Source organism: Burkholderia vietnamiensis LMG 10929 (assembly GCF_000959445.1).
GTDB lineage: Bacteria > Pseudomonadota > Gammaproteobacteria > Burkholderiales > Burkholderiaceae > Burkholderia > Burkholderia vietnamiensis.
Map to the genome: position 1 here is coordinate 2043307 of NZ_CP009631.1, position 461373 is coordinate 2504679.

Genomic DNA, 461373 nt, shown 5'->3' on the forward strand with positions numbered 1-461373 from the left:
GTGCTGTCGGCCGGCGTGTCGCAGGACAACGTGTTCGGCTCGGGCACGAGCCTGTCGGTGAACGTCAACACCGCGAAGAGCTACCGCACGCTGACCGTCACGCAGGTCGACCCGTACTTCACGGTCGACGGCATCAAGCGCATCACCGACGTCTACTACCGCACGTACCAGCCGCTGTACTACTCGACGAGCTCGAGCTTCCGCATCATCAGCGCGGGCGGCAACCTGAAGTTCGGCATTCCGTTCTCGGAAGTCGACACCGTCTATTTCGGCGCGGGCTTCGAGCAGAACCGTCTCGACGTCGATTCGAACACGCCGCAGAGCTACCAGGATTACGTGAACGAGTTCGGCCGCGTGTCGAACACCGTGCCGCTGACGGTCGCGTGGTCGCGCGACGCGCGCGACAGCGCGCTGATCCCGAGCCGCGGCTACTTCACGCAGGCGAACGTCGAGTACGGCGTGCCGGTCGGCAAGATCCAGTACTACAAGGCCGACCTGCAGGCGCAGTATTACTACTCGTTCTCGCGCGGCTTCATCCTGGGCCTGAACCTGCAGGGCGGCTACGGCAACGGTATCGGCAACCCGTACCCGATCTTCAAGAACTACTACGCGGGCGGTATCGGCTCCGTGCGTGGCTACGAGCCGAGCTCGCTGGGCCCGCGCGACACCAAGACGAACGACCCGATCGGCGGCTCGAAGATGCTGGTCGGCAACATCGAACTGACGTTCCCGCTGCCGGGCACCGGCTACGATCGCACGCTGCGCGTGTTCACGTTCATCGACGGCGGCAACGTGTGGGGCAACGCGCCGGGCGGCACGAGTACCGGCGCGAACGGTCTGCGTTACGGCTATGGTGTGGGCCTCGCGTGGATCTCGCCGATCGGCCCGCTGAAGCTGAGCCTCGGTTTCCCGCTGCAGAAGCACGAGGGCGACCAGTACCAGAAATTCCAGTTCCAGATCGGGACGGCGTTCTGATCGAACGCATGACAACAGCAACGAGAGGGTAATTTTGCTAACCGGTAAGTTTTCGAAACGAGTGATCGGGGCGTTGACCATTGCGCTGGCCTTGGGCGCGGCGACGGCACACGCTCAGGACGTCGCCCGCATCGCGGCGGTCAATTCGGATCGGATCCTGCGCGAGTCGGCGCCCGCGAAGGCGGCGCAGACGAAGCTCGAAGCCGAGTTCGCGAAGCGCGACAAGGATCTGCAGGACCTGGCGGCGCGTCTGAAGTCGATGTCCGATTCGCTGGACAAGAACGGTGCGTCGTTGTCGGCGGCCGATCGCGCGCAGAAGCAGCGCGATCTCGCGCAGCTCGACACCGACTTCCAGCGCAAGCAGCGTGAGTTCCGCGAAGATCTGAACCAGCGCCGCAACGAGGAGCTCGCGGCGGTGCTCGAGCGCGCGAACAAGGTCATCAAGCAGATCGCGGAGCAGCAGAATTACGACCTGATCGTGCAGGAAGCCGTGTACGTCAGCCCGCGCATCGACATCACCGACAAGGTGCTCAAGGCGCTCGCGTCCGGCTCGACGAACTGAACGGAGCAGACGACGAATGGCATTGACGCTCGAGGCACTCGTAAAGCGGTTCGGCGGCGAGATCGTCGGCGACGCCCAGTGCAAGGTCAGCGGCCTCGCGCCGCTCGACCAGGCCGGCCCTCAGCAGCTCGCGTTTCTCGCGAATCCGAAGTACCTGTCGCAGGTCGAGACGAGCGGCGCCGGCGCGGTGCTGATCGCGCCCAAGGACCTCGAAAAGCTTGGCGCGGCCGAGGGATCTCCGACATCCGGCCCCCGGATGGCCGGCCCCCGGACGGCCGGCCCCAGCAACTTCATCGTGACGGCGAATCCGTACGCGTACTTCGCGCGCGTCGCGCAGATGTTCATCGATCTGGCCACGCCGCCGCGCGTGGCCGGCGTGCATCCGAGCGCGACGATCGACCCGTCCGCGCAGGTCGCCGCGAGCGCGGTGATCGGTCCGCACGTGACGATCGAGGCCGGTGCGGTGATCGCCGATGACGTGCAGCTCGACGCCGGCGTGTTCGTCGGCCGCGGCACGACGATCGGCGCGGGCTCGCACCTGTATCCGAACGCAGCGGTGTACCACGGCTGCAAGATCGGGCCGCGTGCGATCATTCATGCGGGCGCGGTGATCGGCTCGGACGGCTTCGGCTTCGCGCCGGATTTCGTCGGCGACGGCGACGCGCGCACCGGCAGCTGGGTCAAGATCCCGCAGGTCGGCGGCGTGTCGATCGGCCCGGACGTCGAGATCGGCGCGAACACGACGATCGATCGCGGCGCGATGGCCGATACCGTCATCGAAGCGTGCGTGAAGATCGACAACCAGGTGCAGATCGGCCACAACTGCCGGATCGGCGCATATACGGTCATCGCGGGCAGCGCCGGGATCGCCGGCAGCACGACGATCGGCCGCCATTGCATGATCGGCGGCGCGGCCGGGATCGCCGGCCACGTGACGCTCGGCGACTACGTGATCATCACCGCGAAGTCGGGCGTATCGAAATCGCTGCCGAAGGCCGGCATCTATACGAGTGCGTTCCCGGCCGTCGACCACGGCGAATGGAACCGCAGCGCCGCGCTCGTACGCAACCTCGACAAACTGCGCGACCGCATCAAGGCGCTCGAAACCGCGCTGGCCGCCCAGGGCGGCACGGACGCCTGACCACCATGCGAGACCACCAACCGGGCACGGCCAGCGCATCCGCCCGGTTAGCCGGACCGGGCCGCACGACGGCCCGCATCAGCCTTTGCATCACCACCGCGCAGCCTCTGCGTGAGACGAACCATCATGAGCACTGAAAAAATCAATCTCGACATCCACAAGATCCTCACGCTGCTGCCGCATCGCTACCCGATTCTGCTGGTCGACCGCGTGCTCGAACTCGAGCCGCACAAGGGGATCAAAGCGCTGAAGAACGTGTCGATCAACGAGCCGTTCTTTCAGGGACATTTCCCGAAGCGGCCGGTGATGCCGGGTGTGCTGATCCTCGAGGCGCTCGCGCAGGCGGCCGCGCTGCTGACCTTCGCGGAAGAGCAGCCGAAGGATCCGGAGAACACGCTGTACTACTTCGTCGGCATCGACGGCGCGCGCTTCAAGCGCGTGGTCGAGCCGGGCGACCAGCTGATCCTGAACGTGACGTTCGAACGATACATCCGCGGCATCTGGAAGTTCAAGGCGGTGGCCGAAGTGGACGGCAAGGTGGCGGCGGAAGCCGAACTGATGTGCACGGTCAAGACGGCCGACGCGGCGCCCTGAGCGACGCGGCACGCATGAGCAACATGACGCGGGCAACGCGACACATCATAACGAGAGGCAACGGCGCATGACCAGGATTCATCCTACCGCGATCGTCGAACCGGGCGCGCAGATCGACGAGTCGGTCGAGATCGGGCCGTACGCGATCGTCGGGCCGCATGTGACGATCGGCGCGCGCACCACGATCGGCTCGCACAGCGTGATCGAAGGTCACACGACGCTCGGCGAAGACAACCGCATCGGCCATTACGCGTCGGTCGGCGGCCGTCCGCAGGACATGAAGTACAAGAACGAGCCGACCAGGCTCGTGATCGGCAACCGCAACACGATCCGCGAATTCACGACGATCCACACCGGCACCGTGCAGGACGCCGGCGTGACGACGCTCGGCGACGACAACTGGATCATGGCGTACGTGCATATCGGCCACGACTGCCGGGTCGGCAACAACGTGATCCTGTCGAGCAACGCGCAGATGGCCGGTCACGTCGAGATCGGCGACTTCGCGATCATCGGCGGGATGTCGGGCGTGCATCAGTTCGTGCGCATCGGCGCGCACTCGATGCTCGGCGGCGCGTCGGCGCTCGTGCAGGACGTGCCGCCGTTCGTGATCGCTGCAGGCAACAAGGCCGAGCCGCACGGCATCAACGTCGAAGGCCTGCGCCGGCGCGGTTTCTCGCCGGACGCGATCTCGGCGCTGCGCAGCGCGTACCGCCTGCTGTACAAGAACGGCCTGTCGCTCGACGAGGCCAAGGTACAGCTGCGCGAGCTCGCGAGCGCCGGCGGCGACGGCGATGCGCCGGTGGCCGCGCTCGTCGCGTTCGTCGACGCGTCGCAACGCGGCATCATCCGCTAACCGATGCCGCTGCCGACCAATCAGCTGCGGCTCGCCATGGTGGCCGGCGAGCCGTCGGGCGACCTGCTCGCGGCGTCGCTGCTCGGCGGGCTGCAGGCGCGACTGCCGGCGTCGACCCACTATTACGGGATCGGCGGGCAGCGCATGCTCGCGCACGGCTTCGACTCGCACTGGCAGATGGACAAGCTGACGGTGCGCGGTTACGTCGAGGCGCTGGGCCAGATCCCCGAGATTCTGCGCATTCGCGGCGAACTGAAGCGCCAACTGCTCGCCGAGCGGCCCGACGCATTCATCGGCGTCGATGCACCCGACTTCAACTTCAACGTGGAACAGGCCGCGCGCGACGCGGGCATTCCGTCGATCCACTTCGTGTGCCCGTCGATCTGGGCGTGGCGCGGCGGGCGGATCAAGAAGATCGCGAAGTCGGTTGACCACATGCTGTGCCTGTTCCCGTTCGAACCGGCGATCCTCGACAAGGCGGGCGTCGCGTCGACGTACGTGGGCCATCCGCTCGCCGACGAGATCCCGCTCGAGCCCGACACGCACGGCGCGCGCATCGCGCTCGGCCTGCCGGCCGACGGCCCGGTGATCGCGGTGCTGCCGGGCAGTCGCCGCTCGGAGATCGCGCTGATCGGCCCGACGTTCTTCGCGGCGATGGCGCTGATGCAGGAGCGCGAGCCGGGCGTGCGCTTCGTGATGCCGGCGGCGACGCCCGCGCTGCGCGAGCTGCTGCAACCGCTCGTCGCCGCGCATCCGCAACTCGCGTTGACGATCACCGACGGCCGCTCGCAGGTCGCGATGACGGCCGCCGACGCGATCCTCGTGAAGAGCGGCACCGTCACGCTGGAAGCCGCGCTGCTGAAGAAGCCGATGGTGATCTCGTACAAGGTGCCCTGGCTGACCGGCCAGATCATGCGCCGCCAGGGCTACCTGCCGTACGTCGGCCTGCCGAACATCCTGGCCGGGCGCTTCGTCGTGCCGGAGCTGCTGCAGCACTTCGCGACGCCGGAGGCGCTCGCCGACGCGACGCTCACGCAGTTGCGCGACGACGCGAACCGCCGCACGCTGACCGAAGTGTTCACCGAAATGCACCTGTCGCTGCGGCAGAACACGGCCGCGAAGGCGGCCGAAGCGGTCGTGCGGGTGCTCGAGCAACGCAAGGGGCGCGCATGACCGCCACTCGCGCACCACGTGCAGCGCGCGGCCGCGTGCCGCTCGACCAGCGCGGCTTCGATTTCAGCCGGCCCGACGACATCGTCTGCGGCGTCGACGAAGCCGGGCGCGGCCCGCTCGCGGGCCCGGTGGTCGCCGCCGCGGTGATCCTCGATCCCGCGCAGCCGATCGAAGGCCTCGACGATTCGAAGGCGCTGTCCGCGAAAAAGCGCGACGCGCTGTACGACCTGATCGTCGCGCGTTCGCGTGCGTATTGCGTCGCGTCGGCCAGCGTCGACGAGATCGATACGCTGAACATCCTGCATGCGACGATGCTCGCGATGAAGCGCGCGGTCGAAGGCCTGTCGCTCATGCCGACGCTCGCGCAGATCGACGGCAACCGTTGCCCGACGCTGATGGTGCGCGCCGAGGCGATCGTCAGCGGCGACGCGCTCGTGCCGAGCATCTCGGCGGCGTCGATCCTCGCGAAAGTCACGCGCGACCGGATGCTCGTCGAGCTGCATGCCCGCCATCCGGTGTACGGCTTCGACGTGCACGCCGGCTACGGCACCGCGAAACATCTTGCCGCGCTGCGCGAGCATGGGCCGTGCGAAGCGCATCGGCGCTCGTTCGCACCCGTGCGCGCGGCGCTCGACCTGATTCGATGAAAAGCATCACCTCACGCGACAACCCGCTGTACAAGCGGCTGAAGGCGCTCGCGGGTTCGACGGCGCAGCAGCGCCGCGGCGGCCACGCGCTGCTCGAAGGTTTCCATCTGGCCGGCGCCTATCTCGACACGGGCGCGATCCCCGAGCTGTGTGTCGCGACCGAAGGCGCGCTCGCGCACGCCGAAGCGCAGGCGATCGTCGCGCGCATCGACGCGCCGCGGGTCGTCACGCTGCCCGACGCGCTGTTCGGTCAGCTGTCGAACGTCGTCAGCGGCGTCGGCCTGCTGCTGCTGGTCGAGCGGCCGGCGCAGCCGCTGCCGGCGCGCGTCACCGATACGTCGGTCGTGCTCGACGGCGTGCAGGACGCCGGCAACGTCGGCTCGATCCTGCGCAGCGCGGCGGCGGCCGGCGTGCGCCACGTGTTCTGTGCGCCGGGCACCGCGTATGCGTGGTCGTCGAAGGTGCTGCGCTCGGGCATGGGCGCCCACTTCCTGTTGTCGATTCACGAGGACGTCGAGCCGGACGCGCTCGCCGAGCGTCTCGACGTGCCGGTCGCGCTGACCGATTCGCACGGCGCGCAGGCCGTCTACGACTGCGATCTGTCCGGCCCCGTCGCATGGGTGTTCGGCAACGAGGGGGCGGGCGTGTCGGCGTTCTGGCGCGATGCGGCGACCCATCGCGTGACGATCCCGCAGCCGGGCGGGATGGAGTCGCTCAACGTCGCGGCGGCGGCGGCCGTGTGTCTGTTCGAGCAGGTGCGGCAGCAGCGGCGCAAATGAGACGCGCGCGCCGCGCGCCAGGTCGTCGGCGCGCAGCGCCCAGCAAAAAGCCGCGTTGAACGCGGCTTTTTGCTTTCTGGCGGCGGCGTGAGCGCCGCCGATGCAGCGCACGTCAGTACGACTGCCGCTCCAGGCGGATTTCCTGCAGGATCGTCGTCGCGATTTCCTCGATCGACTTGTGCGTCGACGACAGCCACTTGATCCCTTCGCGGCGCATCATCGCCTCCGATTCGTTGATCTCGTAACGGCAGTTCTCCGGCGCCGCGTACTTGCTGCCCGGGCGGCGCTCGTTGCGGATCTCCGACAGACGCTGCGGGTCGATCGACAGGCCGAACAGCTTTTCGCGATGCTGCGTCAGCGCCGACGGCAGCTTGCCGCGCTCGAAGTCTTCCGGAATCAGCGGATAGTTCGCCGCCTTCACGCCGTACTGCATCGCGAGATACAGGCTCGTCGGCGTCTTGCCGCTGCGCGACACGCCGACCAGGATCACGTCGGCTTCGGACAGGTTGCGGTTCGACTGGCCGTCGTCGTGCGCGAGCGAGAAGTTGATCGCCTCGATCCGCGTCTTGTATTCCTCGGTATCTGCGTTCTGGTGGCCGCGCCCCATCGCGTGGCTCGACTTCAGCTCGAGCTCCTGCTCGAGCGGCTCGACGAAGCGCTGGAACATGTCGAGCACGAGCGCGTTCGAGCGCTTGACGATGTCGTTCGACACGCTGTCGACGAGCGTGGTGAACACGATCGCGCGACGGCCGTCGTGCACGGCCGCTTCGTTGATTTTCTCGACGGTCGAATAGGCCTTTTCGAGCGAGTCGACGAACGGCACGCGCACGAGGCGGAATTTCTGGTCGAACTGGGACAGGATCGAATGCGCGAAGGTTTCGGCAGTGATCCCGGTGCCGTCGGAGACGATGAAAACGGTAGGCAGCATGAATCTGGGCGTCGAGCGTGAAGGGCGGTTGCGCGGGCGGCTGGAGGTTCGCCTCCACACGCGGTGACAAGGTCGCGCCACATCCGGCAGCCGGCACGGTAGAATAGCGGCAACCTGTTGGATAAGCAATTGCGGGGACGGTGCGCACAGGGCGCCCGGCGCTTGCCGCGAGCCATCCAAAATTCCCGGCAAGTTCGGCGATTCATCTGCATACGTCGCCTTTCTGCCGGGTTTTTGCACATCGAGGGTCGGAAGATTTCCACCGCTGCGATTGTTTCTCCAACAGGTTGCGCAAGACGCGCCGCGCCTTTTTGCAAGCGCCCGCGTTCGAGCCCACTTGCGCAATCGAGCATTTTTTTCACACTTAGGGGCTTGTATGACTAACGCAGCAAACGTCGCAAAGGACCAGGCGTATGTAATCCCGTTCGAGCAGTTGCGGATGACCGATGTGGAGATCGTGGGCGGCAAGAACGCGTCGCTCGGCGAGATGATCAGCCAGCTTTCCGAGGCAGGCGTTCGCGTCCCCACCGGCTTTGCCACGACCGCGCTCGCATTCCGCGATTTCCTCAAGCACAACGATCTGACCGATCGCATCGCCAAGCGTCTCGAGTCGCTCGACATCGACGACGTGAAGGCGCTCGCCGAAGCAGGCGCCGAAATCCGTAAATGGATCGTCGACGCACCGCTGCAGGCGCGTCTCGAGCAGGAAATCCGCGCGCAGTTCGAAATCCTGAAGAGCGGCTCGCCGACCGAACTGTCGTTCGCCGTGCGCTCGTCCGCGACCGCGGAAGACCTGCCCGACGCATCGTTCGCCGGCCAGCAGGAGTCGTATCTGAACGTCGTCGGCATCGACGACGTGCTCGATCGCATGAAGCACGTGTTCGCGTCGCTGTACAACGACCGCGCGATCTCGTATCGCGTGCACAAGGGCTTCACGCACGCCGAGGTCGCACTGTCGGCAGGCGTGCAGCGCATGGTGCGTTCGGACGTCGGCGCGGCCGGCGTGATGTTCACGATCGACACCGAATCGGGCTTCAAGGACGCCGTGTTCATCACGTCGAGCTACGGCCTCGGCGAAACCGTCGTGCAGGGCGCCGTGAACCCGGACGAGTTCTACGTATTCAAGACGACGCTCGCGCAGGACAAGTACCCGATCATCCGCCGCTCGATCGGCTCGAAGCTGATCAAGATGGAGTTCACGCAACCCGGCGAACCGGGCCGCGTGAAGACGGTCGACGTGTCGCACGAGCAGCGCAACCGTTATTCGATCACCGACGAAGACGTGATCGAGCTCGCGAAGTACGCGGTCATCATCGAGAAGCACTACCAGCGTCCGATGGACATCGAGTGGGGCAAGGACGGTCGCGACGGCAAGATCTTCATCCTGCAGGCACGTCCGGAAACGGTGAAGAGCCAGGCGAGCGGCAAGGCCGAGCAGCGCTTCAAGCTGAAGGGCCAGTCGCAGGTGCTGGCGACGGGCCGCGCGATCGGTCAGAAGATCGGCGCGGGCCCCGTGCGCGTGATTCAGGACCCGTCGGAAATGGAACGCGTGCAACCTGGCGACGTGCTGGTGGCCGACATGACCGACCCGAACTGGGAGCCGGTGATGAAGCGCGCATCGGCGATCGTCACGAACCGCGGCGGGCGCACCTGCCACGCGGCGATCATCGCGCGTGAGTTGGGCGTGCCTGCGGTCGTCGGCTGCGGCGACGCGACCGACGTGCTGAAGGACGGCGCGCTGGTGACGGTGTCGTGCGCGGAAGGCGACGAAGGCAAGATCTACGACGGGCTGCTCGAGACGGAAGTCACGGAAGTGCAGCGCGGCGAGCTGCCGGAGATTCCGGTCAAGATCATGATGAACGTCGGCAACCCGCAACTCGCGTTCGACTTCTCGCAGCTGCCGAACGCCGGCGTCGGTCTCGCGCGCCTCGAGTTCATCATCAACAACAACATCGGTGTGCACCCGAAGGCGATCCTCGAGTACCCGAACATCGATCAGGACCTGAAGAAGGCCGTCGAGAGCGTCGCGCGCGGTCATGCATCGCCGCGCCAGTTCTACGTCGACAAGCTGACCGAAGGCGTCGCGACGATCGCCGCGGCGTTCTATCCGAAGCCCGTGATCGTGCGTCTGTCCGACTTCAAGTCGAACGAGTACAAGAAGCTGATCGGCGGTTCGCGCTACGAGCCGGACGAGGAAAACCCGATGCTGGGCTTCCGCGGCGCATCGCGCTACATCGCCGAAGACTTCGCGCAGGCGTTCGAGATGGAATGCCGTGCACTGAAGCGTGTGCGCGACGAGATGGGCCTGACCAACGTCGAGATCATGGTGCCGTTCGTGCGTACCGTGAAGCAGGCGGAGCGCGTCGTCGGCCTGCTCGAGAAGTTCGGCCTGAAGCGCGGCGAGAACGGCCTGCGCCTCGTGATGATGTGTGAAGTCCCGACCAACGCGATCCTCGCCGAAGAGTTCCTGCAGCACTTCGACGGTTTCTCGATCGGCTCGAACGACCTCACGCAGCTCACGCTCGGCCTCGACCGCGACTCGGGCATGGAACTGCTGGCCGTCGACTTCGACGAACGCGACCCGGCCGTCAAGTTCCTGCTCAAGCGTGCGATCGACACCTGCCGCAAGATGGGCAAGTACGTCGGTATCTGCGGCCAGGGCCCGTCCGATCACCCGGATTTCGCGCAGTGGCTGGCCGACGAAGGCATCGTGTCGATTTCGCTGAACCCCGACACGATCATCGATACGTGGCAGGCGCTGGCCAAGCGGAAGTAACGGCAGCCCGCCGCTGCATCGAAAGGGCGGTCCGCCGCTCTTTCGATGAAGGCAAAATGCAAGCTTCGTGCTATAAACACCCCGGTATCTACCGGGGTGTTTTTTTATCTGCGCCCGCCGGATCGCTCGACGGTGCCGACCGCCACGCGCGGTCCGACAGCGAATATAGTGCGTAGTGGGGCGCAAGCGTTTTTCTGGAGACCACAATGATGTCGGGGCATCTGTTCTGGTGGATCGGGGTCGGCGTGCTGGTCGTGGCCGAACTGCTGACCGGCACCTTCTATCTGCTGATGATCGCGCTCGGCTTTCTCGCCGGCGGCCTGCTGCAGTTCGCCGGCTTCGCGCCGCACGTGCAGCTGGGCGCGGCCGCCGCGGTCGCGATCGTCGCGATGATCGCGCTGCGCCGCTCGGGGCTCGGGCGCAAGCAGAAGCGCGACACGTCGACCAATCCGGACGTCAATCTCGATATCGGCGCGACCCTTACGGTCGACGCGTGGCATGACGGCCGCGCGCGCGTGCAGTATCGCGGCGCCGACTGGGACGTCGAGCTGGCGAACGGCGAGCGCGACGATGCGCACGTGTACCGCGTCAGCGCCGTGCGCGGCAACTGTCTGGTCGTCGTCGCGAAAGCCGCGGGCTGATCGTCCACCGATAAAACAAGGAGGGAATATTTCATGGATTCGCTGATCGTCTGGGTCGTCCTGCTCGTCATCGCCATCGTGATCGTGTCGAAGACGGTGAAGATCGTGCCGCAGCAGCATGCGTGGGTGCTCGAGCGCTTCGGCCGGTATCACGCGACGCTGTCGCCCGGCCTGAACATCGTGCTGCCGTTCGTCGACCGGATCGCCTACCGCCACGTGCTGAAGGAAATTCCGCTCGACGTGCCGAGCCAGGTCTGCATCACGCGCGACAACACGCAGCTGCAGGTCGACGGCGTGCTGTACTTCCAGGTCACCGACCCGATGAAGGCGTCGTACGGATCGAGCAACTTCGTGCTCGCGATCACGCAGCTCGCGCAGACGACGCTGCGCTCGGTGGTCGGCAAGCTCGAACTCGACAAGACGTTCGAGGAACGCGACTTCATCAACCACAACATCGTGTCGGCGCTCGACCAGGCCGCGGCGAACTGGGGCGTGAAGGTGCTGCGCTACGAGATCAAGGACCTCACGCCGCCGAAGGAAATCCTGCACGCGATGCAGGCGCAGATCACCGCCGAGCGTGAGAAGCGCGCGCTGATCGCGGCATCCGAGGGCCGCAAGCAGGAGCAGATCAACCTCGCATCGGGTGCGCGCGAGGCAGCGATCCAGAAGTCAGAAGGCGAGCGGCAGGCGGCGATCAACCAGGCGCAGGGCGAGGCGGCCGCGATTCTCGCGGTGGCCGACGCGAACGCGCAGGCGATCCAGAAAATCGCGAACGCGATCCAGTCGCAGGGCGGCATGGATGCGGTCAATCTGAAGGTGGCCGAGCAGTATGTCGGCGCATTCTCGAATCTGGCGAAGCAGGGCAATACGCTGATCGTGCCGGCCAACCTGTCGGATCTCGGGACCGCGATCGCCTCGGCGCTGACGATCGTCAAGAACGCGACGCCGGCAGCGGGCGGTAGGGGCTGAGCGTCCGCGGGGCTTGCAGCGGCGTCGGCCGCTTCCGGCTTCCGGCTTCCGGCGTGCGGCGTATCGTCGCGCGGCTGCATTGCCGTGGCTGCGTCGGCGTTCAATTCCATCGGCAACGGCGTGGCAGCGCTGCACATGCGCCGGATCGCTACGCCGCCCACAGCAAAACGGCCCGCATCGAGCGGGCCGTTTCGTTGCTGCGGCAGCGCGTGCGTGTCACGTGCCGGCGCGCATGATGCGCGCCTTTTCGCGCTCCCAGTCGCGCTTCTTCTCGGTTTCGCGCTTGTCGTGCAGCTTCTTGCCCTTCGCGAGCGCGATGTCGCATTTCACGCGACCGCCCTTGTAGTGGAAGTTCAGCGGCACGAGCGTGTAGCCGCGCTGCTCGACCTTGCCGATCAGTTTCTTGATTTCCTCACGGTGCAGCAGCAGCTTGCGCGTGCGGACCGGATCGGGCTTGATGTGCGTCGAGGCTTCGGGCAGCGGGCTGATGTGGGTGCCGATCAGGAAGATCTCGGCGTTCTTCACCACCACGTAGCCCTCCTTGATCTGGCCGCGCCCGGCGCGCAGCGCCTTGACTTCCCAGCCCTCGAGCACGAGCCCGGCTTCATAGCGTTCCTCGATGTGATAATCGAAGTGCGCTTTCCTGTTGTCGATGATGCTCATGAAAGGATTGGGCCAACTCGTTTAAAATCACGATTTTAGCAAAGCGGGGCGTGAATCGCCCGGCTTGCGTTCCCACTTCAAGCGATGCCGCGCGATTTATGGCAGATGTCCAGAAAACCGTATTGATCCGTCACTCGGCGGAACAGATGTTCGACCTCGTCACCGACGTGGCCGATTACCCCAATTTCCTGCCCTGGTGCGGCGGCGTCGAAGTTCGCCGCCAGGACGACCGCGGGATGGAAGCGCGCATCGACATCAACTTCAAGGGCATCAAGCAGCATTTCGCGACGCGCAACACGCAGCAGCGTCCGAGCCGGATCGACATGGAGTTCGCCGACGGCCCGTTCAAGAAGTTCACGGGCTCGTGGCGGTTCATCCCGCTGCGCGCCGATGCGTGCAAGATCGAATTCGCGCTGCACTACGAGTTCTCGAGCATCCTGCTCGAGAAGATCATCGGCCCGGTGTTCAGCCACATCGCGAACACTTTCGTCGATTCGTTCGTCAAGCGCGCCGACCAGCGCTACGGCAAGGGGTGAGGCGATGCTGTCGATCGAAGTCTGCTACGCGCTGCCGGACCGCCAGACGCTGATTCCCGTTTCATTGCCCGAGGGCGCGACCGTGCGCGCCGCGATCGACGCGAGCGGCGTGCTCGCGCTGCATCCGGAGATCGATCTCGCGCAGGCGAAAACCGGCGTGTTCGGCAAGCTCGCACCGCTCGACGCACCGCTCGCCGACCACGACCGTGTCGAGATCTACCGGCCGCTGATCGTCGATCCGAAGCTCGCGCGCCAGCGGCGCGTCGACAAGACCCGCCGCGAAGGCTCGATCGAGGGCCGCAAGTGGATGCACAAGGACGCGCGCTGACGCGTCGCGTCGGCGTCGCGTCATCTCTTTTCTTTCCTGTTCATCGGCCGTACCGGCTCGATCGGCGGCCCGTTCAGTGACGTGTTCAGTGAGCCGTGGCGTTCGCGTTCGCCGCGGCGTGCTCGCGCGTGCCGTCGCCTGCATGCGGATCGCCGTGCCGACGCACCGACCCGTAGACGCCCGCGAGCAACAGCGCGAGCGCCGCGATCTCGAGCACGCGCGGCATCCGGTGGTCGTAGACGAACGCATAGAGCATCGCGAACACCGTTTCGAACACGATCAGCTGGCCCGATAGCGTGAGCGGCAGCCGCTTCGACGCCGCGTTCCACAGTCCGTTGCCGAGCCACGACGCGCCGATCGCCAGCGCGAGATTCAGCAGCCAGAACAGCTGCCAGCGCGATGCCGGCAGCGCGGCCTGTATCGTGCCGGCCGGCAGCGCCAGGATCGCGAGCCAGCACAGGCCGCCGATCAGCCCGGTCACGACGCCCCACAGCACCGACCACTCGTTGCCGCCGAAGCGATGGTGGCGCTGCAGGTAGCGCGCGTTCGCGACCGCGTACCAGGTCCAGCTCGCCAGCGCGCCGCTGGCGCAGGCGATGCCGAGGAGCTTCTCGTCGAGCGTGGTCGCATGCGCGGCGGCCGACGTGAACAGATCGACGTTGATGCAGACGATGCCCGCGATCACCAGCGCGAGCGGTGCCGCGAGGCGCCGCAGCGGCACCGCGCCGTGGTCGCTCAGGCCCGCGAGCGTGACGGTCACGGGCAGCACGCCGACGATCAGCGAGCTGGGGCCGATGCCGATCAGATGCACGGCGCCGGACAGCAGCATGTAGTACGCGACGTTGCCGATCAGCGCGAGCTTCGCGAGCGCCACGACGTCTTCGCGGGTCAGCCGCGCGAGCAGCGAGCGGGCGGCCGGCAGCGCGGCCGCCAACGACACGAGACCGTACATCGCGTAGCGGCCGGCGCTCAGCAGCAGCGGCGAGAAGTCGGTCAACAGCCGCGGCACCAGAAACACCATGCCCCACAACGCGCCCGCCAGGACGCCATACACTACACCGCGCTGCATCGACTGCTCCGAACAAAAGACTGACGAGCGCGCATCTTAGCGAGGGTCGAGCGAAGGCGTCTTGTTCATTCCTGCACCGGGGGGTGGACGTGGTGCGCGTGCGGCCGCGGTGCGATCGCAGGCGTATCAGCGTTCTGCTGCTGCGTCGGCGTCGCTGTCGTGCACGGCGTTCCCCGACGCGGGGCGGCGCACCGCGCGCAGCGTGCCGCTGTTGCCGCCGCCGCAGTAGAACGTGTCGCGGCCGTCGGATTCCAGTCCCGACACGCCGACGCCGGCCGGCATGTCGACCTGCTCGAGCACGTGTCCGGTGCCGGGGTCGACGCGTCGCAGCGCGCTTTCGTCCGCTTCCCACGTGCCGTGCCACAGTTCGCCGTCGACCCAGGTCACGCCGGTGACGAAGCGGTTCGATTCGATCGTGCGCAGCACGGCGCCCGACTGCGGATCGATCTGATGAATCTTGCGCTCGCGGTATTGCCCGACCCACAGCGTGCCTTCGGCCCAGGCGAGCCCGGAATCCGCGCCGCCGCCGGGCGCGGGGATCGTCGCGAGCACGCGGCCCGAGTCGGGGTCGATCGTTTCGATGCGGTCCTCGACGATCTGGAACAGGTGGCGGCCGTCGAACGCGGTGCCCGCATGCGCGGCGACGTCCAGCGTGCGCACCGTCGTGCCGGCACCGGGATCGAGCGCATTGAGCTTGTCGCCGGACGCGAACCACACGTGCTGCCCGTCGAACGTGACGCCGTGCACGCCGTCGACGCCGGCAAACGGGCCGTATTCGCGCAGGATGCTTGCGGTGGAACGTTTCATGTCTGTCTCCTCGTCGTGGGTTGGCCCATCCTAGTCGCCCGGCAGCGTCACGGGGAGTAACAATGCGGTCGCGAATCCGGGCGGCGCGGGCGTGAGCCAGCGGCGCGCACGGCCGCGACCGAGCGCCTGCGCCTTGCCGGCGGCCGCCAGCGCTTCGAGCGCACGCTGCACGGTGCGCTGGCTGGCGCCGAGCGCGAGCGCCAACGCGGAGCTCGACCATGCGTCGCCGTCGGCGAGCAGCGCGAGCACGGCAGCGTGGCGATCGTCGACGACGCGCGCGAGCACGACGATGTCAGCGGCGCCGAGCGGCTCGAGCGCGAAGCCGTCGGCGGTGGCGGTCAGCTTCGCGAGCGGCCGCAGCATCGCGCGCAGGCGGCCGATCTCGACGCGCAGGCGCGCGCGATGCGAATCGTCCGCGTGTCTCGCGCGAAACGCGGCGGCGACGAGCGCGTTCCTCGACACGTCGCGCGGCCACGCTTCGCCGAGCACGCGCGCGAGCGTGAACAGCACCGGGCGGCGCGCGAGCGACACGCTTGCGCGCGCATCGCGCACGGCATGCCGGCACGCGTCGACGACCAGCGCGTCCGACTCGAACAGCGCCTGTACTTCGTCGAGCCGCACGAGCCGCGATGCCCCGCGTGCGATGAGCCGCGCGGCCGGCGTATCGAGCGCGCGCGCGGCCGTCTCGACTTCGGCGCTCAGTGCGGCGATGCCGGCATGTTGCGCGGCCGCGCGCGCACGGGCCAGCGCGGCGCGCGCCGCGTGCGGGCGGATGCGGCGGATCGCGATGCCGGCCGCGATCAGTTCGTGTGCCGCGCGCGACGCCGGCGGCAGCGCGGCGGGCTCGAGCTGCGCGAGTTGCTGCTCGGCGTCGTCGACGCGTCCGATCAGCAGCAGCCGGCGCACGCCGAGATAACGCGCATGGGCCGCGTTCGCGCGATCGCCGTGCGCGTCGAGCGTCGCGCATGCGGCGTCGAGTGCGCGCGACGGCCAGCGCAGATCGCGCGACGCCAGCGCGATCTCGGCTTGCGCGACCACGCAGCGCGCGCGTGCGACGGCTTCGTGCGGGCCGAACGCGCGCGCCGCCGCGCGCATGAGCGCGCGGGCGCGCTCGAAGTCGCCGAGCTGAGCCAGCGCGATGCCGCGCAACGCGAGCGCGGGCGCGTCGCCGCGCAGTGCGACGCGGTTCAGCGCGCCGAGCGGGTCGCCGGCCGCGAGCGCGCGGGCGGCGGCGGTGATCAGCGAATCCATGCGAATCCCGACACAGTTGTCACTCCCTCGCGTCCGATCCCGGGCCCTAATCTAGCACCACGCACACGGCGAAGCCGCCGTGCCCGAATCCCGACGAAAGGAGAAACCCGCAATGACGACCCATCTGACCGGAACGCGCGACGAATGGCTGACGGCGCGACGCGCGCTGCTCGACGCGGAAAAGACGCTCACGCGCCATAGCGACGCGCTCGCACGGCGTCGCGAGGCGCTGCCGTGGGTGCGCGTGGACAAGACCTACCGGTTCGACACCGAGCACGGCGCGGCGACGCTCGACGATCTGTTCGACGGCCGTTCGCAACTGCTCGTCTATCACTTCATGTTCGGCCCCGACTACAAGGCCGGCTGCCCGTCGTGCTCGGCGCTCGCCGATGGCTTCGACGGTTTCGCCGTCCATCTCGCGAACCACGACGTGACGCTCGCGGCGGTGTCGCGCGCGCCGCTCGCGAAGCTGCTGGCGTACCGGCAGCGCATGGGCTGGCGGTTTCCGTGGGCGTCGTCGGAAGGCGGCGCGTTCAATTTCGACTTCAACGTGTCGTTCACCGAAGCGCAGCAGCGCACCGGCGACGTCGAATACAACTATGCGCGCGCCGCTCACGCGATGGACGTGGATCCGCCGCCGGCCGCGGTCGCGCAGTTCGCCGCGACCTGCGGCACCGATGCCGCGACGTATGCGCGCGACCGCCCGGGGATGAGCGCGTTCGTGCGCGAGGACGGCGTCGTCTATCACACGTATTCGACCTATGCGCGCGGGCTCGATGCGCTGTGGGGCATGTACGCGTGGCTCGACCGCGCGCCGCTCGGCCGCAACGAGACGGGCGTGTGGTGGCGCCGTCACGACGAATACGCGCGCGATTGAGCGCGGAGGCGGGCGATGCGTTGCGCGACTCGATCGGGCCGGCACTCCGTTGCCCCGCGCAGCGCGGACCGCGCGTTCTGCGCGGCGCTCGCGGCCGCATTCGCCGCGGCGCTGTGGGCGACGCTGGCGCTGCATGCGTCGATGGACGCGATGGGCGGCACGCCGATGGCCGGCGGCTGGACGCTGTCGGCCGCGTGGGGCGGATCGTGCGGATGGCGGCCGGGCAGGGCGTTCGGTGAGTTCGTCGGCATGTGGGCGGCGATGACGGCGACGATGATGCTGCCGGTGCTGGCGCCCGAGCTGTGGCGGTATCGCCGCCGGATGGGCGCGTCGGGCGATGCGCGCGCGGGATGGCGCGTCGTGGTGGCGGGTGCCGGGTATCTCGGCGTATGGCTCGTGCTTGGCGCGATGGTGTTTCCCGTGGGTGCCGGGCTGGCGGCCGCGGCCGCGCGGCCGCCCGCGCTCGCCGCCGCGATGCCGGTGGCGGCCGGTGCGGTCGTGTTCGCTGCCGGCGTGCTGCAGTTTTCCGGCTGGAAGCGGCGCCGGCTTGCCTGCTGCCGGCACATGGCCGCGGCGGACGACGACGGCCCGCGAGCCGGCGTGGGCGCCGCATGGCTGTATGGCCTGCGGGCCGGCGTGCGCTGTGCCGCGTGCTGCGGCAATCTGATGGGCGCGGCCGTCGCGGCCGGCATGATGGATCTGCGCGTGATGACGATCGTGACGGCCGCGATCGCCGCCGAACGGCTCGCGCCTGGCGGCGCGTGCGTGGCGCGCGTCGTCGGCGGCGTGGCGCTCGGCGCGGGTGCGGTGATGGTCGTGCGTGCGGTGGCTGCGCTGGCGTAGCCGCGCGTCGGGCGCTGGGTGCCGCCGCCGCACATCGAAGCCGACTGGCGGCCCGCTGCAAGCAGTGCGGCGCCGCCGCGCCACTTCGTCGCGCGCGGGCCGATTCCGGCCGCTTCGCCCTGCCTGCGCGAATGCTGCGAGCGCCGGGTGAAACGAAAGGCGATCGAAAACGAACCGAACGGCGATCCGAACGATTCGGCCCCCGAACGCTCCCGAACGGCTAACCCGTTGTTCGTGTTGTGAAAATCCGCGGCGCTTCGCGTATAATTCGCTTTTGCGCCCATAGGATTTGCCATGCGTCTGATCCAAAAAGCACTCACTTTCGATGACGTGCTCCTCGTTCCCGCCTTCTCCGACGTTCTCCCGCGCGACACCAGCCTGAAAACCAAGCTGACCCGCAACATCTCCCTGAACATGCCGCTCGTGTCCGCCGCGATGGACACGGTCACCGAAGGTCGCCTCGCGATCGCGATGGCGCAGCAGGGTGGCGTGGGGATCGTCCATAAGAACCTGACGCCGGCCGAGCAGGCCCGCGAGGTCGCGAAGGTCAAGCGTTTCGAATCGGGTGTCGTCCGCGACCCGATCACCGTTCCGCCGCAGATGAAGGTGCGCGACGTGATCGCGTTGTCGCGCCAGCATGGCATCTCGGGTTTCCCGGTCGTCGAAGGCCCGCAGCTCGTGGGCATCGTCACGAACCGTGACCTGCGTTTCGAATCGCGCCTGGACGAGCCGGTCAAGTCGATCATGACGCCGCGCGAGCGTCTCGTCACGGTCAAGGAAGGCACGCCGCTCGCCGAAGCGAAGGCGCTGATGCACAGCCACCGCCTCGAGCGCGTGCTGGTCGTCAACGACGCGTTCGAACTGCGCGGCCTGATGACCGTCAAGGACATCACGAAGCAGACCGAGCATCCGGACGCGTGCAAGGACGAGCACGGCAAGCTGCGCGCAGGCGCGGCGGTCGGCGTCGGCCCCGACAACGAAGAGCGCGTCGAGCTGCTGGTGCAGGCGGGCGTAGACGTGATCGTCGTCGATACCGCGCACGGTCACAGCAAGGGCGTGCTCGAGCGCGTGCGCTGGGTCAAGCAGAACTTCCCGCACGTCGAGGTGATCGGCGGCAACATCGCGACCGCGGCTGCCGCGAAGGCACTCGTCGAATACGGTGCGGACGCCGTCAAGGTCGGTATCGGCCCGGGCTCGATCTGCACGACGCGGATCGTCGCGGGTGTCGGCGTGCCGCAGATCAGCGCGATCGCGAACGTCGCCGAGGCGCTGAAGGGCACCGGCGTGCCGTGCATCGCCGACGGCGGCGTGCGGTTCTCGGGCGACGTGTCGAAGGCCCTCGCGGCCGGCGCGAATGCGGTGATGATGGGCAGCATGTTCGCCGGCACCGAAGAGTCGCCGGGCGACGTGTTCCTGTACCAGGGCCGCCAGTACAAGTCGTACCGCGGCATGGGTTCGGTCGGCGCGATGAAGGACGGCGCGGCGGACCGCTACTTCCAGGACAACTCGGCGAACATCGACAAGCTCGTGCCGGAAGGCATCGAAGGCCGCGTCGCGTACAAGGGCTCGGTCAACGCGATCCTGTTCCAGCTGGTCGGCGGCGTGCGCGCGAGCATGGGCTACTGCGGCTGCCGCACGATCGACGAGCTGCACGAGAAGGCGGAATTCGTCCAGATCACCGCGGCGGGCATGCGCGAGTCGCACGTGCACGACGTGCAGATCACGAAGGAAGCGCCGAACTATCACGTGGATTGAGCGCCGATGAAACCGCTGCTGCGAGCCGTGCTGATCGTCGACGCCGTGCTGCTGCTCGCGTTCGGCACGTTGTTCGTGCTGACGCCGTGGCAGGCGCTGTTCAATGCGCTGCAGCTCGCGAACGTCCAGCCGGCGATGCTCGGCCAGGCGTTCGGCATCGCGCTGCTCGGGCTCGCGTGGCTCGCGTTTCATGCGGCGGTCAACGGTGAACTCACGGCGCCCGTCGCGCGGGCGGTCGGCCATGTGAACTGGCTGATCGGCGTGCTTGCGGTCGTGTGGTCGCTCGGCACCGGCAACGGCCCGGCGATCGCGGCGGCCGGCCGCGTGCTGTCGGTCGCGGCCGGGGTCGCGCTGATCGTGCTCGGCCTCGGCGGCGTGCGGCTCGCCGCGGCCGTGCGGCGGCGCGACAAGGCGCTGGCGCTCGAGGCCCGCGGCGCGCAGCGTCCGGCCGAGCCGGCGCCGGTCGTCGTGCCGCAGCCGCGGGTCGAGCCGAGCGTCGCGCGTCCGGCAGCACCGGCAGCGCCTGTCGCACCGGCGGCAGCAGCCGATGCCGCGGCAGCGGCCCGTTCGTCCGGCAGCGTCGCGTTCGACGCCCGCCCGCCGGCCGAGGATTGACCGGCGATGCGTCGCGCGAGCCGCCGCCCGCCCGACGCCTCCGTCCATGCTATTGACGCAGCGCTTCGTGCGCTGCTTTTCTTATCATCTTCATCCCGTCCGCAGCCATGCACGACAAAATCCTGATTCTCGACTTCGGTTCGCAAGTCACCCAACTGATCGCGCGCCGCGTGCGCGAAGCGCACGTCTACTGCGAGATCCATCCGAACGACGTGTCCGACGCGTTCGTTCGCGAGTTCGCGCCGAAGGCGGTGATCCTGTCGGGCAGCCACGCCAGCACCTACGAAGACCACCAGCTGCGCGCGCCGCAGGCCGTGTGGGACCTCGGCGTGCCGGTGCTCGGCATCTGCTACGGCATGCAGACGATGGCCGTGCAGCTCGGCGGCAAGGTCGAGTGGAGCGACCATCGCGAATTCGGCTATGCGGAAATGCGCGCGCATGGTCATACGCGCCTGCTCGACGGCATCGACGATTTCAAGACGGCCGAAGGCCACGGGATGCTGAAGGTCTGGATGAGCCACGGCGACAAGGTGGCCGAGCTGCCGCCGGGCTTCACGCTGATGGCGTCGACGCCGAGCTGCCCGATCGCCGGCATGGCCGACGAGGCGCGCGGCTACTACGCGGTGCAGTTCCATCCGGAAGTCACGCACACGGTGAAGGGCCGCCAGATCATCGAGCGCTTCGTGCTGCAGATCGCCGGCGCGAAGCCCGACTGGATCATGAAGAACCACATCGAGGAAGCGGTCGCGAAGATCCGCGAGCAGGTCGGTGACGAGGAAGTGATTCTCGGCCTGTCGGGCGGCGTCGATTCGAGCGTCGCGGCGGCGCTGATCCATCGCGCGATCGGCGACCAGCTGACCTGCGTGTTCGTCGATCACGGCTTGCTGCGCCTGAACGAAGGCAAGATGGTGCTCGACATGTTCGAGGGCCGCCTGCACGCGAAGGTCGTGCACGTCGACGCATCGGAGCAGTTCCTCGGCCATCTGGCCGGTGTGACCGATCCGGAGCAGAAGCGCAAGATCATCGGTCGCGAGTTCGTCGAGGTGTTCCAGGCTGAGGCGCAGAAGCTGTCGAAGGCGAAGTGGCTCGCGCAGGGCACGATCTATCCGGACGTGGTCGAATCGGGCGGCACGAAGACGAAGAAGGCGACGACGATCAAGAGCCACCACAACGTCGGCGGCCTGCCGGAAACGCTCGGTCTGAAGCTGCTCGAACCGCTGCGCGATCTGTTCAAGGACGAAGTGCGCGAGCTGGGCGTCGCGCTCGGCCTGCCGCCGGAGATGGTGTACCGCCATCCGTTCCCGGGCCCGGGCCTCGGCGTGCGGATTCTCGGCGAAGTGAAGCGCGAATATGCGGAACTGCTGCGTCGCGCGGATGCGATCTTCATCGAGGAACTGCGCGGTACGACCGCCACCGCGCAGGACGCGGCAGCCGGCCTGTGCGGCGAAGGCGACGTCGGCAAGAGCTGGTACGACCTGACGAGCCAGGCGTTCGCGGTGTTCCTACCGGTGAAGTCGGTCGGCGTGATGGGCGACGGCCGCACGTACGACTACGTGACGTCGTTGCGCGCGGTGCAGACGACCGACTTCATGACCGCACACTGGGCGCATCTGCCGTACGCGCTGCTCGGCCGTGCGTCGAACCGGATCATCAACGAGGTGCGCGGGATCAACCGGGTGGTGTACGACATCTCGGGGAAGCCGCCGGCGACGATTGAGTGGGAGTGATGCGGCGCCGGGGTGCGCCCCGGTAGCGGATCGCGGCATCGGAGGATGCGAGCGCCCGGCAGGGAAGCCTGCCGGGCTTTTTTTCGTGCCGGGCGCCGCGTACCACGACATACCCACTCCGAACCAGCCAAACCCCCGCCCAGCCCGCCGCGGCGCAGCACAGCCCCAAGTCGCCCCGATCTTCACACATGCGCGCCGATTCGGCCCCTAAAAAGACAATATCGAGCAGGTCTTCGAAGAGCCTGTCATATGCACGTCACCCTGCTAGAATTCGGCTGCCGCATTTGTTCCGATTGACTAATGAGATTGCTTGACGCACTGGTCGAACAACGCATCGCCGCCGCCGCCGCGCGGGGCGAGTTTGACGATTTGCCCGGTACCGGCGCGCCGCAGGCGCTGGATGACGACCTCCTCGTCCCCGAGGAGGTCCGGGTGGCCAACCGTATCCTGAAGAACGCCGGCTTCGTGCCGCCGGCCGTCGAGCAATTGCGCGCGCTGCGCAACCTGCAGGACGAACTGCAGGCGGTCGGCGATCGTGCCGCACGTTGCCGGCTTCAGGCGAAGATCCTCGCGCTCGACATGGCGCTGGAATCGCTGCGCGGCGGTCCGATGGTGATGCCGCGCGACTATTGCCGCCGCATCGCCGAGCGTCTGTGCGAACGCGGGCTCGACGAAGCGCCCGCCGAAGCGGGGCCGATGTGAGCGCAGACGCGCTGCACGACGCGGCCCCCGAATCCGTCGGCGCTGCCGATTCCCCCGTATCCGAGCCCACGATCGAGCCCGCGCCCGCGTCTGCGCGCGACCTGCATTTCATGCGGCTCGCGCAGGCCGCGGCCGAAGAGGCGCGCGCCGCGGGCGAAGTGCCGGTCGGCGCGGTGCTCGTGCGCGGCGACGAAGTGATCGCACGCGGCTTCAACCATCCGATCGGCGGGCACGACCCGTCGGCCCACGCGGAAATGGCCGCGCTGCGGATGGCGGCCCAGCATCTGCAGAATTACCGGATGCCCGGCTGCGAGTTGTACGTGACGCTCGAGCCTTGTCTGATGTGCGCGGGCGCGATCATGCACGCGCGCATCGCACGCGTGGTCTACGGCGCGGCCGACCCCAAGACGGGCGCCTGCGGCAGCGTGATCGACGCATTCGCGAATCCCCAGCTGAACCACCACACCGAAGTGACCGGCGGCGTGCTCGCCGACGAATGCGGCGCCGCGCTGAAGTCGTTCTTCGCGGAGCGCCGCCGCGCGGTGCGCGAAGCGCGGCTCGCCCGCGACGCCGAATCGGGCGCGGCATGACCGCCGCGCGCCGCGCGCGCTGCGCCGGCCGCGGCCTCCGCGCGTGATCGCTGAACCGGCAACGATCCAGGCCCTCTAAGCAGTGTTTGACGACCCGACTCCTCCCGCCATGTCCTTCCAGCCCGCCGCGTCCTATACCATTCGCCTGCTTGCGCCGTCCGGTTATCCGCACGATCCCGACGCGATCAATCGCGCGCTCGAGCGTTTGAGCAGCGCCCAGCAGCGCATCGAAAACATCGAGGCGACGCAGCGCCGCTTTCAGCGCTTCGGCGGCACCGACGGCGAACGCGCCGGCGACCTGAACCGCCTCGCCGATCCGCAGCGGGCGCTGCCCGACATCGCGCTCGCGGTGCGCGGCGGCTACGGCGCCGCGCGCATCCTCCACGGGCTCGACTATCGCGGGCTCGAGCGCCGCCTGCGCGATCAGCCTATCGCGCTGGTCGGCCATAGCGACTTCACCGCGATCCAGCTCGCGCTGTACGCGAAGGCGCGCATCAAGACCTTCGGCGGCCCGATGCTGTCGGCGGATTTCGGCGCCGAAACGCCGAGCGACTTCACGATGCAGCACTTCTGGCAGACGCTGTCGCAGCCGAGCACGACGATCGTCGCCGACGTGCCGCAGGTGCAGGCCGTGACCGCGGCGGGCACGCTGTGGGGCGGCAATCTCGCGATCCTGTCGTCGCTGGTCGGCACGCCGTACATGCCGGACATCGAAGGCGGCATCCTATTCATCGAGGACGTCAACGAGCAGCCGTTCCGGATCGAACGGATGATCTATCAGCTGCATCTGTCCGGGCTGCTCGCGCGCCAGCAGGCGCTCGTGATCGGGCAGTTCACGGGCGCGCGGCCGTTCGAATACGACAACGGCTACGACATGGAGGCCATGATCGAGCAGGTGCGCTCGGTGATCGGCATCCCGGTCGTCACGGGCTTGCAGTTCGGCCACGTGCCCGATCTGTTGACGCTGCCGTTCGGCGCACACGCCGAACTCGTCGCGAACGCGCACGGCTTCCGGCTCACGCTGTCCGACTATCCGCATCTCGGCTGACGGCCGATCGCTAACCTCGAAAGGCGGGTCTCCCGCCTTTTTCTTTAAGTGGGCACGCAACTAACCGTCGCCAATTTTCGACGACACGAAGCGCGTCGGTGCTGTTGCATGCACCAGTTTTGTCGACAAAATCCCCGGCATGGTAAACGCCGTAAGCTGCCATGGATGGTGGTTGTAGCCTTGACATGCGCGGGTTTCGTGCGCCGCGCACTGCGCTGGCACACCGGGATGCACGCCGATTGTGCGAATTCCGGGAAAAGAATTGTTGACAATCTTTATGTCCGTCCTAGGATGAGGACCATCACACGATGCAGAACATGAACGAGCCCGATATCCCTGCGTCCGGTGCCGCCGGCCCTGAAGCGATCGCCGAGCGGATCCGCACCGCGATCCTCGAGCATCGGCTCGCGCCCGGCGCGAAGCTGACGGAGGCGCAGCTGTGCGACGTGTTCGGCGTGAAGCGCGGGACGATCCGCCAGGCGCTGTCGCAGCTCGCGGCCGACAAGCTCGTCGATCTCGAGCCGAACCGCGGCGCCTTCGTTGCGAGCCCGACGCTGCAGGACGTGCACGAGGTGTTCGAGATGCGCCGCATCATCGAGCTGGCCGTCGTCGAGCGGCTCGCGACGGGGCCGGGCGCGAAACGGTTGAAGGGCGTCGCCGCGCTGATCGACAAGGAGCGCCGCGCGTTCGAGCGTCACGACTTCGCCGCGTGGATCCGCCTGTCCGGCGAATTCCATACGGCGCTCGCCGCGCTCACGGGCAACGCGACGCTGTGCGAATGCCTCGACGGGCTCGTCGCGCGCTCGACGCTGATGTCGGCGCTGTACGAGTCGCACGGTCGCAGCCCGTGCTCGTGCGACGACCACGACGGGATCCTGGCCGCGCTGGAAGCGGGCGATTCGAAGCGGGCGGTGACGCTGATGGCGCACCACCTGCAGCATGTCGAACTGAAGATGCTGGACCGGCCCGCGCAAGGGCAGGTCGATTTGCGCGAAGTGTTCGGCGGCGCCTGAGCGGCGACGCGAACCGGCCCGCGCGCCACACGACGAGAGCAATGCAGGCCGGCGGTCAGCGCCGCCGGCCGCCAGTCCGACTCCGGGCGACGACCCGGAGCGATATCGATGACGGTGGAGCGGCCGCACGGCCGCGTCAAGGAGAAGTCATGGCTCAGTTCAGTGTGGCGCACGACAGCGCATATCCTGCGGAACAAGGCGGCGAGGGCGGCGATCCGGCCTTGCCGGACGGTTACAGCGAGCGTTTGTACAACGAAGATTTGGCACCACTGAAGAACCAGACGTGGGGCGCGTACAACATCTTCGCGTTCTGGATGTCCGACGTGCACAGCGTCGGCGGCTACGTGTTTGCCGGCAGCCTGTTCGCGCTCGGGCTGACGAGCTGGCAGGTGCTGATCGCGCTGATCGTCGGCATCACGATCGTGAACCGGCTGTGCAACCTGATCGCGCGACCGAGCCAGCAGATCGGCGTGCCGTATCCGGTCGCGTGCCGCGCGACGTTCGGCGTGCTGGGCGCCAACGTGCCGGCCGTGATCCGCGGGCTGATCGCGATCGCGTGGTACGGCATCCAGACCTATCTCGCGTCGAGCGCGCTGGTGATCGTCGTGCTGAAGTTCTTCCCGCAATGGATGCCGTACGCGGACGTCCATCGCTACGGCTTCCTCGGGCTGTCGGCCGTCGGCTGGGCCGGCTTCATGCTGCTGTGGGTGCTGCAGGCGTTCGTGTTCTGGAACGGGATGGAGACGATCAAGAAGTTCATCGACTTCGCGGGGCCGGCCGTCTACGTCGTGATGTTCATCCTCGCCGGCTACATGGTGTGGCGTGCGGGCTGGCGCAACATCGGCATCAATCTCGGCGGCGTCAAGTATCACGGCGCGCAGGTGATTCCGGTGATGATCACGGCCGTGTCGCTCGTCGTGTCGTATTTCTCCGGGCCGATGCTCAATTTCGGCGACTTCTCGCGTTACTGCCGCTCGTTCGGCGACGTCAAGCGCGGCAACTTCTGGGGGCTGCCGGTCAACTTCCTCGCGTTCTCGCTCGTCACGGTAGTCACCACGGCCGCGACGCTGCCGGTGTTCGGAGAGCTGATCACCGACCCGGTCGCGACGGTCGGCCGCATCGATCATCCGACCGCGGTGATCCTCGGCGCGCTGACGTTTACGATCGCGACGATCGGTATCAACATCGTCGCGAACTTCGTGTCGCCCGCGTTCGATTTCTCGAACGTCGCGCCGCGGCTGATCAGCTGGCGCGCAGGCGGGATGCTCGCGGCCGTCGCGTCGATCTTCATCACGCCGTGGAACCTGTTCAACAACCCGGCCGTGATCCATTACACGCTCGATGTGCTCGGCGCGTTCATCGGCCCGCTGTACGGCGTGCTGATCGCCGACTTCTACCTCGTCAAGCGCGGCCGGCTGGTGCGCGACGATCTGTACACGATGTCGGAGCGCGGCGCGTACTGGTACACCGGCGGCGTGAACCGTCGCGCGCTCGCCGCGCTGCTGCCGGCCGCGGTGATTGCGGTCGTGTGCGTGATGGTGCCGGGCTGGGAGGCCGCCGCGAATTTCTCGTGGTTCATCGGCGCGGGGCTCGGCTTCGCGTTCTACCGGTTGCTCGTGAGCACGAACGCGTGAGGAGCGCGAGATGAAGATCAAGCTGATCAACCCGAACACGACGCAGCGCATGACCGACGCGATGGGCCGTTGCGCGCGCGAGATCGCGGCCGCCGGTACGGAGATCGTCGCGGTGAGCCCGCCGATGGGGCCGCCGTCGATCGAAGGCTATTACGACGAGGCGCTGGCGACGCCGGGGCTGCTCGCCGAGATCGCGCAAGGCGAACGCGACGGCTGCGACGCGTACGTGATCGCGTGCTTCGGCGATCCGGGGCTGTACGCGGCGCGCGAATTGGCGCGCGGCCCGGTGATCGGAATCGCCGAGGCGGCGATGCATGCGGCGAGCGTGCTCGCGCCGGGCTTCTCGGTCGTCACGACGCTCGCGCGCACCTGCGGGATGGCCTGGCATCTCGCCGAGCGCTACGGGATGAAGCGCTTCTGCCGCAACGTGCGCGCGACCGACGTCGCGGTGCTCGAGCTCGACCGGCCCGGTTCGGCGGCGCGGCGCATCATCGTCGACGAATGCCGGCGGGCGCTCGACGAGGACGGCGCCGATGCGATCGTGCTCGGCTGCGCCGGGATGGCCGAGTTCGCGCACGAGATCGAGCAGCAGATCGGCGCGCCGGTGATCGAGGGTGTCACGGCGGCCGTGAAGTGGGCCGAGGCGCTGGTGTCGCTGCGCCTCGCGACCGCGAAGCGCGGCGATTATGCGCGGCCGCTGCCGAAGCGCTACGACGGCGAATTCGCGCGCTTCAGCCCGCCGGACGACGCGTCGGCGGCTGCGCCGGCAAGCGCGGGCGCGCGCAGCGGCAGCGTTGCGTCGGCGCCCGACGCCGGTTTGCCGCAACCGCACATACACGCGGTCTGACCTGCACTATCTGCGCCGCTGTATGGGCGCGTCCCGACCTTTTCGCTACACTGGGCCGTCGTCGTATCGGCCCGCGCGGCCGGCCTTCGGGCCCCGTGCGGGCCGATGCGAACCCACCATTTCAGCGAGCTTCAGCGGCACTCCGAACCCATGTCACTCGATCCCAACTATCCTCGCGACCTGATCGGCTACGGCCGCCATCCCGTGCAGGCGAACTGGCCCGGGCGCGCGCGCGTCGCGGTGCAATTCGTCCTCAATTACGAGGAGGGCGGCGAGAACTGCGTGCTGCACGGCGATCCGGGCTCCGAGCAGTTCTTGTCGGAAATCGTCGGCGCGGCCGCGTATCCCGACCGTCACATGAGCATGGAGTCGATCTACGAGTACGGGTCGCGTGCCGGCGTATGGCGCATCCTGCGCGAGTTCGAGAAGCGCGGGCTGCCGCTGACGGTGTTCGGCGTCGGCATGGCGATCGAGCGCCATCCGGAGCTCGCGCGCGCCTTCGTCGAGCTCGGCCACGAGATCGCATGCCACGGCTGGCGCTGGATTCACTACCAGAGCATGACGCCCGAGCTGGAGGCCGAGCACATGCGTCTCGGCATGGAGGCGATCGAGCGCGTGACCGGCGAGCGTCCGCTCGGCTGGTACACCGGCCGCGACAGCCCGAACACGCACCGCCTCGTCGCCGAATACGGCGGCTTCCTGTACGACTCCGACAACTACGGCGACGACCTGCCGTTCTGGATGGACGTCGCAGTGTCGGGCGGCCGCACGACGCCGCAATTGATCGTCCCGTACACGCTCGACACGAACGACATGCGCTTCGCGACGCCGCAGGGCTTCAACACCGGCGAGCACTTCTTCGACTACCTGCGCGACGCGTTCGACGTGCTGTACGCGGAAGGCGACGAAGCGCCGAAGATGCTGTCGATCGGCATGCACTGCCGCCTGCTCGGGCGGCCGGGGCGTTTTCGCGGGCTGCAGCGTTTCCTCGATCACATCGAGAAGCACGAGCGCGTATGGGTGACGCGGCGTGTCGATATCGCGCGCCATTGGCGTGAACATCATCCGTATCAGCCCAATCATCGAGACGAAGGGAAAGCATGAAGGCGATGCGTTACACGTTGGAGCAACTGAACACGATGGCGCCGAGCGCATTCGTCGCCGCGCTGTCGGGCATTTTCGAGCATTCGCCGTGGGTGGCCGAGCATGCGGCGGCGAAGCGGCCGTTCGCGAGCATCGACGCGCTGCACGAGACGATGTCGAACGCGGTGGAAACGGCCGGCGACGCACGCCAGCTCGCGCTGATCAACGCCCACCCGGAACTGGCCGGCAAGGCGGCCGTGCGCGGCGAGCTCACGGCCGAGTCGACGCGCGAGCAGAGCGGCGCGGGCCTCGATCAATGCACGCAGGAAGAGTTCGACAAGCTGCTGACGCTGAACCGCACCTATCGCGAGAAATTCGGCTTCCCGTTCATTCTGGCCGTGCGCGGCTATGACCGGCACGGCATCATCGCGAACTTCGAGTCGCGCGTGAATCATTCGCGCAGCGAGGAGCTGCGTGCGAGCCTCGACCAGATCTACCGGATCGCGCGCTTCCGGCTCGACGACCTGATCGACGCGTGACGTCGCACTGCAGCGGCCGCTTCGCATCACCGCTTCGCCTCACCGAACAAGGACACATCATGGCTGTTCCGCTTCTCGATCCCGCCGCGCCCGATTTCACGCGGCGCTACGTGAACCTCGCCGACCCGCGCCTGGGCGCGCAGGCGCTCGAAGCCAGCGACGACTTCTTCGCGCCGAAGGAGCGGATGCTGAACCCGGAGCCGGCGGTCTTCATTCCGGCCAAGTACGACGACCACGGCAAGTGGATGGACGGCTGGGAGACGCGCCGCAAGCGCACGACCGGTTATGACTGGTGCATCGTCAAGCTCGCGCGTCCCGGCGTGATCAAGGGCGTCGACATCGATACCAGCCATTTCACCGGCAACTTCCCGCCGGCCGCTTCGATCGACGCCGCGTACGTCGCCGACGGCGCGCCGACGCAGGCGACCGAGTGGATCGAGATCGTGCCGTCGACGACGCTGCAGGGCAACAGTCACCATTACGTCGAAGCGCGCGACGCGCGCGCGTTCACGCATCTGCGCGTGAACATCTATCCGGACGGCGGCGTGGCGCGGCTGCGCGTGTACGGCCAGCCGCAGCTCGACTGGGCCGGCGCGAGCGAGACCGAGCAGTTCGACCTCGCGGCGATGGAAAACGGCGGCTACGTCGTGGCCGCGAACAACCAGCACTTCGGGCTCGCGTCGAACCTGCTGCTGCCGGGCCGCGGCGTGAACATGGGCGACGGCTGGGAAACGCGTCGCCGTCGCGAACCGGGCAATGACTGGGCGATCGTCGCGCTCGCGCAGCCGGGCGTGATCCGCAGGATCGAGGTCGATACGGCGTTCTTCAAGGGCAACTACCCGGACCGCTGCTCGATCCAGGCCGCCTACATGTCGGGCGGCACCGACAGCTCGCTGATCACGCAGTCGATGTTCTGGCCGGTGCTGCTCGGCGAGCAGAAGCTGCAGATGGACAAGCAGCACTTCTTCGAACCGGAAATCGCCGCACTCGGGCCGGTCACGCACGTGCGCCTGAACATCATCCCGGACGGCGGCGTATCGCGTCTGCGCCTGTGGGGGACGCTCGACAAATGAAGACGCTTGCAATCGAACCGCTGACCAGGCAAGCGTTCGCCCCGTTCGGCGACGTGATCGAAACCGACGGCGCGAAGCAGATTCCGATCAATCTCGGCACGACGGTGCGCTTTCACGATCTCGCGAACGTCGACGTGACCGACGCGGGCGGCCGCACGCTGGTCAACCTGTTTCGCGGCCAGCCGCGTGAGCTGCCGTTCGAGGTCAGGATGCTCGAGCGGCATCCGCTCGGCAGCCAGGCGTTCGTGCCGCTGAACGAGCGGCCGTATCTGGTCGTCGTCGCGCCGGCGGGCGAGCTCGATCCGTCGAAGGTTCGTGCGTTCGTGACGAGCGGCTGGCAGGGCGTCAACTACGCGAAGGGCGTGTGGCATCACCCGCTGATCGCGCTGGGCGAGGTCAGCGACTTCATCGTCGTCGATCGCGGCGGCGACGGCCTGAACCTGAACGAGCAGGACCTGCCGGAATCGCTGTGGCTCACCGAAGATGCGCTCGAGGCGGTGATGGTCTGAGCGCCGTTGCCGTAGCAGCGATCGTCGAACCAGCCCGCGCGACATGCGCGGGTTTTTTTATGTCGGTGCGCTTGGGGATCGCGGTGTGGGTGGTGGTCGGCATTCGCGCGCAACACTGCGAGGCAGTGCGGCGCACGGCCACGAACCGACACGCAGGGCAGTACGTGTAGCTCGATCGCGCCGATGCGCATGCGATCGTCGCGACGCGTTGGCGCGTGAAGTACGGTTGCCGGCCCGGTGCCGATGCGTCGATCTGAAAGCGAACGTGCAGCCTTGCTGAGCATGAAGTGGACGGGGCGTCGTCGTTCGAAGCGATCGTCGCGTTTCGTCGAAGCCGACGCGATGACCGTCGCGGCTGGCTGGTGTTCGTGTCGCCGTCCGGCGATTCGCACAGCGCCGTTTCGCCGTCCCGTCGCAAATCTTCGGGCTGCAATCGTGATGGGCGTGCAGCTGGAACGAGCGTTCCGGGTCCATTCATGATGCCGAACAGGAAGCCCGCCGCGAGACGGCGGCCGTGCGACGCAACCGGCCCGTGTTTTTCCGCGCCGCATGAATCGCGCTGAGCGCGCATTCCGATCGCGCCGCGTCGCATTCTCTACGCATCGTTCACAGCAGGGCGCAGCTGTACCGTGACGACGGTCACGCATCACGATCACATCTTCCTGCCGTTCGACGACCTCCCATGAATCTACTGCTCGTGCTGCAGCGTGAAGCGATGCGCGGCTAGCGCGACGGCCGTACCTTCGCGCCTTCGCACGTGCCAAAAAAAACGGGCCCGTCTCCGGGCCCGCATCCACCAACGTATCCCACCGGCGATCACACGCCGGCTCACAGCGCCTCACTTCACCGCGCCGCCCTCGAACCAAGCAGCGAGCTTCACGCGCTCGTCGTCGGTCATGTGCGTGACGTTGCCGATCGGCATCGCCTTCAGGCGCACGGCCTGTTCGTAGATGCGCTGCGCGTTCTTCGACACTTCATCCGGCGTGTCGAACATCACCCCGGCCGGCGCGCTGCCCATCAGCGTCGGCTTGGCCGAGTGGCATTCGATGCAGCGCTGCTGCAGGATCGGCATGATGTCGTTGACGGCGAGCTTCGGCGCGTTCGCGGCCTCGGCCTGCGGCGCGACCGGCTTCGGCATCGTCCACACGAGCGCGCCCGACAGCAGCGCGACGCCGCCGATCGGCAGGTACCACAGCTGCTTGCCGCGGTGACGCATCACGAAGAACTGACGAATCAGCGCGCCGGCCAGCATGATCAGCACGAGCACGACCCAGTTGAAGCGGTTCGTGTACGTCATCGCATAGTGGTTCGACAGCATCGCGAACACGACCGGCAGCGTGAAGTAGGTGTTGTGCACCGAGCGCTGCTTGCCGCGCTTGCCGTAGATCGGGTTCGGCTCTTCGCCCTTGAGCATCTTGTCGACCATCTTGCGCTGGCCGGGGATGATCACGAAGAACACGTTCGCCGACATGATCGTCGCGAGCATCGCGCCGACGATCAGATACGCGGCGCGGCCCGCGAAGATGTGACACGCGAGGTACGCGGCGATCACGACGTAGATGCCGACGCAGATGCCGAGCACGCGATCGTTGGTGCCGAGGATGCGGCACAGCGAGTCGTAGACGATCCAGCCGGCAGCGAGAAAGCCGAGCGCGGATGCGACCGCGACCACCGGCCCCATGTCGAGCACGCTCTTGTCGATCAGGTAGGTGTTCGGCGCGAGCAGGTAGAGCACGAAGAACAGCGAGAAGCCCGACAGCCACGTCGTGTACGACGGCCACTTCGACCAGTGCAGGTCGTCGGGCATTTCCGGCGGCGCGACCGTGTACTTCTGCATGTTGTAGAAGCCGCCGCCGTGCACATGCCACAGCTCGCCGAACACGCCGCGCTTGCGCTGGTTCGCGTCGGTCGGCGGCTTGAGGCTGTTGTCGAGCGCGACGAAATAGAACGACTCGCCGATCCACGCGATCGCGACGATGACGTGCAGCCATCGCAGCGCGAGGTTCAGCCAGTCGGTGATGAAGCCTTCCATGAAACTCCTCCAGACTCAGATCGTTGTCTTCGATGCAGGCGCCGATGCGTATGTCAGCTGCCGCGATAGGTGCTGTACGACCACGGCGACACGAGCAGCGGCACGTGGTAGTGCGATGCGGCGTCGGCGATGCCGAAGCGCAGCACGACGCGGTCGACGAAGCGCGGTTCGGGCACCTTCACGCCGAGCGACGCGAAGTAGTCGCCGGCATGGAACACGAGCTCGTATTCGCCGGCGGCGAGCGCCGCGCCTTCGAGCAGTGGCTCGTCGCAGCGGCCGTCGCTATTGGTCAGCACGGTCTTGAGCGCGCGGCGCGTTTCGCCGTCGAGCGCGTAGAGGTCCACCTTGACGGCAGCGCCGGGGCGACCGTGTGCCGTATCGAGTACGTGGGTAGTGAGCTTTCCCATTCGTTGTGTCCTTATGTGAATGCGAGGTTCGGCGGCGACTCGATCCATTGACTGTGCGGCGGATCGAGGCTCCACGTCACGTGGCTACATACCCGTCGGCGAAATTGATGCGAGCGCCGTGCAGGCATTGTAAGAAGGTTCCCGCGCAAATACGGACGCGATATCAAAGATAATGCGCCGCGCATGAACGGCTGTCGACGGCCGTCCATGCGCGGCCGGGGCGCGTGTGCGCTGCGTCCGATCGCGCTGCGCCGCGTACCATATCGAAACCGTGAAGCGCAGTATTCGGTTTCGCGCATTGTGCGCGGCGCGCGCTTGCGCGATGCTGCCGCGCGTACCCCGAAGACGGCATGCATGCCGGGTAACCGGGCCAGCGCGTTCGAACGGACGCAGGCACCGGTGCGTGCCGCGCAGCAGCGTTCGAACGGCCTTCAGCGTCTGCGGGAGCGGCTCCCGCAGACGGAACGACGCGGAAAACGCATGAACCTCGAGCAGCACGCCGGCGCACGCGCGCCACAGCCATCCTCATCCCGCCCGACGACCCTGCTGGTCAAGCACGCCGACGTGCTCGTGACCATGGACGACACGCGCCGCGAGCTGCGTGACGCCGGGCTTTACATCGAGGGCAACCGGATCGTCGCCGTCGGGCCGAGCGCCGAGCTGCCCGACACCGCCGACGAAGTGCTCGACCTGCGCGGCCATCTGGTGATCCCGGGGCTCGTGAACACGCATCACCACATGTACCAGAGCCTCACGCGCGCGGTGCCGGCCGCGCAGAACGCCGAGCTGTTCGGCTGGCTCACGAGCCTGTACCGGATCTGGGCGCATCTGACGCCGGAGATGATCGAGGTGTCGACGCTCACCGCGATGGCCGAGCTGCTGCAGTCGGGCTGCACGACGTCGAGCGATCATCTGTACATCTATCCGAACGGCAGCCGGCTCGACGACAGCATCGGCGCCGCGCAACGCATCGGCATGCGCTTTCACGCGAGCCGCGGCGCGATGAGCGTCGGTCAGCGCGACGGCGGGCTGCCGCCCGATTCGGTCGTCGAGCGCGAGCCGGACATCCTGCGCGACACGCAGCGGCTGATCGACGCCTATCACGACGAAGGACGTTACGCGATGTTGCGCGTGGTCGTCGCGCCGTGCTCGCCGTTCTCGGTGAGCCGCGGCCTGATGCGCGACGCGGCGGTGCTCGCGCGCGAGCGCGGCGTGTCATTGCACACGCATCTGGCGGAGAACGTCAACGACATCGCGTACAGCCGCGAAAAATTCGGCATGACGCCCGCCGAATATGCGGAAGATCTCGGTTGGGTCGGTCACGACGTCTGGCATGCGCACTGCGTGCAGCTCGACGATGCGGGCATCGGCCTGTTCGCGCGCACCGGCACCGGCGTCGCGCACTGCCCGTGCTCGAACATGCGCCTCGCATCGGGCATCGCGCCGATCGGGAAGATGCGGGCCGCGGGCGTGCCGGTCGGGCTCGGCGTCGACGGGTCGGCGTCGAACGACGGCGCGCAGATGGTCGCGGAAGTGCGGCATGCGCTGCTGCTGCAGCGGGTCGGCTTCGGGCCCGACGCGATGACCGCGCGCGACGCGCTCGAGATCGCGACGCTCGGCGGCGCGAAGGTGCTCAATCGTGACGATATCGGCGCGTTGAAGCCCGGCATGGCCGCCGACTTCGCCGCGTTCGACCTGCGCCAGCCGCTCTTTGCCGGTGCGTTGCACGACCCGGTCGCGGCGCTCGTGTTCTGCGCGCCGTCGCAGGCGGCCTATACGGTGGTGAACGGCAAGGTGGTGGTGCGGGAAGGGCGGCTCGCGACGCTCGATCTGCCGCCGGTCATCGAGCGCCACAATGCGCTTGCGCAGGCGCTCGTGGAAGCGTCGCGCTGACGCGGCGCGCGCGAACATGCGCGGCCGGCGTTGCGTCTTCCGGCCGTGCCCCGCCCGCTACGCTTACGCCTCGATCAACGTGCGCGTCGCTTCGGCAACCAGGCTGCGCAGCCAGCGCACTTCGTCCGAGTAATGGCAGCGTTCGTGCCACAGCTGGTAGTACTGCATCGGCGGAAAGTCGAGCGGGGCCGGCACGACCGACAGCGGCAGGAACTTCGCGTAATGGTCGGCGAACAGGCGCGTCGTCGTGAAGATCAGGTCGGACTTCACGAGCACATACGGCGCGAGGTTGAAGTACGGCAGCGTGACGACCACGTGACGCTTGAGCCGTTCGCGCGCGAGATGCACGTCGATCGCGCCGCGCTGGCCGACCGAATACGGCGTCGGCGCGAGGTGCGGCGCGTTCAGGTACTGATCGAGCGTAAGCCCGCCGCGCTTCGCGAACGGATGCGTGTTGCTCATCAGGCAAACGATTTCGTCGACGAACAGGTTGGACAAATGCAGCTGCTCGGGCGGCTCGGGCCAGTTGCCGACGACGATGTCGAGCTTGCCGTCTTCGAGTGCCAGTTCGTAGTCGAACGCGGGGCCGAGCGAGTGGAATTCGAGTGTCGCATTCGGCGCGGCCTGTCGGAAGCGTTCGACCACCGTCGGCACGAACAGCACGTTCAGATAGTCGGGACAGCCGATCCGGTAGCAGCGGATCGACGTGGCCGGGTCGAAGCTGTGCTGCTGAAACTTGATGCGCTCGATCTCGCGCAGCGCGTTCTGTACCGGCTCGAGCAGGCGCAGCCCGTATTCGGTCGGCACCATGCCGGACTTGCCGCGCACGAGCAGCGGGTCGCCGGTGATGTCGCGCAGGCGGCGCAGCGCGGCGCTGATCGCCGGTTGCGACTGGTTCAGTTTGACGGCCGCGCGCGTGACGCTGCGCTCCATCAACAAGGTGTGCAAGACGCGCAAGAGGTACGTGTCGATCGCCTCGCGTTGCTGACTCATGGTATCTCCGTTTATATGTCCAGGCTGATCGAGGGGGAGGTGGGGTATATCGTTTTTAATATGGAAGAAAATCAGCGTCAAGCGATGGATACCCGCGGCCGCGAGCCGGACGGGCCTCGCGCGAAGGGCGGTACACGGGCGCGAAGACCAACGCGGACGCGCGTTGCACGCATCCGCGGGCTTCGCGCGCCGGGCTTCCGGGCGCGTTCGGCGCGTCAGTCGTCGATGCGCATGCCGACTTTCAGCGTGACCTGCCAGTGGATCACCTGATCGCCTTCGATGTGTCCGCGCGTTTCGGTGACCTGAAACCAGTGCAGGTTGTGCAGCGTCTTGCCGGCTTTCGAGATCGCGTTGCGGATCGCGTCGTCGCACGATTGCCGCGACGATCCGGTCAGTTCGATCAGCTTGTACACGTGGTCGCTCATGATGGGCTCCGTGAAATGTCGGTATGTGCGGGTGCAAGAGGCGGGCCCGACGCGCGGCCGCGCGCACCAGGCCTGTTTGAGTGATAGGTATGATGGGCGGCAACTGCAACCTTGATTGGAGGCGACGAATATCGTGGAAGTCGGATTTTGCGGACCGGGATTGATGGGCGCGCCGATGATTCGGCATTTGCTGGCGGCGGGGCACCGCGTCGGCGTATGGAATCGCACGCGCGCGAAGGCGGAGGCGCTCGAGCAGGATGGCGCGCGGGTGGTCGACACGCCGCGTGAACTGGCCGAGCAGGTCGATACGGTGTTCGTCTGCGTGCTCGACGGCCGCGCGGTCGGCGACGTCGTGTTCGGCGCGCACGGGCTGCTCGCCGGCGACGCGAACGCGCGCCGCGTGCAACGCATCGTCGATCACTCGAGTATCGCGCCTGCCGCGACGCGCGATTACGCGGCGCGTGCGGCGGCGCTCGGCGTCGGCTGGGTCGACGCGCCGGTATCGGGCGGCGTGCCGGGCGCCCAGGCCGGCACGCTCGCGGTGATGGCCGGCGGCAACGCGGCGGACCTCGACGCGGTGCGGCCGCTGATCGACCGCTACGCGTCGCGCATCACGCATATGGGCGACGCGGGCGCGGGACAGACGGCGAAGCTCTGCAACCAGGCGATCGTCACCGCGACGGTCACCGCGATTGCCGAAGCCGTGGGCCTCGCGCAGGCGAGCGGCATCGACGCCGCGCGTCTGGCCGACGCGCTGGCGGGCGGCTGGGCAGATTCGGTACTGCTGCAGACCTTCGTGCCGCGGATGACGTCAGGCGGTCATCCGTCGATCGGCGCGCTGAGCACGTTTCAGAAGGATGTCGATGCAATCGCGGACGCGGCCCGCGACACGGGCGCGGTGATGCCCGTAGCGGCGACGGTGCAGCAGGTGTTGCGGCTGGGCGCCGCGCAGGGCCTTGCCGGCGCGGATTTCGCCGCGTTCATCGACATCCTGCGGCCCGGCAACGGACGGGCCGCCGCGACATGAGCGCGGCGCGGCCGAAACGGTACGCGTGAATGGCAGATGGGCCGCCCTCGGGCGGCCCATCTTGCTGTGGCGGTTCAGCCGAGCGAGCGCGGCGTCGTGTCGCCGGCGTTCTGGCGTCCGAGCCCGCCGCGCAGGCTCGCCTTCGTGCCCGCACCAAACTCGGGCAGGATGCGCGTGCGGGCGCGGCTCGCGAACACGAGGAAGCCGAAGCCGTTTGCCTCGTACCAATAGCCGCCGTTCTCGAGACCGTCGAGCGGCTGTTCGAGTGCGTTGGCGATCGATTCGATGCAGCGCTTGCGGAGCTCGGCAATGGCCGGATAGGGCGGGTGTGCGCCGCGCACGCTGCACAGGAGCACGTCGAGGCCGGGCAGCACGTGGGCATAGAGGACGGGCTCGTCCTGCGCACGGGCGCGGGCAATCTTGGTGTCGAGTTGCGCGAACGGCTTCGAATGGCGCAATACCGCGAGGAACGACTCGTGGCCATCCTGTTGCGCGCGTCGACGTTTTTTCGGGAAGGACATAAACACTCGCCTCAAAAACAATTGCAAGAAATGCGGCACTTTCATGCGACCCACTCCCGGCTATGTACGCCGCATGTCGATCCTTTATAGCACACGAAAATGCTGCATTCGTGAGGTACGACGATCAATGTCTCCCGTCGACCCGCTTGCCACGATGATCGACACAGCCAGCGTCTTGGCGCCCGTACTGTCGTTTAGTCTCCATCATAGACCTGCTTTTCGCGCGCGTGCATTCGCGCGTCACAAAAAAGTGCGAGGCGTGCCGCGCCGATGAAAAAGGCCCGCACGTGGCGGGCCTGGCAGATACGGCATGACGCGGCGTGAGCCGGCGTGGTGCGGCGCTCAGCGCTGCTTCAGCGAATCGCGGATCTCGCGCAGCAGCAGCACGTCTTCGGGCGTCGCGGCCGGAGCGGCTTCGGCGGGCTTGCGCAGCTTGTTGATGAATTTCACCATCAGGAAAATGATGAACGCAAGGATCACGAAATTGATCGCCACGGTGATGAACGAGCCGTAGCCGAATGCGGCGACGCCCGCGGCCTGCAGGTCCTTGAACGAATCGGGATTACCCTTGAACGACGGCGGGATGGTGCCGAGCAGAATGAATTTGTTCGAGAAATCCAGACCGCCGGTCAGCACGCCGATCACCGGCATGATGAGGTCCTTCACGACCGAGTCGACGATCTTCGAGAACGCGCCGCCGATGATCACGCCGACGGCGAGATCCATCACGTTGCCTTTGACGGCGAACTCCTTGAATTCCTTGATTATGCTCATGAGCGGCTTTCTCCTGGTTGGGGCGGGGACAGGCGTGCCGCGACGCGCAGGGCTGCGAAGCGTCTGATCGGTGGGGTATCGGAGGCACGCCGATGGCCGCATGATAGCGAACGTGCCCCATTGTCGGTAGCCCATCTTGAGATGATTAACAAATCGATGGGCGCGCGCACTTCGATGCGGGAAGGCGCGCAGGCGGGCGTCGTGCGAGGTGTCGACGGGAACGCTCAACTGTTGTCGTCGGTCCAGCCGTCGTCGTTGCCGCCGAGATCGACACCGCCGCCGTTGCCGTCGCTCCAGTCGGTGTTGTCGCCGCGGCCGAGGTCGAAGCCCGCATCGTTGTTGTCGGGGCGGCGGCGCTGATCGTCGACGATCACGTCGCGCTCGACCACGCGCTCGCGTCCGCCGGACATCGCTTCGCCGAGCAGCACGCCGGTCAGCAGCCCGCCCATGCCGCCGCCGAAACCGCCGCCTTGCTGCACCACGACGGGCGGCTGCTGGGGCGGGTACGGTTGCTGCGGGTATGGTTGTTGCTGATACGGCTGGCCCTGCATGCCGGTCACGCGATCGGCTTCCTGCGCATACACGGAGCCGCTGCCGTTCGCGGGCGCGGCCGGCGGCGCGCTCGGATCGGGACGGCCTTCGACGCGAGCCTTCACGCTCGCATGCCGCTGTTCGAGTTCGTCGATCCGATAGGGCGGCACCGGGCTCTTGCCGCTCGACAGCGCTTCGACCAGTGCGCGCGCATCGGTTTCGATGCCTTCGAGCTCGCCGGTGAGCGCGGCGGCGCCGGGCGCCGTCGACAGCTTCGCGTCGAGTTTCAGCGGACGGATGTCGTTCAGCACGTCGGTGGCGCGCTTCAGCTGCGTGCGCCGTTCGTCGTCGGCGCGGCTGTCGCCCGCGGAGCGCGCGCGGCGCAGCGTCCAGCGCAGCACCAGCGCAATGATCGCGACGAGCAGGCCCAGCACGATCCACATGCCGGCGGACGGTCCGTGTTTCGCGGGCGGCGCCACCGGCGCGACTGGCGCGACCGAGGGCTGCAACGAGCCGGCTTGCGGCGCGGCAGGCGTGGTGGCGCGCGTACGTCCGGCATCGGCACGGATGCGCGCTTCGGTTTGCGCGAAGCGCGACGCGTCGGTGAAGCGCAGTTGCGGATCGAGCGTCCTGGCCTGCTGCAACTGGGCGAGCGCGTCGGACGCGCGGCCTTCGCGGTCGAGCACCTGCGCGTACAGATAGCGCGCGTGCGCGTTGTTCGGATGGGCGTCGATGACTTGCGACAACTGCGTGTCGGCGCGTTGCCAGTCGCGCTGGGCGATCGACTGCTCGACCTGTTGCAGCGACGGGACCGCAAACGCGGCGGACGACAGCAGCATCAGCGAGAGGCCGAGTGCGGCGAGGGATTTCTTCATGATCGAACCGGGCATTCTTGCCCGCCTCCTGGATCGGTGCGCGCCGCGGACGCTCGGCCCGCGGCGCGCGTGCCGTTACTGCGCGGGCGTGTCGAGCTGTTTCTTCAGCGCCGCGAGGCGGTCTTCGACCGACGGGCCCTTGTTCAATGCGGCGAGCTTGTCGTCGAGCGCCTTGCCGCTCGACGTGTCGGCCGAGTTCAGGCGTGCGTCCGAACGCGCATTCTGCAGCGCGACCTTGTCCTCGAGCTTCTGGAAGTCTTCCGACAGGTTCTTGCCGCCGATGCCGCCCAGGGCGCTCGCCGCGACATCCTTCGCCTGCGCGATTTCCTGCTTTGCCTGCAGGATGTTCGAGCGGGCGTTCAGATCGTTGCGGCGCGCCCGCATGTCGGCGATCTGCCCCTTCAGCTTGTCGACCGACGGTTCGAGCGTGGTCAGCTCGGCCGCGAGCGCGTCGCGCTCGGCTTCCGCGTTCGCCTGCGCGGCGAGCGCCTCGCGCGCGAGCGCTTCGTCGCCGGCCTGCAGCGCGCGCTTCGCGCCGTCCTCGTACTTCTTCACCTTGTCGTCGGCCGCATCGCGCTTGCTGCGCTGGGTCGCGACCTGTGCCTCGATTTCGATCAGCGAATTCTCGGCACGGCCGATGCTGTCGTCGAGCTCCCGCACGATCTGCCGTGCGTCGCGCGACGGATCCTGTACCGAATCGGCCGCGTCGTTCAGCAGGCCCTTGATCGTGCGCGAAACAGAGTCGAAAAGCGACATGAAATCCTCCGTGGTTTGAAAGGTGCCGCGTGAGCGGCAACGCCCGTCGCGAATCGGTTCCGACCCGCGTGAGCCGGCGGATATTACACCGCCGCCCGCTTAAATACGGCTTAATTGCGCGAGTTCAAGCGCTGCGGGTCGCGTCGATTCGATGCTTTCGCGATTGAAAGCAACGGCGCGGCGCGCAGCGCGCTGCGCGACCATGATAGGCGCAGCCTGCGGCGAATACGTTCCGCAATTCGCCGCAGTGCGGGAATTTTTACAAAAAATCGCGAAGTCAACCGGTCGATTTCATTAAAATGCGCTGTCACGTCGCGGGAACGGATCGCTGCGCCACGCGGTCTGTCGACGTGACAGTGCCACGATGCACCCACTCTGATTCATCCGCTTGCCTATCCGCATGCGTCCGAGGGCGCCACGTTCGCCCGCCATTCCGACATGCCAATCATCAAACGACCGTCTTCCTCCTCCGATCGGAAAGAACCTCACTACTCGCTGCGCCGTTCGCCGTCGGGAGCCTATTACCCCGATGACGACGAGCCCGACGACGCCCGTCGCGCATCGCGCCGCGGCGGCGGCCGCGACGGCGACGGGCGTCGCTCGTTCGGCTCGCGCGTCGCGCTGTGGTTCGTCGGCCTGTTCGCGACGCTCGCGATCGTCGGCGCGCTGATCGTCGGCTATGCGCTCGTCGTGATGGCGCCGCAGCTGCCGTCGCTCGACGCGCTGACCAACTACCAGCCGAAGGTGCCGCTGCGCGTGTATTCCGCCGATCACGTGCTGCTCGGCGAGTTCGGTGAGGAGCGCCGCAGTCTCGTGCGCTTCCAGGACATCCCCGACGTGATGAAGAAGGCGGTGCTCGCGATCGAGGACTACCGCTTCTACGAACACGGCGGCGTCGATTTCCTCGGCATCCTGCGCGCGGGCGTGGCCGACCTGCTGCACGGCGGCGCGCGCCAGGGCGCGAGCACGATCACGATGCAGGTCGCGCGCAACTTCTTCCTGTCGAGCGAGAAGACCTACACGCGCAAGATCTACGAGATGCTGCTCGCGTACAAGATCGAGCGCGCGCTGACGAAGGACCAGATCCTCGAGCTGTACATGAACCAGATCTATCTGGGCCAGCGCTCGTACGGTTTCGCGGCTGCCGCGCGCGTGTACTTCGGCAAGGACCTGAAGGACATCACGCTCGCCGAGGCGGCGATGCTCGCAGGGCTGCCGAAGGCGCCGTCCGCGTACAACCCGGTCGTCAATCCGAAGCGCGCGAAGGTGCGTCAGGAATACATCCTCAAGCGCATGCTCGAAATCGGCTACATCACGCAGCCGCAGTACGACCAGGCCGTGAAGGAGGAGATCCACGTGCGCACGCCGGGCAACCAGTACGCGGTGCACGGCGAATACGTCGCCGAGATGGTGCGGCAGATGATGTACGAGCAGTACAAGGATGAAACCTATACGCGCGGGCTGACCGTCACCACGACGATCAACGCGGCCGATCAGGAAGCGGCCTATCAGGCCGTGCGGCGCGGCATTCTCGACTACGAGCGCCGCCACGGCTATCGCGGGCCGGAAGGGTCGATCAATCTGCCGGCCGCCGGCGACGATCGCGACGAGGCGGTCGACGACGCGCTCGCCGATCACCCCGACAACGGCGATCTGCAATCGGCCGTGGTGCTGTCGGCGTCGCCGAATGCGGTCGAAGTGCAGTTCGTCGGCGGCGCGACCACGACGATCGGGCCGGCCGGCCTGCGCTTCGTGTCCGCCGCGCTGAGCCCGCGCGCCAACGCGACGCTGCGGATCAAGCCGGGCTCGATCGTGCGCGTGCTGAAGGACGGCAAGACGGGCTGGCAGGTCGTGCAGCTGCCGCAGGTCGAAGGCGCGCTCGTCGCGATCGCGCCGCAGGACGGTGCGATCCGTTCGCTGGTCGGCGGCTTCGACTTCAACAAGAGCAAGTTCAACCACGTGACGCAGGCGTGGCGCCAGCCGGGCTCGTCGTTCAAGCCGTTCATTTATTCGGCATCGCTCGACAAGGGCATGGGGCCGGCGACGATCATCAACGATGCGCCGCTGTACTTCCCGCCGAGCGTGCCGGGCGGCACCGCGTGGGAGCCGAAGGACGACGATCAGCCGGACGGCCCGATGTCGATGCGCACCGCGCTGCAGCGCTCGAAGAACCTCGTGTCGATCCGCATCCTCGCGTCGATCGGCACGCAGTACGCGCAGCAGTACGTGACGCAGCGCTTCGGCTTCGATCCGGCGAAGACGCCGCCGTACCTGCCGATGGCGCTCGGCGCCGGGCTCGTCACGCCGTTGCAGCTCGCGACCGGCTACGCCGTGTTCGCGAACGGCGGCTACAAGGTCGATCCGTATCTGATCGCCGAAGTCGACGACGCGCGCGGCCAGCCGCTGCAGAAGTCGCAGCCGGCGGTCGCGGGCAGCACGGCGCCGCGCACGATCGAAGGCCGCAACGCGTACGTGATGAACAGCCTGCTGCATTCGGTCGCGACGGCCGGCACCGGCGCGGGCACCAACGCGCTCGGCCGCAGCGACCTGCAGGGCAAGACGGGTACGACCAACGATGCGAAGGACGGCTGGTTCGCCGGCTATCAACAGTCGCTCGTCGCGGTCGCGTGGATGGGCTTCGATCAGCCGAAGAGCCTCGGCAGCCGCGAATTCGGCGCGCAGCTCGCGTTGCCGATCTGGGTGAACTACATGCGCACCGCGCTGAACGGCGTGCCCGAGCAGCAGATGCCGATGCCCGACGGGCTGACGACGATCGACGGCGAGCTGTATTACGCCGACCGCACGCCGGGCAACGGCTTCGTGGCGAGCGTCGACATCAACCCGGCCGAGAACGCGATCAGCGCGAACGACGCACTCGGCTCGGCCGGTGCGGCGGGGCTCGCGCCGCCGCCCGTCACGCAGCAGGAGAAGCAGCAGATCATGGACATGTTCGAAAGCAAGTAAGCGGAACACTGACGTGTCGACTGCAACGGGCGCCTTCGGGCGCCCGTTTCGTTTGCGTGCGGCCGCGCGTCGACGGCGATCGCGAACCCGAGCGCGACCGGATGCCGGATGCCGGATGCCGGCGCGACACGCACGCCGATGGTTCGATCGTTCGTGTGAGGAATCGCCCGCGCTACGCGTGGCGGATCGCCGCGATGCAGGGGACGGCGATGATCGGGATCACGAAGGGTGGGGTGCGGCGCGCAAAGCGCCGATGGATCGCGTTCGCCGGCCCCATCTGCCTATTTTGCGTCCGGCCCCGTGCGAGCACGTAAAACGCTGCGCGCTCAACCACTTGCGGAGAGGTGCGGCGGGTTATCAACAGGGCTGTCAACAAAAACTGGGGATAACCCTGAGCGTCGCGAGCGGGTTCAGCGCTGCAGCTGCGCGTGCGCGAGATGCATGCCGAGCGTGGCCGGATCGGTGTTCGTGCCCGGCAGCAGCACGCCGACCCGCTTGCCCTGCAGCGTTTCGCGCAGCGGGCCGAGCAGCCCCGCGAGCGCGGCCGCGCACGCGGGCTCGACCGCCAGCTTCAGATGCGAGAACAGGAACAGCATCGCCGCGCGCAGCGCGTCGTCCGACACGGTGACGATCCGGTCGACGTGACGCCGGCACAGCTGATAGCTGTATTCCTCGGTGTGCGGCGCCATCAGCGAATCGGCGATGCTCTGCATCGCGCCCATCTTGATCGTGTGGTTCGCCGCGAAGCTGCGGCACATCGCGTCGGCGCCTTCGGGCTCGACGCCGTACACGTGCACGCGCGGATTCGCGAGGCGCAATGCGGTGGCCATGCCGGCCGCGAGCCCGCCGCCGCCGATCGGCACGATCACCGCATCGAGGTCGGGCGTCTGCGTCGCCCATTCGTAGCCGAGCGTCGCCGTGCCGAGAATCGTGCGATAGCCGTTGAACGGATGGATGAAGAAGCGGCCTTCCTCGGCCTCGACGCGCCGCACGAGGTCGAATGCCTGCGACGCGCTGCCGGCCAGCACGACTTCCGCGCGATACGCGCGGCACTGCGCGATGCGCGCCGGGCTCGCGGAATGGGGCATCACGACCTTGGCGCTGCTGCCGAGCCGCATCGCCGCATATGCGACGGCCGCCGCATGATTGCCGGCCGACACGCAGGTGACGCCGGCGTTCTTGCGCGCTTCGTCGAGCGCGAGCACGTGCGTGAACGCGCCGCGCGCCTTGAAGCTGCCGCTCGCCTGCAGCAGCTCGAACTTGAAGTTGACGTGCGTACCTTCGAGCGTCGGCAGATCGGCGCGTTCGAATACCGGCGTGCGCGCGACCCAGGGCGACAACGCGAAATGCTGCGCGGCGATTTCGTCGAGCGTCGGAATCGGCTCGCCGTCGATCGTCGTATGGGCCGGGCCCGTTGATTCAGTCGACATGACGTGGCGGATGGGGAGAGTGGGGCCGGCCCGCATGCGCAGGCCGGCGCGGGCGGTCAGTGCGCGTCGACCGACATGCTGCGGATGAACTTGCGCAGGAACTGCTCGCACGCGGCGAGCTGCGCGAGCTCGACGTATTCGTTCGGCTTGTGCGCCTGCTCGATGTTGCCGGGCCCGCACACGATGCTCGGAATGCCCGCGCGTTCGAACAGGCCGGCCTCGGTGCCGTACGCGACCTTGCGCTTGTCCTGATCGGCCGTGAGCGCGCGCACGAGCTGCGTGATCGCGGCCTGCTCGGTCGCGTCGAGGCCCGGCGCGGCGGCGATCTTCGAGAACTCGATGGCGGCGTTCGGATGCTCGCGGCGCATCTGCGGCAGCAGCGTTTCCTGCGCATACGCTTCGATGCGCGCGAAGATCTGCTCGGGATCGAGCGTCGGCAGGTTGCGGAACTCGAAGTCGAACCGGCATTCGGCCGGCACCGTGTTGATCGCGTTGCCGCCCTGGATCGTGCTCGTCTGCGCGGTCGTGAACGGCACGTCGTACAGCGCGTCGAACGGCCCTTCGGCGCGGAAGCGCTCCGCGAGGTCGCGGATGTGGCAGATCAGGCGCGCCGCGTACTCGATCGCGTTCAGCCCCTTCGGCGTCAGCGACGAGTGCGCCGCATGGCCGCGCACGCAGCAACGGTATGCGTTGATGCCCTTGTGCGCGATGATCGGGCGCATGCTGGTCGGCTCGCCGACGATGCAGCCCGACGGCTTCACGCCGCGCTTGACCAGATCGGCGATCAACAGCGGCGCGCCGGCGCAGCCGATTTCCTCGTCGTAGGACAGCGCGAAGTGGATCGGCTTCGCGAGCCTGGCTGCCTGCATCTCGGGCAGCAGCGCGAGCGCCGCGCCGATGAAGCCCTTCATGTCGCAAGTGCCGCGGCCGTACAGGCGGCCGTCGCGCAGCTGCGGCGCGAACGGGTCGCTGTCCCACTGCTGGCCGTCGACCGGCACGACGTCGGTGTGACCCGACAGCACGATGCCGCCATCGGTCGAGCCGTCGTGCGCGGGCACCGTGGCGAACAGATTCGCCCAGCCGTCGCGCGCGTCGTGCGTGAGCGTCGACTCGATGCCGCTCGCGGCGAGCGCGTCGCGCACCGTTTCGATCAGGCCGAGGTTCGGCACGCGGCTCGTCGTGTCCATCGACACCAGCCGCTCGATCGACGGCAGGCTGACGAGCGACGCGTCGGGTTGATCGGCGGCGGAAGGTGCCGGCGCGTCGAGGATGGACATGGCAAAACTCCGTCTGAGGAATGGGAAAATCATACTCAAAAACGCGTCGCGCCGCCTTTGCCGCACGCGATGCGGCGCAGCATCGCGTGCGTGGTGCCTGGTGCGTGCGTGCCGCCGCTCAGCGTGCGGCGCTCGGCGCGAGCGCGCGCAGCGTCTCCTTGATCGTCGACACGCGGATCGCCAGATCCGGCGAGCGCGTCTCGATGCGCAGCTTGTCCTGCCCGGCGAGCTTGATGTGCCGATGCTTCTGCACCATCTCGATGATGCGCATCGGATCGATCGGCGGGTTCGGCTCGAACTGCAGCCCGATCGCGACCTCGCTCGCGTCGATCTTGACGATGCCGAGCGGCTTCGCGGCGAGCCGCAGCCGGTGCGTCTCGACGAGCGCCTGCGCCTGCGGCGGCAGCTTGCCGAAGCGGTCGATCAGCTCTTCCTGGATGCCGTCGATCGCATCGCCGTGCTCGCAGTTCGCCAGCCGCTTGTAGAGCGACAAGCGCTCCTGCACGTCCGCGCAGTAGTCGGCCGGCAGGATCGCGGGCGCATGCAGGTTGATCTCGGTCGTCGCGGCGAGCGGGGCGGTGAGGTCCGGCTCCTTGCCGTTCTTCAGCGCCTTCACCGCGTCGTTCAGCATGTCGGTGTACAGCTGAAAGCCGATCTCGTGGATCTCGCCCGACTGCTTGTCGCCGAGCACCTCGCCGGTGCCGCGGATCTCGAGGTCGTGCATCGCCAGATAGAAGCCCGAGCCGAGCTCCTCCATCTGCTGGATCGCCTCGAGCCGGCGCTGCGCCTGCTTGGTCAGCGACTGCGGATCGTGCACCAGCAGGTACGCATAAGCCTGGTGGTGCGAGCGGCCGACGCGGCCGCGCAGCTGGTGAAGCTGCGCGAGGCCGAACTTGTCGGCGCGGTGCATGATGATCGTGTTCGCGCTCGGCACGTCGATGCCGGTCTCGATGATCGTCGTGCAGAGCAGGACGTTCGCGCGCTGCGCGACGAAATCGCGCATCACGCGCTCGAGCTCGCGCTCGTGCATCTGGCCGTGCGCGATCACGATGCGCGCCTCGGGCACCAGTGCCTCGAGCATCGCCTTGCGGTTCTCGATCGTCTCGACCTCGTTGTGCAGGAAGTACACCTGGCCGCCGCGCTTCAGTTCGCGCAGCATCGCCTCGCGGATCACGCTTTCTTCCTCGCGCCGCACGAAGGTCTTGATCGCGAGCCGCTTCTGCGGCGCGGTCGCGATCACCGAGAAGTCGCGCAGCCCTTCGAGCGCCATGCCGAGCGTGCGCGGGATCGGCGTCGCGGTGAGCGTCAGCACGTCGACCTCCGCGCGCAGCGCCTTCAGCGCTTCCTTCTGACGTACGCCGAAGCGATGCTCCTCGTCGATGATCACGAGGCCCAGGCGCTTGAACTGCACGTCGGACGACAGCAGCTTGTGCGTGCCGATCACGATGTCGACGCTGCCTTCGTTGATCTGCGCGATCGCCGCATTGACTTCCTTCGCGGTCTTGAAGCGCGACAGCTCGACGATGCGCACCGGCCAGTCGGCGAAGCGGTCGGCGAAGGTCTGCGTGTGCTGCTCGGCGAGCAGCGTGGTCGGCGACAGCAGCGCGACCTGCTTGCCGCCCATCACCGCGATGAACGCCGCGCGCAGCGCGACCTCGGTCTTGCCGAAGCCGACGTCGCCGCACACGAGGCGGTCCATCGGCTTGCCGCTCGTCATGTCGCCGATCACGGCGGCGATCGCGGCCGCCTGGTCTGGCGTTTCCTCGAAACCGAAGCTCTCCGCGAACTTCACGTAGTCGCGCGGATCGAGCGCGAACGCGTGGCCTTCGCGCGCGGCGCGGCGCGCGTACAGGTTCAGCAGCTCGGCGGCCGTGTCGCGGATCTGCTGCGCCGCCTTGCGCTTCGCGCGTTCCCACTGGCCCGAACCGAGCGCGTGCAGCGGTGCGCTGTCGGGATCGGCGCCGCTGTAGCGCGAGATCACGTGCAGTTGCGCGACCGGCACGTAGAGCTTGCTGTCGCCCGCGTATTCGAGATGCAGGAATTCCGTCTCGCCTTCGCCGAGATCCATCGACACGAGGCCCATGTAGCGGCCGATCCCGTGTTGCGCATGGACGACCGGATCGCCGACCTTCAGCTCCGACAGGTCGCGCACCATCGCGTCGACGTTGCTCGCCTGTTCCTGGCGCCGGCGCCCCGCGCGGCGGCCGAGCGCGCCGTACAGCTCGGTTTCGGTGACGATCGCGTAGCCTTCGGCCGGCACCGCGAAGCCGCTGGCGAGCGGCGCGACGCCGAGCGCGAACGGCGCGTCGCTGTCGAGCCAGCCCGCGAAGTGGTCGTTCGACGTGGGGCGCAGCCGATGCTCGGCGAGCAGTTGCAGGATCGTTTCGCGGCGGCCGGCCGATTCGACCGTCAGCAGCACGCGCTTGCCCGACGACTCGACGAACGTGCGCAGCGCGGCGAGCGGATCGTCGGCATGGCGGTCGACCGTCAGCTCGGGCAGCGCCGTCGCCCAGCCGCCGGCCGGCTGCGCGGGCAGCACGACGCGCGCGAACGGTTTTGCGAACGCGAAGAAATCCTCGTCCGACAGGAACAGCCGCTGCGGCTCGAGGATCGGCCGTTCGCGATCGTGCGCGAGGAACGCGTGGCGTTGCTTCGTATCGGCGGTGAAGCGGCGGATCGACGCCTCGAGGTCGCCGGTGAACACCAGATGCGCGGCCTGCGGCAGGTAGTGAAACAGCGTGGCCGTCTCGTCGAAGAACAGCGGCAGGTAATACTCGATGCCGGCCGACGGGACGCCGTTGCCGATGTCCTTGTAGATCGGCGCGCGGCTCGGATCGCCTTCGAAGGTCTCGCGCCAGCGGCTGCGGAACGCCGTGCGTGCGGCCTCGTCGAACGGAAATTCGCGGCCGGGCAGCAGGCGCACGTCGCGCACCGGGTACAGGCTGCGCTGCGTATCGGGATCGAACGCGCGGATCGAGTCGACCTGATCGTCGAACAGGTCGATCCGGTACGGCAGCGGCGAGCCCATCGGATACAGGTCGATCAGCGAGCCGCGCACGCAGTATTCGCCGGGCCGCACGACCTGGCTCACGTGCTCGTAGCCGGCGAGCGTTAGCTGCGCTTTCAGCTTCGCCTCGTCGAGCCGCTCGCCCTGCGCGAACGCGAACGTGTAGGCGGCCATGAACGACGCGGGCGGCATCCGGTACAGCGCGGTGGTCGCGGGCACCAGCAGGATGTCGCAGCGGCCCTCGCCGAGGTCGTGCAGCGTCGCGAGCCGCTCGGAGACGAGATCCTGGTGCGGCGAGAACGTGTCGTACGGCAGCGTCTCCCAGTCCGGCAGCAGGCGTACGCGCGCATCCGGCGAGAAGTAGCGCAGCTCCTGCGACAGCCGCTGTGCGTCGACCGCATTCGCGCAGATCACCGCGAGGAGCGGGACCGCGTCGCGGTTCTCGGCAAGATAGCGGGCGATGGCGAGTGCGTCTGCGGAGCCGTGCGCGCCGTCGAAGATGAAGCGCTGGCCCGGTTTGACGCGGGCGACGGGCGAGGCGAACGGGTTGGTAGCGGTGTCTGGCATAGGGACGGCAGGGGTGGCGGGCACGGGCGCAGCGCGGTGCGCCGGTCGAGACGAAAGACCTATTATAAAATCCGCTTCTCGATTTCACCTTTCCGGCGTTCTCCGTTCGTGACACCCCGACTTTTTGCCCTGATTCCCTGCGCCGGCACGGGCAGCCGCTCCGGTTCGGCCGTGCCGAAGCAATACCGCACGCTGGCCGGTCGCGCGCTTCTCCATTACACGCTCGCCGCGTTCGACGCCTGCAGCGAGTTCGCCCAGACGCTCGTCGTGCTCGCGCCCGACGATACCCATTTCGACGCACGCCGCTTCGCGGGCCTGCGCTTCGCGGTGCGCCGCTGCGGCGGCGGCTCGCGTCAGGCGTCGGTACTCAACGGGCTGCTCGGGCTCGCCGAGTTCGGCGCGACCGACCAGGACTGGGTGCTCGTGCATGACGCCGCGCGCCCCGGCATCACGCCGACGCTGATCCGCACGCTGGTCGCGACGCTGAAGGACGATCCGGTGGGCGGCATCCTCGCGCTGCCGGTCGCCGATACGCTCAAGCGCGTGCCGACGGGCGGCGACGCGATCGCGCGCACCGAGTCGCGCGACGCGCTGTGGCAGGCGCAGACGCCACAGATGTTTCGCATCGGCATGCTGCGCGACGCCATCCTGCGCGCGCAGCGCGAAGGGCACGACCTGACCGACGAGGCGAGCGCGATCGAATGGGCGGGCCATACGCCGCGCGTCGTGCAGGGCAGCCTGCGCAACTTCAAGGTCACGTACCCGGAAGACTTCGCGCTCGCGGAAGCGATTCTCGCGGCTCCCGCGCACGCCTCCTGACTTTCACTTCATCTCAACCGGAACACGCATGGATTTCAGAATCGGACAAGGCTACGACGTGCATCAGCTCGTCCCGGGGCGCCCGCTCATCATCGGCGGCGTGACGATTCCGTACGAGCGCGGGCTGCTCGGCCACTCGGATGCGGACGTGCTGCTGCACGCGATCACCGACGCGCTGTTCGGCGCGGCGGCGCTCGGCGACATCGGCCGCCATTTCTCCGACACCGACGCCGCCTTCAAGGGCGCGGACAGCCGCGTGCTGCTGCGCGAATGCGCGGCGCGCGTGAAGGCGGCCGGCTTCACGATCCAGAACGTCGACAGCACCGTGATCGCGCAGGCGCCGAAGCTCGCGCCGCACATCGACGGCATGCGCGCGAACATCGCGGCCGACCTCGGCTTGCCGCTCGAACGCGTGAACGTGAAGGCGAAGACCAACGAGAAGCTCGGCTATCTCGGCCGCGGCGACGGCATCGAGGCGCAGGCGGCCGCGCTGCTGGTGAAGTAGCGGTTGCGCGTGCGCGTCGCAGGCCGGTTCGATCCGGCGTGCGGTGTGCCGCATGTGCCGCCCGAATGACAAATGCCACGCTGATGCGTGGCATTTGTCGTTTTGCGGGGCGGGCCGCTGCGGCCCGCGCGCTTATGCGCCTTCGGCGGCGATTACCTGCGCGGCGGCGTTGATCACCGACGCGATGCGGCCGACGTCGCGCAGCTGCGTCGTCGTCATGCCTTGCTCGTTCTTCAGCAGCGCATAGTGCGACTGCACGCAGAAGTGGCACTTGCCGACGATCGACGCGGCGAGCGCATACATCTCGAAGCGACGCTTGTCGACGCCGCCGTGCGACGCATACGCGCCCATCCGCAGCTCGGCGCGCTGCGTCTTCAGGTCGGCGTCGTCGGCCATCTCGACATACGGATACCAGGTGTTGTTCATCCCCATCAGCGCGGCCGCGGTCAGCGCCGCGTTCGTCTCTTCGGGCGACAGCACGCCGGCTTCGCGGATCGTCTTGACGAGCACCGTGCTCTTCGCCGCGAACGCCGCCGCCAGCGCGACGCCGACCGCATCGTTGCCCTCCAGCGACGAACGCGAGATCGTGCCATCGAGGTTCAGGCGAATGTCTTTCGCGTAGTCGGGGATGTGCGCCTTAATCGAGTCGATGAATTCCATTGATATCTCCTATGGGTTGGCCGTTAAAAAAGCCCGCAGGCAGCACGTGCGCCGCGGGCTTCGAGCATCGATGCGCTTACAGCGTTGCGCCGCCGACTGCGCGGTTGCACGGGCACAGTTCGTCCGTTTGCAGGCCGTCCAGAATGCGCAAGACTTCTTCCGGGTTGCGGCCGACGTTCAGGTTGTTCACCGACACGTGCTGGATCGTGTTGTCCGGATCGACGATGAACGTGGCGCGCAGTGCGACGCCAGCTTCCTTGTCGCGGACGCCGAGCTGGTCGATCAGTTCGCCCTTGACGTCGCCGAACGAGTAGTGGTTCAGCTTGTCGAGATCCTTGTGCTCACGGCGCCATGCGAGCTTGACGAATTCGTTGTCCGAGCTGCCGCCGAGCAGCACGGCGTCGCGTTCTTCGAACTGCTTCGCCAGCTTCGCGAATTCGACGATTTCCGTCGGGCACACGAACGTGAAGTCCTTCGGATAGAAGTAGATGATCTTCCACTTGCCCGGGAACGACGTTTCGGTGACGGTTTCGAACGCCGACTGGCCGTTTTCCTCATGATTGTTGAAGCCCGGCTTCGCGGCTACGACGGTGAAAGCTTCGAGTTTATCGCCCACGGTTTTCATGCGGATACTCCTGTATGTGTTGGGAAGAAGACTGAGTCAAGCTACCTCGGTGCTGCAACGTCGTTGTGACAGCATAGGGCAGACTATAGCACTATTAATAAAGCCATTCAATAGATTTTGACTAACAAACGCCATAGTTTTTTTCAACTGCGGCGATAGTGTGGCGCGCACGAAACGTGCGTACACGCGTCATGCGGTCGCGCGTGCCTTGCCGGCGGCGGGGAATTCGAGCGAGACCTCGAGGCCTGCCTCGGGGCTGCGGTTGCGCAGCCGCAGCGCGCCGCGATAGCGGCCGACCAGCCGCAGCACGATCGCCATCCCGAGCCCCGTGCCGTCCGCCTTGGTGCGCGCGGTGTCGACGCGGTAGAACGGGCGCATCACGAGCGGCAGCTGGTCTTCCGGGATGCCCGGGCCTTCGTCGCTCACCGACAGCTCGACGCGCGTATGCGTGACGCGCGTTTCGAGCGTGATGCGCGAGATGCCGTCGTCGCGGCTCTGGCCGTATTTGCGCGCGTTCTCGACGAGGTTGCCGATCACGCGGCGCATGTCGGTTTCGTCGGCTTCGATTACGGCGCTCGGCGCGAGCCGCGTGCGGATCTGGACGCCGTCCTCGTTGGACACGCGCGCGGCGACCTCGTGCGCGATCGACGACAGGTCCACCGGCTCCGGCTTGCGCTGGGCCGGGCGCGCATAGTCGATGAAGGCCGCGATGATGCGGTCCATCTGCTCGATGTCGTCGACCATCGCGTCCTTGGTCGCCTGATCGGACGGGCTCATCTCGGTTTCGAGCCGCAGCCGCGCGAGCGGCGTGCGCAGGTCGTGCGAGATGCCCGCGAGCATCAGCGCGCGGTCTGCCTCGAGCTGTTCGAGGTCGCGCACCATCTGGTTGAAGCTGCGGTTCGTGTCGGCCGCGACGCCCATCCCGCGCTCGGGCAGCGGCTCTGGCGCCTGGCCCGAGCCGACCTGACGCGCGGCGAGCGCGAGCCGCGAGAACGGCCGGTTCACGAGGCTCGTGATGAAGGCCGAGCCGAACAGCGACAGCGCCAGCGCGAACAGGCCCCAGCCGGCCCACTGCAGGCCGGTCACGTTGTCGAGCTGATCGCGATCGAGTGCGACCCAGTAGTCGTCGTCGTCGATCTTGAAGCTGATCCACACGCCGGGAATGTCGTTGACCGACTGCGCGATCACGGTGTCGTCGCCGAGGCGGCTACGGATGTCGTGTTCGATCAGCCGGTTCAGCGATTCGTCGGGCTGCAGCTTGAACTTGTCGGTCTTTTCCCGCGGATAGACGCGCACGCCCTCGTTGCTCTCGAGGTCCTGCAGCAGCGCACGCCGCAAGTCGGGATCGGAATAGAGCAGGGCGGTGCGCGTGAGCTTCACGACCGCGACGAGCTGGAGCGCGACGCGCTGCGCGCGCGGCTCCCGCTCGATCACGCGAAAGCTCTGGAACCACGCGGCGAGGCTGACCGAGATCAGCAGCGCGATCAGCAGGAAGGTGCGCCAGAACAGCCCGCCGAACGCGAGCTGCAGGAGGCGCCGGTCGATACGCATGGGACGGGCCGTAGGCGGGGCGAAACCGGAAGAAAGGCGATCAGGCCGCGCCGTCGGGGATGAACACGTAGCCGAGGCCCCAGACGGTCTGGATGAAACGCGGGCTGCCCGGGTCCGGCTCGATCAGCTTGCGCAGGCGCGAGATCTGCACGTCGAGGCTGCGATCGAAGACTTCGTATTCACGGCCGCGCGCGAGTTCCATCAGCTTCTCGCGCGACAGCGGCTGGCGCGGATGGCGCGCGAACACCTTCAGCACCGAGAACTCGCCGGTCGTGAGCGGGATCTCCTGGCCGGACTTCGTCAGCGTGCGCGTCGCGAGGTTCAGCGAGAACTCGCCGAACTCGAACACCTCGGTGGTTTCCGACGGCGCGCCCGGCAACTCGGCCGGCGCCTGACGGCGCAGCACCGCGTGAATGCGCGCGACGAGCTCGCGCGGGTTGAACGGCTTCGGCAGGTAATCGTCGGCGCCCATCTCGAGCCCGACGATGCGATCGACGTCTTCGCCCTTCGCGGTGAGCATGATGATCGGCGTGCGGTCGTTGCTGCCGCGCAGCCGGCGGCAGATCGACAGGCCGTCTTCGCCGGGCAGCATCAGGTCGAGCACGAGCAGATCGAAACGCTCGCGCACCCAGAGCTTGTTCATCGCCGTCGCGTTCTCAGCGACGTATACGTTGAAACCCTGCTCGCCGAGATAGCGGCGCAGCAGATCGCGCAGGCGCGGGTCGTCGTCGACGACGAGAATCTTGGAGGGGTTTTTCGTTTCCATGAGCGGCATCTTATCGCGAATGGGAAATGACGCACGCTTGCGTATTTTCGCGCGTTACAGTCGGTTACAAAATTTACCCGTAGTGTCGCACGGAGTAAAGGCAGGCTATAGAGATTCCTTTACTCGAAGCCGAAATTCGGTAGATACTCCCCTGCACTCCATCTTTCATCTTTGTACGCCCGAATTCGCAGGGTTTTTCAAGTACCAGAGGTAACCGGTTGCCGCGTGACGAAGCGAACAAATCGACCAAAGAAGCGAGGACGGTCATGCGATCTGCCCGGATTGCACTGATGCTGACGATCGCGCTCGCCGGTCCATATGCGTCGAACGTCGCGTATGCGCAGCGCCCCGAGCAGGGCGCATCGTCGCGCAAGCTGTCGCGGGGCAAAGCGCAGTCCGACCACGCGGCCGATTCCACCGGCCGTTCCGCCGTGCCTCCCGATCTCGAACAGCGCCGCCGCGACGGGCACATGACTCCCGAGGAGCGCCACCTGCTGCGCCAGCACATCGAGGACGCCGTCCGCGAGTTGTACAAGCGCTGATCCGCGCATGCGTTGCGCGGTCACGGAAAGATTCCGTAGCAATTTCCCCGTCAACGTGCGCGTCGGTGCTGCCGTTGTACCGGCATCCGCACCGCCGGTGCGCTCCGGGAGCCCCCGACGATGAAAGCGAACGCTGCCGCACCGACATCGCCTGCGATGCAGGCGCCGCTCGACGCCGACGATGCGCTGTTCTTCTTGAGCCGTACCGGCTTTTCCCCCGCACCCGCCGACGTCGCACGCCTCGTCGGCATCACGCGCGCGCAAGCCGTCGCCGACACGCTCGGCAACGTGCGCCGCGACCCCGTGACGACCTGGCCCGACTGGCTCGCCGAGCCGCCGCCGACCCGCGCGCAGCGTCAGGCGCTGACGCCCGAGCTGCGGCGCGACGAGCAGCGCGAACGCAACCGCCGCTACGATGCGCTGCGCGCGGCGTGGGTCAACGAGATGGTCGCGACGCCGTCGCCGCTCACCGAACGCATGACGCTGTTCTGGCACGGCCACTTCACGTCGGGGCAGGACAAGGTCCCGTATCCGCAGACGATGGCCGTGCAGAATGCGCTGTTTCGCCGCGAGGCGCTCGGCAATTTCGGCACGCTGCTGCATGCGGTCGCGAAGGACCCGGCGATGCTGCAGTATCTCGACGGCGTGAGCAACCGCAAGGGGCGCCCGAACGAGAATTTCGCGCGCGAGGTGATGGAGCTGTTCACGCTCGGCGAAGGCCGCTACACGCAGCACGACGTGACCGAAGCCGCGCGTGCGCTGACCGGCTGGAGCGTCGATCCCGATACGCTCGGCTTCGTGGTGCGGCCGGACTGGCACGATACGGGCGAGAAGACGATCCTCGGCGAGACCGGCGCGTTCGACGGCGACGCGTTTCTCGACATCCTGCTGGCGCGTCCTGGCACCGCGCGCTTCATCGCGGGCAAGCTGTGGCGCGAGTTCGTATCCGATACGCCCGATGCGGCCGCGCTCGACGGCGTGGCCGAACGGTTTCGCGCGAGCGGCTATGAGATCCGCGCGGCGCTCGCCGCGCTATGGTCGACCGATGCGTTCTGGGATCCGCGCAATCGTGGCGTGCTCGTGAAGTCGCCGGTCGAGTTCGTCGTCGGGACGGTGCGGCTGTTCGACGTCGCGTACGGCGACCCGCAGATGCTTGCCAACACCGTGCGCACGCTCGGTCAGAACCTATTCTATCCGCCCAACGTGAAGGGCTGGCCCGGTGGTGCGACGTGGATCAACAGCACCACGCTGCTCGCGCGCAAGCAGTTCGTCGAGCAACTGTTTCGCGCGACGGAGACGGCCGGCATGCGCGCGCCGGCGCACGCGATCGCGCAGGCATCGGCGGCGCGCGCCCATGCGCTGCAGCTGATCGATGCGGCGTCTGCCGCCGGCGGGATGCGTGCGGCGTCGGCGAAGCCCGCGCGCGGCGGCTTGCGGTTCGACCTCGAACGCTGGCTCGTGCAGTTTCGTGCGCGACCGCAGGCGATCGCCGGGCTGTCGACCGAACTGCAGTTGCAGCACGCGGTGCTGCAGCTTTCACCGGTCGCTGCGATCGACACGGACTCGACCGGTAGCGCGTATCTCGAGGCGCTGCTGATGGACCCGGCCTACCAACTGAAATGATTCAACCGACGATGAAGTGCAACGCCGGCGCGTCCAGAATGCGCGACGGCGAGCAAAAGGACGTGCGATGAACCGACGTGATTTTCTGACGCTGACCGGCGCCGCGGCTGCGGCCGGCGTGTCGCTGTGGCAAGTGCCTGCGCTGGCTGCGGCCGCGCCGGGGCGGCAGGGCGCGTATGCGAACGTGTTGATCCTCGTCGAGCTGAAGGGTGGCAACGACGGGCTGAACACGGTGGTGCCGTACGCGGACCCGCTCTACTACCAGTTTCGTCGCAGCATCGGCGTCAAGCGCGATCAGGCGCTGCAGCTCGATGCGCAGACGGGGCTGCATCCTGCGCTCGCGCCGCTGATGCCGCTGTGGCACGACGGGCAGCTCGCCATCGTGCAGGGCGTCGGTTATCCGCAGCCGAACCTGTCGCATTTCCGCTCGATCGAGATCTGGGATACCGCATCGCGCGCCGACCAGTATCTGCGCGAGGGCTGGCTCACCCGTACCTTCGCGCAGGCGCCGGTGCCGCCCGGGTTCGCAGCCGACGGCGTCGTGCTCGGCAGCGCGGAGATGGGGCCGCTCGCGAACGGCGCGCGTGCGATCGCGCTCGTCAATCCCGCGCAGTTCATCCGTGCGGCGCGGCTTGCCGAGCCGTCGTCGCTGCGCGAACAGAACCCGGCGCTCGCGCACATCATCGACGTCGAGAACGACATCGTGAAGGCCGCCGACCGGCTGCGTCCGCGCGGCGGGATGCGCGAGTTCCGGACCGCGTTTCCGGCCGGTGCGTTCGGCACGTCGGTGAAGACCGCGATGCAGGTGCTGGCCGCGTGCGAGGCATCGGGACCGGGCGCGCAGGATGGCGTCGCGGTGCTGCGCCTGACGCTGAACGGCTTCGATACGCATCAGAACCAGCCGGGCCAGCACGCTGCGCTGCTCAAGCAGTTCGCGCAAGGGATGAGCGCGATGCGCGGCGCGTTGCTCGAACTCGGACGCTGGAACCAGACGCTCGTGATGACGTATGCGGAATTCGGGCGGCGCGTGCGCGAGAACCAGAGCAACGGCACCGATCACGGCACGGCCGCGCCGCATTTCGTGATGGGCGGCCGCGTGGCGGGCGGGCTGTATGGGGCGCCGCCCGCGCTCGCGCGGCTCGATGGCAATGGCAATCTGCCGGTCGCGGTCGACTTCCGGCAGCTTTACGCGACCGTGCTCGGGCCGTGGTGGGGACTCGATGCGACGCGCGTGCTGCAGGCCCGCTTCGACACGCTGCCGCTGCTGAAGGTGTGAGGCCGGCGGCTCAGTGGCGGCGCGCCGCGCGCCACGCGATCCACAGCTTGCGGATCGGCGTCAGCGCGATGCGCTGATGCAGCACCTGGTAGCCGTCGCGTTCGATTTCGTCGAGCAGTGCGCCGGCCAGCGCGACCTGCGCGCGCAGCGTGCGCTGCGCGCGGCGTTCCGCTGCGGGGATCGCTGCGTCGGCGGCGGTGAGCGCTGCGCGTGCGCGGCTGGTCTGAAACTGCAGCAGCTCGGTGAAGGCGGGGCTGTAGCGACGATTGAGCAGATCGGCCGCGGTCACGTTGTAGCGTTGCAGCTCGTCGATCGGCAGATAAATGCGGCCATGGCGCGCATCGTTGCCGAGTTCCTGCACGAATTGCGCGAGCATCAGTGCGTGGCCGGCGTCCGCGGCCCACGATTGCGGGTCGGCCGGATTCGCGGCGCTCGCGCGTGCGACCAGCGACGCAAACGTGCCGCCGACCTGCGCGATGTAGCGCTGCAGATTGGCGAAGTCGAGATAGCGCGCCTGTTCGAGGTCCATTCCGAAACCGTTGACGAGCGTGCGCAGCGCATCGGTTTCGGCGGCGATCGTCGGATGATGCTGCGCGAGCGACTTCGTGACCGGATGGGTGGGCTCGCCGGCGGCGAGCGCTGCGAGTTCCTTGTGCCACCACGCGAGCTTCGTGTGCCCCACGGTCGGGTCGCTGATTTCCTTGACGGTTTCCTCGAGTTCGCGGCGCAGCGCGAACAGGGCGGTGAGGCGCGGCTCGGTGGCGCGCGGCGCCTGGCGCAGCGCGTAGTAGACGCTGGAGCCCGCGGGGGCGGCCTTGTGCTGGCAGTAGTCGTCGAAATTCACGGGTGGGATCGTGGCGGAGGCAGGTTCGGGGATGCGCGCGGCGGCGCTTGGACGACACGTCGAGCGCGGCATTCTAGCACCGCTGTCCGGCAGGCGCCGGCCGGGCAACACAACGCGGCGGAGATCGGGTAGAATCTCGCGCTCGCCTGATCGGGCGTGCCGGTTTCCGAGCCGGCGCGGGATCCGTGGCTGCGTGCGAGACGCATGTTTGCGTGCCGCGCGGTCAGGGCGACAGAAATGCGCGTGAGTGGCGAAATTGGTAGACGCACCAGGTTTAGGTCCTGACGCCCGCAAGGGTGTGCCGGTTCGAGTCCGGCCTCACGCACCACATATACTCCCAAGCAATCCCATGTTTGGCTAAAAGGCCCCGCCAGTCGAGTACTTGCGGGGCTTTTTGTTGCCAGCGCCGCCCAGCGTTTCTCGTTGACACCCACGAAACAGGGGCATCTTAGGGGGGCAGTTTTCTCTGATCAGGGGCATCGAAATGCCCCCGCGCTCAAATGCCCCTTACCGATGTCGCCGTTCGTGCGGCCAAGCCCCGCGAAAAGTCCTACAAGCTGGCCGACGGTCAGGGCATGTACCTCGAGATCATGCCCAACGGCTCCAAGTACTGGCGGTTGAAGTATCGCATCGACGGCAAGGAGAAACGGATGGCCCTCGGGGTCTATCCGGCGGTCACCTTGCTGGCTGCTCGGAAGGCTCGTGATGAGATCAAGGACCAATTGCGCGCCGGCCTCGATCCATCGCACGAAAAGAAGCGCGTGAAGGCTCAGCGCAGCCTGGACCGTGAGAACTCATTCGAGCCGATCGCGCGGGAGTGGCATCAGCAGAAGAAGGGTGCATGGAGCGAGCGACACGCGGACAGGATCATGAAGCTGCTCGAGCGCGAACTGTTTCCCGCGATCGGAGCGCGGCCGATCGCCGAGATTATGGCGCCCGAGCTGTTGGCGGTGATACGGAAGATCGAGGCGCGCGACGCGATCGAGCTCGCACACAAGACTATTCAGGCAACGAGCCAGATCTTCCGATACGCCATTGCCACCGGCCGGGCAGAGCGCGACTCCGCTCCCGATCTCCGCGGCGCGCTGAAGCCCCGTTCCGTCGTGCACATGAAGCGTGTGAGCGAGGCCGAACTGCCGGAGCTGATGCAGAAGATCAGCGCGTACGACGGCGACGTGCAGACGCGCCTGGCGCTGCAGTTCATGGCGCTCACGTTCGTTCGTACGAGCGAGCTGCGGTTCGCTGAGTGGATTGAGATCGACGAGAAGAAGAAGGAGTGGCGCATCCCGGGCGAGAAGATGAAGATGCGCACGCCGCATATCGTGCCGCTGTCGAAGCAGGCCCTCGAGGTGATCGCGAAACTCCGCGAACTGAACGGCCACAGCCAGTTCCTGTTCCCGAGTCGGTCGAGCTCCAAGAAACCGATGAGCGAGAACACGATCCTGTACGCCCTGTACCGGATGGGCTACCACTCACGGATGACGGGGCACGGCTTCCGGGGCCTCGCGTCGACTATCCTGAATGAGCACAATTTCAACCGAGACTGGATCGAGCGCCAGCTCGCACACAGCGAGCGCGACGGCGTCCGGGCGGCGTACAATCACGCCGAATACCTGCCCGAACGCCGGAAAATGATGCAGTGGTGGGGCGACTATCTGGCGGGCCGCAGTACGATTGTTGAGAGTGAACCGGTGCCGTCCGGCAGCGCTACGTCACAATGAGCCGAGATCGGGGATCTCGGGGTAACTCTGTCTGATGTCAAACAAGAATCCATACAGCGACCGACAATGGTTGACGACCTTCCGAGCGACGAGGCGCGGGCGATTATCGCGCTCATAAAATTCGGCGATCCCGGTGAGTGGGACTGGTCTCCTGAGCTTTGGGGAACCGCAAACTGTGCTTTCGGCGTGACGGACCATGACGGGAAGCGAATTCAGGGCGTTACGGCTGACCTGCTCGTGAAGTATGGGCAGCGACCGCCTTCCTCGCATTTCTTGTTCATCATCTACAAGCAGGAATTCAGGGCTAGGCGCCGCGTCTATCAGCTTGACCTTCTTCAGAATGGGCGGAAGAAGGTGGATCCACATCGAGTGTCCCACGAACACATCGGGCGGGATCGGGTTCCCGGTGACGCAGCTTGGCAGCAATACAGTTACGAGGACGCCTTGAAGTTGTTCTGCACAAGGACTAATCTGACTCTCTCCGGTGAGTTGCCGGACCCATATGTTCTTCAATTGCTATGACCACGAACCTTTGCCAAGACATCTGCGGGAAGCTCGGCTTCGGCTGCGAGACGCTGGCGGCCGAGGACGGCGGCATCATGGCGCTCGATACACCCTTCGGCTTCTCTGACGGGACACCCTTCACCATCTATGCCGAACACCTTAATGGCATGGTGAGATTCTTTGATTCGCAAGAAACCCTTTTTCATGCGATGGGAAGAGGCATCCGGTCGTTTCAATCGAGAAAGTACCAGTCTGTAAGATCTCTGGTTTCGAAGTACGATGTGCTCGTCAGCGAGTCAGGTGAGATTGAATCGTACGTGCAGGACTCGAAGATGCCGGCAGGCTTCGCTCGCTATGTGAGTGCGTTGTTGGACGTGTCAGATTGGGTCGACGAAAACGCTGGCACCGATTTAGCGGATAAGCAATCCAGGCTCGTGCAAGAGGCTCAGTTGTATTTGACGGCGATTCACCCGGACACACCAGCTGTGAAAAGTACTGTTCGAGCACGTGGGATGTCAGGGAAGGAGTACGGATTCGACTTGATGCAAGGTGAAACTCAGATCGATGCCATTTCAGCGCATCCGGCAGCCGCCGCATCAGAGCTCTACAAGTTGGTCGATCTTCGTGGCAAGACGCTAACGGCTGACATGTCGATCATTGTTGTGATCGACGACCGTGGATCGATCGATCAAGCTGACAAAGAGGCTTCGGTACTTGGTCAGTATGCCGAAACATGGCCAATGCGGCGCCTTATTCACGCGGCATCAACAGCGACACCAATTCGTCACTAACCGTGATTCCTGCCCCGCCCCCGAGCGGGGCTTTTCACATCTGACCGGCTGCGTGATGATGATGCCGTTACGCGACCCGGAGTGCTCCATGCCTGCGATCAAACTGCGCATCCCGCGCGAAGACGTCTTCGAATTCAACGGCGATCTGTCTGCTTGGTCGGCCACCAGCGGCGTCGATCCTAAACTGGCTGTCGGCACCCAGATGCAGACAACCAACCCTTCGTCGCCAACCCTGTACTTGGCGTTCGTCGACGAACGATTCTTCGAGCAGTATCCGCGGTGGCGCCAGTTCGTCGAGCATTGACCGCCGGTCCGGGCCACAGCCTCCTGGCACGTCTCATATCGATGCCGCCGCTATAGCTCGCTAGTATCGCCGCCCGTAGCCCTCGCGATACAGCGTTGCGCCGATCGATGTCAGCAACGCAATGTCTTCTTCCCCCAATGTATCCCAGGTGGCCGCCAGCCAACCAGCGAAACCGGCACAAGCGTGGTCCAGATCGACCGCTGCCCGTCCTTCGGCATTCAACCGCTCGAAGATCGTGATGACGTCGTGTGGGGTCATGGCTTCCTCCCGGTGATAATCAAAGCGTAGGTGTTCGATGGCCGTACGCTCGGAAAAGGTGAAGGAGCGCGCCCTACTTGCGGCAATGCGGATCCTGGATCAGTGCGAGGCGGCCTAAAAGCTCGTCCACTTGGATTTCGAAGACCCTGTTTCGCACGGGCTGCGTGCGGAGCTTGGTGAGCTTGTCTCTCCAGTACGCCGGGTCGTTCACCGACGACTTGTTGACGAAGGCATGGTGCGCTTGCTCAAGTAGTCCGATCGCTCGCCTTATATGTACCAATTCGCGTTCTGCTTCGCAGTACCAGCTCATATTTGCCGCCTTCTGATGATTTTTGTCGTGACTTGCTGTACCGCGAGAGCCTTGGGCTACTCAAAGACAACGCGCGAGCCGATCTCGAACTGTGCTGTCGTTGCACAGCGCGATGCGAGGTGAGGGGCAAACGTGGCGCGCAAGCAGCGCGCGACGCAGATTTGGGGAGGGGCGAGCGGTCAATCTACAATTGGGTGCTCGGTTCAACTCATCATACGCGCATCGCTCGTCAGGCAGCTGCTTTATTTCTCGGCGATGAGAGGCGGCCCGTCGTGATCCTGCGGCCGGATGACCGGGAGACTGACAGTGTCGAACGTCGAGGCGCCGCGCCGCTCACATGCAGTCCGCGAGCGCTAGACTTTGATGCGCTCAGAGACCTCCTCCTGATAACCTACAGGCACAAACAAGTCGCGATAGCGTCTGTAGATCGGGCGTTCAAAGTAGCGATATACAAGCGTCTACAAGGTCAACACGACCGCAGCAAAGGCTGCAAAGCGGATGTACGGATTGGCGATCTTCATCATCCCGAGGTAGACGCCCAGCGTGATCATCGGAAAATGAACGAGGTAGACCGAGTAACTGATCTCGCCCAGCTATTTCATGGGGCGGCATGAGAGGATGCGAGCAACCACGCTTCCAGACTGCGACACGCTAAAGATGAGGAAGGGCATAGCGGCAAGCGCTTCAAATTCGATGTTGCCGCGTGCGTCGCCGTAAATGACGTAGACGATCCCTGGAGTTGCCCCTGTAACTCAGGACACGCGGACACCGTTAGGTTGATGACACCGCATTACACCTGAACTCGCGAGGCGAGCGGTATTTCAGGGCTCTGTGCGGGTGGCGCTCATTGTAGTGTTCAACGCGATAGCCAGACGCGAGAGCGCTGTTGGTGCGTCAGACTTGTCCATATAGGCGACGTAATTGTGCTTCATGGTCTTCACGAACGATTCGGCCGTGCCATTGCTTGTGACCTTCTTCGCGTGCTTCCTTCTTCTGCTCCGTGCGCCCGGACCCGATCCAATCCCAAGCGGGTACCAATCCGGGCGCGCCAGGTGCCAACCGCGGGCGCAGTTCCCATTCTTCGACTGGCTTCAGACTCTTGCGCATGTATGTCACGCGCTGGCGAGGAATGCCGGTCTCGGACTCAAGTTGCTCGTCCGTCAATCGTCGTCCGCGGCATGCGCTCCGGATCGTGCGCAGATCTTCGACGCGCGGCGTGCGCAGGTCGATGCATTCCTCGTGTACGCGCCAGGTGTGCGGGACCGGGATCACGGTGTACTCGGCAGTATTGGCGTGCGAGCAGGTCAGCCGGTCCATCGTCATCGGGCATTCCACGAATACGAGTACGTCCGCCGGGCCGGCCCGGTCGGAATACGTGTAGCGATCCAGCAGCACGCCACCGCGGTCTCGCCACCTCGCCAACTGCCCATCGCTTGCTCGATCCCACCATGCCCACACGTAGACGGGCAGATCGGCGATCGACGCGCTCCTGAAGAACACGGGCTTGATCGTCGCGTATCCTCGATTCACGAGGATATGGGTGTAGCCGCCAAACGCTTTTCGGATCGATTGGCCGACGTCGGTGGTCGTGAAATAGCGCACGGGCGATCCTTAAATCGGCTCGCGCTGCAGGCTGCGGACAAGCATGGCGGCATCACGGCAGACCTCGATCGGGATTCGCGGATTTGCGACCACATCTCGCACGAACTTCCCGAGGAGAATGACGGCCGAGACGTCATTTCGAATCGGCTCGACGCTACATGTTGGTTCGCCGCCACATTGCTTCATGTTCTTCATATGCGGTCCCCGCCGGTTGTGCCGGATCACCGTCCCAAATTGCAGTCAAAGTGTCCGGGGGCACATGTGGGGGCATGCAGAAAATACGAACTCGCTGAATCCCAATAGCGTAAAGGAAAGGTGAACCGAATGCGGTTCCGGCCTCCTCTTGGGGTGCGCCGCAAAAAAGCGCTGCCGGTCTTCCGATCGCAGCGCTTTTTTCATTCCCACGCCGCATCCCCGCCCCGCGCCCGCCTAATCCCAGAAGCTGCGCACCGCGACCGCCACGATCACCGGCACCGAGAACACCAGCGGAATCGCGAAATACTGCGCTTCGCGATCGACGAACCAGCTGTAGATCAACCATCCTGCGCCGATCGCGAACGTGATCAGGCCGACCAGTACGGCGACGATATTCAAAACCAGCTTCGACGGCTGGCGGCGCGCTTTGTCGTTGCTGTCGGGGTCGCGCGGGGACGAGTTCATCTGAGGAGCGGCTGAGCCAGGCAGGGTTAAACGCACAGGAGACCGCATCCGCGCGGATCGCGCAAGGGCCGAGGCATCGCGGCGGTGTATCGTTGGTAAGCGCGCGTGACGAACCGAACGACGCGGCCCGCCCGTCCGGCAGGGCCGCTGCACGATCACAGGGCAGGGCGCCGCGTCTGCGACGTCGAAGCGCCCGCATGCCACCACGCCCCGACGGGAGACGAAGCAGCTTCCGGCAGCACGCCGCGTCGAACCGTTCCCGCCATTTCGCCGCAACCGCGCTTCGACAAATCGTTGTACCCACAACCACCGAGCGTTATGCTCGTCTTCTTCCAGCAGACGGATTCCCCTCATGAACGATACGAATTCAGGGATTGTGCGCGCAGCGGTGGTCGGTGTCGGCGCGATCGGCGGCTTGCTCGCGATGGCGTTGTCGAAAGCCGGCATGACCGTGAGCGCCTATGCGCGCGGCGCGACGCTCGATGCGTTGAACGCGCACGGCGTGCGCGTGATCGACGAAACCGGCGTCGTGTCGTCCGTCCCGGTGCGGGCGAGCGACGATGCGGCCGTGCTGGGCGTGCAGGACTACGTGGTGATCGCGCTGAAGGCGCAGGCGTTGCCGGCGTTGGCGGCGCGCATCGCGCCGCTGGTCGGGCCCGATACGGTGATCGTCGCGGCGATGAACGGGCTGCCGTGGTGGTTCACGCACGGTCTCGCCGGGCCGGTCGACGGCGTGCCGCTCGACGCGATCGACCCGGCCGGCGCTGTTTCGGCCGTGCTGCCGCCCGCGCAGGCGATCGGCTGCGTCGTGCACCTGTCGTCGAGCACCGACGCGCCCGGTGTCGTGCGTCGCGGCCGCGGTAACCGCCTGCTCGTCGGCGCGCCGGACCGGCGCCTCGACGCAGCGGCGGCGCGCTTGGCCACCGCGCTCGCCGCGGGCGGCTTCGACGTCGAGTCGACCCCGGCGATCCGTACCGAAATCTGGGCGAAGCTGTGGGGCAACATGAACATGAATCCGCTCAGCGCGCTGACGGGCTCGACGGCCGAGCAGTTGCTCGACGATCCATACACCCAGACGCTCGCGCTGCGGATGATGGAGGAGGCGGCCGCGATCGGCGCGACACTCGGCCTCGATACGGGGATGAGCGCGCCCGAGCGGATTGCCGTCACGCGCAAGCTCGGCGCCTTCAAGACGTCGATGCTGCAGGATTTCGAGGCCGGGCGATCGCTGGAGATCGGGCCGATCCTCGGTGTGTTCCCGGAGCTGGGGCGCAGGCTCGGCGTGCCGACGCCTTATTGCGACGCGGTACTCGGCTTGCTGCGCCAGCGTGCGGCGAACAGCGGGCTATAGCGGGCGAGGGCGCCGCGAACGAACGGGCGCCGAAGCGTGTCGATGCGGTTCGGGAAATCGATCAGTGCTTCGGGGTTTTCGAAGAGCCAAGCCGGCTATGCAACTCGGCGACAAGCGGATTCACTCGAACCGCCGGGAAGGCAGTTGATCGCAATCCGAAGTCAGCCCGCCGCAGGCCGACTACACGCGCGTGAAAATCGATCGCGTGAGTACCCGCCCGTTTCAGTCGTCGCGCTCGGCCGCATGCGTGGCGACCTTGTCGAGCAAGCGCTCGAACGTCTGGCGCTCGCTGTCCGACAGGCACACGAGCAAGCCTTCGTTCCACTTGCGCACGATCGGCATGATCTTCCGATACAGCGCGCGGCCGTCGACGGTCAGCGCGATCAGCACGATCCGCCCGTCTTCGTCGCTTGCGCTGCGTTCGAGCAGCCCCTTGCGCAGCAGCGCCTCCGCCGCGCGGCTCGCCTGACTCTTGTCGAGGTTGGTGTGCCGCGCGAGCTCCATGATCGAAAACGGCCCGAACGCGCCGACTGCGGCGATCACGCGCGCTTCGGGCAGCGAAATGTCGAGCTTGTGCCGATACACGTCGGCGATGCCGCGATCGGATCGCTTCGTGAGTGCATGGAGGCGATAGGTCAGAAACTGATCGAGCCCGGCTTGGCGGCGGCCTTTCATGTCGAATCCTGAAGAAAATGGGCGGGCCCGATTGTTCCTGTATCGCGCGCCCGGGTCAACGGTCAGTGTGCGCCGTACTTCAGCCGTGTCAACTGTTCGGCTTCGTTGGCGAGCAGATTCGCCGCGTCGCGGATCGCCACGTCGAGCGTGATCGGCCCCGGCGCCGGCGAAAAGCACCCGCTGAAATGCTCGGACAGCCGCGTCAGCGCGGCCGGATCGATCGCGCCCGACAGCAGCGACGCCGGCACGCCCGCGGCCCGCGCGTGGCGGCACGCGATGAACGGCGCCTTGCCGTGCAGCGTCTGCGCGTCGGAGCGGCCTTCGCCGGTGATCAGCCAGTCGGCGCCGGCGAGTGCCGCATCGAGGCCGATCTGGCGCGCGACGACTTCCGCGCCGGCTTCGAACCGCGCGCCGAGCATGTGCAGCGCGAAACCGAGGCCACCGGCCGCGCCGGCGCCGGCCGCGTCGCGGCAGCGTCGGTCGAGCGCGTGCTCGAGCAGGTCGGCAAAGTGGCCGAGCGCCGCGTCGAGCGTCGCGACCTGCGCGGGCGCCACACCCTTTTGCGGGCCGAACACGGCGGTCGCGCCGTGCGCGCCCGTCAGCGGATTGTCGACATCGGACATCCCGATGAATTCGGCTTCCTTCAACCGCGGATCGAGCGCCGACGCATCGATCCGCGCGATATCGGCGAGCCGCGCCGGCACCGGATCGACCGGCTGACCGCCCGCATCGAAGCATTGCAGGCCGAGCCCCGCGAGCAGGCCGGCGCCCGCGTCGTTGGTGCTGCTGCCGCCGAGCGCCACGAAGAACCGGCGCACGCCTTCATCGAGCAGCGTGCGGATCGCTTCGCCCATCCCGCGCGTGCTGCGCGCATCGACCGGCACGCTCATGCCGATCGCGTCCGTGATGCCGACGATCTCCGCCGTCTCGACGATCGCCGTGCGTTCGTCGATCACGCCGACCGACGCGTCGCGCGCCGCGAGCGATGCGCCGGCCACCCGCACCGTGCGCCGCGTGCCGCCGCCGGCCAGCATCGCGTCGAGCGTGCCTTCGCCGCCGTCGGCCATCGGGCAGCAGCGCACGACCGCATCGGGGCGGGCGCGGCGGATGCCGGTGGCGATCGCGTCCGCGACCTGCTCGGCAGAAAGCGAGCCTTTGAACGAATCGGGCGCGATGACGACGACAGGCGCGGACGGGTGTTGCGGCATGGTGTCTCCGGAAGGCGTGATTAGTATGAAGAATGGGGCCGCGAGCGCGGCGCACCTTCAATCGGAGATTACAGGATGGCGGGCCGGCGGTGGATACACGCGCCGGCATAGCGGCGATCCGCGCGCATTGCGCTGAAAGGGCGCGGGCACCACGGCGGGTATTCACGTACCTGGTGGGGTTCTGGCGGTATGAGGAAAATTGTTTGCTAGAATAGTCGATTCTTCCGGCCAAAGCCGTGCTCCGAGCCGCTTGCGCTAGCCATCCGGCGCGTGCAGGGATGGCGTGGCGCTCCGGCGCGGCGTGGGTTTGTGGCTCACGTATGGGTTCACATATGTGGCTCACTTCGCGTGACGCACCTCATGCTGCAGGCAGGCACGGCAAGGAAAACCCGATTCGCTCGAATAATTTTAGGACGATTGAAGCCATGGCTAACGTTGTTGAGAACCTCGGCAAGCTTGAACGCCGTGTGACGATTTCCCTGCCGAAGGACACCGTGCAGAAGGAAATCGACGCCCGTATCCAGAAACTCGCAAAGAACGTGCGCATGCCGGGTTTCCGCCCGGGCAAGGTGCCGCTGAAGATGGTTGCGCAGCAGTACGCGGGTCAGGTCGAGGCGGAAGTGCTGAGCGACAAGATCGGCCAGGAATTCTTCACGATCAGCCGCGCGGAAAACCTGCGCGTCGCAGGCCAGCCGAGCTTCGAGCCGAAGCAGGAGCAGGCTGAGGACGCATACGCGTTCGACGCGACGTTCGAGGTGTACCCGGAAGTGAAGATCGGCGATCTGGCGACGGCTGAAGTCGAGCGCTCGACGACGTCGATCGGCGACGCCGAGATCGACCGCACGCTGGACATCCTGCGCAAGCAGCGCGTGCACTACCACGCACGCGGCGAAGCCGGCGAGCACGGCGACGGCGGCGCGGACACCGCAGCGAAGAACGGCGACCGCGTGACGGTCGACTTCGTCGGCAAGATCGACGACGTCGCGTTCCAGGGCGGCACGGCCGAAGACTTCCTGTTCGTGCTCGGCGAAGGCCGCATGCTGCCGGAATTCGAAACCGCGGCGCTCGGCCTGAAGGTCGGCGAAGCGCGCACGTTCGATCTGAAGTTCCCGGACGACTACCACGGCAAGGACGTGGCGGGCAAGACGGCGCAATTCACGGTCACGATGAAGAAGATCGAATGGCCGCACATGCCGGAAATCGACGCCGAATTCGCGAAGTCGCTCGGCATCGAAGACGGCGACCTGACGAAGATGCGCGCCGAGATCAAGGAAAACCTCGAGCGCGAAGCCAAGCGTCGCACGCAGTCGATCGTCAAGAACCAGGTGATGGACGCGCTGCTGAAGATTTCCGAACTCGACGTGCCGAAGGCGCTGATCGAGCAGGATCAGCAACGCCTCGTCGAAATGGCGCGTCAGGATCTCGCCCAGCGCGGCGTGCCGAACGCGAAGGACGCACCGATCCCGGCCGAGATGTTCGCCGAGCAGGCCGAGCGTCGCGTCAAGCTGGGCCTCGTGCTGGCCGAGCTGGTGAAGGCCAACGGCCTCGAAGCGAAGCCGGAACAGATCCGCGCCGAAGTCGACGAGTTCGCGAAGAGCTACGAAGACCCGAAGGAAGTGGTCCGCTGGTATTATTCCAACCAGCAGCGCCTCGCCGAGATGGAAGCGTTCGTCGTTGAAAGCAACGTCGTCGAGTTCGTACTGGGCAAGGCAAAGGTGACGGACAAGGAAGTGAGCTTCGAGGCACTCGCGAGCGCATCGGCGCAAGCGTAAGTGTCGCTCTAGCGGCGTGCCGGCTGTCGGAGCGACGGCCCGCACGCCGTTTTTACGTCAAGCGCACGGTTGCCATTAATATGGCAATTGAGCGGGCGGCTTCCCTCCGTTCAATTTTCCAATCGAACAAGGTTCATTGAATGATCACTCGCGCTGAATTGCTGGACATGCTTGCTTCGAATGCGCCGCAGGGTTTCGAGGCGCAAGCGCTGGGGCTGGTGCCGATCGTCGTCGAAACGAGCGGCCGCGGCGAGCGTTCGTACGATATCTATTCGCGTCTCCTGAAGGAGCGCCTGGTGTTCATGGTCGGCGAAGTCAACGACCAGACGGCGAACCTCGTGGTCGCGCAACTGCTGTTCCTGGAGAGCGAGAATCCCGACAAGGACATCAGCCTCTACATCAACAGCCCGGGCGGCTCGGTGTCGGCCGGCATGGCGATCTACGACACGATGCAGTTCATCAAGCCAGACGTGTCGACGCTCTGCATGGGCCTCGCGGCCAGCATGGGCGCGTTCCTGCTCGCGTCGGGCGCGAAGGGCAAGCGCTTTGCGCTGCCGAACTCGCGCGTGATGATCCACCAGCCGCTCGGCGGCGCGCGCGGCCAGGCGTCGGATATCGAAATTCAGGCACGCGAAATCCTGTACCTGAAGGAACGGTTGAACAACCTGCTCGCGCAGCACACGGGCCAGGACGTCGAGCGCATCGCGCGCGACACCGACCGTGACAACTTCATGTCGAGCGACGACGCGAAGGCGTACGGGCTGATCGACCAGGTGCTGTTGAAGCGCCCGTGAGCTGAAGTGGGGTGCCGCCCCGATTCGCGGCGCCCCCGCACTGTCCGGCGCCCCTGAGCATCTGCGGCAAGCGCATCCGGCCGGCTCCGGTCGCGCCCTAGGCGCGGCGTTCGGAGCAATCGGCGTATCATGTCATTTACCTGTCCGGAGGCTCTACATTCATGGCGGACAAAAAAGGTTCGAACAGCGAGAAGCTGTTGTATTGCTCGTTTTGCGGCAAGAGCCAGCATGAGGTGAAGAAACTCATCGCGGGCCCGTCGGTGTTCATCTGCGATGAGTGCATCGACCTCTGCAACGAGATCATTCGCGACGAGGCCGCTGCGGCCGGCGTCGAGGCCAGCCTGTCCCGGTCGGATCTGCCGAGCCCGCAGGAAATTCGCGACATCCTCGATCAGTACGTGATCGGCCAGGAGCGCGCGAAGAAGATCCTCGCGGTGGCTGTCTACAACCACTACAAACGGCTGAAGCATCTCGACAAGAAGGACGACGTCGAGCTGTCGAAGAGCAACATCCTGCTGATCGGCCCGACGGGCTCCGGCAAGACGCTGCTCGCGCAGACGCTCGCGCGGTTGCTGAACGTGCCGTTCGTGATCGCCGACGCGACGACGCTGACCGAAGCCGGCTACGTCGGCGAGGACGTCGAGAACATCATCCAGAAGCTGTTGCAGAACTGCAACTACGAGGTCGACAAGGCCCAGCGCGGGATCGTCTACATCGACGAAATCGACAAGATCAGCCGCAAGTCGGACAACCCGTCGATCACGCGCGACGTGTCGGGCGAGGGCGTTCAGCAGGCGCTGCTGAAGCTGGTCGAAGGCACGATGGCGTCGGTACCGCCGCAGGGCGGCCGCAAGCATCCGAACCAGGATTTCATCCAGGTCGACACGACCAACATCCTGTTCATCTGCGGCGGCGCGTTCGACGGTCTCGAAAAGGTGATCACCGACCGTACCGAAAAGACGGGCATCGGCTTCGGCGCGTCGGTCAAGAGCAAGCAGGAACGCGACGCCGGCGAAGTGCTGCGCGAGACCGAACCGGAAGACCTGATCAAATTCGGTCTGATCCCCGAATTGATCGGCCGTCTGCCGGTGGTGGCGACGCTCGGCAAGCTCGACGAAGCCGCGCTGATGAAGATCCTCGTCGAGCCGAAGAACGCGCTCGTCAAGCAGTATCACAAGCTGTTCGCGATGGAGCGCGTCGAGCTGGAAATCCGGCCGGCCGCGTTGCAGGCAGTCGCCCGCAAGGCGATCCGCCGCAAGACCGGCGCGCGCGGTTTGCGTTCGATCATCGAACAGGCGTTGCTGGACGTGATGTACGAGCTGCCCACGATGAAAGGGGTCAGCAAGGTCATCATCGACGAGAACGTCATCGATGGCGACGGCAAGCCTTTGTTGATCTATGAGGACACGCCGAAGGTGGCGGGTTCGAACTGACCGGCTTGCCGACGATGTTCTGCGAAAAAGGCCGTTCATGAGACCGTGGGCGGCTTTTTTTCGTTTATCTTGTGGGTAACTCTGACTCGATACGCGGTGGTTACTTTCTTACCGAATATTTCCCGCACTTGAAGGCTTGCAATTCGTTGTGGCGGCCTCAATTACCGAACAATTGATTCCACTCATGGGGAAATGAAATGTCAGGCACCCAACTTCTTCCGCCGGAACGCATCACGCTCCCGCTGCTGCCGCTGCGGGATGTCGTCGTTTTCCCGCACATGGTGATTCCGCTCTTCGTGGGCCGGCCGAAATCGATCAAGGCCCTCGAAGCAGCGATGGAAGGCGGCAAGCACATCATGCTCGTCGCGCAGAAAACCGCGGCCAAGGACGAGCCGACCGAGAAGGACATGTATGAGGTCGGCTGTATCGCCAACATTCTGCAGATGCTGAAGCTGCCGGACGGCACCGTGAAGGTGCTCGTCGAGGGGCTGCAGCGCGCGAAGGCGTTGTCCATCGAAGAGCAGGAGACGCAGTTCTCCTGCGAAGTGATGCCGCTCGAGCCCGATCATGCCGACAGCGCGGAAACGGAAGCGTTGCGCCGCGCGATCGTGTCGCAGTTCGACCAGTACGTGAAGCTGAACAAGAAGATCCCGCCGGAGATCCTCACGTCGCTGTCGGGCATCGACGAAGCAGGCCGTCTCGCTGACATGATCGCCGAGCGTCTGCCGCTCAAGCTCGACCAGAAGCAGCACATCCTCGAGATGTTCCCGGTCATCGAGCGTCTCGAGCACCTGCTCGCGCAGCTCGAGGCGGAGATCGACATTCTCCAGGTCGAAAAGCGCATCCGTGGGCGCGTGAAGCGTCAGATGGAAAAGAGCCAGCGCGAGTACTACCTGAACGAGCAGGTCAAGGCGATCCAGAAGGAACTGGGCGAAGGCGAAGAGGGTGCGGATCTCGAGGAACTCGAGAAGCGCATCAACGCCGCGCGCATGCCGAAGGAAGCCAAGAAGAAGGCCGACGCCGAGCTCAAGAAGCTGAAGCTGATGTCGCCGATGTCCGCGGAAGCGACCGTCGTGCGCAACTACATCGACACGCTGATCGGCCTGCCGTGGCGCAAGAAGAGCAAGGTCAACAACGACCTGTCGAACGCCGAGCAGGTGCTCGACGAGGATCACTTCGGCCTCGAAAAGGTGAAGGAACGCATTCTCGAGTACCTCGCGGTGCAACAGCGCGTGGACAAGGTGAAGGCGCCGATCCTGTGCCTCGTCGGGCCTCCGGGCGTCGGCAAGACGTCGCTCGGCCAGTCGATCGCGCGTGCGACGAACCGCAAGTTCGTCCGGATGGCGCTCGGCGGCGTGCGTGACGAAGCCGAGATCCGCGGTCACCGCCGCACCTACATCGGGTCGATGCCGGGCAAGATCCTGCAGAGCCTGGCGAAGGTCGGCGTGCGCAATCCGCTCTTCCTGCTCGACGAAGTCGACAAGATGGGGATGGATTTCCGCGGCGATCCGTCGTCGGCGCTGCTCGAAGTGCTCGATCCGGAACAGAACCACACGTTCGCCGACCACTACATCGAAGTCGACTTCGATCTGTCGGACGTGATGTTCGTCGCGACGTCGAACTCGCTGAACATCCCGCCGCCGCTGCTCGACCGGATGGAAGTGATTCGTCTGTCGGGCTACACGGAAGACGAGAAGGTCAGCATCGCGCAGCGTTACCTGCTGCCGAAGCAGAAGAAGAACAACGGTCTGAAGGACGGCGAGATCGAGGTCACCGAGCAGGCGATCCGCGACATCATCCGTTACTACACGCGCGAAGCCGGTGTGCGTTCGCTCGAGCGGGAAGTGTCGAAGATCTGCCGCAAGGTCGTGAAGATGCTGCTGCTGAAGAAGGCGTCGGGCGCGATCAAGGTCGATGGCGAGAATCTCGATACGTTCCTCGGCGTGCGCAAGTACGACTTCGGCCTCGCGGCGAAGGAAAACCAGGTCGGTCAGGTGACGGGCCTCGCGTGGACGGAAGTCGGCGGCGATCTGCTGACGATCGAAGCCGCGGTGATGCCGGGCAAGGGCAACGTGATCCGCACCGGTTCGCTCGGCGACGTGATGAAGGAGTCGGTCGAGGCAGCGCGTTCGGTCGTGCGCTCGCGTTCGCGTCGTCTCGGCATCAAGGACGAAGCGTTCGAGAAGCAGGACATTCACATCCACGTGCCGGAAGGCGCGACGCCGAAGGACGGTCCGTCTGCCGGCGGTGCGATGACGACCGCGCTGGTGTCGGTGCTGACGGGTATTCCCGTGCGTGCCGACGTCGCGATGACGGGCGAGATCACGCTGCGTGGCGAGGTGCTGCCGATCGGCGGGCTGAAGGAGAAGCTGCTGGCTGCGCATCGCGGCGGCATCAAGCTCGTGCTGATTCCGGAAGAGAACGTGAAGGATCTCGCGGACATTCCGGACAACGTGAAGAACGCGATCGAAATCGTGCCGGTCCGCTGGATCGACAAGGTGCTCGAACTCGCGCTCGAACGTGCGCCGACTCCGCTGCCGCCGGAAGAAGAGGCGAAGGCTGCGGCACCGGTCGGCGAGGCGGCGAAGGATGCCGGCTCGACGGAAGTCGTCAAGCACTGAGAACCTGAACGCCGTCGCTGACGGCGATCGACGAAAACCCGCGGCGAGTCCGCGGGTTTTTTTATCTGCGTCGGTATCGCGCGTCGCGCGCCCCGTTGAAAAATTTCGCGCGCGGGCTTGGCAAAGTGATCTGGAATGAATTAAACTCGCAGGCTCGCTGGTTGTTGATGCCGAAACGCAGATCGCAACTAGAACGAATCGGAAACGGGTGCTTAGCTCAGCTGGTAGAGCGGCGCCCTTACAAGGCGTAGGTCGGGGGTTCGAACCCCTCAGCACCCACCAGTTTCACGATTCAGCCAGACCAAGGAGCGGTAGTTCAGTCGGTTAGAATACCGGCCTGTCACGCCGGGGGTCGCGGGTTCGAGTCCCGTCCGCTCCGCCAGAAAATGAAAAAGCCCGCCTCGTGCGGGCTTTTTCATTTGCAACGCCGTCCGCACGCCTGCGATTTTTCCCGTCCCACCCCGTATGTTGTAATATCGGTCGTTTTGTCCAATTTTCCCGTCACGCATGCTCGATTTCTTCCGTAATCACCAGCGCCTGATGATGGCGCTCCTGCTCCTCATCGTGTTGCCGGGGCTGGGTTTCGTCGGGATCCAAGGTTTCCGCGGCTTCTTCGACGACAGCGCGAACGTCGCAGCGGTCAACGGACACAAGATCACGCGGGTCGAATTCGACGGCGCGTTCCGCCAGCAGATCGACCAGGCGCGCCAGGCGCTCGGCGGGCAGTTCGACATCAAGATGTTCGATACGCCGGAGCATCGCAAGCAGGTGCTCGACGGCCTGATCCAGCAGCGCGTGCTCGCCGACGAAACGCAGCGCCTGCATCTGACCGCGTCCGACAACGCGGTGCGCGACGCACTGATGAGCGACCCGATGATCGCGTCGCTGAAGAAGCCCGACGGTACGATCGACGTCCAGCGCTACGCGCAGCTGCTGTCGTTCCAGGGCATGACGCCCGAGCAGTATCAGGAACGTGTGCGCTACAGCCTCGCGCTCCAACAGATTCCCGCGAGCATCGTGTCGAGCGCGTTCACGCCGAAGGGCCCGGCCCAACGCCTGTCGGAACTCGCCGCGCAGCAACGTGAAGTGCAGGCGCTCGTGCTGAAGTCGAGCGACTTCGCGGCGAAGGTGCAGCCGACCGACGCGCAGCTCACCGCCTACTACGACGCGCACAAGCAGAGCTTCGCGACGCCGGAAACCGCGACGATCCAGTATCTGGTCTATTCGCCGGCCGCGGCCGCCGCGAGCGCGCAGCCGACCGACGCCGACATCAAGAAGTTCTACGACGACAACCCGACGCACTTCCGCTCGGAAGCGCAGGTGCGCATCAGCCACATCTTCATCGCCGCGGCGAGCAACGCAAGCGCAGCCGACAAGGCTGCCGCGAAGGCGAAGGCCGAGCAGCTGCTGGCCGACGTGAAGGCGCATCCCGACCAGTTCGCGCAAATCGCGCAGAAGAGCTCGCAGGACGCGCCGTCGGCGGCGAAGGGCGGCGATCTCGGCTTCATCACGCGCGGCTCGACGGCGGGCGGCAAGGCGTTCGACGATGCCGCGTTCGCGCTGAAGCAGGGCGAGGTGAGCGGTGTCGTGGAGTCGGACCTCGGCTTCCACATCCTGAAGGCGACCGAAGTGAAGCCGTCGGTGGTCAAGCCGTTCGCGGACGTGAAGGATCAGATCGCAGTCGACCTGAAGCAGCAGTACGCAGCGAAGGCCTTCACGGACAACGCGGAAGGCTTCACGTCGACCGTCTACGAAAAGGCGAAGTCGCTGCAACCGGCCGCCGACAAGTACAAGCTGACGATCCAGACGGCCACCGTCACGCCGACGCCGAATCCGCAATTGCCGCCGACGAGCCCGCTGAACAATCCGAAGTTCCTCGCGGCCGTGTTCGCGAGCGATTCGGTGAAGAGCCGCAACAACACGCAGGCGGTCGACGTGGGCAACAACACGCTGATCTCGGCGCACGTGGTCGACTACAAGCCGGCCGCCGTGCCGGCGCTCGACGCGATCAAGGACGTGGTGCGTCAGAAGGTGGTCGCCGAGCAGGCGGCCGAGCTCGCGAGGAAGGACGGCGCGGCGAAGCTCGCCGAGCTGCAGAAGTCGAAGTCCACCGACGGCTTCACGCCCGCGCAGAAGGTGTCGCGCACGCAATCGCAGGGGCTGACGCCGGCCGCGCTGAGCGCCGTCTACAAGGTCGATTCGAAGACGCTGCCGGCGTACGTCGGCGTCGATCTCGGTGCCGAAGGCTACGCGATCTATCGCGTGAACGCGGTGATTCCGGGCACGGCCGTCGATCCGCAGCAGCTCGCGGCCGCGCAGCAGCAGATGGCGCAGGTCGAAGCGCAAAGCGAAGGCGAGGCGTATCTCGCCGCGCTGCGCGATCGCTCGAAGGTCAAGCTGTACGGCACCACGCAGAGCCCGTCGCAGGACAGCGGCAACTAACTGAGCCGACGGCGGCGGCGCGTCGAAGCGCCGCTCGGCCGCCGGCAAGCGAAACGCCTCGCTCGCCGGTCAGGCTCACAATGACAAGAAGCCCCGCATTGAACTGACCCCACGAAGTTGGACAGTTGAAGGCTAGGCGCCCGAGGACTGAGTTCTGTATTGCACGGGACTCAGTCCTTTCAGTTTGAGCTTGATGCGTTCGTGGTTGTAGTAATGGATGTAGCACTCCAGCGTCTGGCGTAGTTGCTCCACGCAAGTGAAGCGCTGCTTCTTGAAGCACTCGGACTTGAGCGTGCCGAAGAAGCTTTCCATCGCGGCGTTGTCCAGGCAATTGCCCTTGCGGGACATGCTCTGCGTCAACTCGCGCTGCGCGAGCTTCCGGCGGAACTCCGGCATCCGGTAGTGCCAGCCTTGATCCGAATGCAGCAACGGCTTGTCCTTGCGCGGGAGTTTAGCCAGCGCCTTCTTCAGCATGCTGTTGACCAACTCGAAGCTCGGCCGTCTGTCCATCTGGTAAGCAACGATCTCGCCGTTGTACAGGTCCATCACCGGCGACAGATACAGCTTCTGGCCGTTGACCTTGAACTCGGTCACATCCGTTACCCACTTCTGATTGGCGCCAGTGGCCTCGAACTGGCGTTGCAGCAGGTTCGGTGCGGCCTTGCCGATCTCGCCTTGCCACGCTCGGTATTTCTTCGGACGCACCCAGGACTTCAGTTGCAGTTGCTGCATGAGCCGTTGCACCGTCTTATGGTTGACGAGATGGCCAGCCTGCCGAATCGCAGCCGTGACGCGTCGATAACCATAGCGGCCCTTGTGGCGTTCAAACACCGTTCGGATCTGCGCTTTCAGATCGGCGTGACGATCGTCGGCATCCAGCGTCCTGAGTTGGTAATAGAACGTACTGCGTGCCAAGCCGGCCGCCTTCAGAAGTGCTGCCACCGGATGGTGCTGCCTGAGCTCACGCACTATTTGCGTTTTTTCTTTTGCGCTGCCTGCTTCTTCGCTTGCAGCAGCGCATCGAGCTTTTTTAGGTACGCCACCTCCGCGCGCAGATACTCGTTTTCCTTGAGCAATTCCTCGCGCGAGCGTTCGTCCGGCGAACCGGCTTCAGTGGGTTTGGGCGGAAGTGAAGTGGCCATCTTTCGGGGGCGCCCTCGTCGGCGAGGGGACAGTGCATCGAAACCGCCTTCATGATACAGGCGCTCCCAGGTTGACACGTGCCCGACGCTTCGAATGTCAAACACCGCTGCCGTTTGGCCATACGACAGCCCATCACGCTGCATGCGCTGTAGCACCGATAACTTGAACCGGGCGTCGTACTGACCGACTTTCCTTCTCAGTCCAGCTACGCCGTGCTCCCGGTAGCTCGCCACCCAGCGCCGGATGACCGTACGCCCAACCCCGTAACGGGCTGCGAGCGTGCGGGTGCTCGCCTCTCCTTCCAGATACTCCCGAACTACCTGCAGTCGAAACCGCTCGTCATACTTCGCCATGGAAAACACCCCAAAGGTTGGATCGGTGTCCGACTTTTGGGGTGCAGTTCACATCCGCGGGGCTTCTTGCATTTGGGCGATCGTGGTCGCGACCGCGCCAGCGACCGCGCCGCTCAACCGCGCGGCTTGCCGAGCAGCGGCTTCAGCGTCGGCCACACGTTGTCGAGCAGAACCCGCTGCGCCTGTTCGCCGGGATGCATCTGATCCGACTGGAACATCTCCGGCTTGTTCTCGATGCCGGCCAGCAGGAACGGCACGAGCGGCACGCCGAGTTGCTTCGACAGGCGCGTATAGACCGCGTGGAATTTCTGCGTGTAGTCGGGCCCGTAATTCGGCGGCACGTACATGCCGACCAGCACGACCTGCGCATGTGCGCGTCGCGCAGCGGCGATGATGTCGCGCAGATTCTGTTCGGTCGTCGCGACCGGCACGCCGCGCAGCGCATCGTTCGAACCGAGCTCGACGATGACGATCGACGGCTTGAGCCGTTGCAGCACGGCGGGCAATCGCGCGCGTCCGCCGCTCGTGGTGTCGCCGCTGACGCTTGCGTTCGCAACGCTATAATCGATTCGCTCGGTCGCGAGCCGTTGCCGCAGCAACGCCACCCAGCCGGTGTCGCGCGGCAGCCCGTACTCGGCCGACAGGCTGTCGCCGAGCACGACGAGCGTGGGCCGGCCCTCAGGTGCGGCCGGCGCGGCGCTCGCCGCGCGCGCGGGCACGGTCGCTGCGCATAATGTAGCCAGCAGCGCGGCGAGCGCCGCGCGCCTTTTCCAGCGGAATGTCGTGTCCATGTTCAAGATTACCGATCCGATCATCGAAGTCCGAGACGTGTGCAAGCGGGTCGCCGACGCAAGCGGCGAGCTGACGATACTCGATGGCATCACGCTGACCGTGCGGCCCGGCAGCAGTCTCGCGATCGTGGGTGCCTCGGGGTCGGGCAAGTCGACGCTGCTCGGCCTGCTCGCCGGGTTGGACAGCGCGACGAGCGGGACGGTTCGCCTGCTCGGCCGCGCGCTCGAGCAACTCGACGAGGACGAGCGCGCCGCGCTGCGCAGCGGCGCAGTCGGGTTCGTGTTCCAGTCGTTCCAGCTGATGCCGCATCTGACGGCGCTCGAAAACGTGATGTTGCCGCTCGAACTGCAGGGCGGCATCAGCGCGCGCGACGCAGCCGCTCGTGCGCGCGCGCTGCTCGTGCAGGTCGGCCTCGGCGAGCGCACCGCGCATTATCCGAAGCTGCTGTCCGGCGGCGAGCAGCAGCGCGTCGCGCTCGCGCGCGCGTTCGTCACGCAGCCGGCGATCCTGTTCGCCGACGAGCCGACCGGCAGCCTCGACGCGGCCACCGGCCACGCGGTCATCGACTTGATGTTCGAGCTGAACCGCACGCACGGCGCGACGCTCGTGCTCGTCACGCACGACGCCGAGCTCGCCCGGCGCTGTACCACGACGGTGACGATCGAAGCCGGACGCATCGTCGTGCCCCATACTGCCCAAAGCGGCGCCTGAACGCGCGCCGGCCGCACCGAGGCGCTGAGCCCCGGTGCGGCCGGTACGCGCGCAGGCGATGACGTCAGCGCTTGAGCGCGGCGCGTGCGCGTTCGATCAGCGCGGTCGTCGACGAGTCGTGCTTCGCGGGATCGACCGAGTCGGCCGACAAATCGGCTTCGACCACCTTGCCGAGGATCTTGCCGAGCTCGACGCCCCATTGATCGAACGGATTGATATCCCACACCGTCGCCTGTACGAGCACCTTGTGCTCGTACAGCGCGATCAGCGCGCCGAGCGTGCGCGGCGTCAGCGCGTCGACCAGCAGCGTCGTCGTCGGCCGGTTGCCGGGGAACGTCAGATGCGGCGCGAGCGCTTCCTCGCCGGGGCCGGCGATCTTGCGCGCTTCGTCGAGCGTGCGGCCGAGCATCAGCGCTTCGCTCTGCGCGAAGCAGTTCGCGAGCAGCTTCGGATGATGGCTCGCGAGCGGATGCTCGGGCGTCAGCACCGCGATGAAGTCGATCGGCACGATCGTCGGGCCCTGATGCAGCATCTGGAAGAACGCGTGCTGGCCGTTGGTGCCCGGCTCGCCCCACGTGACGGCCGACGTCGGGTAGTCGACGAAGGTGCCGTCCAGGCGCGCCGACTTGCCGTTGCTCTCCATCTCGAGCTGCTGCAGATACGACGGCAGGTAGTGCAGCGCTTCCGAATACGGCGCGACGAGATAGCTCTGCGAGCCGAAGAAATTGCGATACCAGATGCCGATCATGCCCAGCAGCACCGGCAGGTTGCGCTCGAGCGGCGCTTCGCGGAAATGGCGGTCCATGTCGTTCGCGCCGGCGAGCAGTTCGTCGAACTGCTCGGGCCCGACCGCGATCATGATCGACAGGCCGACCGCCGACCACAGCGAATAGCGGCCGCCGACCCAGTCCCACATTTCGAACACGTTGTCCGCCGCGATGCCGAACCTGACGACTTCGGACGGGTTCGCCGACACGCCGACGAAGTGCTTCGCGAGCGCATCCTCGGGGCAGCCGCGCGCGATGAACCAGTCGCGCAGCGAGCGTGCGTTCGTCATCGTCTCGAGCGTCGTGAAGGTTTTCGACACGATGATCGCGAGCGTTTCTTCCGGATCGACCTGCTCGAGCACGCGCGCGAGATCGGCGCCGTCGACGTTCGACACGAAGTGGGTCGAGATGTCCGGCGTCGCGACGTGATGCAGCGCGTGCGTGACCATCTTCGGCCCGAGATCCGAGCCGCCGATGCCGATATTGATCACGTGGCGGATGCGCTTGCCGGTATGGCCCGTCCACGCGCCGCTGCGCACGGCGCGCGCGAAGCTCGCCATCTTCGCGCGTTCGGCGCTGACCTGCGCGTGGAACGGGGCGTTCGGATCGGTCGCGCGCAGCGCCGTATGCAATGCGGCGCGGCCTTCCGTCGGGTTGACGACGTCGCCGGCGAACATCGCGTCGCGGCGCGCTTCGACGCGTGTGTCGCGCGCCAGTTGCACGAGCAGGCGCAGCGTGTCGTCGTTGATGCGGTTCTTCGAGAAATCGGCGGCGAGGCCGCCGCCGGCGATCGTGAAGCGTTCGGCGCGGGTCGGCGCGCGATCGTTTTCGGGTGCGAACCAGTCGCGCAGCCGCGCATGGCGGATCTCGGCGAAGTGGGATTGGAGGGCAGTCCAGGCGGGGAGCGAATTCAGCGTCATGGCGGTTCGAGTGAAGCGTGAATCGGGAGGAATGCCGCGCCGGCGCATCGCGATCGCGAGGCCGGCGGACGAGCGGGCCCGCCGTGCGGCGGGGCACCCAGTATAGCGGCGTTATATGTCCGCGCGCGGCGACGGGTAAAAAAGGCGATTGATCAGCGTGCGCACCATCGGCGCGAGCTCGCCGGCGGTGAGGCCGGCCGGGCCCGTGCCGCTCGCGGTCAGCGTGTCGGCCGCGAGACCGTGCAGGTAGACGCCGGCCAGCGCCGCTTCGTACGGCGCGACACGTTGCGCGAGCAGCGCGCCGATCAGGCCGCCGAGCACGTCGCCGGTGCCGCCCGTCGCGAGCGCCGCGTTGCCGGTGGGGTTGATCGTCAGGCGTCCGTCGGGTGCGGCGATCACCGTGCCCGAACCCTTCAGGACGACGATGCTTGCATAGCGGGCGGCGAGCGCCTGCGCCGCGGCCAGCCGGTCGTGCTGCACCGACGCGGTGTCGCTGCCGAGCAGCCGTGCGGCCTCGAGCGGATGCGGCGTCAGCACGCACGCGCCGTCGCGCGCGGCGACGGCGGCCGCGAGATCGGCGTGCGTCGCGACGAGGTTCAGCGCATCGGCGTCGAGCAGCGTCGCGGCGCCGTGCGCGAGCACGCGGCGCACGAGCGCGGCCGCCGCGTCGCGGGTGCCGAGACCGCATCCGGCGGCGATCGCGGACATCGCATCGAGATCGACGCCGTCCGCCGGATGCAGCATCAGCTCGGGAAACGGCGGGTCGTACGGCGGCGCGCCGGTGCCGAGAAAGCCCACGTGCACCTTGCCGGCGCCGGCGAACAGCGCCGCGCGCGCGGCGAGGATCGGCGCGCCGCACATGCCCGTGTCGCCGCCGATCACCGCGAGGCTGCCGAACGTGCCCTTGTGCGACGCGAACGCGCGCGCGGGCAGGGCGGCGGCGAAGCGCGCGGGCGCGTTCAGCACGACGGCCGGCGCAGCCGGCGGCGCGACGTCGAGCGACGCGATCTCGATGGCGCCGGCGAGGTCGCGGCCGTCGCCCGTGTAAAGGCCCGGCTTCGCGCCGATGAAGGTGAGCGTATGTGTGGCGACGACCGCGGCGCCGGCGCCGACGATGCGCCCGGTGTCGCTGTCGAGCCCGCTCGGCACGTCGAGCGCGAGCACCCGGCCGCCGCTGCGCGCGTGCGCGGCGATGCGCTCGGCCTGGGCGGCGAACGGGCCGTCGAGCGCGCGCGCCAGGCCGATCCCGAACAATCCGTCGACTACCCATGCGTAATCGTCGAGCGAAGCGGGCGGCTCGGTCGACAGCGGCACGCCGGCCGCGCGCGCCAGCCCGAGCGCCCATTGTGCGTCGTCCGGCTTCACGGTCACGGGCATCCAGGCGTGGGTCGCGACGCCGAGCTGCTGCAGCTGCGCGGCGGCCACCAGCGCGTCGCCGCCGTTGTTGCCGGGGCCGACCGCGAACCACACCGGGCGTTCATCGTCGGTCATTCGTTCGGACAGCCAGCGGGCGGCGGCCGCGCCGGCGCGCGCCATCAGCGTATGCGGCGGCAGCGCGGCCGTCGCGGCGGCTTCGGCGGCGCGCAGATCGGCGACGCGCAGCAGGGCGATCGGAGCGGCGGCGAGGGGCGGGTGGGCAGTGGTGGTCATCGCGGGGTCGTGGTGCGGAACAAGGAGCCGCCCCGGACGTCGGCCCGCGGCGGTCAGGTCGTGAAGCGTGCGGCGCCGAGCGCCGTGAGCGTGTCGGCGGGCCATTGCTGCGCGGCGCCGCCCAGATAGTCGGTCACCACTTTAGCAGAGCCGCACGCGAGCGCCCAACCGGCCGGGCCGTGCCCGAAGTTGACGAATACGCGCGGATGCGCGGTCGGACCGACGACCGGCAGGCCGTCCGGCGACAGCAGCTGGGTGCCTTGCCACGACAGCGCGGCCGAGATACGCGCGGCGCCCGGCACCCAGTCGTGAACGGCCTGGCCGAGCAGGGCGAGCGCGGCTTCCGACAGCGGCTCCGGCAGCGGTTTCGCGGTGTCGGCGCTGCTTTGCAGCACGGCGCCGCCGCCCACGCGCAGCCGCTGCTGCGTGCGCGTGATCGAGATCCGCTTGATCGCGTCGACGACGCACAGGTGCGGCGCATGTTCTTCGTATGCGACCGGCGCGGTCAGCGTATGGACGCGCACCGGATGCAGCGGCAGCCGCCAGCCGAGGCGCGCCAGCAACGGCAGGCTGCCGGCGCCGGCGGCGACCACGACTGCGTCGGCCGAAATCACGTCGACCTCGCGCGCGTTGGCCGCATGCCGGCCGTCGGCCGGCGCGAGCTCGACCGCGGCACGCCCGGCGTCGGCGCGGATCGCGGCAACTTCCGCGCCGAAGCGGAACTGCACGCCGTGCTCGTCGAGCGCCTGCTTGACCAGTTTCGCGAACAGCGGGCAATTCCCGGTGCGCTCGGTCTCGAACAGCACGCCGCCCGCGAAGCTCGGCTCGGCCGGCACCGACGGCTCGAGCGCCGCGCAGGCGTCGGCGTCGAGCACGCGGTATGGCTGGTCGAGCGTGCGCAGCAGGTCGAGCGCGGGCTGCAGCGCGTCCCAGTCGCGCGCGTCGCGCACGACGTGCAGCACGCCCGATTTCTGTTCGTATTCGAGCTGCAGGCGCGCCTCGATGTCGGCGACGGTGTCGCGCGCCGCGTCGATCAGCGGACGCAGCCGCCCGTACTGCGCGGCGAACGCGTCGGGCTCGCGCAGCGCCGCGAGCTGCTTGACGAAGCGGCGCACGCCGCCGTTGAAGCCGGGCTTGTACAGGATGCCGGTGTCGCGCGGCTGGCGCTGGCGCATGAAGGTCGGGCCGAACCAGACGTCGAGCGGGCTCGGCAGCAGCGTGCCGCCGTCGCCGTAGGTGGCGCCCTGCGCGACGGTCGCGTGACGTTCGACCACACACACGCGATGGCCGGCCGCACGCAGCTGGTAGGCGGTGGCGACGCCGCTGATTCCGCCGCCGATGACGATGACATCCATGGATTGCTTCGATGACGGCGGCACGCGCCGCCCGATGAGAATTCGCTGACGGGCCGCCGGCCCGGGGAACCGGGAATGATAGCGCCAAAATCGCGGCAACCGGCGCGTACGCGCCGTCCAGTTCCGCCAACCGGGCGCGGCCGCGCGTCCAGCGGGCCGGCCGGGCCCGCCCGGCGGCCCGGCAGGCCCGGCCGCGGCCGAAGCGCCGTCGCGGTGGGCTGCCCGTGCCGGTCGGCCGGTCCGGGGGCCGACTTCCGGGTATAATTACGGCCTTCCTTTCGCCACACGTCGCCACCTCGCGCGACTCATCGACGTCAGTCCAGCCCATGGCTCACTTCTCGTGTTTTCCCGGCGCTTCGGCCCTCTCCGATTTCCGTCAAACCCGTCTGCTCGACACGCTCAGGCAGATCGACGCCAACATCGTCGCCGTGCGCGGCCAGTTCCTGCACTTCGTCAATGCGTCCGAGCCGCTGTCGGCCGACGACAGCGCGCGCATCGACGCGCTGATGCACTACGGCGCGCCGTTCGAGCCGGCGGCCGAGAAGGGCACGACGGAGACCTTCGTCGTGCTGCCGCGCTTCGGCACGGTTTCGCCGTGGGCCAGCAAGGCGACCGACATCGCGCAGCACTGCGGCCTCGTGCAGGTGCGCCGCATCGAGCGCGGCGTCGAATTCACGGTGACGCTGAAGTCGGGCCTGCTCGGCGGCAAGAAGGCGCTGTCCGACGACGCGCGTGCGGCCGTCGCCGCGGCGCTGCATGACCGGATGACCGAGAGCGTGGTCGCCGCGCGCGACGACGCGCGGCATCTGTTCGACGAACTGCCGGCCAAGCCGCTCGCGACCGTCGACGTGCTGGGCGCCGGCCGCGCGGCGCTCGAGCGGGCGAACGCCGAGCTGGGCCTCGCGCTCGCCGACGACGAGATCGACTACCTGGTCGACGCGTTCCGCAAGCTCGAGCGCAACCCGACCGACGTCGAGCTGATGATGTTCGCGCAGGCGAACAGCGAGCACTGCCGTCACAAGATCTTCAACGCGCAGTGGACCATCGACGGCGAAGCGCAGGACATGTCGCTGTTCGCGATGATCCGCAACACCGAGAAGCTGAGCCCGCAGGGCACGATCGTCGCGTATTCGGACAACTCGTCGATCATGGTCGGCGCCGAAGCGGAGCGCTGGTTCCCGCGCGGCGCGGGCGCGGCCGGCGAGCCGGGCGAACGGTATGGCCGCCATACCGAGCTCACGCACACGCTGATGAAGGTCGAGACGCACAACCATCCGACGGCGATCTCGCCGTTCCCCGGCGCGGCGACCGGCGCGGGCGGCGAGATCCGCGACGAAGGCGCGACCGGCCGCGGCGCGCGGCCGAAGGCCGGGCTCACCGGCTTCACGGTGTCGAACCTCGATCTGCCCGACGCACGCCAGCCGTGGGAAAACGCCCGCGATGCGGCGCAGCCGGTCGGCGAGCGCAACCCGAACGAGCAGCACGGCCCGTACGGTCGTCCGGACCGGATCGCGTCGCCGCTGCAGATCATGATCGACGGCCCGCTCGGCGGCGCCGCGTTCAACAACGAGTTCGGCCGTCCGAACCTCGGCGGCTACTTCCGCGTGTACGAGCAGAACGTCGGCGGCACGGTGCGCGGCTATCACAAGCCGATCATGATCGCGGGCGGCCTCGGCAACATCGCCGATCAACACACGCACAAGCACGACGTGCCGGCGGGTTCGCTGCTGATCCAGATCGGCGGCCCCGGCATGCGCATCGGCATGGGCGGCGGCGCGGCGAGCTCGATGGCGACCGGCGCGAACACCGCCGAACTCGACTTCGACTCGGTGCAGCGCGGCAACCCGGAAATCGAGCGGCGCGCGCAGGAAGTCATCAACGGCTGCTGGCAGCTCGGCGCGGAAAACCCGATCCTGAGCATTCACGACGTCGGCGCGGGCGGCCTGTCGAACGCGTTCCCCGAGATCGTCGACGGCGCGGGCAAGGGCGCGCGCTTCGAGCTGCGCAAGGTCGCGCTCGAGGAGTCGGGCCTGTCGCCGCGCGAGATCTGGTCGAACGAAGCGCAGGAGCGCTACGTGCTGGCCATCGCGCCGGCCGACCTGCCGCGCTTCGAGGCGATCTGCGCGCGTGAGCGTTGCCCGTTCGCCGTGGTCGGCGTCGCGACCGACGAGCGCCAGCTGCAGCTGGTCGACGCCGAAGCGACGGGTGCCGACGAATATCCGGTCGACATGCCGATGGAAGTGCTGCTCGGCAAGCCGCCGCGCATGCATCGCGACGTCGCGCGCGTCGCGACCGAGCGTGCGCCGGTCGACGTGACGGGCATCTCGCTCGCGCAGGTCGCGCTCGACGTGCTCAAGCATCCGACGGTCGGCAGCAAGTCGTTCCTGATCACGATCGGCGACCGCTCGGTGGGCGGCACGTCGGTGCGCGACCAGATGGTCGGGCCGTGGCAGGTTCCGGTGGCCGACTGCGCGATCACCGCGCTCGACTACGCGGGCTTCAAGGGCGAGGCGATGACGATGGCCGAGCGCACGCCGCTCGCGGTGATCGACGCGCCGGCGTCGGGCCGCATGGCGGTCGGCGAGGCGATCACGAACATCGCGAGCGCGCCGATCGCGTCGCTCGACAAGCTGAAGCTGTCGGCGAACTGGATGGCCGCGTGCGGCACGGCCGGCGAGGATGCCGCGCTGTTCGACACGGTGAAGGCGATCGGCATGGAGCTGTGCCCGGCGCTCGGGATCGGCATCCCGGTCGGCAAGGACTCGCTGTCGATGAAGACGAAGTGGGACGAGCAGGGCGTCGCGAAGGAAGTGGTGTCGCCGGTGTCGCTGATCATCTCCGCGTTCGCGCCGGTCGAGGACGTGCGCCGCCACCTGACGCCGCAACTGCGCCGCGTCGCCGACGCGGGCGACAGCGTGCTGATCGCGATTGATCTGGGCCGCGGCAAGAACCGGATGGGCGCGAGCATCTTCGCGCAGGTCACGCAGCAGGTCGGCGACACGACGCCCGACGTCGACGATCCGGAAGACCTGAAGCGCTTCTTCAACGCGATCCAGTCGCTCAACGCGCAAGGCAAGCTGCTCGCCTACCACGACCGCTCGGACGGCGGCCTGTGGGCGACCGTCTGCGAAATGGCGTTCGCGGGTCACGCCGGCGTGTCGCTGAACGTCGACATGCTGACGCTCGATCCCGACCACGAATCCGACTATGGCGACGCGAAGGACTGGGCGAAGCAGACGAGCGGCCGCCGCGACGACCGCACGCTGCGCGCGCTGTTCTCCGAAGAGCTCGGCGCCGTCGTGCAGGTGCGTGCGAGCGAGCGCGACGCGGTGCTCGGCGCGCTGCGCGAATTCGGCCTGTCGGCATGCTCGCACGTGATCGGCACGGTCAACGATCGCGACGTGATCGAGGTGTACCGCGACGCGAAGAAGATCTTCGACGCACCGCGCGTGGAACTGCATCGCGCGTGGAGCGAAGTGAGCTGGCGCATCGCGCGCCTGCGCGACAACCCCGCGTGCGCCGATGCCGAACACGACGCGCTGCTCGATGCGGCCGACCCGGGCATCTCGCCGGTCCTCACGTTCGATCCGGCCGACGACATCGCCGCGCCGTTCATCGCGACGGGCGCGCGCCCGCGCGTGGCGATCCTGCGCGAGCAGGGCGTGAACTCGCACCTCGAAACCGCGTATGCGTTCGACCGCGCGGGCTTCGATGCGCACGACGTGCACATGAGCGACCTGCTCGCCGGCCGTGCGACGCTCGCCGATTTCGCGGGCGCGGTCGCGTGCGGCGGCTTCTCGTACGGCGACGTGCTGGGCGCCGGCGAAGGCTGGGCCAAGACGATCCGCTTCAACACGCAGCTCGCCGACATGTTCTCGGCGTTCTTCGCGCGCCCCGACACGTTCGCGCTGGGCATCTGCAACGGCTGCCAGATGCTGTCGAGCATCGCGTCGATGATCCCGGGCGCGCAAGCGTGGCCGAAGTTCACGCGCAACAAGTCCGAGAAGTTCGAGGCGCGTTTCTCGTTCGTCGAAGTCGAGAAGTCGCCGTCGATCTTCTTCGCGGGGATGGAAGGCTCGCGCATTCCGGTCGCGGTCGCGCACGGCGAAGGCTATGCCGACTTCTCGCAGCAGGGCGACATCGACCGCGTCGCGGTCGCGATGCGCTACGTCGACCATCGCGGCGAGGCGACCGAGCGCTATCCGTTCAACCCGAACGGGTCGCCGGCCGGCATCACGTCGGTCACGACGGCCGACGGCCGCTTCTCGGTGCTGATGCCGCACATGGAGCGCGTGCACCGCACGGTCACGATGAGCTGGCACCCGGAAGGCTGGGGCGAAGCGAGCCCGTGGCTGCGCGTGTTCCGTAACGCGCGCCGCTGGATCGGCTGATGTTCGATCCACACGCGCCGGTCGACATCGTCACGTTGCGCGACGAACGCGCGCGCGACGTCGATGCGATCGGTCGCGTGATCGCGGCCGCATTTGCCGGCGAGCCGCGGCAAGGCCAGCGCGAGCGGCAGATCGTCGACGCGCTGCGCGCGGCCGGCGCGCTCGGCGTGTCACTGGTCGCCGAGCATGACGACCGCGTGATCGGCCACATCGCGTTTTCGCCGGTTGCGATCGGCGGCGCGTCGCCGGACAGCCGTTGGTATGCGCTCGCGCCGCTCGCGGTGCGGCCCGATTGCAGGCGGCAGAGCGTCGGCGCGGGGCTCGTGCGCACCGGGCTCGATGCGCTGCGCCGGCTCGGGGCACATGGTTGCGTCGTGCTCGGCGATCCCGCGTACTACGCGCGGTTCGGCTTTGCGCCTTGCAGCGATCTGGCGTTGCACGGTGCGCCGGCCGGGCGTTTGCTTGCGCTGGCGCTCGATGCACACGCGCCGCGGCCGTCGGGCGACGTTCGCTATCACGACGCGTTCGACCTCGGCTAGCGCTGGCGCTTGGCTGTCCGCCGTCCCGTCGCACCGAAAGCCGCCTCGAAGCGGCTTTTTGTGCGCCCGCCGCGCGGCCGGCGCACAAAAGAAAAAGGCCGCTCGATCGAGCGGCCTCGTGCGTGGGCGCGGGGCGCCGACGTTACTGGATCTTCGCCTGCTGACGCAGACCTTCCTCGAACGCCTGCAGCTTCTGCTGCACGATCTGCTGTGCGATCTGCGCCTTCACCTGATCGAACGGCGGCGGCGCGACGTCGCGGACGTCGTCGACACGGATGATGTGCCAGCCGAACTGCGTCTTCACCGGCTGATCGGTCATCTGGCCTTTCTGCAGCTTCTGCGCGGCGGCCGCGAATTCCGGCACGTACGCCTTCGGATCGGACCAGTCGAGATCGCCGCCGTTCTTGCCCGAACCCGGATCCTTCGAATACTGCTTCGCCAGATCCTCGAACTTCGCGCCGGCCTTGATCTTCGCGATCAGGTCCTTCGCCTGCTGCTCGTTGTCGACGAGGATGTGGTGCAGGTGGTACTCGCGGTTGCCGCCCGCGCCCTTGACCAGATCGTCGTAGCGCGCCTTCACTTCGGCGTCGGTCGGCTGGTTCTTCTTCAGGAAGTTTTCGATCATCGAGCGCAGCACGACCGTCTGCTGCGCGACGGCGATTTGCGCCTTCACGTCGGGACGGTTCGGGATGCCTTCGCGAATCGCTTCCTGCATCAGGATTTCGCGGTTCACGAGTTCCTGGCGCACGGCTTGCTGAAGTTGCGGGCTATCGGCCTGGCCTTGCTGGACGAGCTGCGCGACCATCGCATCGACGCGCGACTTCGGAATCGGCGTGCCATTGACGACGGCGATGTTCTGGGCGAATGCCGGTGCCGCTGCAAAAGCAGCCGCCGCGACCCACAGGCGGGGGGATTTCAGGATCATCGGGAATTCCTGTTGAGACTAGATTGAAGATTCGTTGAATTCTTCGGGCGTGTAAGCCACGATTGCGAGCGCGTGAATGCCGCGCTGCATCGCATCAGCGAGCGCATCATACACCAGCCGGTGCCGCGCGACGCGCGACTTGCCGGCGAATGCGGCGGACACGATCGTGACCGTGTAATGGCCGCCGGCGGACGCGCCCGCGTGGCCCGCGTGCTGCGCGCTGTCGTCGCGCACCGCGAGCGACAGCGGCGCGAGCGAGGCGCTCAGGCGGGCTTCGATCAGCGCGATGCGTGCGTCGGGCGACGCGTTCAGAAAGGCGTCGGTCATCTCACTCGTCCTTCAGATATTTCGTGAGCCACAGGCTCTGCAGGATGATGAACACGACCATCGCGCCGGTCGTGCCGAACAGCTTGAAGTTCACCCATTGCGATTCGGTGAAGTTGTGCACCACGTACAGGTTCGCGAGGCCGAGCACCGCGAAGAACAGCGCCCATGCGACGTTCAGCTTGTCCCACACGGGGTGCGGCAGCGTGAGCTGCTTGCCCATCATTTTCTCGATCAGGTTGTTGCCGAACGCATAGCGCGCGGCGAGCAGCCCGATCGCAAACAGCCAGTACAGCACAGTCGGTTTCCATTGAATGAATTTCTCGTCATGCAGGACGAGGGTGGCGCCGCCGAACACGACGATCACACCGAGACTGACCCACAGCATCGTGTCGACTTTCCGGTGCCGGAACGCGACCCACGCGACCTGGGCCAGCGTTGCCGCGATCGCGACGGCGGTGGCGGTGAAGATGCCCCAGACCTTGAAGGCGGCGAAAAACAGGATGATCGGAAACAGATCGAACAGGAATTTCATGGCGCTCGCAGCTGCGTGAAAGGCCGCGTCGAGCGGCCTTTCACCGTGGTGGGGACCCGCGGGGCGCTACCGCCGGGAGCGGCGCAGCGGACGACGCTGTGCCGATCGATCCGCGCGGTGACGCTCATTCGTTTTCGGGTCGGGACTCGAAGTTTAACGCAGCCGAATTGATGCAGTAGCGCAAACCGGTCTGGTCGCGCGGGCCGTCCTCGAACACGTGACCGAGATGCGCGCCGCAATGGTTGCAGCGCACCTCGACGCGCACCATCCCGTGCGAGCGGTCGATCTTCTCGTCGATCACCTCGCCGTTCAGCGGCTTGAAGTAGCTCGGCCAGCCGCAGCCCGAATGGAACTTCGCGCCGGATTCGAACAGCGGCGTGCTGCAGACGACGCACTTGTAGATGCCGGCGTCCTCGGTGTCGGTGTATTCGCCGGTGAACGCGCGCTCGGTCGCCGCATGCTGCGTGACCTCGTACTGCATCGGCGTGAGGCGGCGACGCAGCTCGGCGTCGTCCTTCTGATACGGGTAGGTCTTGTCGTCGGAATCGTGTGACATGGGGGAGTTCTCCTGATCGGTCGGCCGGGTCGTGCGCATCACGACGAGCAGCTCACTTCGAGCGACCCGGCCCAGTCGGGCGGCAATGCCGCATACGGTTCATGTTCCGGTTGTTCGTCGAACGGGCGGCGCAGTATCTGCGCGAGCCGTTCGACTTCGGAAAAGTCCTTGTCCTTCGCGCGCCGGATCGCGACTTCGGCCAGATGGTTGCGCAACACGTATTTCGGGTTCACGCGATTCATCGCGGCCGCGCGGGCCGCGTCGTCGCGCGTTTCCTCCGACAGCCGCGCGCGGTAGAGGTTCGCCCACGCGTCGAACGCGGCGCGATCGATGAACAGGTCGCGCACCGGCGCGTCGCGGCTCGCGTCGTGCTTCGACAGCTGCGCGAGCCGGCGAAACGTCAGCGTGAAGTCTGCGTGGCTCGCGTGCATCGTTTCGAGCAACTGGTTCGCGAGTTCGGCGTCGTGCTCGCGCTCGAGCGCGAGGCCGAGCTTCGCGCGCATCGCGCGCTCCAGCGCCGGGCCGAAGCGCTCCGGGAACTTCGCGAGCACGGCCTGCGCGTCGTCGACCGCGCGTTCGGCGCGCGCATCGTCGTCGGCGATGCCGTGCTGCAGGCCGATCAGCGGCAGCAGCGCCTGCGCGAGGCAGTAGCAGTTCCAGTGCGCGATGCGCGGCTGCATCCGGTACGCGTAGCGTCCGCTCGTGTCCGAGTGGTTGCAGATGTGGTTCGCATCGAACGCGTCGACGAAGCCGAACGGGCCGTAGTCGATCGTGACGCCGAGGATCGACATGTTGTCCGTGTTCATCACGCCGTGGCAGAAACCGACCGCCTGCCACTGCGCGACCATGTCGGCCGTGCGCAGCATCGCGGCTTCGAGCAGCGCGAGGTAGGGATCGTCGGCTTCGCGGCAGGTGGGGTAGAAGCGCTCGATCACGTGGTCGGCGAGCCGGCGCAGCAGGTCGGGGCGATCGTTCGAGAAGAAGTGCTCGAAGTGGCCGAAGCGCACGAAGCTCTCGGACACGCGCGTGACGACGGCCGACGTCTCGATCTCCTCGCGCACGACCGGCTGGTCGGAGCCGATCACCGTGAGCGCGCGCGTGGTCGGAATGCCGAGGTGATGCATCGCCTCCGAACACAGGTATTCGCGGATCGACGAGCGCAGCACCGCGCGCCCGTCGCCCATGCGCGAATACGGCGTGCGGCCGCCGCCTTTGAGCTGCAGTTCGTAGCGCCGGCCGTCGCTGCCGGGCAGCTCGCCGATCGTCAGCGCGCGGCCGTCGCCGAGCTGGCCGGCCCAGACGCCGAACTGATGGCCCGAATACACCGATGCGTACGGCAGCGCGTGGGCCGGCCAGTCGCGCGTCGGATTGCCGGCGAACAGCTCGGCGAATTGCGCGTGCGCCGCGAGCGACGGCGGCAGGCCGAGCAGTTGCGCCACTTCGGCGGAGAAGCCGACGACGTACGGCGCGGGCAGCGGCGCGGCCGGCAGCCGCGTATGAAACGCGTCGCCGAGCGCAACGAACGCGTCGTCGCCGGGCGCCGCGAGCGTCGCGGCGAGGTCGGGAAGAGTGTCAGCCGGATCGGCTGCGCTTCGGGAAAACGACATGTTGAGCGCCTCTGGGTAAGCCGATATTGTAAGGCGGCGTCGCGCCGCCCGCATGGCGGCCCGCGCGCGCAGCGCTGCGGGGCCGGTCACCGATTCGCGTACTTCCGGAGAACAAGACGATGGGTAAGCCGTTGCTGGGCCAGATGATGGATATGCCGTTGCTGGTGTCGTCGCTGATCGCGCATGCCGCGCGTCATGCGGGTGACACCGAGATCGTGTCGCGCCGCGTGGAAGGCGACCTGCATCGCTACACGTACCACGACTGCGAGCAACGCGCGAAGCGCGTCGCGCAGGCCCTCGCGCGGCTCGGCGTCGAGGCGGGCGAGCGGGTCGGCACGCTGGCGTGGAACGGCTATCGGCATCTCGAGGCTTACTACGGAATCGGCGGGATGGGCGCCGTGTGCCATACGATCAACCCGCGTCTGTTTCCCGAGCAGATCGCCTATATCGTCAATCACGCGGAAGACCGCTACGTCCTGTTCGACCTCAATTTCGCGCCGCTGGTCGACGCCATCGCGCCGCAGTGCCCGCACGTGAAGGGCTGGATCGCGATGACCGATGCCGCACACCTGCCGGCCGGCAGCACGCCGTACCTGTGCTACGAGACGCTCGTCGAAGCCGAGGACGGCCGCTACGACTGGCCGCGCCTCGACGAGCAGCAGGCGTCGGGCCTTTGCTACACGTCGGGCACCACCGGCAATCCGAAGGGCGTGCTGTATTCGCATCGCTCGACGGTGCTGCACGCATACGGCGCCGCGCTGCCCGACGCGATGAACCTGTCGGCGCTCGACGCGGTGCTGCCGGTCGTGCCGATGTTCCACGTGAACGCATGGGGGCTGCCGTACGCGGTGCCGCTCACCGGCGGCAAGCTCGTGCTGCCCGGCAAGGATCTCGACGGCAAGTCGCTGTACGAACTGATGGAAGCCGAACGCGTGACCTTCTCCGCGGGCGTGCCGACCGTGTGGCTCGGGCTGCTCAACTACATGCGCGAGGCCGGCGTGCGCTTTTCGACGCTGAACCGCACGGTGATCGGCGGCTCGGCGTGTCCGCCGGCGATGCTGCGCACGTTCGAGGACGAATACGGCGTGCGCGTGATCCATGCGTGGGGGATGACCGAGCTGTCGCCGCTCGGCACGCTCGCGACGCTGAACTGGGCGCAGTCGCAGCGGCCGCGCGATGCGCAGCGCCGCTTGCTGGAGAAGCAGGGGCGCGTGATCTGCGGCGTCGACATGCGCATCGTCGGCGACGACGGCCGCGAACTCCCGTGGGACGGCGTCGCGTTCGGCGAATTGCAGGTGCGCGGCCCGTGGGTGATCGACCGCTACTTCAAGAGCGACGCGTCGCCGCTGTCGGACGGCTGGTTCCCGACCGGCGACGTCGCGACGATCGACCACGACGGCTTCCTGCAGATCACCGATCGCAGCAAGGACGTCATCAAGTCCGGCGGCGAGTGGATCAGCTCGATCGACATCGAGAACGTCGCGATCGCGCACCCGGGTGTCGCCGAAGCCGCGTGCATCGCGTGCGCGCACCCGAAATGGACCGAGCGGCCGCTGCTCGTCGTGGTGCCGCGCGACGGCGCGAACCTGACGCGCGACGCACTGCTCGCGTTCTTCGACGGCAAGGTCGCGAAGTGGTGGGTGCCCGATGACGTCGTGTTCGTCGACGCGCTGCCGCACACTGCGACCGGCAAGCTGCAGAAGCTGAAGCTGCGCGAAACGTTCCGCGATTACGTGCTGCCGACCGCGGTTGGCGCACAGTAAGCCGCAGCCGGCCACGGCCGGGAGTACGGCGGCGCGATCGCGCCCCGGATCGTCGCAAAATTCAAATTGAACGACCGTTCTTTTTCGTTGTATGCTGCCTCCGTTCTATCCGGACATGCGGCCGTTCGACCGCGCACAATCCAGCGCAGCCACCGTGGCGCGCGATGCATGGAGGCAGGCAGATGGCAGTGGATTACACGACTCGCGACGGCGTGGCCGTCATCACGCTCAACAATCCGCCCGTCAACGGGCTCGGCCTGTCGACGCGCCAGGGCGTCATGGCGGGCCTCGAACGCGCCGCGCAGGATCCGGCCGTCACCGCAATCGTGCTGACCGGCGCGGGGCGCGCGTTCTCGGGCGGCGCGGACATCACCGAATTCAACACGCCGAAGGCGCTGCAGGAGCCGACGCTGCACACCGTGATCCGCGCGGTGGAGGCGAGCGCGAAGCCGGTGGTCGCGGCGCTGCACAGCGTCGCGATGGGCGGCGGGCTCGAGCTTGCGCTCGGCGCGCACTACCGGATCGCCGCGCCCGGCGCCCAGATCGCGCTGCCCGAGGTGAAGCTCGGCCTGCTGCCCGGCGCGGGCGGCACGCAGCGGCTGCCGCGCGCGGTCGGCCTCGAAACCGCGCTGAACATGATCGTGTCGGGCGCGCCGGTGCCGTCGGAGCAACTCGCGACGAGCGGGCTGTTCGACGCGATGGCCGACGGCGACCTGCTCGATGCCGCCATCGCGTTCGCGCGCAAGGCCGGCGCGCAGAGCGGCCCGCATCCGCGGGTGCGCGATCGCAAGATCGTCCACGAGAACGCCGCCGGCTTCATCCAGTTCGCACGCAATTCCGCGCGGGCGGCCGCGCCGAATTTCCCCGCGCCGCACAAGTGCATCGACGCGATCGAGGCCGGCGTGCTGCACGGCTTCGACAAGGGCAGCGTTGCGGAGCGTGACGGCTTCGTCGCGCTGATGATGACGCCGGAGAGCCGCGCGCTGCGGCATGCGTTCTTCGGCGAGCGCGCGGCGAGCAAGATCCCCGACGTGCCGGCCGATACGCCGGTGCGCGAGATTCGCCGCGTCGGCGTGGTCGGCGCCGGCACGATGGGCGGCGGCATCGCGATGAACTTCGTCAACGCGGGCTTGCCGGTCACGCTGCTCGAAACGACGCAGGAGGCGCTCGACCGCGGGCTCGCGACGATCCGCAAAAACTACGACGCGCAGGTCAGGAAGGGCAAGCTCACGCAGCAGAAGCTCGATGCGCGCATGGCGCTGATCGCGTCGACGCTGTCCTACGACGATCTGCACGATGCCGACCTGATCGTCGAGGCCGTGTTCGAGGAACTCGGCGTGAAGGAGCAGGTGTTCGGCCGGCTCGACGCCGTCGCGAAGCCCGGCGCGATCCTCGCGTCGAATACGTCGACGCTCGATATCGACCGCATCGCCGCGTTCACGAAGCGTCCGCAGGACGTGGTCGGCATGCACTTCTTCAGCCCCGCGAACGTGATGAAGCTGCTCGAGGTCGTGCGCGGCGCGAACACCGCGAAGGACGTGCTCGCGACCGTGATGGCCGTCGCGAAGAATATCCGCAAGACGGCCGTCGTGTCCGGCGTGTGCGACGGCTTCATCGGCAACCGGATGATCGAGCAGTACATCCGCCAGGCGCTGTTCATGCTAGAGGAGGGCGCGCTGCCCGCGCAGGTCGATCGCGCGATCGAGAAGTTCGGCTTCGCGATGGGGCCGTTCCGGATGAGCGACCTGGCCGGCAACGACATCGGCTGGGCGATCCGAAAGCGCCGCTACGTCGAGCAGCCGGACCTGCATTACTCGAAGATCGCCGATCGCCTGTGCGAACTCGGCCGCTTCGGCCAGAAGACGGGCGGCGGCTGGTACGACTACGTGGCGGGCGAGCGCACCGCGAAGCCGTCGGCGCTCGTCGACGAGATGGTGGTCGCCTATTCGAACGAGCGCGGCGTCGAGCGACGCAAGATCGGCGACGACGAGATCGTCGAGCGCCTCGTGTTCGCGCTCGTCAACGAAGGCGCGAAGATCCTCGAGGAGAAGATCGCGTCGAAGGCATCCGACATCGACATGGTCTACCTGACCGGCTACGGCTTCCCGTTGTGGCGCGGCGGCCCGATGCTGTACGCGGACACCGTCGGCCTCTACAACGTCGAGCGCGCGATCCGCCGCTACGCGGCCGCGCCGAACGGCGACGCGTGGCGGCTCGCGCCGTCGATCGTCGAGCTGGCGAAGGCCGGGCGCGGCTTCAATGGCTGACGGCCGCACGCGACGGCGCGAGCGCCGCCTGCACGGAGGAACGCAATGAAATCAACCGAAGACGTGCTGCTCGTGATCGACGTGCAGAACGATTTCATGCCGGGCGGCGCGCTCGCGGTGCCGGACGGCGACGCGGTCGTGCCCGTCATCAACGCGCTCGCGCAGCGCTTCGAGCAGGTCGTGCTGACGCAGGACTGGCATCCGCGCGAGCACGTGTCGTTCGCCGCGAACCATCCCGGCCGCACGCCGTTCTCGACGCTCGCGCTGCCGTACGGCGAGCAGATGTTGTGGCCCGTGCACTGCGTGCAGGACACCGAAGGCGCGGCCCTGCATCGCGACCTCGACATACCGCATGCGCGGCTCGTGATCCGCAAGGGCGGGCATGCGAAGGTCGACAGCTATTCCGCGTTCGTCGAAGCCGATCGCACGACGCGCACGGGGCTCGCCGGCTATCTGCGCGAGCTCGGCGCGAAGCGCGTGTGGTGTTGCGGCCTCGCGACCGACTATTGCGTCGCGTGGTCGGCGCTCGATGCGCGCGCGGCCGGTTTCGACGCCGCGGTGATCGACGATGCGTGCCGCGCGATCGACCTGAACGGCTCGCTCGCGCACGCGTGGCAGCAGATGCAGGCGGCGGGCGTCGCACGTGCGGCGTCCGCGAGCGCGCGCCCGGCGGCGTAGCGCATTTCCATCAGTACATGAAGCAGGACCGAAGGAGACTCGCATGACCGAAGCCGTAATCGTATCGACCGCACGCACGCCGCTCGCGAAGTCGTGGCGCGGTGCATTCAACATGACGCACGGCGCGACGCTCGGCGGCCACGTGGTCGCGGCCGCGCTCGAACGCGCGAAGCTCGACCCGGCGCGCATCGAGGACGTGATCATGGGCTGCGCGAACCCCGAAGGCGCGACCGGCGCGAACATCGCGCGGCAGATCGCGCTGCGCGCCGGGCTGCCGGTCAGCGTGCCGGGGATGACGGTGAACCGTTTCTGTTCTTCAGGGTTGCAGACGATCGCGCTCGCCGCGCAGCGGATCATCGCGGGCGAGGGCGACGTGTACGTCGCGGGCGGCGTCGAGTCTATCTCGTGCGTGCAGAACGAAATGAACCGGCACATGATCCAGGAAGGCTGGCTCGTCGAGCACAAGCCCGAGATCTACTGGAACATGCTGCAGACCGCGGAGAACGTCGCGAAGCGCTACGGGATCGCGAAGGAGCGTCAGGACGAATACGGCGTGCGCTCGCAGCTGCGTGCGGCGGCCGCCCTGGAAGCCGGGCGCTTTCGCGACGAGATCGTGCCGATCACCGTGCGCGCGGGCATCGCCGACAAAGCGACCGGACGGCTCTACACGCAGGAAGTGACGGTGTCGGCCGACGAAGGCATCCGGCCCGACACGACGCTCGAAGGCGTGTCGAAGATTCGGTCGGCCGTGCCGGGCGGCGTGATCACCGCGGGCAATGCGAGCCAGTTCTCGGATGGCGCGGCGGCATGCGTGGTGATGAACGCCGATATCGCGCAGCGCGAAGGGCTGCAGCCGCTCGGCGTGTTCCGCGGGTTCGCGGTGGCCGGCTGCGAACCGGACGAGATGGGCATCGGTCCGGTGTTCGCGGTGCCGAAGCTGCTGAAGCAGACGGGCTTGAAGATCGACGACATCGGCCTGTGGGAACTGAACGAAGCGTTCGCCGTGCAGGTGCTGTACTGCCGCGATACGCTCGGCATCCCCGACGAGCGTCTCAACGTGAACGGCGGCGCGATCGCGGTCGGCCATCCGTACGGCGTGTCGGGTGCGCGCCTCACCGGCCATGCGTTGCTCGAAGGCAAGCGGCGCGGCGTCAAATACGCGGTCGTCACGATGTGCATCGGCGGCGGGCAGGGCGCGGCCGGCCTGTTCGAAATCGTCTGATTTTTTTCGGCGCGGCGGCTGCGGCGGCGCGTTTCAGCGGCCGCCGTAACCGCGTCGCGAATCGGCGAGATTCGTCCGTAATTCGTAAGGATGGGGAAGCAAACGGCGCGGCTGCGATGCTGCCGTTTCCCCTTACTTGTCAAACGAATTGCCGCACCTATACTTGCTCTGACATTTGCCTTTCGGCCGGATGGGCCGGCGCGCGTCGTCCCGATGCGCGCGATGCGTCGCCGGCTGCCGACGCGCACGATGCAGCGCGCGTGTCCGGCGCCGCGGACGTTCGCACCACGCAGCAGACCGAACGGGGATCGAATTGAGCACGACCTATGCAGCCGGGGAACCGCCGCGCGTCGTCAGTGCGGCCGCGAAGCTCTACGCGAAATGCCTGCTGGTCGCATTCGCATTGTTGCCGGCCTATCTGATCGGCTATCTGTGGTTCTTCAGCGACCCGCGCGTCGTATTCGAGAATCACGCCTTCCATGAGTTCGCGATCGCTGCGGCGACGCTCGAGGGCGCCTTCGTCACCTACGTCACGTGGGTCTGCTACCGCTCCTCCGGCGAGCCGTTGCTGCGCTGGCTCACGCTCGGCTTTCTCGGCTTCGCGATGATCTACGCGCTGCACGGCCTGTTCACCGGGATGGCGCATCACAATATCTGGCTGTTCCTGCTGTACGGTCCCGCGTCGCGGCTCGTGATGGCGATGCTGCTGCTGACGGGGCTGCTGTCGTATTTCCAGTCGCCCGATCGCGTCGAGAAGCGCACGCGCGCGCGTACCTGGCTGCCCTGGATCGTGGCGTTCCTGCTGATCGATGCGGCCGTTGCATACATCGCGTATTCACCGGTCGCCGGCGCGCTCGGCACGCGGCTGTCGATGGAAGGCGGCGCGCTCGTGTTCTCGTTGCTGAACGTCGGCGTGCTGCTCACGCGGCGCATCCGTTCGCCGCTGATGGTGATCTACGGCATGTCTATCATGGCGTTCGCGCTGTCGTCGCTCGCGTTCATTCTGGGCAAGCCGTGGAACCACATGTGGTGGCTCGCGCATGCGATCTTCGCGGGCGGTTTCTTTCTGCTCAGCTACGGCGTCGTGCAGGCGTTGCAGTCCACCCGCTCGTTCTCCGCGATCTACAGCCAGGAAGACCTGATGAGCCGGCTGTCCGAATCGATGGCGCGCACCGAGAGCGCGCTGCAGGAACTGCGCCGCACGAACCAGAAGCTCGAATACATGGCGGCCACCGATCCGATGACCGGCGCATCGAATCGCCGCCAGTTCATCGCGCAGGTCGAGCGCGAGATCCAGCGGGCCGAGCGCGACGGCACACCGTTTTGCCTGCTCGCGCTCGACCTCGACAACTTCAAGAACATCAACGGCGCGTACGGTCACCAGATCGGCGACGAAGTGCTGCGCGGCGTCGTGCGCCAGTGTCTCGAAGCGATCCGGCCGACCGGTGCGCTCGCGCGCGTGGGCGGCGAGGAGTTCATGGCGCTGTTGCCCGACATGCCGCTCGAAGGCGCACGCATGACGGCCGAGCGCGTGCGCTCGTCGATCGCCAGCTCGCCGTTCGGGCTCGACTTCAAGCGCGTGCAGGTGACGGTCAGCGTCGGCGTCGCGCAGTACGGCGTCGACGGCAGCACGGTCGACGCGTTGCTGCGCGTGGTCGACGAACGGCTGTATCAGGCGAAGCGCGACGGACGCAATCGCGTCGTCGCGCATTGATCGTCGCGCGCCGCGCGCTGAAAAGGCCACGGAGGTGGACGCGCGCCATGCGGCTCGTGCCGGTCGCGCGTCCTTGGCGGGTCAGCGCGCCGCGACCGCCGTCGCGGTTTCCATTTGCTGCGACGCCTGCCACCAGTACTTGCCCGCACGCAGTTGCGGATCGCGGATCGCCAGATACGTGGTGCTCCAAAGCTGCGCGGCGTTGGCCTCCGTCGCATCGGCGCTGCGCGTACCGAACGCATCGGCGTGGTATTGGCCGTTGGTATAGGACCACGTCCACATTTCCGACGTGCGCATGTCGCGTCCGTTCGAGATCACCTGCCAGATCGTCTGCCGGGCCTGCGTGAGCAGCGTGCGCGTCGCGGCCGACAGATCCTGGCGTGCGAGCTGACGGTCGAGCCCGGCCACCCACATCGCCTGTTGCCACGACCAGATCACCGTGCCGTGATACGCGGAACTCGTGAACTTCGGCCATAGCGCGGTGCTGGCATACGCGGGGTTCGCGATCAGCATGCCGACGTCGGTGACGAGGCCGGTCGGGAACGGCCGCGTGACGTCGGCGATGATGCGCTGCAGCTCGGCGTCGGGCGGCGTGCCGAACAGCAGCGCGAAGCCGCCGTCGGAATTCATCACCGGGATCGGCGTGCCTTGCTGATCGAGCGACAGCGCGTAGAAGGTCAGCGGCGCGCCGGGCGCGGCGCCGGCCGGCACGCCGGCGCTCGGCGCATAGGCGGACACGTCGGCCGCCGCCTGCGCGGCCGGCACGCTGACCTGGAACAGCGGCGGCGCCTGCTGCTCCCAGACGGCCGCCTCTGCCGCGGTGTTCGCGAGCGCGGCGCGTTGGCCGGCGTCCAGGTACGGATCGAGCAGGCCGCGCGCGAGGAACGCATTGGCCGCGCGCAGCGCGGCCGGCACGAGCACGGCGTTCACGTCGTAGGGATAGACGCCGCCGCCGAGCCCGTCGGTGCTGTCGCGCCAGTTGCCGACGATCTCGCCGTCACGCAGATGGATCAGGTTGGCGACCGACGGCTGCTGCGCGAACGGCTGCGCAGTGGCCGCGACGTGCAGCAGGTTCACGACGAGGCGGCTGCCGTTGGTGCGGCCGTCGCTGCCGCGTTGCGCGAGGTAGGCCGCTGCGCGCGCCTGGCCGCGCGCGTCGTCGACCAGCCACGCCGCGGCGATCGGCGCGAGCAGGTAGTCGCTGTCGATCATCTTGTAGTCGTAGGTCGGCGTCGCGTCGTTCGCGCGGCCGTGCTTCGCGTTGTCGATCAGCGCGAACTCGCCGATGCCTTCCTCGTGCGCGACCTTGCCGTCGTCCGACAGGCGGCTCAGCACCGACGTCAGCCCGGCCTCGATCGCGGCGGGTTCGAGCACCGGCATCAGCATGCGCACCGAGATCAGCGTGTCGCGTCCGAAGTAGGTGTCGTATTGCCACGAGCCGGCCAGCAGCTTGTCGTGGAAGCTGAGGAATTCGAGCACGTTCTGGCTCACCGGGTCGGGGTTCACGGACGGCGCGAACAGCTCGGCGCGTGCGATCGGCGACAGCGGCGACTCGCCCGACAACGCGTCGACGTGCAGTTTCAGCGTATGCGAGCCGGCTGCCGCGCGCAGCACCAGCTTGCCGCCGGCGGCCGTCGCGATGCTGCCGCCGTCGCGCAGCGTGATGCGCAGCGCATAGCCGGGCGCGCCGTCGATCCGGTCGCGCTGCCATTGCGCGGCGCTGCCCTGGACGGCGGGCGCGGTGACGATCTCCGCCGGGATCGTCGCGCCGCCATTGAAGTCGCGCAGGAAGCGCACGCTGCTGAGCAGCCCCTGGCGGATCGTCAGCGTGTCGGTGTCGACCGACACGTCCGCGCCGATGCCGTACAGCGGACGGCCGTGCGCGTCGGGCGCGGACAGCGCCGACGGCGGCGTGTCGAGGCTCCAGTTCACCGGCTGCGCGGTGTCGTCGAACCACAGCCCGGTGCCGCTGTTGCCGGCCGGAAACACCACCAGCAGACGCGGCTTCGTCGACGAGCGCACCAGCAGATGGGCGGCCACCTGGTCCTGCCGGTAGAACGCGTTGATCTGGCCGCCCGCATCCATCCGGAACGACAGCGCGGCGCTGGACGACGGCGGCGGGCCGCTCGACTGGACGTCGTCGTCGTTGCACGCGGCGAGCAGGGCGGCGCAGACGAAGCCGAGACACAGCGATTTCGTGAAGCGATGAATCTTCATGACGACCCTCCTGACGACTGCGATTGTTATCGACATGCTCGAATCGGCGGAATGCTCCGGCCGTTGTGCGTGGCATTGCGGGCATTCTTCAAATGCCCGTTTTAATCGTCGTGTGATACGCGGCGCGAATTGATTGGGAATTAGTCGGACGCGCGATAAATTTCGAAGCGGAAGCAAAAAGACGGCCTGCACCGGCGAAACGCGGTCGGATACGACGAGCGAGCTGAGTGAACGATGCGGTCCACGTGCAAACGCAAATTCGGTCGAAAGATGATGTAGGCGATTCTAGATATCGGCGGAAGTCGGAGTCAATATCGGTTTGTCGAGATTTGAGTGCGCTTATTTGTCGAAAATTGTAATTGTTACTCTGCGAATCGACTAAATGTGTAAATATGGATCGCTTGATAATGGAATGCTGATAAATAGCGAATGCGGCGAGTAAATATCGACGGCACCCCGTAATCGATACCGAACCGGAGCGGCTCATTTCGGGCTGCAATGCACAACGACTTTGCGATTGCGGCCATTGCATGCGATTGCCCGCATTCCATCGGGACGTCGCTTTCGCCAGCACGTGCGGGCTGCCGGAGTCGCCGAGCCTTCGCGCCGTTGCGGTCGTGGTACGCCGTTCACGGCTACGAGCGCGAGACGGCGACACCTGCGGCAATTGCCGCCTTAAAGCCCAGTCCCGCCGCGCCGCCCGGCTCCAGCGGGCAGCAGCGGCGCAGCCTGACCGGAAGCCCCGATGCGGATGTCAGCTTTTGGGCTGGTGGATCGAGCCGGACGGGTAGTGCGTGTCCACGACCGACAGCGTTCCGCCATCGAGGTCGTAGATGCTCGCGCCGGCCGCTGCGGTGTTGCCGCGCAACTCGCCGTTCGTGACGGTGACGTTGGTCGCGCCGACCTGCGACGCACGGCTGATCATGTAAATCGCGCCGCCGTTGCGGCGTGCGGCGTTCGCTTGAAACCGCGTGTCGCGAAACGTGACGAGCGAGCCGTAGTCTGCGTACGCGCCGCCGCCGTCGTGCGTGGCCGCGTTGCGCAGAAACGCGGAGCGCCGATGCGTCGCCGTCACGCCCTCGCGGTCGAGCACCGCACCGCCGTAGATCGCGCGGTTGCCGTCGAACGTGGTGTCGACGATCGTCAGTACGGCCTTGCCGAACGCATAGATCGCGCCGCCTTCGAGCGCCTCGTTGCGTTCGAACCGGCAGTTGCGCACGGTCATCGTGAAGCCGACCGGATCGCTGTACGACTCGAGCGCGCGTCCGGCCCGGTATGCCTTGAGTCCGTTGGGCAGATACGTCTTGCCTGCGTGATAAGCCAGCAGTCCGCCGCCCTTGCCGTTGTAGGTGAAGCCCACCGCGTTGCCGTCGCGGATCGTCAGCCCGTCGAGCACGGCCTGATTCGCGCCGTAGACGACGTGCTGATAGCGATCGTCGCCCGCGGCAAGTTTCGCGCTGAGCACCGTCGGCGCTGCGTCGCGGCGGCGCTGTGCGACGTCGGTTTCGGTGCCCGCGAAGCCGCCATACACCTCGACGCCGTCATACAGCGTGAACGCGGCAATCCGGCCCGCGTCGCGCCGCGCCGGATGATAGCGCCCGGCCTTCACCCAGACGGCGGCCTTCGAAACCGACGCCAGATCGATGGCGGCCTGCAGGTCGGTCAGCGCCGTCGCCCACGACAGGCCGTCCTGCGTTGCCGACGTCGATGCCGGCACGACGTGGATCACCTTGGCCGCGACCGCGTCACGCGTCACGACGGGCCGCGTGTACTCGCCGCGGTATTCGACCACACCCTCGTTGCGCGAATAGAACTGCACGAGCGTCGCGACCACGGGCGCCTTCAGCAGTTGCGCACCGTACGGACGCGGCTGATAACCGACGCCCGGCGGCAGCGGCGCGAGGTCGGCTACGCTGACCTGGCCGTCGAGATTGCTGATCGGCAGAAAGTCGGCGAGCGGCAGCGTCTGCCCGGCGGGCACGTGCGAGCCGAGCGCGGCCACGATGTCCTCGTGCCAGTTGTAGACGTCGTCGATGCTGCAGTTCACGACGATCGGATTGTTGTTCGCGCCGGTGCCCTGATAGAGGCCGGCGCCGAGCCCGCTGGTCGCCTTGTTGCCGACGATCGTCACGTTCGCGAGCAGCGGCGACGAGCCGCCGTCGTTGCCGATGCCGCCGGCCGTCGTCGCTTCGTTGCCGGTCACCAGCACGTTGAACAGCAGCGGCGTCGACGCGAAATCGTTGTAGATCGCGCCGCCCTTGTCCTGGCTGCGGTTGCCGACGAAACGACAGTCGATGAACACCGGCATCGCGCCGAGGTCGTTGCTGACCGCGCCGCCGCGCTGACTGGCCTCGTTGTCGACGAACTCGACGTTCGTGAACGTCGCCTGCTCGGCGCCGGGCTTGTGGACGTTGTAGACGGCGCCGCCTTTCGGCGAGAAGTTGTTCCGGAAGATGCAGTTGCGCACGACCGGGCTCGTCATGAAGTTGCGCATGCCGCCGCCGACCACCATGTCGCCCTTCAGGATGTCGTCCGGTGTCAGATGCAGGCGCGGCTTGTCGGCGCCGTACGCGTGCGCGATCGTGAAGCCGTCGAGCACGGCCCGATCCGCGCCCATCACGATCGTGTGCGTGTTGCGGGTGCGCTCGCCGTTGCCGATGTCGCCGCTGAGCGTCGTGACGTGCTGCGCGTAATCGCGCTGGTCGCGCGCGGTTTCGCCGCCGGCGAAGCCGCCGTACAGTGCGACGTCGGCCTTGAGCGTGAACGATTGCGTGGCGTCGTCCGGATGCGGATGGTAGGTGCCGTGCGCGACCCAGATTTCGTCGCCGGCCGACGCGGCCGCGAGCGCGTCGCGCGGCGACTGGAATGCGGTGCGCCAGGTCTTGCCGTCTCCGCCGGGTGCGGCGCGCTGGTCCACGTACCAGAGCTTGCCCGGCAAGGACGCAGCGTGCGCGCCCCAGCTGTGCGCGACGATACCGGCACACGCGGCCGAGATGGCCCGGATTGCTTGTCGGCGATGCATGTCCACTTCAGATCTCCTCGTCACGTCATGTCGTCCGGCGCTGCGCCTGCGCAGCACGGCTACCGGCAAATGTCGCAAGTCTGGAAGCGGGAAAGCGGTTTTGCTTTAACTCAGATCAATGGCGATGCAACCAACAGAGATCAAGATCGACCATCGCCATCGAGACGGCGCACGTCGCCGCGGGCCGAACCCGCGGCTTCTTCGAGGTATCAGGGAGTTTCCCCATGTCGTTGTTTGAAAAGGTCCTGACGGCGCTTTCGCCCGAACAGGAACACGCTGCATCGAATGGCGCGGTCAATCGTCCGCGGCGCAATTTGATGTTGGGCGCCGGCGCGGTCGCGATCGGATTGGCGAATGCGCGGGCGGCCGATGCGGCGGGCAACGAGGCGGGCCACGCCGGGATCGACCGTTCATGCCGGGTCAGTGCCGCACGGCTCGACAAGCTGGTCGCGGACGCGTATCCGCTGTTCAACAAGCCGGCGATACTCCCGGCGTTCGACGCGAAAACCCACGGCGCGCGTTTCGACGTCGACCTGCATCGTCTCGTCACGTACACCGTCAACCCGCAAAGCGGCGAGAAGATCAAGGTCAGCGGGCTGCTGGCATTGCCGGTCGGCGCAAGCGGCAAGCTGCCGCTCGTGTCGTGGCAGCACGGCACGATCCTGTCGTTCGATCAGGTGCCGTCCAATCTCGTTCTGCTCGCCGACCCCGACCGTCAACTGACGGACGCCGCCGACTCGCTCGAAACGCTCTTCAACGTGCATCGGTTCGCGGCGCAGGGCTATGCCGTGATCGCCGCCGATTACGTCGGCAAGGGGCCGTTCCGCGATGGCCGGGGCGAAGCGTATGCGGTCAAGGACGTGACGGTGCGCACCTGCGTCGACGTGTTGACGGCAGGCGAGGCCGCGATGCGCGCGCTGGGCGTCGTGCCGTCGAAACTGTTCCTGCACGGCTGGTCGCAAGGCGCGCTCAACACGCAATGGCTGCATCAGGCGTTGCGCAAGCAGTCGCGGCCGATCGCCGCAACGGCCGTCGCCAGCCCGTTCAACGACCTCAGCGAGGCATGGCGGTTCTGGGCCGGCGCGCAGACGTTTGCGCTTCCGCGCGGCGTACAGGCCTATCCGGCGCTTCCGGACTGGATCTCGCTCTGCATGATCGTCACGCTCGGCAGCTACGAGTTGCAGTACGGGCTGAAAGGCTTGATGAAAAGCGCGATCCGGCCGGAGTTTCAGCACCTCGCGGCGCAGTACTGGTCGGATTACACGCTCGACGCCGAGCGGGCAAAGTCGCTGCCGACCGGCGCCGGATTGTTGAATCCCGGCTTCTTCGAGCACTACACGGCGACGCAAAACAGCGCGTTTCTTCGGCAGCTCGCGGCCAATCGCGCGACTTACTGGAATTACGACAGTCCGATCCGCTTCGATTACGGGCTTGCCGATGAAGCGATTCATCCGGCGATGGTGTATCCGGTACTCGCGGCGGGCGGTTCCTACGTGAGCGGCGTGGCCGTCCCGGCGGCGAGCCATCGCGGGACGTTTCTCGCCGGGCTGTACGGCGATGCGTCGACGCTCGGCGGAGCCGAGAACATTCTCGCGTGGTTCGACGGGCTGCGATGAGCGCGTTTGGGCCGGCGGCCCGAGGCTGCGTGTTCGCCGGGTTCCATCTCGGCAACGTGCCGGTTCAATAGAACGGGCCACGGTGGAAAGGGCGGCGAGCGCGACGGGCTGATGGCCTTCAGTCGGGATGGCAGTGAAGAACGGATGTCGCGCCTGCGTTTCGGGAACTCACATGCGCGCTTCGTGGCGGCGATCTTTACGGCGTCGATTCGTCGGCCGGGTGGTGATGCATCGCGCCGTGATCGTGCCCGGCCTTCGCATCGTGCCCATGATCGGACAACTGCGCGTCGAACCAGTCGTGAAGCGCCGCGATCAGACGCGGCTGCTCGCTGCGGTAGACGATCTCGCCGCCGTCGCGCACGTCCCGATAGTCGATCTCGAGCTCGCCCGGCTGTGCCGTACGCAATGCGGCGAGCCCCGGCATGTCGGCGCCGTGGATCTGCTCCGGCGCGCCGAAATCGCCTGACGAGAAGCGACGCGCGATCGTGGCCAGATGCTCGCGGATCAGCGCGGTCTGCTTTGCGTCGCGACGCTTGGTGACGACCCGCTGGATGCCGCCGTCGGCGGTCTTCGTGAAGATATGGGTCGTAGCCGCGAGCGAGAACGGCATCACCTGCGCGCCGTGTCGGGCGACGTCCTGCTGGCGTGGCGTGACTTCGGCAAAGGCGGGCGGCGAGGCGACGACCATGCCGAACACGATGGACATCGACGCCGCGACGACTGCTGCTGAACGGTAGTTCATGGGGTGTTCCACGTGGTGTGAATCCATCGCTGCCGACAGCGGGGCGATGCGTTGCTCGATGGTGGCGCGCACGGGTCATGGTCCGCCGACCGGTCACCGGATTCTTGCCTGGTTCAGGTCGCTTCGGCAAGACTTCCGCGCTTTCGTTGAGCACGCTCTAGCGGTCCGCGAAAATTCGGCCATTCGATGCGTGATCATCGAATCTGCCCGGTGCCTCCATTGTGAGGTTGAAGGTCGGCGCGATTCCGAGCCGGCACGGATGGAACGACGAGCGCGCCGATCATGGCCGCCGCGGCCGTTGAAATCGCCGCCAACAAGACGAGCGGTTCCCAACCCGCGCTGGTGACGACGAGACCTGCGATGGCCGTACCGATCGCGCCCGCGACGTAGTAGAAGGTCAGGTACGCCGAGTTCAGTGCGCCGGCGCGCGCCGGCTCGATCGCAACGACGCTGGCCTGATTGGCGACCTGGGCGGCGAAACAACCGGCATCGAATACGGCCAGCGCGGCCGCCGTCGCGGCTGGGTGGCCGAGCGAGACGGTCAGCGCACATGCGGACGCCGCCGCAACCGCCAGGCCGCAGACGATCACGGCGCGGCTGCCGAACCGGTCCGCCAGGCGGCCCGCGACACGCGTGACGACGAGGCCGAGGAGTCCGGCCAGGCTGTACAGTCCGATGGCCGCCGCATCCAGGTTGTACGGCGGCGCGGCGAGCCGCACCGCAAGCCCGACCCAGATCAGGTTGAAAGCAAGGAACCACAGCATCCCGGCATAGATGCGCAACCGCAGCTGCCGGGAGGCCCGCAACAACGACGGCATCGAACGCAACGTCGAGAAGTAGCCCGTATGCCCGGGCGGCCGTTGCGCGGGTAGTAATGGCATGACGCAAAGGGCTGAAACGACCGCGAAGGCCGCGAACGTCAACAGCGCGCCTCGCCATCCATACCACTGCGCGAGAACGCCGCCCACGAATCGGCTCAGCAAGATCCCCGCCGATATGCCGGCGGAGATCGTCCCCATGAGCCGCGCGCGGCGGTGCGGATCGGCGCACTTGCCGACGACGGCGCTGCTTTGCGCCGCAACCGTCGTCGTCGCGCCGATGACAACGAAGCACGCAATCAGCGCGTCCGGGCCTGGCGAGTACGCGGCAAGCGCCAGCGCGCACGCGAGCGCCGCAAGCTGCCCCGGAATCAACGTGCGCGGACTGAGTTTGTCGACCAGCGGCACGAGCAGCACCAGGCCGAGCAGATAGCCGATCATCGCGCCGGACGCGACGGCGGTAATCGGTGCGACCGGCACCCCGAAATCGGCGGCGATGAAGGAAAGCGCCGGTTGCATCGCGTAGTCGTTCGCGATGGCGCCGCCCGCGGCGATCGAAAGCACCGCTACCGCGCGGCCCGACAGCCGCGCGTTCTGCTCGGCCCGGCCCGTCATTTGCCGGCCCTGACGGCAATGGCCTCGACTTCGGCGAGGATCGCGTCGTCGACGAACGGCAGCGCATGCACGAGCGAGAACGCCGGTCGAATCTCGCCATAGACCTCGCCGTGCGCGCGCGCAGCGTCTTCCCAGTGTTCGAAGTCCGCGACGACCAGCCGGCTTTGCACCACGTCATCCAACCGGAATCCGTTGTCGAGCAGCACCTTCTCGACAGTGGCGAGGGCATCCCGCGTTTGCGTGTAGACGTCCGGGCCTTTGCCGGCCGTCCCTGAAATGTAGATCGTGTCGTTCACGATCACGGCCCGCGAGTAACCGACCTTCGGTTCCCACGGGGAGCCGGTGCTGATGAGTTGACGCATATGGATCGTCCTTCGATGAGAGGGTTCGGGAATAACTACTTGGGTAGTAGTTGAATGGGATCGTATACTACTGCGGTAGTTAGTCAACTGCCTTTCCACAGAAAAGAGTCCCGAATGACGGTAGACGCAGAATTGATCGCTTCCATGACGCGACTGGGATTCACCCAGTACGAAGCGCAGGCATACGCGGCCCTGGTTGGTCAGGCCGCGCTGACGGGAGCGGAAGTCGGGCGCAGGGCATCGATGCCGGCCTCGAAGGTGTATGAGACGCTGGCTCGTTTGGAAGCGCGGGGAGCCGTGCTCGTCAACCGCTCGGAGCCGGTGCGGTACGCGGCCGTGCCGCACACGTCACTGTTGGCCGAGCTGCGCTCGCGCTTCAACGCCGACCTCGAGTCGGCAGCGTCCGCGCTGGATCGGCTGCCGGTTCAACAGGAACCGGGGCTGGTCTGGTCGCTCAGTGGCGCGGAGTCGATCGTGCAGGCCTTTGCGCGGGTGATCTCGAATGCGCAGACCAGCCTGTTCGCCGGTCTCTGGGACGAGGAGCTCGACGAACTGGGCCCGCTGCTCGAAGCGGCCAGCGGGCGGGGGATCGACACCCATGTCGCCATCTATGGCAAGCGGACGTTGAAAGGGCCGCACACGTACGACATGGCCGAATGTGGGGCCAGCGCGAGACTGCGCCTGTCCGGCCGTCGCCTTGCGGTGGTGGTCGCAGATGAAGACGATGCGGTGGTGGCCGAGTTCGGCGACCACACGCCCGATCAGGCCACGGTGACAACCAACCCGGTCATTGCGCTGCTGGCCGTCGAGTACATCAAGGCCGACGTCAGCGGCCGCCTGATGATCGATGCGATGCCTTCGGCGGCATACGAGAAGTTGCTGACGAGTCGCGCGATGCGGGCGATGCTTCGGCCGGTTTCGGGGAAGGGGGTGAAAGAGGGTGGTGGCGGTTAGGCGTGTGAGCCGGGCGAGGGTATGACGGACGCACGGCGCATCGACAGGGCGAAGGAGCAGGGGCGCAAGCCGCCCGTCATGCGCCGCACGGATTACAACCTGTGGACGTCGCCCGCTCGATGGGCCGATGTGGCGATCAGGTGGCCGCTGCTTGATTCCAGCCCGATACGTGATCGAGCCGTCAGACGTGAGCGTGGCAAGGCGGTCGTCTTGACGAGAGATCAGACGTCCGCTGGATTGATCAGTGACGTCAGGACATGATCCTCCCAGACGCCATTTATTTTTAAGTAGGCGCGCGCGATGCCTTCCTGCTCGAAGCCCAGCTTATTGAGCAACTGCGCGCTTCGCTTGTTCTCGGGTCGATAGTTCGCCATGACACGGTGTAACCCAAGCTCGGCGAACAGATACTGGATAGCGGTAGAGAGACATTCGCGCATCAACCCGCGTCCCTCATGATCATGCGCAATCGAGAAGCCAAGGTGACATGCCTGGAACGGCCCTCGTACGATGTTCGTAAAATTGCAGTCGCCGATCAGCCGGTCTTCCTCTTTGTCGAACAACAACAGATGTATGGCGAGCCCAGCCGCGATCTCCCTTTCCATGGATTCGAGCCGTGCCTCAATCGACGGCAACGTGTAGAACGATTCGGACCGGGACGGTTCCCATGGCGACAAATGTGCGCGATTGGCAATGCAATATCCCAGCAAAGCGGACGCATGTCGGCGGCTCGCTAGCCGTAGCGACAGACGCTCAGTGATCAGAATGTCGGACGGTTCGCTTAGAGCGGGTTTCATCGGTCGATTGACGAGGAGGAGAATCCGAGGACTCGAAGATAGCGCAGTCGAGCGGATTCGTTGCTCTTGTCTTGGACTAGTACGCTCGCGCGATGAATGACCAGATCGGATCCATCGCACGGAGAGTTGCGGCGTCCGATGGCTACTCCGCGTCGTGGTGGAGCCGGACGGCTTCACCAACAGATACAGTCCATTGCCGCCGGTAAGTTTGGTAGGCTTGTTGTCTGCCTCGCTCGTCGGATCCTGATGTCGATAAGTGGCCAGATGAAAAAGGCGTATCGTCTCTGGATGGTCGAAGTGATACGCCTTTTTTCTCGGATGGACGCGACTTCCGACGAACGATAGCGAACGATGAAAGGGCGTCCAACGCCCGACTGGCAAGGGTTCCAGGCAAATCGCCGAACCAACACGAACTGGAGCGAACGAAGTGATCAGACATATCGTCATGTGGAAGCTGAAGGAATCTGCCGAGGGCGGCACGCGCGCGCAGAACGCGCTGAAGCTGAAAGAAAAGCTCGAAGGCTGCCGCGACCTCGTACCGGGCATCCTGCAACTCGACGTCGGCGTCGCGACGCCGGGCCTCGAAGCGACGTCCGACATCGTGCTGGTGTCCGATTTCACGGACCAGGCGGCGCTCGATGCGTACCAGGTTCACCCGGTCCATCAGGAAGTGAAGAAATTCGTGATGGCGGTGGCCGAATCGCGCCAGTGCGTCGACTATCTGTGCGACAACGCAGCACGATGAGCGACGCGGCATCTCCGACGGACGGCCCGTCGATCGAAAGCCCGTTCGTCGATCTGCTCGGCGTGCGGCTCGTCAGCGCGAAGGACGGCGCGAGCGAGATCGTGCTGCCGCTCGACGAGCGGCACATGAACACGTGGAGCATCGCGCACGGCGGCGTGACGATGACGCTGTCCGACATCGCGCTCGCGATGGCCGCACGCAGCCTGACCGACGACGGCGTCGGCGTCGTGACGGTCGAGATGAAGGTGAACTTCATGCAGCCGGGTCGCGGCGAATTGCGCGCGTACGGCCGCGTGATGCATCGCTCGACGACGATGGCGTATTGCGAAGGCGAAGTGCGCGACAGCGACGGCAACTTCGTTGCGAAAGCGCTCGGCACGTTCAAGTACATGCGGCGGCTCGCGGTAGGCCGCGACATCAAGCGGCAACGCACGCGCACGGCGCCCGACGCCCATCCGGGCCCGAGCGACGCGTAAGCGTCCGCACGCACGGCCCTGCCGATCACGGCAGGGCCGTTTCATTTTGCGCGGCGCGTCCGGCGCGCCGCCGGCTCGGCAAGGCGCGGCAAACGAAGCCATCGTCGCCTCACGCACACCTCGGCCGCAGCCTTCGCCACACCCTCCGCAGTGCCGCCGCCGCCCAACGGCTCGGCGCATGGCATCATGTGACGCTTGTCCGTTCACGGCGCCGCGCGCGCCGTCCTCACCGATGCCGCTGAATCCGAAGATCGCGCAGGTGCTCGACATGATCGAGCGTGCCAAACGTCCGTCCTATCATCATCAGACGCCGCAGCAGGCGCGCGCCGCGTACGAGAAAAGCGCGCCGATCCTCGACGTCGCGCCGGCGCCGATGCATTCGGTCGACGCCTGCGTCGTGCCGACCCGCGACGGCCGCACGATCGGCGCACGGCTTTACCTGCCGGTCGCACCGAGCCTCGCCGAGCCGCTGCCGGCGCTCGTCTACTACCACGGCGGCGGCTTCACGGTCGGCAGCGTCGACACGCACGACGCGCTGTGCCGGATGTTCGCGCGCGACGCGCAGTGCGCGGTGCTGTCGGTCGACTACCGGCTCGCGCCGGAACACAAGTTCCCGACCGCCGTGCACGATGCCGAAGACGCGCTGCGCTGGCTGCATCGCGAGGCCGCCGCGTTCGGCATCGACGCCGCGCGGCTAGCGGTCGGCGGCGACAGCGCGGGCGGCACGCTGGCGACCGTGTGCGCGGTGCTGGCGCGCGACGCGGGCATCCATCTTGCGCTGCAACTGCTGATCTATCCGGGCGTGACCGGCCACCAGGCGACCGAATCGCACGCGCGGCTGGCGAACGGCTACCTGCTGACGCAGGACACGATCCAGTGGTTCTTCTCGCAATACGTGCGCGAGCCGGCCGACCGCGACGACTGGCGCTTCGCGCCGCTCGACGGCACGCGCGGCGCGCCGTCGTCGTTCGCCGGCGTCGCGCCGGCATGGATCGCGACCGCGGAATACGACCCGCTGAGCGACGAGGGCGCCGCGTATGCGCAGAAGCTGCGCGCGGCTGGCAATACGGTCGCGCTGGTGTGTTACCCGGGGATGATCCACGAGTTCTTCAAGATGGGCGGCTACATACCCGAGGTGCGCGCCGCGCATGCCGACGCGACGGCGGCGCTGCGGGCCGCCTTCGACGGCGTTTGACGGCGGCGGCGGGCGGCGTCGCGCGGAGGAAGCGATGACGGACGGCTGGGTCGAAACAGAAACGCAGACGGGCGACTGGGCGGTGCTCGGCGCGGATGCCGCGCGGATCCGCGATGCGGTGTTCGTGCGCGAGCATCGGATTCCGCCCGAGTGGGAGCTCGACGATGAAGATCCGCTGTCGCTGCACGCGGTGGCGTACCGCGTCGATCGGGCGAGCGGCGCACGGCGCGCGGTCGCGACCGGGCGGCTGCTGCGCACCGGCACGATCGGCCGCGTCGCGGTGCTGGCGGACGCGCGCCGGCAAGGCGCCGGTTCCGCCGTGCTGCACGCGCTGCTCGAGGCGGCGCGGCATCGCGGCGAGCCGCTCGTGCGGCTCTATGCGCAGGACGAAGCGGTGCCGTTCTACCTGCGCCACGGCTTCACGACGATCGGCGAACCGTTCGACGCGCTCGGCGTGCCGCACGTCGAGATGGTGCGCGCGCCATAGCGCCTAACGACCAGCGACGCGTGTCAGCGGACGGCGCGCGGCGGTGTCGCGTCGATGTCGAACGTGAACGCGCGCTCGAACGTGCCGGGGCGGACGGTGCGATGCGAGCCGTCGTCGTCGCAGCGCTCCTTGATGTCGACCGTGAGCCGCACGCCTTCCTTCATCGTCACGCGCAGCGCGGTCGTGCCGCGCGTGCCGTATTCGGGCGTCTCGATGAACGCGGCCGACAGCGCGCGCTCGCGCTCGAGCGGAATGCCGGTGTGCGGCAGCGCGTCGTCGTCCGCGACGCGCGGATCGCGCAACAGGTCGATCAGTTCGTCGAGCGACGGCGTCGCGTTGTCGGTCAGCAGCGTGCCGAGTTCCGCGCGCTTGCGCACGACCTTCGGCCACGGCGTGTCGAGCCGCGCGTTGGACAGCGCATGCACGCCGGCGCCGACCGCCATCGGCGCGGCGACACGGCTTTCGCCTTCGGCTGCGCGATTGCAGAACCACGCGAGCTCGCGCCGCTTCCAGTCGCCGACCAGCAGGTTGAAGCCGTTGTAGACGGCCGCGTGCTCGGCCAGTGCGCCGAGGTAATCGAGCGGCGCGACGCCCGGGCCGCCGAGGAAATCCGACACGAGCTTGCCGCGGGTCGGCGCGCCGGCGCGAATGTCGAACGGCGCACGGTAGTTCGTGAGCGCGGCGAAGCGGCCGTCGCGCGACACGCCGAGCCATGTGCCGCCGGCTTCGAGATCGCGGCCGGCCAGCACGCCCGGCACGTCTTCCCACCACGAAAGCGGCGCACTCGTCCGGCGAAAGAACTCGTCGCGGTTGGCGGCCAGCGTAAATACAGGACCGGCGGCGGCATCAGGCTGCCAGTCGAAGGCAATCAGACACATCGGGCGAATCTCTCGCAGGAAAGCTCGGGCGCCGGCCGCGAAGGGCGAACCGGCGTGCGAACGGGTTGGCGGTGCGCTACGCGTCGGTCGGCCACGCGTACGGCAGCGTGTCGAAGGCGAGCGCCGGGCCGTCGGCCGCGCCGACGTGCACGCTGCCGCTGTCGAGCGCGGCGAGCTTGATCTCGACCAGCGCATCGACGCCGCCCGCGGGCGCGGCCGCCGCGTTGACGATCATCCCGCACGGCTGGCCGGGGTCGTCGCTGTGGAACAGCTCGACGCCGGCATGCACGCTGTCGGTCTCGCCGGCGACGTGCGCGAGCGCGGTGCGGCGCTTGATCGTCCCGCGGTACTGGCTGCGCGCGACGACTTCCTGGCCCGGGTAGCACCCCTTCCTGAAGTTAACGGCACCGATCACGTCGAAGTTGACCATCTGCGGGACAAACTGTTCGACGACCGGCTGCGTGATGCGCGGCTCGCCCGCGCGAACGTCGAGCCAGTCCCACACGGCCGGCGACACGACCGGCAGCGTGCCGGCGAGCGCGGCGATGCGCGCGTCGACTTCGGCGCGCGGCCCGATCCACAGGTAGCGCTGGCGCCCGGCCGCGTCCGGCACGCGGATCAGCACGCCGGCCGGGCCGTCGACCTTCACGTGCACGCCGTCGGGCAGCGCGTCGAACACGCCCGACAGCGCGTCGCGCACGTCGCCGCTGAAGCCGACCACCGCGACGGCGTCGCTCGCGTCCGACAGCTTCGCCTTCGCGCGCAGCACGAACATCGACAGCCGTTTCTGGACGGCGGCCTGCACGTCCTTCGACACCAGCAGGCGCACGCCGTGGCCCTCGCGCCACGCGAGGAACGACGCGAGCAGCCGGCCCTTCGGCGAACAGTAGCCGGCCACGCGCGCACTGGCCGCATCGAGATGCTCGATGTCGTTGGTGAGCTGGCCGTGCAGGAACGTCGCGGCGTCGTCGCCGGCCACGTCGATCACGCCGAACTGCGCAAGCGGCATGCACGCGGCCGGCGCGTCGAAATCGGCGGCGGACGGGCGGGGGAAAACGGGGAGCGAGGCGGATGCGGGCTGGGCAGCCGGTGAAGCGAACGGTGTGCTCATGGAATGAGGGAACAGTCAACCCTGACTTTGACGAAGGCGAGCAAGTATTATATGGGTCTTACCCGAGTCTCGTTTCCATGTCCCTACTGAAGAAATGCGTCGCGACGGTCGCGGCGCTGGCCGTCGTTGTGGCCGCTGCCGGCGCGGGCGCCGGTTATTACTGGGCGACCCGGCCGCTGTTGTTGGGCGCGGCGTCGCTCGACGTGACGATCAAGCCGCGCAGCAGCGTGAAAAGCGTCGCGCTGCAGCTCAAGCGCGGCGGCGTGCCGGTCGAGCCGCTCGGCTTCGTCGCGATGACGCGCGTGCTCGGGCTGTCGAGCCGCCTCAAATCCGGCAACTACGAATTCAAGAGCGGCATCACGCCGTACGCCATCCTGCAGAAGATCGCGCGCGGCGACGTGAACGAGTACGTCGCCACGGTCATCGAAGGCTGGACCTTCAAGCGCATGCGCGCCGAACTCGACGGCAATCCCGACCTCGCGCACGCGAGCGCCGGCATGAGCGACGCGGAGCTGCTGCGCGCGATCGGCGCACCGGACACCGTGATCCGGCGCGGCAGCGGCGAAGGGCTGTTCTTCCCCGATACCTACCTGTTCGACAAGGGGACGAGCGACCTGAACATCTATCGCCGCGCGTATCGTCTGATGCAGACGCGCCTCGAAGAAGCCTGGGCGGCGCGCGCGCCGGGGCTGCCGTACAAGACGCCTTACGAAGCGCTGACGATCGCGTCGGTCATCGAAAAGGAAACCGGCCATGCGGCCGACCGCGCGTTCGTCGCGGCCGTGTTCGCGAACCGGCTGCGCATCGGGATGCCGCTGCAGACCGATCCGTCGGTGATCTACGGCCTCGGCGACGCGTACGACGGGCATCTGCGCAAGCGCGACCTGCAGGCCGACACTCCCTACAATACCTACACGCGGCGCGGGCTGCCGCCGACGCCGATCGCGCTGCCCGGCGTCGCGTCGCTGCAGGCGGCGATCAACCCGGCCCCGACGAGCGCGCTCTATTTCGTCGCGAAGGGCGACGGCACGAGCGTGTTCTCGGATACGCTCGGCGATCACAACAAGGCCGTGGACAAGTACATACGAGGTCAATGATGGCGCGCGGTAAATTCATCACGTTCGAAGGCATCGACGGGGCGGGCAAGACGACCCATCTGCAATGGTTCTGCGAGCGTCTGCAGGCGAAGCTCGCCGCGGGCGACCGGCAGGTCGTCGTCACCCGCGAACCGGGCGGCACGCCGCTCGGCGAGGCGCTGCGCGAGATGCTGCTGAACCAGCCGATGGATCTCGAGACTGAAGCGCTGCTGATGTTCGCCGCGCGCCGCGAGCATCTCGCGCGCGTGATCGAGCCGGCGCTTGCACGCGGCGACTGGGTCGTGTCCGACCGCTTCACCGACGCGACGTTCGCCTACCAGGGCGGCGGCCGCGGGTTGCCGCGCGACAAGCTCGAAGCGCTCGAGCGCTGGGTGCAGGGCGGTTTTCAGCCGGACCTGACGGTGCTGTTCGACGTCGCGCCGCAGGTGGCGAGCGAGCGGCGCGGCGCCGCGCGTGCGCCCGACAAGTTCGAGAGCGAGACGGACGCGTTTTTCACGCGCACCCGCGACGAATACCTGCGGCGCGCGCAAGAGGCGCCGCATCGCTTCACGATCGTCGACGCGACGCAGACGATTCCCGAGATTCGCGGACAGCTCGAGCGCGTGCTCGCCGCGCTGTAACCCGAAGGAACGCATCCGATGATCTATCCGTGGCAAACCGACGACTGGAACCGCCTGCAGCAGCTGCGCGCGCAATGGCCGCATGCGCTGCTGTTGCACGGTCAGGCCGGGATCGGCAAGCTGCAGTTCGCGCAGCATCTCGCCAAGGGCTTCCTGTGCGAGTCGCCGCGGCCGGACGGCCAGCCGTGCGGCGCCTGCGCGGCCTGCACGTGGTTCGCGCAGGGCAACCACCCCGACTACCGGATCGTGCTGCCCGAGGCGCTCGCCGGTGAGGCGCCTGGCGCGGCCGACGACGCGAAGCCGGCCGACGCCGACGAAGGCGGCAAGAAAACCCGTGCGCCCAGCAAGGAGATCAAGATCGAGCAGGTGCGCGCATTGCTCGATTTCTGCGGCGTCGGCTCGCACCGCGGCGGCGCGCGCGTCGTCGTGCTGTATCCGGCCGAGGCGCTGAACGTCGCCGCGTCGAACGCGCTGTTGAAGACGCTCGAGGAGCCGCCGGCGGGCGTCGTGTTCCTGCTGGTGTCCGCACGCATCGACCGGCTGTTGCCGACCATCATCAGCCGGTGCCGGCAGTGGCCGATGACCGTGCCGGCGCCGGATGCGGCCGCGGCGTGGCTCGCCGCGCAGGGCATCGACGATGCGCGCGCGCTGCTCGCCGAAGCGGGCGGGGCGCCGCTCGCGGCGCTCGCGCTCGCGAGCGACGAGAACCGTCCGCTGCGCGATTTCACGCTCGGCCAGCTCGCGGCGGGCGCCGCGTGCGATCCGTTCGCCTGCGGCGAGACGCTGCAGAAGCTGCCGGTGCCGCTGGTGCTCGGCTGGCTGCAGCGCTGGCTGTACGATCTGCTCGCGCAGCGGATGGCCGGCGCGCCGCGCTACTTCCCGCTGCAGTCGGCCGCGCTCGCGCGGTGCGCGCACGCGGTCGACGCCAATGCGTTCGCGCGCTTCATGAAGACCGTGACGCGCCAGCGGATGGTCGAGAACCATCCGCTCAACGCCCGGCTCGTATTCGAGGAACTGTTTCTCGGTTATCGGGAAATCTTCGTCTGAGTAACGATTGTTTCCGCGTTGTGCGGAAACGATTGCCGGCGAGCGCCTCGCGCCCGTCCCAAGAATTCAGGAAACACGATGTTCGTCGATTCTCACTGTCACATCAATTTCAAGGGTCTCGCCGACCGCCTGCCGGCCGTGCTCGAGAACATGCGCGAGCACGACGTCACCCATGCGCTGTGCGTCTCGGTCGATTTCGAGACGCTGCCCGAGGTGCTCGCGATCGCGCAGGCGCACGACAACGTGTACGCGTCGGTCGGCGTGCATCCCGATCACGAGGACGCGCATGATCCGACGCTCGCCGAGCTGATCGAGCTGGCCGCGCATCCGAAGGTCGTCGCGATCGGCGAGACGGGCCTCGACTACTACCGTCTCGAAGGCCGCTCGATCGCCGACATGGAATGGCAGCGCGAACGCTTTCGCACGCATATCCGCGCGGCGACCGCGACGATGAAGCCGCTGATCGTTCATACGCGCTCGTCGTCGGAAGACACGCTGCGGATCATGGCCGAGGAGCGTGCGCACGTGCCGGGCGGCGTGATGCACTGCTTCACCGAGCCGTGGCCGGTCGCCGAGCAGGCGCTCGCGCAGAACTTCCATATTTCGCTGTCGGGGATCGTCACGTTCAAGAACGCGACCGACGTGCAGGACGTCGCGCGGCGCGTGCCGCTCGAGCGGCTGCTGATCGAAACCGATTCGCCGTACCTTGCGCCGGTGCCGTATCGCGGCAAGCCGAATGAACCTGCGTACGTGAGCCATGTCGGACGCTTTATCGCCGCGCAACGCGGGATCGCCGTCGAGGCGCTCGCCGATGCGACGACGCAGAATTTTTTCCGGCTGTTCAGGATCGCCCGTTGAGCACGCGCGACCCGGCCGACAACCCAGGGAAGGAGCCCACAACAATGACGAAGTCGACCACATACCTGCCCAAACGCGCACTCGCCGCCGCCGTCCTCGCCGCGAGCGGCCTGATGGCCGCTGCCGGCGCGCATGCCGAGTCGCTCGATGCGATCGTCAAGGCCGTCAAGTTCGACGACATCGCCGACATCGGCAAGCAGCTGAAGGCCGGCAAGCTCGATCCGAACACGCTCGCGCCGAACGGCGACCCGCTGCTCGTGATCGCCGCGCGCGAAAAGTCCGACAAGGTCGCGGCCGCGCTCGCGGCTACGCCGAACGTCGATCTCGAGAAGGAGGACAAGGCCGGCGAGAACGCGCTGATGCTCGCCTCGCTGAACGGCGACGCCGGGCTCGTCAAGCTGCTGATCGACAAGGGCGCGGAAGTCAGCAAGAAGGGCTGGGCGCCGCTGCACTACGCGGCGACCAACGGCCACGACGACGTGGTGAAGATCCTGCTCGACCACGACGCGTACATCGACACCGCGTCGCCGAACGGCACCACGCCGCTGATGATGGCCGCGCGCGGCAACCACGCGTCGACGGTCAACCTGCTGCTCGACCAGGGCGCCGATCCGCAGGTGAAGAACCAGCTCGGCATCACCGCGCTCGAGTTCGCGAAGCACTACAACGCGCCGGATGCGATCGAGATCCTGAGCAAGCGGACGGTGCGCGTCGGCGCGTCTGCGCCGGCAGATGCCCAAAAGAGTGCAAAATGACGGTTTTCGGCGCGGCGGCCGGTTGCCGCCGCACCGATCGTCGCAGTAAGCGGCCTCGCGCCGCATTGACATAAGGAACACCATGTTGCGGGCTATGTTTTGTGCCGCGGCGTTCGCCGTGCCGTTGTCGGCGGCGGCTTTCACGGGCGCGGATCTCGACCGGCTGTGCGCGAAGACCGACGTCAAGTCGCGGGCGTCGTGCGCGGCCTATATCGAAGGCGCGGCCGATGGCGTCTACAACACGATCGACGCGATCGGCGGCACGACGGGGCCGCGCGTCGGCCAGTATTTCTGCCTGCCGCCCGACATCCGGGCGCAGCAAATGACCGACGCGGTGCGCAAGTACATCGCCGAGAACCCGAAGTTGGCCGACTACAACGCGAGCACCGCGGTGTCGCTCGGACTCGGCAAGGCGTTCCCGTGCAGGGGCGGCAACTGATTTGACGCCGCGTCCGGGCGCGCACGCCGCCCGGACCTCGCCGACGCATCCAGGACGACGCCAGTACGGGTCATAACCGAAGCATCCCGGACGCCGATGATTTCAATCGAGGAAGTGCAGCGCATCGCCGATGCGCCCTTGCATTCGTGGCTCGGCACATTCTGCGTGTCGGCGCTCGTCGTGCTCGTTTTCGTGATCGTGCATCGCATCGGCGCGCGCATCGTGCATCGCATCGCGCGGCCGTATCCGCTGCTGAGCGTGATCCTGCGCTACATCGACAAGCCGTCGCTCGTCACGCTCGTGCTGCTCGCGCTCGAGTTCGTATGGCTGCAGGCGAACGACGCGATGTCGTTCGTCGGCGGGATGCGCTCCGCGGCCGCGGTCGGCACCATCGTCTCGCTCACGTGGCTGCTGGTGCGACTCGCGGCCGGCGTCGGCGACGCGATCATCCAGGCCCATCCGATGGATACGGCCGACAATCTCCACGCGCGGCGCATCCATACGCAGGCCAAGGTGCTGGTTCGGACCGTCATGGTGCTGATCGTGATCATCGGCACGGGCGGTGCGTTGATGACGTTTCCGAACGTGCGTCAGGTGGGCGCGAGCCTGCTCGCGTCGGCCGGCGTGGCCGGCCTCGTCGCCGGTATCGCCGCGCGGCCGGTGCTCGGCAATCTGATCGCCGGGCTGCAGATCGCGCTGACCCAGCCGATCCGGCTCGACGACGTCGTCGTGATCCAGGGCGAATGGGGCCGTATCGAGGAAATCACCGGGTCGTTCGTGTCGGTGCGGCTGTGGGACCAGCGGCGGCTCGTCGTGCCGCTACAGTGGATCATCGAAAATCCGTTCACGAACTGGACCCGCAGCAGCTCCGAGATCATCGGCACGGTGTACCTGTCGGTCGACTACCGCACGCCGCTCGCGCCGCTGCGCGAGGAGCTCGCGCGGCTCGTCCATGCCGCGCCCGAATGGGACGGCCGCGTGCAGGTGCTGCAGGTGACCGACGCGAGCGAGCGCACGATGCAGTTGCGTGCGCTGGTGAGCGCGGCCGATTCGTCCACGTGCTGGGACTTGCGGTGCCGCGTGCGCGAGGGCCTGATCGCGTATTTGCAGGCGAACTATCCGCAGTGCCTGCCGCGCGACCGGATGGAGCTGTATCCGCATGAGGCGGCGCCGGAGGGCCCGCGTCCCGAACGGCCGCACACGCGGTCTGCCGCCGCCAGCACCGCGGCCAACACGGCGGCCGACCCGCAGGTCGCCGAAGGCCGCTGATCGCGTGCCGCGATTGGTGGCCGCTTCCTATCCATGACCGCGCTCAAGACACTCGCCATCGCCAACTACCGCTCGCTGCGCGAGCTGATCGTGCCGCTCGCGGCGCTCACCGTCGTCACCGGGCCGAACGGCAGCGGCAAGTCGAGCGTCTATCGCGCGCTGCGGCTGCTGGCGGACACCGCACAGGGGCGCGTGATCCCGTCGCTCGCGCGCGAAGGCGGGCTGCCGTCGACGCTCTGGGCCGGCCCCGAGCGCTTCTCGCGCGCGATGCTCGCCGGCGACACGCCGGTGACCGGCACGGTGCGCAACCGGCCCGTGAGTCTGAAGCTCGGCTTTGCGTGCGCCGACTTCGGCTATGCGATCGATCTGGGCCTGCCGGTGCCGAGCAGCTCGCAATTCACGCTCGATCCCGTCGTGAAGCGCGAATGTATCTGGGGCGGCGCGCTGCTGCGGCCGTCGACGCTGCTGGTCGAACGGCAGGGCGCACAGATCCGCACGCGCACCGCGTCGGGCGACTGGCGCACGGTGCCGCAGCCGGTGGCGAGCTTCGACAGCATGATGACCGAGTTCGCGGATCCGGTCGGCGCGCCGGAGATGATCGCGGTGCGCGAGCGCATCCGCTCGTGGCGTTTCTACGACCATTTCCGGACCGATGCCCGGGCGCCGGCGCGGCAGTCGCACATCGGCACGCACACGCCGGTGCTCGCGGACGACGGTGCCGATCTCGCGGCGGCGCTGCAGACGATCCGCGAGATCGGCGATGCCGCCGCGCTCGATGCGACGATCGACGACGCGTTTCCGGGCGCGTCGATCGACATCGACAATCCGGGCGGGCGCGGCCGCTTCGACGTGCTGATGCGCCAGCCGGGGCTGCTGCGACCGCTGGCGGCGGCCGAACTGTCGGATGGCACGCTGCGTTATCTGCTACTCGCGGCCGCGCTGCTGACGCCGCGCCCGCCCGCGCTGATGGTACTGAACGAGCCGGAGACGAGCCTGCATCCCGATCTGCTGCCGGCGCTGGGCCGCCTGATCGCGCAGGCCGCGCGGCGTTCGCAGGTGCTGGTCGTGTCGCACGCGGCGCGGCTGATCGCGACGCTCGAGCGCGAGGCCGGTTGCGAGTCGCTGGTGCTCGACAAGCAGCTCGGCGCGACGGTGCTCGTCGATGCGGACGCGCGCGATCTGCCGCCGTGGAAGTGGCCGGCGCGCTGACGGGCACGCGCGGCGGCGCGCGGTCGAAGCGGTGCGGCGAATGTATCCGCGCTGTAACAAGCCCCATAAAGTGAAAGACGCGGCACCGCGGTGCGGCGCGATCGCGAATAATGACGGGATATCGGTGTCGACGGCCATGCTGGCCCGCTTCGCGTCGGACGATCGGTCGGCACCGCGTTCGCCGGCCCGCCGAGCACAGGAGACGTGGACTATGAGAATTGCGCAGATCGCCCCGCTGACCGAATCCGTGCCGCCGAAGCTCTACGGCGGCACGGAGCGCGTCGTGTCCTACATTACGGAAGCGCTCGTCGACCTCGGCCATGACGTGACGCTGTTCGCCAGCGGCGATTCGACGACCCAGGCCAAGCTGGAGCCGGTGTGGCCGCGCGCGCTGCGGCTCGATTCGTCGATCCGCGACCGCGTCGCGCCGCACATGCTGCTGATGGAGACGGTCGCGCGGCGCGCGAAGGATTTCGACGTGCTCCATTTCCACATGGACTACTACTCGTTTTCGGTGTTCAACCGGCAGGACACGCCGTTCGTCACGACGCTGCACGGCCGGCTCGACTTACCCGAGCAGCAGCCGGTGTTCGACACTTTCGACACCGCGCCGGTGATCTCGATCTCGAATTCGCAGCGTCAGCCGCTGCCGCAGGCGAAGTGGCTGACGACCGTCTACCACGGGCTGCCCGACACGCTGTATCTGCCGCAGCCGGTCGAGCCGCGTTACCTCGCGTTCCTCGGCCGCATTTCGCCCGAGAAGCGCGTCGATACGGCGATCCGCATCGCCCAGCAGTGCGGGCTGCCGATCCGCATCGCCGCGAAGATCGACGCGGCCGACCAGGAATACTTCGAGCGCGAGATCGAGCCGCTGTTTGCGCTGCCGCACGTCGAGTACATCGGCGAGATCGCCGATCATCAAAAGGCCGAGTTCCTGTCGGGCGCGCATGCGCTGCTGTTTCCGATCGACTGGCCGGAGCCGTTCGGGCTGGTGATGATCGAGGCGATGTCGTGCGGCACGCCGGTGATCGCGTTCAATCGCGGCGCCGTGCCGGAAGTGGTGGACGAGGGCGTGTCCGGCTTCATCGTCGAGGACGAGATCAGCGCGGTGGCCGCCGTCAATCGGCTGCACCTGCTGCCGCGCACCCGCGTGCGCCAGCGCTTCGAGGAGCGCTTCACGTCGCGCCGGATGGCGCAGCAGTACGTCGACGTCTACCAGTCGCTGATACGCGCGCAGAAGCGCTCGCGCTTCAAGGTCATCGACTCGACGACCTGACCGACCCGACGCGCCCATGAAAAAACGGCGATGTCCGCACTGGACATCGCCGTTTGCACATCGCCCGCGCGCGGGCGGGGACGCCGCAGCGTCAGATCTTCAGCTTCGTGACCTTCGTGCCGTTGATCGACACGTCGCCCATCAGGCCGGCGTTGGTCAGCACGACGACCTGCACTGGTGCGGTGGCCGTCGTCGTGTCGATCGCGCCGTTCGCGCCCATCTTCACGAGCGCGACCGATGCGCCGGCGCCGGCGGCCCAGCCGTCCGAGCCGCGGAATTCGTCGAGCGCCTGTTGCGTCATGAACAGGAACACGACGGACTTCGATTGCGCGCCGGCCTGCAGGCCGACCGACAGCGACGACGTGTTGTAGTAGCCGACCGTCGCGCCGCCGACGCGCAGCGCGCCGTTGCCGGTCTGGCCGCCGACGATGAAGCCGGCCTGGATCACGTCGGGGAACACCAGCACGCCGCGCGACTTCGCGACGAGTTCACGCGAGCCCTTGACCGTGGAATACAGGCGCGACAGCGTTGCGTCGACGCTCGCGTCGATCGCCTGACGCTTCGACGCGTTGGTCGCGGCGTTGTCCGGCTTGTCGGGCGTGGTGGTGCAACCGGTCAGCGCGAGGCTGCCGACGATGAGCGCAGCGGCGGCTTTCGCCACGAGATTCCGTTTTTGCATCGTTCTTCTCCATCAGATGATGTTCGGAGTGAGTCTCGCTCACGGAGCGGATCACGTCGGAAGTTATATCACAGGGGATTACAACCCCTTTTCATCGTGGAGAGAAAAAGCGTCAAATCGTGTCGGTTTGTCGCGGTGCGCCAACGGGGGGGCGATGCGCCCGCGTGGGCGTCGGCGGCCTCAATGCGTGACGGGCGGTGCAGGCGGGGCGGGCGGTTTGATCGGCGGGCGTCGCAACGCGCGGCGCAGCAGCGCGATCACGACGCCGCACGCGAACAGGAACGCCGCCGGCACGACCCAGTAGCCGACGAACGCGTGCCACAGATACGCGGCGAGCGTGTTGCGGCGCAGCACATATTCGTCGCGGGCCGCCTGCTGGCGTGGCGCGTTGGCGGCCAGCACGTCGGCGGGGCAGCCGGCCGCGCGCGCCGCGTCAGCGTCGCCGCGGCACTTGGCGGCGGCCCCGGCTGCCTGCTGCGCGTCGGTGAGCTGCCAGGTAGTCAGCGCGAGCTGCAGATCGGCGTTGTTGTACGCCATTTCCTCGCGGATCTCGCGCACCGCGACGATCGCCACGGGCACGGCCCAGAATACGATCACGATCAGCCAGCGGCGGAACCAGCGGTGTTGTCTCCATGCCATCCATGCCTCCGTTTGACGCGGCTTATGCGTCCGTGTCGAGGGCGGCCCGATGGCGCTTCTTGTACTTGGATGGGCCGCGTTGCAGCCATCATAGAAGAAATCGCGGCGAATTGCCGCACCATGTGGCGGCGTTCGAACGGCGCGATGCGGCCCAGGCGACGCGGTAGCGCAGGGTGGCGCACCGGACACAACGGGGCCGGTGTGCGGGCCGGCGCGTCGAGGCAGGCTGCGCGATCGCGCCGGTCGATGCACGCGCAACGAAACGCACCGGAAATGAAAAATGCCGCGCCCGCCGAAGCGGTGCGCGGCATTCGCGCGGGAGCGCCGGGACTCAGTTGGCCGGCTGATTGCTCAGGCAGCTCTTCATGAACGTCTTGCGGTCGTCGCCCTTCTTGTCGGCGGCCTGGGTGTTGCAGGCCTTCATCTTTTCCTGCTGCGACATCTTCTTCGCGGGCTTGGCCGACAGGCAGTCCTTCATGAACGCCTTGCGTTCGTCGCCCGTCTTGCCGGCGGCCTGCGTGTTACAGGCCTTCATCTTGTCCTGCTGGCTGTTCGCCGCGAAAGCGGGGGAAGCCAGCATGCCGCCGAGAAGGACTGCGGCTACGAGCGATTGGATTTTCATTTCGACACTCCCATGGGGTGAATTGCGTTCTATATCGACGCCGTCACGAAGCGCGCCGCAGCGGCAACAGGGCCGCATCGCGCCGCGCGCTCCGATTATGGCAAATCAATGTGAAAACACCAAAACGGCCTTCCTATAACGCGGCGGCCGACTCGATCGTTGACGGCACGCGTGCGCCGATCATCGGGACAAACCATGACGCGCGGCGGCCGCGTCGAGGGTGCGCGCGCCGAACTTGGCGGCGGGCCGGCCGCAAGCCATTACAATCGCGGCCATGAACACTTCGAACATTGCATCTCCTTCGTCCGCGCCGGCGTTGCCGCGCATCGCCGTACTCGCGACCGGCGGCACGATCGCCGGCGCCGCGCCGGACGCCGCCAGCACGGCCGGCTATCAGGCCGGCGCGCTCGGCGTCAACTTCCTGCTCGACGCGGTGCCGGCGCTGGCATCGGTCGCGCGCGTCGACGCCGAGCAGGTCGCGAGCATCGACAGCAAGGACCTCGCCCTGCCGCTGTGGAATACGCTCGCGGCGCGCATCGACGCGCTGATGGCCGACCCGTCGATCGACGGCATCGTGATCACGCACGGCACCGACACGCTCGAGGAAACCGCGTACGCGCTCCATCTCGTCGTGACCGGCGACAAACCGGTCGTGCTGACCGCCGCGATGCGGCCGGCTACCGCGCTGTCGTCCGACGGCCCGCTGAACCTGCTGAACGCGGTGACGGTCGCCGCGCATCCGGCCGCGCGCGGGCAGGGCGTGCTGCTCGCCTTCAACAATCGCATCCATGCCGCGCGCGACGTCGTGAAGACGAGCACCTACGCGGTCGACGCATTCCATTCGCCGGAGCTCGGTGCGCTCGGCTGGGTGCAGGACGGTCGCGTCGAGTTCGCGCGCCGCGCGACGCGCAGCCGCGACGCGCAACTGATGATCGCGGCCGCGTGGCCGGCGGTCGAAGTCGTCGCGAGCTATGCGGGCGCGACGCGCACGGCGGTCGACGCGCTGGTCGCGGCCGGCGTGCGCGGCCTGGTCGTCGCGGGCACCGGCAACGGCTCGATCCATGCGACGCTGCAGGCGGCGCTCGCCGATGCGGCGAACGCGGGCGTTGCCGTGGTGCGTGCGTCGCGCGTCGGCTCGGGCCACGTGATGCGCAACGGCGCCGCTAACGACGATGCGCTCGGCTTCGTGAGCGCCGGGTCGCTGAATCCGTTCAAGGCGCGCGTGCTGCTGATGCTCGCGCTCGCGAACGGCATCGACGGGCGCGACGCATTGCAGCGCGTGTTCGATACGCTGTGACGGCCGGCCGCCGATAGGGCGGCGCGTGTCGCGTGCAATGAAAAACGCAGGCCGACGGCCTGCGTTTTTCATGTCGGTGTCGCGCCGGACGCTCAGGACTGCGGCGGGATCACCAGCTTCTGGCCCGGATAGATCCGATCCGGACTCGACAGCATCGGCTTGTTCGCCTCGAAGATCACAGGGTACTTGTTCGCGTCGCCGTACACTTCCTTCGCGATCGCGGACAGCGTATCGCCCGGCTTCACGTCGTGGTACTGAACTTCCGGATCGTCCGGCTGGAGATCGTCGTCGTTGACGCCGGCGACGCCCTGCACGTTGCCGGCCGCGACCTTGACCTTCGCCTTCGTGTCGAGGTCGGGCACGCTGCCCGACAGCGTGACGGTGCGCGATGCGCCGTCGAACGCGACCGTCAGGTTCGACGTGTCGAGACCTTGCGTGTTGATGTAGTGCTTGATCGCATCGGCCGCGGTCTGGTTCGCGGCATTCGGATTTTCCGCCGCTTGCGCGTCGGCATGACCCAGCAGTTTTTCACCCGCCTCTTTGATAAACGAAAGAAGACCCATCGCTGCACTCCCTAGGTGTTGAAACGAAATGCGCCGTGAAGTGGCGAAAAAAACACCGCGCTGCACGCGCTCACCGGAGTGGCGCGCGGCGCGGCGGATTTCTCGAAAGGCGTGGCGAAAGTGTAGGCGTTCATCGCGGCGATTGCATGAAAAATCGCACGCCCGAACGTAAAGAAATGTAATACGCGAAATCCGACAGGCGGACACCCGACGACGACGTCTGACCGACCAAGGCTTCCCCGGCGTCGCCGGGTGCCGCTGCGGACCCCACCACGTCGCTCTCAGCCCAGAGCGGCGTTTTTCGCCCCGTCGCGCACGCATATCGCCATGCGCGGCAGGGCGCCCCAACGTGATGCGCGTGCAGTCGCGCATCGATGCGACCGGCCGTGGCCGGGCCGCGTGTATGTCGCACGCGTTCGCTGTGTGATTCGCGTTATGCGATGCGCGATCAGCAATCAGCATTACGCACGCCGCATTACGCGTCCGGCTGTTGCCCAATCTCGAAGTTCGACATGAACTCGAGGGCGCGCACGAGCGCCGAGTGATCCCATGCGCGCCCGCCGTGCGACGCGCACACGCTGAACAGCTGCTGCGCGCTGGCCGTGTGCGGCAACGCGAGGCCGAGCTTGCGGGCGCCGTCGAGCGCGAGGTTGAGATCCTTCTGGTGCAGCTCGATGCGAAAGCCCGGCTCGAACGTGCGCTTCGTCATCCGCGCGCCGTGCACTTCGAGGATGCGCGACGCGGCGAAGCCGCCCATCAGCGCCTGGCGCACGCGTTCCGGATCGGCGCCCGAGCGCGCGGCGAACAGCAGCGCCTCGCCGATCGCTTCGATGTTCAGCGCGACGATGATCTGGTTCGCGACCTTGCAGGTCTGCCCCGCGCCGTTGTCGCCGACGAGCGTGATGTTCCTGCCCATCTTCTCGAACAGCGGTTTCGCGCGCTCGAACGCCTGCTCGGGGCCGCCGACCATGATCGTCAGCGTCGCTTCGCGCGCGCCGACTTCGCCGCCGGACACCGGCGCGTCGAGGTAGTCGCAACCGAGCGCGTTGATCTGCTTCGCGAAGGCCTGCGTGTCGAGCGGCGAGATCGAGCTCATGTCGATCACCAGCTTGCCGGCCGAGAGGCCGTTCGCGACGCCGTCGTCGGCGAACAGCACGTTGCGCACGTCGGGCGTGTCGGGGACCATCGAGATGATGACGTCCGCGTGGCGCGCGACTTCGGTCGAATTCGCGACGACCTTTGCGCGCGCGCGCAGATCGTCGGGAATCGGGAACGCGCCGTTGACGACGAGCTGATGATCGCCGTCGAGCAGGTTGCGCGCCATGTGCGCGCCCATGATGCCGAGGCCGATGAAACCGATGTGTGCCATATGAATGTCTCCTTGCTGGGGCGGAACGGAACGGCGGGCGTCAGGCTGCGCGGCGCGCCGCGCCCGGTGCGCGGCCGGCGACGTGTTGCAGCCAGCCGAGCCCTTCCGTCGTGGTGGTGCGGGGTTTGTATTCGCAGCCGACGTAGCCGTCGTAACCGAGCCGGTCGAGCAGCGCGAACAGGAACGCGTAGTTGATCTCGCCCGTGCTCGGTTCGTTGCGGCCCGGGTTGTCGGCGAGCTGGACGTGGCCGATCGACGCGAGGTTGCGTTCGATCGTCGCGGCCAGTTCGCCTTCCATGCGCTGCATGTGATAGATGTCGTACTGCAGGAACAGGTTGTCCGAGCCGACCGCGCGGATCACGTCGAGCCCTTCCGACGAGCGGTTCAGCGCGAAGCCCGGGATGTCGAAGCGGTTGCAAGGCTCGACGAGCAGGCGGATGCCTTCGCGCCGGAGCGCATCGGCCGCGAAGCGCAGGTTGTCGACCATCGTGACGAACGTCTGGTCGCGTGCCGTGCTGGCCGACGGAATGCCGACCAGGCAGTTCAGCTGCGGCACCTTCAGCGCCTTCGCATATTCGATCGCGCGGCCGACGCCGTCCTGGAATTCGCCGACGCGATCGGGCAGGCACGCGATCCCGCGCTCGCCCTGATCCCAGTTGCCAGCGGGCAGGTTGTGCAGCACGACGCGCAGCCCGTGCGCGTCGAGCCGCTCGGCCAGTTCCTCCTTCGCATACGGGTACGGGAACAGGAATTCGACGGCATCGAACCCGGCATCCGCGGCGGCGGCGAAGCGATCGAGGAACGGCACTTCGTTGAACAGCATGGTCAGGTTTGCAGCGAACTTCGGCATGAGCTAAGCCTCTTTGGTCGGTCGGTGAGCGGATTGCCTGCGGGTCAGTCGAGCATCGAGATCGCGGTCGGCGCGTGCTCGGCCTTCTCGGCGAGGTCCTCGAACTCGTTGATCGCATCGATTTCGGCGCCCATCGAGATGTTGGTCACGCGCTCGAGGATCACCTCGACGATCACCGGCACGCTGAACTCGTTCGCGAGCGCTTGCGCCTGCTTCAGCGCCGGCGCGATCTCTTCCGGCTTGAACACGCGCAGCGCCTTGCAGCCGAGCCCTTCGGCCACCGCGACGTGATCGACGCCATAGCCGTTCAGCTCCGGCGCATTCACGTTGTCGAACGCGAGCTGCACGCAGTAGTCCATATCGAATGCGCGCTGCGCCTGACGGATCAGCCCGAGATACGAGTTGTTCACGACGACGTGCACGTACGGCAGCTTGAACTGCGCGCCGGCGGCGAGCTCTTCGATCATGAACTGGAAGTCGTAGTCGCCGGACAGCGCGACGATCGGACGGCTCGGGTCGGCCGCGCGCACGCCGAGCGCGGCCGGAATCGTCCAGCCGAGCGGCCCGGCCTGGCCGCAGTTGATCCAGTTGCGCGCCTTGAACACGTGCAGGAACTGCGCGGCGGCGATCTGCGACAGGCCGATCGTGCTCACGTAGCAGGTATCGCGGCCGAACACCTTGTTCATCTCCTCGTACACGCGCTGCGGCTTGACCGGCACGTCGTCGAAGTGCGTCTTGCGCTGCAGCGAGCGCTTGCGCGCCTGGCAGTCCGACACCCACGCGCTGCGGTCCTTCAGCTTGCCGGCCGCCTTCCATTCCTGCGCGACGGCGACGAACAGCTCGAGCGCGGCCTTCGCATCGGACACGATGCCGAGATCGGGGCCGAACACGCGGCCGATCTGCGTCGGCTCGATGTCGACGTGCACGAACGTGCGGCCCTTCGTGTAGACCTCGACGCTGCCCGTGTGGCGATTCGCCCAGCGGTTGCCGATGCCGAGCACGAAGTCCGCCGCGAGCATCGTCGCGTTGCCGTAGCGGTGCGACGTCTGCAGGCCGACCATGCCGGCCATCAGCGGGTGGTCGTCGGCAATCGCGCCCCACGACATCAGCGTCGGGATCACCGGCACGCCGAGCGTTTCGGCGAAGCGGACCAGCAGGTCTTCCGCGGCCGCGTTGATCACGCCGCCGCCCGACACGATCAGCGGCCGGTCGGCGTCGTTGAGCATCGCGAGCGCGCGCTCGATCTGCGCCCGGGTCGCCGCGGGCTTGTACACCGGCAGCGGCTCGTAGGTGTCGATGTCGAACTCGATCTCGGCGAGCTGGACGTCGATCGGCAGGTCGACCAGCACCGGGCCCGGACGCCCCGAGCGCATCAGGTGGAAGGCCTGCTGGAACACGCGCGGCACCAGCGCCGGCTCGCGCACGGTGACGGCCCATTTGGTGACGGGCTTGGCGATCGATTCGATGTCGACGGCCTGGAAGTCTTCCTTGTACAGCCGCGCGCGCGGCGCCTGGCCGGTGATCGCGAGGATCGGAATCGAATCGGCCGACGCGGAGTACAGGCCGGTGATCATGTCGGTGCCGGCCGGGCCCGACGTGCCGATGCACACGCCGATATTGCCGGCTGCGGCGCGCGTATAGCCTTCGGCCATGTGCGACGCGCCCTCGACGTGGCGCGCCAGCACGTGGCTGATGCCGCCCGACTTGCGCAGCGCCGAGTAGAACGGGTTGATCGCGGCGCCCGGCACGCCGAACGCGGTCTGGATGCCTTCTTTCTCGAGCACCAGTACGGCGGCGTCGACGGCTCTCATCTTGGCCATGCATGTCTCCTTGAATGTACGGATCTGGCGAATCGGTCTGTTGGAGGCACTTTAGGGATGCAGGAAAGGTTTGATAAGATCAGCCGGAGTCGCTTATTTCGAAACTAAAAGTATGGAATCGCGGCCGGACGGGGCTTCCCGGCGGCTTCTCGGCCGCTTCCGGCCGTGTCGCAGCCGCGATGGAGACGAAAAATGGATCGTTTCAAGCAGATCGAGACGTTCGTGCGCGTGGCCGACGCCGGCAGCCTGGCCGCGGCCGCGCTGGAGGAAGGCGTGTCGCCGGTGGTGCTCGGGCGGCGCATCGACGCGCTCGAACGGCGCCTCGGCGTGAAGCTGATGTACCGCTCGACGCGGCGGCTGGTGGTCAGCGAGGAGGGCGCCGCGTTTCTCGAGCGCTGCCGCGGGCTGCTGTCCGAATGGGACCAGGCGGAGAACGAGCTGGCGGCGGGGCGGCGCGCGGTCAGCGGGCACCTGATCGTGTCGGCGCCGGCCGCGTTCGGCCGCAAGCACGTGGCGCCGCACGCGCCCGGCTTCCTCGCCGACAAGCCCGACATGCAGCTGTCGTTCAACCTGACCGATCGCGTGGTCGATCTCGTGCGCGAAGGCTACGACCTGTCGATCCGGATCGGCGGCTCGGTGGATCCGAACTTCGTCGCGGTGAAGCTCGCGTCGAACCGGCGTGTGGTGTGCGGCACGCCCGCGTATTTCCGCAAGCACGGCCGGCCGAAGTCGCTCGACGATCTGCTGCGGCACAACTGCCTCGCGTTCAACCTGCAGGGCGGCCAGAACCGCGGCTGGTACTTCCAGCGCCACGGCAAGATCGTGACGATGCGCGTGACCGGCAATCTCGACTGCAACGACGGCGAGCTGCTGCATCGCTGGGTCGCGGAGAGTCTCGGGCTCGGCTGGCGCTCGACCTGGGAAATCGCCGCGCAGCTCGAAACGGGCGAACTGGAAACGGTGCTCGACGAATACGCGCTGCCCGACTACGACATCCTCGCCGTCTATCCGCAGCAACGCTACGTGCCGGCGCGCGTGCGCTACTTCATCGACTACCTGCGCGACGCCTACGCGCGCCCCGGCTACTGGAGCAGCCCGCCGTGAGTGCCGCCGCGCCGTCGTCTCCGGAGCGAGCGAAGGCCCGCGCCGACGGTCCGGACGATTCAAGTCGTTGAAAACACGGCCGAATCTGCCGGGAAAAGCTGGGTCGGTGTTGCATGCGGCCCGTATCCGGGTTAGAATCTTCGGCTTCTCACTTGCCACACCGGTTCAGACGCCCGGGTGGCTTCAATCCACAAGGAGTGTGTAATGCGTCATTACGAAATCGTATTCATCGTGCACCCGGATCAGAGCGAGCAAGTGCCCGCGATGATCGAGCGTTACAAGACCACGATCACGACGCACGGCGGCCAGATCCACCGTGTCGAAGACTGGGGCCGTCGCCAGCTGGCCTACATGATCGAGAAACTCGCGAAGGCTCACTACGTCTGCATGAACATCGAGTGCGACCAGACGACGCTCGACGAACTCGAACACGCGTTCAAGTTCAACGACGCCGTGCTGCGCCACCTCATCGTCAAGATGAAGAAGGCCGAAACCGGCCCGTCGCCGATGATGAAGGAAGTTCAGCGCGAAGAAGCCAAGAAGGCGGCTGCAGCTCAGCCGACCGAAGCGCAGGCTTAAGTTCGTCACTCATTAAGCCATCAAGGAGCGCGCCCCTCACGTGAACAGGTTGCAATTGACGGCGAGCGTCGTCGAACGCGCACCGGTGCGATATACGCCGGCAGGTGTTCCGATCGCAAGCGCCACGTTGCATCACCGCACGGAGGTCGTCGAAGCAGGCATTCCCCGTCAGGTCGACATGACGATCGAAGCGGTGGCGGCCGGTGAGGCGAGCGGCAAGCTGGAAAGTCGTGAAATGGGCGTCGAGACGCTGTTCACGGGCTTCCTGGCAAAAAAGAGCCGCAACGCGAGAACCTTGGTGTTTCACATCACTGCATTGCAGGACATAGGAAAGGACTGAAATCATGGCCCGCCCGACTGGTAAGAAATTCGACAAGCGTCGTCAGCAACAAAACCCGCTCTTCAAGCGCAAGAAGTTCTGCCGCTTCACGGCTGCAGGCGTCGATCAGATCGACTACAAGGACACGGAAACGCTGAAGGACTTCATCGGCGAAAACGGCAAGATCACGCCGGCTCGCCTGACGGGTACGAAGGCGCACTATCAGCGTCAGCTGGATACGGCAATCAAGCGTGCGCGTTTCCTCGCGCTGCTGCCGTACACCGATCAGCACAAGGCGTAATCAGGCGACGCAATAAGGAGAATTCGAATGCAAATCATTCTGTTGGAAAAAGTCGCCAATCTGGGCAACCTCGGCGATATCGTCAAGGTCAAGGACGGTTACGCTCGCAACTTCCTGATCCCGAACCGCAAGGCTCGCCGTGCAACGAAGGAAGCGATCGCCGAATTCGAAGTTCGCCGCGCCGAACTCGAAAAGATCGCCGCTGAAAAGCTGGCGGCATCGCAGGCAGTCGGCGAGAAGCTGAACGGCCAAGCGTTCGAAGTCACGCAGAAGTCGGGCGTCGACGGCCGTCTGTTCGGCTCGGTCACGAACGGCGACGTCGCGGAACTGCTGAAGAAGGCAGGTTTCGAAGTCGAGAAGCTGCAAGTTCGCATGCCGGAAGGCCCGCTGAAGATGATCGGCGAGCACGTCGTTCAAGTCGCGCTGCATACGGACGTCGTCGTCGACGTCACGATCAACGTGATCGGCGACCACGCATAAGCGTACGCAAGCTTGCCGGGCGGCTTCCGCCGTCCGGACAAGGGCAGGCGCCCGGGCAACCGGGGCCTGCCTTTTTTTTGCCGATTGCCGGCAACCCGTAGCGCCGCTGCGATCTATTCGCGATAATCCCAACCCATGAACGCGCCGCAAGATCCCCAAATCGAATCGCTGAAAGTCCCGCCGCATTCGGTGGAAGCCGAGCAATCGGTGCTCGGCGGCCTGTTGCTCGACAACGCGGCATGGGATCGGATCGCCGACTTCCTGTCGCAGGGCGACTTCTATCGCTACGACCACCGGATCATCTACGAGCACATCGGCCGGCTGATCGCGGCCACGCGCCCGGCCGACGTCGTGACCGTATACGAAGCGCTGACCACGTCGGGCAAGGCCGAAGACGTCGGCGGGCTCGCCTACCTGAACGCACTCGCGCAGAACACGCCTAGCGCCGCGAACATCCGGCGCTACGCGGAAATCGTGCGCGACCGCGCGGTGCTGCGCCGGCTCGTGTCGGTCGCCGACGAAATCTCGGCCGACGCATTCAATCCGCAGGGCAAGGAAGTCCGCCAGCTGCTCGACGAGGCCGAGTCGAAGGTGTTCTCGATCGCCGAAGAGGGCGCGCGCGGCAATCAGGGCTTTCTCGAGATCGGCCCGCTGCTCACGCAGGTCGTCGAGCGGATCGACACGCTGTATCACACCGCGAACCCGAGCGACGTCACCGGCACGCCGACGGGCTTCGTCGACCTCGACCGGATGACGTCCGGGATGCACGGCGGCGAGCTGATCATCGTCGCGGGGCGCCCGTCGATGGGCAAGACCGCGTTCTCGATGAACATCGGCGAATACGTCGCGGTCGAATACGGCTTGCCGGTCGCGGTGTTCTCGATGGAAATGCCGGGCACCCAGCTCGTGATGCGGATGCTCGGCTCGATCGGCCGGCTCGACCAGCACCGGATGCGTACCGGCCGGCTGACCGACGAGGACTGGCCGAAGCTCACCCACGCGGTGCAGAAGATGAGTGAGGCGCAGCTTTTCATCGACGAGACGGGCGGCCTGAACCCGATGGAATTGCGCTCGCGCGCGCGGCGTCTCGCGCGCCAGTGCGGCAAGCTCGGGCTGATCATCGTCGACTACCTGCAGCTGATGTCGGGTTCGTCGCAGGGCGAAAACCGCGCGACCGAAATCTCGGAAATCTCGCGGTCGCTGAAGAGCCTCGCCAAGGAACTCGACGTGCCGGTGATCGCGCTGTCGCAGCTGAACCGCGGTCTCGAACAGCGGCCGAACAAGCGCCCGGTGATGTCGGATTTGCGCGAATCGGGTGCAATCGAACAGGATGCGGACGTGATCCTGTTCATTTACCGCGACGAGGTCTACAATCCGGACAGCCCGGACAAAGGCACGGCCGAGATCATCATCGGCAAGCAGCGTAACGGTCCGATCGGCCCTGTTCGGCTCACGTTCCTGGGCCAATACACGAAGTTCGACAACTTTGCGGGAGCGCAGAACTTCTACGGCGAGTGACGCCGCTTGTAAAGTCCTAAATCGCCAAACGTTGTATCCAATCCCGGCGCGTGCATGTGCACGCGTCGCGTCGCAACCGAAAACGGTACAATGTCGCCCGTTTTCGTGACAGTAGTTTGACAATCTCTCAGGAATCCCATGTTCGGTCGATTCATGCCCACCGAGGGCAACAAAAAGCGTAGTCAGCGAAAGTTGACTACGCTTTTTTATCGTCTAGACCATTGTTTTCATGGGGAAAATGGCTTATTTCCGCCCCCGACAAGGGTTCCGTGGCTTGTCGTCTGAAAATTCAAACTTCCGCGAAACTTACGCGACGCGGGTAAACTATGGGCCTGACTACGGGGGTCCACGTGACTAAGCAAGCAAACATTCGAAGCAAGACGGCACGCGCCAAGTTGAAGCATCAGAACGAACCGTATTGGGAAAGCATCAGGCGCGGTCTGAACCTTGGATACCGCACCTCACTGACAGGCGTAGGGACGTGGGTAGGACGGCTGTACCGGGACAAGAAATACCATTTCCATACGATAGAGAACCGGAGCCTAGACTTTGAAGCCGCGCGCAAGCTCGTAGAGCAATGGGCCGATGCCTACGTGTTGACGGGAGGGGACGCGGCCGAAATGTCGATGCTAGTAACACCGGGGGGCAGTCTGGTAACACCAGCTAGGCAGACCGGGGCCAAGGCCACCGATATGACGGTCACTCAGGTATGCGAGTCCTATCTTTGCTGGCTTGAATCCAAGGGCAAGGAAAAGGCTGCATCCGATGCTGAGGGGCGGTTTAAACGGCTGGTCTACAACCTGCCTATTGGTAACACCATCTATCGCGAGTTGACGACCCATGATGTTCAACGCTGGCTGAACGCTCAACGGCTTAAAGGACCGAAGTATCGGCAGAAGGGCAGGACGAAGGACGAAGAGGAACGGACAGCCAAGGACAGCGCTAACCGAAATTTGAAGAGTCTTAAAGCCGCGCTCAACTACGGGAAGAAAGAAATTGCGGAATTTAGTGAAATTATCCCGGTTTGGAGCAAAGTAAAAATGTTCGAAGACGTTGAGGCGCGCCGGGATGGTTACTTGACGATGGAACAGCGGATAGCCTTTCTTAACTCGTTGCCCGAGGATTTGTACACGTTCGCTAAGATGCTGTTTATGATCGGGGCACGTCCCGGGGAATTGGCGAGCGCGAACGTATCGAACTACAACCGGAGTGCGGGTACGCTTCTGTTGCCAAAAGGCAAAACTGGCCCCCGTACTCTGCTACTCAAAAAAGATGCTATCAAGCTGTTGGAGGAACAAGTAAAGGACAAGCGACAAGACGATCCGCTATTTTCGACGGACGAGGGTAATAGATGGACCGCTCCCGAGTGGGGTAGGAAAGTGAGAGAGTCCCGGGACGCTATGGATATGGATGAGGCTGTGCTGTACTACGCGCGCCATACCTTTATCACCGAATCTCTGAAACAGGGTATTGGAATCCACGATGTTGCAAAGTACACGGGAACGTCAGTGGAAATAATCGAAAAGAACTATGGCCACTTGACACAAGAAACACAGCATCGCATTAATCGGGTTAACATGATTGATGAAAGTAACAGCCTGATTTGAGCGAAAATCCACCGTCAATGGTTCGGTGTTATAGTGGGGGGGAATTCATCCGGGGCCACTCTTATGACCGTAATCATTGAGCTAGGTTTAGGCAAGCGCGCTACGCTCTCCACAAGTTCAGATTCATCCCGATCTGCGGAACGGCGGGCGAACGTATCAGAATTGATGCTCCATTGGCCTAAGTATCCGGGGCTAACTACGGGTGCAGTTGGATATCTTCGTGAATTGGGGCTCGCCGGGTCTTTGTCGGGTGACCCCGTAGCCGCGCTTCGATCTGCTATCGAGTCGGGACGTGTTGCCTTATCAATAGATCGTCTGACTCAGTTCGGCCAGAAGCGAACGCTTGCCGGACGTCGTTAGATTGACGGCAATCTCCGCTCGACTACGTTTTCAAGGCAGTCTTTGTCGTCAAGAATCTTGGGCCGCAATTTTGAAGGCAACGATCTCGATTGCGGTTTCACATTTTATTTTGTTTAACAAATAAAAGGTAAGCGATGCTAATTGGAGATGTTCTCTTAGTGACGGGCACTAGCAAGATTTCATCCGGCCTTGTCATTGCACAGAAGGCGCTATATCCCAAGGCTGTTTCAAGCCACGTGGAATTGAGTTTGGGAGACGGTGTCTTTATTCATTCCACTGGCGATAAGGGTGTCCACCTTTCGTTGATTACCGATGAGCTAAATAATTGCAATGCAGGTTGGAGAGTGATCCGCCTTAAAGGTCTGGATGAGTGCGGGAGAGAGGAGGTGGCGAAAGCGGCCCTTTACTTCATCCGCCAGGACTACAACAAAGGTTTCATGGGTTCCGGAACGGACTATAGCTCATTTTGCTCGGAGCTTGTCGCCAATAGTTTCGCGAGAGCAGGGATCGTCCTGTTCGACGGACGGATGCCGAGTAAAGTCGCGCCTGCCCACTTTGACGAGCAAGCAGACGCCGGCGAGTTATGGGAAGACGTTACAGCTGAATACGAGACGCTGTGCGCTAACATCATAAATGAGCCACTCCCTTATAAGTTTGCACTTGGAACGTTGCAAGGGGCTCTTTCGAAAAGATCGGCCACGAGCCGAATGCGAGAAGGAATGTTCGCGGCAATCGAGATATTGGCTGAGAAGGAAGGCAATGAACGGCTCAAGGAGATAGTTGAGCAAGCAAAGCGCGAATTGAAGGAAGGCAGAACATTAGATTTTTGGGATGAGAAGGATACGGAGTAGTCAAGACTGCTTCGGCCGCTTCGAAGCAAGGTGACCGACCGGAAGCGGTCGGTCACACCCCGTGATTCAGTGAGGACAGCAGCAATTTCAGACCTGATCGGACGTTGACTGAGAGATTGGGTCTTGACTTACGCGAATAAAAAAGGGCGGTCTACCCGAAAGTAGCCGCCCATGAGTTAGTACGCTAGTAGACCGCTCAACACGCCCTGATTCTGCTGTTGGGGAGGTTGCTGAGCCGATAGACCGCCAAGCATACCCGGCAGAGCTTGACGCACGACCGGAGCCAGATTCCGCACAGCTTGCGGACGGCTAGCAACAAGCGCCGGGACCGCGTTGCGCACGCCCGGGAGATAGGGCAGTGATAGCGCTGCACCCTTTGCCGCAAGCATCGGGTTATGCAACGCCCCCGCGCCAGTTATCAAATCCATCAATCCGAGCCGCCCCGCCGTGCCGGAATCAGGAACGGTGTTGCCGAGCACGGATTGCGCATTGTTAGCCAACTGCGAGTTGGAAAACCCCTGATTAGCTGACGACGTTGCGCGTTGCTGTGCACTCTGACCCGAACGAATCGCGCTTTGAAGTTGTGACGGAGTAAACACGTTACCCGCCTTCTGTGCTGCTGGTCCGCCCGCTGCTTTCTCCAATGCCTTGTAACGAGCATATGCTGCGTTAGCTTGCCCAAGTTGCTGACGCACAGGCTGATTGCTGTAATGCTCGGCGTTGGACGTAATCGAGTCTTGAAGCTGTTGGAGATAGTCCGCCATCACACGATCATCAGAACTAGCGTTAAATCCGCTGTGATTGCGAATCTGCGCATTGATTGCCGAGCGTGTGTTAGCCCATGCGTCGCCGCTCAGATTGCCGCCGTTCTTATTCAGCAACTGGTTATTGACTATACTTTGAAAGCGTCCAGCAAGTGCAGGCGCGTCTTGTCCAATGCCCTGAGTGAGGGACGCAATATCGTTTTGCAGTGGTGCATCCATCACAACACGACCATTTCGCGCGATGGTTTGATATTCCTGTCCGATACGGTCCCCAACGTGTTGAACCATATCCGCACCAGTTTGCACGTTACGCGGGAGAGTAGCGCCAATGGGCGCGAGCGCATCGTTCCCAACCGCAAGATTAAACTGAGAAACTGCATTCTGACGAGTGGAGTTAATCATGTTTCCAACAAGCGGGAGACTTGTTGCTTTCTGTTCGAGGTTGGACGCAACCGGCCCGAGCATCTGACCTAGTGACGGAGTAATCCCGGCCTGCCGCAGCGCGTTTATAGAGGCCGAACCAACGGGAGCCAATACCCGGCCCGCAGCCGATGCAACCGGCGCACCAATAGCACCACCAATTGCGCCGCTCTTGATTTGGTCAACCTTCTGTTGCGCAAAGTTTTGGTCCGGATTTTGCACTCCCTGAACGGCACCCATTGCAGCACCTTGGCCTGCACCAATTGCGGTACGAGCTGCAAGCCGTCCACCACTTGAACCAATACGACCTACAACGCCAGCACCGCCCGGCAATGCTAGAGCCGGTACTATCTCGCCCGCGATGTTGCCAACAGCGGCAGTAATCGGATTCGCAGCCTTTGCCGGTGCATATTCCGAATCGAGGTTTTTCATCCCCTGAGTTGCATCGTTGACGAGCCAGTTACCGGCCTTACCGATTAGCCCCGGAGCCTGTGCAAGTCCCTTACCCAAAAGTTGTTGAGCCCCGAGCATCGTTGAGCCGAAACCGTGTCCCAAGCCAGCGCCGAGCGACGTAAGCATACCCGGTTGATTTGCCTGAGCCTGCGGTTGCGGTTGCGGTGCCGGTGCGCCGGGTTGCGGTGCTGGTGCTGCATCTGCGAACGGGTCGATTAGCCCTTGATCGGCTTGCGTCGTTACTTGCGGTTGTGATTGGTTAGTGCCCGTGCGTTGCGGACTCGCTTTAGCCTGTGGTGACGGCGTAGCATCCGCAAACGGATCAATCAGCCCGCTGTCCAGTGTGTTCAGTGCCATAGGTTGAGGCCCTTGTATTGATTGCGGTTGACTGCCGAACTTGGCGCTAACCTTTTGGTAATAGTTGTTGGTGCGCGGCCCCCAATTATCGGTATTCGTGCCACCATGATAGGCGCGCACAGCATCGTCCCAATTGCCGAATTTTTGATACAGTTGTTTGAGGTTCCGAGCCGCCCAATCAACTGCCTGTGCAGGAACGTTAGGGTTAATGCCTGCGGCCTTAGCATTCGCACCCATGATTTGCATAATTCCGTGCGCGCGATCATCACCACCAATAGCAGGGGCAGGGCCAACTACGGCGGGATTTGTACCCGCCCCTGATTCAACGTTTTGGATAGCGCCAAGTAGTTGAGGCGGAACCCCGTACTTAGCGCCGGATGCTGCGAATAATCCAGAGTAATCCGCCATCTGAGGCATAACCCCTCCTTACTGACTTCGTTTGTATGTTGTGTAGTCGCGCATGAATTTCTGCAATTGTTGGGGTTTCATGTTTGCCCGGAATTGCGATTTCTGCTCCGGGGTCATGTAGTCAATTGCAAAAACGGCGGGGTCCATTTGCTTTTGCGCTTGTGCTTTATACGCGGGCCATTTCTCAGCAGGGAGTCCCGAATTCTGGAATTGCCCTTGAATGTATTGGTTCATATCCGTTACTGCGGCCATTTTTTGCAGCACTTGATAGTTAGCACCCTTGTTAAGAGCGAGGTTGGGCGAACCTGCGACCGCTTGGTTAAGCCGCGCATCCGATGGACTACCGGCCGCACTCATTGAGCCCATACCAAGCTGAGCCGTGTATTTCTTGTACAGGTCCGTATCCTGAACTTTCTTCGGATCGATTCCAATTGATGACGCAAGACCCGGTGCAATCTGAGTAACCGACGATTGGAAGTTCTGAATACGACTAGCAAGCGGACCGGTGTTAATGTCCTGCAACGAGTGCAGGGCACCAACGATAGGTTGGATAGTTTGCTGATAGCTACCGGCCGCAGCCGTATCCGCTGCGTATTGCTTACCCGCCGCTGAACCTGCTGCCGATGCAGCCGCGGCCGCGCCCGGGGTTTGCGTACCCATTGGAACCGCGAGCTTGGGCGGTTCCTTGTACGTGATAAGGCTTTGCGTCGGTGCTTGTTGTGGAGGTGCCGATTGTGGGGCCTGTTGTCCACCACCTAGAGAGTTGTCGATTGACCTGCCCCCTGCAAACAGGGCCAGCCGGAGTCTAGTAAAGTTCGTTTTCGGAGAAGAAGACGAACATGAAGAAGCGCTTTACGGAACAGCAAATCATCGGGTTTCTGAAGGAAGCCGAGGCCGGTATGCCGGTCAAGGAACTGTGCAGGAAGCACGGGTTCAGTGATGCGTCGTTCTACACTTGGCGTGCGAAGTTCGGCGGCATGGAGGTCTCGGAAGCGCGCCGGCTCAAGGACCTCGAGGTGGAGAATGCCCGGCTGAAGAAGCTGCTGGCCGAAGCAATGCTCGATATGGAAGCGTTGAAGGTCGTCGTCAAGGGAAAGCCCTGAGCCCGCAAGCCAAACGCGAAGCAGTATCGGCGATTCGGGGGAAGGTCAACATCTCCGAGCGCCGCGCCTGCCGGCTTGTCGGGCTTTCTCGCAGCGTGCTGCATTACGACGCGAAGCCAGACCACGAGAATGAGGTGCTAGCGGCGCGTCTGGTGGAGTTGGCACACGAACGTCGTCGATTCGGCTACCGCCGATTGCACGCCCTAGTAGAACGCGAAGGCACGCACGCCAATCACAAGCGCATCTATCGCCTGTACCGTGAGGCAGGGCTGGCTGTGCGGCGCCGTCGCAAGCGCCACGGCGTAATGATTGAGCGCGAGCAACTGGCATTGCCGGGCGCCCCCAACGAGGTGTGGTCAATCGATTTCGTGATGGATGCGCTTTCCAACGGCCGGCGCGTGAAGTGCCTGACCGTCGTCGACGACTTCACGAAAGAGGCTGTCGACATCGTTGTCGACCATGGCATCTCAGGTTTGTATGTCGCTCGGGCATTGGACCGCGCAGCTCGCTTCCGTGGCTATCCCAAGGCGGTGCGAACAGACCAGGGCCCCGAATTTACGAGCCGCGCGCTTGACCAGTGGGCGTATGCGAACGGCGTCGCTCTGAAGTTGATTCAGGCGGGCAAGCCAACGCAGAATGCGTACATCGAATCGTTCAACGGCAAGTTCCGCGACGAATGCCTTAACGAGCACTGGTTCACGACGCTCGCGCATGCTCGGGCAGTCATCGCGGCATGGCGTCAGGACTACAACGAGCAAAGGCCGCACAGCGCACTGAACTACCTTGCGCCGTCAGAGTTTGCGGCGAAACATCGGGCAACCGCGGATACTCCTGCCGCTTTCCAGGAGTTGGTTTAAAGGGACTTTGCTAGAAGCCCATTGGCCCTATTGATGGGGGCAGGTCATAATGTCGGTAAAGATTGATCCGCCGGTGTAGAGCAGCTTGTTAGCAGATCCAATTGCGCAACGTGGAGTACCTTTGTTATCTCGCCACGTGAGTAGGGCGCGTGCAGGCTCTGGTAATGGTTGAGAGGTAAACCGTTGCCAGCCTCCAATAGGACGGAGGCAACCGTTATACCAACGCAACATTTCAGCCCGTCGCCAACGCCCCTTAGATTCGTACTCACTGCCGTTTGCATATACGCCCGGAGGGAGTGCGACGGGGAATAGAGCCATAAAACGTTACCTCATTCTTTCTTCTCTGTTAGTGCTTTGCCTGCAATGCCAAGTGATGCGCACGCTAAGAATTCACACCATGCGCGAACGTCGGCCCCAAAATCAAAAGGCTGGCCTTTGATTAGTGCGAATCCTGTTAGGGCGAGCAAATGAACAAAAACGACAACCCACATAAAGCGAACTATGCAAGGGCTTTTATTGTCGCGTTCCGTAAGTAGGATGCGAATAAAGTGCACACCAATCCCTCAACCGTGACCGGCCAGAAAACCAGCGAGCCCAACCAGCAGAGAGATAACGGCACATAACGCGGCTACCTTTCCCGGAATCGAGTTTCTGGCTTCGGTAAGTTGCTTAAAGAATTGGGTTTGTACAGTGTCGCGTAGATTCGCAACGTCGTCGCGCGTTGCTACTTGTGACATTAGCTCCCGGAGCTTAATAACCGCTTCCTCGTTTCTATCCAGACGACGACCCATTGTCGTGATGGCATCGTCGTGTCCGTCAACGCGAGTTTTTAGCGCGGCTATATCAATTGCAGGTTGTAATGACATGCTGCTATCTCGTTTGTTACTGGTTGTCAGGTCTCTGTGGAACCGTGATATTCATGGGGAAGCCCGGTTGAGTCGTTATATCGCGTAGCGCTTGGCGGTATGCCTTCCATGCATCGGCGCGGGCTTGTACATCCGGAGGTGCATCGGACGGCGCGTTAGCCAGCCCATCAGTTGCCGCAAGTTCCATGTCCCGAAACTGTCGAATGTAGTCGGCGCGGATCAGCGATTCATTAGCAATAAAGAATTGCTTAACTGAATTATTGAATGCCTTAGCTGATTCACTCGGCGGTTGTTCAACGGGAACAGAATTCCATATTCCTATTTCGGGATCGCCAGTGCGGTTGCCTTTACTATCTGTACGTGAAAAACAACGATAGTCGACACCGGGAATGAGTGTAGGGAACATGCGCTGTAAGCACAGCATCATGTGATCCTGAGTAAACAGGGTTGAATATTCCATTGCCATGATTGCTTAATCCTTACTGGTTGCGTAGCCAGATTGAGCGCTGCCAAATAGCGGTAATCGAGCTGGTGGAGGCATTGACGCGCAGACCGTTGGAAACCCACGGGCTACCCATGTCAATCTGGCCGTGAATGTTGGAGTTGACACTCCCAACGTAGTCCCATTCAATTTGACCGCTCGCATACACACATTGAGCACCCGCGCTTGCCTTGTTATTCAGTGCCGTGAACAGGTCGCCGTATGGCATGCCCGGCCCTACAACGTTACCGTTTGTTTGCAGTTGCGCTGATCCGGCATTTACGTTGTTATATTGATACGTTTGACCGTCGTCAGTGACTTGCCACGGGACCGCGTTATATGCGCTATTGATAACTTCAAGACCCCCGTTGTCACGGGCGCGAAGATAGACGCTCGATGCACCGACGCCTGCACGTTGGTTCTGTAGTCCAAAATCGGCTTGCCAACCAGCTTTACTAAGAGTCAGGCGGCCTGACATGATATCGCCCGTTTTCTGCACCTTATTAGCAGAGAGCCAGTTGTTTAGTGCGCCGCCCCAAAGAGGGCCGCTAAGGTTTCCATCGTTTTGGAAAACGGCAGAACCGATGTTTAGCGGACCCGTCGGAATAGTCACTACGCCAGTATCAGAAATTCGCATGGTATACGCTGTATTAGCACCATTGACGAATCCAATGTCTTTTACATTTGGGTCTGCGTTTGTTTGAATGCGCGGGTTGTAGGCCGTGCCGTTTCCCGTGCCCCCAATCACAATACCGGAGTATTGAGTGGTTGAAGTGACGGCAAGCGGTTGTGCGGTAGTTTGCGCAATGGTAACGGGACCGGTAAAAGTGCCGCCGGATTTCGGCATGTTCAACGCTGCATTAGCGTCGATCTTATCCAAGTCGGAGTTAAGCAGTGTGCCCCATGTATCGGGATCTCCGCCCACTTCGGGTTTGGTAAGGTTTAGGAATGGGGTAAAAGTATCTGCCACCGTATCACCTCTTATTTATGTACAGGGGTCCAAATGTCAGGACCAATCGTTTGAGTGATCCAATCGGGATCTAGTGGGGGAGGCGTGTTTTCCCAAAGCAGACGACCGCTCGATTCGGAATCAGAATTCCAGTCCGCGTGTTCTTTGCCGAAAACGCGAATGCTTGGAATGCGGATACTGGCCACTATCCAATCGGAATATTCAACGGCGTTAGCTGTGATCTTTCCTCTACTTGTGCTGTAGTTGAATAGAAACTCATACATGACTCCCGCTGCCGTCCGCATACCCGATGCTTGACTAGTTGAGGACCAAGCTGAGGTAGTGTCCCCGTCGAGGACGAGCGCACCGCCAAGATGGGAGACCCATGTTCCAGAGTCGCGGACAACACCCGACGGGCGTAGAGAACCAATTGCCGTGTCTGCTGAACTCCACGCGCTAACAGTGGTTCCGGCCTTTGCCGTTTGACCGTCTATGATCGAAGCCCACGCGCCGTTGCTAGCCGTGAGCGCTACAACGATCGCATGCCCGGAGATAACGTCCGTGCTTGTCCAGTTGCTAGAGAGGTCGCCCGATTGCATGGCGCTATCCGCCGACGTGGAGGACCAACGCCACGTTTCTACTGGCATCTGCACGGTTGGCCTGCGCGAGGCCGTTAGAGAGCTTGTAGAGCCCCACGCAGACCCTAGTGTCCCTGCCTGCACCGTGTTTACACCGTATGGCCCCCGGCTGTAGAGAAAGCCCCCGTAACCAAAGTTAGCCATACGTCACCCCTTACGACTGGTTAATCGTATAGTTAGCGGCCGGGAATGCGAACACGTCGCCAGTGCCGATAATCTTCGATACTTGGAGCGGGCCCGCATCAATCAGCGTTCCCCCGGTGAGGGAGTCGTAAATTCCGGCCCCCATAATCGTCCCCCAGTTCGCCGTCGCGGTCGGGAACGTAACCAGAGCGCTATTATTCGCAGTTGCCGGGCCAGAACCCGTAACAGTCCACGTGATCGGCTGTCGCGCATAGGCACCGCCCGAAACCTCAACGCCACCAGCGCCAGCGGGCATAGTCGGAGTCGTCGTAAACAGAGCAACGTATACCGTCGTCGGCATCGTATAAGCCTGAACACCCAAAAAGTGTTTCAGAATGGCTTGCTCAATAGTTGCTGAAAGAGCCATGATTAGATTCCTTTATTAGCGGTAGCGTTGACGCGTCCGCATCTTCATTGTTGAACCACTGAATTGCGCGCGGCCATCAGCAGCATTGAGATTTTCTGCCAGTTGCTCATACTGAGATTTCCAAACCATAATGCGCTCGTCGTCTTTCAGATACGGAGCGCTATGAATAAGAGCCCCGTATAGGTAGACATTTGGATTAAGGCGCAGCAACCAGTTAGATTGATTGTCCACGCTGAGCGCTGGAACTTTCGAGTAGTAGACCATCTGAACCGTGTAATCTCTGCCCGTAGGCGGGGCCGGTAGCAGCTCCATTGTTTCCCCGGCCAACGCGTAATAGCGCGGCGGTCCAACTCGCTGAGTCGTTCGCAAGTCATCCATCTGCGTTTGTGTAACGAGTTCGATACGAGCCGGGGGAGGGAGGTCTAATACCCGGAAGTTCTGCATCGACAGGTAATCGCGCGGGACCGGTAGAAAGTATTGCCCCCATTGGTCCGCTTGCGATCCGTCGATTAGGGCTTGACTGCGTGTAATGGCGGGAAGGATTCGAAAACGGTCGTCTGCATCTACTGCTGCCTCAGCGAGCCGGATAAAGTCAGGGATTTGTGCGGTTAGATCGCGACGATTCAGAAAGTCAGCAATAGACGCACATAGTCCATCGTATGTATCTATCGCCATGATTAGACCTTGCCGGGACGCGTGCGAAAGTAGACGTTTTCCGGATCGTTAAGCCACTTCTTTAGCGCGCTTGGGTCGTCGGCAATGCCTTTCGCTTTCAGGTCTTGATAGATGACAAGCGGAATGGATGCTACCTTTGTAAAATCGCCCCAACGCGTGCGTTCGTCTATCGAGTTGAAGCGCTGTTTATTACGCTCTAGAACCGGGTCATGATTCTGGCGATTTTCAATCGTCGCCGTATCCGTGTGTTCGTCGTAATGCCAATACCGCTCAATACCGAATTCCGGCACTGACTCAAAATGCTTTACAATCATGATTGATTTGCCTCAGATACGACAAAGGGGGCCGAAGCCCCCTTTGTGTTAGATGCCACTACCGGGAGAGTTACGAGGTAGCGAGGTCAGCAATAGCGCCGTGTGCCATCGGGTTTTGAACCTTGAGGCCGTATTCCACGACGAGTTGACGCTTTTCACTGTCGCCCGTCTTTGCCAGTTGATTCATTTGAAAGTTACGCAGGTACGCAACTGCCGCGTATTCCACGTCAACACCAAGTGCGACGCCCTGACGCTGGAAGCGGTTCGGGACGACTGCAACCCTGCCGAAGTCCGACACGTACACGTCAGCAGCACCGATGATTTCGGCTTGTGCGCCAGCTTCAACGTCGAGGAAGCGCGTAGCGATACCCGAGAAGCCGGAGATAGCCTGCTTGTTATGTGCGCCAACCATCACCATATCGGCCTTACCACCGTTCAGCCACATCTTTTGGAGCATGTCCTTAAGCATGGATTCGTCAATGGGGCGTGCCGTGCCATCGGTCGGAGCGCCATTCACGTACCCGGTTGGAAGTCCGCTGTCTGCCGAAATACCACCCGAATACGTGCCAGCCGTACCGCCCGTGCCACGGTTCGAGTTAGCGTCGAGAATGAACGATTCGAAACCTGCGGTCTTGCGCGCCGTAGTATCCGAACCCGGAGTAGCTGCATGGTTACCCGTCAGGATGCTTTCCATATCGCGTTTCAGTTCCGAGCCGCGCTTAGCCAGTTGGTAAGCGAGTTCCGACTTACGGCCAGCCTTATCAACGCTTTCCAGAGAGCCCGACACCTGCACAACCTTCGTGCTGATTTGCGTGTAGTTGCCGATACGGCTCGTCGGAGTACTCGTATCCGCGCCAGCATCAGCACCCTCAAGCGCTGCGTTATTCGGGTTGGGCGCAGTGAGGGCGTCTGCTTGCCATTCGAAATACGTATTGGTTGCTGTCGTCTTGCCGATGTTCGATTGGAACGGCGTATCCACCGGGCTAATGTTTACGATAACGTCGGCGAGGTTTTCACGAATGCCGCGAGCGTCGTAAGTGTTAAAAGATTGAGCCATGATATTACCTAATGATCTTTAGAGAAGTTTTTCAAACAAGCGCGCGGCGTCGTCCACCTTGCCGGTCTTGCGTAACTGTTTGCGCGCGTCCGTCACTTCCGAACGTTTCGAGTTAGGAGCGGTGGCGGCGGTACCCGGGCGGACAACTTTTGTAGACGCTGGTTTATTCGGAACAGGCTTACCCTTTCCGGCTAGTCGGTCGTACATCATTGCCTTATGGGCTAATACAAAGATGCGATGGTCGGTAGTCGAGTTAATCTCGTCGTCCGAATAACCAAGCGTGTTCGCGTATTCGCGGATAGCTTGCTTACCGGCCTGTGCTTTACCCTTATCTTTCCATTCGGGGAAAGCTGCACTGAGCCTTTCGGATTCTTCGGCCATACGCGCAGCCAGCCTGCGTTGCATATCGGCTTGTTGACGTTGTGTCAGTGCCTGATATTCATTTGCGATTTGAAACATGCGATCTTTGTGGTCTTGCCACTGCGCGCGCTGAACCAACCACGTTTGCGGGTCCGTAGCCTGTAGCTCGTCCCACTGCGCTTGTGTAGGTTCCTGCGGCGTCATCTGCTGATATAGCTCCGCAATCTGCGCGAGCCCTTGCCGGTACTGTTCGCGTTCAGATTGCGCCGCTTGTGCTTCATTGCCTAACGTCTTTCGATCTTCGGCAAGTGCTTGGAGCTTTCGCGTGTAATCACTTTGGCGCGTATAGCCTTTCTTTAGCTCAGCGAGCGTTACCGGAACTTCCTTATCGCCGTCGCGGATTGAGAAAGTGGTATCGTCGCTAACCAAATCATGGTTATCGCTTTCCTCAGTGTTCGACTCGTCGCCACCTTCCGATTCATCCGGCTGACCGTCGTCAGTATCGGAGTCTTCGTCGTGTTCAGATTCGTCTAGATGCTCAGTTTCTTCCCCACTTTCATTAGGGTCCGTTTCCGGGTGTCCTTCGCGGGATTCAACATTGCTTTTTTCTTCTTTGTGAGGCGTGTTGGTATTGCCGATCTGTAGATCGTCAGTCAACAGCGCTTCAATTGCGTTTTTGGCTGAATCAACACCAGTTCCGGAGCCCGGAGTATTGGCTTGCGTTGTCATTTGCCTTTTCCTTAATAAAATTGGAGCGATAGGGGGGGCGGCGGATGTGTTACCGTCGTAGTTACAGAGTTGGCCGAATTAACGGGTGTTGCCGCGTGCAGCAGCCATAGCCTGCGCCGACACTTGGCCGTCACCCAAAATGGAATTCAGGCAATTAAACCAAGTGCGTTGAACTGAAATATGGAGATACAGACGTTCGCGTTGCTCTGCGGTCGTAGCCTTTCGCCATTCTTCATAAAACTGCTTTTCCATTCGCCGGATAGCTTCCTGAAAAGCAGGATTTTCGATAAGTTGCTTTGCGCTCTGACCCAGCGCGATTTGCTGTTCTTTAGTTTGCTGACTCATGGTAACCACCGATTAAAATCCGGCTTGCTCCGGGTTTGGCTGCTGTTGAAACTGTGATGTTGCGTTGTAGACGTTTGCATGCGCATCAGCTACGTGTTGCATAGCGTCACGCATTAATGCCGTGTCTTGCGCACGTTGGTTATGTGTGTCTTCACGCATCTGATTGATTGCTGAATCCTGCAACTTGGCTTGATACTTCAGTTGAAGTTCGTATTGCTGCAATGCAATCTGTGCTGCATCTTTCTCGCGTAGGCGTTGATCCTCCTGAGCCGCTTTCAGTTGGTCCAGTTGTAGGCGTTGCGCTTCTAATTGGAGTTTCTGAGTCGCCGTCTGCTGTTCCGTTTGAGCCCGAATCATGTCCGGGTCAGGCTGGGGGGCTGGCTGTTGCGGGGGCGGGGGAGGCGGTTGGTTACCCGGAATCTGATTAAAGAACATGCCAGCGTTCTTAAACCCGGATAGTTCAACGATCTTTGCCAGAGTTGTAGAATACTGGCTGAGATTAACGAGTGGGTTTTGCGGTCCAAGCGTTTGCAGTAGCATTTCCTGCTTTGCTGCGATCTGTACCAGTGCCTGAATCTTTTGCTGAGCCGTACCGGTGCCAAGTGCGACATTGATATTTACAGACATATCCGCATTCCAGTAACGCGGATCAACGTCTACCCATTCTCCCCGCAGTTGGATCGTGCGCGGTTTATCCTGATACTTGCAACTCAGGTTCAGAATGAGTTTGAACACTTGTCGGAGTCCGTCTGTCAGAATCCGTCCAATGAGTTCGATACGGCCTTGGCTCGCGCTAACTTGCTGTTGAACAGCTAAAGCAGTAGTCGATTGCAACGTGTCAGCGGACAACCCCATAGACTGCATTGAGACGCCTGTACGCTTATCAAGCACCGTGTCCGTGTACTCGATCATTCCAAACGCGTCTTGACCCACAAACGGGGTGATAAGCGGCTGAGCCATCCCCGGCGCGCGCATGCGAATCACGGCCCCGGTTTCGTTGTTTAGAATGTCGTCGTAATTCACTTGCCCTTCAACGACCGCCATACGCGGGCGGATCGACTGAGCGAGCGAATCGAGGCTATCGCGCCAAACCTGCGTTTTGATCCGTTGCAGGTCGGCCGTGACGTCGGTAATCGACTGTCCAAAGAACGTGTGCGGCTCCGGATCGCAATGGAATACAGCGAACGGGATAAAGTCCACGGGCTCGCGTGCCACGATCTTGAAAGACGGGCCCAGCGTGCAAACCTTGTGTAGCTCTGCAATGCCGTCACCATCGGAGTCAACCCATGCGTAGGCTTCGCAGTAAAGAACACGTTGCAGGCTTGGATTAGCGCCTTCAAAGCCGCCTACGGTTCGTGCCCATGGCTGGCGCGCGATCCGTTCCACGTTCATATCGAGTTCGTTACTCGTTACGTGTTCGCGTACCACGTCCTCATCGTAGCCAAGGGCTACTAGTTCAGAGGTCGTCATCACCTGACGATGCGCCACAACGTTAAAGCCACGTGCACTAGGCGTATCGCATTCGAGACTACGGGCGCGCCGGTCGATCAAGAATTCTTCGGGCGGCACGCACTCAATTCGAATCTTCCCTTTCTTTGTCCGCCGCTTAACTTTGGCGTCAATGATCGGAATAGGAAGCGCCGACATGTCAGGGGTAATGTCGTATTCCTTGATTACCGAGATTTCCTCAACATCATCGTCTTTTTCAAGTAGGTCGAGGGCAACCGGATCAAGACCGGAATAGTTTTCAGTGCGGACGACTTCGGAATCGTCGTACCAAACTTTAACTATGCCGGTTTTGTATGCGAGTGCGTCTTTGATTGCCGCGTACAGTGTTCCGAATCCATCGTTATCACGCGTGAACACGTAATTAGCGAAGTCCGTAGCCTGTTCAGCAAAAGGAACGTCTTTCGGGCCCTGCGGTTCAAACTCCACGATATCGTTCGAGGACGTGAACATACGCATTAGGTCGGGCATCATTCCAAGGATCGTGTCCCGAACGTCGCGGCTGCTGATTTGCGAGCGTCCTGCCGGGTCTAATGCTGCATCCTCGTAGCCGGAGTCACCTTGTCCCGGTTCCACAACTTCTACGTGCCCTCTATAGGCTTCCGTAGCGTGCGCACGAAGTGGCCCGACTTCGTAATCAATGAATGTTCGGGCGTCCGTTAGCTGTTGCTGGATGATGGAGCCCAATTCCTCATCCGTTAGCGGTTCAGCTCGAAAGTTTCCACTGTTGACCGCACCTTGCTGTGCGCGATCTGCGCCAGCCGGGTAATCGTCAATTTTTTCTAGTCGGTCAAAGTAGTTGTTTCCTTGGTGAAGCGTTGAACCGTCGTATTCTCCACCTTGTTTTTGTATTCCACGCTGAGTCCAAGGTTGCGACCCGTTTTGCATCGCCTTACTTGGCGTATTGAACAAGTCTTTTCCGCCTTGTACTGGCGCTTTCATGCGTCGGCGTCGTGCCATGTTTCCCTCAGTGGATGAGGGGTAGTCGTGACCCTGCGTTATTGCTTAATACGAACCGCGCTTCTGATTTGCTTTCGGGGCGGTGCGGGGGTTGCCATTGCCTTTTTCCGGATTCATGAGACCCATAGCGGTCTTATTTCGCGCAGCCTTCGAATCGACCGGCGTATTCTTCGAAATAGTCGAGCGTCCGCCACCTGAGCTATCGCCTTGGCGAGTGATTTTGGAACCTTCCTTGTTTGCCACTGCCTTAAGTGGCTTTTCGTCGCGGTCCCAACTCGTCCCCGACTTCGGGATTGATTTCGACGTTGAATTGCCATGAGTTGCATAGCTGTCAGCCAGCCAGTTTTTAATTGCCATGATGCTTACCTTAATGAACGAAGAGGTGCGAATGCACTGGTGTTGTTACTTCTTTGTGGCTTTGCCTTGCTTGCCGTGAAAATTCGGCTGACTGGGAGTCGCGCCCTTATAGCGTGCGATTTCGCCAATCACGCCGTCCGGCATATTCTTTTTCGCACGTTGGGTAGCGCGCCCGCCGTGACCAAGTTTGTTTGATTTATCGGCGAACGTGCCCATTTTCTTGGTCGCGGATTTTGATTCTTTTGTGTCTTGATGGCGGGTCGTCCCCGCGTCTTTAGGCTTAAACATAGGGCAACCCTTGAATATCGAAAAAGGACGGGGGTAAGCCATTTACCCCCGCCGAAGCACAACTACGGAGTATGTATCATGGTAGATACTGTATTAAATTGGACCCTGCCTAGGCGACGCGCGGAACATTACGGCGAAGCGGCTTTTTAGAATTCCACATATACGACGCTGGATTGCCCGCGGTTGCCGCATCCGAAGCAAATGTAAGAATCAGCGAATCCGCAATGTCGGGGGAGCGGACGCCACGCTTCCTAATATCGGCCTTGGATTCAATTTTGATTTTGCCGCTCGATTGAAAATCGTAACGGACGGTCGCTAATTCTGCTTTTAGCTGGTTGTCGTTCGGTAGCTTAACTGCCCATGTTTCCAACCACTCGCGACACTTGTACCAAAGTTCCGCCCGCAGATTGATGTACTTGTCGCCTAGCGCTGGTGCTTCGCTAACGTTGACCCCGCGCACCGGGAGGCCCATTTCGCGGCCCCGGTCTACAACACCGGCACCGAGCCCGATAACGTCCACCAGTATCTCTAGCGGCCGCTCCTGATACGTGCAGTTGTCGTATAGGTGCTTGATCTTTCCTACGGTCTGCATCGTATCAAGGCCCGACCACCATTCGATATTGTCCCGGACAACGTTTCCGTGCCGGATACATAGGGCTGTTCGGTCAGTACCGAATCGCGCAACGTCTAGCCCCCATACGGGTCTAGTGTCTGGTGTTTCTCTAACGTCGCGATCAATTGCCGACTCGATAAGGTGCATCGGAATAACCGTATCGTCGTCAGAGAGCGGGAATTCCCCAAGTACACGAATACGGAAAGCGTTGCTATCTTCGCCAAATAGTAGTGCCTGTTCCTGAATGTACTCCTTGGAGACGCGCACGCTTTGGTGACAGTCAACCTTGAGCGTAAACCACTCGCCCGAGATAACACCGCAGTGGGTCTTATAGAAGAAGCCGGAGCTACGCGTAGGGTTGCCGAGTAGGATCGTGCAGGCGTTATGTCCCGACATAGAGCCGGATGCAGCTTCGAAAACTGCCTCTGGAATACCTGACGCCTCGTCACCAATCAGCAGCACGTTTTCCGAGTGCACACCTTGCAACGCTTCCGGCTGTTCCTGCCGTGATGTACGGAGCGAGATAAACGATTCTTCGGGGGCCGGTCCAAACTCGATACGGTCGGTCTTGATGTCGGCCATGGCGAGTAGCACGTCCGGCATTTTCTTCATCCAAGCCTTTAGCTCAGAATAGAGGGCGTCGTATAGCTGCGCAGAAGTAGGGGCGGTGATAACCGTTTTCTGCGGGAACCTAGTATAAAAATGCCAGATAGCGGCCCAACTTGTTGTCGTTGATTTGCCAACGCCGTGACCACTGCGGACAGAGATTTTCCGTTTACCCTCACCAATAGCGTTCAGAAACCGTCGTTGCCAGTCGTCGGCTTCGGCTCCTAATACCTCTTGAACGAATAGACAAGGATCGTGATAGTAGCGGGATCTGAACTCTACAAACGGATTGTTATCACTTGGTAGGCTGTTCGTGTGCGTGTTCGCCATCTAATTGACTCCGCGATGCTTCGTTATCGCGTAGTCGGGCGCGCCAGTGTTTTACATACCATTCGGCCGGAGCCTGCGGTAATTCTTTGTATGATTCAGATGAGAATGCGGGAATTACAGTCGGATGAAGTTGGCTGAGTTTGTGTTTAACAAACCGGAATAGGTCGCGGCCGAACAAAAATGAGCCGCCGCCTACAATGAAACCGAAGACTGTATAACCGATGACATGTAAGAATTCCATGATTACAACCTTTTGAGTTCGGATGGTTTGCGCAACAGAGAATCAATAACTACTCCCCTGTCTTCTGCATTAGAAAGAATATCGGTCAAGGTTGAAAAATGATATTCAATTAGATCCCTGTCGGTATATCGCATTTTCACCTTCTTGCCATCTGGCTTTGTGTGCTCTTTGCGGTCATCAAGTAGCATGACTGCCTCTGTTATTGTGGGTTGAGAGTAAGGGTGGCTTTCACGCCGTGTAGTGCCACTTGTTGCCCCATCCATTCGACCGCCGTTTCAACCTCGTCCATTGAGAAGTAAGCGTGATACGGCTTAGGCGTATGCACTTTTACGTGGATTGGGTTTGGAACGTATTCGCTGGGTTCTGTTTGCCCTACAGGTAGATAGCATTCGTGGACTTCCGAATAGCAGAGGTTCGGTTTATCTGAATGGGATTTATTTTGTTGTGATTTGCGAGTGCGGGCCATAGGAATATTTTCTCAATTAATAAAATTTTTTGTGCGCGGGGTGTAGGGAGTGGACAAAGACCGGGTTTTTTGCTAAGTTGATACGGAATTTTTTGGGGGATACTGCACATAGATATGGGAGTGTTCCCAAACTCGCCCCGGCCCTCCGATTAAGGGGAGGGGGTGCCGCACTGCATCGCGATAGATGCGCATGAGAATCGAGAAACGAATGAGAATGTTAATCGTTCGTAGTATCGGCGCTGGACTAGGCAATCATCCCGCATCGCGAATTAATAACCGCGACCGATAGTTGGCTTCGTTCTTTATTCCGATATCACGCAGATAGCAGCCGCAGAGTGGCCCAAAATTCGTTAGACGCTATTATGTAAAGCGTGTAAGCGATGTAATGTTAGCTCAAAGCATTGATTAATAAAGAAAAAGCAGTATCACTCAAAAAGTGCTGTAAGGTTGACTGGCATTATGTGCGGATCGCGCTGTAAGGTTGGAGCATTGGCCGATGATGACGGGACGACGAGCAGGATCGGGAGTAGTGGACCAGTCAACTGCCTATATCGCGCATTACGACGACAGATCGCGTAACGTGGAATAAATGGCGCACGGGTAAATCGTGTCCCGTCAAAGCCAAATACGTGCGCATCCGCTACCAGTGCGTGAGAATGCGTGTTTCCCTACCCAAATCAGGTTTCCGCTGTCTAAATCCGTTGCAGCAGGGTGAATCCGTTGCAGGCAGGTGCGAGCAGGGTCCGTTGAGCGTATTTCGACGCCATCTCAGCCTGTTTGAGCCCGTGAAGCGTCCGCTGCTGCCTTATTTCCCGTCGTCGCGTAATCGTGCATCGGTAGCGAAACCGGCCGTAGGCCGTATCTGCTGAGCGTGCACACGATCGACAGTGTTCTACTTCCCGATCCGCGTAGCTACTCGAGACACCGGAGCATTAAGCACACGTCTAACAGGCTGTTGCACTGTGCGCGATTGCTGAGGAACGGGCTTCTCTATATGCTGCGTCTGCACCGGATTAATTGTTGGCTCAGCGGGCTTTGCAGGTGTTCCAAATAGCTCAGCATCGTTGATCTTCAAGCTATCCGCTATATCGGTCGCCTGAGCGTTGGCAATCAGTTCGTCTAGTGTCACTTTGTCACCTTTCGTCGGTGTAGGCGCAGACGCCACGTGTTGCGAATGTACTGTTTCATTTTCAATCACCTTGAATTCCATATCCCTAAGCTGTTTCTCAGTTGTGGGAAGTTGGGGCGCGCGGTCATGCGTTTTTTGATGTTCTAGAGCGTCTACAGTAGGCGTTATTTGCGTCCACTGGGAGCCCGCTTCTAGCTCGTGTTTAACCTCGTGCGCCAGCATTACAGGGTTGCGCATCGCGGTCAGGAATAACGAGCCCAAATCGACGTTGACCGTTGTTTGCGCCCCATCCTTGTACTTCGCGTTCCAGACACCGGCAAGCCACTTTTTATTCTGGCCCACAAGCTGCTGTGCTGAAACTTCGATCTTTGTAGCCTTACCCTGCATCGCACGTTCAAGCGTCATTTCGGCACCGGCAACAATGTCATCGGCTAGCATGTGTGCCGCATCCTCTCTAACCGATTCGTAACGCTTGTACCGCTCCGACGTGTAGCGCAACCATTTCATCAAAAACTGTCGGCTACACTTGACGGCCTCCGCTATTTTCTGCAGCGACTGACCATCGGCCAAAAGTGTAAATATCCGTTCCTCTTTGTCGTCTAGGTCGTCAAGCGTTTTTCTCTGTAGTGGTTTCGCGCACATGATTGCAACCCCCGCTTATTTCCACAGGTTGTTCGTATTTTCGAAACCATCGAAGTTGCAGCGGATCTTAAAGTCAGTTGTCTTCACCGCGTAGATCGAATCAAACAGCGAGCGACGGTATCCAAGCGAGTTGTCGTATAGCTCATTAATAATACCGATTACCCGCGCGATTCGTTTTTGAAACGCCGTGATCGACTCGCCGTCATGTTGTTCAACATTTAGGGTAGCGTGGTCGCCGTCCGAAAGGTCCGATGCGAAAAGATGGATGCTGTACGTTGGCGTTTGTTCGCGCTCGCGCTTAGTCTCGTTTTCGATAAGGTCTTTGAAGTTCGTCGCGTTTTGGATGATAGTCATTTTGGTGTTCCTCTGTGATTGTGATTTGGGTGGAAGGTTTTTTATCAATGCAATGTAAATTGACGCTATGTCCAGTTGGCTGCGAGCCCCGTTTTTCGCTCAGTCTGGTATGCTGTACATGCGCTACAATTCATTATTTGAGCGCTTGTTAAATCAGACTAAAACTCACGGTCTCAGCGTTTGCAGCGGTATTTCGACGGCGTATGTGAGATAGCTTAATATTCGAAACCTCTGCTTTCGATACAAGAATGCCGCGCTTTATCTTTTCCTGCTTTTCGGCCGCCGCTTTTCGTTCTGCATCGCGACGGGCTTTCCGTTCGGCGTTCGTTGTTTCTCTGTGTTGACGCCAATATCGCTTTTCGATCATCACCTCGTCCGCAGCCCGCTGATACCATTCCTCCTCATCGCGGACGGCGAGCGGTCCCCATATCTCTAGTTCTTTTGCACGTCGCCACGCCTTAGCTTTTTCCATTTCATCAGGTTCGAAGTTGTGCCACTCGCACATAATTTTCTTGTCTGGGCCGGTCCAACGAATCTCAGCCCGAATGTAATTGGTGAACACACGTATGCCGCGCTCGCCCGACTTAGACTTGCGTGCGATACGGGTAGATGCGTGCTGTGCAGGGGTTGCTAATCTGAGGTTGCAAATGCGCTCATCGTCCGGGTTGCGGTTAGCGTGTGTCACCATGTAACCGGGCGGAACGTCGCAACCGCTGTTCATCACCCAAATGATGTTGGAGGTTAGGGGGTCCATGCGTATCCCGTTGCACATGAAATGGACCTGTCGTCGGCCTTCGCGCCCCTGTGGTGTTCCAGCACGCTTACCTGCAAATCGGGTGTTGAATTTTCGTTGAATACTCTCAGACACAAAATGATGGACCGGTCGCTTACGCCATATCAAGTAGCCGGTCTTTTTGTCGTGCCGGAAGCATTCGTGAAAGAACGTATAGTACTGAGTTAGGTTTGGCGGAGTTCGCGCTACCTTATCTAACTCGGATCGGCGAATAACTTTTAGGTTGCTCCACTTGCGATTTGTTGAATCGCTGTCCCGGTAGACGATGACATGGTATTGCGGAAGGTCTTCGCCTTTATGCAGTGCATAGATTGCGCGGCCGATCTGCACGCTACGCACATGGCCCCCGGTACGGAGCAAAACCTTCGCCCCAGATAGAACGCGGTTGGTCTCGCGGTTGCGGATCAAGCCTGTTCGCGGGTTGTACTGTATTTGTGCCCGTAGCTGCTCGATAACGTCGGCACTGAATTCGACTGGGTGCATGATATTTGTAACTTGGTAGAGGGGAATTTCCTAATCTCTATCAAATTACGGGTAGAGGGCTGGCAAAGCTCAGGGTCCGGAACCCCCTGTTTTTTGTCAGAAAACTAAACTTATTCGGAGTGGGGCACCCTTGGCCAATTTGATGTAACTCAACCAAATCGGAGTTACATCATGGCTACTATTTCTCGCCCACTTCCCGAAACATCGTATCTGCGCCAGTGTTTCCGCACTACCAAAGGCAGCGGAAGACTAATCTGGCTGGAACGACCGCTTTGTCATTTCGATACGAAAATTGAACAATTGCGGTGGAACCAGCGGTATGCAGGTAAGCGAGCATGCAAAGAACACGGGACGCGCGTCTATCGCTACGTGCTGCTAGACGGTGTGCAGTATCGAGCTAACCGTATTTGCTATGCCCTGTATCATGGGAAATGTCCGGTCGATATGGAGATCGACCATCGGAACCGGAAGCGCGATGACAATAGCGAACGGAACCTGTTCGCAGTGTCGCATGAGACTAACGGCCGCAATAGAGGGCTGTACGCGAGCAACACAACCGGGGTTACCGGTGTCTCATGGCGTGAGGATCGGAAGCGCTGGCGTGCGCTCGCTATGGGAGAGAACAGCAAGCAAGTGCACCTTGGCTACTTTATTGAGTTTGCCGATGCGGTACAGGCCCGAAAGCAGTGGATGCGCACGGTAGGGGTACGGATCGGGTACGCAAGGAATCACGGCGTCTAAGGCCATCGTTTCGTTAGGTCCGTCCGGCCTCATCCTGCAGAAGCCGCCGCAGCTTGTACAGCGCGACGAGGTGTGACCCTCCCGTGTCCTCTTTCCAGACCTGCTCAACGATCTCGCGGTAGTGCTCCGCCTCGTCCAACACCTGCCGCATGCGCACGATTTCGATGATGAGTGTGCGTACCTCGTGCCCTTCGGGATACCGGCGCCAGATTTCTCGCAGCTGGCGCGCGGTCGGAGACTGGATCGAGGGGAGGGGCGGCTTGGGCATGGCGTTACGAGTACTGTATGGGCATACAGTACTATGCCTGCGGAACTCCGTCAATTCGATGGGAACGAGGCCGAAAAGATCCCCTAAAATCAGGGGGCATTGTTTATCAGAGGCCCCCGGATCATGACTGCAACTGGGGGCGTGAATCATGCCGGGCCTGGCTGGCCAAAACCCCGATTATCGGGGCGTGAAGATAGTAATGGGGGTGCGATGCAAGCAGAAGTCAAACGTCTGGAGCTGTCTGAGACCGCCCTTCAGGCGCTGAGTCCGCTTCAGCGGTACGTCTTCGCTCTGGTCGGGCATGTCTTCAACGAGCTGATTCTCTTGCAGAAATGGGCACATTCAAGCCGCAGGTCCCCGGGCAACCCCGGGCCGCAAGAAGATGCAGGGGTGGCCATCACGATGTTCCTGATACGACTGCTGTCTGCAAAGGTGTATGAGGCCCTCCACGATGACGCTTTGGGGAAGAAGTGTGTTGCTGAGGTGCTTCGCGCCGACTACTTCGGAAAGGTCGATGGCTTGAATGACAAATGGGATGCCGTTCTGAAGCAGTATGAGGCGTTAGAGTGGCTCGGCTGGATACGCAACAAGGGTGGATTCCACTACATGAAGGCAAATCAGTGGGCACCGTACTTGGATGACACGATTTGCAGCGGTGCCTACGTCTATGTGGGCAATCGTTATGGCGACACCTATTACCACTGGGCAGACATGGCAGCCGCGCTACCAGCGATGAGCCATGTGAACCCTGAGGTTCCCATGAAAGGGCTCGAACAAATGCTGGGCGACCTAGGGCAGCTCCTCGGTGACGTTACCGAATGCCTTGCGCGCGGCTTGCAGGCGTTCTTGAACGAGAGTGGCATCGGAGATTCGCTGTCTGATCCCATCCGGTTCGATGCACCGCCAATCGACGCCTCCTCACTGCACTACTTCTTCGCAGACGAGCACATAGGCGGGGGCGGCTGAGCTAGCGATTTGCAAACAGACGTATTTTATTTGGTGGACGTTGAGAACGTGGAATGCATCATGGTCCCTTTTAATTAACAAGTCTCCAATCTATTCAGTACGAAGAATCGTAGCCAGTTAATTACGGCTTTGCAGGCGATGCAGAATCGAGCATTCGCCTTTGGACTCGCTAAGGGAATGCAGTTTCAGAAATGAAAAAGCCCCGACAACTTGACCGGTTGTCGGGGTTTTTTGTTTTGGTGCTGTCACTTCATTAGCAGCACAAGAATTGGATTCAGGTTGTTCCATGCGGCACGCAAGCACGCTTTAACCTCTTTTTCGGTTGTCGTAGCCATCGCCTCGTTTATCAGTGCGAGCGCAGCACGCACACGTTCGTCTGTTCGTGCGATATCCGATTCGCACAGACTCTTTTTCAACTCTTGCATTGGATCACCGTCGTCTTGGTGTTAATTGTCGGATGCTGGTGTTACTCCGGTTTAGCGGCTCCGCCGACAGGCGGATGGGGCGGGGTGCTCGTGCTGTCTTTCCTGCCTGTGCGAGGCCCGGAATCTAGCTTTGGCGCTCGTCCACGCGGTTAATCAGGAAGTTGGATTTGTCACCGACGATCCAAGCCGGGGAGCGACCCTTACCACTCCACGTTGCGCCGGTCTCCGGATTGCGATATTTCGCGGCCAGCGTCGGAACCGTCTTGCTCCGTTGCGTGCGGTCCTGTCTGACTTTCCTCTGGAGGCCGTATTTCTGACCCAGCTGCGCCACGATCTTTTCGGCCAGCGGCTGCCCGTGCATGTCAATCATCGCGAGGATTTGGGCTATGGTGTTGGCTTCTTCCTCAGCCTTGAGCGCTTCGATTTGCTCGCTCAACGCCTTTTGCTGTGCCAGAAGGTCGGCAAGATTCGGAGTGGGTTTAGTTGTCATTTTCGGATTTTCCTTTTCGTTTCGGTATGGATTAGGTGCTGATCGTTGCACCATAAACCAGATAGTGCCCGGGGAGTATCGGATTAGTCAACAGTCTTTTTAAGCCTGCGTACTCGTCAGCTTCTTAGCTGCTTTAACACCGGCAGGGGTGCGCTTCCATTCTGCATACGTCGGAATGGTGGAGCGCTCGTTAAATTCCTTCCAAAACTTTGAACCCGCTTTCTTGAGGCGCGAGATTTGGACGGTCAGTGCATTGTGGCGCTTGCCGCCCGGAGTCTGGAGCCATACTTTTTTCAACGCGGCTTCGAGCTTCCCTTTCGGGCTCTTGGCACGGGCCGCGTTATGCTTCCGTTCTTCTTCAGCAGTGCGGCGATACTCGTATTGCAAGACCACAGCCTTATCGCATTTCGAGTTCAAAATCAGCGGTTCATAGATACCGAGCACACGTCCCGGGAGCTTGACTCCCAAACTCTTGGCGATTGCCTGAAAGCGTGCGCTCAGTTCCTCAGCAATCCGCCTATCTGTGACGATGAACAGGCAGGGTTCTTTCGAGTCAGCATCACGTGCTGCGATACGAAACAGAACTTGGAGCGCGTAATCAAGTGTGCGGTCCACATCAGAGCTATAGCCGGGGGCCACGCGTTTAAGGAATTCTTTGTCTTCCGGGCCGTACTGCATCGTGGCCAGAAAAGCGGCCCCGTTGTAGTGCTTCCACTTGTTCAGACCGTGCGCCACCATCGGCAGTTTGCGAAGCTTGCCCGGAAAGTGTGTAGCCAGTTCTTCAGCTTCCCAAACCTTGGACGCCTCACTTTGGTTGTCCAACTTGTACTTAGCGTTCACGCCCACACACAGGCGCTTAACCTTCACGCGTCCCGGCCGACCAAAGTTTTCTTGTCGGGCCCATTCGGTATACAGTTTCAGACTCTCGCTGACCATGTACCGGATAACCGACGTTTCCAGCACATTAGGCTTGATACCGGTCAGCAGCTTTTCCACTTCTTCACTACCCTTACGCTTGATGCTGTTTCGTCCAGACATGGCGGTTTCAAACGCAGACCGATAGGTAGGGGCCCGTCCGCTATGCAGCCGGGACCATTCAGCGTTCGTAGCCTGTAACTGGCGCTTGCTGGCCTTACGATCATGCTTGACCACGATTCCCGAAGTCATAGCCGTTTTGGTCAGGGAGGACCCGTTAAGATCGAAAACGTAGGTAACCTTCACGTGCTGCAAACGCTCCATCAGTTTCTTGAAACGCGCGGCATCCACGTACTTAGACGTAATATCCTTCAACGGTCGGAATTCGTCCCGTCCCTCATCGTTCAGGAAATGGAACATCTGCGACGACTCAAAGAATGCAGACAGAATTAGAACTTGCGTGTATCCGGCGAACATGCGGATAGGGTTGAACACCTTGGCAATCTGGTAGTTTTCACCTGTCTTGTCGGTCTTGACCGAAACGTACACGTCCACCGACGACGAGCGCACGTATTCCAGAAATTCAACGATATCTGTAGCTCGCTTGTGTCGGGTCGTGGACTCAGGAATCAGTGCCTCAATCTCTGCGACAGTGGGAACAGGCAGACCGCCAATCGTGTTCCAAGTCATGATGGAGGTGTAATCTTGGTCGCTGACGCTGTATGTCTTCGTCATTTCCATCAGCGTGGTTTTCACCTTGCGGCCGGTACTCGTCAGCATCCACCGTTCAGCCAGTAGGTGCGCGTACACCTCACGCGGTAGAACCATCTTATAGTTTCGTTCAAGGCAGGCGCGGGCCTCGTCGTACACCAGCGATACGCGATCCTTAGCGCGGCCAAGATCGGACGAGGCGCGGGCGATACATTCGTGCGTGCACAACAGCACGGTACCGTTGGCCACGGCTTCAATGCCAAGCTTCTTAGATCCCATCAGCGCGGCTTGGAATACTTGGCTGATCGGCACGCCCTTAATCGGGTCGATGTTCATGATCTTGGTTTCGTCCACGCCACGGGCCAACAAATCGGCCTGCACTTGGTCCAACAGTTTCCGGCTAGGTGCGGCATACACCAGCACACAGGGATGCGCGTTGTCTACGTGCTCTTGCGCGATATCGAGGAAACGGAACGTCTTGCCTACACCGCAAATCCCGTTCACGAAGTACAGGGGTTCGCGTTCGCCCATCAGGCTACGGGCATCAATTCGGTTCAGGACTTCGGGCTTGGTTGAGAACATGATTAATTCCTAGGCTGGCTACTGATTATTTACGATCTGCTGTAATCTACAGCGCTCGTTCTAAATTAAATTAGGGGCCAGTCGAGGGCACGGGAAGGGGCAATAAATGGCCTCAAAACGAGGTTTTCGTGCCGCTGGCCAAAAGTTGCAATTTTCGCTTCAAAATCGCGGTACTCTATTGGGGCTTTCGCCCCGGGGGATGGTTGTAATCCACCCAATATGGGAGATATACCGTCGTAGATTACAATTGGTGCAGCTTTGGTTTTCCAGCATCCACCGCGCGCCAGCGCAAATAGAGTACCGTTTTCTACAGGGAGACGGGTTTTCGAGTGACTGGCTGCGGGCGTTCAAATAATCGATTCTCACGCGGCTACAGCTATCCAGATTGAGCCGTTTCGGCCCCGGACTAGGAAAGGGTAGTCGAGACCCTATCAGGCTGTTTAAGCCGCTTTCCGGCTGTCCCGGTTGCGGATCGTGTCGAGCAATGCGGCGAGTTCCGGATTGTCTTGGACCAGCAGCTTTTTGATGTAGGCGCAGAAATTCGGGTGCTTCGCCTTGATATGGTCCAGTGCTGCGGAATCCACGGCGATACTCTGCGTCGCCTTTTTGCCGCTCAGGGGCACGTGCTTAATCCCGCGTACCGCGTCCCACTCGTCATCTGACACGGTGCCCGCACAGAACGCGGGCACCCGGGGTACAGTGGTCATGTGGCTAGGCCCGGATTCAGCAGCCATGGTCTGAGACAGCAGCGCAGTAGCGATCATCGCATCAGGAATGCCGTGCTCTGACAAGTTTTGAACGAGTGAGGCCATGCCCTCAAGGGTCGCGTCTTTCAGCAGGTCAGCGGCCTTGAGCCGTTCAACGTCGTCCTTCGTCGTCATCCACATACGGGTACTGTTGTCTTGGCGTCCGCTAAGTTCTGCATACTCTGCGCGTATCTCTGCGAGTGCGGCGCGCAGTTTCGCATTCTCAGCCTCTGCAACTTCCAAGCGGGCTGCTTTGTCTTCGAGTGCGGTCACCTTGTCTACAAGTGCATTCCACTTGTATGCCGGAATTTGTGCGGGTTCAGTCGTGGAACCGGCCGTGAGAGCGGTAGTGGTGTACATGGCCGGTCTCCGCTTAAACGTGCAGGGGGTGAGCACGGGTCATGATCGGGGCCGGGACGTCAAGCGGCTCAGTATCCGGCTGAGTCGTGACCGTATCCTCTGCGAGAAAGGAAAGCGCGTCCCCTTGGTGCGCTTCTGCTGCTGCGCTTGCCATGGTTGCAATCTGCGATTCGGTTACTTCGATGAGAGTGGCCAGCGATTCAGCAGCGGCAGTCTGATAGCGTTCTACGGCTTGTTGACGGGCTTGGCGTGCTGCTTGGATGCGCGCTTGGACTGCGGCGAACTTGGTGGAAATTTGCGACGAGGACATGGTACGACTCCGGTATGTGCTGATAAAAAGCCGGGAGTCGTTGCCGGGAGGATACTGCGGGGACTGTGCTGCATCCAAGCCACATAGATAAGGGTCGGACACATCACAAGACAGAGTATGAAGAATTCCGGTATAGCTAGCAAATAATTTTTGGGTATTTGCGAGTCGCGTATCATGGCGCGTAGTTATAAATGGTAACACCAGACCGCCCGGTGTTACCTCGTTGGTGTTACTCAGCTTTGCGTGTCGGATACAAGATGGAACTTATGCGGCTACCGGTACTTCGGAGGGAGCCGCGACGGGTCGTCAATCTCTACGCGAGTCGATCTCACAATCGCTTCAAAGATGGATTTCATCAGCGTATGTGTGGGCGAGCCTTCCGGCTCAGAATATTGGCGCTCGCGTGCCTGTTCTCGCGTCCACTGCGCGAGCGCCATACGTTTTTCTTCCGAGTCTTCGATATCTTCAGGCAAGTCTGTAACATATGCCGATACGACAGGATCGTCGTAATCACGATGGTACGAAACGAGCACGAGGGGTTTTCCTCTGTATTTCTCGATATCAAAAATTGGAATGTACCTACGGTTGAATTGCCAAAGCACTACGGTAATTTCTGACATTAATACTCCCTTGGCTTTTTGAGGGGGCAGAAGTGCAGTCTACAATCTGTTGTTGTGATGGATCGTTGCTTACCAGCAATCGCAATCTTGACCGCAACCCGGTGGCATACTGCACTCAGACGAGACGGGAGGATTGCTTAAGTCTAGTGGTTGATATGCAACATTTTTACGCCCGTTGAGCACGTAATCGCTTTCCCAAGAATAAATAACCCCAATATCACGCTCTGGGCAGTGATAGCAGTACATGCGAAAACTATGGTTTTCATAAAGGAAGTCGTGCACTAATTCTCTTGCGCGGTGCGGATTAACCCCAAACCATTCTGATTTTCGACCTGATACGGGAAATTTGAATCGCTCATATTTCTCCTCTAGCATGCGGTGAGTTGAACGTTCTATTTCGCCAATGGTTTCCGAACTGACGCCTTCCCGAATTTTGAAGGCGCAAAGTAGGGTGTAATGCCGGTTGCCCGTGCTGCTTGATCTTGTTGTAAGTTGGCCCTTGGTTTTCCCAACCTTGGCCTCGTTAAGATTCTGTGTATTTACCCCAATGTAAATCCATCCATCATCGGAGTTCTCCTGCCGCTGTCTCTCCCGTTCAACTTCAGACGATTTGAAGTCGTCGTAATCGTGCTCATTGAATTCGTCTCGCCAGTTTTTGTTTATCGCCATTTTCAACCCTCCCAATCAAGGAATGGCAGCCCCCGCGACTATCGGGAAACACACACGCAGCGTTGCGCAGCCGCCTTTGCTGTTTGTGTTGCCGAACACTCGGTACCGAAAGAGAGTCTAACGCGAAGTGGGGAACGAGCGCGTCGACGGGCAGATTCGGGATCACAGGGAACCGCGTAGCATCTCCACGGTAAACTACTGGATCTATGAATACCGACCACCTGAGTCCCGCCGCGCTCGAACCTATCGCGCTACGCGCAATCCCGGTTGAACAAATCAAGCGTTCCACACGCGAGCGCCCGGAACTGGTTGCACATGTCTTGCGCATCCTGCAACGGGATCTTGCCATCGTGACGGAGCTTGCACGGCGGGCACCCTACATGTTGGGTGGACCAGTACACGCGTCCGTCCGGCAGTCCCTAATAGAGTTGTCGGCGTCAGTCGTGAGGCAGGGGGCGCGGACTCGCTGGAGCCCATACCACGCAAGCCCGCTTGAAGTCAGGGAGGTTGCTAGGGGTATCCTGAGAGCGTCAGGGAAATGAAACGGTAAGTTCGGATCGGAGCGGCGGTAGGTTACAATCCGGCCGGTCACACGGATGTCACTTTGGTCTGTCTTGTCGTACTTACGCGACAACTTACGCGACGGACCACCGTAACCCTAACTAAGTCATTGATTTAACTACAGAATATGTTCGGACGCTGGATGCCCACCGAGGGCAAGTTCTTTGAACTCTTCAACGCGCACGCGAAGCACATCGTTTCCGGTGGCCGCGAACTCGAACTGCTGATCGACAATCTCGCCGACGCCGAGATTCACAAGCAAAACGTGCAGACCGCCGAGAAGGCCGCTGACAAGCTCACGCACGAAGCGATCGATCTGCTGCACAAGACCTTCATCACGCCGCTCGATCGCGACGAGATCCACAAGCTGATCACGACGATGGACGACATCCTCGACCTGATGGAAGACGTCGCGACGGCCGTGTCGCTGTACGACGTGCAGTCCGTCACCTCCGAGGCGAGCCAGCTCGCGCACATCGTCACGCAATCGGCGCAACACGTGCAACAGGCCGTCGGGCTGCTGTCCGACATGAAGCAGTCGGCGCAGATCCTCAAGCAGTGCGAGGAAATCGACCGCTGGGAGTCGGAGGCCGATCGCGTGCTGCGCTCGGCGATGTCGAAGCTGTTCCGCGAGGAAGACGACGTGAAGACGCTCATCAAGCTGAAGGCGATCTACGAGCTGCTCGAAGAGATCACCGACAAGTGCGAGGACGTCGCGAACATCATCGAAGGCATCGTGCTGGAAAACGCCTGAGCGGATCACGATGCATTCGATACAACTCGCCCTATGGATGGTCGCGACGCTGGTGCTCGTCGCGCTCGTATTCGACTTCATGAACGGCTTCCACGACGCGGCGAACTCGATCGCCACCGTCGTGTCCACCGGGGTGCTGAAGCCCCAACAGGCCGTGGTGTTCGCGGCCGCGTTCAACGTCATCGCCTATTTCATCTTCCACCTGAAGGTCGCGCAGACGGTCGGCAAAGGCACGATCGACCCGGAAATCGTCGACCACTACGTCGTGTTCGGTGCGCTGGTCGGCGCGATCGGCTGGAACGTGATCACCTGGTACTACGGGATTCCGTCGAGCTCGTCGCACGCGCTGATCGGCGGCCTCGTCGGCTCGGCGCTCGCGAAGTCCGGCTGGAGCGCGCTGAACATCGACGGCCTGATGAAGACCGTCGCGTTCATCTTCATCTCGCCGCTGCTCGGCTTCATCCTCGGCTCGCTGTTCATGCTCGGCGTGTCGTGGCTGTACTTCCGTACCGCGCCAAGCAAGGTCGACCGCCGCTTCCGGCGGCTCCAGTTGCTGTCGGCCGGCCTCTACAGCCTCGGCCACGGCGGTAACGACGCCCAGAAGACGATCGGCATCATCTGGATGCTGCTGATCGCGACCGGCTATGCGTCGGCGACGTCGGATGCGCCGCCCGTGTGGGTGATCGGCGCATGCTATCTGTCGATGGGTCTCGGCACGCTGTTCGGCGGCTGGCGCATCGTGCGCACGATGGGCCAGAAGATCACGAAGCTCAAGCCGGTCGGCGGCTTCTGCGCGGAGAGCGGCGGGGCGATCACGCTGTTCATCGCGTCGTTCCTCGGCATTCCGGTATCGACCACGCACACGATCACCGGCGCGATCGTCGGTGTCGGCGCGACGCAGAAGCTGTCGGCCGTGCGCTGGGGTGTGGCCGGCAACATCGTATGGGCCTGGGTGCTGACGATCCCGGCGTCCGCGCTGATCGCGGCCGGCGGATGGTGGGTCGGGCACCAGATCTTCTGATCGCGACGCCGCCCGGGTCGCATCAGAACCATGCGCCGCTAACCGTAAGGTTGCGGCGCATTTTCTTTTGCGGTGTACGGAATGCGGCGCTGCGCCGCAATGACTCAGTAGCTGCCGTTCGCGAAGCGGGCGATCGGATCGTCGGCGGTGCTGGTGCGCGGGCTGACCGGCGCCGATTGCGTCGATGCGCGCAGCACCTGCACCGGCTCGGCGCTGCCCGGCGAGCTCGGGGCAGGCATCGCGGACGGCGGTTCCGCATCGAACGCGGCCGCCTGCGCGGCCGTCAGCGCCGTCGTCGGGATCTGCGTGCCGACTTCTTCGGATGGGCCGGCCGGCGGCAAAACCGGCGTCATGGCCATCGTGTCGCCGCCCGCGGAGGAGACCGGCGCCGACATGCGCGGCGCCGGTTCGTACGGAGCGGCTGCGGCGGCCGTCGTCGTCGATACGGCCGGCACAGCAGCCTGCGCCGTCGCACGGGCCGGCGACGAAGCATAGGCAGGCCGCCGCACTGCCGCGGCCGCGACGACCGGCGCGGTGGCCGCAGCCGGCGCATCGCGCCGTGCATCGTAGATCGGGGCATCGAACGGCGTCGGCGTGCCGCGCGGCGGGGCGACGCGGCGAATGCCGTCGAAGCGCTTCGCCCAGTACGGGTTGGTCAGGTAGTCGAGCCGCACGGTGCCGCCCGTCGACGGCGCATTGACGAAGCGCAGCTTGCCGACGTAGATGCCGACGTGCGAGTGCGGCCGGCCGGTGGTGTTGAAGAAGATCAGGTCGCCCGGCGCGATCTGGTCGGGGTCGATGGACGCGCCGCGGCTGCTCATGTCGGCGGTCGTGCGCGGCAGGTTCACGTCGGCCGCGCGGCCCAGCACGTAGCGCACGAGGCCGCTGCAGTCGAAGCCGCTGGTCGGCGTGTTGCCGCCCCAGCGGTACGGAACGCCGACGAGGCTCATCGCCTGGATCGAGATTTCTTCCTGGCCGACGCTGTGATCGACGAAGTTCGGGAAATTGGCCGGAGCGGGGAACGCGCGCGGTGTCGTGATCTTCATGCCCGCGCTGCGCGATGCGGACTGCGGCGGCACGCTGGAGCAGGCCGCGAGCAGTGAGACGACGGCGACGGGAACCCAGATTCGAAGCATGACAAGGTGACGAGCGCGCTGCGCGCGAATCGTATGACGACAGACACACCCGATGGTAGACGGTCCCACGGGCCTCACGCAACCATTCGTGAGAATTTACTTGAAGTTTCGCGCGTAAGTCACGCGTTTCGCGACGCAGGCGCGCGAATGCTTTCGACCCTGAAATAAAAACGGCGCTCCGAACCGGAGCGCCGCAGCAGGTCGAGCCCGGCAGAACGCCGGGCGTATCGCGTTACAGGATGTCCGACGCGTAGTCGGCGAGCCGCGAGCGTTCGCCGCGCGCGAGCGTCACGTGGCCGCTGTGGCCCCAGCCCTTGAAGCGGTCGACGACGTAGGTCAGGCCCGAGCTGCCTTCGGTGAGGTAGGGCGTGTCGATCTGCGCGATGTTGCCGAGGCACACGATCTTCGTGCCGGGGCCCGCGCGCGTCACGAGCGTCTTCATCTGCTTCGGCGTCAGGTTCTGCGCTTCGTCGATGATCAGGTACTTGTCGACGAAGGTGCGCCCGCGCATGAAGTTCATGCTCTTCACCTTCAAGCGCGAACGGATCAGCTCCTGCGTGGCCGCACGGCCCCATTCGCCGGCCGCGTCGTCGGTCTTCTGCAGCACTTCGAGGTTGTCGTCGAATGCGCCCATCCACGGCTGCATCTTCTCTTCCTCGGTACCGGGCAGGAAACCGATGTCCTCGCCGACGGGCACCGTCGCGCGCGTGACGATGATCTCGTTGTAGCGCTTGTCGTCGAGCACCTGCGCGAGGCCGGCCGCGAGCGCGACGAGCGTCTTGCCGGTGCCGGCCTGGCCGAGCAGCGTGACGAAGTCGATCTCGGGATTCATCAACAGGTTCAGCGCAAAGTTCTGCTCGCGGTTGCGCGCGGTGATGCCCCACACGTTGTTCTTGTGATGGCTGTAGTCGCGCAGCGTCTGCAATAGCGCCGTCTTGCCGTTCAGCTCGCGCACGATCGCGTGGAACGTCGGCTCGCCGTTCTGCGGCTCGAGATAGACGAACTCGTTGACGAGCATCGACGCGACGAGCGGGCCCGTCACGCGGTAGTAGGTGGTGCCCGTCTTCGTGTCCTGCCAGCTCTCCATCCCCTTCGCGTGCTTGGTCCAGAAGTCCTGCGGCAACTCGCGCACGCCGTTATAGAGGAGATCCTTGTCCTCGAGTACCTGGTCGTTGAAGTAGTCTTCCGCGGGCAGGCCGAGCGCATGCGCCTTGATCCGCATGTTGATGTCTTTCGACACCAGCACGACCTGACGGTCCGGCCGGTCGCGCTGCAGCGCGCGCACGACGCCGAGGATCTGGTTGTCCGCCTTGCCCGCCGGCAGCCCTTCGACCGGAGCGATGTCGGCCAGCCTGGTCTGGAAGTACAGGCGGCCGAGCGCCTCGCGGCTGCCGAGTCGCGACAACGGAATGCCAGCCGAGATCGGGCCGCCGTCGGCGACGAGCGCGTCGAGCGTGCGGCTGACCTGGCGCGCGTTGCGCGCGACTTCGGACATCCCCTTCTTGTGGTTGTCGAGTTCCTCGAGCGTCATCATCGGCAGATAGACGTCGTGTTCCTCGAAACGGAACAGGCTGCTCGGGTCGTGCATCAGCACGTTGGTGTCGAGCACGAACAGCTTCTGCTGTTCGACCTCGGCCGGCTTGCGGCTGCGGGACTTCGGCGCCGCGCCGGCATCGCGCGCGGGCGCGGAGGCCGGTTTGCCGGCGGCCGGCTTGTCGTCGCGTGCGACGACCGGAGCGGGGGAGGCCGGTGCGGCGGGTTCGGCGGGCGGCTGGAGCGGCTGCAACAGCGCCGCGGTCTGTTTGGTCCTGCGACCGCGTGCGGGCGCGCTCGCGGTTTCCTGCGCCGGCGCCGCGACGGCGCGCAGCGGCGCGGCCGTATTCGCGGCTTCGGTCATCGGTTGGGCCACGCTGGCCGGGCCGTAGTCACCGGCTGTGGATGCGTCCCCTTCGGCGGATTTCTTCGCGGCTTTCGCGGGCCGCGCTTTCGCCTTGTATTCGTCGGGCGGCAGCAGGCTGCCGAGCTTGCTGGGGGGGGTAGGCAAAGGCATGGTGTCCCTCGGGAGGAATCGTGTCGCATGAAGTGCGCCGCTGATCGCATCCTGCGTGACGTAGACGCATGCAGTTTGCGCGCGGTGGCGCACAGGAATTTCGTCTAGCCGGTTCGCCTAAGTGTCGATCAACTCCTTCACGGGGTGCCGGCCGGACCGAGGCCCGGCGCGCAATCCATAAAAAAAGCCGCTGCCCCGTCGACAGGGACATGCGGCTCGGCTGATACCGTCGTGATGCGCGTCAGATGCCGGAAAGCGTCGCAACGGACACCGGCGCAGCTACGAGAAATATGGGGCGAACTGGCATTCATTGCGGCCCAATATAACGCGCCTCAAAGCGCTTGTACAGCACTTAGCACGTCGTCCACGTGACCGGGTACCTTGATGCCGCGCCATGCCTGGCGAAGCACGCCGTCGGCGTCGATCAGGAACGTCGAGCGCTCGATGCCGCGTACTTCCTTGCCATACATTTTTTTCATCTTGATGACATCGAACAGCGTGCACAGCGCTTCGTCGGCATCCGAAATCAGCGGGAACGGCAGCTCGAGTTTCGCCTTGAAGTTGTCATGCGAGCGCAGGCTGTCGCGCGACACGCCGATCACTTCCGCGCCGGCCTTCGTGAACTTCGGATAGAGATCGCGGAACTGCAGGCCTTCGGTCGTGCAGCCCGGCGTGTTGTCTTTCGGATAGAAATACAGGACGAGCTTGCGGCCCTTGAGGCCGGACAGCGAAATGTCGCCGCCCGTCGCGGGTGCGGTGAAATCGGGAACTTGACGGTCAACTTCGACGGACACGTGTTTCTCCTGTTGTTATGGAAAGGCGCCGCTCGGGCGGCGCGTTCGGCGGGGTGTCGCGGCGGCACGCCGAAGCGGCGAGCCGAAACGACAGCGCCGGCTGGGCCGGCGCGCGCGAACTCAGTCGGGCTGGACGATCAGTTCGCCGGAGCGGCCGGGGATCTCACCCCACGCGACAGGGTACGATGGCAGCGAGTCGCGGTCCAGCGTTGCGTGGTAATCGCCCATCGTCGCAAACGTGTGGCCCTGCGCACGCCAGCCGGCGAGCAGTTGCTCGAACACCGGCGCGAGTTTCTGGCCTTCGAGTTCCGCATGCAGCGTGAACACCTGATCGTGCGGATTGGTCTCGGTGAACTTCAGCAGATGCGCGGCGACGTTGTGCGTGTCGATGCCGTCGATGCCGAGCACCTCGTCGAGCGTCGGCAGCGTGGTGGGCATCTGCACGTGCGACAGCGTGCGGCCGCCCACTACCGGCAGATACGGCGAATGGCCGCGACCATCGGACGCATAGTGCATCCCCCATGCGTCGATCTGCTCGAATGCCGCGTCGTTCATCTGCCAGCCGGCCGCGCCGTGCGTGACGGGCGGCGCACCGAAGACGTCGACGAAGCGCGCGTGGCTCTTCTGCATTTCACGCGCGGTCCAGTGGCGATCGCGCACGCGCACGTTGTCCTGCCAATACACGTGATCCCACGTATGGATCCCGCACTCGAAGCCGGCCTCGTGGATCGCGCGCATGTCGGCGATCGCACGGCGGCCGATGTCGGGGCCCGGCAGCAGCACGCCGTACATCAGCTGCTTCACGCCGTAGTGCTCGACCACCGACGTACGCGACACCTTCTGCAGGAAGCCCGGCCGGAACACGCGCCGCAGCGCCCAGCCCGTATGATCGGGGCCGAGGCTGAACAGGAAGGTTGCGCGCGCACTGAAGCGGTCGAAGATGCGCGCGAGATTCGGCACGCCTTCGCGCGTGCCGCGCAGCGTGTCGACGTCGATCTTGAGGACGATGCGAGCCAAGCGTGCGTCCCGTCAGTGCTGCTGCTCGACCAGCGCGCGCGCGTCGGCGACATGGCCGCGATACGCTTCGAAGATCTTGCGCAGCGCGTCGTCGAACGTCGATTGCGGCGCCCAAGCGAGCTCCTGCATCGTGTTGTCGATCTTCGGCACGCGGTTCTGCACGTCCTGGTAGCCGTTGCCGTAGTACGCGCCCGAGGTCGTCTCGACGAGCTTCACCTGCTTGGCCGAATCGGCGTACTCGGGGAATTCCGCCGCCAGTTCGAGCATCTTGTGCGCGAGCTCGCGAACCGAGAAGTTGTTGTGCGGATTGCCGATGTTGTAGATCTTGCCCGACGCGACGCCGCCCTTGTTCTCGATGATCTTCATCAGCGCGCTGATGCCGTCGTCGATGTCGGTGAACGCGCGCTTTTGCGAGCCGCCGTCGACGAGGCTGATGTTCTCGCCGCGCACGATGTGGCCGAGGAACTGCGTGACCACGCGCGAGCTGCCTTCCTTCGGCGTGTAGATCGAGTCGAGGCCCGGGCCGATCCAGTTGAACGGACGGAACAGCGTGAAGTTCAGGCCTTCCATCCCGTAGCCCCAGATCACGCGGTCCATCAGTTGCTTCGAGCACGCGTAGATCCAGCGCGGCTTGTTGATCGGGCCGTAGGTGAGCGCCGATGCGTCCGGATCGAACTGCTCGTCCGAGCACATGCCGTAGACCTCGGAGGTCGACGGAAACACGAGGTGCTTGCCGTACTTGACGGCCGAACGCACGATCGGCAGGTTCGCCTCGAAGTCGAGCTCGAACACGCGCAGCGGCTGCTTCACGTAGGTGGCGGGCGTCGCGATCGCGACCAGCGGCAGGATCACGTCGCACTTCTTCACGTGATACTCGACCCACTCCTTGTTGATCGTGATGTCGCCTTCGAAGAAATGCATCCGTTCGTGGTTGACGAGGTCGCCCAGCCGGTCGGTCTGCATGTCCATGCCGAACACTTCCCAATCGGTGGTTTCAAGAATGCGCTTCGACAGGTGATGGCCGATGAAGCCGTTCACACCCAGGATCAGGACTTTTTTTGCTTTCATGAATGACGGGAAGAATGAATGAACTGCGCGAATTCGGCCGGCGTCACGACGGTTTCGCTGCCGTCGCGCTGCTGCCACAGCTCGAGAATGGATAGGGCGCGGCTGTCGCCGCAGACGCCGAATAGCGCATTATCGCTTACGTGCAGGCCGGCGGGCAAATTCGCCGCGGCCGTCGCGGCGGCGCTGCCGGGCGCCGCGAGGCGCGCGCGCGCGATCACGAAGCGCATGCCGCCGACGTCGGTGAACGCGCCCGGATAAGGCGGCGCGACGGCGCGCACGAGGTTGTAGACCTGCGCGGCCGGCTTCGACCAGTCGATGCGGCCGTCCTCCGGCTTGCGTCCGCCGTAGTAGCTGCCGCTCGCGAGATCGTTCGGCAGGTGCGGCGCGTCGCCGGCCAGCAGCGCGGGCAGCACGCGCCAGAGCGTCTGCTCGGCGGCGACCGTGACCTTGTCGAACACCTGCGCGGCCGTGTCGTCGGGCAGGATCGGCACGGCCGTCTGGCCGAGGATCGCGCCGGCGTCGGGCTTCGCGGCCATCTCGTGCAGCGTCGCGCCGGTTTCCGTTTCGCCGTTCAGCACGGCCCAGTTGGTCGGCACGCGGCCGCGGTATTTCGGCAGCAGCGAACCGTGCATGTTGTACGCGCCGCGCGGCGCGATCGCGAGCAGGTCCACCGGCAGCATGTGGCGGTAGTAGAACGAGAAGATGAAATCGGGGCGCGCATCCGACACCGCGCGACGCAGCGCGGGGTCGGATGGATCGGCCGGCGTGATGACCGGGATGCCGTGTTCGGCGGCGACGGACGCGACGCTGCCGAACCAGATGTTCTCGCTCGGGTTGTCTTCGTGCGTGACGACGAGCGCGACGTCGACGCCGCGCGCCAGCAGCACCTGCAGGCAGCGCACGCCGACGTTGTGATACGCGAACACGACGGCGCGCGGCTTCATCGTGCGGCTCCCATACGGTCGGCGGCGGCCGGCACCGCGGGCACGCCGTCGTGCTGTTCGAGCACGGCCTGGACCAGATAGCGCGGCCGCGCGCGCACCTGCTGGTAGATGCGGCCGATGTATTCGCCGAGCAGGCCGAGCGCGAACAGGATCACGCCGAGCAGGAAGAACGTGATCGCGAACAGCGTGAACACGCCTTGCACTTCCGCGCCGACGATGAAGCGGCGCACCAGCAGCAGCACGAACAGCGCCGCGGAGCCGAGCGACAGGATCACGCCGATGAACGACAGCCACTGCAGCGGCACGACCGAGAAGCCGGTGACGAGATCGAAGTTCAGCCGGATCAGGCTGTACAGCGAGTATTTCGACTGGCCCGCGAAGCGCTCCTCGTGCGCGACCTCGATTTCGGTCGGGTTCTGCGCGAACGTATAGGCGAGCGCCGGGATGAACGTGTTGACTTCGCCGCACACGTTGATGGTGTCGATGATGCGGCGGCTATACGCGCGCAGCATGCAGCCCTGGTCGGTCATCTTGATCCGCGTGATGCGCTCGCGCAGCCGGTTCATCACCCGCGACGCCTTGCGCCGCCACAGGCTGTCCTGGCGCTGCTTGCGGATCGAGCCGACGTAGTCGTAGCCTTCGCGCATCTTCGTGATCAGCTTGCCGATCTCCTCGGGCGGATTCTGCAGGTCGGCGTCGAGCGTGATCACGATGTCGCCGCGCGACTGCGCGAAGCCCGCGAGGATCGCCATGTGCTGGCCGTAGTTGCCGTTGAGCAGCACGACGCGCGTCGTGTCGGGACGCACGTGGAACTGGTCGGCCAGCATCGCGGCCGAGCGGTCGCGGCTGCCGTCGTTGATCAGGATCACTTCGTACGACGTGCCGAGTGCGTCGAGTGCCGGGTAGAGCCGCGCGAACAGCGCGTCCAGGCCGTCTTCCTCGTTGTACACGGGGATGATGACCGATACCTCCGGGGTCGCGGCGCCCGGATGCCCGGCGCGTGCTTCAAGGTGATTCATGTACGCTTACTTTCCGTATTGTTCGCAAATCTGATTGATGGCGTCGGCCACGCGACGCACGTCGTCTTCCGTCATCTGCGTGAACAGCGGCAGCGTGACGGTCGAGGCGCCGTACCGTTCGGCGTGGGGGAACATGCCCTCCTTGAAGCCGCGCGCACGATACAGCGTGAAAAGATGGATTGCCGGATAGTGGACGCCGGTGCCGATGCCGCGCTCCTTCATCTGCGCCATGAAATCGGCGCGCGAGAGCGACAGCCGCTCGAGCGGCAGCGTGACCTGGAACATGTGCCAGTTGCTGTTCTCGAAGTCGGCGACCGGCAGGCCGAGCCCGAGCTTCACGGCCGCACCGCCGTCGAGCGCGGCGAAATACGCGCGCGCGAGCGCCCGGCGCTGCGCGGTGAAGCGTTCGAGGTGCGGCAGCTGACCGAGGCCGACGCGCGCGGCGACGTCGGTCAGGTTGTACTTGCCGCCGAGCACGTCGCAGTCCATGCCGTCGAAGCCGGTGCGCGTGATGCCCTGCAGCCGGTACTTCTGCGCGAGCGCCGCCTCGTCCTCATCGTTCAGCACGAGTGCGCCGCCTTCGATCGTCGTCAGGTTCTTGTTCGCGTGGAAGCTGAACGACACGATGTCGCCGATCGCGCCGATGCGCTGGCCTTTCCACGTCGAGCCGAGCGCCTGCGCGGCGTCTTCGATCACGCGCAGGTTGTGCGCGCGGGCGATCGCGTACAGGCGGTCCATGTCGACCGGCAGGCCGGACAGGTAGACCGGGATGATCGCCTTCGTGCGCGGCGTGATCGCCTGTTCGAGCTTGTCGAGGTCGATGTTGCGCGTGACCGGATCGATGTCGGCGAACACGGGCGTCGCGCCGGTTTCGATAATCACGTTGCTGGTCGACACCCACGTGGCGGGCGTGGTGATCACCTCGTCGCCAGGGCCGACGCCCGCGATGCGCAGGCCGATCTCGAGCGTGCAGGTGCCGGAGTTGAACGCGCGCACCGGACGGCCGCCGCAGTACTCGGACAGCGCGGCCTCGAACTTCTGGTTCTGCGGGCCGGTGGTGATCCAGCCCGAGCGCAGCACTTCGACGACGCCCTGAATGGTTTCCTCGTCGATTTCGGGGCGGGTGAACGGCAGGAACGGAGCGGTAGTCTGGCTCATGAACGCGTTGGCCTGTAATGGCGTGTAATAAAGGGGTCGGGCGATCCGGTCCGAAACCGGCATTAAACACCGGTTGTCGGATTCGTACCGTGATTTTTTGTAGGCGGGCGCTTAATGCACATCTGGCACACAGGACACGCAACGCCCGCCGCGCACGGTCAGCTGCGCGCGAGCACGAGCACGCCGATCAGGATGATGCCGATGCCGACGAGCCGCTGGACCGACAGCACTTCGCCGAACAGATACCACGCGGCGAACGCGTTGACGACGTAGCCGAGCGACAGCATCGGGTACGCGATCGACACGTCGACCCGCGACAGCCCGACGATCCATACGACCACGCTGAGCACATAGCAGCCGAGGCCGCCGATGATCGGCAACTGGGTCGCGATCTTCAGCCCGACGGGGATGATGTTCGCACGGCTGAATTCGAAGTGTCCAACGGCGTTGACGCCGGCTTTCAGCAACAGCTGGGCGCAGGCATTGAGCATCACGCCGGTGATGATGCAGACGAACGAAACGGGATTCATGCGACGGACGTCCTTAGGATTGCGGTTTCTCGACGATCACGCGGCGGTTGTCGCGCGCGATCACGCGCATCGGCACGCCTTGCCGGGCGAGCGCGTCGTACTGGTCGGGCGGCATGATCGCGAGCGCGTGGGTTTCCTGTTTCCAGCGTTCGATCCACTGGCCGACGGTCGGGATCCATTTGTCCGGTTCGACCGAAATGCCGAAGCCGAGCTCGTCCTTGCGCTGGACCATGATCGTCGTGTGGCCGACGTAGAACGGGAACGTGTGATCGAGCATCTCGATCGAGTAGAACGGCGTGTCCGGCGGCAGCTTCGCGAGTTCGGCGCGCACGGCCGGCGCGAGCAGCGCACCCGAGCTGTAGCGGCCGAATTCGTCGTGACCGGTGCCGCCGATCGTGCCGAACGCGAGCCACGCGGCGCCGAACGCGGTGATCGCGGCGGCCACGCCGGCGCGCCGGTTCAGCCACGCGGCGGCGAGCGTCAGCGCGGCGGCCACCGCGAGGCCCGCGTACAGCCACATCTGGAAGGCGCGGTACAGTGCGTTCGGCGTGCGTGCGTCGCCCTGGTACGCGAGCGCGATGATCCCGAACGCCGCGGCGACCAGGAACACGAGGTAGCCGAGCAGGTGCCGGCGGAACCGCTCGGCGCTCATCAGCGGCAGGTAGGCGCCGATGATCAGCGCGAGCGACGGTGCGATCGGCAGCACGTACGAGATCAGCTTCGAATGCGAGGCGCTGAAGAACAGGAAGATGAACGCGCTCCAGACCAGCAGCACGAGCATCGGCGAGAAGCCGTTCGGCTGGCGCGGCATGCGCAGCGCGTGGCGGATGCTCTGCCAGGCGACCGACAGCCACGGCAGGAACCCGACGAGCAGCACCGGCACGAAGTAGTAGAACGGCCCCGGGCGGTTCTGCTCGGGCGTCAGGTAGCGGCGGAACTGCTGGACGACGAAGAAGAAGTTGAAGAACTCGGGGTTGCGCTGCTGGACCAGCACGAACCACGGCGTGACGATCGCGAAGAAGATCACGAGGCCGCTCACCAGGTACAGCCGCTTCCACAGCGCCCAGTCGCGGGCGATCAGCGTATACAGCACCAGCACCGCGCCGGGCAGGATCAGGCCGACGAGCCCCTTGGACAGCACCGCGAACGCCATCGCGGCCCAGCAGACCCACATCCAGCCGCGCACCGAGCCGGCGCGCAGGCCCGGCCGCTGCGCGAGCAGCAGCGCGCACAGCGACAGCGCCATCCAGAACGCGAGCCCCATGTCGAGCGCGTTGAAGTGGCCCATAAGGTTCCAGTACGGCGAGCAGGCGAGCACGACGGCCGCGAGCAGGCCCGACAGCGGATTGAACAGGCGCGCGCCGGTGTAGCCGACCAGCAGCACGCCCGCGAAGCTGGCGAGGCCGGTGTAGAGGCGCGCCTGCCATTCGCCGATGCCGAACCACGCGAACGTCAGCGCGTTCAGCCAGGTCTGCAGCGGCGGCTTCTCGAAATATTTGTAGCCGTTGTAGCGCGGCGTGATCCAGTCGCCGGTGACGAACATTTCGCGCGCCATCTCCGCGTAGCGGCCCTCGTCGCTCGGGATCAGGTGGCGCAGCCCGAGCGGCGCGAACCAGACGATCGCGAGCGCGACGAGCAGGAGGACGAGCGTGATGCGATTGAGCGGTAGCCTTGCGGGCGTATCGTTCATGGGTTTTCAGCCTGTTGGTTGTTGTAGGGACCGCCGGACGGGTGGCGCCGGCGGCGGGCCGCCCGCCGGTCGGTCGGCCCGGCGGGCGAGCGGGGATCGACCCGACGCGCCGGCCCGTGTTTTACCGCATTGACGATTAACGTTCAATTAAGAGCGCGGCGGCGACTTTACGGCCCTCGGCCATCAGGATGTTGTAGGTGCGGCAGGCGGCCTGGAAATCCATCGTCTCCACGCCGATCCGCTCGGCCGTGAGCGCGGCCACCAGGCGCGGGTGCGGAAAGCGCAGCCGGGCGCCGCTGCCGAAGATCACCAGCTCGGGCGCGGGCTCGAGCAGCATCGCGAAATGCTCGGGCGCGAGTGCGTCGAACGACGCCACGGGCCAGTCGCGCACCGGCGCGCCGGGCAATACGATGACGCTGCCCTCGTGGCGTTGGAGGTTGACGTCGACATAATCGGGGCCGTAGCCGGTGACGGTGTTGAGCGCGCCGCTCGTGTCCTGGTGCAGTTTCAAATCGGTGTTCCGCAATTCCGTGGAGGGAAGGTCTGGCGCGGGCCGCACGGGCCCGCGCGGCCGATTTCGCGCGGCGCGCATGCGGGACGCCCGACGGCGCGGGCCCGCAGCGGCCATGGTGCATTGCGAAAGTCGGCCAAAATCCGCTAAATTATAACTTTTTGGTCGCCCCCGGGCGCCACTTGCGTCGAGCGTCGCCACAAGCTGCGTCCAGCCGCCCGCTTTTTCCCAGTCTAGACAGCGCGCACAGACCGGCCGCTTTCCAGTTTTGATCCCGTCCCCTCGGCCGCAAGGCCAACCCAGGAACCGTGTCGTCGTGAAACCGATTCAGAAGTCGAACAAGCTGCTCAACGTCTGCTACGACATCCGTGGCCCGGTGCTCGAGCACGCGAAGCGCCTCGAGGAAGAAGGCCACCGTATCATCAAGCTGAACATCGGCAACCTCGCGCCGTTCGGTTTCGACGCACCGGACGAGATCATCCAGGACATGATCCGCAACCTTCCCGCGTCGTCGGGCTATTCGGATTCGAAGGGCGTGTTCTCGGCGCGCAAGGCCGTGATGCACTACACGCAGCAAAAGGGCGTGGTCGGCGTGGGCCTCGACGACATCTACATCGGCAACGGCGCATCCGAGCTGATCGTGATGGCAACCCAGGCATTGCTGAACGACGGCGACGAGGTGCTGCTGCCGGCGCCCGACTACCCGCTGTGGACGGCCGCCGTGAGCCTGTCGGGCGGCACGCCCGTGCACTACGTGTGCGACGAGCAGAACGCGTGGATGCCCGACCCCGACGACATCCGTCGCAAGATCACGCCGAACACCAAGGCGCTCGTCGTCATCAACCCGAACAACCCGACCGGCACGCTGTATTCCGACGAATTGCTGCTCGAGCTGCTCGAGATCGCGCGTCAGCACGGGCTGATCGTGTTCGCCGACGAGGTCTACGACAAGATCGTCTACGACGGCCTCGAACACACGGCGCTCGGTTCGCTGTCGGAGGACGTGATCACCGTCACGTTCAACAGCCTGTCGAAAAGCTATCGCTCGTGCGGCTACCGCGCGGGCTGGATGTCCGTGTCGGGCCTCGGCGGCGACAACCGCCGGCGCGCGAACGACTATCTGGAGGGGCTCGGCATCCTGTCGTCGATGCGGCTGTGCGCGAACGTGCCGGGGCAGTTCGCGATCCAGACCGCGCTCGGCGGCTACCAGAGCATCAACGAGCTGATCGTGCCGAGCGGGCGCCTGTACAAGCAGCGCGAACTCGCGTACGACATGCTCACGTCGATTCCGGGCGTGACCTGCGTGAAGCCGCAGGCCGCGCTGTACATGTTCCCGCGGCTCGATCCGAAGCTGTATCCGATCCAGAACGATCAGCAGTTCATCCTCGACCTGTTGCTCGAGGAGCGCGTGCTGCTCGTGCAGGGCACAGGCTTCAACTGGGCGCAGCCGGATCACTTCCGCGTGGTTTTCCTGCCGAACCTCGACGATCTGGCCGATTCGATCAGCCGGATCGCGCGCTTTCTCGACGGCTACCGCAAGCGCCATTCGGTCTGAGCGGGCCGGGTTTTCGCGCATTCATTCATTCTTACTAGCGAATCACAAGCAGCATGGAACCGATCAAAGTTGGCCTGTTGGGCTTCGGCACCGTCGGCAGCGGCACCTTCACGGTGCTGCACCGCAATCAGGAAGAAATCAAACGGCGCGCGGGGCGCGGCATCGAGATCGCGCGCATTGCGGTGCGCAACCCCGCCAAGGCGCAGGCCGCGCTCGGCGCTGACGCCGGCGTCGTCGAGGTCACCGACGACTTCAACGCGGTCGTCGACGATCCGTCGATCTCGATCATCGCCGAGATGATCGGCGGCACCGGCATCGCGCGCGAGCTCGTGCTGCGCGCGATCGCCAACGGCAAGCATGTCGTGACCGCCAACAAGGCGCTGCTCGCGGTGCACGGCACCGAGATCTTCGAGGCCGCGCGCGAACAGGGCGTGATGGTCGCGTTCGAGGCGGCCGTCGCGGGCGGCATCCCGATCATCAAGGCGCTGCGCGAAGGCCTGACCGCCAACCGCATCCAGTACATCGCCGGCATCATCAACGGCACGACCAACTACATCCTGTCGGAGATGCGCGACCGCGGCCTCGATTTCGCGACCGCGCTGAAGGCCGCGCAGGCGCTCGGCTACGCGGAAGCCGATCCGACCTTCGACATCGAAGGCGTCGACGCCGCGCACAAGGCGACCATCATGAGCGCAATCGCGTTCGGCGTGCCGGTCCAGTTCGACCGCGCTTACGTCGAAGGCATCAGCAAGCTCGACGCGACCGACATCCGCTATGCGGAAGAGCTCGGCTACCGGATCAAGCTGCTCGGCATCGCGCGCCGCGCCGAAGACGGCATCGAGCTGCGCGTGCATCCGACGCTGATTCCCGAGAAGCGCCTGCTCGCCAACGTCGAAGGCGCGATGAACGCGGTCGTCGTGCACGGCGACGCGGTCGGCACGACGCTCTACTACGGCAAGGGCGCCGGCGCGGAGCCGACCGCCTCGGCCGTCGTCGCGGATCTCGTCGACGTCACGCGCCTGCATACGGCCGACCCGGAACACCGCGTGCCGCATCTCGCATTCCAGCCGGACAGCCTGTCGAACACGCCGATCCTGCCGATCGACGAAGTGACGAGCGGCTACTACCTGCGCCTGCGCGTGGCCGACGAGACGGGCGTGCTCGCCGACATCACGCGCATCCTGGCCGACGCCGGCATTTCGATCGACGCGCTGCTGCAAAAGGAATCGGAGCAGGTCGACGACGCGAACGGCGAAACCGACATCATCCTGATCACGCACGAAACGCGCGAAAAGCACGTGAACGCGGCGATCGCGCGAATCGAAAGCCTCTCGACGGTGGTGTCGAAGGTGACGAAGCTGCGCATGGAAGCGCTGAACTGAGGACGCGGAACGACATGAACTACATCTCCACGCGCGGCGCCGGCATCGGCGAGCGCCACACGTTTTCCGACATCCTGCTCGGCGGCCTCGCGAAGGACGGCGGGCTGTACCTGCCGAGCGAGTATCCGCAGGTGTCGGCAGACGAGCTCGCGCGCTGGCGCACGCTGCCGTATGCGGATCTCGCGTTCGAGATCCTCACGAAATTCTGCGACGACGTGCCCGCCGACGACCTGCGTGCGATCACGCGCCGCACCTACACGGCCACCGTCTACAGCAACACGCGCCACGGCGAGAACGCGTCCGACATCACGCCGCTGAAGCCGCTCGGCACCGAGCAGGGCACGGCGCTGTCGCTGCTCGAGCTGTCGAACGGCCCGACGCTCGCGTTCAAGGACATGGCGATGCAGCTGCTCGGCAACCTGTTCGAGTACACGCTCGCGAAGCACGGCGAAGCGCTGAACATTCTCGGCGCGACGTCGGGCGATACGGGCAGCGCGGCCGAATACGCGATGCGCGGCAAGGCCGGCGTGCGCGTGTTCATGCTGTCGCCGCACCGCAAGATGAGCGCGTTCCAGACCGCGCAGATGTTCAGCCTGCAGGATCCGAACATCTTCAACCTCGCGGTCGAGGGCGTGTTCGACGACTGCCAGGACATCGTGAAGGCCGTGTCGAACGATCACGCGTTCAAGGCCCGGCACAAGATCGGCACGGTCAACTCGATCAACTGGGCGCGCGTCGTCGCGCAGGTCGTCTATTACTTCAAGGGCTATTTTGCGGCCACCCGGTCCAACGACGAGCGCGTATCGTTCACGGTGCCGTCGGGCAACTTCGGCAACGTCTGCGCCGGCCACATCGCGCGCATGATGGGTCTGCCGATCGCGAAGCTGGTCGTCGCGACCAACGAGAACGACGTGCTCGACGAGTTCTTCCGCACCGGCGTCTACCGCGTGCGCAGCGCGCAGAACACCTATCACACGAGCAGCCCGAGCATGGACATCTCGAAGGCGTCGAACTTCGAGCGCTTCGTGTTCGACCTGCTCGGTCGCGATCCGGCGCGCGTGATGCAGCTGTTCCGCGACGTCGATGAGAAGGGCGGCTTCGATCTCGCGGCGAGCGGCGATTTCGCGCGCGTCGCGCAGTTCGGCTTCGTGTCCGGCCGCAGCAGCCATGCGGACCGCATCGCGACGATCCGCGACGTGTTCGCCCGTTACGACACGATGATCGACACCCATACGGCCGACGGCGTGAAGGTCGCGCGCGAGCACCTCGACGCCGGCGTGCCGATGGTCGTGCTCGAGACGGCGCAGCCGATCAAGTTCGGCGAGACGATCCGCGAAGCGCTCGAGCGCGAGGCCGAACGGCCGGCCGCGTTCGACGGGCTCGAAGCGCTGCCGCAACGCTTCGACGTCGTGAAGGCCGACGCGCAGCAGGTGAAGGACTTCATCGCCGCGCATACGGGCGCGTAACGCGGCGCCGGGCCGCCCGCGCGGGCGGCCGGCGGCGCACTACGGCCGGAATGTCGATTCGTCGCACGGATCGGGATTCCGGCCGTTTTACTTGGCTGCGGCATTCGCGCGATGGGCGCGGGCGGCGTCAGCCGTTTGCCGTCGTCAGCCGGCGCGAAGCCGTGCGTGCGCGCGCCTGCCGGTCGCGGCAATCGCCGTGTGCGCATGTCGGCCATACCGCGCGCGGCTGCAGCAGCGTCGCTACAATGGCGTATTGAATTCCAACGATCTCCGCTTCCATCGATGTCGAACCCGAATCCCGCGGCGCCGCGCGCGCCGATGCTGTCGACCGCCGAGGCGCTCGCCGCGCTGCTCGATGCCGCGAAGCCGCTGCCCGGCGTCGAAACCGTCGCGACGCTCGACGCGCTCGGCCGCGTGCTGGCGGCCGACGTGATCTCGCCGCTCGACGTGCCGCCGATGCATACGAGCGCGATGGACGGCTATGCGGTGCGCGTCGCCGATCTGCTGCATGGCGAGCGCCGCTTGCCGGTGTCGCAGCGGATCCCGGCCGGCCATCCGGCCGCGCCGCTCGTGGCCGGCACGGCCGCGCGCATCTTCACCGGCGCGACGGTGCCGGCCGGCGCCGATGCCGTCGTGATGCAGGAGCAGACGTCGGCCGACGGCGACGCGGTCGAGATCCTGCACACGCCGAAGGCCGGCGAATGGATCACCGCGCAGGGCGCGGACATCCGCCAGGGCTCGGTGATCCTGCCGGCCGGCACGCGGCTCACGCCGCAGGCGCTCGGGCTCGCCGCATCGGTCGGCTGCGCGCAGTTGCCGGTGGTTCGCCGGATTCGCGTCGCGGTGTTCTTCACCGGCGACGAACTGACGATACCCGGCGAGCCGCTGAAGCCCGGCGCGATCTACAACTCCAACCGCTTCACGCTGCGCGGTCTGCTGGAGCGGCTCGGCTGCCACGTGACGGACTACGGGATCGTGCCCGACTCGCTGGCCGCAACCCGCGACACGCTGCGCGAGGCCGCGCGCGATCACGACGTGATCCTGACGAGCGGCGGCGTATCGGTCGGCGACGAGGATCACGTGAAGCCCGCCGTCGAAGCGGAGGGGCGGCTCGCGCTGTGGCAGATCGCGATGAAGCCCGGCAAGCCGCTCGCGTTCGGCGCGGTGCGCCGCGGCGACGCATGCGCGGACGCGCATTTCATCGGGCTGCCGGGCAACCCCGTGTCGAGCTTCGTCACGTTCCTGCTGTTCGTCCGGCCGTTCCTGCTGCGCCTGTCGGGCGTACGTGACGTCGCGCCGCGCGCGCTGTCGTTGCGCGCCGACTTCTCGCAGCACAAGGGCGACCGGCGCAACGAGTTCCTGCGTGCGCGCGTGAACGCGGCCGGCGGCCTCGATCTGTTCCCGAACCAGAGCTCGGCGGTGCTGACCTCGACGGTCTGGGGCGACGGCCTGATCGACAATCCGCCGCAGCACGCCATCAGCGCGGGCGAGACCGTGCGTTTCATTCCGTTTTCCGAACTGCTGTCGTAAGCGACGGTTTTCCGACCTATGAAGATTCAGCTGAAATTCTTTGCAAGCGTGCGCGAGGCACTGGGCGTGTCCGACGAGCAGGCCGACGTGCCCGACGGCGTGACGACCGTCGGCGACGTGCGCGCGTGGCTGCGCCTGCGCGGCGGCGCGTGGGCCGAGACGCTCGCCGAAGGGCGTGCGTTGCGGATGGCCTGCAATCACGAGATGACCGACCCGGAAACGCGGCTCACCGACGGGTGTGAAGTCGCGTTTTTTCCGCCGGTGACCGGCGGTTGACCGAGCACATGGCCGGCGTCGGCGCTGCCGTGCACGCGCCGGCCGACAGGAACAGACGATGCCGACAGTACGAATCCAGACCGCCGATTTCGACCTGAATGCCGAGGTCGCGGCATTGCGCGCGCGCAATCCGCGGATCGGCGCCGTCGCGTGCTTCGTCGGCACGGTGCGCGACCTGAACGAAGGCGATGCGGTCGCCGCGCTGGAGCTCGAGCACTATCCGGGCATGACCGAGAAGGCGCTCGAGAAGATCGCCGCCGAAGCCGGCCGGCGCTGGCCGGGAATCGACGTCGCGATCGTGCATCGGGTCGGCCGGCTGCTGCCGCTCGACCAGATCGTGATGGTCGCGACCGTCGCGGCGCACCGCGGCGATGCGTTCGCGTCGTGCGAATTCGTGATGGATTACCTGAAGACCGAGGCGCCGTTCTGGAAGAAGGAAACGACGCCGGACGGCGAGCGCTGGGTCGATGCGCGCAGCACCGACGACGCGGCGCTCGCGCGCTGGGGAATCGAGTCGGGCAACCGGCCGCGCTGAGCGGCGCGTACGAGCCCCGCGGCGATTCGCCGCAGCCGCGCGCGCGGCGCGCGCATCGGCATGGCGGGCATCAGGCGTCGGGGCCGGCCTCGGGCTCGACGCCGCGCCCGATGATCTTCGCCGGGAACGGCTCGCCGCGCGCGCGCGACGGCAGCGCGTGCCCATCGTCGTCCGCGTCGCGGCGGCGCGGCGCGATCGCATCGAGCAGCGCCTGCTGCTCGGCCGGAATCCGATAATCCCACCCGAAGCGGCTCAGCTGCAGGCTCTGCGCGATTCTGAGCGCCGGCTCCATGAAGCGCACGGCCGCCGCCGGCGTGTAGCGCGCTTCGACCGTCTTCAGGAACAGCGACAGCCAGCGGCTGAAGTGCGCGGGCTCGATCCCGTCGAGCGGCTGATGCGCCTGCTGCACGTTGCCGCGATAGCCCCTGGTGCCGAGCACGAGGCTCGACCAGAAGCTGACCATTTTGGGCAGATGCGCGTCCCAGCGCCCGTCCAGCTTGGCATCGAACACCGGCCCGAGCAGCGGATCGGCGCGCACGCGATCGTAGAACGCGTACACGAGGTCGCGGATGTTGGCTTCGGTCGGTTCGGCGTCGCGGATGCGGGCCGGCGCGGTGTCGGACGAGGCGGGCAGGGAGGTCATGACGAAAAAGGGCCGGGAAAGTCGGGGCGTTGGCGGTGCGGCTGCGCGCTTCAGGCGCAGGACGCGCGCACGATTTTGACGCAAAATAGCGTCGACCAAGGCCGTAAAAATGCGCAGATGTAATGCATCTTATTGCGCGCCGGCCATTCCGGCAACCGTATCGCGTCGCGCGATCGCGCCCGCCGCCCGGCGAGCGTTCCGATTGATGCAGCGTGCATAATCGGGCCCGATCGACATTTTTGCGTACCGCTCATGAGACTCACCGACTACACCGACTACGCGCTGCGCGTGATGCTGTACCTTGCCGTGCGCGGCGACGGGCTCGCGACGATCCAGGAGATTTCGGATGCCTACGGCGTCTCGAAGAATCATTTGATGAAGGTCGTCCAGCAGCTCGGCGAGCTCGGCTGGGTCGATACCGTGCGCGGGCGCAACGGCGGCTTGCGGCTGTTTCCCGCGTCGCTGAAGCTGACGATCGGCCAGGTCGTGCGCGCCACCGAGAACGATTTCGCGCTGGTCGGCTGCTTTTCGCCGGACGGCGGCGAGTCGCGCGGCTGCGTGATTCAGCCGCAGTGTCAGCTCAAGGGCGTGCTGGCGGCGGCGCGCGACGCGTTCTTCGCCGAGCTCGACCGCCATACGATCGGCGAACTGTCCGTGCCCGCGTCGCCGCTCGTCGCACTGCTCGGGATTCGCCCGGCCGCGCCCGCGCGTGGCGATGCAGCGCCGGACGACGCACCGGCCGCCGCTTTGCCGACCAAGGCCGATTGAGGTCTGCCGCGCCTGCCGCCAGGCGCCCGCGGTGCCCGTGCGGGCCGCCTCCCGCCGCCCGGCAACTGTTGAGTTGAATCAACCGGATTTTCGCTTGAAACCCGTATAACGATCCTCATCTTGGTGTTAATCGAAAATTGGAGGCTTCACCCAAATGAGAATCGACAAGCTAACCACCAAGTTCCAGGAAGCGCTCGCGGACGCCCAGAGCCTCGCCGCCGGCCGCGACAATCAATACATCGAACCCGTGCACGTGCTGGCGGCGCTGGTCGCGCAGCAGGACGGCTCGGCGCGTTCGCTGATGTCGCGGGCGGGCGTACACGTGCAGGCGCTGCAAGGCGCGCTCAATGAAGCGATCGCGCGCCTGCCGCAGGTGACGGGCACCGGCGGCGACATCCAGATCGGCCGTGAACTGGCCGGGCTGCTGAACCAGGCCGACAAGGAAGCGCAGAAGCTGAACGACACGTTCATCGCGAGCGAGATGTTCCTGCTCGCCGTCTCCGACGACAAGGGCGAAGCCGGCAAGCTCGCGCGCCAGCACGGCCTCACGCGCAAGGCGCTCGAAGCCGCGATCGCCGCGGTGCGCGGCGGCTCGCAGGTGCACAGCCAGGACGCGGAAAGCCAGCGCGAGGCGCTGAAGAAATACACGGTCGACCTGACCGAGCGCGCGCGTGCCGGCAAGCTCGATCCGGTGATCGGCCGCGACGACGAAATCCGCCGCTCGATCCAGATCCTGCAGCGCCGCACCAAGAACAACCCGGTGCTGATCGGCGAGCCGGGCGTCGGCAAGACCGCGATCGTCGAAGGGCTCGCGCAACGGATCGTCAACGGCGAAGTGCCGGAGACGCTGAAGGGCAAGCGCGTGCTGTCGCTCGACATGGCCGCGCTGCTCGCCGGCGCGAAGTATCGCGGCGAGTTCGAGGAGCGCCTGAAGTCCGTGCTCAACGACATCGCGAAGGACGAAGGCCAGACGATCGTGTTCATCGACGAGATCCACACGATGGTCGGCGCGGGCAAGGCCGAAGGCGCGATGGATGCGGGCAACATGCTGAAGCCGGCGCTGTCGCGCGGCGAGCTGCACTGCATCGGCGCGACCACGCTCGACGAATACCGCAAGTACATCGAGAAGGACGCCGCGCTCGAACGCCGCTTCCAGAAGGTGCTGGTCGACGAGCCGAGCGTCGAGGCGACCATCGCGATCCTGCGCGGGCTGCAGGAAAAGTACGAGCTGCACCACGGCGTCGACATCACCGACCCGGCGATCGTCGCGGCGGCCGAGCTGTCGCATCGGTACATCACCGACCGGTTCCTGCCGGACAAGGCGATCGACCTGATCGACGAGGCCGCGTCGAAGATCAAGATGGAAATCGATTCGAAGCCCGAAGAGATGGACAAGCTCGATCGCCGGCTGATCCAGCTGAAGATCGAACGCGAGGCCGTGAAGAAGGAGCAGGACGAGGCGTCGCAAAAGCGCCTGCAGCTGATCGAGGAAGAGATCGAGCGGCTCGGTCGCGAATACGCGGACCTCGAGGAAATCTGGACTGCCGAGAAGGCAGCGGTGCAGGGCAGCGCGCAGCTCAAGGAAGAGATCGAGAAGGTGCGTGCCGACATCGTGCGTCTGCAGCGTGAAGGCAAGCTGGAGAAGGTCGCCGAACTGCAGTACGGCAAGCTGCCGCAGCTCGAGTCGCAACTGAAGCAGGTCACGCAGGCCGAAGCGCAGGAGCAGCACGCGCCGACGCGTCCGCGTCTGCTGCGCACGCAGGTCGGCGCGGAAGAAATCGCGGAGGTCGTGTCGCGTGCCACCGGGATTCCGGTGTCGCGGATGATGCAGGGCGAACGCGAGAAGCTGCTGCACATCGAGGAAAAGCTGCACGAGCGCGTGGTCGGCCAGGACGAGGCGATCAGCGCGGTGGCCGATGCGATCCGCCGCTCGCGCGCGGGGCTCGCCGATCCGAACCGTCCGTACGGCTCGTTCCTGTTCCTCGGGCCGACCGGCGTGGGCAAGACCGAGCTGTGCAAGGCGCTGGCGTCGTTCCTGTTCGACTCGGAAGAGCATCTGATCCGGATCGACATGAGCGAGTTCATGGAGAAGCACAGCGTCGCCCGCCTGATCGGCGCGCCGCCGGGCTATGTCGGCTACGAGGAAGGCGGCTACCTGACGGAAGCCGTGCGCCGCAAGCCGTACAGCGTGATCCTGCTCGACGAGATCGAGAAGGCGCATCCGGACGTGTTCAACGTGCTGCTGCAGGTGCTCGACGACGGTCGCATGACCGACGGGCAGGGCCGCACGGTCGACTTCAAGAACACGGTGATCGTGATGACGTCGAACCTCGGCTCGCAGGTGATCCAGTCGCTGACCGGCTCGCCGCAGGAAGAGATCAAGGACGCGGTGTGGATCGAGGTGAAGCAGCACTTCCGCCCCGAGTTCCTGAACCGGATCGACGACGTCGTCGTGTTCCACGCGCTCGATCGCAGCAACATCGAATCGATCGCGAAGATCCAGCTCGCCCGCCTGCACGACCGGCTCGCGAAGCTCGACATGGCGCTCGACGTGTCGCCGGCGGCGCTCGAGCAGATCGGCAAGGTCGGCTACGACCCGCTGTTCGGCGCGCGGCCGCTGAAGCGCGCGATCCAGCAGGAGATCGAGAACCCGGTCGCGAAGCTGATCCTCGCGGGCCGCTTCGGTCCGAAGGACGTGATCCCGGTCGACGTCAGCGACGGCCAGTTCGTGTTCGATCGCGTCGTGCACTGAGCGGCATCGGCCGCCCGCACGCCCGGCTCGCGCCGGGCGCGCAAAAACGAACGCCCCGCTTCGTGCGGGGCGTTTGCATATGGGTCGGCGCAACCGCCGCCGGACCGTCGGGCCGTGCGCTGCGCGCTCAGCCTTGCTTGTTGCCGCCGAACATGCCGGCGAGCTGCGTGAGCGTGCCCAGCACGTTCGACGTGTCGATCTGGCCGCCGGCCGGCACTTCGCCGTTCGGCGTCGCGCCGTTGACCACGTGCGGCAGCACCTGCGCGAGAATCGACGAGGCCTGCGACGGGTCGATGCCGACCTTGCTCGCGAGCGAGCCGACGACGTCGGAGCCGAGCACGTTCTGCAGCGTGTCGGCCGAGATCGGCTGGTTTTCGCCGGTGCCGACCCACGAGCCGATCACTTCGCCCGCGCCGCCGGCCTTGAACTTCTCGATCAGCCCGTTCAGGCCGCCCGGCTGGTTGTTGATGAATTCGAGCGCGGTCGCGATGAGCGCGCTTTGCGAGTTGCCGCCGGCCTGGCCGCCGATCAGACCGCCGACGATGTCGAGGAGACCCATGATTCTTCACCTTCACTGAAAAGGGCGCCGTACGACGGCGCCCGTTGAACGAATGCCGCGCGCACGCGGCGTATGTCAGGCGCCCGACGCCGCGGCGGCGGAGGCGGCCTTGTCCTTCTTGCTCTTCTTCTTCGAACCCTTGGTCGCTTTCGCGGACGACGCTGCGGCCGGGGCGCTCGCGCCTGCATCGGCCGACGCCGCGGCTGCTGCTGCCGCCTTGTCCTTCTTCGACGCACGCTTGCTCTTCGCCGGCTTGGCCGCCGCGTCGGACGCGCTGGCGGCAGGCGCGGTTGCGGTCGCCGGCGTGCCGGTGGTCGCGCTCGGCGACGTCGTGGCCGACGGGGCCGGAGCCGGAGCCGCCGACGGCGTCGCGGCCGGCTTCGACAGCTTCACGCCCTTCGGCGGCGTCGACGAGCCGCCGATCGTCAGACCGTTCTCCTCGAGATGGCCGACCGATTTCGTGCCGAGCCCCTTCACTCGGTTCGCGAGATCGTCCGCATCCTTGAACGGGCCGTTCTTCGTGCGTTCGTCGATGATCGCCTTCGACTTCACGGGCCCGAGGCCCTTCACCGCTTCGAGCGCCGCCTGGTCGGCGGTGTTGACCTCGACGGCAGCGGCCAGACCGGCGGCAAGCGACAACGACAGCGCGACGAACAGCATCAGCAGCTTCTTCAGCATGGCAGGCTCCCTGATTCGGACGGACGGATGGATGGCGGTACCAATCGACGGCGACGCGACACCCGCCGCGTGCCGCCGTTAAGCATAGGTCAAATGCGTGCCCTTTTTGAGACAGGCTTCCCGCATCTTGCTGAAGGCTTGCGCCGGTGTAAAGACGCAAAGCCGCGCGGCACGGCGCTTTTGACCATTCTTGACGGTGTGCGCGGGTGTGGGCGGGTGTGTGAGGCAGCGCGTGACGACGATCGGGCCTGGCCGTTCGATCGTGCTTGACTTAGAGTGAACTCTAACTCCTAACCTTGTTCCTGCCATGTCGAAAACCGTTTCCAGATCCACCGCCGCCGGCCCGCTGACGATCGGGCAAGTCGCCGAACTGACCGGCGTGTCGACGCACACGCTGCGCTATTACGAGCAGGCCGGGCTGCTGCGCGCGATTTCGCGCACGGCCGCCGGGCACCGGCTCTATGCGCCGGCCGACCTGGACTGGCTCGCGTTCGTGATGCGCCTGAAGGCGACCGGCATGCCGATCGCGCAGATGCAGCAGTTCGCGGCGCTGCGTGCCGAAGGCGAGTCGACCTTCGGCGCGCGGCGGCGCCTGCTCAGTGCGCATCGCGATGCAGTGCGCGCGCACATCGCCGAGTTGCAGGCGAGCCTCGACGCGATCGGCGACAAGATCGCGTACTACGAGCAGCAGGAGCGCGAGACGGAACGACGGGCAAATCCTACTCACTTACCCTCGGAACAGGACGGACACCATGGAACGACTCGTTGACGATCGCTTTGCGCGCGGCTGGAACAAGCTGAAGGAAATCGACGGCGAAGTGGGCGAGCGCGTCATCGCGGCGCTCGCGCCGATCGCACCGGACTTCGGACGGCTGTTGGTCGAATTCGGCTTCGGCGACATCTACAGCCGGCCGCAACTCGACCTGAAGGCGCGCGAGATCGCGACGATCGCCGCGCTGGCCGCGCTCGGCAATGCGCAGCCGCAATTGAAGGTACACATCGAGGCCGCGCTGAACGTCGGCTGCACGCGCGACGAGATCGTCGAGGTGTTCATGCAGATGGCCGTCTATGCGGGCTTTCCGGCAGCATTGAACGCACTGTTCGCCGCGCACGAGGTGTTCACGCGGCGCGTCGACGCGGCCGGCGCCGACGCCCGCACGGAAGCGGCCGTGGCGCACTGCGGGTGAAGCGAAGCGCGCGTCGGCGGGCGGACGCGCCGACGGATCAGATCCGGTGCGGCGCGACGATCCGGTGCTTGGCGATGCGCCGGTACAGCGTCGCGCGCGAGATGCCGAGCGCGCGCGCGGCGGCGTCGGGCCGCCAGCGATGGGCGGTGAGCGCCGCGACGATGCGGCCGCGCTCGTCGTCCGGCGGCACGCCCGCGCCGTGCGCGCCGAGCCGGGCACCGAGCTGCGCGGCGAGGTCGGCCGGCAAGTCGCGCCGCGTCACGCGCGCGCCGTCGCATACCGCGCACGCGTAGCGCAGCACGTTGCGCAGCTGGCGCACGTTGCCGGGCCACGGGTAGGCGGCGAGCTCTTCGGCGAGCGTCGCGTCGAGCGTCAGCACGTGGCCGGTGGCCTGCGCCTCCTCGGCGAACACCGCGGCGATCACGTCGCGCACGTCCGCGCGCTCGCGCAGCGGCGGCAGCGCGAACGTCGCGCCGCTCAGCCGGTAGTACAGATCCTCGCGGAACGTGCCGTCGGCGACCATGCGGGCGAGATCGCGGTGCGTCGCGCAGATCACGTCGAGATCGACGCGCACCGGCGTGTCGCTGCCGAGCGGCACGACCTCGCCGTCCGCGAGCACGCGCAGCAGGCGCGTCTGCAACGCGAGCGGCATGTCGCCGATTTCGTCGAGGAACAGCGTGCCGCCGTCGGCGAGCGCGATCTTGCCGCGCGCGCCGTGCTTGCGCGCGCCGGTGAACGCGCCGGCTGCATAGCCGAACAGTTCGCTCTCGATCAGCGCCTCCGGCAGCGCGCCGCAGTTGACCGCCACGAACGGCCGCGCGCGCCGCGCGCCGGCGTCATGCACTGCGCGCGCAAACACTTCCTTGCCCGCGCCCGTCTCGCCGAGCACGAGGATCGGCAGCCGCTTGCTCGCCACGCGCAGCGCGAGTTCGGCCTGCTGCGCGACGCGCGCGTCGCTGCTGTTCAGGAACGGCGTGAGCGCGCCGACGTGACGCTGCTCGGCGCCCGGGCGGCGCGCCGTCTTGTCGGTCTCGCGGCTCGCGCGCCGCAGCGGCGCCCGCAGCCGTGCATAGAGCGGCGCGCCGGTGGCGCGCAGCCGCAGCGCGACGATCGCATCGAGGCGCGCGGCGTCGCGCAGCGGCATCTCGGTCGCATCGAAGATCTCGTCGATATGGCGCGGCTCGTTCAGCGCCGGCAGCGCGTCGCGCGCGTGCCGGTTCGCGGCGACGATGTTGCCGCATTCGTCGAACGCGATCAGCCATTCGGGTTGCGCCTCGACGTAATGACGGTTCGGATGACCGAACAGAATCCAGTGCTGCGCGGTGCTGTGCACGAAGTAGCCGTCCTCGATCAGCGCCGCGCTCTGCCGCACGAGCTGGTACACGAGGCGCTGGCTGTCGCGGCTGTCCGGCGACTGCACGGCCGATGCGTCGAGCACGCCGATCAGCTCGCCGCCCGGCGAGAAGATCGGCGCGGCGCTGCAGGTCAGCGTGGTGAACGCGGCGCGGAAGTGGTCGGTCTTGTGCACGGTGATCGGCGCGAGATCGGTCAGCACGCTCGCGACGCCGCAGGTGCCTTCCTCGCTTTCCGACCAGCAGGTGCCGATGTGCAGCCCCGCATGACGAAAATCGTTGCGGCGGTCGCGCTCGATCCGGTAGTCGATCGTCACGCCGTGCGCGTCCGTCAGCATCACGCAATAGTCTGCAACGCGAATCATGTCGTGCAGGCGCGTGAGGCACTGGCCCGACGCGCGCAGGAACGCCTCTTCCTTGTCGCGCACCTCGCGCAGCTCGGCCGCGGTGAGCACGCGCGGGCCGATCGACGACGCGGGATCGAGCGCGTAGCGCTCGAGCGAGCGCTGCCACGACGACACCAGACGCGCGGATTCGGCCGGCGCGGGCAGGCGTCCGGCGAGCGCGCCAAGGACGCGATCGGCGTGCTGGGCCTGGGGGACGGCATAGGGCATGGTCGGCTCCGGTTCCATACGGCAGGGAATTCGACCTTCTTGTAGCACATCCGCTTGCGCGGATCACATTGCATCGCAGCACGCGGCACGCGTGAGACGTTCGTCTCAGCGCGATCTCGGCCGTCTCGCGCCGTTGAGACGCGCGGGCGGGCCGGCCGCGACGTTCGGCCGGCGCGCGCCGTGCCGCGACACGCATGGCTCGGCGGCCGAACCGCGCGATGGGCGACGTCGCCGCGGCAGCCACCCGTGCGACTCGGCCGCGTGAGACGCACGGGGCGTTTCGTGCGGCGGCGAGCCGTCGCGCCGGCCTGCGTCACCGCCCGGCAGCGGTGCCGAGCCTGTATCCGCGCGGATTTCGCGGTCGTGGTGCGCACGATGGCACGCCGCTTGCAGATGTGATCGGCAAGCCCGGCGCGTTGGCGTCGGCGACGACGATCCGCTGCCCTCGATGACGGCGGACGAGACATGCAGGGCCGCTGCGCGAGCGCCGGCCCAATGGATGGAGACAAGCCCGTGACGACGCCCGTGACTGTCGGCGTGATCGCGAACCCCGCATCGGGGCGCGACATTCGCCGTCTGACGACGCATGCATCCGTGTTCCCGACCGCGGAGAAGGCCAACATGGTCGTGCGCCTGCTCGCCGGCCTCGGCGCGATGGGCGTCGAGCGCGTGCTGACCTTGCGCGACAAGACGGGCATCGCGACGCTGCTGATGCGTGCGCTCGATACGCACCGCGCGGTCGCGCCGCACGAGCGCTGGCCCGAGGTCGAAGTCGTCGATCTGCCGATCACCGACAGCGTCGCCGACACGCAGGCGGGCGCCGCCTACATGCACCGGATGGAAGTGTCGCTGATCGTCGTGCTCGGCGGCGACGGCACCCATCGCGCGGTCGCCGCCCACTGCGGCGCGACGCCGCTCGTCGCGCTGTCCACCGGCACCAACAACGCCTTTCCCGAACATCGCGAGGCAACCGTCGCGGGCGTCGCGGCCGGGCTCGCCGCGACCGGCGCGGTGCCGGCCGAGATCGCGTTCGTGCGCAACAAGCGGCTCGTCGTGCGCTGCATCGCCGGGGCGAACGCGGGGCGCGAGGAGATCGCGCTGGTCGACGTGTGCGCGGCGCGACAGCGCTTCATCGGCGCGCGTGCGGTCACCGGGCCGGCCGACATCGAGACGCTCTACCTGACCTTCGCGGAGCCGGACGGCATCGGCCTGTCCGCGCTCGGCGGCGCATGGGCGCCGCTCGAGCGCAGCGCGCCGCACGGGCTCGCGATGCGCTTTGCCGTAGACGGGCGGACGGACGGCACGCCGCTCGTCGCGCCGATCGCACCGGGGCGCGTCGATCGCGTCGTGATGCGCAGCTGCGAGCGGCTGGAGCCCGGTGCATGGCAGACCATCCCGTTCGAGCGCGGCACGCTCGCATTCGACGGCGAGCGCGAGATCGAGGTCGCGCGCGGCGAGCGCTACGAGATCGCGCTCGACTGGCACGGGCCGCTGACCGTCGACGTCGGCCGCACGCTGCGCTACGCGTCGTCACGACAGGTGCTGCGCGAAGCCGGCGCGTGGCGCGATTGAAGGTGCGTGTACCGGCAAGCCATTTCGATATCCATAACGACGAACACGGAGACATCGCCATGACAACCCCTCTGGAAGGCCAGGTCGCGATCGTGACCGGCGGTGCGCGCGGCATCGGCCGCGGCATCGCGCTGACGCTCGCGGCGGCGGGCGCCGACATCCTGCTGGCCGATCTGCTCGACGACGCGCTCGACTCGACCGCGCGCGAAGTGCGCGCGCTCGGCCGCCGGGCGGTGCTCGCGAAGGTCGACGTCACGCAGGCCGCGCAGGTCGACGCGATGGTCGCGCAGGCGCTCGCCGAGCTGGGCGGGCTCGACATCATGGTGAATTGCGCGGGCGTGATCAGCATTCATCCGGTCGAGGCGCTGAGCGAGCGCGACCGGGATTTCGTGATGGACGTGAACGCGAAGGGCACGTTCCTCGGCTGCCGCGCGGCGCTTGCGCATCTGAAGGCGCAGGGGCATGGGCGGATCATCAACGTCGCATCGATCGCCGGCAAGGAGGGCTTCCCGAATCTCGCCCACTACAGCGCATCGAAGTTCGCGGTGGTCGGTTTCACCAACGCACTGGCGAAGGAACTCGCGCGCGACGGCGTGACCGTCAACGCGATCTGTCCGGGCATCGTGCGCACCTACATGTGGGACCGGCTGTCCGACGAATGGAAGACCGATGGCGAATCGGTCGAGCAATCGTGGCAGCGGCATCAGCTCACGCTGATCCCGCAGGGCCGCGCGCAGACGCCCGAAGACATGGGCCGCCTCGCGCTGTTCTTCGCGACGATGGACAACGTGACCGGCCAGGCCGTGAACGTCGACGGCGGCTTCACGTTCCATTGACCACGCACGCCGAGCAATCCGTCGCCGCGGCGCGGCCGCGGCGGCATTCGCAGTCAGACCTACTCAGGAGACACACATGACCGTTTCGACCCAGCTCAGCAGGGACACGCTGCTGGACGCCTACCGGCTGATGCGCACCATCCGCGAATTCGAGGAGCGCCTGCACGTCGAGTTCGCGACCGGCGAAATCCCCGGCTTCGTTCACCTGTATGCGGGCGAGGAGGCGTCCGCGGTCGGCACGATGCTGCACCTCGGCCTCGAGGATTACGTCGCCACCACGCACCGCGGCCACGGCCACTGCATCGCCAAAGGCGTCGACGTGCACGGGATGATGGCCGAGATCTACGGCAAGAAGACGGGCGTCTGCCACGGCAAGGGCGGCTCGATGCACATCGCCGACCTCGCGATGGGGATGCTCGGCGCCAACGGGATCGTCGGCGCGGGCGGCCCGCTCGTCTGCGGCGCGGCGCTCGCGGCGAAGCACAAGAAGACCGGCGGCGTCGGCGTGTGCTTCTTCGGCGACGGCGCATCGAACCAGGGCGTGATCTTCGAATCGATGAACCTCGCGTCGGTGTGGCGGCTGCCGGCGATCTTCGTCGCCGAGAACAACGGCTATGCGGAAGCGACGTCGGCGAGCTGGTCGGTCGCGACCGACAACATCGCCGACCGCGCGAACGGCTTCGGGATGCCGGGTGTGATCGTCGACGGCTTCGACTTCTTCGCGGTGCACGAGGCGCTCGGCGAAGCGGTCGCACGCGCGCGCAACGGCGGCGGCCCGACGCTCGTCGAGGTGAAGTTCACGCGCTACTTCGGCCACTTCGAGGGCGACGCGCAGACTTACCGCGCGCCGGGAGAAGTGCAGAAGCTGCGCGACGAGAAGGACTGCCTGAAGCACTTCGAAACGCGCGTGGTGCGCGCCGAAGTGCTGACCACCGACGAACTGCGCGCGGTCGATGCGCAGGTGAAGGCGCTGATCGACGACGCGGTCGCGCAGGCGAAGGCCGCGCCGCTGCCCGATGCGGCGGACCTGCTCGCCGACGTGTACGTGTCGTATCCGTGAGCGCGGCCTGACCGAGCAACTGCCGGCCGACACGGCGAACCGAATATTCCAGGAGACAGACATGGCAAGGAAGATCACTTATTCGCAGGCGATCAACGAGGCGCTCGCGCAGGAAATGGCGCGCGACGACAGCGTGATCGTGATGGGCGAGGACAATGCAGGCGGCGCGGGCGCGCCCGGCGAGGACGACGCGTGGGGCGGCGTGCTCGGCGTGACGAAGGGGCTGTTCCACAAGTTTCCGGGCCGCGTGCTCGATACGCCGCTGTCGGAAGGTGGCTACATCGGCGCGGCCGTCGGCGCGGCCGCGTGCGGGATGCGGCCCGTCGCGGAGCTGATGTTCATCGACTTCATGGGCGTGTGCTTCGACCAGATCTTCAATCAGGCCGCCAAATTCCGCTACATGTTCGGCGGCAAGGCCGTCACGCCGGTGGTGATCCGCGCGATGTACGGCGCCGGCCTGCGGGCGGCGGCGCAGCATTCGCAGATGCTCACGTCGCTGTTCACGCATATCCCGGGGCTGAAGGTGGTGTGCCCGTCGACGCCGTACGACGCGAAGGGCCTGCTGATCCAGTCGATCCGCGACAACGACCCGGTGATCTTCCTCGAGCACAAGCTGCTCTACACGCGTGAAGGCGAGGTGCCCGAGGAATCGTATGCGATCCCGTTCGGCGAGGCCAACGTCGTGCGCGAAGGCGACGACGCGACGATCGTCACCTACGGCCGCATGGTCCATCTCGCCACCGACGCGGCCGCGAAGCTCGCGAAGGACGGCATTCACGTCGACGTGATCGACCTGCGCACGACGTCGCCGCTCGACGAGGAAACGATCCTCGAGAGCGCGGAGCGCACCGGGCGCGTGGTGGTCGTCGACGAGGCGAACCCGCGCTGCTCGATCGCCACCGACATCGCGGCGCTCGTCGCGCAGCGCGCGTTCCGCTCGCTGCAGGCGCCGATCGAGCTGGTGACCGCGCCGCACACGCCCACGCCGTTCGCCGGCGTGCTGGAAGACTTGTACATCCCGTCCGCCGATGCGATCGCGCAGGCGGTACTGAAGACGAGGAGCTGACACGATGTCGATTCACATGATCACGATGCCCAAGTGGGGGCTGTCGATGGAGCAGGGGCAGGTCAATGGCTGGCTGAAGTCGATCGGCGAGCGCGTGACGAAGGGCGACGAAGTGCTCGACGTGGAGACCGACAAGATTTCGTCGGGCGTCGAGTGCGCCTTCGACGGCACGCTGCGCCGGCAAGTCGCGCAGGAAGGCGAGACGCTGCCGGTCGGCGCGCTGCTCGGCGTGGTCGCCGCAGCTGATGCGAGCGACGCCGACATCGACGCGGCGATCGCCGAATTCCAGCGCGATTTCGTGCCGAGCGCGGCCGCCGACGACGCGGCCGGCCCGCAGCCCGAGAAGGCGCAGATCGGCGGGCGCACGCTGCGGTTCCTGAAGCTCGGCGACGGCTCGGGCACGCCGGCCGTGCTGATTCACGGCTTCGGCGGCGATCTGAACAACTGGCTGTTCAATCACGCGGAACTCGCCGCGCATCGGCCGGTGTGGGCGCTCGACCTGCCGGGGCACGGCGAGTCCGGCAAGGCGGTCGAGACCGGCAGCCTCGACGAACTCGCCGACGCGGTGCTCGCGCTGCTCGATGCGCAGCAGATCGAGCGCGCGCACCTGATCGGCCATTCGATGGGCGGCGCGGTGGCGATGGCGGCGGCCGAGCGCGCGCCGCAACGCGTGGCGTCGCTGACGCTGATCGCGAGCGCCGGGCTCGGCGCCGACATCAACCGCGATTACATCGACGGCTTCGTCGCGGGCAACAGCCGCAACACGCTGAAGCCGCATCTCGGCGCGCTGTTCGCGGATCACGCGCTGGTGACGCGGCAACTGGTCGAGGATCTCGTCAAGTACAAGCGGCTCGAAGGCGTGCAGGCGGCGCTCGAGAAGATCGCGAACGCGGCGTTCGACGGCGCGGCCCAGCGGCGCGTGTTCCGCGATCGCGTCGCGTCGCTCGCGCCGCGCACGCTGGTGATCTGGGGCGAGCACGACCAGGTGATTCCCGCGCAGCACGTGCAGGGCTTGCCGGACGGCGTGCGCGCCGAGGTGATCGCCGGCAGCGGCCACATGGTGCAGATGGAGGCGGCTGCCGACGTGAACCGCCTGATCGTCGCGTTTCTCGGAGACTGACGATGGCCGCCGCGCTCGAACGACCCAGCCTCACCGCGCTCGGCCAGCCGGGCGCGCGCAGCCGCGACAAGCTCGCGCGCATTCCGGTGCGCGTCGAGCCCGCGGCGGGCGCGGCGCTGCCGAAGCCGTCGTGGCTGCGGGCGCGGCCGATGTCGAGCGGGGCGGTCGCCGACATGGCGGCCGTGCTGCGCGATCATCGGCTGCATTCCGTCTGCGAGGAGGCGATGTGTCCGAACATCGGCGAATGCTTCGCGCAGCGCACCGCGACCTTCATGATCATGGGCGGGCTGTGCACGCGGCGCTGCCCGTTCTGCGACGTCGCGCACGGCCGTCCCGAGCCGCTCGATCCCGACGAGCCCGCGCGGCTCGCCGCGGCGGCGGCCGCGCTCGGGCTGCGCTACGTCGTGATCACGTCGGTCGATCGGGACGACCTGCGCGACGGCGGCGCCGCGCATTTCGCCGCCTGCATCGCGGCGGTGCGCGCACGCGTGCCGGGCATCGGCGTCGAGGTGCTGACGCCCGATTTTCGCGGCCGCGTCGCGCGTGCGCTCGACGCGTTGTCGTCGGCATGGCCGGACGTGTTCAATCACAACATCGAGACGGTGCCGTCGCTGTATCGGGCCGCGCGGCCCGGCGCCGATTATCGCGGCTCGCTCGAACTGCTCGCGCAGGCGAAGGCCGCGCGGCCGGCGCTCGTGACGAAATCGGGCTTGATGCTCGGGCTCGGCGAGCGCGACGACGAGGTGCGCGCCACGCTGCACGACCTGCGCGCGCACGAGGTCGACGTGCTGACGCTCGGCCAGTATCTGGCGCCGTCCGTGCATCATCTGCCGGTGCGGCGCTACGTGAGCCCCGACGCGTTCGACGCGTGGCGCGACGAGGCGCTGGCGCTGGGGTTTCGCGAAGTCGTCGCAGGCCCGCTCGTGCGCTCGTCGTATCACGCGGCCGACGTGCTGAAGCCCGCGTGAGCCGCCAGCCGCGCGTCAGGCGCCAGCCTGCGCGCGGCTCACGCGGCGCAGATAGACCGCGAGGCCGGCGCCCGCGAGCATCAGGCTGAGCGTGTTCGCGAACCAGAAGCCGCGCGCACCGGTCAGCCAGGCCGGCGTGATGCCGCCCACGTTGAAGCCGAGCAGATAGCCGCCGCCGAGCCCGACGCCCCACAGCGCGATCGCGTAGATCACGGTCGGCACGACCGCGACCTTGTACGCGCGCAGCACGAACGCAGAGGTGACCTGCAGCGCGTCGAAGAAGTGGTAGCAGGTGACGATCGCGACGAGCGGCAGCGCCGCGGCGGCGACGGCCGGATCGGGCGTGTACGCGCCGACGATCAGCGGACGCAGCACGAACACCAGCACGCCGTAGGTGGCCGCGACCGCGCACGCGAGCATCACGCTGTGGCGGCCGAGCAGGCGCGCCTCGTCGTGGCGGCCGGCGCCGAGCGCACGCGCGACCAGCGTCGACGCGGCGACGCCGATCGACAGCGGCGTCATGTACAGCACGCCGCCGATATTGCCGGCGATCTGGTGGCCGGCGAGGGAGGTCGTGCCGAACTGCGCGATGAAGAGCGCCATGCAGGTGTACGACGTGACCTCGATCAGGTACGACAGCCCCATCGGCACGCCGAGCTGCAGGATCGCCTTCTGGCGTGCCCACACGGGCCAGCAAAAGCGCGAGAAGATCGCGAGCGGCGCGAACACGTCGAGCTTCGCGAGCAGCGTGAAGCCGATCGCCGCGAGCGCCCAGTTGATCAGCGTGCTCGCGAGCCCGCAGCCGGGGCCGCCGAGCGCCGGCACGCCGAAGCCGCCGAACACGAACCACACGTTGAGCGGAAACTTCAGCAGCAGCGCGCCGATCTGCAGGATCATCGCGAGGCGCGGCTTGCCGGCCGCGTTGGTGAGCGCGTTGTAGATGCGGAACACGAGGCTCGCCGGCAGGCCGTACGACAGGATGCGCAGGTATTCGACCGTGCGGTCGTGCAGCGTGGGCGGCGCGTGCGCCGCTTGCAGCAGCGCGTCGGGAAAGTGCAGCAGCAGGAAGCCGGGCACCGCGAGCAGCAGCGCGAGCCACAGCGCCTGCCGGACTTCCTCGCCGATCTCGGCATAGCGCCGTGCGCCGTACAGCTGCCCGGTGATCGGCTGCAGCGCCGACAGGATCCCGGTGAGCCCGATGTAGACCGACACGTAGATCGACGAGCCGAGTCCGAGCGCGGCGAGATCGGTGGCCGAATAGCGGCCGACCATCGCGGTGTCGATCACGCTGAACGCGATGATCGCGAGCTGGCCGACCAACACCGGCCATGCGAGGCCGACGATCCGGCGGATGTCGGCGAGCATCGTCACTCGACCGCGCGATGGCGCGGGCCACGGCGCTTGACGGGCGTCTTCGGCCGCTCGATGCGCTCGTAGAGCCGGAAGCGCTCGTCGCGGTCGGCGACGCGGCGGCCTTCCCACACGAGACGCCAGACGTATTGCGACATCGCGCTCGGCTCGCCGAAGTCCGCGCGGTCCTGGCGCAGGATCACGTCGCATTCGCCGGAGAATTCGAAGTGCATGTCGCCGAAATAGGCGAACGTCGCGAGCTGCGCGTCGCCGAGCCGCACGGGCGAGATGCATTCATAGTCTTTCGGCAGGTGCGACGCGATCTGTCGCGCGACATCGCTGTAGGTGCGGCCATAGTTGACGATCGGCAGCCACAGCGTCATCAGCAGCACCCACATCAGCGTGGTGCCGGCGCCCGACAGCACGACGCTGCGCCACAGCACCTTCGGCTGACGCGACACGCGCCAGCGCGCGAGCACGAACCAGCACACGGTGACCACCACCGCGCAGATGAACGACAGGATCTTGAAATGCGGCTCGTAGCCCGGCACGAGGCGCGCGAGGTTGCGCGCGAGCGGGTGCGGGAAGCCGGTCAGCGACGCCAGCCACACGAGCCAGACGAACGTGCCGAGGATGGTGAAGCTCAATACCGCGAACCAGTCGAACGCGTTGATCGCGCCGCGTTTGAGCGTCGGCAGCGCGAAGGTCGCGAGCACCGCGAGCGGCGGCAGCAGCAGCATGTACATCCGGTTCGACTGCTGGCTCTGCAGGATCACGAGCGCGACCAGCGGCACCACCACCGACAGCGGAACCGCGATATGCGCGCGGCGGCGCATGCCGGCCCAGCTCCACCACGCCCAGATCGCGAGCGGCCACGCCGGCCACGTGAACAGCGGCAGGTTCTTCGCCGCGTAGCCGAGCACCGCGGTCGGCGGGCCCGAAAAGCGCATCAGGCTGCCATGGATCCACTGGTTGAAGAACCACGCGGCGTCGTCGGGCGTCGCGTTGAAGGCGGCGAGCGGCCACAGCGCGAAGATCGCGGCCGCGAGCGGGACGCCGACCAGCGGCAGGCGCAGGTTGCGCATCTCCGGCGTGACGAGCCACAGCACGGCCGTGCCGGCCAGCAACGCGGCCACCAGCACCGGATTGCCCGACAGGGCGACCAGCCCGACCGCGGCGCCCCACCACAGCGCGCCTTGCATCGGCTTGTCGATGCCGCGCACGATGCCGTACACGAACATCGCGATCCACGCGAACTGCGCGAGCTGCGGCGTGGTTTCATGGCCGCGCTCGGCGAGGCCGAAGCAGGCGACGAGAATCAGCAGCGCGCCGTCGGCGAGCGTGCGGCCGTAGTCGCGCGGCTCCGGCTCGCCGCCGAATGCGTACTTGAACGGTTGCACCTCGGCGCGTCGGCCGAGCAGGTAGGCGGCGTACCAGACGAACGCGCAGGCGATGCAGAACAGCACGCCCGTATCGACGCGCGACGCGTTGCTCGCGTCGACCCACGGCGCGAGCGCGCGGATCGACAGCGCGCCGAGCCAGTAGCCGAGCGGCCCGTCGGTCGTGATGAACTTGCCGACCAGATTGGGTAGCAGCCAGTCGTGCCAGCCGCCGGTCGCCATCGTCCACATCACGCCGAAGCCCGCGGCGTCCTCGTTCTTCCACGGGTCGCGGCCGAACAGGCCAAACGCCGCATAGACGAGGCACAGCGTGAGCAGCAGCCAGCGCGGCAGCGCGCGCGTGGCGGAGGCGGTGAGACGAACGACAGGCTTCATGCAGATCAGCGATTTGATTTGTTATGGGCAGGCGGCCGGCACGATCGTGCGCGGGCGGGCCGGATTCGAGCATCCGGCATTGTAGACGCGACGGCCGGTGCGCGTCAGACGATTGCCGCGCTGGGTGCCGGCGCGTGTGCTGTCCCGGCGAGCGGCGACAAAAAAGGGCAGCCTGGGCTGCCCTTTTGTGCGGTACCGGTGCGTTGCAACCACCGGATCGGTGCGAAGCTTACTTCGCGACCTTGCCGCTGGCGCGTGCGCCGAACTTGTTCTTGAACTTCTCGACACGGCCTGCCGTGTCCATGATCTTCTGCTGGCCGGTGTAGAACGAGTGCGATTCCGACGACACTTCGATCTTGGCGAGCGGGTAGGTCTTGCCTTCGTGGTCGATGGTTTCACGCGTCTGGATCGTCGAGCGCGTGATGAACTTGAAGCCGTTCGACATGTCTTGGAAGACGACTTCGCGGTAGTCCGGGTGAATGCCAGGTTTCATGATGTTCCTTGGTGAGAGCGGTAGCCAACCCGCCGCTTGCCGTACCGGACCGCACGCATTCGTGCGATTCGGCCGCCGTCAAGCCCGGCGCGAGCCACTTGCCTAAGGTCGAAAAACGGCGATTATGCCAGAAAATCAGACGGTTGACGATTAATTTTCATCATGCGTCGAGCGCGCCCGTGCCGGCCGGATCCTGCCGATAGTAGCGGGCGAGCAGCCGGTACAGCTCCGGAAATTCGGACTCGAACGCCTGCGGCCGCACGAACAGCGCCTCGCTGCACACCGCGAAAAATTCCGACGGGTGATCGGCCGCATACGGATCGATCAGCGAGTCGCGCTCGAAGCGCGCCCACGCGCGCTCCGGCACCGCATCGACGCGCGCGCAGAACTGGTCGTAGGCGTGCTCGAACACGTCGGCCCACGCCTGCGCATCGAGGTGCGGCGCGTGCCAGCGGCGAAACAGCGGCGGGTAGCCATCGGCCGCGCCCGTCAGCATGTCGATCTTGTGCGCGAATTCGTGGATCACCACGTTGTACGCGTCGCGGCCGTCGGTCATCTGCGCATCTTCCCACGACAGGATCACCGGGCCGCCTTCCCAGGCCTCGCCGCTCGCGTCCTGCTCGACCTCGTGCACCACGCCGTTCTCGTCCTCCACCGTCTTGCGGATCACGAATTCGCCCGGATACACGACGATGCCGACCCAGCCGTCGTACAGCGACAAGTCGAGATTCAGCACCGGCAGGCAGGCCTGCGCCGCGATCGCGACGATCATCCGGTCGGTCAGCTCGAGCCCGTGCGCGGTCGAAAACGACTTGCGCGCGATGAACAGGCTCGTCAACTCGCGCAGCCGGCGCTGGTCGTCCGGCGCAAGCGCGCCGAGGAAGGGCAGGCGCGCGACCGTGTCGTCCCACAGCGCATCGGGGATCGGGTGGCTGCGCAGCGCGCGATCGCGGCGGCGGTCGTCGAACCAGCGGGTCAGTTTCGAGAGCATGGAGGCGGCGCGGGAAAATCCAAAGCCTGTCTTTTAACTCAATCGATCTCTTTTTGCCATGCCGCGAACAGGCCGCCGACGAGCGCGACGCCCGCGAGGTAATAGAAACCGTCGAGCGACGCGAGGAACGACGCCTGTTGCGCGACCATCCGCGCGATCGATGCGATCGCGAGCGCGTGCGCGTCGCTGAGCGCGTGGCCGGCGGCCGCGTAGCCGCGCGTGAGCGTGTCGACGCTCTGCTGGAACAGCGGGTCGAACACGTTCGCGCGCTCGACGAGCCGCGTCTGGTGCACGGCCAGCCGGTGCTGCTCGACGATGATCACCGACGACGTCGCGAACGAGATCGTCAACTGGCGCACGATGTTCTTCAGCCGGTAGCCGTGCGTGTACTCGTCGATCGCGAAGATCCGGAACGTCAGGTTCGCGACCGGCAGCACGATGAACAGCAGCAGCAATCCGCGCAGCAGCAGCGGGACGACCAGCGCGGCGTCGCCGACCTGCGGCGTCATCCGGGTCATCCACAGCGCGGCGACGATCGCGATCGCGAACCCCGGCACCACGAACCATTTCTTGTGCGTGACGCGCTTCGCATGCCGCAGGTACGCGAACAGCGCGGTGGCCGAGATCAGCGACATCGTGCCGACCAGCCGTCCGGCATTCTCGACCGGATAGCCGAGCCCGCGTTCGAGCAGCCGGGAGGTCAGGTAGCTGAAGCCGGTCGACTCGTAGTAATAGAACATGTACAGCAGCAGCCCGACCTGGAAAGTGCGCTCGCGCAGCGCATGCAGCCGCACGAGCGGCGCCGGATGGTGCCACTGGTGATACGCGAACCATGCGAGCGCGCCGATGCCCGCGAACGTCAGCAGCATCAGCGTCGGCGAGCCGCTGTAGAGCTGGTAGTGCACCTGCTGCAACACGATCTGCAATGCGCCTTGCGCCAGCGCAAACACGACGTAGGGCCAGAAATGCCCGGGGCCGCGCTCGTCGTCGAGCGTCCTGCCCGAGTCGGGCAGCGTGACGAACGCGAGCGCCGCGAACGCGATGCCGAACGGCGCCGTGCAGGCGAACAGCGCGCGCCACGTCGAATGCGCGACGAGCAGCCCGCCGACGATCGGCGCAAGCGCGCTGCCCAGCAGGATCATGATCAGGAGCGCGCGCGTGGCGGGCGCGCGCTCCTGCGGCTTGAAGCTGCTCTGGATAAGGATCCGGCACGCGCCCATCATCGGGCCGATGAAATAGCCCTGGAAGCCGCGCGCGAACGCGAGCTCGAGCGACGTGTCGGCGAGCGCGGCGGCGATGGCACCCAGCGAGAACATCAGCATGCTGCCCGCCACGTAGCGGCGATGCCCGAGCCGGTCGACCCACCATTGCTGCTGGAGAATGCCGAGCACGGCCGTCACCGCATACGCGCTCGACGACCACACGAGTTCGTCCGGCGACGCATTGATGCCGCCGGCGATGTAGCTCGCGAAGAACGAGAACGCCGCGTTGTCGAAGTAGTCGATGCCGGTGACGAGCGCGAGCGCCCACGGGAGCAGGTCCGCGCGCAGGTTCGCGCGGCTCCACAGCGGCGAGCGACCGGGCGCGACGTTCATTCGCGGTCCTTGCGCGCGCGTCGCGCGCCGGCTTCGGTGCGCCGCTGCGCCATCAGCGCATCGGGGTTTTCGCCGGCCAGGCGTCGTTCGATGTAGTCGAGGTCGTGCTGCAACTCCTTGCGCAGCGCGACGGCTTCCTTCAGCTCGCGCTGCACGGCCGCGATCCGCTGGTCGAGCGTGCCGATCTGCGCGGCGAGCCCGGTGCGAATGTCGCGCAACGAGGCGTCCGAATAGCGGCGCCGGCCATCGTCCGTCTGCTCCAGCGGGCGCTTCAACATCTCGGTGATGCCGTGCAGCGAGAAGCCGAGCGCGCGCAGCCGCAGGATGCGCGCGAAGCGTTCGAGCGCGGCTTCGTCGTACAGCCGGTAGCGGCCGCCGCTGCGCGACGGCGTGACGAGCCCGCGTTCCTCGTAGTACTTCAGCGTGCGCGGCGTGACGCCGAGGCGCGCTGCGGCGTCGCTGACGGTCAGCAGTGGCGTGGGGGCTTCGTTCGACATCGGATGTTCGGGCTTGAGTGGAGACGATGGTTCGTATTATAGATAAACCTGTACGTTCACGTATAGGTTGGCGCGAAAAAACGGCCGCCGTGCGAGATGCAGGGCGGCCGTTCGGCGTGGAGGCGGGCGGTCAGCCGCCGCGGCGCATCAGATCGAAGAACTCGGAATTGCTCTTCGTCTGGCGGATCTTGTCGAGCAGGAATTCCATTGCCTCGACTTCGTCCATGTCGTGGATGAACTTGCGCAGCACCCAGATCTTTTGCAGGATTTCCGGCTTGATCAGCATTTCTTCGCGGCGCGTACCCGACTTGTTCAGGTTGATCGACGGATAGACGCGCTTTTCGGCGAGACGGCGCTCGAGGTGCACTTCCATGTTGCCGGTGCCCTTGAATTCTTCGTAGATCACGTCGTCCATGCGGCTGCCGGTTTCGATCAGCGCGGTGCCGATGATGGTCAGCGAGCCGCCTTCCTCGATGTTGCGCGCCGCGCCGAAGAAGCGCTTCGGACGCTGCAGCGCGTTCGCGTCGACACCGCCGGTGAGCACCTTGCCCGATGCCGGGATCACGGTGTTGTATGCGCGCGCGAGACGCGTGATCGAGTCGAGCAGAATCACGACGTCGTGCTTCATTTCGACGAGGCGCTTGGCCTTCTCGATCACCATTTCGGCAACCTGAACGTGACGCGTGGCCGGTTCGTCGAACGTCGATGCGATCACTTCGCCGGCGACCGAGCGCTGCATTTCGGTCACTTCTTCCGGGCGTTCGTCGATCAGCAGCACGAACAGGATGACGTCGGGGTGGTTCTGCTTGATCGCGTGTGCGATGTGCTGGAGCATCACGGTCTTGCCCGACTTCGGCGATGCGACCAGCAGGCCGCGCTGGCCCTTGCCGATCGGCGCGATCATGTCGATGATGCGGCCCGTGACGTTCTCTTCGCCGCGCATTTCACGCTCGAGCGACAGCGGCTTGTTCGGGTGCAGCGGCGTGAGGTTCTCGAACATGATCTTGTGTTTCGAGGCCTCGGGCGGCTGCCCGTTGACTTTGTCGACCTTCACCAGCGCGAAGTAGCGCTCGCCGTCCTTCGGCGTGCGGACTTCACCTTCGATGGTGTCGCCGGTATGCAGGTTGAAGCGGCGGATCTGCGACGGGCTGATATAGATGTCGTCGGTGCTCGCGAGGTACGACATTTCCGGCGAACGCAGGAAGCCGAAGCCGTCGGGCAGCACTTCGAGCGTACCGTCGCCGAAGATCGTCTCTCCCGTCTTGGCGCGCTTTTTGAGAATGGCGAACATCAACTCCTGCTTGCGCAGGCGGTTCGCGTTTTCGATCTCCAGGCCATTGGCCATTTCGATCAGTTCGGACACGTGCAGAGACTTGAGCTCGGATAAATGCATACGGAGAACCCGCCAGGGAGGAGATGCGACGAAAAGAAATAAGGGAGGAGGGCGAGCGGAGGCGCTCTGAGACTTAATGCGTCTTGTAGACGTTTTTTGATTCTAGCATATGCCGATTCGCGCTTGAGCGGCCGATCGGCGGTGTGACGGCGGGCGTGTTGTCGGTTGACAACACGCCCGCGGACTTGCCGGTATTACAGGTGGCTGTCCAGGAATGCGGTGAGCTGCGACTTCGACAGCGCGCCGACCTTCTGCGCGGCGGCCGCGCCGTTCTTGAACAGGATCAGCGTCGGGATGCCGCGCACGCCGAACTTCGCGGGCGTTGCCTGGTTGTCGTCGACGTTGATCTTCGCGATCTGCAGCTTGTCGCCGTAATCCTTCGCGACTTCGTCGAGGATCGGGGCGATCATCTTGCACGGGCCGCACCATTCGGCCCAGAAGTCGACCAGCACGGGCTTGTCGGATTTGACGACGTCCTGTTCGAACGATGCGTCGCTGATGTGTTTGATCTGTTCGCTCATTGGGTCAATACCTCTTTCGGTTCGGGGACTGCCTGCTCGGCGCGTTGGGCGCTCCGGCCGCCTCGCGGCTGCCGGCCGCTGCGGCAGGTCACTCGGCTCTCCCGAAGGAAGGGCTTAAGCGCTGCATGGCGCGGCTCGCGGGTCGTTCGGGCGTCATATTAGCCTAAATTGCTATCTGCTGCGGGCAGCGATAGTAGCCGCTACGCGAGTAGGGGTACGACGCGCCGTTCGACCGTTGCTCAGCCAACGTGGAGGCCGGTTGGCGAATTGCAAGAGCAGTGCGGAGGCGGCCGCAATTCACGCCGTTCGCATGTGTGCCATTGCGCGCCCGAATGCATTGTCGCGAACAAACGGTCGCATTCGGCCGGAAGCGGTGATAGAATATGCCGTGACGGGCCTCCTCGCATGGTGGGGCGGTGAACCTGGTCAGGTCGGGAACGAAGCAGCCACAATCGTTTTCCGCCAGTGCCGAGGGTCGGGCTCGTCACCTTTCCTCTCGCCCCGTTCGTCGGGCGTTTTTGTTTCTGCGGCAATCTCCGTTTTTCTCCACGTGTTTCCCGTCGTCGGTACCGTTTGGCGTGTCGGCGCGACGCGGCGTTACTGATACAATTTCCCGATGACCTATCAAGTTCTCGCACGCAAGTGGCGTCCGAAGGATTTCGCTTCGCTCGTCGGCCAGGAGCACGTCGTCAGGGCGCTCACGCACGCGCTCGACGGCGGGCGTCTCCATCACGCCTATCTGTTTACCGGGACCCGCGGCGTCGGCAAGACCACGCTGTCGCGGATCTTCGCGAAGGCGCTCAACTGTGAAACCGGCGTCACGTCGCAGCCGTGCGGCGTGTGCCGCGCGTGCCGCGAGATCGACGAAGGCCGCTTCGTCGACTACGTCGAGATGGACGCCGCGAGCAACCGCGGCGTCGACGAAATGGCCGCGCTGCTCGAGCGCGCGGTGTACGCGCCGGTCGATGCGCGCTTCAAGGTCTACATGATCGACGAAGTGCACATGCTGACGAATCACGCGTTCAACGCGATGCTCAAGACGCTCGAGGAGCCGCCGCCGCACGTCAAGTTCATTCTCGCGACGACCGATCCGCAGAAGATTCCCGTCACCGTGCTGTCGCGCTGCCTGCAGTTCAATCTGAAGCAGATGCCGGCCGGCCACATCGTGTCGCACCTCGAGCGGATTCTCGGCGAAGAGCAGATTTCGTTCGAGCAACAGGCGCTACGCCTGCTTGCGCGCGCGGCGCAGGGCAGCATGCGCGATGCGCTGTCGCTGACCGACCAGGCGATCGCGTATTCGGCGAACGAAGTGACCGAATCGGCGGTGTCGGGCATGCTCGGCGCGCTCGATCAGACCTACATGGTGCGTCTGCTCGACGCGCTCGCGGCCGGTGACGGCCCCGAAATCCTCGCGATCGCCGACGAGATGTCGCTGCGCAGCCTGTCCTTTTCGACGGCGCTGCAGGATCTCGCGAGCCTGCTGCATCGGATTGCATGGGCGCAGTTCGCGCCGGGCTCGGTGCTCGACGAATGGCCGGAGGCGGCCGACCTGCGCCGGTTCGCGCAGACGCTGAGCCCCGAGAAGGTTCAGCTGTTCTATCAGATCGCAACGGTCGGGCGCGCGGAGCTCGGCTTGGCGCCCGACGAATATGCGGGCTTCACGATGACGCTGCTGCGGATGCTCGCGTTCGAGCCGGCTGTCGGCTCGGGCAGCGCGCCCGGTGGTGAGCCCGCCGTGCCGCGTGGGGTGCCGGCGGCTGCGCCGCGCGCGGCTGCTGCTGCTGCTGCCGCTGCTGCCGCTGCGACGCCGCGTGCTGCGGTATCGGGCGGGGCAGGCGAAGCGGCGCGTCCGCAGGCCGCCGCGCCGGTTGTGCCTGCGGCGCGTTCGGCGTCGGCTCAATCCACCGCGCCGGCCAAATCTTCGGCACCGAATCAATCTTCGGCGCCGAGCCAATCTTCGGGATCGAGCCAATCCACGGCATCGGACCAATCCACGGCATCGGACCAATCCACGGCATCGAACCGATCCGCGGCATCGGCACAGTCCGCGACACCGGCACAATCCCCGGTGCCGACCCAGTCACAGGCGCCGGCCGAAACCCCGGCACCGGCCCAATCCGCCGACGCAGCCCCTACGCCCGCCGCGAACCCTGCTGCTGCGCAAGCACCGGTAGTGGCGACGCCTGAAGCACCGGTCGCTGCTTCCGCTCAAGCCGCGTCGGCAGCGTGCACCGCACCGGCAAACGATGCACGTCCGTCGGCGCCGTCAGAGCCTGACGCGCCCGCTGTCGCATCGCGCAGCGCCGCCCCCGCACCGTCCACCGCGCCGGCACCGTCCACCGCGCCGGCCGAGCCTGCGCCGGCCGAGTCGGCGCCGCGTGCCTCCGCCCGCGGCGGCGCGGCCGCCGCGCTCGACGTGTTGCGCAACGCGGGCATGCGCGTGTCGTCCGAACGCTCGCGGCCCGGCGCCGCGCCGAAGGCAGCCGCCGCACAACCGGCGGCCGAAAAGCCCGCGCCGTCGCGTCCGGCCGTCGTGGTGCCCAGTCCACGTGCCGCCGCCCGCGCGCCGCAGCCTGCCGATGCGCGCCAGGCGCCGCCGCCGTGGGAAGACATTCCGCCCGACGAATACGTGCCGCTGAGCGCCGACGAGATGTTCGGCGCCGCGGCCGATGACGGCTTCGTGCCGGTATTCGACAGCGGCCCGGACGACCTGCGCATCGCGCCGAAGCCGGCGGAAGCGCGGCCGTCGGCGCCGCTCGACACGCGTCCGCTGCCGCCCGCGATCGCGCTCGATGCGATCGGCTTCGACGGCGAATGGCCGGCGCTTGCCGCACGGCTGCCGCTGAAGGGCGTCGCGTATCAGCTCGCGTTCAACAGCGAGCTGACGGCCGTCGATGCGACTACGTTGAAGTTGTCGGTGCCGGTGCCGCAGTATGCGGACGCTGCCCAGGTCACGAAGCTGAAGGCCGCGCTCGCCGATGCGCTCGGCAAGCCCGTGGAGGTTCTGGTCGAGGTGGGGCCGGCGCGGCGCACGGCGGCGGCGCTCGACGCGGCCGCGCGCGCGGCGCGCCAGCGCGAGGCTGAGCAGGAGATCCACGGCGATCCGTTCGTCCAGCAGCTGATGCGCGAGTTCGGCGCGCGTATCGTCGACGGCTCGGTGCGCCCGCTCGCGGATGCCGCGCCGGACGGCGCGTCGCCGACCTTGCATTGAACTGCATCGAACCGCATTGAACGATAAGCACCGCGACAGGCACAATCACGCCCGCACACATTGACCGGCACGCGCCGCGTGCCGGTTTTCACACGATCAAGAAGGAGTATTCCCATGTTGAAAGGCAACCTCGCCGGACTGATGAAGCAAGCGCAGCAAATGCAGGAAAACATGAAGAAGATGCAGGAGCAGCTTGCGCAGATCGAAGTCGAAGGGCAGTCGGGCGCCGGCCTCGTCAAGGTGACGATGACCTGCCGCAACGAAGTGCGTCGCGTCGCGATCGATCCGAGCCTGCTCGCGGACGACAAGGACATGCTCGAGGATCTGGTCGCCGCCGCGTTCAACGATGCGGTGCGCAAGGCCGAAGCGACGTCGCAGGAAAAGATGAGCGGCATGACGTCGGGCCTGCCGCTGCCCCCGGGCTTCAAGCTGCCGTTCTGAGCGCAGCGTCCATTCAGCCCGCTCAGCTCTCTGCCGCCGCATGAAACAGCCGTCCGCCCTGTCCTCGCTCGTCGAAGCGCTGCGCGCGCTGCCCGGCGTCGGGCCGAAGTCCGCGCAGCGCATCGCGTATCACCTGATGCAGCACGATCGGGAGGGCGCCGAGCGGCTCGGCCGGTCGCTGCTGTTCGCGACCGAGCACCTGCAGCACTGCGAGAAGTGCAACACGTTCACCGAGGCGCAGATCTGCGAGGTGTGCAGCGACGACGAGCGTGATCCGACGCTGCTGTGCGTCGTCGAGACGCCCGCCGACCAGATCATGCTCGAGCAGACGATGACGTACCGCGGGCTGTACTTCGTACTGATGGGGCGACTGAGCCCGCTCGACGGGATCGGCCCGAAAGAAATCCACTTCGACCGCCTCGTGCGGCGCGCGTCCGACGGCGTCGTAAAGGAGGTCGTGCTCGCGACCAACTTCACGAACGAAGGCGAAGCGACCGCCCATTACCTCGGCCAGACGCTGAAGGCGCGCGGGCTCGCGGTCACGCGCCTCGCACGCGGCGTGCCGGTGGGCGGCGAGCTCGAATACGTCGACGCGGGCACCATCGCCCGCGCGATGCTCGACCGCCGCACGATGTAGGCCGGACGCCGCCGCCCCGCGGCGTCGTTCCTCATGCCAGGGAGACACATGAGCACCACCCAGGGCCCGCTCGCGGGCGTCAAAGTGCTCGAATTCGGGACGCTGATCGCGGGGCCGTTCGCGTCGCGCCTCTTTGCCGAATTCGGCGCTGAAGTCATCAAGATCGAGGATCCGAACGGCGGCGATCCGCTGCGCAAGTGGCGCAAGCTGTACCCGGAACAGGGCGGCACGTCGCTGTGGTGGTCGGTCCAGGCGCGCAACAAGAAATCGGTCACGCTGAACCTGAAATCCGAGGCCGGCAACGCGATCGCGCGGCAGCTCGCGCGCGAGGCCGACATCGTGATCGAGAACTTCCGCCCCGGCCTGCTCGAGAAGCTGGGCCTCGGCTACGACGTGCTGTCGGCCGAGAACCGCGGCCTCGTGATGGTGCGCCTGTCCGGCTACGGGCAGACCGGCCCGTACCGCGACCGGCCCGGCTTCGGCGCGATCGCCGAGTCGATGGGCGGCTTGCGCCACATCACCGGCTATCCGGACATGCCGCCGCCGCGCATCGGTATCTCGATCGGCGACTCGATCGCGGCGCTGCACGGCGTGATCGGCGCAATGATGGCGCTTCACCATCGCAACGTGAACGGCGGCGCGGGGCAGGTCGTCGACGTCGCGCTGTACGAAGCGGTGTTCAACATGATGGAAAGCGTGGTGCCCGAGTACGGCGTATACGGCATGGTGCGCGAGCGCACCGGCGCGTCGCTGCCCGGCATCGTGCCGTCGAACACCTATGCGTGCCGCGACGGCAGCATCGTGATCGGCGGCAACAGCGATCCGATCTTCAAGCGGCTGATGAAGGCGATCGGGCGCGACGACCTCGCCGACGATCCCTCGCTCGCCAGCAACGACGGGCGCGTGCCGCGCACGCAGGAAATCGACGATGCGATCGCCGCGTGGCTCGCGCCGCGCACGATCGACGACGCGCTCGCCGTGCTCAATGCGGCGGACGTGCCGGCCGGGCGCATCTACAGCGCGGCCGACATGTTCACCGATCCGCAGTTCATCGCGCGGCAGATGATCCAGCGCTTCAAGCTGCCCGACGGCACCGAGATTCCGCTGCCGAACGTCACGCCGAAGCTGTCGGACACGCCGGGCGAGACGCGCTGGCTCGGTCCCGAACTGGGCGAGCATACGGACGAGGTGCTGCGCGGTCTCGGCTACGACGCGCAGGCGATCGCCGCGCTGCGCGAGGCGGGCGCGATCTGAGCGGCGCGTGAGCGTGGTTCGGGCCTCGGCCGCGCCGCTTGCGGACCGCGCGCGTTCGCAGCGCGCGGCCCGACCGGGAACGGTGACGGGAGTCCGCCGAGCGATGCACGAAACGTCCGGCGGATCGGCATTTTCCCGAGTGCGGCGAACGCCGCCGCGCGATGCGGCGGCGCACCGTAACGGCGCTGCCCGCGCCGGGCCGGTCGGCGCCGGACTGTCGCTCTCGCGCCATCTTTCCTCGGTTACAATCGCCGGATGCGAATCCTACTCAGCAACGACGACGGCTATCTCGCCCCCGGTCTCGCCGCGCTCAGCGACGCGCTGCAGCCGCTGGCCGACGTCACGGTCATCGCGCCCGAGCAGAATTGCAGCGGCGCATCGAATTCCCTGACGCTGTCGCGGCCGCTGTCGGTGCAGCGCGCAGCCAATACGGGTTTCTTCTACGTGAACGGCACGCCGACCGACTCGGTGCACGTCGCGTTGACCGGGATGGCCGACGCGCGGCCCGACCTCGTCGTCTCGGGGATCAACAACGGCCAGAACATGGGCGAAGACACGCTCTACTCGGGGACGGTCGCGGCCGCGACCGAAGGCATCATGTTCGGCGTGCCGGCCATCGCGTTCTCGCTGGCCGACAAGGGCTGGGCGCATCTGGCGGACGCGGCGCGCGTCGCCGCCGAAATCGTCGCGCACTATCTCGCGCACCCGCTGCCCGGGCAGCCGCTGCTGAACGTCAATATTCCGAACCTGCCGTACGACGCGCTGAAAGGCTGGCAGGTCACGCGCCTCGGCAAGCGCCACCCGTCGCAGCCTGTTATTCGCCAGACCGATCCGCGCGGCGAACCGGTCTACTGGATCGGCGCGGCCGGTGCGGCGCTCGACGCCAGCGAGGGCACCGATTTCCACGCGATTGCAAACGGTTTCGTATCGATCACGCCGCTGCAACTCGACCTCACGCACACCCAAATGCTGCCCGCGACGCGCGACTGGGCGCGCGCGGCAGGGCGGGCTTCATGAGCGGCGAGCGCGCGAAGCGGTTTCCGCTCGCGCTCGAAGATCTCAAGCGAGCGCCACGCAAATCCGACGGTCGGGCCGGCGAACGCCATGCGGCAATCGCGGCGCCGAAGGCCGCCGACAAGCCGGCCGCCGTGCCGAAGCCGGTCGCGCTGAAGCCCGGCGTCGCGCGCATGCCGCCCGGCACGGCCGCCGCGAAGCCGGCCACCGCGCTGAAGCCGACCGTGCCGAAGCCCGCGATGCCCAAGCCGATCGCCGCGAACGCCGCACCGGCCGGCGCGTTCGCGCTCACGTCGGAACGCGTGCGCGAGCGCATGGTCGAACGCCTGCGCGCGAACGGCGTGACCGATCCGCGCGTGCTGGACGCGATGGCGGCGGTGCCGCGCCATCTGTTCGTGGACGCGGGCCTCGCGACGCAGGCCTACGAAGATTCCGCGTTGCCGATCGGCCATCAGCAAACCATTTCAAAGCCGTCGGTGGTCGCGCGCATGATCGAGCTCGCGATGGCCGGCCGCACGCTCGAGCGCGTCCTCGAGATCGGCACCGGTTGCGGCTATCAGGCCGCCGTGCTGAGCCACGTGGCGCGCGACGTGTATTCGATTGAACGCATCAAGCCGCTCTACGAGCGCGCCAAGCTGAACCTGCGGCCGCTGCGCGTGCCGAACATCCGTCTGCACTACGGCGACGGGCGGGTCGGGCTGCCGTCCGCGGCGCCGTTCGACGCGATCGTGATCGCGGCGGCCGGGCTCGACGTGCCGCAGGCGCTGCTCGAGCAGCTCGCGATCGGCGGGCGACTCGTCGCGCCGGTCGGCGCGCAGAGCGGGCAGCCCCAGGTGCTCACGCTGATCGAGCGCGTCGCGCACGCGCAGTGGCGGGAGTCGCGGCTTGATCGCGTTTTCTTTGTCCCTTTAAAATCCGGAGTGATTTGAAACCGATGAGTATGTTGCGCGTGATGCAAAACAACCGAACCAGGGAACCGCTCACGTTCGCGCAGCGCGCGATCTGTGTGGCCGCGTTCTCCACGCTGCTGGCCGCCTGTGCGACGCGGCTCGACAACGCGCCCGTCGTCGACCGCTCCGGTTCGCTCGGCACGACCGCCGCCACGCAGCCGGCGGTGCCGCTCGGTCCGCCGCCGCCCGGCTTCTATCGCGTGAAACCCGGCGACACGCTGTACCGGATCGCGCTCGAGAACGGGCAGAACTATCGCGACATCGCCGCGTGGAACAACCTCGCGAACCCGAACCAGATCGAAGTCGACCAGTTGCTGCGCGTCGCCCCGCCGGGCGGCTCAGCGACGGCCGGCGCGCCGGTCGCCGCACCGATCGGCGGCGCGGCCGTGACGACCGCGCCGCTGAGCAGCGGCCCGGCGACGCCGGCAGCCGGTTCGTCGTCGGCGAGCACGCCGCCGTCGGCCCCGGCAGCCAGCGATGGCGCGGCAGCGCCGAGCGGTCCCGTCACGTTTGCGTGGCCGGTGCGCGGCCCGGTGCTGAACGGTTTCGACGACGCGAAGAACAAGGGCGTCAATATCGGCGGCACCGCGGGCGAGGCGGTGAAGGCGGCGGCCGACGGCCGCGTCGTCTACTCGGGCAACGGCCTGCGCGGCTACGGCAACCTCATTATCATCAAGCACGACGCGACTTACCTCACGGCGTATGCACACAATCGCGCTTTGATGGTAAAAGAGGGGGACGCGGTGACGAAGGGGCAGAAGATCGCCGAGATGGGTAACAGCGATGCCGACCGCGTGATGCTGCATTTCGAGGTTCGCCGGCAGGGCAAGCCTGTCGATCCGCTGAAGTATTTGCCGCCTCAATAACCGAGACGACCATGCCGAAATCGAAGCGCCACGAGCCGCAAGCCGAGTCTGAGAAGATCAGTCGTGCCACGCAAGCATCGGTGAAGCGAGCTGGCGCTTCGACGGACGACGAAGAAGACGTCGCGGAAACCGAAACCGGTCTCGACACGCGCGAGGCCGAAGCCGACGGCGACGACGAACGCGAAGGCCGCGCGGAAGCCGCCCCCGACGTCGACGATTTCCGCGCATTGCTGCAGGCCGAGCTCACGGCCGACACGATCCAGCACTACCTGAACCGTATCAGCGTCAAGCCGCTGCTGACCGTCGAGGAGGAGCAGCGCTATTCGCGTCTCGCGAAAGCGGGCGAATTCGACGCGCGGCAGGTGATGATCGAGCGCAACCTGCGTCTCGTCGTCAGCATCGCAAAGGGCTATCTGAACCGCGGCGTGCCGCTGCTCGACCTGATCGAGGAGGGCAATCTCGGTCTGATGCACGCGATCGAGAAATTCGACCCGACGCGCGGCTTTCGCTTCTCGACCTACGCGACATGGTGGATTCGCCAGAGCATCGAGCGAGCGATCATGAATCAGGCGCGTACCGTGCGCCTGCCTGTGCACGTGATCCGCGAGCTGAACCAGGTGCTGCGCGCGAAGCGCCACCTCGAAAAGAACTCGATGTCGACGGGCGACGCGGCCGAACGCCGCGAAGCCAGCATCGACGACATCGCCTACCTCACCGGCAAGACCGCCGAGGAAGTCACCGACATTCTCGCGCTGAACGAGCACACCGCGTCGCTCGACGCGCCGCTCGATCTCGATCCCGCGAGCAGCCTGCTCGATCTGCTGCCGGACGACCAGAGCCAGTCGCCCGACGCCGAAGTGCAGCACCGCGAGCTCGAGACGCTCACGCGCGCGTGGCTGTCGCGGCTGTCCGACAAGCACCGGCACGTGATCGAACGCCGCTTCGGGCTGAATCACATCGAACCGGCCACGCTCGAGGAGCTGGCCGACGAGATGGGGCTCACGCGCGAGCGCGTGCGGCAGATCCAGCAGGAAGCGCTGGTGCGCCTGAAGCGGTTCTTTGCCTCCAACGGCGTGCGCAAGGACGCCGTTCTGTAATCGATGACTCCGATTCTCGTTTTTGACATCGAGACCATTCCCGATGTCGACGGCATTCGCCGTCTGGAAGACCTGCCCGCGACGCTCGACGATGCGGCGGTGGCCGAGCATGCGTTCGCCGCCCGCCGTGAGAAGACCGGCAGCGATTTCTTGCCGCATCACTTGCAGCGCATCGCGGCGATCTCCTGCGTGTTCCGCGACAACAACGGCTTTCGCGTGCGCTCGCTCGGCACGCCGCAGGACAACGAAGCCGCGCTGGTCCAGTCGTTCTACCGCGTGATCGAGAAATACACGCCGCAACTCGTGTCGTGGAACGGCGGCGGCTTCGATCTGCCGGTGTTGCACTACCGTGCGCTCGTGCACGGCATCCCGGCGACCCGCTATTGGGATCTCGGCGAGGACGACCGAGAGTTCAAGTGGAACAACTACATCTCGCGCTATCACTCGCGGCACACCGATCTGATGGATGTGCTCGCGATGTACCAGGCGCGCGCCAATGCGCCGCTCGACGCGCTGGCGAAGCTGTGCGGCTTTCCGGGCAAACTCGGAATGGACGGCAGCCAGGTGTGGCCGGCATTTCGGGATGGCCGGATCGACGAGATCCGCAACTACTGCGAAACCGACGTCGTCAACACGTATCTGCTGTACTGCCGCTTCCAGCTGATGCGCGGCGGGCTCACGCCGAACGAATACGCGGATGAAATCCTGCTCGTGAAGAACGCGCTCGCACAGGAACCCGCGGCGCACTGGGCCGAATACCTGGCCGGCTTCGACGCCTGAGCACGGGCCGCCGACCGCGCGGCCGCACCGCGTTTGCCCTCAATCGAGTTCGAGCACGACCGGCTGATGATCCGACGCGCGCACGTCGCCGTCGATCTCGCAGCGCGTGATGCGCGGCAGCAGCGTCTCGGTCACGAACACGAAATCGCACGCGAGCGGCCCGTCCGACCATTGCACCGTGTCGTAGACGCCGGCCGTCGGCGGCGGCGTGCGGCCGGGATGGCGCGCGACCCACGCGTCGACGAACGACGGCGCATCGGCGATTGGCTCCAGCATGCGCCGGTACGCGTCGCTGTCGAACGCGCTGTTGAAGTCGCCGCAGACGATCGCGTCGCGCGGCTGCGCCGTCGCGCTGAACGGTCCCGTCGCGTTTTCGGCCGGCGCCGGGTGGTCGGCGTGCGCGCAGGCCTCGCGGTGGCGGGCGCGTAACGCATCGACCTGCGCGAGCCGCTGGCGCGCCGAATAGAACTCGAGGTGCGTCGTCACCACGCGCACGGGGGCCGACGGCGTCAGCAATTCGACCTCGAGCGCGACGCGCGGCATCGACGGCGCACCGGCGTCTGCCGGCCACGGCAGCAATTGCCGCAACACGCGCCCGACCGGCAGGCGCGTCGCGATTGCGTTGCCGAATTGCCGGCGCGGCGCGCCGGGCTCGAGCGCGGGCAGGTCGGCGCCGATCGCATCGACGATCGTATAGCCGGGCAGCAGCGCGGCGAGCTCCGCGAACTGGTCCGGTCCGGGCCCGCCGGGCAGTGCGCCGAAGCCACGCGTGACCTCCTGCAGACACAGCACGTCAAAGTCGCCGAGCCGGCGAGCGGCCGCGACGATGCGCGGCAGATCGACGACGCCGTCGGCATCGCGTCCCCATTGAATGTTCCAGTCGATCAATCGCATGGTCGAGCTCCGAGTTCGATGGCGGCCGGCAGCGCCCGCGCCGCCCGCGGGCCGGGTCGTGTCCGTTGCGCCGGCGCCCGCGCCCGCGCCCGCGCGACGAAAGCGGGCGACGCGGGCTTTCGTCGTCTACAATCTCGCCTTCTTCAACGTTTTGTCAGGAAAAGCTGGTGTCCGAAGCCGTCCCCACTTCTACGCGCAAATCGAAAAATGCGCCCGTCCCGCCCGGGCCTGCCCCGGTGCTCGAGATCGAATCGCTCGACATGGAAGCGCGCGGTGTCGGCCGCACGGCGACCGAGGATGGCACGCCCGGCAAGGTGATCTTCGTCGAAGGCGCGCTGCCCGGCGAGCGCGTGACCTATTCGAGCTATCGCCGCAAGCCGAGCTACGAGCAGGCGACCGTCGTCGACATTCTGCGCCCGAGCGTGATGCGCACGAAGCCGAAATGCGAATTTTTCGGCACCTGCGGCGGCTGTTCGATGCAGCACCTCGACATGCGCGCGCAGGTGGCGATCAAGCAGCGCGTGCTCGAGGACAACCTGTGGCATCTGTCGAAGCTGCGCGCCGAGGCGATGTACGCGCCGATCCACGGCCCGTCGTGGGGCTATCGCTACCGCGCGCGCCTGACCGTGCGCAACGTCGCGAAGAAGGGCGGCGTCCTGGTGGGCTTCCACGAAAAGAAGAGCAGCTACGTTGCCGACATGACGAGCTGCGAAGTGCTGCCGCCGCACGTGTCGGCGATGCTGGTGCCGCTGCGCCGGCTGGTCGAGGGCCTGTCGATCCGCGATCGGATGCCGCAGATCGAGCTGGCGGTCGGCTCGCAGGTGACCGCGCTGGTGTTGCGCGTCCTGGAGCCGATCAATGCCGACGACGAAGCGCTGCTGCGCGCGTTCGCGGACGAGCACAACGTGCAGTTCTGGCTGCAGCCGAAGGGCCCCGACACGGTCGCGCCGTTCTATCCGCTCGACGTGGCGCTCGACTACACGCTGCCGGAGTTCGGCATCCGCATGCCGTTCAAGCCGACCGACTTCACGCAGGTCAACCATCAGATCAATCGCGTGCTGGTCGGGCGTGCGCTGCGTCTGCTCGCGCCGTCGCGCGACGATCGCGTGCTCGACCTGTTCTGCGGGATCGGCAACTTCACGCTGCCGCTGGCGCGCCTGGCGCGCGAGGTGATGGGCATCGAGGGCAGCGAAACGCTGACGACGCGCGCGCTCGCGAATGCGCGCGAGAACGGCGTCGACGGCCATACGACGTTCGCGTGCCGGAACCTGTTCGAAGTGACGGGCGACGATCTGCGCGCGCTCGGCGCGTTCGACAAGTTCCTGATCGACCCGCCGCGCGAAGGCGCGCTCGCGGTGTCCAAGGCGCTCGCCGAGATCGCGCAGAGCGGTGAAGGCCCGCTGCCGAAGCGGATCGTCTACGTGTCGTGCAATCCGTCGACGCTTGCGCGCGACGCCGGGCTGCTCGTCCACGAGGCCGGTTATCGGCTCAAGGGCGCCGGCGTGGTCAACATGTTCCCGAATACGTCGCACGTTGAATCGATCGCGCTGTTCGAGCGCGCTTGAGCCGCGGTCGCGGACGAAAAAAAACCGGCCCGCGGGCCGGTTTTTTCATGGGTGAAGCGAACGTCAGTTGCGGTTGCCGCCGAAGATGCCGAGCAGCGCGAGCAGGTTCGTGAACACGTTGTACAGGTCGAGGTAGATCGCGAGCGTGGCCGAGATGTAGTTCGTCTCGCCGCCGTTGACGACGCGCTGGACGTCGAACAGCATGTACGCGGAGAAGATCGCGATCGCGAGGACCGACACGGTCAGCATCAGCGCCGGCAATTGCAGGAAGATGTTCGCGACCGACGCCAGCAGGATCACGATGACGCCCATGAACAGCCATTTGCCGAGCCCGGAGAAGTCGCGTTTGCTGACCGTTGCGACCGTCGCCATCGCGGCGAAGATGATGCCGGTGCCGCCGAACGCCAGCATGATCAGCGACGGGCCGTTCGAAAAGCCGAGGATGAAGCTGAGCAGGCGCGACAGCATCAGCCCCATGAAGAACGTGAAGCCGAGCAGCACGAATACGCCGGCGGCGCTGTTCTTGGTGCGCTCGATCGCGAACATGAAGCCGAACGCGATCGCGAAGAACGCGAGCAGGCTCATCATCGGGCTGGTGGCGGCGAACAGCGAGAAGCCCGTCGCGACGCCGACCCACGCGCCGAGGACGGTCGGGATCATCGACAGCGCGAGCAGCCAGTACGTGTTCCGCAGCACGCGGTTGCGAACCTCCGCGGTGCTGACGGTGCCGCCGCGGCCGAAATTGTACGGATAGTCGTTCATGGTTTCTCCTAACATTGAACGCACGGGCGTTCGGGGCCGGTTCGGCGCGCGCGGTGTGCGGCGCAGCAAACCGGAGCAGCTATGGCTAAGATACGTTCCGCGCCGCTTGGTTTCAATGGCCGGGCAGCGCAAAAACACAGGGATTCCGAACCTTTCGCCGGTGTAAGGGTTCAATCGCAATGATACACGGGATCGTGCTACAATAGCGGATTCATTTGAACCTGTAACTTCTTAATTTTTTGGAGTTTTTATGGCAATCGAGCGCACCCTGTCGATCATCAAGCCGGATGCGGTGGCAAAGAACGTGATCGGCCAGATCTACAGCCGTTTCGAAGGCGCCGGCCTGAAGATCGTCGCATCGCGCATGGCGCACCTGTCGCGTGCCGACGCAGAGAAGTTCTACGCAGTTCACGCAGCACGTCCGTTCTTCAAGGACCTCGTCGACTTCATGATCTCGGGTCCGGTGATGATCCAGGTTCTGGAAGGCGAAGGCGCGATCCTGAAGAACCGCGACCTGATGGGCGCGACGGATCCGAAGAAGGCGGAAAAGGGCACGATCCGCGCCGACTTCGCCGACAGCATCGACGCGAACGCCGTGCACGGCTCGGACGCTGCTGAAACGGCAGCGGTCGAAATCGCGTTCTTCTTCCCGGAAATGAACGTCTACTCGCGTTAAGCGCTGGCTGGCAACGGTCAGGCAGGATTCGGCGCACGCGGCAAGGCAGCACATCATGACGAGCGAAACTTCCGTCAATCTTCTCGACTTCGATGCCGAGGGTCTTGTCGCGTACTGCGGCAGCCTCGGCGAGAAGCCGTTCCGCGCCAAGCAGTTGCAGCGCTGGATCCATCAGTACAACGCCGGCGATTTCGACGGCATGACCGACCTCGCGAAGTCCCTGAGAGAAAAGCTCAAGGGCCGCGCGACGATCGGCATGCCCGAGATCGCCAGCGATCACGTTTCCGCCGACGGCACGCGCAAGTGGCTGATCGACGTCGGGAACGGCAACGCGGTCGAAACCGTGTTCATCCCGGAAGAGACGCGCGGCACGCTGTGCGTGTCGTCGCAGGCCGGGTGTGCGGTCAATTGCCGCTTCTGCTCGACGGGCAAGCAGGGCTTCTCGCGCAACCTGTCGACGGCCGAAATCATCGGCCAGCTGCGGATGGCCGAATTTGCGCTGCGTGCGTCGCTGGGCCGCGCGCCCGGACCGAACGGCAAGGCGGAACGGGTCGTCACGAACGTCGTGATGATGGGCATGGGCGAACCGCTGTTGAACTACAACGCGGTCGTGCCCGCGATGCGGCTGATGCTCGACGACAACGCCTATGGGCTGTCGCGCCGCCGCGTCACGCTGTCGACGTCCGGCGTGGTGCCGATGATGGACCGCCTCGGCGCCGAATTGCCGGTCGCGCTCGCCGTGTCGCTGCACGCGCCGAACGATGCGCTGCGCGACGAGCTGGTGCCGCTCAACAAGAAGCATCCGCTGCGCGAACTGATGGCGGCGTGCCAGCGCTATCTGAAAGTCGCGCCGCGCGATTTCATCACTTTCGAATACTGCATGCTCGACGGCGTCAACGACACCGAAGCGCATGCGCGCGAATTGCTGGCCGTCACGCGTGACGTGCCGTGCAAATTCAATCTGATCCCGTTCAATCCGTTCCCGGAATCGGGCCTCATCCGCTCGAAGCCGGAGCAGATCAAGCGTTTTGCGCAGGTTCTGATCGACGCGGGTGTCGTCACGACCGTGCGCAAGACGCGCGGCGACGACATCGACGCCGCGTGCGGGCAGCTGGCCGGCGCCGTGAAGGATCGCACGCGCCTCGCCGAACGGACGGGCACAGCAGCAAAGATCATCGAAGTTCGGGCGGTTTGACGGGGCCGCGCAAATGCGGATGCCCGAACTTTTTGGCGGTACAACACGCGAATAGCGATCGGTCGCGGCGCCTTGGCGCCGCGCATGGTATGGACGGTAGCGGGTGCCGGCCGGCAGGGGCCGGCGGCGCCCCAGTGAAGAAGAATCGACGCGAGGACAAGGATGAGTGAGCCGCAGCCGACAAACGGCGCAGAGACGAATGCCGCGAAGCCGGCACCGGCGGGGCTGGAAACGCTGGCGGCCGTGGGCAGCCGGCTGGCGCAGCTACGGGAGGCGAAGGGCTGGACGGTCGACGACGTGTCGGCGCGGCTCAAGGTCGCTCCGCAGAAGCTGCGCGCGCTCGAGGCGGGCGACATCAGTCATCTGCCCGGCGTGACGTTCGCGCTCGGGGTCGTGCGCAGCTACGCGAAGATGCTCGGCGTCGATCCAGAGCCGTTCGCGCAGGCGCTGCGCCGCGAGCGCGGCGTGCCGGAAGTCGACCTGTCGATGCCCGCGTCGAGCGGCACGGATCTGCCGCGTGGCCGCGTGTCGATCCCGCTCGGCAGCTCGTCCGGTCATCATCCGTGGCTGTGGGGCACCGCGATCGTCGTCGTGGCGGTGATCGCCGTGCTCATGTGGCACACTGGCGGCGATTCGGCGAGTTGGCTCGCCCGCTTCAAGGGCGCCGCCGCCGAGCATGCGCCGGCGGCGAGTGCAGTGGCGGCATCGGCCGCATCGGCCGCGGAAGAGCCCGCGGCGGGCAGTGCGTCGACGGCAGCAGGCAACGAGGTTGTGGCTGCTTCGGCCGTAGTCGCGCAGGCGTCGGCGTCGGCGCCGGTCGCGGCGTCCGTGGCTGCCCCGGCGGCTGCGGCCCCAGCATCGCCCGCATCGCAGCCGGCCGCCGCGAGCGCGGCAAGCACGGCAAATGCGGCCGAGCCAGCGAGCGTCGCGGTTGCCGCGGGCCAGTCGGTGGTCGAGCTGAAGGTCAAGCAGGACTGCTGGTTCAGCGTGCGCGACAAGAACGGCAAGGAGCTGTTCTCGGCGCTGGTGCGGGCCGGCGAGACGAAGCAGGTCGCAGGCGACGGCCCGTTCAAGGTCACGATCGGCAACAAGGCCGGTCTCGATGCGGTCGCGTTCGACGGAAAACCCGTCGATCCGGCAAAATATTCGGCAGCGCGGGGTAACGTGGCGCGGTTCACGTTGCCCTGACGCCAAGCGCCGTGACGAAGGCCCGTGCTGCACGGGCCGCGAGGGCACGGCGCTTTTTCAATTCATGCGCCGTCGCGGCGCATTCCGCGTAAATGGATCTATCGATGCAATCCGAAGCTCAATCCCCACGCAGCAGTCAGATTTGTTCAACCGAGCCGGTGTTCGGCGGCCACCAGCCGCGTCGCGTGTCGCATGCGGTGGATGTTCGTTGGGGCGGGCAGCTCGTGACGATCGGCGGCAATGCGCCGGTGCGCGTGCAGTCGATGACGAATACCGACACGGCCGATGCGATCGGCACCGCCATCCAGATCAAGGATCTCGCGAACGCCGGTTCCGAACTGGTGCGCATCACGGTGAACACGCCTGAGGCGGCCGCCGCGGTGCCGGCCATCCGCGAGCAGCTCGACCGCATGGGCGTGACGGTGCCGCTCGTCGGCGACTTCCACTACAACGGCCATCTGCTGCTGCGCGACTATCCGGGCTGCGCGGAGGCGCTGTCGAAGTACCGGATCAACCCGGGCAACGTCGGCCAGGGCGCGAAGCGCGACACGCAGTTCGCGCAGATGATCGAAGCCGCGGCGAAGTACGACAAGCCGGTGCGGATCGGCGTGAACTGGGGCAGCCTCGATCAGGACCTGCTCGCGCGGATGATGGACGAGAACGCCGCGCGTTCGCAGCCGTGGGACGCGCAGAGCGTGATGTACGAGGCGCTGATCCAGTCGGCGATCGGCTCGGCCGAGCGCGCCGTCGAGCTGGGCCTCGGCCGCGACCGCATCGTGCTGTCGTGCAAGGTCAGCGGCGTGCAGGACCTGATCGCCGTGTACCGCGAACTCGGCCGCCGTTGCGGCTTCGCGCTGCACCTGGGCCTGACCGAGGCCGGCATGGGCTCGAAGGGCATCGTCGCGTCGACTGCGGCGCTGGGCGTACTGCTGCAGGAAGGCATCGGCGACACGATCCGCATCTCGCTGACGCCGGAGCCGGGCGCACCGCGCACGGGCGAGGTGATCGTCGGCCAGGAAATCCTGCAGACGATGGGCCTGCGCTCGTTCGCGCCGATGGTGATCGCCTGCCCGGGTTGCGGCCGCACGACGAGCACGCTGTTCCAGGAGCTCGCGATGCAGATCCAGACCTACCTGCGCGAGCAGATGCCGGTGTGGCGCAAGGAGTATCCGGGGGTCGAGAAGATGAACGTCGCGGTGATGGGCTGCATCGTCAACGGCCCGGGCGAGTCGAAGCACGCGAACATCGGCATCAGCCTGCCGGGCTCGGGCGAGAACCCGGCCGCACCCGTCTTCATCGACGGCGAGAAGGTCAAGACGCTGCGCGGCGAGCGGATCGCCGAGGAATTCCAGCAGATCGTCAGCGACTACGTCGCACGCAATTACGGCCGCAGCGCGGCCTGAACCATTCGTCCATACACACGAACGATGACTGAACAGAAACGCAAGATCGAGAAGCTCGCGGGCGTCAAGGGCATGAACGACATCCTTCCGCAGGATGCCGGCCTGTGGGAGTTCTTCGAAGCTACCGTGAAATCGCTGCTGCGCGCGTACGGCTATCAGAACATCCGCACGCCGATCGTCGAACACACGCAGCTGTTCACGCGCGGCATCGGCGAAGTCACGGACATCGTCGAGAAGGAGATGTACAGCTTCACCGACGCGCTCAACGGCGAAAACCTGACGATGCGCCCGGAGAACACTGCGGCCGTCGTGCGCGCGGCGATCGAGCACAACATGCTGTACGACGGCCCGAAGCGCCTGTGGTACATCGGCCCGATGTTCCGTCACGAGCGTCCGCAGCGCGGCCGCTATCGCCAGTTCCACCAGGTCGGCGTCGAGGCGCTCGGCTTCGCGGGCCCGGACGCGGACGCCGAGATCATCATGATGTGCCAGCGCCTGTGGGACGACCTCGGGTTGACGGGCATCAAACTCGAGATCAATTCGCTCGGCCTGGCCGAAGAGCGCGCCGCGCACCGCGTCGAGCTGATCAAGTACCTCGAGCAGCACGTCGACGTGCTGGACGAGGATGCGAAGCGCCGTCTGTACACGAACCCGCTGCGCGTGCTCGACACGAAGAATCCGGCGCTGCAGGAAATCGCCCAGAACGCGCCGAAGCTGATCGACTTCCTCGGCGACGAATCGCGCGCGCATTTCGAGGGGCTGCAGCGCCTGCTGCTCGCGAACAACATTCCGTTCAAGATCAATCCGCGGCTGGTGCGCGGCCTCGACTACTACAATCTGACCGTGTTCGAATGGGTGACCGACAAGCTCGGCGCGCAGGGCACGGTCGCGGCCGGCGGCCGCTACGATCCGCTGATCGAGCAGCTGGGCGGCAAGCCGACCGCCGCATGCGGCTGGGCGATGGGCATCGAGCGCATTCTGGAGCTGCTGAAGGAAGAAGACCTCGCGCCCGAGCAGGAAGGCGTCGACGTCTACGTCGTGCACCAGGGCGAGGCGGCGCGCGAACAGGCGTTCATCGCGGCCGAGCGTCTGCGCGACACGGGCCTCGACGTGATCTTCCACTGCAGCGCCGACGGCGCGCCGGCGAGCTTCAAGTCGCAGATGAAGCGGGCCGACGCGAGCGGCGCCGCGTTCGCGGTGATCTTCGGCGAAGAAGAGGTGGCGAACGGCACGGCGGGCGTGAAAGCGCTGCGCGGCGCCGGCCAGGAAGGGGAAAAGAACGTTCAGCAGACCGTACCGGTCGAAGGCTTGACCGAATTCCTAATCAATGCGATGGTTGCATCCGCCGAAGACGGCGACGACTGATCGCGCTGGCATTCGCTCGACAAGAAAAGCCCGAAAAGGAAGGAATCGCTCGCCGATGAGTTATCACGACGAACAAGAATCGATTGAAAGTCTGAAAGCGTGGTGGGCCCGCTGGGGCAATCTCACGACGTGGATCGTGCTCGCGGCGCTGGTCGTCGCGGCCGGTTTCAACGGCTGGAATTACTGGCAGCGCCGCCAGGCCGCCGAAGCGTCCGGCCTGTACGAGCAGGTGCAGAAGGCCGCCGCGGCGAACGACAAGGCCACGATGGCCCGCGCGGCCGCCGACATGGAAGACAAGTTCGGCAGCACGGCCTATGCACAAATGACCGCGCTCGCGGCTGCGAAGACGCTGTACGCGAGCGGCGATGCGGCCGGCGCGAAGGCGCAGCTGCAATGGGCCGCTGATCACGCCAAGGACGACGAGTACAAGCAGATCGCGAAGCTGCGGCTTGCGTCGCTGCTGCTCGACGAGAAGGCGTACGACGCGGGTCTCGTGCTGCTGTCGGGCACGCCGGTCGACGCATTCAAGGGCCTCGTGGCCGATCGCCGCGGCGATCTGCTGGCCGCGCAAGGCAAGACCGATGATGCGCGCGCCGCGTACAAGCTCGCGCTCGACGGCCTGTCGAAGGACGACCAGTCGGCGCGCCAGCTCGTGCAGTTCAAGCTGGACGCGCTCGGCGGCTGATGTCGGCCCCCTCAACCTCTTAACTCTGCTTCGCTAACCGATGAATTTGCTGAAACGTTACGCTGTGCCCGTAGCCTGCGCGGCGGCTGTCCTGGCATTGGCGGCCTGCTCGTCGTCGAAGGACGCGCGCCGCGTGCCGACGCCCCTCACCGAGTTCAAGCCCGTCCTCGACGTGCAACAGGTCTGGAAGGCGAGCGTCGGCAAGGGCGGACGCTACCTGTTCTCGCCGGTGGCCGTGGGCGACGCCGTCTACGCGGCGGGCGAGAACGGTTCGGTCGAGAAGATCGACGCGAAGACGGGCCAGACGGTGTGGCGCGGGAAGGTCGGTTCGGACCTGTCGGCCGGTGTCGGCAGCGACGGCAACCTGACCGCGGTCGGCGCGCTGAAGGGCGGCGTGTTCGTGCTCGGCCCCGACGGCAAGCTGCTGTGGAAGACCACCGTGCAGGGCGAGGTCTTCTCGCCGCCGCTGGTCGGCAACGGCCTCGTGATCGTGCGCACGATCGACGGCCAGGTGATCGCGTTCAACGCGCAGACCGGCGAGCAGAAGTGGAATTACCGCAACCGCGCGGTGCCGCTGAACCTGCGCGTGTCGGCCGGCATGACGTTCGCCGGCGATGCGGCCGTGCTGGCCGGCTTCCCCGGCGGCGGCCTGGTGGCGCTGAACCTGCAGACGGGCGAGCCGTTCTGGCAGACGCCCGTGTCGTTCCCGAAGGGCGTGACCGAGGTCGAGCGCATCAACGACGTCAGCGGTCCGCCGACGCTCGTGGGCGCGCAGGCATGCGCGGTCACGTTCCAGGGGCAGATCGGCTGCTTCGACGCGAACTCGGGCCGTCCGGTGTGGGAAAAGCCGTTCTCGAGCCGCAGCGGTCTCGCGCAGGACGATTCGGTCGTGGCCGCCGGCGACGACTGGTCGGTCGTGACCGCGTACGACGCGGCGAGCGGCAACCCGCTCTGGCGTAACGACAAGCTGAAGAGCCGCGACGTCGGCGTACCTTACCTGCTCGGCCATGCGGTCGTGATGGGCGACTACAAGGGCTTCGTGCACTTCCTGTCGCGCGAGGACGGCAGCTTCATCGCGCGGATGAAGACCGACGGCAGCGCGATCACTGCGGCGCCGGTGCTTGCCGGCAACACGCTGGTCGTGCAGACCCAGGACGGCGGCCTGTACGGGTTCCGCCCGCGCTGATACGCACGCAGCAAGCGCGAAGCGCGGCGTGGCGGAACGAGTTCCGCATGCCGCGAACGCGCGACATGAACGCGGCCGGTGTCCCCGGCCGCGCAGTATTTGAAAGGCAGTTCGTAGCGAAAGACGACGGCGCGCACCGCGCGCCCGGCGCGCGCATCCGGCGCGGCGCGAATTCGTGATATTTTCATTCAGCGCAGCCGCCCGCAGCAGCGGGCCTCCCGCTGCTGCGCACCACCGTAGAAAACACAGATGAAACCGGTCATTGCCCTCGTTGGGCGCCCCAATGTGGGGAAATCCACGCTGTTCAACCGGCTCACGCGCTCGCGCGATGCGCTCGTCGCCGACTTGCCGGGCCTCACGCGCGATCGCCATTACGGCGAAGGGCGAGTCGGTGAGCGGCCGTACCTGGTCGTCGACACCGGCGGCTTCGAACCCGTCGCGAAGGACGGCATCCTGCACGAGATGGCGCGCCAGACGCGTCAGGCGGTCGAGGAAGCCGACGTCGTCGTGTTCATCGTGGACGGGCGCAACGGCCTCGCGCCGCAGGACAAGTCGATCGCCGACTATCTGCGCAAGACCGGGCGGCCGATCTTCCTGGTCGTCAACAAGGCCGAAGGGATGAAGTACACGGCGGTCGCGACGGACTTCTACGAGCTCGGGCTCGGCGATCCGCGCGCGATCTCGGCCGCACACGGCGACGGCGTGACCGACATGATCAACGAGGCGCTGGAAGTCGCGTATGCGGGCCAGCCGGAGGAAGCGGACGACAATGATCCGTCGCGCGGCATCAAGATCGCGATCGTCGGCCGGCCGAACGTCGGCAAGTCGACGCTCGTGAACGCGCTGATCGGCGAGGATCGCGTGATCGCGTTCGACATGCCGGGCACGACGCGCGATTCGATCTACGTCGACTTCGAGCGCAACGGCAAGAAGTACACGCTGATCGATACCGCCGGGCTACGGCGTCGCGGCAAGGTGTTCGAGGCGATCGAGAAGTTCTCGGTCGTGAAGACGCTGCAGTCGATCTCCGACGCGAACGTCGTCATTCTGTTGCTCGACGCGCAGCAGGACATTTCCGACCAGGACGCGCACATCGCGGGCTTCGTGGTCGAGCAGGGCCGCGCGCTCGTGATCGGCGTCAACAAGTGGGACGGCCTCGACGATCACGCGCGCGATCGCGCCAAAGCGGATTTGACCCGCAAGCTGAAATTCCTCGATTTCGCGAAATCGCACTACATTTCGGCCGCGAAGAAGACCGGCATCGGCGCGCTGATGCGCTCGGTCGACGACGCCTATGCCGCGGCGATGGCGAAGCTGCCGACGCCGAAGCTCACGCGCGCGCTGATCGAGGCCGTCGAGTTCCAGCAGCCGCGCCGTCGCGGCCCGGTGCGCCCGAAGCTGCGCTACGCGCACCAGGGCGGCCAGAATCCGCCGCTGATCGTGATCCACGGCAACGCGCTCGATGCGGTGACCGAGACATACAAGCGATATCTGGAAAACAGATTCCGCGAAACTTTCTCCCTGACCGGGACTCCATTGCGCATAGAGTTCCGCTCGTCGAACAATCCGTACGCGGACAAGGGCTGAACGAGCCTGCCGGGTACGCCCGGCAACGACCTGGCCGCATGGCCAGTGGCCGGGCGGGGCAGGCAAAATCAGCTATAGTGTAGCGATTGGCGCCGGATCTCTTTTTCTTCGTCGCCAATCCAGATCAACCTGCAAAAAAAGATGGAGTACGCCATGAGCAACAAAGGGCAATTGTTACAAGACCCGTTTTTGAACGCACTGCGTAAAGAGCACGTTCCTGTTTCGATCTATCTCGTCAACGGGATCAAGCTCCAAGGGAACATCGAATCCTTCGACCAGTACGTCGTGTTGCTCCGTAACACCGTGACCCAGATGGTCTACAAGCACGCCATTTCGACGGTCGTGCCGGCGCGCCCGGTGAATTTCCACCCGGACGCGGAAGCTTCGTCCTAACCTATCGCAGCGGCCGGCATCCGGTCGCCGCGAGCGACCGATGCCAGCCGCCTTATCTTGACACCCGACAATTTGATCAACGCAGCGCTCGTCGGCATCGACTTCGGCAAGACCGATTTCGAAGCCAGTCTCGAAGAACTCAGTCTTCTTGCCTCCAGCGCGGGAGCCCGTCCCGCCGTCACCCTCACCGGTCGTCGTGCCAGCCCTGATGCCAAGATGTTCATCGGCAGCGGCAAAGCCGAAGAATTGCGGCTCGCGTGCGACGCGCACAACGTCGAAATCGTCATCTTCAACCACGCACTCGCGCCCGCCCAGCAACGCAATCTGGAGCAGGCGCTGAACCGGCGCGTGGTCGATCGCACGAGCCTGATCCTCGATATCTTCGCGCAGCGCGCCCGCAGCCACGAAGGCAAGCTGCAGGTCGAGCTCGCGCAGCTGCAATATCTGTCGACCCGGCTGATTCGCGCGTGGACTCACCTGGAGCGGCAAAAAGGCGGTATCGGCCTGCGCGGCCCCGGCGAAACGCAGCTCGAAACCGACCGCCGGCTGATCGGCGAGCGGATCAAAATGCTGAAGGCGCGTCTCGACCGGCTGCGCCGGCAGCACAGCACGCAGCGTCGTCAGCGCGCGCGCAGCGGCACCATGTCGGTGTCGCTGGTCGGCTATACGAACGCGGGCAAGTCGACGCTGTTCAATGCGCTGACGAAGGCGCAGGCCTATGCGGCCGACCAGTTGTTTGCGACGCTCGATACGACGTCGCGACGCGTGTATCTGGGCGACGAGGTCGGCCAGATCGTCGTGTCCGATACGGTCGGCTTCATCCGCGAGCTGCCTCACCAGCTGGTTGCCGCGTTTCGCGCGACCCTCGAGGAAACGATTCATGCGGATCTGCTGCTGCACGTGGTGGACGCGTCGAGCGCCGTGCGGCTCGAACAGATCGAGCAGGTCAACGACGTGCTGCACGAGATCGGCGCGGACACCGTGCGGCAGGTGCTGGTGTTCAACAAGATCGACGCCGTGCCCGAACTGGCCGCCCGCGGCGACGCGGTCGAGCGGGACGAGTATGGTAATATTTCGCGCGTCTTTTTGAGCGCGCGCACCGGTCAGGGTCTCGACGCGTTGCGTGCCGCCATCGCCGAGATCGCCTCCGCGGAACACCTCTCCGGCGCGACGTCAGCCGACGGCGCGCTCGACGGCGCGCCCGCTGAACCACACGAAGGCCACACGATTTCCGAACACGGGCGCTAACCGGTCCCGGCCGGTTCGCCGGCGTCTAATCTGGTGAACAAACTCTGGTGAACGAATACAACGAGCGGAGTACCTGGCGGCGGATGCGCGCCTTGCTGTCGATCAACGATCCCCGCTGGGGGCGCGGCGACGGCAAAGGCAACGACGGATCCCGTCCGCGTGCCAACGAATCGAAACGTCCGCCCGGCGGCGACGGTGACGGTCCGCCCGATCTCGACGAGATGTGGCGCAACTTCAACCGGCGTCTGAGCGGCCTGTTCGGCGGCAAGGGCGGCAACGGCTTCCGGCCCGACAACGGCCGGGCTGCGCGCGTCGGCGTCGGCATCGTGATCGGCGTGCTGATCGCGGTCTATGCGGGTAGCGGGCTGTTCGTCGTGCAGGACGGCCAGACCGGCGTCGTGCTCCAGCTCGGCAAGCTGGCCGGCACGGTCGGCGAGGGCGTCCACTGGCGTGCGCCGTATCCGTTCTCGTCGCACGAAATCGTCGATACGACGCAAGTGCGCTCGATCGAGATCGGCCGCAACAACGTCGTGCGTCTCGCGAACGTCAAGGAAGCCGCGATGCTGACGCGCGATGCGGATATCGTCGACGTGCGTTTCGTCGTCCAGTACCGCGTGCGTTCGGCTACCGATTACCTGTTCCGTAGCGTCGATCCCGAGCGCAGCGTGTCGCAGGCCGCCCAGGCCGCAGTGCGCGCGATCGTCGGCACGCGCAGCGCGGCAGACATCCTGAACCAGGACCGCGATGCGCTGCGTAGCCAGCTGTCCGCCGCGATCCAGCGCGATCTCGACCGCTACCAGTCCGGGCTCGAGGTCACGGCCGTCACGATGCAAAGCGTCGCGGCGCCGGAACAGACGCAGGCCGCGTATGCCGAGGTCGCGAAGGCGCGCGACGAGCGCGAGGCCGCCAAGCGCGCCGCGCAAGCGTATACGAACGACCTGTTGCCGAAGGCGCAGGGCGACGCCGCGAAACTCGTCGACGATGCGAAGGCCTATGCCGACCGTGTCGTGACGCAGGCCGAAGGCGACGCCGACCGGTTCAAGCAGGTTTATGCGCAGTATTCGAAGGCGCCGGCCGTGATCCGCGAGCGGATGTACCTCGAAACGATGCAGGAAATCTACTCGAAGGCGACCAAGGTATTCGTCGGCAACAAGGCGGGCAGCAGCGTCGTGTACCTTCCGCTCGACAAGCTCGTCGAGCAGGGCCGGCAAAATGCCGCGAACGCCGCAGGTGCATCGAACGCGGCAGCCGGCGCAGCCGCGCCGGACACGGCGTCGGCTCCGGCCGCCGTCGCGTCGGGCGCACCGGCGAGCGGCGCTTCGGCCGCTGCCGCGCCCGCCGCGGGCAGCGACGTGCTGCGCTCGCGAGAGGCGTTCCGCAGCCGCGCGCGCGAAGACGATCTGAAGTAACGGGAGCGCAGAACATGAATCGAATCATTGCGCTCGTCGTCGCAATCGTGATCGCCGCGTTCGCGGCTTCGTCGACGGTGCTGAGCGTGGACCCGCGCCATGCGGCCGTGCTGTCCGGCCGCGACGGCGGGCAGCCGCAGCTCGCCGGCCCCGGCATCCACTTCAAGCTGCCGCCGCCGCTGCAGACGGCGACGCTGATCGACACGCGCCTGCAATCGCTCGAGTCGACGGACCCGCTGCAACTGGCCACCGAAGACAAGCACGATCTGCTCGTCGCGTATGCGCTCAAGTATCGGATCGACGATCCGATGAAGTATTTCACGGCCACCGGCGGCGACCCGACGGCCGCCACCGAACGCCTCGCCGATGCGCTGAAGGGCGCGCTCGGCGACGCCTTCGCGAAGCGCGCGCTCGACGACGCGCTCGGCGACCAGCGCGACATCGCGAACGCGGCGCGCGACGCGGTGCGGGCAAAGGCGGCGGGCTTCGGCGTGGACGTGGTCGACGTCCAGCTGACGCGCGTCGACTTGCCGGCCGCGCAGACGGACGCCGTCTATCAGCGGATGATCGCGGCGTTGCGGGACCAGGCCGCGCGCGTGCGCGCCGAAGGCGCGGCGGATGTCGAGCAGATCAAGGCCGACGCCGAGCGCGATCAGCAGGCGGTGCTCGCGAACGCATACAAGTCGGCGCAGACGATCAAGGGCGAGGGCGATGCGAAGGCCGCGTCGATCGCCGCGGACGCGTTCGGCCGCGATCCGCAGTTCTATCAGTTTTACGCGAGCCTGCAGGCTTACCGGAACACGTTCAAGCGCAACGACGTCATCGTCGTCGATCCCGACAGCGAGTTCTTCCGCTTCATGCGCAGCCCGACGGGCGGTGCCGCCGCGCCGGCGCCCGCTCCCCGCAAACACTGACTTTTTGGGGTGCCGCGACGAGCGGCGCCGTCGCTCGCATGGATCTGGCTGGCTCGTTGTTGCTCGCGGTAGCACTGATGCTGATTATCGAGGGAGCGTTCCCTTTCGTGTTTCCCGTCGCATGGCGCGACACGTTTCGTAGAATAGCGGAGCGGCCGCCGCATCATATCCGGATCGGCGGGCTCATCGTGATGGCGCTCGGGCTCGTCCTGCTGCTGTTCGCCACCTGAACCGGACGGCGCACCGGCCGTTCGTTCCGCCCGATTTCGATTTCCCATTTCCGATTCATCTCGCGGCGCGCAAAGTCGCGCTGTTTCCCGTCGTAGGACCGTACCGATGTCGACCTGGTTACTTCCCGAGAATATCGCCGACGTACTGCCGTCGGAAGCGCGCAAGATCGAGGAGCTGCGCCGCAGGCTGCTCGACCGCTTCCGTTCTTACGGCTACGAAATGGTGATGCCGCCGCTGCTCGAGTACCTCGAGTCGCTGCTGACGAGCGGCGGCGCCGACCTGCGGCTGCGCACCTTCAAGCTGGTCGATCAGCTGTCGGGCCGCACGCTCGGTCTGCGCGCCGACATCACGCCGCAGGTCGCGCGGATCGACGCGCACCTGCTGAACCGCCAGGGCGTCACGCGCCTTTGCTACGCCGGCCACGTGATGCACACGCGCCCGCGCGGTCTGCACGCGACGCGCGAGCAGATCCAGATCGGCGCCGAAATCTACGGGCATGCGGGGCTGGAAGCCGACCTGGAGATCCAGCAGCTGATGCTCGACGCGCTGCATCTCGCGGGGCTGTCGCGGATTCGTCTGGACCTTTGCCATGCGGGCGTGCTCGCGGCGCTGCTCGCGCGCGATGCGCAGGCCACCGCGCGCGGCGAAGCGCTGTACGACGCACTGTCGGGCAAGGATGTGCCGCTGCTGCACGAGCTGACCGACGATCTCGGCGCCGACACGCGCGCGGCGCTGCGCGCGCTGCCGCACCTGTACGGCGACGCCAGCGTGCTCGACGAAGCGCGGGCGCGGCTGCCCGTGCTGCCGGAAATCACGCGCGCGCTGGACGATCTCGCGCAGCTCGCGGCGAGCGCGAAGGGCGTCGAAGTCGCCGTTGATCTCGCCGATCTGCGCGGCTATGCGTACCACAGCGGCGCAATGTTTACCGCTTACATCGACGGCGTGCCCAACGCGATCGCGCGCGGCGGCCGCTACGACCACGTGGGTCAGGCATACGGCCGGGCGCGCCCGGCGACGGGTTTCTCGCTCGACCTGCGCGAGCTCGCGCGGATTTCCCCGGTCGAGGCGCGCGGCACCGCGATTCTTGCGCCGTGGGCGCAGGACGATGCACTCAGCGCGGCCGTCGCCGCGCTGCGCGATGCGGGCGAGGTCGTGATCCAGGCGCTGCCCGGTCACGACCACGTGCTCGACGAGTTCGCATGCGACCGTTCGCTCGTCGAACGCGCGGGCGCATGGGTGGTCGAGCCCCGTTAAACAGGCGTTCGCGGGCCGTCGTTCGGCGTGCATATCGTTGAAGCGAAACGGAAAAATTCGGAATCGCCCGCGAACATAGGTAGAATACGTTTTTAACCAGCTAACGAATCAACATGTCTGCCAGCGCAGTGAACGTGACTCCCGGGCGCAACGTCGTCGTCGTGGGAACGCAATGGGGTGATGAAGGCAAGGGCAAGATCGTCGACTGGCTGACGGACCACGCTCAGGGCGTCGTGCGTTTCCAGGGCGGTCACAACGCCGGCCACACCCTCATCATCGGCGGCAAGAAGACCATCTTGCGCCTCATTCCGTCGGGCATCATGCGTGAAGGCGTTGCCTGCTTCATCGGCAACGGCGTCGTGCTGTCCCCCGAGGCACTGTTCAAGGAAATCGGCGAGCTGGAAGAGGCCGGCGTCAACGTGCGCGACCGCCTGTTCATCTCCGAAGCGACCACGCTGATTCTGCCGTACCACATCGCGATCGACCAGGCGCGCGAAGCGCGCAAGGGCGCGGGCAAGATCGGCACGACCGGCCGCGGTATCGGCCCGGCGTACGAAGACAAGGTCGGCCGCCGCGCGCTGCGCGTGCAGGATCTGTTCGATCCGAAGACCTTCGCCGACCGTCTGCGCGAAAACCTCGATTTCCACAACTTCGTGCTGACCCAGTACCTGGGCGGCGCAGCAGTCGATTTCCAGGCCACGCTCGACACGATGCTTGGCTACGCCGATCGTCTGAAGCCGATGGTGGCCGACGTGTCGCGCCGTCTGTACGACGCGAACAACGCCGGTCAGAACCTGCTGTTCGAAGGCGCGCAGGGCACGCTGCTCGACATCGACCACGGCACCTATCCGTTCGTCACGTCGAGCAACTGCGTCGCGGGCGCGGCATCGGCCGGCGCCGGTGTCGGTCCGCAAAAGCTGAACTACATCCTCGGCATCACGAAGGCGTACTGCACGCGCGTCGGCTCGGGCCCGTTCCCGAGCGAGCTGTACGACGCCGACAACCCGCAGCGCCAGGATCAGGTCGGCATCACGCTCGCTAACGTCGGCAAGGAATTTGGTTCGGTCACCGGCCGTCCCCGCCGCACCGGCTGGCTCGACGCGGCGGCGCTGCGCCGCTCGATCCAGATCAACGGCGTGTCGGGCCTGTGCATGACGAAGCTCGACGTGCTCGACGGTCTCGACGAAGTGAAGCTGTGCGTCGGCTACAAGATCGACGGCAAGGACGCGGACATCCTGCCGCGCGGCGCAGCCGACGTCGCACGCTGCGAGCCGGTGTACGAAACGTTCGCCGGCTGGAAGGAAAGCACCGTCGGCATCAAGACGTGGGATGCGCTGCCGGCCAACGCGCGCGCCTACTTGAGCCGCGTGCAGGAAGTGGCCGGCGTGCCGGTCGACATGATTTCGACGGGGCCGGACCGCGACGAAACGATCCTGCTCCGTCATCCGTTCAAGGTGTAATTCGCAGATGACGCAGCAAATGACGATGACGGCGGCAGACTTGATGACCGATCCGCGCAACGACGACAAGAACCTCTGGGTAGGCTGGGACGAGTACCACCGCCTGATCGAGCTGCTGGCGCTCAAGGTTCACGAATCGGGCTGGAAGTTCGACCAGATCCTGTGCCTCGCGCGCGGCGGTCTGCGCGTGGGCGACCAGCTGTCGCGCATCTATGACGTGCCGCTCGCGATCCTCGCGACGAGTTCGTATCGGGAAGCTGCCGGCACCGAGCAGGGCGAGCTCGACATCGCGCAGTACATCACGATGACACGCGGCCATCTCGCGGGCAACGTGCTGCTGGTCGACGATCTCGTCGATTCCGGCGTGACGCTCGCGCGTGTGCAGGAGCATCTGAAGGAGCGCTATCCGGCCGTGACGGCCGTGCGCTCGGCCGTGCTCTGGTACAAGGGTTGCTCGAAGGTCAAGCCCGACTATCACACGCAGTACCTGCCGACGAATCCGTGGATTCATCAGCCGTTCGAGGAGTGGGACACCGTTCGTCCGCACAACCTCGAGGCATGGATCAAACGCGGTCGCGCGCAGCGCGACGGTTCGGGCGCGTAAGCGTCCGGTCGTCCGACCGACAGCCTTGCACGGCGCCGCTTGCGGCGCCGTTTTTTTGTTCGCGATTCGCCCCGCACGATCGGCACGATCGGCACCGCGGCCACGGCAGCCGGACGCCGCCGGTAGGCAGATGGCGCGGCCGCGGCTATGATGGCAGCCCTGCCACAGCTTGCGCAGGAATGCATGCGCGGCGTGACTCACGTGGTTTCAGGGCAACAAGGCAGGACGGTGTTTCAGAGGGGCGCGAGTAGAATAGCGCTCGTTTCGTCCGACCCGGACCGATTATCAAGCTTCATATGAACGACACGACCCAGGCGACCGACGCAGCCCACGCGCATTCGACGCACCAACACTCGATGCAGGCGCTCGCGATAGCGGCTATCGGCGTCGTGTTCGGCGACATCGGCACGAGCCCGCTGTATTCGCTGAAGGAGGCGTTCAGCCCCGCCCACGGCATTCCGCTGACCGAGAGCTCGATCCTCGGCGTGATCTCATTGTTGTTCTGGGCGATCGTGCTCGTGGTCGGCATCAAGTACCTGCTGTTCGTGATGCGCGCCGACAACAACGGGGAAGGCGGCGTGCTCGCGCTGATGGCGCTGTCGCTGCGGCCGCTCGACTCGAAGACGCGAGTGGCCGGCGCGCTGATGGCGCTCGGGATCTTCGGCGCATGCATGTTCTACGGCGATGCCGTGATCACACCGGCGATCTCGGTGATGTCGGCGGTCGAAGGGCTCGAGATCGCGACGCCGCATCTGTCCCACCTCGTGTTGCCGATCACGATCGTGATCCTGATCGCGCTGTTCTGGATCCAGCGCCACGGCACCGCGATGGTCGGCAAGCTGTTCGGGCCGATCATGGTGCTGTGGTTCGTCGCGATCGCGGCGCTGGGCGTCTATCACATCTCGCGCGTGCCGGGCATCGTCGCGGCGATCAACCCGTATTACGCGGCGTCGTTCATGGCCGACCATCTGCTCCAGGCATACGTGGTGCTGGGTTCGGTCGTGCTGGTGCTGACCGGCGCCGAAGCGCTGTACGCCGACATGGGCCACTTCGGTGCAAAACCGATTCGCCTGGCCGCGTACGGGCTCGTGATGCCTTCGCTGGTGCTCAACTACTTCGGCCAGGGCGCGCTGCTGATGCAGAACCCGAAGGCCATCGAGAATCCGTTCTTCCTGATGGCGCCGGAGTGGGCGCTGCTGCCGCTCGTCGTGCTGTCGACGGTCGCGACCGTGATCGCATCGCAGGCCGTGATCTCGGGTGCGTATTCGCTGACGTCGCAGGCGATCCAGCTCGGCTACGTGCCGCGCATGAAGGTGCTGCATACGTCCGAGCTGGCGATCGGCCAGATCTACGTGCCGGTCGTCAACTGGCTGCTGCTGGCGGTGATCCTCTGCATCGTGATCGGCTTCAAGAGCTCAGACAATCTCGCGGCCGCGTACGGGATCGCGGTGACGGCGACGATGGTGATCACCACCGTGCTCGCGGCCGTCGTGATGGTACGGGTGTGGAACTGGAACCGGCTGCTGGTCGGCGCGATCATCGCCGTGTTCCTCGCGGTTGACCTCGGCTTTTTCGGCGCGAACCTGCTGAAGGTCGCGCAGGGCGGCTGGCTGCCGCTCGGCATCGGCGCGCTGCTGTTCTTCCTGCTGATGACCTGGTACAAGGGCCGCCACATCGTCAAGGAGCGCACGGCCGCCGACGGCATTCCGCTCGAGCCGTTCCTGCAGGGGCTGCTCGCGCACCCGCCGCACCGCGTGTCGGGCACGGCCATCTACCTGACGGGCAACGACAAGCTCGTGCCGGTCAGCCTGCTGCACAACCTGAAGCACAACAAGGTGCTGCACGAGCGGACCATTTTCCTCACGTTCGTCACGCGCGACATTCCGTACGTGCGCGACGACAAGCGCCTCAGCTCGCGCGATGCGGGCGGCGGCCTCTATATCGTCAAGGCCGAGTACGGCTTCAACGAGACGCCGGACGTGAAGGCCGTGCTCGAGGAATTCGGCCGCACGCACGACATGACGTTCGAGCTGATGGACACGTCGTTCTTCCTCGCGCGCGAGACGGTCGTGCCGACGCATCTGCCGGGCATGTCGATCTGGCGCGAACGCGTGTTCGCGTGGATGCACCAGAACGCGGCGAAGCCGACCGACTTCTTCTCGATTCCGGCGAACCGCGTCGTCGAGCTCGGCACCAAGATCGAGATCTGACCAGCGGCGCGTGCTGCGCTTTCGGCAATCGTGCCGTTCAGTTGAAAAACTGAACGGCATTTTTGTTTTGGCGAAGGCGCGGGGCGGCGCGTTGCGTTTTGAGCCGATGATGGCTGGGCCGCGTGGTCGTCAGGCTCGACGCCGAGCGCATCCAATCGACGACATCCGCTTCCTCTCGTTCGGCGCGAGCTGACCTGTTCCACGCTGCGCGGCGTCCCGCAGCGGCTTCGCCGACATCTCGAATCGCTCATCAATGTAAAACGGCCCGATCGCAGATGCGATCGGGCCGTCGAGTATGCGGCCGGTAGGGCGGAAGGCGTCGTGATCGAGCCGAGCGGCACGACGCCGCAACGGCGGTCGTTGCGCTCGCCCGCGGGCGAGCGCGCGCTCAGCGCTTCAGCTTCGCGAACGCCGCAGCCATCGCGCCGGCCGGCTCCGGCTCGCGCGAGCGTTGCGGGCGGGCCGCGCCGCGGCCGGCGCTGCCGCGGTCCTGGCCGCCGCGCGGCGCGGCGCCGCCGGGGGCGGCAGCTTCGTCGTCCAGGCGCATCGTCAGTGCGATGCGCTGGCGCTTCACGTCGACGTCGAGCACCTTGACCTTGACGACCTGACCGGCCTTCACGACTTCGTGCGGGTCCTTGATGAATTTCGTCGACATCGCGGACACGTGGACGAGGCCGTCCTGATGCACGCCGATGTCCACGAACGCACCGAACGCGGCGACGTTGGTCACGACACCTTCGAGCAGCATGCCGGGCATCAGGTCGGACACCTTCTCGACGCCGTCGCGGAACGTGGCGGTCTTGAATTCGGGCCGCGGATCGCGCCCCGGCTTTTCCAGCTCGGACAGAATGTCGCGCACGGTCGGCAGGCCGAAGCGCTCGTCGACGAATTCAGCCGGCGACAGGCCCGACAGCGCGTCGCGGCTGCCCAGCACGTCGTCGATGCGCTTGTTGATCTTCGCGAGAATCCGCTCGACGACCGGGTAGGCCTCCGGGTGCACCGACGAGCGATCGAGCGGATTCTCGCCGCCGTTGATGCGCAGGAAGCCGGCTGCCTGTTCGAAGGTCTTGTCGCCGAGACGCGGCACCTTGCGCAGGTGGTCGCGCGACGGGAACGGGCCGTTCGCGTCGCGGAAGTCGACGATGTTGCGGGCGAGCGTCGCATTCAGGCCCGACACGCGCGCGAGCAGCGCGACCGACGCGGTATTCGCGTCGACGCCGACCGCGTTCACGCAGTCCTCGACCACCGCGTCGAGCGAGCGGGCCAGTTCGCGCTGGTTCACGTCGTGCTGGTACTGGCCGACGCCGATCGCCTTCGGCTCGATCTTCACGAGTTCGGCGAGCGGATCCTGCAGGCGCCGCGCGATCGACACGGCGCCGCGCAGCGACACGTCGAGGTCAGGGAATTCCTTTGCGGCCAGCTCGGACGCCGAGTACACCGACGCACCGGCCTCCGATACGACGATCTTCTGCAAGCGCAATTCCGGATGCTTGGCGATCAGTTCGCTCGCGAGCTTGTCGGTTTCGCGCGAAGCGGTGCCGTTGCCGATGCTGATCAGCTCCGCTTGCGTCTGCGCGGCGATGCGCGCGAGCTTCGCGAGCGAGCCGTCCCAGTCGCGGCGCGGCTCGTGCGGGTAGATCGTGTCGGTTGCGAGCAGCTTGCCGGTGCGATCGACGACGGCGACCTTCACGCCCGTGCGCAGACCGGGGTCGAGGCCGATCACGGCCTTCGGGCCGGCCGGCGCCGCGAGCAGCAGATCCTTCAGGTTGCGCGCGAACACGCGGATCGCCTCGGCTTCGGCCGTCTCGCGCAGTTGCGTGAGCAGCTCGTTCTCGATATGCGGCTGCACCTTGACGCGCCAGCACCAGCGGCACACGTCGGACAGCCATTTGTCGGCCGGCCGGTTCTGGTTCGCGATGCCGAAATGGCGCGCGATCATCGCTTCGCCCGGGTGCGGAACCTGTGCGTCGAGTTCGTCGCCGAGGCCGAGCTTGACGGTCAGCACGCCGGCGTTGCGGCCGCGGAACAGTGCGAGCGCGCGGTGCGACGGCACGGTGCGGAGCGTTTCCGAGTAGTCGTAGTAGTCGCGGAACTTCTCGCCTTCCTCGTTTTCCTTGCCCTCGACGACGGCCGACGACACGACGCCCTGGCTATGCAGGTAATCGCGCAGCTTGCCGAGCAGCTCGGCCGTTTCGCCGAATTGCTCGGACAGGATGTCGCGTGCGCCGTCGAGCGCCGCCTTGACGTCGGCGACGCCCTTGTCGGCGTCGACGTATGCGGCGGCTTCCGTCTGCGGATCGAGCAGCGGGTTCGCGAGCAGTGCGTGCGCGAGCGGCTCGAGGCCGGCTTCGCGGGCGATCTGCGCGCGCGTGCGGCGCTTCGGCTTGTACGGCAGATAGAGATCTTCGAGCACCTGCTTGCTGTCGGCCGCGTCGATCGCGGCGCGCAGCTCGTCGGTCAGCTTGCCCTGTTCGTCGATGCTCGCCAGGATCGTCGCGCGGCGATCCTCGAGCTCGCGCAGATACAGCAGGCGTTCCTCGAGCTGGCGCAGTTGCGTGTCGTCCAGATTGCCCGTCACTTCCTTGCGGTACCGGGCAATGAACGGAACGGTCGAGCCTTCGTCGAGGAGTTGCACCGCCGCCGCGACCTGGCGCGGCTGGACGGACAGTTCGGTGGCGATGCGCTGTACGATCTTGAGTGCTACGGTTTCCGTCATGTCGTGGATGATCTGCCTGGCTGAAATCGCGGCGCGGGCCGGCAGGCCGTGCTGGCGGCCTGCAACACGGGCCCGCCGGACCGATGCCGCGGGTGAGTGAAGCGGGGCATTTTGCCATAAATGGCGGAGCGTCCAGCCGGGCGGTGATAGAATTTGACCCATGTCCCGCAGCTTTCCTACGACGTTGCCAACTTCCCGCATTTCTCTCGTCGCGCTCGGCGCAGCGCTGGCCGCCGCTTTGTCCGGCGGGTCTGCCGCCGTGTATGCGCAGGCATCGGGCGCAGCCGCGCCGGATGTCGCAGCCGCCGCGCCCGTCGCCGCTTCCGCCACGCAGGATTTCGACGCCCGTCAAAAAGTGCTCAATCAGCGCTCCGCAGAAAACGATTATCGTTATGCGGTGGCGGAGCACGATTGCTACAGCAAGTTCTTCGTCAATCACTGTCTCGGCAATGCGCGCGACCGGATGCGCGAGGAGCGGGCGAGCATCCGCCAGGAGCAGCTCGCGCTCGACGACGAGCAGCGCGCGGTACGGGCGCGGCAGCGCGACCAGCAGCAGGCGCTGAAGCAGGCGCAGAACGCGGCTGAGGCGCCGCAGCGCGCGGCGACCGACGCGGCGAACGCGGCCGCGTTCCGCGACAAGCAGGAGCAAAATGCACTGAAGCAGGCGCAGCGCGGTGCGGAGGCGCCGCAGCATGCGGCGAGCAAGCAGGCATACGACCAGAAGCAGGCGGATTTCCAGCGCAAGCTCGACCAGGCGCATCAGCAGGCCGCGCAGAAGGCGCAGGAGCGCGCGGACAACGCGACGCGCTATGAGCAGAAGCAGCGCGAAGCCGCCGAGCACAAGGCCGATGTCGCGCGGCGTCAGCAGGAAGCGGCCGAGAAGGCCAAGCAGAAGCAACAGCTGGGGCAGTAACGTGTTGGATTGAACCGGAGTCAGTCTCGTGCGTGCCGGCACGCCAGCCGGCGCGCTGCTTCGATGAGGAGGCGCATATGCAAAACCGTCCCACGGAACAGCAGCAGGAATTGCACAACCGTTTGGCTGCACTGCAGGAGCAGCATCGGCAGCTCGCTCGGGAGATCGAGCTGAAGGAAGGACACTCCGACATCGACGACGTCACGTTGCACCGCCTGAAGAAGGAAAAGCTGGCGGCCAAGGACAAAATCATTTTGCTGCAATCGCAGCTGGAACCGGATAAGCGCGCCTGAGCGCGGCCTGGCAAGCGCCGGCGCCGCCCGGGCGCTGGACACAGGAACGCTTGCCTTGAACTCACCGCTTGAAGCCAATCCCGATGCCCGGCGTGACACGTCGTCCGCCGGGCGCGCCCGCGCGCCCGCAGGCACGTTCGAGCTGAGCCGCAAGCGCGTCGACGAGCTCGATACGATCTTCGGCGCCGACGGGCTGCTCGCGCGCGCGCTCGACGGCTATCATCCGCGCCAGTCCCAGATCGAGATGGCGCGCGCGGTCGCGTCGGCGATGGAGGCGTCCGCGCGTCGGATGCCCGATCCGGAAATCTTCGAAACCCGCAAGCGGCCGGCGCGCCGCCTCGGCGAAGGCGCCGCCGACAAGGCAGCGCAAGCCGGCGCGGACGACGCCGCGGCCGAGGCCGACAGCGACGCCGCGGACAACACGCTGATCGTCGAGGCCGGCACCGGCACCGGCAAGACCTACGCCTACCTGGTGCCCGCGATGCTGTGGGGCGGCAAGGTGATCGTGTCGACCGGCACGAAGCACTTGCAGGACCAGCTGTTCCAGCGCGACATCCCGACCGTGCGCAACGCGCTGGCGGTGCCCGTGACGGTCGCGATGCTCAAGGGCCGCGCCAACTACCTGTGCCATTACTACCTGCAGCGCACCGCCGACAACGGCCGCCTGCCGTCGCGGCAGGACACCGCGTATCTGCAGGAGATCGTCCGTTTCGCGAAGGTGACGAAGAGCGGCGACAAGGCCGAGCTCGCGAGCGTGCCGGAGACGGCGCCCGTGTGGTCGATGGTCACGTCGACGCGCGACAACTGCCTCGGCCAGGAGTGCCCGTATTACAAGGAGTGCTTCGTGATGCAGGCGCGTCGCGAAGCGCAGCAGGCCGACATCGTCGTGGTCAACCATCACCTGTTCTTCGCGGACATCATGCTGCGCGACACCGGGATGGCCGAACTGCTGCCGAACGCGAACACGGTGATCTTCGACGAAGCGCACCAGTTGCCGGAGACGGCCACGCTGTTTTTCGGCGAGACGCTGTCGACCACGCAGATCCTCGAACTGGCGCGCGATACCGTCGCCGAGGGCTTGAGCCATGCGCGCGATGCGGTCGAGTGGGTGAAGCTCGGCGGCGATCTGGAGCGTGCCGCGCGCGATCTGCGGCTCGCGTTCGCGAACGATCAGATCGTGCGCATGTCGCTCGCGCAGCTCGGTGACGATCACCCGATGTTCGCCGCGCTCGACGCGCTCGAGGTCGCACTCGATGCGCTCGCCTCGGCGCTCGCGGGGCAGGCCGAGCGTGCAGAATCGCTCGGCGCATGCCTGCGGCGCGCGCGCGAACTGCAGGCGCTGCTGGCGGGCTGGGTCGCGCCCGGCGCCGCGCAGGCGGCAGCGGATGCCGACGCGCGAGCGGCCGGCAACGACGGGGCTGCCGACGACCCGAACGAGAAGGTGCGCTGGGTCGAAGTGTTCGCGCATACGGTCCAGTTGCACGAGACGCCGCTGTCGGTCGCGCCGATTTTCGCGAAGCAGCGCGCCGGCGTGCCGCGTGCATGGGTATTCACGTCGGCGACGCTGTCCGTGCGCGGCGACTTCACGCACTACGCGGCGCAGATGGGGCTCAGCTCACGCCGCTCGATGACGCTCGCGAGCCCGTTCGACTATCAGACGCAGGGGCTGCTGTACGTGCCGCGCAACCTGCCGCAACCGTCGTCGCCCGGATTCACCGACGCGGTGTTCGACGCGGCGCTGCCGGCGATCGAGGCGTCGGGCGGCGGCGTGTTCATGCTGTGCACGACGCTGCGCGCGGTCGACCGGATCGCATCGAAGCTGCGCGACGTGATCGAGTCGCGCGGCTGGAAGACGCCGCTGCTGGTGCAGGGCGACGCGAGCCGGACCGAGCTGCTCGATCGCTTCCGTGCATACGGCAATGCGATCCTGGTCGGCAGCCAGAGTTTCTGGGAAGGCGTGGACGTGCGCGGCGATGCGCTGTCGCTCGTCGTGATCGACAAGCTGCCGTTCGCGCCGCCCGACGATCCGGTGCTGGCTGCGCGGCTCGACGCGCTGACCAAGAAGGGCCTCAGCCCGTTCGCCGTGCATCAGCTGCCGCAGGCGGTGATCACGCTGAAGCAGGGCGCCGGCCGCCTGATCCGTGCCGAAACCGACCGCGGCGTGCTGATGATCTGCGACACGCGGCTCGTGGACAAGCCTTACGGTCGCCGGATCTGGCAAAGCCTGCCGCCGTTCAAGCGCACGCGCGAGATCGCGGTCGTGCAGGACTTCTTCGACGATCATCGCGCCGGAAAGAGCGCGTGATCGAGGCGCCCGCTGCACGGGCGTCGGCAACAAAAAACCCGGCTCGATGGCCGGGTTTTTTGTTGCTGCGGCGAGCGACGCTCAGAACTGCCACCACGACCGCTTCGCGCCGGGGCGTGAATGGCCGGTGATGTACGGGCTGTCCGGGAACGTTCCTGCGAGCACGCGCTTCGTGTCTTCCGCGAGCTGCGGCTGGTTCAGCTTGCCGTACGACAGGACCATGATGTGCAGCGCGTCCTCGATCGCCGGCGCGCCCTTGTAGTCCTTGATCGCGAGCTGCGCGCGGTTGATCGCCGCGACGTACGCGCCGCGCCGATAGTAGTAATCGGCCGCATGCACTTCGTGCGACGCCAGCGCGTTGACGATGTAGCGCATCCGCGCGGCGGCGTCGGGTGCGTACTTGCTCTTCGGATAGCGGTCGACGACGACCTTGAACGCATCGTACGACTCGCGCAGCGCCTGCGGGTCGCGCTCGCTCATGTCCTGGCCGGAGAAGCGGCCGAACAGCCCGAGATCGTCGTTGAAGTGGATCATCCCCTTCAGGTAGTACGCGTACGGGATGTCCGGGTGATCGGGGTGAAGCTGGATGAAGCGGTCGACGGCCTGATCGGCGGCGGCCGCTTCGTTGTCCTTCCAGTTGCAGTACGCGACGTTGATCTGCGCCTGTTGCGCGAAATGGCCGAACGGATCGCGGCCTTGCAGCGATTCGAAATATTTCGCGCATTTGCCCCAGTCGCCGCCGGACAGTGCGTCCTGGGCCTCTGAGTATAATTTGTTGTTCGACCAGGTAGCCGTCTCGTCCTGCTTCTGCGGCAAGCCGTGGCAGCCGGCGATGAGGGCCGCGGCCGCTACCGCCGCAGCTCGGGCGGCGACGGTTTTGGCCGTACGTTTGGTCGAATTCATCATGCTCGCATGTCCTAGCTTCAAGTCTCGGTGACCCAGTCTAAATGACCCGTTCAAGTTCGCAGAATGCCCCGCGGGGCAAGTCAGATCGCGAAGATTATAGCCCAAGCGCCCGGCCCGCCGACGCTGCATCGGGGGATTCCGTCGATGACGATCTGCCCGCCGCTGCGTTGCAGCCGGCTGCCGGCCCGTCGGCGGCGGCCGACGCTGCGCCGCGCGTCGTCGAAGTGCCGCTGTCGCTCGCCGGCGAGCGCCTCGACAAGGCGCTCGCCCAGTTGTTTCCCGAATTCTCGCGCAGCCGTCTGCAGAGCTGGATCGAGGCTCAGCGCGTGCTGATCGACGGCGCGCCGGCGAAGATCCGCCAGCCCGTGCCGCTCGGCGCGAAGATCGAGCTCGTGCCCGATCTGCTTCCGGAACAGCTCGCGTTCGCCGCTGAGCCGGTGCCGCTCGACGTGATCTACGAGGACGACGCGCTCGTCGTCATCAACAAGCCGGCCGGCCTCGTCGTCCATCCGGCCGCCGGCAACTGGAGCGGCACGCTGCTGAACGGCTTGCTGCACCGCTACGGCGACGCGGCCGCCGGCCTGCCGCGGGCGGGCATCGTCCACCGGCTCGACAAGGAAACGTCGGGGCTGATGGTGGTCGCCCGCACGCTCGCCGCGCAGACGGACCTCGTGCGCCAGCTGCAGGCGCGCACCGTGAAGCGCCGCTACTTCGCGCTCGTGTGGGGCACCATGCCCGAGGAGGGCACGATCGACGCGCCGATCGGGCGCGATCCGCGCGAGCGCACGCGCATGGCGGTGGTCACCGGCGCATCGGGCAAGCCCGCACGCACCCATTTCCGCACGGTTGACACATGCGTGTGGCAACGTCAGCCGGTGTCGGCGATCCAGTGCGATCTCGAAACTGGCCGCACGCACCAGATCCGCGTGCACTGCTCGCATGCGGGCCATCCGTTGCTCGGCGATCCGGTCTACGGGCGCGCACGCGGCAAGCGCTCGGTCACGCCGCTGCCGAACGGCTTCGCCCGTCAGGCGCTGCACGCATGGCGACTCGGTCTCGTGCATCCGGTCACGGGCAAGACGATGCAGTGGCGCTGCCCGTTGCCGGACGACATGAACGAGCTGGTCGCCGCACTCGGCTTCGGGCAGGGCGACGACGAGTTCGACGACGACGGCATCTACGACGATGACGACTTCGCCGGCGAATATCACGACGATGAGCCGTATCAGGACGACGAGGAGGAGTGAGTGCCGATGACGAATCTGGCGCCGTTGACATGGCACGACTGCGTGCGGCCCGACTGGCAGGTAGCGCCGCGCGTGCGCGCGCTGATCACCACGCGCGACGGCGGCGTGAGCGAAGGTCCGTACGGGCGCTGGCAGGCCGGCGCCGCGTTGCCGGGCGGGATGAATCTCGGCCTGCACACGGGTGACGAGCCGGCGCACGTCGCCGAGAACCGCGCGCGTCTGCTCGCGCTCGCGGGGCAGTCGCAGGCGGCGTGGCTCGAGCAGGTCCACGGCGCGCGGATCGTGCGCGCGGACGAGGTGATCGACGCCGCGCCGCATGCGAGCGCGCCCGTGCAGGCCGACGCGAGCGTGACGGATCGCGCGGGCGTGATGTGTGTCGTGATGGTCGCCGACTGCATGCCGGTGCTGCTGTGCGACGCGCGGGGCCGCGCGGTGGGCGTGGCCCATGCCGGCTGGCGCGGGCTGGCCGCGGGCATCGTCGAGCAGACGGCGGCCCGCGTCGCGGCGCTCGCGGGCGGCGCGGCCGGTGAACTCCACGCCTACCTCGGCCCGTCGATCGGTCCGCATGCGTTCGAAGTGGGCGCCGAGGTGCGCGACGCGTTTCTCGACACGGCTGCGCAGTCGGAGCATGATGACACGCGGCAAGCGTTCGTCGCGATCGACGGCGCGCCCGGCAAGTACCTCGCCGATCTGCCGGCGCTGGCGCGCGTGCGGCTCGCGCGCGCAGGCGTCGTGCGCGTCAGCGGCGGGACCGCCTGCACGGTCGCCGAACGCACGCGCTTCTATTCCTACCGGCGCGATCGTGTGACCGGGCGGATGGCCGCGGCGATCTGGCTGTCCGATTGACACCGGGTCGCGCACTTGCGCGTGCCGCGTGTTGCGCCGCAAAATCGGTTTGTCTCGATATTACCGACGCAATGCGGCGCGGCATGTACACCGGAATGAATAATCGCAAACGCCCGTCACCGAAAATGTTTTATGTTTCCGCGCGAGCCTTGTCCCGCCTGTCGCGCGACGATTATCTCCGGGCAGAAATGTTCGGTCCTTTGATGTGGCGCTTCACATGGGGAAAACGATAATGATAAAAATACCGCACTGCGGCAGAATCTGGAGATGCCTCTCCAGAGCATGACGGCCCGGCTCGCAGCCGGCATGCCGCGCGCGAGCAGGATTTCACGGTTGACGCTCACGAATCACCGGTAAGGCAGGTAATGACAGCATCGAAAAATTCGTCGACGTCCGCTCAGGCGGGCACTTCCGCGGGCAGTACGGGCTTCGATCAGGCTGCCCAGCCGATGCAGCAGATGTTCGAGTCGTGGTTGAACGCATGGCGCGGTTTTGCCGATCCGGCGCGCGTGGCCACCGCGGCGAGCGCCGCGAATCCGTTCGCCGCATTCCAGTTCCCCGCAGCGCTTCCGTTCCAGATGCCGGCGATGCCCGACCTCGCGGGCCTCGGCAATTTCGCTTCGCCGTTCGCGGGGCTGAAGCTGCCGGTCGCCGCGATCCCTCCCGAGCGGCTCCAGAAACTGCAGGCCGACTACGCGCGCGACTGCATCACGCTGATGCAGCAGGCGAGCGCCGCGAAGCTCGAATCTCCCGAGTTGAAAGACCGCCGCTTCAGCGGCGACGCATGGAAGGCGTCGCCCGCGCACGCGTTCGCGGCGGCGTGGTATCTGCTCAATGCGCGCTATCTGCAGGAGCTGGCCGACGCGCTCGAGACCGATCCGAAAACGCGCGAGCGCATCCGTTTCGCGGTCCAGCAATGGACGGCCGCCGCCGCGCCGAGCAACTTCCTCGCGCTCAATCCCGATGCGCAGAAATCGATCCTCGACACGCAGGGCGAAAGTCTGCGTCAGGGGATGATGAACCTGCTCGGCGACATGCAGCGCGGCAAGATCTCCCAGACCGACGAATCGCAGTTCGTGGTCGGCAAGAATCTCGGCTGTACCGAAGGCGCGGTGGTCTACGAGAACGACCTGATCCAGCTGATCCAGTACAACGCGAAGGCGGACAAGGTATTCGAGCGGCCGTTGCTGATCGTGCCGCCGTGCATCAACAAGTTCTACATCCTCGACCTGCAGCCCGAGAACTCGCTCGTCGCGCATGCGCTGTCGAGCGGCCACCAGGTGTTCCTCGTGTCGTGGCGCAACGCCGATGCGTCGGTTGCGCACAAGACCTGGGACGACTACATGAACGAAGGGCTGCTCGCGGCGATCGACGCCGTGCAGCAGGTGAGCGGCCGCGAGCAGATCAACACGCTCGGCTTCTGCGTCGGCGGCACGATGCTCGCGACGGCGCTGGCGGTGCTCGCGGCGCGCGGCGAACATCCGGCCGCGTCGATGACGCTGCTGACTGCGATGCTCGACTTCACCGACACCGGCATCCTCGACGTGTTCGTCGACGAGGCGCACGTGCAGATGCGCGAGCAGACCATCGGCGGCAAGAACGGCACGGCGCCGGGGCTGATGCGCGGCGTCGAGTTCGCCAACACGTTCTCGTTCCTGCGGCCGAACGATCTGGTGTGGAACTACGTCGTCGACAACTACCTGAAGGGCCGCACGCCGGCCGCGTTCGACCTGCTGTACTGGAACAGCGACTCGACGAGCCTGCCCGGGCCGATGTACGCGTGGTATCTGCGCAATACCTACCTCGAGAACAAGCTCCGCGAGCCGAACGCACTGACGGTTTGCGGCGAGCCCGTCGACCTGTCGCGCATCGACGTGCCGACCTTCATCTACGGCTCGCGCGAGGACCACATCGTGCCGTGGCAGACGGCCTACGCATCGACGTCGATCCTGACGGGCCCGCTGAAGTTCGTGCTCGGCGCATCGGGCCACATTGCCGGCGTGATCAATCCGCCGGCGAAGAAGAAGCGCAGCTACTGGGTCAACGACGGCGATCTGCCCGAAGCCGCGGACGACTGGTTCGCGGGCGCGACCGAGCAGCCGGGCAGCTGGTGGACCACCTGGGTGGAATGGCTCGACCAGTACGGCGGCCGCAAGGTGGCGCCGCCGGCGCAGCCGGGCTCCGCGCAGTTTCCGGTGATCGAGCCGGCGCCGGGCCGCTACGTGTTGCAGCGCGATTGACGAAAGCCGGGCAGCGGCGCACGCTGTTCGGCGCATAACAGTTTTTTTAACAGGGTCGGTGGCGACGCGCCGTGTCGTGCGGGCCCGGAGGAAACGGAAATGACGGACGTAGTGATCGTATCGGCCGCGCGGACCGCGGTCGGCAAATTCGGTGGTTCGCTCGCGAAGGTTGCGGCACCGGAGTTGGGCGCGACGGTGATTCGCGCGGTGCTGGAGCGCGCAGGCGTGCAGCCCGATCAAGTGAGCGAAGTGATCATGGGCCAGGTGCTGGCGGCGGGCTCGGGGCAGAACCCGGCGCGTCAGTCGCTGATCAAGGCCGGGCTGCCGACGGCGGTGCCGGGCATGACGATCAACAAGGTGTGCGGCTCGGGCCTGAAGGCGGTGATGCTGGCGGCGAACGCGATCGCGGCGGGCGACGCGGAGATCGTGATCGCGGGCGGCCAGGAGAACATGAGCGCGGCGCCGCACGTGCTGCCGGGCTCGCGCGACGGGTTCCGGATGGGCGATGCGAAGCTGGTCGACACGATGATCGTCGACGGGCTGTGGGACGTGTACAACCAGTACCACATGGGCATCACGGCGGAGAACGTCGCGAAGGAATACGGGATCACGCGCGAAGAGCAGGACGCGTTCGCGGCGCTGTCGCAGAACAAGGCGGAAGCCGCGCAGAAGGCCGGCCGCTTCGCCGACGAAATCGTGCCGGTGTCGATTCCGCAGCGCAAGGGCGAGCCGCTGCAGTTCGCGACCGACGAGTTCGTGCGTCACGGCGTGACGGCGGAATCGTTGGCGGGGCTGAAGCCGGCGTTCGCGAAGGACGGCTCGGTGACGGCGGCGAACGCGTCGGGGCTGAACGACGGCGCGGCGGCGGTGCTGGTGATGTCGGCGCGGAAGGCGCAGTCGCTGGGCCTCACGCCGCTGGCGCGCATCAAGGCGTACGCGAACGCGGGCGTGGATCCGAGCGTGATGGGCATGGGGCCGGTGCCGGCGTCGCGGCGCTGCCTGGAGCGCGCGGGCTGGACGCCGGGCGATCTGGACCTGATGGAAATCAACGAGGCGTTCGCGGCGCAGGCGCTGGCGGTGCACAAGCAGATGGGCTGGGACACGTCGAAGGTGAACGTGAACGGCGGCGCGATCGCGATCGGTCACCCGATCGGCGCCTCGGGCTGCCGGATTCTGGTGACGCTGCTGCACGAGATGGTCAAGCGCGATGCGAAGCGCGGGCTGGCGTCGCTGTGCATCGGCGGCGGGATGGGCGTGGCGCTCGCGGTGGAGCGCGCGTAAGCGGTCGTCCGTAATCGGCCGAACCGATCCGGGCGCCGGCCGAAGCCGCAATCGGCCGGCGTCACGTGAAAGTCAGAGGGGCCTTCTGCAGCTCTCGAATCTAAAAATGGAGAGAGATTTATGTCTCAGCGAATTGCGTACGTAACAGGCGGCATGGGCGGCATCGGCACCAGTATTTGCCAGCGTCTGTCGAAAGACGGCTTCAAGGTGGTGGCGGGTTGCGGCCCGAACTCGCCGCGCCGGGTGAAATGGCTCGAGGAACAGAAGGCACTCGGCTACGATTTCATCGCGTCTGAAGGTAACGTCGGCGACTGGGACTCGACCAAGGCAGCGTTCGACAAGGTCAAGGCCGAAGTCGGCGAGGTCGACGTGCTGGTCAACAACGCGGGCATCACGCGCGACGTCGTGTTCCGCAAGATGACGCACGAAGACTGGACGGCCGTGATCGACACCAATCTGACGAGCCTGTTCAACGTGACGAAACAGGTGATCGACGGGATGGTCGAGCGCGGCTGGGGCCGCATCGTCAACATTTCGTCGGTGAACGGCCAGAAGGGGCAATTCGGCCAGACCAACTATTCGACCGCGAAGGCCGGCATTCACGGCTTCACGATGGCGCTCGCACAGGAAGTTGCAACGAAGGGCGTGACGGTCAACACCGTGTCGCCCGGCTACATCGGCACCGACATGGTCAAGGCGATCCGTCCGGACGTACTGGAGAAGATCGTCGCGACGATTCCGGTGCGCCGTCTCGGCGCGCCGGAGGAAATCGGCTCGATCGTCGCGTGGCTCGCGTCGAACGACTCCGGTTTCGCGACCGGCGCCGACTTCTCGCTGAACGGCGGCCTGCACATGGGCTGAACGGGCCGGCTGCGTGGGCCGGATGGCCGCGCAGCCGGGCCCTTCCGAAGGCCCCCGCCACCCGGCTTCGGGCGGCGGGGATTCGTCACTTGCGCTACGCTGGACTCAAAGGCGTTACATGACTACTACAAAGAAGACGGCCGAGCGGCTCATCAAGAAGTACCCGAACCGCCGGCTCTACGATACCGAGACGAGCACGTACATCACGCTGACCGACGTCAAGCAGCTCGTGCTGGAACAGGAGGACTTCAAGGTCGTCGATGCGAAATCCAACGAAGACCTGACGCGCAGCATCCTGCTGCAGATCATCCTCGAAGAGGAGAGCGGCGGCGTGCCGATGTTCTCGTCGTCGATGCTGTCGCAGATCATCCGTTTCTACGGTCACGCGATGCAGGGGATGATGGGCACCTACCTGGAAAAGAACATCCAGGCCTTCATCGACATCCAGCACAAGCTCGCGGATCAATCGAAGAACCTCTACGAAGGCAACGCGATGAATCCGGAGGTCTGGTCGCAGTTCATGAACATGCAGGCGCCGATGATGCAGGGGATGATGACGAGCTACATCGAGCAGTCGAAGAACATGTTCGTGCAGATGCAGGAGCAGATGCAGAACCAGGCAAAGTCGATGTTCAGCACGTTCCCGTTCAAGCAGCCGGGCGCGCCGGAGCCGGAAAAGAAGTAAGGCCGTCGCCTGCGCGGCGGCGTGCAACGTTCAGCGGCGGGTCGGCGCAAGGCCGGCACGCCGTGCCGGTTTTGCTCACAGGGCGATATCGAGGTCCTGATCGTCGTCCGACGGCGGCAGATCGAGCACGAGTTTCACCGCGCTGTAGTTCGCCTTCAGCGAAAACACGCGGCCGATCACGAGAAACGTCTGCCGCGAATTCTCCAGCTCGACGAAGTCGCCGGGTTGCGGCACCTGTGCGCCCTGATCGTACGAAAAGCTCGTGCTGGTCTGTTCACCGATGGTTTCGGCGGCGTGCTCGGTGAATTCGATCGTGATGTGCGTGGTCATGCGGATTCCGTTGGGAAAGTAAAAAAGCGGACGCTGCGATTTTCGCATGAGGGCGGGGCGGCGGAGCGCTTCGGTGTGGGCGGGAACGCGAGCCTCGGCGGCGTGTCGCATTTGCGGGGCACGCATTTTGGGGCCACTGCGGGCGGTGCGCTGCCGCCGGTTTTGTCTCGCTCACCCCTAAATCGCTGTAAACTCTCGCTTTTGCCGCCACGCCCCCACATTCCAGATGTCCCAGTCCCCCAAAGTAGGCTTCGTGTCGCTCGGTTGTCCGAAAGCCCTCGTCGACTCCGAGCAAATCATCACGCAGCTGCGCGCCGAAGGTTATGAAATCTCCGGCACCTACGACGGCGCCGATCTCGTCGTCGTCAACACCTGCGGTTTCATCGACGAAGCCGTGCAGGAAAGCCTCGACGCGATCGGCGAGGCGCTGACCGAGAACGGCAAGGTGATCGTCACCGGCTGCCTCGGCGCGAAGTCGAGCGCGAGCGGCTCCAACCTGATCGAGGAAGTCCATCCGAAGGTGCTCGCCGTCACCGGCCCGCACGCGGTCGGCGAAGTGATGCAGGCCGTGCATTCGCATCTGCCGAAGCCGCACGACCCGTTCGTCGATCTCGTGCCGGCCGCCGGCATCAAGCTCACGCCGCGCCACTACGCGTATCTGAAGATCTCGGAAGGCTGCAACCACCGCTGCACGTTCTGCATCATCCCGTCGATGCGCGGCGATCTCGTGTCGCGTCCGGTCGCCGAAGTGATGCTCGAAGCCGAGAACCTGTTCAAGTCCGGCGTGAAGGAGCTGCTCGTGATCTCGCAGGACACGAGCGCATACGGCGTCGACGTGAAGTACCGCACGGGCTTCTGGAACGGCAAGCCGATCAAGACCCGCATGACCGACCTCGTCGCCGCGCTCGGCGAACTCGCCGCCCAGTACGGCGCGTGGGTGCGCCTGCACTACGTGTATCCGTATCCGAGCGTCGACGAAGTGATTCCGCTGATGGCCGAAGGCCCGTTCAAGGGCCACGTGCTGCCGTATCTCGACGTGCCGTTCCAGCATGCGCATCCGGACGTGCTCAAGCGCATGAAGCGCCCGGCCAACGCCGAGAAGGTGCTCGAGCGCGTGCAGAAGTGGCGCGAGATCTGTCCGGACCTGACGATCCGCAGCACGTTCATCGCCGGCTTCCCCGGCGAGACGGAAGCGCAGTTCGAAACGCTGCTCGACTTCATCCGTGAAGCGGAGCTTGACCGCGTCGGCTGCTTCGCGTATTCGCCGGTCGAAGGCGCGACCGCCAACGAACTCGACGGCGCGCTGCCGGACGACGTGCGCGAGGAGCGCCGCGCGCGCTTCATGGAAGTGGCCGAGGAAGTGTCGGCGCGGCGCATGCAGCGCAAGGTCGGCAAGACGCTGAAGGTGCTGATCGACGAAGTCGGCAACGAGGGCGGCATCGGCCGCACGGCGGCGGATGCGCCGGAGATCGACGGCGTCGTCTACGTCGAGCCGGCGGCGAAGGCATCGAAGCGCTACAAGGTCGGCGATTTCGTGTCGGTGAAGATCACCGGCGCGGACGGCCACGACCTGTGGGGCGAGGTCTAGGCGATGAGCGCCGCGGTTCCGGAGATACTCGCGTTCGGCGAAGCGATGATCGAATTCAATCAGTCGCAGCCGGGCCGTCCGGAATTCCTGCAGGGTTTCGGCGGCGACACGTCGAACTTCTGCATCGCCGCGGCGCGCCAGGGCGCGTCGACCGGCTTCGTGTCGGCGATCGGCGACGATCCGTTCGGCCGCCTGCTGGCCGGGATGTGGGCAGACGAGCACGTCGACACGCGCTACGTGCGCGTCGACCGCAGCGCGCCCACCGGCGTCTACTTCGTCACGCATGGGCCTGACGGCCATCAGTTCGATTACCTGCGCGCGGGCTCCGCGGCGAGCCGCTATACGGCGGCCGACCTGCCGCTCGATGCGCTGGCCGCCGCGAAGGCCGTGCACCTGTCGGGCATCAGCGTGGCGATCAGCACGGCCGCATGCGATGCGGCGTTCGCGGCGATCGTCCACGCGCGCAGCAACGGCGCGCTGGTCAGCTTCGACACGAACCTGCGCCTGAAGCTGTGGCCGCTGGCGCGCGCCCGCGCGGTGATCCGCGAAGCGCTGTGCCACACCGACATCTGCCTGCCGAGCTGGGACGACGTCGCCGCGCTCACCGGCGCGAACGATCGCGACGCGATCGTCGACGCGATGCTCGAACTCGGGCCGCAGATCGTCGCGCTGAAGCTCGGCCGCGAAGGCGCGTATGTGGCGACGCCGGGCGAACGGCGCGTGGTGCCGGGCTTCGCGGTCGAGGCCGTCGATGCGACGGGCGCCGGCGATTGCTTCGGCGGTGCGTTCGTCGCGCGGATCGTCGCGGGCGACGATCCGTTCGCCGCCGCGCGTTATGCGAACGCAGCGGCGGCGCTGTCGACCACCGGCTACGGCGCGGTCGCGCCGATTCCGCATCGCGACGCGGTCGAACGCTTGCTGCGGGGCTGACGTCGATGGCCGGGATACGGCCGCGATTTTCGAGCGAATCTGAAGGAAGGGAGCAACACAACGTGCGGCAATACAAGCAATGGCAACGGACGCTGGCGCTGGCCGGCGTGCTTGCGGCGAGCCTCGCGCTGCCGCGCGCGGTCGTCGCGCAGGCGGTCGCGCCGGGCATGCAGACGGACGAAGCGGCGCCCGCCCGGCCGCTGCGGCCCAATCCCGAATTCGCGCGCCTGCCGCGCTACGAAGGCATGCTCGGCGACCGCCCGATCGTCGCGCATCTCGGCCCGAAGACGGACGAGGAGGGCGTGCACGGCGAATACCAGTTCGTCGATACGGGTGAGGTGATCCTGCTCGCCGGCGATCGCGACGGCGACACGCTCGAAGTCGAGGAATCGAACGACGGCACCAACATCACCGGAGTATGGGTCGGCCGCTTCGATGCGACCGGCGACCTGAAGGCCGACCGGATGAACGCCGACGAATCGGACCCGCAACCGGTCGTGCTGCGCGCCGCGCCCGGCGCGCGTGCGGCGCTGCAGGTGCGCGACGGCCGCGTGCAGGAAATCGAGACCGTCGGCGGCGTCGTCAACCTGCGTACCGACGACTGAGCACCCGCTGGCTCGGCGCGCGCGGCGCGCATTGTATCGGGCCAAGCGCGGCGAATTTGACTACCCTAGCGACATCTTTCGCAACCGAGCCTCTTACCGGCCTGCCGACATGACTGCATCCAATCCGAAGCGCGCCCTCCAGACCCGTATCGTTCAACCCGACGATGTCATTCCGGACGGCTTCCGTTCGTTCGTGCCGCCGGTCGCGCGCGCGTCGACGGTCGTGTTCCCCGATCTCGCGACGATGCGCGCGCTCGTCTGGCACAACGACAACCAGTGGCGCTACGGGCTGCACGCGACGCCGACCTCGCTCGCGCTCGCGCAGCGGCTCGCCGAGATCGAGGGCGGCACGCACGCGTTGCTGCAGCCGTCGGGCCTCGCGTCGATCACCAACGTCTATTTCGGCGTCGTCAAGGCGGGCGACGACGTGCTGATCCCGCACAACGTCTACGGCCCGAACGCCGATCTGGGCAACTGGCTCGCGAAGGACTTCGGCATCAGCGTGCGCTTCTACGATCCGCTCGTCGGCGCGGGGATTGCCGATCTGATCCAGCCGAACACGCGGCTGATCTGGATCGAGGCGCCGGGCTCGGTGACGATGGAAGTGCCCGACGTGAGCGCGATCACGTCGGTGGCGCGCGCGCGCGGCATCGTCACCGCGATCGACAACACCTATTCGGCCGGGCTCGCGTTCAAGCCGTTCGAGCATGGCGTCGACATTTCCGTGCAGGCGCTGACCAAGTATCAATCGGGCGGCAGCGACGTGCTGATGGGCGCGACGATCACCGCGAACGCCGAGCTGCACGCGCAGCTGAAGCTCGCGCGGATGCGCTGCGGGATCGGCGTGTCGGTCGACGATTGTTCGCTCGTGCTGCGCAGCCTGCCGAGCCTGCAGGTGCGCTTCGACGCACACGGCAAGAGCGCGCTCGCGCTCGCGCAATGGCTGAAGACGCGCCCGGAGATCGCGACCGTCCTGCATCCGCAATTGCCCGATTGCCCGGGGCACGCGTCGTTCATGCGCGACTTCACCGGCGCCGGCGGGTTGTTCTCGGTGGTGTTCGACGAACGCTACGACAGCGCGCAGATCGATCGTTTCGTCGAAGCGCTCGAGCTGTTCGCGATCGGCTGGAGCTGGGGCGGCGCGTGCAGTCTTGCGATGCCTTACGACGTCGCGTCGATGCGCACGAACTGGCCGCATCGCGGCACGCTCGTGCGGTTCTACGTCGGCCTGGAGGATGAAGGCGATCTGCGCGCGGACATCGAGCGCGCGATGCAGACAACGCTCGGCAGCTGACGCAGCCGCAGCACCCGACGCACCCGACGCACCCGACGCGGAAAACGAAACGCCGACGCGATCGAGTATCGCGCCGGCGTTTTCGTTTCTGCCGCGTGCCGCTCAGAACAGCCGCAGCAGCCCGTCCAGCCCGACGTGATCGAACGCGACGGTTGCCGCCTCGCGCACCACGGGCTTCGCATGGAACGCAACCGACAGCCCGGCCTCGGACATCATCTTGAGGTCGTTCGACCCGTCGCCCATCGCGATCGCGCGACCGGGCTCGAGGCCGAGCGACGCGCAGGTCTCGCGCAGCAAGCGCGCCTTCACGTCGGCGTTGACGATCTCGCCGAGCACCTTGCCGGTCAGCTTGCCGTCGACGATCTCGAGCGTGTTCGCATGCGCGTAGTCGAGGCCGAGGCGCGCCTTCAGGCGTTCGGTGAAGAACGTGAAGCCGCCCGACACGAGCAACGTTTTCAGGCCCGCGGCCTTCACGCCGGCGAGCATCGTCTCGGCGCCCGGCGACAGTTGCAGCCGTTCTTCGTACACGCGCTCGAGCGCATGCGCGTCGAGCCCGGCGAGCAGCGCGACGCGGCGCGTCAGGCTCTCGTTGAAGTCGCGGATCTCGCCGCGCATCGACGCTTCGGTGATCTCCGCGACCTGCGTTTTCAGCCCGCAGAAGTCGGCGATCTCGTCGATGCATTCGATCGTGATCAGCGTCGAATCCATGTCCATCACGACGAGCCCGAAATCGCCGAGCGTGCGCCCGGCATCGACGAAGCCGAAGTCGAGCGCGTGCGTGCCGCAGTACGCGTCGATATCGAGCCGCTGCGCGGGATTCGCGTTTTCGATGCGCAGCGCGTGATCGTCGGTCTGCACGATGCGGGTGCCGCGCGACAGCGCGAGCAGCGGTTTGTGATGGGCGTCCGACAGCGGCGCGAGACTCTGGATGACGAGGTTGTGGGTCATGACGGAATGATTGAAAGCGAATGAAACGCGTGTGCGGCCGCGGCGCCGCCGGCGTGCGGCGCTGCTGCGTCGAGAACGCGCCATTGTATCCGGTTGGTATCCGGCCGGGCCGCGATCGGCTTGGGGCGCTATTCCACTATCTCCGTTCCGAGCGGTCCCAGTACGGCGGGTCGCCAAAGTGTTCGGCCAGGAACCCGATGAACGCGAGCGTCTTCAGCGGCACGTGCGCGCGGCTCGGATAGACGGCCCAGACGGCGACGTCGTCCGCGAACGGGTAGTCGTCCAGCACGGTGACGAGCGCGCCGCTCGCGAGCAGCGGGCCGACGTCCCAGGTCGACTTGATCGCGATGCCGAAGCCGTCGACGAGCGCTTCGCGGATCGCCTCGCCGTTGCTCGCGACCAGCCGCCCGCCGACGCGCACGGTCAGCGGCCCTTGCGGCGTGACGAACGACCAGTCGCGCTGATCGCCGAGGATCACGCATTCGTGCTGCGCGAGCTCGGCCGGATGGCGCGGCGTGCCGCGCTCGGCCAGATACGCGGGCGAGCAGCACAGCACGCGCCGGTTCGCTGCGAGCCGGCGCGCGACCAGCGTCGAATCCTTCAGCGCGCCGAGCCGGATGGCGACGTCGTAGCCGTCGTCGACGAGGTCGACGATCTCGTCGGACAGCCGCAGGTCGAGCGACACGGATGGATAGCGGCGCAGGAACGCCGGAATCACCGGCGCCACGTGCTGACGGCCGAACGACGACGACATCGACACCTTCAGCCGCCCATACGGCTCGCTGCGCCCGTGGCCGACGCAGGCGCGCGCGGCGTCGGCGGCCGACAGCAGCGCGTCGGCGCGGGCCATGAACACCTCGCCGTCCTGCGTGAGGCTGATGCGGCGGGTCGTGCGGTGCAGCAGCCGTGCGCCGAGCTGGCGCTCCAGCTGCGCGATGCGCGCGCTCGCCACTGCCGCCGACACGCCGAATTCGCGCCCGGCGGCGCTCACGTTCGCGAGCAGCGCGGCACGCACGAACAGGCCGACGTCGAGCAGATCGAGCGGCTTGTCGGGCGCCGGGACCGGATCGGATGACATTGTTCGGATATTCCTGAAAATGTTTAAGGAAATATAGCGGTTTTCTCGAAGGATAGCGGGGTCTACGATCGTGGTCATGGGGCTGCGCCGTGGCCCGCCTGATTTCCGTGGAGGATGTTCGAGATGAAAGCCGTTGGACTGACCCGTTACCTGCCGATCGACGATCCGCAGGCCCTCGTCGACGTCGAATTGCCGCAACCGGTGCCCGGTCCGCGCGACCTGCTCGTGAAGGTCGAGGCGATTTCGGTGAACCCGGTCGACACCAAGGTGCGCGCGCCGAAACCGCAGGTCGAGGAAGCACCGCGCGTGCTCGGCTGGGATGCGGCCGGCACCGTCGTCGCGGTGGGCGCCGACGTCACGCTGTTCCGGCCCGGCGACGCCGTGTTCTACGCGGGCAGCATCACGCGCCCCGGCGCGAACAGCGAATTCCATGCGGTCGACGAGCGGATCGCCGCGCGCAAGCCGGAGTCGCTCGATTTCGCGGCGGCCGCCGCGTTGCCGCTCACCGCGCTGACTGCCTGGGAGGCGCTGTTCGACCGGCTGCGCGTGTCGCCGCAGCGGGCAGACACCGGCAAGTCGGTGCTGATCATCGGCGGCGCGGGCGGGGTCGGCTCGATCGCGATCCAGCTGGCGAAGACGCTCGGCGGGCTGCACGTGATCGCGACCGCGTCGCGGCCGGTGTCGGCGGAATGGGTCCGCTCGCTCGGCGCAGACGACGTGGTCGACCATTTCGGCGACCTGCCGGCACAGTTGCGCGAGATCGGCCGTCCGAACGTCGACTACGTGCTGATCTTCAACGACACCGACCGTCATTTCCCGGCCGCGGCCGAAGTCATCCGGCCGCAGGGCGGCATTTGCACGATCGTCGAAAACGCGAAGCCCATTCCGGTCGAGCTGCTGAAGGCGAAGAGCGCCGCGTTTCACTGGGAGTTCATGTTCACACGCGCGATGTTCGAGACGCCGGACATGATCGAGCAGCACAAGATCCTCAGCGAGGTCGCGCGGCTCGTCGACGGCGGCACGCTGCGCACGACGCTCGGCGAACAGCTCGGCACGATCAACGCCGCGAACCTGCGGCATGCGCACCGGATGCTCGAGGGCGGCCGCGCGATCGGCAAGCTGGTGCTCAGCGGCTTCTGAGCGATCCGCGCGCGAAGCGCGTAAGGCAAGCGGCGTCGCGAGCGCAAGCGGGGTAACACCCGATGCGTTCGCGCCGCATCGCGTGCCGCTTGGCGGTAGACTGGCAGCGCATCATGCATCGAAAACCGCGCGGCATATGCGTGCCGCCGCAAGACAAGGAGGTCAGCATGAGCCAACGCAGCTGGTCGGCCGCCGCATCGTGGTCGGCCGTGTTCGCCGTGGCGTGCGTCAGCGCGAGCGTATTCGCGGCGCCGCCGGTGAAGGGCAGCCTGACGGGCGGCGGGACGGGGCAGCTCGAATATACGGTCAAGGTCGACTCGAAGACCTTCGGCAACACGCAGGAGACCCGCAAGATCCGTTCGGGCGAAACCGACGACTTCAACTGGAAGTCGGTGCCGCCGGGCGGCGCGATCGCGATGCCGAACGGCTGCCCCAACGCCGACAACCTGCCGCGCGACGCCAACGGCGCGATGGTGCGTCAGACCCAGGTGCGGCTCGCGCCGTCGGTCGACGCGAAGGGCATCGCGAACGTTCAGCTGAGCTTCCAGGCGGCCGCGCCGAAGGGCACGCGCAACGTCGGCGCGGGCGGCAAGTCGCTGCAGTGCCCGGACGTCGTGTCGGTGAGCCAGGTCAAGTGGGTGTCGATTCCGACCAACGGCGGCTCGAAGTCCGTCACGATGAGCGACGGTACCAAGGTCACCGTATCGATCAAGCACTGAGGCCGGCCGCCGACCGGTGCGTGCGCAACCATCGCGGGTGCGCGCCGGCCGGCTGGCCGCTCGCCCGCCGCACTGCGTGACGTCATATGGCCGTCACGCAGCTGCGGCGCGGCGGTTCTTCTTCCCAGACGTCATTCCAACCCGATCATGCATGCGCGCGCGGCGGCCTTGCCGCGTCACGCGTCACGACTTGCGTTCCTCCAGCCGCGACGCAATGAAGCGATGGTCGGGCGAGAACAACCGGCGATACGTCAGCAACACGGCGCCGACGGTGCCGAGCGCGGATGCGGCCGCGATCAGGAACATGATGACGATCTGGTAGCGCACGGCCTGCAGCGGCGACTGCCCGGCGAGCACCTGACCGGTCATCATCCCCGGCAGGCTCACGACGCCGACCACCGCCATCTGGTTCAGCGTCGGCACCATGCCGGCGCGCACGGCCTGGCGCGCGGCGTCCTGCGCGGCTTCCCAGCGCGTCGCGCCGAGCGCGAGCGCGGTCTCGACGCGATCGCGCCTGGCGGTCAGCTCCTCCATCATCCGCTCGACGCCGAGCGATACGCCGGTCAGCGTATTGCCGAGAATCATCCCGAGGATCGGGATCGCATATTGCGGCGTGTACCACGGATGGATGCGGATCACGACGAACAACCCGATCGCCGCGACGATCCAGCTGCTGAACCAGATCGACGCGATGCTGTCGACGCGCTGGCCGCGGTAGGCGTGCTTGCCGCGCCCGGCGCCCGCGAAGCCGGCGATCAGCGTCATCAGCGCGGTGAGCGGCAACACGACGCTCCAGTGCGGATGACCGAACACCCAGCCCAGCACGTAGCCGATGGCGAGCAACTGCACGACGGTGCGCACGGCCGCGAGCGCGAGCCGGCGGCCCAGGCCGAGCGACAGCGCCGCCGAGATCGCGCCGTTGATCGCGACGAGCCCGGCCGCGATGCCGACGTCGACGAGGCTCAGGTCCTGCAGCGTCGGGCTCATTGCGCACACTCCGTCGGGTTGGCCGCGTGCAGCACGCCGGCCTGCATCACGAGCTGGATCGTGCCAATGCGCGCGGCCTGCGCGGGATCGTGCGAGATCCACAGGTATGCGCGCGCATCGGGCGCCGCATCGAACCACGCGGCGACGAGCGCTTCGATCGCGCGCGCGGACGCCGGGTCGAGCGCCGAAGTCGGCTCGTCGAGCAGCAGCACGTCGGGCTCGAGTTGCAGCACGCGCAGCAGCGCGACGATCTGCGCTTCGCCGCCCGACAGCTCGCTCGCACGCTTGTCGAGAAAATCCGCGCCGCGGCCGGCGCGCGCGGCGAGCGCTTCGGCGCGCGCGCGGTCGTACGCCGCGTCGCGATAGACCGCGAGCGCGTACGGATAGCGCAGCTGCGCATCGACCGTGCCGTCCATCTGCGCCGCGCGTTGACGCACATAAGCGACGCTGCGCCGGTAGCGCGGAATTGCGCCGCGCTTGATGCGCGCGCCGCGCCAGAGGAGCTGGCCGCCATCGAGCGGATCGAGCAGCGCGAGGGCGCGCAACAGCACGCTCTTGCCGGAGCCCGATGGCCCCGTGATAGCAATTCGCGATCCTGCGGCGACGCTGAGGTCGGTCGGCGCCAGCAGCGTCTTGCCGTTGGTCGCGTCGCGGCGCGTGATCTGCTGCGCGTCGATGAGAGCGGTCGGGGCGGTCATGTCGAAAATGAAAAAAAGCGTTAATGGCGCCGAAGCGTAGCGCGAGCGTGCGCCATAATACCGATTGAAAAGCCGCCGGTGTCGTGCTCTGTGCGCTCGCGCAAGTGGCCCGACATGGCGCGCCAACTCTGCAGAACAACGACGGAACCGCCATGACGCTCGCCCGCACCATCGGCAAATCGGCTGCATGGATCGTCGGTATCGTCGCGGTGATCATCGCGGCGGCCGGCATCTTCATCTTCACGTTCGACTGGAACCGCGCGAAGCCGTGGGTCAACGAACACGTGAGCGCGGCGCTCGGCCGTCCGTTCGCGATCAACGGCGATCTGAAGCTCGGCTGGCGCCGCCCGATCGGCGAAACCGGCTGGCGTGCGTGGGTGCCGTGGCCGAGCCTGTCGGCGACGCAGCTGGAGATCGGCAATCCCGACTGGGCGCAAGGCCAGAAGTTCGTCACGCTCGACGCGGCGCATTTCGATCTCGCGATTCTGCCGTTGTTCGCGCATCAGATCGTCATTCCGTCGATCGACGTGGTCAATCCCGCGGTGGACCTCGAGCGGCTCGCCGACGGCCGCAACACGTGGACCTTCCAATTCAAGCAGTCGGGGCAGCCGTCGAAGTGGCAGGTGCGGCTCAAGAGCTTTGCGTTCGCCAAAGGCACGATCGTCTATCGCGACGCGATCACGAAAGCCGATCTGACGATCGCGGTCGATACGCTCGGCAAGCCGATACCGCTCGGCGACGTGCTCAAGCAGCAGGAACAGACGTCGCGCGCCGCGTCCGCGCAGCGCGTCGGCAAGCGCGGCGCCGCGCAGCTCAGCGCGAAGGCCAATGCCGATGCAGCGTCGGGGGCGAGCGGAGCGGCGGCTGCTTCGGGGGCTTCGGCTTCGTCTGCGTCAGCGGTCGTGCAGGCGTCCGCTGCGTCTAGTGCGTCTAGTGCGCGTGCTGCCTCGGGCGCCACTGCGTCCGCGCAGTCGTCCGGTCCGACCTATGCGTTCGGGCTCAAGGTCGATGGCCGCTACAAGAGCGTGCCGGTCAGCGGCACCGGCAAGGTCGGCGGCGTGCTCGCGGTCGAGAACGCGACGCAGCCGTTTCCGCTGCAAGCCGACGTGAAGGCCGGCGACACGCGGCTCGCGATCGTCGGCACGCTGACGGACCCGATGCATCTCGCGGCGATCGATCTGCGCCTGTGGCTGCAGGGCACGTCGATGTCGCATCTCTATCAGCTCACCGGCATCACGCTGCCCGACACGCCGCCGTACGCGACCGAAGGCCGTCTGATCGGCAACTTCAAGCAACATGCGAGCACGTTCCGCTACGAGAACTTCAACGGCCGCGTCGGCGGCAGCGATCTCGGCGGCACGCTCGTGTGGGCGCAGCGCGAGCCGCGGCCGAAATTGTCCGGCGAGCTCGTGTCGAACCTGCTGCAGTTTTCCGACCTCGCGCCGGTCATCGGCGCCGACACCGCCGCGAGCAAGGCGAAGCGCGGCGACACGACGCGCCAGCCGGCCGACCGCGTGCTGCCGGTCGCGACCTTCCGCACCGAGCGCTGGAGCGCGATCGACGCCGACGTGAAGTTCACCGGCCGCAAGCTGATCAAGAGCCCGCAGTTGCCGATCACCGATCTGTACACGCACATCCTGCTGCAGGACGGCGTGCTGTCGCTCGAGCCGTTGCGGTTCGGCGTCGCGGGCGGCACGCTCGCGACCGATGCGCGGCTGGACGGCAGCCGCACGCCGCTCAAGGGCCGCTTCACGCTGGCCGCGCGGCACCTGAAGCTCAAGCAGCTGTTCCCGACGCAGAAAGTGATGCAGACCGCGCTCGGCGAGATCAACGGCGACGCGTCGCTGTCGGCGACCGGCAATTCGCCGGCCGCGCTCGCCGCGACGTCGACCGGCGAAGTGAAGGCGCTCGTCACCGACGGCCGCATCAGCCGCCTGCTGATGGAGGCGGCGGGGCTGAACGTCGCGAACGTCGTCTACGAGAAGCTGTTCGGCAATCGCGACGTCAACATCAATTGCGCGGCGATCGATTTCGTCGCGAAGGACGGCATGCTCGACCCGAAGGTGTTCGCACTCGACACCGACGACGCGCTCATCAACGTCGACGGCCCGATCAATCTGCGCGACGAGTCGATCGACCTGAAGATCCATCCGCATACGAAGGGCTTCCGGGTGTTCTCGCTGCGCTCGCCGCTGTATGCGAAGGGCACGTTCAAGAACCCGAAGGTCGGCGTCGACGCCGGCGCGCTCGCGCTGCGGGCCGGCGCGATGGTCGGGCTCGGGCTGATCAACCCGTTCGCGGCGCTGATTCCGCTGATCGCGCCGAGCAACAACCGCGACGTGCCGTGCTCGGAGCTGTTCGGGCAGATGAACGCGAAGACGGCGCAGAAGCACGCGCAGAAGGCCGGCAAGTGACGCGGCGGCCGGCCCGGCGCGCGGCGCAGCGCGCCGGCTGGCGGGGCCGGAACGGCGCGGTCGGCAGTTTCGCCGACACCTGCTAAAATACACGGTTTTCCGTCGATTTCTCTCTTACGGGACCTGCCGTGCTTTCTACTGCCAACATCACGATGCAATTCGGGCCGAAGCCCTTGTTCGAGAACATCTCGGTCAAATTCGGCGAGGGCAACCGCTATGGTCTGATCGGCGCGAACGGCTGCGGTAAGTCGACCTTCATGAAGATCCTCGGCGGCGACCTCGAGCCGAGCGGCGGCAACGTCGCGCTGGAGCCGAACGTGCGCCTGGGCAAGCTGCGCCAGGACCAGTTCGCGTACGAGGACGTGCGCGTGCTCGACGTGGTGATGATGGGCCACACCGAAATGTGGGCCGCGATGACCGAGCGCGACGCGATCTACGCGAACCCCGAGGCGACCGACGACGACTACATGCACGCGGCGGAGCTCGAGGGCAAGTTCGCCGAATACGGCGGCTACGACGCCGAGGCGCGCGCGGGCGCGCTGCTGCTGGGCATCGGCATCGAGGAGAAGTTCCACAACGGCACGATGGCCGACGTCGCGCCGGGCTGGAAGCTGCGCGTGCTGCTCGCGCAGGCGCTGTTCTCGAAGCCGGACGTGCTGCTGCTCGACGAACCGACCAACAACCTCGACATCAACTCGATCCGTTGGCTCGAGCACACGCTCAACGAGTACAACTCGACGATGATCATCATCTCGCACGATCGTCACTTCTTGAACTCGGTGTGCACGCACATGGCCGACATGGACTTCGGCACGCTGAAGGTCTGGCCGGGCAACTACGACGACTACATGCTCGCATCGGCGCAGGCGCGCGAGCGTCAGGCCGCGGCGAACGCGCGCGCGAAGGAGCGCGTGGCCGAGCTGCAGGACTTCGTGCGCCGCTTCTCGGCGAACAAGTCGAAGGCGCGTCAGGCGACCAGCCGCGCGAAGCAGATCGACAAGATCAAGATCGAGGAATTCAAGCCGTCGTCGCGTCAGAACCCGTTCATTCGTTTCGAGTTCGACAAGAAGCTGCACAACGTCGCGGTGGTGGCCGAGGAGATCACGAAGAAGTACGAGCGCACGATCTTCCAGAACTTCAATCTGTCCGTGCAGCCGGGCGAGCGCATCGCGATCATCGGCGAGAACGGCGCGGGCAAGACGACGCTGCTGCGCGCGCTGCTCGGCAACCTGCCGCTCGACCACGGGACCGTGAAGTGGGCCGAGAACGCGAACGTCGGCTACATGCCGCAGGACACCTACGAGGAGTTCCCGGACGACATCACGCTGATGGACTGGATCGACCAGTACCGCAAGGACGGCGACGACGAAACGATGGTGCGCGGCACGCTCGGCCGCCTGCTGTTCTCGGCGGACGACATCAAGAAGTCGGTGAAGGTGCTGTCGGGCGGCGAGAAGGGCCGCATGATCTGGGGCAAGCTGATGCTCGGCCGCCACAACGTGCTGCTGATGGACGAGCCGACCAACCACATGGACATGGAGTCGATCGAGTCGCTGCAGATCGCGCTCGAGCAGTTCGAAGGCACGCTGATTTTCGTGTCGCACGACCGCGAGTTCGTGAGCGGGCTGGCGAACCGGATCATCGAAGTGCGTACCGACGGCACGCTGTTCGACTTCGGCGGGAATTACGAGGAGTTCCTCGCGAGCCAGGGGCAGGAGTAAGTGTCCCAAGGCGCCCATTCATGTGACGCCATTGTCCCACGGATTTGTCCCGCTGGGACAACGGCGGCCACGGCGCGTCGTCGGCGCGACAAACGAGTCTACTCAACGCTACGCTGGTCGGTGTGAATGGAGTGTGAATGAATTCTACAGCGACTTAGACCGACTACGCGCTGAACGCCTTGGCAAACATGAGGGCTTCCGCCAAGGCTTCGCGGCGATTGCCACAACATGCTGGTTCTTTTGCCACCATTAATGCTTGGACTGATTGTTCGGCTGCGGTAACGAATGATCTGCGGCTCACCTGTCCCGTGCGTCTGCACTTGACGGTCATTGGGTAGACGCAAATGTCTTGTGCAGAAAGGTAAACTTTTCTACTATCGCGTTGCACAAAATGGACCGATGATCCTAGCCGATCATCGGCCCGAAGCAGCACAAGTGCATGCATGAGGGTAGAGTTCGCCAACTCCTAGTTGTGAATTTTCTCAGCGAGCTTAGCTATGGCGGGGGCATGAGCTTCTCCTTATGGTTGGCGGTTGAGAAAGTGGTGGAGCCATCCGGAATCGAACCGGCGCACGGTAGGTCCAAAGTCTCCCGCGTCGTACCCAACGATGACCCCCATTTATTCACAGTAGATCCTTAATGTCTTTCGGCCCCTCCTGGCCCTCGGCCGGAGGGGCTTCTTCCGTCAGCATGTACCCGCCTAGGTCGCGGTCCGACGTGAACATCGGGTCACGGCTCAGGACGGCGCTCACGTAGCCCACTCTTTGCTTGTCGTCGCGGCCGGGGACAACTGCGCCGATTCCCTTGGCATCCAGAAATTCAAGAATTCGTCTCGCTGATGCCGGGCCGTGATCTCGAATGATTTCTCGCGCACTGTCCGTGATGATCTTTCGCTTGGAACCGTGCGGCACCGGGCGCGCAGCGCCAAGGTGGGCGAGCGATGCAAGCTTGTGCGCGGCACTATCGACGCCAGCTTGATTCGTCGGCCATAGAGCGAGCAACTCGGGCAACTCGGGCTTCGGGGTGGGCTTTGTGGCGGGCACTTGGGCTCCGAATTTCGATGCCACTGCGAAGAAGCTCTCGATCTCCTTCAACTCGTTATCCAGCGCGGCGAGCGTCGACAGCAACCGCTGGCGGCGAGACTGCAACTCCTCGCGACGTGCCTTTGCGCGTTCGAACACCTCATCCATGATTCACCCTCCATCCAATTCTGCGAATCATAACAGAGAATTCTGTGCAAGCGCAGAATAACTGTTGCTCATAAACAAATTGACGAAATTGGTAAATTGTGGATCGAAAATGGGTGGCGTCGCTCCGGCAGGGTGGGGCGAGGTGCAGCGATTCCACCCAAGCCAAATTTTGATGCTCTTATCTGCGCGGACTTACGCCACTCGCTCGCACGTGTGCGCCCCCGTGCGCGGGTGTGCGCGTTCTATCCAGAGGTGGCTCGGCCAGTGGAATCATCATTGATGACATGCCTTAGGGCTCACGTGTAGCGGCGCATGCGAATTCTCGACGTGATTAGATAAAAGGTTGCCGCCAGCCGAAGCGAACGCGCAAGCGGGTGATTCCTCGGAGCGGGGCAAGGTCATAGGAGTGCGCACCGCAGGCCGTCTCTGCGTACGCGCCTACTTGGGGGCGAGTGCCGGACATCGTTTGTAGCCAAGTGGGAAACGTCTGAGTGTCGCGGCCTTCTACGCGGCATGGCAGGATCGGCGGATCGGTGAGGAAGTTCGCCGGAACGCTCCACGGGTGGCTCGCCCCGCGCAAGTCGAGCGATTCGAGGCGTGTCACCGTGACAGGGTGAGGGCTGAGGTTGCTGACAGTGATCGTGTTGTAGCCGTGATCGCCCGGCCCGACGCTTACGCGGATGCGACTCTTTCCCCGCCGCCGAGCCTCTACGGTGTTGTAGATGCTGAGGATGACACCGATGAAGGCGGCAGCTGTTGTGATGCTCTTACTCCAGTCCATTGGCAATTCTTGTTCTCGTTGTGTGCGATCACCGTGATTATCCGTGCTCCAGTTCGGAGCGGAAACCTATGGGCGGTGACTGGTACGTTAGGTCATGCGGTAGCGTAACTGGTGGGTCATGCCTGGTTTGGTAACGTAAATCGGGTGTTGACTGCCTATACGTTACTGGTTACCATTCATTTGCCTAAACGTTACCAAGGACAAGAGCATGGCAATTCGAGCGTACCTCCGGGCATCGACCGCCGATCAGGATGCAGATCGCGCACGCGATAGCTTGACTCGATTCGTCGCCGAGCACGGCGCGTGCATCACCGCCTTCTATGTCGAGAACGCATCCGGCACGAGGTTGAACCGGCCCGCGCTCGATGACTTGCTGGACGAATCGCATCCGGGCGACGTGCTGCTTGTGGAAGGGATCGACCGTCTAACTCGACTGACCCAGGACGATTGGGAAGCGCTCAAGAAGCGGATCGAGGACACGGGCTTGCTGATCTGCGCGAAGTACGTGCCGATGACGCACAAGCTATTGACCGCGACGCAGGGGCAGCGAAAGGACTGGACGCACGATGCTACGGAGAAGGCGCTGCGAGGCTTGATGGTTGAGCTTGCAGCGGCGAAAGCCCGCGAGGACTATGAAGTCCGCCGCGAGCGCGCCGGGCAGGGCATCGCTCGCCGAAAGGCCCGTGACGCTGCTGGCGAGACGCTCCGGGCGGGATACGCCGGCCGTAAGGCAGATGCTGACATGCACCGTAAGATCGTTGATCTGCGGCAGCGCGGCATGACGTACAGCCAGATCGCTGACATGCTCGGGACGACCCGGCCGACGATTGCCCGCGCATTGCGAGCGGCTGGATTGCTGACGGAGGGTTCAGCCGAGTAAGGCGCTGGCTCCGCACGTACCACAGTAACGCTCGGTTCAGTCTTGGCGGATCGACCGAGCATCACCTTCAATAGATGCGGGCCAGCGCGCCCGCAGAGTACCGCAAACAACGATCATGAATCAAACGAACATTAGCATCGCGAACATCGACACCAACGCAGCGCAGGCCGAGGCGTACGACCAAGGCGCAGAATTCGCTGAGAAGGACTGGCAATGGGTGCGCGGCGACATTCACGGGCCGTCAAGCATGGCCGCGCATCGCGAGCGTACCTGGGCCTTCCTGATTCACGAGGTATGCCCGGAATGGGCGGGGCATGACGAGGTGCGCGGCGCGTTCTTCGTCGGATACGAGGATCGGGCGACCGAGCTGGCGAATGCAGGCGAGGCCGGGTATGAGACGCTGGCTGAGGCTGGAACCGTGGCCGATACGGACGGATGGGTCTTGCAGTCCTTGCCGTGGCCGAAGCGGGCGAGCGAGGCTGAGCGAGCGGCGCGTGTGCTGCGCGCTGCGGATGTTGGCGCGGCGGTATGGCGTGGACGGGCCAAGGCGAGCGGCAACAAGGCCGGGCGATACCGAGCAGAGGAAGCGGAATTTGCGGCGCGCACAATGGCCGAGTCCATTCTCGCGGCGAACGTGCTGACGGTACATTAACAGCGCTGAACGGGCATCTCGGTTCGTACAACTACTGATGATCCTGCTTCGGGTGAAATCGAGTAATCTGCTTAGAGTTCACGCGGAGGGCAGAGTATGAGCACGTATGAAACCGAGACGTATCGCGGTTGCCAGATGGTTGCCAAGGTCAGCGAGATTGCCGCTGGTGGCTTCGCGATTGACTTTCAGACGATCAAATGGCCGGAGGAGTCGCCAAAGGAGCTGGTCAAGATCGACGTTCAATCGAACTGGTTCCCGACGTTAGGCAGCGCTCGGCGTGCGGCATTCTCCACGATGAAGCTCAGGATCGGATCTCGGCCGTGGTGATGGTAGAGCGTGCGGAGTCCGCCATCAGAGATGCGCTTGCGGCGTGCTGTCAGTTTGCTGATTTGATGCTTTCGGATTCTTGACGGTGAATGCATTTAAGGGTACGATTCGAACATCGGTAGAAATGCCGACGCGGTAGTAGTGAGGTCATGGCGGCTTTTAGCCCCGAGTTGAACAGCGGTTGATCCGCGAGGGTTCAGCTAACGTGCCCGCCTCATGAGGCCGCTCCGGTGATGGACATAACCCTCCATCGCACGGGAATCCAAGGGCGCGTAGTTGCATTGGGTAGGCTGGCCTATGGTCCGCTTGCGTGGTGCCGCTACGCGCCCTTTTTGCGTTTACGGCCCAGAGTCGGACGCTTGCGGGAACGAGGGGGCAGCGCATTGGTGCTGCTGGCTCGGTGGACGGTGGGTGGAAGGCGCAGGATGCGAGTGTGTGCGTTAGCACGACGAGTGGATGCGCTGAAAGCATCGCCGGATGCGAAGCGTTCTTTAACAATGTGCTGGTGGGACTGCGCCGAGCTACGGCCTCATTCGAGGTGGAGAAGCGGCAGCGAACCCATCGTTGAGGTTGCCATCGGCGCGGTGGACTGATGGCAAGCCGTACACCCGGCAATGCTGTACTTCACTGGCGATTTGTTCGCTATCTGAACGCCGTTCCCAAAGTTCGGCTTACCTTCCCTTCCTACGTAAGGTAAGGAGAATTCTTGGGAATTGACTGAACCATCATCAAAGGAGGACATGACAATCGACATTCAACCGTACGACGACTCTGCCAAGCTAAGGCAGCAATTGGCCCGAATCGACGCAACACATCAAGCCGTGATTCAGGCTGAGGCCGACAAGGCACATGCCGCAAGAACCGAGATGTACCGCCGCGACATTCAGCGCCGCGCCCAGCGCATGGTGGACGATTTCGTGAAGGCCGAAGCAGGACGCGCTGGAATTGCGGAGCTGAAGGCCAGCCGAATCCTAGTGATGCAGAAGAAGCCCAAGGAATACTACAACGCGTTTGTAGAAGCAGTGTCCCTGATGTGCGTTGACGGCTATTTGCTAGATAGGCCGGTGAAAGACCTGAAGCCGTTTGTGCTGGCCGAAGCATCTAAGCGGGCGAGGTGTGCCCCGGCCTTGTCGGATTCGTGCTGGTACGCTGATTTCAGCCCTGCCATACAGAAGCGCGCTAATTCGTTGTTGGCTGTGGTGAATACGGCGACTATGCCAACGAGTCTGGCGAAAGTGCGGGACGCTCTCCGTGCGCATCATTCCGGACAGTCCGAAGCGATTGGGCCGACCGGGATCACGATGAACGGCAAGCGGTTCCAATTCAACGGTGATGGCTCGATGATCTGGGCTGGTGACGAGCGCAAGATCACAGTAAAGTGCAACAGCCGATACGTTCGTATCGGGCCTGACTCCGTCAACATCGACAAGACCTTGCAGTCGCTCGGCATCACGCCGAATGAACTCTCGATGTGGGAAGCCAATGCGGCCATCGTGTACGCCCAGCGTCGGGCTAACGAGGCGTACCATGATGAAGCCGAGCATCATTGTGGCACCCGCTACGACTGAGCAGTGCTGGCCTGATTATGAATACCGAAGTCGGCTATTTTATTAGCCTAATAGATAAGGAGTGCGAATGGTGAATGTGGAACGAAGTGATCGTGCCGAGCTGAAACTGTCCGACCGAGAAACGCAGCCGCAAGGCAAGCACGAGTTCCCGGTATTTGGGCAGCGCTGGACGGAGATGACGGCGTGAAGGACGCCGAGAAGCGCGTCCTGCGGTCGCTGCGGGACTTGGTGCTTACGGAGGTATCCGACTGTGGGCGCATCGCCGCAGCGCTCGATTGGGATGCTCGCAGGACGGCTGAGTCCATCGAGGCGGCGCTGCGGCGCACGTTCGCCAATCTGGCGAGGAGGCAGCGATGAGGCACGTACTAGAGTCGAACGCCTCCGAGCAGGAATACTTCGAGCGGGCGAACAAGCACGGCAAGGCGGTATGGCGGCGCATCGTACGGGTTACAACCGGGGACCTGCCATCGTGGGCTGAGGTCGCAACTCGTTCGAAGGTTGTAACTCAATCCAAGGTTGTAACCGATGAGCCGCTTCCCGATCCGACCGACGACGATCTGAACGCTTTGTTCGAGACAACATGAGGCCCAAGGGAGCAATGCACGTCCGTAGCCGTGGCGCGTACGGGCGCACTCAGGCGCGGCGACACATGGGGCAATCTCGATGAGCCGGGGGCCGAAAGCCGGGTATGTCCGAGCGTTGCCGCCAGCCGTGTATCCGCACGTTGATGTCCAGGGCAAGCTCAATACCGGGGATTCGCCGCAGGCGCAACGCAGGCGCGAGCACATTCGGGGATGCAGCGAATGCCAGAGGCGGGCGAGGCGTCAGATTGCGAACCCGCTGCGGCTGGCTGCGTGGATCGAGGGGGCGAAGGTGTACGACGGAGCACGTTGCCCGAAGTGCGACGGGACGCGGCGGCGTGTGCGAGACGGATCGTGCTATGCCTGCCACCTTCGGGACTCACCGCTCGATCCAGCGTGTCGGACACGGGTGCCGCGATACTCAATGGACGGCTACCTAGATCGGCTGGAGCGACAGCGGCGCGAGCGGGCTGGTGAGGTGTGGGCGTTCGAGGTTGGGGACTGGAGGGCGCGGGTGTATCCGACCGGGCGGTTGGCATTGGACTGCGACCGGTTGCACGTCCACTCCGAGGACTGGGGCAAGGTGCCGCCTGACCGCATTTTCGAGATCGGCAGCAGGGAGCCTGACTTAGTGGAAGTGATGCGGCGGGCGGGGTGGAGCACATAGTGCGGCCCTGCGGAATTTTGACCTATGGAATGGAGGTTGTATGGACAGGGATGAGGTGCTGGCTGGGCTGGAGTTGTTGGCAAGCGAGGGAAAGAGTGTGCCCGCTGCGCTTCGGTTGCGACTGCTGGAACAGAGGCAAGCGAAGCACGCTGAGGAGTTCAGAGCGCGTGCAGGCCATGACGGGCGATTGGATTTGATCGACGGCCGGACGCAGCAATAGGTGGAACGGGCAGGCTGGTCAGTGTGATGACTCGGCATGGTGAGAATCGGTAATTTAACGACTTAATAAATAAGGAGTACGTATGAGAAGTGATTTGAGAATAGTTCAGGACGGCTGCTTGACGAATGAGCAGGCGCACGACCGGGCGCTGGAGGTCTTGCTCAGCGTCGTCGGTCAGGCCCGCACCACGGCGATTCTGGCGGAGGTTGTTCTTGGGTTTCGCAAGCGTGAGCCGGGCAATGCGAACTTTACGGGCGACCGTGAGCGAGCCTTTGCGTTTGGCCCGGACTTGCTGGCACGGGCGCGAATGATGGAACAGAACGGAAAGATCGAATGCACGCAGAGGTGAAACTGCCGGACTGAAAACCGCTGTTATACGGTGTGCACGAGTTCGTATCGGGCGCATCCGCCCGCGATAAGTGGGACGTAGGGCTTAACCAATCAACCAAGCCGCGCTTTGCAGTGCGGCATTCAATAAGGAGGCAAATGTCTATCTCTTTCTCTCTCGGTTCTGATGGCGGCGTTGTAACGCAGCAAAGCACGTTCGGCGGCGGAAGCTCGAACAGCTTCTCTGGCGGGCCGAGCAGTGGCGGGCAGTCGAGCGGCGGACTCGCCGCAGGCGGCACTAACATCGCGGACTACGCGGCGGGCGTTGCGCGGCAGGGCATCGGCGGCACTGGCGTATCGCTCGATGCGCTGAACAAGCTGACGGGCGGCATCATCCAAGGCTACATCGACCGCACGAAGAAGCAGCAGTACGCCGAGGGCATGGCCCAAGCGGCGCAGGGCAGGAGCCTGATCGACATCGAGAACGAGCAGCCGTGGTACACGAAACTGTACGGGCCGGACGCCACGGTGCAGGGCGCTCAGGCGTTCAACGTGCAGGCAGCAATGCAGGACGCGCAGTCGCAGTTCATGCAAGCCATGCCGCAGCTTCGTGAGCGCTCGCCCGATCAGGTGCGTGCGTACATCGTGGACAAGATGAGCAGCGTGCAGGCCACGGGCGACCCGGCGTACGACGCGATGGTGCAGCAGGGTCTTGCGGAGCAGCTCCCGCGAATGCTCAGCACGCACATGGGCCAGTACATGCAGTTCACGCAGGAGCAGGCGTACAACGGATTCACGAACCTTGGCACGGTTGGCGGCAAGGCGTTGCAGGACACGCTGACCGCGAGCAACAACCTCAAGGATGAGGACGTGGCCCGTGCGTACGGCGACTACACGAACCAGCTCATTCGACCGGACGACATGACGCTTGAAGCGCACCGGCGCGGACTGCGCGACGTTGTGCTGAGCAGCGCCCGTAACGGGAACTGGCAGGCGGTACGTGCGGTGCAGGCTATGCCTGAGTATCAGTCAATGCCTACCGACATGAAGGACAACCTCGAAACGCAGATTCCCCGGCTGGAGCAGGAGTACGCGTTGAAGAACCCGGTAGCGCGGAACCTGTTCACCTCGCGGGCTGATCTACAGTGGAGTCTCCAGCATGGCGCGACCGGTTTCGACTCGTCGCCGGAAGGGCACGCCAAGCTCGATTCGATCATGGATACGATGGAGGACTCGAACCGCAAGCTGAACGGGGACGCCACCCTTGTTTACAACAACACGCAGCGGGCGACCATGCACAAGCTCCTCGACGCGGGGAATGCGAGCAAGCTGGCGCAGCTCCAGAAGCTCCAGATGGGGCAGGTTAATTACGGTCAGGCGGTAACCTTGGCTGGCGATGCTTTCAACAACAACAACTTCGCCAAGTACGAGAACCTGCCGTTCCCTGCTGGCTCGCGGGAGCAAGTGGCAGATACGGCGTTCGCCAAGGCGACGAGCGCAGAGTACGCGAATCAGGCCGACGCGCAGAAGAACTTCTGGGACAGGCTCAGCTCGGCGGCACATTACTCGAACTATCAGTCGCCCGCGTTGAAGCAAGTGCTCGGTCAGCAGCTCCCGGCGCTGATCTCAGGTAACGGGCCTGCGACGGATGACATGCAGCGCGCACTGATGTTCGCCTCGAACCTCCTGCAAGGGCCAGGTGGGGCCGACGCGGTGTCCGCATACGTGGGCACGGACGCGCCGAAGGTGATCCGACTTCTGAACAGCGGCGTGAACATCATGGACCCTGAGCAGCTCAAGCAGCAACGCGAGCTGATTGCGCGCTCGACCGGCGCAACGGCCTCGCCGCAGGACGTGAAGCTCGCGCAGGACACGGTGAGCAAGGCGGACCCCGGCTGGTTCCGCCGCATGGTTCCGTGGGGCGGCAACGAGGCGCTGACGCCGTACAACCTGACGGACGGCAACAAGGAGCAGCTCGCACGGCAAGTCGCCCCGATCATCGCGCAGTACAAGGCTGCGTATCACATGAGCGACGATCAAGCCGCGAAGATGGCGTTTGGTCAGGTGATGAAGAACTCGGACTTCGTGCCGGGTGCGTTCATTCTGCACAACGCGGCGCTCGGCTATCCGTCTTTCGCCTCCGCAGTGAATGCGAAGTATCCGGGCATGGGCGAACAGACGACCTCGGTGTACCAGAACGCGGTGCAGTACGCCATCGACCAACAGATGGAGAAAGCGCTCGGCTCTCGCGCATCGCTAGCGGACAGACTGTTGGGGCGCACATACGGCACTGGCCCGGACGGCGGGGCGACGTGGGACGACGCGATGGCGGGCAGGGTGCGTTTTCGTGGGGTACGTGCCGGTTATGATCCAGCGGAATGGACGGTAATGTCCGGCGAGAACCTCGGTAACGGCTTCATGACCCTGTTCATGACCGGGCCGAACGGTGCGCTCAAGCACATCAACATCTCGGCTGACGATGTGGGCCAGCGCTTACGCAACACATACGGCAATAAACCGGAGCACGCCGACTCCAGCATCGGGCTGTCCAACAAGAACGCGTGGGGTTGGAGTTACTGACGCGTCGCGTTCGGCTAACGGGGGGCACCTTCGCGGGTGCCGCCCGTCCAATCAATTACGCGATCCTGCATCTGTTGGCGTGGGCGTCAGCCGAGCGAGGCGTAGCCGACGCGAGCCGCGCATGTGGTGTGGCTACCCTAACTTCTTGACAAGCTCGGACGCCTGTAGATGTGTGTACCGGGCAAGCATGGCCTGCGTCTTGTGCCCGGTGACGGCTGCAACCTCGACGGGATTCAGGCCCAGCTCGAACAGCCGGGACGTAGCCTCATGGCGTGTGTCGTGGAAGCGGAAGTCCGAGAGCCCTGCCCGAGTTCGCGCTCGTTTGAAGGCCAGCTTCACAGCGTCCCGTGTTACGCCGGGGAATACTGGCCCGCTCCGAGCACCGGGAAGCGACGAGAGAACGGCCACACTGCGGCTGTTCAGTGGCACGCCTCGAAGGGTGAGCGTTTTCGTTGCAGCGGCTGGGAGGACTGCGACCTGCCGATCTAGGTCGATGTTTTCCCACAGCAGTGATCGCACCTCGCCCTGCCTCATGCCGGTATGTATCGCCAACTCGACAATGGGGGCCAGCCACCATGAGCGAGATTGTCGGCATTCGTACAGCAGCATGGCTTGTTCCGGGATGGACAATCGGCGCTCCCTGCCGGGATTCGAGCGAGGGCGGCGCACATCGGACACTGGGTTAGCAGACATTGCTATGCCCCAGTCCTTGCGTGCTACCTCAAGCACATGATGCAGCAAGTTCAACTCCCGGTTCACGGTCGAGCCAGATACAGTGCGGAGTCGCCGATCTCGCCATTGGGCGATAACAGGTGGTGTCAGATTGGCGAGCGAATACGATGCCAGTGCGTCACGCGCTAACGCCCGCAGTCGAATGGTTTCGGATTCGTGGCCCCGCTTGGTCGGTGTGACCTCTTGCTCGTACCGATGCAGGGCGTCTCTGAGCAAGAGTGAGCGTGCCGTCGTGGTGTCTACGAAGCAGGCCCGAGACATGGCCGCTTCCGTCTCAATGATCCAGCGTTGAGCGTCGGCTCGGGTGAGGAAGGTTCTCGATTGTGCCGGGAACCCGGACTTGCGCACTTTGGCGGTGTACCTGCCGTTGGGGCGGCGTTGGATGGTGCCCATGCCTGTTCTCCATAGTCGAGGTTACAGGCGTGGGCAGTCATGCTGCTTGCGCTCGGAGCGGTCACTATGCCGCCCGAGTGTTGCTGTTTCGTGGCAAGTGTCAGCCCAGTTTCTTCGCCAAGTCCTCAGCGCGTAAGTGCGTGTACCGCTGAAGATGCTTCAGGTTCTTGTGCCCGGTGATTGTCGCGACTTCCATCACGTTGAGCCCCTTCTCGAATAGTCGGCTGGCCGCTTCGTGCCGAAGGTCGTGGAAGTGCAGGTTCCCAAGCCCGCATTGTTCCCGTACCCGGCTGAACGCGTACTTCATGGCGGACTGGGTGAGCTTGAACACGCGGCCCTTATGGGGTGGCGGGCACCACGTCAGAGCCTCAGCCGCCCGCGTGGATAGCGGCACCTTCCGGGTTGTCCCGTTCTTTGTCTCAGGAAGGAAGGCCGTACGCGCTTCTAGGTCGATGTTCTCCCATCGGAGCTTCGCGATTTCACCTTGCCTCATGGCTGTCTCGATGGCGAGGATAATGGCCGGGGCGATCTCCCTGTTGAAGTCTATGGCTGCCCCGATTAATCGCTCGTCGTCACCCGCCATAAGGCGCACCTCACGGGGGAGCGGCAGCTTGGGGCGGCGGAAGCCAAGCACGGGATTGGCCGCTATTCCCATGTCCCACTCGGCAATCGCCATACGGTAGGCGGCGGAGATTGCATCCAGTTCGCGTCCTACGGTGCTACCGAGGACTTCCGTAATCCTCCGGTCGCGCCACTCTGCGAGATGGGCCTTACTGAGCTGGGCGGCTGGGACAGCGCAGAGCTTCTTCTCCTTGTGCAGCATCCGTTGAAGCGTGCGCCGATCCCAGTCGCTCGACTTCCTGTCCGGCATCGGATACTGGATGTACTTTCTGAACAGGTCACCCACGGTGGGGCCGCTGTCGATGCGCTCGTTCTCTGCTATCCAGCGTCTTGCTGCTGCCTCGCTGGCGAAGGTCGCGGACAGTTGCGGCTGCCCCTTGCGACGAATCTTGACCTGCCATTTTGTCCCACGCACGCTGATTGAGGCCATTCATGTTCTCCAAGCGGTTGATTTTGAACATGAATGGGCGCAGTGTCGCACGACCGCGAGTTCGTGAGCGGGCTGGCGAACCGGATCATCGAAGTGCGTACCGACGGCACGCTGTTCGACTTCGGCGGGAATTACGAGGAGTTCCTCGCGAGCCAGGGGCAGGAGTAAGTGTCCCAAGGCACCGGTCATGTGCCCCGGATTGTCCCGTTGGGACAGTCGACTTTCCGGTGACGCTTTCTTAGCGAGCGCATAGCAGAGCACGCAAGGCGTGCTTTGTGAACTCCGAAGCCCATATTGGCAGATTGCCGGTATGGGCTTTTTCACTTTGGGCGAAGTACCTACTCGTCGGACACCCGCCGTTGGCTTCACCGGAGCGCATGCAACGTGGTGCGCGCGGTAAGTCGCGCAAGTAGACAGTTGCCGGCGATTGCAGGCGTCGCGGCGGCTTCGGCGCGACGGATCGCGTCAGGTGTTGCGTAGCCGCAACGGGATGCAAAATTCTTTTGTCCAGCGACCAGCATTTCAGTTCGGAAGCTCGAGGATTCGTATTTTCTTGGCCGGATTTATACATTCTCAACAATCGAAATTTTGAAATCGTTGTCGCTTATCTCGAATTGAGCGCTGCTCGTCAGACCATTGGCGTCTGACCATTGTTGTTCGCTGTATTCGCCGTCAGCATCGCGCCTCAGACTGCGTGGTGCCCATCGTAATAAAATCACATCTTGTCTTTATTTGACATTTTTAAAGCGTTTTAAAAATTTAATTGGTGATGATTTTTTAACATATCCGGTGCTAGGGAAGAGGAAAATCGATGTTTCGCGCGTCATGTATTGATCATTTCTGACAGTGTGCGGTTGTCGCTTCTGCTAGGATCGCGCGGTGGATAAGAGAGGGAGTTGCGAGCGCTGGCTCGCAATCGCGACATGCATGAGAGGTATTGTCGTTCTGACTATCCGTTCCAAGCGCGTTCAAGATCAGACGGCAAATTGTGTCCGGTCCTATCGACGTTGAATTCAAACAGGATTGCAAGCAGGGGCGCAGTGCGCGTCAACGAAGGATGAACAAGAAACGCTATCGGGTTGTATTCAATCGCGCGCGCGGCGCGATGATGGTCGTTCAGGAAAACGGTACTTCGCCGCATGCAGCCGGGAATTCTCAGGGCGTGAGCACGCCATCGGGCTTGCACGGAGGGCGTATTGTTTGGCAACCGATCGCGATGGCCGCCGCGCTGCTGTTCGGTGTGCCGCTGCCGAGCATGGCGCAGATCGTACCGACGCCGGGTACGCCAACGCACGTGATCCAGACGCAGAACGGTCTGCCGCAAGTGAATATTGCCGCACCGTCTGGCGCTGGCGTGTCCGTGAATACGTACAATCAGTTCGATGTACAGAAAAACGGTGCAATTCTCAATAATTCGCCCACGTTGGTGAACACGCAGCAAGCTGGCTACATTAACGGCAACCCGAACTTCGGCCCTAACCAGTCCGCGCGAATTATCGTCAACCAAGTCAACAGCAATGCGCCTTCTCAGCTTCGTGGTTATGTTGAGGTAGGAGGAAATCGCGCCGAAGTAATACTGTCAAATAGCGCTGGTATTCTGGTTGATGGTGGTGGGTTTATCAATACATCACGCGCGACACTGACGACTGGTACGCCGTATTACGGTGCTGACGGATCACTTTCTGGATTTAATGTATCGCGCGGCCTGATTGCAGTGAGCGGAGGAGGTCTGAATACATCGAACGTCGATCAAGTCGATCTGATTGCCCGCGCCGTACAGGCGAACGCAGCCATTTATGCCAAGAATCTGAACGTAATCGCCGGGGCGAACCAGGTTAATCACGACACACTTGCGGCAACGCCGATTGCCGGTGACGGTACCGCGCCTGCCATTGCGATCGACGTAGCCCGATTAGGCGGCATGTACGCCAATCGCGTCTTTCTCGTAAGCAACGAGTTCGGGGTAGGTGTTTCGAATGCTGGAACAATTGCAGCGCAAGCAGGCGACCTGACGCTGCAATCGAACGGCCAGCTTGTACTCGCAGGCAAGACGACTGCGAGCGGGAATCTTGCCGCAACCGCGAACAGCATTCAAAACACCGGCACGACGTATACGCAACAGAGCGCAAACGTTTCAGCAGTTGGTACGTTGTCGAACAGCGGCACGCTGGCCGCGCAGCAAAATACCACGGTCACCGCAGGCAGCATCAATTCCACCGGGACGCTCGGCGCAGGTGTGAATAACGACGGTTCTGTCGGGAAAAGCGGTGACCTGAATCTTTCGAGCAGCGGCCAACTGACGGCAACCGGTCAGAACGTTGCAGGTGGTAACGCGTCGATTTCTGGTGGCGCAATCAATCTCGCAGGTAGCCAGACGGCTGCGAACGGCAATCTGTCGCTGAACGCGAACGCCGGGGACGTGAACCTTTCTAATGCGACGACGAGTGCGCAGGGCGCTCTCAATGCGAACGCAGCGGGTGCGTTGATCAACGATCACGGCACGCTGTCGAGCCAAGGCAACGCAACGTTGACCGCAGGCAGCATTTCGAATCAAGGCGGCAAGGTATCGGCGCAAGGTCCGCTGAACGTGCAGTCGAACGGCGCAATCGCGAATCAGGGTGGCACGCTGGTTTCCGAAAATGCGATGCAGGTGCGCGGCGGTGCGATCGCGAACAACCAAGGCACGATCCAGAGCGCGGCCGGAATGAATATTTCGGGAAACTCGTTGGACAATTCGGCCGGTCGCGTTACATCGTTGAACGGTGACGGTTTGTCGATCGCGACGACCGGGCAATTGGTCAATGCCGCAGGAGCGACCGCAGCGGGTGCGCAGGGCGGTGTGATCGGTGGAAATGGCAGCGTCAATGTGCAAGCCGGAACCGTTGCTAACCACGGTGCGATTACCGCGCAGACGGACCTGCAAGTCGGTGCGCAGTCTGTCGATAACGGCAGCGGTGCGATGTCCGCCGGTCGAAATGCGACGATCAATGCCGGTGCGCAGTTGACGAATGGGTCGGGTAGCATCGCGGCCGGACAATCCGCGACGGTGAATGCCGCGTCGCTGAGAAATGATGCGGGTTCGGTGCAGGCAGCACAGTTGTCGCTCGGGGCGACGAATTTGTCGAACCACGGCGGCTCGATTACACAAACCGGGACCGGCGCAATGAATATTGCCGTCTCGAACACGCTCGATAATTCGAGCAGCGGCGTTATTCAGACCAACAGCACGGACCTGAACCTGACGCCCGCGACGCTGATCAACGACCACGGAAAAATTACTCACGCAGGCAGCGGTACGTTGTCGATCGCGACCGGTGCGATGTCGAATCAGGGCGGTACGATCGCGACAAATGGCGCGTTGAGCCTGAAGGCGGCTGCTGTTTCGAACAGCGCCGGGACGCTGGCCGCGCAGCGACAGGCGGCGCTCGACGTGCAGTCGCTTGATAACCCTGCGGGCAGCTACGTCGGTGCGGACAGCATTACGCTGAAGGCTCAAGGCGCTGTCGATAACCGTGCGGGCACGCTCGAAGCGAACAATGGCGTTTCTGTAGCGGCCGATAGTCTCGCGAATGATGGAGGCTCACTTAAAAACGTGGGCGCGAGCACGTTGTCCGTCACGACGACAAACGCGCTGACGAATACAGCGGGCGGCACCATTGGCGGCAACGGGGACGTCTCGGTGTCGGCAGGCAGCGTCGATAATTCGAATGGATCGCTGTTGGCGGCGCAATCGCTGTCCGTGCAGTCGAACGGTCAAATTGCGAATGCCGCTGGTCTTGTTCAGGCGAACGGGAATCTGTCGCTGCGCGCGCAAGGTGCCGTGATTAATAGCTCCGGCCAAATTGAAGCGAACGGCGCAACATCCACGCTCGCCGTCTCGGGTTCCAGCGTTGACAACAGCGACGGACGTATCGCGAATATCGGCAGCGGTGCAACGACGATCGATGGCGGCGCGTCGATCACGAACACCGACGCGTCAGGTAAGGCGGGTGCGGGTACGATTGGCGGAAACGGCGATGTCACGCTGACCGCGCAAACGCTCACGAATGCGCAAGGCGGTCAGACGCTTTCGGGGCATGACCTGACGCTTAAAGTAAGTAACAACGTAAACAACGCCGGTGGCGTGCTGTCGGCGGCAAATAATCTGACGTTGAACGGTGCGAATGCAGCCCTTTCGAATCAGGGCGGCTCCGTTCGTGCAAACGGCGCGCTGTCGTTGAACACCGCATCGATCGACAATACTTCGGGCAAAATTGGTAATGACGCAGGCAGCGGCGGCAGCGTATCGATTCAGACGGGCACCCTTGCGAACCAGAATGGCGCGATCGGTAGCGATCAGGACCTGACGCTGAGCACCGGCACGCTGTCCGGCGACGGTTCGATTATCGCCGGTCGCAACGGCTCGATCACGCTCGGGAGCGATTACACGCAGACGGCCACGAACAGACTGCATGCGAACGGCAACGTGAATTTCACCACGTCGGGCAAGCTGACGAACCAAGGCGTGCTGGATGCCAATGGCGCGCTCACGGTGAACGCGGCGAACGTCGACAACCAGAGCGGCGCGGATTTGAATTCCGCGACGACGACGGTCAACGCAAATGGCGGCACGATCGACAACGCAGGCCGGATCGAAGGCGATACCGTCGTGACCAACAGCGCGACGTTGAACAACACGGGCACCGTGATCGGTGCCAACGTCACTTCGAACGCCAACACGATTACGAACACCGGGGCCGCTGCTGTCTTCGCCGCAGCTAACCAATTGAACCTGTACGCAACGAGTCAGTTGTCGAATACGGGCGGCGCGAACCTGTTTAGCGTCGGCGATATCAATATCGCGGCGAACGGTCAGCGCGACGCAAACGGCTTGCTTGCGAACCGCACGCAGAGTGTACTGAACGATCAATCCACGATCGAAGCACAGGGGAATGTCGAACTTGCGGCCGGCACGTTCACCAATTCGCGCCCTGCGCCGACGGTCACGACTGTAACGACCGGGACGACCACCTCGCACCAAACCAAGCGGCAGAAATACATCGTGTGCGCGACGATGAACGCGGACCCGAACGGCGGCTGTTCGCAAGCGATGTGGGTGAACGGTTATAAAACGGCACTCACTTCAAGCTATAGCCCTGCGCAGGTTGTATCGGAAACGTCCGGACCGAACGCGACCGACAAGGTGCTGGTCGTGAACGTGAACGGCAAGCAGCAGACGATTTACTACAACACACTGACGACCAACGCAGACGGGTCGGTTACGGTCAACTATTGGGACGCATACGACCCGCACGTCAACTACGTCCCGGATACGGAATACAAGACGCGCAGCGACGGTCACAACGGCTATCAGCGTGTCGAAATCTGGCGCGATACCACGTCCACGACGCAGCAAGACACGGTAACGAGCCAGGCGCAACAAGCGCAGCTCGTCGCGGGCGGCAGTATCACGATGGCGAACGTCGGCACGATCAATAACGACTACAGCGCGATCACGGCCGGCAAGTCGATTCAAATCGGCAGCACGCAACAGAACGGCTCTGTGGGTAGCGGCAGTTATGGCGGCACGATCGTGAACAACGTCGGTCGGACGCTGTATCAATATCAGACCGACAACATCGTGTCGATGTACGCATGGAACGAAGACACGACACAGGATCGCGGCACGATCGTTGAACCGACCGTTGTCCATACGCCGGTCGCGATTGGCGGCACCGGCGGCACGATCATCGCGAATCAGTCGGTGTCGATCACTGGTCAGAGCGTCAATAACCAGAACGTCGCCGCGCAGAATTCGGCGACCGGTGCGACCGGTGGCACGCTCGGCAACAATTCGGCCAATCAGGGCGTGTCCGGTAGCACGCTGAACAAGGTCGGCATGGCTAACGGATCGACAACGGTCCCGGCCCTGCAATCCGTTGCAAGTGCAACCGGCGCCTTGTCGATTACGTTGCCGACCAGCGGCATGTACTCGATTCATTCTGCACCGGGGCAACCGTATTTGATCATCACCGATCCGCGGTTGACGAGTTATACGAATTTCATTTCGAGCGACTACATGCTCGGCCAGTTGAACCTGAACCCCGCGAGCATCGAGAAGCGTTTGGGCGACGGGATGTATGAACAGCAGATGGTGCGCAACCAGATTACGCAGTTGACGGGCCGCACTTTCTTGCCGGGTTATGCGAGCGCCGAAGACGAGTATCGGGCGCTGATGACGAACGGCGCGAACTACGCGAAGTCGTTCGGTCTGGTACCCGGTATGGCGCTGACGGCCGCGCAAATGGATGCGTTGACGAGCGATATCGTGTGGCTGGTTGACCAGACCGTGACTCTGCCCGATGGCAGCACGACGCACGTGCTGGCCCCGGTTGTCTATATGTCGCAAACGCACGCGAATGACCTGCAACCGACCGGTGCCTTGATCGCGGCCGATGACGTTGAAATCCATACGGTCGGCAGCACGACCAATTCGGGCGTCATCAAGGGCGGCACGAAAACCGTGCTCACCGCAACCGATATCCTGAATCGCGGCGGCACTATTTCGAGCAGCAGCACGAACGGCACGACAGTCGTAGCGGCCAGCAATGACGTTGTGAATTCGTCGGGGATGATTACCGGTAATCGCATCGCCGTCATTGCTGGCCGCGATATCGTTAATACCACGCTGGTGGACACGAATGGCGTCTCTGCTGCTTCTGGCGATAGTAAGGTCAATACGGGCCTTTTGGGGCAGCAGGGCACTATCGCTTCAACCGGCGACATGATCGTCAGTGCCGGTCGCGACCTGACGATGCATGGCGCGAATCTGTCGGCGGGCGGTGACGCACTCGTAACAGCGGCACGCAATATCAACGTCGATACGGTTCAGGCGAACACTTCGCAATCCGTGACGAAGAATGCGAATCACCATTGGGAAGAAAACAGCACGACCAACGAGACGAGTGCAATTTCCGCGAATGGCAATCTTGGGATTCAAAGCGGCAACGATGCGACATTCAAGGGCGCAGACGTAACGGCCGGAAAAGACCTGAGCGTTATTGCTGGCGGCAATCTCGCGGCAACGACCGTGACCGACACCGCACGCTACAACAACGTCGCGACCGACGACAAGACGCGTAAGGAAGTCGATCGCACTTACGATGAGCGTGCGATCGGCACGACTTTCTCGTCCGGAGGGAATGCCACACTCGCAGCAGTGAGCACCGACGCGAACAAGGGCAATGTGACGTTGACCGGCTCGTCGTTGACGGCAGGGGTCACGAACGGAAAGGATAACGGCACGGGCGCGGCCAGCATCGCGGCGACAGGCAATGCCATCGTTAACGAAGGTCGCGAAGAGCACGATAGTTTCGTTCAGACGCAAGCCAAACGCGGCAGCTTCGTTTCCGGTTCCACCACGGACACGATGCAGAACACGCACGCGAATGTCGGCGTCGCGAGCACCGTGTCGGGCGATACTGTTTCGATCCGTTCGGGCAAGGATTTGACAGTACAAGGAAGTAATGTCGTTGGTACAAGCGACGTGAGGCTTGCTGCTGCAGGCAATGTGAATATCACCACGTCGCAGGATACGCAAACCTCCGAAAGCTATTATTCGAAGCGTGAATATGGTTTCCTGTCGGGCCTGAATCCATTGAATCAGCTTGACGGCGGATTGCAGGGTTATACGATCGGCGTGCGCAAAACCACGGATGCGCAGCAGGCAACACAGGTCACGAACAACGGCAGCATGATCGGTTCGCTGAATGGCAACCTGAACATCAGTGCGGGCAAGGATCTGCATGTCACCGGCAGCACCATACACGCCGGAAACGACATTAATCTCGGAGCCACGAAAGTAACGATTGATGAGGCGCGAAACACCGCTACACAGAACGAGCAGCAGTCGTTCAGTCAGACGGCAATTTCTGCGGGCATAAGCAATCCCGTTATCGCGGCAGTGCAGACGGCAAACCAAATGCGCAAGGACGTTAAGCAGACCAAGGGCGATGCGCGGCTCAATGCGCTCGCTGCTGCAACGACCGGACTTGCGGCGAAGAATGCTTACGATGCAGTCGTGAGTGATCCGACGAGTGTGGGAGGTGTCGGCATTAATGTGTCGCTTGGCACAAGCCACAGCAATAGCAGTTCATCGGCCTCGTCCAATACGGCAGTCGGCAGCACGGTATCAGCTGGCCATAATCTGAACATCGCTGCAGCCGGTGCAGGGGCCGATAGCGATATCAATGTGACCGGCAGCACTCTCAGCGCAGGTCACAATGCGACGTTGAACGCGCAGGGCGATATCAATCTGCAAGCTGCACAAAGTACGGACAGCCAACAGAGCAAGAACAGCGGATCGAGCGCCAGTATCGGCGTGACGTTCGGTGTCGGTAAATCGAACGGCATTTCGTTTCAGGTTGGCGTCTCAGGTACGAAAGGGCATGGCGACGGCAGCGATACGACTTGGACCAACACAAACGTTGCAGCGGGCAACAAACTCACATTGGAATCAGGCGGCGATACGAACCTGACCGGCGCTGTCGCGAGCGGTAAACAGGTAATCGCTGACGTTGGTGGTGATCTGAATATCAAGAGCCTGCAAGACACGAGCCATTACGATTCGAAGCAGGCGAGCGGCGGTGTGTCTGTCAGCGTTTGCGTGCCGCCGATCTGTTACGGCGCATCGAGCGTGGCCGGGAATATCAGCCAGCAGAAGATGAACAGCGATTACGCGGCGGTCGGCGAACAGTCTGGTATCAAAGCTGGCGACGGCGGATTTGATATCAACGTGAGCGGCAATACCGATCTGAAGGGTGGAGTCATCGCTAGTAGCGATAAAGCTGTTCGGGACGGGGCGAACAGCCTCACAACCGGTACGCTCACGTCGAGCGATATCCAGAATCACGCTTCGTACGATGCTTCTTCGATGGGCATTTCGGGCAGCTATGGCGGCGGTACAGGGAAAAATCAGAAAGGCACCGCTGACAACGTAAACCCGGTTCCGGGTACGACGCTGCCGAAGACCAACGGCGGTAGTGCACCGGGTTTGCAGGTTGCACCGCCGATCGCGATGAGTGCGTCCGGCGATGCTAGTTCGGCAACCCGCAGCGGTATGAGCGGCGGCGCACTGACGATTACTGACAGTGCGAAGCAGCAGCAGTTGACGGGCCAAACTGCAGCCGAAGCCGTCGCGAGCATCAACCGCGATACGTCCAACACTGGTGGCGCGCTCGCACCGATTTTCGATAAGGACAAGATTCGGGCCGGTTTCGACATCACGAGTCAGTTTGTGAATCAGGCTGGCACTTTCGTGACCAACCGCGCGAAGGAAGCGGATGCAGCAAAAGCGGCTGCAAACGATCCGAATCTCACGCCGGAACAACGAGCAGCGGCCCAACAACGCGCCGATCAGTTAACAGCCGAGTGGGGGCCGAGCGGCACGTATCGTCAGGTGCTGACCGCGCTCACGGTCGCGGCCGGTAGCAACGTAACGGGCGGCATGGGCCAACTCGCGCAAAATGCGACGATCGCATACGTGCAACAGCTTGGTGCGAATCAGATCAAGCAAATCGCCGACAGCCTCGGCAATGAAGAGGCGCGCGCAGCACTTCATGCGATCGTGGGGTGTGCTGGCGCAGCGGCGAGCGGTCAAGCGTGTGGCGTTGGCGCAATGGGAGCCGCCGCAAGCTCCGTGATCGGGAGCTTGATGGCTCCAACGACAAATATGTCTGCAGAGGAGCGAGAAGCCCGCGACAATCTCGTGTCGAGCTTGGTTGCTGGCGTCGCCGCGATATCGGGTCAGGATATCGCGACGGCAGCAGGTGCAGCTAAGATCGAAGTCGAGAATAACCAGGTAGCGCTGCCACAGATGGCGCCGCCGCCCACTTGGCTGTCAGGATTCAAGCTGCCGGGTTTTACGGGACAAAGTCGGGACAAGGGTGACAATGCCATTATCGACAATTCGACCGACCTTGATTCGAGTGCGAAAGCGGGACCGCTGATCAGTCCGCTTGGTGCACAAAGAACGGTTGAGGCCATTATCACGGCACTCACGCCTGACTGGCTTCAGCAGATGATGAATGATCCGCTCACGATGGCGGGTTACAAGCCGAATCAGGGTGGCGTCGGTAACATGGGCGCGTTTTTGGGGACACCGGGGTTTGGGTCTGATTTGGACGATGCGTCGCAAAAGACGAGATTGACACCGATCGACGGTCAGAGCGTTTACAAGGCAACCAGTGACGTAGGCGCCATCAGCAAGGGCGACTACTTCTATCTCGACGGATTGCACAAGGATCACCTCGAAGTGTTTGATAGTCGAGGAAAGTTCAGGGCCGTTGTGAACATGGACGGTACCGTGAACCAGTCCAAAACGGACGCAGGGCAGGGGCGCAGGATTAACGTTAAGTGAGAGGGATATGGAGCTGAATCGAATAAAAGTCTTATTGCGAGATTTGGCGCTGTCGCACGGTTTGACGGATGCCGATTTGAATTCCTACAATGTAGAAATGGACGACAACGAATGGCATATTGACTGGAAAAGAAATCTGGATGAATCGTTTGATAAGAGAATTAAATCGATCGAGGCTGCGATAAATCTTTATGATTTGGCTATGAGAAGCGAGGATAGGTTGACGGCAAAAGCGGGATTAATCCATGCCGGAATCGCACTTCAAGATTTGTCGAATTTTTTTGACGGTTTGATGCATGATGTCAAAAAGGCTTATGGTGATCCTCGATTCGGTTGGCCAAAATTTCCAAGTGATGATTGGAAAATTCCACCTGAATACGGGTTCAAGGAATGACTGATCAAATCAAGGAGATGAGTTCAACTGTGCGGTCTATGAAGGTCAAACCATAAGAAATGCGAGAGACCAAAAAACTTCCGCTCGTCGTTGATCTGGATGGCACGTTGACGGTTTCGGATACCTTGATGGAATCGGTGATACGTGTCGTCAAGCGACAACCTACGAACCTACTGCGCTTACCTTTCTGGCTCGCGGCCGGTCGCGCTACGTTTAAGGCTAAGGTCGCAGAGCATGCCGATTTTCGAGCGGAAATGCTTCCCTACCGCGAATCGCTTATCGACTATCTCGCCTGTGAACGTGCGAGCGGGCGAAAAATCGTGCTCGCAACTGCTGCACATCGTTCGATCGCTGAGCGTGTGAGCACGCATCTAGGCCTGTTCGATCATGTCATCGCTTCCGTTGACGACACGAATCTCAAGGGAGAGGCCAAACTGGCCTGCATTCGCCAACAGATCGGCAACGACTTCGTGTATGCGGGTGATAGCAAAGCCGACTTGCCGGTTTGGGCTGGTGCGCGAGGTGCCGTCCTTGCTGGCGTTTCACCTGATGTCGCCGCACATGTCCGGGGCCATGTTCCCATCGAACAGGAGTTCGCGAATGTACCTGCAACGTTCTCCACATGGTGCAAGGCTCTGCGTGTTCACCAGTGGCTAAAGAATTTGCTGTTGTTCGTCCCACTGCTGACGGCCTTTGCATTCCTTGATGTCGACAAAGTCAGCGTGCTCGCACTGGCGTTCTTGTCAATGTCGCTTGGCGCGTCGGCAACCTACATCGGCAACGATCTTTGGGATCTAGACAGTGATCGCAGACATCCAAGAAAGCGCGATCGTCCGTTTGCGAGCGGGGTATTGTCGATCAGTCAAGGCATGGCGTGCGCAGCGGTACTGCTGACATTGGCGTTTGCATTGGCCTTGGCGGTGTCTGCCGAATTTACTGGCATGTTCACGCTCTATCTGCTCTTGACGACCGCGTACAGTTGGCGTTTGAAGTCAGTTGTGCTACTCGATGTGGTCGTTCTGTCATTGCTGTACACGTACCGAATCGTCGCAGGGGCGGTTGCTGCGGAAATTCTGGTGAGCCGCTGGCTTCTCGCGTTCTCCGTATTTGCTTTTCTCAGCCTCGCGCTCGTGAAACGTTGCTCCGAGTTGGTGTTCTTGCGCCAGAGTGACAAAAAGGAGACGTCAGGCCGGGACTATCGGGTGAGCGACCTGGAAGTCCTTTGGCCGTTTGGCATCGGTGCTTCCCTTGCTGCGGTGGTCGTGTTTGGCCTGTTCATCAACGCTCCGGAAACGGTAGCTCGCTACACGATTCCACATCTTCTCTGGTTCGTGCAGATCGGGTTGATCTACCTGTTCGGTCGTCTATGGATCGCCACAGTGCGTGGCGCGATGCACGACGATCCGGTAGTTCATATTCTCGAAAATCGCGGTAGCTTGGGCATGCTTTGCGTCATGGTAGCAATTGTACTGGCTGCTCACTTCTTGCCCGCGCCGTGAGCGGCGCAATTCCTATGACAGAAAAAAATCGAAACCGCGTGCTGGCGTTCTGCCGCTTCGCCATCGTCTACGTGCTGCTGTTCGTGTGCGCGGGAAACATCACCAACAGCATGTTGCTGAAGTGGGGTTTCCGCGATGACCAGAAGGGCGACTTCGCAACCAGCTACAGCCTCGTCGGCATGATGAACGGCGAGGCGCCGAAGCCGTATGTCTACCGCTCGTCGTTCCCGCGAGCCGCAAATTGGGTGGCCGAGTGGCTTGGGCAGGAAAAGCAAGAAAAGCTTTTCAAATCGATCAAGCGACATGATTCGCTGCACAACGCCTATTTCACAAGTGTGCCGGAGGAATATTGGACACCGACCGTGGCGCTCGTCTATCACCTGACGTACATCGCGATCGTGTTGTCGACGCTGTTCGCGCTGTTGCTCGTCTACAAGCTAGCCAGATTGCATGGACTGAGCTTCGGACATTCCGTCGGCTTTCTGGCCGCGTTCAGTTTCGTCTATCCACTCACGTTTCAGCAGGGAGGTTACTACTATGACTTCTTCGAACTGCTTGGTGTGCTCGGCGCGTGCTACTTCCTGCTGAAGAAACGAATGGTGGCATGCACGTTGATGATTTCCATCTTCTCCCTGAACAAGGAAACGTTCTTCCTTGTTCCGCTCGCGCTATTTTTCCTGCACGAGCGCGACGTTCCGGTATTGAAACGAGTCGGTTGGCTGGTGCTGCAGCTTGTGATCTGCGCGGGCACGCGCTATTTCATCATGAGTGGCTATGAGGAAAATGCGGGCGGCTTCGTCGAATTTCACGTGTGGGACAACCTGAAATTCTGGCTCAATCCGATGTCCTACCTGTCGTTCTACAACCTGATCGGAAAAGGCATCTTTACACCGAGTCTCGAAAATCCGTTGATGCTCGTGCCGCTTGCGTTGTTCTTCGGCTCGGCGTGGCGCGCAACGCCACGTCGATACCGTATCTACTTTTTTGCGGCATTCCTGCCGGTGCTGGTGCTGTTCTTCTTCTTCGGCTACCGCGATGAGGCGCGAAACTTTTCGGTCGTATTTCCCGCCATCGTACTGATTGCTCTACATGGCGCGAACCGGTTCAACGCGATTTTCGGTGAGGATGCGAGCGCGTCCGATGACGCCCGCATAAACGCCAATCCGCGGTCCGATCTAGCGGTAGTAGCGGAGGCTGCACGGTGAACTGGCTGATCGTTGTCGCAAGTGGTCTTTTCGGTGGTCTCGCGAGCATATTGCTCCGAGTTGCTGCCCTCAAGGGACTCATACTTGGTGAGTCGAGCATATTGCCGTGGATCGCCCGTGGGGCAGCCGTCGGTGCCTACGGCGTCGGGTTTCTCCTTTACGCCATTGCGCTGCGCAAGACAACGCTTGGCGTCGCGTATTCGACGATGGTGGCGATTTCCATGCTCGTGGTGTTGTCGTTCACGGCGCTACACGAATCCCTGTTGCGGCCGATGCAAGTCGTCGGTGCTGTCGTCATCTTGATCGGGGTTTGGATGGTCACGCGATACGCGTAATCGAGAGAAGCAAATACATGAAGAAGAAAATCCGAGGGGGTAGTTTTTTTGCCGGATCGCTGCTTATTGCGTCAACCTGCGCGATGGCACAGTCGGTCCAGCCGGTTGGCAACGATCAACAGGCTCGTCAGCAGGAGGAAGTACGCGAGCGTGAACGAACCGTTTCCGCGCCGGGAGTCCGTTCGAGTATCGAAGCACGTGCAGGCTATCCAACGCTGCCGAGCGAACAGCCATGCTTCCACATTGATCATTTCATGGTCAGCGTGCCCGATTCGCTTCCTGATGGCGTGAAAGCGCAGGGTGCATCTGCGCTGCCGATGGATCGCTTCGCGTTCGCTCGTGAATGGCTCGAACACTACACGGGGCAGTGCGTAGGCAAGCAAGGGTTGGATGTACTCGTCAAGGCATTGTCGCAAGACATCTTGTCGCGTGGGTACATCACGACACGCGTATTGCTGCCGGAACAGGATTTGTCGTCCGGTACGTTGAAAGTCTCGCTGATTCCCGGTGTGATTCGTCACGTGCGTTTCGCTGATGAAAAACTGCGCGGCACATGGAAAACCGCGTTTCCAACACGCGACGGCGAACTGTTGAACCTGCGCGACCTTGAGCAAGGTTTGGAGCAGATGAAGCGCGTACAGAGCCAAGACGTATCGATGCAGATTGTTCCGGGTGACGTACCGGGCGAAAGCGATGTCGTGCTCGATGTGAAGCGTGGCAAGCCGTGGACAGTCGTTGCATCGATCGACAACTCAGGCACACGCGCGACCGGCAAGTTACAGGGCAACCTGTCGCTCGGTATCGATAACCCGCTCGGCCTGAATGACATCTTCAACGTCGGCGTGAGCCAAGACCTTGAACTCGGTGACAAGCGCCTTGGTTCCCACGGCTGGAACGGTTTTTATTTGATCCCGTGGGGCTACTGGACCGCAACGTTATCGGCCTACACGAACACGTACTACCAGCAAATCGCGGGCGTGAATCAAACGTTCGTCGCGAGCGGCAATTCGAAGACGATCGATTTCAAGCTTGCCCGAGTGCTTGCCCGCAGTCAGAACGACGTGTTCGGCGGCTATGTCCGCTTGTCCCGTCGCTTCGGTCAGAGCTTCATCGAAGATACGGAAATCCCGCAGCAGCGTCGTAACAACACGTTCTTTGAATTCGGTCTGACCGACCGTCACTATTTCGACGGGGCGCAGTTCGACGGTACGCTTGCGTTCCGAGAGGGCGTCGGGGGCTTGGGTGCGCGGGACGACATTCTTGCTGCCGGTGGAGGTCCGACTTACCGTTTCAAGATGGCGGTACTCGATGCGAACCTGTCGGTGCCTTTCGCGATCGCGAAGCAGCCGTTCCGATACGTGACGAGCATCCACGGCCAATATACCGGGAACTCGCTGTACTACATCGATGACTTGACGATCGGCAGTCGCTACACAGTTCGCGGTTTCGACGGCGAAACGATGCTGGCGGCGGCGCGCGGCTTCTACTGGCGCAACGAACTGCAGATGCCGATCGGACAGACCGGACAGGCGATTTATGCGGGATTGGATTACGGCCGCGTTTGGGGGCCGCAGCCGGTTGCGTTGGTCGGTACGCAGTTGGCCGGGGCGGTGATCGGCGTCAAAGGCAGTGTATCGACACATTTCGGCGGCTACGGCTATGACCTGTTCGCCGGTGCGCCGGTCTACAAGCCGTCGGGATTTCCCACTGCGCGTGTGACGGTCGGGTTTCAGGTGACGGCGCAATTCTAGAGCATCGATACAAGGACGGACACGATGGCGCAGACGTACGGGAGCCAGATATTTGGACCGCTTTACGACGTGGTGGGTTGGGTCGCGGCGGTAGGCATTTTTTTCTACTTCGCCCTTGGCGCTCAGGGACTGAGTATCGCGCAACGTGAGCGGGTGCCGCGTTGGTTGCTCAACAAGAAAATTTGTTTTTCGTTGGCTTTGTTCAGTGCAGTGATGGCCGTAGCGAAGTTCGCTCACTGGATTTGACGAGTGTTGACGAGAGGACGTCCGGATTTCCGACAGCACGTTGGACGGTCGGATTTCAGGTCACGGTGCAGCTTTGAGTGGTCGCGGTGAGCAGCGCAATTTGTATGTTGACAATGAAGACCTCTCGACAACATTCAACGCAGGAAGATCGTGAACTGACCGCATTTCTGCAGCGGCATATCGATGCGTTGGTGTCGTCAAATTCGGAGCCGCGTCCGCCGTGTTTCCATTGCGGCTCCGTACATGTCGGCATTCAAGGATACCGAAACGCGTTGAGCGGTCAGCGAATTCCGCGCTTCTTGTGCAGGACGTGCAATCGCGAATTCACGCGGTTGCACGGTACGCCGTTGTACGGGCGTCATGCACAGAAGATGGAGGCGTTGATCCCGCTTCTATCGCAGCCGATCAGTCGTGCGGACGTGACTGAGATGCTCGGGACCGAGTCCATGAATATTGCGACAAAGGTGAAAGAGCTACGTGCGTGGCTGCTCGAACTCGACCCAACGGGCAAATGGGAAGCGCGGGTGAAGCTCGGCGGCTTGCCGACGGCGATCCTTCCTGCGCAGTGGCATTTCGAAGAAGCAGGTGCGCGTGAGGACCTTGAACTGACGCGACGGCTCACCGCAGAGTTTGACGAGATTCATTCGACAACGGGCCGAGCACCCGCGTGTCCATACTGAGCTTCCCCTGAAATTTCGCCTTCCATCGAGTCATGTATAAACTCGACGGAAAGGAAGGGAATCAGGGATGTTCAAGGTACCGAAACAATCGTACACGCCGGAATTCAAGGTTGCAGCCGTGCAGCGGGTCAAGGACGGCCAGGGCTTTGCTGTGGTGGCCCAGGAACTGGGCATGTCGGAGCAGACGCTGCGCCACTGGGTAAAGGCCGAGGCGTCGGGCAAGCTGAATGGAACTGGAGCGAAGCCAGTTACGCCGGAGCAGATGGAGCTTTCGCGCATGCGCGCCGAGATCAAGCGCCTGCAAATGGAACTTGAGATCGCAAAAAAAGCGGCAGCATACTTCGCGAAGGACCTGCTGTGAGGTATGCCTGGATCGACCAGCAGGTCGGGCAGTATCCGCTGTCGTCGCTGTGCGGGGTGTTGTCGGTCAGCGCGAACGGTTATCGCGCGTGGAAGCGCGGCGGCAAGTCGGGGCGAACGCGACTGACGGACACGCAATTGCTGACGCTGATCTGGACGGTGCACGCCGAGGTCAAAGGAGCATACGGTTCGCCGCGCATGACTGAGGAAATCCGTGATCGAGGCTTTCCGGCCAGCAAGGAGCGCGTGGAACGGCTGATGCGTGAGCATGGCATCCGGGCGCGGCACAAGCGCCGTTACCGGGTGACGACCGATTCGAAACACAAGCTGCCGGTCGCGCCAAACCTGTTGAACCGCGAGTTCACGCCCGCCGCGCCGAATCAGGTGTTCAGCTCGGACATCACATATATCTGGACCGACGAGGGCTGGCTGTACCTGGCCGTGGTGCTCGACCTGTTCAACGGGGAGGTGGTGGGCTGGTCGATCAAGCCGCGCATGACGGCGGGTCTCGTGACGGACGCGCTGACGATGGCTTGGTTCCGCCGCCGTCCCGCGCCGGGTGCACTGTGCCATTCGGATAGAGGCAGCCAATACGCGAGTCACGAGTTCCAGCGCAAGCTGAGCGCCTACGGCATGCGCTGCTCAATGAGTCGCAAGGGAAACTGTTGGGATACTCAGTTCAGAATACGCCTCGAACGTCGGATCGATCTGACCCGTGCTGGGATTGGCCGAGTTGCCTTGGCATTGACCTGTCGATCGAGCTCCGGCGTTCCCCGAGCGTTGCCGGGCCCAGCGTTTGTGACCTGATAGGAGCTTTGTCCTGCACCGTGAGTGTCCTGTCCAGCGAGTGGGATTGGCGATGCGTCCACCACGACGGAAACACGCATGGAACAACACGAAGTCATCCTGGGCGTCGACACGCATCTCGATACACATGTCGGAGCAGTAATCAGCGAAACAGGAAAACTCCTTGGAACCCTTTCGGTGCCGGCCGAGACCGCGGGATATCTCAAGCTGCTGACCTGGGCGAATTCTCTCGGTCACCTGCGTCGGGCTGGCGTTGAAGGTACCGGCACCTATGGCGCAGGCCTTGCCCGCGTGTTGCGCGATCACGAGATTGAGGTGCTGGAGGTCAATCGTCCGGATCGGGCTGCGCGTCGATCGCGCGGAAAGTCCGATCCGACCGATGCAGAAAACGCCGCGCGTGCGGTCCTCGCCGGGAAGGCAACTGCGATTCCCAAAGAGCAATCTGGGGCGGCCGAAGCAATGCGAGCTGTTTCCGTTGCTCGTCGCAGCGCCGTCAAAGCCAAGACGCAGGCGATCAATCAGTTGCGAGCCTTGCTGGTGAGCGCGCCGCAGGACATCCGCGAACGCCTTCTGAAGACAAAGACCGCCGAATGCGTTGCCAACTGCTCACGGCTGCGCTCGTTGGGTAACACGCCGATGTTGCAGACTCTGGCCACCACGCTGCGCTTGTTGGCAAAGCGCTATCTCGCGCTGGCGGAAGAACTCACGACGCTCGATGCGATGCTCGAACAACTAACCCTCAAGCATGCCAGACGGCTTCGGGAACGATTCGGTGTTGGGCCTCAAACGGCGGCAGTGCTTGTTGCCGTTGCAGGCGACAATCCGGAACGGTTGAAAAGCGATGCCGCGCTCGCCGCGCTTTGTGGCACGAGTCCATTGCAAGCATCTTCCGGAAAAACGGTCCGACATCGCCTGAATCGAGGCGGCGACCGCGCTGCGAACAACGCCTTGTGGACCATTGCCATGGTGCGAATGCGCAGTGACCCGAGAACCCGCGCATACGTCGAGCGACGGACCAAGGAAGGAATGTCGAACAAGGAAATTCATCGCTGTCTGAAGCGTTATATCGTCAGGGAGATGTACCCGCTCATTCTTGCCGACTTAGCCGATTCAGCCCGTACCACTTGACATAGGAGCGTCATTGCTCCAACGGAAAGCTTCTTCAACAGCTTGAAGAACGAACGGGTTCACGCCACGCGCTACCGGACGCATCAGGACGCGAAGGCCGATCTGTTCGAATACATCGAAGTGTTTTACAACCGCACTCGTCGTCATTCGTCGCTCGGCTTTGTGTCTCCGGAAAGGTATCTTCAGGACTGGATCAACGCTCAGCAGACCAAGAATGCGGCTGCATAACTCAGGACCGTTGGAAGGCGAAAAACCGAGGGAAGCTCACGTTGAGATATGCGAGCACGGCGGCCATGAATCGTGAACCGCTAACCGTTAGCCCCCCTCAGCCCGAAAAATCCGTCACCACCGTCACTCCGGCGCCTTCGAACCGATCCATGTTCATCAGCGCGTCGATCGACTCGCCGAGACTGATTTCCTTGCCGATCAGGCGCTCCGGCGCGAGCTTGCCGGCATGCACCATGTCGAGCATCGCGCCGTAGCGATGCGCCTGCATCCCGTGGCTGCCGAGAATCTCGAGTTCGTGCGCGATCACCTTGCTCATCGGCACGGCCGGCGTCGCGTGTTCGCCGAGCATCAGCCCGACCTGCACGTGCTTGCCGCGCCGGCGCAGGTTGCTGATCGAGTTGAAGCAGGTGGTCGGATGGCCGAGCGCATCGAGCGAGACGTGTGCGCCGCCGCGCGTGATCTCCTTCACCGCGTCGACGACGTCCGTCACCTGCGACGCATCGACGGTCGCCGCCGCGCCGAGCGCGCGCGCGAGCGTTAGGGCACGCTCGGAAATGTCGATCGCGACGACGTTCGCGCCGATCGCGTTCGCGATCATGATCGCCGACAGGCCGACGCCGCCGCAGCCGTGCACGGCCACCCACTGGCCGGCCGACGTGCGCCCCTGGTCGACGACCGCGCGAAACGACGTCACGAACCGGCAGCCGAGGCTCGCCGCGGTCGGGAAGTCGAGCGCATCGGGCAGCCGCACGAGGTTCAGGTCCGCGTGGTGGATGCCGACGTATTGCGCGAACGAGCCCCAGTGCGTGAAGCCGGGCTGAAACTGGCGCTCGCAGACCTGCTGATTGCCCGAGTGGCATTCCGGGCAATGGCCGCAGCCGCCGACGAACGGCACCGTCACGCGGTCGCCGGCCTTCCAGCGCGTGACCGCCGCGCCCGCCGCGACCACCACGCCCGCCAGTTCGTGGCCCGGCACATGCGGCAGCACGATATCCGGATCGTGTCCCATCCAGCCGTGCCAGTCGCTGCGGCACACGCCGGTCGCCTTCACCTCGATCACGACGCCGTCGGGTGCCGGCCTCGGATCGTCCACGTCCATCAGCCGCGGCGCCGCGCCGAACGCTTCATAAACGACTGCTTTCACGATCTCCTCCTGGGTCGAATGACTCTTTCAATATAGCGCGGCAATGGTGGATTGTTCTTTCGTCTTGCGATTGAGAAGCGCACGATTCTGAGATAGCCTTGCGACGATCGTGCGATTGCCGCAAGGAGCTTTCATGGAGCAGCTGGACAGGATCGATCGCGGCATGCTGGACATGCTGCAGCAGGACGGGCGCGTGTCGAACGCGCGCCTGGCGGAAGCGTTCTCGCTGAGCGAGACGTCGTGCTGGCGCCGGCTGCGCCGGCTCGAGGAAGCGGGGCTGATCGCCGGTTATCACGCGCGGCTCGATCGCAGAAAGCTGGGGTTCGGCGTGATGGCGTTCGTGCAGATCGTCTGCACGCAGCACAGCGAGGCGGTGACCGCGGAGTTCGAGCGCCTGATCCAGGCGAGCCCGAACGTGCTCGCCTGCGACAACACGACCGGCGAAGCGGATTTCCTGCTGCAGGTCGTGGCAGCCGATCTCGACGACTACAGCCATTTCGTCGAAAGGGTGTTGCGCAAGCTGCCGGGCGTGCTGAGCATTCGCTCGAACCTGTCGCTGCGGCAGCTGAAATCGACGCAGCGGCTGCCGATCGCGTGACGCGCACGCCGGCGCGTGCGTGCGCCGACGCTTAGTCGGCGAGCCGTTTGTCGGCGAGTGCCTTGCAGCAGTCTTCGTACACCCGCTGCACGAGTTTCGCGCGGTAGTCGAGATCATCGGTATCGACGATCTCCTCGACGGCGTCGCGCGCCCAGGATGCGTCGACGAAGCTCGCGTGCCGTTTCGCGATGTCCTGCGCGAGCGCGGCCAGCTTCGCGAGCGCGAGCCAGTCGGACTGCCGGCGATGGCGGTCGAGCCAGCGGTGCGCGGCCTGAACCTGGAACGCCGCGTCCGGCCAGCATTCATTCAGATAAAACGCGCCGAGATTGCCGCAGGTAAGCCAGCACAGCAGCTCGAGGCGGTCTTGCGAGCCGAGGGTACGGGATGCGTCGGTCATGGCAGCGCTCACGAAAGGCATCGATTCCGGGTGGCGCGGCGTGCAGCGGCCGGCGCCGATACTAAAAACATAGCACGATGCGCGCCACCTGGCGCACCGGCGTCGCGGGCTCGGCTCAGAGGGTCGAACGCGGGGCCGGCGGCGCGCGCACCGCAGCCCCACCGCGCGCCCGCAGCGGGTCGGCCGCGTCGGCTCCCCACGCGTCGCCGCACCCGTCGCACCGTCGTTAGAATGGCCGTTTTCCGGGAGACAGGAAGCGATGAAAATCTACGATCAGTTCTACATCGACGGCGCATGGTGCAAACCGGCCGGAGCCGGCACCATCGACGTGATCGACTCCGCCACCGAGGCGGTGCTCGGCCGGATTCCCGAAGGTGCGGCGACGGACGCACGGCACGCGGTCCGCGCGGCGCGCGCCGCCTTCGACGCGTGGGCCGCGACGCCGCCCGCGACGCGCGCCGGCTACCTGCGCAGGATCGTCGAGCGCCTGCAGACCCGCAGCGAGGAGCTCGCCCAATCGATCACCGGCGAGGTCGGGATGCCGATCAAGCTGTCGCGCGCGATCCAGGTCGGCGCGCCGGTCTACAACTGGAAGGCATACGCCAAACTCGCCGAGTCGTTCGAATTCGAGGCGAAGGTCGGCAATTCGCTGGTGGTGCGCGAGCCCGTGGGCGTCGTCGCGGCCATCACGCCGTGGAACTATCCGCTCAACCAGATCACGCTGAAAGTCGCGCCGGCGCTCGCGGCCGGCTGCACGGTCGTCCTGAAGCCGTCCGAGGTCGCGCCGCTCAATGCGTTCATGCTCGCCGAGGCGATCCACGAAGCCGGGTTGCCGGCCGGCGTGTTCAACCTCGTGTGCGGATACGGCCCGGTGGTCGGCGAGGTGCTGGCCACCGATCCCGAGGTCGACATGGTGTCGTTTACCGGTTCGACGCGCGCCGGCAAGCGCGTGGCCGAATTGGCGGCGGCGACCGTCAAGCGCGTCGCGCTGGAGCTCGGCGGCAAGTCGGCAGCGGTGATCCTCGACGATGCCGATTTCCCGGCGGCGGTGAAGGGCACGGTCAACGCGTGCTTCCTCAATGCAGGCCAGACCTGTTCCGCGCACACGCGCATGCTGGTGCCGCACGCGCGCTACGACGACGCGCGCGCACTCGCGAAGGCGGCCGCCGAAGCCTATGTCGCGGGCGACCCGCGCCAGGAGACGACGCGCCTCGGCGCGCTCGCGTCGGCCGTGCAGCAGCAGCGCGTGCAGGCCTACATCCAGCGCGGCATCGACGACGGCGCCGAACTCGTGACGGGCGGCACGGGCCTGCCCGACGGGCTGACGAAGGGCTTCTTCGTGAAGCCCACGGTGTTCGGCCGCGTCGACCCGACGTCGGCGATCGCGCAGGAGGAAATCTTCGGGCCGGTGCTGTCGATCATCACGTATCGCGACGAAGACGAAGCGGTGCGCGTCGCGAACGACACGCCGTACGGGCTGGGCGGCGCGGTATGGGCGGGCAGCGACGAGCGGGCGCTGCGCGTCGCGCGCCGGCTCCGCACCGGGCAGGTCGACATCAACGGCGGCAGCTGGAACAACGCCGCGCCGTTCGGCGGCTACAAGCAGTCGGGCTACGGCCGCGAGAACGGCGTGTACGGGCTCGAGGAGTACCTGGAATACAAGTCGATGCAGCTCAGGCCGGCGAATCCGTCCTGACGCGTTTCACGCCGCATCGCTCGCCACGGCACGCTCGCGTGCCGTTTTTTTGTTGACGGCCATCAAGATGCACACCGGTGGATCGTCGATCATCGCTGTTCCGATGTTTCGACGAGGCTCCAGATGACCGTACCCACTCCCTTCCCGCCGCTCACGATTCGCGGGCGCACGCTACTGCCGGTGGTGCAGGGCGGCATGGGCGTAGGCGTGTCCGCGCACCGCCTTGCGGGCACCGTCGCGCGCGAGGGCGCGCTCGGCACGATCGCGAGCATCGACCTGCGTCATCACCACGCGGATCTGCTCGCGCGCTGTCGCGCGCATCCCGACCGGGCGACGCTCGAGGCCGCGAACCTCGAGGCGCTCGCGCGCGAGGTTCGCCTCGCGAAGACTTACAGCGAAGGGCGCGGGATGATCGCCGTCAACGTGATGAAGGCGGTGAGCGCCCATGCGGACTACGTGCGCGTCGCGTGCGACGCGGGCGCGGACGCGATCGTGATGGGCGCGGGCCTGCCGCTCGATCTGCCCGATCTCACCCAGGGCCACGACATCGCGCTGATTCCGATTCTGTCGGACAGCCGCGGAATCGCGCTGGTGCTGAAGAAATGGATGAAGAAGGGCCGGCTGCCCGACGCGATCGTGATCGAGCATCCGGCCTATGCGGGCGGCCACCTCGGCGTCACGCAGATCGACGACATGCACGACGCCCGATTCGATTTTGCGCGCGTGCTCGACGAGACGGCGCAGGTGATGGCCACGCTAGGACTCGAGCGCGACACGATCCCGCTGATCGTCGCGGGCGGGATCGGCAGCCACGACGCGGTGCGCGCGGCGCTCGCGGCCGGCGCGAACGGCGTGCAGATCGGCACGCCGTTCGCGGTGACGGAAGAAGGCGATGCGCATCCGAACTTCAAGCGCGTGCTGGCCGATGCGGTGCCCGACGACATCGTCGAATTCGTCAGCGTGACCGGTCTGCCGGCGCGCGCGGTCCGAACCCCATGGCTCGATCGATACCTGCGTAATGAGGCGCGCATCCGCAGCAAGCTCGGCGCGTTCAAGCAACGCTGCCCGACCGCGCTCGAATGCCTGAGCGTATGCGGGCTGCGCGACGGCATCGAGAAGTTCGGGCACTTCTGCATCGACACGCGGCTCGCGGCCGCATTGCGCGGCGACGTTGCGAACGGGCTGTTCTTCCGCGGGCGCGAAGCGCTGCCGTTCGGCACGGCGATCCGCAGTGTGCGCGATCTGCTCGAGCTGTTGCTGACGGGCCGTGTCGCAGAGCCTGCGGCAAACCGCCCCATGTTTACGCTCGCTTGATCGATATCAAGATGAAAAAAAGACCCTATTGGGAGAATGGTATCCATTCTTTGGGGGTCCGTACCATGCATAAAGCGATTCAAACATTTGTCACCACCACCGCCGTCGCGGCCAGCCTTATCGCGATGCCTTCGCTGTCCCACGCGGCTTCCGCGGGCGACGGTATCAATCAGGGTGACGTCCTGGTGCGGTTGCGCGCGATCAGCATTCAGCCGAACGAGCGCGGCAGCGACACGCTGGGCGCGATCAACACCGGCGTGAACAACGCGATCGTGCCTGAACTCGACTTCACGTACATGATCCGCGACTACCTGGGGGTCGAGCTGATCCTCGGCACGTCGCGCCATCAGGTCACGTCGAGCCTCGGCAATCTCGGCGGCGTGGGCGTGCTGCCGCCGACGCTGCTGCTGCAATACCACTTCAATCACGCCGGCAAGGTGCGTCCGTATGTCGGTGCGGGTCTGAACTACACGTACTTCTACAACAACGGCCTGAATGTCGGCGGTCAGGGCGTGTCGATCAACAAGAGCAGCTTCGGTCCGGCGCTGCAGTTCGGCGTCGACGTGCAACTCACCAAGAAGGTGTTCATGAACGTCGACTTGAAGAAGATCTGGATGAGCACCGACGCGACGCTCGGCGACAAGGGCATCGGCACGCTGCACATCGATCCGCTGATCGTCGGTATCGGCGTCGGGATGAAGTTCTAAGCGAGCAGGGCAACAAACAGAGTTGGGGTTGGCGGCATGGCAGTCGGCATGCCGCTCTTTTTTTATGCAGCGCCGTTGCGGGCAGAGCCGGGGGCACGCAGCGCGCGGCGGCAAGCGTGACGCGTGCATCGCGCGGCCGAAAGACGCTGGCACCGCGACGAACCGGCAGCGGCGTTGCCGTTCACGGGCCGCGCGAGCGGTACGTATCGACGCGCGTCGTCTTACAGCTTGTCGTACTGGAAGCGCATCGCGGTGCCGTCGCGCGTGATGCGTTCCCACACGGCGCGCTTTTCTTCGTCGCTGAGGAACACCCAGTTCGACACCTCGGCGGCCGTACGGCCGCACCCCTTGCACACTTCGTCGAACAGGGTCGAGCACACGCCGATGCAGGGGCTGTCGGGCAGGTCGTGGAGATTGGAGGCCATCTGAAGGGTTCGCGCGGTGGAGTCGACGGGGCGTCATTTTAATGCATCGGCATGGCTCGACCCGGGCGAGCCGCCATCCGGGCGCACGGCGCGTCGCCCGACCGCGCGTGCGGCTGACCGGGCGCCGATCCACATCGGCCGTCCAGCACGGCACGGCATGCGGCGACGTCACCCACTGAGCGCCTACGCGCTCGCGACCCGATCGCAACCTTGGCGTGCCCTGCGCGCCCGCAAGCACGACTCGCACGCCGATTCACCGCCGCCTTGTTTTCCCCATGGACAGACGCCGATTACCCGATAGAATTCCCCGGGATGCGTTGCTGCGCGCGCCGCCTGAGCGGCCGGTGGCGGCAATGTGTTCCGTTTGCGCGACACGGGCATGATTTTTTTGTGACCGGGCGCGAATGATGATAGCGTTCGGGGTTTTCGGGGGGCGGCGCGCCCAACTGCGCCGCCATGATGAGGCAGACGGCAGCCGGACAAACGGTCCGGTCGGAGGGAGAGCGGGATGAAAGCAAAAGTAGTGGGCCGGTTCGCAGCGCTCGCGCTGTGCGTGGGTGCATCGGCGGCGGCGGCGAAGGATACGCAGCTCAATGTCTATAACTGGTCGGACTACATTGCGAAGGACACGATCCCGAACTTCGAGAAGCAGACGGGCGTCAAGGTCCGCTACGACAACTACGACAGCGACGACACGCTGCAGGCGAAGCTGCTCACCGGCAGCTCGGGCTACGACATCGTCGTGCCGACCAGCAACTACGCGGGCAAGCAGATCGCGGCCGGCATCTTCGCGCCGCTCGACAAGTCGAAGCTCCCCAACCTCAAGTACCTCGATCCGCAGCTGATGGCGCTGGTCGCCGGCGCCGATCCGGGCAACAAGTATTCGGTGCCGTGGGCATACGGCACGACCGGTCTCGCGTACAACCTGACGAAGGCGCAGCAGGCGCTCGGCAAGGTGCCGCTCGACAACTGGGACATTCTGTTCAAGCCGGAAAACATCTCGAAGCTGAAGACCTGCGGCGTGTCGGTGCTCGACGCGCCGGACCAGATGTTCGCGGCGGCGCTGCACTACATCGGCAAGGATCCGATGAGCACGAACCCGGCCGACTACAAGGCCGCGATGGACGTGCTGAAGAAGATCCGTCCGTACATCACGCAGTTCAACTCGTCGGGCTACATCAACGACCTGGTCGGCGGCGACATCTGCTTCGCGTTCGGCTGGTCGGGCGACGTCGTGATCGCGAAGCATCGCGCGGTCGAAGCGAAGAAGCCGTACAAGGTCGAGTACTACATCCCGAAGGGCGGCGCGCCCGTGTGGTTCGACGTGATGGCAATCCCGAAGGACGCGAAGAACAAGGACGCCGCGCTGCAATGGATCAACTACATCGAGGATCCGAAGGTGCACGCGGCGATCACCAACGCCGTGTACTACCCGAGCGCGAACGCCGAAGCGCGCAAGTACGTGCGCCCGGACGTCGCGAACGACCCGGCCGTCTATCCGCCGGCCGACGTCGTGAAGACGCTGTTCCTGCTCAAGCCGCTGCCGCCTGAAATCCAGCGTCTGCAGACCCGTCTGTGGACCGAGCTGAAATCGGGCCGCTGACGCGCGCCGCGGTGAGCCAGCAGTCATGAAGCCCCTGGTGTCCCCGGGGGCTTTGTTCGTCAAACGCAGGAGAGAAGCAGCACATCATGAATAGCCAGTCGGGCGCGCCGGTCGCGGGTGCGCCGTCCTTCGTTCCTTCTTCCGGCGCCGCGTCGCGCGCGGAGAACTTTGTCCAGATCGTCGACGTCGTCAAGAAGTTCGGCGAAACCGAAGTGGTCCGCAATGTGAACCTCACGGTGCGCCAGGGCGAGCTGTTCGCGCTGCTGGGCAGCTCGGGTTCCGGCAAGTCGACGCTGCTGCGGATGCTCGCCGGCCTCGAGACGGTCACGTCGGGCAAGATCCTGATCGACGGCGAAGACCTCGCGCAAATGCCGCCGTACAAGCGGCCCGTGAACATGATGTTCCAGTCGTATGCGCTGTTCCCGCACATGTCGGTCGAGGCGAACGTCGCGTACGGCCTGAAGCAGGAAGGCACGCCGAAGGCCGAGCTGAAGGAGCGTGTGGCCGCCGCGCTCGAGCTCGTGCAGATGAGCAAGTACGCGAAGCGCAAGCCGCATCAGTTGTCGGGCGGCCAGCAGCAGCGCGTCGCGCTCGCACGCTCGCTGGTCAAGCGTCCGAAGGTGCTGCTGCTCGACGAGCCGATGTCGGCGCTCGACAAGCAGATCCGCCAGCGTACGCAGATCGAGCTCGTCAACATCCTGCAGAAGGTCGGCGTCACCTGCATCATGGTCACGCACGACCAGGAAGAGGCGATGACGATGGCCAACCGGCTCGCGGTGATGAGCGAAGGGCAGATCGTGCAGATCGGCTCGCCGAGCGAGGTCTACGAATATCCGAACAGCCGCTTCTCGGCCGAGTTCATCGGCTCGACGAACCTGTTCGAGGGCATCACCGTCGAGGACGAACCCGACTACGTGTACATCGAATCGCCCGAGCTGCCGAGCCGGCTGTACGTGAGCCACGGCATCACCGGCCCGCTCGGGATGCCGGTCACGGTGTCGGTGCGCCCCGAGCGCATCGCGCTGACCCGCAAGCCGCCCGAAGGCGCGTTCAACTGGGCGCACGGCCGGATCGCCAACGTCGCGTACATGGGCGGCTATTCGCTGTATCACGTGAAGCTCGACGCGGGCAAGACGGTGATCGCGAACGTGTCGAGCCTCGCGATCAGCGAGCTCGAAACGCCCGCGCTCGGCGACGAGATCTACGTGCGCTGGAGCGCGACCGCCGGCGTGGTGCTGACGTCATGAACGCGCTCAAGTCGATGTTCTCGTGGCCCGTGCGGCGCTTCAACCTGACGGGCGCCACGGCGGTCGTCGCGGGGCCGTACACGTGGCTCGTGCTGTTCTTCCTCGTGCCGTTCGTGCTGGTCGTGAAGATCAGCTTCGCGGAGCTGCAGCTCGGCATCCCGCCGTACACGGAGCTCGCGTCGTATACGGACGGCGTGTTGCACATCGCGCTGAACCTGTCGCACTACGCGTTCCTGCTCACCGACAGCCTGTACTTCGCGACCTACGTGAACTCGGTCGTGGTGGCCGCGATCACGACGCTGCTGTGCCTGCTGATCGGCTATCCGATGGCGTACTACATCGCCCGCTCGAACCCGGCCACGCGCAACCTGCTGATGATGGGCGTGATGCTGCCGTTCTGGACGTCGTTCCTGATCCGCGTGTACGCGTGGATCGGGATCCTCAAGAACAACGGCTTGCTGAACAACTTCCTGATGTGGATCGGCCTGACGCACACGCCGATCGAGCTGTACCGCACCAACTACGCGGTCTATATCGGGATGGTGTATTCGTATCTGCCGTTCCTCGTGATGCCGCTGTACGCGCACCTCGTGAAGATGGACCTGCGCCTGCTCGAGGCGGCGTACGACCTCGGCGCGCGGCCGTGGAAGGCGTTCGTGCAGATCACGCTGCCGCTGTCGAAGAACGGGATCATCGCGGGCTGCCTGCTGGTGTTCATCCCGGCGGTCGGCGAGTACGTGATTCCGGAGCTGCTCGGCGGCGCGAACACGCTGATGATCGGCCGCGTGATGTGGAATGAGTTCTTCAACAACGCAGACTGGCCGATGGCGTCGGCCGTGACCTGCGCGATGGTGCTGCTGCTGCTCGTGCCGATGGCGATGTTCCAGCACTTCCAGGCGAAGGAGCAGGAGGGCCGCCGTCGATGAAGCCGAATCGTTTCCTGCAGTTCGCGGCGCTGTTCGCCGGCTTCGCGTTCCTCTACATCCCGATCGTCAGCCTGATCGTCTACTCGTTCAACGAGTCGAAGCTCGTCACCGTGTGGTCGGGCTTCTCGTTGCGCTGGTACGTGGCGCTCGTGCAGGACGACGAGCTGCTCGCGGCCGCGTGGCTGTCGCTGAAGATCGGCGTGCTGACCGCGTTCGCGTCGGTGTTCATCGGCACCTGGGCCGGCTTCGTGCTCGCGCGGATGGGGCGCTTCCGCGGCTTCGCGCTGTTCAGCGGGATGATCAACGCGCCGCTCGTGATCCCCGAGGTGATTCAGGGCATCTCGCTGCTGCTGCTGTTCATCGAGCTCGCGAAGTGGATCGGCTGGCCGGCCGAGCGCGGCGTGTTCACGATCTGGCTCGGCCACGTGATGCTGTGCATCTCGTACGTCGCGATCATCGTGCAGTCGCGCGTGCGCGAGCTGAACCCGTCGCTCGAGGAAGCCGCGCTCGATCTCGGCGCGACGCCGCTGAAAGTGTTCTTCACGATCACGCTGCCGCTGATTTCGCAGGCGCTGGTGGCCGGCTGGCTGCTGTCGTTCACGCTGTCGATCGACGACCTCGTGCTGTCGGCGTTCCTGTCGGGTCCCGGCTCGACGACGCTGCCGCTCGTCGTGTTCTCGCGCGTGCGCCTCGGCCTGAATCCGGAGATGAACGCGCTCGCGACGCTGTTCATCGTCGCGGTGACGGCCGGCGTCGTGATCGCGAACGTCGTGATGCTGCGCCAGCAACGCAAGCGGATGGCGGGCTTCGCGGCCTGAGCGCCGCTTGACGCGCCGGTTGCCGCGCAACCGGCAACAACAAAACGCCCGGCGCCGACGATGAGTCGGGCCGGGCGTTTTTGTCGCCAGCGCAGGCTGCGCGCGGCTTATGCGCTGAACGCGGCCTTCGCGAGCAGGCCGAGCGCCACGCACACGAGCACGATCGCGAAGCCGGCCTGCACGTGGCGCGCGGACAGGTGCCGCGAGGCTGCGCGCCCGACTACCATGCCGAGCGCCGTCGCGACGGTGAACCACAGCATCATGTCGACCGGCGCGCGCGTGCCCGCCACGAAGGTCGCGAGCACGCCGCCGGTGCCGACCAGCGCGATCACCATCAGCGACGTCGCGACCACGCCGTGCATCGACACGTTCGTGAACTTGCGCAGCATCGGCACGATCACGAAGCCGCCGCCGACGCCGAGCAGCCCCGTCATCAGTCCCGTCACCGCGCCGGTGGACGCGAGCGCGAACCCGACCGGCCACGACCACACGAGGCGGCCGGTGTCGGGATTCACGCGGCCGACGCACAGGCGCGACTCGTCGTGCTCGCCGGCGCCTTGGCGCAGTGCCTGCCGCAGCAGACGGGCCGCGACGATCAGCATCGTCAGCGCGAACAGCGCGAGCAGCACGCGTTGCGGCAGCACGTGCGCGAGCCGCACGCCGAGCGTGGTGAGCGGCACGCCCGCGAGCGCCATCAACAGCGCCGCGCGGTAGCGCACGAGCCCGCGGCGAAACCCTTCGAGCGCGCCGAGCGCGGCGCTGCCGGCCACCGCGACGAGCGCGACCGGCGTGGCCTGCTGCATCGGCCAGCCCATTCCGACGACGAGCGCCGGGACCGCGAGAATGCCGCCGCCCGCGCCGGTGAGGCCGAGCACGGCGCCGACGAAGCCGCCGAGTACCAGAGAAATCAGCATGGTGTCATCGGCTTCCGGTCAACGTGCGATCGCGGGCTTCGCGAGCCATTCGCGGCCCTTGAGCATCCCCTTCCAGTACAGCGGCGGCAGCAGGCGCTCCTTGAGCAGCCACGCGAGCCGCGACGGACGCCGGCCGTCGATCAGCCACGCGGGGAAGGTCGGCGCGACCTTGCCGCCGTACAGGAATTCGGCGAGCACGATCTTGCCGCGCTCGACCGTGAGCGGGCACGAGCCGTAGCCGTCGTACGCGGCGTCGCCCTGCACGCGGCCGAGCGCCGCCAGCACGTTGTGCGCGACCACGGGCGCCTGCTTGCGCGCGGCCGCGGCGGTTTTCGCGTTGGTGGTGTTGGCGACGTCGCCGAGCGCGAAGATATCCGGGAAGCGCTTGTGCCGCAGCGTCGCCGGGTCGACGTCGATCCAGCCGGCAGCATCGGCGAGCGGGCTCGCGCGCACGAAGTCGGGCGCCTTCTGCGGCGGCACGACGTGGATCATGTCGAAGTTGCGCTGGACGGTCTCCGTGCTGCCGTCGGGCAGCGTGCGCCGGAACGTCGCGCGCCGCGCCGGCCCGTCGATCGCGATCAGGTTGTGGCCGAACGACAGCGCGATGTCGTAGCGCTCGACGTATTCCATCAGCGCGGGCACGTAGTCGGCGACGCCGAATAGCACGGCGCCCGCATTCAGGAATTCGACGTTCGCCGCGCCCAGGCGGCCGTTGCGCCGCCAGTGATCGCACGACATGTACATCGCCTTCTGCGGCGCGCCCGCGCACTTGATCGGCATCGGCGGCTGCGTGAACAGCGCATTGCCGCCGCGGAACGCCTGCACCAGCTGCCACGTGTACGGCGCGAGATCGTAGCGATAGTTGGACGTGACGCCGTTGTGGCCGAGCGTGTCGGCGAGGCCCTCGATCGCGTCCCAGTCGAGCTTCAGGCCCGGGCACACGATCAGCTTGCGATAGCCGATGCGGCGGCAGCCGTCGAGCACGACCGCGTGCGCGTCGGGCTCGAAGCCGGCGACGGCCGCCTGGATGCGCTTCACGCCGCGCGGCAGCACGTCGACGATGCGGCGCGCGGTCGTCTCGGGCCGGAACACGCCCGCGCCGACCATCGTCCAGCCCGGCTGGTAGTAATGGATCTCGGCCGGGTCGATCACCGCGATGTCGAGCGAGCCGTCGCGCGCGAGCAGGCTCGACGCGACCGCGACGCCGGCCGCGCCCGCGCCGACGATCACGATGTCGTGCTGCGCGTCGACGGCCGGTGCGCTCTGCGCCGCGCCGCGTGCGAGCCGCGACGCGACTGCCGCGAGATCGTAGCCGGCCTTGGCGGCCGTCGCGACGATCTCTTCGATCGGACGCGAGCCGGCCTGCGACAGCGCCCACAGCGTCGCCGAGCGCATGCCGCTGCGGCAGTACGCGTGCACCGGGCCGGCGAGCGACGCGACGAGCACGCCGAACTGCGCGGCCTGCTCGTCGGTGACCTTGCCCGTGTCGACCGGCAGGTAGTGCACGGCGATGCCGAGCGGCGCGGCGGCGGCGCGGATCTCGGCGACGGTCGGCTGATCCGAGCCTTCGCCGTCCGGCCGGTTGCAGACGATTGCGCGCACACCTGCCGCTTGCAGCGCGGGCAGGTCGGTCGCGGCGATCTGGGGGGAGACCGATAGCGTGTCGGTCAGCTTGCGGATGTTCATGTCGGGGGTTCTCCGGTCGGGCGGCGGCTCGGCTTCAGATCGTCAGATCGCGTTCAGCGGGATCTTCAGGTAGCGCACGCCATTGTTTTCGGGTTCGGGCAGGTGGCCGGCGCGCATGTTGACCTGCACCGACGGCAGCATCAGCACCGGCATGTCGAGCGTCGCGTCGCGCGCGGTGCGCATGGCGACGAAATCGTCCTCGCTCACGCCGTCCTTCACGTGGACGTTCGCCTGACGCTGCTCGGCCACCGTCGTCACGAACTGCACGTCGCGGCCGCCGGGCTGGTAGTCGTGGCACAGGTACAGGCGCGTATCGGCCGGCAGCGCCAGCACGCGCGCGATCGAGCGGTACAGCGTGCGCGCGTCGCCGCCGGGGAAGTCGCAGCGCGCGGTGCCGTAGTCGGGCATGAACAGCGTGTCGCCGACGAAGGCCGCGCGCTGGGTCGCGTCGTCGACGCAGTAGGTCATGCACGCCGGCGTATGGCCCGGCGTGTGCATCGCGCGGATCGTCAGCGCGCCGAGCGCGAGCGTGTCGCCGTCGTCGAGCAGGCGGTCGAACTGGCTGCCGTCGTGCGCGAAGCCGGGGCCGGCATTGAACAGCGTGCCGAACACGTCCTGCACGCGGCGCACGTGCGAGCCGATCGCGATCTGGCCGCCGACGTGCGCCTTCAGGTACGGCGCAGCCGACAGGTGGTCGGCGTGCACGTGCGTCTCGAGCAGCCAGTGCACGGTCGCGCCGAGTTCGGCGACGCGCGCGATCAGCCGGTCGGCGCTGTCCGTGCGCGTGCGGCCGGATTTCGGATCGTAGTCGAGCACGCTGTCGATCAACGCGCAGGCGCGGCTGCCGGTATCGAGCAACAGGTAGCTGACGGTATGGGTCGCCGGGTCGAAGAAGCCTTCGACCGACAATTGGGGGGCATGGCTCACGTTATGTCCTCGCTGGGGTTCTGCATCTGCAATTGCGTATCCCATGTTCAAGAAGCGTGCCAATCGACGCGGTAATCGGGGTCAATGTGACAAGTGCTTGATTGGGATCGGGTTTCAGGTGGGGCGGCGGTGCGTCATGCGGCGTCGCGCGCGGCTGCGGGCCGATCGGCACTGCCATGTGCGGCAGTGTCGTGGCAGAATTGGCAGTCGGCCTGGCAGTCCGTCGGGCGACCGTGACCGAGCTTCCCCATGAATCAACACGACATCATTCCGATCGTTCCCGCCCAGCCGCGGGACGTGACGCCCGACGTGCGCGCGCTGATCGCGTATCTGGAGCAGGACCCGCAGCCGATGATCGTCGTCGATCCCGACTACCGGATCCTCGCGGCGAACGGCGCGTACCGGCGGCAATTCGGCGTGGCCGGCGTCGAGCACGTGGGGCGCCATTGCTTCGAGGTGTCGCATCACTACGCCGTGCCGTGCGACCAGGCGGGCGAGCACTGCCCGATGAAGCAGGCGATCGAATCGCGCAGCCTGAATCGCGTGCTGCACATCCACCATACGCCGCGCGGCCCCGAGCACGTCGACGTCGAGTTGCGGCCGATCTTCGATGCGCGCGGCGACGTGACCGCGTTCGTCGAGCGGCTGACCACGGTGCGCAGCGCGTCCGCGCAGCCGAGCGCGGAAGGGCTGGTCGGCGGCGCCGACGCGTTCAATGCGGCACTGGGCGCGCTGCAGCGCGTCGCGCCGTCGATGCTGCCGGTGCTGCTGCTCGGCGAGTCGGGCACCGGCAAGGAGCTGTTCGCGCGCGCGCTGCACGAGGCGAGCGAACGCGCGATGGGCCCGTTCGTGGTGGTCGACTGTTCGGGGATCGCCGAGACGCTGTTCGAGAGCGAGCTGTTCGGCTACGAGAAGGGCGCGTTTACCGGCGCCAATCAGCGCAAGCCCGGGCTGGTCGAGACCGCACAGGGCGGCACGCTGTTCCTCGACGAAATCGGCGACGTGCCACTGCCGATGCAGGTGAAGCTGCTGCGGCTGATCGAGTCGGGGACGTTTCGCCGGGTCGGCGGCGTCGAGGCGCTGCGCGCCGATTTCCGGCTGGTCGCCGCGACCCACAAGCCGCTGCGCGAGATGATCGACGACGGCCGGTTCCGTCAGGACCTGTACTACCGCATCAGCGCATTCCCGATCCAGCTGCCGGCGCTGCGCGAGCGCCGCGGCGACGTCGCGCTGCTCGCCGAATCGATCCTGCGGCGCATCGCCAATGCGCGCGCCGGCAGCGGCGACGCAGGCGCGCGGCCGTTCGTGCTCACCGACGCGGCGCGCGCGTGCCTCGACGCCTATGCCTGGCCCGGCAACATCCGCGAGCTGCGCAACGTGCTCGAACGCGCGTGCCTGTTCGCCGACGACGGCGTGATCCGCGTCGAGCATCTGCCTGCCGAACTCGTCGCGGCGTCGGCATTGCCGCACGACGCGCAGCGTGCGGCCAACCCGCCGAGCGACGCGGAACTGCTGCGGATCGCGAGCGGCTTCGTCGGGACGCGCAAGGCGCTGGCCGAGCGCACGGGGCTCAGCGAGCGCACGCTGTACCGGCGGCTGAAGGCGCTGGGGCTCGGCGCGCGCGGCGACGATTGACGGTGCCGCGTCGCGCGCTGGCGGCGCGGCGCGCGCATGCGGATAATGGCGCGTTTCGATCCGGAGCCGCTTCGATGAAACCCTACGCCGTCACGGGCCGCGCGCTAGCCGTTATCGCCGTCGCGACGTGGCTGCATGCGGCGCATGCAGCCGAATACCGCTGGACCGACACGGCCGGCGCGCACGTCGTCACGTTCGCGAAGACCGCGGCGGACGACCAGCTTCATCTGCGCGTGACGGCCACGCTGAACGGCGCGCCCGACTGGACCGTGCGCGACGACGTGACCGACTGCGCGGAGGACAAGGTGCTCGACGTGGTGCCGGCGTCGGTCGAGACGCGCGAGCTGCTCGGCAACGGCCGCAAGCAGTTCCTGTTTGCGTACCGGATCGGCTGTCGCGGCGACATCAGCCCTGATGCGGTCAAGTATTTCCTGATCGAGCAGCGGACCAAGTACGTGCTGCGCGGCGAGGAGATGCTGACGCGCCGCGGCGTGCGTTTCGACGGCGGCGCGCCGCCGGTGCCGAACGCCGACCTGAAGGCGGCGCCGGTGTTGCTGCGTTACATGCTGCAGCACTGGCGGGGCGTGAGCGTGCGCAACTACGACTGAATACGGCGCGGCATGGCGCCGGCCACGCGGTACGGGAAATGACGGCCGCGTCGCGCGGCCGTCGCGTTGCCGCCGCCGTCGTTCAATGCCGGGCCGTCTGCAACTGTGCCATCGCGTCCCGCATGAAGCCGAGCAGCGTCTCGTCGGTCCACGCGTTCTTCAGCAGCGCGGGCTCGGTCGCCATCGCGTGGCGGAACTTCGCGTGCGTGGCCGGATCGGTGCCCGCGTAGCTGCAGAACAGCTCGAGCCAGCGTCGCGCGAGCGCGCGGCCTTCCGGCGAAGCGGGCGTCCTGCCGGCGTCGATCGCATCGCGCACGTCGGCGATCAGCTGCGGCCATTCCATCGCGCGCTCGCCATAGTGCGCGCGCATGAAGCGGATCTCGTCCGGCGCGAGGTACTTCTCGAACACGCGCATCTTGGTTTCGGCCATCGCCTTCAGCACGTAGTCGCGCAGTGCGGTCGAGATGCCGATCTTCGACTGCATCGACGGCTCGCGCTCGTGCATCAGGTTCAGCTTCGCGAGCAGGCGCGGATCGTTGTTCGTGTCGCGCACCAGCAGCGTCATCCAGCGCTCGGCGAGCGCGCGCGCCCGTTCGTCCTCGGGCGGCACGCCCGCGTCGTGCAGCGCACGCACGTCGGCGACGAGCGCGACCCATTCCGCGTCGCCCGTCTGGCTCTTGCGGTACATCGGCATGCGCGCGAGTTCTTCCTCGGAAAAGTATTTGTCGTACACGGTCATCAACTCCAGTGTGGTGAGCCAATCGGCCAGCTCCGGCTCCGTGCCCGCGGCAAGTTGCGCGTGCAACTGCACGAGCCGCTCGCGCAGCTGCGCCGCCTGCGCGAGCTGGCGCTCGAGCGACGCGATCTGCTTCGCAACGAGCTCGACGAGCGGCGTGCCGGGCTGGTTCAGGTAGTCGCCGATCTCGGCAAGCGACAGCCCGAAGCGGCGCAGCGCCTGGATCTGGTGGAGCCGGGCGATGTCGTCGCGGTCGTACAGCCGGTAGCCGTTGTCGGCGCGCGCCGAAGGAGCCAGCACGCCGATCGCGTGATAGTGATGAAGCGTGCGGACGGTCAGCCCGCTGCGTTTCGCCAGTTCTCCCACTTTCAGCCGCATGATGTCCTCCGTTCGGTACGCACACTGGAGTCTCGAACGTTACGCTACGTGAGGGTCAAGCGGAAGATTGCGGCGCGGCGCGGCGCGCGCGGTGGTGCGCGCGCCGGGTGCGTGCCGCGCCGGTGGCGTCAGTTCTGCCGGGGCGCGGTGTCGGGCGGAGTGTCGGGCGCGGCGGCGCCCGCGCCGTTGCCGGCGTCGCTGGGCGTGGCGGCGTCGGCGTTCGCGGCCGTGTCCGTTCGCTTGGCGCCGTCGGCCGGCGGCGTGCCCATCGCCTGATAGAGGCGCGCGGTATCCGCGAAGCGCGCGCCGGTGGCGCGGATCTCGTCGAGCCGCGCGTTGCGGTACTGCAACTCGCTCGCGCGCGCGGCCGACGGCGGCAACGCGCCGAGCCGCACGCGGGCGGCCGCGTCGTCATACGCGCCTTGCGCGGACAGCGCCGCGTGCGACGACGCCTGCAGCGCCTGCGCATCGTGCTCGAGCGCGGCGAGCGAATCGGCGACGTTCTGGAACGCGGCCAGCACGGTCTGCCGGTACTGATCGACGGCCGCCTCGTAGCTGGCCTTCGCCGCCCGGCGCTGCGCGAGCAGCGCGCCGCCGTGGAACAGCGGCTGGCTCAGCGATGCGCCGACGTTCCAGATCGCGCCGCCGCCCGACAGCATCGCCGGCCAGCTGAAGCCGCCCTGGCCGATCGCCGCCGACAGCGACAGCTGCGGGAACAGCTGCGCGGTCGCGACGCCGACTTCGGCCGCGGCGGCCCGCAGCCCGGCTTCGGCGGCCTGGATGTCGGGCCGGCTGTGCAGCAGGCCCGACGGCACGACCACCGGCACCTCTTCGGGCAGATGCAGATCGGCGAGCGTCAGGTCGGCCGGCGGCTGATCGGGCGTGCGGCCGATCAGCACCGCGAGCGCATGGCGCGCCGTGTCGCGTTGCTGGCGCAGGGCCGGCAGGCTCGCGGCGAAGGTGTCCGCGCTTTGCTGCGCGTTCAGCGCATCGCTGCGCGACGCCGAGCCGAGCGCGTAACGACGTTGCGCGTCGTGCGCCTGATCGTTGGCGAGCGCGACGAGCCGTTCGGTGGTCGCGATCTGCGCGTTGAGCACCGACACCGTGATCGACGCGGTGACGATGTTCGCGGCGAGCGCGCGGCGCGCCGACTCGAGCTGGAACGCGCTGACGTCCACGCGCTTGGCGAGCGCGCGGTTCGCGAAGCGCGCCGCGCCGAACAGGTCGAGCGTATAGCTCGCCTGCAGCTGTCCGACGAAGGTGTCGTACAGCAGCGTGGGCGCGCCGAGCGCGGGGATCGGCACGCCGAGCGCGCGCTGCCGCACGGCCTGGCCGCCCGCATCGATCGACGGCAGCATCGAGCTGCCGATCTGCGCGCGCAATTGCTCGCGCGCGGCATCGAGCGAATGCGCGGCCGCGCTCAGCGTGGGGCTGTTGCGCAGCCCTTCGTCGACGAGCGCGTTCAGCGCAGCGCAGCGGTATTGCGTCCACCAGTCGGGCACGGGCTGCGCGCCGACGTCGAAGCGTTGCGCGACGCCCTGCGCGGCGACCGTCTGCTGCACTTGCGGTGCGGCGCCGTAATGCGCGGGCGACGGCATCGCGGGCGGCTCGCCGCTCGGCGCGAACCAGGCGCAGCCGGCGAGCGGGCCGGCGAGGGCCGCGGCCGACAGCGCGCGGGCGAGGGTCGTTTTCATATCCATCGACGGTTTCATGATCAGGCTCCCGACGGTGCGGCTGCGGCGCCGCCGTCGTGCGGCGGCCCGTCGCGCGGGTCGCGTTCGTCGCGTTCGTCGCGCTTGACGCGGAACCACGTGGCATACAGCGCGGGCAGGTAGAACAGCGTCAGCACGGTCGCGCTCGTGATGCCGCCCATCAGCGCGGTCGCCATCGGCCCGAAGAAGTTCGAGCGCAGCAGCGGAATCAGCGCGAGCACGGCGGCGGCGGCCGTCAGCGTGATCGGGCGGAAGCGCCGCACCGTCGCGCCGACGATCGCGTCGAAGCGTCCGTGGCCGGCGGCGATGTCCTGCTCGATCTGGTCGACCAGGATCACCGAGTTGCGCATGATGATCCCGAACATCGCGATCACGCCGAGCATCGCGACGAAGCCGAACGGCTGGCCGAACAGCAGCAGCATGCCGACCACGCCGATCAAGCCCAGTGGCGCGGTGAGCACGACCATCAGCACGCGCGAGAAGCTCTGCAGCTGGATCATCAGTAGCGTGAACACGGCGATCGCCATCAACGGCATCTGCGCGTTGATCGAGCTCTGCGCCTTCGCGCTTTCCTCGACCGAGCCGCCGATGTTGATCTGATAGCCGACCGGCAATTGCGCGCGCAGCGCGTCGAGCTTGCCGTCGATCGCATGCGTGACGTCGATGCCCTGGGCGCCGGCCTGCACGTCGGACTGCACGGTGATGGTCGGCTGGCGGTCGCGCTCCCATACCACGCCGTATTCGAGCGTCGGCGTGAAGCGGCCGAGCGAGCCGAGCGGCACCGGGCCGTTCGGCGTCGGCAGCGCGAGGCCCGCGAGCTTCGCCGGATCGACGCGATCGGCGCGCGGCGCGCGCAGGTCGACCGCGATCAGCTTGTCGCGCTCGCGGTACTGCGTGACGGTCGTGCCGGACAGCGTCATCGCTAGGAAGCTCGACACGTCCTGCGACGTCACGTTCAGCTCGCGCGCCTTCTTCTGGTCGAGCTCGAAGCGCACCGAGCGCTCGGCCGGCTCGTCCCAGTCGAACTGCACGTGCACCGTGCGCGCGTCGCCGCGCATCGTCGCCGCGACCTTCTCGGCGATCGCGCGCACCGTCGCGATGTCGCTGCCGCTCACGCGGAACTGCACCGGGTAGCCGACCGGCGGCCCGTTCTCGAGGCGCGACAGACGCCAGCGCACGCTCGGGAACTGGTCGCGCAGCGTCGTCTCGAGCCAGTTCGCGAGCTTCTCGCGCGCCTCGACCGATTTCGCGGTGACGACGAACTGCGCGAAGTTCGGCAACTGCAACTGCTGGTCGAGCGGCAGGTAGAAGCGCGGCGCGCCGCTGCCGACGAAGTTCACCGCATGGTCGATCTCGGGCCGCTTGTCGAGCACCTTCTCGAGGCGCTGCGTCTCGCGCAGCGTCGCCGCGAACGACGCGCCTTCGGGCAGCCGCAGATCGATCAGCAGCTCGGGGCGATCGGAGCTCGGGAAGAACTGCTGCGGCACCAGCGTGAAGCCCATCAGCGCGACGACGAACAGCACGCCGGTGATCAGCAGCACGACGAAGCGCCGCTCGATGCACCAGTCGATCCAGCCGCGCAGCCGCGCGTAGAAGCGCGTGTCGTAGATGTCGTGCTCGTGATCGTCAGGCAGATGCGCTTCGTGCGCGTGCTTCTTGCGCTCGGGCAGCAGGTGATAGCCGAGCAGCGGAATCAGCACGACGGCCGCGAACCACGACGCGATCAGCGCGATCGCCGACACCTCGAAGATCGAGCGCGTGTACTCGCCGGTGCTCGACTTCGCGAGCGCGATCGGCAGGAAGCCCGACACCGTGACGAGCGTGCCCGTCAGCATCGGAAACGCGGTGCTGGTGTACGCGAACGCGGCGGCGCGCGCGCGGCTGTAGCCCTGTTCGAGCTTCACCGCCATCATCTCGACCGCGATGATCGCGTCGTCGACCAGCAGCCCGAGCGCGAGCACGAGCGTGCCGAGCGACACCTTGTGCAGGCCGATGTCGAACAGGTACATGAACAGCGCGGTCACCGCGAGCACGACCGGGATCGAGATCACGACGACCATCCCGGTGCGCAGCCCGAGCGACACGAGGCTCACGACCAGCACGATCGCCACGGCTTCGGCGACGGCCTCGAGAAAGTCGTCGACCGAATGCGAGACCGCCTGCGGCATGCTCGACACCTCGGTGAGCTTCAGCCCCGCGGGCAGTTGCGCCTGCAACTGTTTAGATTCCGCGTCGAGCGCGCGGCCGAGCCGGATCACGTCGCCGCCCGGCTGCATCGTCACGCCGATGCCGAGCACCGCGCGGCCGTTTGCGCGCATCTGCGTGACCTGCGGATCGTCGTAGCCGCGCGTGACGGTCGCGAGATCGCCGAGGCGGAACGTGCGGCCGTTGATGCGCACCAGCGTGTCGGCGATCGCGGCGACGTTGTCGAACTGGCCGCTCGGACGCACGAACACGCGATCGTCGGCGGTCGTCAGCACGCCGCTCGACGAGATGTCGTTCTGCGCGTTGAGCGCCTGCCCGAGCTGCTGCGGCGAGATGCCCAGGCGCGTGAGCTGCGCGTTGTTCACCTCGATGAAGATGCGCTGGTCCGGGTCGCCGAAGTAGTCGACCTTGCCGACGCCCGGCACGCGCAGCAGCACGGTGCGCAGCTGGTCCGCATAGTCGTGCAGCTGCGCGGGCGTGAAGCCGTCGCCTTCGAGCGTCCAAATGTTGGTGTAGACGTCACCGAACTCGTCGTTGAAGAACGGCCCCTGCACGCCGGGCGGCAGCGTATAGCCGATGTCGCCGATCTTCTTGCGGATCTGGTACCAGGTCTCGGGCACGTCCTTCACGGGCGCCGAGTCCTTCATCGTGAAGAACAGCAGCGATTCGCCGGGGCGCGAGTAGCTGCGCAGGAAGTCGATGGCCGGCGTTTCCTGCAGCTTGCGGCCGATCCGGTCGGTCACCTGTTCCTGCACCTGCCGCGCGCTCGCGCCGGGCCAGAACGTGCGGATCACCATCACGCGGAACGTGAACGGCGGGTCTTCCGATTGCGCGAGCCGCGTGTAGGCGAGGATGCCCGCGAGCGTCGCGAGCGCGATCAGGTAGACCACCAGCGCCTGATGGCGCAGCGCCCATGCCGACAGGTTGAAGCGGCCTTCTTCGCGAGGGCCGCTCATGATGCGAAGTCCTCCGCGTGCAGCGGCGCGACCGGCCGCACCTTCTCGCCGGCGCTGACCGTATGCACGCCTTGCACGACGACGCGCTCGCCCGGCTGCAGCCCGCGCGACACGGTGACGGTGCGCTCGCCGAAGCGCGCGACGTCGACGCGGCGCAGCTCGAGCGTGTCGTTGCCGCTGCGCACGACCCACACGGCCGGCCGCGGGCCGTCATGGAACAGCGCGGTCGCGGGCAGCGTGACGGTCGGCGCGCCCGAGGCAGCCGGCGCGCCGTCGAACGCGACGTTCGCGGTCATGCCGAGGCGCACGGCCGGATCGGGCGACGCGAGCGTGAGCTTCACGCGGTAGGTGCGGCTTTGCGGATCGGCGGCCGGCGCGATCTCGCGCACCTTCGCGGTGAAGCTGCGGCCGGGCAGCGACGGCAGCGTGACGCTCGCCGCATGGCCCGGTGCGAGCGAGGCGAGCGCGGTTTCGGGCACGTCGCTGACGACGTCGACGTCGCCCGACCATGCGAGCTGGTAGACGGCCTGGCCGGCCGACACGTTCTGGCCGGTGTCGGCCTGCTCGGCGGTGATGGTGCCCGCGTGATCGGCGGCGAGCGTCGCATAGCGCAGCTGGTTCTTCGCGAGGGCGAGCTGCTGCTGCGCCTGATCGCGCTGCGCGAGTGCCGACGCATAGCTGTTCTCGGTCTGCTCGAGCTGCGCGGTCGCGATCAGGTTCTCGCGCGCCTGCGCGCGATCGCGGTCGAGCTGCTGCTTCGCGAACGCGTACGTGTGCGACGCCGCATCGAGCTGCGCCTGCGCGCTGGCGACGTTCTTCTCGACGTCGGACGGATCGAGCAGCGCGACGATCTGGCCGGCCTTCACCATATCGCCGAGCCGCACCTTGCGCTCGATGATCTTGCCGGCGATGCGGAACGACAGCGGCGTCGCATAGCGCGGCTGGATTTCGCCGGGCAGCGTGGCGGCGACGGCCGCGCCGTCGGCGTGCGCGGTCAGCGTGACGACCGGGCGCGGCGCGGGCGCGGCGGCTTCCTTTGGATGACAGGCGGCGAGGACGAGCGCGGCGCCGACGAGCAGCGCGGCGCGGGAACCGGAGCGAATCACGAAACCCCCAGAGCAGGTGACAGCGGAACGAGGCCGGCAAGCGCGGCGCGCTTGCCCCGAGTGGCGCCGGCATAGGCGCGCACGGACAACGGCGAACGAGGTCGTTCGGAGACTGTCGCGGATTCTAATACACAGTTGTATCTGAATGCAAAGCTGAATCCGGACGGGGGTTGGTGCTAGACTTCGCGCCATGAAACCACAGCGCTTAACTCGCGAGCAGAGCAGGGATCAGACGCGCGAGCGTCTGCTGACTGCCGCGCACCGGATTTTTCAGAAGAAAGGCTATGTCGCCGCGAGCGTCGAGGACATCGCGGCGGCGGCCGGCTACACGCGCGGCGCGTTCTATTCGAATTTCCGCAGCAAGTCGGATCTGCTGCTCGAGTTGCTCGAACGCGATCACGATTCGGTGCGCGCCGATTTCGAGGCGATCTTCGACGAAGGCGGGCCGCGCGAGCAGATGGAATCGATGGCGCTCGCGTACTACCGGACGCTCTTTCGCGACGACGAGTATTCGCTGCTGTGGGGCGAGGCGAAGCTGCAGGCGGCGCGCGACGCGAAGTTTCGCGTGCGCTTCAACCAGTTCCTGCACGGCAAGCGGCTGCAGATGGCCGAATTCATCCAGCGCTTCGCCGAGCGCGCGGGCACGCCGCTGCTGCTGCCCGCCGAGACGCTCGCGTTCGGGCTGATGTGCCTGTGCGACGGCGTGCAGTCGTATTACACGGCTGATCCGCAGCACGTGTCGGCCGATGCGGCCGAAGCGGTGCTGGGCGGCTTCTTCGCGAGAGTCGTGCTGGGGCGCGCGCCGGACTGATGGGGCCGGAGGCGGCTCGCTGGGGCGGGATCTGGCTTGATTTGCTTCGAGGCTTCGGCGATCCGTTCGAGTCACGGCTCGAGCGGCAGGCCGGCGTGAAGGGCTCGAGCGGGCTGCTGGACAGCGCGGATAACCCGGATGGCTCGCATGGCCGGGCACAGCGGCGCTCGCCGCGCGCACCCCGCCGCGCCGGTCAGCGCTCGCCGGTCATCCGCCGGTACGCGTCGAGCAGCGACGTCTTGTAGACCACCCCGGCGAGCAGCGGCTCGGCCTCGCTCTCGATCACCGGCAACCGTTCGCCCTTGAACGCCATGAAGCGTTCGAGCGCCGTCGCGAGCGGCATGTCCGGCGTGAGCAGCGGAAACGGCGTATGCGCGTAGTGGGCGGCCGTCTTGTCGGTCGTGTCGCGCTTCTCGAGCAGGTCGGACGTGATGTCCTTCAGCGCGACCGCGCCGCGAAAGCGCCCGGCGTCGTCGGTCACGTACAGGTACTTCACCGGATATTCGAGGAACACGCGCGTCATGTCGGCGACGCTCGCGGTGAGCGGCACGACCGTCTGCGCGGGCTGGATCAGCTCGCGCATCTGCGTGGTGCGCAGCCGCAGCCGTTCCTGCGCGTCCTGATGATGGCGCAGCGTGATTTCGTACATCGACGTCGTGCCGGTCGCGCGCGCGACGAAGTAGGCGAACACGCACGACACCAGCAGCGGCAGCACGACCTGATAGCTCAGCGTCATCTCGAAGATCATCAGGATCGCCATCAGCGGCGCCTGCGTCGCGCCGGCCAGGAACGCGCCCATGCCGACCATCGCATAGGCGAAATACGCGGACGTGTGGCCCGGCCACAGCCCGTTCATCGCGAGCCCGAACAGCGAGCCGAACACCGCGCCGACGAACAGCGTCGGCGTGAACACGCCGCCGACCGCGCCCGAGCCGGCGGTCGCGGCCGTCGCGACCACCTTGAACACCAGCACCGCGACGAGCGCCTGCCAGGTCCACGGCGAATGGAGGATGTGGTTCACGACGCTGTAGCCGTTGCCCCACACGTCGGGAATCCACACCGAGATCACGCCGACCACGAGCCCGCCGAGCGCGAGCCGCACCGGCAGCGGCACGGGCATCCGCTTGAACTGGCGCTTCGACGCGTCGAGCAGATGCAGGAACTGCGGCGCGAGCACGCCGCACAGCGAGCCGAGCACCACGAACAGCAGCACCTCGGGGCCGGTCACGGCCGGGAACACCGGCATCTCGTACGGCGGCCGGTAGCCGGCGAATTCGCGCATCACGATGTTCGCGACCACCGAGGCGACCACCATCGGCCCGAAGCTCTCCATCGCGATCGTGCCGAGCACGATTTCGGAGATGAAGAACGCGCCGGCGATCGGCGCGTTGTATGCGGACGTGATGCCGGCCGCCGCGCCGCAGGCGACCAGCAGGCGCAGGCGCGGCGGGTCGAAGTGCACGAAGCGGCCGACCAGCGACGCGGCGAGCGCGGCGAGCTGCACCATCGGGCCTTCGCGGCCGATCGAGCCGCCGCTGCCGATCGTCAGCAGCGACGACACGCTGCGCCACAGGCTCTGGCGCACCGGCACGACGCCGTCGCCGAGCGCGACGGCCTCCATGTAGTCGGTGTTGCCGGCCTTGCGGTCGCTGCGCGTCGCGAGCAGCAGCACGCAGCCGGCGAGGAAGCCGCCCGCCGCCGGCATCCAGAAACGCACGTACCACGGCAGGCTGCGTGCCATCTGCACGAAGCTGCCGCTGTGCCCGGCAATCAAGCGTTGCATCAGGTCGATGCCTTCGCGGAAGGCCATCGTCGCAAATGCGCCGCCGACGCCGACGATGGCCGACCAGATCAGCATCGTATGAGCGTCGGACAGGCGAAACAGCTTCTGCGCGCGCGTGCGCAGTTTCAGCAGGAACGAGAGCACGGCTGAAAGACGGAGAGGAAGAGGAGGAAGGAAAACGACGCGAAGCATAGCACTGCGCCGCGCCCGCGGGTTCCCCCGGCGGGCGCGGCGCAGTGCGCGGCGGCGTGGACGCGGATCAGCCAAGCCAGTGCTGCACGGCCCACGTGATGCCGTAACCGCCGACGATCAGCCACACGTAGAGGATCAGGCCGGTGGTCAGCGCCCGCGGGCCGGCCTCGCGAATCTGCGACACGCGCGTCTCGATGCCGAGCGCGGTCATCGCCATCGTCAGCGCGAAGGTGTCGAGCACGTTCAGCGTGTGGGTGGCGCTCGCGGGCAGCACGTTCAGCGAGTTGACGATCACGAAGCCGAGGAAGCCGAGCGCGAACCACGGCACGGCCACCTTGTGCTTGCCGTGGGCGCCGTCGCTCGCGCGGGCCGAACGTGCCGAGCGGGCCAGCCACCAGCCGAGCGCGAGCAGCACGGGCACCAGCAGCATCACGCGGGTCATCTTGACGATGGTCGCGACGTGCGTGACTTCCGGGCTGATGTCGCTGGCCGCGCCGACCACCTGCGCGACCTCGTGGATCGTGCCGCCGAAGAACAGGCCGAGGCCGGCCGGGTCGAGGTTCAGCAAGCCGGCGTGGTACGCGAGCGGGTACAGGAACATCGACAGCGTGCCGAACAGCACGACGCTGCCGACGGCCATCGCGCTCTGGTGCGGCTTCGACTGCAGCGTCGATTCGAACGCGAGCACCGCGGCCGCGCCGCAGATCGCGCTGCCGGCGGCGGTCAGCAGCGCGGCGTCGCGATCGAGCTTCATCACCTTCATGCCGACCCAGGTGCCGATCGCGAGCGTGCTGACGACGACCAGCACCGACACCGTCAGCCCCGGCAGGCCGACCTGCGCGATTTCCTGCAGGCTCACGCGCAGACCGAAGAACGCGACCGCGATGCGCAGCAGCTTGCGCGCGGAAAAATTGACGCCGGCCGCCCAGCTAGCGGGCATGCCGTCGCGCAGCGCGTTGCCGTACAGCGCACCGGCGACGATGCCGACGATCAGCGGCGACAGGCCGAGCGACGCGATCGTCGGCAGTTCGGCGAGGCTCGTGACGGCGGCGGCGAACAGCGCGACGAACAGCACGCCGTTCAACTGGCCGCGCATCGTCGGCGCGGCGTGGGACACAGGGGAATGCGTGGCAGTCGACATGAGGCACCGGCAGCAACTGATTGCGATGGCCTAATCCTAGTTTGGTTATATCGATATGAAAAATTGTGATTTGTGACATAAACTATCTGGAGAGCCGATAATTCACGTCCATGACCCCGGATCAACTGATAACTTTCGCGGCCGTCGCCGAGCATCTGAACATCAGCCGCGCGGCCGTCGCGCTGCATCTGTCGCAGCCTGCGGTGTCGGGGCAGTTGCGCGTGCTGCAGGACGAATTCGGCGAGCCGCTGTACCAGCGCGACGGCCGCGGCATCCGCCTGACGCCGGTGGGCGAGCAGCTCGCGCAGTACGCGAACGCGCAGCGCGACACGTTCGCGCAGGCGCGCGCGTTTCGCGACGCGGTGCGCGGGCTCGACGCCGGCACGCTGCGCATCGGCGCGAGCACGACGCCCGCGAGCTATCTGCTGCCGTATCTGATCGCCGCGTTCCAGCCGCGCGCGCCGCGCGTCGCGATCCACACGATGAGCGGCAACACGGCGGACGTGGTGGCCGCGCTCGCGTCGCTCGACATCGCGATGATCGAGGGGCCGCCCGGCGACGCGCTGCCGCCCGGCACCGCCATGCACGCGTGGCAGGAGGACGAGATCGTCGCGGTGGTGCCGGCCGGTCATCCGCTGGCGGCCGCCGCGTACGACGATGGCGTGCCGCTCGCGGCGCTCGCCGCCCATCCGCTCGTGCTGCGCGAGGAGGGCTCGGGCGTGCGGCAACTGGTCGAACGCGCGTTCGCGCAAAGCGGCGCGCCGATGCGCGTCGCGTTCGAGATCGCGGGCGTCGAGGCCGTCAAGGAGGCCGTGCGCGCGGGAATGGGCGTCGGCTTCGTCTCCGCGATGTCGTTGCGGCACGAGGATGCGGCGCTGGTGCCGCGCTCACTCGCGCCCGCGCCGCTCACGCGGCATTTCTCGATCCTGGTGCCGCACGGCGCCGCGCCGTCGCGCGTGGCCGGCCGGTTTCTCGAGATGTGCATCGGGGAGGCGGGCGGGTAGGCGTCGGGATGGGCGTTCGGACAGGCACTCGGATAGGCGCGCGACCAGACGTTCGAACAGCCGCCGGACGCTCTCCGGGAACGCCCGATGCGTGTCCAGAAGCGCGCTTTCGCGCGGCAGCCGTTGCTTAGGGATTTCCTCTATGGCGTGCATGAGAAGCGAAGCGCACCATCCGTCTCAAGTAAATGGAACCGGTTCCATTCCGGTTTAAAAGGGCTGAAAGGTTAGAAATGGCAGACATCGTGATCGTGGCGAGCGCATTCGGGATGGACCGCGTGCGTACCGAGGGCCACCGGGCATTCATCGCGACGGCGGCGGCGTCCGGCGCGAGCGGTTTCGAGGTGCGCCGCGAGCTGTTCGCATCGGACGAGGACGCGACGCCCGGCGCGCTGGCCGAGCTCGGCGTGGCGGTGGCCGCGCACGGGCTGTGGTCGGTCTACTCGACGCCGGCCACGCTGTATACGGAAAGCGGTGCGCTCGATGCCGCCGCGTTGCGCGACACGCTGGTCGAAGCGGACGCGCTCGGCGCGCGCTTCGTCAAGTTCCAGCTCGGCGGCTTCGCGGGCGACGCGCACGCGGCCGACATCATTGCCCTGTCGCGCGGCGCGCGTGCCCGCGTGGTGGTCGAGAACGGCCAATTGCCGGTGGGCGGCGCGCTCGCGCAGTTTCGCGCGCTGTTCGCTGCGCTGGGCGGCGCGGGCATGCCCGATGCGCTCGGCATGACGTTCGACATCGGCAACTGGCAGTGGCCGGGCGAAGCGCCGCTCGCGTGCGCGCATGCGCTCGCGCCGCACGTGGAATACATTCATTGCAAGGCCGTGGCCGGCGCAGGCGCGCGCCGCTTCGCAGTGGCGCCGGCGCCCGGCGATGCGCTGGTCGCGGACGTGCTGGCCGCGCTGCCGCACACCGCGCCGCGCGGCATCGAGTTCCCGTTCGACGCGGCGGATCTGGCGGCCGACGCCGGCCGGCGTGTCGCGTGGCTCGCGGCCGCCTGACGCCGCCAGGATACGGAGGAGTTCACTCATGAAAGCAGCACTCGATGTCGTGACCTACGGCGAAGCGATGGCGATGTTCGTCGCCACCGAGCCCGGCCACCTCGCCCACGCGACGCAATTCACGAAACGCGTCGCCGGGGCGGACCTGAACGTCGCGATCGGGCTGTCGCGGCTCGGCTTTCGCGTCGGCTGGATGAGCCGCGTGGGCCGCGACTCGTTCGGCGGCTACGTGCTCGACACGCTCGCGCGCGAAGGCATCGACGCGTCGTGCGTGACCGTCGATCCGCAGTATCCGACCGGTTTCCAGCTGAAGTCGCGCAACGACGACGGCAGCGACCCGACCGTCGAGTATTTCCGCAAGGGCTCGGCCGCGAGCCATCTGTGCTGCGACGACTACGTGGCCGACTACGTGCTCGGCGCGCGGCACCTGCATCTGACTGGCGTCGCGCCGGCGATCTCGGCGACGTCGTGCGAGCTCGCGTTCAAGCTCGCGCGCGAGATGCGGGCGGCCGGCAAGACGATTTCGTTCGACCCGAACCTGCGCCCGACGCTGTGGCCGTCGGCGGAAGCGATGGCGACCACGCTGAACGCGCTCGCCGCGCTCGCCGACTGGGTGCTGCCGGGCCTCGCCGAAGGGCAGCAGCTCACCGGCCGCGACGCGCCGGCCGACATCGCCGGCTTCTATCTGGCGCAGGGCGCCCGCGGCGTCGTGATCAAGCTCGGCCCCGACGGCGCATACTTCCGCACGGCCGACGGCCGCGAGGGCACGGTGGCCGGCGAGCGCGTCGCGAACGTCGTCGATACGGTCGGCGCCGGCGACGGCTTCGCGGTCGGCGTGGTCAGCGCGCTGCTGGAGGGCAAGCCGATCGAGCAGGCGGTCGCACGCGGCAACCGAATCGGCGCGCTGGCGATCCAGGTGATCGGCGACTCGGAAGGCTTGCCGACCCGCGCGGCGCTCGATCGGCTCGAAGGCGCCGACGCTGGCGCCGCGCACGCCGAGCGTCAGGAAGAAACCGTCACCGCGCAATGAGAGGCCGACCACGGCCCGATCCGCGGAATCACTTCGTGCCACGTGCACGGTTTTGAATGAGGCTGGACCCGGCGCCGCCGCGCCGACGCCGGTCGATTTCCGAACGACGGGAGCGGAGCCGGTATGCGACCGGCCCGCTCCGGTCACCCCAGGAGACACTCAGATGGCAGCCAACCTTGCAGTCCGACGCTGGTGGACGATCATGCCGATCGTCTTCATCACCTACAGCCTCGCTTACCTCGACCGCGCGAACTACGGGTTCGCGGCAGCGGCCGGCATCAACCAGGATCTCGGCGTCAGCAAGGGCTTGTCGTCGCTGATCGGCGCGCTGTTCTTCCTCGGCTATTTCTTCTTCCAGATTCCCGGTGCGATCTACGCGGAACGCCGCAGCGTGAAGAAGCTCGTGTTCGCGAGCCTCGTGCTGTGGGGCGCGTGCGCGGCGCTCACCGGCGTGGTCACGAACATCCCGTCGCTGATGGCGATCCGCTTCGTGCTCGGCGTCGTCGAGGCCGCGGTGATGCCGGCGATGCTGATCTACATCAGCAACTGGTTCACGAAGAACGAGCGCTCGCGCGCGAACACCTTCCTGATCCTCGGCAATCCGGTGACCGTGCTGTGGATGTCGATCGTGTCCGGTTATCTCGTCCACGAGTTCGGCTGGCGCCACATGTTCATCGCCGAAGGCGTGCCGGCGATCGTCTGGGCCGTGTGCTGGTGGTTCCTCGTGCAGGACAAGCCGGCCGATTCGCCGTGGCTCAGCGCGCAGGAAAAGCGCGACCTCGCCGCGGTGCTCGCGGCCGAGCAGGCGGCCATCAAGCCGGTGCGCAACTACGGCGAAGCGTTCCGGTCCCCGGCCGTGATCAAGCTGTGCGCGCAGTATTTCTGCTGGAGCATCGGCGTGTATGGCTTCGTGCTGTGGCTGCCGTCGATCGTCAAGAACGGTTCCGAGCTCGGGATGGTCGCGACCGGCTGGCTGTCGGCGCTGCCGTCTCTCGCGGCGACGATCGCGATGCTGGTGGCGTCGTGGGCGTCCGACAAGGTCGGCTCGCGACGCGGCTTCGTCTGGCCGTTCCTGCTGGTCGGGGCTGCCGCGTTCGCCGCGTCGTACGCGCTCGGCTCGTCGCATTTCTGGATCTCGTACGCGCTGCTGGTCGTCGCCGGCGCCGCGATGTACGCGCCGTACGGCCCGTTTTTCGCGATCGTGCCGGAGCTGCTGCCGAAGAACGTCGCCGGCGGCGCAATGGCGCTGATCAACAGCATGGGCGCGCTCGGCTCGTTCGTCGGCTCGTACTTCGTCGGCTACCTGAACGGCGCGACCGGCTCGCCCCTCGCGTCGTATGCGTTCATGAGCGTCGCGCTGGTCGCCGCGGTGATCCTCACGTTGTCCGTCAAACCCCAGGCGCGCGATGCGCATCCGCTCGCGACGCCGTTGCAAGGAAAATGAAAACGATGAAGCCTCGTATCGTCGCGTACAAGCCGCTGCCCGATGACGTACTCGCGTATCTGCGCGAGCACGCCGAGGTGATCCGGGCCGACGGCGCCGACGCGCTCGCCGACGCGCTCGGCGAGGCGGACGGCGCGATCGGCGCGAGCCTGAAGATCACGCCGCAGATGCTCGATCGCGCGCCGCGGCTGAAGGCGTGGTCGACGATCTCGGTCGGCTACGACAACTTCGACGTCGCCGATCTCACGCGGCGCGGCATCGTGCTCGCGCACACGCCCGACGTGCTGACCGAATCGACCGCCGACACCGTGTTCTCGCTGATCCTCGCGTCCGCGCGCCGGGTGGTCGAGCTGGCGGAATGGGTCAAGGCCGGGCACTGGCAGCGCAGCATCGGCCCCGAACTGTACGGCACCGACGTGCAGGGCAAGACGCTCGGCATCGTCGGGCTCGGGCGCATCGGCGGCGCGGTCGCACGCCGCGCCGCGCTCGGCTTCCGGATGCAGGTGCTGTACACCAACCGTTCGGCGCACGCCGAAGCGGAACAGCAGTACGGCGCGCGGCGCGTCACGCTCGACGAACTGCTCGCGCAGTCTGATTTCGTGTGCCTGCAGGTGCCGCTGTCGCCGCAGACGCATCATCTGATCGGCGCGGCCGAATTCGCGAAGATGAAGCGCGGTGCGATCCTGATCAACGCGTCGCGCGGCCCGGTGGTCGACGAGGCCGCGCTGATCGACGCGCTGCGCGCGGGTACGATCCGCGGCGCGGGGCTCGACGTGTTCGAGAAGGAGCCGTTGTCGGCCGACTCGCCGCTGCTGCGGATGAGCAACGTCGTCGCGCTGCCGCATATCGGCTCGGCGACGCACGAGACGCGTCATGCGATGGCGCGCTGCGCGGCGGAAAACCTGGTCGGCGCGCTGGCCGGCACGCTGCGTACGAATCTCGTCAATCCGGACGCGCTCGCGCATGCGTGAGCGCCGGCGCGTGACCGGCGGGGGCGGCGGGGGCGGATAGAGGCGGCGGTCTTGGTGCGGGAGGGCAGGCTGCGTTATGATCGCCCGCTCGTCGCATCGACGAACCGGCCGCGCGGCCGGCGGCGTGGTGCGACGGGCATCCGTGCCGGGTCCGGTGCGGCCGGCGCCATCCGGTTCAGGTGGCCGCAGCGGGCGAGCGCGCAGCACGATCGCGGCGACGCGGGCCGGGCGGCTTTCGTATCCAACAACAAAGGTCCGTCCGCAGACGAAGCGGCGCGGATCGTACGTCGCGAGGCACGACTTGAGCGATTCGCAACCTTCCACGCAGCGTCCGGCGACGATCAGCGACGTCGCCCGCGAGGCCGGCACGGGCAAGACCAGCGTTTCGCGCTATCTGAACGGCGAGACGCACGTGCTGTCCGCCGATCTGCGCCAGCGGATCGAGGCGGCGATCGCCCGCCTGAACTACCGGCCGAACCAGATGGCGCGCGGGCTGAAACGCGGCCGCAACCGGCTGCTCGGCATGCTCGCGGCCGACCTCACCAATCCGTATACCGTCGAAGTGCTGCAGGGCGTCGAGGCCGCGTGCCACGCGCTCGGCTACATGCCGCTGATCTGCCACGCCGCGAATGAAGTCGAGATGGAGCGGCGCTTCCTGCAGCTGCTCACGACCTACCGCGTCGAAGGGCTGATCGTCAACGCGCTGGGCGCCGAGGAAGACGCGCTGCGCCCGCTGCGCGGCGGCGGCATCCCGGCCGTGCTGGTCGACCGGACGGTCGAGGGCTTCGAGGCCGACCTGATCGGCCTCGACAACACCGACGCGATCGAGACGGCGCTCGCGCACCTGATCGCGCGCGGCTTCGAGGCGATCCATTTCATCGTGCAGCCGTTCGAGCGCGTCAGCTCGCGGCGTCTGCGCGAGGCCGCGTTCCGCGCGGCGCTCGACGCGCGCGGGCTGCCGGTGCCGCCGACGATCGTGCTCGACCTCAACGAGCCCGCGACCGCGGCGGCGGCGCTCGCCGACCTCGACGCGCGCGTCGACGACGCATTGCGGCGCGGTGCGCGCGCGGCGCTGTTCGCGGCGAACGGCCCGGTCGCGCTCGCGATCGCGCGCCATCTGCGCGCGCGCTTCGGCCCGGCATGGCAGGAGAAGGCCGCGCTCCTGTCGATCGACGACCCGGAGTGGGCCGAGCTGATCGGCATCACGACGATTCGCCAGCCGACCTACGAGATCGGCTACAAGGCCGTCGAATTCGTGCACGAGCGCATCGACGGCGCGGGCGGCGACGCGCGTGTCGCGCTGCTGCGCGGCGAGCTGGTCGTGCGCGCGTCGACCGCAAGCTGAGTATCATTCGGGCACGCGGCGCAGCGGGTGCGCCGCTCCGAACAAGGAAATACATGACTGTCGCCCCCGTCACGCTGGCGGTGCTGATCGCCGCCACGCTGATCATCGCGCTGCTGCCGTTCGTGCTGTTTCGTATGCTGCGCAAGCCGCTTGCGCTCGACCGCCGCGACACGATCGTCGGCGTCGCCGTCTTCACGCTGTTCGCGATGATCGTCGAACGCGCCTTCCATGGCCTCGTGCTGAGCCGCACGCCCGACGGCGGCTGGCTCACGCAGCCGCTTGCGTTCGTCGCGTACGGTGCGCTCTCGAGCGCCGTGTTCGAGGAGGTCGGCCGCTACGTCGGGATGCGCTTCCTGAGCCGCCGCTATGGGGCGTCGGCCGGCGACGGACGCGGCATCGGCTACGGGCTCGGCCATGCCGGCGCCGAAGCGTGGTTCGTCGGCGTGCTCGTGTGGGGCCAGTGGTCGTATCTCGCGTGGCTGGCGAGCCGCGGACAGCTCGAAACGCAGCTCGCGGACCTGCCGGGCGATACCGTCGTGCGGCTGCATGTGATGCTCGCGACGCTGTCGGCCCAGTCGATCCTGCTGTTGCTGCTCGAGCGCTGCGCGGCGTTCGTCGTGCAGTTGGCGCTGTCGGTGCTGGTGTGGCGCGGCGTGCGCGCCGGCCGCGCGATGGTGCTGCCGCTCGCGATCGTGCTGCATGCGCTGGCGCTGCTGTACCAGGTGCGGGCGCTGCCGGCCGGCTGGCTCGAGGCCGTGTATTTCGTGCTGGCCGCGATGCTGGTCGCCGTGCTGATGAAAACGTGCCGGCCGCCGCGTGCGGCGGCCTGACGGGGGAGAGCGAATGGACGACTATCTGATCGAATGCCAGAGCGCCGAATTCGATGCGCTAGCGCGCGTGATCTGCGAGCTTTTTCCCGAGCAGACGCGCTTTACCGAAAGCAGCGACGAGCGCGGGCGCTTTTTGTCCGTGCAGTGGCTCGCGATGCGCTTCGGTTCGACGCCGAAACGCATGACGCTCGACATCCGCATCGTGCCGGCCGCGCTGGCGCGCTATCTGGCGCTCAGGCCGATGCAGCGCGCGCGCAGCCACGCGGTGCTGCATGCGTACACGGAAGCGATGCTCGGTTCGCTCGAGGAACGCCATGCGGCGGGCGAGGCGATCGAGCGCAATGCGGAACTCGAACTCGACGAGGACTTTGCGTGAAGGTGGACGCCGCGGGCGTGCCGGCGCGGAGCCGGTGTGCGGCGTCGGGCGTTACGCGTTACGCGTCGCGGTAGACCTGGGCGAAGCGCTGTGCCTGCACGACGCCGTAGTCGCCGGGCGCGTATTGCATGACCCAGTCGCCGGCGGTGCCGCGCAGCGTGTCGCCGTTTTCGGAGCGCGCGATCGTGAACGGCTCGTCCATGCGGCGGGCCAGCACGACGGCCGGGCGGTTGCGGTATGCACCGGGCGCGCCGTGCGCGAGCGCCGGATCGGCGGGCAGATACTTCACGTCGAAGCGTTCGCGCGACACGACCCAGCGGTCGCCGGTCGAGCCGGTGACCAGCGCGTCGCCCGCGACATAGCGGTTCGGACCTTCGAGGCTCATCAGTTCGCCGTCGGCCTGCGCGAATGCGACCGTGACGGTTTCGTCCTTGACGACGCGACGGGCCTGCGGGTCGGTACGCAGATCGATGTGCTTGAGTTCGAGCATGGCGGGGGAAGTGCGGGAAAAGCCGGGAGCTTATCCCGAATTCGGCGCGCCGTGTGACGCGCCGGTTCCGGCGGCAGCGGCAGGCGCTCGGCCGCTCAGCCGTGCGCGAGCCGCGCGGTGGCGATGGGTGTCAAGGCTGCGCGGGCGCGCTGGCGGCCGGCGCGGCGGCTGCCTTGCCTTCCCGGGGCGCGGCCTTGCCCTTGCCGCGATGCGCGCCGCCGTGATGCAGCCAACTGCGGAACGTGGTGTCGGCCAGCGCCTTCTGGTCGGCCGGGAACGACTCGTAGAGCGGCGCGAAGGCGTCGGCGAGCTTTTTCGCGCCGTCCGCGTTCGCTTGCGCGAGCGCCGCGTACTGCTTCATGTCGTCGACCGCCGATACGTCGCGGCTTTCCATCCGTTCGCGATACAGGCGACCCATCGTGTCGCCGTTCTCGCGCATCGTGTCGGCGAAGGTTTTCCATTGCGGCTCCTGCGCCGAGGTGATCTTCAGCTGGTCGTGCAGGTACTTGATGCGTTGCTCGACGCGCGCTTCGTGGCGCGCGGCGCGCTGTTCGGCGCTGGGCGCCGACGCGGCGGGCATCGAGGCCGGTTGCGGCTGGCTTTGCGCGAAGGCGCCGGCGGCCGCGGCGAGCATCGCAAGGGTGAGCGAGATTTTCTTCATGATGGGCTCTCCGGGGTGGTGTCGTGCGAGCGGGCGCGGGCGCGCATCTCGCATCGCCCGATATTAGTAGCACGTCGGCTGCAACCCGGCAGTGAAAGCGACACTTGCTTACATCGGATACTTGTCGAAATCGATGTTGGTGGGGCGCACGGTGGGGCGGGGGGCGTTCGGTTGGGGCGTCGTGCCATATCGCGCTGCCTGCGACACCTGCGATGGGCCGGCCGCGTCATGCCGGCGTGCGACATCGGGAAGCCGCTCCCGCGCCATGCCGTGTGGGCGGGTCGCGGGTTCGGCGCTATCATCGCGTCACGTTCCATTTCGCCGGCGCGCTGCACGCCGGCCCAGCCTCATGCGTCCACCTCGCCTCGACCAACTCGACGATCTCGACCGGCAACTCGTCGCGCTGCTGCAAGCCGATGCGCGCGCGAGCGTCGCCGATCTCGCGCGACAGCTCGACGTCGCCCGCACGACCGTCGTCGCGCGCATCGCGCGGCTCGAGCGCACCAACGTGATCGCCGGTTACAGCGTGCGGCTCGGGCAGGACGTGCTGGACGCGAGCATCTACGCGTACGTCGGCATCATCCTCACGCCGAAGTTCGGCAAGGACGTGCTGCGCAAGCTGGACCGGATGCCCGAAGTGCAACTGCTGTGCGCGGTGAGCGGCGAATACGACTATGTCGCGTGGCTGCGCGCCGATTCGCCGGAGCGGCTCAACGACCTGCTTGACCAGATCGGCTCGCTCGAAGGTGTCGAGCGCACGACGACGTCGATCATTCTGTCGCGCAAGATCGATCGCGGCACCATCGGTGGATGATGAGGCGCATGCGTGCTTCATGCGTGACGCCGTGGCGCGATGTGGGTCGTTGCGCCGGGTGTTTCTTCGTTTCCCTCTGGTGACGCGGGCCGCGGCGGGGGGAGGTCGGGGCGCGTTGGCCGTTTCTTCGCTTGTCTCGGATGGCGTCTGTCGCGGCGCGTAACGTCGGGTCGCGCTCGCTGTTTCTTCGTTTCTCGCCGGCGGCGTCGGCTGCGGCGTGTTACGTCGGCTCGTGCCGGCTATTTCTTCGTTTTGGTCCGGTGACGCTGGCTGCGGCGCGGTACGCCGTCGTGCTGGCCGTATCTTCGTTTCTCGCCGGTAACGCCGGCTGCGGCGGGTGATGTCGGGCCGTGCCCGATGTTTCTTCATTCTCTCTACCGACGCCAGGACCGACGCGTCACGTCGAGCTGCGTCGGCTATTCCTCGGTTTCTCTCCGTGACGCCCGCGCAACGAGCGCATTGCGTCGCGTCATGTCAGGCCTCTTCGCGCATGCATCGGTGCGGCGAACGCGTGTCGGCGCGCGTCATGATGTCTCGCCTCTGTCCCGCATTGCGGCTTCAGCACGCCCCCATTCGCTTCATACGCCCGCGCCAGCCGCTTGCCCGGCGACATATCTGCGATTTTTATACGATCTCGTCGAAACGACGAAACCATTCGTCAATTAGTCGAATTTATCGGTCGTTTCGCATCATTCTTCGTCTTGGAACTGATTTTGCGCGTCCCTAAACTGTGTTCATGGCTCGACGCCGTACACGAACACCAAACCCATCATCAGGAGATAAGCGCATGAAAATCGCCATTGTCGGCGCAGGTCTGATCGGTCACACCATTGCTCACATGCTGCGTGAAACGGGCGACTACGAGGTCGTGGCATTCGACCGCGACGCCGATGCGCTTGCCAAGCTCTCACGTGAAGGCATCGCGACGCAGCGGGTCGATTCGGCCGACGCCAATGCGATTCGCGAAGCCGTGAAGGGCTTCGATGCGCTCGTCAATGCGCTGCCGTACTACCTCGCGGTGAACGTCGCCGCGGCAGCGAAGGCGGCCGGCGTGCACTATTTCGACCTGACCGAGGACGTGCGCGCAACCCACGCGATCCGCGAACTCGCCGACGGCTCCGACCACGCGTTCATGCCGCAATGCGGGCTGGCGCCGGGCTTCATCGGCATCGCCGCACACGAGCTCGTGAACGGTTTCAGCGAAGTGCGCGACGTGAAGATGCGCGTCGGCGCGCTGCCCGAGTATCCGACGAACGCGCTGAAGTACAACCTGACCTGGAGCGTCGACGGGCTGATCAACGAATACTGCCAGCCGTGCGAAGCGATCCGCGACGGCCGCAAGCAGTGGGTGCAGCCGCTCGAAGGCCTCGAGCACTTCTCGCTCGACGGCACCGAATACGAGGCGTTCAACACGTCGGGCGGCCTCGGCACGCTGTGCGAAACGCTGTCGGGCAAGGTCGAGTCGCTGGATTACAAGTCCGTCCGCTATCCGGGCCACCGTGCGCTGGTGCAGTTCCTGCTCGAGGACCTGCGCCTGTCGAGCGACCGCGACACGCTGAAGGCGATCATGCGCCGCGCGGTGCCGTCGACGAAGCAGGACGTCGTGCTCGTGTTCGTCACGGTGACGGGCGTGAAGGACGGCCAGCTCGTGCAGGACGTATTCACGCGCAAGATTTTCGCGAAGGACGTATGCGGGATGCACATGAGCGCGATCCAGATCACGACGGCTGGCGCGATGTGCGCGGTGCTGGATCTGTTCCGCGAAAAGAAGCTGCCGCAGAGCGGTTTCATCCCGCAGGAGAAGGTCTCGCTGAAGGCGTTCCTCGCGAACCGCTTCGGCAAGCTGTACGAAGGCGGAACGATGGAGCGCGTGCACGCACTGGCGTGACGCACGCGTCTTTGGTACGAGGGTAAAGGCGACGCCGGGAGCGCAACAGCGCTTCCGGCGTTGTCGTTTCGACGCAGGCGCCGCGTCGCGCGGCGTCAGGCGGGCAGGGGAGCGTTCAGGCCGACCGCGACGCGCCGGCGGCCGGTTGCTCGTGCGGCTGCGCGAGGCGGTGCAGCAGCGCGTCGATGTCCGCGTCGGACGGTGCGGTGTTGTCGAACATCACGATGCCGTCGCATTCGTCACCGGTCGGCACGAAGCGGCGCTGCCGGTATTCGTCCCAGTGGGCGAGCTTGTACGCATCGTTCGGATTGCCGCGCGCGACGATCCGCTGGTGCGCGACGTCTTCGGCGGTGTGGACCCAGACGACCGTCAGCGAGATGTCAGGCCCGATGCCGAGCCAGTCGCGGTCGAGAATGCGCCCGTCACGCACTTCGCGCGACAGCGGGGCGACCACCAGCACGCCGATGCCGAGCGCGAGATTCTCGCGGGCCGTGTCGAGCAGGCCCTGGTATTCGGGGTCACGCAGATGTTTCAGGTAGAGCGGGCTGTCGCGATCGTTCGGGTCGGCGGTGAGGGCGCCCATCGCGGCCGAGCTGTAGCGGCCGTACAGCGTGTCCTTGTCGAGCAGGCAGAAGGCTTCGCCGGTGGCTCGCATCAGCGGCCCGATCAGCCGCTTTGCGAGCGTGGTCTTGCCGGTGCCGGCATGACCGCAGAAGAACACCAGATGCGTCACGAATACCGGCTCCCCGAATCGGCAGGCGACGCGTCGGAGCCCTTGTTGCCGCGCGAAAACACTTCGGCCTCGAGCCACATCGCGTTGATGACGCCGAAACCGAGCGCCACGCCGATGCCGAGTATCCACGAGAAATACCACATGGGTTCGTCTCCTTGAAGGTTGGGCCGCGCGGGGCTGCCGCGCGTGTGTCGAAGCGATGCCGACGCATGCGCCCACGGCGCATGCAGCCCGATCATGACCAATATCGGCGAGCGGCGCAAGCCGGGCCGATTGCGAGTCAAACCGGTAAACTGGTGCGAAAACTGCAACGCCACGGACACCATGCTGATCAACTGTGCTGCATACCAGGACGGCCGCAAGCTGGCCGACATCGATATCGACGCCATCAGCGACTACGTATCGAAGCCCGAATGTTTCGTCTGGGTCGCGCTGAAGGAGCCGACGCCCGACGAAATCGACCTGATGGGCGAGGAATTCGGGCTGCACGAGCTTGCGCTCGAGGATGCCCGCAAGGGGCACCAGCGGCCGAAGATCGAGGAGTACGGCGACTCGCTGTTCGCCGTGCTGCATACCGTCGAACTGGACGACGACGGCGAATTCAAGGTCGGCGAACTGAATGTGTTCGTTGGCCCGAACTACGTGCTGTCGATCCGCAACCATACCGAACAGGACTTTCGCGACGTGCGCAAGCGCTGCGAGCGCGAGCCGCATCTGCTGCGCGAAGGTTCGGCGTTCGTGTTCTATGCGCTGATGGATCAGGTCGTCGACCGCTATTTTCCGATTCTGGAAACGCTCGGCGCCGAGCTCGAGGAGCTCGAGGACCGGATCTTCGCGAAGGCGACGCCTGCTGCGTCGCGCGCGATCATCGAGGATCTCTATTCGCTCAAGCGCCGGCTCGTGACCTTGTATCAGCACACGGCGCCGCTGATGGAGCCGCTCGCGAAGCTCACGGGCGGGCGTATCCCGCAGGTCTGCAGCGGGATGCAACATTACTTTCGCGACGTGTACGACCACCTGCAACGCATCGTGAAGACGATCGAAGGGCGGCGCGAAATGGTCGTGACCGCGATCCAGGTGAACCTCGGGATGATCTCGCTGGCCGAAAACGAGGTGACCAAGCGGCTCGGGTCGTTCGCCGCGCTGTTCGCGATCCCGACGATGATCGCGGGCATCTACGGGATGAACTTCGCCAACATGCCCGAACTGCACCTGAAATATGGCTTCTACGGCTGTATCGCCGCGATGGCCGTGGCCGACCTCGCGCTGTGGTGGCGCTTCAAGCGGGCGGGGTGGTTGTAGGCCGTAGCCTAGCCCGGTGCGTGCCGGCCGACGACGACCCGCCACGGCCGCACGCGCCACGACTTGACGAGCCCGTTCTGCACGTACGGATCGGCGCGCGCGAACGATTCAGCGACGGCCGGCGAATCGCTTTCGAACACGAGCACGGCCTGATCGGCCGGATCCTGCAATGCGCCGGCGAGCACGAGTTCGCCGCGTTCCGTGGCCGCGCGCGCCAGCGCGAGATGCTCGGCACGGTATTGCTCGCGCCGGGACAGGTAATCGTCGACGAGTTCGTAGATCAGCTGGTAGTGCATGGTCGCTCCGGGGAAGTCGGTTGCCTCACGGTCGGCGGGTTGTCTTGGCTCAGTATAGGGTGCGGTTCGCGGGTCGGCGCGGTGGTTTGCGGCTCGGGCTGCGTGGGCGATTCGGGCCGATGCGGACGATATGATCGAGCGGCATTGTGTCTCCCCATTATTTGCAACTAACGGTCTTTTTTTCCGGCTTCCATCCTATTGACGCGCGTTGCTGCGCCTGAATGTGCTTCTCCAAAACCGTCTTCAGCGCGGTGGTTCATCGCTCGTTTTTCGCATATTCCAGATTCGTTTTTCATGCCGTCAACATGGTCGAACGGCATATCGGGAAAGGGGGCCGAAAGCGACGATCGCCGCTGGTCTCGAGACGATCCGAGGCCGTTTTCATTGACCGGAATGCGACCTATGCTGAACGAATCCGGAGCGAACTTCGTTCGCTCGATTCGTCCAGACGAGGTGTGCGATGCCTGTTTCCGCGACGCTGCAGGACTGCCTGCGCGAGAAGTCATCCCGGTACGAAGTCGTGTACCACCCGTATAGCCATACCAGCATGGAGACGGCCGCAGCCGCGCATATCCCCGGCGAACGGCTCGCCAAGACAGTTCTGCTCGAGGACGATCAGGGCTACGTCGCCGTGGTGCTGCCGACGTCGCACGCGATCCGGTTTTCCGACCTGTGGATCAAGACCGGACGCCATCTCGTTCTTGCCAAGGAAATCGAACTGCGCCAACTGTTCAAGGATTGCGAGATGGGCGCGTTGCCGCCGATATGCATGGCGTACGGGATGAAGACGTTCCTCGAGGAGCAACTCGCGCAGCAGCCGGAAGTTTATTTCGAGGCCGGCGATCACGAGGCGCTGATCCATATGACGCAAGACGAATTTCTCGCGCTGATGGAAACCGCCGAACGCGCGCATTTTTCGCACAAGATGCTCGGGATGTGGGTGTCCTGACGGGTGTGTGGTGCTTGCGATTCGCAGTTCGTGGCTCGCCGGGAAGATCGGGAACGGCGCCGTACGGGCTGCGGTCGCGAGTTTGGACGCGGTCCACTGGGGGTCGATAGACGGCTACCGTTCGGGGCGAACTGCGGGGACGGGGTCTGTTGGTCGTTGGTGGAATCCTTGATTTGACATAATCATTATTATCAGTCGGAGCGATTGTAAGAGCAAAGTAGTAATGTCGCGTTTCCGCTAAATAATCGAGGCTGTAGCCGGGTGTCGGCTCAAACGGCCAACCGGCTGGAATTGACGACGCGGCAGATTCGCCGCTCGGCCACGACCGACTCGAGCACGGATTGCTTCTGCGATGTTTGCGTCCGTGCTGCGGACACCTGACATCCCACGAACCAGATTGACGCAAGGAAACGTCTCAAGCGCAGATTGCCATCACGCACTTGCCGCATCGAGACAACCTGCGTTTCACGTCACGCGTCCGTGCCGCCCTCGAGCGCCGCCTCCACCAGCCTTTCAATAGTGTCATCGTGCCGAAACCCGGCCTCGAGCGCTCGCCTATCCACGAGCGGCGGTTGCCGTCCAAAACGTTGCTCGATCTGATCCACGGGCGCGTAGTCGATCGTGAACGCGCCGAAGCGCCGGCGCAACGCATCGACGATCTCTCCCACGGAAAGATGCAAGACGGGCGGCGTCCACACGCGGCCCGCGTGCAACGACGCCGCCGGCATGCGCGCGGCGTGCAGCAGGTTGTCCACGCAGCATCTTCGCGACATCCACCATGCGGTAGCGTCGCGCGACACGGGGCACGTATAAGCCTCGCCGCGCTGTGCCATGCGAAAGATCTGGCTCATGAACGCCGACCCATGTCCCGACGACAACTCCGGCCGCGCCACGATGCCGGGCAGCCGCAGCGCGCGGCCGTCCAGCTCGCCGCGACGCGTCCAGTTCGCAAGGATCAGTTCGCCGACCAGCTTGTGCGTACCGTAGCTCGTGGCCGGGTGCGGCGCCGTGTGCTCATCGACAAAGTTCGGCAACGGTTCGCCCAACACCGCAACGCTGCTCGCGTAGACCACGCGTGCCGCGTACCCGTCGTGCAGCACGGCCTGCTTCGCGAGAAGTTCGAACAGCGTGAGCATGCCCCACAGATTGACGCTGTCGCCGGCAGCCGGCTCGGCTTCCGCTTGCGCGCCGGGCATGCTTGCCAGATGAAAGACGACGTCCACTGGTCTCGCGAGTAGCGGCTCGAGAATCTCGGGGCGGCCGAAATCGCCGGCCACCGCCGTGACGCGCGTGTCACCTGGCGCGCGCTCCACTCGTCGATCGATCAGCACGAGTTCCGACACATCGCCGGACTGCGTGATGCCATCGTGCAGCAAGCGCTCGACAAGCGCCCTCCCAACGAATCCTCCCGCTCCTGTGACGAGCACTCTCATGATCGCAGCGCCTCGCTTGTGACCTCGCTTATGACCTCATCCCTGACCTGCTCTGCGTCGCGAGACGCGCGCACGACCTGCTGGTCGATCGACCCGAACGGCGTGCCGCCCGCGTCGTCGCGAGCCGTCATGCGAACGCGGTCGCCAAACTGCATGAACGGTGTGTGTGCCTTTCCTTCATCGATCATCTCGATCACGCGCCGCTCGGCAATGCACGCGGACCCGGCGCCGCGGTCCACGTTCGACACCGTGCCGGAACCGACGATCGTCCCCGCCGACAGCCTGCGCGTACGCGCCGCATGTGCGATGAGCTCGCCGAACCCGAAGCTCATTTCCCCGCCGTGCGGATGCCCGAACCAGCGCTCATTCCAGTCCACGTGCAAACGCAGATGCACGCGACCGTCGCGCCAATGCTCGCCCAGTTCGTCCGGCGTGACCGCGACGGGCGCAAAGCTCGTGGAGGGCTTGGCCTGCAGAAACCCGAAGCCGGTCTTCATCTCGCGCGGCCCGAACGCGCGCAGGCTCCAGTCGTTGAGCTGCACGATGAGGCGCACGCGCCGAACCGCATCGTCGGGCGACACGCCCATCGGCACGTTTGCCACCACCACGCCGAACTCGCCTTCGAAGTCGATGCCGTCGTGTTCGTCCGGCAAGGGCACGTCGTGGTGCGGCCCGAGAAAATCATCGCTTGCGCCCTGGTACATCACAGGCACCGTGTCGAACTCGGAGATGGGCGGCGTATTGAACGCCTGTTCCATGAGGCGACCGTGATTCAGGAACGCCGAGCCGTCGCACCACTGCGGACTGCGTGGCAACGGCGCAGCGCAAGCCTGCGGATCGAACGGGCGTGCGTCGGGCAACGCGCCCGCATTCAGCGCGTCGTAACGTGCCGCGAGTAGCGGCGCGACCGCGTCCCAACGTTGCAGCGCATCGAGCAACGTCGGCGCGATCGGTGCGGCGTCCACGGCATAACGAAGGTCGCGCGACACGAGCAGCAGGCGGCCATCGGCGCCGTCCGGCAACGAACTGAATTTCATCGTGCCTCCCTCTCCGTCCGGCTCGCGAGCGCGGCGGCAATCGCCGGGTCGTAGACGCCGTCGATCAACGCGAACAGCATCCGGCACATGCGTCCCGAGCGATTCGCCCACGCATGGTTGGTCCCCCGTTGAATCACCACGTTGCCCTGCTTCAGCACGACCTCGGCGCCGTCGAGTATCAACGTCATCTCGCCTTCGATCACGACGCCATAGTCGATCGACTCCGTGCGATGCATGAGCGGATGCGGCGAGTCGGCCTGGACGGTCGATGCATCGGCGTCGCCGATCTGGCTGAACGCCGCATGCATGGCCGCGGCGCCGTGCGCGAGAAACTCCGGCGTGTCGGGCGGAATGTCGACGAAGCGCACGCGCGTGCCGTATCTCGGCGGCGGCAACATGAGCTCGCCGATGGTGGGATCGGAGCCGTTGTTCACCACCGCGGGGCTTTCCGACGTGCTCCAGACTTCGTGGAATACCGTGCCGGGAATCGCGGCAATTTCCGCGACGGTGGACAACGGACCATCGGACATGACGATCGCCCGGCCGTTGGCGTCATGGCCGGTCACGACGCGACGAATGGTGGAAAAGCTCATGCTGCGCGCTCCGCATCGGGTTGGTCGAGAATCGCGACGGCGCGCGTCCAGCCGGCGGAAGCGCCGCGGATCTTGTGCGGGAAGCAACTGATCGTGAAGCCGGCGGGCGGCAACGCTTCGAGGTTGTGCAGTTTCTCCAGATGGCAGTAGCCGATGTCGCGGCCGGCCTTGTGCCCTTCCCAGATCAGCGACGTATCGCCCGTCTGCGCAATCTTCGTCGCGGTGTAGGAGAACGGCGCGTCCCAACTCCAGGCGTCGGTGCCCGTCAGGCGCACGCCGCGCTCCAGCAGATACATGGTGGCCTCGTAGCCCATCCCGCAGCCCGCGTTCACGTAATCGCCGTGCCCATAGCGCGAGCCGGCCCGCGTGTTCACGACGACGATGTCGAGCGGCTGCAACGCGTGGCCGATACGCGCCAGTTCGGCCTCGACATCGGCGGCGCTCGCGACGTAGCCATCGGGGAAATGGCGGAAATCGAGCTTCACGCCGGGCTGGAAACACCACTCCAGCGGCACCTCGTCGATCGTGATGGACGGCCGCGCCTCGCCGAGCCGTGCGTCCATGGTCGAATGGAAATGCCAGGGCGCGTCCAGATGCGTGCCGCTGTGCGTCGTGAGCGTGACCCATTCCGCGGCGGCAGCCTCGCCGTCGGGATAATCGTCGGCTTTCGTGCCCGGCAGCATGGCCATGAATTCGGGCAACGTGTCTGCGTGCTTCTGGTAGGTGATCTTCGGCGCGAGCGGCGGCGGATCGGACAGCACGTCGTTCTCCAGATAAATGGAGAGATCGACAAACCGGCGAACGGGCTTCATGCGTTGACTCCTTGCGTATCAGGACGGCCCTCGAGCCGCGAAAAGCAGAACACCGCCGCCACCGCGATCATGGCCGCCGCAATGCCCAGGCTGCCGTAGCCCGAATGCTTGACGAGCGTGCCGCCGAGGAGCGGCCCGATTGCGGCGCCCGTCATCAGCATGGCGGGCGTCGCGGCAACGGCGCGTCCGGTACGGTCGATGCGGGCGAGCATGCCGAACGCGAAGGTATGGGTGAAGATCATCACGGCGGCAAAGACGGCGGTGGCCGCGGCATACGGCCCGACGGTCGCGCTGTGCGTGATGATCAACGCAAGCGCCGCCTGTAAGATGGGACCGCCCTGCACCACCCTGCGCCCCGCGATGCGCCGTTCGAGCAGCCCCGCCACCGGTGCGGGAAACAGGTTGACGAAGCCGAGCGCGATCAGCGTGCCCGTCACGGCGCCGAAGCCGAAACCGTGGTCGAGCCCGATGCGCTGCACGAAGCTGAAGAGCATCGACTGCGTGAGCCCCATGCATCCCACGCTTGCCATGCCGAACCAGACCGCGCGCGCGAAGCGCGGCTCGGCGACCGACGCCGTGCTGTGTTGCGCGCGAATCGACGGGAATGCCAGGGCGCAGGCAATCGCCGCCGTAGCCATGATCCCCGCGAACACGCGAAACAGCATGGCGCCGCCGTGTTGCGCGATCAACGCAGGCGTGCCGCCCAGAAACGCGATTGCGAAGATGCCGAGCGCGAGCCCCGCGCCGGCGAACAGGCGATGCGGATGGCGGCTGCGTCCGATCGTGCCGTGTGCGAAGCTCAGCCCGCAGCCCACGGCGATACCGGCCAACGCATGCAGCACCGCCATCGCCGCATAGCCGTCAATCGACGCGATGCCGACGAACGCGAGCGTCGCCGTGCCGAAACCGAGCGTCGCCATGACGCGCGCCGGCAGACGGTTCAGGCGCGGCGAGAAGAACAGGCTGCCGACGACGGCCCCCGCCAGAAACAGCGTGGCGAGCAGGCCGGCCTGCTGTGGGTCGAGCCGGTATGCGCCGATCAGGGTGCCCACCCATACCGGCAAGGCGACCAGATCGACCATGCCGGCACAGTGCGAGATCAGCAGGACCGCGATGCCGGATGCGCGCAGGCGGGTGCCCGCATCCGCGTCCGCATCGGCGCCGCCCGGCAGGTCGACGTGCGCGGCATGCGCCGCGTGTGCCGCAGAAAGGTTCGTTTCCATCGTGGCTCCGGTCGTCAGATCTGCTGCGCGAGCCGCTGGTGCGTCTCGTGCATGATGCGGGTGTGTTCAGCCTTGTCGCCGCCGCTGATCTCGATCTCGCCGAGGCGCCCGGAGTTTTCCACCACCATGCGGCAGCGCTCCCAGCGCCGCGCCTGGAAAGCCTGCAACGCCGCCTGCACCGTCGCGCCGCGTCCCAGCTCCTCGGCCAGCACGATGCCGTCTTCTATGCCGATGCCCGCGCCCGCGGCCATATGCGGCGTGGTGGCGTGCACGGCGTCGCCCACCAGCACCACGCGCGCGCTGAACCAGGGCTGCGGCAGCAGCAGGCTTTCCAGCGGACGATAGATGCAGTGCGACTGCGGTCCCACCTGCGCGCGAATGGATTGCACCAGCGGCGCGCCGAACGGCGCCAGCAGATCCGCGAGCATGCGCGGCCAGTGCGCGGGATCGACGCGCTCGTTCGTCGGCCGGTCTTCCGTGACGAAGACGTACATTTCTTCCTGCGAAACAGGATTGACGCCGACCTTCACCTTCTGCCCCAACCACATCGTGGCGCAGGCGATCTCCGCCGGCCGCGGCACGACCGCACGCCACACGCCCTGACCGGTGTAGCGCGGCTTGGGCGCATTCGGGAACACGGCATCGCGCACTTTCGAGTACAGGCCGTCGGCGCCCACCACGAGATCGTAGCGGCCGTGCGTGCCGTCCGTGAACGTCACGTCCACGCCGTCGTCGCGCTGCGCGATCTGCGAGAACGTGCAGCCGAGCCGCACGTGCACGCCGGCCGCACGCGTCGCATCCGCCAGAATTCCGGCCAGCGCGGGGCGCATGATGGCTCCGCCGCCGGGCACGTCGTCGCCCGCTACGCGCGGCGTCGGCAACGTGCCGATCGGATGGCCCGCGGCGGTGAAGAGGTTCACGCCGTCGCCGCCGTGGCCGTGTTCGAAGAAGGCGTCGAGCACGCCCACGGTGCGCAGGGCGCGCAGCGTCGGGCCGCCGATGCTGATGCCCGCGCCATACGAACGCCAGCCCGTGTCGATTTCCACAAGATCGACGCTCAGGCCGAGCTTCGCGCACTGGATCGCGGTCGTCATGCCGGCGAACCCTCCGCCGATGACGAGGATGCGCTGAAGGGAGGATGTCATAGGGGTGTCTCCTGGTGCTTTATGTGATCGATCGTGTGTCGTGCCGGACCAGCACGACGTAGCCGTCTTCCGTCACTTCGATGGGAACCGCGATCAGCCGCTGGCCGAGGCACGGCCCGAGCAGGCACACGCCGCTCGCCATGTCGAACTGCGCGCCGTGCGCGTGACAGACGATGCGCGTGGCGTCGCCGTTCAGATAGGCGTCCTTACGCCAGGCCATCGGCGTGTCGCCGAAATGCGGGCAGGCGTCGCGCCACGCATGAAGCTGCTCGCCGCGCCGCACGACGAAGATCGTGTCGCGCCCCGCTCCGTCGGGATCGAAGCCGCGCGCGCCGGGATCGGGCAGATCCGCGACGCTTGCCAGGCGTACTCGAAGCAATGGCTCGGACATGGTCGTGCGCGGTCAGTCCGCCTTGACGCCGGCCGGCGGCGCCGCGCCCGGCGCCCAGTTCTCGCGATGCTGGAACAGGAACAGCTGCGATGTGTCCGCGCCCAGCGCGGCTTCGCGTGCGGTCCAGTCCGTATCGTGCAGGTCCATGTCGGCGTCGTACTCCACGTGGCAGCCGAACGGGCTGTTGAAGTACCAGAACCAGTTGGAGCCGAAGCGGTGACGCCCCGGCCCCCAGAACGACTGGTAGCCCTTCGCGACGAACCGCGTGCCTGCCTGAAGCACCTCGCTCGGACCGCCCATATGGAACGTGAAGTGTTCGCAGCCCTTCATGAACGGTGGCGTCTCGATCATGAACAGTGTGTGATGGTCGAGCGTGCCGGCCGGCTGCAGGAACGGGCCGACGCCCGTGAAGCGGTCCGTGCAGCGAAAGCCGAGCCGCTCCACGTAGAACGCCTCGGCGCGCGCGGCGTCCGGCACGAAGTAGACGACGTGCGAAAGCGTGCGCGGCGTGAGCGCGGCATCGTCTCGTGCGCCGACCACGTTCGGTGCGCGTTGCGCCGGCGCGCCGGGCGCGTTCACCGGCTCGGCGGGCAGCGAAAGCGGCCGGCGCTTCGTGAGCTGAAAGCCGATGGCAAAGCCCATGTCGTCCACCGATTCGATCGACCCGTCGGCGAGCGTGCGCACTTCGCGGTCGCGATGCAGCTCGTCGGCAATCGCATCGAGCGCCGCGGCATCGGCCACGCCGTAGACGGTCTTGCGCAGCATGCTCGCCGTGCCGAGTGAAGGTGCGAGGCGCGCGTCGTCGCGATGCGCGATTTCGATGCCCGTGCCGTCGAGCGCTTCGAAGCGCCCGCCGGTGTCGTCGCGGCGCACCGGCACCAGGCCATAGTCGATCAGATACTGGCCGCACGCGGCGACGTCGTCCACGCCGAAGGCCAGCGTATCGAGTCCGATGATGTTCATAAGATTGCGTTCCAAGAAAAGGTGGATCAGCGTGCGGTGCGTCCGCCGAGGGTTTCGGCGACCCAGTCGGCGATGAAGTGCCCCGCGTTGATGGAGTTGTCGAAGCTCGAGTGCTGCACGCCGCCTTCGCGTTCGGTGAAGATCTTCAGTTCGCGCTTCGGGCTGTTCACGAGCTGCTCGTAGGTGCGATGCGCCCAGGCCACGGGAATCTGCGAGTCCTTCGAGCCGTGCGTGACGAGGAACGGCACCTTGATGCGTTCGACCACGCCGTCGAGATGCACGTCTTCCGCGATGCGCATGAAGTCGTCGATGTCTTTGGCGCCCCAGACCCAGCAGACGTGCTTCCAGTAATGCGGCACCGGGAAGTTGCCCTCGCGCTGCAGGCGCTTTTTCTGCACGTCGCGCCAGTCGTGATTCGCGCCCCATACGACGCCGCACGCGAAACGCGGCTCGAAGGCGACCGCGCGCGGACAGTAGTAGCCGCCGAGCGAGACGCCCTCCATGCCGATCCGCTTTGCGTCCACGTCGTCGCGCGTTTCGAGCCAGTCCACGATACGGCTCGCCCAGACCTCGGTGTTGTAGACCGCGTGCATGCCATGCAGCCGCAGCGCTTCGCCGGTGCCGGGCTGATCGACGATCAGCGACGACACGCCGCGCTGTGCGAGCCATGCCGGCAAGCCGACGAAGTACTTCATTTCCTTGGTCGAATCGAGGCCGTTCACCTGCACGAGCAGCGGGCTGCGCGCGCCGCCGGTCTGCTGCGCCTTCACGAGCAGGCCGGACAAGTGCCCATCGCCGTAGGGAATGGCCACGCGCTCGCAGTTTTCGCCGGTCAGCGCGATGGCCCGGTCGAACGTATCGAGCGAACGGCGGTACAGGTCGATGCGCCCGGGCGCATCGTGCGCAAGCATGCGTTCGGCCGTGATGAGATACATGGCGGCACGCCGGTATTTCTCGCCCGCGGAGAGCAGCCGTCCTTGCGCTTCATCTTCGCCTGCGAGGTCGCACAGGCGGTCGGCCGTCTTGACCCAGGCTTCGCGAAACGCGCGGGTGCCTTCCGCGTCGGGCTGGCGCGACGCCTCCATTAGCGGCGCGCACATGTCCTCGATTTCGCCCATGCGCGCGCCCATTTCAATGGCGAGATCGACGGACAGGTTCCAGACGTAGTTGGTAGGAAAGTAGCGAAACATACTGATTGCCTTCGTTGAAATGACGTATTGCTTGCGATGCGCGCGTAAGCGCTAGCCCTTGCGCCCGAAGCCGGGCCACAGCGGAATGGCGATGTTCAGCCACACGTTGTTGCTCTTCGATGTATTCGCGGCATACACGCCCTGCTGATAGTTGAGGTTGATGTTCCAGCTTCTCGCGTCGTAGACGAGCGACGGGCCGATGCCGAAGGTCCGCATGCGATTGCCCACGTTCGCGCCGTTGGCCTTGTCGTCGCTGAACTGGTTCAGATACTCGCCCACCACGCCGAGCTTCCAGGGGCCGAAGTTCCAGCCGGCCTCGAACTCGCCGACATAGCCATTGCCCGAGCGATAGTTCGTCGTGCCGTTCTTCGCGTTGAGCAGCAGGCGGTTGGCGATGCCGACGTCGAGGCCGTTGGGCGCGTTGTAGCGAATCGAGAACACCGGCTGCACCGACGTGTAGCCCACCGCGACGCTCGCCTTCACGGGGCTGTAGGAACCGTTCTCGAACGCGACGTCGATGCCCGACGCGATCGCAAGGTTCTGCGACAGGCGCCATTGCAGCAACACGGGTGTCAGCGTGATGTTGGCAAGGCCGTTCTGCGTGCCCGACTGCCCCGCTACGCTCGTATGCAGCGACACCACCGGAATGACGAGCTGCGTATAGACGTTCGCGCCCAGCAGATGAAACGGATAGGCCAGCAGCAGACGCGTCGTCTCGGAGAACACCGACGAATGAAACGGGATGGGCAGCTTCTTGCCGTCGTTGCCATAGAGGCCGTTCGAAAAGCTGTAGTTGAACTGCTGCAGCGCGAACAGGCCCGGAATCGGCGGAAGATTGGCGAAATTCGTGCCCACCGCGCCCGCGGGATACGGCGAAACCCCGCCTTCGAATGCCTGTGCCGGGTTCATCGAAACGGCTACCGATACTGCGCAGCCGATGGCCATTGCGGCCGATTTTTTCAACATGCTGTCTCCTCAACCTGGACGGCGTTCGTGCCGCGCGGCGTCTCTTTAGTAGTGGAAAGCGTGGCGTGCGCGGCGCACGCACGAGTCGTACGTGCACGCTGAAAGTGCGCTGACGCTGGCCTCCCGACGCGATGCATGCGTGATCGCAGCGGGATGTGACATAGGTTAAGATAGGCCGACGTATTGCAGAAATGGATTCAATCCATACGCGCTATCGATGGTGTGAATACACTCAGGTGTAACCCTGTATGCCGCGCTCACACCGCGACAAGAATGAGAAGCACGGAGACGCCCCGCATGCGGTTCAACAAGCTCGACCTCAATCTGCTCGTCGCGCTCGACGCGCTCTTGAGCGAACAGAACATCAGCCGCGCCGCCGAGAAAATCCACCTGAGCCAGTCAGCGACGAGCAACGCGCTTGCGCGGCTACGCGAATACTTCGACGACGAACTGCTCGTGCAGGTTGGTCGCAAGATGGAGCCCACGCCGCGTGCCGAGGCTCTGAAGGACGCCGTGCGAGACATCCTCGTCCGTGTGGATGCCACGGTGACGGCCCAGCCCGAATTCGTGCCCGCGCAGGCGTGTCGCCTGTTCCGGCTGTTCGTGTCCGACTACACGATGACGACGCTGATTCCGCACCTGTTCAGGCTCGCCTACGCGCAGGCGCCCGGCATCGGTTTCGATCTGCGCCCGCAGGTCGCCTATCCGCACCGGGTGCTGGAGCGCGGCGAAGCGGACCTGCTCATCATCCCCAAGGAATATTGCTCGACCGAGCATCCGGCCGAGGTGCTGCTGGAGGAAACGTTCTGCTGCGTTTTATGGGAGCACAGTCCGCTCGCAAAGGGCGAGCTGACCAAAGAGCGCTACATGGGCGCCGGGCACATCGTCGTGCAGGTCGGCGAAGGGCAGACCGCGCTCGAAGCCTGGTTCATGCAGCGGCTCGGCGTCGTGAGGCGCGTGGAGGCGAGCACGTACAGTTTCCTCTCGCCCGCGCATCTGCTCGTCGGCACGAATCGGATTGCCACGATGCACCGGCGGCTCGCCGAAGCGGCTGCGCGCGACCTGCCGCTCGTGTTGCGCGACGTGCCGCTCACCGTGCCCACGATGGAGCAGTCCGTTCAATGGCACAAGCATCGCACGTCGGACCAGGGCCTCATGTGGCTGCGCGCGCTGCTGAAAGAGGCCGTCGCGGCGATGGACCGCGCACGTCTTGGCGACGGCTAGATCGTCGCGGTCGGGGTATCGGGGATGACCCGCTGTGCTGGATTGGTCGACGATCGTCGCTGCGGGCTCGGTCGTGTTCGTGCGGGTGTTGGTCGCGGGTAGTCAGCAGCATGGCTGCGGGGACGCTCGATATGCCGCAGTGGATGATGAGCCGCAACATCAGGCAACTCGAACCGCGACGCGCCGAAGGCTCGTTCCGCCGAATCGAATGCGGTGCGGGTTTGGCGGGCTCGGAACGATGCCCACCGAAAGGTTAGCGGCGCACTGCCGCCAGTGCGCCACTCGGTACGTCGAGCGCTTCGATCTTCGCGTCAGCCGGGAAGGCTGCGCTCGACACTAGCATCGTCAGTTAGCCCGGCCCACGACGTACCGATCGCAAACGCGAGCCGTGGTGCCCGGCGCAACCGCTGACGCCCGCATTGACGACACCGCCCGACCACAGGGCGGCGCGATGATTGACATCCGCGACGCCGCCCAACGCCGGCAAGCGTCGCCGACCTAACTCAAATCGCCACTTCAGGCGGCGCCTGCCGAAACAGCCGCGTAATCCAGCACAGATACACGAGCCCGAGCCCGAACCACACGAGGCCCAGCACGATTGCGGTTTTCTCGAGGCTCGCCAGCAGCCAGAGGTCGGCCACCGCGCCGATCGCCGGGAACACGAGCCCGCCGAACACGCCGATCCGGCGCTCGCCATGACGGCCCGACAGGTACAGGCGAATCACGCACAGATTGACGGCCGTGAATGCAAGGAACGCGCCGAAGTTGATGAACGACGTCGAGGTGGCGACATCGAGCTTCAACGCGATCAGCCCGACGATGCCGGCCAGCGCGATATTCACGGCCGGCGTCTTGAACCGCGGATGAATGACCCCGAAGATGCGCTTCGGCAGGATCTCGTCGCGGCCCATTGCATACAGCAACCGGCCGACGCTCGCTTGCGCCGAGATGCCGGACGCGAACTGCGCGAGGATCAGCCCGGCGAGGAACACCGTCACGAACAGATCGCCGCCGATCATCTTCGCCACTTCGAAGGCCGCCGAATCCGTGTCCTTGAATTCCACGCCCGGATGCGCGAGCTGCATCGCATATGCCGCGATCACGAAGATTGCGCCGCCGATCAGCGCAATCAGCAGGATCGCGCGCGGCATGTTGCGTTTCGGATCGATCGTTTCTTCGGTGAGCGTCGACACCGCATCGAAGCCGAGATACGAATACGCGGCGATCGCCGCGCCGGCCATCGTTGCGCCGAACGGTACGTGCGGCTTGAAGAACGGCTCCGCCATCGCGATGCCGCCCGCGCCCGCCGCTGCCGATGCATAGTGCCAGCACAGCACGACGAACATCGCGACGATCGCGAGCTGCACGACCATCAGCACGATGTTGAAGCGCGCGGCCAGCTCGATGCCGACGATGTTCAGGCCGCTCGTCAACACGATGAACGCGACGATCCAGATCCAGGTCGGCACGTGCGGAAATGCCGCATTCAGGTACGCCGCGCCGATCAGCCAGATCACCATCGGCAGGAAGAAGTAATCGAGCAGCGTCGCCCATCCGATCATGAAGCCGAGATGCGGATTGAACGTCTTGCGCGTGTACGTATAGGCCGAGCCGGCGGTCGGATAGAGCCGCGCGAGCTTGCCGTAGCTGAGCGCGGTGAACGCGATCGCGACCAGCGCCAGCAGATAGGCGAGCGCGGCCGTGTCGCCGCTGGCCTTGGCCAGCACGCCGTACGTGCCGTACACGATCAACGGCGCCATATAGGCGAGCCCGAACAGCAGCACGGACGGCAGGCCGAGCGTGCGCTTCAGCTGCAGCGGTTCATGGGTTGACGAGGCTTGCATGTTATCTCCCGGGCCTTCGCGGCCAATACGAATCTGTCTGCCGTCCGGCCGGCAACGCAATGGAACGAGCACGCACGGGCCGGGCGTCGCGCCCTGCTCCATGCGATGAATGGACTGCGGCTTGCGGTGCTTTCGGTTACTCGCCGCGCCGGCGCGGCGGCTCGATGGTGCGCGTGCGTTGTCCGTCGACCTGTTCGATGCGTGTCAGGCCGAGCGCCACGCGCGCGTCGTGCAGATAGTTGTAGTGCTCGCGGCTCGCTTCGAGGCGCGTCGGATCGATGCGCGCCTGCACGATCGCTTCGTCGCGGCCGAGCTCCAGCACGGTGTCGCCGAACGGATCGACGAGCGCGGAAAGGCCGGCGAACGTGAGGTCGTCGTCGCCGCTGCCGCAGCGGTTCACCATCAGCGCGAACATCTGGTTCTCCATCGCGCGCGCGACGATCGCGCGGCGATGCACGGGGCCGAACGGGTCCATGTTGCCGTTCGTCACGATCAGCAGATCGGCGTCGAGCGTGCCGATCGCGCGTGCCGTTTCCGGAAACTCGATGTCGTAGCAGATCAGCAGCCCCACGGTCAGCCCGTTCCACACGCAGGTCGCGAAGCGCTCGCCCGGTGTGAACACGCCGACGTCGGACGCCCACAGGTGCGTCTTGCGATAGTGCAGCACGATGTCGCCCTGCTCGTCGACGAGCACCGTCGTGTTGTAGAAGCGCTCGCCGTCACGCTCGGCAAGGCCGACCGCGACCGCAACGCCCTTGCGCCGCGCCGCGTCGCGCACCGCCGACAATGCGGGGCCGTCGAGCGTCTGGGCGACGTCGGCGACGTTCTCGCGCGTCGGGAAACCCGACAGCGTCGTTTCGGGGAACACGATCAGCCGGGTGCCCGCCGCCGTATCGGCGCGCTCGATCGTGTCGAGCACCTTGCGCGTGTTGTGCGCGACGTCGGCGTCGACGAGCGTCAATTGCGCGAGTTCTACCTGCATCAAACCTTCTCCTTCCAATTGGCTTTCGTTGGCGCGTCTGGTGCGCCGCACGGGCCGCATGCGCCGCGGCACAACGAACCGGAAGCGATTATCGGGGTATTATTTTTGACCTCAAATTCCCCGCCAGGGTTACCCCCACCGGAGCACACGATGGACTTCGAATGGCGAGATCTCGCCTTTCATCGGGAGATCGGCTCGGCCATCGAGGCGCTCGATGGCCCGCATTTCTGGGCGCGCCTCACGCGTGTCCTCGAGCGGCACGTCGCTTTCGACAACTGGGTCGCGCTGCTGTTCGCGCGCGATGCGGCGCCGCTGGTGCTCGCCGAACAGGCGCTGCCCGACGGCAAGATCGACCTGATGTTCCAGGACTATCTCGCCGCGCTCTATCAGCTCGATCCGTTCTATCTGGCCGCCTTCGAAACGCATGCGTCGGGCTTCTACACGCTCGCCGACGTCGCGCCTGACAACTTCCGTACGACCGAGTACTACCAGCGCTACTTCAAGAAGAACATCGTCGGCGACGAAGTGCATTTCAACGTCGTGATCGATCGCGACCACACGCTGGGATTCTCGCTCGGCAAGACGAGCAGGTACGACGAGCGCGAGACCGCGCTGCTGACGCTGTACACGCCGTGGGTGCTGTCGCTGATGCAGCAGCGCGTGCGCTTCGAAACGTTCGTCGCGACCGCCGCGCCTCGGGCGGCACCGCACGCGGCGCCCGATCCGCATGCGCGCTTCGGGATGCTCACCGGAAAAAACGGGCGCGGCGCGCTGACCACGCGCGAGATCGAAGTCGCGATGCTGTCGTTGAGTGGATTTTCGTCGCGTGCAATCGCGGAGAAGCTGTCGATTTCGTTCGAGACCGTGCGGGCGCACAAGAAGCATATCTACGCGAAGCTCGGCGTCGGATCGCAATCCGAGCTGTTCGCGACGTTCTACGACCGCGAGCGCACGGGCGAGCGCGGTTGAGGTTCGTTCGGGCGCTGCGGTGTGTGCCGCGCGTGCGTCGGTTCGCGCGGTGGCGCGATGCGGCTCGCGGCGTTGCGCAGCTCGTCGATGGAATCGGTGCATGCGCCGCAGTGCTGCCATGACCGCGCCACCGCCCTTCCCCGCATTTGTTCCTTCGACGCAAGACTGTTCGTCCACGGTGGGTGTTCGAACGCCGGCTCGACGCGCCTAGAGTGGCGTCCATCGGATTCATCTGATCCATCGATCCGGTCGGCGCTGAAGTCGAGAACCCATCACCGGTCGACACGCTCACACGCTGCGGCCGTCGCCGCGAACGCGCCGATTGCCGCTACGCTGCCGGCTGACCGGCAGCAGCGAGCATTGCACCGGATGCGCAACTTCGGTCGCGACGCCGCCTGCGGCGAACAACAGGATCATCAGCCAGCGCTTCATGCGTCCTCCACGACGGAAAGGCTCGCGCCGTTGGCGACGGTCGCGGGCAGCGCATACGGATCGACGCCGTCGAGGCAACCGAGATTGACGCGCCAGCATGCCGGATCCCGGCGCGTTTGATGGAACGGATAGACGCCGCAACGGCTGCAGAAATAATGGCGCGCCGTGTGCGTGTTGAAGCGGTAGAGCGTCAGCACGTCCTCGCCTTCGACGATCTTCAGGTCGGCCGCGGCGAACATCGGGCTCATCAGCGCGCCGCGGCGGCGGCACAGGCTGCAGTTGCAGCGAGCGGCCGGCTCGAGCGCGGTCCGCACCGCGAATTTCACCGCGCCGCAATGGCACGATCCGTTGAACCACGTGGCACTCATGTCGCACTCCTCGTTCGATCACGTGTGCGTTATAGCGTGCGGCGGCCGACGCGTTGTATCTCACTGTATCCGCGCGGCGCGCCGATACATGACGTTGCAATTCGGCGCCCGGTGCGGGTGCCCCATGGCACGCGCCGCGCCGAGCGGCCGGTGTGATCAGTCCAGCGCGTGCTGCAACCGTGCGACGGCGTCACGCGTCTCGCGCTCGAGCACCGCGACGAGTTCCGCCGCCGGCAACGGCCGGATCAGCGCCGCGGCCTGCCCGGCCCACTGCGCGCCGTAGCCGAATTCGCCGTTGGCCTTCGCGGCCGCATGCAGCGCCTTGCCCGCGTCGTACGCGATCGGATAGGCAGGCGTCGGCGGTGCGTGTGGATCGTCGCCGAGGGCGGTCAGCCGGTTCGCGATGCCGCGCGCGACGCGCCCCGAAATCGCCGTCGTGAAGGTCGTGCGGCGCGCGGCGTCGCCGACGATCGCGCGGCGATAGCCGTCGTCGATCGACGTCTCCGGACACGCGACGAACGCGGTGCCGAGCTGGGCGGCCTGCGCGCCGAGCGCGAGCGCCGCGGCGATGCCTTCGCCGTCCATGATGCCGCCCGCCGCGATCACCGGCACCGCGCATTCGCGCACGAGCAGACGCGTGAGCGCGAACGTGCCGAGCCCGTCGTCGCGCCCGGTCGAGTCGAATACGCCGCGGTGCCCGCCGGCCTCGATGCCCTGCGCGACGATCGCGTCGATGCCGGCCGCGGCGATCTGCGCGGCTTCGGCGGGATGGGTCGCGGTGGCGAACAGCGTGATGCCCGCGCGCTTGAGCACGGCGATGGCTTCATCGGACGGCAAGCCGAAATGAAAGCTGACGACGGCCGGCTTTTCGTCGAGCAGCATCTCGAGCATCGCATCGTCGGCGACGAAGCTCGTGTAGATCTCGGCGAGCGATGCGGGCGGCGCCGCGCGCTGCTCGCGGAACGCCGGCGCGAGCCAGTCGAGCCACGCGCGTTCGACGGCGGCATCGGCGCGGGCCGGCTGGTGGCAGAACAGGTTGACGTTGAACGGCCGCTCGGTGAGCGCGCGCGTGTCGCGGATCATCTTGCGCGCGCCTTCGGCGTTCGTCGCGCCGACGCCGAGCGAGCCGAGCCCGCCCGCATTCGACACGGCGGCCGCCAGCGCCGGCGTGCCGACGCCGGCCATCGGCGCCTGGATGATCGGGATACGCACGCCGAGCGTGCGCAACAGCGTCCGGTTGTCGGTCGGTCGAATCATGTTCTTGTCTCCTGCGATGTCCTGGATCGGAGTGCTGCGGCGGGGTCGCGCTCGGCCGGATCGTCCGCGTGGTCCGGTGCGGCAGCGCGGTGCTCGTGTGCGCCTCGAAAAACGGTCGCGCGGCTATCCGCATCCGCGGCCGGCGAAAGTCGAACGCGATGGCCCGCGCCGGCGTGACGATGAACGCTTTCATCGCATCGATGCGGTCCATGTGGGCCGAGGTGGTGGGTGATGGGTGCGTGATGGGCGGCGCACACGCGCGGTAGCCAGCGGGCAGTCTACCGCACGCGCGGCGCGGCCTGTGCGGTCGCGTCGCTTCATGAAATACTGCGGCGACGCGTCTTTCCGGAACGCCGCAATGACCGAACGATCCGCCGTGCCATGCTCCTGTCGCCGCGTCGCGCATCGCGCGCTGACGAGCGTCGCGCTGTGGCTGATCGCCGGTCCCGCCGCCGCTGCGTCGGGCGGCGACGCGCCCGGCACGCCAGCCGTGCCGGCCGTGCCGCCCGAGCGAGCGCCGCTGCATATTCTGTTCGTCGGCGACAGCCTCACGCACGGCCGCTACGAACCGGTGCGTTCGTACGGTGCAATGGACGCGGGCGGCCGGGAAGTCGACGGCACCGCGCGCGTCGTCGACGAGAACTTCGGGCAGACCGGCGCGCGAGCGGAACGCGAGCGCGGTCCGTGGGGTGGCATTCCGGGCATCTTCGCGCGCTTTGCCGCCGAAGCCGGGCTCGACTACGACGTTCACCTGGAGGCGATGTCCGCGACGAGTCTCGCGAAGCACGGCCGTGTCGCATCGGACGTGATCGACCGCCCGACCTGGGACGCGGTCGTGCTGCAGGAGCTGAGCGCGAAGCCGTTGCCGTTTGCGCTCACGCACGCGGCCGCGAGCGATCCGGCCGGGTTCTGCGCGAGCGTCGCGCAACTCGCGCGCGGCATCCGGGCGGTGGCGCCGCACGCGCGCGTTTATCTATATGAAACCTGGCCGCGCGCCGAGCTCGCGCAAGCGCTGGCCGGCCAGCCGGGCAGCGCCGGTTTTCATGGGCGCTACCTCGCCCGGCTGACCGAGCTCGTCGCCGCATATCGCGACGCATTCGCGCGTGCGCGCCGGAGCGACCCGGCAATCGTCGCGGTTGCGCCGGTCGGCCGCGCATGGCAGCGTGCCTGGGCCACCGGCGTCGCCGATCCCGACCCGTATGCGCGCTCCGGCGCGCCGCTGCTGTGGTACGGAATCCGCGCGGACAACGACCCGCCGATCTCGCGGCCCGACTATCTGCATCCGGGCGTGACCGGCGCCTATCTGAGCGCGCTCGTGCTGTTCCAGCAGATCGCTGGCGTCGATGTGCGCACGCTCGGCGCGCGGGAGCAAGCGGCTGCGCAGCTCGGCATTACACCGCAGCTCGCGCAACGGCTGCAGGCAGTGGCGTCGGATACGGTGCGGCAGGCACGGGCCGAAGCCGCCACCGGTGCATCGGCGGCGGCCGTCGACGACGATTCGTGCGCGTCGCAATGACGACGGCCCCGCTCGATGGCTCGATGCGGGGCCGTTGTTCACGTTGTTCAGGGTGTCGCCGCGCCCGGTGGTTCGGGCGGCGTGCTGCCGAATCGCCGGGGGAAATCTGAGCGACGGCCCGGGCCGCGATGGCGGGCGACCGCTCGATTTTCCGCGATCTACCCCATAACTTCGCTCAATAAGCCGACATCTCGGCGCAAGGATCGTACTTCGACGGCGAGCAGACGACCGAATACTTCGCGCTTTCGCGCATCAGCGCTTCGCCTTCGTGCAGTGCGATCTTGATTTCAGGATGACGCTCGTACGCGAGGAATGCCGAGCAGACGACTGCGGACAGCACGACGAGCGAGAACACGAATTTTTCGAGGGAATGGAAACGTTCGGGCATGGTTCGACCTTTCTTCTGGCCGCCGATTATATCTCGAATTAAGGGTTTTCCCTATATCCAGACCCGAATACGGATGATGGGTGCGACGAAGGGACGCGTGCCCGTAGCGCCCTTCGTCCCGTCATTGCCGCGCGGTCGCCGCGCTCGCGGAACTCCCTGGCCACGCCTTGCCGATCCGGTCGATCAGCGACTTGGCGGCGCCCGTCGCGATCGCCGCATCGACGCCCGAGGTTTGCCACGAACCGTCGGCGGCCTGCACGAACGTCAGGTTCGCGCGCGACGGCGCGTAATCGGTATTGCGCCACGTGACCACGACGTCGCAGGCATACGTGCGTTCGCCGGCCTTTCTGCAGTCGCCGTCGGGCTTCGCCGAGATCACGTCGGCCGACACCGGCAGCGGCTGGCCGAACAGCGCATTGAGGCCGCCGTGGTTTTCCGCTTCGAGCGCGCGGCGCACCGCGGCGTCGACGTCGGCGGCGCTCGGGCCATCGCGGAGCAGGTGGCAGGCGGCCAGCAGCGTGGCGCCGCAGCCGAGCATCAGGAGCGTGGGAAACTTCATCGGGGTCCGTGAGTCGAGGTCCGTCGGGGGCATGCGGCGCCGCGCGCGAGCGCATCGCCGAGCCGGTACGCCGCGTAGTCTGCAACGTCCGCGCATCGGGCACGGTGTCGATTTGTAACCAATTGCGCCGGTCGGGATGCCGACCGGCGTCGACGACAACGGCGGTCGCGCCCGGCGTCGGCACGATGGCCGCGATGGTCGGCCTGCGGCACGAGTTGTGACGACGCGGCGTTCGGGCGCCCGATCGCGCACGAACGCGCGCGCCGCGGGCACGGTCTGCACGGATCGCGGCGATCGGCTACAGTGGGCCTCTTTTCGGCGCGCCCCGCCCGCCTCTCGATGCGTTCGTCGCGTCCATGTCGCCGCGGCAAGGATGCGCGGCGGCCGGCCGGAGCGCGATTCTCAACGTTGACGAGCGAAACGCCATGCCCGATCTGTCCGCCTTCCCGATCACGAAAAAATGGCCGGCCCGGCACCCGGACCGCCTCCAGCTGTACTCGCTGCCCACGCCGAACGGCGTCAAGGTGTCGATCATGCTCGAGGAAACCGGCCTGCCGTACGAGCCGCATCTCGTGCGCTTCGACACGAACGACCAGTTGTCGCCCGAGTTCCTGTCGCTGAACCCGAACAACAAGATTCCGGCGATCATCGATCCGAACGGCCCCGACGGCCGGCCGCTGGCGCTGTTCGAGTCCGGCGCGATCCTGCTCTATCTCGCCGACAAGACCGGCCAGCTGATCCCGAAGGACGCAGCGGGCCGCTACGAGACGATCCAGTGGGTGATGTTCCAGATGGGCGGCATCGGGCCGATGTTCGGCCAGGTCGGCTTCTTCCACAAATTCGCCGGCCGCGACTACGACGACAAGCGTCCGCGCGACCGTTACGTCGCCGAGTCCAAGCGCCTGCTCGGCGTACTCGACGCGCATCTCGCGAACCGCACGTGGATGATGGGCGATACGTACACGATCGCCGACATCGCGATCTTCCCGTGGGTGCGGAACCTGGTCGGTTTCTACGAGGCGGGCGACCTGGTCGGCTTCGGCGAATTCCGCCACGTCGCGCGCGCGCTCGACGCATTCGTCGCGCGGCCGGCCGTCGCGCGCGGGCTCAATATCCCGGCACGCGACTGACGCGCGGCACGGGCCGGCGCCGGCGGGAACCGCTGGCTGCCGGCTATTGCGCCTGCTGCCGCGTGCGGCGGGTGTTTGCGTGGCGGTTCGTGCATGGGTCGCGGTCGGTCATACACCTGCATACCTGCGCATCCGAGCACCTGCCGCCGCGTCGTATTCGGCCCCCGCTTTCCGACCGCTATTGCCCGTCGGACCCCGAATTTCCCTACCCGAGTCCCGCCAGCAGCTTTTCCAGCAACGCCGCCAGCTGCGCCTGCTCCGCGTCCGACAACGCGGCGAGCATCGCGCGCTGGTTGTCGACGTGCGCGCCCACCGCTTCGTCGATCAGCGCACGGCCGGCGTCGGTCAGCGCGACGAGCGTGCCGCGGCCGTCGGCCGGATTCGGCCGGCGTTCGACCCAGCCGGCCTTCTGCAGGCGATCGATGCGCGCGGTCATGCCGCCCGACGACATCATCAACGCGTCGTACAGCGCCGTCGGCGTCAGCGCGAACGGCGCGCCGCTGCGCCGCAGCGTCGCCAGCACGTCGAATTCGCCCGGCAGAAGGCCGTAGCGCGCAAACAGCGGATTCAGCCCGTCGCGCGCGATCACGAGCGCGGCTTCCTGCAGCCGCCCCATCACCAGCATCGACGTTGCATCCAGATCCGGACGCTCGGCGCGCCATTGCGCGAGCGCATGCGCGGCTCGATCCATTAACCCTCCTCGGCTCGGCGGTTATCTTGACGTCGAGATAAATTGCCATTTATCTTGATGTCGAGACACTTTACCTGAAAACGCATCGCGCGCCGACGCACGCGCAGTGCACCACGCTCGAGGGCCGTTCGATGAATCGTTTCACTTCCCCCGGATGGCGGCTGGCCGCCATCGTCCTGGTCGGGCTGAACCTGCGCCCGGCGCTGGCCGCGATCGGCCCGTTGCTCGACATGATCCAGCGGGCGACCGGCATCGCCGACGGCGCGGCGAGCCTGTTGACCACGATCCCGATCCTGCTGATGGGCGCGGGCGCGCTCGGCGCGCGGTCGTTGCAGCGGGCCGTGGGCTGCGCGGCCGGCGTGTGGCTCGGCGTCGTGCTGATCGCGCTCGCATGCGCGTCGCGCATCGGCGCGCAGCACGCGTGGCTGCTGCTGGCGAGCGCGGGTTGCGCGGGGCTCGGCATCGCGATGGTGCAGGCGTTGCTGCCCGCGTTCGTGAAGACGCATTTCCCGACCCGGATCGGCGGCGCGATGGGCATCTATTCGACGTCGATCATGGGCGGCGCGGTGCTGGCGAGCGTGGTGGCGCCGCTCGCCGCCGCGCGCTGGGATTGGCCGATGGCGCTCGCGGGCTGGGCGCTGCCGGCCGCGGTTGCCGCGCTCGTTTGGCCGCTCGCCAGCCGTGGCGGCGACGTTCGCGGCGCCGCCACGGGTTTGCCGCACGCCGCGCAGTTGCAGCCGTCGCGCTCGCCGCGCGCGTGGCGGCTCGCGCTGTTCTTCGGGATCGCGACGGGCGCGTATACGCTCGTGCTCGCGTGGCTGCCGCCGTACTACATGCGGCTCGGCTGGTCGCCGACGGCAGCCGGCAGTCTGCTCGGCGGCGTGACGCTTGCGGAAGTCGTCGCGGGGCTCGCGGTGTCGGCGACGATCGATCGGTTGCCCGATCGGCGTCCGGCGCTGTACGCGGCGATCGCGGCGCTGCTCGCGGGGCTGCTCGTGATGCTCGCCGCGCCGCTCACGCTGGCGCTGCCGGCCGCGCTGCTGCTCGGCGCGGGCATCGGCGCGCTGTTTCCGCTGTCGCTGATCGTGACCGTCGACCATGCGCCGACGCCGGCCGACGCGGCAGCGCTGACCGGCTTCGTGCAGGGGATCGGCTATCTGATCGCCGCGCTGTTTCCGTTCGCGGCCGGCGTCGTGCGCGAGCATCTGGCCGATCTGTCGCCCGCGTGGGTCGCGATGGCGTGCCTTTGCGTCGTGCTGTTCGCGCTCGCGGCCGGTTTTGCGCCGCAGGTCGCGCGGCGCGTCGCGCGTGCGTGATGCGCGTCAGGCGCTCGCTTGCCGCGCCGTTCCTGCACCGCGGCGGCGCCACTGTGATGCAGCGCGGCGTGCGAAGCTCAATTGAGCGGTTCGCAAAACGACACCCGGTCGCGCAATTCGCGGCCGGCCGCTACCGGGTCCTGCCCGGCCGGCAACGTGACCGACACCGACGTGCGCTCGGTCGCACTCCGCGGCTTGAGCCCTGGCCAATGCGTCTCCTTCCAGGTCGCGATCCAGTCGAGCTCGCCGCGCCGCGCACCGGGCACGAAGCGCAGCCGCAGCGTCCCGTCGAAGTCCTCGCTGCAATGCGGCGCATGCTTGTACTCGCGCTCCGAGAAACACGCACGAATCGTCTTACTGCAGCTGAACGGCAGCGTCGCGATCCGTGGCTGGCTCGCATGCGCGCCGTTCGGCAGCAACTCGACGAAGTCCGCGTCTTGCCAGCTACCGCCGCCGCCCGAATACATCTCGGACCAACCGGCGAGCACCGCGACCGCGACGCGATCGCCGCCGAGCGGATACAGCGCCGGATAGATATCGAGCGGCGGCGCGGTGCCGTCGCCGAGTTCGCGCTCGGCCGGCGCGTAATCGGAGAAATCCCAGCGCTGCAGCACCTTCCAGCCTGCCGCGTAGGCGAGCTTCAGCAATTGCGGGCCCGGCAGGATCGCGTAGTAGTCGGCCGGCCCGTCGCCTTTGATGCGATACAGCGACGGCTTCGCATCGGCATCGGCGTCGCACTTCGCCGAAACGAGCGCGCATAGGTTGCGCTGCCAGTCACGATCGGGCGCCGCGGTTTTCGCGACTTCGACGAACGGCACCGCACGGGCTTCGTCCGACGGCGCAGCGGCAAGCACGGGCGCGGCGGCGATTACGGTGACGAGCGCGGCTGCAAGCTCGGTCGCAAAACGTACGACGCGCGGCCGGATTCGGATGCTCATGTCAGGTTGTCCCGTGGCCGGCCGGTCGCGACGCCCGCCCCGCGCGTTGCCGCGCGGCGGCTCACCGCGTGCTCGCATAGAGCGTCGAGTCGGCGAATCCGTGCGCGTCGAGCACGCGGCCGATCAGGATCAGCGCGGTGCGCTCGATGGCCGTGCGGTCGACCTTCGCGACGATGTCGGCCAGCGTGCCGGTCACGCGCTCCTCGTCGGGCCAGCTCGCGCGATAGATCACCGCGACCGGGCAATCGGGCCCGTAGTGCGGCAGCACTTCGTCGACGATGCGCGCGAGGTGACGCACGCCCAGATGGATCGCGAGCGTCGCGCGATGCGCGGCGAGCGCGCCGAGCGCTTCGCCTTCCGGCATCGTCGTCTTGCCCGCGAAGCGCGTGAGGATCACCGTCTGCGCGACGCCGGGCAGCGTCAGCTCGACGCCGAGCGTCGCCGCGCACGCGGCCGTGGCCGTCACGCCCGGCACGATTTGATACGGGATCCCGAGCGCGTCGAGCCGGCGGATCTGCTCGCCGATCGCGCCGTACAACGACGGATCGCCCGAATGCACGCGCGCGACGTCCTGCCCTTTCCCATGCGCGTCGGCGAGCAATGCGACGATCGCGTCGAGATCGAGGTCGGCGGTATTGACGACCTGCTCCGCGCGATGGCCGTCGAGCACGGCGGGCGGCACGAGCGAGCCTGCGTACAGGATCACCGGGCACGTGCGCACGAGGCGCTGGCCCTTCACCGTGATCAGCTCCGGGTCGCCGGGGCCCGCGCCGATGAAATACACCGTCATCGAAAATTCTCCGTCAATTCATTGAGTGGCCGCGCGCGGCCGGATCGAGTGCGTCGAGCAGCGCGGCGGCCGAGTCGAAGGTGCGATCGGCGGCGGGCAGCGGCGGACGTTCGAGCATCACGACGGGCAGCCGGCGCTCGCGGGCGACGTCGAGCTTCGCCTCGGTCGCGGCGCCGCCGCTGTTCTTGCTGACGACGACGTCGATCCCGGCGAGCGCGAACAGCGCGCGTTCGCCTTCGAGCGTGTACGGCCCGCGCGCGGCGACGATCTGCGCGCGCGCATTGCCCGGATGCGGATCGAGACAGCGCACCACCCAGAACTGGTGCGGCGGGATCGCGTCGAGGTGCGCGAGCGGCTCGCGGCCGAGCGTGAACAGCGGCCGCCGAAACGGCGCGAGCGCCGCCTCGATGCCGGCCCAGTCGCCGACCATGCGCCAGTCGTCGCCCGGCTGGGGCGTCCACGGTGCGCGGCGCAGCGCCCACAGCGGCACGTGCGCGTCGCGCGCGGCGGCGGCCGCGTTCGCGCTGATTTGCGCGGCATACGGATGCGTCGCGTCGATCACGAGCCCGATGCCGGCATCGCGCAGATACGCGGCGAGCCCGGCCGCGCCGCCGAAGCCGCCGACCCGCACCGCGCAGCGCAGATCGTCGGGCACCTTGCCGAGGCCCGCGAGGCTGTACACGTGTCGCGGGCCGAGGGCGCGCGCGATCTTCAACGCGTCGCCGGTGCCGCCGAGCAGCAGGATGCGCGCGCTCATCGCGCACTCCCGACGAAGCGCCCTTGCCGGTCGATCGCGAACATCTCGACCGCGACCGAGGCCGGCACGATGTCGCGCGCGACGCGCAGCGCATGTGCACAGACGATGTCGCCGAGCGGCACGCCGTCGGCGAGCGCGAGCTTCAGCGCTTCCTGGCTCGTGTTGGCCGCGCGCATCGCGGCCTGCAGCGCGTCGCTCGCGCCGGCGTCGGCCGCCCACTGCGCGAGCAGCGGCAGGTCGATGCTCGAATGGCGGCTGTGCAGGTCGAGATGGCCGGCCGCGAGCTTGCTGAGCTTGCCGAAACCGCCGCACATCGACACGCGCGCGAGCGGCGCCCGGCGCAGATGCTTGAGCACCGCGCCCGCGAAATCGCCCATCTCGATCAGCGCGATGTCGGGCAGCCCGTAGTGCGCGCGCATCGCGTCCTCGCTCGCGTTTCCGGTGCACGCGGCGATGTGCGCGATGCCGTTCGCGCGCGCGACGTCGATGCCCTGATGGATCGACGCGATGTACGCCGCACAGGAGAACGGCCGCACGATGCCGGTCGTGCCGAGGATCGACAGGCCGCCGACGATGCCGAGCCGCGGGTTCATCGTCTTCAGTGCGAGCGCCTCGCCGCCCTCGACGCCGATCGTCACGTCGAATCCGCCCGTATAGCCGTGCTCGGCCGCGAGCGCGTCGAGGTGCGTCGTCATCATCTGGCGCGGCACCGGGTTGATCGCCGGCTCGCCGATCGGCAGCGCGAGCCCCGCGCGCGTCACCGTGCCGACGCCCGGCCCCGCATGGAAGCGCACGCCCGGCGCGGCCGACAGCGCGACGCGCGCAAACACCAGCGCGCCGTGCGTGACGTCGGGATCGTCGCCGGCGTCCTTGATCGTGCCGGCTTCGGCGCCGGCCGCCGTGGTCCGGCAGAATTCGAGCCGCATCATCACGCGCTGGCCCTTCGGCAACACGATCTCGACCGCATCGTCGGCACGGCCGCCGAGCAGCAGGCGCGCGGCCGCGAGCGACGTCGCGGTGGCGCAGCTGCCGGTCGTGTAGCCGAACCGCAGCGGCGCCGGCTGTTCGGGCGTTTCGTCGCGCATCATGCAGCGCCCGCGTCGGGCTTGCGCACGTCGTACAGCGTGACCGGCAGCGGCTGCCGCCACGTGTCGAAGCGGCCGAGCGGCTCGGCATGCGCGAGCGACACGCGCATGAGCGAGCCGCCGTGTGCGTCGCGCCACGCGGCGAGCGCGAGCTCGCCCTGCAGCGTCACCGCGTTCGCGACGAGCCGCCCGCCCGGCTTCAGCGCGGCCCAGCACGCGTCGAGCACGCCGGCCCCAGTCGCGCCGCCGCCGATGAAGATCGCGTCGGGCGGCGCCAGCCCCATGAGCGCAGCGGGCGCGCGCCCGGCGACGAGTTGCAGGCCCGGCACGCCGAGCGCGTCGCGGTTGTGTTCGATGTAACGCTGCCGTTCCGCGTGCGACTCGATCGCGATGGCGTGACACGACGGATGCGCCCGCATCCATTCGATGCCGATCGAGCCGCTGCCCGCGCCCACGTCCCACAGCAGCTCGCCCGGCGCGGGCGCGAGACGCCCGAGCGTCAGCGCGCGCATGTCGCGCTTGGTGAGCTGGCCGTCGTGCCGGTATGCGTCGTCGGGCAGGCCCGGCGTGAGCGCGCGGCGCGGCGCATCGGCGCCGGCCACGCAGTCGAGCGCGACGAGATTGAGCGCCGCGGTTTCGTCGATCCGCCAGTCGTGCGCGAGGCCGTCGATGCGCCGCTCCAGCGGGCCGCCGAGGTGCTCGAACACGCTGATGCGGGTCGGCCCGAAGCCGCGCGCCGTCAGTTCGGCGGCGACCGTGGCCGGTGTGCGGCCGTCCGCGCTCAACACGAACAGGCGCCGGCCCGGCAGCAGGTGGCGCGCGAGTGTCGCGAGCGGCCGGCCGACGAGCGACACGGCGCCGACGTCCTGCAACGCCCAGCCGAGGCGCGCGGCCGCAAGCGACAGCGACGACGGCGCGGGCATGACGCGCCATTCGTCGGCGCCCAGCTCACGCGCGAGCGTCGCGCCGACGCCGAACAGCATCGGGTCGCCGCTCGCGAGCACGCAGACGGGCGCGCCGCGCGTCGCGAGCAGGCCCGACAGATCGAACGGCGACGGCCACGCTTCGCGGGCGGCCGTCAGCCGCGCCGGCAGCATGTCGAGGTGCCGCCGCGCGCCGATGATCCGCGTCGCGTCGAGCAGCGCGCGCCGCGCGCTGCGCCCGAGCCCCGCGTAGCCGTCGTCGCCGATGCCCACTACCGTCAGCCACGCCGTCATCCATCCTTCCCCATCGTCCGGTTCCATCGAGTCGCCGCGCGCGGCGCACACGCGCGCGCTGGTGCGGCGATCCGCATTGCGAAAGACGGCATGGTAGCGTGTTCCACCGCGCGTTTCCATCCGCCGGCCGCGGCGCCGCGCAGCGTTTTCGCGTCGGCTCACACCGCCGTTCGGCGGTCGCGAAGCGGCGGTGAAATCGGGTATCCTACGGCCGTTCGTTCGCCGGTGCCCTTCGGGGCCGAAGAGGGAACACAGGGCGCGCCGCGCCGCTGTGGCTGCCCCCGCAACTGTAGACAGCGAGCCGCGCTCCGCCACATGCCACTGGTTTCACCGGGAAGGCCGGGAGCCGGCGCCGACCTGTCAGCCAGGAGACCTGCCGGCCAGAAAGTGCGTGCGTGCCAGTCGGCGTCGGGCGGGGTGTACCGATGCGTTGGCCGCGGCGCCACACTGCCCGCTATCCCGTTGAGTTCCGCCCCCGATTCGAATCCTGCGTTGCCCGTCGTGCGCCCGTCGGCGTGCCCGGGGCTCATGCGCGTCGTCGCGGCCGCAGACGGCGGCCTGTGCCGGATCAAGCTGCCCGGCGGCCGGCTCGCCGCCGCGCAGGCGCGCGCGATCGCCGACGCCGCGCGCCGGTACGGCTCCGGCCTGATCGACGCGACCAACCGCGCGAACCTGCAACTGCGCGGCATTCGCGACGGCGCGGCCGCGCCGCTCGCCGGCGCCCTGCTCGACGCGGGCCTCGGCCCCAACTCGGCCGCGTACTCCGGTGCGTGCTGCGGCGCGGATGCGGCCGGTGCAAGCGACGCCGACGACGCCCGCGCCGCGCTCGCCGCGAGCGACGACGTGCGCAACCTGCTGCTGAGCCCGCTCGCCGGGCTCGATCGCGCCGCGCTCGTCGACAGCCGCGCGCTCGCGCGCCCGCTGCTCGACATGCTGACGCACGAGCCGCGCCGCGGCGAGCTGTCGCCGAAATTCTCGATCCAGCTGGACGGCGGCGAAGCGGTCGCGGCGCTCGATCATCCGCACGACATCTGGCTCGCCGCATGGCGTCGCGACGACGGCGCGCCGCGCATCGCCGCGGGCCTCGCCGGCTGTCCGCCGGTCGCGCCCGGCGACCGGCCCGCATCGTTCGACGTCGCGCCGCACCAGGCCGTCGAACTGGTGCGCGCGTTGCTGCTCGCGTTCCTCGATCTGGCACCGGCCGGCGTCACGCGCATGCGGGCGCTGCTCGCCGACGGCGGCGAACGCGCGCTCGTCGCGCGCGCGCAGCACTACGCGCCGTTCCCGCTCGCGGCCGATCCGGCGCTCGCCGGCTGGCGGCGCCCGCCGGCCGACGCCGCGCTGCGCTTCGGCGCACGGCCGACGCGCGACGCCGATCGCTGCAGCGTCGGCGCGCAGTTCGTGCTCGGTCGGCTCGATGCCGCGCTGCTGGAGCGGCTCGCCGCGCTGGCCGACGCCGACGGCGACGGCACGCTGTCGATGACGCCGTGGCAAGGCGTCTTCGTGCACGGCGTGCGCGCCGCCCGCGCGCACGCCGTGCTGGCCACGCTCGCGTCGCTGGGCCTCGTCTGCACACCGCTCGACCCGCTCGCGACGCTGGTCGCGTGCACCGGCAGCGCGGGCTGCGCGAAGGCGCGCGCGGATACCAAAGGCGATGCGCTCGCGCTCGCCGCGCGCGTCGGCCGGCCGCTCGACGTGCATCTGAGCGGCTGCGAGCGCCATTGCGCGCTGCCGCATCCCGCGGCCTACACGCTGATCGCGGTGGCGCCCGCACGCTACGACCTTTACCGGCGCGATACGACCGTGGGCCCCGGCGCCCCGCTCGCGCGCCATCTGACGATTGACCAGGCCGCGGCTCGACTGACGGGCGCGCGGCACAGCCAGGACACCACCGATGCTTGACTACATTCGCGACGGGCAGGAGATCTACCGCCAGTCGTTCGCGACGATCCGCGCCGAGGCCGATCTGACGCGGATTCCGCCCGATCTCGAGAAACTCGCGGTGCGCGTGATCCACGCGTGCGGGATGATCGACATCGTGTACGACCTGCGTTTTTCCGCGGGCGCGGGCCACGCGGGCCGCAGCGCGCTCGCGGCCGGCGCGCCGATCCTGTGCGACGCGAAAATGGTCGCCGAAGGCATCACGCGCGCGCGGCTGCCGGCCGGCAATCGCGTGATCTGCACGCTCGGCGAGCCGGAAGTGCCCGCGCTCGCACGCGAGCTCGGCAACACGCGCTCGGCCGCGGCGCTCGAATTGTGGCGCCCGCATCTGGCCGGCAGCGTGGTCGTGATCGGCAACGCGCCGACCGCGCTGTTTCATCTGCTCGACATGCTCGACGCCGGCGCGCCGCGCCCGGCGCTGATCCTCGGCTTTCCGGTCGGCTTCATCGGCGCGGCCGAATCGAAGGCGCTGCTCGACGCCGACAGCCGCGGCGTGCCGTACGTCGCGCTGCTCGGCCGGCGCGGCGGCAGCGCGATGGCCGCGGCCGCCGTCAACGCGCTGGCCACGGAGGCCGAATGACGGCCGCGCGCGGACGGCTGTTCGGCGTCGGCGTCGGCCCCGGCGACCCGGAACTGATGACCATCAAGGCGTTGCGGGTGCTGCAGGCCGCGCCGGTGGTCGCGTATTTCGTCGCGAAGGGCAAGAAAGGCAACGCGTACGGGATCGTCGAAGCCCACCTGCTCGACACGCAGACGCAGCTGCCGCTCGTCTATCCGGTGACGACCGAGGCGTTGCCGCCGCCGCTCTGCTACGAGACCGTGATCGCCGACTTCTACGACACGGCCGCCGCGATCGTCGCGTCGCATCTCGACGCGGGGCGCGACGTCGCGGTGATCTGCGAAGGCGATCCGTTCTTCTACGGGTCGTACATGTACCTGCACGATCGCCTCGCGCCGCGCTACGACACCGAAGTGATTCCCGGCGTGTGCGCGATGCTCGGCGGCACGGCCGTGCTCGGCCAGCCGCTCGTGTATCGCAACCAGAGCCTGTCGGTGCTGTCCGGCGTGCTGCCCGAGCACGAACTGCGCACGCGGCTCGCGCAGGCCGACGCGGCCGTCGTGATGAAGCTCGGCCGCAACTTCGACAAGGTGCGGCGCGTGCTCGACGAACTCGGCCTCGCGAAGCGTGCGCTGTACGTCGAGCGCGCGACGATGGCCACGCAGCGGATCGTGCCGCTCGACGACGTCGATCCGATGGCGTCGCCGTATTTCTCGCTGCTCGTCGTGCCGGGGGAAAAATGGCAAGGATGACGACTCCGCCCGCGATCGTGATCCTCGGCGCGGGCGCGCTCGACACCGCGCGGCGCATCCAGGCGCGTTATCCGGGCGCGCGCGTGCACGGGCTCGCGTCGCGCGTCGACGCCGACGTGCCGTTCGACGAGCTCGGCGCGCAGCTGCGCGAACTCTATGCGCGCGGCGCGCCGATCGTCGCGCTGTGCGCGGCCGGCATCGTGATCCGCTGCATCGCGCCCGCGCTCGCCGACAAGGGCGTCGAGCCGCCGGTGCTCGCGGTCGCGGAAGACGGCTCGGCCGTCGTGCCGTTGCTCGGCGGGCTGACCGGCGTCAACGCGATCGCGCGCGAAATCGCGGACGCGCTCGGCGTCGCGCCGGCGATCACGACGAGCGGCGAGTTGCGCTTCGGCGCGTGCGTGCTCAATCCGCCCGACGGCTACGCGCTCGCCGATCTGCAGCAAGGCAAGCGCTTCGTGTCCGACCTGCTCGCCGGGGCCGCCACGCGCATCGACGGCGCGGCGCCGTGGCTCGACGACGTCGCGCTGCCGCGCGACGCCGCCGCCGCGCATGCGATCCGCGTGACGGCGGATGCGTGGCGCGGCGCACGCGACGAACTGGTGATTCATCCGCGCAGCGTGGTGGTCGGCGTCGATGCGCAGGGCGTGCGGGCCGACGCTGCGGTGTCGTGCGGCGAGCAAGCCGATCCGTTGCTCGCGCAGCGCATCGGCGCGTTGCTCGATGCGCACGGCCTCGCGCGGCAGGCGCTGGCGGCACTCGTCGCGCCCGCGACGTTGCTCGGCGATGCGCGGCTCGACGCGGCGGCGCACGCACTCGGCGTGCCGCTGCGTTTCGCCGATGTGGATGCCGGCTCCGATGCCGCCGCGCTGCTCGGCCGCACCTTGCGCGTCGCTCACACGCTGCGCGGCGCGTCCGGCGGCCTCGCGTGCGCCGTGGCGGCGCAGCCGGTCGATCCCGCCACGCTCGGTCGCGCGCGCGGCCGGCTGACGGTCCTCGGGCTCGGGCCGGGCGACGCCACCTGGCTCACGCCGGCCGCGCGCGCGGCGCTCGCGCACGCCACCGACATCCTCGGCTACACGACCTACGTGACGATGGCCGGGCCGTTCCGGGCGGATCAGCGCGTGCACGGCACCGACAATCGCGAGGAAATGCAGCGCGCGCGCCGTGCGTTCGAACTGGCGGCCGAGGGCCGTCGCGTCGCGGTCGTGTCGTCGGGCGACCCCGGCGTGTTCGCGATGGCCGCGGCCGTGCTCGAAGCGCTCGACGAAGCACGCGACCCGCAATGGGCGGCCGTCGAGCTGCGCATCGAACCCGGCGTGTCGGCGTCGCTCGCGACCGCCGCGCAGGCCGGCGCGCCGCTCGGCCACGATTTCTGTGCGATCTCGCTGTCGGACAACCTGAAGCCGTGGGAGGTGATCGAGACGCGCCTGCGGCATGCGGCGCAAGCCGATCTGGTGATGGCGTTCTACAACCCGATCTCGCGTGCGCGGCCGTGGCAGCTCGATCGCGCGCTCGACGCGGTGCGCGCGCATCGCGCCGCCGATACGGTCGTCGTGCTCGGGCGCGACATCGGCCGGCCCGGCGCGACGCTCGTGACGACGACGCTCGGCGCGCTGCGCAGCGATCAGGTGGACATGCGCACGATGGTGATCGTCGGCTCGTCGACGACCCGGCGCTTCGCGATCGGCGACGGACGCGAGTGGGTATATACGCCGCGCTGGTATCGCTGAGCGCGGCGTCGGTTGCGGCGATCGCCGCGCATTGCGAGCCGCCGGCCCGCGCGCTCAGCCCTGCGGAATCGTGTCCGGGCGCACGTACGCGAGCATGTGCGGCACGTAGTCGGCCTTGCCGAGATCGACGCCGTGATGGCGCAGGATCGCGTACGCCGCGACCGCGTGAAAGTAGAACTGCGGCAGCGCCCAGTCGCGCGCGTACTGCTCGCCCGTCATGTCGAACGCGGTGCCGTTCGGCAGTTGCAGCGAGATCGGCCGTGCCGCGCCGCCGTCGAGCGCGTCGGGCGCGAGCTCGCCGAGAAACGCGATCGTGCCGGCGACGATGCCTTGCGCATCGCTCAGCGTGCCGGGTTGCGCGTCCGCCTGCCAGCCGGCTTCGCGCAACGCGAGCAGCGCGTCGGGCAGCGCTTCGCCGCGCAGCCGGTACACCGGCTCCATCGCCTGAAAGCACGAGAAGCGCACCTGCGCGGCGAGCGGATACATGTCGGGCGCGAGCTTCAGCGTCAGCAACGCATCGCCCGCGTCGCCCGCGGCCTGCCGCTGCGCGAGCGCCTTGTCGAGCCACGCGGATTGCGCGCGCAGCATCTGGGTGAAGGTGGGAACGAGCAGTTGGGTCAGTGACATCCAGGTCCTCCTATCGGTCGTTCATGCCGCGACCTCGGCGTCGCGGCGAATCGGTCGCCTGCTGCGGCCGCCGCTTCGGCACGCGCGACGTCACGGCTTGCCGTGGCGCGCGACGAAGCGGTCGAGCTGCGACGCGAAGGCGTTCGCATCGCGCGCGCTGAACGGCGCGGGGCCGCCCGTATCGATGCCCGCGCTGCGCAGCTGTTCCATCATCGCGCGCGTCGACAGGCGCTCGTCGATGTTCTCGCGGCTGAACCAGTTGCCGCGCGGGTCGAGCGGATGCGCGCCCTTGTCGAGCAAGGCGGCGGCGAGCGGAATGTCGGCCGTCACGACCAGATCGCCCGGCTGCGCGAGCTCGACGATGCGCGCGTCGGCCTCGTCGAAACCGGCCGGCACCTGCAGCGCCTTGATATGCGGCGACGGCGGCGTGCGCAGGAACTGGTTCGCGACCAGCGTCACGCAGATCCCGGTGCGGCGCGCGACGCGAAACAGCATGTCCTTGATGACGGCGGGACACGCGTCGGCGTCGACGAAGATTTGCATGGCTGGCGTTCCGGTGAGCTGAAACGGCGATCATAGCGCAGCGCCGCCGCTCGGCACCGCTCGGCAGCACTCACCGCAGGCGCGCTCAGCCGGTCGCCTGTCCATGCAGCGTCGCCGCGGCCAGCCACTGCGCGCCCCACGCGTCGGCGAGCCGTCTGCCCTGCCCGATCGCGACCGCCGCGCGATCGAAGTCGACGAACACGACATGATCGGCGGCAGCCGGTCGCGGCGGCGTTTCGCGCGTGCGCCCGTCGGACAGCACCCACAGCCAGCGTTGCTTGCCGGGGGCGCGGCGCGCGTCGCGGGCCAGCAGTTGCGACGCGGCCGCGATGCCGTCCGCGAGCGGCGTGCCGCCGCCGCCGTGCACTGGGTCGAGCCAGCGCGCATTCCACCACCGCGGCACGGCCGGCCCGAAGCGCCGCGCGACGCCGTTGCCGCCGAAGCAGATCAGCGCGGTTTCCATGCGGCGGCGCGCCGCGTCGTCGAAGTACGCGACGATCAGCCCTTTCGCGAGCGCGAGGCGCTCGTGCGACAGCATCGACGCCGAGCAGTCGAGCACGAAGCAATGCAGCGCAAGCGGTGTGCCCGCCCGTTTGCGGAACCGCAGATGCGCGGCATGCAGCGGCTCGCCGCGCTTCGCGGCGAGCGTCGCCGGCCACGCGAGCGCCGTGCCGGCAAGTGCCGCGCCGGGCACGCGCGCGGCGGCGCCCGGCTGCCATCGAGGACCGCGAACGACGTTCGCGGCGGCGGCGTCTCGATGGCTCAGCGCTTTTTTAGCGGCAGCGGCACCACGCCCTTCACGTCGTGCAATCCGGCCGGCTCGGGCGGCAGATAGCCCCAGTCGCCATCGGGCGACGGCGCAGCGCCGCCCGCCGCGTGCGCGCCCGCGCGCTCGTCGCGCCGCGAATGCGGGTCCGGCGGCGCACGGCCGTCGCGTGCGCCGTCGTCGCGCGACGGCGATGCATCCGGCGCGCGCGGCGCATCCGCATGACGCCGGTGGCGCAGCACCGCGTCGGCCACGCGTTCGACGTGCGACACCGTCACCGCGGCGGCCTGTTCGAGCGCCGCGAGTGCGCGCGCGGCGCGCAGCATCACGAGGTCCGCGCGCAGCCCGTCGACGGCCGCGTCGATGCACAGCGCGCTCACGCGCGCGTGCACCGCGTCGTCGAAATCCAGCGCGGCGAGCCGTTGCCGCGCCGCGCGAATGCGCTCGCCGAGCGCGCGCTGCGCATCCGCGTGGTGCGCCCGGAACGCGTCGGGGTCGCCGTCGAACGCGAGCCGCGCCTTCACGATCTGCGCGCGCTGCGCGGCGTCGAAACAGTTCTCGAGCTCGACCATCAGCCCGAAGCGATCGAGCAGCTGCGGGCGCAGCTCGCCTTCCTCGGGATTCATCGTGCCGACCAGCACGAAGCGCGCGTCGTGCGCGTGCGACACGCCATCGCGCTCGACCACGTTCACGCCGCTCGCGGCGACGTCGAGCAGCGTATCGACGAGCCCGTCGGCCAGCAGGTTGACCTCGTCGACGTACAGCACGCCGCGATGCGCGCGCGCGAGCAGGCCGGGCCGAAAGCGCACGCCGTTCTCGGCGAGCGCGTGCGCGAGATCGAGCGTGCCGGTCACCTGCTCGTCGCTGGCCGACAGCGGCAGCGTGACGAATTCGCCTTCCGGCAGCAATTCCGCGAGCGCGCGTGCGGCGGTCGACTTCGCGGTGCCGCGCGGCCCGCTGACGAGCACGCCGCCGAGCGCCGGGTCGATCGCCGCGAGCAGCAGCGCCTGCTGCAGCGGCTCTTGCGCGACCAGCGCCGCGAACGGGAACACCGCGCGCGTGCGCTGCATGGTCGGATCGGTCATGGTTGCCTGCCTTCCTGAAGTTGTTCGCTGTCGAGCCAGACCGCTTCGATCCGCTCGCGATAATCGCCCGGCTGCTGCCACAGCCCGCGCTGCATCGCTTCGACGAAGCGTTCGCAGATCCCGTGCAGCGCGTGCGGGTTGTGCCGCTGGAGGAACGCGCGGGTGTCGTCGTCGAACAGGTACGCGTCGGCGACGAGCGCGTACTGGTGGTCCGACAGCACGCGCGCGGTCGCGTCATAGCCGTACAGATAGTCGACGGTCGCGGCCATCTCGGCCGCGCCCTTGTAGCCGTGGCGCTTCACGCCGTCGAGCCACTTCGGATTGACCACGCGCGAGCGGATCACGCGCGCGATTTCCTCGCGCAACGTGCGCATCTTCGGCGCGGCCGGGTTCGCGTGGTCGCCGTGGTAGACGCTCGGCTGCTGCCCGGACAGGTGCCGCACGGCCGCCGTCATCCCGCCCTGGAACTGGTAGTAGTCGTTCGAATCGAGGATGTCGTGCTCGCGGCTGTCCTGGTTCTGCACGACCGCGTCGATCGTCGCGAGACGCTCGCCGAACACGTCGGACGCGGCGTCCCCCGCGCTGTTCTGCGCGTACGCATGGCCGCCCCAGCGGCGATACGCGTCGGCGAGATCGGCGTCGCTCTGCCAGCCGCGCCGGTCGATCAGGTCCTGCAGCCCGGCGCCGTAGCTGCCCGGCCGCGCGCCGAACACGCGCCAGCCGGCGCGGCGCCGCGCTTCGTCCGGCGCGACGCCGCGCGCGATCCAGCTCGCCCGCTCGCGCTCGATGCGCGCACGTACGGGGTTCAGCGCCTCCGGCTCGTCGAGCGCGGCCACCGCCTGCACGGCCGCATCGAACAGATGCATCAGGTTCGGGAACGCGTCGCGGAAGAAGCCCGACACGCGCAGCGTCACGTCGATACGCGGCCGGTCGAAGATCTCGATCGGCAGGATCTCGAAATCGGTCACGCGATGGCTGCCGTGCGCCCACTTCGGCCGCACGCCGAGCAGCGCGAACGCCTGCGCGATGTCGTCGCCGCCGGTGCGCATCGTCGCGGTGCCCCATACCGACAGCCCGACCGCGCGCGGATAGTCGCCGTGATCCTGCAGATGACGCTCGATCAGCTGCTGCGCGGATTTCAGGCCGAGCGACCAGGCGGCCTGCGTCGGCACCGCGCGCGTGTCGACCGAATAGAAGTTGCGGCCGGTGGGCAGCACGTCGGGACGGCCGCGCGACGGCGAACCGCTCGGCCCCGGCGGCACGAAGCGGCCGTCGAGCCCGCGCAGCAGCTGGCGCAGCTCCTCGCCGCCGCACGCGTCGAGCGCGGGCAGCAGCGTCGCGCGCATGCGTTCGAGCACCGCGCGCGCGTGCGGCAAGTCGCCGGGCGGCGCTGGGCCGCCGTCGGCCGGCGCAGCGCCTTCGCCCGCGCACACGTCGTCGAGCCACTGCTGCGCGAGCCGTTCCAGCCGCTCGCGCGTATCGCCCGCATGGCGCCACGGCGCCGCGTCGAGCGCCTGCAGCACGGCCGGGCGCGGGCCGGTCCACGGCGCGGCCCAGTCGGCCGCGAGCGGATCGAAAGCGTCGCCGAGCGACAGATCGCGCGCGAGCGCGCCGATCAGCCCGGCGCGTTCGCCGCGCCCGTCGCCGACCGGAAAGCGCGCGAGCGCGAGCAAGGTGTCGCGCCGCTGGCGAGCGGCCGGCGACACGCCGAACACGTGCAGCCCGTCGCGGATCTGCGCTTCCTTCAATTCGCACAGCCACGCGTCGACGCGCGTGAGCAGCGCATCCTCGTCGCCCGCATCGCGCGGCGGCGACACGCTCAACTCGTCGTGCAGCCGATGCTCGGCGATCGTCGCGAGGATCGTCTTGCGCAGCAGCTTCGCGCGCCGCGCGTCGACCATCAGCGCTTCGTAGTATTCGTCGACCTGCCGCTCGAGGTCCTGCAGCGGCCCGTAGTTTTCCGCGCGCGTGAGCGGCGGCATCAGGTGATCGACGATCACGGCCTGCGCGCGGCGCTTCGCCTGGCTGCCCTCGCCCGGATCGTTGACGATGAACGGATACAGATGCGGCAGCGGCCCGAGCGTCAGGTCGGGCCAGCATGCGTCGGACAGCGCGACGCTCTTGCCCGGCAGCCATTCGAGGTTGCCGTGCTTGCCGAGATGGATGACCGCGTCGATGCGGAACGCATCGCGCAGCCAGAAGTAGAACGCGAGGTACGCATGCGGCGGCACGAGTTCCGCATCGTGGTAGCTCGCATAGTCGTTGTCGTCGCGCGAGCGCGACGGCTGGATGCCGACGAACACGTTGCCCGCGCGCCAGCCGGCGATCGTGAAGCGCCCGTGGCGCAGCGTCGGGTCCGCTTCCGGCTCGCCCCAGCGCGCGTTCAGCGCGTCGCGCACCGCCGCCGGCAGCCGCGCGAACTGCGCCCGGTAGTCGGCCAGCGCGAAGCTCTGGAACGCCGGGCGCAGCGCGTGCACGGCCGGCTCGTTGGTCACGCCCGCGGTGAGCCGCGCGATCAGCGCATCGCCGTCGGCCGGCAGGTCGGCCACCGTGTAGCCGGCGTCGCGCAGCGCCGCGAGCACGCGCAGCGCGGACGCCGGCGTATCGAGCCCGACGCCGTTGCCGATGCGGCCTTCGCTATGCGGATAGTTCGCGAGGATCAGCGCAATGCGCTTGTCGGCGTTGTCGAGCGTGCGCAGCCGGCACCAGCCGCGCGCGAGCGCCGCGACGAACGCGATCCGCTCCGCGTCCGGCTGGTAGCGCACGACGTCGACCTGGGTGTGCGGGCAGCGATACGCGAGCCCCTTGAAGCTGACCGCGCGCGTGACGATGCGCCCGTCCACTTCCGGCAGCGCGATGTGCATCGCGATGTCGCGCGCATGCAGCCCCTGGTTGTCGGCGAGCCACGCATCGCGGTTGCCGCCCGACAGGATCACCTGCAGCACCGGCGCGTCGCCGGCCAGCACGTCGGGCTCGGGCGCGTCGATCGCGCCGGCCGCGAACGCGGTGGTGTTCAGCACGAGCGCGACGCGATGCGCGTCGCACAGGCGCGTGATGACTTCGCGGCTCAGCGCGTCCTTCAGCGACGTCACGGCGATCGGCAGCGGGTTGAGGCCTTCGCGCACCAGCGCGTCGGCCAGCGCGTCGAACACCGCCGTGTTCGCGGCCTGCCAGTGCGCGCGATAGAACAGGATCGCGACCACCGGCGCGCCGGGCGTCCAGCGCGCGCGCCAGTCGTCGACGCTCGCCGGGTCGCGCGCCGGGTGGTACAGCGCGGCGGCCGGCAGCGGACGCGGCGGCGCCGGCTCCGCACCGAAGCCGAGCGTATGGAACGCGATGCTGCGCAGCAGCGCGTCGGCGTTGTGCAAGCCGCCTTCGCGCAGATAGCGCCACCACAGCTGGCACAGCGCCGGCGCGACCGTGCTCTTCGCGACGAGGTTCGGATCTTCCTGCAGGTCGCCCGAGAACATCGCGAGCTGCTGCCCGCGCTTCGACGCGAGCGACACGGCCTGTTCGATCCCGTACGGCCAGTACGCCTCGCCGCCCAGATGATCGATCACGACCGTCTTCGCGTGACGCAGCACGTCGTCGACGTAGAAATCGACCGACGCCGGCTGGCGCAGGAACGTGACGTTCGCGAGCCGCACGCTTGGGAAACCGGCCGGCAGCGTCGGCACGACGCCGGCCAGCAGCGACAGCGTCGTGTCGGCCGAACTGAGGATCACGATGTCGGCCGGCTGCTGGTCGATCCGGACGACGCCCTGCGTATCGTCGACGAAGCCGCCCGGCGTGGTGCGCAGCAGGTGCATCGCGTTACGCCTGCTGCAGTTCGGCCGCGCAGGCGGCATCGAACGCGCGCTGCAGCGCGGCCGCGTCGAGCGACTCGCCGATCAGCACGAAGCGGCTCGCGCGCGGCTCGCCGTCCTGCCAGCGCCGGTCGAAATAACTGTCGAAGCGGCGCCCGACGCCCTGGATCACGAGACGCATCGGCGCGTCCGGCAGCGCCGCGAAGCCTTTCGCGCGGTAGATCGTGTGGGCTTCGACCACGCGCTGGAGCGCGGCGATCGTCGCTTCGCGCGTGCCGGCGTCGCCCGCCACCACCACCGAATCGAAATCGTCGTGATGGTGATCGTGCTCGCCGTCGTCGGCCGAGCCGTGATGGTCGTGGCGCAGATGGATGGTGTCCTCCGACGCCGCTTCGAGCCCGATCAGCAGCGACAGATCGAGCTCGCCGCGCGTCGCGCGCACGATCTTCACCTGCGGCGGGATCTCGTCGCGGATCGCGGCCTCGATGTCGGCGAACAGCGCGTCGGCGACGAGGTCGGCCTTGTTCACGATCACCAGATCGGCCGACGACAGCTGGTCGGCGAACAGCTCGTGCAGCGGCGATTCGTGGTCGAGGTTCGGATCGGCGCGGCGCTGCGCGTCGACGGCCTGCGGATTCTCGGCGAACTGGCCGGCGGCGGCTGCCGGCCCGTCGACGACGGTCACCACCGCGTCGACCGTGAAGCTGTTGCGGATGGTCGGCCAGTTGAACGCCTGCACGAGCGGCTTCGGCAGCGCGAGCCCGGACGTCTCGATCAGCACGTGGTCGATGTCGGCGCGGCGCTCGACGAGCGCCTCCATCACCGGATAGAACTCCTCCTGCACGGTGCAGCACAGGCAGCCGTTCGCGAGCTCGTACAGCTGGCCGGCCGCTTCGCCGGGCGTGCCGGCTGGGTCGTCGCAGCCGATGCCGCAGCCCTTGAGGATTTCGCCGTCGATGCCGAGCTCGCCGAACTCGTTGACGATCACCGCGATGCGGCGGCCCGCGGCGTGCTGCAGGATGTGGCGCATCAGCGTGGTCTTGCCGCTGCCGAGAAAGCCCGTGACGATCGTGACGGGCAGCTTGCGTAGGGTCATGGTGAGTCCTGTATCGGAAAGAGAGTCAGGCGGACAGCGTCACGTCGATTTCGTCGTAGCGTTTGAGGCGGTAGATCGCGGCCGACACGACCCAGCACGCGACGAACAGGCCGATCACGACGTAGCCGAGCATCCCGAAGTGCGAGGCGACGAGCGTCGCGAAGTCCCACACCGGGCCTTGCAGCGCGAGCTTGTCGGCGAGCAGCGCGAGCACCTCGATGCCGCCGATCAGCGCGGCGACCAGCACCGACACGAACGTGATCGTCATGTTGTAGTAGATCTTGCGGATCGGCCGCACGTAGGCCCAGCGGTACGCGCCCATCATCAGGATGCCGTCGGTGGTGTCGACGAGCGTCATGCCGGCGGTGAACAGCACCGGCAGCGCCATCACCGACCAGAACGACAGGCCGCCCTGCACCTGCGTGGCCGAAATGCCGAACAGCGCGATCTCGGTCGCCGTATCGAAGCCGAAGCCGAACAGGAAGCCGACCGGATACAGATGCCAGCTGCGCGACACGAGCCGGAACAACGGCCGGAACAGCCGGGCCAGCACGCCGCGCTGGTTCATCAGCAGGTCGAGATCGGCATCGACGATCGCGTCGCCGCGGCGCGCCGCGCGAAAGGTCCGGTACACCGAAATCAGGATCAGCAGGTTCGCGGCCGCGAGCACCAGCAGGAAGAAGGCCGACACGCTGGTGCTGATCACGCCGCCCCAGGTCTTCATGCTCTCGAAGCGCGCGAGCGACGCGGCCGTGAGCGCGACGGCCACCGACATCACGATCACCACCGTCGAATGGCCGAGCGAGAAGAACAGGCCCGCGCCGAGCGGGCTGCGGCCTTCCTGCATCAGCTTGCGCGTGACGTTGTCGATCGCGGCGATATGGTCGGCGTCGACTGCGTGGCGCAGCCCGAACACGTACGCGAGCAGCGCGGTGCCGAGCAGCACGGGCTGGTCGCGAAACGCGACGAACGCCCAGATCCACGCGCCGACGTTGAACGCGACGAGAAGCGAATAGATCGCGGCGATTTTGCCGCGCAACCCGGACGGGCTGTCGTTGAACAGGCGGAAGAACGAGTCGAGCATGATGCTCCCTTGCGAACGGTCGACATGATGAATGCCAACACGGCTGCCGCCTGCCCTGCCCGCGCGGCCCGCCGCTCGCCGCGCCCGGCCGCGCGCACGCGTGCGACGCTCCGATCGATGACGGAAGTGGAAAACGCTCGGGCGTCGGGCGTGCTGCGGCCGTGGACGATGCGCCGCCTCCCCGCGGCGCTGAACCCCACGTTCTGGCCGGTATCCGGGCTGACGAACACGCCGCTTCGCCTTCCCGGATGCGCGGCATCCAGTGGCGGTCGTCCGCATGCGCTGGGCATGCGGCGAAGCGGCGCTGCAACGCGCTGGGCGCGTGCGTTCGCTTACCGTTGCGGGGGCAGCACAGGTTGGCTCGTCTGCGGTGCAGGCAGGCTCCCTGTTTCCCGTTTAACTGCGCGCGCCGGAGCAGCGCGCGCGAGCACCAAAACGCGTGCGAGTGTAGGGGGCGGTGCCGGCAGCGTCAAGGCAAAACCGGCCATCGCGGGGCCGCCGCCGGGCGCCGCGACCGCACACGGCGGCCCGCCGCGCGCGGCCGCGGGGGCAGGCATGGCCGGTTCGCGCGGGCCGGGCGCTGTGCTATCGTATGCGCCGCGTTCGGTGCTCGCGTGCGCATTGCGCGCATGCAGTTAAACGGGAAACAGGAGGCGGAGCTTCGCCTGGCCTGTGCTGTCCCCGCAACGGTACGCCGCCCGCGCGCCGCGGTTGCTCCGCGCGCGCCCAGGCCGCCCTCGATGCCACTGCCCCAGCGGGCGGGAAGGCTGCGGCCCGGCAAGCGGCCAGCCCGGATACCGGCCGACGCAAGGGGCGAGCGCGCTGCTCGCCGAACGCCCGGTCCGCGAGGGACGGACCGGAGCGCCGTCTGCCCGCGCCCACGCGCTTCGCCCGATCCGCCCATGCACTGCCTGTCTGCCGGCCCCCGTGCCGCTCGCCGTTTCGTTTCCCCTGCCATGCCGCGGTGCGTGCCGTGGCGCGCCCGATGAGCCGCGCGTGGCTCGTCGGCGCGGGCCCCGGTGACGCCGATCTGCTGACGCTGAAGGCCGTGCGTGCGATCGCCGCGGCCGACGTGCTGCTCGTCGACGATCTCGTGAACCCGGACGTCCTGCGCCATGCGCGCGCGGATGCCCGCATCGAGCACGTCGGCAAGCGCGGCGGCCATGCGTCGACGCCGCAGCACGAGATCGTCGCGGCGATGCTCGCGCATCTGCGCGCGGGCCGCAGCGTCGCGCGCCTCAAGGGCGGCGATCCGTTCGTGTTTGGCCGCGGCGGCGAGGAGCTGCTCGCGCTCGGCGCGGCCGGCTTCCCGGTCGAGGTCGTGAACGGCATCACGGCCGGCATCGCGGCGCCGGCCGCGCTCGGGATTCCGGTCACGCATCGCGGCGACGCGCAGGGCGTGATCTTCGTCACCGGTCACGGCGCGGGCGCCGACGAACCCGACTGGCGCGCGCTGGCCGCGACGCGGATGACGCTCGTCATCTACATGGGGATTCGCCGGCTCGCCGCGATCGTCGCCGCGCTTGGCGCGGGCGGGCTGCCCGGCGACACGCCGTGCGCGGCCATCGAGAACGCGACGCGCGACGCGCAGCGGCACGTGCTCGCGACGCTCGAGACGGTCGTCGAACGCGTGAACGCGGCCGGCATCGGCTCGCCGGCGATCGTCGTGATCGGGCGCGTGGCCGCGCTCGCCGCCGATCCGGCGGTGCGCGCCGCACTCGGCAGCGGCGCATGATGCGCGTCGCGCTCGGCGTCGGCTTTCGCGCGCACGTGACGGCCGCGCAGCTCGACGCGGCGATCCGCGCGGCGCTCGCGCGCCATCCGGGCGCGGAGCCGGCCGTCGTCGCGACGCTCGCCGACAAGGCGCGCGCGCGGCCGCTGCGCACGCTGTGCGCGCGACGCGGCTGGCCGCTCGTCGGGTTCGACGCGGCCGCGCTCAAGAGTTGCACGGCGCCGCCGTTGAGCGCCCCGTCGCCCGCCGCGCTCGCGCGCTTCGGCGTGGCGGGCGTCGCCGAGCCGTGCGCGCGCCTCGCCGCGCCCGACGGCCGGCTGCTCGGCCCCAAATTGATCCGGGACGGCGTGACGGTCGCGCTCGCCGGCCCGCTCTGAACCGTTTGTTTCGCTTTCCACAGGACGACTCCCGATGAAGACCGATGCCGAATCCCATCAGCGGATGACCGAGCGCCGCCGCGCCGGCCACGAGAAGAAGCAGGCCGCGGCCACCCGCGAAAAGGGTCTGCTGATCGTCAACACCGGCAACGGCAAGGGCAAGAGCACGGCCGCGTTCGGCATGGCCGTGCGCGTGCTCGGCCATGGCATGCGGCTCGGCGTCGTGCAGTTCATCAAGGGCGCGCTGCATACGTCCGAGCGCGATTTCCTCGGCGCGGTCGCGCAGTGCGACTTCGTGACGATGGGCGACGGCTATACGTGGAACACGCAGAACCGCGACGCCGACATCGCGACCGCGCGCAAGGGCTGGGACGCGGCGCGCCGGATGATCGAAAGCGGCGAGTACCGGATGGTGATCCTCGACGAGCTGAACACCGTGCTCAAGTACGAGTACCTGCCGCTCGACGAAGTGCTCGCGACGCTCACCGGCCGGCCGGAAGCCGTGCACGTCGTCGTGACCGGGCGGCACGCGCCCGACGCGCTGATCGATGCGGCCGACCTCGTCACCGAAATGCGGCTCGTCAAGCATCCGTACAAGGAGCAAGGCGTGAAGGCGCAGCCCGGCGTGGAGTTCTGACCGATGCGTGCGTGTCCCGCGCTGTTCGTCAGCGCACCGGCGTCCGGCCAGGGCAAGACGTCGGTGACGGCCGGCCTCGCGCGGCTGCACCGGCGGCTCGGCCGGCGCGTGCGCGTGTTCAAGACCGGGCCGGATTTCCTCGATCCGATGCTGCTCGAACGCGCGAGCGGCGCGCCCGTGTACGCACTCGATCTCGGGATGGTCGGCGAGGCCGGCTGTCGCGCGCTGCTCGCCGACGCGGCGCGCGACGCGGACCTGATCCTGATCGAAGGCGTGATGGGCCTGTTCGACGGCACGCCGAGCAGCGCGGACCTGGCCGCCGCGTTCGGCGTGCCGGTCGTCGCGGTGATTTCGGCGAAGGCGATGGCGCAGACGTTCGCCGCGATCGCGTTCGGGCTCGCGCGGTTCCGGCCGGGCGTGCCGTTTTACGGCGTGCTGGCGAATCGCGTCGGCTCGCCGCGACATGCGCAACTGCTGCGGCAGGCGCTGCCGGACGACCTGCGCTGGCTCGGGCACGTGCCGGCCGACGCGGCGATCGCGTTGCCCGAACGGCATCTCGGCCTGCACCAGCCGGCCGACATCGACGATCTCGACGCGCGGCTCGAGCGCGCCGCCGACGCGCTCGCGCAGACCGCGCTCGCCGAATTGCCGCCGGCCGTCGCGTTCGCAGCGCCCGAAGTGGCACCCGAAGCAGCCGCGCTGCCGCGCTCGCTGGCCGGCACGCGGATCGCGGTCGCGCGCGACGCGGCGTTCTCGTTCATCTACCCGGCCAATCTCGCGCTGCTCGACGCGCTCGGCGCGCAGGTGCGGTTCTTTTCGCCGCTGGCCGACGAACCGGTGCCCGACGCGTGCGACGCGCTGTTCCTGCCGGGCGGCTATCCGGAGCTGCACGCGGCGACGCTCGCCGCGAATGCGGTGAGCGCGCGCACGATCCGCGCGCACGCGGCGGCCGGGCGGCCGATCGTCGCGGAATGCGGCGGGATGCTGTACCTGTGCGAGTCACTGACCGACGCGCAGGGCGCGACGACGCCGATGGTCGGGCTGCTGCCGGGCCATGCGACGATGCAGCGCCGCTTCGCCGCGCTCGGCATGCAGACGCTCGCGACGCGCTGGGGCCCGATGCGCGGCCATACGTTCCATTACTCGCGGCTCGAAACGCCGCTCGCGGCGGCGGCGACGGCGGCACGCTGCGACGGCGCGAGCGGCAGCGGCGAAGCCGTGTATCGCGCGGGGCCGGTCGTCGCGACCTACATGCACATGTACTGGCCGTCGAACCCGGATGCGGCCGCGGCGTTGTTTCGCGGCGAGGCGTTCGATCAGGTTGAGCAGGCCGATCGAGCGAGCGGAGAGACGCCGGAAGTCGTGCCGGAATAGCGGGCTGCGGCGCGAGCCCTCGCCTTCCCCGCCAGCGTCCCGTCACACCAGAAACGCCTCGGCCAGCTTGACCCAGTACGACGCGCCGATCGGCAGCGCCGCGTCGTTGAAGTCGTATCCGGGGTTGTGCACCATGCAGCCGCCTTCCCCGTCGCCGTTGCCGATGATCAGGTAGCAGCCCGGCCGCTGCTCGAGCAGGAATGCGAAATCCTCGCTGCCGGTGAGCGGCACCATCCCGTCGATCAGGTTCGCTGCGCCGGCCCATGCATGCGCGACGTCGCGTGCGAACGCGGTCATCCGCGCATCGTTGACGAGCACCGGGTAGCGGCGCTGGTAATCGATCGTCGCGGTCGCGCCGAACACGGCCGCCTGCGCATGAACGACTTCCTTGATGCGCGTCTCCAACAGATCGCGCACGTCGGGCTTCAACGCGCGCACCGACAGGCGCATCTGCGCATGCTCGGGAATCACGTTCGGCGCGTCGCCCGCGTGGATCGCGCCGACCGTGACGATCGCCATGTCGAGCGGCGACACGTTGCGTGACACGATGGTCTGCAGCGCGATCACGATCTGCGCGCACACGACGACCGGGTCGATCGCCTTGTGCGGCACCGCGCCGTGGCCGCCGCGGCCGTGGACGTCGACGATCACGGTGTCCGACGACGCCATGAACGGCCCGGCCAGGAAGCCGAGCTTGCCGGTCGGGAAGCCCGGCATGTTGTGCATCGCGAAGATCGCATCGCACGGGAACTGCTCGAACAAGCCGTCGTCGAGCATTTTCTTCGCGCCGCCGAGCCCTTCCTCGGCCGGCTGGAAGATCAGGTTCAGCGTGCCGGAAAACCGCCGCTCGCGCGCCAGATGCTTCGCGGCGGCGAGCAGCATCGCCGTGTGACCGTCGTGGCCGCACGCGTGCATCTTGCCGGGGATCGTGCTCCGATACGGCAGGCCGGTCGACTCGTGGATCGGCAGCGCGTCCATGTCGGCGCGCAGGCCGAGGCGCTGCGTGCCGTCGCCCACCTTCAGCTGCGCGACGACGCCCGTGCCGCCGAGCCCGCGCCGGACCGTATAGCCCCACCCTTGCAGCTGCTCGGCGACGAGATCGCTGGTCGCGAATTCCTCGAAGCCGAGTTCAGGATGCGCATGGATGCGGTGTCGAATGTCGATCATTTCGTCGGCGAGGCCTGCGGGGATCACGCTGTGGGTCATGGGGGCGGCTCCTGGGTCGGGTTCGGAAGGGTCGGTCAAGGATAGTCCGCCTCACGGCAACCGAATAGCGAGCAAGTGGTCGTAGCGGCAACCTGGAGTTGCCGCCTGAGTGGGGATGCCGAGGGCGGACAGCATGGCGGCAGCGCGTTTGCGAGGCCGTACCGGCGCGGGGAGCGGGAGGCGTGGTGCCCGCGGCTGTGTGTCGGTCTCCGGCATGTGCCGGCTCGGCGAACACGGTTGGGCGTCGCTTCGATATCTATCGATATCAAGGACTTCCAGGGCATTTGTTCACTTTTCAACCGCCGTACATCTTTTGTGTACGCCAGGGTTCAAGTGAACGCACGACCCGGCGTGGTTACGCTGCTACCCGGCGAATTCGGCGGCGACGCCGACGGACATCTCGACGCCTTCCGCGGCGCGTTTCTCGCGGAACCGGCGACGCCGCCGGCATGACACGCGGCACGGGCTCCGCGCCCATGCCGCGCAGCACCTCAACGCCCCGACATCATTGCTGAACGACGCGCATCGACTTCGGTCGCGAAAAATCGAGGTCTTCGCCGTTCCAGGCTTTCGCCTTCTTCAACTCCCAGTTCTGCGTCAAGCCGGTGAAGGTCGCGACGCGGTTGAACGCGAGGTCGTCCGTATCCGACAGCATCACCGCGATCCCCGCGGCCGCTTCAACCTGGACTTCGTTTGCATAAATCCAGGACGGCAGCGCACGCCCCGACCGCTGCCCCGCCGGCAGGCAATACTTCGCGCCCGACGTCAGGCTGACGATACAGCCGAGCGGCGTCGTATCGCGCACGACGCGCATCGAATGCGGCCTTGAAAAATCGAGCACCTGTCCGTTGACGGCCTTCACCTGCTTGAGACCGCCGTTCTCGACCGTGCCGACGAACGTCGCGATCCGGTTGTAGGACAGGTTGTCCCAATCCGACAGCATCACCGCGGTGCCCGGTGCGGCATCGACGAACACGTCGTGCGCATAGATCCACGACGGCAATGCATAACCGGAGCGCTGCCCCACCGGCAGGCAATATCTCGCGGCGGTCTGCAGGCTGACGATGCAGCCCGCCGGCTGCTCGGCCGACAGGAAGCGCGCTTCCGGATAGACCGACTTGATCCAGTCCACGTACTTCGATACGCGCGCGCCGGTCGAATAGTTGTCGCCGCCGCCATTGGTCGTCGCGATGATGACCGGCTTGCCATCGCGAATCTGCCACCAGGCCGACCCGCTATCGCCCGACGCAGTGCGCGTCCAGAACGGGGACGGCCCGGCAGAGCGATAGCTCGCGCCGATTCCGTAGCCGAGCTCGAAGATGCTGTCGATCCGGCTGCGCCCGTACAGCCGTCGCTCGCCGTTCGCCGGCCAGTACGAACCGCTGCCCTTCGCGCCGACACCCCAGCTTCCATAGCCGACGAAAATGACGTCGCGGTCTTTCTCGTGAGGATCGTCGTTCAGGATCGGCCGCTCGACCGGCTTGCCGAGCACGTCCGCTATCGGGTGGAGCGTCGGCAGCTTCAGGATCGCGATATCGGTCGACGCGCCGCCCATTCCCGCCGGCTTGTTGATCCGCTGCGGCGGCACGTACGCCGTGCCCCGGCCCGATGCGACTACGCGGCGATCGAGCGTCGTGAAGCGCTTGGTTACGGCTGTCTCGGTGCCTTGATAGCCGGCGCAATGCGCGGCAGTCAGCACGTAGGTCCATCCCCCGTTGTCGCCAAGCCATGTCGCGGTGCAGCCACCGACCTCTCCGACCGCGAGCCACGGCGTCTCATAACTGAACGCGCGCAGTTGGTCGTTGTGCGTCTTGATGCTGTTCGCCAGGTCTGCGCTATCGCCGCCGTAATACTTGAAGGTCGCTTCGTCGATCCGCAAAGCGTGCGCCGCCGAAGACGCCACCAATGCCGCCAGGCCTGCGCTCACGATTATCTTTTTCACGTTTTCTCTCCGATGGATTTATTGCCCGGAAAATGCAGATTTATCCATATTGCTTCGATCGCGACAGGTTGCAGCCGGGCGCCAGCCATATCGCCGACCAGAGCGTATCGCGATGAGAGAAAAGGTTCGGTTATAACTAGGCAGGCCGTTGGATCGAGGCGACGAATTCGTAAATTCGAACTCGTCCCATTGACCGAATTTATACAAATCGCGGCATCTAAAATGGAAATGCGATTAATGATTTCGCGTTTCTCATATTGTTTATTCGCAAAACCATAGCTGGCTGAATCAGCGATTTTCCAGATAGAACTTTCGCATTCCGGCGAAACACGGGAATCACCGCAGTCGGCTTCGCCTCCGGCATCGAACGAATTGCCGGCATGCCGACGCGCGTGCGCACAGACGCCCTATTCCGGCGATGTCCGCGCGAGCCTCCGCATTCGCCGGCAACCTCGCGACACCCGTGCGCTCGCGCCGCTGTCGCGCCGCCCCGATCACGGCAACCGGAACGTATCGAAGAACGTATCGCGCTCCATCACGGTCAACGCCGCGCGCTTGTGCGGAAAGTCGAACTCCTTCAGCGTCCGGAACCCGAGCCGGTGCATGTATGCGATATGCCGCACGTGATCGACGCGCGGCTCGCCGACGAGCCGTTGCGTGCGCGGCTCGTCGACGAACATGTAGTGCAGCACGCCGCTCCACCACGCATGCAGCTTGCCCGCGCTCTGGAAGCGCGAGTCGCCGATCAGCAGATGCAGCCCGCGATCGTAGTCGTGCGCGTCGTAGAACGGCGCAAGGCGGTCCTCCTTCGCCCAGTAGAACTCGAAATAGCCGAACGGCGTGTCGTCGAAATAGCCGATCATCGGGTGCATGTGCGGATCGGCGAGCCGTTCCGCGAGATAGGCCGCGTGCTCGTCGAGCGTGCCGCGCTGGTCCCAGAAATGCGCGACGCGATCAAGGTTCATCCAGTCGCTGAACAGGCGCGCGTGCGTCGCGACGTCGACGGTGCGCAGGCTGAACGTCATGCCGACCTGCGGCATGTAGCGCGTGTAGATCTCGCCGGCCGGCGACGGCGGCCGCACCGGATGTCGGTGGCCGTTGGTGATCGCGTAGCGCAGCGGCATCCCGCCCGACGCCGGCGCCTTCAGCCACGGCTGGGGGTTCTGCCAGAACGTCGCGCGCGACGCGGTGAGCCGCAGCCGCTCGCCCGCGCGCTGCGCGTCGTCGATCACGCCTTCGCGCACCGCGCGCGCGACGTACGCGGCGACGGCGGCCGGGTCAGCCGCGCCGAGCGGCACCGAGACGGTGGCCGCGTCGTGCCGCGTGTCGGTGTTGAACAGCGCGACGAATTCCGCGAGCAGCGCGGCCGGCGCATCGTCGGGGCGCCACGCGTGCAGCATGCGTTCGGCGACGGGCGTCGCGTGCGGCGCGCCGTCGAGCGCGGCGGCCACGTCGCCTTCGACGCTATCGCGCGGATCGGCCGGTTTCGTCAGCGTGTGTGCCATCACAGTGCTCCCGCGTCGTGGCGATCGGCGACGATGTGCAGCCCGCGCTCGAGTGCCGGAAACAGGCTGCGCTGGAAGTTGTTCCAGCGCAGTTCGAGGATCGTGTCGTCCGGCGCGATCGGCGTGTCGAGCACGTCGCAGATCACCTCGCCGGAATCGATGCCGTTGTCGACGTAGTGGAACGACGCGCCCGTCATCGTCACGGGCGTGACGCGCGAGGTCGCGCCGCTCGCCCAGTCGACCCGCTCGCCGCGCGCGCCGTGCAGCGCGTCGAGCGTCGCCCACGCGCCGCGCCGCTGGTACGGCGACCCGTCGGCCGTGATGCCCGGATGGATGTTCGCGATGCGCCGGTGAAAGCGCGCGCCGGGGCGCACGAGTTCGTCGAGTATCACGAGCAGCCCGTCGAGCACGACGACGTCGGCGTCGAGTTCGAGCAGGCGCTCGAGCAGGCGGCGCTCGAACGCCTGCTTGCCCGCCGCGCGCTCGCGCGCATCGCGCGGCAGCCGCCGGTACGTTGACGCGATCGTGCAGAACAGTTCGTCGACCGGCCGACCCTGCACGGTGAGCCCCTCCGGCAGGATCCACGGGCGGCCCGGCGTGCGCGCGAAGCCGTAGTCGGCGAGCTTCGCTTGGTCGGCCGGCGAGCCTGCGTCGTCGTCGACGATCACGGCCTGCAGCGTGTAGCGTTCGCCGAGCGGCGAAACGTTGAGCCGCTCGACGAGGAATTCGAGCGGCGCCTTCATGTAGCGCGTGCCGCCGCGGTACGCGACCGGCTGGCCGGCGCGATCGGCCGCGCCGTTGCGCAGCGACTGGATGTAGACGAGATTCTTCTTTCGCATGGAGGCGTCGGGAAAAAGCGGACGACGGCGCCGCGGCGCACGCGCCGGCTCGAAGGCCGGGCCGCACGCCGCGGCGCGCGCCGTCACCAGTTGTATTTCGCGGTGGCGATCACGGTGCGATCGGTGCCGAAGATGCAGACGCTGGTCGACTGGCAACCGCTGATGTAGTGGCGGTTGAACAGGTTCGTGCCGTTCACGGCGAAGCGCCAGTTGCGCGTGTCGTAATGCACGCCCGCGTCGTACAGCGTGTAGCTCGCGACCGTCAGCGAGTTGTCGGCCGCGCCGGCCGCCGCGCTCTGGTAACGCACGCCGCCGCCCAGCCCGAAGCCCGCGAGCGGCCCCGTGTGCCAGGTCCAGTCGGCCCACAGCGACGCCATCTGGCGCGGCCGCGGAATGTCGACCGGCCAGTTGTTCAGCGACGCGTCGTTGGCCTGCACGTTCTTCACGTCCTGATAGACGTACGACGCGATCAGCGACAGGTTGCGCGTGAGCTTGCCGGTCGCGTTCAGCTCGATGCCGCGCGAGCGCACTTCGCCGGTCTGGATCGACGTCGTGCCGGCCGGGTCGAGGTTGGTCGGCGTCGGCGTCAGCACGTTCGTCTGGTTGATCTGGTAGATCGCCGCGCTCAGCATCAGGTTCTTGCCCGGCGGCTGCCAGCGCAGCCCGGCCTCGATCTGCTTGCCGCGGGTCGGCTGCGGCAGGCCGCCGCCGTACAGGTTCACGCCGATCAGCGGGTTGAACGACGTCGCGTAGCTGACGTACGGCGACAACCCGTAGTCGCCCTGGTACGTGAGGCCCACGCGGCCGGTGAACGCGGTGACGTCGGCCTTCGACTGCGTGCCGCCCGCACGGTCGTCCATCCGCTGATTGACCCAGTCCTCGCGGCCGCCGAGCGTCAGCGTCCAGCGGTTCCACTTGATCTGGTCCTGCGCGTACAGCCCGAACGTGTTCATCGTCGTGTACGTGTTGGTGCGGTACGTCGTGTTCGGCGGCGAAAACACCGACAGCGTGACCGGCGTGTAGACCGGGTTGTAGAGGTTCAGCGTCGGCGCGGCGGCCAGCCATTCGCTGTCGGTCGCGGTCTGCCGGTTGTACTGGAAGCCGAGCAGCAGCGTGTGCTCGAACGGGCCGGTGCCGAAGCGGCCCTGCAGGTTGTTGTCGATGTCGAAGCGGCTGTAGTTGGTCTGGAACACGCCGGCCCAGCGGTTGATGTCGGTGAGGCTGCCGTCCGCGAAGCCCGCGCCGAACACCGAGCCGTTGTCGAGCGACAGGTGCATCCAGCGCACGTTCTGGCGGAACGTCCACATCGAGTTCAGGTTGCGCTCGAACTGATAGCCGAGCGACCACTGCTTCTTGCGGTAGTAGTTGAAGTTCGGGTCGCCGCCGTAGACGTCCTTGTCGAGCTGCCCGTTCGGGTTCGGCAACACGGTGCCCTGCGCGGGCAGGAAGTTCGACGAGATGTCGCCCCAGTCCTGCAGGTAGGTAGCCGACAGCGTCAGCGACGTGTCGGCGTCCGGGCGCCAGCGGAACGACGGCGCGAGCGCGACGCGCTGGTCGTTGTTCGGCCCCGTCAACGCGTTGCCGTCGCGCGCGACGCCGACGAAGCGGTACGCATACTTGCCGTCCGCATCGAGCTTGTCGCCGACGTCGATCATGAACTGCTTGCGCGCATAGTTGCCGAACTGCACGCCGGCTTCGCGCACGCGCTCGCCGTCGGCCGTCTTGGTCTGCACGTCGATGATCGCGCCGGGGTCGCCCGCGCCGTACAGCACCGACGTCGGCCCGCGCAGCACGGTGATGCTGTCGATCATGTACGGATCGACGCGCCAGCTCGACAGGTTCAGCGTGTTCGGCACCTGCAGCCCGTTCACGAACGCGGTCGGCGTGAAGCCGCGCAGCGCCGCGTACCAGTCGGAGCGGTTGTCCGAGCCGTACGACGAGAAGCCCGGCACGTAGCGCAGCGCGGCGTTCACGTCGGTCGCGCCGGTCATCTCGATCTGCTGCGCGGTGACGACGTTGATCGTCTGCGGGATCTCGTCGAGCGCCGTGTCGGTCTTGGTGCCGGTGCGGCTGCGCTTCGCGACGAGCCCGACCGTGCCGTCGCCGGCCGCGCTCGCTTTGACGGTGATCGCCGGCAGCGTGCCGGCGGCGCTTCCGGCCGCGGTGCCTACCGCCGTGCCTACCGCGGTGCCTACCGCCGTGCCCTTCGGCGCAGCGACCGGCGTAGCGGCCGATCCACCGTCCTGCACGCCGTTCTGCGCGCCTGCAGCGGCTGGCGTCTGCGCGAACGCGTGCCCCGCCGCCATCCCGAACGCGACGCTCGCTGCCGCTGCGATCGCACGCAAACGCGTGCCTGTTGCCCACTCCATGTTGCTCTGCTCCCGTTTATTCATGCGGTCATCGACCGCACCTTTGTCAAAGAGCGCAAGCCATCCGGCCCGCGCTCGCCCCGTCTTGATGTCGTTGTTCGTGTCGCGGCAGGCCCGCGTCGTCGTCGCGGGCGAGCGACGCCGCCTCCTCGAGCGACCTGCAGATCTCGTCCGCGCGGCGCGCCAGCACCGACAGCAGCGTGTCCGACAGCCCGTGGCTGTCCTCGCAGCAGCCTTGCAGGTAGATGCGCGGCGTGAAGTGCTCGGGCGTCGCGAGCCGGTAGTCGCGCGCGACCTCGCCGCGCGCGAGCGCCTCGCCGAGATACGGCGCGAGCCCGTCGAGCAACGTCGTATGCGTATCGCGCCGGTAGCCGGTCGCGAGCACGAGCGCGTCGAAGCGCTCGACGCGCGTGCTGCCGTTCATCCGGTCGCGCAGCGTCAGCTCGATGCGGCCGTCGGCGCCGCGCTGCACGCCCTCGATCGCGCGGTTCGCCAGCAGCGCATGGCGCGGCGTGCCGTCGATGCGCTGCAGGTACAGCATTTCGTAGATCTGCTCGATCAGCGGCCGGTCGACCACCGCGTAGTTGGTGTCGCGATAGCGTTCGAGCAGCGCGCGGCGCGCGTCGTGCGGCTGCGCATAGACGACGTCGGTGAACTCGGGGCTGAAGATCTCGTTGACGAACGGGCTGTCGTCGGCCGGCTTCAATGCGCCCGCGCGCATCACGAGGCTCGCGTCGACGTGCGGGAAACGGCGCGCGAGATCGACGAACACCTCGGCCGCGCTCTGCCCCGCGCCGATCACCGCGACGCGGCGGCGTGCGCCGTCCGGCGCCGCGACGAGGCGCTCGATGTCGGCGAGATACGACGACGAATGGATCACGCGATCGCGGCCGAGCGCGGCGAACGCCTCGGGCACCGCCGGCGTGCCGCCGACGCCGACCGACAGCGCGCGCGTGACGCGCTGGCGCTCGCGGCCGGCCGCGTCGCACGACAGCACGCGTAGCGCGTCGACGCGCGCGCCGTCGCCGTGCACGGGCTCGATCGCGGTGACGGTCTCGCCGTAGTGCACGTGCCGGCCGAACGCGTCGGCGACCCAGCTGAGGTAGTCGTGGAATTCGACGCGGGTCGGATAGAAGTTCTTCAGGTTCACGAATTCGTTGAGCCGGCCGCGTTCGAACAGGTAGTTGATGAACGTGTAGCGGCTCGTCGGATCGCGCATCGTGACGAGGTCCTTCAGAAACGAGATCTGCATCCGGCAGTCGTCGAGCAGCATGCCGCGGTGCCAGCCGAACGCGGGCTGGCGCTCGACGAAGCACTGCGCGAGCGGGCGCGCGCCGTCGCCGCGTTCCGCGATACGCACCGCCAGCGCGAGGTTAGACGGCCCGAAGCCGACGCCGATCAGGTCGAATACGGTTTCTCTCTGCATGTCTCTCAGCTCCCTTGTCGGTAGAACCGGCCCGTCGACGATGACGGCCGGCGAACAACGTGTTGCGCCGCGCGCGCGGGCACGGCGGCTGCACGACGCGGATGTCGGCGCGTCTCGCGCACGGCGCGGCGGCCGGGCGGAAACGCGACGCGACGGGTATCGAATCGCGCGAAGCGGTTCGCACGCACTTCAGCCGGCATCGCGCGCCTCCTGCGCCGTTTCGGCCGTCGCGTCGAGCCGCGCGCCGAGCGCGGCGAGCGTCGGTGCGGCGAACACGTCGGCGACCGTCAGCGCGTGACCGGCGCCGCACGCCGCATCGACGAAACGCACGACGTCGAACGAGGTCGCGCCGGCGGCGAACAGATCGGCATCGGGCGGCGGCGCGGCGCACGCAAACGTGTCGGACCACAGCGCGGCCAGTGCGGCAACGGCGTGGCGGGCTTGCGGCGCCGTGTCGGCCACGCGCGCACGCGCGGCCGTCGACGCCGCGAACCGCGCGTCCGGCACACCGAGCCGCGCTTCGGGCGCGACCGCGAAACGCGCGAGCTCGTCGTGATAGACGTCGACGAGCGCAGCGACGAACGCAGCGTCGAGCAGTTCGTCCGCATACGAGAACGCGGCGCTCACGCGGCCGTCCGGATGCTCGACGACGTCCAGCTCGAGCGTGAACACCACGCGGTGGCGCACGTCGTCGAATTCGGTGAGCGTCAGGCCGGCCCAGTCGCGGGTCGCGGCGCCGCTCGGCCGCAGGTAGTTGAACATCACCTGGAACAGCGGATTGGCCTGGGCGGCGCGCGGCGCGTGCAGCGCGGCGACGACGTCGGCGAACGGCACGTCCGCATGCGCATACGCGGCGAGCGCGGTGTCGCGCAGCTGCGCGAGCACGTCGGCGCGGCTCGCCGTCGCGTCGAGCCGCGTGCGCACGACCACCGCGTTGATGAACAGGCCGAGCGCATCGTGCGCCGCGTCGCCCGCCAGCTCGCGCGTCGACGCGAGCACGCCGACCGGCTGGTCGGCCGCGCCCGTCACGCGGAACAGCGCGGTGTTGAGCGCCGCGTGCAGCAGCATCGGCAACGTCGCACGCGCGGCCGTTGCGGCGTCGCGCGCCGCCCGGATCGTCGTCGGGTCGAATTCGATCGCGATGCGCGCGGCCCGCCATTGCGGAACGGCCGGCGCATCCGCACGCTGCGGCAGCACGCGCGGCGGCAGATCGGCGAGCGCGTCGCGCCAGTACGCGACGCGCGCTGCCGCGCACGGCGGCGGGAGCACGAGCGACGTGCGCGGCAGCGGCGTCGTGGCGGGTGCCGATGCCGATGCGGTTGCGCCGCGCACGTGTTCGACATAGCGCGCCCGCACGGCGTCGAGCCACAACTCGATCGATTCGCCATCCGACACGATGTGATGGATCACCACCGACAGCACATGATCGTGCGTGCCGAGCCGCACGACGCGCGCGCGCCACAGCGGCGCATCGGCTTCGAGGTCGAACGGCGTGAGCGCGTCGGCGGCCGTCAGCTGCGCCGCGCGCTCGAGCGCGTCGGGCTGCGTAGCGACGTCGACGAGCGGTAACGTGACCGGCGTAACCGGTGCGACGCGCTGGCCCGGCAGCATGCCGGCGCGCGCGACGAGCCGCGTGCGCAGTGCGGGATGCGCGGCGGCAGCCGCCGCAAACGCCGCGCGCAACGCGTCGACGTCGAGCGGCCCGCGCACGCGCAGCGCGAGCGGAATGTTGTAGGCGGCGTTGTCCGGCTGCGCGCGCCACAGGAACCACAGCGCGAGCTGCGCGGGCGACAGCGGCCACACGCCGTCGGCGTCGGGCTTCACCGCGGCGGCGGTGTGCGACGCGCTGCGGGCGTGCGCCGCACGCGGCGCATCGGCGAGCTGCGCCGCATATTGCGCGAGCACCGGCGCCTCGAACAGCGCGCGCACCGGCACGTCGCGGCCGAGCCGTTCGGCCACGCGCGTCGCCACGCGCACCGCGGCGAGCGAATGGCCGCCAAGCTCGAAGAAGTGGTCGCCGCGGCCGACGCGCTCGACGTTCAGCACGTCGCGCCAGATCGCCGCGAGCGCGGCTTCGTCGCCATCATGCGGCGCCTCGTATGCGCGCTCGACGCGCACCGGCGCGGGCAGCCGCGCGCGATCGACCTTGCTGTTCGCGTTGCGCGGCAGCGCGTCCAGCACGATCAGTTGCGCGGGCACCATGTAGTCGGGCAGCGTGCGGCGCAGATGCGCATCGAGCATCGCCGCGTCGACGGGCTGTGTATCCGCCCGTGCATCGGCGCTCAGCTCGACGTAGGCGACGAGCTGCGCATGCGCGCCCTGCCCGTGCACGACCGCGCACGCTTCGCGCACCGCATCGTGCGCGGCCAGTTGCGTCTCGATTTCGCCGAGCTCGATGCGCAGCCCGCGCAGCTTCACCTGATGATCGACGCGGCCGATGAAGTCGAACACGCCGTCCGCGCGACGCCGCACCAGATCGCCGGTGCGATACAGCCGCGCGCCGGGCGCGCCGTACGGATCGGGCACGAAGCGCTCTGCCGTCAACGCCGGACGATCGAGATAGCCGCGCGCGACGCCGATCCCCTCGCCGCCCAGATACAGTTCGCCGATCACGCCGACCGGCAGCGGCCGCAACCGCGCGTCGAGCACGTGCGCGGTGCGCGCGCCGACCAGCGTGCCGATCGGCAGATAGGCCGCATCGCCGAGCTTCGCGAGATCGTCGCCGGGCGCGAACATCCACAGCGTCGGCGTGATCACGGTTTCGGTCGGGCCGTAGCCGTTCACCACGCGCACGTTCGGCATCGCGCGGCGCAGCATCGCGAACGCTTCGCGCGACGTCGCCTCGCCGCCGACGGTCAACGAGCGCAGCGTCGGCGGCGCGCCGTGCGCGAGCGTCCATTCGGCGAGCTGCGCGGCGCAGCCCGGCGGCACGTAGGTCATCGTCACGCCGTCGCGCGCCATCATCGCGCAGGTCTGTGCGGGCGGCCACAGCACGTCGGCGGTGATCGACACCGCGGCGCCCGACAGGTATTGCGAAAACCAGCCTTCGTGCGCGCCGTCGAAGTTGACCGACTGGAACAGCAGGAACACGTCGCTTTCGCGCACGCCGTAGCGTTCGGCGATCGCGACGCAATGGCGCGCGAACGCCGCGTGATCGACGATCACGCCCTTCGGCGTGCCGGTCGAGCCCGACGTATAGATCACGTAGGCCGCATGACCGGGCAGCACGTCGGGCAGTTCGACGTGCTGGGCTTCGTCGAGCGCATCGACTTCATCCGCATGCCAGATGCGCAACCCGGACAGCGCGGGCAGCGACGCGGCACTTGCGCGGTCGGTCAGCACGTGCGCGATGCCCGCGTCGCCGACGATCTGCGCGAGCCGTTCGCGCGGGTGCGCGGGATCGAGCGGCACGAACGCCGCGCCCGACTTCAGCACCGCGATCAGCGCGACCAGCAGATCGACCGAGCGCTGCAGCGCGACGCCCACGCGCATCTCGGGCCGCACGCCGGCCGCGACCAGGTTGCGCGCGATGCGCGCGGCGCGCGCGTCGACCTCGCCGCGCGTCAGCGCGCGCTCGATATCGGCGACGCCGCGTGCGTCGGGCCGCTTGCGCGCATGCGCGGCGATGCGCGCGTGCACCGGCACGAACGGCTCGGCGTCGGCCGCGCCGGCCCGCGCGTTCCATGCGAACAGTTGCGCGAGCTCGTCGGCCGGCAGCCAGTCGAGCTCGCCGATCGGCGCGGCAGGCTGCGCGAGCGCGGCGTCGAGCAGCGTGACGAAGCGCGCGGCGAGCCGCGCGATCGCGGCGGCGTCGAACAGGTCCAGCGCATAGATGAACGCGGCGTCGAAGGCGCCGTCGGGCGTCGCTTCGACGGCGAGCGTCAGGTCGAATTTCGCGGACGGCGTGCCGGACGGCAGCCATGCGGCCGACGCCGCGCCGAGCGCGGGAGGCGCGCGGCGCTCGCCGTAGGCGGCCATCACCTGGAACAGCGGATGATGGCTCGCGCTGCGCGGCACGCCGAGCGCGTCGACGACCTGCTCGAACGGCACGTCCTGATGCATCTGCGCATCGACGAGCGCGCGCTGCGTGCGCGCGACCAGCGACGCGAAATCGCCGTGCGCCGGCACGTCGACGTCGATCGCGAGCGTGTTGACGAAGAAGCCGATCAGGCCGGCCGTCTCCGCGCGTTCGCGGTTCGCGGCCGGCACGCCGATGCAGATCCGCGCGTCGCCGGTCGCCCGCGCGAGCAGCGCGTCGAGCGCCGCGAGCAGCACCGCGAACGGCGTCGCGCCCGCGTCGGCCGCGAACGCCCGCAGCCGCGCACCGAGGCGCGCATCGAGCGAAAACCCGTGACGTGCGCCGCGCGCGCTGCGGCGCGCCGGCCGCGCGGCCGCACCGGGCAGCGTGAGCACGCCGCGTTGCGGATCGAGCCGCGCGCGCCAGAACGCGAGCTGGCGCTCGCGCTCGCCGGCATCGAGCCAGCGGCGCTGCCACAGCGCATAGTCCGCGTACTGGATCGGCAGCGGCGCGAGCGACACCGCTTCGCCCGACGCGTAGGCACGGTAGAACGCCGCCAGCTCGAACAGCAGCACGTCCGACGACCAGCCGTCGGACACGATGTGGTGAACCGTCAACGCGAGCCAGTGATGCGTCGCATCGAAGCGGATCAGATGCACGCGCACGAGCGGCGGCGTGCCGAGGTCGAACGGCTCGGCTTCGTCGGCCGTCGCAATGCGCTCGGCCTGCGCGCGCCGCTGCGCGGCCGGCAGCGCCTCGAGATCGGTGTCGCGCCACGGGCAGTGCAGCGGCGCGTGGATCGTCTGCGCGACGCCGTCTTGCGTTTCGTCGAAAGTGGTGCGCAGCGCTTCGTGGCGCGCGATCAGCGCATCGCAGGCGAGCCGCAGCGCATGCGCATCCAGCGGCCCGTCGAGCGCGAGCCGCTCGGTGATGTGATACGCGTGCGGCGCATCGATCAGCCGCGCGTGCAGCCACAGCCGCGTCTGCGCGAACGATGCCGGGACGCGATCGTCGCGCGGCGTGCGCGGCGGGATCGGCAGCCTGCGGAAATCGATCCCCGCGGCGCCGAGCTTGTCGATGAACACCGCGCGCTGCGCGTCGGGCAATTGCGCGAAGCGCGCAGCGAGTGCGAGCCAGTCGGGTTGAGCGTTCGTCATCCGTCGTCCTTAGCGGGTTTCCAGTTCGCCGAGCAGCGCGTCGATCGCGCTCGCGGCGTCGGTGTCGCGATGGGCCGCGCAGGCCGCGTCGATCGCCGCCGCGCAGCGGGCCAGCGTGCGTGCGTCGAACAGCGTGCGCAGCGGCAGCGCGAGGCCCCAGTGCAAGTTGGCCTGCGCGTGCGCCTGCGTCGCGAGCAGCGAATGGCCGCCGAGCTGGAAGAAATCGTCGTCGCGGCCGATCGCGTCGACGCGCAGCACGCGCTGCCAGATCGCCGCGAGCGCGCGCTCGGTGTCGGTCGCGAGCGCGACGGCCACCGCCGCCTCGCGCTGCGGCGCCGGCAACGCATGGCGGTCGCACTTTCCGTTCGGCGTGACGGGCAGCGCGTCGAGCTCGATCAGCTGCGACGGCACCATGTACGCCGGCAATTGCGCGCGCAGCGCGTCGAGCAGCGCGGCACGGTCGAGCGGCCCCGCGTCGCCGCGCGCGACGTAGCCGATCAGCTGCTCGTCGCGCACGATCACGACCGCGTCGTGCACGCCGGGCGCCGCGCGCAGCAGCACCTCGATTTCGCCGGGCTCGATGCGCTGGCCGCGCAGCTTCACCTGCGTATCGACGCGCCCGAGATAATCGAGCGCGCCGTCCAGGCGGCGGCGCGCGAGGTCGCCGGTGCGGTACATGCGCGCGCCCGGCACGAACGGATCGGGGACGAAGCGCTCCGCGGTCAGGCCCGGGCGGCCGAGATAGCCGCGCGCGAGGCCCGCGCCGGCCAGATACAGCTCGCCGGTCGCCCCGGCCGGCAGCGGCTGCCACGCCGCATCGAGCACGTGCAGTTGCAGGTTCGCGATCGGATGGCCGATCGGCACCGCGGGCGCGCGCGCGTCGTCGGCGCGGCAGGTCCAGTGCGACACGTCGATCGCGGCTTCCGTCGGCCCGTACAGGTTCACGAGCGTGGCGTCCGGCAGCAGCCGCGCGACCTTCGCGACCAGCTCCGGCGCAAGCGCCTCGCCGCTCGCGACGATCAGGCGCACGCTGTCGCATTGCGCGGCGGCGCCGAAATCGTCGAGATACGCGGCGAACGCGGCCAGCATCGACGGCACGAAATGCAGCACCGTCACGCCGTGCGCGTGGATCGCGGCCGCGAGCCGCGCCGGATCGCGGTGCTCGCCCGGCGCCGCGATCGCGAGCGTCGCGCCGGTCGCGAGCGGCCACACGAACTCCCACACCGAGACGTCGAAACCGAACGGCGTCTTGTGCAGCACGACGTCGTCGCGCGTGAGCCGGTACGCGTCCTGCATCCACGCGATGCGGTTCGCCAGCGCGCCGTGCGTGTTGCCGGCGCCCTTCGGCTTGCCGGTCGAGCCGGACGTGTAGATCAGGTAGGCGAGCTGCGCGCCGTCGACGACGGCGGGCGCGTCGGCTTCGTGCGCATCGTCCGTTCCGTCGGCGAGCAGCTCGGCGACCGTGAGCAGCTGGGCTGCCGAACCGTTGCCGAGCGCCGCTTCGACCTGGGCGCGCAGCTGCGGCTGCGTGATGACGACCGCGGGCCGCGCGTCGCGCAGCAGGTATGCGATGCGCTCGGCCGGATAGTCGGGGTCGACCGGCAGGTAGGCGGCGCCGGCCTTCAGCACGCCGACCAGCGCCATGACCATGTCGAACGAGCGCTCGACGCACAGCGCGACCGCCGTATCGCGCCGCACGCCGCGCCGGCGCAGCGCGGCGGCCACGCGCGACGTGCGCAGGTCCAGCTCGCGGTAGCTCATGCGCTGCACGCCGTCGACCGGATGCGCGTATTCGAGCGCGATCGCATCGGGCGTCGCGCGCGCGGCCGCCGAGAACTGCAGATGCAGCGGCTGCCGCTGTGCGTCGGGCCAGCTGCGCGCGGTCTGCTGCGCGCGCGCGAGCGCGGTGGATGCCGCGTCGTCGGCGATCGACAGCGTGCCGAGCAGCGCATCCGGCGTGCGGGCCAGCGCGTCGAGCGCGCACGCGAACGCGCGGTGCCAGGCGTCGACGTCGGCGGCGTCGAGGCGTGCGGCGTCATAGCCGTAGTCGATCGTCAGCTCGGCGCCGCTTTCGATCACGAGCGTCAACGCGAAATCGGTCGCTTCGATGCTGCGCACGTCGCTCAAGCGCAGCGCGCGCGGATCGGCGTCGTCGCCCGCAGCGTCGACCGGATAGTTCTCGAACACGACGAGGGTGTCGAACAGTGCGCCGCCGGCGCCGCGCGCCCAGCGCTGGATGTCCGCGAGCGGCGTATGCGCATGCTCGGCCGCTGCCGCGTTGTCGCGCTGCAATGCGCGCAGCCAGTCCGCCGCGCGCTGCTGCGGCGCGGGCGCGGTGATCACCGGCAGCGTGTTGATGAACAGGCCGAGCACGGCGTCGACGTCCGGCAGCGCATCGGGGCGGCCGGCGACGGTCGCGCCGAACGCGACGGCCGGCTGATGCGTCATGCGCTGCAGCGCGAGCGCCCACGCGCCCTGCACCAGCGTGTTGACGGTCAGCTGCAGCGCACGCGCCGCTTGCGTGACGCGCGCCGTCGCGTCGGCGGCGATCGTCGCGCGCCGCGTCGTCATCCGCGCCGCCGCGCGGTCGGCCGTGCGCGCGGCGATCAGCGTCGGCGCATCGAGGCGCGCGAGCCGCCCGGTCCAGAAGCGCTCGTCCGCGCCGCGCTCGCGGGTGCCGAGCCACGCGATGAAGTCGCGATAGCGCAGCGCCGGGCGGCCCTCGAACGGCGACACCGCGTCGGGATCGCGGTAGTCGCGCAGTACCTCGGCAAGCAGGCGCGCGGTGCTCCAGCCGTCGAGCAGCACGTGATGACGCGTCCACACCACGCGCCACGCGTCGTCCGTCACGCGGATCAGCGTGACGCGCATCAGCGGCGGCTCGCGCCAGTCGAAGCCGCGCGCGCGGTCGGCGGCCAGCCATGCGTCGAAATCCGCGTCGAGCGTCGCGCCGCGCGCGCGCCAGTCGAGCTGTTCGATCGGCATCCGCGCATCGCGATGCACGCATTGCAGCGGCGCGGCCTCGTCGGGTATCACGCTGGTGCGCAGGATGTCGTGGCGCGCGAGCGCCGCATCGAACGCGGCCGCGAAGCGCTCGGCGTCGAGCGCGGTCGCGCGCGCGACGAGCTGGTTCACGTAGCTCGCATGACCGGGCGCGTACAGCGCATGGAACAGCATGCCCTGCTGCATCGGCGACAGCGGATACACGTCGTCGATCGTGCGCCAGTCGAGCGCGGCGCGCTCGATCGCGGCCTGCGTGAGGCCGGCCGCCTGCGCGAGCGGGAAGTCGCCCGGCGTCGCACCGCCGCCGCGCCGCGCGACCCGCGACGCGCACGCGTCGACGAGTTCGCGCAGCGCGCGCGCAAAGCGTTCGGCGAGCGCATCGACGGTCGCGCGCTCGAACTGCGGCGCGCCGTACACCCAGTGCAGCTTCAGCGTGCGCGCGCCGTCGCGGTCGGTGTCGAGGTACGCGTGAATCGCCAGCGTATTGCCGAGCGGCCCGTGCGGGTCGCGCTCGATGCCGGCGCCGCCGAAGCGCGGCACCAGCAGCGCGTCGCGCGGCGCGTCGAACTGGCCGAGATAGTTGAACGTGACGCGCGGGCGCGGCACCGCCGCCAGCGCCGCGCGCGTCGCCGCGTCGCCGTAGTGCGCGAGCACGCCGAAGCCGAGCCCCTTGTGCGGCACCGCGCGCAGCGTGTCCTTGACCGCGCACAGCGTCGCGCACGCGTCGGCCTCGACCGGCAGCGTGACCGGATAGTGGCTCGTCAGCCAGCCGATCGTGCGGCTCGCGTCGGCGTCGTCGAACAGCGCCTCGCGGCCGTGCCCTTCGAGCTCGATGCGGCACGCCGCGGCGCGGCCCGCGCCGGTCAGCGCGCGGGCGAGCGCCGCCGCCAGCAGCTCGATCGTCTGCGTGCGATAGGCCGCGTGCGCATCGGTGAGCGCGGCGCGCGTCAGCGCGGCGTCGATCGTCTGCACGACGACGGCCGCATCGGCGTTGGTCGCCGGCGCATCGGGACGATCGGGCACGAACGCGTCCCCGTGCGCCATGCCGGCCCAGTACGCGACTTCGGCGGCGAACGGCGCGTCCGGCCCGAGCGCGGCACGCGCGAGCCGCGCGGCCCATGCATCGGCGCGCAGCCCCGGCGGCGACAGTCGCGCCGGCATGCGTTCGCAGGCGGCGCGATAGGCGGCGTCCAGATCGTCGATCAGGATGCGCCACGACACGCCGTCGACGATCGCGTGATGAATCGCCAGATACAGCCGCGTCGCGCCGTCCGGCAGCCGCGCCGCGCATGCGCAGGCGAGCGGACCGCGGCCGAGGTCGAGCCGACGCTGCAATGCGTCGAAGCGCGCGAGCGCATCGGCTTCGTCGCGCGCGGCGACCTCGGCGAGCGGCAACGCGTCGTACGGCTGCGCGGCGTCGTGCGCGCGCCAGCTGCCGTCGGCGCCGCGCGTGAAGCGCTGGCGGAACGCATCGTGATGGGCCAGCACCGCGGCGAACGCGCGCGCGAACGCATCGGCGTCGAACGGGCCGCGCACGTCGAACGCGACCGACTGGTTCCAGTGGCCCGGATGCGGCACGTCGAGCGCGAAGAAGCGTTGCTGCGCGGGCGTCAGCAGCCCGGGGGCCGACGCGGACGCGGCGGCCTGGACCGGCACCGGCGTTGCGGCCGGCGTGACGCCGACCGCCTCGGTCTTGGCGACGCGCGCGAGCCCGGCGATGGTCGGCGCGTCGAACAGCTGCTTCGGCGTGAAGCGCACGCCGAGCTTGCGCGCGCGGGCGATGACCTGCAGCACGAGGATCGAGTCGCCGCCGAGTTCGAAGAAGTTGTCGTCGCGCGCGACCTGCGGCGCCTTCAGCACCGCTTGCCACACCTGCGCGAGCGCCGTTTCGACCGGCCCCTGCGGCGCGTCGCCGCCGGCCGCGGCCACCGGCGCCGCGGCGAGCGCGCGCAGCGCCACGCGATCGATCTTGCCGTTCGCGGTGACGGGCAGACGCGCGAGCGCGACGATCTGCGCGGGCACCATGTAATCGGGCAGCGTCGCGCCGAGCGTCGCGCGCACCGCGGCCTCGTCGAACGCGGCGCCGTCGCGCAGCACGACGAAGCTCGCGAGCCGCATGCGGCCGTCGTGCTCGATCGCCAGCGTTTCCGCCTGCGCGATCGGGCCGGCCGCGCGCAGCGCGGCGCTCACCTCGCCCGGTTCGACGCGATAGCCGCGAATCTTCACCTGATCGTCGATCCGGCCGACGAACGCGAGCCGACCGTCCGCGCGCAGGCGCACGCGGTCGCCGGTGCGATACAGGCGCGCACCGGGCGTGAACGGATCGGGCACGAAGCGCTCGGCCGTCTGCGCCGGCCGGTTCAGATAGCCGCGCGCGACGCCGGGGCCACCCAGATACAGCTCGCCGGTCGCACCGGGCGGCACGCATGCGCCGAACGCATCGAGCACCAGCGCGCGCGCATTCGGCAGCGGTGTGCCGAGCGGCACGCCGCTCGCCGCGTCGCGCGCGTCGGCGGCGATCGACACGGTGTCGCACGCGATCGCGCCGACGGTCGCCTCGGTCGGCCCGTAATGATTGATCACGCGGCAGGCCGGCGCGAGCGCGGCCACGCGCGCGACCAGCGCCCACGTGAGCGTTTCGCCGCCGGTCACGAGCGCGTGGCGCGGCAGCACGTCGGCCGGCACGCGCGCATCGAGCAGCGCCTGCAGATGGCTCGGCACGATCTTCAGCACGCCGACGTCGCGGCCGCGCATTTCCTGCGCGAACAGGTCCGGGTCGAACGCGCACGCGGCCGGCAGCAGATGCAGCGTGCGGCCCGCGCACAGCGCGCCGAACAGCGTCGTGTGGCCGAGGTCGGCGGCGACGGTCGAGACCATCGCGAACGACGCGTCCGGTGCGAATGCGAACTCGTCGAGCATGCCCTGCACGTAGTCGGCGAGCGCGCCGTGCGTGACGACGACGCCCTTCGGCGTGCCGGTCGAGCCCGACGTATAGATCAGATAAGCGCCCTGTTCCGGGTGCGGCGCGACACGCACGCCGCCCGCGTGCGCGAGCTGCGCATCCTGGGCGAGCGCATCGACGTCGAGCGGCTGCGCGGCCGTGTCGTGCGGCCATGCGGCGGCAGCAGCGGCAGTAGCGGCATCGGCGACGAGCGCCCAGCGCGCGCCGCAGTCGGCGGCCGCGGCGACGATGCGCGCGGCCGGCTGCGCCGGATCGAGCAGCACGGCCAGCGCGCCGGCCTTCAGCGCGCCGAGCAGCGCCGCGACGAAGCGAGCCGAGCGTTCGATGCAGACGATCACCGGCGCTTCGGCGCGCACGCCGCGCAGCGCGAGCGCATGGGCGATGCGGTTCGACGCGTCGTCGAGTTCGGCGAACGTCAGCGACGCCGATGCATCGGCGAGCGCGACGCGATGCGGATACGCGGCCGCCTGCCGCGCGAACGCGGCGACCACGTCGGCATGCTCGACGCGCAGCGCACGGCCGTCGCGCGGCTGGCGCGACGCGGGCGCCGCATCGCACGGCAGCTCGGCCGTGACGGTCTGCGGGTCGTGCGCGGCGCACGCGACGAGCGCGGCATAGCTGTCGAGCCACGCGCGCGCGGTGTCGGCGTCGATGCAGTCGGTCGCATAGGCGGCGACGAGCGCGATGCCGCTCGCGTCGTCGGTGAAGTCGAGCGCGAAGTCGAAGCGCGCGGCGAGATCCGGCCCCGGCATCGCGACGGCGGTCGCGCCCGGCAATACGCTGTCGTGCCGCGCGTCGAACTGCTGGGCGAACTTCACGCGCAGCCATTCGTCGCCGCGCCGCACCGGCGGCTTCACCGCATCGACGACGCGCTCGAACGGCACGTCCTGGTGCGCGACCGCGTCGAGCGCGGCCGCGCGCGTCGCCTCGACGAGCGCGCGGAACGGCTGCGTCGGCGCGACCCGCACGCGCAGCGCGACGGTGTTCAGGAACAGGCCGAGCAAGCGGCGCGTTTCCTCGCGCTGACGATGCGCGACCGGCACCGCGACGACCACGTCGGTCTCGCCCGTCAGGCGCGCGAGCCATGCGTCGAACGCGGCCAGCAGCACGGTGAACACGGTGGCCTGCGCATCGCGCGCGAGCTGGCGCAGGTCGGCCGCGACCGCGTCAGGCAGGCGCACGGACACGCGCGCGCCGTGCTGCGTGCGCGTCGCGGGCGGCTGGCGGTCGGTCGGCAACGCGAGCGGGCCCGGCACGTCGCGCAGCGCCGCGCGCCAGTACGCGAGCTGGCGCTCGCCTTCGCCGCCGGCCAGCATGTCGCGCTGCCAGTCCGCGTAGTCCGCATACTGGATCGGCAGCGCCGGCAACGACGGCTCGCGGCGCTGCGCGTACGCGCAATACGCGGCCGCCAGCTCGTCGAACGCGCAGCGCGAACTCCAGCCGTCGGTGATCGCGTGATGCGCGGTCAGCAACAGGCGGTGACGCGCGTCGCCGAGCACGACCAGCGTCGCGCGCAGCAGCGGCCCGCGCGACAGATCGAACGGCGCGCCCGCATCGCGTTCGGCCACGCGCGCGGCTTGCGCATCGCGGGCGGCGGGCGGCAGCTCGCGCAGGTCCACCGTCGCGATCCGCACCGGCAGCGCGGCGTGGATGCGCTGCATCACGATGCCGTCGCCGTCGTCGACGAGCGTGGTGCGCCATGCGTCGTGCCGGCCGATCACATGATCGAGCGCGCGTTGCAGCGCCTCACGGTCGAGCGCGCCGTCGATGGTCCAGTGTGCGGCGATGTGATAGGCGGCGCCCGCATCGCGCGTCTGTGCGAGCACCCAGAAGCGCTGCTGCGCGAGCGACGCCGCACGATCGACGTACGGCGCAGCCGATGAATCTGCATCGGCATCGGCGCGCGCGCCGCGCACGGGAATCGCGGCGAGCGGCGCGCCGGTTTCGCGTTCCGCGCGATCGACCTGGGCGGCAAGCTCGGCCAGCAGCGGATCGGCGAACAGCGCGTCGAGCCGCAGGTTCACGCGCCATTGCGTGCGGATCGCGGCCTGCAGCTGCATCGCGGCGAGCGAATCCGCGCCGAGCGCGAAAAAGCGCGCGTCGCGCGACGGCGGCGCATCGAGGCCGAGCAGCGTCTGCCAGCACGCGGCGAGATGCGCCTCGGTGGCCGTGCGCGCCGGCTCGCCGGCGGGCTGGTCCGCGCGCTGCGCGGCGGCGATCCGTTCGCGCAGCGCGGCGCGATCGAGCTTGCCGTTCAGCGTGTACGGCAGCGCGTCGCAGCGCACGAACCGATGCGGCTGCCACGCGGCCGGCAGCTGGGCGCCGACGTGCGCTTTCAATGCGGCATCGTCCGCATCGTCCGCGGCAGCGCGCAACGTGACGCATGCGATCAGCCGCGTCGACCCGTTGACGGCTTCGGCGATCACGGCTGCATCGGCGACTGCCGCGTGCGTGCGCAGACACGCGGCGATCTCCGCCGGCTCCACGCGCACGCCGCGCACCTGCACCTGATCGTCGACGCGGCCGAGATAGTCGAACGCGCCGTCGGCGCGCCGGCGCGCGAGGTCGCCGGTGCGATAGACGCGCGCGCCCGGCGCGCCGTGCGCGTCGGGCACGAAGCGCTCGGCCGTCAGCGCCGCGCGGCCGTGATAGCCGCGCGCGATGCATGCGCCGCCGAGCAGCAGCTCGCCGGCGCGGCCGGGCTCGCCATGAGCGTAGGCATCGGCGTCGCCATCCGCGTCGTCGTCGATGCGCGCGACGCGCGGGCCGATCGCACGGCCTATCGGCAGCGCCGCGTAGGCATCGTCGGCGTCCAGCGCGGGCGTTTCACCGGGCTCGACCGGCCACAGCATCGGCGAGATCACGGCCTCGGTCGGGCCGTAGCCGTTGACGAGGCGCACGGACGGGAACGTGCGGCGCACGGTGTCGAACGCCTGCTGCGGCAGCGCTTCGCCGCCGAACGCGAGCACGCGCAACGCCGGCGGCACGCCGTCGCGCGCGGCGACGCTCGCGAACTCGCGCAGGTACGCGGGCGGAAACGCGGCCACGCTGACCGATTCGCGCACCATCAGCGCATGCGCGGCGTCCGGCGCGAACGGCTGCGCCGGTGCGATCGTCACGCTGGCGCCGACCGCGAGCGGCGCGAGCCAGCATTCGTGCGCCGCATCGAAATTCACCGACGCGAAATGCAGCAGCCGGTCGTCGGCTTCGATCGGCAGCGCGCCGGCCAGCGCGTCGCAATGCGCGGCGAGCGGCCCGTGCTCGACGACGACCGCCTTCGGCGTGCCGGTCGAGCCCGACGTGTAGATCATGTAAGCGGCCGCGCGCGGATGCACGGGCGCATCTTCCTCGTCGAACGCGGATGCGTCGGCGCCTGAGCCTGCCGCCGATGCGACGTCGAACGTGTGTTCGAACGGCGCGCCGAGCGCCGCGCGCCCGGCCGCATCGACGACGCCGTGACGCAGTTGCGCATCGCGCACGATCCAGTCCAGCCGCGCGGCCGGATGGCGCGGATCGAGCGGCACGAACACGCCGCCCGCCTTCAGCACGGCCAGCAGCGCGACGAACAGCTCGCACGAGCGCTCGACGCAGACGCCGACGCGCACCTCCGCGCCGACCCCGGCCGCGCGCAGCCGGCGCGCAAGCAGCGACGCCTGAGCGTCGAGCGCGCGCCGCGACAGGCGCAGCTCGTTCTGGAAAGGCGCGGCGAGCGCGGGTGCGTCGGGCGCGAGGCGCGCCAGGTCGCGGATTCGGTGGTGCAGCGCAGTCGGGAAACTCGTCATGTGCGTGAAGTCCTTCGGTCCGGCCGCTTCGGCCAAGTCTCGGGGCCGCTTTGGGCGGCTTCACTGGTGTGACGAACGGCGCGGCCGATTTTTTACCGTTTTGCGCATGACGGCCGCGCGCAGGCCGCGCATGGCGAGTTCGCACGCGCTGCTAAATGCCTGCGCTGCTAAATATTTGCGGCGCCCGTTCGTCTATCAGGGAGAGACGCCGCGATCGCGCGGCTGCCGCAGCGCTGCCGTTCGCGCCGGCTCTGCCGGTTGCGCGCGTTTCACCAGTTGTTCTCGCCTGCCCTTCATTAACCGACGTTGCCGATGACAGCCGCCCACGAGCCCTCTTCCCCGCCGTCCCTCGACGCCTCCCCCGGCCGCCCCGCCGCGCGCCTGATCCTCGCGCTGCTGCGCGAAAGCCGCGCCTCGCTCGCGCTCGCGCTCGCCGCCTGCGTGCTCAACGGCGTCGCGAGCGTGCTGCTCGTCGCGACGTTGAACCGCGCGCTCGCGCAGCCGGGCGCGGCCGATGCGGCGCTCGCGTGGCGCTTCGCGCTGTGCGCGGTGATCGCGCTCGTCACGCGGATCGTGTCGGGCACGCTGTTCGCCCGGCTGTCGCAGGACACGATGGCGCGGCTGCGCGTGCATCTCGCGCGGCGCGTCGGCGCGGCCGAGCTGCGCGACATCGAGCGGATCGGCGCGGCGCCCGTGCAGTCGGTACTCACCGACGACGCGACCAACGTGTCGATGCTGTTCTTCGCGTTGCCGAACCTGGTGATGCACGGCTCGATCGTGTTCGGCTGCCTCGGCTATCTGGCGTGGCTGTCGTGGCCCGTGTGCGTGCTCGCGCTCGCCGCGATCGTCGCCGGCTCGCTCGGCTATCACACCGGCGATCGCCGCGCGATCGCGTCGCTCGAGGCGGCCGGCCGCGCGCAGGACCGGCTGTTCGGCCATCTCGGCTCGCTGTTCTCCGGCGCGAAGGAGCTGAAGCTGCACGATGCGCGCGCGCGCCAGTTCGTCGACGGCCAGCTCGGCACGGCGATCGGCGAGGTGCGCGACCATCGCCGTCGCGCGTTCAGCGCGTATGCGGTCGGCGTCGGCTGGATCATCTTCCTGTTCTACGTGTTCCTCGGCGCCGCCGCGTTCTGGCCGCAACTCGGCGTGCACGCCGACGCGTCCACGGCCGCCGGCTACGTCGTCGTGTTCCTGTTCATGCTGGTGCCGCTCGACGGGCTGTTGAACAACCTGCCGACCGTCAATGCCGCGCGCGTGTCGCTCGCGCGCATCGAAGCCGTGATGGCCGAATTCGGCGCGCTGCGCACGGTGCCGCCCGCCAGCGACGCGCCCGACGTGCCGCCGGCCGGCGCCGTCACGCTGCGCGGCGTCACGCACGCGTATTTCCACGAACGCGACGAGCGGATGTTCCGGATCGGCCCGATCGACCTGACGATCCGGCCCGGCGAGCTGGTGTTCATCGTCGGCGGCAACGGCAGCGGCAAGACCACGCTCGCGAAGGTGCTGACCGGCCTCTACGAACCCGAGGAAGGCACGATCGAGGTCGACGGCCGGCCGATCGGCTGGCGCGAGCGCGCCGCGTACCGGCAGCGCTTCAGCGCGGTGTTCAACGACTTCCATCTGTTCGACGCGCTGCTCGGCATCGTGGATCCGGACGACCCGGCGCGCGCGCAGGCCGATGCGCGCGCGAACGCGCTGATCGCGAAGCTCGCGCTCGATCACAAGGTGAAGGTCGTCGACGGCGCGTTCTCGAATCGCGCGCTGTCGACCGGGCAGCGCAAGCGGCTCGCGCTCGTCGTCGCGTATCTGGAGGACCGGCCGTTCTACCTGTTCGACGAATGGGCGGCCGACCAGGATCCGTCGTTCAAGGCCGTGTTCTACGAGCAATTGCTGCCCGAGCTGCGCGCGCGCGGCAAGGCCGTGATCGTCATCACGCACGACGACCGCTATTTCGATCTCGCCGACCGGCTGCTGAAGCTCGACAACGGGCAGATCGTCAGCGATACGGCGCCCGCGCGGGCGCGTGACGGGGAGAACGCGCTGAGTGCGTGATCGTCGGGGCACGCCGGCGTGCATCGCCGTGTTGGTCGCGGCGGCGGTCTCGATGATCGGTGGCAGGCGCGCAGCGATTGCGGCGATGGGCTTGCCTGTGCAGCGCGATCGCGGCGGCCGGCTGCTGGTGGCCGGATGCGCGTCGCGCTTGCTGTGTACTGGCGTTGGGCTCGATTCGCTGTTGGGCGCATGCGTTGCGCGGAGACGTTGCGCAGGCTATGCCGTGCATGACGGAAGGCACTCTCCCCGACACGCGAAACGTGCGGCCCGATTACCGCCCCACTCACGTGATCGCGCCGGGACCAGCGTCCAACGAACCCTCGCACACCATGCCCCTCCTCAACCGCGCTACCCCGCTGTCCGACGTGAATTCCCGCCGCACGCGTCAGCGCACGGCCGGCAGTTTCAGCATCGTGTCGGTCATCACGTCGGCGAGCTTGAGCGCCGACATCGGGCCGCCGAAGCCCCATATGTTGCGTTCGACGAGCGCGATCCGGTGCTCGCGCAGCGCGGGCACGAACCGCCACACCGGCGAATCGAGCTTCGCCGCAAGCGGCACGTCCGGCCCGCTCGCGGTGACGAACAGCACGGCGAGATCGCGTTGTTTCAGCAGATCGGCGGACGTCACGTACAGCGTGCCCTCGCGCGTCGGCGTGTTCGGCCACGGCGCAAGCCCCATCGCGCGCGCGAGGCCCGCCGACGTGCTGTTGCCCGTATAGGCCCAGTAACGGTCCGGCAGCCCGAGATCCTGCAGCAGCGCGATGCGCTCGCCACCGCGTCCCGCCGCGGCAACCCGCGCCGCGTTGCGGGCGATGCCCGCGTCGAGCTGCGCTGCGACCGCTTGCGCGCGCGCGCCGCGGCCCGTGACCGCGCCGATCGTGCGGAAGATCTCGCGCATCCAGTCGAGTTGCGTGATCGGTAAACTGCGTGGCACGCCACGCTCCGACACGTTCGGGCTGAACTGGAACAGGATCGTCGGCGCGATCCGGTCGAGCGCGTCGAAGATCGGCGCATGCCGAAAGCCGACGCCGAGGATCAGATCGGGCTGCACGGCGGCGATCGCTTCGAGCCCGGGCTCCTGCCGCGAGCCGACGTCGGTCACGTGGGCGAGCCGGTCGCTGGCGTAGCCGAGCCAGCCCGGATAGAACGCCGTATCGGCCATGCCGACCGGCACGATGTCCAGCGCGATCGCGCTTTCCGCGAACATGAAGTCGAGCGCGACCACGCGCTGCGCGCGCAGCGGCATCGTCGCGCTCGCCTGCGACACGACCGGGTTGCCGGCGAGCGAGCGGCCGGCCTGCAAGGCCGTGGCCGTAGCCATACCCGCGCCACGCCCGGCCGCGCGTGCATCGCGCGGCGCCGCGCACGCGGCGGCGGCGAGCGCAGCCAGCATCCCGAGCGAACGACGGCGGCCGGCGTGCATCAGCGGCTCAGGTCCTGCTCGGCCAGCGCCGCATCGTCCATCGTCAAGAGCAGCGGGCAGCTTGCACACAGTCGGGTCTCTCCAGGAATTTCATAGCGCAGACAGCACACGCGGCGCGCGCGAAACGGCGTCGGCAGCAGCGCCGAGCGCGGCACGGCGTCGCGCACGGGCATGCGCAGCGGATTCGGTTCGCCGCCCACGCACGACGCGCCGAACAGCCAGCACGCATCGCGCACGGGATCGGCGACGCACGGCAGCGTCCGGTACATGCCGAACAGATGATCGAGCAGGTTGCCCGCGTTGCTCCACAGCACGCGCGGCGTGACGCGCCCGATCTCGGCGAGCAGCTCGATCACCGCATGCAGATGCGCGCGCAGCCCGGCGTAACGCGGCGCGGGCGCGTCGCACGGCGCGCCGAGCGCATCGGGCGCGAAGTACAGCGCGCCCGGCATCCCGTCGTCGAGCGCGACGAAGGTGCGGCGCGGCGCCATGTCGAGCGGCCGGCCGAGCGTCAGCGCGGCGACCACGGCCGCGGGCGCCGCGCGCCCGAAGTAGTACTTGCTCCATTGCGAGATCAGCGCACGCGCATGCCGCGCGGGGTCGCCGCCGTAGTGACGGACCATCGCGTCGAGCAGCGCGTCGCGATGATCGGCCAGCGCCTCGACCGGCACGACGACCCGGCCCGGTGCGTGCGTCTCGTGCGGGCGGCCGAGCCACACGACGTCGAGATGCGCGCCGAGCGCTTCGGGCGCGAACGCGGAAAACCGCGTGGCGCCGGTGTCGGCGGTGCAGCCGGGCGCCGCCGTCATCGCGCCGCGCGCCGCGCGCGGCGCCCCTCGACGATCAGCAGCCCGAGCAGATACGGCGCGCCGATCAGGGCGGTCAGCACGCCGGCCGGCACTTCGCGCGGCGCGACGAGCGTGCGCGCCGCGAGATCGGCCGCGCCGAGCAGCACGGCGCCGCAGGCGGCCGCGACGTACAGCCGCGTGCGATGCCGGCGCGCGCCGAGCATCGTCGCGACGTGCGGCGCCATCAGGCCGACGAAGCCGACCGGCCCCACCGCCGCGACGGCCGCGCACGCGGCGAGCGTCGCGATGGTCAGCGCGAGCGGGCGCAGCGCGGCGACCGGCAGGCCGAGCGCGGCCGCCTGATCGTCGCCGAGCGCGAGCATGTCGAGCGGCCGCGCGAGCCACGCGAACACCGGCACCGCGAGCGCACACCACGGCAGCAGCATCGCGACCTCGCCCCAGCTGCGGCCGTAGGTGCCGCCGACCAGCCACACGACGAAGCGCGCGGGCTGCACGCTTTCCTGCGTGATCAGCCACTGCGCGAGCGTGGTCCACAGTGCGCCGATCGCGATGCCGGTCAGCGCGACCGCGAGCGGTGCATAGCGATGCCGATGATTCAGCGCGAGCGTGATCGCGAGCGACAGCGCCCCGCCCGTCAACGCCGCCGCGGCGAGCGTCAGCTGCCCGGCGAGCGGCCACGTCGACAACGCGAACAGCGTGACGAGCCCCGCGCCCTGCGTGACGCCGAGCACTTCGGGGCCGGCGAGCGGATTGCGCACGACGCTCTGCATCGCGACGCCGCTCGCGGCCAGCAGCGCGCCCGCGAACAGCGCGCACAGCAGGCGCGGCATGCGCAGGTCGATCAGCATGCGCGCGACCGGATCGTGGCCCGCGAACGCGGCCCACCAGCGCGCGGGCGTCACCCATTCGGGGCCGGCCGACACGCCGGCGAACACGATCGCCACGACGACTGCGGCGGCGGCCGCGAACAGCGCGCCGCGCAGCGGCCAGCCGAGCCGCTCGAGCCGTTCCAGCCGGCCGACCAGCCGCGTCGCGCCGCTGCCGGCCGCGCGCTCGGGCTGCGCATGCAGCACGCCCGACCACGCGGCGCCGCGCCGGATCATCGCGAGCATCAGCGGCGTGCCGACCAGCGCGATCGCGACGCCAGTCGACAAGGTCGCGTCGAGGCCCGCGGCGAGCACCGCGCTGTCGGTGGCGAGCACCAGCGCGCCGCCGGCCAGCGCCGACAGCGGCACGAGCACGCCGAGCCGTGCCGCGCGCGCGCCGCGCACCTGACGCAGCAGGTTCGGCGCGACGAGCCCGACGTACGACAGCGGGCCGGCGATGCTGACGGCCACGCTCGTGAACGCGACGGCGACGACCGTCGCGGCGAGCCGCGTCGCGTCGACGCGCACGCCGGCCGCGGCCGCCGCGTCGTCGCCGAGCGCGAGCGGGTTCAGCGGCCGGATCACGAACGGCAGTGCGACGAGCGGCGCGACGAGCCAGCGAACGGCCAACGCGAGGCCGCTCGCGCCCGGCTGATACAGGCTGCCGTTCGCCCACAGCGCGGCGCCGGCGATGTTCTGCTCGAAGAATGCGAGCACGAGCGTCGACAGCGCGGCGAACAGCAGCATGCAGACGCTGCCCGCGAGCACCAGCCGCAGCGGCGTCGCGCGCCAGCCGCCGGCCGCGGCGATCGCGCACGCGGCGGCGAGCAGCCCGCACGCGAACAGCAGCGGCACCGACGCGACGCCGGCCAGCGCCGGCACCAGCATCGCGGCGAGCAGGCCGAGCTGTGCGCCGCCCGTCACGCCGAGCAGATCGGGCGACGCGAGCGGATTGCGCGTGAGCGACTGGAACAGCGCGCCGGCGATGCCGAGGCTGCCGCCCGCGACGACGGCCGCCGCGACGCGCGGCAGGTTCAGCTCGAACAGGAACACGTGCGCGAGCAACGCGTCGTCGCTGCCGGGCGCCGCGCTCCACCATGCGCGCAGGTCGGGCGCGACGCGCAGCACCGCGAGCGCGCCGATCAGCGCGAGCAGCGCAAGCGCGAGCGCCGCGGCGCGGCCGCCGGACGCCGCGTCAGGCGCGCACGCACCGCGCCGCTTGCGTATCGCCAGCGTGGTCATGCGGCGAGGTCCGGATCGGCCGCGCGATCGAACGCGTGCGTCGCGCCGGAGACCGAAGGCCCGTACGCCGGCACGCACATCGGCGCGCCGGTTTGCGGATGCGCGAGCTTCAGCATGTCGACGCCGAATGCCGCGCGCAGCCGCTCGGGCTCCAGCATCGCATCCGGCGAGCCGTGCGCGACGACGCGGCCGGCGCGCATCAGCACGATGTCGTCGCTGTACGCGGCCGCCTGGTTCAGGTCGTGCAGCACCCAGACGATCGTCAGCCCGCGCGCGCGGTTCAGCGCGCGCAGCGCGTCGAGGATGTCGAGCTGGTGATGGATGTCGAGATAGGTCGTCGGCTCGTCGAGCAGCACGATCGGCGCCTGTTGCGCGAGCGCCATCGCGATCCACGCACGCTGCCGCTCGCCGCCCGACAACGCGCCGACGTCGCGCCCGGCGTCGCCCGCGAGGCCGCTCGTGTCGAGCGCCTCGTCGATCGCCGCGTGATCGGCGCGCGACAGGCCGCGCAGGAAGCCGCCGTACGCATAGCGTCCGTACGCGACCAGCTCGCGCACCGTCAGCCCCGACGGGATCTGGTTGAACTGCGCGAGCATCGTCAGCTCGCGCGCGAGCGCGCGGCGGCGAAACGACGCGAGCGGCCTGCCGTTCACGTCGACGTGGCCCGCACGCGCGGGCTGCAGGCCCGCGAGCGTGCGCAGCAGCGTGCTCTTGCCGCAGCCGTTCGGGCCGCACAGCGCGGTCACGCGGCCGGCCGCGATCGACAGGTCGAGCCCGTCGATCACGACCTGGTCGCGATAGCCCACCGTCAGTCCGCGCGCGGCGAGCGCGGCGGCACTACGCGTCATCGGTCCTCCGTGCGGCTGCCGGCGCGGCGCGGTAGCTCTGCGCCATCGCGACCACCACCTTGCGCGGCCCCTCGAACGGGTCGCGCGCATGCGCGCTCAGCATGTTGTCGAGCATCAGCACGTCGCCGGTGCGCCACGGGAACACGATGCGCTGGCGCTCGAGCACGCCGCGGATCTGCGCGAGCGCGTCGGCCTCGAGCGGCGCGCCGTCGCCGTAGTAGACGTTGCGCGGCACGTTGTCGAGGCCGACCGCATCGACGAGCGCGTCCTGCATGTCGTCGTCGAGCGCGGACAGGTGAAACAGGTTCGCCTGGTTGAACCACACGCGCTCGCCGGTGCGCGGATGGCGCGCGACGGCCTGGCAACGCTCGCGCGTGCGCAGCAGCAGTTCGCCGTCGTCGCCGGTGCGCCAGGCGCATTCGATCCCGCGCGCCGCGCACATGCGCTCGACCGTGGCCGGATCGTCGGTGCCGAACGACTGCTGCCACGGCAGGTCGAGCCCCTGGCCGAAGTTGCGCACGTACAGCAGCTCGCGCTGCTCGAAACGTGCGACCAGCGCCGGGTCGAGCGCGCGATACACGGCGCGGCTGTCGGCGATCGGCGTCGCACCGCCCTGCTGCGCCGCGAGCGCACAGTGAAACCAGATCCGCAACGGCCACTCGCGCGTGTACGACTGCTCGTTGTGCAGCGGGATCGCGCGGTGCGGCGGGTATTCGGTCGACGTGTACACCGCGCCTTCGACCTGGCTGCGCGGCGTCGACGCATATTCGTAACCGATCAGCGGATCGCCGAACGATGCCGCGAAGCGCTGGAACGCGTCGATCGACGGCACGCGAAAGCCCGTGAACAGCACACCGCCCGCCCGTTCGAGCGTGTCGGTCGCGATCGCATGCGCGAGCGGCGCGAGCGTGTCGATCGACATCCCGTCGGCGCTGCGCGGCGACACGACGGTGGGCAGTCCCGGCTCGATACGCAGATCGTCGAGCGTCGGCAACGAAAGCAGGGTCATGCAACGTCCTCTTCAGGTAGCGCGCCGCCAGCGGCGCGGCGCGTCACGACGCGCGGGAAGCGGGCTCGCCGTCCATCGCGCGGCGCAGGCTCGCCGGGCGCATGTCGGTCCACACGGCGTCGATGTGCGCGAGGCAGTCGGCCTTCGGGCCGCGCACGCCGACCTCGCGCCAGCCGGCCGGCACCGCCCGGAACGTCGGCCAGATCGAATACTGTTCTTCGTCGTTGATGACGACCGTGTAGACGAGGTCGTCGGTGTCCGCGGAAGGCGTCGTGGCTTGCGTCATGATCGAGAAAAACGGGAGACGGTTGAGGGATGCGAAGCGGCGGAATGTCGATTCAACCGCTCCTGTATTGAAGACGTTTGGCCGGCGCGATTTTTTACCGGCGCCGCGCGCGGCCGCCGAGAAACACCGGGCATTCGACGCCGCGATGGCACGCATCGAGACATTCGGCGCAGTGCCGCTCGGCGTCGCGCACCATGAAGTGCACGAGCGTCTGCGACACGTTCAGCGCGCGCGCCGCGGTCTGCAGCGTCTCCTCGCGCAGCCGCACCATCTCGAACGCCGCGCGGCTGCGCGCGGGCAGATCGTCGAGCGCGGCGCACACGCGGCGCAGCGCGTCGCGCGTCATCAGCGCGGCCTCGGGCGTCGGCTCCGGCGACGGCACGTCGAAGCCGTCGTCCTCGTCCGTGTGATGGATGCTCTCGAAACTCTGCCGGCGCAGCGCGTCGATCGACGCATTGCGCACCATCCGCGTCACGTACGCGACCGGCTGGCGCACCGCGTCCTGGTTCGGAAACTCGACGAGCTTGACGAACACGTCGTGCACGACGTCCTCGGCGCGGCTCGCGCAGCCGACGAAGCCGCGCGCGACGTTCACCAGCATCGCGCGATGCGCGACCAGCACGTCGAGCAGCGCGCCGTGCGCGTGCGGCGCGCCGCGGCCCGCGCGCACGGCCGCGCGCGGCGCAAGATCGGGACAACTGCCGAGGAACGCATTCGCCGTTGCCGCCGCCGGCCGTTCGAGCACTTGCGCCATTGCCATCGATCCGCTCCATCAGTTTCGAGATGGGGCAATTTAACGTAAACGCAAATCATTCTCAATCCGATTAACGGAAAGCCCTTCGATTTTGTCGGGATTTGTCTGATCAAAGTGCGGCGGGGGCCGGCCGGTGCTGCGTCGTGCCGCCGGCCGGCGGGCGGATCACGCGGCGGCGTCCGCGCCTTCGGCGGGCGTCCAGCCGCCGCCGAGCGCGCGATACAGCGCGATCGCGTTCGCGAGGCGCAGCTCCTTGAGCCGGATCAGCGCCTGGCCCGACTCGTAGGTGCTGCGCTGCGCGTCGAGCAGCTCGAGGTAGGTCGCGACGCCGGCCGCATAGCGACGCTCGGCGAGTTTCAGCCGGGCGCCGTCGGCCGCGTAGACGTCCTGCTGCGCCGCGAGCTGGCGATCGATCCAGCCGCGTGCGGCGAACGCGTCGGCCACTTCGCGGAACGCCGTCTGCACGGTCTTCTCGTATTCGGCGACGGCGATGTACTTGCGCGCGTCGGCCACGTCGAGATTGGCGCGATTGCGCCCGCCCGCGAAGATCGGCAGCGTGATGCGCGGCGCAAACGACCAGACGCTGGTACCCGCCGCGAACAGGCTCGAGAACGCGTCGCTGACCGAGCCGTAGTCGGTCGTCAGCGCAATGCGCGGGAAGAATGCCGCGCGCGCCGCGCCGATCTGCGCGTTCGCGGCCTGCAGACGCGACTCGGCCTGACGGACGTCGGGCCGCCGTTCGAGCAACGCGCTCGGCGCGCCGGGCGCGACCGGCGCGATGGTAAGCGCGTCGAGCGTCGCGCCGTCGGCCGGCGCCTCGCGCGCGAAATCGCCGGCGAGCAGCTGCAGCGCGCGCAGCGCTTGCGCATGCTCGCGCTGCAGCCCGGCCTGCGACGCACGCGCGGACGCCACCAGCATCTCGGCCGAGCGCAGCTCGATCGCATCGCTCGTGCCGGCCGCGTAGCGGCGCCGCGTGAGCGCGGCGATGCGTTCGCGCGCGTCGAGCGTGCGCTGCGCCAGCGCCAGTTGCTCCTGCAACGATCGTTGCGCGACATACGCGCCGGCGACTTCGGCGATCACGCCGATGCGCACCGTGCGCTGCGCATACGCCGTCGCGAAATAGTCGGCGAGTGCGGCATCCGACAGGCTGCGCACGCGGCCGAACAGGTCCAGCTCGTAGGCGCTGATGCCGACGCCCGCCCGATACAGCCCGCTCACCGCGCTCTGGCGCACCACCGGGTCGTACTGGCGGGTGCGGTCGTAGGCGAGGTTCGCATCGAGCGACGGCAGCTGGTCCGCGCGCTGCACGCCGTACAGCGCGCGCGCTTCGTCGAGCCGGCCGGCCGCGATCCGCAGGTCGCGATTGTTCGCGAGCGCAGCGTCGATCCACGCCTGCAGCGTGGGGTCGGTGAAGTAGGCGCGCCAGTCGTCGAGCAGCGCTGCATCGGCCGATGCCGACGCAGCGGGCTCGCCACCCTGCCCGCCGTCCGGCGCTGCGTAGCTGGCCGGCACGGGCGCGGCCGGCCGTTCGTAGTGCGGCGCGAGCGAGCAGCCCGCGAGTGCGAGCGCCGCGGCCAGCGCGAGCGGGACGCGGCCCGCCATGCGGCGATTGAGCGCGACCATCAATGCGAACCCTCCATCGTCGTCGGCTGCGACGCGCCGCGCCGGCGCGGGCCGACGTCGAACACGCGGCCGACCATCACGAAAAACAGCGGCACGAGAAACACCGCGAGCACCGTGGCCGTGATCACGCCGCCGAGCACGCCGGTGCCGATCGCCATTTGCGCGCCGGACGCCGCGCCCGACGCGAACGCGAGCGGCAGCACGCCGACGCCGAACGCGAGCGACGTCATCACGATCGGCCGCAGCCGCAGGCGGGCGGCCTCGCGCGCGGCGTCGATCAGCGGCATGCGCTGCGCGACCAGATCCTTCGCGACTTCGACGATCAGGATCGCGTTCTTCGCCGACAAGCCGATCGTCGCGATCAGCCCGACCTTGAAGTAGATGTCGTTCGGCATCGCGCGCAACGTGACGCCGAGCACCGCGCCGATCACGCCGAGCGGAACGACCAGCATCACCGCGAACGGAATCGACCAGCTCTCGTACAGCGCCGCGAGCGCGAGGAACACCACCAGCACCGACAGCGCGAACAGCATCGGCGCCTGCGCGCCCGACAGCCGCTCCTCGAACGACTGTCCCGACCACGCGTGGCCGATTCCCGCCGGCAGCGTCGCGGCAAGCCGCTCGAGCGCGGCCATCGCTTCGCCGCTGCTGTGTCCCGGCGCGGCCGAGCCGTTGATCGTGAACGACGGGAAGCCGTTGTAGCGCGTGAGCTGCGGCGGCCCGAGCGTCCAGCGCAGCGTCGTGAACGCCGCGAGCGGCACCATCTCGCCGCGCGCGTTGCGCACGCGCAGCTTCTTCACGTCGTCGGGATCGACGCGATGCTGGCCGTCGGCCTGCACGATCACGCGGCGCACCTGCGTGCCGTGCATGAAGTCGCCGATGTAGTCGGAGCCGAACATCACCGCGAGCGTCGTGTTGATCTCGTCCATCGACACGCCGAGCGCCGACGCCTTCGCGCGATCGACGTCGAGCTTCAGTTGCGGCGCGTCCTGCATGCCGGCGAACATCACGTCGGTCAGCGCAGGGTCGCGGCCGGCCGCCGCGAGCAACTGTTCGCGCGCGGCGCTGAACGCCGCGTAGTCGAGCCCGCCGCGGTTCTGCAGCCGGAAGTCGAAGCCGCTCGTCGAGCCGAGATCGGGCAAGGCCGGCGCGTTCATCGCGAACACCGTCGTGTTCGGCGTGCCCGCGAAGCGCGCGTTGATGCGCGCGACGATCGCCTGCACGTGATCGCGCGCGGCCTTGCGCGCACGCCAGTCCTTCAGCGAGACGAAGATCATCCCGCCGTTCGGCCCTTCGCCGTACAGGTTGAAGCCGCCGAGCGCGAACGTGTACGCGGCCGGCTCCTCGCGGCGCAGGTACGCGTCGACCTCGCGCACGCTGCGCATCGTCTCGGCGAGCGGCGTGCCCTGCGGCCGGATCACCATCACCATGAAGTTGCCCTGATCCTCGTCGGGCAGGAACGCGCTCGGCAGTTGCGTGAGCATCAGCACCGCGGCCGCGGTCAGCGCGCCGTACACGACGAGCCAGCGCAGCGGCCTGGCGAGCATCGTGCCGACGCGCGTCGCATAGCGCTGCGTCGCGCGCGCGACGAAGCGGTTGAACGCGCCGAAGAAGCCGCGCTTGTCGTGATGGCCGCCGTCCACCGGCTTGAGCAGCGTCGCGCACAGCGCGGGCGTCAGCGACAGCGCGAGAAACGCCGAGAAGGCGATCGACACCGCGAGCGCGAGCGCGAACTGCCTGTAGATGTTGCCCACCGCGCCGCCGAAGAACGCCATCGGCACGAACACCGAGGTCAGCACCACCGTGATGCCGACGATCGCGCCGCTGATCTGCTGCATCGCCTTGACGGTCGCTTCGTACGGCTCGAGCCGCTCCTCGACCATCAGCCGCTCGACGTTCTCGACGACGACGATCGCATCGTCGACGAGGATGCCGATCGCGAGCACCATGCCGAACATCGTCAGCACGTTGATCGAGAAGCCGAGCGCCTGCATCACGCCGAACGTGCCCGCGAGCGCGACCGGCACGACGAGCGTCGGGATCAGCGTCGCGCGCAGGTTCTGCATGAACAGGAACATCACGAGGAACACCAGCACGCCGGCCTCGATCAGCGTCGTGACGACCTTGTTCATCGACACGCGCACGAACGACGACGTCTCGTACGGGATCTGGTACTTCACGCCCGGCGGGAAGTACGCGGACAGCTCGTCCATCGCCGCGCGCACGCGCCGCTCGGTCGCGACCGCGTTCGAGCCGGGCGCGAGCTTGATCCCCATGCCGGTCGCGACCTTGCCGTTCACGTACGACGGATAGTTGTAGTCGTTGCCGCCGAACTCGACGCGCGCGACGTCGCGCAGATAGAGCGCGGAGCCGTCCGGCTGCGTGCGCAGCGCGATCGCGCCGAAATCGGCCGGCGTCTTCAGCGGCGCGTCGGCGAACACCGTCGCGGCGATCGGCGCGCTGTCCGGCACCGCGCTGCGGCCGATGTCGCCGATCGTCACGCGCGCGTTGTGCGCACGCACGGCCGACGCGATGTCCGACGCGGTGACGCCATGTCCGGCCAGCTTGTCCGGGTCCGGCCAGATCCGCATCGCGTATTCGGCGCCCCAGAACTGCACGCGGCCGACGCCGTCGACGCGGCGCAGCGCCTGCACGACGTTCGCCGACGCGTATTCGCCGAGCTGCACGTCGGTCATGCGGCCGTCGTCCGACGTCAGCGACACGACCAGCTGGATGTTGTCCGCTGCCTTCTCGACCTGGATGCCGGCGCGCCGCACCGGTTCGGGCAGCCGCGCGTCGACCGTCTTCAGCCGGTTCTGCACTTCGACGGCCGCGAGATCGGCGTTCACGCCCTGCTTGAAGGTCAGATAGAGCGATGCGCTCCCGGCGCTGCTGCTCGCCGACGTGTACAACAGCCCCGGCGCGCCGTTCATCTCGCGCTCGATCAGCGCGGTCACCGATTCCTCGACGACCTGCGCGGACGCGCCCGGGTAAGACGCATAGATGCTGACGACGGGCGGCGCGATGTCGGGATACTGCGCGACCGGCAGCGCACGAATCGCGAAGCCGCCGCCGAGCAGGATGAACAGCGCGATCACCCATGCGAACACGGGGCGATCGATGAAGAAACGTGCCATGGTGTATGAACCGGTCAGGTTTGGCGGGCGGGCCCGGCCGCTGCGGCCTTCGCCGGCGGTGCCTGCTCGACGGGCTTCACGACGGTGTCGGGCGCGAACTGCGCGGCGTCGTCGACGATCACGCGCTCGCCGCCCGCGAGGCCGCGCGTGATGCGCCAGTCGCGGCCGCTCATCCGGTCGGCGACGACTTCGACGTCGCGCACCTTGCCGTTCGGCCCGACCACGCGCACCGACGTGCGCTCGGCCGTGCGCAGCAACGCATCGCGCGGCACCAGGATCGCGCGCTGATCGACGGCCGCGTCGAGCGAGATCCGCACGTACGCGCCCGGCAGCAGCTCGCGCTCCGGGTTCGGAAACAGCGCGCGCATCGCGACCGTGTCGGTGGTCGGATCGACCGCGAGATCGCTGAACAGCAGCCTGCCCTTGAGCGGATACGCGCTGCCGTCGGCGCGCACCAGCGTGACCGTGACGTCGTGCTGCGCGATGCCGGTCGCCCGCCCGCTCTTCACCGCGCGGCGCAGCGCCTCGACGTCGGCCGCCGGCTGCGAGAAATTCACGTAGATCGGGTCGAGCTGCTCGACGGTCGTGAGCGGCGTCGCCTGATCCTGGCCGACGAGCGCGCCTTCGGTCACGAGCGCGCGCCGCGCGCGGCCGGCGATCGGCGCAGTGACCGTCGCGTAGTCGAGCTGAAGCTGTGCGCGGGCGAGCTCGGCCTTCGCGGACACGACCTCGGCCCTCGCCTGCGTATCGGCGGCGACGGCCTCGGTGAGGTCGCGCTCGCTGACCGCGCGGTCGCGCACCAGGTCGTCGTAGCGGCGGCGTTTGTCGGTGGCGGCGAGCGCGGCGGCCTGCGCCTTCGCGAGCGCGCCCTGCGCGGCATCGCGCGCCGCCATCAGCGGCGCGGAATCGATGCGGAACAGCACCGCGCCCTGCTTCACTTCCTGCCCTTCGTCGTACGTGCGCGCGGTCACGATCCCCGCGACCCGCGCGCGCACTTCCGCCTGCCGATACGCGTCGAGCCGCCCGGGCAATTCGACCGTCATCGGCACCGCGGTCGGGCGCACCGTCACGACGGTCGCGCTTCGCACGGCCGGCGGCGCGGTATCCGGCCCGCCCTTGCCACATCCGCCCGCGACCAGCATGGCCGCAAGCGCGAGCATCGCGAGCGCGCCGCGCCGCGTGCCGAAACCCGTGTTGTTCATCTGTGACCTCGGATCGTTCGCCGCCGATAGAAAATGCGGCAGCTCAGGGTGGCCGATTATAATCAGTCACGACTGATTAAATATGCACGTTGTCGAACGATTGGCCTACTGTCTCAATAAAACGACAGCGAACTGTAAGGAAATTCACGCCATGGCCCGCAAGACCCGGGAAGAATCGCTCGCCATCAAGCACCGGATTCTCGACGCCGCCGAGCTCGTGCTGCTCGAACAGGGCGTCGCGCAGACCGCGATGGCCGACCTCGCCGAAGCGGCCGGGATGTCGCGCGGCGCCGTATACGGGCATTACCGCAACAAGATGGAAGTCTGTCTGGCGCTGTGCGACCGCGCGTTCGCGCGCACGTCGGAAGGCTTCGAGGCCGCGGACGGCCTGCCCGCGTTCGCGACGCTGCGGCGCGCCGCGTCGCACTATCTGCGGCAATGCGGCGAGCCGGGCTCGATGCAGCGCGTGCTGGTGATTCTCTATACGAAGTGCGAACAGAGCGAAGAAAACGGCGCACTGCTGCGCCGGCGCACGCTGCTCGAGCTGCAGATCCTGCGGATCACGAAAGCGCTGCTGCGCCGCGCGATCGCCGGCGGCGAGCTGGCCGCCGATCTCGACGTGCATCTGGCGGCCGTCTATCTGGTGTCGTTGCTCGAAGGCGTGTTCGCGTCGATGATCTGGACCGACCGCCTGCGCGGCACCCGCTGGAACGACGCCGAAGCCATGCTCGACGCCGGTTTCGACGCCGTCGAGTCATCCGGGGCGCTGCGCGTGCGCACGCAAAAATTGCCTGCCGCGCGGAAAGCCGCGCAATAAATGCTGAATTAACCCCAATTTCCGCACTGCGAAACGAATGGGCCGACCCTCTTTAAAATTTTCAACGTTTCGCGGAACATCGGTAGACTGACGCGGTCATCATTGCTTAGCGTCTTCGTGATAATCGGGTTCGACCCGGCAGTTCACGCCGCCGTTCGAAGCGGGCGCGCCCGCAAGTTGGGTCGAACGGCAACGACACGGGCCCCACGCGGGGCCTGTTTTGTTGCACGCCCGTCGCCCGCCCCGCGCCTGCGCGGCGCCTTTCGCGCGACGGCTCCTGCCCACACCTCTTTGAACCGCTTTCCTGGATGTGGACACCTTTGGTCAAGCCTGCTGCAACCCCTGATGCCTTCGCGCCCGGCCGTGCGCAGCGCCTCGTGCGCGCGCTGGTGCCGGCCGCCGTGCTCGGCGCCCTCGCCGCGTTCGGTCTCGCCGCCGCATTGCCGGCGGTTTCGCAACTGCCCGGCGCCGTCGATTCGGGCACGGCCGTGCTGCCGCAGCGCGTGCTGTCCGACACGCCGTTTCCCACCGCCCAGCATTTCGTGACGAGCGAGCTGGCACACACGATCGGCGAGCGCCACGCGTTCGCCGATCGCAGCGCGCAGCCCGGCCTGTTCGCGTCGCTCAGCGCGCACCGCAACGACATGCTCGGCTATCCGAACCTGTTCCAGTACGCCGAGCCCGACCGGAGCCACGGGATGCGCGCGGGCGACATCGAGCTCACGCTGTCCGACACGCTCGATCGGCTCGACGTGCCGCCCGAGGTGCGCATCCAGCTCGGCGATCTCGTCACCGGCAAGGTGGCGATGCGTGCGAGTGCGCAGCGCGGCGACTACTACCGGATCGCGTACGACACCAACAACGGCACGCCGCACCTCACCGCAGTCGAGCTGCGCGTCGCGGGCCGCAAGTTCGGCGCGATCTGGTTCCACGCGCCGGGCGCCGAGCATGGCGCGTACTACACGCTCGACGGCGCGCCGCTCGAAGCCGCCGCGTTCACGATGCCGGTCAAGTGGACGCGCATCAGTTCGTTCTTCGGCGAACGCGTGCATCCGCTGTCGCAGGCGATGGCGTTCCACACCGGCGTCGATCTCGCGGCGCCGACCGGCACGCCGGTCGATGCGGCGGCCGATGGCGTCGTGTCGTTCGTGGGCACCGATCCGGGCGGCTACGGCCATTACGTGATCGTCGATCACGCCGACGGCTATTCGACCTACTACGCGCATTTGTCCGCGTACGCGCGCGGGCTGAAGGTCGGCGAGACGGTGAAGCAGGGTCAGCGCATCGGCTCGGTCGGGATGACGGGCGCGGCGACCGGCCCGCACCTGCACTTCGAAGTGCGCATCGCGAACGACCCGGTCGATCCGCTCGTCACGCTCGCCAGCGCGCAAACCGAACTGTCCGACATGCAACGCACCGCGTTCCGTCAGGAAGCCGCGCAGTGGCGGTTCCGCCTTGCGTCGATCGGCACGACGCCGTTTGCGTTCGCGCAAGGCGACGGCCCGCTGTGGGGCGACTTCGCGGTCGGGCCGTCGACGCTGCGTTCGGTGTTCGATACGCATTACGGCGCGTCGTAACGTTCGGTCGGGTGTGTGGCCGGGGCGGTGACGTGCGTGGGTAACCGCAGGATCGCGATATCGGTCGACGCCGCGCCACTCCCGGCGTTTGGTTGATCCGCTGCGGCGGAACGTAGCCGGTGCCCGCGCTGCGCAGCACCGACGCGCGCCGCCGCGTGGCGTCATCGAACCTCATACCGCAAGCAAGCGCGCATCACGCACCGCACGCGGCACACCCGTCATCGCGCGGGTTCGGTCCGGTCGGGCGTCGTGCGTGCGATCTGCTGCGCACGCTCGCGGCGCGACAGCAGCCAGCGCGCTGCGCCGTCGAGCGACGTGCACAGCACGAGGTACAGCACCGCGACGAACAGGAAGATCGGCGCCGGATACACCATCAACCGGTTGTTCACCTGCGTCGCGACGAACGACAGTTCCGGCACGCCGACGATGTACGCGAGCGACGTGTCCTTCACGAGCGCAACCCACTGGTTCACGAACGACGGCGTCATGATCCGGATCGCCTGTGGCAGCAGCACGTGGCGCACCGTCTGCCAGCGCGTGAGCCCGAGCGACAAGCCCGCCTGACGCTGCCCCTCGCCCGCCGCGACGATGCCCGCGTGCACCGCGTGCGCGAGATAGGCGCCGCCGATCAGCGCGAGCGCGCAGACGACGGTCGCGAGCCCCGGCACGTCCATGTGCAGCAGCATCGGCATCAGGAAGTACGTCCAGAAGATCAGCATCAGCACCGGAATCGCGCGGAAAAAACCGATGAACGCGAGCAGAAGGACGCGCAGCGGCCCGCGCGCGAGCGCCATCCCCACACCGAGCGCGACGCCGAGCAGCGCGGACGCGACGGCCGATGCCATCGCCAGCACGAGCGACAACGCGGCGCCGCCGAGCGGGCCGTCCGGGAAGGCGCCGACGAGCAGATACGGCAGGTTGTCGAGCAACAGCGAAAGGTCCATCGTCACCGCCCTGCGCCGAGCCGGTCGCGCCATTGCGTGGCCGCGTACGCGGCGGCCTCGATCGCGGCCACCGCGGCGACATACAGCACGGTCGCGATGCCGAATGCGGCGAAGGTTTTGAACGTCTCCGTCTCGACCTGCCGCGACGCATAGGACAGCTCAGCGACCCCGATCGCCATCGCGAGCGACGAATTCTTGACGAGATTCATGTACTGGCCGAACAGCGGCGGCAGCGCAATACGCACGGCTTGCGGCAGCACCACGTAGCGCAGCGACTGCATCGGCGTGAGGCCGAGCGCCGCAGCGGCATCGTGCTGCGCACGCCGCACGCCGCGCAGGCCGGCTTCGCATTCCTCGGCGACGAACGCGGCCGTGTAGGCGCTCAGCCCGACCCAGCCCGCGACGAATTCGAACGACGGCCACGCGAGCGTGAGCGGGCCGATGTCGAGCCGGTGGCGCGCATTCAGCCACGCGATCCACGTATCGGGCAGCAGCGACGCGACGCCGAAATACCAGAACAGCAGCTGCACGAGCAGCGGCGTATTGCGCAACGCCACGACATAGCCGGCCGCGAGCATGCGCGGCGCCGCCCCGCGCGCGTGACGCATCACGGCGAGCAGCAAGCCGCCGACGCTCGCCGCGAGCGCCGACGCAGCCGCCAGGCCGAGCGTGACCAGAAAGCCCTGCCACAGCCAGGACAGATATTTGGGAGCCAACCCGAACATGAGATGGTGCGATCGCGGCGGGCGCGATCGGGTAAGTGACACGGGAAACGCCGCGATCCGTCGCACCGCGACGGGCGCCGGGCGCCGGGCAACGTGCGGCGGGCGATCTCGACGCGCGGCGCGAACGACTCAGGTGCGATCGCCGATGCGGAAGATGCGCGTGAGCGGCGTCCTGGTCGTCGGGCCAAACCACGCGTCGTAGATCTGCGCGGCGCGACCGTTCGCCTCGAGCCCCTTCAGCGTGTCGTTCACGAAACCGAGCAGGCGCGCTTCGCCCTTCGGCACACCGACGCCCATGTAGTCGTTCGAGATCGTGAACGCGGGGATCTCGTAGTTCTGCTTGTCGGGCACGTTCGCGAGCAGGCCGATCAGCTTCGGGCCGTCCTGCGTGATCGCCTGCACGTTGCCCGCGCGCAGCGCCGCGAATGCGAACGGCGTGTCGTCGTACGCGACGATCGTCGCGCCGGGGAACTTGTCGCGCAGCGTGATTTCGTTGGTCGTGCCCTTGTCCGCGCCGACGCGCAAGCCGTTCAGCTGGTCGGCCGATTTCAGCACGCCCTTCTTCGCGAGAAACTGCTGGCCCGACGAGAAGTACGGAATGCTGAAGTCGACCTGCTTCGCGCGCTCGTCGGTGATCGTGAAGTTCGCGAGCACCAGGTCGACCTTGCCCGAGGTCAGGAACGGAATGCGGTTGGCCGGATTGGTCGGCTGCAGTTGCAGCTTCACGCCGAGCTTGTCGGCGAGCGCCTTCGCGTAGTCGACGTCGAGGCCGACGATGTGGTGGCTTTTCGCATCGACGAAGCCGAACGGCGGGTTGCTGTCGAACGTCGCGACGCGCAGCACGCCGGCTTTTTTGATGTCGTCGAGGCGGTCTGCATGCGCGAGCGTGCCCGCCGTAACGAGCGCAGCTCCGACGAGCCAGGTAGCGAGAGTGTGGAATTTCATGAGCGCAGCCTGCATTGTTATGAGGGCCGCCGCGGATCGCGCGGCGGCCCGGTTCGAGGAACATCGCAACGCGGTGTATCGTCGCGAAGCCGCTAACGTATCAGCGCATGCGGCGGATTCGAACCAACAAATGATGCTTTGCTCTGCGGGTTTCGTGATGACGCGCGAGCGCGGTCATTCGTCGCCGGCATCCCCGCCATCCCCGCTGCCGTCGGCCGACGCCGCGCACAGGAACTCGCCGTCGCCGCCGTCCTGCAGATAATCGAGCGAGCGGTCCATGGAGAGGAACGACAGCGTACCCGCTGCCCCGAGCGCGAACAGCGTGCGGCGGTCAGGCGCGAAGATCACCTGCCCGGCGCCGCCCGCCACCGGAAACTCGCCCACCGTGCGACGCGTCGCCGTCTTGATCACGCGCAGCGGCTTGCCGTCGAAGCCGGCGACGGCGATCAGCGAGCCGTCGCCGCTGCCGTCGAAGCTGTGCATCGACGTGTCGCACACCGGATAAGCGCTGCGTACGGCAAGCGTCGACGCGTCCCGCCATTGCACCGACGACGCGTTGTAGAACCACACGCCGGCACCGTTCGCGCCCGGCTTCGCTTCGATGAAATCCGCATCGACCGGATAGGTTTGCACCGGCGCATTCGTCGCCGTGTCGAACGCGACGATGGCACTCTTCTCGAACGCATACGCATACAGCCGCTTGCCGTCGGGCGACAGCCACATCGACAGCGCGCGGCCGAACTCGACGCCCGACGCATCGTGATCGCCGAGCCGCAGCGTCGCCACGACCTGCGGCCAGTGCGCGAGGCTGACGACGGAAATCGTGTCGTCGACGCTGTTCAGCACGTACAGCCTGTCGTTCGATGCGGACGCCACGATCGCGCGCGGGAACCGGCCGAGCGTCACGCCGTCGACGATCGCGCCGCTGTTCAGGTCGATGCGCACGAGCCCGTTCTCGCGCATCGACGCGACGTACGCATAGCGTTCGTCGGGGCTCACATAGAGGCCGCTCGCGCCGCGGCCGCGGCACATGTTGCCGGGGCAGCCGTCGAGCCCGGTCGCGAACGGTTCACCCGCGATCGTCCGCACGACCGCCTGGCGCTGCGCATCGACCACGACGAGCGTGTTGCGGTCGATGTCGGTCACGTACAGCCGCTTGCCCGACGCGCCCAGCACCATCGCATACGGCCACTTGCCGACCGGCACGACGGTGCCTGCGGCGCGCTCGGCCGACACGGGCGCGGGCCGATGCTGCTCGTCGTCGCGGATCTGCGCGGCGATCGCGGCCGCCTGCTGTTGCGCCTGCCGCTTCGCGGCGTCGTGCGCGAGCGCGCGATCGGTCGCGACGCGCCAGCTCTGCAACTCGTCGCTGCCCGCGCGCTGCGCCGCCGACACCATCGCGGCGCTGCCGAGCACCGCGATCACGAGCGGCACGGCGACGCGCGACGCACGCGTGCCGCCATACATCAGCCAGCCGGCGACGAAGCCGACGATCACGCCGCCGAGATGCGCGGCCTGGTCGATGCCGGAAATCACGAAGCCCGACCCGAGGTTGAGCACGATGACCTGCGCGACCGCGGCGAGATTGATCGGCACCTGCGCGTCGGCTCCGGCCTCGCGCCGGCGTCGCAGCACCAGCGCCGCGGCGGCGCCCGCCAGCCCCATCAGCGCGCCCGACGCGCCGACGCTCACCACCGGCTGGATGCCGCTCGTCTGCAGCACGACGCCGAAGGCGAAACTGCTGCCGCCGACTTCGTGATAGCCGTGCCACAGCGCGCTGAGCAGCGAGCCGCCGAGCGCGGACAACAGATACGCGACGCCGAACCGCAGCGTCCCGCCCACGCGTTCGAGCACCGTGCCGAGCACGATCAGCATGTACATGTTGAGTGCGACGTGCATCCAGCTGCCGTGCAGGAATGCGCTGGTCAGCAGCCGCCACGGCTGCCCGGTGAGCGTGTACGGCGCGAAGTTCGCGCCCCAGTCGAGCAGCAGCGGGTTCGACAGGTCGCCGTACGATGCGGCGCGCCACATCAGCACGAATATCGCGATATTGACGACGGCCAGCACGATCGTCAGCCACGGCCTGGATGTTGGTTGTTCTCTCATGGGATCTTGGTATGGGTTGTCGCGCGTGAGCCGCGCGCGCGCCATTATATTTGGTGTCCCTGACACTGCTGGCCGCGTGACGGAGCGGGAACAAAAAGACGCCCGCTGCAGGCAGCGGGCGCGAATCCCAGTCAAGGAGGTGTCACACGAACTACGCGCCCAGCATAAGCGCTGGCGCCGACCGCGGACAACGAAGCGATTTCGATAACGATATCGCGCGATGCGCGATGCGCTTACGCGCGGCGACCAGCGACGCGAACCGGCCATGAACAAAAAACGGCGCGCCACGTACATCGCGGCGCGCCGTTCCGTGGCGTCATGCCGGCCGCACCGGCGGCCGCGCCGTTGCACCGATCACGGCTCGTGACGCAGATAGCCCTCCTTGCTCGGGTCGCGCATGCGCCACGACACGATCAGCGAGATCGCGCACAGCGCGGTCACGTACCAGTAGAAGGTCTCCTCGCTGCCGATCGACTTGAACCACAGCGCGACGTATTCGGCCGAGCCGCCGAAGATCGCGTTCGCGACCGCATACGACAGGCCGACGCCCATCGCGCGCACTTCCGGCGGGAACATCTCGGCCTTGATCAGGCCGCTGATCGACGTGTAGAAGCTGACGATCGCGAGCGCGACCGTGATCAGCACGAACGCGGCCGTCGGGCTCGACACCGTCTTGAGCGCGTGCATCAGCGGCACCGTGCCGAGCACCGACAGCGTGCCGAACAGGATCATCGACGTGCGCCGGCCGATCCGGTCGGACAGCGCGCCGAACACCGGCTGCATCAGCATGTAGACGAGCAGCGCGACGGTCATCACGTTGCTGGCCGTCTTCGCGTGCATGCCGGCCGTGTTCACCAGATACTTCTGCATGTACGTGGTGAACGTGTAGAAGATCAGCGAGCCGCCGGCCGTGAAGCCGACCACCGTGAAGAACGCGCCCTTGTGCTGCCACACGCCGCGAATCGTGCCCGCGTCCTTCTTGTCGCGCGACGCGCTGGTCGACGTCTCGTCGAGCGACTTGCGCAGATACAGCGAGATCAGCGCCGCCGCCGCGCCGCACACGAACGGAATGCGCCAGCCCCACGCCTTCAGCTCGTCGCCCGACAGCGCCTGCTGCAGGATCACGAGCACCAGCAGCGCGCACAGCTGGCCGCCGATCAGCGTCACGTACTGGAACGACGCGAAGAAACCGCGCCGCCCTTGCAGCGCGACCTCGCTCATGTAGGTCGCGCTCGTGCCGTACTCGCCACCGACCGACAGCCCCTGAAACAGCCGCGCGACCAGCAGCAGCGCGGGCGCGAGCGCGCCGATCTGCGCGTAGGTCGGCAGCACCGCGATCACCAGCGAGCCGCCGCACATCATCAGCACCGAGATCATCATCGCCGCGCGGCGGCCGTGACGGTCGGCGATGCGGCCGAACAGCCAGCCGCCGATCGGACGCATCAGGAAGCCGGCCGCGAACACGCCTGCCGTGTTCAGCAACTGGGTGGTCGTGTTGCCGCTGGGGAAGAACGCCGGCGCGAAATACAGCGCGCAGAACGAGTAGATGTAGAAGTCGAACCACTCGACGAGGTTGCCCGACGAGGCGCCGACGATGGCGAACACGCGCCGCCGGGTGTCTTGCGCGGACAGCGCAGCTTGGTCGCTCTGGACGTCCATGGGTTGGTCTGTTTCCTTTTAGTGCTTTGCTGGGGCGAGACGGCCGCAACCGCCGCGTGGGGGGTCGCACGTGGCACCGGTTCCGGCGCACGGCGCTACGGGAGTTTAGCCAAATGTAAAGTAGCAGTCTCTCCGGGTTCATCCCGATGTAGAAAAATCTTCTCCTGCCGAGCGTTCGTCATATGAAAACGCCAGCCGCAAGGCTGGCGTCGGATGCAAACCATTCGCTCGACCGGTCAGATACGCGTCAAACACGCACCTCAGGCGGCACGTATCGGCATTCGTAGCGCTTGCGCACGGTGCCTGCCTCGTCGACGCTTTCCAGGTACACGTCGAACTGCCAGAGGCGCGCCATGTGCTTGAGCACCTCGTCGCTGTCGTTCGACAGATGCCGGTTGTCGGTCATGAAGTGGCGCAGCGTGAGGCTGCGGTCGCCGCGCGTGTTGACGGCCCACACCTGGATGTTCGGTTCGCGGTGATGGATGTCGTACTGCCGCGACAGCGCCTGGCGCACGTACTGGTAGCCGGATTCGTCGTGGATCGCCGACACTTCGAGCGAATCGCGCATGTCGTCGTCGAGCACCGAGAACAGCCGCATCTCGCGGATCAGGTTCGGCGACAGATACTGCGCGATGAAGCTCTCGTCCTTGAAATTGCGCATCGCGTAGTGCATCGCCGGCAACCACGGCGTGCCCGCGATTTCCGGAAACCACTTGTAGTCCTCTTCCGTCGGCGCTTCGCAGATGCGGCGGATGTCGCTCATCATCGAGAAGCCGAGCGCATACGGGTTGATCCCGCTGTAGTACGGCTTCGTGACCGGCGGCTGATAGACGACGTTGCTGTGCGAATGCAGGAACTCCATCATGAAGCCGTCTTCAAGCTTGCCCTGGTTGTACAGCGTGTTCAGCAGCGTGTAATGCCAGAACGTGGCCCAGCCTTCGTTCATCACCTGCGTCTGCCGCTGCGGGTAGAAGTACTGGCCGATCTTGCGCACGATGCGGATCACCTCACGCTCCCACGGCTCGAGCAGCGGCGCGTTCTTTTCCGCGAAATACAGCAGGTTCTCCTGCGGCTCCGGCGGATAGCGGCCTTCCTGCTCCTCGGCCAGTTCGGGCTTCTTGCCCGGCAGCGTGCGCCACAGCTCGTTGACCTGCGACTGCAGATACGCCTCGCGCTCGCGCCGCAGCGCCGCTTCCTTCGACAGCGACGGCTTCTGCGGCCGCTTGTAGCGGTCGACGCCGTAGTTCATCAGCGCGTGACACGAATCGAGCAGCTCCTCGACGCGATCGAGGCCATAGCGCTCCTCGCATTCGGCGACGTAGTTCTTCGCGTACACGAGATAGTCGATGATCGCGTGCGCGTCGGTCCACAGCCGGAACAGGTAGTTGCCCTTGAAGAACGAGTTGTGGCCGTAGGCCGCATGCGCGATCACCAGCGCCTGCATCGTCATCGTGTTCTCTTCCATCAGATACGCGATGCAAGGGTTCGAGTTGATGACGATCTCGTAGGCGAGGCCCATCTGGCCGCGCCGATAGCTCTTCTCGGTGGCGAGGAAATGCTTGCCGAACGACCAGTGTCGGTAGTTGACGGGCATCCCGACCGACGCATACGCGTCCATCATCTGCTCGGCGCTGATCAGTTCGAGCTGGATCGGATAGATGTCGAGCTCGTACTGCTCGGCGACCTGCGCGATGTGCGTGTCGTATTCCTCGAGCAGCTCGAACGTCCAGTCGGACGGGCACGGCAGCGGCTTGCGTTCGGCAACGTTCATACGCGCTTCCTTCTGCCCGGCAGCGGGCAAGTCGGCGGCCGGCGCAGCGGGCCCGGCCTGGCCGCTTTGCTGCGATGCGGCGGGGCCGGCCGTGTCGTCGCCGGAAGGGCGCGGCGCATAGCCGCGCGATTCGTTGTGCAGATGGCGCGTTGTCATGACATTTCCACCTGCTTTTCGAACAACTCGCGAAATACCGGGTAGATGTCGGCAGCCGATTCGACTTTCTTCATCGCGAGATGCGGTTGCGACAGCGCCAGTTGCGCATACTCCAGCCACAGATTCTGCTCTTCCGGAGCGACCTGGATGTAGGCGAAATAACGCGTCTTGGTGAGGATATCCTCTTCGAGGATTTTGCGACACTTCGGCGAATCGTCGGTCCAGTTGTCGCCGTCCGACGCCTGCGCGCCGTAGATGTTCCACTCGGTCGGCGAGTAGCGCTCGTCCATCACCTTGCGCATCAGCTCGAGCGCGCTCGACACCACGGTGCCGCCGCTTTCCGTCGAATGGAAGAAGGTGTCCTCGTCGACTTCCTCGGCGCGCGTGTGGTGACGAATGAACACGACCTCGATGCGTTCGTAGTTGCGCTTCAGGAACAGGTACAACAGGATGAAGAAGCGCTTCGCGAGATCCTTGCGCTGTTCGTCCATCGAGCCCGACACGTCCATCAGGCAGAACATCACGGCCTGGCTCGACGGCTGCGGCTGCTTGACGCGATTCACGTAGCGCAGATCGAACGGATCGATGAACGGAATCCGCCAGATGCGCCCTTTCAGATGGTGGATCTCGGCTTCGAGCGTCGCGATTTCCGCACGGCGATCTTCCGGATCGTTCTTCAGCGCCTCGAGCTGTGCTTCGAGCTCGCGCAACTCGTTCACGAGCGGCGAACCGAGCGCGATGCGCCGGCCGAGCGCGCTTCTGAGCGAGCGCACGACGTCGATGTTGTTCGGCGTGCCTTCCGCCGCCCAGCCCGCGCGCACGTTCTTCCAGCTCGGCACCGTGAGCAGGTGCGTCTTCACGAGGCGCGGCAGTTCGAGATCGTCGAAGAAGTACTGCATGAATTCGTCGCGCGACAACTCGAACACGAAGTCGTCCTGCCCTTCGCCGTCGTTGCTCGCCTGACTGCCGCCGCCGCCCGAGCCGCCCTGCGGGCGCGGAATCTTGTCGCCGCGCACGTAGTCCTCGTTGCCGGGGTGCACGTATTCACGACGGCCGCCCGGCCCGTGCCGGAAGGTTGGCTCCGCGATGTCCTTGCGCGGAATCGTGATGCTTTGCGTGCTCTGGATATCCTTGATGCTACGATCGCGCACCGCGTCCGACACGGCACGACGAATGTAGTTCTTGACGCGACGCAGAAAGCGTTCGCGGTTGGCGATGCTCTTGTTCTTGCCGGCCAGCCTGCGGTCGATGATTTGATGAAGCACTCCCGGTCTCCCGCTCGAAAGTCGATATGCCGGGACGCTCGCCGCACATGCCGTCTGCCGTCATGCGGGCGGCGCCTCTAAAGGTGCCCGCGCGGACCCTCCGCACGGGCACGGTACCGCGCGCGTCATGACGACTTGCGCACGCGCAGGTACCAGTCGCAAAGCAGCCTCACCTGCTTCGGCGTATAGCCCTTCGCGACCATCCGGTTCACAAAGTCCTCATGCTTGCGTTGCTCCTCCGCCGAGCCCTTCGCGTTGAACGAAATGACCGGCAACAGTTCCTCGGTATTCGAGAACATCTTCTTCTCGATCACGACCCGCAACTTCTCGTAGCTCGTCCACACCGGATTCTTGCCGGCGTTCGCGGCCCGCGCGCGCAACACGAAGTTCACGATCTCGTTGCGGAAATCCTTCGGGTTGCTGATGCCGGCCGGCTTCTCGATCTTCTCCAGTTCGGCGTTCAGCGCGGCGCGGTCGAAGCTCTCGCCCGTGTCGTGATCGCGGAACTCCTGATCCTGGATCCAGAAATCCGCATACGTGACGTAGCGGTCGAAGATGTTCTGCCCGTATTCCGAATACGATTCGAGGTACGCCGTCTGGATTTCCTTGCCGATGAACTCCGCATAACGCGACGCCAGCACGTCCTTCACGAACGACAGATACTTCTGCTCCGTTTCAGGCGGGAACTGCTCGCGTTCGATCTGCTGTTCGAGCACGTACATCAGATGCACCGGGTTCGCGGCGACTTCGCTCGTGTCGAAGTTGAACACGCGCGACAGGATCTTGAACGCGAAGCGCGTCGATACGCCCGTCATCCCTTCGTCCACGCCCGCGTAGTCGCGATACTCCTGGTACGACTTCGCCTTGGGATCGGTGTCCTTCAGGTTCTCGCCGTCGTACACCTGCATCTTCGAAAAGAGGCTCGAATTCTCCGGCTCGTGCAGCCGCGACAGCACCGCGAACTGCGACATCATCTTCAGCGTGCCGGGCGCGCACACCGCTTCGGCGAGCGACGAATTGCGGATCAGCTTCTCGTAGATCTTGATCTCTTCCGAGACGCGCAGGCAATACGGCACCTTCACGACGAAGATCCGGTCGAGCAGCGCCTCGTTGTTGCGGTTGTTGCGGAACGCCTTCCACTCCGACTCGTTCGAGTGCGCGAGAATCACGCCGTCGAACGGGATCGCGCCGAAGCCTTCGGTGCCCTTGAAGTTGCCTTCCTGCGTCGCGGTGAGCAGCGGGTGCAGCACCTTGATCGGGGCCTTGAACATTTCGACGAATTCGAGCAGCCCCTGGTTCGCCAGGCACAGGCCGCCCGAATAGCTGTACGCATCGGCGTCGTCCTGCGCGTACTGCTCGAGCTTGCGGATGTCGACCTTGCCGACGAGCGACGAGATGTCCTGATTGTTCTCGTCGCCGGGCTCCGTCTTCGCGATGCCGATCTGCCGCAGGATCGACGGGTAGCGACGCACCACGCGGAACTGACGGATGTCGCCGTTGTATTCGTGCAGGCGCTTCACGGCCCACGGGCTGAGGATGCTCTTCAGATAGCGGCGCGGAATGCCGTATTGCTCTTCGAGGATCGGGCCGTCTTCGTCGTAGTCGAACAGCCCGAGCGGCGATTCGTTGACGGGCGAGCCCTTCAGCGAATAGAACGGCACGCGTTCCATCAGCTGCTTGAGACGCTCGGCGATCGACGACTTGCCGCCGCCGACCGGCCCGAGCAGGTAGAGGATCTGCTTCTTCTCTTCAAGCCCTTGCGCAGCGTGGCGGAAGTACGCAACCACCTGCTCGATCACTTCCTCCATTCCGTAAAACTCACGGAAGGCGGGATAGACCTTGATAACCTTGTTCGCGAAGATCCGCGACAGGCGCGGGTCGTTGCGGGTATCGATTTGCTCGGGTTCCCCGATTGCAGCCAGCATGCGTTCGCCTGCCGTGGCGTACGCTGACGGATCGTTCTTGCAGAGCGCGAGGTACTCCTCCAGCGAGAATTCTTCCTCTCGCGTTTTTTCGAAGCGGTTCGCGAAGCTGCTGTAAATATCCATGCTACCTCCCTCGCGTGAGTCGTAAGACTTGCCTGCCTTCCTATGACTGCGCAGAAGCAAGCGCGTTCGAATTCATCCTAAACCCTTTCTTATTTTTTTTCACGACATCTTCGTATGAAGTTCGTCATTCTCGACAACACCGGTTGGACAATGCATTTCGTCGCTTTACAATCGATCTCCCGAGCCGCATAAACTGCATCCGCCGCGTCTCGCCGAGCAGCGGAACGTCTCGTGCGTCGGATGGCTTCGCCGTCGTCGCCGCGCCGTTCACACTCCCCTTCACGCCCCCTTCTTCATAGACGTTCGAGCAGACGTTTGCGACGACACGTCGCGCCCACCGTTACAAATTTTTTTCGCATCGTCAGGAGATACCCGTAGCGCGGATGCACATCGCGCGTCGACGCGTGAATGTTCACGGACGGTGTCACATTCGACCGGCCGCACGAACGACGACGCCCGCATGCGCGGGCGTCCGGTGTGACTTCGTCAAATGGGGATTGATGCAGACGGCAGGCGCGCGCATGCGCGTATCAGAACGTCTCCCAATCGTCGGCGCCGGCCGTTGCCGCAGCCGGGGACGGCGCGCTCGCTGCGGCTGCCGGCTTGCGCGCCGGTGCCGTGCGCTTCGGTGCGGCGTCACGCTCGTTGCGCGTGGCAGGCGCGGCGGTCGGCCCAGCGGGCACGGAAGGTGCGGCTGCCGCGGCCGGCTGCGCAGCGGGCGCAGGCTTCGCGCGCGGCGCCTGACGCGTGGCGCCGGCTGCGACCGACGGTCGCGCCGCGTCGTCGTCGAGCCGGAACACCGCTGCCGTTTCGCGCAGGCGCGCCGCCTGTTCGTCGAGCGATTGCGCGGCGGCCGCCGCTTCCTCGACGAGCGCCGCGTTCTGTTGCGTGACTTCGTCCATCTGCGCGACCGCGCGAGCGACTTGATCGATGCCGCTGCTCTGCTCTTCGGACGCCGCGGCGATCTCGCCCATGATGTCCGTCACGCGCTGCACCGCGGCGATCACGTCGTGCATCGTGCGGCCGGCTTCGTCGACCAGTTGCGAGCCCGTGTGGATACGCTCCACCGACGCGTCGATCAGCGCCTTGATCTCCTTGGCCGCGCTCGACGAGCGCTGCGCGAGGCTGCGCACCTCGCCCGCGACGACCGCAAAGCCGCGCCCTTCCTCGCCGGCGCGCGCCGCTTCGACGGCCGCGTTCAGCGCCAGGATGTTGGTTTGAAACGCGATGCCTTCGATGATCGCGATGATGTCCGCGATCTTCGCCGAGCTGTCGTTGATTTCGCCCATCGTGCCGACCACCTGGCCGACCACCGTATTGCCCTTGTTGGCGATCTCCGATGCGTTCGCAGCCAGCGCGCTCGCCTGCCGTGCATTGTCCGCGTTCTGTTTCACGGTGCCGGTCAGCTGCTCCATGCTCGATGCAGTTTCCTGCAGCGCGGACGCCTGCTCCTCCGTACGCGACGACAGGTCGATGTTGCCGGCGGCAATTTCCCGCGCGGCCGTCGCGATCGACTCGCTGCCGCCGCGCACCGTGCGCACGGTGTCGACGAGCCCGCGCTGCATCTTCGCGAGACCGTTCAGCAGTTGCCCCATTTCGTCACGCCGCTGCACGACGATCGCACGGCGCAGGTCGCCTGCCGCGATCGCGTCGAAATGACCGAGCGCCTCAGCGAGCGGGCGGCCGATCGCGCGGGTCAGCGTCAGCCACGACAGCACCGCGGCGACGAAGCCGGCGAGCAGCGCGACGACGGACACTACGCGCAACGTTTCGTACACCGATTCCGCGTGATCGAAGCCGCGCTGAGCGTCGGAGAACTGAAAATTGCGCAACGCCTCGCTCGCGGTCGTGAGGTCGTTGTACTTCACCTGGAGTTGCTTGGCGCCTTCGCCGAGCCGGTCACGGTCGCCGGCCGTGACGAGCGCGCCGAACGCGTCGCAGTTGCGCTGCAGCGCCTGTCGCTTTGCGGCGACGTCCTGCGCGATGCGGTCTTCCTCCGGGCCGCGCGGCAGATCGAGGTACTTCTTCCACCACGCGTCGGACTGCGCGCGCATCTCGCGGCTGCGCTCGACCGCCGTGGCCGAATCGGGCGTGCCCACCAGCAGCGCGGCGCGATCGAGCGCCAGCCGCTCGCGCGCCGCGTAGGTGTCCGCGACGGCCACGTCGACCGCGCTCGGCATCTGGTTCGTGAACAGCTCGCGCATCGAGTCGTTCGCCGTGCTCATCCCGTAGAGGCCGAGCACCCCGATCACCGCCAGCAGCACCGCGAGAAACGCCATCGTCAAGCCGATGCGCGCCCGTATCGTCAGGTTTGCGATCACCATCATTGTTCCTGTATTGCGTCGTCATGGACGGGCCTGGCCCGTTTCGAAACACTGTTTCGCTCCGATACATTTACGACCATTCGACGCACAACTTGATGGTATTGCTATCAATTTTCTCAGCAATCCTGTCATTCATTACGTATGAATGAATGAAGGGGACGCAACACGGCAGCGTGTCGCGCGACGCGCGCGCGCTGCAATCGACGGCGACGGGTGTTGGAGGATGACCGGCCGCCGGCTCGTGCCGGCGGCGGAAGACGCGCGATCCGGCGTTATCAGGCCAGTTCGGCGAGGGTGGGAATCGAAGGCTGCGCGCCCGCGCGCGTGACCGAGACGGCCGCGGCGCGCTGCGCAAAACGGATCGAGGCGTCGACGCCGTCGCCGGCCGCGAGCCGGACCGCGAAGCCGCCGATGAAGGTGTCGCCGGCGGCGGTCGTGTCGAGCGCCTGCACGACGGGCGCCGGATAGTGGCGCGCCGCGCCGTCGGCGCTGAGCGCCAGCACGCCGCGCGCGCCGAGCGTGACCAGCACGTTGCGTGCGCCGGCCGCCTGCAGCGCGCGCGCGGCAGCTTCCGCGTCGGCCGGATCGCGCACCGGCAGGCCGGTCAGCGCGGCGGCCTCGACCTCGTTCGGAATCAGATAGTCGACCAGCGGCAGCCAGCCGTCGGGCAGCGGCGCGACGGCCGGCGCCGGGTTCAGCACCACCGTGCGCCCGAGGCGCCGCCCGGCCGACAGCGCCGCGAATACCGCGTCCGGCGGCGTCTCGAGCTGGCAGATCAGCACGTCGGCCGCGGCGATCGCGGCCTCGTGCTGCGCGACCGTTGCCGGCGTGACTTCGCCGTTGCCGCCCGCGACGATCACGATCGTGTTCTGGCTCGCATCGTCGACGACGATCAGCGCGACGCCCGTCGATGCGGACGCGCTCGTCGCGACCCGCGAGCAATCGATGCCTTCCGCCTCGAGGCCCGCGCGCAGCGCTGCGCCGTGCGCGTCCGCGCCGACACAGCCGATCATCGCGACCTGCGCGCCCAGGCGCGCGGCGGCGACGGCCTGGTTGCCGCCCTTGCCGCCCGCTGCCTGCGCATACGCGCGGCCGGCCAGCGTTTCGCCCGGCAACGGCAGCCGCGGCGCACGTACGACGAGATCCATGTTGAGGCTACCGACCACCGTCACGCGGCCTGCACCGGCGTTGGGCGCCGTCATGCGCGCGCACCGGGCATGGCCGGCTCCCGATAGACCGACGTCGATTCGCGCAGCACGAGCCGCGGCGACACGACGCGGCGGCGGCTCGGCGCGGCCGTCGAGCCGCCGCCGATCCGCTCGATCAGCGTCTGCGCGGCCATTTCGCCGAGCGCCCGCACCGACTGCCCGACCGTCGACAGCGCCGGATAGGTGTAGCGGGAAAACTCGATGTCGTCGAAGCCGATGATCGAGCATTCGTCCGGCACGCGGATGCCGCGCTCGGCCGCCGCGCGCAGCGCGCCGACGCCCATCAGGTCGTTGCCGGCGAAAATCGCGCTCGGCTGCACCGTCTCGAACAGCCGCGCCGCCGCGTGATAGCCGCCGAGGCACGAAAAATCGCTTTCGGCGATCGCGCCCGGCACGATGTCGATGCCGCGCTCGGCCATCGCGCGGATGAAGCCGTGCACGCGCATCGCGCTGACGGCCGTGTCGGTCGGGCCGGTGATGCAGCCGATCTTCGCGTGGCCGAGCTCGAGCAGATGCCGCGTGGCCAGATACGCGCCGCGCTCGTGGTCGATCTGCACGAGGTCGGCCGGCAGCCCCTCGATGTTGCGATCGACGACGACGAGCGGCGCTTGCGAATCGGCGAGCGTCTGCGCGAGCACGGCGTCCTCGCCGGCCGATGCGACGATCAGCCCGTCGATACGCTTTTCCTGCAGCACGCGCAGGTAGTTGCGCTGCTTCACCGGGTCGTCGTCCGAGTTGCAGAAGAACACGCAATAGCCGTTCGCCGCGCATTGATCCTCGATGCCGCGTGCAAGCTCCGCGAAATACGGATTCGTGCTGTTCGGCACGACGAGGCCGATGGTCGCCGTCGCGCGCGCCTTCAGCGAGCGCGCTACGGCCGACGGCACGTAGTTCAGCTCGCGAATCGCGCCTTCGACCTTCGCGCGCACATCCGCGGACACCGGCCGCGAATTGTTCACTACGTGCGAGACGGTCGTAAACGACACGCCCGCCATGGCCGCTACATCCTTGATCGTCGCCATATCCCGTTTCTCTTTGGTCTGCGTTCCATGTTGTTCTACCGTGCGCGCGAGCGCCGGCTGCGATACGTGTCGAGCACGACGGCCACCACGATCACCGCCCCCGTGATGATCCGTTTGGTGGGCTCGTTCGCGCCGATCTGCGCAAGCCCCGCCGCCAGCACGGAGATGATCAAAACGCCGAAGAACGTGCTGATCACCGAGCCGCGCCCGCCCATCAGGCTCGTGCCGCCGATCACGACGGCCGCGATCACCTGCAGCTCGAGGCCCACGCCCGCGTTCGGGTCCGCCGCTTCGAGCCGCGAAATCTGGAACAGCGACGCGAGCCCGGCAAGCGCGCCCATCAATGCGAATACGAGGATTTTATACGGCCGCGGGTTAACCCCTGCCAGCCGCACGGCTTCTTCGTTCGTGCCGATTCCGACCAGATAGCGTCCGAACACGGTGCGCGTCAGCACGAACTGCGCGGCGATCATCACCGCGACCGCGATCAGGAACGCCGGCGAAATGCCGAGCGCGATCGGGTTCGACAGGAAATCGAACGCGTCGCCAATATACGCGGTACGCGAATTCGTCAGCTGGTACGCGAGCCCGCGCGCGCCTTCCAGCACGCCGAGCGACACGATGAACGACGGAATCCGCCAGCCGACCGTCACCGCGCCCGTCAGCGAGCCGGTCACGGTGGCGACCGCGATGCCGCTCAGCGCGGCCGGCAACGGCGCCCACTGCCATTTCAGCGCGGCCACGCTGACCATCGACGCGGCCAGCGCCAGGACGGAGCCGACCGACAGGTCGATGCCGGCGATGATCAGCACGAACGTCATGCCGACCGACATCACGACGAGATCGGGAATCTGGTTCGCGATCGTGCTGAACGTGTCGTAGGTCAGGAAGTGCGAGCTCAGCGCCGAAAACAGCGCGACCATCGCGACGAGCGCACCGGCGAGCCCGAGGTAGTTCGAGACGCCGAGCCGTGTGCCGGACAGCGTGCGCGCGCGGCCCCCGGCCAGGTCCTGCTGTGCGCCTGCGTCACTCGGCGATACGGGAGGCTGGGTCATGAGTGTGGTCCTGTGGTCGAAACCGCGGAAGCCGCGCGCGGCGCCGCTCCCGCATCCGGATGCTGCATGCCGTCCGGCAACGCGTCGCGGCCGAAGCCGGCGAACGCGGCGGCCAGCAGCGCATCCTGAGTCCAGTTGCCGCGTTCGAACACGGCGGTCATGCGGCCGGCCGACATCACGCCGATCCGGTCGCAGATCAGCATCAGCTCGCGCAGGTCGCTCGATACGACCACCAGCGCGCGGCCGTCGCGCGCCAGCGCGCCCATCAGCGTGTAGATCTCGAACTTCGCGCCGACGTCGATGCCGCGCGTCGGCTCGTCGAACAGCAGCACGCCCATGTCACGTGCGAGCCAGCGGCCGATCACGACCTTCTGCTGGTTGCCGCCCGACAGTTCGCCGACTGGCTGCGCCGCGCCGTGCGTGCGGATCCGCAACGCGTCGATCTGCTGCTCGGCGAGCGCCGTTTCGCGCGCCGTATCGACGACGCCGCCGCGCGCGAGCCGATCGAGCTGGCCGAGCGACACGTTGGAGGCGACCGATTGCGTGAGCAGCAGCCCTTCGCCCTTGCGGTCCTCGGTGATCAGCGCGATGCCGTGCGCGACCGCGTCGACCGGCGACTGGATGCGCACCGGCTGCGGCGGTTCGCCGACCGCGATCATGCCCGTATCGGGCGTGTCCGCGCCGTAGATCAGCCGCAGCAATTCGGTGCGCCCCGCGCCGATCAGCCCGGAGATGCCGAAGATCTCGCCGGCGCGCACTTCGAGCGACACGTCCTGCACGGCCGTGCCGCGCGTCATGCCCGACACGACGAGGCGCGGCGCGCCGATCCGGCGCGCGCCGAGATCGATGTGCTCGCCGAGCTCGCGGCCGACCATCAGCGTGACGAGCCCGTCGGCGCTGATCGCGGCCATGTCGCCGACGTGCACGAGCCGGCCATCGCGCAGCACCGCGACCCGCTCGGCAACGCGCGCGAGCTCCTCGAGCCGGTGCGAGATATAGACGATCGCGACGCCGCGCGCCTTCAAGCGGTCGATCTGCTCGAACAGCAGTTCGACCTCGCGCGCGGTCAGCATCGCGGTCGGCTCGTCGAGGATCAGCACGCGACAGTCGCCGATCAGGTTGCGCGCGATCTCGACCATCTGTTGATGGCCGATGCCGAGCGCGCCGACCGGCGTATCGGGATCGATCGCGTCGAGCCCGACCTGCGCCATCGCGGCCCGCGCATCGGCGCGCAGCCGCGCGCGGTCGATGATGCCGAAGCGCCGCGGCAGCCGGTTCAGAAACAGGTTCTCGGCGACCGTCAGCGTCGGCAGCAGGTTCAGCTCCTGCATCACCATGCGCACGCCGAGCGCCTCGGCCTGCGTGCGGCTGGCCGGCGCATACGCGTCGCCGCCGAGCTGCATCGTGCCGGTCGTCGGCTCGACCAGCCCGCCGATGATCTTCGACAGCGTGCTCTTGCCCGCGCCGTTCTCGCCGGTCAGCGCGAGCGCCTGGCCCGCCGCGAGCGTCAGCGTGACGTCGGCGAGCACCGGTTCGGCGTAGGTCTTGCCCACGCCGGATACGGCGAGCACGGGGACGACTGGACGGGAAGGTTGGAAGGTCGGTTCCATCGCGATCCTGGTTGCGGCCGCGCGCCCGCGGCGTGCGGTTATGACGCTCACAAGTGCATGGGTATGCCGTGGCCGTGATCGCGCTCACTCCAGATAACGGCCGCCGCCCGGAATTCTTGAGGGACGGCGGCCGTCATCGGTGCGGCGTCACGTGGTCACTCGGTCACTTGGTGACGAGGTCGACCGGCGTCTCGACCACGCCGGACAGCTCAGACTGCTTGCGATGCTCGGCGATGGCCTTCAGCGCCGTGTCGATGCCGAACACCGCCTGCTTCGCCGCGTACTGGTCGGCGGTCGCGAGCACGCGGCCGTCCTTCAGCATCGGCTTGATCGCGTTGATGTCGTCGTAGCCGACCACCAGCACCTTGCCCTGCTTGCCCGCCGCCCGCACCGCCGACACGGCGCCGATCGCCATGTTGTCGTTGCCGCACAGGAGCGCGCGCAGGTTCGGGTATTCGTTGAGCATCGCGGACGCGACCGCGTTGCCCTTGTCGATCTCCCATTCGCCCGACTGCACCGACACGACCTTCATGCCGCCCGCCTTCATCGCATCCTGGAAGCCGGCCGTGCGCTGCTGCGCGTTGGTGGTCGTCGACACGCCTTCGACGATGCCGACCTGGTCGCCCGCCTTGAGCCTCTTCGCGAGGTAGTCGCCGACCTTGCGCGCGCCCTTGCGGTTGTCGGGGCCGACGAACGGCACGTTCAGGTTCTTCGACTTCAGCACGTCGGGATCGAGCCGGTTGTCGATGTTCACGACGACGATGCCCGCGTCGACCGCCTTCTTCACCACCGGCACGAGCGCCTTCGAATCGGCCGGCGCGAGCACGATCGCGTCGACCTTCGACACGATCATCTGCTCGACGATGCGGATCTGGTTGGCGGTGTCGGTCTCGTCCTTGATGCCGTTCGTGATCAGGTCGAACTGGCCGGCGTTGTGCTTCTGGTATTCCTTCGCGCCGTTTTCCATCGTCAGGAAGAACTCGTTGGCGAGCGACTTCATCACCAGCGCGACCTTCGGCTTGGCCGCAGACTGCGCATACGCGGCCGGGGTGGCGGCGACCGCGACGGCGGCGAGCGCGGCGGTCAGGAAGCGACGGCGAAACAGGACCTTCATACTCATCTCCTGGCGATCGGCCCGGCGGGCCGGATTGTTTTGTTTGGCTGTTGTTTTAATGCAAGCAAACGTTTGCGCTACATGAGCCGGACATTGGCCATCGATGCTGCTTGTCGGTATCACGAAATGGAAACGGGGCAGACGGCCGACTGCCTGGCGCGCGCTGTCGTCGACGCGCCACCGCCGGCGGGAAGCCGGCGGAGTGACGGCTATGCTGTACCGTTTCGGTTCGGCGCGCAACCCGGGCGATCGCTATTTAAGGGTTTGTTCTGAGCGGGCTGGGGTGCGTTACGCCGCGATGGCTGGTTATGCTGCGGCGGTACGTTGCGGCAGGACTTGCCGGCGCGGTGTTTCCAGATGTGGCGGATGCGCCCCCTCCAGCCGAGGCGATGCGCTTCAGACCGTCGCGTGAATCGCGGCAGCGCACCGTCAGCCGCGCCCGGCCGGCCGGACCACGCGATGCCGCGTCGTCGCGCGGCCGCAGGGATCGGCAGGCGAGCGCCCGCCTGCCGCCCTTCACTTCGCCGCCAGTTACACCGCCTCGCGCAACTGCGCCGCGATCTCGGCTTCGTTCAACTGCGGCGCGAACATCTCGATCAGGCGGTAAGCATAGGCGCGCAGGAACGCGCCTTTGCGCAGCCCGACGCGGGTCGTGCTCGCCTCGAACAGGTGCTGCGTGTCGAGCGCGACGAGCCCCGTGTCGCGCTGCGGATCGAACGCCATCGCCGCGACCACGCCGATCCCCATCCCGAGCTCGACGTAAGTCTTGATGACGTCAGCATCGATCGCGGTCAGCACGACGTCGGGCACCGCGCCGGCCTGCGCGAACGCCTGGTCGATGTGCGAGCGGCCGGTGAAATCCTGGTCGTAGGTGATGATCGGATATTCGGCGATCTCGTCGAGCGTCAGATGCTCGCGTCCGACGAGCGGATGCCCTTTGGGCACGACGACCGTGTGGTGCCACGAATAGCACGGGAACGTGACGATGTCCGGATAGCGGTCGAGCGCCTCGGTCGAGATGCCGAGATCGGCTTCGCCGTTCAGGATCATCTGCGCGATCTGCTGCGGGCTACCCTGGCGCAGCGCGAGATGCACCTTCGGGAACACTTCGGTGAACTGGCGGATCACCTTCGGCAGCGCGTAGCGCGCCTGCGTGTGCGTCGTCGCGACGACGAGGTGGCCGCTGTCCTGATCGGCGAACTGGCGCGCGACGCGCCGCAGGTTCTCGGCGTCGAGCAGCATCCGCTCGATCAGCTGGTGCACGGCCTTGCCCGGCTCGGTGAGGCCGGTGAGCCGCTTGCCGCGCCGGATGAAGATGTCGACGCCCAGCTCGTCCTCGAGATCCTTGATCTGCTTCGACACGCCCGACTGCGACGTGTACAGCACGTTCGCGACTTCGGTCAGGTTCATGTTCTGGCGCACGGCCTCGCGCACGAAGCGCAATTGCTGAAAATTCATGGGTATGCCTCTTGGGCTGTCGTTGTTCGAAGATCGATCGGGAGCGGTATCCGCCCTCTTCTCATGACCGGGTTCGGGCGTCAGTGTGCGGGAAAGACCCGCAGCGCGCGCGGCACGGCCGTCGCGCCGTCGCCGACCTGCAGCGCGAGCGCACGCCACGCGTCGCGATCGAGCTCGGCTTCCAGCGCCCCGCCCGTGCGCGCCTCCAGCTCGACGCGCACCGAACCGCCGAGCGGAATCACGCGGCGCACGTCCACCGCGATGCCGTCGCGATGGCCGCCGCCCACCGGCCACAGCTGCAGGTCGTGCGGCCGCACGTAGGCGTGTGCGGGGCCCGCGAAATCGGCGTCGACCGCGATCGACGCCGCCGCGCCCTCGGCGACGAAACCGCGCGCGGCGACCGTGCCCGGCAGCCGGTTCGCCGCGCCGAGGAATTCGTAGACGAACGCGCTTTGCGGATGGTCGTAGACGTCCTGCGGGCTGCCGACCTGCTCGACGTGACCGCGGTTCAGCACGACGATGCGATCGGCCACTTCGAGCGCCTCCTCCTGGTCGTGCGTGACGAAGATCGTCGAGATGTGCAGGTCGTCGTGCAGGCGCCGCAGCCAGCTGCGCAGTTCCTTGCGCACCTTCGCGTCGAGCGCGCCGAACGGCTCGTCGAGCAGCAGCACCTTCGGCTCCACCGCGAGCGCGCGAGCCAGCGCGATGCGCTGGCGCTGGCCGCCCGACAGTTCGGACGGATAGCGCTGCGCGAGCCAGTCGAGCTGCACGAGCTTCAGCAGCTCGTGCACCTTGTCGCGAATCACCGTTTCCGACGGGCGTTCGCGGCGCGGCTTCACGCGCAGGCCGAAGGCAACGTTCTCGAACACGGTCATGTGGCGGAACAGCGCGTAATGCTGGAACACGAAGCCGACCTGGCGATCGCGCGCGCCGACCGACGCGACGTCGAGGCCCTGCAGCAGGACCTGGCCGGCGTCCGCGTGCTCGAGGCCCGCGATCACGCGCAGCAGCGTGGTCTTGCCGCAGCCGGACGGCCCGAGCAGCGCGACGAGCTCGCCCGGCGGGAAATCGAGCGACACGTTGTCGAGCGCGGTGAAATCGCCGAAGCGCTTCTGAAGATGACGGACGGTGATACCCATTCTGTTTGCCTCTTTACGATTTCGACGAAACGGCCGCGACGGGGCCGGCATGAGCGGGAACGTCGTCGCGTGCCCCGGCCAGTTCGGCGGCGAGGTGACGCTCGGCGAGCAGCTTCAGCGCGAGCGTGACGAGCGCGAGCAGCGCAAGCACCGACGCCACCGCGAACGCCGCCGCGAAGTTGTATTCGTTGTACAGGATCTCGACGTGCAACGGCATCGTGTCGGTCACGCCGCGGATGTGGCCGGACACGACCGACACCGCGCCGAACTCGCCCATCGCGCGCGCATTGCAGAGGATCACGCCGTACAGCAGGCCCCACTTGACGTTCGGCAACGTCACGCGCCGGAAGATCTGCCAGCCCGACGCGCCGAGCACGCGCGCGGCTTCCTCCTCGTCGCTGCCCTGCGCCTGCATCAGCGGGATCAGCTCGCGCGCGACGAACGGGAACGTGACGAAGATCGTCGCGAGCACGATGCCCGGCACCGCGAAGATGATCTGCACGTCGTGGTCCTGCAGCCACGGCCCGAGCCAGCCCTGCGCACCGAACAACAGCACGTAGACGAGCCCGGAGATCACCGGCGACACGGAGAACGGCAGGTCGATCAGCGTGGTCAGCAACGCCTTGCCGCGGAACTCGAACTTCGCGATCGCCCACGACGCGCACACGCCGAACACGAGATTGAGCGGCACCGCGATCACGGCGACCGTCAGCGTCAGCCTGATCGCCGACCACGCGTCCGGATCTGCGAGCGATTCGAGATAGAAGCCGACGCCCTTGCGCAGCGCCTCGAAGAACACCGCGGCGAGCGGCACGACGAGGAAGAACGCGAGGAACGCGAGCGCGACGCCGATCAGCAGCCAGCGCACGGCGCGCGGCTCGCTCACGGGATCGAGCCGCGTCGCCGCGCGCGCGTGCGCGGCGGCATGGTTGTTCGACACGATGCTGGACTGGCGGCTCATTGCGCACCTCCCGCGGCGCTCGCGGCCACCGCGACGGGCGCGCTCGCGCCCCGGCTCGTGCGGCGCTGCAGATACCACTGCAGCGTGTTGATCAGCAGCAGCATCAGGAACGACACGACCAGCATCACGACCGCCAGCGCGGTCGCGCCCGCGTAGTCGTACTGCTCGAGCTTCGTGATGATCAGCAGCGACGTGATCTCGGACTTCATCGGCACGTTGCCGGCGATGAAGATCACCGACCCGTACTCGCCGAGCGCGCGCGCGAACGCGAGCGCGAAGCCGGTGAGCAGCGCGGGCAGCACGGCCGGCAGCACGACGCGGCGGAACGTGAGCCAGCGCGACGCGCCGAGGCATGCGGCGGCCTCCTCCTGCTCGCGCTCGAAATCCTCGAGCACGGGCTGCACGGTGCGCACGACGAACGGCAGCCCGATGAACGTCAACGCGACCAGCACGCCGGCCGGCGTGAACGCGATCTTGATGCCGAGCGGCGCGAGATACTGGCCGACCCAGCCGTTGGTCGCGTAGACGGCCGCGAGCGAGATGCCGG

At 66.5% G+C, this 461373-nt stretch carries 401 protein-coding genes, 3 tRNA genes, 1 other RNA gene, 4 pseudogenes and 3 riboswitches (2 of these 412 cut by a window edge); of the genes and pseudogenes, 208 read left to right on the plus strand and 201 right to left on the minus strand.

The window, feature by feature from the left end; translation table 11 throughout:
- The 8 genes from bamA to AK36_RS19345 all read left to right on the plus strand — a co-directional run.
- Positions 1–975, plus strand: partial view of an outer membrane protein assembly factor BamA gene (gene bamA, locus AK36_RS19310; protein WP_011885136.1) — the 3' end only. It extends 1332 nt beyond the left edge of the window; only the last 975 of its 2307 coding nucleotides appear in the window; its start codon lies off the left edge, out of view; it ends in the stop codon at positions 973–975.
- A gap of 34 nt (positions 976–1009) precedes the next feature.
- On the plus strand, positions 1010–1537 hold the full coding sequence (locus AK36_RS19315) for an OmpH/Skp family outer membrane protein (RefSeq protein ID WP_011885135.1): 528 nt from the start codon (positions 1010–1012) through the stop codon (positions 1535–1537).
- Between the two features lie 16 nt (positions 1538–1553).
- Entirely contained in the window at positions 1554–2678 is a 1125-nt protein-coding gene (gene lpxD, locus AK36_RS19320; protein WP_045578982.1) for a UDP-3-O-(3-hydroxymyristoyl)glucosamine N-acyltransferase, read from the plus strand.
- A gap of 126 nt (positions 2679–2804) precedes the next feature.
- Positions 2805–3272, plus strand: coding sequence for a 3-hydroxyacyl-ACP dehydratase FabZ (fabZ, locus tag AK36_RS19325; protein ID WP_006495559.1), 468 nt, complete (start codon positions 2805–2807; stop codon positions 3270–3272).
- A gap of 67 nt (positions 3273–3339) precedes the next feature.
- Positions 3340–4128 carry an acyl-ACP--UDP-N-acetylglucosamine O-acyltransferase gene (gene lpxA, locus AK36_RS19330; RefSeq protein WP_011885133.1) on the plus strand — a complete coding sequence of 263 codons (789 nt, stop codon included), beginning with the start codon at positions 3340–3342 and terminating at the stop codon, positions 4126–4128.
- Between the two features lie 3 nt (positions 4129–4131).
- Positions 4132–5301, plus strand: coding sequence for a lipid-A-disaccharide synthase (gene lpxB / locus AK36_RS19335; protein WP_011885132.1), 1170 nt, complete (start codon positions 4132–4134; stop codon positions 5299–5301).
- A complete protein-coding gene (gene rnhB, locus AK36_RS19340; protein ID WP_011885131.1) occupies positions 5298–5948 on the plus strand; it encodes a ribonuclease HII in 651 nt (216 codons plus the stop codon). The genes lpxB and rnhB overlap by 4 nt, the downstream gene beginning before the upstream one ends.
- Positions 5945–6727, plus strand: a complete 783-nt coding sequence (locus tag AK36_RS19345) for a TrmH family RNA methyltransferase (RefSeq protein ID WP_011885130.1) — start codon at positions 5945–5947, stop codon at positions 6725–6727. The genes rnhB and AK36_RS19345 overlap by 4 nt, the downstream gene beginning before the upstream one ends.
- Positions 6728–6839: 112 nt before the next feature.
- On the opposite strand, the gene ppsR is transcribed toward AK36_RS19345, so the two are convergent.
- Positions 6840–7655 carry a posphoenolpyruvate synthetase regulatory kinase/phosphorylase PpsR gene (ppsR, locus tag AK36_RS19350; RefSeq protein ID WP_011885129.1) on the minus strand — a complete coding sequence of 272 codons (816 nt, stop codon included), beginning with the start codon at positions 7653–7655 and terminating at the stop codon, positions 6840–6842.
- 376 nt (positions 7656–8031) lie between these two features.
- Between ppsR and ppsA the strand changes: the two genes are divergently transcribed.
- The 3 genes from ppsA to AK36_RS19365 all read left to right on the plus strand — a co-directional run bounded on the left by ppsA (position 8032) and on the right by AK36_RS19365 (position 12041).
- Positions 8032–10431, plus strand: a complete 2400-nt coding sequence (gene ppsA / locus AK36_RS19355; RefSeq protein ID WP_045578983.1) for a phosphoenolpyruvate synthase — start codon at positions 8032–8034, stop codon at positions 10429–10431.
- A gap of 206 nt (positions 10432–10637) precedes the next feature.
- Positions 10638–11072 carry an NfeD family protein gene (locus AK36_RS19360; protein ID WP_011885127.1) on the plus strand — a complete coding sequence of 145 codons (435 nt, stop codon included), beginning with the start codon at positions 10638–10640 and terminating at the stop codon, positions 11070–11072.
- A gap of 33 nt (positions 11073–11105) precedes the next feature.
- Positions 11106–12041: an SPFH domain-containing protein gene (locus tag AK36_RS19365; RefSeq protein WP_011885126.1), complete on the plus strand. Its 936-nt coding sequence runs from the start codon at positions 11106–11108 to the stop codon at positions 12039–12041.
- A gap of 216 nt (positions 12042–12257) precedes the next feature.
- Here the strand turns inward: AK36_RS19365 and smpB are convergent, their stop codons facing one another.
- The gene (gene smpB / locus AK36_RS19370) at positions 12258–12704 is read right to left on the minus strand and encodes an SsrA-binding protein SmpB (protein WP_006478511.1); all 447 of its coding nucleotides are present in this window, start codon (positions 12702–12704) and stop codon (positions 12258–12260) included.
- Between the two features lie 98 nt (positions 12705–12802).
- Between smpB and AK36_RS19375 the strand changes: the two genes are divergently transcribed.
- Together AK36_RS19375 and AK36_RS19380 are read left to right on the plus strand one after the other, a co-directional pair.
- On the plus strand, positions 12803–13240 hold the full coding sequence (locus tag AK36_RS19375) for a type II toxin-antitoxin system RatA family toxin (protein WP_011885125.1): 438 nt from the start codon (positions 12803–12805) through the stop codon (positions 13238–13240).
- 4 nt (positions 13241–13244) lie between these two features.
- Positions 13245–13568, plus strand: a complete 324-nt coding sequence (locus AK36_RS19380; protein ID WP_011885124.1) for an RnfH family protein — start codon at positions 13245–13247, stop codon at positions 13566–13568.
- A gap of 85 nt (positions 13569–13653) precedes the next feature.
- On the opposite strand, the gene AK36_RS19385 is transcribed toward AK36_RS19380, so the two are convergent.
- From AK36_RS19385 to AK36_RS19395, 3 genes are all read right to left on the minus strand, one after another.
- Complete coding sequence (locus AK36_RS19385; RefSeq protein WP_045578984.1) at positions 13654–14637, minus strand: DMT family transporter; 984 nt, start codon at positions 14635–14637, stop codon at positions 13654–13656.
- A gap of 126 nt (positions 14638–14763) precedes the next feature.
- Positions 14764–15444, minus strand: a complete 681-nt coding sequence (locus AK36_RS19390; RefSeq protein WP_045578985.1) for a Vgb family protein — start codon at positions 15442–15444, stop codon at positions 14764–14766.
- Between the two features lie 30 nt (positions 15445–15474).
- A complete protein-coding gene (locus tag AK36_RS19395; protein WP_045578986.1) occupies positions 15475–16695 on the minus strand; it encodes a hypothetical protein in 1221 nt (406 codons plus the stop codon).
- A 112-nt stretch (positions 16696–16807) separates the two neighbouring features.
- Here AK36_RS19395 and AK36_RS19400 point away from each other — a divergent pair, with 112 nt between their 5' ends.
- The 16 genes from AK36_RS19400 (at position 16808) to AK36_RS19475 (ending at position 31550) form a co-directional block, all read left to right on the plus strand.
- Positions 16808–17572, plus strand: a complete 765-nt coding sequence (locus AK36_RS19400) for a DUF899 domain-containing protein (protein WP_011885120.1) — start codon at positions 16808–16810, stop codon at positions 17570–17572.
- Positions 17573–17587: 15 nt separating this feature from the next.
- The gene (locus AK36_RS19405; RefSeq protein WP_045578987.1) at positions 17588–18415 is read left to right on the plus strand and encodes a DUF2182 domain-containing protein; all 828 of its coding nucleotides are present in this window, start codon (positions 17588–17590) and stop codon (positions 18413–18415) included.
- Between the two features lie 18 nt (positions 18416–18433).
- On the plus strand, positions 18434–18658 hold the full coding sequence (locus AK36_RS19410) for a hypothetical protein (protein ID WP_014723201.1): 225 nt from the start codon (positions 18434–18436) through the stop codon (positions 18656–18658).
- A 51-nt stretch (positions 18659–18709) separates the two neighbouring features.
- Positions 18710–20170, plus strand: coding sequence for an IMP dehydrogenase (gene guaB, locus AK36_RS19415; RefSeq protein ID WP_011885118.1), 1461 nt, complete (start codon positions 18710–18712; stop codon positions 20168–20170).
- Positions 20171–20176: 6 nt separating this feature from the next.
- A complete protein-coding gene (locus AK36_RS19420) occupies positions 20177–20785 on the plus strand; it encodes a hypothetical protein (protein ID WP_011885117.1) in 609 nt (202 codons plus the stop codon).
- 107 nt (positions 20786–20892) lie between these two features.
- A complete protein-coding gene (gene guaA, locus AK36_RS19425; RefSeq protein WP_045578988.1) occupies positions 20893–22512 on the plus strand; it encodes a glutamine-hydrolyzing GMP synthase in 1620 nt (539 codons plus the stop codon).
- Positions 22513–22812: 300 nt separating this feature from the next.
- The gene (locus AK36_RS19430; RefSeq protein ID WP_011885115.1) at positions 22813–23214 is read left to right on the plus strand and encodes a DnaJ family domain-containing protein; all 402 of its coding nucleotides are present in this window, start codon (positions 22813–22815) and stop codon (positions 23212–23214) included.
- Entirely contained in the window at positions 23211–23804 is a 594-nt protein-coding gene (tadA, locus tag AK36_RS19435; protein WP_011885114.1) for a tRNA adenosine(34) deaminase TadA, read from the plus strand. Before AK36_RS19430 ends, tadA begins: the two co-directional genes overlap by 4 nt.
- 109 nt (positions 23805–23913) lie before the next feature.
- The gene (gene ldcA / locus AK36_RS19440; RefSeq protein WP_011885113.1) at positions 23914–24852 is read left to right on the plus strand and encodes a muramoyltetrapeptide carboxypeptidase; all 939 of its coding nucleotides are present in this window, start codon (positions 23914–23916) and stop codon (positions 24850–24852) included.
- 308 nt (positions 24853–25160) lie between these two features.
- Positions 25161–25865 (plus strand): GntR family transcriptional regulator, encoded by a 705-nt coding sequence (locus AK36_RS19445; RefSeq protein ID WP_011885112.1) that lies wholly within the window; start codon positions 25161–25163, stop codon positions 25863–25865.
- 149 nt (positions 25866–26014) lie between these two features.
- On the plus strand, positions 26015–27499 hold the full coding sequence (locus AK36_RS19450; RefSeq protein ID WP_014723198.1) for an NCS1 family nucleobase:cation symporter-1: 1485 nt from the start codon (positions 26015–26017) through the stop codon (positions 27497–27499).
- Positions 27500–27509: 10 nt separating this feature from the next.
- Complete coding sequence (locus tag AK36_RS19455; protein ID WP_034195324.1) at positions 27510–28346, plus strand: aspartate/glutamate racemase family protein; 837 nt, start codon at positions 27510–27512, stop codon at positions 28344–28346.
- 150 nt (positions 28347–28496) lie between these two features.
- The gene (puuE, locus tag AK36_RS19460; protein ID WP_043291112.1) at positions 28497–29450 is read left to right on the plus strand and encodes an allantoinase PuuE; all 954 of its coding nucleotides are present in this window, start codon (positions 28497–28499) and stop codon (positions 29448–29450) included.
- Complete coding sequence (uraD, locus tag AK36_RS19465; RefSeq protein ID WP_045578989.1) at positions 29447–29968, plus strand: 2-oxo-4-hydroxy-4-carboxy-5-ureidoimidazoline decarboxylase; 522 nt, start codon at positions 29447–29449, stop codon at positions 29966–29968. Before puuE ends, uraD begins: the two co-directional genes overlap by 4 nt.
- Before the next feature lie 59 nt (positions 29969–30027).
- A complete protein-coding gene (gene alc, locus AK36_RS19470; RefSeq protein ID WP_041493846.1) occupies positions 30028–31041 on the plus strand; it encodes an allantoicase in 1014 nt (337 codons plus the stop codon).
- Complete coding sequence (locus AK36_RS19475) at positions 31038–31550, plus strand: ureidoglycolate lyase (RefSeq protein WP_011885106.1); 513 nt, start codon at positions 31038–31040, stop codon at positions 31548–31550. The genes alc and AK36_RS19475 overlap by 4 nt, the downstream gene beginning before the upstream one ends.
- A gap of 838 nt (positions 31551–32388) precedes the next feature.
- Here AK36_RS19475 and AK36_RS19480 read toward each other — a convergent pair.
- Both AK36_RS19480 and uraH read right to left on the minus strand, forming a co-directional pair.
- Positions 32389–33582 carry a urate hydroxylase PuuD gene (locus tag AK36_RS19480; RefSeq protein ID WP_011885105.1) on the minus strand — a complete coding sequence of 398 codons (1194 nt, stop codon included), beginning with the start codon at positions 33580–33582 and terminating at the stop codon, positions 32389–32391.
- Between the two features lie 53 nt (positions 33583–33635).
- A complete protein-coding gene (uraH, locus tag AK36_RS19485) occupies positions 33636–33989 on the minus strand; it encodes a hydroxyisourate hydrolase (RefSeq protein ID WP_011885104.1) in 354 nt (117 codons plus the stop codon).
- A 480-nt stretch (positions 33990–34469) separates the two neighbouring features.
- Here uraH and AK36_RS19490 point away from each other — a divergent pair, with 480 nt between their 5' ends.
- Positions 34470–35882, plus strand: a complete 1413-nt coding sequence (locus tag AK36_RS19490; RefSeq protein WP_045579446.1) for an 8-oxoguanine deaminase — start codon at positions 34470–34472, stop codon at positions 35880–35882.
- A 63-nt stretch (positions 35883–35945) separates the two neighbouring features.
- Here the strand turns inward: AK36_RS19490 and AK36_RS19495 are convergent, their stop codons facing one another.
- Both AK36_RS19495 and AK36_RS19500 read right to left on the minus strand, forming a co-directional pair.
- Positions 35946–36875, minus strand: a complete 930-nt coding sequence (locus AK36_RS19495) for a LysR substrate-binding domain-containing protein (protein WP_011885102.1) — start codon at positions 36873–36875, stop codon at positions 35946–35948.
- A 215-nt stretch (positions 36876–37090) separates the two neighbouring features.
- Positions 37091–37300, minus strand: coding sequence for a dodecin (locus AK36_RS19500; RefSeq protein ID WP_006755984.1), 210 nt, complete (start codon positions 37298–37300; stop codon positions 37091–37093).
- A 133-nt stretch (positions 37301–37433) separates the two neighbouring features.
- Between AK36_RS19500 and AK36_RS19505 the strand changes: the two genes are divergently transcribed.
- Entirely contained in the window at positions 37434–38327 is an 894-nt protein-coding gene (locus AK36_RS19505; RefSeq protein WP_045579447.1) for an NAD(P)-dependent oxidoreductase, read from the plus strand.
- Between the two features lie 74 nt (positions 38328–38401).
- On the opposite strand, the gene AK36_RS19510 is transcribed toward AK36_RS19505, so the two are convergent.
- From AK36_RS19510 to AK36_RS19525, 4 genes are all read right to left on the minus strand, one after another.
- Positions 38402–38848: a hypothetical protein gene (locus AK36_RS19510; RefSeq protein ID WP_014723190.1), complete on the minus strand. Its 447-nt coding sequence runs from the start codon at positions 38846–38848 to the stop codon at positions 38402–38404.
- Between the two features lie 342 nt (positions 38849–39190).
- Complete coding sequence (mscL, locus tag AK36_RS19515; RefSeq protein WP_011885098.1) at positions 39191–39622, minus strand: large conductance mechanosensitive channel protein MscL; 432 nt, start codon at positions 39620–39622, stop codon at positions 39191–39193.
- Between the two features lie 224 nt (positions 39623–39846).
- Positions 39847–41028 carry a tetratricopeptide repeat protein gene (locus AK36_RS19520; protein WP_041493965.1) on the minus strand — a complete coding sequence of 394 codons (1182 nt, stop codon included), beginning with the start codon at positions 41026–41028 and terminating at the stop codon, positions 39847–39849.
- Between the two features lie 75 nt (positions 41029–41103).
- A complete protein-coding gene (locus tag AK36_RS19525; protein ID WP_011885096.1) occupies positions 41104–41784 on the minus strand; it encodes a PspA/IM30 family protein in 681 nt (226 codons plus the stop codon).
- Positions 41785–42222: 438 nt separating this feature from the next.
- On the opposite strand from AK36_RS19525, the gene AK36_RS19530 reads away from it, so the two are divergent.
- Complete coding sequence (locus AK36_RS19530; protein WP_045578990.1) at positions 42223–44748, plus strand: penicillin-binding protein 1A; 2526 nt, start codon at positions 42223–42225, stop codon at positions 44746–44748.
- 410 nt (positions 44749–45158) lie between these two features.
- Here the strand turns inward: AK36_RS19530 and AK36_RS19540 are convergent, their stop codons facing one another.
- From AK36_RS19540 to mfd, 3 genes are all read right to left on the minus strand, one after another.
- A complete protein-coding gene (locus tag AK36_RS19540) occupies positions 45159–46178 on the minus strand; it encodes a pyridoxal-phosphate dependent enzyme (protein WP_045578992.1) in 1020 nt (339 codons plus the stop codon).
- Positions 46179–46234: 56 nt separating this feature from the next.
- Entirely contained in the window at positions 46235–47455 is a 1221-nt protein-coding gene (argE, locus tag AK36_RS19545) for an acetylornithine deacetylase (RefSeq protein ID WP_045578993.1), read from the minus strand.
- A 118-nt stretch (positions 47456–47573) separates the two neighbouring features.
- Positions 47574–51029, minus strand: a complete 3456-nt coding sequence (mfd, locus tag AK36_RS19550; protein ID WP_011885092.1) for a transcription-repair coupling factor — start codon at positions 51027–51029, stop codon at positions 47574–47576.
- Between the two features lie 108 nt (positions 51030–51137).
- On the opposite strand from mfd, the gene ispD reads away from it, so the two are divergent.
- Both ispD and ispF read left to right on the plus strand, forming a co-directional pair.
- Positions 51138–51848: a 2-C-methyl-D-erythritol 4-phosphate cytidylyltransferase gene (gene ispD / locus AK36_RS19555; RefSeq protein ID WP_011885091.1), complete on the plus strand. Its 711-nt coding sequence runs from the start codon at positions 51138–51140 to the stop codon at positions 51846–51848.
- A gap of 28 nt (positions 51849–51876) precedes the next feature.
- Positions 51877–52353 carry a 2-C-methyl-D-erythritol 2,4-cyclodiphosphate synthase gene (gene ispF, locus AK36_RS19560; protein WP_011885090.1) on the plus strand — a complete coding sequence of 159 codons (477 nt, stop codon included), beginning with the start codon at positions 51877–51879 and terminating at the stop codon, positions 52351–52353.
- A 132-nt stretch (positions 52354–52485) separates the two neighbouring features.
- On the opposite strand, the gene AK36_RS19565 is transcribed toward ispF, so the two are convergent.
- The 4 genes from AK36_RS19565 to ompR form a co-directional block, all read right to left on the minus strand.
- Positions 52486–53013, minus strand: coding sequence for a carboxymuconolactone decarboxylase family protein (locus AK36_RS19565; protein ID WP_045578994.1), 528 nt, complete (start codon positions 53011–53013; stop codon positions 52486–52488).
- Positions 53014–53089: 76 nt separating this feature from the next.
- Positions 53090–53638: a peroxiredoxin gene (locus AK36_RS19570; protein ID WP_045578995.1), complete on the minus strand. Its 549-nt coding sequence runs from the start codon at positions 53636–53638 to the stop codon at positions 53090–53092.
- A gap of 189 nt (positions 53639–53827) precedes the next feature.
- On the minus strand, positions 53828–55189 hold the full coding sequence (locus AK36_RS19575) for an ATP-binding protein (protein WP_045578996.1): 1362 nt from the start codon (positions 55187–55189) through the stop codon (positions 53828–53830).
- Between the two features lie 40 nt (positions 55190–55229).
- A complete protein-coding gene (gene ompR, locus AK36_RS19580; protein WP_004192636.1) occupies positions 55230–55964 on the minus strand; it encodes an osmolarity response regulator transcription factor OmpR in 735 nt (244 codons plus the stop codon).
- 257 nt (positions 55965–56221) lie between these two features.
- On the opposite strand from ompR, the gene AK36_RS19585 reads away from it, so the two are divergent.
- The 3 genes from AK36_RS19585 to AK36_RS19595 all read left to right on the plus strand — a co-directional run bounded on the left by AK36_RS19585 (position 56222) and on the right by AK36_RS19595 (position 59396).
- Positions 56222–56497: a hypothetical protein gene (locus tag AK36_RS19585; protein WP_011885086.1), complete on the plus strand. Its 276-nt coding sequence runs from the start codon at positions 56222–56224 to the stop codon at positions 56495–56497.
- Between the two features lie 120 nt (positions 56498–56617).
- Positions 56618–58120, plus strand: a complete 1503-nt coding sequence (locus tag AK36_RS19590) for a DUF1800 domain-containing protein (protein WP_045578997.1) — start codon at positions 56618–56620, stop codon at positions 58118–58120.
- A gap of 67 nt (positions 58121–58187) precedes the next feature.
- Positions 58188–59396: a DUF1501 domain-containing protein gene (locus tag AK36_RS19595; RefSeq protein WP_034195334.1), complete on the plus strand. Its 1209-nt coding sequence runs from the start codon at positions 58188–58190 to the stop codon at positions 59394–59396.
- Positions 59397–59406: 10 nt separating this feature from the next.
- Here the strand turns inward: AK36_RS19595 and hpnD are convergent, their stop codons facing one another.
- Entirely contained in the window at positions 59407–60240 is an 834-nt protein-coding gene (gene hpnD / locus AK36_RS19600; protein WP_045578998.1) for a presqualene diphosphate synthase HpnD, read from the minus strand.
- 241 nt (positions 60241–60481) lie between these two features.
- Here hpnD and AK36_RS19605 point away from each other — a divergent pair.
- The 5 genes from AK36_RS19605 (at position 60482) to AK36_RS19625 (ending at position 63560) form a co-directional block, all read left to right on the plus strand.
- Positions 60482–60568, plus strand: a tRNA-Leu gene (locus tag AK36_RS19605).
- 172 nt (positions 60569–60740) lie between these two features.
- The gene (locus AK36_RS19610) at positions 60741–61961 is read left to right on the plus strand and encodes a tyrosine-type recombinase/integrase (protein WP_045578999.1); all 1221 of its coding nucleotides are present in this window, start codon (positions 60741–60743) and stop codon (positions 61959–61961) included.
- Between the two features lie 66 nt (positions 61962–62027).
- A complete protein-coding gene (locus AK36_RS19615) occupies positions 62028–62483 on the plus strand; it encodes a hypothetical protein (protein WP_045579000.1) in 456 nt (151 codons plus the stop codon).
- Positions 62480–63256: a DUF1828 domain-containing protein gene (locus tag AK36_RS19620; protein WP_034195337.1), complete on the plus strand. Its 777-nt coding sequence runs from the start codon at positions 62480–62482 to the stop codon at positions 63254–63256. The genes AK36_RS19615 and AK36_RS19620 overlap by 4 nt, the downstream gene beginning before the upstream one ends.
- A gap of 88 nt (positions 63257–63344) precedes the next feature.
- On the plus strand, positions 63345–63560 hold the full coding sequence (locus AK36_RS19625) for a hypothetical protein (protein WP_045579448.1): 216 nt from the start codon (positions 63345–63347) through the stop codon (positions 63558–63560).
- 60 nt (positions 63561–63620) lie between these two features.
- On the opposite strand, the gene AK36_RS19630 is transcribed toward AK36_RS19625, so the two are convergent.
- The 6 genes and pseudogenes from AK36_RS19630 to AK36_RS19645 all read right to left on the minus strand — a co-directional run bounded on the left by AK36_RS19630 (position 63621) and on the right by AK36_RS19645 (position 66390).
- On the minus strand, positions 63621–63818 hold the full coding sequence (locus tag AK36_RS19630) for a hypothetical protein (RefSeq protein ID WP_014723174.1): 198 nt from the start codon (positions 63816–63818) through the stop codon (positions 63621–63623).
- Positions 63819–63891: 73 nt separating this feature from the next.
- Positions 63892–64128, minus strand: coding sequence for a hypothetical protein (locus tag AK36_RS19635; protein WP_034195338.1), 237 nt, complete (start codon positions 64126–64128; stop codon positions 63892–63894).
- A 771-nt stretch (positions 64129–64899) separates the two neighbouring features.
- Positions 64900–65093 (minus strand): annotated as a pseudogene (locus tag AK36_RS31440) (integrase core domain-containing protein); the annotation flags it as partial.
- On the minus strand, positions 65023–65730 hold the full coding sequence (locus AK36_RS19640) for a hypothetical protein (protein WP_174479788.1): 708 nt from the start codon (positions 65728–65730) through the stop codon (positions 65023–65025). The pseudogene AK36_RS31440 and the gene AK36_RS19640, both read right to left, overlap by 71 nt.
- 9 nt (positions 65731–65739) lie before the next feature.
- Positions 65740–65925, minus strand: coding sequence for a hypothetical protein (locus tag AK36_RS33100; RefSeq protein ID WP_060081548.1), 186 nt, complete (start codon positions 65923–65925; stop codon positions 65740–65742).
- Positions 65926–66159: 234 nt separating this feature from the next.
- Complete coding sequence (locus AK36_RS19645; RefSeq protein WP_034195339.1) at positions 66160–66390, minus strand: membrane protein; 231 nt, start codon at positions 66388–66390, stop codon at positions 66160–66162.
- Between the two features lie 352 nt (positions 66391–66742).
- Between AK36_RS19645 and AK36_RS19650 the strand changes: the two genes are divergently transcribed.
- A complete protein-coding gene (locus AK36_RS19650; protein ID WP_034195340.1) occupies positions 66743–67741 on the plus strand; it encodes a 2-dehydropantoate 2-reductase in 999 nt (332 codons plus the stop codon).
- 222 nt (positions 67742–67963) lie between these two features.
- Here the strand turns inward: AK36_RS19650 and AK36_RS19655 are convergent, their stop codons facing one another.
- Complete coding sequence (locus AK36_RS19655; RefSeq protein WP_034195341.1) at positions 67964–68416, minus strand: MarR family winged helix-turn-helix transcriptional regulator; 453 nt, start codon at positions 68414–68416, stop codon at positions 67964–67966.
- A 62-nt stretch (positions 68417–68478) separates the two neighbouring features.
- Entirely contained in the window at positions 68479–69624 is a 1146-nt protein-coding gene (locus tag AK36_RS19660; RefSeq protein WP_045579001.1) for a glycerate kinase, read from the minus strand.
- A 425-nt stretch (positions 69625–70049) separates the two neighbouring features.
- On the opposite strand from AK36_RS19660, the gene tig reads away from it, so the two are divergent.
- From tig to AK36_RS19695, 7 genes are all read left to right on the plus strand, one after another.
- The gene (tig, locus tag AK36_RS19665; RefSeq protein WP_045579002.1) at positions 70050–71396 is read left to right on the plus strand and encodes a trigger factor; all 1347 of its coding nucleotides are present in this window, start codon (positions 70050–70052) and stop codon (positions 71394–71396) included.
- Positions 71397–71536: 140 nt separating this feature from the next.
- On the plus strand, positions 71537–72190 hold the full coding sequence (gene clpP, locus AK36_RS19670) for an ATP-dependent Clp endopeptidase proteolytic subunit ClpP (RefSeq protein WP_011885077.1): 654 nt from the start codon (positions 71537–71539) through the stop codon (positions 72188–72190).
- A gap of 161 nt (positions 72191–72351) precedes the next feature.
- A complete protein-coding gene (gene clpX, locus AK36_RS19675; RefSeq protein WP_011885076.1) occupies positions 72352–73623 on the plus strand; it encodes an ATP-dependent Clp protease ATP-binding subunit ClpX in 1272 nt (423 codons plus the stop codon).
- Positions 73624–73820: 197 nt separating this feature from the next.
- Entirely contained in the window at positions 73821–76244 is a 2424-nt protein-coding gene (lon, locus tag AK36_RS19680; RefSeq protein WP_011885075.1) for an endopeptidase La, read from the plus strand.
- Between the two features lie 206 nt (positions 76245–76450).
- Positions 76451–76526: transfer RNA gene (locus tag AK36_RS19685), tRNA-Val, on the plus strand.
- A gap of 23 nt (positions 76527–76549) precedes the next feature.
- Positions 76550–76626, plus strand: a tRNA-Asp gene (locus tag AK36_RS19690).
- 125 nt (positions 76627–76751) lie between these two features.
- Positions 76752–78686 carry a SurA N-terminal domain-containing protein gene (locus AK36_RS19695; protein ID WP_014723168.1) on the plus strand — a complete coding sequence of 645 codons (1935 nt, stop codon included), beginning with the start codon at positions 76752–76754 and terminating at the stop codon, positions 78684–78686.
- A gap of 132 nt (positions 78687–78818) precedes the next feature.
- Here the strand turns inward: AK36_RS19695 and AK36_RS33105 are convergent.
- Together AK36_RS33105 and AK36_RS19710 are read right to left on the minus strand one after the other, a co-directional pair.
- A protein-coding gene (locus AK36_RS33105; RefSeq protein ID WP_106919331.1) for an IS3 family transposase occupies positions 78819–80182 on the minus strand; the annotation gives its coding sequence in 2 pieces (ribosomal slippage) (positions 78819–79720 and positions 79720–80182; 1365 coding nt in all).
- Between the two features lie 113 nt (positions 80183–80295).
- Positions 80296–80973: an arylesterase gene (locus AK36_RS19710; RefSeq protein WP_034195345.1), complete on the minus strand. Its 678-nt coding sequence runs from the start codon at positions 80971–80973 to the stop codon at positions 80296–80298.
- On the opposite strand from AK36_RS19710, the gene AK36_RS19715 reads away from it, so the two are divergent.
- Positions 80972–81685 carry an ABC transporter ATP-binding protein gene (locus AK36_RS19715; RefSeq protein ID WP_045579003.1) on the plus strand — a complete coding sequence of 238 codons (714 nt, stop codon included), beginning with the start codon at positions 80972–80974 and terminating at the stop codon, positions 81683–81685. The genes AK36_RS19710 and AK36_RS19715 overlap by 2 nt on opposite strands.
- 64 nt (positions 81686–81749) lie before the next feature.
- Here the strand turns inward: AK36_RS19715 and pgi are convergent, their stop codons facing one another.
- From pgi to AK36_RS19730, 3 genes are all read right to left on the minus strand, one after another.
- Positions 81750–83372 carry a glucose-6-phosphate isomerase gene (gene pgi, locus AK36_RS19720; protein ID WP_045579004.1) on the minus strand — a complete coding sequence of 541 codons (1623 nt, stop codon included), beginning with the start codon at positions 83370–83372 and terminating at the stop codon, positions 81750–81752.
- 111 nt (positions 83373–83483) lie between these two features.
- Positions 83484–85022 (minus strand): bifunctional ADP-dependent NAD(P)H-hydrate dehydratase/NAD(P)H-hydrate epimerase, encoded by a 1539-nt coding sequence (locus AK36_RS19725; RefSeq protein WP_045579005.1) that lies wholly within the window; start codon positions 85020–85022, stop codon positions 83484–83486.
- Positions 85023–85075: 53 nt separating this feature from the next.
- Positions 85076–86377: an FAD-dependent oxidoreductase gene (locus tag AK36_RS19730; RefSeq protein WP_045579006.1), complete on the minus strand. Its 1302-nt coding sequence runs from the start codon at positions 86375–86377 to the stop codon at positions 85076–85078.
- Between the two features lie 326 nt (positions 86378–86703).
- On the opposite strand from AK36_RS19730, the gene purL reads away from it, so the two are divergent.
- Positions 86704–90768: a phosphoribosylformylglycinamidine synthase gene (gene purL / locus AK36_RS19735; protein WP_045579007.1), complete on the plus strand. Its 4065-nt coding sequence runs from the start codon at positions 86704–86706 to the stop codon at positions 90766–90768.
- On the plus strand, positions 90768–91307 hold the full coding sequence (locus AK36_RS19740; RefSeq protein WP_045579008.1) for a GNAT family N-acetyltransferase: 540 nt from the start codon (positions 90768–90770) through the stop codon (positions 91305–91307). Before purL ends, AK36_RS19740 begins: the two co-directional genes overlap by 1 nt.
- A gap of 142 nt (positions 91308–91449) precedes the next feature.
- Here AK36_RS19740 and AK36_RS19745 read toward each other — a convergent pair whose 3' ends face one another.
- The 5 genes from AK36_RS19745 to AK36_RS19765 form a co-directional block, all read right to left on the minus strand.
- Positions 91450–92232 carry a peptidylprolyl isomerase gene (locus AK36_RS19745; RefSeq protein ID WP_011885066.1) on the minus strand — a complete coding sequence of 261 codons (783 nt, stop codon included), beginning with the start codon at positions 92230–92232 and terminating at the stop codon, positions 91450–91452.
- A gap of 18 nt (positions 92233–92250) precedes the next feature.
- Positions 92251–92559, minus strand: coding sequence for a BolA family protein (locus tag AK36_RS19750; protein WP_011885065.1), 309 nt, complete (start codon positions 92557–92559; stop codon positions 92251–92253).
- Between the two features lies 1 nt (position 92560).
- The gene (locus tag AK36_RS19755) at positions 92561–93091 is read right to left on the minus strand and encodes a septation protein A (RefSeq protein ID WP_014723160.1); all 531 of its coding nucleotides are present in this window, start codon (positions 93089–93091) and stop codon (positions 92561–92563) included.
- Between the two features lie 124 nt (positions 93092–93215).
- Positions 93216–93647: a peptide-methionine (R)-S-oxide reductase MsrB gene (gene msrB, locus AK36_RS19760; RefSeq protein ID WP_011885063.1), complete on the minus strand. Its 432-nt coding sequence runs from the start codon at positions 93645–93647 to the stop codon at positions 93216–93218.
- Between the two features lie 38 nt (positions 93648–93685).
- On the minus strand, positions 93686–95254 hold the full coding sequence (locus tag AK36_RS19765) for a protein adenylyltransferase SelO (protein ID WP_045579009.1): 1569 nt from the start codon (positions 95252–95254) through the stop codon (positions 93686–93688).
- Between the two features lie 119 nt (positions 95255–95373).
- Between AK36_RS19765 and AK36_RS19770 the strand changes: the two genes are divergently transcribed.
- The 5 genes from AK36_RS19770 to AK36_RS19790 all read left to right on the plus strand — a co-directional run bounded on the left by AK36_RS19770 (position 95374) and on the right by AK36_RS19790 (position 102898).
- Complete coding sequence (locus tag AK36_RS19770) at positions 95374–97017, plus strand: 3-(methylthio)propionyl-CoA ligase (RefSeq protein ID WP_014723157.1); 1644 nt, start codon at positions 95374–95376, stop codon at positions 97015–97017.
- A 182-nt stretch (positions 97018–97199) separates the two neighbouring features.
- On the plus strand, positions 97200–99284 hold the full coding sequence (locus AK36_RS19775; RefSeq protein WP_045579010.1) for a 3-hydroxyacyl-CoA dehydrogenase NAD-binding domain-containing protein: 2085 nt from the start codon (positions 97200–97202) through the stop codon (positions 99282–99284).
- Positions 99285–99329: 45 nt separating this feature from the next.
- Complete coding sequence (gene pncA / locus AK36_RS19780; protein WP_045579011.1) at positions 99330–99962, plus strand: bifunctional nicotinamidase/pyrazinamidase; 633 nt, start codon at positions 99330–99332, stop codon at positions 99960–99962.
- A gap of 43 nt (positions 99963–100005) precedes the next feature.
- The gene (locus tag AK36_RS19785) at positions 100006–101184 is read left to right on the plus strand and encodes an acetyl-CoA C-acyltransferase (RefSeq protein WP_045579012.1); all 1179 of its coding nucleotides are present in this window, start codon (positions 100006–100008) and stop codon (positions 101182–101184) included.
- 313 nt (positions 101185–101497) lie between these two features.
- A complete protein-coding gene (locus tag AK36_RS19790; protein WP_045579013.1) occupies positions 101498–102898 on the plus strand; it encodes a sensor domain-containing diguanylate cyclase in 1401 nt (466 codons plus the stop codon).
- An 81-nt stretch (positions 102899–102979) separates the two neighbouring features.
- On the opposite strand, the gene AK36_RS19795 is transcribed toward AK36_RS19790, so the two are convergent.
- Both AK36_RS19795 and AK36_RS19800 read right to left on the minus strand, forming a co-directional pair.
- Positions 102980–105109: a glucosidase family protein gene (locus AK36_RS19795; protein ID WP_045579450.1), complete on the minus strand. Its 2130-nt coding sequence runs from the start codon at positions 105107–105109 to the stop codon at positions 102980–102982.
- Positions 105110–105869: 760 nt separating this feature from the next.
- Positions 105870–108137, minus strand: a complete 2268-nt coding sequence (locus tag AK36_RS19800; RefSeq protein ID WP_045579014.1) for a right-handed parallel beta-helix repeat-containing protein — start codon at positions 108135–108137, stop codon at positions 105870–105872.
- On the opposite strand from AK36_RS19800, the gene AK36_RS19805 reads away from it, so the two are divergent.
- Complete coding sequence (locus tag AK36_RS19805) at positions 108119–109753, plus strand: alpha/beta hydrolase family protein (protein WP_224383388.1); 1635 nt, start codon at positions 108119–108121, stop codon at positions 109751–109753. The two genes, AK36_RS19800 and AK36_RS19805, sit on opposite strands and share 19 nt — an antisense overlap.
- 196 nt (positions 109754–109949) lie before the next feature.
- Here the strand turns inward: AK36_RS19805 and AK36_RS19810 are convergent, their stop codons facing one another.
- From AK36_RS19810 to AK36_RS19820, 3 genes are all read right to left on the minus strand, one after another.
- Positions 109950–110495 (minus strand): hypothetical protein, encoded by a 546-nt coding sequence (locus tag AK36_RS19810; RefSeq protein ID WP_045579016.1) that lies wholly within the window; start codon positions 110493–110495, stop codon positions 109950–109952.
- Positions 110496–110689: 194 nt separating this feature from the next.
- Positions 110690–111928, minus strand: coding sequence for an MFS transporter (locus AK36_RS19815; protein ID WP_045579017.1), 1239 nt, complete (start codon positions 111926–111928; stop codon positions 110690–110692).
- A complete protein-coding gene (locus tag AK36_RS19820; protein ID WP_045579018.1) occupies positions 111925–112290 on the minus strand; it encodes a RidA family protein in 366 nt (121 codons plus the stop codon). Before AK36_RS19820 ends, AK36_RS19815 begins: the two co-directional genes overlap by 4 nt.
- 114 nt (positions 112291–112404) lie before the next feature.
- Between AK36_RS19820 and AK36_RS19825 the strand changes: the two genes are divergently transcribed.
- Complete coding sequence (locus tag AK36_RS19825; protein WP_045579019.1) at positions 112405–113244, plus strand: TrmB family transcriptional regulator; 840 nt, start codon at positions 112405–112407, stop codon at positions 113242–113244.
- Positions 113245–113465: 221 nt separating this feature from the next.
- Here AK36_RS19825 and AK36_RS34645 read toward each other — a convergent pair whose 3' ends face one another.
- Positions 113466–114584 carry a GNAT family N-acetyltransferase gene (locus AK36_RS34645; RefSeq protein WP_338108415.1) on the minus strand — a complete coding sequence of 373 codons (1119 nt, stop codon included), beginning with the start codon at positions 114582–114584 and terminating at the stop codon, positions 113466–113468.
- On the opposite strand from AK36_RS34645, the gene AK36_RS19835 reads away from it, so the two are divergent.
- From AK36_RS19835 to AK36_RS19850, 4 genes are all read left to right on the plus strand, one after another.
- A complete protein-coding gene (locus tag AK36_RS19835) occupies positions 114466–114783 on the plus strand; it encodes a Dabb family protein (protein ID WP_034195362.1) in 318 nt (105 codons plus the stop codon). The two genes, AK36_RS34645 and AK36_RS19835, sit on opposite strands and share 119 nt — an antisense overlap.
- The gene (locus tag AK36_RS19840) at positions 114780–115259 is read left to right on the plus strand and encodes a PaaI family thioesterase (protein WP_011885047.1); all 480 of its coding nucleotides are present in this window, start codon (positions 114780–114782) and stop codon (positions 115257–115259) included. The genes AK36_RS19835 and AK36_RS19840 overlap by 4 nt, the downstream gene beginning before the upstream one ends.
- A 232-nt stretch (positions 115260–115491) precedes the next feature.
- The gene (locus tag AK36_RS19845) at positions 115492–116454 is read left to right on the plus strand and encodes an alpha/beta hydrolase (RefSeq protein ID WP_011885045.1); all 963 of its coding nucleotides are present in this window, start codon (positions 115492–115494) and stop codon (positions 116452–116454) included.
- Positions 116455–116488: 34 nt separating this feature from the next.
- Entirely contained in the window at positions 116489–116941 is a 453-nt protein-coding gene (locus tag AK36_RS19850; RefSeq protein ID WP_045579021.1) for a GNAT family N-acetyltransferase, read from the plus strand.
- A gap of 23 nt (positions 116942–116964) precedes the next feature.
- Here the strand turns inward: AK36_RS19850 and AK36_RS19855 are convergent, their stop codons facing one another.
- Together AK36_RS19855 and ygfZ are read right to left on the minus strand one after the other, a co-directional pair.
- Positions 116965–117819 carry an NRDE family protein gene (locus AK36_RS19855; protein WP_011885043.1) on the minus strand — a complete coding sequence of 285 codons (855 nt, stop codon included), beginning with the start codon at positions 117817–117819 and terminating at the stop codon, positions 116965–116967.
- 76 nt (positions 117820–117895) lie between these two features.
- Positions 117896–118930 carry a CAF17-like 4Fe-4S cluster assembly/insertion protein YgfZ gene (gene ygfZ / locus AK36_RS19860; RefSeq protein WP_045579022.1) on the minus strand — a complete coding sequence of 345 codons (1035 nt, stop codon included), beginning with the start codon at positions 118928–118930 and terminating at the stop codon, positions 117896–117898.
- Between the two features lie 77 nt (positions 118931–119007).
- Here ygfZ and mltG point away from each other — a divergent pair, with 77 nt between their 5' ends.
- The 9 genes from mltG (at position 119008) to AK36_RS19905 (ending at position 127500) form a co-directional block, all read left to right on the plus strand.
- Entirely contained in the window at positions 119008–120027 is a 1020-nt protein-coding gene (gene mltG, locus AK36_RS19865) for an endolytic transglycosylase MltG (RefSeq protein ID WP_011885041.1), read from the plus strand.
- Positions 120027–120647, plus strand: a complete 621-nt coding sequence (gene tmk / locus AK36_RS19870) for a dTMP kinase (protein ID WP_045579451.1) — start codon at positions 120027–120029, stop codon at positions 120645–120647. The genes mltG and tmk overlap by 1 nt, the downstream gene beginning before the upstream one ends.
- An 18-nt stretch (positions 120648–120665) precedes the next feature.
- Positions 120666–121694: a DNA polymerase III subunit delta' gene (locus AK36_RS19875; RefSeq protein WP_045579023.1), complete on the plus strand. Its 1029-nt coding sequence runs from the start codon at positions 120666–120668 to the stop codon at positions 121692–121694.
- Between the two features lie 78 nt (positions 121695–121772).
- A complete protein-coding gene (locus tag AK36_RS19880; RefSeq protein WP_011885038.1) occupies positions 121773–122552 on the plus strand; it encodes a TatD family hydrolase in 780 nt (259 codons plus the stop codon).
- A 44-nt stretch (positions 122553–122596) separates the two neighbouring features.
- Positions 122597–123307, plus strand: a complete 711-nt coding sequence (locus tag AK36_RS19885) for an ankyrin repeat domain-containing protein (RefSeq protein WP_011885037.1) — start codon at positions 122597–122599, stop codon at positions 123305–123307.
- Positions 123308–123389: 82 nt separating this feature from the next.
- Positions 123390–123746 (plus strand): Rap1a/Tai family immunity protein, encoded by a 357-nt coding sequence (locus AK36_RS19890; RefSeq protein WP_011885036.1) that lies wholly within the window; start codon positions 123390–123392, stop codon positions 123744–123746.
- Positions 123747–123842: 96 nt separating this feature from the next.
- Positions 123843–125015 (plus strand): mechanosensitive ion channel family protein, encoded by a 1173-nt coding sequence (locus tag AK36_RS19895; RefSeq protein WP_011885035.1) that lies wholly within the window; start codon positions 123843–123845, stop codon positions 125013–125015.
- A gap of 33 nt (positions 125016–125048) precedes the next feature.
- On the plus strand, positions 125049–126224 hold the full coding sequence (locus tag AK36_RS19900; RefSeq protein ID WP_045579024.1) for an AAA family ATPase: 1176 nt from the start codon (positions 125049–125051) through the stop codon (positions 126222–126224).
- 211 nt (positions 126225–126435) lie between these two features.
- The gene (locus AK36_RS19905; RefSeq protein WP_011885033.1) at positions 126436–127500 is read left to right on the plus strand and encodes a glycosyltransferase family 4 protein; all 1065 of its coding nucleotides are present in this window, start codon (positions 126436–126438) and stop codon (positions 127498–127500) included.
- A 91-nt stretch (positions 127501–127591) separates the two neighbouring features.
- Here the strand turns inward: AK36_RS19905 and AK36_RS19910 are convergent, their stop codons facing one another.
- The 3 genes from AK36_RS19910 to AK36_RS19920 form a co-directional block, all read right to left on the minus strand.
- Positions 127592–128179 carry a BPSL1445 family SYLF domain-containing lipoprotein gene (locus AK36_RS19910; protein ID WP_011885032.1) on the minus strand — a complete coding sequence of 196 codons (588 nt, stop codon included), beginning with the start codon at positions 128177–128179 and terminating at the stop codon, positions 127592–127594.
- Between the two features lie 180 nt (positions 128180–128359).
- Positions 128360–128818, minus strand: coding sequence for a hypothetical protein (locus AK36_RS19915; protein ID WP_011885031.1), 459 nt, complete (start codon positions 128816–128818; stop codon positions 128360–128362).
- 331 nt (positions 128819–129149) lie between these two features.
- Positions 129150–129440 (minus strand): PsiF family protein, encoded by a 291-nt coding sequence (locus AK36_RS19920; protein WP_034195366.1) that lies wholly within the window; start codon positions 129438–129440, stop codon positions 129150–129152.
- A gap of 274 nt (positions 129441–129714) precedes the next feature.
- On the opposite strand from AK36_RS19920, the gene AK36_RS19925 reads away from it, so the two are divergent.
- Positions 129715–130737 (plus strand): asparaginase, encoded by a 1023-nt coding sequence (locus tag AK36_RS19925; protein WP_034195367.1) that lies wholly within the window; start codon positions 129715–129717, stop codon positions 130735–130737.
- A gap of 92 nt (positions 130738–130829) precedes the next feature.
- Here the strand turns inward: AK36_RS19925 and lysM are convergent, their stop codons facing one another.
- The 5 genes from lysM to gcl all read right to left on the minus strand — a co-directional run bounded on the left by lysM (position 130830) and on the right by gcl (position 135339).
- A complete protein-coding gene (lysM, locus tag AK36_RS19930) occupies positions 130830–131300 on the minus strand; it encodes a peptidoglycan-binding protein LysM (protein ID WP_014723131.1) in 471 nt (156 codons plus the stop codon).
- 11 nt (positions 131301–131311) lie between these two features.
- Positions 131312–131434: a hypothetical protein gene (locus tag AK36_RS34570; RefSeq protein WP_014723130.1), complete on the minus strand. Its 123-nt coding sequence runs from the start codon at positions 131432–131434 to the stop codon at positions 131312–131314.
- A 341-nt stretch (positions 131435–131775) separates the two neighbouring features.
- Positions 131776–132669 carry a 2-hydroxy-3-oxopropionate reductase gene (locus AK36_RS19935; RefSeq protein WP_045579025.1) on the minus strand — a complete coding sequence of 298 codons (894 nt, stop codon included), beginning with the start codon at positions 132667–132669 and terminating at the stop codon, positions 131776–131778.
- A gap of 40 nt (positions 132670–132709) precedes the next feature.
- Positions 132710–133519, minus strand: coding sequence for a hydroxypyruvate isomerase (gene hyi / locus AK36_RS19940; RefSeq protein ID WP_045579026.1), 810 nt, complete (start codon positions 133517–133519; stop codon positions 132710–132712).
- A gap of 44 nt (positions 133520–133563) precedes the next feature.
- Positions 133564–135339, minus strand: a complete 1776-nt coding sequence (gene gcl, locus AK36_RS19945; RefSeq protein ID WP_045579027.1) for a glyoxylate carboligase — start codon at positions 135337–135339, stop codon at positions 133564–133566.
- 192 nt (positions 135340–135531) lie between these two features.
- Here gcl and AK36_RS19950 point away from each other — a divergent pair, with 192 nt between their 5' ends.
- The 8 genes from AK36_RS19950 to AK36_RS19985 all read left to right on the plus strand — a co-directional run bounded on the left by AK36_RS19950 (position 135532) and on the right by AK36_RS19985 (position 142458).
- Entirely contained in the window at positions 135532–136443 is a 912-nt protein-coding gene (locus AK36_RS19950; RefSeq protein WP_011885024.1) for a LysR family transcriptional regulator, read from the plus strand.
- Positions 136444–136647: 204 nt separating this feature from the next.
- A complete protein-coding gene (gene rpsF / locus AK36_RS19955; RefSeq protein ID WP_006755436.1) occupies positions 136648–137022 on the plus strand; it encodes a 30S ribosomal protein S6 in 375 nt (124 codons plus the stop codon).
- Positions 137023–137062: 40 nt separating this feature from the next.
- Positions 137063–137362 (plus strand): primosomal replication protein N, encoded by a 300-nt coding sequence (gene priB, locus AK36_RS19960; protein WP_011885023.1) that lies wholly within the window; start codon positions 137063–137065, stop codon positions 137360–137362.
- A 4-nt stretch (positions 137363–137366) separates the two neighbouring features.
- Positions 137367–137642: a 30S ribosomal protein S18 gene (gene rpsR, locus AK36_RS19965; RefSeq protein WP_011885022.1), complete on the plus strand. Its 276-nt coding sequence runs from the start codon at positions 137367–137369 to the stop codon at positions 137640–137642.
- Between the two features lie 27 nt (positions 137643–137669).
- The gene (gene rplI / locus AK36_RS19970; protein WP_011885021.1) at positions 137670–138122 is read left to right on the plus strand and encodes a 50S ribosomal protein L9; all 453 of its coding nucleotides are present in this window, start codon (positions 137670–137672) and stop codon (positions 138120–138122) included.
- Between the two features lie 135 nt (positions 138123–138257).
- Positions 138258–139640 (plus strand): replicative DNA helicase, encoded by a 1383-nt coding sequence (locus AK36_RS19975; RefSeq protein ID WP_011885020.1) that lies wholly within the window; start codon positions 138258–138260, stop codon positions 139638–139640.
- Positions 139641–139990: 350 nt separating this feature from the next.
- Positions 139991–141247, plus strand: coding sequence for a tyrosine-type recombinase/integrase (locus tag AK36_RS19980; protein ID WP_158348955.1), 1257 nt, complete (start codon positions 139991–139993; stop codon positions 141245–141247).
- A gap of 494 nt (positions 141248–141741) precedes the next feature.
- A complete protein-coding gene (locus tag AK36_RS19985; protein ID WP_080938690.1) occupies positions 141742–142458 on the plus strand; it encodes a YiiX/YebB-like N1pC/P60 family cysteine hydrolase in 717 nt (238 codons plus the stop codon).
- Between the two features lie 176 nt (positions 142459–142634).
- Here AK36_RS19985 and AK36_RS31450 read toward each other — a convergent pair whose 3' ends face one another.
- Both AK36_RS31450 and AK36_RS33115 read right to left on the minus strand, forming a co-directional pair.
- Positions 142635–144869: a transglycosylase SLT domain-containing protein gene (locus tag AK36_RS31450; RefSeq protein WP_080938691.1), complete on the minus strand. Its 2235-nt coding sequence runs from the start codon at positions 144867–144869 to the stop codon at positions 142635–142637.
- 9 nt (positions 144870–144878) lie between these two features.
- Complete coding sequence (locus AK36_RS33115) at positions 144879–145520, minus strand: hypothetical protein (protein WP_144410650.1); 642 nt, start codon at positions 145518–145520, stop codon at positions 144879–144881.
- Between the two features lie 179 nt (positions 145521–145699).
- Between AK36_RS33115 and AK36_RS20000 the strand changes: the two genes are divergently transcribed.
- Positions 145700–146820 (plus strand): IS3-like element IS407 family transposase gene (locus tag AK36_RS20000; RefSeq protein WP_106919332.1). Its coding sequence is split into 2 segments (ribosomal slippage): positions 145700–145958 and positions 145958–146820, totalling 1122 coding nucleotides; the frame shifts between segments, so codons are not numbered across the junction.
- Between the two features lie 563 nt (positions 146821–147383).
- Here the strand turns inward: AK36_RS20000 and AK36_RS33120 are convergent.
- The 17 genes from AK36_RS33120 to AK36_RS33180 form a co-directional block, all read right to left on the minus strand.
- On the minus strand, positions 147384–147686 hold the full coding sequence (locus AK36_RS33120) for a hypothetical protein (protein WP_144410651.1): 303 nt from the start codon (positions 147684–147686) through the stop codon (positions 147384–147386).
- 16 nt (positions 147687–147702) lie between these two features.
- Positions 147703–148152, minus strand: coding sequence for a phage tail assembly chaperone (locus AK36_RS31460; protein WP_080938693.1), 450 nt, complete (start codon positions 148150–148152; stop codon positions 147703–147705).
- A gap of 13 nt (positions 148153–148165) precedes the next feature.
- Positions 148166–149137: a hypothetical protein gene (locus tag AK36_RS33125; protein WP_144410652.1), complete on the minus strand. Its 972-nt coding sequence runs from the start codon at positions 149135–149137 to the stop codon at positions 148166–148168.
- A gap of 771 nt (positions 149138–149908) precedes the next feature.
- On the minus strand, positions 149909–150304 hold the full coding sequence (locus AK36_RS33130) for a phage tail fiber protein (protein ID WP_144410653.1): 396 nt from the start codon (positions 150302–150304) through the stop codon (positions 149909–149911).
- 15 nt (positions 150305–150319) lie between these two features.
- Entirely contained in the window at positions 150320–150979 is a 660-nt protein-coding gene (locus AK36_RS33135; RefSeq protein ID WP_144410654.1) for a phage adaptor protein, read from the minus strand.
- Between the two features lie 2 nt (positions 150980–150981).
- On the minus strand, positions 150982–151293 hold the full coding sequence (locus AK36_RS33140) for a hypothetical protein (protein ID WP_144410655.1): 312 nt from the start codon (positions 151291–151293) through the stop codon (positions 150982–150984).
- 70 nt (positions 151294–151363) lie between these two features.
- Positions 151364–152350 (minus strand): DUF5309 domain-containing protein, encoded by a 987-nt coding sequence (locus AK36_RS33145; protein ID WP_144410656.1) that lies wholly within the window; start codon positions 152348–152350, stop codon positions 151364–151366.
- Positions 152351–152368: 18 nt separating this feature from the next.
- Positions 152369–153439, minus strand: coding sequence for a hypothetical protein (locus AK36_RS33150; protein WP_144410657.1), 1071 nt, complete (start codon positions 153437–153439; stop codon positions 152369–152371).
- 78 nt (positions 153440–153517) lie between these two features.
- The gene (locus tag AK36_RS33155) at positions 153518–153784 is read right to left on the minus strand and encodes a hypothetical protein (RefSeq protein ID WP_144410658.1); all 267 of its coding nucleotides are present in this window, start codon (positions 153782–153784) and stop codon (positions 153518–153520) included.
- Between the two features lie 12 nt (positions 153785–153796).
- Positions 153797–156232 (minus strand): portal protein, encoded by a 2436-nt coding sequence (locus AK36_RS20020; RefSeq protein WP_144410659.1) that lies wholly within the window; start codon positions 156230–156232, stop codon positions 153797–153799.
- Between the two features lie 63 nt (positions 156233–156295).
- A complete protein-coding gene (locus AK36_RS33160; RefSeq protein ID WP_144410660.1) occupies positions 156296–156607 on the minus strand; it encodes a hypothetical protein in 312 nt (103 codons plus the stop codon).
- Positions 156608–156652: 45 nt separating this feature from the next.
- On the minus strand, positions 156653–156937 hold the full coding sequence (locus tag AK36_RS33165) for a hypothetical protein (RefSeq protein ID WP_144410661.1): 285 nt from the start codon (positions 156935–156937) through the stop codon (positions 156653–156655).
- 67 nt (positions 156938–157004) lie between these two features.
- The gene (locus AK36_RS20025) at positions 157005–158444 is read right to left on the minus strand and encodes a DEAD/DEAH box helicase family protein (RefSeq protein ID WP_144410662.1); all 1440 of its coding nucleotides are present in this window, start codon (positions 158442–158444) and stop codon (positions 157005–157007) included.
- Positions 158410–158685: an HMG-box domain-containing protein gene (locus tag AK36_RS33170; protein ID WP_144410663.1), complete on the minus strand. Its 276-nt coding sequence runs from the start codon at positions 158683–158685 to the stop codon at positions 158410–158412. Before AK36_RS33170 ends, AK36_RS20025 begins: the two co-directional genes overlap by 35 nt.
- A gap of 1358 nt (positions 158686–160043) precedes the next feature.
- On the minus strand, positions 160044–160922 hold the full coding sequence (locus tag AK36_RS33175) for a terminase small subunit-like protein (RefSeq protein ID WP_176087171.1): 879 nt from the start codon (positions 160920–160922) through the stop codon (positions 160044–160046).
- Positions 160923–160937: 15 nt separating this feature from the next.
- Complete coding sequence (locus tag AK36_RS20030; RefSeq protein WP_045579034.1) at positions 160938–161276, minus strand: hypothetical protein; 339 nt, start codon at positions 161274–161276, stop codon at positions 160938–160940.
- A 148-nt stretch (positions 161277–161424) separates the two neighbouring features.
- The gene (locus AK36_RS33180) at positions 161425–162552 is read right to left on the minus strand and encodes an HNH endonuclease (RefSeq protein WP_106919333.1); all 1128 of its coding nucleotides are present in this window, start codon (positions 162550–162552) and stop codon (positions 161425–161427) included.
- A 171-nt stretch (positions 162553–162723) separates the two neighbouring features.
- Here AK36_RS33180 and AK36_RS31465 point away from each other — a divergent pair, with 171 nt between their 5' ends.
- Positions 162724–163293 (plus strand): HNH endonuclease signature motif containing protein, encoded by a 570-nt coding sequence (locus AK36_RS31465; protein ID WP_080938694.1) that lies wholly within the window; start codon positions 162724–162726, stop codon positions 163291–163293.
- A gap of 13 nt (positions 163294–163306) precedes the next feature.
- On the opposite strand, the gene AK36_RS20050 is transcribed toward AK36_RS31465, so the two are convergent.
- Positions 163307–163561 (minus strand): hypothetical protein, encoded by a 255-nt coding sequence (locus tag AK36_RS20050; RefSeq protein WP_052691564.1) that lies wholly within the window; start codon positions 163559–163561, stop codon positions 163307–163309.
- 210 nt (positions 163562–163771) lie between these two features.
- Between AK36_RS20050 and AK36_RS20055 the strand changes: the two genes are divergently transcribed.
- Complete coding sequence (locus tag AK36_RS20055) at positions 163772–164527, plus strand: hypothetical protein (RefSeq protein ID WP_045579035.1); 756 nt, start codon at positions 163772–163774, stop codon at positions 164525–164527.
- 245 nt (positions 164528–164772) lie between these two features.
- On the opposite strand, the gene AK36_RS33185 is transcribed toward AK36_RS20055, so the two are convergent.
- The 7 genes from AK36_RS33185 to AK36_RS31470 form a co-directional block, all read right to left on the minus strand.
- Positions 164773–164952 (minus strand): hypothetical protein, encoded by a 180-nt coding sequence (locus AK36_RS33185; protein WP_144410665.1) that lies wholly within the window; start codon positions 164950–164952, stop codon positions 164773–164775.
- Between the two features lie 124 nt (positions 164953–165076).
- A complete protein-coding gene (locus AK36_RS20060) occupies positions 165077–165442 on the minus strand; it encodes an H-NS histone family protein (protein WP_045579036.1) in 366 nt (121 codons plus the stop codon).
- A gap of 99 nt (positions 165443–165541) precedes the next feature.
- A complete protein-coding gene (locus tag AK36_RS20065) occupies positions 165542–167650 on the minus strand; it encodes a hypothetical protein (protein ID WP_045579037.1) in 2109 nt (702 codons plus the stop codon).
- 440 nt (positions 167651–168090) lie between these two features.
- Positions 168091–168756 (minus strand): hypothetical protein, encoded by a 666-nt coding sequence (locus AK36_RS20070; protein WP_045579038.1) that lies wholly within the window; start codon positions 168754–168756, stop codon positions 168091–168093.
- Between the two features lie 13 nt (positions 168757–168769).
- On the minus strand, positions 168770–169066 hold the full coding sequence (locus AK36_RS20075) for a hypothetical protein (protein WP_045579039.1): 297 nt from the start codon (positions 169064–169066) through the stop codon (positions 168770–168772).
- A 272-nt stretch (positions 169067–169338) separates the two neighbouring features.
- Positions 169339–169686 (minus strand): hypothetical protein, encoded by a 348-nt coding sequence (locus tag AK36_RS33190; RefSeq protein ID WP_144410666.1) that lies wholly within the window; start codon positions 169684–169686, stop codon positions 169339–169341.
- Between the two features lie 69 nt (positions 169687–169755).
- Positions 169756–170355, minus strand: coding sequence for a GIY-YIG nuclease family protein (locus AK36_RS31470; protein ID WP_080938696.1), 600 nt, complete (start codon positions 170353–170355; stop codon positions 169756–169758).
- 688 nt (positions 170356–171043) lie between these two features.
- Between AK36_RS31470 and AK36_RS20080 the strand changes: the two genes are divergently transcribed.
- Both AK36_RS20080 and AK36_RS20085 read left to right on the plus strand, forming a co-directional pair.
- A complete protein-coding gene (locus AK36_RS20080; RefSeq protein ID WP_045579040.1) occupies positions 171044–171670 on the plus strand; it encodes a DUF47 domain-containing protein in 627 nt (208 codons plus the stop codon).
- Between the two features lie 10 nt (positions 171671–171680).
- Positions 171681–172691 (plus strand): inorganic phosphate transporter, encoded by a 1011-nt coding sequence (locus AK36_RS20085; protein WP_011885018.1) that lies wholly within the window; start codon positions 171681–171683, stop codon positions 172689–172691.
- A gap of 104 nt (positions 172692–172795) precedes the next feature.
- On the opposite strand, the gene AK36_RS20090 is transcribed toward AK36_RS20085, so the two are convergent.
- Together AK36_RS20090 and AK36_RS20095 are read right to left on the minus strand one after the other, a co-directional pair.
- On the minus strand, positions 172796–173827 hold the full coding sequence (locus tag AK36_RS20090; protein ID WP_045579041.1) for a C40 family peptidase: 1032 nt from the start codon (positions 173825–173827) through the stop codon (positions 172796–172798).
- 232 nt (positions 173828–174059) lie between these two features.
- Positions 174060–175877 (minus strand): PhoH family protein, encoded by a 1818-nt coding sequence (locus AK36_RS20095; RefSeq protein WP_045579042.1) that lies wholly within the window; start codon positions 175875–175877, stop codon positions 174060–174062.
- Between AK36_RS20095 and AK36_RS34755 the strand changes: the two are divergent.
- Positions 175773–176014: pseudogene (locus tag AK36_RS34755) on the plus strand (hypothetical protein); the annotation flags it as partial. The gene AK36_RS20095 and the pseudogene AK36_RS34755 overlap by 105 nt on opposite strands.
- Positions 176015–176209: 195 nt before the next feature.
- Here the strand turns inward: AK36_RS34755 and AK36_RS20100 are convergent.
- The 9 genes from AK36_RS20100 to AK36_RS20140 all read right to left on the minus strand — a co-directional run bounded on the left by AK36_RS20100 (position 176210) and on the right by AK36_RS20140 (position 184608).
- Positions 176210–176671: a peroxiredoxin gene (locus AK36_RS20100; RefSeq protein ID WP_011885015.1), complete on the minus strand. Its 462-nt coding sequence runs from the start codon at positions 176669–176671 to the stop codon at positions 176210–176212.
- A 120-nt stretch (positions 176672–176791) separates the two neighbouring features.
- Positions 176792–177688 carry a polysaccharide deacetylase family protein gene (locus AK36_RS20105; RefSeq protein ID WP_045579043.1) on the minus strand — a complete coding sequence of 299 codons (897 nt, stop codon included), beginning with the start codon at positions 177686–177688 and terminating at the stop codon, positions 176792–176794.
- A gap of 12 nt (positions 177689–177700) precedes the next feature.
- Positions 177701–178756, minus strand: a complete 1056-nt coding sequence (locus AK36_RS20110; protein ID WP_011885013.1) for a bifunctional UDP-4-keto-pentose/UDP-xylose synthase — start codon at positions 178754–178756, stop codon at positions 177701–177703.
- Positions 178753–179700 (minus strand): formyltransferase, encoded by a 948-nt coding sequence (locus AK36_RS20115; RefSeq protein ID WP_034195389.1) that lies wholly within the window; start codon positions 179698–179700, stop codon positions 178753–178755. The genes AK36_RS20110 and AK36_RS20115 overlap by 4 nt, the downstream gene beginning before the upstream one ends.
- Positions 179697–180719: a glycosyltransferase gene (locus tag AK36_RS20120; protein ID WP_034195390.1), complete on the minus strand. Its 1023-nt coding sequence runs from the start codon at positions 180717–180719 to the stop codon at positions 179697–179699. The genes AK36_RS20115 and AK36_RS20120 overlap by 4 nt, the downstream gene beginning before the upstream one ends.
- Before the next feature lie 6 nt (positions 180720–180725).
- Entirely contained in the window at positions 180726–181877 is a 1152-nt protein-coding gene (locus AK36_RS20125; protein ID WP_045579044.1) for a DegT/DnrJ/EryC1/StrS family aminotransferase, read from the minus strand.
- A gap of 158 nt (positions 181878–182035) precedes the next feature.
- Positions 182036–182407, minus strand: a complete 372-nt coding sequence (locus AK36_RS20130; protein ID WP_011352303.1) for an EamA family transporter — start codon at positions 182405–182407, stop codon at positions 182036–182038.
- Between the two features lie 13 nt (positions 182408–182420).
- Complete coding sequence (locus AK36_RS20135; protein WP_011885009.1) at positions 182421–184097, minus strand: glycosyltransferase family 39 protein; 1677 nt, start codon at positions 184095–184097, stop codon at positions 182421–182423.
- Between the two features lie 136 nt (positions 184098–184233).
- Complete coding sequence (locus AK36_RS20140) at positions 184234–184608, minus strand: Mth938-like domain-containing protein (protein WP_014723124.1); 375 nt, start codon at positions 184606–184608, stop codon at positions 184234–184236.
- 316 nt (positions 184609–184924) lie between these two features.
- On the opposite strand from AK36_RS20140, the gene AK36_RS20145 reads away from it, so the two are divergent.
- From AK36_RS20145 to AK36_RS20170, 6 genes are all read left to right on the plus strand, one after another.
- On the plus strand, positions 184925–186163 hold the full coding sequence (locus AK36_RS20145) for a pyridoxal phosphate-dependent aminotransferase (RefSeq protein WP_045579045.1): 1239 nt from the start codon (positions 184925–184927) through the stop codon (positions 186161–186163).
- A 53-nt stretch (positions 186164–186216) separates the two neighbouring features.
- Positions 186217–187545, plus strand: coding sequence for a homoserine dehydrogenase (locus tag AK36_RS20150; RefSeq protein WP_045579046.1), 1329 nt, complete (start codon positions 186217–186219; stop codon positions 187543–187545).
- A 14-nt stretch (positions 187546–187559) separates the two neighbouring features.
- On the plus strand, positions 187560–189011 hold the full coding sequence (thrC, locus tag AK36_RS20155) for a threonine synthase (protein ID WP_045579047.1): 1452 nt from the start codon (positions 187560–187562) through the stop codon (positions 189009–189011).
- Positions 189012–189293: 282 nt separating this feature from the next.
- Entirely contained in the window at positions 189294–190541 is a 1248-nt protein-coding gene (locus tag AK36_RS20160) for a molybdopterin molybdotransferase MoeA (RefSeq protein WP_041493838.1), read from the plus strand.
- A gap of 18 nt (positions 190542–190559) precedes the next feature.
- Positions 190560–190817: a molybdopterin converting factor subunit 1 gene (moaD, locus tag AK36_RS20165; RefSeq protein ID WP_011885003.1), complete on the plus strand. Its 258-nt coding sequence runs from the start codon at positions 190560–190562 to the stop codon at positions 190815–190817.
- 58 nt (positions 190818–190875) lie between these two features.
- Positions 190876–191352 (plus strand): molybdenum cofactor biosynthesis protein MoaE, encoded by a 477-nt coding sequence (locus AK36_RS20170; protein ID WP_011885002.1) that lies wholly within the window; start codon positions 190876–190878, stop codon positions 191350–191352.
- Positions 191353–191422: 70 nt separating this feature from the next.
- On the opposite strand, the gene AK36_RS20175 is transcribed toward AK36_RS20170, so the two are convergent.
- A complete protein-coding gene (locus AK36_RS20175; RefSeq protein WP_045579048.1) occupies positions 191423–191995 on the minus strand; it encodes a group III truncated hemoglobin in 573 nt (190 codons plus the stop codon).
- A gap of 252 nt (positions 191996–192247) precedes the next feature.
- On the opposite strand from AK36_RS20175, the gene AK36_RS20180 reads away from it, so the two are divergent.
- The gene (locus AK36_RS20180; protein WP_045579049.1) at positions 192248–192763 is read left to right on the plus strand and encodes an Rrf2 family transcriptional regulator; all 516 of its coding nucleotides are present in this window, start codon (positions 192248–192250) and stop codon (positions 192761–192763) included.
- Between the two features lie 154 nt (positions 192764–192917).
- On the plus strand, positions 192918–195515 hold the full coding sequence (gene clpB / locus AK36_RS20185) for an ATP-dependent chaperone ClpB (protein ID WP_011884999.1): 2598 nt from the start codon (positions 192918–192920) through the stop codon (positions 195513–195515).
- A gap of 127 nt (positions 195516–195642) precedes the next feature.
- On the opposite strand, the gene AK36_RS20190 is transcribed toward clpB, so the two are convergent.
- Together AK36_RS20190 and AK36_RS20195 are read right to left on the minus strand one after the other, a co-directional pair.
- Positions 195643–196074 carry a YidB family protein gene (locus AK36_RS20190; RefSeq protein ID WP_011884998.1) on the minus strand — a complete coding sequence of 144 codons (432 nt, stop codon included), beginning with the start codon at positions 196072–196074 and terminating at the stop codon, positions 195643–195645.
- A gap of 75 nt (positions 196075–196149) precedes the next feature.
- A complete protein-coding gene (locus tag AK36_RS20195) occupies positions 196150–196752 on the minus strand; it encodes a ComEA family DNA-binding protein (RefSeq protein WP_011884997.1) in 603 nt (200 codons plus the stop codon).
- A gap of 307 nt (positions 196753–197059) precedes the next feature.
- Between AK36_RS20195 and AK36_RS20200 the strand changes: the two genes are divergently transcribed.
- Both AK36_RS20200 and AK36_RS20205 read left to right on the plus strand, forming a co-directional pair.
- Positions 197060–197521: a MerR family transcriptional regulator gene (locus tag AK36_RS20200; protein WP_011884996.1), complete on the plus strand. Its 462-nt coding sequence runs from the start codon at positions 197060–197062 to the stop codon at positions 197519–197521.
- Positions 197505–197939 carry a carboxymuconolactone decarboxylase family protein gene (locus AK36_RS20205; protein ID WP_011884995.1) on the plus strand — a complete coding sequence of 145 codons (435 nt, stop codon included), beginning with the start codon at positions 197505–197507 and terminating at the stop codon, positions 197937–197939. Before AK36_RS20200 ends, AK36_RS20205 begins: the two co-directional genes overlap by 17 nt.
- A gap of 37 nt (positions 197940–197976) precedes the next feature.
- On the opposite strand, the gene AK36_RS20210 is transcribed toward AK36_RS20205, so the two are convergent.
- Positions 197977–199905 carry a sigma-54-dependent Fis family transcriptional regulator gene (locus AK36_RS20210; protein ID WP_045579458.1) on the minus strand — a complete coding sequence of 643 codons (1929 nt, stop codon included), beginning with the start codon at positions 199903–199905 and terminating at the stop codon, positions 197977–197979.
- A 513-nt stretch (positions 199906–200418) separates the two neighbouring features.
- On the opposite strand from AK36_RS20210, the gene AK36_RS20215 reads away from it, so the two are divergent.
- From AK36_RS20215 to lipA, 6 genes are all read left to right on the plus strand, one after another.
- Entirely contained in the window at positions 200419–201477 is a 1059-nt protein-coding gene (locus tag AK36_RS20215) for an ATP-NAD kinase family protein (RefSeq protein ID WP_045579459.1), read from the plus strand.
- A 59-nt stretch (positions 201478–201536) separates the two neighbouring features.
- On the plus strand, positions 201537–202313 hold the full coding sequence (locus tag AK36_RS20220) for an SDR family NAD(P)-dependent oxidoreductase (RefSeq protein WP_045579050.1): 777 nt from the start codon (positions 201537–201539) through the stop codon (positions 202311–202313).
- 76 nt (positions 202314–202389) lie between these two features.
- Positions 202390–203373: a thiamine pyrophosphate-dependent dehydrogenase E1 component subunit alpha gene (locus tag AK36_RS20225; protein ID WP_014723114.1), complete on the plus strand. Its 984-nt coding sequence runs from the start codon at positions 202390–202392 to the stop codon at positions 203371–203373.
- A gap of 61 nt (positions 203374–203434) precedes the next feature.
- Complete coding sequence (locus AK36_RS20230) at positions 203435–204439, plus strand: alpha-ketoacid dehydrogenase subunit beta (protein ID WP_011884990.1); 1005 nt, start codon at positions 203435–203437, stop codon at positions 204437–204439.
- A gap of 4 nt (positions 204440–204443) precedes the next feature.
- Positions 204444–205559 carry an acetoin dehydrogenase dihydrolipoyllysine-residue acetyltransferase subunit gene (locus AK36_RS20235; RefSeq protein ID WP_045579051.1) on the plus strand — a complete coding sequence of 372 codons (1116 nt, stop codon included), beginning with the start codon at positions 204444–204446 and terminating at the stop codon, positions 205557–205559.
- A gap of 2 nt (positions 205560–205561) precedes the next feature.
- Positions 205562–206527, plus strand: a complete 966-nt coding sequence (gene lipA / locus AK36_RS20240; protein WP_034195401.1) for a lipoyl synthase — start codon at positions 205562–205564, stop codon at positions 206525–206527.
- A gap of 15 nt (positions 206528–206542) precedes the next feature.
- Here lipA and AK36_RS20245 read toward each other — a convergent pair whose 3' ends face one another.
- The 8 genes from AK36_RS20245 to trxA all read right to left on the minus strand — a co-directional run bounded on the left by AK36_RS20245 (position 206543) and on the right by trxA (position 215142).
- The gene (locus AK36_RS20245; RefSeq protein ID WP_045579052.1) at positions 206543–207892 is read right to left on the minus strand and encodes an MATE family efflux transporter; all 1350 of its coding nucleotides are present in this window, start codon (positions 207890–207892) and stop codon (positions 206543–206545) included.
- Between the two features lie 2 nt (positions 207893–207894).
- Positions 207895–209652 (minus strand): ArnT family glycosyltransferase, encoded by a 1758-nt coding sequence (locus AK36_RS20250; RefSeq protein ID WP_045579053.1) that lies wholly within the window; start codon positions 209650–209652, stop codon positions 207895–207897.
- A 229-nt stretch (positions 209653–209881) separates the two neighbouring features.
- Positions 209882–210145, minus strand: coding sequence for a type B 50S ribosomal protein L31 (locus AK36_RS20255; RefSeq protein WP_011884985.1), 264 nt, complete (start codon positions 210143–210145; stop codon positions 209882–209884).
- A gap of 160 nt (positions 210146–210305) precedes the next feature.
- Positions 210306–211136 carry a M90 family metallopeptidase gene (locus AK36_RS20260; protein WP_011884984.1) on the minus strand — a complete coding sequence of 277 codons (831 nt, stop codon included), beginning with the start codon at positions 211134–211136 and terminating at the stop codon, positions 210306–210308.
- Between the two features lie 38 nt (positions 211137–211174).
- Positions 211175–212731 (minus strand): MFS transporter, encoded by a 1557-nt coding sequence (locus tag AK36_RS20265; RefSeq protein ID WP_045579054.1) that lies wholly within the window; start codon positions 212729–212731, stop codon positions 211175–211177.
- Positions 212728–213228, minus strand: coding sequence for a MerR family transcriptional regulator (locus AK36_RS20270; RefSeq protein WP_011884982.1), 501 nt, complete (start codon positions 213226–213228; stop codon positions 212728–212730). Before AK36_RS20270 ends, AK36_RS20265 begins: the two co-directional genes overlap by 4 nt.
- Before the next feature lie 130 nt (positions 213229–213358).
- Positions 213359–214621 carry a transcription termination factor Rho gene (gene rho / locus AK36_RS20275; protein ID WP_006478662.1) on the minus strand — a complete coding sequence of 421 codons (1263 nt, stop codon included), beginning with the start codon at positions 214619–214621 and terminating at the stop codon, positions 213359–213361.
- Between the two features lie 194 nt (positions 214622–214815).
- On the minus strand, positions 214816–215142 hold the full coding sequence (gene trxA, locus AK36_RS20280) for a thioredoxin TrxA (protein WP_006402348.1): 327 nt from the start codon (positions 215140–215142) through the stop codon (positions 214816–214818).
- Positions 215143–215532: 390 nt separating this feature from the next.
- Between trxA and ffs the strand changes: the two genes are divergently transcribed.
- The 10 genes from ffs to AK36_RS20325 all read left to right on the plus strand — a co-directional run bounded on the left by ffs (position 215533) and on the right by AK36_RS20325 (position 225392).
- Positions 215533–215631: signal recognition particle sRNA small type (gene ffs, locus AK36_RS31485), an RNA gene on the plus strand.
- A 127-nt stretch (positions 215632–215758) separates the two neighbouring features.
- Positions 215759–218353, plus strand: a complete 2595-nt coding sequence (locus tag AK36_RS20285) for a DNA polymerase III subunit gamma/tau (RefSeq protein ID WP_045579055.1) — start codon at positions 215759–215761, stop codon at positions 218351–218353.
- A 114-nt stretch (positions 218354–218467) separates the two neighbouring features.
- On the plus strand, positions 218468–218794 hold the full coding sequence (locus AK36_RS20290) for a YbaB/EbfC family nucleoid-associated protein (protein ID WP_006755698.1): 327 nt from the start codon (positions 218468–218470) through the stop codon (positions 218792–218794).
- Between the two features lie 40 nt (positions 218795–218834).
- Complete coding sequence (gene recR, locus AK36_RS20295) at positions 218835–219431, plus strand: recombination mediator RecR (protein WP_011884980.1); 597 nt, start codon at positions 218835–218837, stop codon at positions 219429–219431.
- Positions 219432–219479: 48 nt separating this feature from the next.
- Positions 219480–220685, plus strand: coding sequence for a CaiB/BaiF CoA transferase family protein (locus AK36_RS20300; protein WP_011884979.1), 1206 nt, complete (start codon positions 219480–219482; stop codon positions 220683–220685).
- Positions 220686–220940: 255 nt separating this feature from the next.
- Complete coding sequence (gene surE / locus AK36_RS20305) at positions 220941–221702, plus strand: 5'/3'-nucleotidase SurE (RefSeq protein ID WP_011884978.1); 762 nt, start codon at positions 220941–220943, stop codon at positions 221700–221702.
- Positions 221699–222628 (plus strand): protein-L-isoaspartate(D-aspartate) O-methyltransferase, encoded by a 930-nt coding sequence (locus tag AK36_RS20310; RefSeq protein WP_011884977.1) that lies wholly within the window; start codon positions 221699–221701, stop codon positions 222626–222628. Before surE ends, AK36_RS20310 begins: the two co-directional genes overlap by 4 nt.
- A 5-nt stretch (positions 222629–222633) precedes the next feature.
- The gene (locus AK36_RS20315) at positions 222634–223515 is read left to right on the plus strand and encodes a peptidoglycan DD-metalloendopeptidase family protein (RefSeq protein ID WP_011884976.1); all 882 of its coding nucleotides are present in this window, start codon (positions 222634–222636) and stop codon (positions 223513–223515) included.
- An 11-nt stretch (positions 223516–223526) separates the two neighbouring features.
- Positions 223527–224612, plus strand: a complete 1086-nt coding sequence (gene rpoS, locus AK36_RS20320) for an RNA polymerase sigma factor RpoS (protein WP_011884975.1) — start codon at positions 223527–223529, stop codon at positions 224610–224612.
- A 3-nt stretch (positions 224613–224615) separates the two neighbouring features.
- Entirely contained in the window at positions 224616–225392 is a 777-nt protein-coding gene (locus AK36_RS20325; RefSeq protein ID WP_011884974.1) for a 3'-5' exonuclease, read from the plus strand.
- A gap of 39 nt (positions 225393–225431) precedes the next feature.
- Here the strand turns inward: AK36_RS20325 and AK36_RS20330 are convergent, their stop codons facing one another.
- Positions 225432–226286 carry an endonuclease/exonuclease/phosphatase family protein gene (locus tag AK36_RS20330; protein ID WP_045579056.1) on the minus strand — a complete coding sequence of 285 codons (855 nt, stop codon included), beginning with the start codon at positions 226284–226286 and terminating at the stop codon, positions 225432–225434.
- A gap of 260 nt (positions 226287–226546) precedes the next feature.
- Here AK36_RS20330 and rlmD point away from each other — a divergent pair, with 260 nt between their 5' ends.
- Complete coding sequence (rlmD, locus tag AK36_RS20335; RefSeq protein WP_034195427.1) at positions 226547–227851, plus strand: 23S rRNA (uracil(1939)-C(5))-methyltransferase RlmD; 1305 nt, start codon at positions 226547–226549, stop codon at positions 227849–227851.
- Between the two features lie 63 nt (positions 227852–227914).
- On the opposite strand, the gene AK36_RS20340 is transcribed toward rlmD, so the two are convergent.
- Complete coding sequence (locus AK36_RS20340) at positions 227915–228613, minus strand: Bax inhibitor-1/YccA family protein (protein ID WP_011884971.1); 699 nt, start codon at positions 228611–228613, stop codon at positions 227915–227917.
- A 250-nt stretch (positions 228614–228863) separates the two neighbouring features.
- Here AK36_RS20340 and ndk point away from each other — a divergent pair, with 250 nt between their 5' ends.
- From ndk to AK36_RS33195, 18 genes are all read left to right on the plus strand, one after another.
- Positions 228864–229289 carry a nucleoside-diphosphate kinase gene (gene ndk / locus AK36_RS20345; RefSeq protein WP_006478674.1) on the plus strand — a complete coding sequence of 142 codons (426 nt, stop codon included), beginning with the start codon at positions 228864–228866 and terminating at the stop codon, positions 229287–229289.
- A 55-nt stretch (positions 229290–229344) separates the two neighbouring features.
- Positions 229345–230484 (plus strand): dual-specificity RNA methyltransferase RlmN, encoded by a 1140-nt coding sequence (gene rlmN, locus AK36_RS20350; RefSeq protein ID WP_011884970.1) that lies wholly within the window; start codon positions 229345–229347, stop codon positions 230482–230484.
- 162 nt (positions 230485–230646) lie between these two features.
- On the plus strand, positions 230647–231672 hold the full coding sequence (locus AK36_RS20355; RefSeq protein WP_014723102.1) for a helix-turn-helix domain-containing protein: 1026 nt from the start codon (positions 230647–230649) through the stop codon (positions 231670–231672).
- Positions 231673–231776: 104 nt separating this feature from the next.
- Positions 231777–233075: a flavodoxin-dependent (E)-4-hydroxy-3-methylbut-2-enyl-diphosphate synthase gene (gene ispG, locus AK36_RS20360; protein ID WP_034195407.1), complete on the plus strand. Its 1299-nt coding sequence runs from the start codon at positions 231777–231779 to the stop codon at positions 233073–233075.
- Positions 233076–233099: 24 nt separating this feature from the next.
- Positions 233100–234440 (plus strand): histidine--tRNA ligase, encoded by a 1341-nt coding sequence (gene hisS, locus AK36_RS20365; RefSeq protein ID WP_011884967.1) that lies wholly within the window; start codon positions 233100–233102, stop codon positions 234438–234440.
- Between the two features lie 55 nt (positions 234441–234495).
- Positions 234496–235125, plus strand: a complete 630-nt coding sequence (locus tag AK36_RS20370; protein ID WP_014723099.1) for a tetratricopeptide repeat protein — start codon at positions 234496–234498, stop codon at positions 235123–235125.
- A gap of 40 nt (positions 235126–235165) precedes the next feature.
- Positions 235166–236311: an outer membrane protein assembly factor BamB gene (bamB, locus tag AK36_RS20375; RefSeq protein WP_011884965.1), complete on the plus strand. Its 1146-nt coding sequence runs from the start codon at positions 235166–235168 to the stop codon at positions 236309–236311.
- Between the two features lie 249 nt (positions 236312–236560).
- Positions 236561–237898, plus strand: coding sequence for a ribosome biogenesis GTPase Der (der, locus tag AK36_RS20380; RefSeq protein WP_011884964.1), 1338 nt, complete (start codon positions 236561–236563; stop codon positions 237896–237898).
- Between the two features lie 153 nt (positions 237899–238051).
- Entirely contained in the window at positions 238052–238291 is a 240-nt protein-coding gene (hfq, locus tag AK36_RS20385) for an RNA chaperone Hfq (RefSeq protein WP_006399927.1), read from the plus strand.
- 72 nt (positions 238292–238363) lie between these two features.
- A complete protein-coding gene (hflX, locus tag AK36_RS20390; protein ID WP_174479794.1) occupies positions 238364–239539 on the plus strand; it encodes a GTPase HflX in 1176 nt (391 codons plus the stop codon).
- A gap of 47 nt (positions 239540–239586) precedes the next feature.
- Entirely contained in the window at positions 239587–240948 is a 1362-nt protein-coding gene (hflK, locus tag AK36_RS20395) for an FtsH protease activity modulator HflK (protein ID WP_011884962.1), read from the plus strand.
- A gap of 14 nt (positions 240949–240962) precedes the next feature.
- Positions 240963–241862 (plus strand): protease modulator HflC, encoded by a 900-nt coding sequence (gene hflC / locus AK36_RS20400; protein WP_011884961.1) that lies wholly within the window; start codon positions 240963–240965, stop codon positions 241860–241862.
- Positions 241863–241900: 38 nt separating this feature from the next.
- A complete protein-coding gene (locus tag AK36_RS20405; protein WP_011884960.1) occupies positions 241901–242092 on the plus strand; it encodes a DUF2065 domain-containing protein in 192 nt (63 codons plus the stop codon).
- A 106-nt stretch (positions 242093–242198) separates the two neighbouring features.
- Complete coding sequence (locus AK36_RS20410) at positions 242199–243347, plus strand: ATP phosphoribosyltransferase regulatory subunit (RefSeq protein ID WP_045579057.1); 1149 nt, start codon at positions 242199–242201, stop codon at positions 243345–243347.
- 113 nt (positions 243348–243460) lie between these two features.
- A complete protein-coding gene (locus AK36_RS20415) occupies positions 243461–244807 on the plus strand; it encodes an adenylosuccinate synthase (protein WP_011884958.1) in 1347 nt (448 codons plus the stop codon).
- A 7-nt stretch (positions 244808–244814) separates the two neighbouring features.
- On the plus strand, positions 244815–245411 hold the full coding sequence (locus tag AK36_RS20420) for a phosphoribosyltransferase (protein ID WP_014723093.1): 597 nt from the start codon (positions 244815–244817) through the stop codon (positions 245409–245411).
- Between the two features lie 296 nt (positions 245412–245707).
- Positions 245708–247621, plus strand: a complete 1914-nt coding sequence (locus tag AK36_RS20425; RefSeq protein ID WP_011884956.1) for a potassium transporter Kup — start codon at positions 245708–245710, stop codon at positions 247619–247621.
- 10 nt (positions 247622–247631) lie between these two features.
- Entirely contained in the window at positions 247632–247814 is a 183-nt protein-coding gene (locus AK36_RS33195) for a hypothetical protein (RefSeq protein ID WP_144410667.1), read from the plus strand.
- A 195-nt stretch (positions 247815–248009) separates the two neighbouring features.
- On the opposite strand, the gene AK36_RS20430 is transcribed toward AK36_RS33195, so the two are convergent.
- Positions 248010–250337: a Tex family protein gene (locus AK36_RS20430; protein WP_045579058.1), complete on the minus strand. Its 2328-nt coding sequence runs from the start codon at positions 250335–250337 to the stop codon at positions 248010–248012.
- A gap of 160 nt (positions 250338–250497) precedes the next feature.
- Here AK36_RS20430 and AK36_RS20435 point away from each other — a divergent pair, with 160 nt between their 5' ends.
- The 3 genes from AK36_RS20435 (at position 250498) to AK36_RS20445 (ending at position 253848) form a co-directional block, all read left to right on the plus strand.
- Entirely contained in the window at positions 250498–251250 is a 753-nt protein-coding gene (locus AK36_RS20435) for a hypothetical protein (RefSeq protein ID WP_034195411.1), read from the plus strand.
- Between the two features lie 77 nt (positions 251251–251327).
- The gene (locus AK36_RS20440; protein WP_011884953.1) at positions 251328–251543 is read left to right on the plus strand and encodes a YdcH family protein; all 216 of its coding nucleotides are present in this window, start codon (positions 251328–251330) and stop codon (positions 251541–251543) included.
- Positions 251544–251598: 55 nt separating this feature from the next.
- Positions 251599–253848 (plus strand): DNA repair helicase YoaA, encoded by a 2250-nt coding sequence (locus tag AK36_RS20445; protein ID WP_045579059.1) that lies wholly within the window; start codon positions 251599–251601, stop codon positions 253846–253848.
- An 81-nt stretch (positions 253849–253929) separates the two neighbouring features.
- Here the strand turns inward: AK36_RS20445 and AK36_RS20450 are convergent, their stop codons facing one another.
- Positions 253930–254754 (minus strand): outer membrane protein assembly factor BamD, encoded by an 825-nt coding sequence (locus AK36_RS20450; protein ID WP_011884951.1) that lies wholly within the window; start codon positions 254752–254754, stop codon positions 253930–253932.
- Positions 254755–254795: 41 nt separating this feature from the next.
- Between AK36_RS20450 and AK36_RS20455 the strand changes: the two genes are divergently transcribed.
- The 6 genes from AK36_RS20455 to phaR all read left to right on the plus strand — a co-directional run bounded on the left by AK36_RS20455 (position 254796) and on the right by phaR (position 261914).
- Entirely contained in the window at positions 254796–256001 is a 1206-nt protein-coding gene (locus AK36_RS20455) for an RluA family pseudouridine synthase (protein WP_045579060.1), read from the plus strand.
- Positions 256002–256007: 6 nt separating this feature from the next.
- Complete coding sequence (pgeF, locus tag AK36_RS20460) at positions 256008–256847, plus strand: peptidoglycan editing factor PgeF (RefSeq protein ID WP_045579061.1); 840 nt, start codon at positions 256008–256010, stop codon at positions 256845–256847.
- A 365-nt stretch (positions 256848–257212) separates the two neighbouring features.
- Positions 257213–259087: a class I poly(R)-hydroxyalkanoic acid synthase gene (phaC, locus tag AK36_RS20465; protein WP_045579062.1), complete on the plus strand. Its 1875-nt coding sequence runs from the start codon at positions 257213–257215 to the stop codon at positions 259085–259087.
- A 99-nt stretch (positions 259088–259186) separates the two neighbouring features.
- Positions 259187–260368, plus strand: coding sequence for an acetyl-CoA C-acetyltransferase (locus AK36_RS20470; RefSeq protein WP_011884947.1), 1182 nt, complete (start codon positions 259187–259189; stop codon positions 260366–260368).
- 120 nt (positions 260369–260488) lie between these two features.
- Positions 260489–261229: a 3-ketoacyl-ACP reductase gene (locus AK36_RS20475; RefSeq protein WP_011884946.1), complete on the plus strand. Its 741-nt coding sequence runs from the start codon at positions 260489–260491 to the stop codon at positions 261227–261229.
- Positions 261230–261347: 118 nt separating this feature from the next.
- Positions 261348–261914 (plus strand): polyhydroxyalkanoate synthesis repressor PhaR, encoded by a 567-nt coding sequence (gene phaR / locus AK36_RS20480; protein ID WP_011884945.1) that lies wholly within the window; start codon positions 261348–261350, stop codon positions 261912–261914.
- A gap of 75 nt (positions 261915–261989) precedes the next feature.
- On the opposite strand, the gene AK36_RS20485 is transcribed toward phaR, so the two are convergent.
- Positions 261990–262244, minus strand: a complete 255-nt coding sequence (locus AK36_RS20485) for a hypothetical protein (protein WP_034193171.1) — start codon at positions 262242–262244, stop codon at positions 261990–261992.
- Between the two features lie 226 nt (positions 262245–262470).
- Here AK36_RS20485 and rimO point away from each other — a divergent pair, with 226 nt between their 5' ends.
- From rimO to AK36_RS20505, 4 genes are all read left to right on the plus strand, one after another.
- Positions 262471–263832 carry a 30S ribosomal protein S12 methylthiotransferase RimO gene (gene rimO / locus AK36_RS20490; RefSeq protein ID WP_011884943.1) on the plus strand — a complete coding sequence of 454 codons (1362 nt, stop codon included), beginning with the start codon at positions 262471–262473 and terminating at the stop codon, positions 263830–263832.
- A gap of 3 nt (positions 263833–263835) precedes the next feature.
- Complete coding sequence (locus AK36_RS20495; RefSeq protein WP_045579063.1) at positions 263836–264762, plus strand: sugar kinase; 927 nt, start codon at positions 263836–263838, stop codon at positions 264760–264762.
- A gap of 5 nt (positions 264763–264767) precedes the next feature.
- Positions 264768–265367: a hypothetical protein gene (locus AK36_RS20500; RefSeq protein WP_410719674.1), complete on the plus strand. Its 600-nt coding sequence runs from the start codon at positions 264768–264770 to the stop codon at positions 265365–265367.
- A 109-nt stretch (positions 265368–265476) separates the two neighbouring features.
- Entirely contained in the window at positions 265477–266661 is a 1185-nt protein-coding gene (locus AK36_RS20505) for a cystathionine beta-lyase (protein ID WP_045579065.1), read from the plus strand.
- Positions 266662–266763: 102 nt separating this feature from the next.
- On the opposite strand, the gene serB is transcribed toward AK36_RS20505, so the two are convergent.
- Positions 266764–267609 (minus strand): phosphoserine phosphatase SerB, encoded by an 846-nt coding sequence (gene serB, locus AK36_RS20510; RefSeq protein ID WP_014723085.1) that lies wholly within the window; start codon positions 267607–267609, stop codon positions 266764–266766.
- A gap of 136 nt (positions 267610–267745) precedes the next feature.
- Entirely contained in the window at positions 267746–268687 is a 942-nt protein-coding gene (locus AK36_RS20515) for a LysR family transcriptional regulator (protein WP_014723084.1), read from the minus strand.
- 123 nt (positions 268688–268810) lie between these two features.
- On the opposite strand from AK36_RS20515, the gene AK36_RS20520 reads away from it, so the two are divergent.
- A complete protein-coding gene (locus AK36_RS20520) occupies positions 268811–269827 on the plus strand; it encodes a zinc-binding alcohol dehydrogenase family protein (RefSeq protein ID WP_045579460.1) in 1017 nt (338 codons plus the stop codon).
- Between the two features lie 167 nt (positions 269828–269994).
- On the plus strand, positions 269995–270546 hold the full coding sequence (locus AK36_RS20525; protein WP_045579461.1) for a DUF6013 family protein: 552 nt from the start codon (positions 269995–269997) through the stop codon (positions 270544–270546).
- Positions 270547–270729: 183 nt separating this feature from the next.
- Here AK36_RS20525 and AK36_RS20530 read toward each other — a convergent pair whose 3' ends face one another.
- Positions 270730–271533: an ABC transporter permease gene (locus AK36_RS20530; protein WP_011884935.1), complete on the minus strand. Its 804-nt coding sequence runs from the start codon at positions 271531–271533 to the stop codon at positions 270730–270732.
- A complete protein-coding gene (locus tag AK36_RS20535) occupies positions 271530–272231 on the minus strand; it encodes an ABC transporter ATP-binding protein (protein WP_045579066.1) in 702 nt (233 codons plus the stop codon). The genes AK36_RS20530 and AK36_RS20535 overlap by 4 nt, the downstream gene beginning before the upstream one ends.
- A 152-nt stretch (positions 272232–272383) precedes the next feature.
- On the opposite strand from AK36_RS20535, the gene AK36_RS20540 reads away from it, so the two are divergent.
- Both AK36_RS20540 and AK36_RS20545 read left to right on the plus strand, forming a co-directional pair.
- On the plus strand, positions 272384–274645 hold the full coding sequence (locus AK36_RS20540) for an AsmA family protein (protein WP_045579067.1): 2262 nt from the start codon (positions 272384–272386) through the stop codon (positions 274643–274645).
- Between the two features lie 128 nt (positions 274646–274773).
- Entirely contained in the window at positions 274774–276366 is a 1593-nt protein-coding gene (locus AK36_RS20545; RefSeq protein WP_014723081.1) for an ABC-F family ATPase, read from the plus strand.
- A 623-nt stretch (positions 276367–276989) separates the two neighbouring features.
- Here the strand turns inward: AK36_RS20545 and AK36_RS20550 are convergent.
- Together AK36_RS20550 and AK36_RS20555 are read right to left on the minus strand one after the other, a co-directional pair.
- Entirely contained in the window at positions 276990–277556 is a 567-nt protein-coding gene (locus AK36_RS20550) for a hypothetical protein (protein ID WP_045579068.1), read from the minus strand.
- A 331-nt stretch (positions 277557–277887) separates the two neighbouring features.
- The gene (locus AK36_RS20555; RefSeq protein WP_045579069.1) at positions 277888–278337 is read right to left on the minus strand and encodes a hypothetical protein; all 450 of its coding nucleotides are present in this window, start codon (positions 278335–278337) and stop codon (positions 277888–277890) included.
- Positions 278338–278545: 208 nt separating this feature from the next.
- Between AK36_RS20555 and AK36_RS20560 the strand changes: the two genes are divergently transcribed.
- From AK36_RS20560 to AK36_RS20600, 7 genes are all read left to right on the plus strand, one after another.
- Positions 278546–279217: a recombinase family protein gene (locus AK36_RS20560; protein WP_045579070.1), complete on the plus strand. Its 672-nt coding sequence runs from the start codon at positions 278546–278548 to the stop codon at positions 279215–279217.
- A gap of 115 nt (positions 279218–279332) precedes the next feature.
- Positions 279333–279869 carry a hypothetical protein gene (locus tag AK36_RS20565; RefSeq protein WP_045579071.1) on the plus strand — a complete coding sequence of 179 codons (537 nt, stop codon included), beginning with the start codon at positions 279333–279335 and terminating at the stop codon, positions 279867–279869.
- A 96-nt stretch (positions 279870–279965) separates the two neighbouring features.
- On the plus strand, positions 279966–280196 hold the full coding sequence (locus AK36_RS20570) for a hypothetical protein (RefSeq protein WP_045579072.1): 231 nt from the start codon (positions 279966–279968) through the stop codon (positions 280194–280196).
- 740 nt (positions 280197–280936) lie between these two features.
- The gene (locus AK36_RS20575; protein WP_045579073.1) at positions 280937–281764 is read left to right on the plus strand and encodes a hypothetical protein; all 828 of its coding nucleotides are present in this window, start codon (positions 280937–280939) and stop codon (positions 281762–281764) included.
- A gap of 353 nt (positions 281765–282117) precedes the next feature.
- Positions 282118–282348, plus strand: coding sequence for a hypothetical protein (locus tag AK36_RS20580; protein ID WP_045579074.1), 231 nt, complete (start codon positions 282118–282120; stop codon positions 282346–282348).
- 1002 nt (positions 282349–283350) lie between these two features.
- Positions 283351–283581: a hypothetical protein gene (locus tag AK36_RS20595; protein ID WP_144410668.1), complete on the plus strand. Its 231-nt coding sequence runs from the start codon at positions 283351–283353 to the stop codon at positions 283579–283581.
- Positions 283582–283718: 137 nt separating this feature from the next.
- On the plus strand, positions 283719–286139 hold the full coding sequence (locus AK36_RS20600; RefSeq protein ID WP_045579078.1) for a hypothetical protein: 2421 nt from the start codon (positions 283719–283721) through the stop codon (positions 286137–286139).
- A 132-nt stretch (positions 286140–286271) separates the two neighbouring features.
- On the opposite strand, the gene AK36_RS20605 is transcribed toward AK36_RS20600, so the two are convergent.
- Positions 286272–287264 carry a site-specific integrase gene (locus tag AK36_RS20605; RefSeq protein ID WP_045579079.1) on the minus strand — a complete coding sequence of 331 codons (993 nt, stop codon included), beginning with the start codon at positions 287262–287264 and terminating at the stop codon, positions 286272–286274.
- 100 nt (positions 287265–287364) lie between these two features.
- Positions 287365–288315 carry a site-specific integrase gene (locus tag AK36_RS20610; RefSeq protein WP_045579080.1) on the minus strand — a complete coding sequence of 317 codons (951 nt, stop codon included), beginning with the start codon at positions 288313–288315 and terminating at the stop codon, positions 287365–287367.
- A gap of 33 nt (positions 288316–288348) precedes the next feature.
- On the opposite strand from AK36_RS20610, the gene AK36_RS34575 reads away from it, so the two are divergent.
- The 12 genes and pseudogenes from AK36_RS34575 to AK36_RS20665 form a co-directional block, all read left to right on the plus strand.
- Positions 288349–288483 carry a hypothetical protein gene (locus AK36_RS34575; protein ID WP_263447996.1) on the plus strand — a complete coding sequence of 45 codons (135 nt, stop codon included), beginning with the start codon at positions 288349–288351 and terminating at the stop codon, positions 288481–288483.
- A gap of 889 nt (positions 288484–289372) precedes the next feature.
- The gene (locus AK36_RS20615) at positions 289373–298711 is read left to right on the plus strand and encodes a hemagglutinin repeat-containing protein (RefSeq protein ID WP_080938698.1); all 9339 of its coding nucleotides are present in this window, start codon (positions 289373–289375) and stop codon (positions 298709–298711) included.
- 7 nt (positions 298712–298718) lie between these two features.
- A complete protein-coding gene (locus AK36_RS33200; protein ID WP_131929094.1) occupies positions 298719–299105 on the plus strand; it encodes a hypothetical protein in 387 nt (128 codons plus the stop codon).
- A 59-nt stretch (positions 299106–299164) separates the two neighbouring features.
- Entirely contained in the window at positions 299165–300604 is a 1440-nt protein-coding gene (locus AK36_RS20620; RefSeq protein WP_034193166.1) for a UbiA family prenyltransferase, read from the plus strand.
- Positions 300605–300618: 14 nt separating this feature from the next.
- Positions 300619–301809 carry a hypothetical protein gene (locus AK36_RS20625; protein WP_106919335.1) on the plus strand — a complete coding sequence of 397 codons (1191 nt, stop codon included), beginning with the start codon at positions 300619–300621 and terminating at the stop codon, positions 301807–301809.
- Positions 301806–302144, plus strand: coding sequence for a hypothetical protein (locus tag AK36_RS20630; protein ID WP_045579082.1), 339 nt, complete (start codon positions 301806–301808; stop codon positions 302142–302144). Before AK36_RS20625 ends, AK36_RS20630 begins: the two co-directional genes overlap by 4 nt.
- An 83-nt stretch (positions 302145–302227) precedes the next feature.
- Positions 302228–303895 (plus strand): ShlB/FhaC/HecB family hemolysin secretion/activation protein, encoded by a 1668-nt coding sequence (locus tag AK36_RS20635; RefSeq protein WP_224020218.1) that lies wholly within the window; start codon positions 302228–302230, stop codon positions 303893–303895.
- A gap of 24 nt (positions 303896–303919) precedes the next feature.
- Positions 303920–304141 (plus strand): hypothetical protein, encoded by a 222-nt coding sequence (locus AK36_RS20640; protein ID WP_034193163.1) that lies wholly within the window; start codon positions 303920–303922, stop codon positions 304139–304141.
- Positions 304142–304245: 104 nt separating this feature from the next.
- Positions 304246–304821 carry a DUF746 domain-containing protein gene (locus tag AK36_RS34345; RefSeq protein ID WP_224020216.1) on the plus strand — a complete coding sequence of 192 codons (576 nt, stop codon included), beginning with the start codon at positions 304246–304248 and terminating at the stop codon, positions 304819–304821.
- A gap of 67 nt (positions 304822–304888) precedes the next feature.
- Positions 304889–305853 (plus strand): annotated as a pseudogene (locus AK36_RS20655) (IS3 family transposase); the annotation flags it as partial.
- 213 nt (positions 305854–306066) lie between these two features.
- Entirely contained in the window at positions 306067–307116 is a 1050-nt protein-coding gene (locus tag AK36_RS20660) for an IS110 family RNA-guided transposase (RefSeq protein ID WP_041493840.1), read from the plus strand.
- Positions 307117–307131: 15 nt separating this feature from the next.
- A pseudogene (locus AK36_RS20665) lies at positions 307132–307344 on the plus strand (IS3 family transposase); the annotation flags it as partial.
- 97 nt (positions 307345–307441) lie between these two features.
- Here the strand turns inward: AK36_RS20665 and AK36_RS20670 are convergent.
- The gene (locus tag AK36_RS20670; RefSeq protein ID WP_034193160.1) at positions 307442–308488 is read right to left on the minus strand and encodes a zinc-dependent alcohol dehydrogenase family protein; all 1047 of its coding nucleotides are present in this window, start codon (positions 308486–308488) and stop codon (positions 307442–307444) included.
- A gap of 133 nt (positions 308489–308621) precedes the next feature.
- Here AK36_RS20670 and AK36_RS20675 point away from each other — a divergent pair, with 133 nt between their 5' ends.
- On the plus strand, positions 308622–309086 hold the full coding sequence (locus AK36_RS20675; protein ID WP_011884930.1) for an Lrp/AsnC family transcriptional regulator: 465 nt from the start codon (positions 308622–308624) through the stop codon (positions 309084–309086).
- 31 nt (positions 309087–309117) lie between these two features.
- On the opposite strand, the gene AK36_RS20680 is transcribed toward AK36_RS20675, so the two are convergent.
- Positions 309118–309483 carry a hypothetical protein gene (locus AK36_RS20680; protein WP_011884929.1) on the minus strand — a complete coding sequence of 122 codons (366 nt, stop codon included), beginning with the start codon at positions 309481–309483 and terminating at the stop codon, positions 309118–309120.
- A gap of 259 nt (positions 309484–309742) precedes the next feature.
- Here AK36_RS20680 and AK36_RS20685 point away from each other — a divergent pair, with 259 nt between their 5' ends.
- The 3 genes from AK36_RS20685 (at position 309743) to AK36_RS20695 (ending at position 313200) form a co-directional block, all read left to right on the plus strand.
- Positions 309743–311179, plus strand: a complete 1437-nt coding sequence (locus AK36_RS20685) for an aldehyde dehydrogenase family protein (protein WP_045579084.1) — start codon at positions 309743–309745, stop codon at positions 311177–311179.
- Positions 311180–311302: 123 nt separating this feature from the next.
- Positions 311303–312493, plus strand: coding sequence for an NAD(P)H-dependent flavin oxidoreductase (locus AK36_RS20690; protein ID WP_011884927.1), 1191 nt, complete (start codon positions 311303–311305; stop codon positions 312491–312493).
- Positions 312494–312558: 65 nt separating this feature from the next.
- Positions 312559–313200 carry an OmpW/AlkL family protein gene (locus AK36_RS20695; RefSeq protein ID WP_011884926.1) on the plus strand — a complete coding sequence of 214 codons (642 nt, stop codon included), beginning with the start codon at positions 312559–312561 and terminating at the stop codon, positions 313198–313200.
- 221 nt (positions 313201–313421) lie between these two features.
- Here AK36_RS20695 and AK36_RS20700 read toward each other — a convergent pair whose 3' ends face one another.
- Positions 313422–313625, minus strand: coding sequence for a DUF1289 domain-containing protein (locus AK36_RS20700; protein WP_011884925.1), 204 nt, complete (start codon positions 313623–313625; stop codon positions 313422–313424).
- 508 nt (positions 313626–314133) lie between these two features.
- Here AK36_RS20700 and AK36_RS20705 point away from each other — a divergent pair.
- The 4 genes from AK36_RS20705 to AK36_RS20720 all read left to right on the plus strand — a co-directional run bounded on the left by AK36_RS20705 (position 314134) and on the right by AK36_RS20720 (position 318219).
- Positions 314134–315228 (plus strand): polyamine ABC transporter substrate-binding protein, encoded by a 1095-nt coding sequence (locus AK36_RS20705; protein ID WP_011884924.1) that lies wholly within the window; start codon positions 314134–314136, stop codon positions 315226–315228.
- 86 nt (positions 315229–315314) lie between these two features.
- Positions 315315–316475, plus strand: coding sequence for an ABC transporter ATP-binding protein (locus tag AK36_RS20710; RefSeq protein WP_011884923.1), 1161 nt, complete (start codon positions 315315–315317; stop codon positions 316473–316475).
- Entirely contained in the window at positions 316472–317401 is a 930-nt protein-coding gene (locus AK36_RS20715) for an ABC transporter permease subunit (RefSeq protein ID WP_011884922.1), read from the plus strand. The genes AK36_RS20710 and AK36_RS20715 overlap by 4 nt, the downstream gene beginning before the upstream one ends.
- On the plus strand, positions 317398–318219 hold the full coding sequence (locus AK36_RS20720; RefSeq protein WP_045579085.1) for an ABC transporter permease subunit: 822 nt from the start codon (positions 317398–317400) through the stop codon (positions 318217–318219). Before AK36_RS20715 ends, AK36_RS20720 begins: the two co-directional genes overlap by 4 nt.
- Positions 318220–318326: 107 nt before the next feature.
- Here the strand turns inward: AK36_RS20720 and AK36_RS20725 are convergent, their stop codons facing one another.
- The 3 genes from AK36_RS20725 to AK36_RS20735 are packed head-to-tail and all read right to left on the minus strand — an operon-like array spanning position 318327 to position 321746.
- The gene (locus AK36_RS20725; protein WP_045579086.1) at positions 318327–319133 is read right to left on the minus strand and encodes a sulfite exporter TauE/SafE family protein; all 807 of its coding nucleotides are present in this window, start codon (positions 319131–319133) and stop codon (positions 318327–318329) included.
- 18 nt (positions 319134–319151) lie between these two features.
- The gene (locus tag AK36_RS20730; RefSeq protein WP_045579087.1) at positions 319152–320819 is read right to left on the minus strand and encodes a bifunctional protein tyrosine phosphatase family protein/NAD(P)/FAD-dependent oxidoreductase; all 1668 of its coding nucleotides are present in this window, start codon (positions 320817–320819) and stop codon (positions 319152–319154) included.
- A 42-nt stretch (positions 320820–320861) separates the two neighbouring features.
- On the minus strand, positions 320862–321746 hold the full coding sequence (locus AK36_RS20735) for an MBL fold metallo-hydrolase (RefSeq protein WP_034193156.1): 885 nt from the start codon (positions 321744–321746) through the stop codon (positions 320862–320864).
- Positions 321747–321995: 249 nt separating this feature from the next.
- Here AK36_RS20735 and AK36_RS20740 point away from each other — a divergent pair, with 249 nt between their 5' ends.
- A complete protein-coding gene (locus tag AK36_RS20740) occupies positions 321996–323381 on the plus strand; it encodes a sigma-54 interaction domain-containing protein (protein WP_011884917.1) in 1386 nt (461 codons plus the stop codon).
- A 74-nt stretch (positions 323382–323455) separates the two neighbouring features.
- Positions 323456–323989, plus strand: coding sequence for a M949_RS01915 family surface polysaccharide biosynthesis protein (locus AK36_RS20745; RefSeq protein ID WP_045579088.1), 534 nt, complete (start codon positions 323456–323458; stop codon positions 323987–323989).
- 82 nt (positions 323990–324071) lie between these two features.
- Here the strand turns inward: AK36_RS20745 and AK36_RS20750 are convergent, their stop codons facing one another.
- From AK36_RS20750 to AK36_RS20765, 4 genes are all read right to left on the minus strand, one after another.
- On the minus strand, positions 324072–325103 hold the full coding sequence (locus AK36_RS20750) for a MerR family transcriptional regulator (RefSeq protein WP_045579089.1): 1032 nt from the start codon (positions 325101–325103) through the stop codon (positions 324072–324074).
- A 128-nt stretch (positions 325104–325231) separates the two neighbouring features.
- A complete protein-coding gene (locus tag AK36_RS20755) occupies positions 325232–326815 on the minus strand; it encodes an efflux transporter outer membrane subunit (protein ID WP_045579090.1) in 1584 nt (527 codons plus the stop codon).
- 2 nt (positions 326816–326817) lie between these two features.
- A complete protein-coding gene (locus AK36_RS20760; RefSeq protein ID WP_045579091.1) occupies positions 326818–329976 on the minus strand; it encodes an efflux RND transporter permease subunit in 3159 nt (1052 codons plus the stop codon).
- Positions 329973–331082 carry an efflux RND transporter periplasmic adaptor subunit gene (locus AK36_RS20765; protein WP_011884913.1) on the minus strand — a complete coding sequence of 370 codons (1110 nt, stop codon included), beginning with the start codon at positions 331080–331082 and terminating at the stop codon, positions 329973–329975. The genes AK36_RS20760 and AK36_RS20765 overlap by 4 nt, the downstream gene beginning before the upstream one ends.
- Before the next feature lie 190 nt (positions 331083–331272).
- Here AK36_RS20765 and AK36_RS20770 point away from each other — a divergent pair, with 190 nt between their 5' ends.
- Complete coding sequence (locus tag AK36_RS20770; RefSeq protein WP_011884912.1) at positions 331273–331893, plus strand: TetR/AcrR family transcriptional regulator; 621 nt, start codon at positions 331273–331275, stop codon at positions 331891–331893.
- Between the two features lie 193 nt (positions 331894–332086).
- On the opposite strand, the gene AK36_RS20775 is transcribed toward AK36_RS20770, so the two are convergent.
- Positions 332087–333820, minus strand: coding sequence for a ClcB-like voltage-gated chloride channel protein (locus AK36_RS20775; RefSeq protein ID WP_034193153.1), 1734 nt, complete (start codon positions 333818–333820; stop codon positions 332087–332089).
- A gap of 115 nt (positions 333821–333935) precedes the next feature.
- On the minus strand, positions 333936–335009 hold the full coding sequence (locus tag AK36_RS20780) for a YeiH family protein (protein ID WP_080938701.1): 1074 nt from the start codon (positions 335007–335009) through the stop codon (positions 333936–333938).
- Between the two features lie 110 nt (positions 335010–335119).
- Between AK36_RS20780 and AK36_RS20785 the strand changes: the two genes are divergently transcribed.
- From AK36_RS20785 to AK36_RS20820, 8 genes are all read left to right on the plus strand, one after another.
- On the plus strand, positions 335120–336013 hold the full coding sequence (locus AK36_RS20785) for a LysR family transcriptional regulator (protein ID WP_011884909.1): 894 nt from the start codon (positions 335120–335122) through the stop codon (positions 336011–336013).
- A gap of 230 nt (positions 336014–336243) precedes the next feature.
- The gene (locus AK36_RS20790) at positions 336244–337008 is read left to right on the plus strand and encodes a xylose isomerase (protein WP_045579093.1); all 765 of its coding nucleotides are present in this window, start codon (positions 336244–336246) and stop codon (positions 337006–337008) included.
- 28 nt (positions 337009–337036) lie between these two features.
- Entirely contained in the window at positions 337037–338038 is a 1002-nt protein-coding gene (locus AK36_RS20795; protein ID WP_011884907.1) for a sugar kinase, read from the plus strand.
- A gap of 163 nt (positions 338039–338201) precedes the next feature.
- A complete protein-coding gene (locus AK36_RS20800) occupies positions 338202–339482 on the plus strand; it encodes an MFS transporter (RefSeq protein ID WP_045579094.1) in 1281 nt (426 codons plus the stop codon).
- Between the two features lie 5 nt (positions 339483–339487).
- Positions 339488–340453, plus strand: a complete 966-nt coding sequence (locus tag AK36_RS20805) for an NAD(P)-dependent oxidoreductase (protein ID WP_045579465.1) — start codon at positions 339488–339490, stop codon at positions 340451–340453.
- A 301-nt stretch (positions 340454–340754) separates the two neighbouring features.
- Positions 340755–341798 carry a LacI family DNA-binding transcriptional regulator gene (locus AK36_RS20810; protein ID WP_011884904.1) on the plus strand — a complete coding sequence of 348 codons (1044 nt, stop codon included), beginning with the start codon at positions 340755–340757 and terminating at the stop codon, positions 341796–341798.
- Between the two features lie 53 nt (positions 341799–341851).
- The gene (locus AK36_RS20815; protein WP_045579095.1) at positions 341852–342628 is read left to right on the plus strand and encodes a YhfC family intramembrane metalloprotease; all 777 of its coding nucleotides are present in this window, start codon (positions 341852–341854) and stop codon (positions 342626–342628) included.
- A gap of 13 nt (positions 342629–342641) precedes the next feature.
- Positions 342642–343004, plus strand: coding sequence for a DUF3022 domain-containing protein (locus AK36_RS20820; RefSeq protein ID WP_011884902.1), 363 nt, complete (start codon positions 342642–342644; stop codon positions 343002–343004).
- A 58-nt stretch (positions 343005–343062) separates the two neighbouring features.
- On the opposite strand, the gene AK36_RS20825 is transcribed toward AK36_RS20820, so the two are convergent.
- Positions 343063–343494: a PGDYG domain-containing protein gene (locus AK36_RS20825; protein WP_034193149.1), complete on the minus strand. Its 432-nt coding sequence runs from the start codon at positions 343492–343494 to the stop codon at positions 343063–343065.
- Positions 343495–343624: 130 nt separating this feature from the next.
- Positions 343625–344155 (minus strand): Spy/CpxP family protein refolding chaperone, encoded by a 531-nt coding sequence (locus AK36_RS20830; protein ID WP_011884900.1) that lies wholly within the window; start codon positions 344153–344155, stop codon positions 343625–343627.
- A 349-nt stretch (positions 344156–344504) separates the two neighbouring features.
- On the opposite strand from AK36_RS20830, the gene AK36_RS20835 reads away from it, so the two are divergent.
- Positions 344505–344969 carry an Lrp/AsnC family transcriptional regulator gene (locus AK36_RS20835; RefSeq protein WP_011884899.1) on the plus strand — a complete coding sequence of 155 codons (465 nt, stop codon included), beginning with the start codon at positions 344505–344507 and terminating at the stop codon, positions 344967–344969.
- A gap of 787 nt (positions 344970–345756) precedes the next feature.
- On the plus strand, positions 345757–346857 hold the full coding sequence (locus AK36_RS20840) for a saccharopine dehydrogenase family protein (protein WP_011884898.1): 1101 nt from the start codon (positions 345757–345759) through the stop codon (positions 346855–346857).
- 115 nt (positions 346858–346972) lie between these two features.
- Here the strand turns inward: AK36_RS20840 and AK36_RS20845 are convergent, their stop codons facing one another.
- Both AK36_RS20845 and cydX read right to left on the minus strand, forming a co-directional pair.
- A complete protein-coding gene (locus AK36_RS20845; RefSeq protein WP_011884897.1) occupies positions 346973–347590 on the minus strand; it encodes a P-loop nucleotide/nucleoside kinase family protein in 618 nt (205 codons plus the stop codon).
- Positions 347587–347733 (minus strand): cytochrome bd-I oxidase subunit CydX, encoded by a 147-nt coding sequence (cydX, locus tag AK36_RS31500; RefSeq protein ID WP_014723062.1) that lies wholly within the window; start codon positions 347731–347733, stop codon positions 347587–347589. The genes AK36_RS20845 and cydX overlap by 4 nt, the downstream gene beginning before the upstream one ends.
- A 181-nt stretch (positions 347734–347914) precedes the next feature.
- Between cydX and corA the strand changes: the two genes are divergently transcribed.
- Complete coding sequence (gene corA / locus AK36_RS20855; RefSeq protein ID WP_034193146.1) at positions 347915–348892, plus strand: magnesium/cobalt transporter CorA; 978 nt, start codon at positions 347915–347917, stop codon at positions 348890–348892.
- 8 nt (positions 348893–348900) lie between these two features.
- On the opposite strand, the gene AK36_RS20860 is transcribed toward corA, so the two are convergent.
- The gene (locus AK36_RS20860) at positions 348901–349188 is read right to left on the minus strand and encodes a YciI-like protein (RefSeq protein ID WP_011884895.1); all 288 of its coding nucleotides are present in this window, start codon (positions 349186–349188) and stop codon (positions 348901–348903) included.
- Positions 349189–349648: 460 nt separating this feature from the next.
- Between AK36_RS20860 and AK36_RS20865 the strand changes: the two genes are divergently transcribed.
- Entirely contained in the window at positions 349649–350137 is a 489-nt protein-coding gene (locus AK36_RS20865; RefSeq protein WP_011884894.1) for an aminoacyl-tRNA deacylase, read from the plus strand.
- Between the two features lie 470 nt (positions 350138–350607).
- Here AK36_RS20865 and AK36_RS20870 read toward each other — a convergent pair whose 3' ends face one another.
- The 10 genes from AK36_RS20870 to AK36_RS20915 are packed head-to-tail and all read right to left on the minus strand — an operon-like array spanning position 350608 to position 359890.
- Positions 350608–351570, minus strand: coding sequence for an NAD-dependent epimerase/dehydratase family protein (locus AK36_RS20870; RefSeq protein ID WP_045579096.1), 963 nt, complete (start codon positions 351568–351570; stop codon positions 350608–350610).
- On the minus strand, positions 351567–352607 hold the full coding sequence (locus tag AK36_RS20875) for a fumarylacetoacetate hydrolase family protein (protein WP_045579097.1): 1041 nt from the start codon (positions 352605–352607) through the stop codon (positions 351567–351569). Before AK36_RS20875 ends, AK36_RS20870 begins: the two co-directional genes overlap by 4 nt.
- A complete protein-coding gene (locus AK36_RS20880; RefSeq protein WP_045579098.1) occupies positions 352604–353200 on the minus strand; it encodes a cupin domain-containing protein in 597 nt (198 codons plus the stop codon). The genes AK36_RS20875 and AK36_RS20880 overlap by 4 nt, the downstream gene beginning before the upstream one ends.
- A complete protein-coding gene (locus AK36_RS20885; RefSeq protein ID WP_045579099.1) occupies positions 353197–354012 on the minus strand; it encodes a cyclase family protein in 816 nt (271 codons plus the stop codon). Before AK36_RS20885 ends, AK36_RS20880 begins: the two co-directional genes overlap by 4 nt.
- Positions 354009–355235 (minus strand): MFS transporter, encoded by a 1227-nt coding sequence (locus AK36_RS20890; protein ID WP_080938702.1) that lies wholly within the window; start codon positions 355233–355235, stop codon positions 354009–354011. The genes AK36_RS20885 and AK36_RS20890 overlap by 4 nt, the downstream gene beginning before the upstream one ends.
- Before the next feature lie 14 nt (positions 355236–355249).
- Complete coding sequence (locus tag AK36_RS20895; protein WP_045579100.1) at positions 355250–356380, minus strand: FAD-dependent oxidoreductase; 1131 nt, start codon at positions 356378–356380, stop codon at positions 355250–355252.
- 19 nt (positions 356381–356399) lie between these two features.
- Positions 356400–356771 (minus strand): Rieske (2Fe-2S) protein, encoded by a 372-nt coding sequence (locus AK36_RS20900; RefSeq protein ID WP_034193139.1) that lies wholly within the window; start codon positions 356769–356771, stop codon positions 356400–356402.
- Positions 356772–356783: 12 nt separating this feature from the next.
- Complete coding sequence (locus tag AK36_RS20905; protein ID WP_045579101.1) at positions 356784–357734, minus strand: VOC family protein; 951 nt, start codon at positions 357732–357734, stop codon at positions 356784–356786.
- 26 nt (positions 357735–357760) lie between these two features.
- Positions 357761–358924, minus strand: coding sequence for an alpha/beta hydrolase family protein (locus AK36_RS20910; protein WP_045579102.1), 1164 nt, complete (start codon positions 358922–358924; stop codon positions 357761–357763).
- 51 nt (positions 358925–358975) lie between these two features.
- Positions 358976–359890: a SphA family protein gene (locus AK36_RS20915; RefSeq protein ID WP_011884882.1), complete on the minus strand. Its 915-nt coding sequence runs from the start codon at positions 359888–359890 to the stop codon at positions 358976–358978.
- A gap of 297 nt (positions 359891–360187) precedes the next feature.
- Here AK36_RS20915 and AK36_RS20920 point away from each other — a divergent pair, with 297 nt between their 5' ends.
- Positions 360188–361114 (plus strand): LysR family transcriptional regulator, encoded by a 927-nt coding sequence (locus AK36_RS20920; RefSeq protein ID WP_045579103.1) that lies wholly within the window; start codon positions 360188–360190, stop codon positions 361112–361114.
- Between the two features lie 503 nt (positions 361115–361617).
- Here the strand turns inward: AK36_RS20920 and AK36_RS20925 are convergent.
- Both AK36_RS20925 and AK36_RS20930 read right to left on the minus strand, forming a co-directional pair.
- A complete protein-coding gene (locus tag AK36_RS20925) occupies positions 361618–362958 on the minus strand; it encodes an APC family permease (RefSeq protein WP_011884877.1) in 1341 nt (446 codons plus the stop codon).
- 136 nt (positions 362959–363094) lie between these two features.
- Complete coding sequence (locus AK36_RS20930) at positions 363095–363940, minus strand: carbon-nitrogen hydrolase family protein (RefSeq protein WP_011884876.1); 846 nt, start codon at positions 363938–363940, stop codon at positions 363095–363097.
- Between the two features lie 150 nt (positions 363941–364090).
- Between AK36_RS20930 and AK36_RS20935 the strand changes: the two genes are divergently transcribed.
- Positions 364091–364909: a response regulator transcription factor gene (locus tag AK36_RS20935; RefSeq protein ID WP_011884874.1), complete on the plus strand. Its 819-nt coding sequence runs from the start codon at positions 364091–364093 to the stop codon at positions 364907–364909.
- Between the two features lie 288 nt (positions 364910–365197).
- Here AK36_RS20935 and AK36_RS33995 read toward each other — a convergent pair whose 3' ends face one another.
- The 3 genes from AK36_RS33995 to AK36_RS20945 form a co-directional block, all read right to left on the minus strand.
- Positions 365198–365341 (minus strand): hypothetical protein, encoded by a 144-nt coding sequence (locus AK36_RS33995; RefSeq protein ID WP_167343728.1) that lies wholly within the window; start codon positions 365339–365341, stop codon positions 365198–365200.
- Positions 365338–365709, minus strand: a complete 372-nt coding sequence (locus tag AK36_RS20940; protein ID WP_011884872.1) for a GFA family protein — start codon at positions 365707–365709, stop codon at positions 365338–365340. The genes AK36_RS33995 and AK36_RS20940 overlap by 4 nt, the downstream gene beginning before the upstream one ends.
- Positions 365710–365865: 156 nt before the next feature.
- Complete coding sequence (locus AK36_RS20945) at positions 365866–366966, minus strand: NAD(P)H-dependent flavin oxidoreductase (RefSeq protein WP_045579104.1); 1101 nt, start codon at positions 366964–366966, stop codon at positions 365866–365868.
- Positions 366967–367324: 358 nt separating this feature from the next.
- Here AK36_RS20945 and AK36_RS20955 point away from each other — a divergent pair, with 358 nt between their 5' ends.
- Positions 367325–368482, plus strand: a complete 1158-nt coding sequence (locus AK36_RS20955) for a hypothetical protein (protein ID WP_045579106.1) — start codon at positions 367325–367327, stop codon at positions 368480–368482.
- 175 nt (positions 368483–368657) lie between these two features.
- Here AK36_RS20955 and AK36_RS20960 read toward each other — a convergent pair whose 3' ends face one another.
- Both AK36_RS20960 and AK36_RS20965 read right to left on the minus strand, forming a co-directional pair.
- Positions 368658–368870 carry a hypothetical protein gene (locus tag AK36_RS20960; RefSeq protein WP_011884867.1) on the minus strand — a complete coding sequence of 71 codons (213 nt, stop codon included), beginning with the start codon at positions 368868–368870 and terminating at the stop codon, positions 368658–368660.
- 121 nt (positions 368871–368991) lie between these two features.
- On the minus strand, positions 368992–369429 hold the full coding sequence (locus tag AK36_RS20965; RefSeq protein WP_034193134.1) for a hypothetical protein: 438 nt from the start codon (positions 369427–369429) through the stop codon (positions 368992–368994).
- A 425-nt stretch (positions 369430–369854) separates the two neighbouring features.
- Here AK36_RS20965 and AK36_RS20970 point away from each other — a divergent pair, with 425 nt between their 5' ends.
- Positions 369855–370559, plus strand: a complete 705-nt coding sequence (locus tag AK36_RS20970) for a glutathione S-transferase N-terminal domain-containing protein (protein WP_011884865.1) — start codon at positions 369855–369857, stop codon at positions 370557–370559.
- A gap of 205 nt (positions 370560–370764) precedes the next feature.
- Here AK36_RS20970 and AK36_RS20975 read toward each other — a convergent pair whose 3' ends face one another.
- Positions 370765–371250 carry a MarR family winged helix-turn-helix transcriptional regulator gene (locus AK36_RS20975; RefSeq protein WP_045579107.1) on the minus strand — a complete coding sequence of 162 codons (486 nt, stop codon included), beginning with the start codon at positions 371248–371250 and terminating at the stop codon, positions 370765–370767.
- Between the two features lie 131 nt (positions 371251–371381).
- On the opposite strand from AK36_RS20975, the gene AK36_RS20980 reads away from it, so the two are divergent.
- Complete coding sequence (locus AK36_RS20980) at positions 371382–372566, plus strand: MFS transporter (RefSeq protein ID WP_045579108.1); 1185 nt, start codon at positions 371382–371384, stop codon at positions 372564–372566.
- Positions 372567–372643: 77 nt separating this feature from the next.
- Here AK36_RS20980 and AK36_RS20985 read toward each other — a convergent pair whose 3' ends face one another.
- The 5 genes from AK36_RS20985 to AK36_RS21005 all read right to left on the minus strand — a co-directional run bounded on the left by AK36_RS20985 (position 372644) and on the right by AK36_RS21005 (position 377353).
- A complete protein-coding gene (locus AK36_RS20985; RefSeq protein ID WP_045579109.1) occupies positions 372644–373504 on the minus strand; it encodes a hypothetical protein in 861 nt (286 codons plus the stop codon).
- A gap of 61 nt (positions 373505–373565) precedes the next feature.
- The gene (gene cobM, locus AK36_RS20990; protein WP_045579110.1) at positions 373566–374294 is read right to left on the minus strand and encodes a precorrin-4 C(11)-methyltransferase; all 729 of its coding nucleotides are present in this window, start codon (positions 374292–374294) and stop codon (positions 373566–373568) included.
- Positions 374295–374307: 13 nt separating this feature from the next.
- Positions 374308–375051: a cobalt-precorrin-6A reductase gene (locus AK36_RS20995; protein ID WP_045579111.1), complete on the minus strand. Its 744-nt coding sequence runs from the start codon at positions 375049–375051 to the stop codon at positions 374308–374310.
- Positions 375048–376136: a cobalt-precorrin-5B (C(1))-methyltransferase gene (locus tag AK36_RS21000; protein WP_045579467.1), complete on the minus strand. Its 1089-nt coding sequence runs from the start codon at positions 376134–376136 to the stop codon at positions 375048–375050. Before AK36_RS21000 ends, AK36_RS20995 begins: the two co-directional genes overlap by 4 nt.
- Positions 376136–377353: a bifunctional cobalt-precorrin-7 (C(5))-methyltransferase/cobalt-precorrin-6B (C(15))-methyltransferase gene (locus AK36_RS21005; RefSeq protein WP_045579468.1), complete on the minus strand. Its 1218-nt coding sequence runs from the start codon at positions 377351–377353 to the stop codon at positions 376136–376138. The genes AK36_RS21000 and AK36_RS21005 overlap by 1 nt, the downstream gene beginning before the upstream one ends.
- 206 nt (positions 377354–377559) lie before the next feature.
- A riboswitch (cobalamin riboswitch) is annotated at positions 377560–377748 on the plus strand.
- A gap of 106 nt (positions 377749–377854) precedes the next feature.
- Here AK36_RS21005 and cobG point away from each other — a divergent pair.
- Genes cobG through cobJ form a run of 4 tightly spaced genes read left to right on the plus strand, consistent with a single transcriptional unit; the run spans position 377855 to position 382335 of the window.
- Positions 377855–379255 (plus strand): precorrin-3B synthase, encoded by a 1401-nt coding sequence (gene cobG, locus AK36_RS21010; RefSeq protein ID WP_080938752.1) that lies wholly within the window; start codon positions 377855–377857, stop codon positions 379253–379255.
- Positions 379248–379874 (plus strand): precorrin-8X methylmutase, encoded by a 627-nt coding sequence (locus AK36_RS21015; RefSeq protein WP_014723034.1) that lies wholly within the window; start codon positions 379248–379250, stop codon positions 379872–379874. The genes cobG and AK36_RS21015 overlap by 8 nt, the downstream gene beginning before the upstream one ends.
- Positions 379871–380605: a precorrin-2 C(20)-methyltransferase gene (locus tag AK36_RS21020; RefSeq protein ID WP_011884842.1), complete on the plus strand. Its 735-nt coding sequence runs from the start codon at positions 379871–379873 to the stop codon at positions 380603–380605. Before AK36_RS21015 ends, AK36_RS21020 begins: the two co-directional genes overlap by 4 nt.
- Positions 380602–382335: a precorrin-3B C(17)-methyltransferase gene (cobJ, locus tag AK36_RS21025; protein ID WP_045579113.1), complete on the plus strand. Its 1734-nt coding sequence runs from the start codon at positions 380602–380604 to the stop codon at positions 382333–382335. The genes AK36_RS21020 and cobJ overlap by 4 nt, the downstream gene beginning before the upstream one ends.
- A gap of 54 nt (positions 382336–382389) precedes the next feature.
- Here the strand turns inward: cobJ and AK36_RS21030 are convergent, their stop codons facing one another.
- The 7 genes from AK36_RS21030 to AK36_RS21060 form a co-directional block, all read right to left on the minus strand.
- The gene (locus tag AK36_RS21030) at positions 382390–382962 is read right to left on the minus strand and encodes a DUF1993 domain-containing protein (protein WP_045579114.1); all 573 of its coding nucleotides are present in this window, start codon (positions 382960–382962) and stop codon (positions 382390–382392) included.
- A 90-nt stretch (positions 382963–383052) separates the two neighbouring features.
- Positions 383053–383505: a YaiI/YqxD family protein gene (locus AK36_RS21035; protein ID WP_011884836.1), complete on the minus strand. Its 453-nt coding sequence runs from the start codon at positions 383503–383505 to the stop codon at positions 383053–383055.
- Between the two features lie 85 nt (positions 383506–383590).
- Entirely contained in the window at positions 383591–384199 is a 609-nt protein-coding gene (locus AK36_RS21040) for a vWA domain-containing protein (protein WP_034193127.1), read from the minus strand.
- Positions 384200–384267: 68 nt separating this feature from the next.
- The gene (locus AK36_RS21045) at positions 384268–385356 is read right to left on the minus strand and encodes a magnesium chelatase ATPase subunit I (protein WP_045579115.1); all 1089 of its coding nucleotides are present in this window, start codon (positions 385354–385356) and stop codon (positions 384268–384270) included.
- Positions 385353–389165 (minus strand): cobaltochelatase subunit CobN, encoded by a 3813-nt coding sequence (gene cobN / locus AK36_RS21050; RefSeq protein ID WP_045579116.1) that lies wholly within the window; start codon positions 389163–389165, stop codon positions 385353–385355. The genes AK36_RS21045 and cobN overlap by 4 nt, the downstream gene beginning before the upstream one ends.
- Before the next feature lie 4 nt (positions 389166–389169).
- On the minus strand, positions 389170–390258 hold the full coding sequence (cobW, locus tag AK36_RS21055; RefSeq protein WP_045579117.1) for a cobalamin biosynthesis protein CobW: 1089 nt from the start codon (positions 390256–390258) through the stop codon (positions 389170–389172).
- A gap of 25 nt (positions 390259–390283) precedes the next feature.
- Positions 390284–391342 (minus strand): HoxN/HupN/NixA family nickel/cobalt transporter, encoded by a 1059-nt coding sequence (locus AK36_RS21060; protein WP_011884826.1) that lies wholly within the window; start codon positions 391340–391342, stop codon positions 390284–390286.
- Between the two features lie 188 nt (positions 391343–391530).
- A riboswitch (cobalamin riboswitch) is annotated at positions 391531–391792 on the minus strand.
- A gap of 136 nt (positions 391793–391928) precedes the next feature.
- Positions 391929–392162: riboswitch (cobalamin riboswitch) on the plus strand.
- A 165-nt stretch (positions 392163–392327) separates the two neighbouring features.
- Between AK36_RS21060 and cobA the strand changes: the two genes are divergently transcribed.
- The 4 genes from cobA to AK36_RS21085 are packed head-to-tail and all read left to right on the plus strand — an operon-like array spanning position 392328 to position 395462.
- Complete coding sequence (gene cobA, locus AK36_RS21070) at positions 392328–393077, plus strand: uroporphyrinogen-III C-methyltransferase (protein ID WP_011884825.1); 750 nt, start codon at positions 392328–392330, stop codon at positions 393075–393077.
- A complete protein-coding gene (locus AK36_RS21075) occupies positions 393074–393451 on the plus strand; it encodes a cobalamin biosynthesis protein (protein ID WP_011884823.1) in 378 nt (125 codons plus the stop codon). Before cobA ends, AK36_RS21075 begins: the two co-directional genes overlap by 4 nt.
- Before the next feature lie 34 nt (positions 393452–393485).
- Positions 393486–394088, plus strand: a complete 603-nt coding sequence (gene cobO, locus AK36_RS21080) for a cob(I)yrinic acid a,c-diamide adenosyltransferase (RefSeq protein WP_011884821.1) — start codon at positions 393486–393488, stop codon at positions 394086–394088.
- A gap of 3 nt (positions 394089–394091) precedes the next feature.
- Positions 394092–395462, plus strand: coding sequence for a cobyrinic acid a,c-diamide synthase CobB (locus AK36_RS21085; RefSeq protein ID WP_045579118.1), 1371 nt, complete (start codon positions 394092–394094; stop codon positions 395460–395462).
- 42 nt (positions 395463–395504) lie between these two features.
- Here the strand turns inward: AK36_RS21085 and AK36_RS21090 are convergent, their stop codons facing one another.
- The 8 genes from AK36_RS21090 to AK36_RS21125 form a co-directional block, all read right to left on the minus strand.
- Positions 395505–396668, minus strand: a complete 1164-nt coding sequence (locus tag AK36_RS21090; protein ID WP_045579119.1) for a M20 aminoacylase family protein — start codon at positions 396666–396668, stop codon at positions 395505–395507.
- A 505-nt stretch (positions 396669–397173) separates the two neighbouring features.
- Positions 397174–398610, minus strand: coding sequence for a trypsin-like serine protease (locus AK36_RS34605; protein ID WP_080484216.1), 1437 nt, complete (start codon positions 398608–398610; stop codon positions 397174–397176).
- A 494-nt stretch (positions 398611–399104) separates the two neighbouring features.
- On the minus strand, positions 399105–400115 hold the full coding sequence (locus AK36_RS21100; RefSeq protein WP_045579120.1) for a GNAT family N-acetyltransferase: 1011 nt from the start codon (positions 400113–400115) through the stop codon (positions 399105–399107).
- Positions 400115–400954 carry a formyltransferase family protein gene (locus AK36_RS21105; RefSeq protein ID WP_045579470.1) on the minus strand — a complete coding sequence of 280 codons (840 nt, stop codon included), beginning with the start codon at positions 400952–400954 and terminating at the stop codon, positions 400115–400117. Before AK36_RS21105 ends, AK36_RS21100 begins: the two co-directional genes overlap by 1 nt.
- An 83-nt stretch (positions 400955–401037) precedes the next feature.
- Positions 401038–403323 carry a TonB-dependent siderophore receptor gene (locus tag AK36_RS21110; RefSeq protein ID WP_045579121.1) on the minus strand — a complete coding sequence of 762 codons (2286 nt, stop codon included), beginning with the start codon at positions 403321–403323 and terminating at the stop codon, positions 401038–401040.
- A 46-nt stretch (positions 403324–403369) separates the two neighbouring features.
- A complete protein-coding gene (locus tag AK36_RS21115; protein WP_045579122.1) occupies positions 403370–404749 on the minus strand; it encodes a lysine N(6)-hydroxylase/L-ornithine N(5)-oxygenase family protein in 1380 nt (459 codons plus the stop codon).
- 189 nt (positions 404750–404938) lie between these two features.
- Positions 404939–409924: a non-ribosomal peptide synthetase gene (locus tag AK36_RS21120; protein ID WP_045579123.1), complete on the minus strand. Its 4986-nt coding sequence runs from the start codon at positions 409922–409924 to the stop codon at positions 404939–404941.
- Positions 409925–409933: 9 nt separating this feature from the next.
- A complete protein-coding gene (locus AK36_RS21125) occupies positions 409934–419671 on the minus strand; it encodes a non-ribosomal peptide synthetase (protein WP_045579471.1) in 9738 nt (3245 codons plus the stop codon).
- A 312-nt stretch (positions 419672–419983) separates the two neighbouring features.
- Between AK36_RS21125 and AK36_RS21130 the strand changes: the two genes are divergently transcribed.
- A complete protein-coding gene (locus AK36_RS21130) occupies positions 419984–421723 on the plus strand; it encodes a cyclic peptide export ABC transporter (protein WP_045579124.1) in 1740 nt (579 codons plus the stop codon).
- A 385-nt stretch (positions 421724–422108) separates the two neighbouring features.
- On the opposite strand, the gene AK36_RS21135 is transcribed toward AK36_RS21130, so the two are convergent.
- From AK36_RS21135 to AK36_RS21180, 10 genes are all read right to left on the minus strand, one after another.
- Entirely contained in the window at positions 422109–423146 is a 1038-nt protein-coding gene (locus AK36_RS21135) for an ABC transporter substrate-binding protein (protein WP_045579125.1), read from the minus strand.
- Positions 423146–423955, minus strand: coding sequence for a siderophore-iron reductase FhuF (gene fhuF, locus AK36_RS21140; protein WP_045579126.1), 810 nt, complete (start codon positions 423953–423955; stop codon positions 423146–423148). The genes AK36_RS21135 and fhuF overlap by 1 nt, the downstream gene beginning before the upstream one ends.
- Positions 423952–426063 carry a Fe(3+)-hydroxamate ABC transporter permease FhuB gene (gene fhuB, locus AK36_RS21145; protein ID WP_045579127.1) on the minus strand — a complete coding sequence of 704 codons (2112 nt, stop codon included), beginning with the start codon at positions 426061–426063 and terminating at the stop codon, positions 423952–423954. The genes fhuF and fhuB overlap by 4 nt, the downstream gene beginning before the upstream one ends.
- On the minus strand, positions 426060–426911 hold the full coding sequence (locus AK36_RS21150) for an ABC transporter ATP-binding protein (protein ID WP_014723008.1): 852 nt from the start codon (positions 426909–426911) through the stop codon (positions 426060–426062). The genes fhuB and AK36_RS21150 overlap by 4 nt, the downstream gene beginning before the upstream one ends.
- Positions 426901–427920 carry a TauD/TfdA family dioxygenase gene (locus tag AK36_RS21155; protein WP_011884793.1) on the minus strand — a complete coding sequence of 340 codons (1020 nt, stop codon included), beginning with the start codon at positions 427918–427920 and terminating at the stop codon, positions 426901–426903. The genes AK36_RS21150 and AK36_RS21155 overlap by 11 nt, the downstream gene beginning before the upstream one ends.
- A 43-nt stretch (positions 427921–427963) precedes the next feature.
- Positions 427964–428206, minus strand: coding sequence for an MbtH family protein (locus AK36_RS21160; RefSeq protein WP_011884790.1), 243 nt, complete (start codon positions 428204–428206; stop codon positions 427964–427966).
- A 94-nt stretch (positions 428207–428300) separates the two neighbouring features.
- On the minus strand, positions 428301–428966 hold the full coding sequence (locus tag AK36_RS21165) for an RNA polymerase factor sigma-70 (protein ID WP_011884789.1): 666 nt from the start codon (positions 428964–428966) through the stop codon (positions 428301–428303).
- Positions 428967–429125: 159 nt separating this feature from the next.
- On the minus strand, positions 429126–430583 hold the full coding sequence (locus AK36_RS21170) for an efflux transporter outer membrane subunit (protein ID WP_045579128.1): 1458 nt from the start codon (positions 430581–430583) through the stop codon (positions 429126–429128).
- The gene (locus AK36_RS21175; protein WP_014723005.1) at positions 430583–433720 is read right to left on the minus strand and encodes a multidrug efflux RND transporter permease subunit; all 3138 of its coding nucleotides are present in this window, start codon (positions 433718–433720) and stop codon (positions 430583–430585) included. Before AK36_RS21175 ends, AK36_RS21170 begins: the two co-directional genes overlap by 1 nt.
- A gap of 14 nt (positions 433721–433734) precedes the next feature.
- On the minus strand, positions 433735–434922 hold the full coding sequence (locus AK36_RS21180; RefSeq protein ID WP_014723004.1) for a MexX/AxyX family multidrug efflux RND transporter periplasmic adaptor subunit: 1188 nt from the start codon (positions 434920–434922) through the stop codon (positions 433735–433737).
- A gap of 151 nt (positions 434923–435073) precedes the next feature.
- On the opposite strand from AK36_RS21180, the gene AK36_RS21185 reads away from it, so the two are divergent.
- Positions 435074–435739 carry a TetR family transcriptional regulator gene (locus AK36_RS21185; RefSeq protein WP_011884784.1) on the plus strand — a complete coding sequence of 222 codons (666 nt, stop codon included), beginning with the start codon at positions 435074–435076 and terminating at the stop codon, positions 435737–435739.
- A 320-nt stretch (positions 435740–436059) separates the two neighbouring features.
- On the plus strand, positions 436060–437316 hold the full coding sequence (locus AK36_RS21190) for a M23 family metallopeptidase (protein WP_014723002.1): 1257 nt from the start codon (positions 436060–436062) through the stop codon (positions 437314–437316).
- Between the two features lie 218 nt (positions 437317–437534).
- Here AK36_RS21190 and AK36_RS21195 read toward each other — a convergent pair whose 3' ends face one another.
- The 18 genes from AK36_RS21195 to cysT all read right to left on the minus strand — a co-directional run.
- Entirely contained in the window at positions 437535–438260 is a 726-nt protein-coding gene (locus tag AK36_RS21195) for an amino acid ABC transporter permease (protein WP_011884774.1), read from the minus strand.
- Positions 438261–438262: 2 nt separating this feature from the next.
- Positions 438263–438985: an amino acid ABC transporter permease gene (locus AK36_RS21200; protein WP_014723001.1), complete on the minus strand. Its 723-nt coding sequence runs from the start codon at positions 438983–438985 to the stop codon at positions 438263–438265.
- 129 nt (positions 438986–439114) lie between these two features.
- Positions 439115–439930 carry an ABC transporter substrate-binding protein gene (locus AK36_RS21205; RefSeq protein WP_034193107.1) on the minus strand — a complete coding sequence of 272 codons (816 nt, stop codon included), beginning with the start codon at positions 439928–439930 and terminating at the stop codon, positions 439115–439117.
- Between the two features lie 174 nt (positions 439931–440104).
- Positions 440105–442036, minus strand: a complete 1932-nt coding sequence (locus AK36_RS21210) for a rhomboid family intramembrane serine protease (RefSeq protein WP_041493824.1) — start codon at positions 442034–442036, stop codon at positions 440105–440107.
- 354 nt (positions 442037–442390) lie between these two features.
- The gene (locus AK36_RS21215; protein WP_011884766.1) at positions 442391–443695 is read right to left on the minus strand and encodes an MFS family transporter; all 1305 of its coding nucleotides are present in this window, start codon (positions 443693–443695) and stop codon (positions 442391–442393) included.
- 247 nt (positions 443696–443942) lie between these two features.
- Positions 443943–445622, minus strand: coding sequence for a SpoVR family protein (locus AK36_RS21220; protein ID WP_034193105.1), 1680 nt, complete (start codon positions 445620–445622; stop codon positions 443943–443945).
- A complete protein-coding gene (locus tag AK36_RS21225; RefSeq protein WP_011884761.1) occupies positions 445619–446887 on the minus strand; it encodes a YeaH/YhbH family protein in 1269 nt (422 codons plus the stop codon). Before AK36_RS21225 ends, AK36_RS21220 begins: the two co-directional genes overlap by 4 nt.
- A gap of 125 nt (positions 446888–447012) precedes the next feature.
- Positions 447013–448935, minus strand: a complete 1923-nt coding sequence (locus AK36_RS21230; RefSeq protein WP_011884759.1) for a PrkA family serine protein kinase — start codon at positions 448933–448935, stop codon at positions 447013–447015.
- A gap of 530 nt (positions 448936–449465) precedes the next feature.
- A complete protein-coding gene (locus AK36_RS21235; protein WP_034193104.1) occupies positions 449466–451259 on the minus strand; it encodes a methyl-accepting chemotaxis protein in 1794 nt (597 codons plus the stop codon).
- 275 nt (positions 451260–451534) lie between these two features.
- On the minus strand, positions 451535–452461 hold the full coding sequence (gene rbsK / locus AK36_RS21240) for a ribokinase (RefSeq protein ID WP_014722994.1): 927 nt from the start codon (positions 452459–452461) through the stop codon (positions 451535–451537).
- The gene (locus tag AK36_RS21245) at positions 452458–453489 is read right to left on the minus strand and encodes a LacI family DNA-binding transcriptional regulator (protein ID WP_011884753.1); all 1032 of its coding nucleotides are present in this window, start codon (positions 453487–453489) and stop codon (positions 452458–452460) included. The genes rbsK and AK36_RS21245 overlap by 4 nt, the downstream gene beginning before the upstream one ends.
- Positions 453490–453524: 35 nt before the next feature.
- A complete protein-coding gene (locus tag AK36_RS21250) occupies positions 453525–454544 on the minus strand; it encodes an ABC transporter permease (RefSeq protein WP_014722992.1) in 1020 nt (339 codons plus the stop codon).
- The gene (locus AK36_RS21255) at positions 454541–456154 is read right to left on the minus strand and encodes a sugar ABC transporter ATP-binding protein (protein WP_034193100.1); all 1614 of its coding nucleotides are present in this window, start codon (positions 456152–456154) and stop codon (positions 454541–454543) included. The genes AK36_RS21250 and AK36_RS21255 overlap by 4 nt, the downstream gene beginning before the upstream one ends.
- 163 nt (positions 456155–456317) lie before the next feature.
- Positions 456318–457268 (minus strand): sugar ABC transporter substrate-binding protein, encoded by a 951-nt coding sequence (locus tag AK36_RS21260; RefSeq protein WP_045579129.1) that lies wholly within the window; start codon positions 457266–457268, stop codon positions 456318–456320.
- Positions 457269–457799: 531 nt separating this feature from the next.
- Positions 457800–458726, minus strand: a complete 927-nt coding sequence (locus tag AK36_RS21265) for a CysB family HTH-type transcriptional regulator (RefSeq protein WP_011884743.1) — start codon at positions 458724–458726, stop codon at positions 457800–457802.
- Positions 458727–458806: 80 nt separating this feature from the next.
- Entirely contained in the window at positions 458807–459865 is a 1059-nt protein-coding gene (locus AK36_RS21270; RefSeq protein ID WP_045579130.1) for a sulfate/molybdate ABC transporter ATP-binding protein, read from the minus strand.
- A gap of 13 nt (positions 459866–459878) precedes the next feature.
- The gene (gene cysW, locus AK36_RS21275) at positions 459879–460826 is read right to left on the minus strand and encodes a sulfate ABC transporter permease subunit CysW (protein ID WP_045579131.1); all 948 of its coding nucleotides are present in this window, start codon (positions 460824–460826) and stop codon (positions 459879–459881) included.
- A protein-coding gene (gene cysT, locus AK36_RS21280; RefSeq protein ID WP_014722988.1) for a sulfate ABC transporter permease subunit CysT crosses the window boundary here: on the minus strand, positions 460823–461373 show its 3' portion. Its footprint extends 337 nt past the window's final position; 551 of the gene's 888 nt are visible here — the last part of the coding sequence; its start codon lies off the right edge, out of view; its stop codon occupies positions 460823–460825. The genes cysW and cysT overlap by 4 nt, the downstream gene beginning before the upstream one ends.

Coding starts and splice junctions, on each gene's coding strand:
- lpxD (WP_045578982.1), top strand. CDS start 1,554: ATGGCATTGACGCTCGAGGCACTCGTAAAGCGGTTCGGCGGCGAGATC.
- fabZ (WP_006495559.1), top strand. CDS start 2,805: ATGAGCACTGAAAAAATCAATCTCGACATCCACAAGATCCTCACGCTG.
- lpxA (WP_011885133.1), top strand. CDS start 3,340: ATGACCAGGATTCATCCTACCGCGATCGTCGAACCGGGCGCGCAGATC.
- lpxB (WP_011885132.1), top strand. CDS start 4,132: ATGCCGCTGCCGACCAATCAGCTGCGGCTCGCCATGGTGGCCGGCGAG.
- rnhB (WP_011885131.1), top strand. CDS start 5,298: ATGACCGCCACTCGCGCACCACGTGCAGCGCGCGGCCGCGTGCCGCTC.
- AK36_RS19345 (WP_011885130.1), top strand. CDS start 5,945: ATGAAAAGCATCACCTCACGCGACAACCCGCTGTACAAGCGGCTGAAG.
- ppsR (WP_011885129.1), bottom strand. CDS start 7,655: ATGCTGCCTACCGTTTTCATCGTCTCCGACGGCACCGGGATCACTGCC.
- ppsA (WP_045578983.1), top strand. CDS start 8,032: ATGACTAACGCAGCAAACGTCGCAAAGGACCAGGCGTATGTAATCCCG.
- AK36_RS19360 (WP_011885127.1), top strand. CDS start 10,638: ATGATGTCGGGGCATCTGTTCTGGTGGATCGGGGTCGGCGTGCTGGTC.
- AK36_RS19365 (WP_011885126.1), top strand. CDS start 11,106: ATGGATTCGCTGATCGTCTGGGTCGTCCTGCTCGTCATCGCCATCGTG.
- smpB (WP_006478511.1), bottom strand. CDS start 12,704: ATGAGCATCATCGACAACAGGAAAGCGCACTTCGATTATCACATCGAG.
- AK36_RS19375 (WP_011885125.1), top strand. CDS start 12,803: ATGGCAGATGTCCAGAAAACCGTATTGATCCGTCACTCGGCGGAACAG.
- AK36_RS19380 (WP_011885124.1), top strand. CDS start 13,245: ATGCTGTCGATCGAAGTCTGCTACGCGCTGCCGGACCGCCAGACGCTG.
- AK36_RS19385 (WP_045578984.1), bottom strand. CDS start 14,637: ATGCAGCGCGGTGTAGTGTATGGCGTCCTGGCGGGCGCGTTGTGGGGC.
- AK36_RS19390 (WP_045578985.1), bottom strand. CDS start 15,444: ATGAAACGTTCCACCGCAAGCATCCTGCGCGAATACGGCCCGTTTGCC.
- AK36_RS19395 (WP_045578986.1), bottom strand. CDS start 16,695: ATGGATTCGCTGATCACCGCCGCCGCCCGCGCGCTCGCGGCCGGCGAC.
- AK36_RS19400 (WP_011885120.1), top strand. CDS start 16,808: ATGACGACCCATCTGACCGGAACGCGCGACGAATGGCTGACGGCGCGA.
- AK36_RS19405 (WP_045578987.1), top strand. CDS start 17,588: ATGCGTTGCGCGACTCGATCGGGCCGGCACTCCGTTGCCCCGCGCAGC.
- guaB (WP_011885118.1), top strand. CDS start 18,710: ATGCGTCTGATCCAAAAAGCACTCACTTTCGATGACGTGCTCCTCGTT.
- AK36_RS19420 (WP_011885117.1), top strand. CDS start 20,177: ATGAAACCGCTGCTGCGAGCCGTGCTGATCGTCGACGCCGTGCTGCTG.
- guaA (WP_045578988.1), top strand. CDS start 20,893: ATGCACGACAAAATCCTGATTCTCGACTTCGGTTCGCAAGTCACCCAA.
- AK36_RS19430 (WP_011885115.1), top strand. CDS start 22,813: ATGAGATTGCTTGACGCACTGGTCGAACAACGCATCGCCGCCGCCGCC.
- ldcA (WP_011885113.1), top strand. CDS start 23,914: ATGTCCTTCCAGCCCGCCGCGTCCTATACCATTCGCCTGCTTGCGCCG.
- AK36_RS19445 (WP_011885112.1), top strand. CDS start 25,161: ATGCAGAACATGAACGAGCCCGATATCCCTGCGTCCGGTGCCGCCGGC.
- AK36_RS19450 (WP_014723198.1), top strand. CDS start 26,015: ATGGCTCAGTTCAGTGTGGCGCACGACAGCGCATATCCTGCGGAACAA.
- AK36_RS19455 (WP_034195324.1), top strand. CDS start 27,510: ATGAAGATCAAGCTGATCAACCCGAACACGACGCAGCGCATGACCGAC.
- puuE (WP_043291112.1), top strand. CDS start 28,497: ATGTCACTCGATCCCAACTATCCTCGCGACCTGATCGGCTACGGCCGC.
- uraD (WP_045578989.1), top strand. CDS start 29,447: ATGAAGGCGATGCGTTACACGTTGGAGCAACTGAACACGATGGCGCCG.
- alc (WP_041493846.1), top strand. CDS start 30,028: ATGGCTGTTCCGCTTCTCGATCCCGCCGCGCCCGATTTCACGCGGCGC.
- AK36_RS19475 (WP_011885106.1), top strand. CDS start 31,038: ATGAAGACGCTTGCAATCGAACCGCTGACCAGGCAAGCGTTCGCCCCG.
- AK36_RS19480 (WP_011885105.1), bottom strand. CDS start 33,582: ATGGAAGGCTTCATCACCGACTGGCTGAACCTCGCGCTGCGATGGCTG.
- uraH (WP_011885104.1), bottom strand. CDS start 33,989: ATGGGAAAGCTCACTACCCACGTACTCGATACGGCACACGGTCGCCCC.
- AK36_RS19490 (WP_045579446.1), top strand. CDS start 34,470: ATGAACCTCGAGCAGCACGCCGGCGCACGCGCGCCACAGCCATCCTCA.
- AK36_RS19495 (WP_011885102.1), bottom strand. CDS start 36,875: ATGAGTCAGCAACGCGAGGCGATCGACACGTACCTCTTGCGCGTCTTG.
- AK36_RS19500 (WP_006755984.1), bottom strand. CDS start 37,300: ATGAGCGACCACGTGTACAAGCTGATCGAACTGACCGGATCGTCGCGG.
- AK36_RS19510 (WP_014723190.1), bottom strand. CDS start 38,848: ATGTCCTTCCCGAAAAAACGTCGACGCGCGCAACAGGATGGCCACGAG.
- mscL (WP_011885098.1), bottom strand. CDS start 39,622: ATGAGCATAATCAAGGAATTCAAGGAGTTCGCCGTCAAAGGCAACGTG.
- AK36_RS19520 (WP_041493965.1), bottom strand. CDS start 41,028: ATGAAGAAATCCCTCGCCGCACTCGGCCTCTCGCTGATGCTGCTGTCG.
- AK36_RS19525 (WP_011885096.1), bottom strand. CDS start 41,784: ATGTCGCTTTTCGACTCTGTTTCGCGCACGATCAAGGGCCTGCTGAAC.
- AK36_RS19530 (WP_045578990.1), top strand. CDS start 42,223: ATGCCAATCATCAAACGACCGTCTTCCTCCTCCGATCGGAAAGAACCT.
- AK36_RS19540 (WP_045578992.1), bottom strand. CDS start 46,178: ATGTCGACTGAATCAACGGGCCCGGCCCATACGACGATCGACGGCGAG.
- argE (WP_045578993.1), bottom strand. CDS start 47,455: ATGTCCATCCTCGACGCGCCGGCACCTTCCGCCGCCGATCAACCCGAC.
- mfd (WP_011885092.1), bottom strand. CDS start 51,029: ATGCCAGACACCGCTACCAACCCGTTCGCCTCGCCCGTCGCCCGCGTC.
- ispF (WP_011885090.1), top strand. CDS start 51,877: ATGGATTTCAGAATCGGACAAGGCTACGACGTGCATCAGCTCGTCCCG.
- AK36_RS19565 (WP_045578994.1), bottom strand. CDS start 53,013: ATGGAATTCATCGACTCGATTAAGGCGCACATCCCCGACTACGCGAAA.
- AK36_RS19570 (WP_045578995.1), bottom strand. CDS start 53,638: ATGAAAACCGTGGGCGATAAACTCGAAGCTTTCACCGTCGTAGCCGCG.
- AK36_RS19575 (WP_045578996.1), bottom strand. CDS start 55,189: ATGCGTATCGACCGGCGCCTCCTGCAGCTCGCGTTCGGCGGGCTGTTC.
- ompR (WP_004192636.1), bottom strand. CDS start 55,964: ATGCCGCTCATGGAAACGAAAAACCCCTCCAAGATTCTCGTCGTCGAC.
- AK36_RS19585 (WP_011885086.1), top strand. CDS start 56,222: ATGCGATCTGCCCGGATTGCACTGATGCTGACGATCGCGCTCGCCGGT.
- AK36_RS19590 (WP_045578997.1), top strand. CDS start 56,618: ATGAAAGCGAACGCTGCCGCACCGACATCGCCTGCGATGCAGGCGCCG.
- AK36_RS19595 (WP_034195334.1), top strand. CDS start 58,188: ATGAACCGACGTGATTTTCTGACGCTGACCGGCGCCGCGGCTGCGGCC.
- AK36_RS19610 (WP_045578999.1), top strand. CDS start 60,741: ATGCCCCTTACCGATGTCGCCGTTCGTGCGGCCAAGCCCCGCGAAAAG.
- AK36_RS19615 (WP_045579000.1), top strand. CDS start 62,028: ATGGTTGACGACCTTCCGAGCGACGAGGCGCGGGCGATTATCGCGCTC.
- AK36_RS19620 (WP_034195337.1), top strand. CDS start 62,480: ATGACCACGAACCTTTGCCAAGACATCTGCGGGAAGCTCGGCTTCGGC.
- AK36_RS19625 (WP_045579448.1), top strand. CDS start 63,345: ATGCCTGCGATCAAACTGCGCATCCCGCGCGAAGACGTCTTCGAATTC.
- AK36_RS19630 (WP_014723174.1), bottom strand. CDS start 63,818: ATGACCCCACACGACGTCATCACGATCTTCGAGCGGTTGAATGCCGAA.
- AK36_RS19635 (WP_034195338.1), bottom strand. CDS start 64,128: ATGAGCTGGTACTGCGAAGCAGAACGCGAATTGGTACATATAAGGCGA.
- AK36_RS33100 (WP_060081548.1), bottom strand. CDS start 65,925: ATGAAGAACATGAAGCAATGTGGCGGCGAACCAACATGTAGCGTCGAG.
- AK36_RS19645 (WP_034195339.1), bottom strand. CDS start 66,390: ATGAACTCGTCCCCGCGCGACCCCGACAGCAACGACAAAGCGCGCCGC.
- AK36_RS19650 (WP_034195340.1), top strand. CDS start 66,743: ATGAACGATACGAATTCAGGGATTGTGCGCGCAGCGGTGGTCGGTGTC.
- AK36_RS19655 (WP_034195341.1), bottom strand. CDS start 68,416: ATGAAAGGCCGCCGCCAAGCCGGGCTCGATCAGTTTCTGACCTATCGC.
- AK36_RS19660 (WP_045579001.1), bottom strand. CDS start 69,624: ATGCCGCAACACCCGTCCGCGCCTGTCGTCGTCATCGCGCCCGATTCG.
- tig (WP_045579002.1), top strand. CDS start 70,050: ATGGCTAACGTTGTTGAGAACCTCGGCAAGCTTGAACGCCGTGTGACG.
- clpP (WP_011885077.1), top strand. CDS start 71,537: ATGATCACTCGCGCTGAATTGCTGGACATGCTTGCTTCGAATGCGCCG.
- clpX (WP_011885076.1), top strand. CDS start 72,352: ATGGCGGACAAAAAAGGTTCGAACAGCGAGAAGCTGTTGTATTGCTCG.
- lon (WP_011885075.1), top strand. CDS start 73,821: ATGTCAGGCACCCAACTTCTTCCGCCGGAACGCATCACGCTCCCGCTG.
- AK36_RS19695 (WP_014723168.1), top strand. CDS start 76,752: ATGCTCGATTTCTTCCGTAATCACCAGCGCCTGATGATGGCGCTCCTG.
- AK36_RS19715 (WP_045579003.1), top strand. CDS start 80,972: ATGTTCAAGATTACCGATCCGATCATCGAAGTCCGAGACGTGTGCAAG.
- AK36_RS19710 (WP_034195345.1), bottom strand. CDS start 80,973: ATGGACACGACATTCCGCTGGAAAAGGCGCGCGGCGCTCGCCGCGCTG.
- pgi (WP_045579004.1), bottom strand. CDS start 83,372: ATGACGCTGAATTCGCTCCCCGCCTGGACTGCCCTCCAATCCCACTTC.
- AK36_RS19725 (WP_045579005.1), bottom strand. CDS start 85,022: ATGACCACCACTGCCCACCCGCCCCTCGCCGCCGCTCCGATCGCCCTG.
- AK36_RS19730 (WP_045579006.1), bottom strand. CDS start 86,377: ATGGATGTCATCGTCATCGGCGGCGGAATCAGCGGCGTCGCCACCGCC.
- purL (WP_045579007.1), top strand. CDS start 86,704: ATGGCTCACTTCTCGTGTTTTCCCGGCGCTTCGGCCCTCTCCGATTTC.
- AK36_RS19740 (WP_045579008.1), top strand. CDS start 90,768: ATGTTCGATCCACACGCGCCGGTCGACATCGTCACGTTGCGCGACGAA.
- AK36_RS19745 (WP_011885066.1), bottom strand. CDS start 92,232: ATGATCCTGAAATCCCCCCGCCTGTGGGTCGCGGCGGCTGCTTTTGCA.
- AK36_RS19750 (WP_011885065.1), bottom strand. CDS start 92,559: ATGACCGACGCCTTTCTGAACGCGTCGCCCGACGCACGCATCGCGCTG.
- AK36_RS19755 (WP_014723160.1), bottom strand. CDS start 93,091: ATGAAATTCCTGTTCGATCTGTTTCCGATCATCCTGTTTTTCGCCGCC.
- msrB (WP_011885063.1), bottom strand. CDS start 93,647: ATGTCACACGATTCCGACGACAAGACCTACCCGTATCAGAAGGACGAC.
- AK36_RS19765 (WP_045579009.1), bottom strand. CDS start 95,254: ATGTCGTTTTCCCGAAGCGCAGCCGATCCGGCTGACACTCTTCCCGAC.
- AK36_RS19770 (WP_014723157.1), top strand. CDS start 95,374: ATGGGTAAGCCGTTGCTGGGCCAGATGATGGATATGCCGTTGCTGGTG.
- AK36_RS19775 (WP_045579010.1), top strand. CDS start 97,200: ATGGCAGTGGATTACACGACTCGCGACGGCGTGGCCGTCATCACGCTC.
- pncA (WP_045579011.1), top strand. CDS start 99,330: ATGAAATCAACCGAAGACGTGCTGCTCGTGATCGACGTGCAGAACGAT.
- AK36_RS19785 (WP_045579012.1), top strand. CDS start 100,006: ATGACCGAAGCCGTAATCGTATCGACCGCACGCACGCCGCTCGCGAAG.
- AK36_RS19800 (WP_045579014.1), bottom strand. CDS start 108,137: ATGCATCGCCGACAAGCAATCCGGGCCATCTCGGCCGCGTGTGCCGGT.
- AK36_RS19810 (WP_045579016.1), bottom strand. CDS start 110,495: ATGAACTACCGTTCAGCAGCAGTCGTCGCGGCGTCGATGTCCATCGTG.
- AK36_RS19815 (WP_045579017.1), bottom strand. CDS start 111,928: ATGACGGGCCGGGCCGAGCAGAACGCGCGGCTGTCGGGCCGCGCGGTA.
- AK36_RS19820 (WP_045579018.1), bottom strand. CDS start 112,290: ATGCGTCAACTCATCAGCACCGGCTCCCCGTGGGAACCGAAGGTCGGT.
- AK36_RS19825 (WP_045579019.1), top strand. CDS start 112,405: ATGACGGTAGACGCAGAATTGATCGCTTCCATGACGCGACTGGGATTC.
- AK36_RS34645 (WP_338108415.1), bottom strand. CDS start 114,584: ATGCCCGGTACGAGGTCGCGGCAGCCTTCGAGCTTTTCTTTCAGCTTC.
- AK36_RS19840 (WP_011885047.1), top strand. CDS start 114,780: ATGAGCGACGCGGCATCTCCGACGGACGGCCCGTCGATCGAAAGCCCG.
- AK36_RS19845 (WP_011885045.1), top strand. CDS start 115,492: ATGCCGCTGAATCCGAAGATCGCGCAGGTGCTCGACATGATCGAGCGT.
- AK36_RS19850 (WP_045579021.1), top strand. CDS start 116,489: ATGACGGACGGCTGGGTCGAAACAGAAACGCAGACGGGCGACTGGGCG.
- AK36_RS19855 (WP_011885043.1), bottom strand. CDS start 117,819: ATGTGTCTGATTGCCTTCGACTGGCAGCCTGATGCCGCCGCCGGTCCT.
- ygfZ (WP_045579022.1), bottom strand. CDS start 118,930: ATGAGCACACCGTTCGCTTCACCGGCTGCCCAGCCCGCATCCGCCTCG.
- mltG (WP_011885041.1), top strand. CDS start 119,008: ATGTCCCTACTGAAGAAATGCGTCGCGACGGTCGCGGCGCTGGCCGTC.
- tmk (WP_045579451.1), top strand. CDS start 120,027: ATGGCGCGCGGTAAATTCATCACGTTCGAAGGCATCGACGGGGCGGGC.
- AK36_RS19875 (WP_045579023.1), top strand. CDS start 120,666: ATGATCTATCCGTGGCAAACCGACGACTGGAACCGCCTGCAGCAGCTG.
- AK36_RS19880 (WP_011885038.1), top strand. CDS start 121,773: ATGTTCGTCGATTCTCACTGTCACATCAATTTCAAGGGTCTCGCCGAC.
- AK36_RS19885 (WP_011885037.1), top strand. CDS start 122,597: ATGACGAAGTCGACCACATACCTGCCCAAACGCGCACTCGCCGCCGCC.
- AK36_RS19890 (WP_011885036.1), top strand. CDS start 123,390: ATGTTGCGGGCTATGTTTTGTGCCGCGGCGTTCGCCGTGCCGTTGTCG.
- AK36_RS19895 (WP_011885035.1), top strand. CDS start 123,843: ATGATTTCAATCGAGGAAGTGCAGCGCATCGCCGATGCGCCCTTGCAT.
- AK36_RS19900 (WP_045579024.1), top strand. CDS start 125,049: ATGACCGCGCTCAAGACACTCGCCATCGCCAACTACCGCTCGCTGCGC.
- AK36_RS19905 (WP_011885033.1), top strand. CDS start 126,436: ATGAGAATTGCGCAGATCGCCCCGCTGACCGAATCCGTGCCGCCGAAG.
- AK36_RS19910 (WP_011885032.1), bottom strand. CDS start 128,179: ATGCAAAAACGGAATCTCGTGGCGAAAGCCGCCGCTGCGCTCATCGTC.
- AK36_RS19915 (WP_011885031.1), bottom strand. CDS start 128,818: ATGGCATGGAGACAACACCGCTGGTTCCGCCGCTGGCTGATCGTGATC.
- AK36_RS19920 (WP_034195366.1), bottom strand. CDS start 129,440: ATGAAAATCCAATCGCTCGTAGCCGCAGTCCTTCTCGGCGGCATGCTG.
- AK36_RS19925 (WP_034195367.1), top strand. CDS start 129,715: ATGAACACTTCGAACATTGCATCTCCTTCGTCCGCGCCGGCGTTGCCG.
- lysM (WP_014723131.1), bottom strand. CDS start 131,300: ATGGGTCTTCTTTCGTTTATCAAAGAGGCGGGTGAAAAACTGCTGGGT.
- AK36_RS34570 (WP_014723130.1), bottom strand. CDS start 131,434: ATGAACGCCTACACTTTCGCCACGCCTTTCGAGAAATCCGCCGCGCCG.
- AK36_RS19935 (WP_045579025.1), bottom strand. CDS start 132,669: ATGGCACACATCGGTTTCATCGGCCTCGGCATCATGGGCGCGCACATG.
- hyi (WP_045579026.1), bottom strand. CDS start 133,519: ATGCCGAAGTTCGCTGCAAACCTGACCATGCTGTTCAACGAAGTGCCG.
- gcl (WP_045579027.1), bottom strand. CDS start 135,339: ATGGCCAAGATGAGAGCCGTCGACGCCGCCGTACTGGTGCTCGAGAAA.
- AK36_RS19950 (WP_011885024.1), top strand. CDS start 135,532: ATGGATCGTTTCAAGCAGATCGAGACGTTCGTGCGCGTGGCCGACGCC.
- rpsF (WP_006755436.1), top strand. CDS start 136,648: ATGCGTCATTACGAAATCGTATTCATCGTGCACCCGGATCAGAGCGAG.
- rpsR (WP_011885022.1), top strand. CDS start 137,367: ATGGCCCGCCCGACTGGTAAGAAATTCGACAAGCGTCGTCAGCAACAA.
- rplI (WP_011885021.1), top strand. CDS start 137,670: ATGCAAATCATTCTGTTGGAAAAAGTCGCCAATCTGGGCAACCTCGGC.
- AK36_RS19975 (WP_011885020.1), top strand. CDS start 138,258: ATGAACGCGCCGCAAGATCCCCAAATCGAATCGCTGAAAGTCCCGCCG.
- AK36_RS19985 (WP_080938690.1), top strand. CDS start 141,742: ATGCTAATTGGAGATGTTCTCTTAGTGACGGGCACTAGCAAGATTTCA.
- AK36_RS31450 (WP_080938691.1), bottom strand. CDS start 144,869: ATGCCTCAGATGGCGGATTACTCTGGATTATTCGCAGCATCCGGCGCT.
- AK36_RS33115 (WP_144410650.1), bottom strand. CDS start 145,520: ATGGGTACGCAAACCCCGGGCGCGGCCGCGGCTGCATCGGCAGCAGGT.
- AK36_RS33120 (WP_144410651.1), bottom strand. CDS start 147,686: ATGTCATTACAACCTGCAATTGATATAGCCGCGCTAAAAACTCGCGTT.
- AK36_RS31460 (WP_080938693.1), bottom strand. CDS start 148,152: ATGGCAATGGAATATTCAACCCTGTTTACTCAGGATCACATGATGCTG.
- AK36_RS33130 (WP_144410653.1), bottom strand. CDS start 150,304: ATGGCTCTTTCAGCAACTATTGAGCAAGCCATTCTGAAACACTTTTTG.
- AK36_RS33135 (WP_144410654.1), bottom strand. CDS start 150,979: ATGGCGATAGATACATACGATGGACTATGTGCGTCTATTGCTGACTTT.
- AK36_RS33140 (WP_144410655.1), bottom strand. CDS start 151,293: ATGATTGTAAAGCATTTTGAGTCAGTGCCGGAATTCGGTATTGAGCGG.
- AK36_RS33145 (WP_144410656.1), bottom strand. CDS start 152,350: ATGGCTCAATCTTTTAACACTTACGACGCTCGCGGCATTCGTGAAAAC.
- AK36_RS33150 (WP_144410657.1), bottom strand. CDS start 153,439: ATGACAACGCAAGCCAATACTCCGGGCTCCGGAACTGGTGTTGATTCA.
- AK36_RS33155 (WP_144410658.1), bottom strand. CDS start 153,784: ATGAGTCAGCAAACTAAAGAACAGCAAATCGCGCTGGGTCAGAGCGCA.
- AK36_RS20020 (WP_144410659.1), bottom strand. CDS start 156,232: ATGAAAGCGCCAGTACAAGGCGGAAAAGACTTGTTCAATACGCCAAGT.
- AK36_RS33160 (WP_144410660.1), bottom strand. CDS start 156,607: ATGGCAATTAAAAACTGGCTGGCTGACAGCTATGCAACTCATGGCAAT.
- AK36_RS33165 (WP_144410661.1), bottom strand. CDS start 156,937: ATGGCTTACCCCCGTCCTTTTTCGATATTCAAGGGTTGCCCTATGTTT.
- AK36_RS20025 (WP_144410662.1), bottom strand. CDS start 158,444: ATGGCGAACACGCACACGAACAGCCTACCAAGTGATAACAATCCGTTT.
- AK36_RS33170 (WP_144410663.1), bottom strand. CDS start 158,685: ATGGAATTCTTACATGTCATCGGTTATACAGTCTTCGGTTTCATTGTA.
- AK36_RS33175 (WP_176087171.1), bottom strand. CDS start 160,922: ATGTGCGCGAAACCACTACAGAGAAAAACGCTTGACGACCTAGACGAC.
- AK36_RS20030 (WP_045579034.1), bottom strand. CDS start 161,276: ATGACTATCATCCAAAACGCGACGAACTTCAAAGACCTTATCGAAAAC.
- AK36_RS33180 (WP_106919333.1), bottom strand. CDS start 162,552: ATGCACCCAGTCGAATTCAGTGCCGACGTTATCGAGCAGCTACGGGCA.
- AK36_RS31465 (WP_080938694.1), top strand. CDS start 162,724: ATGGCTACTATTTCTCGCCCACTTCCCGAAACATCGTATCTGCGCCAG.
- AK36_RS20050 (WP_052691564.1), bottom strand. CDS start 163,561: ATGCCCAAGCCGCCCCTCCCCTCGATCCAGTCTCCGACCGCGCGCCAG.
- AK36_RS20055 (WP_045579035.1), top strand. CDS start 163,772: ATGCAAGCAGAAGTCAAACGTCTGGAGCTGTCTGAGACCGCCCTTCAG.
- AK36_RS33185 (WP_144410665.1), bottom strand. CDS start 164,952: ATGCAAGAGTTGAAAAAGAGTCTGTGCGAATCGGATATCGCACGAACA.
- AK36_RS20060 (WP_045579036.1), bottom strand. CDS start 165,442: ATGACAACTAAACCCACTCCGAATCTTGCCGACCTTCTGGCACAGCAA.
- AK36_RS20065 (WP_045579037.1), bottom strand. CDS start 167,650: ATGTTCTCAACCAAGCCCGAAGTCCTGAACCGAATTGATGCCCGTAGC.
- AK36_RS20070 (WP_045579038.1), bottom strand. CDS start 168,756: ATGTACACCACTACCGCTCTCACGGCCGGTTCCACGACTGAACCCGCA.
- AK36_RS20075 (WP_045579039.1), bottom strand. CDS start 169,066: ATGTCCTCGTCGCAAATTTCCACCAAGTTCGCCGCAGTCCAAGCGCGC.
- AK36_RS33190 (WP_144410666.1), bottom strand. CDS start 169,686: ATGTCAGAAATTACCGTAGTGCTTTGGCAATTCAACCGTAGGTACATT.
- AK36_RS31470 (WP_080938696.1), bottom strand. CDS start 170,355: ATGGCGATAAACAAAAACTGGCGAGACGAATTCAATGAGCACGATTAC.
- AK36_RS20080 (WP_045579040.1), top strand. CDS start 171,044: ATGTTCGGACGCTGGATGCCCACCGAGGGCAAGTTCTTTGAACTCTTC.
- AK36_RS20085 (WP_011885018.1), top strand. CDS start 171,681: ATGCATTCGATACAACTCGCCCTATGGATGGTCGCGACGCTGGTGCTC.
- AK36_RS20090 (WP_045579041.1), bottom strand. CDS start 173,827: ATGCTTCGAATCTGGGTTCCCGTCGCCGTCGTCTCACTGCTCGCGGCC.
- AK36_RS20095 (WP_045579042.1), bottom strand. CDS start 175,877: ATGCCTTTGCCTACCCCCCCCAGCAAGCTCGGCAGCCTGCTGCCGCCC.
- AK36_RS20110 (WP_011885013.1), bottom strand. CDS start 178,756: ATGAAAGCAAAAAAAGTCCTGATCCTGGGTGTGAACGGCTTCATCGGC.
- AK36_RS20115 (WP_034195389.1), bottom strand. CDS start 179,700: ATGAAGCCGCGCGCCGTCGTGTTCGCGTATCACAACGTCGGCGTGCGC.
- AK36_RS20120 (WP_034195390.1), bottom strand. CDS start 180,719: ATGAATCACCTTGAAGCACGCGCCGGGCATCCGGGCGCCGCGACCCCG.
- AK36_RS20125 (WP_045579044.1), bottom strand. CDS start 181,877: ATGAGCCAGACTACCGCTCCGTTCCTGCCGTTCACCCGCCCCGAAATC.
- AK36_RS20130 (WP_011352303.1), bottom strand. CDS start 182,407: ATGAATCCCGTTTCGTTCGTCTGCATCATCACCGGCGTGATGCTCAAT.
- AK36_RS20135 (WP_011885009.1), bottom strand. CDS start 184,097: ATGAACGATACGCCCGCAAGGCTACCGCTCAATCGCATCACGCTCGTC.
- AK36_RS20150 (WP_045579046.1), top strand. CDS start 186,217: ATGGAACCGATCAAAGTTGGCCTGTTGGGCTTCGGCACCGTCGGCAGC.
- thrC (WP_045579047.1), top strand. CDS start 187,560: ATGAACTACATCTCCACGCGCGGCGCCGGCATCGGCGAGCGCCACACG.
- AK36_RS20160 (WP_041493838.1), top strand. CDS start 189,294: ATGTCGAACCCGAATCCCGCGGCGCCGCGCGCGCCGATGCTGTCGACC.
- moaD (WP_011885003.1), top strand. CDS start 190,560: ATGAAGATTCAGCTGAAATTCTTTGCAAGCGTGCGCGAGGCACTGGGC.
- AK36_RS20170 (WP_011885002.1), top strand. CDS start 190,876: ATGCCGACAGTACGAATCCAGACCGCCGATTTCGACCTGAATGCCGAG.
- AK36_RS20175 (WP_045579048.1), bottom strand. CDS start 191,995: ATGACCTCCCTGCCCGCCTCGTCCGACACCGCGCCGGCCCGCATCCGC.
- AK36_RS20180 (WP_045579049.1), top strand. CDS start 192,248: ATGAGACTCACCGACTACACCGACTACGCGCTGCGCGTGATGCTGTAC.
- clpB (WP_011884999.1), top strand. CDS start 192,918: ATGAGAATCGACAAGCTAACCACCAAGTTCCAGGAAGCGCTCGCGGAC.
- AK36_RS20190 (WP_011884998.1), bottom strand. CDS start 196,074: ATGGGTCTCCTCGACATCGTCGGCGGTCTGATCGGCGGCCAGGCCGGC.
- AK36_RS20195 (WP_011884997.1), bottom strand. CDS start 196,752: ATGCTGAAGAAGCTGCTGATGCTGTTCGTCGCGCTGTCGTTGTCGCTT.
- AK36_RS20200 (WP_011884996.1), top strand. CDS start 197,060: ATGTCGAAAACCGTTTCCAGATCCACCGCCGCCGGCCCGCTGACGATC.
- AK36_RS20205 (WP_011884995.1), top strand. CDS start 197,505: ATGGAACGACTCGTTGACGATCGCTTTGCGCGCGGCTGGAACAAGCTG.
- AK36_RS20210 (WP_045579458.1), bottom strand. CDS start 199,905: ATGCCCTATGCCGTCCCCCAGGCCCAGCACGCCGATCGCGTCCTTGGC.
- AK36_RS20220 (WP_045579050.1), top strand. CDS start 201,537: ATGACAACCCCTCTGGAAGGCCAGGTCGCGATCGTGACCGGCGGTGCG.
- AK36_RS20225 (WP_014723114.1), top strand. CDS start 202,390: ATGACCGTTTCGACCCAGCTCAGCAGGGACACGCTGCTGGACGCCTAC.
- AK36_RS20230 (WP_011884990.1), top strand. CDS start 203,435: ATGGCAAGGAAGATCACTTATTCGCAGGCGATCAACGAGGCGCTCGCG.
- AK36_RS20235 (WP_045579051.1), top strand. CDS start 204,444: ATGTCGATTCACATGATCACGATGCCCAAGTGGGGGCTGTCGATGGAG.
- lipA (WP_034195401.1), top strand. CDS start 205,562: ATGGCCGCCGCGCTCGAACGACCCAGCCTCACCGCGCTCGGCCAGCCG.
- AK36_RS20245 (WP_045579052.1), bottom strand. CDS start 207,892: ATGCTCGCCGACATCCGCCGGATCGTCGGCCTCGCATGGCCGGTGTTG.
- AK36_RS20250 (WP_045579053.1), bottom strand. CDS start 209,652: ATGAAGCCTGTCGTTCGTCTCACCGCCTCCGCCACGCGCGCGCTGCCG.
- AK36_RS20255 (WP_011884985.1), bottom strand. CDS start 210,145: ATGAAACCTGGCATTCACCCGGACTACCGCGAAGTCGTCTTCCAAGAC.
- AK36_RS20260 (WP_011884984.1), bottom strand. CDS start 211,136: ATGCTCTCGAAACTGACCCGCTGGTTCGACGACCGCCGCCGCGATCGC.
- AK36_RS20265 (WP_045579054.1), bottom strand. CDS start 212,731: ATGAACGTCGCGCCCGGTCGCTCGCCGCTGTGGAGCCGCGCGAACCTG.
- AK36_RS20270 (WP_011884982.1), bottom strand. CDS start 213,228: ATGTCGAACGAAGCCCCCACGCCACTGCTGACCGTCAGCGACGCCGCA.
- rho (WP_006478662.1), bottom strand. CDS start 214,621: ATGCATTTATCCGAGCTCAAGTCTCTGCACGTGTCCGAACTGATCGAA.
- trxA (WP_006402348.1), bottom strand. CDS start 215,142: ATGAGCGAACAGATCAAACACATCAGCGACGCATCGTTCGAACAGGAC.
- AK36_RS20285 (WP_045579055.1), top strand. CDS start 215,759: ATGACCTATCAAGTTCTCGCACGCAAGTGGCGTCCGAAGGATTTCGCT.
- AK36_RS20290 (WP_006755698.1), top strand. CDS start 218,468: ATGTTGAAAGGCAACCTCGCCGGACTGATGAAGCAAGCGCAGCAAATG.
- recR (WP_011884980.1), top strand. CDS start 218,835: ATGAAACAGCCGTCCGCCCTGTCCTCGCTCGTCGAAGCGCTGCGCGCG.
- AK36_RS20300 (WP_011884979.1), top strand. CDS start 219,480: ATGAGCACCACCCAGGGCCCGCTCGCGGGCGTCAAAGTGCTCGAATTC.
- surE (WP_011884978.1), top strand. CDS start 220,941: ATGCGAATCCTACTCAGCAACGACGACGGCTATCTCGCCCCCGGTCTC.
- AK36_RS20310 (WP_011884977.1), top strand. CDS start 221,699: ATGAGCGGCGAGCGCGCGAAGCGGTTTCCGCTCGCGCTCGAAGATCTC.
- AK36_RS20315 (WP_011884976.1), top strand. CDS start 222,634: ATGAGTATGTTGCGCGTGATGCAAAACAACCGAACCAGGGAACCGCTC.
- rpoS (WP_011884975.1), top strand. CDS start 223,527: ATGCCGAAATCGAAGCGCCACGAGCCGCAAGCCGAGTCTGAGAAGATC.
- AK36_RS20325 (WP_011884974.1), top strand. CDS start 224,616: ATGACTCCGATTCTCGTTTTTGACATCGAGACCATTCCCGATGTCGAC.
- AK36_RS20330 (WP_045579056.1), bottom strand. CDS start 226,286: ATGCGATTGATCGACTGGAACATTCAATGGGGACGCGATGCCGACGGC.
- rlmD (WP_034195427.1), top strand. CDS start 226,547: ATGGAAGCGCGCGGTGTCGGCCGCACGGCGACCGAGGATGGCACGCCC.
- AK36_RS20340 (WP_011884971.1), bottom strand. CDS start 228,613: ATGAACGACTATCCGTACAATTTCGGCCGCGGCGGCACCGTCAGCACC.
- ndk (WP_006478674.1), top strand. CDS start 228,864: ATGGCAATCGAGCGCACCCTGTCGATCATCAAGCCGGATGCGGTGGCA.
- rlmN (WP_011884970.1), top strand. CDS start 229,345: ATGACGAGCGAAACTTCCGTCAATCTTCTCGACTTCGATGCCGAGGGT.
- AK36_RS20355 (WP_014723102.1), top strand. CDS start 230,647: ATGAGTGAGCCGCAGCCGACAAACGGCGCAGAGACGAATGCCGCGAAG.
- ispG (WP_034195407.1), top strand. CDS start 231,777: ATGCAATCCGAAGCTCAATCCCCACGCAGCAGTCAGATTTGTTCAACC.
- hisS (WP_011884967.1), top strand. CDS start 233,100: ATGACTGAACAGAAACGCAAGATCGAGAAGCTCGCGGGCGTCAAGGGC.
- AK36_RS20370 (WP_014723099.1), top strand. CDS start 234,496: ATGAGTTATCACGACGAACAAGAATCGATTGAAAGTCTGAAAGCGTGG.
- bamB (WP_011884965.1), top strand. CDS start 235,166: ATGAATTTGCTGAAACGTTACGCTGTGCCCGTAGCCTGCGCGGCGGCT.
- der (WP_011884964.1), top strand. CDS start 236,561: ATGAAACCGGTCATTGCCCTCGTTGGGCGCCCCAATGTGGGGAAATCC.
- hfq (WP_006399927.1), top strand. CDS start 238,052: ATGAGCAACAAAGGGCAATTGTTACAAGACCCGTTTTTGAACGCACTG.
- hflC (WP_011884961.1), top strand. CDS start 240,963: ATGAATCGAATCATTGCGCTCGTCGTCGCAATCGTGATCGCCGCGTTC.
- AK36_RS20405 (WP_011884960.1), top strand. CDS start 241,901: ATGGATCTGGCTGGCTCGTTGTTGCTCGCGGTAGCACTGATGCTGATT.
- AK36_RS20410 (WP_045579057.1), top strand. CDS start 242,199: ATGTCGACCTGGTTACTTCCCGAGAATATCGCCGACGTACTGCCGTCG.
- AK36_RS20415 (WP_011884958.1), top strand. CDS start 243,461: ATGTCTGCCAGCGCAGTGAACGTGACTCCCGGGCGCAACGTCGTCGTC.
- AK36_RS20420 (WP_014723093.1), top strand. CDS start 244,815: ATGACGCAGCAAATGACGATGACGGCGGCAGACTTGATGACCGATCCG.
- AK36_RS20425 (WP_011884956.1), top strand. CDS start 245,708: ATGAACGACACGACCCAGGCGACCGACGCAGCCCACGCGCATTCGACG.
- AK36_RS20430 (WP_045579058.1), bottom strand. CDS start 250,337: ATGACGGAAACCGTAGCACTCAAGATCGTACAGCGCATCGCCACCGAA.
- AK36_RS20435 (WP_034195411.1), top strand. CDS start 250,498: ATGTCCCGCAGCTTTCCTACGACGTTGCCAACTTCCCGCATTTCTCTC.
- AK36_RS20440 (WP_011884953.1), top strand. CDS start 251,328: ATGCAAAACCGTCCCACGGAACAGCAGCAGGAATTGCACAACCGTTTG.
- AK36_RS20450 (WP_011884951.1), bottom strand. CDS start 254,754: ATGATGAATTCGACCAAACGTACGGCCAAAACCGTCGCCGCCCGAGCT.
- AK36_RS20455 (WP_045579060.1), top strand. CDS start 254,796: ATGACCCGTTCAAGTTCGCAGAATGCCCCGCGGGGCAAGTCAGATCGC.
- pgeF (WP_045579061.1), top strand. CDS start 256,008: ATGACGAATCTGGCGCCGTTGACATGGCACGACTGCGTGCGGCCCGAC.
- phaC (WP_045579062.1), top strand. CDS start 257,213: ATGACAGCATCGAAAAATTCGTCGACGTCCGCTCAGGCGGGCACTTCC.
- AK36_RS20470 (WP_011884947.1), top strand. CDS start 259,187: ATGACGGACGTAGTGATCGTATCGGCCGCGCGGACCGCGGTCGGCAAA.
- AK36_RS20475 (WP_011884946.1), top strand. CDS start 260,489: ATGTCTCAGCGAATTGCGTACGTAACAGGCGGCATGGGCGGCATCGGC.
- phaR (WP_011884945.1), top strand. CDS start 261,348: ATGACTACTACAAAGAAGACGGCCGAGCGGCTCATCAAGAAGTACCCG.
- AK36_RS20485 (WP_034193171.1), bottom strand. CDS start 262,244: ATGACCACGCACATCACGATCGAATTCACCGAGCACGCCGCCGAAACC.
- rimO (WP_011884943.1), top strand. CDS start 262,471: ATGTCCCAGTCCCCCAAAGTAGGCTTCGTGTCGCTCGGTTGTCCGAAA.
- AK36_RS20495 (WP_045579063.1), top strand. CDS start 263,836: ATGAGCGCCGCGGTTCCGGAGATACTCGCGTTCGGCGAAGCGATGATC.
- AK36_RS20500 (WP_410719674.1), top strand. CDS start 264,768: ATGGCCGGGATACGGCCGCGATTTTCGAGCGAATCTGAAGGAAGGGAG.
- AK36_RS20505 (WP_045579065.1), top strand. CDS start 265,477: ATGACTGCATCCAATCCGAAGCGCGCCCTCCAGACCCGTATCGTTCAA.
- serB (WP_014723085.1), bottom strand. CDS start 267,609: ATGACCCACAACCTCGTCATCCAGAGTCTCGCGCCGCTGTCGGACGCC.
- AK36_RS20515 (WP_014723084.1), bottom strand. CDS start 268,687: ATGTCATCCGATCCGGTCCCGGCGCCCGACAAGCCGCTCGATCTGCTC.
- AK36_RS20520 (WP_045579460.1), top strand. CDS start 268,811: ATGAAAGCCGTTGGACTGACCCGTTACCTGCCGATCGACGATCCGCAG.
- AK36_RS20525 (WP_045579461.1), top strand. CDS start 269,995: ATGAGCCAACGCAGCTGGTCGGCCGCCGCATCGTGGTCGGCCGTGTTC.
- AK36_RS20530 (WP_011884935.1), bottom strand. CDS start 271,533: ATGAGCCCGACGCTGCAGGACCTGAGCCTCGTCGACGTCGGCATCGCG.
- AK36_RS20535 (WP_045579066.1), bottom strand. CDS start 272,231: ATGACCGCCCCGACCGCTCTCATCGACGCGCAGCAGATCACGCGCCGC.
- AK36_RS20540 (WP_045579067.1), top strand. CDS start 272,384: ATGACGCTCGCCCGCACCATCGGCAAATCGGCTGCATGGATCGTCGGT.
- AK36_RS20550 (WP_045579068.1), bottom strand. CDS start 277,556: ATGGATGAGGTGTTCGAACGCGCAAAGGCACGTCGCGAGGAGTTGCAG.
- AK36_RS20555 (WP_045579069.1), bottom strand. CDS start 278,337: ATGGACTGGAGTAAGAGCATCACAACAGCTGCCGCCTTCATCGGTGTC.
- AK36_RS20560 (WP_045579070.1), top strand. CDS start 278,546: ATGGCAATTCGAGCGTACCTCCGGGCATCGACCGCCGATCAGGATGCA.
- AK36_RS20565 (WP_045579071.1), top strand. CDS start 279,333: ATGAATCAAACGAACATTAGCATCGCGAACATCGACACCAACGCAGCG.
- AK36_RS20570 (WP_045579072.1), top strand. CDS start 279,966: ATGAGCACGTATGAAACCGAGACGTATCGCGGTTGCCAGATGGTTGCC.
- AK36_RS20575 (WP_045579073.1), top strand. CDS start 280,937: ATGACAATCGACATTCAACCGTACGACGACTCTGCCAAGCTAAGGCAG.
- AK36_RS20580 (WP_045579074.1), top strand. CDS start 282,118: ATGAGGCACGTACTAGAGTCGAACGCCTCCGAGCAGGAATACTTCGAG.
- AK36_RS20600 (WP_045579078.1), top strand. CDS start 283,719: ATGTCTATCTCTTTCTCTCTCGGTTCTGATGGCGGCGTTGTAACGCAG.
- AK36_RS20605 (WP_045579079.1), bottom strand. CDS start 287,264: ATGGGCACCATCCAACGCCGCCCCAACGGCAGGTACACCGCCAAAGTG.
- AK36_RS20610 (WP_045579080.1), bottom strand. CDS start 288,315: ATGGCCTCAATCAGCGTGCGTGGGACAAAATGGCAGGTCAAGATTCGT.
- AK36_RS34575 (WP_263447996.1), top strand. CDS start 288,349: ATGGGCGCAGTGTCGCACGACCGCGAGTTCGTGAGCGGGCTGGCGAAC.
- AK36_RS20615 (WP_080938698.1), top strand. CDS start 289,373: ATGAACAAGAAACGCTATCGGGTTGTATTCAATCGCGCGCGCGGCGCG.
- AK36_RS33200 (WP_131929094.1), top strand. CDS start 298,719: ATGGAGCTGAATCGAATAAAAGTCTTATTGCGAGATTTGGCGCTGTCG.
- AK36_RS20620 (WP_034193166.1), top strand. CDS start 299,165: ATGCGAGAGACCAAAAAACTTCCGCTCGTCGTTGATCTGGATGGCACG.
- AK36_RS20625 (WP_106919335.1), top strand. CDS start 300,619: ATGACAGAAAAAAATCGAAACCGCGTGCTGGCGTTCTGCCGCTTCGCC.
- AK36_RS20635 (WP_224020218.1), top strand. CDS start 302,228: ATGGCACAGTCGGTCCAGCCGGTTGGCAACGATCAACAGGCTCGTCAG.
- AK36_RS20640 (WP_034193163.1), top strand. CDS start 303,920: ATGGCGCAGACGTACGGGAGCCAGATATTTGGACCGCTTTACGACGTG.
- AK36_RS34345 (WP_224020216.1), top strand. CDS start 304,246: ATGTTGACAATGAAGACCTCTCGACAACATTCAACGCAGGAAGATCGT.
- AK36_RS20660 (WP_041493840.1), top strand. CDS start 306,067: ATGGAACAACACGAAGTCATCCTGGGCGTCGACACGCATCTCGATACA.
- AK36_RS20675 (WP_011884930.1), top strand. CDS start 308,622: ATGGAGCAGCTGGACAGGATCGATCGCGGCATGCTGGACATGCTGCAG.
- AK36_RS20680 (WP_011884929.1), bottom strand. CDS start 309,483: ATGACCGACGCATCCCGTACCCTCGGCTCGCAAGACCGCCTCGAGCTG.
- AK36_RS20685 (WP_045579084.1), top strand. CDS start 309,743: ATGAAAATCTACGATCAGTTCTACATCGACGGCGCATGGTGCAAACCG.
- AK36_RS20690 (WP_011884927.1), top strand. CDS start 311,303: ATGACCGTACCCACTCCCTTCCCGCCGCTCACGATTCGCGGGCGCACG.
- AK36_RS20695 (WP_011884926.1), top strand. CDS start 312,559: ATGCATAAAGCGATTCAAACATTTGTCACCACCACCGCCGTCGCGGCC.
- AK36_RS20700 (WP_011884925.1), bottom strand. CDS start 313,625: ATGGCCTCCAATCTCCACGACCTGCCCGACAGCCCCTGCATCGGCGTG.
- AK36_RS20705 (WP_011884924.1), top strand. CDS start 314,134: ATGAAAGCAAAAGTAGTGGGCCGGTTCGCAGCGCTCGCGCTGTGCGTG.
- AK36_RS20710 (WP_011884923.1), top strand. CDS start 315,315: ATGAATAGCCAGTCGGGCGCGCCGGTCGCGGGTGCGCCGTCCTTCGTT.
- AK36_RS20715 (WP_011884922.1), top strand. CDS start 316,472: ATGAACGCGCTCAAGTCGATGTTCTCGTGGCCCGTGCGGCGCTTCAAC.
- AK36_RS20720 (WP_045579085.1), top strand. CDS start 317,398: ATGAAGCCGAATCGTTTCCTGCAGTTCGCGGCGCTGTTCGCCGGCTTC.
- AK36_RS20725 (WP_045579086.1), bottom strand. CDS start 319,133: ATGCTGATTTCTCTGGTACTCGGCGGCTTCGTCGGCGCCGTGCTCGGC.
- AK36_RS20730 (WP_045579087.1), bottom strand. CDS start 320,819: ATGAACATCCGCAAGCTGACCGACACGCTATCGGTCTCCCCCCAGATC.
- AK36_RS20740 (WP_011884917.1), top strand. CDS start 321,996: ATGAATCAACACGACATCATTCCGATCGTTCCCGCCCAGCCGCGGGAC.
- AK36_RS20745 (WP_045579088.1), top strand. CDS start 323,456: ATGAAACCCTACGCCGTCACGGGCCGCGCGCTAGCCGTTATCGCCGTC.
- AK36_RS20750 (WP_045579089.1), bottom strand. CDS start 325,103: ATGCGGCTGAAAGTGGGAGAACTGGCGAAACGCAGCGGGCTGACCGTC.
- AK36_RS20755 (WP_045579090.1), bottom strand. CDS start 326,815: ATGAAACCGTCGATGGATATGAAAACGACCCTCGCCCGCGCGCTGTCG.
- AK36_RS20760 (WP_045579091.1), bottom strand. CDS start 329,976: ATGAGCGGCCCTCGCGAAGAAGGCCGCTTCAACCTGTCGGCATGGGCG.
- AK36_RS20770 (WP_011884912.1), top strand. CDS start 331,273: ATGAAACCACAGCGCTTAACTCGCGAGCAGAGCAGGGATCAGACGCGC.
- AK36_RS20780 (WP_080938701.1), bottom strand. CDS start 335,009: ATGTCGACTGCCACGCATTCCCCTGTGTCCCACGCCGCGCCGACGATG.
- AK36_RS20785 (WP_011884909.1), top strand. CDS start 335,120: ATGACCCCGGATCAACTGATAACTTTCGCGGCCGTCGCCGAGCATCTG.
- AK36_RS20790 (WP_045579093.1), top strand. CDS start 336,244: ATGGCAGACATCGTGATCGTGGCGAGCGCATTCGGGATGGACCGCGTG.
- AK36_RS20795 (WP_011884907.1), top strand. CDS start 337,037: ATGAAAGCAGCACTCGATGTCGTGACCTACGGCGAAGCGATGGCGATG.
- AK36_RS20800 (WP_045579094.1), top strand. CDS start 338,202: ATGGCAGCCAACCTTGCAGTCCGACGCTGGTGGACGATCATGCCGATC.
- AK36_RS20805 (WP_045579465.1), top strand. CDS start 339,488: ATGAAGCCTCGTATCGTCGCGTACAAGCCGCTGCCCGATGACGTACTC.
- AK36_RS20815 (WP_045579095.1), top strand. CDS start 341,852: ATGACTGTCGCCCCCGTCACGCTGGCGGTGCTGATCGCCGCCACGCTG.
- AK36_RS20820 (WP_011884902.1), top strand. CDS start 342,642: ATGGACGACTATCTGATCGAATGCCAGAGCGCCGAATTCGATGCGCTA.
- AK36_RS20825 (WP_034193149.1), bottom strand. CDS start 343,494: ATGCTCGAACTCAAGCACATCGATCTGCGTACCGACCCGCAGGCCCGT.
- AK36_RS20830 (WP_011884900.1), bottom strand. CDS start 344,155: ATGAAGAAAATCTCGCTCACCCTTGCGATGCTCGCCGCGGCCGCCGGC.
- AK36_RS20835 (WP_011884899.1), top strand. CDS start 344,505: ATGCGTCCACCTCGCCTCGACCAACTCGACGATCTCGACCGGCAACTC.
- AK36_RS20840 (WP_011884898.1), top strand. CDS start 345,757: ATGAAAATCGCCATTGTCGGCGCAGGTCTGATCGGTCACACCATTGCT.
- cydX (WP_014723062.1), bottom strand. CDS start 347,733: ATGTGGTATTTCTCGTGGATACTCGGCATCGGCGTGGCGCTCGGTTTC.
- corA (WP_034193146.1), top strand. CDS start 347,915: ATGCTGATCAACTGTGCTGCATACCAGGACGGCCGCAAGCTGGCCGAC.
- AK36_RS20860 (WP_011884895.1), bottom strand. CDS start 349,188: ATGCACTACCAGCTGATCTACGAACTCGTCGACGATTACCTGTCCCGG.
- AK36_RS20865 (WP_011884894.1), top strand. CDS start 349,649: ATGCCTGTTTCCGCGACGCTGCAGGACTGCCTGCGCGAGAAGTCATCC.
- AK36_RS20870 (WP_045579096.1), bottom strand. CDS start 351,570: ATGAGAGTGCTCGTCACAGGAGCGGGAGGATTCGTTGGGAGGGCGCTT.
- AK36_RS20875 (WP_045579097.1), bottom strand. CDS start 352,607: ATGAAATTCAGTTCGTTGCCGGACGGCGCCGATGGCCGCCTGCTGCTC.
- AK36_RS20880 (WP_045579098.1), bottom strand. CDS start 353,200: ATGAGCTTTTCCACCATTCGTCGCGTCGTGACCGGCCATGACGCCAAC.
- AK36_RS20885 (WP_045579099.1), bottom strand. CDS start 354,012: ATGAAGCCCGTTCGCCGGTTTGTCGATCTCTCCATTTATCTGGAGAAC.
- AK36_RS20890 (WP_080938702.1), bottom strand. CDS start 355,235: ATGGAAACGAACCTTTCTGCGGCACACGCGGCGCATGCCGCGCACGTC.
- AK36_RS20895 (WP_045579100.1), bottom strand. CDS start 356,380: ATGACATCCTCCCTTCAGCGCATCCTCGTCATCGGCGGAGGGTTCGCC.
- AK36_RS20900 (WP_034193139.1), bottom strand. CDS start 356,771: ATGTCCGAGCCATTGCTTCGAGTACGCCTGGCAAGCGTCGCGGATCTG.
- AK36_RS20905 (WP_045579101.1), bottom strand. CDS start 357,734: ATGAACATCATCGGACTCGATACGCTGGCCTTCGGCGTGGACGACGTC.
- AK36_RS20910 (WP_045579102.1), bottom strand. CDS start 358,924: ATGTTTCGCTACTTTCCTACCAACTACGTCTGGAACCTGTCCGTCGAT.
- AK36_RS20915 (WP_011884882.1), bottom strand. CDS start 359,890: ATGTTGAAAAAATCGGCCGCAATGGCCATCGGCTGCGCAGTATCGGTA.
- AK36_RS20920 (WP_045579103.1), top strand. CDS start 360,188: ATGCGGTTCAACAAGCTCGACCTCAATCTGCTCGTCGCGCTCGACGCG.
- AK36_RS20925 (WP_011884877.1), bottom strand. CDS start 362,958: ATGCAAGCCTCGTCAACCCATGAACCGCTGCAGCTGAAGCGCACGCTC.
- AK36_RS20930 (WP_011884876.1), bottom strand. CDS start 363,940: ATGCAGGTAGAACTCGCGCAATTGACGCTCGTCGACGCCGACGTCGCG.
- AK36_RS20935 (WP_011884874.1), top strand. CDS start 364,091: ATGGACTTCGAATGGCGAGATCTCGCCTTTCATCGGGAGATCGGCTCG.
- AK36_RS33995 (WP_167343728.1), bottom strand. CDS start 365,341: ATGAAGCGCTGGCTGATGATCCTGTTGTTCGCCGCAGGCGGCGTCGCG.
- AK36_RS20940 (WP_011884872.1), bottom strand. CDS start 365,709: ATGAGTGCCACGTGGTTCAACGGATCGTGCCATTGCGGCGCGGTGAAA.
- AK36_RS20945 (WP_045579104.1), bottom strand. CDS start 366,966: ATGATTCGACCGACCGACAACCGGACGCTGTTGCGCACGCTCGGCGTG.
- AK36_RS20955 (WP_045579106.1), top strand. CDS start 367,325: ATGACCGAACGATCCGCCGTGCCATGCTCCTGTCGCCGCGTCGCGCAT.
- AK36_RS20960 (WP_011884867.1), bottom strand. CDS start 368,870: ATGCCCGAACGTTTCCATTCCCTCGAAAAATTCGTGTTCTCGCTCGTC.
- AK36_RS20965 (WP_034193134.1), bottom strand. CDS start 369,429: ATGAAGTTTCCCACGCTCCTGATGCTCGGCTGCGGCGCCACGCTGCTG.
- AK36_RS20970 (WP_011884865.1), top strand. CDS start 369,855: ATGCCCGATCTGTCCGCCTTCCCGATCACGAAAAAATGGCCGGCCCGG.
- AK36_RS20975 (WP_045579107.1), bottom strand. CDS start 371,250: ATGGATCGAGCCGCGCATGCGCTCGCGCAATGGCGCGCCGAGCGTCCG.
- AK36_RS20980 (WP_045579108.1), top strand. CDS start 371,382: ATGAATCGTTTCACTTCCCCCGGATGGCGGCTGGCCGCCATCGTCCTG.
- AK36_RS20985 (WP_045579109.1), bottom strand. CDS start 373,504: ATGAGCATCCGAATCCGGCCGCGCGTCGTACGTTTTGCGACCGAGCTT.
- cobM (WP_045579110.1), bottom strand. CDS start 374,294: ATGACGGTGTATTTCATCGGCGCGGGCCCCGGCGACCCGGAGCTGATC.
- AK36_RS20995 (WP_045579111.1), bottom strand. CDS start 375,051: ATGAGCGCGCGCATCCTGCTGCTCGGCGGCACCGGCGACGCGTTGAAG.
- AK36_RS21000 (WP_045579467.1), bottom strand. CDS start 376,136: ATGCGCGACGAAACGCCCGAACAGCCGGCGCCGCTGCGGTTCGGCTAC.
- AK36_RS21005 (WP_045579468.1), bottom strand. CDS start 377,353: ATGACGGCGTGGCTGACGGTAGTGGGCATCGGCGACGACGGCTACGCG.
- AK36_RS21015 (WP_014723034.1), top strand. CDS start 379,248: ATGCTTGACTACATTCGCGACGGGCAGGAGATCTACCGCCAGTCGTTC.
- AK36_RS21020 (WP_011884842.1), top strand. CDS start 379,871: ATGACGGCCGCGCGCGGACGGCTGTTCGGCGTCGGCGTCGGCCCCGGC.
- cobJ (WP_045579113.1), top strand. CDS start 380,602: ATGACGACTCCGCCCGCGATCGTGATCCTCGGCGCGGGCGCGCTCGAC.
- AK36_RS21030 (WP_045579114.1), bottom strand. CDS start 382,962: ATGTCACTGACCCAACTGCTCGTTCCCACCTTCACCCAGATGCTGCGC.
- AK36_RS21035 (WP_011884836.1), bottom strand. CDS start 383,505: ATGCAAATCTTCGTCGACGCCGACGCGTGTCCCGCCGTCATCAAGGAC.
- AK36_RS21045 (WP_045579115.1), bottom strand. CDS start 385,356: ATGACCGATCCGACCATGCAGCGCACGCGCGCGGTGTTCCCGTTCGCG.
- cobN (WP_045579116.1), bottom strand. CDS start 389,165: ATGCACCTGCTGCGCACCACGCCGGGCGGCTTCGTCGACGATACGCAG.
- cobW (WP_045579117.1), bottom strand. CDS start 390,258: ATGACCCTACGCAAGCTGCCCGTCACGATCGTCACGGGCTTTCTCGGC.
- AK36_RS21060 (WP_011884826.1), bottom strand. CDS start 391,342: ATGCTCGACTCGTTCTTCCGCCTGTTCAACGACAGCCCGTCCGGGTTG.
- cobA (WP_011884825.1), top strand. CDS start 392,328: ATGAGCCGCGCGTGGCTCGTCGGCGCGGGCCCCGGTGACGCCGATCTG.
- AK36_RS21075 (WP_011884823.1), top strand. CDS start 393,074: ATGATGCGCGTCGCGCTCGGCGTCGGCTTTCGCGCGCACGTGACGGCC.
- cobO (WP_011884821.1), top strand. CDS start 393,486: ATGAAGACCGATGCCGAATCCCATCAGCGGATGACCGAGCGCCGCCGC.
- AK36_RS21085 (WP_045579118.1), top strand. CDS start 394,092: ATGCGTGCGTGTCCCGCGCTGTTCGTCAGCGCACCGGCGTCCGGCCAG.
- AK36_RS21090 (WP_045579119.1), bottom strand. CDS start 396,668: ATGACCCACAGCGTGATCCCCGCAGGCCTCGCCGACGAAATGATCGAC.
- AK36_RS21100 (WP_045579120.1), bottom strand. CDS start 400,115: ATGGCACACACGCTGACGAAACCGGCCGATCCGCGCGATAGCGTCGAA.
- AK36_RS21105 (WP_045579470.1), bottom strand. CDS start 400,954: ATGCGAAAGAAGAATCTCGTCTACATCCAGTCGCTGCGCAACGGCGCG.
- AK36_RS21110 (WP_045579121.1), bottom strand. CDS start 403,323: ATGGAGTGGGCAACAGGCACGCGTTTGCGTGCGATCGCAGCGGCAGCG.
- AK36_RS21115 (WP_045579122.1), bottom strand. CDS start 404,749: ATGCAGAGAGAAACCGTATTCGACCTGATCGGCGTCGGCTTCGGGCCG.
- AK36_RS21120 (WP_045579123.1), bottom strand. CDS start 409,924: ATGACGAACGCTCAACCCGACTGGCTCGCACTCGCTGCGCGCTTCGCG.
- AK36_RS21125 (WP_045579471.1), bottom strand. CDS start 419,671: ATGACGAGTTTCCCGACTGCGCTGCACCACCGAATCCGCGACCTGGCG.
- AK36_RS21130 (WP_045579124.1), top strand. CDS start 419,984: ATGACAGCCGCCCACGAGCCCTCTTCCCCGCCGTCCCTCGACGCCTCC.
- AK36_RS21135 (WP_045579125.1), bottom strand. CDS start 423,146: ATGCACGCCGGCCGCCGTCGTTCGCTCGGGATGCTGGCTGCGCTCGCC.
- fhuF (WP_045579126.1), bottom strand. CDS start 423,955: ATGACGGCGGCGCCCGGCTGCACCGCCGACACCGGCGCCACGCGGTTT.
- fhuB (WP_045579127.1), bottom strand. CDS start 426,063: ATGACCACGCTGGCGATACGCAAGCGGCGCGGTGCGTGCGCGCCTGAC.
- AK36_RS21150 (WP_014723008.1), bottom strand. CDS start 426,911: ATGACGCGTAGTGCCGCCGCGCTCGCCGCGCGCGGACTGACGGTGGGC.
- AK36_RS21155 (WP_011884793.1), bottom strand. CDS start 427,920: ATGACCCTGCTTTCGTTGCCGACGCTCGACGATCTGCGTATCGAGCCG.
- AK36_RS21160 (WP_011884790.1), bottom strand. CDS start 428,206: ATGACGCAAGCCACGACGCCTTCCGCGGACACCGACGACCTCGTCTAC.
- AK36_RS21165 (WP_011884789.1), bottom strand. CDS start 428,966: ATGGCAATGGCGCAAGTGCTCGAACGGCCGGCGGCGGCAACGGCGAAT.
- AK36_RS21170 (WP_045579128.1), bottom strand. CDS start 430,583: ATGGTCGCGCTCAATCGCCGCATGGCGGGCCGCGTCCCGCTCGCGCTG.
- AK36_RS21175 (WP_014723005.1), bottom strand. CDS start 433,720: ATGGCACGTTTCTTCATCGATCGCCCCGTGTTCGCATGGGTGATCGCG.
- AK36_RS21180 (WP_014723004.1), bottom strand. CDS start 434,922: ATGAACAACACGGGTTTCGGCACGCGGCGCGGCGCGCTCGCGATGCTC.
- AK36_RS21185 (WP_011884784.1), top strand. CDS start 435,074: ATGGCCCGCAAGACCCGGGAAGAATCGCTCGCCATCAAGCACCGGATT.
- AK36_RS21195 (WP_011884774.1), bottom strand. CDS start 438,260: ATGGACCTTTCGCTGTTGCTCGACAACCTGCCGTATCTGCTCGTCGGC.
- AK36_RS21200 (WP_014723001.1), bottom strand. CDS start 438,985: ATGTTCGGGTTGGCTCCCAAATATCTGTCCTGGCTGTGGCAGGGCTTT.
- AK36_RS21205 (WP_034193107.1), bottom strand. CDS start 439,930: ATGAAATTCCACACTCTCGCTACCTGGCTCGTCGGAGCTGCGCTCGTT.
- AK36_RS21210 (WP_041493824.1), bottom strand. CDS start 442,036: ATGAGAGAACAACCAACATCCAGGCCGTGGCTGACGATCGTGCTGGCC.
- AK36_RS21215 (WP_011884766.1), bottom strand. CDS start 443,695: ATGGACGTCCAGAGCGACCAAGCTGCGCTGTCCGCGCAAGACACCCGG.
- AK36_RS21220 (WP_034193105.1), bottom strand. CDS start 445,622: ATGACAACGCGCCATCTGCACAACGAATCGCGCGGCTATGCGCCGCGC.
- AK36_RS21230 (WP_011884759.1), bottom strand. CDS start 448,935: ATGGATATTTACAGCAGCTTCGCGAACCGCTTCGAAAAAACGCGAGAG.
- AK36_RS21235 (WP_034193104.1), bottom strand. CDS start 451,259: ATGGTGATCGCAAACCTGACGATACGGGCGCGCATCGGCTTGACGATG.
- rbsK (WP_014722994.1), bottom strand. CDS start 452,461: ATGACGGCGCCCAACGCCGGTGCAGGCCGCGTGACGGTGGTCGGTAGC.
- AK36_RS21245 (WP_011884753.1), bottom strand. CDS start 453,489: ATGGCGACGATCAAGGATGTAGCGGCCATGGCGGGCGTGTCGTTTACG.
- AK36_RS21250 (WP_014722992.1), bottom strand. CDS start 454,544: ATGACCCAGCCTCCCGTATCGCCGAGTGACGCAGGCGCACAGCAGGAC.
- AK36_RS21255 (WP_034193100.1), bottom strand. CDS start 456,154: ATGGAACCGACCTTCCAACCTTCCCGTCCAGTCGTCCCCGTGCTCGCC.
- AK36_RS21260 (WP_045579129.1), bottom strand. CDS start 457,268: ATGAAGGTCCTGTTTCGCCGTCGCTTCCTGACCGCCGCGCTCGCCGCC.
- AK36_RS21265 (WP_011884743.1), bottom strand. CDS start 458,726: ATGAATTTTCAGCAATTGCGCTTCGTGCGCGAGGCCGTGCGCCAGAAC.
- AK36_RS21270 (WP_045579130.1), bottom strand. CDS start 459,865: ATGGGTATCACCGTCCGTCATCTTCAGAAGCGCTTCGGCGATTTCACC.
- cysW (WP_045579131.1), bottom strand. CDS start 460,826: ATGAGCCGCCAGTCCAGCATCGTGTCGAACAACCATGCCGCCGCGCAC.